426 protein-coding genes, 6 tRNA genes and 13 pseudogenes (2 of these 445 only partly in view) are annotated in these 461,373 nt (G+C 59.9%); 177 read left to right on the forward strand and 268 right to left on the reverse strand.

Annotated features, from left to right (window positions below; translation table 11 throughout):
* A protein-coding gene (ppsA, locus tag VDP81_RS00305) for a phosphoenolpyruvate synthase (RefSeq protein WP_322994964.1) crosses the window boundary here: on the reverse strand, positions 1-74 show its start. Its footprint begins 2,305 nt before the window's first position; only the first 74 of its 2,379 coding nucleotides appear in the window; the start codon lies at positions 72-74; its stop codon lies beyond the left edge, outside the window.
* A gap of 203 nt (positions 75-277) precedes the next feature.
* On the opposite strand from ppsA, the gene VDP81_RS00310 reads away from it, so the two are divergent.
* Positions 278-1,111 carry a pyruvate, water dikinase regulatory protein gene (locus VDP81_RS00310; protein WP_322994963.1) on the forward strand — a complete coding sequence of 278 codons (834 nt, stop codon included), beginning with the start codon at positions 278-280 and terminating at the stop codon, positions 1,109-1,111.
* Between the two features lie 23 nt (positions 1,112-1,134).
* On the opposite strand, the gene VDP81_RS00315 is transcribed toward VDP81_RS00310, so the two are convergent.
* From VDP81_RS00315 to rpsB, 16 genes are all read right to left on the reverse strand, one after another.
* Positions 1,135-1,938, reverse strand: coding sequence for an RNA methyltransferase (locus tag VDP81_RS00315; RefSeq protein WP_322994962.1), 804 nt, complete (start codon positions 1,936-1,938; stop codon positions 1,135-1,137).
* Positions 1,935-2,555 (reverse strand): ribonuclease HII, encoded by a 621-nt coding sequence (gene rnhB / locus VDP81_RS00320; protein ID WP_322994961.1) that lies wholly within the window; start codon positions 2,553-2,555, stop codon positions 1,935-1,937. Before rnhB ends, VDP81_RS00315 begins: the two co-directional genes overlap by 4 nt.
* Positions 2,539-3,774, reverse strand: a complete 1,236-nt coding sequence (gene lpxB, locus VDP81_RS00325) for a lipid-A-disaccharide synthase (protein ID WP_323011233.1) — start codon at positions 3,772-3,774, stop codon at positions 2,539-2,541. Before lpxB ends, rnhB begins: the two co-directional genes overlap by 17 nt.
* Before the next feature lie 7 nt (positions 3,775-3,781).
* Positions 3,782-4,579, reverse strand: a complete 798-nt coding sequence (lpxA, locus tag VDP81_RS00330; RefSeq protein ID WP_323011234.1) for an acyl-ACP--UDP-N-acetylglucosamine O-acyltransferase — start codon at positions 4,577-4,579, stop codon at positions 3,782-3,784.
* Positions 4,579-5,031 (reverse strand): 3-hydroxyacyl-ACP dehydratase FabZ, encoded by a 453-nt coding sequence (gene fabZ / locus VDP81_RS00335; RefSeq protein WP_322994958.1) that lies wholly within the window; start codon positions 5,029-5,031, stop codon positions 4,579-4,581. Before fabZ ends, lpxA begins: the two co-directional genes overlap by 1 nt.
* A complete protein-coding gene (gene lpxD, locus VDP81_RS00340; RefSeq protein WP_323011235.1) occupies positions 5,031-6,176 on the reverse strand; it encodes a UDP-3-O-(3-hydroxymyristoyl)glucosamine N-acyltransferase in 1,146 nt (381 codons plus the stop codon). The genes fabZ and lpxD overlap by 1 nt, the downstream gene beginning before the upstream one ends.
* Before the next feature lie 6 nt (positions 6,177-6,182).
* Complete coding sequence (locus tag VDP81_RS00345; RefSeq protein ID WP_322994956.1) at positions 6,183-6,734, reverse strand: OmpH family outer membrane protein; 552 nt, start codon at positions 6,732-6,734, stop codon at positions 6,183-6,185.
* 67 nt (positions 6,735-6,801) lie between these two features.
* The gene (gene bamA, locus VDP81_RS00350) at positions 6,802-9,174 is read right to left on the reverse strand and encodes an outer membrane protein assembly factor BamA (protein ID WP_323011236.1); all 2,373 of its coding nucleotides are present in this window, start codon (positions 9,172-9,174) and stop codon (positions 6,802-6,804) included.
* 69 nt (positions 9,175-9,243) lie between these two features.
* Positions 9,244-10,578 carry an RIP metalloprotease RseP gene (gene rseP / locus VDP81_RS00355; protein ID WP_323011237.1) on the reverse strand — a complete coding sequence of 445 codons (1,335 nt, stop codon included), beginning with the start codon at positions 10,576-10,578 and terminating at the stop codon, positions 9,244-9,246.
* An 11-nt stretch (positions 10,579-10,589) separates the two neighbouring features.
* The gene (gene ispC / locus VDP81_RS00360; protein ID WP_323011238.1) at positions 10,590-11,795 is read right to left on the reverse strand and encodes a 1-deoxy-D-xylulose-5-phosphate reductoisomerase; all 1,206 of its coding nucleotides are present in this window, start codon (positions 11,793-11,795) and stop codon (positions 10,590-10,592) included.
* 3 nt (positions 11,796-11,798) lie between these two features.
* Positions 11,799-12,638, reverse strand: coding sequence for a phosphatidate cytidylyltransferase (locus VDP81_RS00365; protein ID WP_322994952.1), 840 nt, complete (start codon positions 12,636-12,638; stop codon positions 11,799-11,801).
* 11 nt (positions 12,639-12,649) lie between these two features.
* The gene (gene uppS, locus VDP81_RS00370) at positions 12,650-13,411 is read right to left on the reverse strand and encodes a polyprenyl diphosphate synthase (RefSeq protein ID WP_322994951.1); all 762 of its coding nucleotides are present in this window, start codon (positions 13,409-13,411) and stop codon (positions 12,650-12,652) included.
* 27 nt (positions 13,412-13,438) lie between these two features.
* On the reverse strand, positions 13,439-13,999 hold the full coding sequence (gene frr, locus VDP81_RS00375; protein WP_322994950.1) for a ribosome recycling factor: 561 nt from the start codon (positions 13,997-13,999) through the stop codon (positions 13,439-13,441).
* A 9-nt stretch (positions 14,000-14,008) separates the two neighbouring features.
* Positions 14,009-14,725: a UMP kinase gene (pyrH, locus tag VDP81_RS00380; RefSeq protein WP_322994949.1), complete on the reverse strand. Its 717-nt coding sequence runs from the start codon at positions 14,723-14,725 to the stop codon at positions 14,009-14,011.
* Positions 14,726-14,828: 103 nt separating this feature from the next.
* The gene (tsf, locus tag VDP81_RS00385) at positions 14,829-15,704 is read right to left on the reverse strand and encodes a translation elongation factor Ts (RefSeq protein WP_322994948.1); all 876 of its coding nucleotides are present in this window, start codon (positions 15,702-15,704) and stop codon (positions 14,829-14,831) included.
* A 93-nt stretch (positions 15,705-15,797) separates the two neighbouring features.
* A complete protein-coding gene (gene rpsB, locus VDP81_RS00390) occupies positions 15,798-16,550 on the reverse strand; it encodes a 30S ribosomal protein S2 (protein WP_322994947.1) in 753 nt (250 codons plus the stop codon).
* A 166-nt stretch (positions 16,551-16,716) separates the two neighbouring features.
* Here rpsB and map point away from each other — a divergent pair, with 166 nt between their 5' ends.
* The 3 genes and pseudogenes from map to VDP81_RS00405 all read left to right on the forward strand — a co-directional run bounded on the left by map (position 16,717) and on the right by VDP81_RS00405 (position 20,632).
* Complete coding sequence (gene map / locus VDP81_RS00395; RefSeq protein WP_322995373.1) at positions 16,717-17,529, forward strand: type I methionyl aminopeptidase; 813 nt, start codon at positions 16,717-16,719, stop codon at positions 17,527-17,529.
* 5 nt (positions 17,530-17,534) lie between these two features.
* A pseudogene (locus VDP81_RS00400) lies at positions 17,535-20,107 on the forward strand ([protein-PII] uridylyltransferase).
* Between the two features lie 36 nt (positions 20,108-20,143).
* Positions 20,144-20,632 carry a disulfide bond formation protein B gene (locus tag VDP81_RS00405; protein WP_322994946.1) on the forward strand — a complete coding sequence of 163 codons (489 nt, stop codon included), beginning with the start codon at positions 20,144-20,146 and terminating at the stop codon, positions 20,630-20,632.
* A gap of 33 nt (positions 20,633-20,665) precedes the next feature.
* On the opposite strand, the gene purF is transcribed toward VDP81_RS00405, so the two are convergent.
* The 7 genes from purF to aceE form a co-directional block, all read right to left on the reverse strand.
* The gene (gene purF, locus VDP81_RS00410; protein ID WP_322994945.1) at positions 20,666-22,168 is read right to left on the reverse strand and encodes an amidophosphoribosyltransferase; all 1,503 of its coding nucleotides are present in this window, start codon (positions 22,166-22,168) and stop codon (positions 20,666-20,668) included.
* 1 nt (position 22,169) lies between these two features.
* Positions 22,170-22,679 carry a CvpA family protein gene (locus VDP81_RS00415; RefSeq protein WP_322994944.1) on the reverse strand — a complete coding sequence of 170 codons (510 nt, stop codon included), beginning with the start codon at positions 22,677-22,679 and terminating at the stop codon, positions 22,170-22,172.
* On the reverse strand, positions 22,676-23,509 hold the full coding sequence (locus VDP81_RS00420) for an SPOR domain-containing protein (RefSeq protein WP_323011239.1): 834 nt from the start codon (positions 23,507-23,509) through the stop codon (positions 22,676-22,678). Before VDP81_RS00420 ends, VDP81_RS00415 begins: the two co-directional genes overlap by 4 nt.
* Before the next feature lie 46 nt (positions 23,510-23,555).
* A complete protein-coding gene (gene folC / locus VDP81_RS00425; RefSeq protein WP_322994942.1) occupies positions 23,556-24,962 on the reverse strand; it encodes a bifunctional tetrahydrofolate synthase/dihydrofolate synthase in 1,407 nt (468 codons plus the stop codon).
* Between the two features lie 166 nt (positions 24,963-25,128).
* Entirely contained in the window at positions 25,129-26,907 is a 1,779-nt protein-coding gene (lpdA, locus tag VDP81_RS00430; protein ID WP_322994941.1) for a dihydrolipoyl dehydrogenase, read from the reverse strand.
* Positions 26,908-26,917: 10 nt separating this feature from the next.
* Positions 26,918-28,264: a dihydrolipoyllysine-residue acetyltransferase gene (gene aceF / locus VDP81_RS00435; protein ID WP_323011240.1), complete on the reverse strand. Its 1,347-nt coding sequence runs from the start codon at positions 28,262-28,264 to the stop codon at positions 26,918-26,920.
* A gap of 14 nt (positions 28,265-28,278) precedes the next feature.
* Complete coding sequence (aceE, locus tag VDP81_RS00440) at positions 28,279-30,987, reverse strand: pyruvate dehydrogenase (acetyl-transferring), homodimeric type (protein ID WP_323012371.1); 2,709 nt, start codon at positions 30,985-30,987, stop codon at positions 28,279-28,281.
* Positions 30,988-31,232: 245 nt separating this feature from the next.
* On the opposite strand from aceE, the gene VDP81_RS00445 reads away from it, so the two are divergent.
* From VDP81_RS00445 to VDP81_RS00465, 5 genes are read left to right on the forward strand one after another with little or no spacing between them, the layout of a single operon-like run.
* Positions 31,233-32,984 (forward strand): PAS domain S-box protein, encoded by a 1,752-nt coding sequence (locus tag VDP81_RS00445; protein ID WP_322994939.1) that lies wholly within the window; start codon positions 31,233-31,235, stop codon positions 32,982-32,984.
* Positions 32,981-33,610, forward strand: coding sequence for a response regulator transcription factor (locus VDP81_RS00450; protein WP_322994938.1), 630 nt, complete (start codon positions 32,981-32,983; stop codon positions 33,608-33,610). Before VDP81_RS00445 ends, VDP81_RS00450 begins: the two co-directional genes overlap by 4 nt.
* The gene (gene folD / locus VDP81_RS00455) at positions 33,607-34,461 is read left to right on the forward strand and encodes a bifunctional methylenetetrahydrofolate dehydrogenase/methenyltetrahydrofolate cyclohydrolase FolD (protein ID WP_322994937.1); all 855 of its coding nucleotides are present in this window, start codon (positions 33,607-33,609) and stop codon (positions 34,459-34,461) included. Before VDP81_RS00450 ends, folD begins: the two co-directional genes overlap by 4 nt.
* 10 nt (positions 34,462-34,471) lie before the next feature.
* Entirely contained in the window at positions 34,472-36,577 is a 2,106-nt protein-coding gene (locus VDP81_RS00460) for a M3 family metallopeptidase (protein ID WP_323011241.1), read from the forward strand.
* Between the two features lie 10 nt (positions 36,578-36,587).
* Positions 36,588-37,178: an SCO family protein gene (locus tag VDP81_RS00465; protein WP_323011242.1), complete on the forward strand. Its 591-nt coding sequence runs from the start codon at positions 36,588-36,590 to the stop codon at positions 37,176-37,178.
* 9 nt (positions 37,179-37,187) lie between these two features.
* Here the strand turns inward: VDP81_RS00465 and VDP81_RS00470 are convergent, their stop codons facing one another.
* Both VDP81_RS00470 and VDP81_RS00475 read right to left on the reverse strand, forming a co-directional pair.
* Positions 37,188-38,579, reverse strand: coding sequence for a dihydrolipoyl dehydrogenase (locus tag VDP81_RS00470; RefSeq protein ID WP_323011243.1), 1,392 nt, complete (start codon positions 38,577-38,579; stop codon positions 37,188-37,190).
* A gap of 13 nt (positions 38,580-38,592) precedes the next feature.
* Positions 38,593-38,793 carry a heavy-metal-associated domain-containing protein gene (locus VDP81_RS00475; protein ID WP_322994933.1) on the reverse strand — a complete coding sequence of 67 codons (201 nt, stop codon included), beginning with the start codon at positions 38,791-38,793 and terminating at the stop codon, positions 38,593-38,595.
* Between the two features lie 125 nt (positions 38,794-38,918).
* Here VDP81_RS00475 and VDP81_RS00480 point away from each other — a divergent pair, with 125 nt between their 5' ends.
* Together VDP81_RS00480 and cueR are read left to right on the forward strand one after the other, a co-directional pair.
* Positions 38,919-41,183 (forward strand): heavy metal translocating P-type ATPase, encoded by a 2,265-nt coding sequence (locus tag VDP81_RS00480; protein WP_323011244.1) that lies wholly within the window; start codon positions 38,919-38,921, stop codon positions 41,181-41,183.
* A gap of 9 nt (positions 41,184-41,192) precedes the next feature.
* On the forward strand, positions 41,193-41,612 hold the full coding sequence (gene cueR / locus VDP81_RS00485) for a Cu(I)-responsive transcriptional regulator (RefSeq protein WP_323011245.1): 420 nt from the start codon (positions 41,193-41,195) through the stop codon (positions 41,610-41,612).
* On the opposite strand, the gene VDP81_RS00490 is transcribed toward cueR, so the two are convergent.
* The 21 genes from VDP81_RS00490 to VDP81_RS00590 all read right to left on the reverse strand — a co-directional run bounded on the left by VDP81_RS00490 (position 41,579) and on the right by VDP81_RS00590 (position 65,563).
* A complete protein-coding gene (locus VDP81_RS00490; RefSeq protein ID WP_323011246.1) occupies positions 41,579-42,145 on the reverse strand; it encodes a nitroreductase in 567 nt (188 codons plus the stop codon). The genes cueR and VDP81_RS00490 overlap by 34 nt on opposite strands.
* A 26-nt stretch (positions 42,146-42,171) precedes the next feature.
* A complete protein-coding gene (pdxJ, locus tag VDP81_RS00495; RefSeq protein WP_322994929.1) occupies positions 42,172-42,897 on the reverse strand; it encodes a pyridoxine 5'-phosphate synthase in 726 nt (241 codons plus the stop codon).
* Positions 42,897-44,345 (reverse strand): efflux transporter outer membrane subunit, encoded by a 1,449-nt coding sequence (locus VDP81_RS00500; protein ID WP_323012372.1) that lies wholly within the window; start codon positions 44,343-44,345, stop codon positions 42,897-42,899. The genes pdxJ and VDP81_RS00500 overlap by 1 nt, the downstream gene beginning before the upstream one ends.
* Complete coding sequence (locus VDP81_RS00505; RefSeq protein WP_323011247.1) at positions 44,345-47,512, reverse strand: efflux RND transporter permease subunit; 3,168 nt, start codon at positions 47,510-47,512, stop codon at positions 44,345-44,347. Before VDP81_RS00505 ends, VDP81_RS00500 begins: the two co-directional genes overlap by 1 nt.
* Positions 47,513-47,556: 44 nt before the next feature.
* Positions 47,557-48,879 (reverse strand): efflux RND transporter periplasmic adaptor subunit, encoded by a 1,323-nt coding sequence (locus VDP81_RS00510; RefSeq protein ID WP_323011248.1) that lies wholly within the window; start codon positions 48,877-48,879, stop codon positions 47,557-47,559.
* Positions 48,880-49,041: 162 nt separating this feature from the next.
* Positions 49,042-49,590, reverse strand: a complete 549-nt coding sequence (locus VDP81_RS00515; RefSeq protein ID WP_323011249.1) for a helix-turn-helix domain-containing protein — start codon at positions 49,588-49,590, stop codon at positions 49,042-49,044.
* A gap of 42 nt (positions 49,591-49,632) precedes the next feature.
* Positions 49,633-50,427, reverse strand: coding sequence for an ABC transporter ATP-binding protein (locus VDP81_RS00520; RefSeq protein ID WP_323011250.1), 795 nt, complete (start codon positions 50,425-50,427; stop codon positions 49,633-49,635).
* A 3-nt stretch (positions 50,428-50,430) separates the two neighbouring features.
* Entirely contained in the window at positions 50,431-51,318 is an 888-nt protein-coding gene (locus tag VDP81_RS00525; RefSeq protein WP_323011251.1) for an ABC transporter permease, read from the reverse strand.
* 89 nt (positions 51,319-51,407) lie between these two features.
* Positions 51,408-52,319 carry an ABC transporter substrate-binding protein gene (locus VDP81_RS00530; RefSeq protein ID WP_322995370.1) on the reverse strand — a complete coding sequence of 304 codons (912 nt, stop codon included), beginning with the start codon at positions 52,317-52,319 and terminating at the stop codon, positions 51,408-51,410.
* Between the two features lie 148 nt (positions 52,320-52,467).
* A complete protein-coding gene (locus VDP81_RS00535) occupies positions 52,468-53,127 on the reverse strand; it encodes a phosphoribosylanthranilate isomerase (RefSeq protein WP_322994923.1) in 660 nt (219 codons plus the stop codon).
* The gene (locus VDP81_RS00540) at positions 53,127-54,791 is read right to left on the reverse strand and encodes a TRAP transporter large permease subunit (protein ID WP_322994922.1); all 1,665 of its coding nucleotides are present in this window, start codon (positions 54,789-54,791) and stop codon (positions 53,127-53,129) included. The genes VDP81_RS00535 and VDP81_RS00540 overlap by 1 nt, the downstream gene beginning before the upstream one ends.
* Before the next feature lie 2 nt (positions 54,792-54,793).
* On the reverse strand, positions 54,794-55,408 hold the full coding sequence (locus VDP81_RS00545) for a TRAP transporter small permease subunit (protein WP_323011252.1): 615 nt from the start codon (positions 55,406-55,408) through the stop codon (positions 54,794-54,796).
* A gap of 111 nt (positions 55,409-55,519) precedes the next feature.
* Positions 55,520-56,338 (reverse strand): tRNA pseudouridine(38-40) synthase TruA, encoded by an 819-nt coding sequence (truA, locus tag VDP81_RS00550; protein ID WP_322994920.1) that lies wholly within the window; start codon positions 56,336-56,338, stop codon positions 55,520-55,522.
* A complete protein-coding gene (locus VDP81_RS00555; protein ID WP_323011253.1) occupies positions 56,338-58,041 on the reverse strand; it encodes a FimV/HubP family polar landmark protein in 1,704 nt (567 codons plus the stop codon). The genes truA and VDP81_RS00555 overlap by 1 nt, the downstream gene beginning before the upstream one ends.
* Positions 58,041-59,171 (reverse strand): aspartate-semialdehyde dehydrogenase, encoded by a 1,131-nt coding sequence (gene asd, locus VDP81_RS00560; RefSeq protein ID WP_323011254.1) that lies wholly within the window; start codon positions 59,169-59,171, stop codon positions 58,041-58,043. Before asd ends, VDP81_RS00555 begins: the two co-directional genes overlap by 1 nt.
* Before the next feature lie 39 nt (positions 59,172-59,210).
* The gene (leuB, locus tag VDP81_RS00565) at positions 59,211-60,287 is read right to left on the reverse strand and encodes a 3-isopropylmalate dehydrogenase (protein WP_322994916.1); all 1,077 of its coding nucleotides are present in this window, start codon (positions 60,285-60,287) and stop codon (positions 59,211-59,213) included.
* An 84-nt stretch (positions 60,288-60,371) separates the two neighbouring features.
* Complete coding sequence (gene leuD / locus VDP81_RS00570) at positions 60,372-61,028, reverse strand: 3-isopropylmalate dehydratase small subunit (protein ID WP_322994915.1); 657 nt, start codon at positions 61,026-61,028, stop codon at positions 60,372-60,374.
* Positions 61,029-61,037: 9 nt separating this feature from the next.
* Positions 61,038-62,441 carry a 3-isopropylmalate dehydratase large subunit gene (leuC, locus tag VDP81_RS00575; protein WP_322994914.1) on the reverse strand — a complete coding sequence of 468 codons (1,404 nt, stop codon included), beginning with the start codon at positions 62,439-62,441 and terminating at the stop codon, positions 61,038-61,040.
* 119 nt (positions 62,442-62,560) lie between these two features.
* Positions 62,561-63,619: a chorismate synthase gene (gene aroC, locus VDP81_RS00580; protein WP_323011255.1), complete on the reverse strand. Its 1,059-nt coding sequence runs from the start codon at positions 63,617-63,619 to the stop codon at positions 62,561-62,563.
* Positions 63,620-63,697: 78 nt separating this feature from the next.
* On the reverse strand, positions 63,698-65,179 hold the full coding sequence (locus VDP81_RS00585; RefSeq protein WP_323011256.1) for a protein adenylyltransferase SelO: 1,482 nt from the start codon (positions 65,177-65,179) through the stop codon (positions 63,698-63,700).
* A gap of 9 nt (positions 65,180-65,188) precedes the next feature.
* On the reverse strand, positions 65,189-65,563 hold the full coding sequence (locus VDP81_RS00590) for a DUF2069 domain-containing protein (RefSeq protein ID WP_322994911.1): 375 nt from the start codon (positions 65,561-65,563) through the stop codon (positions 65,189-65,191).
* 35 nt (positions 65,564-65,598) lie between these two features.
* Between VDP81_RS00590 and VDP81_RS00595 the strand changes: the two genes are divergently transcribed.
* On the forward strand, positions 65,599-66,852 hold the full coding sequence (locus tag VDP81_RS00595; protein WP_323011257.1) for a YihY family inner membrane protein: 1,254 nt from the start codon (positions 65,599-65,601) through the stop codon (positions 66,850-66,852).
* Between the two features lie 71 nt (positions 66,853-66,923).
* On the forward strand, positions 66,924-67,385 hold the full coding sequence (locus tag VDP81_RS00600; protein WP_323011258.1) for a CBS domain-containing protein: 462 nt from the start codon (positions 66,924-66,926) through the stop codon (positions 67,383-67,385).
* Positions 67,386-67,396: 11 nt separating this feature from the next.
* Here VDP81_RS00600 and dusA read toward each other — a convergent pair whose 3' ends face one another.
* A complete protein-coding gene (gene dusA / locus VDP81_RS00605) occupies positions 67,397-68,392 on the reverse strand; it encodes a tRNA dihydrouridine(20/20a) synthase DusA (protein ID WP_323011259.1) in 996 nt (331 codons plus the stop codon).
* Positions 68,393-68,488: 96 nt separating this feature from the next.
* On the opposite strand from dusA, the gene VDP81_RS00610 reads away from it, so the two are divergent.
* Both VDP81_RS00610 and VDP81_RS00615 read left to right on the forward strand, forming a co-directional pair.
* A complete protein-coding gene (locus VDP81_RS00610) occupies positions 68,489-69,469 on the forward strand; it encodes a homoserine kinase (RefSeq protein WP_322994907.1) in 981 nt (326 codons plus the stop codon).
* Positions 69,466-70,248 (forward strand): BPSS1780 family membrane protein, encoded by a 783-nt coding sequence (locus VDP81_RS00615; RefSeq protein WP_322994906.1) that lies wholly within the window; start codon positions 69,466-69,468, stop codon positions 70,246-70,248. Before VDP81_RS00610 ends, VDP81_RS00615 begins: the two co-directional genes overlap by 4 nt.
* On the opposite strand, the gene VDP81_RS00620 is transcribed toward VDP81_RS00615, so the two are convergent.
* The 21 genes from VDP81_RS00620 to metE form a co-directional block, all read right to left on the reverse strand.
* Positions 70,212-70,610: a DUF192 domain-containing protein gene (locus tag VDP81_RS00620; protein ID WP_322994905.1), complete on the reverse strand. Its 399-nt coding sequence runs from the start codon at positions 70,608-70,610 to the stop codon at positions 70,212-70,214. The genes VDP81_RS00615 and VDP81_RS00620 overlap by 37 nt on opposite strands.
* A 2-nt stretch (positions 70,611-70,612) precedes the next feature.
* A complete protein-coding gene (locus VDP81_RS00625) occupies positions 70,613-71,473 on the reverse strand; it encodes a type II secretion system F family protein (RefSeq protein WP_322994904.1) in 861 nt (286 codons plus the stop codon).
* A 15-nt stretch (positions 71,474-71,488) separates the two neighbouring features.
* The gene (locus VDP81_RS00630; RefSeq protein ID WP_322994903.1) at positions 71,489-72,337 is read right to left on the reverse strand and encodes a type II secretion system F family protein; all 849 of its coding nucleotides are present in this window, start codon (positions 72,335-72,337) and stop codon (positions 71,489-71,491) included.
* Positions 72,327-74,069 (reverse strand): ATPase, T2SS/T4P/T4SS family, encoded by a 1,743-nt coding sequence (locus VDP81_RS00635; RefSeq protein ID WP_322994902.1) that lies wholly within the window; start codon positions 74,067-74,069, stop codon positions 72,327-72,329. The genes VDP81_RS00630 and VDP81_RS00635 overlap by 11 nt, the downstream gene beginning before the upstream one ends.
* A complete protein-coding gene (locus tag VDP81_RS00640; RefSeq protein ID WP_322994901.1) occupies positions 74,056-75,549 on the reverse strand; it encodes a type II and III secretion system protein family protein in 1,494 nt (497 codons plus the stop codon). Before VDP81_RS00640 ends, VDP81_RS00635 begins: the two co-directional genes overlap by 14 nt.
* On the reverse strand, positions 75,542-76,585 hold the full coding sequence (gene cpaB / locus VDP81_RS00645; RefSeq protein WP_323011260.1) for a Flp pilus assembly protein CpaB: 1,044 nt from the start codon (positions 76,583-76,585) through the stop codon (positions 75,542-75,544). The genes VDP81_RS00640 and cpaB overlap by 8 nt, the downstream gene beginning before the upstream one ends.
* Positions 76,582-77,256, reverse strand: coding sequence for a hypothetical protein (locus tag VDP81_RS00650; RefSeq protein ID WP_322994899.1), 675 nt, complete (start codon positions 77,254-77,256; stop codon positions 76,582-76,584). The genes cpaB and VDP81_RS00650 overlap by 4 nt, the downstream gene beginning before the upstream one ends.
* Positions 77,253-77,975, reverse strand: coding sequence for a hypothetical protein (locus VDP81_RS00655; RefSeq protein WP_323011261.1), 723 nt, complete (start codon positions 77,973-77,975; stop codon positions 77,253-77,255). The genes VDP81_RS00650 and VDP81_RS00655 overlap by 4 nt, the downstream gene beginning before the upstream one ends.
* A gap of 1 nt (position 77,976) precedes the next feature.
* Positions 77,977-79,278, reverse strand: coding sequence for a hypothetical protein (locus VDP81_RS00660; protein ID WP_323011262.1), 1,302 nt, complete (start codon positions 79,276-79,278; stop codon positions 77,977-77,979).
* A gap of 2 nt (positions 79,279-79,280) precedes the next feature.
* A complete protein-coding gene (locus VDP81_RS00665; RefSeq protein ID WP_322995369.1) occupies positions 79,281-79,511 on the reverse strand; it encodes a hypothetical protein in 231 nt (76 codons plus the stop codon).
* A 287-nt stretch (positions 79,512-79,798) separates the two neighbouring features.
* Positions 79,799-80,497 (reverse strand): fumarylacetoacetate hydrolase family protein, encoded by a 699-nt coding sequence (locus VDP81_RS00670; RefSeq protein ID WP_322994896.1) that lies wholly within the window; start codon positions 80,495-80,497, stop codon positions 79,799-79,801.
* 5 nt (positions 80,498-80,502) lie between these two features.
* Positions 80,503-81,039, reverse strand: coding sequence for an inorganic diphosphatase (gene ppa, locus VDP81_RS00675; protein WP_322994895.1), 537 nt, complete (start codon positions 81,037-81,039; stop codon positions 80,503-80,505).
* 31 nt (positions 81,040-81,070) lie between these two features.
* Positions 81,071-82,552: a heme biosynthesis HemY N-terminal domain-containing protein gene (locus VDP81_RS00680; RefSeq protein WP_323011263.1), complete on the reverse strand. Its 1,482-nt coding sequence runs from the start codon at positions 82,550-82,552 to the stop codon at positions 81,071-81,073.
* A 6-nt stretch (positions 82,553-82,558) separates the two neighbouring features.
* Positions 82,559-83,797, reverse strand: a complete 1,239-nt coding sequence (locus VDP81_RS00685; RefSeq protein WP_322994893.1) for a uroporphyrinogen-III C-methyltransferase — start codon at positions 83,795-83,797, stop codon at positions 82,559-82,561.
* The gene (locus VDP81_RS00690) at positions 83,794-84,591 is read right to left on the reverse strand and encodes a uroporphyrinogen-III synthase (protein WP_322994892.1); all 798 of its coding nucleotides are present in this window, start codon (positions 84,589-84,591) and stop codon (positions 83,794-83,796) included. The genes VDP81_RS00685 and VDP81_RS00690 overlap by 4 nt, the downstream gene beginning before the upstream one ends.
* A 2-nt stretch (positions 84,592-84,593) precedes the next feature.
* Entirely contained in the window at positions 84,594-85,529 is a 936-nt protein-coding gene (hemC, locus tag VDP81_RS00695; protein WP_322994891.1) for a hydroxymethylbilane synthase, read from the reverse strand.
* 91 nt (positions 85,530-85,620) lie between these two features.
* Positions 85,621-86,340, reverse strand: a complete 720-nt coding sequence (locus tag VDP81_RS00700) for a TerC family protein (RefSeq protein ID WP_322994890.1) — start codon at positions 86,338-86,340, stop codon at positions 85,621-85,623.
* A gap of 122 nt (positions 86,341-86,462) precedes the next feature.
* Complete coding sequence (sucD, locus tag VDP81_RS00705; protein WP_322994889.1) at positions 86,463-87,344, reverse strand: succinate--CoA ligase subunit alpha; 882 nt, start codon at positions 87,342-87,344, stop codon at positions 86,463-86,465.
* Positions 87,345-87,363: 19 nt separating this feature from the next.
* Positions 87,364-88,524, reverse strand: a complete 1,161-nt coding sequence (gene sucC, locus VDP81_RS00710) for an ADP-forming succinate--CoA ligase subunit beta (RefSeq protein WP_322994888.1) — start codon at positions 88,522-88,524, stop codon at positions 87,364-87,366.
* A gap of 104 nt (positions 88,525-88,628) precedes the next feature.
* Complete coding sequence (locus VDP81_RS00715; RefSeq protein ID WP_322994887.1) at positions 88,629-89,183, reverse strand: DUF2889 domain-containing protein; 555 nt, start codon at positions 89,181-89,183, stop codon at positions 88,629-88,631.
* A gap of 132 nt (positions 89,184-89,315) precedes the next feature.
* On the reverse strand, positions 89,316-91,613 hold the full coding sequence (gene metE, locus VDP81_RS00720; protein WP_322994886.1) for a 5-methyltetrahydropteroyltriglutamate--homocysteine S-methyltransferase: 2,298 nt from the start codon (positions 91,611-91,613) through the stop codon (positions 89,316-89,318).
* A 103-nt stretch (positions 91,614-91,716) separates the two neighbouring features.
* On the opposite strand from metE, the pseudogene VDP81_RS00725 reads away from it, so the two are divergent.
* Positions 91,717-92,635: pseudogene (locus VDP81_RS00725) on the forward strand (LysR substrate-binding domain-containing protein).
* An 18-nt stretch (positions 92,636-92,653) separates the two neighbouring features.
* Here the strand turns inward: VDP81_RS00725 and recX are convergent.
* Both recX and recA read right to left on the reverse strand, forming a co-directional pair.
* Complete coding sequence (recX, locus tag VDP81_RS00730; protein ID WP_323011264.1) at positions 92,654-93,115, reverse strand: recombination regulator RecX; 462 nt, start codon at positions 93,113-93,115, stop codon at positions 92,654-92,656.
* Positions 93,105-94,199: a recombinase RecA gene (gene recA, locus VDP81_RS00735; protein WP_322994883.1), complete on the reverse strand. Its 1,095-nt coding sequence runs from the start codon at positions 94,197-94,199 to the stop codon at positions 93,105-93,107. Before recA ends, recX begins: the two co-directional genes overlap by 11 nt.
* Positions 94,200-94,457: 258 nt before the next feature.
* Here recA and VDP81_RS00740 point away from each other — a divergent pair, with 258 nt between their 5' ends.
* The 4 genes and pseudogenes from VDP81_RS00740 to VDP81_RS00755 all read left to right on the forward strand — a co-directional run bounded on the left by VDP81_RS00740 (position 94,458) and on the right by VDP81_RS00755 (position 99,289).
* Positions 94,458-95,159, forward strand: coding sequence for a response regulator transcription factor (locus VDP81_RS00740; protein WP_322994882.1), 702 nt, complete (start codon positions 94,458-94,460; stop codon positions 95,157-95,159).
* Positions 95,160-95,167: 8 nt separating this feature from the next.
* Positions 95,168-96,628 carry a sensor histidine kinase gene (locus VDP81_RS00745; protein ID WP_322994881.1) on the forward strand — a complete coding sequence of 487 codons (1,461 nt, stop codon included), beginning with the start codon at positions 95,168-95,170 and terminating at the stop codon, positions 96,626-96,628.
* 50 nt (positions 96,629-96,678) lie between these two features.
* Positions 96,679-98,308 (forward strand): annotated as a pseudogene (locus VDP81_RS00750) (MFS transporter).
* 87 nt (positions 98,309-98,395) lie between these two features.
* Positions 98,396-99,289 (forward strand): recombination-associated protein RdgC, encoded by an 894-nt coding sequence (locus tag VDP81_RS00755; protein ID WP_322994880.1) that lies wholly within the window; start codon positions 98,396-98,398, stop codon positions 99,287-99,289.
* Here the strand turns inward: VDP81_RS00755 and VDP81_RS00760 are convergent.
* From VDP81_RS00760 to VDP81_RS00775, 5 genes and pseudogenes are all read right to left on the reverse strand, one after another.
* Positions 99,286-100,578, reverse strand: coding sequence for an aspartate carbamoyltransferase (locus tag VDP81_RS00760; protein WP_322995368.1), 1,293 nt, complete (start codon positions 100,576-100,578; stop codon positions 99,286-99,288). The two genes, VDP81_RS00755 and VDP81_RS00760, sit on opposite strands and share 4 nt — an antisense overlap.
* Before the next feature lie 122 nt (positions 100,579-100,700).
* Positions 100,701-101,273, reverse strand: coding sequence for a hypothetical protein (locus VDP81_RS00765; protein ID WP_322994879.1), 573 nt, complete (start codon positions 101,271-101,273; stop codon positions 100,701-100,703).
* Positions 101,274-101,285: 12 nt separating this feature from the next.
* Complete coding sequence (pbpC, locus tag VDP81_RS00770) at positions 101,286-103,565, reverse strand: penicillin-binding protein 1C (RefSeq protein WP_323011265.1); 2,280 nt, start codon at positions 103,563-103,565, stop codon at positions 101,286-101,288.
* Positions 103,566-103,570: 5 nt separating this feature from the next.
* On the reverse strand, positions 103,571-104,008 hold the full coding sequence (locus VDP81_RS15310) for a hypothetical protein (protein ID WP_416233235.1): 438 nt from the start codon (positions 104,006-104,008) through the stop codon (positions 103,571-103,573).
* Between the two features lie 1,399 nt (positions 104,009-105,407).
* Positions 105,408-109,649, reverse strand: a pseudogene (locus VDP81_RS00775) (MG2 domain-containing protein); the annotation flags it as partial.
* Between the two features lie 93 nt (positions 109,650-109,742).
* Here VDP81_RS00775 and VDP81_RS00780 point away from each other — a divergent pair.
* A tRNA-Ile gene (locus VDP81_RS00780) sits at positions 109,743-109,821 on the forward strand.
* A gap of 487 nt (positions 109,822-110,308) precedes the next feature.
* Here VDP81_RS00780 and VDP81_RS15315 read toward each other — a convergent pair.
* A complete protein-coding gene (locus VDP81_RS15315; RefSeq protein ID WP_416233198.1) occupies positions 110,309-110,416 on the reverse strand; it encodes a hypothetical protein in 108 nt (35 codons plus the stop codon).
* Positions 110,417-110,499: 83 nt separating this feature from the next.
* Between VDP81_RS15315 and VDP81_RS00785 the strand changes: the two genes are divergently transcribed.
* Positions 110,500-110,592 carry a BrnA antitoxin family protein gene (locus VDP81_RS00785; RefSeq protein WP_323012373.1) on the forward strand — a complete coding sequence of 31 codons (93 nt, stop codon included), beginning with the start codon at positions 110,500-110,502 and terminating at the stop codon, positions 110,590-110,592.
* A gap of 73 nt (positions 110,593-110,665) precedes the next feature.
* Here the strand turns inward: VDP81_RS00785 and VDP81_RS00790 are convergent, their stop codons facing one another.
* The 3 genes from VDP81_RS00790 to hppD are packed head-to-tail and all read right to left on the reverse strand — an operon-like array spanning position 110,666 to position 115,312.
* A complete protein-coding gene (locus VDP81_RS00790) occupies positions 110,666-112,585 on the reverse strand; it encodes a serine hydrolase domain-containing protein (protein WP_323011267.1) in 1,920 nt (639 codons plus the stop codon).
* Entirely contained in the window at positions 112,582-114,204 is a 1,623-nt protein-coding gene (locus VDP81_RS00795; protein ID WP_322994865.1) for an MFS transporter, read from the reverse strand. Before VDP81_RS00795 ends, VDP81_RS00790 begins: the two co-directional genes overlap by 4 nt.
* Before the next feature lie 28 nt (positions 114,205-114,232).
* Positions 114,233-115,312: a 4-hydroxyphenylpyruvate dioxygenase gene (hppD, locus tag VDP81_RS00800; RefSeq protein ID WP_322994864.1), complete on the reverse strand. Its 1,080-nt coding sequence runs from the start codon at positions 115,310-115,312 to the stop codon at positions 114,233-114,235.
* Between the two features lie 164 nt (positions 115,313-115,476).
* On the opposite strand from hppD, the gene VDP81_RS00805 reads away from it, so the two are divergent.
* The 6 genes and pseudogenes from VDP81_RS00805 to VDP81_RS00830 all read left to right on the forward strand — a co-directional run bounded on the left by VDP81_RS00805 (position 115,477) and on the right by VDP81_RS00830 (position 121,130).
* Entirely contained in the window at positions 115,477-116,202 is a 726-nt protein-coding gene (locus tag VDP81_RS00805) for a uracil-DNA glycosylase family protein (protein WP_322994863.1), read from the forward strand.
* 73 nt (positions 116,203-116,275) lie between these two features.
* Positions 116,276-116,620 (forward strand): annotated as a pseudogene (arsC, locus tag VDP81_RS00810) (arsenate reductase (glutaredoxin)); the annotation flags it as partial.
* A 27-nt stretch (positions 116,621-116,647) separates the two neighbouring features.
* Positions 116,648-117,958, forward strand: coding sequence for an arsenic transporter (locus tag VDP81_RS00815; RefSeq protein ID WP_323011268.1), 1,311 nt, complete (start codon positions 116,648-116,650; stop codon positions 117,956-117,958).
* Positions 117,959-118,064: 106 nt separating this feature from the next.
* The gene (locus VDP81_RS00820) at positions 118,065-118,925 is read left to right on the forward strand and encodes a DMT family transporter (RefSeq protein ID WP_322994860.1); all 861 of its coding nucleotides are present in this window, start codon (positions 118,065-118,067) and stop codon (positions 118,923-118,925) included.
* A 388-nt stretch (positions 118,926-119,313) separates the two neighbouring features.
* Positions 119,314-119,886: a YceI family protein gene (locus tag VDP81_RS00825; protein WP_323011269.1), complete on the forward strand. Its 573-nt coding sequence runs from the start codon at positions 119,314-119,316 to the stop codon at positions 119,884-119,886.
* Between the two features lie 59 nt (positions 119,887-119,945).
* Positions 119,946-121,130, forward strand: a complete 1,185-nt coding sequence (locus VDP81_RS00830; RefSeq protein ID WP_323011270.1) for an RtcB family protein — start codon at positions 119,946-119,948, stop codon at positions 121,128-121,130.
* Between the two features lie 36 nt (positions 121,131-121,166).
* On the opposite strand, the gene VDP81_RS00835 is transcribed toward VDP81_RS00830, so the two are convergent.
* The gene (locus tag VDP81_RS00835) at positions 121,167-121,907 is read right to left on the reverse strand and encodes a dienelactone hydrolase family protein (protein WP_323011271.1); all 741 of its coding nucleotides are present in this window, start codon (positions 121,905-121,907) and stop codon (positions 121,167-121,169) included.
* Positions 121,908-122,251: 344 nt separating this feature from the next.
* Positions 122,252-122,877 (reverse strand): annotated as a pseudogene (locus tag VDP81_RS00845) (IS5 family transposase); the annotation flags it as partial.
* Between the two features lie 12 nt (positions 122,878-122,889).
* Between VDP81_RS00845 and VDP81_RS00850 the strand changes: the two are divergent.
* Positions 122,890-123,120 (forward strand): hypothetical protein, encoded by a 231-nt coding sequence (locus VDP81_RS00850; RefSeq protein WP_323012424.1) that lies wholly within the window; start codon positions 122,890-122,892, stop codon positions 123,118-123,120.
* A 230-nt stretch (positions 123,121-123,350) separates the two neighbouring features.
* Positions 123,351-124,400 carry an NAD(P)-dependent alcohol dehydrogenase gene (locus tag VDP81_RS00855; protein WP_323011273.1) on the forward strand — a complete coding sequence of 350 codons (1,050 nt, stop codon included), beginning with the start codon at positions 123,351-123,353 and terminating at the stop codon, positions 124,398-124,400.
* Positions 124,401-124,562: 162 nt separating this feature from the next.
* Here VDP81_RS00855 and VDP81_RS00860 read toward each other — a convergent pair whose 3' ends face one another.
* The 4 genes from VDP81_RS00860 to VDP81_RS00875 all read right to left on the reverse strand — a co-directional run bounded on the left by VDP81_RS00860 (position 124,563) and on the right by VDP81_RS00875 (position 128,596).
* A complete protein-coding gene (locus VDP81_RS00860) occupies positions 124,563-125,840 on the reverse strand; it encodes a TRAP transporter large permease (RefSeq protein ID WP_323011274.1) in 1,278 nt (425 codons plus the stop codon).
* The gene (locus tag VDP81_RS00865; protein ID WP_322994852.1) at positions 125,837-126,373 is read right to left on the reverse strand and encodes a TRAP transporter small permease; all 537 of its coding nucleotides are present in this window, start codon (positions 126,371-126,373) and stop codon (positions 125,837-125,839) included. Before VDP81_RS00865 ends, VDP81_RS00860 begins: the two co-directional genes overlap by 4 nt.
* An 83-nt stretch (positions 126,374-126,456) precedes the next feature.
* A complete protein-coding gene (locus tag VDP81_RS00870) occupies positions 126,457-127,458 on the reverse strand; it encodes a TRAP transporter substrate-binding protein (protein ID WP_322994851.1) in 1,002 nt (333 codons plus the stop codon).
* Between the two features lie 145 nt (positions 127,459-127,603).
* Complete coding sequence (locus tag VDP81_RS00875; protein ID WP_322994850.1) at positions 127,604-128,596, reverse strand: TRAP transporter substrate-binding protein; 993 nt, start codon at positions 128,594-128,596, stop codon at positions 127,604-127,606.
* Positions 128,597-128,818: 222 nt separating this feature from the next.
* On the opposite strand from VDP81_RS00875, the gene VDP81_RS00880 reads away from it, so the two are divergent.
* The 7 genes from VDP81_RS00880 (at position 128,819) to VDP81_RS00910 (ending at position 135,043) form a co-directional block, all read left to right on the forward strand.
* Positions 128,819-130,831 carry a sensor histidine kinase gene (locus VDP81_RS00880; RefSeq protein ID WP_322994849.1) on the forward strand — a complete coding sequence of 671 codons (2,013 nt, stop codon included), beginning with the start codon at positions 128,819-128,821 and terminating at the stop codon, positions 130,829-130,831.
* 47 nt (positions 130,832-130,878) lie between these two features.
* Entirely contained in the window at positions 130,879-131,469 is a 591-nt protein-coding gene (locus tag VDP81_RS00885) for a response regulator transcription factor (RefSeq protein WP_322994848.1), read from the forward strand.
* A gap of 62 nt (positions 131,470-131,531) precedes the next feature.
* Positions 131,532-131,693, forward strand: coding sequence for a hypothetical protein (locus VDP81_RS00890; protein ID WP_322994847.1), 162 nt, complete (start codon positions 131,532-131,534; stop codon positions 131,691-131,693).
* Between the two features lie 35 nt (positions 131,694-131,728).
* Complete coding sequence (locus VDP81_RS00895) at positions 131,729-132,019, forward strand: hypothetical protein (protein WP_322994846.1); 291 nt, start codon at positions 131,729-131,731, stop codon at positions 132,017-132,019.
* Between the two features lie 13 nt (positions 132,020-132,032).
* Complete coding sequence (locus tag VDP81_RS00900) at positions 132,033-132,452, forward strand: DUF1398 domain-containing protein (RefSeq protein WP_323011275.1); 420 nt, start codon at positions 132,033-132,035, stop codon at positions 132,450-132,452.
* 119 nt (positions 132,453-132,571) lie between these two features.
* Positions 132,572-132,877 carry a DUF3147 family protein gene (locus tag VDP81_RS00905; RefSeq protein WP_323012374.1) on the forward strand — a complete coding sequence of 102 codons (306 nt, stop codon included), beginning with the start codon at positions 132,572-132,574 and terminating at the stop codon, positions 132,875-132,877.
* Between the two features lie 774 nt (positions 132,878-133,651).
* A complete protein-coding gene (locus VDP81_RS00910) occupies positions 133,652-135,043 on the forward strand; it encodes a tyrosine-type recombinase/integrase (protein WP_323011276.1) in 1,392 nt (463 codons plus the stop codon).
* A 54-nt stretch (positions 135,044-135,097) separates the two neighbouring features.
* Here the strand turns inward: VDP81_RS00910 and VDP81_RS00915 are convergent, their stop codons facing one another.
* From VDP81_RS00915 to VDP81_RS00925, 3 genes are all read right to left on the reverse strand, one after another.
* Positions 135,098-136,009, reverse strand: a complete 912-nt coding sequence (locus tag VDP81_RS00915; RefSeq protein ID WP_323011277.1) for a hypothetical protein — start codon at positions 136,007-136,009, stop codon at positions 135,098-135,100.
* A 105-nt stretch (positions 136,010-136,114) separates the two neighbouring features.
* The gene (locus VDP81_RS00920) at positions 136,115-136,840 is read right to left on the reverse strand and encodes a hypothetical protein (protein WP_323011278.1); all 726 of its coding nucleotides are present in this window, start codon (positions 136,838-136,840) and stop codon (positions 136,115-136,117) included.
* Complete coding sequence (locus tag VDP81_RS00925; protein WP_323011279.1) at positions 136,821-138,425, reverse strand: dGTP triphosphohydrolase; 1,605 nt, start codon at positions 138,423-138,425, stop codon at positions 136,821-136,823. Before VDP81_RS00925 ends, VDP81_RS00920 begins: the two co-directional genes overlap by 20 nt.
* Before the next feature lie 105 nt (positions 138,426-138,530).
* Between VDP81_RS00925 and VDP81_RS00930 the strand changes: the two genes are divergently transcribed.
* From VDP81_RS00930 to VDP81_RS00955, 6 genes are all read left to right on the forward strand, one after another.
* Positions 138,531-138,875 carry a hypothetical protein gene (locus VDP81_RS00930; RefSeq protein WP_323011280.1) on the forward strand — a complete coding sequence of 115 codons (345 nt, stop codon included), beginning with the start codon at positions 138,531-138,533 and terminating at the stop codon, positions 138,873-138,875.
* A gap of 97 nt (positions 138,876-138,972) precedes the next feature.
* Positions 138,973-139,932 carry a DUF932 domain-containing protein gene (locus VDP81_RS00935; protein WP_323011281.1) on the forward strand — a complete coding sequence of 320 codons (960 nt, stop codon included), beginning with the start codon at positions 138,973-138,975 and terminating at the stop codon, positions 139,930-139,932.
* Positions 139,933-140,037: 105 nt separating this feature from the next.
* On the forward strand, positions 140,038-141,027 hold the full coding sequence (locus tag VDP81_RS00940) for a lambda-exonuclease family protein (protein WP_323011282.1): 990 nt from the start codon (positions 140,038-140,040) through the stop codon (positions 141,025-141,027).
* 152 nt (positions 141,028-141,179) lie between these two features.
* Positions 141,180-141,617, forward strand: coding sequence for a JAB domain-containing protein (locus VDP81_RS00945; RefSeq protein ID WP_323011283.1), 438 nt, complete (start codon positions 141,180-141,182; stop codon positions 141,615-141,617).
* A gap of 80 nt (positions 141,618-141,697) precedes the next feature.
* Positions 141,698-142,597, forward strand: a complete 900-nt coding sequence (locus VDP81_RS00950) for a hypothetical protein (protein ID WP_323011284.1) — start codon at positions 141,698-141,700, stop codon at positions 142,595-142,597.
* A 70-nt stretch (positions 142,598-142,667) separates the two neighbouring features.
* On the forward strand, positions 142,668-142,988 hold the full coding sequence (locus tag VDP81_RS00955; RefSeq protein WP_323011285.1) for a hypothetical protein: 321 nt from the start codon (positions 142,668-142,670) through the stop codon (positions 142,986-142,988).
* Between the two features lie 11 nt (positions 142,989-142,999).
* Here the strand turns inward: VDP81_RS00955 and VDP81_RS00960 are convergent, their stop codons facing one another.
* Complete coding sequence (locus tag VDP81_RS00960) at positions 143,000-143,341, reverse strand: helix-turn-helix transcriptional regulator (RefSeq protein WP_323011286.1); 342 nt, start codon at positions 143,339-143,341, stop codon at positions 143,000-143,002.
* A gap of 153 nt (positions 143,342-143,494) precedes the next feature.
* On the opposite strand from VDP81_RS00960, the gene VDP81_RS00965 reads away from it, so the two are divergent.
* The 4 genes from VDP81_RS00965 to VDP81_RS00980 all read left to right on the forward strand — a co-directional run bounded on the left by VDP81_RS00965 (position 143,495) and on the right by VDP81_RS00980 (position 146,116).
* Positions 143,495-143,836, forward strand: a complete 342-nt coding sequence (locus VDP81_RS00965; protein ID WP_323011287.1) for a zinc ribbon domain-containing protein — start codon at positions 143,495-143,497, stop codon at positions 143,834-143,836.
* 134 nt (positions 143,837-143,970) lie between these two features.
* Positions 143,971-144,750 carry a hypothetical protein gene (locus VDP81_RS00970; RefSeq protein WP_323011288.1) on the forward strand — a complete coding sequence of 260 codons (780 nt, stop codon included), beginning with the start codon at positions 143,971-143,973 and terminating at the stop codon, positions 144,748-144,750.
* A gap of 123 nt (positions 144,751-144,873) precedes the next feature.
* Complete coding sequence (locus VDP81_RS00975) at positions 144,874-145,530, forward strand: hypothetical protein (RefSeq protein WP_323011289.1); 657 nt, start codon at positions 144,874-144,876, stop codon at positions 145,528-145,530.
* A 106-nt stretch (positions 145,531-145,636) separates the two neighbouring features.
* Positions 145,637-146,116, forward strand: coding sequence for a hypothetical protein (locus VDP81_RS00980; RefSeq protein WP_323011290.1), 480 nt, complete (start codon positions 145,637-145,639; stop codon positions 146,114-146,116).
* 64 nt (positions 146,117-146,180) lie between these two features.
* Here VDP81_RS00980 and VDP81_RS00985 read toward each other — a convergent pair whose 3' ends face one another.
* Together VDP81_RS00985 and VDP81_RS00990 are read right to left on the reverse strand one after the other, a co-directional pair.
* Complete coding sequence (locus VDP81_RS00985; RefSeq protein WP_323011291.1) at positions 146,181-146,708, reverse strand: hypothetical protein; 528 nt, start codon at positions 146,706-146,708, stop codon at positions 146,181-146,183.
* Positions 146,709-147,067: 359 nt separating this feature from the next.
* Positions 147,068-147,325, reverse strand: a complete 258-nt coding sequence (locus VDP81_RS00990; protein WP_323011292.1) for an AlpA family transcriptional regulator — start codon at positions 147,323-147,325, stop codon at positions 147,068-147,070.
* Positions 147,326-147,578: 253 nt separating this feature from the next.
* On the opposite strand from VDP81_RS00990, the gene VDP81_RS00995 reads away from it, so the two are divergent.
* A complete protein-coding gene (locus VDP81_RS00995) occupies positions 147,579-148,574 on the forward strand; it encodes a hypothetical protein (RefSeq protein WP_323011293.1) in 996 nt (331 codons plus the stop codon).
* Positions 148,575-148,780: 206 nt separating this feature from the next.
* Here VDP81_RS00995 and VDP81_RS01000 read toward each other — a convergent pair.
* From VDP81_RS01000 to VDP81_RS01045, 10 genes are all read right to left on the reverse strand, one after another.
* Positions 148,781-148,857: transfer RNA gene (locus VDP81_RS01000), tRNA-Pro, on the reverse strand.
* Between the two features lie 53 nt (positions 148,858-148,910).
* Complete coding sequence (locus tag VDP81_RS01005) at positions 148,911-150,737, reverse strand: GGDEF domain-containing protein (RefSeq protein WP_323011294.1); 1,827 nt, start codon at positions 150,735-150,737, stop codon at positions 148,911-148,913.
* A gap of 93 nt (positions 150,738-150,830) precedes the next feature.
* The gene (gene sufT / locus VDP81_RS01010) at positions 150,831-151,391 is read right to left on the reverse strand and encodes a putative Fe-S cluster assembly protein SufT (protein ID WP_416233236.1); all 561 of its coding nucleotides are present in this window, start codon (positions 151,389-151,391) and stop codon (positions 150,831-150,833) included.
* A gap of 20 nt (positions 151,392-151,411) precedes the next feature.
* Positions 151,412-151,864 carry a Fe-S cluster assembly sulfur transfer protein SufU gene (sufU, locus tag VDP81_RS01015; protein WP_323011295.1) on the reverse strand — a complete coding sequence of 151 codons (453 nt, stop codon included), beginning with the start codon at positions 151,862-151,864 and terminating at the stop codon, positions 151,412-151,414.
* A 3-nt stretch (positions 151,865-151,867) separates the two neighbouring features.
* Positions 151,868-153,091 carry a cysteine desulfurase gene (locus tag VDP81_RS01020; protein WP_323012375.1) on the reverse strand — a complete coding sequence of 408 codons (1,224 nt, stop codon included), beginning with the start codon at positions 153,089-153,091 and terminating at the stop codon, positions 151,868-151,870.
* Between the two features lie 62 nt (positions 153,092-153,153).
* Positions 153,154-154,461 carry a Fe-S cluster assembly protein SufD gene (sufD, locus tag VDP81_RS01025; protein WP_323011296.1) on the reverse strand — a complete coding sequence of 436 codons (1,308 nt, stop codon included), beginning with the start codon at positions 154,459-154,461 and terminating at the stop codon, positions 153,154-153,156.
* Positions 154,458-155,279, reverse strand: coding sequence for a Fe-S cluster assembly ATPase SufC (gene sufC / locus VDP81_RS01030; protein ID WP_323011297.1), 822 nt, complete (start codon positions 155,277-155,279; stop codon positions 154,458-154,460). Before sufC ends, sufD begins: the two co-directional genes overlap by 4 nt.
* Positions 155,280-155,291: 12 nt before the next feature.
* Positions 155,292-156,740 carry a Fe-S cluster assembly protein SufB gene (gene sufB / locus VDP81_RS01035; protein ID WP_322994838.1) on the reverse strand — a complete coding sequence of 483 codons (1,449 nt, stop codon included), beginning with the start codon at positions 156,738-156,740 and terminating at the stop codon, positions 155,292-155,294.
* Entirely contained in the window at positions 156,737-157,225 is a 489-nt protein-coding gene (locus VDP81_RS01040; protein WP_322994837.1) for an SUF system Fe-S cluster assembly regulator, read from the reverse strand. The genes sufB and VDP81_RS01040 overlap by 4 nt, the downstream gene beginning before the upstream one ends.
* 72 nt (positions 157,226-157,297) lie before the next feature.
* On the reverse strand, positions 157,298-159,079 hold the full coding sequence (locus VDP81_RS01045; protein WP_323011298.1) for an ABC transporter ATP-binding protein/permease: 1,782 nt from the start codon (positions 159,077-159,079) through the stop codon (positions 157,298-157,300).
* 115 nt (positions 159,080-159,194) lie between these two features.
* Here VDP81_RS01045 and VDP81_RS01050 point away from each other — a divergent pair, with 115 nt between their 5' ends.
* Positions 159,195-159,710, forward strand: a complete 516-nt coding sequence (locus VDP81_RS01050; protein ID WP_323011299.1) for a sigma factor — start codon at positions 159,195-159,197, stop codon at positions 159,708-159,710.
* Positions 159,707-160,192, forward strand: a complete 486-nt coding sequence (locus VDP81_RS01055; protein WP_323011300.1) for a hypothetical protein — start codon at positions 159,707-159,709, stop codon at positions 160,190-160,192. The genes VDP81_RS01050 and VDP81_RS01055 overlap by 4 nt, the downstream gene beginning before the upstream one ends.
* A gap of 3 nt (positions 160,193-160,195) precedes the next feature.
* On the opposite strand, the gene VDP81_RS01060 is transcribed toward VDP81_RS01055, so the two are convergent.
* From VDP81_RS01060 to VDP81_RS01100, 9 genes are all read right to left on the reverse strand, one after another.
* The gene (locus tag VDP81_RS01060) at positions 160,196-160,621 is read right to left on the reverse strand and encodes a MerR family transcriptional regulator (RefSeq protein WP_322994833.1); all 426 of its coding nucleotides are present in this window, start codon (positions 160,619-160,621) and stop codon (positions 160,196-160,198) included.
* Positions 160,618-160,923, reverse strand: coding sequence for an integration host factor subunit alpha (locus VDP81_RS01065; RefSeq protein WP_322994832.1), 306 nt, complete (start codon positions 160,921-160,923; stop codon positions 160,618-160,620). The genes VDP81_RS01060 and VDP81_RS01065 overlap by 4 nt, the downstream gene beginning before the upstream one ends.
* Before the next feature lie 14 nt (positions 160,924-160,937).
* A complete protein-coding gene (gene pheT / locus VDP81_RS01070) occupies positions 160,938-163,343 on the reverse strand; it encodes a phenylalanine--tRNA ligase subunit beta (RefSeq protein ID WP_323011301.1) in 2,406 nt (801 codons plus the stop codon).
* Between the two features lie 55 nt (positions 163,344-163,398).
* Complete coding sequence (gene pheS / locus VDP81_RS01075; protein ID WP_322994830.1) at positions 163,399-164,421, reverse strand: phenylalanine--tRNA ligase subunit alpha; 1,023 nt, start codon at positions 164,419-164,421, stop codon at positions 163,399-163,401.
* Between the two features lie 78 nt (positions 164,422-164,499).
* Positions 164,500-164,856 (reverse strand): 50S ribosomal protein L20, encoded by a 357-nt coding sequence (gene rplT / locus VDP81_RS01080; protein WP_322994829.1) that lies wholly within the window; start codon positions 164,854-164,856, stop codon positions 164,500-164,502.
* A 13-nt stretch (positions 164,857-164,869) separates the two neighbouring features.
* Positions 164,870-165,067 (reverse strand): 50S ribosomal protein L35, encoded by a 198-nt coding sequence (gene rpmI, locus VDP81_RS01085; protein WP_322994828.1) that lies wholly within the window; start codon positions 165,065-165,067, stop codon positions 164,870-164,872.
* Between the two features lie 175 nt (positions 165,068-165,242).
* Entirely contained in the window at positions 165,243-165,491 is a 249-nt protein-coding gene (locus tag VDP81_RS01090) for an accessory factor UbiK family protein (protein ID WP_322994827.1), read from the reverse strand.
* 18 nt (positions 165,492-165,509) lie between these two features.
* Positions 165,510-167,036 (reverse strand): YifB family Mg chelatase-like AAA ATPase, encoded by a 1,527-nt coding sequence (locus tag VDP81_RS01095; RefSeq protein ID WP_323011302.1) that lies wholly within the window; start codon positions 167,034-167,036, stop codon positions 165,510-165,512.
* Positions 167,037-167,173: 137 nt separating this feature from the next.
* Positions 167,174-167,575: a hypothetical protein gene (locus tag VDP81_RS01100; RefSeq protein WP_323011303.1), complete on the reverse strand. Its 402-nt coding sequence runs from the start codon at positions 167,573-167,575 to the stop codon at positions 167,174-167,176.
* Between the two features lie 433 nt (positions 167,576-168,008).
* On the opposite strand from VDP81_RS01100, the gene VDP81_RS01105 reads away from it, so the two are divergent.
* Together VDP81_RS01105 and VDP81_RS01110 are read left to right on the forward strand one after the other, a co-directional pair.
* Complete coding sequence (locus tag VDP81_RS01105) at positions 168,009-168,347, forward strand: P-II family nitrogen regulator (protein ID WP_322994824.1); 339 nt, start codon at positions 168,009-168,011, stop codon at positions 168,345-168,347.
* A gap of 33 nt (positions 168,348-168,380) precedes the next feature.
* The gene (locus VDP81_RS01110; RefSeq protein ID WP_323011304.1) at positions 168,381-169,610 is read left to right on the forward strand and encodes an ammonium transporter; all 1,230 of its coding nucleotides are present in this window, start codon (positions 168,381-168,383) and stop codon (positions 169,608-169,610) included.
* Here the strand turns inward: VDP81_RS01110 and VDP81_RS01115 are convergent.
* The 11 genes from VDP81_RS01115 to bktB all read right to left on the reverse strand — a co-directional run bounded on the left by VDP81_RS01115 (position 169,598) and on the right by bktB (position 180,602).
* Complete coding sequence (locus VDP81_RS01115) at positions 169,598-171,202, reverse strand: putative bifunctional diguanylate cyclase/phosphodiesterase (RefSeq protein WP_323012376.1); 1,605 nt, start codon at positions 171,200-171,202, stop codon at positions 169,598-169,600. The two genes, VDP81_RS01110 and VDP81_RS01115, sit on opposite strands and share 13 nt — an antisense overlap.
* Positions 171,090-172,100 carry a type IV pili methyl-accepting chemotaxis transducer N-terminal domain-containing protein gene (locus VDP81_RS01120; RefSeq protein WP_323011305.1) on the reverse strand — a complete coding sequence of 337 codons (1,011 nt, stop codon included), beginning with the start codon at positions 172,098-172,100 and terminating at the stop codon, positions 171,090-171,092. The genes VDP81_RS01115 and VDP81_RS01120 overlap by 113 nt, the downstream gene beginning before the upstream one ends.
* A 117-nt stretch (positions 172,101-172,217) precedes the next feature.
* The gene (gene ptsP / locus VDP81_RS01125) at positions 172,218-173,981 is read right to left on the reverse strand and encodes a phosphoenolpyruvate--protein phosphotransferase (RefSeq protein ID WP_323012377.1); all 1,764 of its coding nucleotides are present in this window, start codon (positions 173,979-173,981) and stop codon (positions 172,218-172,220) included.
* A gap of 10 nt (positions 173,982-173,991) precedes the next feature.
* Entirely contained in the window at positions 173,992-174,261 is a 270-nt protein-coding gene (locus VDP81_RS01130) for an HPr family phosphocarrier protein (protein WP_322994821.1), read from the reverse strand.
* A 15-nt stretch (positions 174,262-174,276) separates the two neighbouring features.
* Positions 174,277-174,690: a PTS sugar transporter subunit IIA gene (locus VDP81_RS01135; RefSeq protein ID WP_322994820.1), complete on the reverse strand. Its 414-nt coding sequence runs from the start codon at positions 174,688-174,690 to the stop codon at positions 174,277-174,279.
* Positions 174,687-175,652, reverse strand: a complete 966-nt coding sequence (gene gshB, locus VDP81_RS01140) for a glutathione synthase (RefSeq protein WP_322994819.1) — start codon at positions 175,650-175,652, stop codon at positions 174,687-174,689. Before gshB ends, VDP81_RS01135 begins: the two co-directional genes overlap by 4 nt.
* Positions 175,653-175,732: 80 nt before the next feature.
* A complete protein-coding gene (gene infC, locus VDP81_RS01145; RefSeq protein ID WP_322995365.1) occupies positions 175,733-176,257 on the reverse strand; it encodes a translation initiation factor IF-3 in 525 nt (174 codons plus the stop codon).
* 36 nt (positions 176,258-176,293) lie between these two features.
* The gene (gene thrS, locus VDP81_RS01150; protein WP_323011306.1) at positions 176,294-178,243 is read right to left on the reverse strand and encodes a threonine--tRNA ligase; all 1,950 of its coding nucleotides are present in this window, start codon (positions 178,241-178,243) and stop codon (positions 176,294-176,296) included.
* A 227-nt stretch (positions 178,244-178,470) separates the two neighbouring features.
* Positions 178,471-178,547 (reverse strand) — tRNA-Val (locus tag VDP81_RS01155).
* A 39-nt stretch (positions 178,548-178,586) separates the two neighbouring features.
* Positions 178,587-179,357, reverse strand: coding sequence for a spermidine synthase (locus VDP81_RS01160; RefSeq protein WP_322994817.1), 771 nt, complete (start codon positions 179,355-179,357; stop codon positions 178,587-178,589).
* A 63-nt stretch (positions 179,358-179,420) separates the two neighbouring features.
* On the reverse strand, positions 179,421-180,602 hold the full coding sequence (bktB, locus tag VDP81_RS01165) for a beta-ketothiolase BktB (RefSeq protein WP_322994816.1): 1,182 nt from the start codon (positions 180,600-180,602) through the stop codon (positions 179,421-179,423).
* 134 nt (positions 180,603-180,736) lie between these two features.
* On the opposite strand from bktB, the gene VDP81_RS01170 reads away from it, so the two are divergent.
* On the forward strand, positions 180,737-181,003 hold the full coding sequence (locus VDP81_RS01170) for a hypothetical protein (protein WP_323011307.1): 267 nt from the start codon (positions 180,737-180,739) through the stop codon (positions 181,001-181,003).
* Between the two features lie 25 nt (positions 181,004-181,028).
* Positions 181,029-181,829 (forward strand): hypothetical protein, encoded by an 801-nt coding sequence (locus tag VDP81_RS01175; RefSeq protein ID WP_323011308.1) that lies wholly within the window; start codon positions 181,029-181,031, stop codon positions 181,827-181,829.
* A gap of 62 nt (positions 181,830-181,891) precedes the next feature.
* Here VDP81_RS01175 and VDP81_RS01180 read toward each other — a convergent pair whose 3' ends face one another.
* Positions 181,892-182,863 (reverse strand): chemotaxis protein, encoded by a 972-nt coding sequence (locus VDP81_RS01180; RefSeq protein WP_322994814.1) that lies wholly within the window; start codon positions 182,861-182,863, stop codon positions 181,892-181,894.
* A 112-nt stretch (positions 182,864-182,975) separates the two neighbouring features.
* Positions 182,976-183,476, reverse strand: a complete 501-nt coding sequence (locus VDP81_RS01185; protein WP_322994813.1) for an SRPBCC family protein — start codon at positions 183,474-183,476, stop codon at positions 182,976-182,978.
* Between the two features lie 338 nt (positions 183,477-183,814).
* Between VDP81_RS01185 and VDP81_RS01190 the strand changes: the two genes are divergently transcribed.
* A complete protein-coding gene (locus tag VDP81_RS01190) occupies positions 183,815-185,425 on the forward strand; it encodes a methyl-accepting chemotaxis protein (RefSeq protein WP_323011309.1) in 1,611 nt (536 codons plus the stop codon).
* Positions 185,426-185,963: 538 nt separating this feature from the next.
* Positions 185,964-186,863 carry a DMT family transporter gene (locus VDP81_RS01195; RefSeq protein WP_323011310.1) on the forward strand — a complete coding sequence of 300 codons (900 nt, stop codon included), beginning with the start codon at positions 185,964-185,966 and terminating at the stop codon, positions 186,861-186,863.
* A 5-nt stretch (positions 186,864-186,868) separates the two neighbouring features.
* On the opposite strand, the gene VDP81_RS01200 is transcribed toward VDP81_RS01195, so the two are convergent.
* From VDP81_RS01200 to VDP81_RS01245, 10 genes are all read right to left on the reverse strand, one after another.
* Complete coding sequence (locus VDP81_RS01200; RefSeq protein ID WP_322994810.1) at positions 186,869-187,669, reverse strand: aldolase/citrate lyase family protein; 801 nt, start codon at positions 187,667-187,669, stop codon at positions 186,869-186,871.
* A 15-nt stretch (positions 187,670-187,684) separates the two neighbouring features.
* Positions 187,685-188,539, reverse strand: a complete 855-nt coding sequence (gene hpaH / locus VDP81_RS01205; RefSeq protein WP_322994809.1) for a 2-oxo-hept-4-ene-1,7-dioate hydratase — start codon at positions 188,537-188,539, stop codon at positions 187,685-187,687.
* Positions 188,526-188,912, reverse strand: coding sequence for a 5-carboxymethyl-2-hydroxymuconate Delta-isomerase (locus VDP81_RS01210; RefSeq protein WP_322994808.1), 387 nt, complete (start codon positions 188,910-188,912; stop codon positions 188,526-188,528). Before VDP81_RS01210 ends, hpaH begins: the two co-directional genes overlap by 14 nt.
* Before the next feature lie 96 nt (positions 188,913-189,008).
* The gene (hpaD, locus tag VDP81_RS01215; protein WP_322994807.1) at positions 189,009-189,857 is read right to left on the reverse strand and encodes a 3,4-dihydroxyphenylacetate 2,3-dioxygenase; all 849 of its coding nucleotides are present in this window, start codon (positions 189,855-189,857) and stop codon (positions 189,009-189,011) included.
* A 44-nt stretch (positions 189,858-189,901) separates the two neighbouring features.
* The gene (gene hpaE, locus VDP81_RS01220) at positions 189,902-191,356 is read right to left on the reverse strand and encodes a 5-carboxymethyl-2-hydroxymuconate semialdehyde dehydrogenase (protein ID WP_322994806.1); all 1,455 of its coding nucleotides are present in this window, start codon (positions 191,354-191,356) and stop codon (positions 189,902-189,904) included.
* Positions 191,357-191,379: 23 nt separating this feature from the next.
* Positions 191,380-192,141 carry a fumarylacetoacetate hydrolase family protein gene (locus VDP81_RS01225; RefSeq protein ID WP_322994805.1) on the reverse strand — a complete coding sequence of 254 codons (762 nt, stop codon included), beginning with the start codon at positions 192,139-192,141 and terminating at the stop codon, positions 191,380-191,382.
* Positions 192,138-192,800: a fumarylacetoacetate hydrolase family protein gene (locus VDP81_RS01230; protein ID WP_322994804.1), complete on the reverse strand. Its 663-nt coding sequence runs from the start codon at positions 192,798-192,800 to the stop codon at positions 192,138-192,140. The genes VDP81_RS01225 and VDP81_RS01230 overlap by 4 nt, the downstream gene beginning before the upstream one ends.
* Positions 192,801-192,837: 37 nt before the next feature.
* Positions 192,838-194,163, reverse strand: coding sequence for a TRAP transporter large permease (locus VDP81_RS01235; protein WP_322994803.1), 1,326 nt, complete (start codon positions 194,161-194,163; stop codon positions 192,838-192,840).
* Positions 194,160-194,672 carry a TRAP transporter small permease gene (locus VDP81_RS01240; protein ID WP_322994802.1) on the reverse strand — a complete coding sequence of 171 codons (513 nt, stop codon included), beginning with the start codon at positions 194,670-194,672 and terminating at the stop codon, positions 194,160-194,162. Before VDP81_RS01240 ends, VDP81_RS01235 begins: the two co-directional genes overlap by 4 nt.
* Positions 194,673-194,738: 66 nt before the next feature.
* A complete protein-coding gene (locus tag VDP81_RS01245) occupies positions 194,739-195,752 on the reverse strand; it encodes a TRAP transporter substrate-binding protein (protein ID WP_322994801.1) in 1,014 nt (337 codons plus the stop codon).
* Between the two features lie 143 nt (positions 195,753-195,895).
* On the opposite strand from VDP81_RS01245, the gene hpaR reads away from it, so the two are divergent.
* Entirely contained in the window at positions 195,896-196,351 is a 456-nt protein-coding gene (gene hpaR / locus VDP81_RS01250) for a homoprotocatechuate degradation operon regulator HpaR (RefSeq protein ID WP_322994800.1), read from the forward strand.
* A gap of 7 nt (positions 196,352-196,358) precedes the next feature.
* Here hpaR and gabD read toward each other — a convergent pair whose 3' ends face one another.
* The gene (gene gabD / locus VDP81_RS01255; protein ID WP_323011311.1) at positions 196,359-197,813 is read right to left on the reverse strand and encodes an NADP-dependent succinate-semialdehyde dehydrogenase; all 1,455 of its coding nucleotides are present in this window, start codon (positions 197,811-197,813) and stop codon (positions 196,359-196,361) included.
* 106 nt (positions 197,814-197,919) lie between these two features.
* Here gabD and VDP81_RS01260 point away from each other — a divergent pair, with 106 nt between their 5' ends.
* On the forward strand, positions 197,920-198,705 hold the full coding sequence (locus VDP81_RS01260; RefSeq protein ID WP_323011312.1) for an IclR family transcriptional regulator: 786 nt from the start codon (positions 197,920-197,922) through the stop codon (positions 198,703-198,705).
* A gap of 13 nt (positions 198,706-198,718) precedes the next feature.
* Here the strand turns inward: VDP81_RS01260 and VDP81_RS01265 are convergent, their stop codons facing one another.
* Positions 198,719-199,180, reverse strand: a complete 462-nt coding sequence (locus VDP81_RS01265) for an isoprenylcysteine carboxylmethyltransferase family protein (RefSeq protein WP_322994797.1) — start codon at positions 199,178-199,180, stop codon at positions 198,719-198,721.
* Between the two features lie 118 nt (positions 199,181-199,298).
* Here VDP81_RS01265 and VDP81_RS01270 point away from each other — a divergent pair, with 118 nt between their 5' ends.
* The gene (locus VDP81_RS01270; RefSeq protein ID WP_323011313.1) at positions 199,299-200,612 is read left to right on the forward strand and encodes a short-chain fatty acid transporter; all 1,314 of its coding nucleotides are present in this window, start codon (positions 199,299-199,301) and stop codon (positions 200,610-200,612) included.
* 65 nt (positions 200,613-200,677) lie between these two features.
* Here VDP81_RS01270 and VDP81_RS01275 read toward each other — a convergent pair whose 3' ends face one another.
* A complete protein-coding gene (locus tag VDP81_RS01275) occupies positions 200,678-201,136 on the reverse strand; it encodes a DUF2501 domain-containing protein (RefSeq protein ID WP_322994795.1) in 459 nt (152 codons plus the stop codon).
* A 55-nt stretch (positions 201,137-201,191) separates the two neighbouring features.
* Here VDP81_RS01275 and VDP81_RS01280 point away from each other — a divergent pair, with 55 nt between their 5' ends.
* The 3 genes from VDP81_RS01280 to VDP81_RS01290 all read left to right on the forward strand — a co-directional run bounded on the left by VDP81_RS01280 (position 201,192) and on the right by VDP81_RS01290 (position 203,478).
* Complete coding sequence (locus tag VDP81_RS01280) at positions 201,192-201,806, forward strand: ATP-binding cassette domain-containing protein (protein ID WP_322994794.1); 615 nt, start codon at positions 201,192-201,194, stop codon at positions 201,804-201,806.
* A gap of 13 nt (positions 201,807-201,819) precedes the next feature.
* Positions 201,820-202,494 (forward strand): helix-turn-helix domain-containing protein, encoded by a 675-nt coding sequence (locus VDP81_RS01285; protein WP_322994793.1) that lies wholly within the window; start codon positions 201,820-201,822, stop codon positions 202,492-202,494.
* A gap of 66 nt (positions 202,495-202,560) precedes the next feature.
* Positions 202,561-203,478 (forward strand): DMT family transporter, encoded by a 918-nt coding sequence (locus VDP81_RS01290; RefSeq protein ID WP_322994792.1) that lies wholly within the window; start codon positions 202,561-202,563, stop codon positions 203,476-203,478.
* Between the two features lies 1 nt (position 203,479).
* Here VDP81_RS01290 and VDP81_RS01295 read toward each other — a convergent pair whose 3' ends face one another.
* Positions 203,480-203,773: a hypothetical protein gene (locus tag VDP81_RS01295; RefSeq protein WP_323011314.1), complete on the reverse strand. Its 294-nt coding sequence runs from the start codon at positions 203,771-203,773 to the stop codon at positions 203,480-203,482.
* A 25-nt stretch (positions 203,774-203,798) separates the two neighbouring features.
* Positions 203,799-204,293 (reverse strand): acyl-CoA thioesterase domain-containing protein, encoded by a 495-nt coding sequence (locus tag VDP81_RS01300; protein ID WP_323011315.1) that lies wholly within the window; start codon positions 204,291-204,293, stop codon positions 203,799-203,801.
* Positions 204,294-204,441: 148 nt separating this feature from the next.
* Between VDP81_RS01300 and VDP81_RS01305 the strand changes: the two genes are divergently transcribed.
* Complete coding sequence (locus VDP81_RS01305; RefSeq protein WP_322994790.1) at positions 204,442-204,867, forward strand: VOC family protein; 426 nt, start codon at positions 204,442-204,444, stop codon at positions 204,865-204,867.
* Positions 204,868-204,935: 68 nt separating this feature from the next.
* On the opposite strand, the gene gspF is transcribed toward VDP81_RS01305, so the two are convergent.
* From gspF to gspG, 12 genes are read right to left on the reverse strand one after another with little or no spacing between them, the layout of a single operon-like run.
* Positions 204,936-206,141 carry a type II secretion system inner membrane protein GspF gene (gene gspF / locus VDP81_RS01310; RefSeq protein WP_322994789.1) on the reverse strand — a complete coding sequence of 402 codons (1,206 nt, stop codon included), beginning with the start codon at positions 206,139-206,141 and terminating at the stop codon, positions 204,936-204,938.
* 18 nt (positions 206,142-206,159) lie between these two features.
* The gene (gene gspE, locus VDP81_RS01315; RefSeq protein ID WP_322994788.1) at positions 206,160-207,581 is read right to left on the reverse strand and encodes a type II secretion system ATPase GspE; all 1,422 of its coding nucleotides are present in this window, start codon (positions 207,579-207,581) and stop codon (positions 206,160-206,162) included.
* Complete coding sequence (gene gspD / locus VDP81_RS01320) at positions 207,578-208,747, reverse strand: type II secretion system secretin GspD (RefSeq protein ID WP_323011316.1); 1,170 nt, start codon at positions 208,745-208,747, stop codon at positions 207,578-207,580. The genes gspE and gspD overlap by 4 nt, the downstream gene beginning before the upstream one ends.
* Positions 208,647-210,032 (reverse strand): secretin N-terminal domain-containing protein, encoded by a 1,386-nt coding sequence (locus VDP81_RS01325; protein ID WP_416233199.1) that lies wholly within the window; start codon positions 210,030-210,032, stop codon positions 208,647-208,649. Before VDP81_RS01325 ends, gspD begins: the two co-directional genes overlap by 101 nt.
* 4 nt (positions 210,033-210,036) lie before the next feature.
* A complete protein-coding gene (gene gspN, locus VDP81_RS01330; protein ID WP_322994786.1) occupies positions 210,037-210,801 on the reverse strand; it encodes a type II secretion system protein N in 765 nt (254 codons plus the stop codon).
* Positions 210,798-211,388, reverse strand: a complete 591-nt coding sequence (gspM, locus tag VDP81_RS01335; RefSeq protein ID WP_322994785.1) for a type II secretion system protein GspM — start codon at positions 211,386-211,388, stop codon at positions 210,798-210,800. The genes gspN and gspM overlap by 4 nt, the downstream gene beginning before the upstream one ends.
* On the reverse strand, positions 211,385-212,416 hold the full coding sequence (gene gspL / locus VDP81_RS01340) for a type II secretion system protein GspL (RefSeq protein WP_323011318.1): 1,032 nt from the start codon (positions 212,414-212,416) through the stop codon (positions 211,385-211,387). The genes gspM and gspL overlap by 4 nt, the downstream gene beginning before the upstream one ends.
* Positions 212,409-213,308, reverse strand: a complete 900-nt coding sequence (gene gspK, locus VDP81_RS01345; RefSeq protein WP_322994783.1) for a type II secretion system minor pseudopilin GspK — start codon at positions 213,306-213,308, stop codon at positions 212,409-212,411. The genes gspL and gspK overlap by 8 nt, the downstream gene beginning before the upstream one ends.
* A complete protein-coding gene (locus VDP81_RS01350) occupies positions 213,305-213,970 on the reverse strand; it encodes a prepilin-type N-terminal cleavage/methylation domain-containing protein (RefSeq protein WP_323011319.1) in 666 nt (221 codons plus the stop codon). Before VDP81_RS01350 ends, gspK begins: the two co-directional genes overlap by 4 nt.
* Entirely contained in the window at positions 213,967-214,332 is a 366-nt protein-coding gene (gene gspI, locus VDP81_RS01355; protein ID WP_322994781.1) for a type II secretion system minor pseudopilin GspI, read from the reverse strand. Before gspI ends, VDP81_RS01350 begins: the two co-directional genes overlap by 4 nt.
* Entirely contained in the window at positions 214,329-214,853 is a 525-nt protein-coding gene (locus tag VDP81_RS01360; RefSeq protein WP_323011320.1) for a prepilin-type N-terminal cleavage/methylation domain-containing protein, read from the reverse strand. The genes gspI and VDP81_RS01360 overlap by 4 nt, the downstream gene beginning before the upstream one ends.
* Positions 214,822-215,184, reverse strand: coding sequence for a type II secretion system major pseudopilin GspG (gene gspG / locus VDP81_RS01365; protein ID WP_416233237.1), 363 nt, complete (start codon positions 215,182-215,184; stop codon positions 214,822-214,824). Before gspG ends, VDP81_RS01360 begins: the two co-directional genes overlap by 32 nt.
* Before the next feature lie 90 nt (positions 215,185-215,274).
* Between gspG and VDP81_RS01370 the strand changes: the two genes are divergently transcribed.
* Positions 215,275-215,733, forward strand: a complete 459-nt coding sequence (locus VDP81_RS01370) for a hypothetical protein (protein ID WP_323011322.1) — start codon at positions 215,275-215,277, stop codon at positions 215,731-215,733.
* 11 nt (positions 215,734-215,744) lie between these two features.
* Here the strand turns inward: VDP81_RS01370 and VDP81_RS01375 are convergent, their stop codons facing one another.
* From VDP81_RS01375 to VDP81_RS01385, 3 genes are all read right to left on the reverse strand, one after another.
* Positions 215,745-216,422: an A24 family peptidase gene (locus VDP81_RS01375; RefSeq protein ID WP_323011323.1), complete on the reverse strand. Its 678-nt coding sequence runs from the start codon at positions 216,420-216,422 to the stop codon at positions 215,745-215,747.
* Between the two features lie 70 nt (positions 216,423-216,492).
* Positions 216,493-217,659: a formylglycine-generating enzyme family protein gene (locus tag VDP81_RS01380; protein WP_323011324.1), complete on the reverse strand. Its 1,167-nt coding sequence runs from the start codon at positions 217,657-217,659 to the stop codon at positions 216,493-216,495.
* A complete protein-coding gene (locus VDP81_RS01385) occupies positions 217,646-219,976 on the reverse strand; it encodes a sulfatase-like hydrolase/transferase (protein WP_323011325.1) in 2,331 nt (776 codons plus the stop codon). Before VDP81_RS01385 ends, VDP81_RS01380 begins: the two co-directional genes overlap by 14 nt.
* Before the next feature lie 157 nt (positions 219,977-220,133).
* Here VDP81_RS01385 and dapD point away from each other — a divergent pair, with 157 nt between their 5' ends.
* The 9 genes from dapD (at position 220,134) to VDP81_RS01430 (ending at position 229,604) form a co-directional block, all read left to right on the forward strand.
* Complete coding sequence (gene dapD, locus VDP81_RS01390) at positions 220,134-220,955, forward strand: 2,3,4,5-tetrahydropyridine-2,6-dicarboxylate N-succinyltransferase (RefSeq protein ID WP_322994775.1); 822 nt, start codon at positions 220,134-220,136, stop codon at positions 220,953-220,955.
* 1 nt (position 220,956) lies between these two features.
* Positions 220,957-222,105: a succinyl-diaminopimelate desuccinylase gene (gene dapE, locus VDP81_RS01395; RefSeq protein ID WP_323011326.1), complete on the forward strand. Its 1,149-nt coding sequence runs from the start codon at positions 220,957-220,959 to the stop codon at positions 222,103-222,105.
* 52 nt (positions 222,106-222,157) lie between these two features.
* Positions 222,158-223,054, forward strand: a complete 897-nt coding sequence (prmB, locus tag VDP81_RS01400) for a 50S ribosomal protein L3 N(5)-glutamine methyltransferase (RefSeq protein WP_322994773.1) — start codon at positions 222,158-222,160, stop codon at positions 223,052-223,054.
* Complete coding sequence (locus tag VDP81_RS01405; RefSeq protein ID WP_323011327.1) at positions 223,051-224,961, forward strand: ABC-F family ATP-binding cassette domain-containing protein; 1,911 nt, start codon at positions 223,051-223,053, stop codon at positions 224,959-224,961. The genes prmB and VDP81_RS01405 overlap by 4 nt, the downstream gene beginning before the upstream one ends.
* Positions 224,962-225,121: 160 nt before the next feature.
* On the forward strand, positions 225,122-225,664 hold the full coding sequence (locus VDP81_RS01410; protein WP_322994771.1) for a carboxymuconolactone decarboxylase family protein: 543 nt from the start codon (positions 225,122-225,124) through the stop codon (positions 225,662-225,664).
* Positions 225,665-225,679: 15 nt separating this feature from the next.
* The gene (locus tag VDP81_RS01415) at positions 225,680-226,783 is read left to right on the forward strand and encodes an acyl-CoA dehydrogenase family protein (RefSeq protein WP_322994770.1); all 1,104 of its coding nucleotides are present in this window, start codon (positions 225,680-225,682) and stop codon (positions 226,781-226,783) included.
* 3 nt (positions 226,784-226,786) lie between these two features.
* Positions 226,787-227,605, forward strand: coding sequence for an ABC transporter ATP-binding protein (locus VDP81_RS01420; protein WP_322994769.1), 819 nt, complete (start codon positions 226,787-226,789; stop codon positions 227,603-227,605).
* On the forward strand, positions 227,602-228,828 hold the full coding sequence (locus VDP81_RS01425) for an ABC transporter substrate-binding protein (protein ID WP_323011328.1): 1,227 nt from the start codon (positions 227,602-227,604) through the stop codon (positions 228,826-228,828). The genes VDP81_RS01420 and VDP81_RS01425 overlap by 4 nt, the downstream gene beginning before the upstream one ends.
* A complete protein-coding gene (locus tag VDP81_RS01430) occupies positions 228,828-229,604 on the forward strand; it encodes an ABC transporter permease (protein ID WP_323011329.1) in 777 nt (258 codons plus the stop codon). The genes VDP81_RS01425 and VDP81_RS01430 overlap by 1 nt, the downstream gene beginning before the upstream one ends.
* A 5-nt stretch (positions 229,605-229,609) precedes the next feature.
* On the opposite strand, the gene VDP81_RS01435 is transcribed toward VDP81_RS01430, so the two are convergent.
* From VDP81_RS01435 to purN, 3 genes are all read right to left on the reverse strand, one after another.
* Complete coding sequence (locus VDP81_RS01435; RefSeq protein ID WP_322994766.1) at positions 229,610-231,919, reverse strand: UvrD-helicase domain-containing protein; 2,310 nt, start codon at positions 231,917-231,919, stop codon at positions 229,610-229,612.
* 122 nt (positions 231,920-232,041) lie between these two features.
* The gene (locus VDP81_RS01440) at positions 232,042-233,313 is read right to left on the reverse strand and encodes an RsmB/NOP family class I SAM-dependent RNA methyltransferase (protein WP_323012378.1); all 1,272 of its coding nucleotides are present in this window, start codon (positions 233,311-233,313) and stop codon (positions 232,042-232,044) included.
* 178 nt (positions 233,314-233,491) lie between these two features.
* Positions 233,492-234,184 carry a phosphoribosylglycinamide formyltransferase gene (gene purN / locus VDP81_RS01445; RefSeq protein ID WP_322994765.1) on the reverse strand — a complete coding sequence of 231 codons (693 nt, stop codon included), beginning with the start codon at positions 234,182-234,184 and terminating at the stop codon, positions 233,492-233,494.
* A gap of 91 nt (positions 234,185-234,275) precedes the next feature.
* Between purN and VDP81_RS01450 the strand changes: the two genes are divergently transcribed.
* From VDP81_RS01450 to VDP81_RS01500, 11 genes are all read left to right on the forward strand, one after another.
* A complete protein-coding gene (locus VDP81_RS01450) occupies positions 234,276-235,241 on the forward strand; it encodes a bifunctional riboflavin kinase/FAD synthetase (RefSeq protein ID WP_322994764.1) in 966 nt (321 codons plus the stop codon).
* Positions 235,231-238,071, forward strand: a complete 2,841-nt coding sequence (gene ileS / locus VDP81_RS01455; protein ID WP_323011330.1) for an isoleucine--tRNA ligase — start codon at positions 235,231-235,233, stop codon at positions 238,069-238,071. Before VDP81_RS01450 ends, ileS begins: the two co-directional genes overlap by 11 nt.
* Positions 238,064-238,651 carry a signal peptidase II gene (gene lspA / locus VDP81_RS01460; protein ID WP_322994762.1) on the forward strand — a complete coding sequence of 196 codons (588 nt, stop codon included), beginning with the start codon at positions 238,064-238,066 and terminating at the stop codon, positions 238,649-238,651. The genes ileS and lspA overlap by 8 nt, the downstream gene beginning before the upstream one ends.
* 12 nt (positions 238,652-238,663) lie before the next feature.
* Positions 238,664-239,857 carry a bifunctional phosphopantothenoylcysteine decarboxylase/phosphopantothenate--cysteine ligase CoaBC gene (gene coaBC / locus VDP81_RS01465; protein WP_323011331.1) on the forward strand — a complete coding sequence of 398 codons (1,194 nt, stop codon included), beginning with the start codon at positions 238,664-238,666 and terminating at the stop codon, positions 239,855-239,857.
* 62 nt (positions 239,858-239,919) lie between these two features.
* Complete coding sequence (gene dut, locus VDP81_RS01470) at positions 239,920-240,387, forward strand: dUTP diphosphatase (protein ID WP_322994761.1); 468 nt, start codon at positions 239,920-239,922, stop codon at positions 240,385-240,387.
* 289 nt (positions 240,388-240,676) lie between these two features.
* On the forward strand, positions 240,677-241,837 hold the full coding sequence (locus VDP81_RS01475) for a branched-chain amino acid ABC transporter substrate-binding protein (protein WP_322994760.1): 1,161 nt from the start codon (positions 240,677-240,679) through the stop codon (positions 241,835-241,837).
* A gap of 206 nt (positions 241,838-242,043) precedes the next feature.
* A complete protein-coding gene (locus VDP81_RS01480) occupies positions 242,044-242,946 on the forward strand; it encodes a branched-chain amino acid ABC transporter permease (protein ID WP_322994759.1) in 903 nt (300 codons plus the stop codon).
* A 3-nt stretch (positions 242,947-242,949) separates the two neighbouring features.
* A complete protein-coding gene (locus VDP81_RS01485; protein WP_323011332.1) occupies positions 242,950-243,957 on the forward strand; it encodes a branched-chain amino acid ABC transporter permease in 1,008 nt (335 codons plus the stop codon).
* Positions 243,954-244,799, forward strand: a complete 846-nt coding sequence (locus tag VDP81_RS01490) for an ABC transporter ATP-binding protein (protein ID WP_322994757.1) — start codon at positions 243,954-243,956, stop codon at positions 244,797-244,799. Before VDP81_RS01485 ends, VDP81_RS01490 begins: the two co-directional genes overlap by 4 nt.
* Positions 244,796-245,506, forward strand: a complete 711-nt coding sequence (locus tag VDP81_RS01495; RefSeq protein ID WP_322994756.1) for an ABC transporter ATP-binding protein — start codon at positions 244,796-244,798, stop codon at positions 245,504-245,506. The genes VDP81_RS01490 and VDP81_RS01495 overlap by 4 nt, the downstream gene beginning before the upstream one ends.
* Positions 245,507-245,564: 58 nt before the next feature.
* Positions 245,565-245,846, forward strand: a complete 282-nt coding sequence (locus tag VDP81_RS01500) for a peptidylprolyl isomerase (RefSeq protein WP_322994755.1) — start codon at positions 245,565-245,567, stop codon at positions 245,844-245,846.
* A 563-nt stretch (positions 245,847-246,409) separates the two neighbouring features.
* Here VDP81_RS01500 and putA read toward each other — a convergent pair.
* From putA to clpS, 6 genes are all read right to left on the reverse strand, one after another.
* A complete protein-coding gene (gene putA, locus VDP81_RS01505; RefSeq protein ID WP_323011333.1) occupies positions 246,410-250,192 on the reverse strand; it encodes a trifunctional transcriptional regulator/proline dehydrogenase/L-glutamate gamma-semialdehyde dehydrogenase in 3,783 nt (1,260 codons plus the stop codon).
* 114 nt (positions 250,193-250,306) lie between these two features.
* Positions 250,307-250,942 (reverse strand): PqiC family protein, encoded by a 636-nt coding sequence (locus VDP81_RS01510; protein WP_323011334.1) that lies wholly within the window; start codon positions 250,940-250,942, stop codon positions 250,307-250,309.
* Between the two features lie 46 nt (positions 250,943-250,988).
* Positions 250,989-252,662: an intermembrane transport protein PqiB gene (locus VDP81_RS01515; RefSeq protein ID WP_322994752.1), complete on the reverse strand. Its 1,674-nt coding sequence runs from the start codon at positions 252,660-252,662 to the stop codon at positions 250,989-250,991.
* Entirely contained in the window at positions 252,659-253,918 is a 1,260-nt protein-coding gene (locus VDP81_RS01520) for a paraquat-inducible protein A (protein ID WP_323011335.1), read from the reverse strand. Before VDP81_RS01520 ends, VDP81_RS01515 begins: the two co-directional genes overlap by 4 nt.
* The gene (gene clpA / locus VDP81_RS01525) at positions 253,918-256,236 is read right to left on the reverse strand and encodes an ATP-dependent Clp protease ATP-binding subunit ClpA (RefSeq protein ID WP_322994750.1); all 2,319 of its coding nucleotides are present in this window, start codon (positions 256,234-256,236) and stop codon (positions 253,918-253,920) included. Before clpA ends, VDP81_RS01520 begins: the two co-directional genes overlap by 1 nt.
* Before the next feature lie 130 nt (positions 256,237-256,366).
* Positions 256,367-256,690, reverse strand: a complete 324-nt coding sequence (clpS, locus tag VDP81_RS01530) for an ATP-dependent Clp protease adapter ClpS (RefSeq protein WP_322994749.1) — start codon at positions 256,688-256,690, stop codon at positions 256,367-256,369.
* Between the two features lie 133 nt (positions 256,691-256,823).
* Between clpS and VDP81_RS01535 the strand changes: the two genes are divergently transcribed.
* The gene (locus VDP81_RS01535) at positions 256,824-257,063 is read left to right on the forward strand and encodes a cold-shock protein (RefSeq protein WP_066454117.1); all 240 of its coding nucleotides are present in this window, start codon (positions 256,824-256,826) and stop codon (positions 257,061-257,063) included.
* A 17-nt stretch (positions 257,064-257,080) separates the two neighbouring features.
* Positions 257,081-257,590 carry a DUF192 domain-containing protein gene (locus VDP81_RS01540; RefSeq protein ID WP_322994748.1) on the forward strand — a complete coding sequence of 170 codons (510 nt, stop codon included), beginning with the start codon at positions 257,081-257,083 and terminating at the stop codon, positions 257,588-257,590.
* A 44-nt stretch (positions 257,591-257,634) separates the two neighbouring features.
* Here the strand turns inward: VDP81_RS01540 and sodB are convergent, their stop codons facing one another.
* Complete coding sequence (gene sodB / locus VDP81_RS01545) at positions 257,635-258,213, reverse strand: superoxide dismutase [Fe] (RefSeq protein WP_322994747.1); 579 nt, start codon at positions 258,211-258,213, stop codon at positions 257,635-257,637.
* Positions 258,214-258,668: 455 nt separating this feature from the next.
* On the opposite strand from sodB, the gene VDP81_RS01550 reads away from it, so the two are divergent.
* The 8 genes from VDP81_RS01550 to rpsT all read left to right on the forward strand — a co-directional run bounded on the left by VDP81_RS01550 (position 258,669) and on the right by rpsT (position 265,269).
* Entirely contained in the window at positions 258,669-259,277 is a 609-nt protein-coding gene (locus VDP81_RS01550) for a MotA/TolQ/ExbB proton channel family protein (protein ID WP_322994746.1), read from the forward strand.
* Positions 259,274-259,687, forward strand: a complete 414-nt coding sequence (locus VDP81_RS01555; RefSeq protein WP_322994745.1) for a biopolymer transporter ExbD — start codon at positions 259,274-259,276, stop codon at positions 259,685-259,687. The genes VDP81_RS01550 and VDP81_RS01555 overlap by 4 nt, the downstream gene beginning before the upstream one ends.
* Positions 259,684-260,730 carry a tetraacyldisaccharide 4'-kinase gene (gene lpxK / locus VDP81_RS01560; RefSeq protein WP_322994744.1) on the forward strand — a complete coding sequence of 349 codons (1,047 nt, stop codon included), beginning with the start codon at positions 259,684-259,686 and terminating at the stop codon, positions 260,728-260,730. The genes VDP81_RS01555 and lpxK overlap by 4 nt, the downstream gene beginning before the upstream one ends.
* A 78-nt stretch (positions 260,731-260,808) precedes the next feature.
* Entirely contained in the window at positions 260,809-261,738 is a 930-nt protein-coding gene (gene kdsB / locus VDP81_RS01565) for a 3-deoxy-manno-octulosonate cytidylyltransferase (protein WP_323011336.1), read from the forward strand.
* Positions 261,739-261,819: 81 nt separating this feature from the next.
* Positions 261,820-262,488, forward strand: coding sequence for an adenylate kinase (gene adk / locus VDP81_RS01570; protein ID WP_322994741.1), 669 nt, complete (start codon positions 261,820-261,822; stop codon positions 262,486-262,488).
* 15 nt (positions 262,489-262,503) lie between these two features.
* Positions 262,504-263,262, forward strand: coding sequence for a 3-hydroxyacyl-CoA dehydrogenase (locus VDP81_RS01575; RefSeq protein WP_323011337.1), 759 nt, complete (start codon positions 262,504-262,506; stop codon positions 263,260-263,262).
* Positions 263,263-263,376: 114 nt separating this feature from the next.
* Positions 263,377-264,933: a murein biosynthesis integral membrane protein MurJ gene (gene murJ, locus VDP81_RS01580; RefSeq protein ID WP_323011338.1), complete on the forward strand. Its 1,557-nt coding sequence runs from the start codon at positions 263,377-263,379 to the stop codon at positions 264,931-264,933.
* Between the two features lie 69 nt (positions 264,934-265,002).
* The gene (gene rpsT / locus VDP81_RS01585; protein WP_322994739.1) at positions 265,003-265,269 is read left to right on the forward strand and encodes a 30S ribosomal protein S20; all 267 of its coding nucleotides are present in this window, start codon (positions 265,003-265,005) and stop codon (positions 265,267-265,269) included.
* Between the two features lie 60 nt (positions 265,270-265,329).
* Here rpsT and argF read toward each other — a convergent pair whose 3' ends face one another.
* Positions 265,330-266,268 (reverse strand): ornithine carbamoyltransferase, encoded by a 939-nt coding sequence (gene argF, locus VDP81_RS01590; protein ID WP_323011339.1) that lies wholly within the window; start codon positions 266,266-266,268, stop codon positions 265,330-265,332.
* 131 nt (positions 266,269-266,399) lie between these two features.
* Between argF and VDP81_RS01595 the strand changes: the two genes are divergently transcribed.
* Positions 266,400-266,717 (forward strand): DUF3579 domain-containing protein, encoded by a 318-nt coding sequence (locus VDP81_RS01595; protein WP_322994737.1) that lies wholly within the window; start codon positions 266,400-266,402, stop codon positions 266,715-266,717.
* 65 nt (positions 266,718-266,782) lie between these two features.
* Here the strand turns inward: VDP81_RS01595 and argG are convergent, their stop codons facing one another.
* From argG to VDP81_RS01615, 4 genes are all read right to left on the reverse strand, one after another.
* Positions 266,783-268,126: an argininosuccinate synthase gene (argG, locus tag VDP81_RS01600; RefSeq protein ID WP_323011340.1), complete on the reverse strand. Its 1,344-nt coding sequence runs from the start codon at positions 268,124-268,126 to the stop codon at positions 266,783-266,785.
* Between the two features lie 112 nt (positions 268,127-268,238).
* Complete coding sequence (locus VDP81_RS01605) at positions 268,239-268,676, reverse strand: cytochrome c (RefSeq protein WP_323011341.1); 438 nt, start codon at positions 268,674-268,676, stop codon at positions 268,239-268,241.
* Between the two features lies 1 nt (position 268,677).
* Complete coding sequence (locus VDP81_RS01610) at positions 268,678-270,273, reverse strand: flavin monoamine oxidase family protein (RefSeq protein ID WP_323011342.1); 1,596 nt, start codon at positions 270,271-270,273, stop codon at positions 268,678-268,680.
* A gap of 73 nt (positions 270,274-270,346) precedes the next feature.
* Positions 270,347-271,585: an alpha/beta hydrolase family protein gene (locus VDP81_RS01615; RefSeq protein ID WP_323011343.1), complete on the reverse strand. Its 1,239-nt coding sequence runs from the start codon at positions 271,583-271,585 to the stop codon at positions 270,347-270,349.
* Positions 271,586-271,717: 132 nt separating this feature from the next.
* On the opposite strand from VDP81_RS01615, the gene VDP81_RS01620 reads away from it, so the two are divergent.
* The 3 genes from VDP81_RS01620 (at position 271,718) to VDP81_RS01630 (ending at position 273,377) form a co-directional block, all read left to right on the forward strand.
* A tRNA-Ala gene (locus tag VDP81_RS01620) sits at positions 271,718-271,793 on the forward strand.
* A gap of 131 nt (positions 271,794-271,924) precedes the next feature.
* Positions 271,925-272,512, forward strand: a complete 588-nt coding sequence (locus VDP81_RS01625; protein ID WP_323011344.1) for a DUF937 domain-containing protein — start codon at positions 271,925-271,927, stop codon at positions 272,510-272,512.
* A gap of 49 nt (positions 272,513-272,561) precedes the next feature.
* Positions 272,562-273,377, forward strand: a complete 816-nt coding sequence (locus tag VDP81_RS01630) for a hypothetical protein (protein ID WP_322994731.1) — start codon at positions 272,562-272,564, stop codon at positions 273,375-273,377.
* Between the two features lie 28 nt (positions 273,378-273,405).
* Here the strand turns inward: VDP81_RS01630 and VDP81_RS01635 are convergent, their stop codons facing one another.
* On the reverse strand, positions 273,406-273,885 hold the full coding sequence (locus VDP81_RS01635; protein WP_323011345.1) for a nucleoside deaminase: 480 nt from the start codon (positions 273,883-273,885) through the stop codon (positions 273,406-273,408).
* Between the two features lie 238 nt (positions 273,886-274,123).
* Between VDP81_RS01635 and VDP81_RS01640 the strand changes: the two genes are divergently transcribed.
* Entirely contained in the window at positions 274,124-276,331 is a 2,208-nt protein-coding gene (locus VDP81_RS01640) for a sulfatase-like hydrolase/transferase (protein WP_323011346.1), read from the forward strand.
* Here the strand turns inward: VDP81_RS01640 and VDP81_RS01645 are convergent.
* Both VDP81_RS01645 and VDP81_RS01650 read right to left on the reverse strand, forming a co-directional pair.
* Positions 276,316-277,188: a M90 family metallopeptidase gene (locus VDP81_RS01645; protein WP_322994728.1), complete on the reverse strand. Its 873-nt coding sequence runs from the start codon at positions 277,186-277,188 to the stop codon at positions 276,316-276,318. The two genes, VDP81_RS01640 and VDP81_RS01645, sit on opposite strands and share 16 nt — an antisense overlap.
* Before the next feature lie 19 nt (positions 277,189-277,207).
* Positions 277,208-277,639 carry a universal stress protein gene (locus tag VDP81_RS01650; RefSeq protein WP_322994727.1) on the reverse strand — a complete coding sequence of 144 codons (432 nt, stop codon included), beginning with the start codon at positions 277,637-277,639 and terminating at the stop codon, positions 277,208-277,210.
* Positions 277,640-277,755: 116 nt separating this feature from the next.
* Between VDP81_RS01650 and VDP81_RS01655 the strand changes: the two genes are divergently transcribed.
* The 3 genes from VDP81_RS01655 (at position 277,756) to VDP81_RS01665 (ending at position 283,538) form a co-directional block, all read left to right on the forward strand.
* Complete coding sequence (locus VDP81_RS01655; protein WP_322994726.1) at positions 277,756-278,874, forward strand: DNA repair exonuclease; 1,119 nt, start codon at positions 277,756-277,758, stop codon at positions 278,872-278,874.
* Complete coding sequence (locus VDP81_RS01660; protein WP_323011347.1) at positions 278,871-281,507, forward strand: AAA family ATPase; 2,637 nt, start codon at positions 278,871-278,873, stop codon at positions 281,505-281,507. Before VDP81_RS01655 ends, VDP81_RS01660 begins: the two co-directional genes overlap by 4 nt.
* A gap of 123 nt (positions 281,508-281,630) precedes the next feature.
* A complete protein-coding gene (locus VDP81_RS01665) occupies positions 281,631-283,538 on the forward strand; it encodes an FAD-dependent monooxygenase (protein WP_322994724.1) in 1,908 nt (635 codons plus the stop codon).
* Between the two features lie 80 nt (positions 283,539-283,618).
* Here the strand turns inward: VDP81_RS01665 and VDP81_RS01670 are convergent, their stop codons facing one another.
* From VDP81_RS01670 to VDP81_RS01685, 4 genes are all read right to left on the reverse strand, one after another.
* Entirely contained in the window at positions 283,619-285,238 is a 1,620-nt protein-coding gene (locus VDP81_RS01670) for a methyl-accepting chemotaxis protein (RefSeq protein WP_323011348.1), read from the reverse strand.
* 127 nt (positions 285,239-285,365) lie between these two features.
* A complete protein-coding gene (locus VDP81_RS01675; RefSeq protein WP_323011349.1) occupies positions 285,366-286,454 on the reverse strand; it encodes a linear amide C-N hydrolase in 1,089 nt (362 codons plus the stop codon).
* Between the two features lie 96 nt (positions 286,455-286,550).
* A complete protein-coding gene (locus VDP81_RS01680) occupies positions 286,551-287,972 on the reverse strand; it encodes a methyl-accepting chemotaxis protein (RefSeq protein WP_323011350.1) in 1,422 nt (473 codons plus the stop codon).
* Between the two features lie 207 nt (positions 287,973-288,179).
* Complete coding sequence (locus VDP81_RS01685) at positions 288,180-290,228, reverse strand: methyl-accepting chemotaxis protein (protein ID WP_323011351.1); 2,049 nt, start codon at positions 290,226-290,228, stop codon at positions 288,180-288,182.
* 255 nt (positions 290,229-290,483) lie between these two features.
* On the opposite strand from VDP81_RS01685, the gene VDP81_RS01690 reads away from it, so the two are divergent.
* Positions 290,484-291,404 (forward strand): PIG-L family deacetylase, encoded by a 921-nt coding sequence (locus VDP81_RS01690; protein ID WP_322994719.1) that lies wholly within the window; start codon positions 290,484-290,486, stop codon positions 291,402-291,404.
* Positions 291,405-291,409: 5 nt separating this feature from the next.
* Here VDP81_RS01690 and trmD read toward each other — a convergent pair whose 3' ends face one another.
* The 7 genes from trmD to VDP81_RS01725 all read right to left on the reverse strand — a co-directional run bounded on the left by trmD (position 291,410) and on the right by VDP81_RS01725 (position 297,580).
* Complete coding sequence (trmD, locus tag VDP81_RS01695; protein ID WP_322994718.1) at positions 291,410-292,189, reverse strand: tRNA (guanosine(37)-N1)-methyltransferase TrmD; 780 nt, start codon at positions 292,187-292,189, stop codon at positions 291,410-291,412.
* Positions 292,190-292,215: 26 nt separating this feature from the next.
* The gene (gene rimM / locus VDP81_RS01700; RefSeq protein WP_322994717.1) at positions 292,216-292,836 is read right to left on the reverse strand and encodes a ribosome maturation factor RimM; all 621 of its coding nucleotides are present in this window, start codon (positions 292,834-292,836) and stop codon (positions 292,216-292,218) included.
* A gap of 19 nt (positions 292,837-292,855) precedes the next feature.
* Positions 292,856-293,116 (reverse strand): 30S ribosomal protein S16, encoded by a 261-nt coding sequence (gene rpsP, locus VDP81_RS01705; RefSeq protein ID WP_322994716.1) that lies wholly within the window; start codon positions 293,114-293,116, stop codon positions 292,856-292,858.
* 114 nt (positions 293,117-293,230) lie between these two features.
* Complete coding sequence (locus tag VDP81_RS01710; RefSeq protein WP_322994715.1) at positions 293,231-293,476, reverse strand: sulfurtransferase TusA family protein; 246 nt, start codon at positions 293,474-293,476, stop codon at positions 293,231-293,233.
* Positions 293,476-296,100: an alanine--tRNA ligase gene (alaS, locus tag VDP81_RS01715; RefSeq protein ID WP_323011352.1), complete on the reverse strand. Its 2,625-nt coding sequence runs from the start codon at positions 296,098-296,100 to the stop codon at positions 293,476-293,478. The genes VDP81_RS01710 and alaS overlap by 1 nt, the downstream gene beginning before the upstream one ends.
* 125 nt (positions 296,101-296,225) lie before the next feature.
* Positions 296,226-296,636 (reverse strand): hemerythrin domain-containing protein, encoded by a 411-nt coding sequence (locus VDP81_RS01720; RefSeq protein ID WP_323011353.1) that lies wholly within the window; start codon positions 296,634-296,636, stop codon positions 296,226-296,228.
* Between the two features lie 191 nt (positions 296,637-296,827).
* Positions 296,828-297,580, reverse strand: coding sequence for an RNA polymerase sigma factor FliA (locus VDP81_RS01725; protein WP_322994712.1), 753 nt, complete (start codon positions 297,578-297,580; stop codon positions 296,828-296,830).
* Between the two features lie 194 nt (positions 297,581-297,774).
* Here VDP81_RS01725 and VDP81_RS01730 point away from each other — a divergent pair, with 194 nt between their 5' ends.
* The 7 genes and pseudogenes from VDP81_RS01730 (at position 297,775) to VDP81_RS01760 (ending at position 302,089) form a co-directional block, all read left to right on the forward strand.
* A complete protein-coding gene (locus VDP81_RS01730) occupies positions 297,775-298,176 on the forward strand; it encodes a flagellar protein FlaG (RefSeq protein WP_323011354.1) in 402 nt (133 codons plus the stop codon).
* Positions 298,177-298,276: 100 nt separating this feature from the next.
* Positions 298,277-298,579, forward strand: a pseudogene (locus VDP81_RS01735) (flagellar cap protein FliD N-terminal domain-containing protein); the annotation flags it as partial.
* Between the two features lie 409 nt (positions 298,580-298,988).
* The gene (gene fliD, locus VDP81_RS01740; protein ID WP_323012379.1) at positions 298,989-299,645 is read left to right on the forward strand and encodes a flagellar filament capping protein FliD; all 657 of its coding nucleotides are present in this window, start codon (positions 298,989-298,991) and stop codon (positions 299,643-299,645) included.
* Between the two features lie 9 nt (positions 299,646-299,654).
* Positions 299,655-300,086 (forward strand): flagellar export chaperone FliS, encoded by a 432-nt coding sequence (gene fliS, locus VDP81_RS01745; protein ID WP_322994709.1) that lies wholly within the window; start codon positions 299,655-299,657, stop codon positions 300,084-300,086.
* Between the two features lie 16 nt (positions 300,087-300,102).
* Entirely contained in the window at positions 300,103-300,438 is a 336-nt protein-coding gene (locus VDP81_RS01750) for a flagellar protein FliT (protein ID WP_323011355.1), read from the forward strand.
* Between the two features lie 3 nt (positions 300,439-300,441).
* On the forward strand, positions 300,442-301,773 hold the full coding sequence (locus VDP81_RS01755; protein WP_323011356.1) for a flagellar hook-length control protein FliK: 1,332 nt from the start codon (positions 300,442-300,444) through the stop codon (positions 301,771-301,773).
* A complete protein-coding gene (locus VDP81_RS01760) occupies positions 301,754-302,089 on the forward strand; it encodes an EscU/YscU/HrcU family type III secretion system export apparatus switch protein (RefSeq protein ID WP_322994706.1) in 336 nt (111 codons plus the stop codon). Before VDP81_RS01755 ends, VDP81_RS01760 begins: the two co-directional genes overlap by 20 nt.
* A 20-nt stretch (positions 302,090-302,109) precedes the next feature.
* Here VDP81_RS01760 and fliE read toward each other — a convergent pair whose 3' ends face one another.
* Positions 302,110-302,445: a flagellar hook-basal body complex protein FliE gene (fliE, locus tag VDP81_RS01765; RefSeq protein WP_416233238.1), complete on the reverse strand. Its 336-nt coding sequence runs from the start codon at positions 302,443-302,445 to the stop codon at positions 302,110-302,112.
* 394 nt (positions 302,446-302,839) lie between these two features.
* On the opposite strand from fliE, the gene fliF reads away from it, so the two are divergent.
* The 13 genes from fliF (at position 302,840) to fliR (ending at position 313,836) form a co-directional block, all read left to right on the forward strand.
* Positions 302,840-304,513 (forward strand): flagellar basal-body MS-ring/collar protein FliF, encoded by a 1,674-nt coding sequence (fliF, locus tag VDP81_RS01770; RefSeq protein WP_323011358.1) that lies wholly within the window; start codon positions 302,840-302,842, stop codon positions 304,511-304,513.
* Positions 304,500-305,504, forward strand: a complete 1,005-nt coding sequence (gene fliG / locus VDP81_RS01775) for a flagellar motor switch protein FliG (protein WP_323011359.1) — start codon at positions 304,500-304,502, stop codon at positions 305,502-305,504. Before fliF ends, fliG begins: the two co-directional genes overlap by 14 nt.
* Positions 305,497-306,270, forward strand: a complete 774-nt coding sequence (fliH, locus tag VDP81_RS01780; protein ID WP_322994702.1) for a flagellar assembly protein FliH — start codon at positions 305,497-305,499, stop codon at positions 306,268-306,270. Before fliG ends, fliH begins: the two co-directional genes overlap by 8 nt.
* The gene (fliI, locus tag VDP81_RS01785; RefSeq protein WP_323011360.1) at positions 306,267-307,733 is read left to right on the forward strand and encodes a flagellar protein export ATPase FliI; all 1,467 of its coding nucleotides are present in this window, start codon (positions 306,267-306,269) and stop codon (positions 307,731-307,733) included. The genes fliH and fliI overlap by 4 nt, the downstream gene beginning before the upstream one ends.
* On the forward strand, positions 307,723-308,172 hold the full coding sequence (gene fliJ / locus VDP81_RS01790; RefSeq protein WP_322994700.1) for a flagellar export protein FliJ: 450 nt from the start codon (positions 307,723-307,725) through the stop codon (positions 308,170-308,172). Before fliI ends, fliJ begins: the two co-directional genes overlap by 11 nt.
* 19 nt (positions 308,173-308,191) lie before the next feature.
* Positions 308,192-309,511 (forward strand): flagellar hook-length control protein FliK, encoded by a 1,320-nt coding sequence (locus VDP81_RS01795; RefSeq protein ID WP_323011361.1) that lies wholly within the window; start codon positions 308,192-308,194, stop codon positions 309,509-309,511.
* A gap of 74 nt (positions 309,512-309,585) precedes the next feature.
* On the forward strand, positions 309,586-310,056 hold the full coding sequence (locus tag VDP81_RS01800; protein WP_323011362.1) for a flagellar basal body-associated FliL family protein: 471 nt from the start codon (positions 309,586-309,588) through the stop codon (positions 310,054-310,056).
* Positions 310,056-311,072 (forward strand): flagellar motor switch protein FliM, encoded by a 1,017-nt coding sequence (fliM, locus tag VDP81_RS01805; RefSeq protein WP_323011363.1) that lies wholly within the window; start codon positions 310,056-310,058, stop codon positions 311,070-311,072. The genes VDP81_RS01800 and fliM overlap by 1 nt, the downstream gene beginning before the upstream one ends.
* The gene (gene fliN, locus VDP81_RS01810; RefSeq protein WP_323011364.1) at positions 311,069-311,635 is read left to right on the forward strand and encodes a flagellar motor switch protein FliN; all 567 of its coding nucleotides are present in this window, start codon (positions 311,069-311,071) and stop codon (positions 311,633-311,635) included. The genes fliM and fliN overlap by 4 nt, the downstream gene beginning before the upstream one ends.
* Before the next feature lie 8 nt (positions 311,636-311,643).
* Positions 311,644-311,970 (forward strand): flagellar biosynthetic protein FliO, encoded by a 327-nt coding sequence (fliO, locus tag VDP81_RS01815; RefSeq protein ID WP_323011365.1) that lies wholly within the window; start codon positions 311,644-311,646, stop codon positions 311,968-311,970.
* Positions 311,971-312,023: 53 nt separating this feature from the next.
* The gene (fliP, locus tag VDP81_RS01820; RefSeq protein ID WP_323012380.1) at positions 312,024-312,761 is read left to right on the forward strand and encodes a flagellar type III secretion system pore protein FliP; all 738 of its coding nucleotides are present in this window, start codon (positions 312,024-312,026) and stop codon (positions 312,759-312,761) included.
* 10 nt (positions 312,762-312,771) lie between these two features.
* Positions 312,772-313,041, forward strand: a complete 270-nt coding sequence (fliQ, locus tag VDP81_RS01825; RefSeq protein WP_323011366.1) for a flagellar biosynthesis protein FliQ — start codon at positions 312,772-312,774, stop codon at positions 313,039-313,041.
* 9 nt (positions 313,042-313,050) lie between these two features.
* Positions 313,051-313,836, forward strand: coding sequence for a flagellar biosynthetic protein FliR (gene fliR, locus VDP81_RS01830; protein ID WP_323011367.1), 786 nt, complete (start codon positions 313,051-313,053; stop codon positions 313,834-313,836).
* Positions 313,837-313,881: 45 nt separating this feature from the next.
* Here fliR and VDP81_RS01835 read toward each other — a convergent pair whose 3' ends face one another.
* The 13 genes from VDP81_RS01835 to flgB form a co-directional block, all read right to left on the reverse strand.
* On the reverse strand, positions 313,882-314,550 hold the full coding sequence (locus VDP81_RS01835) for a hypothetical protein (protein WP_323011368.1): 669 nt from the start codon (positions 314,548-314,550) through the stop codon (positions 313,882-313,884).
* A 2-nt stretch (positions 314,551-314,552) separates the two neighbouring features.
* Positions 314,553-316,454 (reverse strand): methyl-accepting chemotaxis protein, encoded by a 1,902-nt coding sequence (locus VDP81_RS01840; RefSeq protein ID WP_323011369.1) that lies wholly within the window; start codon positions 316,452-316,454, stop codon positions 314,553-314,555.
* Positions 316,455-316,594: 140 nt separating this feature from the next.
* Positions 316,595-317,821 carry a flagellar hook-associated protein FlgL gene (gene flgL, locus VDP81_RS01845; RefSeq protein ID WP_323011370.1) on the reverse strand — a complete coding sequence of 409 codons (1,227 nt, stop codon included), beginning with the start codon at positions 317,819-317,821 and terminating at the stop codon, positions 316,595-316,597.
* Between the two features lie 26 nt (positions 317,822-317,847).
* Positions 317,848-319,824: a flagellar hook-associated protein FlgK gene (gene flgK, locus VDP81_RS01850; protein ID WP_323011371.1), complete on the reverse strand. Its 1,977-nt coding sequence runs from the start codon at positions 319,822-319,824 to the stop codon at positions 317,848-317,850.
* A 242-nt stretch (positions 319,825-320,066) separates the two neighbouring features.
* Positions 320,067-321,029: a flagellar assembly peptidoglycan hydrolase FlgJ gene (gene flgJ / locus VDP81_RS01855; RefSeq protein WP_323011372.1), complete on the reverse strand. Its 963-nt coding sequence runs from the start codon at positions 321,027-321,029 to the stop codon at positions 320,067-320,069.
* Between the two features lie 3 nt (positions 321,030-321,032).
* The gene (locus VDP81_RS01860; RefSeq protein ID WP_323011373.1) at positions 321,033-322,142 is read right to left on the reverse strand and encodes a flagellar basal body P-ring protein FlgI; all 1,110 of its coding nucleotides are present in this window, start codon (positions 322,140-322,142) and stop codon (positions 321,033-321,035) included.
* A 16-nt stretch (positions 322,143-322,158) separates the two neighbouring features.
* On the reverse strand, positions 322,159-322,857 hold the full coding sequence (locus VDP81_RS01865) for a flagellar basal body L-ring protein FlgH (RefSeq protein ID WP_323011374.1): 699 nt from the start codon (positions 322,855-322,857) through the stop codon (positions 322,159-322,161).
* Between the two features lie 5 nt (positions 322,858-322,862).
* The gene (flgG, locus tag VDP81_RS01870; protein ID WP_323011375.1) at positions 322,863-323,648 is read right to left on the reverse strand and encodes a flagellar basal-body rod protein FlgG; all 786 of its coding nucleotides are present in this window, start codon (positions 323,646-323,648) and stop codon (positions 322,863-322,865) included.
* Positions 323,649-323,679: 31 nt separating this feature from the next.
* A complete protein-coding gene (gene flgF, locus VDP81_RS01875) occupies positions 323,680-324,429 on the reverse strand; it encodes a flagellar basal-body rod protein FlgF (RefSeq protein WP_323011376.1) in 750 nt (249 codons plus the stop codon).
* A 15-nt stretch (positions 324,430-324,444) separates the two neighbouring features.
* The gene (gene flgE, locus VDP81_RS01880) at positions 324,445-325,686 is read right to left on the reverse strand and encodes a flagellar hook protein FlgE (RefSeq protein WP_323011377.1); all 1,242 of its coding nucleotides are present in this window, start codon (positions 325,684-325,686) and stop codon (positions 324,445-324,447) included.
* 78 nt (positions 325,687-325,764) lie between these two features.
* Entirely contained in the window at positions 325,765-326,436 is a 672-nt protein-coding gene (locus VDP81_RS01885; protein ID WP_323011378.1) for a flagellar hook capping FlgD N-terminal domain-containing protein, read from the reverse strand.
* An 11-nt stretch (positions 326,437-326,447) separates the two neighbouring features.
* The gene (flgC, locus tag VDP81_RS01890; RefSeq protein ID WP_323011379.1) at positions 326,448-326,855 is read right to left on the reverse strand and encodes a flagellar basal body rod protein FlgC; all 408 of its coding nucleotides are present in this window, start codon (positions 326,853-326,855) and stop codon (positions 326,448-326,450) included.
* A 19-nt stretch (positions 326,856-326,874) separates the two neighbouring features.
* Entirely contained in the window at positions 326,875-327,291 is a 417-nt protein-coding gene (gene flgB, locus VDP81_RS01895) for a flagellar basal body rod protein FlgB (protein ID WP_323011380.1), read from the reverse strand.
* 333 nt (positions 327,292-327,624) lie between these two features.
* Between flgB and flgA the strand changes: the two genes are divergently transcribed.
* From flgA to VDP81_RS01910, 3 genes are all read left to right on the forward strand, one after another.
* Positions 327,625-328,368: a flagellar basal body P-ring formation chaperone FlgA gene (gene flgA / locus VDP81_RS01900; RefSeq protein WP_323011381.1), complete on the forward strand. Its 744-nt coding sequence runs from the start codon at positions 327,625-327,627 to the stop codon at positions 328,366-328,368.
* An 80-nt stretch (positions 328,369-328,448) separates the two neighbouring features.
* On the forward strand, positions 328,449-328,733 hold the full coding sequence (gene flgM / locus VDP81_RS01905) for a flagellar biosynthesis anti-sigma factor FlgM (RefSeq protein ID WP_323011382.1): 285 nt from the start codon (positions 328,449-328,451) through the stop codon (positions 328,731-328,733).
* A gap of 4 nt (positions 328,734-328,737) precedes the next feature.
* A complete protein-coding gene (locus VDP81_RS01910; protein WP_323011383.1) occupies positions 328,738-329,175 on the forward strand; it encodes a flagellar protein FlgN in 438 nt (145 codons plus the stop codon).
* A gap of 75 nt (positions 329,176-329,250) precedes the next feature.
* On the opposite strand, the gene flhF is transcribed toward VDP81_RS01910, so the two are convergent.
* From flhF to VDP81_RS02020, 22 genes and pseudogenes are all read right to left on the reverse strand, one after another.
* Complete coding sequence (gene flhF / locus VDP81_RS01915; RefSeq protein WP_322994678.1) at positions 329,251-331,638, reverse strand: flagellar biosynthesis protein FlhF; 2,388 nt, start codon at positions 331,636-331,638, stop codon at positions 329,251-329,253.
* Positions 331,635-333,749: a flagellar biosynthesis protein FlhA gene (gene flhA / locus VDP81_RS01920; protein ID WP_322994677.1), complete on the reverse strand. Its 2,115-nt coding sequence runs from the start codon at positions 333,747-333,749 to the stop codon at positions 331,635-331,637. The genes flhF and flhA overlap by 4 nt, the downstream gene beginning before the upstream one ends.
* Positions 333,746-334,910 (reverse strand): annotated as a pseudogene (gene flhB / locus VDP81_RS01925) (flagellar biosynthesis protein FlhB). Before flhB ends, flhA begins: the two are co-directional and overlap by 4 nt.
* Positions 334,911-334,990: 80 nt before the next feature.
* On the reverse strand, positions 334,991-336,562 hold the full coding sequence (locus VDP81_RS01930) for a methyl-accepting chemotaxis protein (RefSeq protein ID WP_323011384.1): 1,572 nt from the start codon (positions 336,560-336,562) through the stop codon (positions 334,991-334,993).
* Positions 336,563-336,678: 116 nt separating this feature from the next.
* A complete protein-coding gene (gene cheZ / locus VDP81_RS01935; RefSeq protein WP_323011385.1) occupies positions 336,679-337,326 on the reverse strand; it encodes a protein phosphatase CheZ in 648 nt (215 codons plus the stop codon).
* A gap of 10 nt (positions 337,327-337,336) precedes the next feature.
* On the reverse strand, positions 337,337-337,720 hold the full coding sequence (cheY, locus tag VDP81_RS01940) for a chemotaxis response regulator CheY (RefSeq protein ID WP_322994673.1): 384 nt from the start codon (positions 337,718-337,720) through the stop codon (positions 337,337-337,339).
* A gap of 55 nt (positions 337,721-337,775) precedes the next feature.
* Complete coding sequence (locus VDP81_RS01945; RefSeq protein WP_322994672.1) at positions 337,776-338,843, reverse strand: chemotaxis response regulator protein-glutamate methylesterase; 1,068 nt, start codon at positions 338,841-338,843, stop codon at positions 337,776-337,778.
* A gap of 17 nt (positions 338,844-338,860) precedes the next feature.
* The gene (locus VDP81_RS01950; protein WP_323011386.1) at positions 338,861-339,706 is read right to left on the reverse strand and encodes a CheR family methyltransferase; all 846 of its coding nucleotides are present in this window, start codon (positions 339,704-339,706) and stop codon (positions 338,861-338,863) included.
* Positions 339,707-339,715: 9 nt separating this feature from the next.
* Positions 339,716-341,440 carry a methyl-accepting chemotaxis protein gene (locus VDP81_RS01955; protein WP_323011387.1) on the reverse strand — a complete coding sequence of 575 codons (1,725 nt, stop codon included), beginning with the start codon at positions 341,438-341,440 and terminating at the stop codon, positions 339,716-339,718.
* 56 nt (positions 341,441-341,496) lie between these two features.
* Entirely contained in the window at positions 341,497-341,994 is a 498-nt protein-coding gene (locus tag VDP81_RS01960) for a chemotaxis protein CheW (protein WP_322994669.1), read from the reverse strand.
* A gap of 25 nt (positions 341,995-342,019) precedes the next feature.
* On the reverse strand, positions 342,020-344,107 hold the full coding sequence (gene cheA / locus VDP81_RS01965) for a chemotaxis protein CheA (RefSeq protein WP_323011388.1): 2,088 nt from the start codon (positions 344,105-344,107) through the stop codon (positions 342,020-342,022).
* Positions 344,108-344,389: 282 nt separating this feature from the next.
* Positions 344,390-345,232: pseudogene (motB, locus tag VDP81_RS01970) on the reverse strand (flagellar motor protein MotB); the annotation flags it as partial.
* A 15-nt stretch (positions 345,233-345,247) separates the two neighbouring features.
* Positions 345,248-346,120, reverse strand: coding sequence for a flagellar motor stator protein MotA (gene motA / locus VDP81_RS01975; protein WP_323011389.1), 873 nt, complete (start codon positions 346,118-346,120; stop codon positions 345,248-345,250).
* Between the two features lie 165 nt (positions 346,121-346,285).
* Positions 346,286-346,849, reverse strand: a complete 564-nt coding sequence (gene flhC, locus VDP81_RS01980) for a flagellar transcriptional regulator FlhC (protein ID WP_323011390.1) — start codon at positions 346,847-346,849, stop codon at positions 346,286-346,288.
* A 3-nt stretch (positions 346,850-346,852) separates the two neighbouring features.
* Positions 346,853-347,170: a flagellar transcriptional regulator FlhD gene (flhD, locus tag VDP81_RS01985; protein WP_322994666.1), complete on the reverse strand. Its 318-nt coding sequence runs from the start codon at positions 347,168-347,170 to the stop codon at positions 346,853-346,855.
* Positions 347,171-347,484: 314 nt separating this feature from the next.
* Complete coding sequence (locus tag VDP81_RS01990; protein WP_322995359.1) at positions 347,485-349,098, reverse strand: glycerol-3-phosphate dehydrogenase/oxidase; 1,614 nt, start codon at positions 349,096-349,098, stop codon at positions 347,485-347,487.
* A 20-nt stretch (positions 349,099-349,118) separates the two neighbouring features.
* Entirely contained in the window at positions 349,119-350,852 is a 1,734-nt protein-coding gene (locus tag VDP81_RS01995; protein WP_323011391.1) for an ABC transporter substrate-binding protein, read from the reverse strand.
* Positions 350,853-350,958: 106 nt separating this feature from the next.
* The gene (locus VDP81_RS02000) at positions 350,959-351,267 is read right to left on the reverse strand and encodes a DUF2160 domain-containing protein (protein ID WP_323011392.1); all 309 of its coding nucleotides are present in this window, start codon (positions 351,265-351,267) and stop codon (positions 350,959-350,961) included.
* Positions 351,268-351,277: 10 nt separating this feature from the next.
* Positions 351,278-352,096 carry a carbohydrate ABC transporter permease gene (locus tag VDP81_RS02005; RefSeq protein WP_322994663.1) on the reverse strand — a complete coding sequence of 273 codons (819 nt, stop codon included), beginning with the start codon at positions 352,094-352,096 and terminating at the stop codon, positions 351,278-351,280.
* Positions 352,089-352,982: a sugar ABC transporter permease gene (locus VDP81_RS02010; RefSeq protein ID WP_322994662.1), complete on the reverse strand. Its 894-nt coding sequence runs from the start codon at positions 352,980-352,982 to the stop codon at positions 352,089-352,091. Before VDP81_RS02010 ends, VDP81_RS02005 begins: the two co-directional genes overlap by 8 nt.
* Positions 352,979-354,058, reverse strand: coding sequence for an ABC transporter ATP-binding protein (locus VDP81_RS02015; protein WP_323011393.1), 1,080 nt, complete (start codon positions 354,056-354,058; stop codon positions 352,979-352,981). The genes VDP81_RS02010 and VDP81_RS02015 overlap by 4 nt, the downstream gene beginning before the upstream one ends.
* Positions 354,045-355,133: an ABC transporter ATP-binding protein gene (locus VDP81_RS02020; RefSeq protein ID WP_323011394.1), complete on the reverse strand. Its 1,089-nt coding sequence runs from the start codon at positions 355,131-355,133 to the stop codon at positions 354,045-354,047. Before VDP81_RS02020 ends, VDP81_RS02015 begins: the two co-directional genes overlap by 14 nt.
* Positions 355,134-355,267: 134 nt before the next feature.
* Here VDP81_RS02020 and VDP81_RS02025 point away from each other — a divergent pair, with 134 nt between their 5' ends.
* From VDP81_RS02025 to panD, 5 genes are all read left to right on the forward strand, one after another.
* On the forward strand, positions 355,268-356,044 hold the full coding sequence (locus VDP81_RS02025) for a DeoR/GlpR family DNA-binding transcription regulator (RefSeq protein ID WP_322994659.1): 777 nt from the start codon (positions 355,268-355,270) through the stop codon (positions 356,042-356,044).
* Positions 356,041-357,534, forward strand: coding sequence for a glycerol kinase GlpK (gene glpK / locus VDP81_RS02030; protein ID WP_323011395.1), 1,494 nt, complete (start codon positions 356,041-356,043; stop codon positions 357,532-357,534). Before VDP81_RS02025 ends, glpK begins: the two co-directional genes overlap by 4 nt.
* Positions 357,535-357,621: 87 nt before the next feature.
* Positions 357,622-358,101, forward strand: a complete 480-nt coding sequence (locus VDP81_RS02035) for a TM2 domain-containing protein (RefSeq protein WP_322994657.1) — start codon at positions 357,622-357,624, stop codon at positions 358,099-358,101.
* Positions 358,102-358,103: 2 nt separating this feature from the next.
* On the forward strand, positions 358,104-358,856 hold the full coding sequence (locus VDP81_RS02040) for a lipoyl protein ligase domain-containing protein (RefSeq protein WP_323011396.1): 753 nt from the start codon (positions 358,104-358,106) through the stop codon (positions 358,854-358,856).
* Positions 358,857-358,964: 108 nt separating this feature from the next.
* Positions 358,965-359,378: an aspartate 1-decarboxylase gene (panD, locus tag VDP81_RS02045; RefSeq protein WP_322994655.1), complete on the forward strand. Its 414-nt coding sequence runs from the start codon at positions 358,965-358,967 to the stop codon at positions 359,376-359,378.
* Positions 359,379-359,480: 102 nt separating this feature from the next.
* Here the strand turns inward: panD and VDP81_RS02050 are convergent, their stop codons facing one another.
* Positions 359,481-361,757 carry a nitric-oxide reductase large subunit gene (locus tag VDP81_RS02050; protein ID WP_322994654.1) on the reverse strand — a complete coding sequence of 759 codons (2,277 nt, stop codon included), beginning with the start codon at positions 361,755-361,757 and terminating at the stop codon, positions 359,481-359,483.
* 197 nt (positions 361,758-361,954) lie between these two features.
* Between VDP81_RS02050 and norR the strand changes: the two genes are divergently transcribed.
* From norR to VDP81_RS02065, 3 genes are all read left to right on the forward strand, one after another.
* Positions 361,955-363,559 (forward strand): nitric oxide reductase transcriptional regulator NorR, encoded by a 1,605-nt coding sequence (gene norR / locus VDP81_RS02055; RefSeq protein ID WP_323011397.1) that lies wholly within the window; start codon positions 361,955-361,957, stop codon positions 363,557-363,559.
* 91 nt (positions 363,560-363,650) lie between these two features.
* Positions 363,651-365,438 (forward strand): ABC transporter ATP-binding protein/permease, encoded by a 1,788-nt coding sequence (locus VDP81_RS02060; RefSeq protein ID WP_322994652.1) that lies wholly within the window; start codon positions 363,651-363,653, stop codon positions 365,436-365,438.
* 14 nt (positions 365,439-365,452) lie between these two features.
* Positions 365,453-365,839 (forward strand): SirB2 family protein, encoded by a 387-nt coding sequence (locus VDP81_RS02065; protein WP_322994651.1) that lies wholly within the window; start codon positions 365,453-365,455, stop codon positions 365,837-365,839.
* Here VDP81_RS02065 and VDP81_RS02070 read toward each other — a convergent pair whose 3' ends face one another.
* Complete coding sequence (locus VDP81_RS02070) at positions 365,840-366,904, reverse strand: YeiH family protein (RefSeq protein WP_323011398.1); 1,065 nt, start codon at positions 366,902-366,904, stop codon at positions 365,840-365,842. It lies immediately after the preceding gene.
* A gap of 93 nt (positions 366,905-366,997) precedes the next feature.
* On the opposite strand from VDP81_RS02070, the gene VDP81_RS02075 reads away from it, so the two are divergent.
* Both VDP81_RS02075 and VDP81_RS02080 read left to right on the forward strand, forming a co-directional pair.
* The gene (locus tag VDP81_RS02075) at positions 366,998-367,897 is read left to right on the forward strand and encodes a LysR substrate-binding domain-containing protein (protein ID WP_323011399.1); all 900 of its coding nucleotides are present in this window, start codon (positions 366,998-367,000) and stop codon (positions 367,895-367,897) included.
* A complete protein-coding gene (locus tag VDP81_RS02080) occupies positions 367,884-369,068 on the forward strand; it encodes a patatin-like phospholipase family protein (protein ID WP_322994648.1) in 1,185 nt (394 codons plus the stop codon). The genes VDP81_RS02075 and VDP81_RS02080 overlap by 14 nt, the downstream gene beginning before the upstream one ends.
* Positions 369,069-369,074: 6 nt before the next feature.
* Here the strand turns inward: VDP81_RS02080 and VDP81_RS02085 are convergent, their stop codons facing one another.
* Positions 369,075-369,992, reverse strand: coding sequence for a DMT family transporter (locus tag VDP81_RS02085; RefSeq protein ID WP_322994647.1), 918 nt, complete (start codon positions 369,990-369,992; stop codon positions 369,075-369,077).
* A gap of 43 nt (positions 369,993-370,035) precedes the next feature.
* Here VDP81_RS02085 and VDP81_RS02090 point away from each other — a divergent pair, with 43 nt between their 5' ends.
* From VDP81_RS02090 to VDP81_RS02115, 6 genes and pseudogenes are all read left to right on the forward strand, one after another.
* Positions 370,036-370,563 carry a MarR family transcriptional regulator gene (locus tag VDP81_RS02090; protein ID WP_322994646.1) on the forward strand — a complete coding sequence of 176 codons (528 nt, stop codon included), beginning with the start codon at positions 370,036-370,038 and terminating at the stop codon, positions 370,561-370,563.
* A 104-nt stretch (positions 370,564-370,667) separates the two neighbouring features.
* Positions 370,668-372,134: an efflux transporter outer membrane subunit gene (locus VDP81_RS02095; RefSeq protein WP_323011400.1), complete on the forward strand. Its 1,467-nt coding sequence runs from the start codon at positions 370,668-370,670 to the stop codon at positions 372,132-372,134.
* Positions 372,131-373,312 (forward strand): HlyD family efflux transporter periplasmic adaptor subunit, encoded by a 1,182-nt coding sequence (locus tag VDP81_RS02100; protein ID WP_322994644.1) that lies wholly within the window; start codon positions 372,131-372,133, stop codon positions 373,310-373,312. Before VDP81_RS02095 ends, VDP81_RS02100 begins: the two co-directional genes overlap by 4 nt.
* Positions 373,309-374,905: pseudogene (locus VDP81_RS02105) on the forward strand (DHA2 family efflux MFS transporter permease subunit). Before VDP81_RS02100 ends, VDP81_RS02105 begins: the two are co-directional and overlap by 4 nt.
* Positions 374,906-375,011: 106 nt before the next feature.
* The gene (locus VDP81_RS02110; RefSeq protein ID WP_322995358.1) at positions 375,012-375,395 is read left to right on the forward strand and encodes an RNA-binding S4 domain-containing protein; all 384 of its coding nucleotides are present in this window, start codon (positions 375,012-375,014) and stop codon (positions 375,393-375,395) included.
* Positions 375,396-375,472: 77 nt separating this feature from the next.
* Positions 375,473-375,548, forward strand: a tRNA-Asn gene (locus tag VDP81_RS02115).
* Positions 375,549-375,710: 162 nt separating this feature from the next.
* Here VDP81_RS02115 and VDP81_RS02120 read toward each other — a convergent pair.
* Positions 375,711-376,166, reverse strand: a complete 456-nt coding sequence (locus tag VDP81_RS02120) for an OmpA family protein (RefSeq protein ID WP_322994642.1) — start codon at positions 376,164-376,166, stop codon at positions 375,711-375,713.
* A 294-nt stretch (positions 376,167-376,460) separates the two neighbouring features.
* On the opposite strand from VDP81_RS02120, the gene hpaA reads away from it, so the two are divergent.
* From hpaA to VDP81_RS02135, 4 genes are all read left to right on the forward strand, one after another.
* Positions 376,461-377,207, forward strand: a complete 747-nt coding sequence (gene hpaA, locus VDP81_RS02125; protein WP_323011401.1) for a 4-hydroxyphenylacetate catabolism regulatory protein HpaA — start codon at positions 376,461-376,463, stop codon at positions 377,205-377,207.
* Positions 377,208-377,414: a helix-turn-helix domain-containing protein gene (locus VDP81_RS15320; protein WP_416233200.1), complete on the forward strand. Its 207-nt coding sequence runs from the start codon at positions 377,208-377,210 to the stop codon at positions 377,412-377,414.
* Between the two features lie 178 nt (positions 377,415-377,592).
* Positions 377,593-379,593: an FAD-dependent monooxygenase gene (locus tag VDP81_RS02130; RefSeq protein WP_323011402.1), complete on the forward strand. Its 2,001-nt coding sequence runs from the start codon at positions 377,593-377,595 to the stop codon at positions 379,591-379,593.
* 13 nt (positions 379,594-379,606) lie between these two features.
* Positions 379,607-380,407, forward strand: coding sequence for an outer membrane protein (locus VDP81_RS02135; RefSeq protein ID WP_323011403.1), 801 nt, complete (start codon positions 379,607-379,609; stop codon positions 380,405-380,407).
* Here the strand turns inward: VDP81_RS02135 and VDP81_RS02140 are convergent.
* A complete protein-coding gene (locus VDP81_RS02140; protein WP_323011404.1) occupies positions 380,375-381,151 on the reverse strand; it encodes an N-acetylmuramoyl-L-alanine amidase in 777 nt (258 codons plus the stop codon). The genes VDP81_RS02135 and VDP81_RS02140 overlap by 33 nt on opposite strands.
* 181 nt (positions 381,152-381,332) lie before the next feature.
* Here VDP81_RS02140 and VDP81_RS02145 point away from each other — a divergent pair, with 181 nt between their 5' ends.
* The 3 genes from VDP81_RS02145 to VDP81_RS02155 all read left to right on the forward strand — a co-directional run bounded on the left by VDP81_RS02145 (position 381,333) and on the right by VDP81_RS02155 (position 383,895).
* On the forward strand, positions 381,333-382,562 hold the full coding sequence (locus VDP81_RS02145; protein ID WP_322994636.1) for a DUF3422 domain-containing protein: 1,230 nt from the start codon (positions 381,333-381,335) through the stop codon (positions 382,560-382,562).
* A gap of 21 nt (positions 382,563-382,583) precedes the next feature.
* Entirely contained in the window at positions 382,584-383,711 is a 1,128-nt protein-coding gene (locus VDP81_RS02150; protein ID WP_322994635.1) for an AI-2E family transporter, read from the forward strand.
* Positions 383,712-383,819: 108 nt separating this feature from the next.
* Positions 383,820-383,895: transfer RNA gene (locus tag VDP81_RS02155), tRNA-Thr, on the forward strand.
* Positions 383,896-383,960: 65 nt separating this feature from the next.
* Here VDP81_RS02155 and VDP81_RS02160 read toward each other — a convergent pair.
* From VDP81_RS02160 to VDP81_RS02170, 3 genes are read right to left on the reverse strand one after another with little or no spacing between them, the layout of a single operon-like run.
* Positions 383,961-384,380, reverse strand: a complete 420-nt coding sequence (locus tag VDP81_RS02160) for a DUF6691 family protein (protein WP_323011405.1) — start codon at positions 384,378-384,380, stop codon at positions 383,961-383,963.
* A gap of 8 nt (positions 384,381-384,388) precedes the next feature.
* Positions 384,389-384,823 carry a YeeE/YedE family protein gene (locus tag VDP81_RS02165; protein WP_322994633.1) on the reverse strand — a complete coding sequence of 145 codons (435 nt, stop codon included), beginning with the start codon at positions 384,821-384,823 and terminating at the stop codon, positions 384,389-384,391.
* Entirely contained in the window at positions 384,813-385,142 is a 330-nt protein-coding gene (locus VDP81_RS02170) for a metalloregulator ArsR/SmtB family transcription factor (protein WP_322994632.1), read from the reverse strand. The genes VDP81_RS02165 and VDP81_RS02170 overlap by 11 nt, the downstream gene beginning before the upstream one ends.
* A 169-nt stretch (positions 385,143-385,311) precedes the next feature.
* On the opposite strand from VDP81_RS02170, the gene VDP81_RS02175 reads away from it, so the two are divergent.
* A complete protein-coding gene (locus tag VDP81_RS02175) occupies positions 385,312-386,175 on the forward strand; it encodes an MBL fold metallo-hydrolase (RefSeq protein WP_323011406.1) in 864 nt (287 codons plus the stop codon).
* Positions 386,176-386,254: 79 nt separating this feature from the next.
* Here VDP81_RS02175 and VDP81_RS02180 read toward each other — a convergent pair whose 3' ends face one another.
* A complete protein-coding gene (locus VDP81_RS02180) occupies positions 386,255-387,157 on the reverse strand; it encodes a carbohydrate kinase family protein (protein ID WP_323011407.1) in 903 nt (300 codons plus the stop codon).
* Between the two features lie 166 nt (positions 387,158-387,323).
* On the opposite strand from VDP81_RS02180, the pseudogene VDP81_RS02185 reads away from it, so the two are divergent.
* A pseudogene (locus VDP81_RS02185) lies at positions 387,324-388,520 on the forward strand (MFS transporter).
* On the opposite strand, the gene yghU reads toward VDP81_RS02185, so the two are convergent.
* The 6 genes from yghU to VDP81_RS02215 form a co-directional block, all read right to left on the reverse strand.
* The gene (gene yghU / locus VDP81_RS02190) at positions 388,521-389,369 is read right to left on the reverse strand and encodes a glutathione-dependent disulfide-bond oxidoreductase (RefSeq protein ID WP_322994628.1); all 849 of its coding nucleotides are present in this window, start codon (positions 389,367-389,369) and stop codon (positions 388,521-388,523) included.
* A gap of 15 nt (positions 389,370-389,384) precedes the next feature.
* Positions 389,385-389,603 (reverse strand): SlyX family protein, encoded by a 219-nt coding sequence (locus tag VDP81_RS02195; RefSeq protein ID WP_323011408.1) that lies wholly within the window; start codon positions 389,601-389,603, stop codon positions 389,385-389,387.
* Between the two features lie 37 nt (positions 389,604-389,640).
* A complete protein-coding gene (locus tag VDP81_RS02200) occupies positions 389,641-390,894 on the reverse strand; it encodes a M20/M25/M40 family metallo-hydrolase (RefSeq protein WP_322994626.1) in 1,254 nt (417 codons plus the stop codon).
* A gap of 87 nt (positions 390,895-390,981) precedes the next feature.
* The gene (alc, locus tag VDP81_RS02205) at positions 390,982-392,022 is read right to left on the reverse strand and encodes an allantoicase (RefSeq protein ID WP_322994625.1); all 1,041 of its coding nucleotides are present in this window, start codon (positions 392,020-392,022) and stop codon (positions 390,982-390,984) included.
* A 20-nt stretch (positions 392,023-392,042) separates the two neighbouring features.
* Positions 392,043-392,969 (reverse strand): allantoinase PuuE, encoded by a 927-nt coding sequence (puuE, locus tag VDP81_RS02210; protein WP_322994624.1) that lies wholly within the window; start codon positions 392,967-392,969, stop codon positions 392,043-392,045.
* Between the two features lie 24 nt (positions 392,970-392,993).
* On the reverse strand, positions 392,994-393,752 hold the full coding sequence (locus tag VDP81_RS02215) for a GntR family transcriptional regulator (protein ID WP_323011409.1): 759 nt from the start codon (positions 393,750-393,752) through the stop codon (positions 392,994-392,996).
* A 239-nt stretch (positions 393,753-393,991) separates the two neighbouring features.
* Here VDP81_RS02215 and uraH point away from each other — a divergent pair, with 239 nt between their 5' ends.
* Complete coding sequence (gene uraH / locus VDP81_RS02220) at positions 393,992-394,345, forward strand: hydroxyisourate hydrolase (protein ID WP_322994622.1); 354 nt, start codon at positions 393,992-393,994, stop codon at positions 394,343-394,345.
* 118 nt (positions 394,346-394,463) lie between these two features.
* Positions 394,464-395,685 (forward strand): annotated as a pseudogene (locus tag VDP81_RS02225) (urate hydroxylase PuuD).
* Positions 395,686-395,769: 84 nt separating this feature from the next.
* Here the strand turns inward: VDP81_RS02225 and VDP81_RS02235 are convergent.
* From VDP81_RS02235 to VDP81_RS02295, 13 genes are all read right to left on the reverse strand, one after another.
* Positions 395,770-396,879: a hypothetical protein gene (locus VDP81_RS02235; protein WP_323011412.1), complete on the reverse strand. Its 1,110-nt coding sequence runs from the start codon at positions 396,877-396,879 to the stop codon at positions 395,770-395,772.
* The gene (locus tag VDP81_RS02240) at positions 396,869-397,456 is read right to left on the reverse strand and encodes a pilin (RefSeq protein WP_322994619.1); all 588 of its coding nucleotides are present in this window, start codon (positions 397,454-397,456) and stop codon (positions 396,869-396,871) included. The genes VDP81_RS02235 and VDP81_RS02240 overlap by 11 nt, the downstream gene beginning before the upstream one ends.
* Before the next feature lie 44 nt (positions 397,457-397,500).
* Positions 397,501-398,616, reverse strand: a complete 1,116-nt coding sequence (locus tag VDP81_RS02245) for a pilus assembly protein (protein ID WP_322994618.1) — start codon at positions 398,614-398,616, stop codon at positions 397,501-397,503.
* Positions 398,613-400,313, reverse strand: coding sequence for an ATPase, T2SS/T4P/T4SS family (locus tag VDP81_RS02250; protein WP_322994617.1), 1,701 nt, complete (start codon positions 400,311-400,313; stop codon positions 398,613-398,615). Before VDP81_RS02250 ends, VDP81_RS02245 begins: the two co-directional genes overlap by 4 nt.
* Positions 400,310-400,636 (reverse strand): hypothetical protein, encoded by a 327-nt coding sequence (locus VDP81_RS02255; RefSeq protein ID WP_323011413.1) that lies wholly within the window; start codon positions 400,634-400,636, stop codon positions 400,310-400,312. Before VDP81_RS02255 ends, VDP81_RS02250 begins: the two co-directional genes overlap by 4 nt.
* A gap of 119 nt (positions 400,637-400,755) precedes the next feature.
* Complete coding sequence (locus VDP81_RS02260; protein WP_322994615.1) at positions 400,756-402,009, reverse strand: hypothetical protein; 1,254 nt, start codon at positions 402,007-402,009, stop codon at positions 400,756-400,758.
* A gap of 2 nt (positions 402,010-402,011) precedes the next feature.
* Positions 402,012-403,607: a hypothetical protein gene (locus VDP81_RS02265; protein WP_323011414.1), complete on the reverse strand. Its 1,596-nt coding sequence runs from the start codon at positions 403,605-403,607 to the stop codon at positions 402,012-402,014.
* Positions 403,604-404,467, reverse strand: a complete 864-nt coding sequence (locus VDP81_RS02270; protein WP_323011415.1) for a TcpQ domain-containing protein — start codon at positions 404,465-404,467, stop codon at positions 403,604-403,606. The genes VDP81_RS02265 and VDP81_RS02270 overlap by 4 nt, the downstream gene beginning before the upstream one ends.
* A 143-nt stretch (positions 404,468-404,610) precedes the next feature.
* Positions 404,611-405,930: an extracellular solute-binding protein gene (locus VDP81_RS02275; protein ID WP_323011416.1), complete on the reverse strand. Its 1,320-nt coding sequence runs from the start codon at positions 405,928-405,930 to the stop codon at positions 404,611-404,613.
* Between the two features lie 3 nt (positions 405,931-405,933).
* On the reverse strand, positions 405,934-407,187 hold the full coding sequence (locus VDP81_RS02280) for a D-amino acid dehydrogenase (RefSeq protein ID WP_322994611.1): 1,254 nt from the start codon (positions 407,185-407,187) through the stop codon (positions 405,934-405,936).
* Entirely contained in the window at positions 407,184-408,227 is a 1,044-nt protein-coding gene (locus VDP81_RS02285) for a CDP-6-deoxy-delta-3,4-glucoseen reductase (RefSeq protein WP_322995357.1), read from the reverse strand. Before VDP81_RS02285 ends, VDP81_RS02280 begins: the two co-directional genes overlap by 4 nt.
* Positions 408,228-408,303: 76 nt before the next feature.
* Positions 408,304-410,610 (reverse strand): DNA topoisomerase IV subunit A, encoded by a 2,307-nt coding sequence (parC, locus tag VDP81_RS02290; RefSeq protein ID WP_323011417.1) that lies wholly within the window; start codon positions 410,608-410,610, stop codon positions 408,304-408,306.
* A gap of 82 nt (positions 410,611-410,692) precedes the next feature.
* On the reverse strand, positions 410,693-412,654 hold the full coding sequence (locus VDP81_RS02295; RefSeq protein ID WP_323011418.1) for a DNA topoisomerase IV subunit B: 1,962 nt from the start codon (positions 412,652-412,654) through the stop codon (positions 410,693-410,695).
* A gap of 152 nt (positions 412,655-412,806) precedes the next feature.
* On the opposite strand from VDP81_RS02295, the gene trxA reads away from it, so the two are divergent.
* The 3 genes from trxA (at position 412,807) to gdhA (ending at position 415,828) form a co-directional block, all read left to right on the forward strand.
* The gene (gene trxA / locus VDP81_RS02300) at positions 412,807-413,133 is read left to right on the forward strand and encodes a thioredoxin TrxA (protein WP_322994608.1); all 327 of its coding nucleotides are present in this window, start codon (positions 412,807-412,809) and stop codon (positions 413,131-413,133) included.
* Between the two features lie 84 nt (positions 413,134-413,217).
* A complete protein-coding gene (gene rho / locus VDP81_RS02305; protein WP_322994607.1) occupies positions 413,218-414,474 on the forward strand; it encodes a transcription termination factor Rho in 1,257 nt (418 codons plus the stop codon).
* 13 nt (positions 414,475-414,487) lie between these two features.
* Positions 414,488-415,828 (forward strand): NADP-specific glutamate dehydrogenase, encoded by a 1,341-nt coding sequence (gdhA, locus tag VDP81_RS02310; RefSeq protein WP_322994606.1) that lies wholly within the window; start codon positions 414,488-414,490, stop codon positions 415,826-415,828.
* Between the two features lie 65 nt (positions 415,829-415,893).
* On the opposite strand, the gene VDP81_RS02315 is transcribed toward gdhA, so the two are convergent.
* The 6 genes from VDP81_RS02315 to VDP81_RS02340 all read right to left on the reverse strand — a co-directional run bounded on the left by VDP81_RS02315 (position 415,894) and on the right by VDP81_RS02340 (position 421,166).
* Positions 415,894-416,619, reverse strand: a complete 726-nt coding sequence (locus tag VDP81_RS02315) for an amino acid ABC transporter ATP-binding protein (protein WP_416233239.1) — start codon at positions 416,617-416,619, stop codon at positions 415,894-415,896.
* 84 nt (positions 416,620-416,703) lie between these two features.
* Positions 416,704-417,420, reverse strand: a complete 717-nt coding sequence (locus tag VDP81_RS02320; RefSeq protein WP_322994604.1) for an ABC transporter permease subunit — start codon at positions 417,418-417,420, stop codon at positions 416,704-416,706.
* Positions 417,421-417,425: 5 nt separating this feature from the next.
* The gene (locus VDP81_RS02325) at positions 417,426-418,139 is read right to left on the reverse strand and encodes an ABC transporter permease subunit (RefSeq protein WP_322994603.1); all 714 of its coding nucleotides are present in this window, start codon (positions 418,137-418,139) and stop codon (positions 417,426-417,428) included.
* A gap of 127 nt (positions 418,140-418,266) precedes the next feature.
* Complete coding sequence (locus VDP81_RS02330; protein ID WP_322994602.1) at positions 418,267-419,028, reverse strand: transporter substrate-binding domain-containing protein; 762 nt, start codon at positions 419,026-419,028, stop codon at positions 418,267-418,269.
* Positions 419,029-419,105: 77 nt separating this feature from the next.
* A complete protein-coding gene (gene rocF, locus VDP81_RS02335) occupies positions 419,106-420,035 on the reverse strand; it encodes an arginase (RefSeq protein ID WP_322994601.1) in 930 nt (309 codons plus the stop codon).
* Positions 420,036-420,065: 30 nt separating this feature from the next.
* Complete coding sequence (locus VDP81_RS02340; RefSeq protein ID WP_322994600.1) at positions 420,066-421,166, reverse strand: ornithine cyclodeaminase; 1,101 nt, start codon at positions 421,164-421,166, stop codon at positions 420,066-420,068.
* A 157-nt stretch (positions 421,167-421,323) separates the two neighbouring features.
* Here VDP81_RS02340 and VDP81_RS02345 point away from each other — a divergent pair, with 157 nt between their 5' ends.
* Complete coding sequence (locus VDP81_RS02345; RefSeq protein ID WP_322994599.1) at positions 421,324-421,749, forward strand: Lrp/AsnC family transcriptional regulator; 426 nt, start codon at positions 421,324-421,326, stop codon at positions 421,747-421,749.
* On the opposite strand, the gene VDP81_RS02350 is transcribed toward VDP81_RS02345, so the two are convergent.
* Entirely contained in the window at positions 421,691-425,314 is a 3,624-nt protein-coding gene (locus VDP81_RS02350; protein WP_323011419.1) for a YhdP family protein, read from the reverse strand. The genes VDP81_RS02345 and VDP81_RS02350 overlap by 59 nt on opposite strands.
* Positions 425,315-425,382: 68 nt before the next feature.
* Here VDP81_RS02350 and glnE point away from each other — a divergent pair, with 68 nt between their 5' ends.
* A complete protein-coding gene (gene glnE, locus VDP81_RS02355) occupies positions 425,383-428,151 on the forward strand; it encodes a bifunctional [glutamate--ammonia ligase]-adenylyl-L-tyrosine phosphorylase/[glutamate--ammonia-ligase] adenylyltransferase (RefSeq protein ID WP_322994597.1) in 2,769 nt (922 codons plus the stop codon).
* A gap of 112 nt (positions 428,152-428,263) precedes the next feature.
* Entirely contained in the window at positions 428,264-428,512 is a 249-nt protein-coding gene (locus VDP81_RS02360; RefSeq protein WP_322994596.1) for a GlsB/YeaQ/YmgE family stress response membrane protein, read from the forward strand.
* Between the two features lie 60 nt (positions 428,513-428,572).
* Here VDP81_RS02360 and clpB read toward each other — a convergent pair whose 3' ends face one another.
* A complete protein-coding gene (clpB, locus tag VDP81_RS02365; protein WP_322994595.1) occupies positions 428,573-431,164 on the reverse strand; it encodes an ATP-dependent chaperone ClpB in 2,592 nt (863 codons plus the stop codon).
* Positions 431,165-431,431: 267 nt separating this feature from the next.
* On the opposite strand from clpB, the gene VDP81_RS02370 reads away from it, so the two are divergent.
* The 7 genes from VDP81_RS02370 (at position 431,432) to VDP81_RS02400 (ending at position 437,266) form a co-directional block, all read left to right on the forward strand.
* On the forward strand, positions 431,432-432,583 hold the full coding sequence (locus VDP81_RS02370; RefSeq protein WP_323011420.1) for a cytochrome P450: 1,152 nt from the start codon (positions 431,432-431,434) through the stop codon (positions 432,581-432,583).
* Positions 432,584-432,747: 164 nt separating this feature from the next.
* Positions 432,748-433,578 carry a class II glutamine amidotransferase gene (locus VDP81_RS02375; protein ID WP_322994593.1) on the forward strand — a complete coding sequence of 277 codons (831 nt, stop codon included), beginning with the start codon at positions 432,748-432,750 and terminating at the stop codon, positions 433,576-433,578.
* An 83-nt stretch (positions 433,579-433,661) separates the two neighbouring features.
* Positions 433,662-433,859: an oxidoreductase-like domain-containing protein gene (locus VDP81_RS02380; RefSeq protein ID WP_322994592.1), complete on the forward strand. Its 198-nt coding sequence runs from the start codon at positions 433,662-433,664 to the stop codon at positions 433,857-433,859.
* A 104-nt stretch (positions 433,860-433,963) separates the two neighbouring features.
* The gene (locus tag VDP81_RS02385; RefSeq protein WP_043681763.1) at positions 433,964-434,203 is read left to right on the forward strand and encodes a DUF2249 domain-containing protein; all 240 of its coding nucleotides are present in this window, start codon (positions 433,964-433,966) and stop codon (positions 434,201-434,203) included.
* Positions 434,204-434,386: 183 nt separating this feature from the next.
* A complete protein-coding gene (locus VDP81_RS02390; RefSeq protein WP_322994591.1) occupies positions 434,387-436,183 on the forward strand; it encodes a ribonucleoside triphosphate reductase in 1,797 nt (598 codons plus the stop codon).
* An 85-nt stretch (positions 436,184-436,268) separates the two neighbouring features.
* Positions 436,269-436,451 (forward strand): anaerobic ribonucleoside-triphosphate reductase, encoded by a 183-nt coding sequence (nrdD, locus tag VDP81_RS02395; RefSeq protein ID WP_322994590.1) that lies wholly within the window; start codon positions 436,269-436,271, stop codon positions 436,449-436,451.
* A gap of 14 nt (positions 436,452-436,465) precedes the next feature.
* Entirely contained in the window at positions 436,466-437,266 is an 801-nt protein-coding gene (locus VDP81_RS02400; protein ID WP_322994589.1) for an anaerobic ribonucleoside-triphosphate reductase activating protein, read from the forward strand.
* A gap of 80 nt (positions 437,267-437,346) precedes the next feature.
* On the opposite strand, the pseudogene alr reads toward VDP81_RS02400, so the two are convergent.
* The 5 genes and pseudogenes from alr to ubiU form a co-directional block, all read right to left on the reverse strand.
* Positions 437,347-438,469: pseudogene (gene alr, locus VDP81_RS02405) on the reverse strand (alanine racemase).
* Positions 438,470-438,481: 12 nt separating this feature from the next.
* Positions 438,482-439,801: a D-serine ammonia-lyase gene (locus VDP81_RS02410; RefSeq protein WP_323011421.1), complete on the reverse strand. Its 1,320-nt coding sequence runs from the start codon at positions 439,799-439,801 to the stop codon at positions 438,482-438,484.
* A 136-nt stretch (positions 439,802-439,937) separates the two neighbouring features.
* Positions 439,938-440,438, reverse strand: coding sequence for a ubiquinone anaerobic biosynthesis accessory factor UbiT (ubiT, locus tag VDP81_RS02415; protein WP_323011422.1), 501 nt, complete (start codon positions 440,436-440,438; stop codon positions 439,938-439,940).
* A gap of 37 nt (positions 440,439-440,475) precedes the next feature.
* Entirely contained in the window at positions 440,476-441,429 is a 954-nt protein-coding gene (gene ubiV, locus VDP81_RS02420; protein ID WP_323011423.1) for a ubiquinone anaerobic biosynthesis protein UbiV, read from the reverse strand.
* 77 nt (positions 441,430-441,506) lie between these two features.
* Complete coding sequence (gene ubiU / locus VDP81_RS02425) at positions 441,507-442,559, reverse strand: ubiquinone anaerobic biosynthesis protein UbiU (protein WP_322994583.1); 1,053 nt, start codon at positions 442,557-442,559, stop codon at positions 441,507-441,509.
* A 241-nt stretch (positions 442,560-442,800) separates the two neighbouring features.
* Between ubiU and VDP81_RS02430 the strand changes: the two genes are divergently transcribed.
* Together VDP81_RS02430 and VDP81_RS02435 are read left to right on the forward strand one after the other, a co-directional pair.
* Entirely contained in the window at positions 442,801-443,022 is a 222-nt protein-coding gene (locus tag VDP81_RS02430; protein WP_322994582.1) for a DUF2249 domain-containing protein, read from the forward strand.
* A 2-nt stretch (positions 443,023-443,024) separates the two neighbouring features.
* Positions 443,025-444,377: a hypothetical protein gene (locus tag VDP81_RS02435; RefSeq protein ID WP_323011424.1), complete on the forward strand. Its 1,353-nt coding sequence runs from the start codon at positions 443,025-443,027 to the stop codon at positions 444,375-444,377.
* Here the strand turns inward: VDP81_RS02435 and VDP81_RS02440 are convergent.
* The gene (locus VDP81_RS02440; protein WP_322994580.1) at positions 444,365-445,099 is read right to left on the reverse strand and encodes a Crp/Fnr family transcriptional regulator; all 735 of its coding nucleotides are present in this window, start codon (positions 445,097-445,099) and stop codon (positions 444,365-444,367) included. The genes VDP81_RS02435 and VDP81_RS02440 overlap by 13 nt on opposite strands.
* A 3-nt stretch (positions 445,100-445,102) precedes the next feature.
* Between VDP81_RS02440 and VDP81_RS02445 the strand changes: the two genes are divergently transcribed.
* On the forward strand, positions 445,103-445,474 hold the full coding sequence (locus VDP81_RS02445) for a YbaN family protein (protein ID WP_322994579.1): 372 nt from the start codon (positions 445,103-445,105) through the stop codon (positions 445,472-445,474).
* Here the strand turns inward: VDP81_RS02445 and hemN are convergent.
* A complete protein-coding gene (gene hemN, locus VDP81_RS02450) occupies positions 445,466-446,878 on the reverse strand; it encodes an oxygen-independent coproporphyrinogen III oxidase (RefSeq protein ID WP_322995356.1) in 1,413 nt (470 codons plus the stop codon). The genes VDP81_RS02445 and hemN overlap by 9 nt on opposite strands.
* Positions 446,879-447,113: 235 nt before the next feature.
* Here hemN and VDP81_RS02455 point away from each other — a divergent pair, with 235 nt between their 5' ends.
* The 7 genes from VDP81_RS02455 to VDP81_RS02485 all read left to right on the forward strand — a co-directional run bounded on the left by VDP81_RS02455 (position 447,114) and on the right by VDP81_RS02485 (position 453,600).
* Positions 447,114-450,023: a monovalent cation/H+ antiporter subunit A gene (locus VDP81_RS02455; protein WP_323011425.1), complete on the forward strand. Its 2,910-nt coding sequence runs from the start codon at positions 447,114-447,116 to the stop codon at positions 450,021-450,023.
* 4 nt (positions 450,024-450,027) lie between these two features.
* Positions 450,028-450,369: a Na+/H+ antiporter subunit C gene (locus VDP81_RS02460; RefSeq protein ID WP_322994577.1), complete on the forward strand. Its 342-nt coding sequence runs from the start codon at positions 450,028-450,030 to the stop codon at positions 450,367-450,369.
* A complete protein-coding gene (locus tag VDP81_RS02465) occupies positions 450,366-451,988 on the forward strand; it encodes a monovalent cation/H+ antiporter subunit D (protein WP_322994576.1) in 1,623 nt (540 codons plus the stop codon). Before VDP81_RS02460 ends, VDP81_RS02465 begins: the two co-directional genes overlap by 4 nt.
* Positions 451,985-452,473, forward strand: a complete 489-nt coding sequence (locus tag VDP81_RS02470; RefSeq protein WP_323011426.1) for a Na+/H+ antiporter subunit E — start codon at positions 451,985-451,987, stop codon at positions 452,471-452,473. Before VDP81_RS02465 ends, VDP81_RS02470 begins: the two co-directional genes overlap by 4 nt.
* The gene (locus VDP81_RS02475) at positions 452,470-452,757 is read left to right on the forward strand and encodes a K+/H+ antiporter subunit F (protein ID WP_322994574.1); all 288 of its coding nucleotides are present in this window, start codon (positions 452,470-452,472) and stop codon (positions 452,755-452,757) included. The genes VDP81_RS02470 and VDP81_RS02475 overlap by 4 nt, the downstream gene beginning before the upstream one ends.
* Positions 452,754-453,080, forward strand: coding sequence for a monovalent cation/H(+) antiporter subunit G (mnhG, locus tag VDP81_RS02480; RefSeq protein WP_322994573.1), 327 nt, complete (start codon positions 452,754-452,756; stop codon positions 453,078-453,080). Before VDP81_RS02475 ends, mnhG begins: the two co-directional genes overlap by 4 nt.
* Before the next feature lie 121 nt (positions 453,081-453,201).
* The gene (locus VDP81_RS02485; RefSeq protein WP_322994572.1) at positions 453,202-453,600 is read left to right on the forward strand and encodes a hypothetical protein; all 399 of its coding nucleotides are present in this window, start codon (positions 453,202-453,204) and stop codon (positions 453,598-453,600) included.
* A gap of 7 nt (positions 453,601-453,607) precedes the next feature.
* On the opposite strand, the gene VDP81_RS02490 is transcribed toward VDP81_RS02485, so the two are convergent.
* From VDP81_RS02490 to VDP81_RS02515, 6 genes are all read right to left on the reverse strand, one after another.
* Positions 453,608-455,494 (reverse strand): potassium transporter Kup, encoded by a 1,887-nt coding sequence (locus VDP81_RS02490; RefSeq protein ID WP_416233201.1) that lies wholly within the window; start codon positions 455,492-455,494, stop codon positions 453,608-453,610.
* Between the two features lie 4 nt (positions 455,495-455,498).
* Positions 455,499-456,596 (reverse strand): sensor histidine kinase, encoded by a 1,098-nt coding sequence (locus VDP81_RS02495; protein WP_322995354.1) that lies wholly within the window; start codon positions 456,594-456,596, stop codon positions 455,499-455,501.
* 58 nt (positions 456,597-456,654) lie between these two features.
* Positions 456,655-457,326: a response regulator transcription factor gene (locus tag VDP81_RS02500; protein ID WP_322994571.1), complete on the reverse strand. Its 672-nt coding sequence runs from the start codon at positions 457,324-457,326 to the stop codon at positions 456,655-456,657.
* 84 nt (positions 457,327-457,410) lie between these two features.
* On the reverse strand, positions 457,411-457,887 hold the full coding sequence (locus tag VDP81_RS02505; protein WP_322994570.1) for a biopolymer transporter ExbD: 477 nt from the start codon (positions 457,885-457,887) through the stop codon (positions 457,411-457,413).
* 2 nt (positions 457,888-457,889) lie between these two features.
* The gene (locus tag VDP81_RS02510; RefSeq protein ID WP_416233202.1) at positions 457,890-458,819 is read right to left on the reverse strand and encodes a MotA/TolQ/ExbB proton channel family protein; all 930 of its coding nucleotides are present in this window, start codon (positions 458,817-458,819) and stop codon (positions 457,890-457,892) included.
* Between the two features lie 28 nt (positions 458,820-458,847).
* Positions 458,848-459,654, reverse strand: a complete 807-nt coding sequence (locus VDP81_RS02515; protein WP_322994569.1) for an energy transducer TonB — start codon at positions 459,652-459,654, stop codon at positions 458,848-458,850.
* A gap of 169 nt (positions 459,655-459,823) precedes the next feature.
* On the opposite strand from VDP81_RS02515, the gene VDP81_RS02520 reads away from it, so the two are divergent.
* Positions 459,824-461,373, forward strand: the 5' portion of a protein-coding gene (locus VDP81_RS02520) for a hypothetical protein (RefSeq protein ID WP_323011427.1). It continues 115 nt past the right edge of the window; 1,550 of the gene's 1,665 nt are visible here — the first part of the coding sequence; its start codon is at positions 459,824-459,826; its stop codon lies beyond the right edge, outside the window.

Here is a 461,373-nt window from a genome sequence, read left to right on the forward strand (position 1 = left end):
AGTGAAGCGTTCTTGCCCCCTACCGAGTCCACATCCGTCATGCGGAGCTGCTCGAAAGATACTACATATGACATGGTGTCACCTTTAAGATAGAAAAAGCGTGTTTGCCCGACATACGCGACACACCACCATGCCACGGAGGTGAAACAGCGGGGGATCCTGCCTGTTCTGGGTGGCAGAATCCGCATACGTCTGGCAAACCAGCCTTGCCTGAGCAGCAGGTGACTGGTAATCTTCGCGGATTGTACCGTTTCTGACGCTTGGTGGCTCAAAATCCATGACCGACACCGTATCTGATCGCCCTGTTTTTATTGTTTCCGATAGTACCGGGATCACCGCCGAGACCTTTAGCCACGCCGTGCTATCGCAATTCGAGGAAATCGCCTTCCAGGCAGTGCGCCTGCCATTCATCGATTCGATGGAAAAAGCCGATGCCGCAGCGCGCCGCATCCAGCAACGCGCCGACCAAGGCGGCCCGCCCCCGCTGGTGTTCAGCACCCTGGTGGATTCGGAGATTGCCGATCGCATCCGCCAGGTGCCCTGCATCTTTTTGGATTTGTTCGGGGCCTTTGTACAAGAGCTAGAAGACATCCTGGGGGTAAAGTCCAGCCGCTCGGTGGGCCGATCACACACCAATGGCCTATCCAAGCAATACAACCGTCGCATCGAGGCCATCAATTTCAGCCTGGCGCACGACGATGGCCAATATATTCAGGGACTAGAGCAAGCCGACGTCATTCTGGTGGGCGTGTCACGCTGCGGCAAAACCCCCACCAGCCTGTACCTGGCCATGCAGTACGCCGTCAGGGCTGCCAACTACCCCCTGATCCCGGAAGACTTTGACCGAGGCGCCCTGCCTGCGACCCTGCTGCCTTTTCGGCGCAAGCTTTTTGGCCTGTCCATCCAGCCCGAACGTCTGGCTGAAGTCCGCAACGAGCGCCGCCCCAACAGCACCTATGCATCCCTGAAGCAATGTCGTCAGGAAATCGCCGAGGCAGAGCGCTTGATGCGGATGGAAAACATCCCCTGGCTGTCCACCACCACCCGCTCGATCGAGGAAATCTCCACCAAAATCCTGGACGAGGTCGGTCTTGATCGCACGACCTATTAAGACCTGATGGCCAATGACCGGGGCTAGACTCCGGCGAACTGACGACGCTGCTCGAACAGACAAATCGCCGCTGCGGCAGCGACATTCAGGGACTCTACGCTGGCCGATTGGGGAATATGCACCCGCCAGTCGGCCAAGGCCAGCAGATCCGCCGACACCCCGCGTCCCTCGTTGCCAAACAGCCAGGCACAAGGCTGGCGCAGGTCTTGTTGATACAAAGACTGGGCCTGCTGCAGCGTCGTGGCGGCCAGGGGCACGCGCAGTCGGCGATGCAGGCCCGACAAATCAACCTGGGCGTAAATATTCAGTGAAAAATGCGCCCCCTGGCCACTGCGCAAAACCTTTGGCGACCAGGCTGCCGCACAGCCTGGCGAGAGATAGGCAGACTTCAGACCAGCCGCCGCCGCCGTGCGTAACAAGGTCCCGAGATTGCCCGGGTCTTGTACCCGGTCCAGCCATAGACAGCCCTCGGTGATCAGCTCAGGCAGCATGACCGTAGGCGGCTCTACCAGAAAAAAAACCGCAGGGCCGTTTCCGACTTGTGACAAGATTCTGGCCAGGTGATCTTCCAGCACGATCCGGCGGGTGTGTTCGCAATCGCGCCACAGAGGCTTGATCCAGCCGGGCGACTGGGCCTGGATCGCCTCGCTGACAATCAGAGCCACGGGTGCGCCATGATGTTCCAGCCAGGTCTGGCACAGGTGTTCACCCTCCAGCAAAATACGGGTTTCACGATGCCCTGGTCGGCCTTGGGCCAGCCGTAGCCACAGGCGATAGTCGGGGTTGTCGCGCGAAGCGATATGGCGTACGGGAGTGGTAAATGTCATGTGGGCACTGCTTGCAAAAGCCGCCGGACCGGCGCAAAGCTGCACCGATGGGCCGGACAGGGACCATACTGCACCAGGCGCGCCAAGTGCAGCGCCGTGCCATAGCCCTTATGCCGATCGAAAGCATACTGTGGATATTGCGCATGCAGCGCCAGGCAGTATGCATCCCGTGCGGTCTTGGCCAGGATAGACGCGGCTGAAATGGCGGGCTCTAGTGCATCCCCGCCGACAATGGATCGTGCCGGGCATGGCAGCCCGGTCGGCAGACGGTTGCCGTCCACCAGAATCAATTCAGGCACCTGCGCCAGATCCTGACACGCCTGGCGCATGGCGATCAAGGTCGCCTGCAGAATATTCAGTTCGTCAATCATCGGCACATCTGCCTGGGCGATTGCCCAGGCGAGTGCCTGTTCGCGGATCTGTGTGGCCAGTGCCTCGCGGCGGGCGGCACTGAGCTTTTTGGAGTCAGTCAGACCCGCAATGGGCCGAGCAGGGTCCAGGATGACGGCCGCCGCAAATACCGGCCCAGCCAGCGGCCCCCTGCCCGCTTCGTCCACCCCAGCCACCAGGGCGTCGACCAGCAGGGATGGCGCAAACAAATCAGCCTGCGTTGCCATGGCAAACCTCTAGAATCGCCTGGGCAGCCAGGCCCGGCGTGTCCCGATTCAGGGTTTCGTGCAACACCGCAAAGCGCTGGGCAATCCGATCAGCATGCGCCTGATCGCTAAGGGCAGTCCAAGTGGCGGCAGCCAAGGCATCGGGTGTCGCCGCTTCCTGCAAGAGTTCGGGGACGACAAAATCACGCTCTAGTATATTGGGCAGCCCTACCCACGGCAAGCTGGGTGCTTGTTGGCCGGATTTCCAGGCCATGATGCGCCGCATCCAGGGGCTGAGCACATAGGAAATCACCAGGGGCCGCTTGAACAAGGCGGCCTCCAGGGTGGCCGTGCCGCTGGCCACCAGGACGGCGTCGGCGGCCTCCATGGCATGCCAGGCAAGCGGCCAATCCCGGGTATCCAGCCCGTCGCAACGCGTATGTTCCTGGTGGGGGGGAAGTTCTGGCATGGCTGCCAGAATCCGGCAATTGGGCACAGGGTACTGGGCCAACATGCTGGCAAATTGCGCATGGCGCTGGGCATTGACGACGGGCACGACAATCTGCAGGTCAGGGTCTTGCAAACGCAGCTGTTGGGCTGCCTGCAAAAAACGCGGCGCCAGCAAGCGGAGTTCGGATTCCCGGCTGCCGGGCATCAAGGCCAGCACCCGCTGGCCTTGATCCAGGCCCAGCAAGGCACGCGCAGCGGCGCGATCGGGCTGCTTGGGGATGAGTTCGGCCAAGGGGTGACCCACATACGTGACCGGCACCCCCTGTTCCCGATAGAGATCGACCTCGAAGGGAAACAATACCAGCATGTGCGAAACCGCCCGGCGAATCTGATGAATGCGCTCAAAGCGCCAAGCCCAGATCGAAGGCCCGACAAAATGCACCGTGGGGATGCCGGCCGCCCTGACTTTTTCTTCCAGGCGCAGATTGAAGTCAGGCGCATCCACCCCGACAAATACATCGGGGCGTTGCTGGATGACCCGCTGGCGGGTATTGCGCCACGTGCGAATCAGGCGCGGGGCCTGGCGCAAGGCATCGACATAACCAAAAACAGACAAGGCATCCATCGGATGCCAGGCTTCAAAACCGGTGCGCACCATCGATGGGCCGCCAATGCCCGTGGTCCGAATACCTGGACTGCGCGCCTGCAATCCTGTGATCATCCTGGCTGCCAGCAAATCGCCGGAGGGCTCGCCGGCAACAATGGCCGCGTGCATGTGCCGGGTATTCATCAGTGGATCATGGGCGGGCAATGCCGCGGCTGGAGGCCTGCAAAAAATCCACCAGGGTCTGCACGGCAGGCGCCTGGTCGGGTTGCTGCAACTGCAAGTCCAGCAGTGCCTCGATGGCCTGTGGCATGTTCAACTGGCGGCGATAGAGGATTTTATAGGCGTCCTTGAGGGCCTGCACGTCGGCGGGCGTGAAGCCCCGGCGACCCAGGCCTTCGGCATTGATGCCCACCGGACGGAAAGAGTCGCCTGCCCCGATCATATAGGGGGGGACATCCTGTCGCACCGAACTGGTGCCGCCTATCATGGTGTGAGCGCCGATGCGCACGAACTGATGGATGGCCGACAAACCACCGATGATGGCCCAGTCGTCTATGTGGATATGGCCACCCAACTGCACACTGTTGGAAATGACGATATGGCTGCCCAACTGACAGTCGTGGGCAATGTGCACATAGGCCATGATCCAGTTATCGTCACCCAGGCGAGTCGTGCCAATATCCTGAACCGTGCCGGTATTGATCGTCACGAATTCACGAAAGGTATTACTGGCGCCGATTTCCAGGGCAGTAGGTTCACCTGCGTATTTCTTGTCCTGGGGCATGCCGCCGATAGAACAGAAGCCGTAAAAATGGTTATCTGGACCAATGGTGGTGTGGCCTTCAATGACGCAGTGCGAACCGATGCGGGTATTGGCACCAATACGCACGTTTTCGCCGATGACGCTATAAGGCCCGACACTGACGCCGGGGCCGATGATGGCCCCGGATGCAATAATTGCTGTCGGATGGATCTGGGACACCGACATTATTCTTCCAGAATGCGCACCGCGCACATGATCTTGGCCTCGGCGGCAATCTGGTCACCTACCTTGGCCACGGCGGTGTATTTGCAAATTGAACGGCTGAGTCTGTCAGCGGAGACTTCCATGCGCAACTGATCCCCTGGAACGACCGGGCGGCGAAAGCGCGCCCCGTCGACCCCGACCAGGTAATAAGCGACTTTTGTGCTGACCAGATTGGGCGCCCCGGCATCGGCAAAGGAAAACAAAGCAGCCGCCTGGGCCAGCGCTTCGATGATGAGCACACCGGGCATGACGGGATGGTGCGCGAAATGCCCTTGAAAAAACGGTTCGTTGTAAGTGACATTCTTGATGGCGACGATGCTTTTGCCCGGATCCATTTCAAGGACGCGGTCCACCAGCAGCATCGGCTGCCTGTGCGGCAGCCTTTCCATGATGTCTTTGATATCGAGTTCCATTATTGTGTGTCCTGCTTGTTGTTCGCCGACTGCCTGGCCGGTTCGGTCATCGCCTGTCGTTCGATTGCGCGGAGTCGCCTACGCAGTGGAGCCAATTGTCCAAGCACGGCAGCATTGTGCTGCCAGGTGTTATGTTCGGCCATGGGAAACACCCCTGTATAGCGCCCGGGCTTCAGAATATCGGCAGTCACGGCTGTCCCACCCGAGATATGAACATCATCGACCAAGGTGAGATGTCCACTGAACATCGCCGCCCCCCCGATGACGCATCGCTGTCCCATGATAGTGGACCCGGCCACCCCCGTGCAGGCAGCGATAGCAGTATGGTCACCAATATGGCAATTATGACCGATCATGATTTGGTTATCGAGCTTTACCCCATTGCCCAGCACGGTGTCTTCCACTGCGCCGCGATCAATCGTGGTGTTGGCGCCGATCTCGACATCATCTCCCACCAGGACACCGCCCAATTGGGCGATCTTCGCCCAGGCACCAGGGACGCGGGGGTCCGGCGCAAAACCAAAGCCATCAGCCCCCAGAACAGCCCCTGCATGCAAGATGCCGCGCGCGCCTATACGGACCCCGTGGTACAGCGTGACTTGGGCGTGCAACAAGCAGTCCGTGCCGATATCACAGTCAGGACCAATGACACAGCCAGGTCCGATGCGCGTGCCAGCGCGGATTCGGGCACGGGCCTCAATGACCGTCAATGGCCCAACGTGTACGCCATCCTCGAGAATCGCATCGTCGGCAATCACGGCGCTGGGATGTATGCCACGCGGCAGATCCGCTATGCGATGGTGGTCAAACCACTGAGCCAGCAGCGCATACATCAGATATGGCTGCTCGCAGAGCACAACCTGCCAGGCTGGCGGCTGAGGCTGGATTGCCTGATAGGCCTGCCAGTCCTTGGGCTGCAGAATGACAGCGGCCGCCCGACACTCCAGCAACTGCTCGTGCAGTTTTGGATTGGACAGAAAGCTGATTTCGGTGGGCCCGGCCGATTGCAAAGAGCCGATGCCCGTGATTTTCAGGGTCTCGGCGCCAGCGGTGTCAGTCAGCGTACACCCCAGCCCGACCAAGTCGGCCTCCTGTAGCAGCTGTCGCAGCGCAGGAGCCCGCTGGAGCGTAAGCAACACCGCCATGGATGATCAACCGCCCAGGGATTTGATGACCTGATCCGTGATATCCACGCGTGGGCTGACCGTGACGGCGTCCTGGATGATCAGATCGTAGTTTTGGTCTTCGGCGATTTTCTTGATCGCCGTGTCGGCTTTTTCGACAATGGTGGAGAACTCTTCGTTGCGGCGGCGATTGAAGTCCTCTTGGAATTCACGGCGTTTACGCTGCAGATCGGAATCCATGTCCTGCAACTGGCGCTGGCGTTTGATGCGCTCGGATTCTGATAATACAGGGGCGTCCTTATCGAGCTTCTGGGCTTGGTTGCGCAGACTATCAGCCAGTTTTTGCAGATCCTGATCGCGCTTTTTGAATTCGGCTTCGATTTTGGCCTGCGCTGCCTTGGCGGGCTTTGAATCGCGCAAAATGCGTTCAGTGCTGACAAAACCAATTTTGGTCGCCTGAGCATAGACCGGAGCGACGAACAGCGTTCCCAGGCCGATGGCAGCAGCCACGGCCAGCGCACGGTGACCCGATACGGCGCGCTGCGCCAAAGTTGAAACATTCAAACCTGAAAGAGCCATGATGACAAAACCACCTGCGAGTGAACGCTGCAATAAAAACGATTATTGTGCCATTAAATTGGCAGAATCAGAAACCCGTGCCAATCTGGAATTGAAACATTTGCTTCTGGTCGCCTTCTTTCGAATTGAGGGGCCGGGCAACCGATAACTGCAAGGGTCCCAATGGAGATTCCCAGGACAGCCCGATACCGGCGGAGTATTTCCAACCGCAGGGATCAGCCACACGATTATCCTGACCTTGCGGGCAACCTGAATTATCCGTGGTGGTGACCTGGCCTACGTCGGAGAACAGGAACCAACGCAGGGTGCGGTCTCTGGAGGCGCCAGGGAAAGGCATGTACAACTGGACATTGCCGACAATGCGCCGTGAGCCCCCCAGGAAGGTATCGGTCAAGGTATCGCGAGGCCCCAGTGAGGCACCTTCGTAGCCGCGCACCGAGCCGATGCCCCCAGCATACATGTTTTTGATCACCGGGAAGGGCTTGCTGTCGCCGCCGTAGGTTTTGGCCCAATCGACCTGACCATTCAGTGCCAGCGTGAAGGCACGCCCCAGCGGCAGGAAATACTGCTGTTGACCGGAGAGCTTGTAGTAGCGCAGGTCCAGCGTGGAAATATCCGCTGCCAGGCGCGTATAGCCACCCTTGTGCGGCGCCATGGCGTTATCGCGGGTGTCCTTGGCCCAGCCTATGCTGAAAATACCCGCATTCGTTGTTTCGCCATATTCGCGGACAAAGTTCTGATACGCCAGCGGGGCGGGGTTGTTATCCAGATTGGTCCCCATCACCATGTCGCGCAGAGAGTTCCGCTCTAGGGTAAATCCGGCGAAGACACGATCAACCTCGGAGATAGGCACCCCGAAGTTAAGCCCTAAACCCATGGATTCATTGGAGTACCAGCCCAAGGAGCCACTGTCCGACACATCGTAAGGTGTCAGTCGACGGTAGTAGATCGAGGTGGTTTTGCTGATGCCGTCCTGCGTCCAATAGGGATTGGTGTGCGAGATGATTGCCGCACGGTTGGTCTTGCTGGTATTGATATTCAATGCCAGGGAGTTGCCACTGCCAAAGGCGTTGTCCTGGCTGATCCCGGCGGACAGCATGAGCTTGTCGGTGGTGCCGTACCCTACCCCCAGGTTAATCATGCCGGTGGGCTTTTCTTTGACATTGATATTGACATCGACCTCGTCGGGCGAGCCCGGAATCGGATCGGTCTTGACGTCCAGTTCGCTGAAATATCCCAGGCGGTCAATGCGCTCCTTTGAAGCCTGGATACTGGAGGAGTCGTACCAGGCGGCTTCTTGCTGGCGCATTTCGCGGCGCACGACTTCGTCGCGCGTGCGGGTATTGCCCCCGACATTGATGCGGCGCACATAAACACGGCGACCGGGATCAACATAAAACGTCAGTTGGGCCACATGGGTGTCGCGATCCAACGAGGGGCTGGGGTTGACGTTGGCAAAGGCATAGCCCAGCGATCCCAGATAATCATTGATGGATTTGGCAACCGCGTTGGTCTTTTCAGCCGAGAAAGTTTCGCCTTCCTTGATGGTCAGCAAGGGCTGCAGATTATCCTGCAGGCCCAGCAAATCGCCGGCCAGATCCACCTGACCCAGCGTATAGGGCTCGCCCTCGTGCAAAGAGAAGGTCAGGTAGATGTGCTTGCGATCCGGGGATATCGTGACCTGGGGCGGCTCCATGGAGAATTCCAGATAGCCGTTGTTCAGGTAGTAGGATCGGATGCGCTCGACGTCGCCTTCGAGTTTTTCGCGAGAATATTTATCGGTACCGGTATACCACGTCATCATGCCGCCGGTGGTGAGCTCCATCTGGTCTTCGAGCGTACCGGCGGAAAAAGCCTTGTTGCCGATAAAGTCGATGCGCTCGATGGTGGCGACCCCGCCTTCGAAGATGTCAAAGCTGACGCCGACGCGATTGCGCGGCAGGGGCGTGATGACTGGGTTGACCTGGACGCCGTATTTGCCCTTGGCCAAGTATTGCTGCTTCAGTTCGAAGACAGCGCGATCCAGCATGGCCTGGTCAAACACGCGCCCCTGACCAAAACCCACCTGTGCCAGGGACTTGGTCAGCGCTTTGGCGTCGAACTCACGCATGCCATTGAAGGTAATGGCAGCGATCGTAGGACGTTCGGCGACCGATACCACCAGCACATTGCCGCGCGCATCGATCTTCACATCACTGAAAAACCCAGTCGAATAGAGCTTCTGGATGGCAGTAGCGGCCTCTGCCTCGGTGAAGGTCTGGCCGACCTTGACGGGCAGGTAAGTGAAAATCGTACCGGGATCAACCCGCTCGACGCCCTGGACCTGGATATCCTGCACGACAAAAGGCGTGAATGCCGCCGCCATGGCAGGGGCCAGCAGCGCCGCCAGCACCATGGGAATGGCACGCTTGATGAGACGAGAGTTCCGAAGAGACGACATCCTGGCAATCCTTTTCAGCCGTAGCAGGGTCAAGAGACAAGTAATGCGCGATTGTAAGTCACAACGCGATCACCTGAAAAGCCGTGAAAAATCATTGAACAAGGCAAGAAACATCAGGGCGAGCACAAGACTCATGCCCAAACGCGTTGCGTGGTCACGCACGTGTTCAGGAACAGGCCTGCCGCCGCGCAGGGCCTCGATCAGGTAGAACAGCAAATGCCCACCATCCAGCATGGGAATCGGCAGCAGATTCAGGACGCCGATGCTGATGCTGATCAGCGCCAAGAAGCGCAAATAGGCCTCCAGGCCGATGCGGGCGGTCTGGCCTGCATATTCGGCAATCGTGACTGGCCCGCTGATATTACGCCATGAGACTGCTCCCATGATCATCTGGCCCATCATGCGCACAGAAAAAAGACTCATGTCCAGCGTATTGCTCAGACCAGTCCACAGGCTATCCAGCGGCCCCAGGCGCACCAGCACCATGGGTCGATAGGCCATGATTTGTGCGCCAATGCGGCCGATGGGCTGATTTGCCTCCAGCACGACGGCGGGGGTGATGGTCAGATCAAAGCGGGCGGATTGCCGCTGAACAGACAAGATGAGCGGCTGCTCTGGATGCTGCTGGATGGTCTGCACCAAGTCCTGCACAGAGGCCTGCGGCTGGCCATCGACCGCCAGAATGATGTCGTCAGGCTGCAGGCCAGCGGCCTGGGCTGCCCCACCGGGGGTCAGCTCGCCCACCTGTGGCTGCGCCGACTGCAGAATCAGGCCGGCCTCGGCCAAAGGATCAATGCCTTCAGAATCGGGCAACTGGCTGCGCAGATTCAGGGTCAGGTGCCGTGTATCCTGGCGCGGCCCCACCAGGGCCAGGTCCACTTGACCGCCTGCGGTGATCGGCCCCAGCAACTGCCAGCGCGCTTGGGGCCAGGATGCCACGGCCTGCCCATCGACGGCGGCCAGCGTATCGCCCGCCTGGATGCCTGCCAAGGCCGCCGGGGTATTGGCCGCCGGCGCGCCCAAGATCGCGAGTGGCTGCTGGGTGCCCCAGAGGTTGAGTACCGTGTAGATCAAGGCGGCCAGCAGCAGATTGGCGATGGGGCCGGCGGCCACGACGGCCACGCGGCGCGACAAAGGTTGGTTGTTGAATGCAGCCCGGCGCATCGCCTCGTCCGCCCCAGCGGGCGCATCATCCAGCATCTTGACGTAGCCGCCCAAGGGAATGGCCGACAAGGCCCACTCGGTGCCATGCCTATCCTGGCGGCGCAACAATACCGGCCCAAAACCAACGGAAAAGCGTAAAACCCGGACGCCGCAGCGCCGCGCCACCCAGTAATGGCCGAATTCATGAAAAGTGACCAGAAGGCCGAGGGCGACAATAAAAGCGGTTAAGGTCAGCAGCATCGTGTATGAATTCAGGCAAACTGGCAGTAGCCTGCCGCCGTGCGCCGGGTACGGGCATCCAGATACAGAACCTCGTCCAGCGATGATGGGATGGAGGAATCCAGGCGCGCGGACTCATTCAGGCAGTGCGCAATAATCTCTGGAATCTGCGTATAGCGGATCTTGCCTTGCAAAAAACCCGCCACGGCGATTTCATTGGCCGCATTCAGGGCAATGCAAGCCCCCTGCCCCTGCTTCAAGGCGTCCAGCGATAGACCCAGACACGGAAAGCGCTGCAAATCCGGGGTTTCAAAATCCAAATGTCCCAGGCGGGTCAGTTCCAGCAGGCCGACTCCGCTGTCAATCCGATCCGGATAGGCCAGACCATAGGCAATGGGGGTGCGCATATCCGGCTGCCCCAGCTGCGCCAAAATGGACCCATCCGTGTATTCGACCATAGAGTGAACGACACTCTGAGGGTGTATGACGACCTGGATGCGTTCCATTGGCATGGCAAACAGCCAGTGCGCCTCGATGACCTCCAGGCCTTTATTCAGCATGGTGGCCGAATCCACCGAAATTTTTCGTCCCATGCGCCAATTGGGATGGGCACAGGCCTGATCGGGCGTCACGTGTTCCAGCTGATCCAGTGCCGTGCGGCGAAACGGCCCGCCCGACGCCGTCAGCAGCAATCGGCGCACCCCGGGGGCGGGCTGGGTCGGCGCATGGGCGCGTTCGGCTGACTGGGGCAGGCATTGGAAAATGGCATTGTGTTCGCTGTCGATCGGCAGCAATTCGGCGCCATGGTTGCGTACCGCCTGCATGAACAGGCCCCCTGCCGCCACCAGGGCTTCTTTGTTGGCCAGCAACACGCGCTTGCCGGCGCGGGCCGCAGCCAGCGCGCCAGGCAGGCCGGCAGCCCCCACAATGGCCGCCATGACCGCCGTGACGTCGGGATCTGCCGCCGTATCCGCCAAGGCCTGCGCCCCCACCCGGATTTCAGGCACGGGTCGGCCAGCGGGCCAGGCGGCGAGAAACCGCTGACGTGCAGCGTCATCGGGCACCACGACCACGCGGGCAGCGTGCCGGACAGCCTGGGCGGCCAGGGTTTCGATGCGGCTATGCGCGGTCAAAGCATGGACCTTCAGGCGCTCTGGATGCCTGGCCACGACATCCAGCGTGCTGACCCCAATGGAGCCTGTCGATCCTAAAATACAGAGGTGTTGCACAGCAGACATGGCTTATCCGAATATCAGCAAAAGAACAGCAGCCGGCGCCACGGGCAAGACGGCATCGATGCGATCGTATACCCCACCGTGCCCAGGCAACAACTGGCTGGAGTCCTTGACCCCGGCACGCCTTTTGAGGAGAGACTCAAAGAGATCACCGATAATGGACCAGGCAGCCAACACCAGGCCGACCACAATCAGGCCCGACCAACCCAGGCGCGGCAGCAGCAAGGCGCCATAGCTATCGGGCCACCAGGCCGCACAGGCCAGCAGCCACAGGGTCGCAAAGATCACCCCGCCCACTGCACCTTCCCAGCTTTTGCCGGGGCTTACCTTAGGAGCAAGCTTATGGCGCCCCAGGCTGCGACCCACGAAATAAGCAGCAATATCCGCACACCAGATCAGCGCCCAGAGGGAAATCAGCGCGGCTGCGCCGTGCTGGACAAATAACCAGGCCAAGGCATACCAAGTGGCCACCAGAGTGACCAGCCCGGCCAGCGCCAAGCCTATAGTAGGGCAATGCGCAGGGACTTGGGCGCGCAGCACCATGAACGGCGCGGCCAGCAGCCAGAACAGCAGTGCCAATGGCAGGATCAAGGTATTGGAAAGGGTCATCAGCCCAGGCTGGCCATCCACCAATAATCGCGATGCGACGCCCAGCACACAAACCACCAGCACGGCGCCTGCATTGCGCGCCAAAGCGTTGGCCCACACCAGACGCCACCATTCCCATAGCGCGCAGCCTGTCATGATGCCCAGCAGCGCCAGCATGGGCCAGGGTGTAGACGCCGTCACGGCGGCAGCGACGATCAGTAAAAGAACGATCGCAGTCAGAATGCGTTGACGCAGCATGTAATCCCCTGTCAAGCCGGGCTGCGCAGCTGTTCGCTGGTGCGCCCGAAACGGCGTTCGCGATCTCGATACCAAGCAAAGGCCTGGTCGATTTCAACTGCGCCGAAGTCCGGCCAAAAACAATCGGTGAAATAGAGTTCGGCGTAAGCCAGTTGCCAGATCAGGAAATTGGAAATGCGCTGTTCGCCACCGGTCCGAATAAAGAGATCCGGCTCTGGGGCGTAGGCCATGGCCAGCCTGGAAGTCAGGGCAGCCTCGTCCAGGTGTTCTGGATGCGCTGATAATTCGGGGTGATCCCTGAGTAATGCCTGAGCAGCCTGGAGAATATCCCAGCGGCCCCCGTAGTTTGCTGCAATGGTCAAGGTCAGCGTGGTTTGCCCGGCAGTCTTGCGCTCGGCCTCGCGGATCAGATCCTGAAGCTTCGCATCAAAGGCACTGAGGTCGCCGACGATGCGCAGGCACACCCCCTGAGCGATGAGTTTGTCGACTTCTTTTTCCAGGGTGCGGATAAAGAGCCGCATCAGCACCGAGACTTCGTGGGCCGGCCGCCGCCAGTTTTCCGAACTGAAGGCAAACAGCGTGAGATACCGAACCCCCCGATGTCCGCAGGCCTCGACTGCGCGCCGCACGGCTTGTACGCCGCGCACATGACCTGCCGTGCGGGGCAAGTGACGTTTGGTGGCCCAGCGTCCGTTGCCATCCATGATGATGGCAACGTGGCAGGGAACCTGTCCGGTCTGGGGAATGCTCAGGGTTGAGCTGGTTTGGACCATGCGGTGCGAGATTGGAGGGACTGACGGTCAGACCGTCATGATCTCGGCTTCTTTTTGGGCGATGATCTTATCGATGTCCGCCACGTAGCGGTCTGTCAGCTTCTGAATTTCATCCTGGGCGCGACGATCATCGTCCTCGGAGATTTCCTTGTCCTTGAGCAGTTTTTTAAGCGTGTCATTGGCATCGCGGCGCAAGTTACGCACGGCGACCTTGGTGTCCTCGCCTTCGCCCCGCACGACTTTGGTCAGGTCGCGGCGGCGTTCTTCGGTGAGGGCTGGCATCGGCACCCGGATATTGTCACCCATGGCGATGGGGTTAAGACCCAGGTCGGATTCGCGGATGGCCTTGTCGACAGCGGCGGCCATGGTTTTTTCCCAGACCTGCACACTGAGGGTGCGGGCGTCCATGACAGAGACATTGGCGACCTGACTGATCGGTACGGGCGAACCATAGTATTCGACCTGGACATGGTCCAGAATTCCCGCATGGGCGCGGCCCGTGCGGATCTTGCCAAGACTGGTCTTCAGAGATTCGATGGACTTACCCATGCGCTCGTCGGTCGAGCTGCGTACATCGGAAAGAGACATGACGGTTTCCTATACCTGAACCAGAGTGCCCTCGTCGTCGCCGCAGACAACACGGCGCAGGGCACCAGGTTTATTGATCGAAAAGACCTTGATCGGGAGTTTCTGGTCGCGGCACAGCGCAAAGGCGGTGGCATCCATGACCTCGAGGCGACGGACGATCGCCTCGTCGAAACTGATACGTGAATAGCGTGTGGCGTTCGGGTCTTTGTTGGGGTCTGCGCTGTAGATGCCATCGACCTTGGTGGCCTTCAGGACGATTTCCGCCCCGATCTCGGCGCCGCGCAAAGCCGCTGCGGTATCCGTCGTGAAAAACGGATTGCCGGTACCCGCTGCAAACACCACGACCTTGCCTTCCTCGAGGTAGCGCAGGGCCTTGGGGCGAATGTAGCGTTCGACCACCTGATCAATGTTCAAGGCTGATTGCACTCGGGTATCAACACCATGATTTTTCAGCGCGTCTTGCAGGGCCAGAGCATTCATGACGGTGGCCAGCATGCCCATGTAATCGGCAGTGGCGCGGTCCATGCCCTGAGCGCCAGGTGCTACGCCACGAAAAATGTTGCCTCCGCCGATCACCACGGCCAGCTGCACCCCCAAAGACACAATGCCGTGGATTTCCTCGGTCATGCGTAGGATGGTTGCGCGGTTGATGCCGTAGGCATCCCCCCCCATCAGGGCCTCTCCGGATAATTTCAGGAGGACGCGCTTATAGGCTGGATTTGACATGCACCAGGTTCCTGGAAAGGCAATAAATATTAAAACGGCGGGCTTTGACGTGAAACGGCACCGCGCACACGGCGCGATGCCATCGTACCTGAATCAAAGAAAATCAGGAACCGCTGGCAGCAGCGGCGACTTCAGCAGCGAAGTCTTCTGATTTCTTTTCGATGCCCTCGCCCACCACGAACAAGACATAACGATTGATGCGGGCGCTTTTTTCCTTCAGCATCTGCTCGACCGACTGCTTGTCGTTCTTGACAAAGGGCTGGGACAGCAGCGTGACTTCCTTGAGGAATTTCTGCACCGCGCCATCCACCATCTTGGTGACGATTTCAGCGGGCTTGCCCGATTCTTCGGCCTTTTGTTCGGCCACGGAACGCTCGGCGGCGATCAGTGCGGGATCCACACCCCCCGCATCCAAGGCACGCGGCTTGGTGGCGGCGATGTGCATGGCCAAGTCTTTACCGACTTCGTCGGCGCCGGCAAAATCAACCAGCACGCCAATGCGACCACCGTGCACATAGCTGTTCAGGCCATCGACGGTCTCGAAACGCTGAAAACGGCGCACGGACATATTTTCACCGATTTTGCCAACCAGCGCGGCGCGCGTGCTCTCGACAGTGCCATCGCCCAGTGCGCAGGCGCTCAGGGCGGCGATGTCAGCCGGATTCTGTTCGGCAACCAAGCGGGCGAGTTCATTGACAAAGCCGATGAAGTCGTCGTTCTTGGCGACAAAGTCGGTTTCGCAGTTGACTTCGACGAGGGCACCGAGCTTGCCGTCAGCGGCAATATGCAGGCCGACCAGGCCTTCGGCCGTGACGCGGCTGGCTGCCTTCGAGGCCTTGCTGCCGAGCTTGACGCGCAGCAGTTCTTCGGCACGGGCCAGATCGCCATCCGATTCCGTCAAGGCTTTCTTGCATTCCATCATCGGCGCGTCGGTCTTTTCGCGCAGTTCTTTGACCATGGCAGCGGTAATTTGAGCCATTAGATTCTCCTGTTCGATCAATGCAGATACCGGCGCATGCCGGTATCGAACTACCAGCCCGCAAGGGCTGGCCTAGGCGGCATGAAAGAGGAATTAATCCTCTTGGTGGTCTTGTTCGACCTCAATGAATTCTTCGCCCTCGGCGAGTTCTTCGACCAGGCCATTGATGCTTTGTTCGCGGCCAGCCAGCACGGCATCCGCCATGCCGCGAGCGTACAGCGCGATGGCCTTGCTGGAGTCATCATTGCCAGGAATGACATAATCGATGCCTTCGGGCGAGTGGTTGGTATCCACCACGCCAATCACCGGAATACCCAGGGTATGGGCTTCAGCCACGGCAATCTTGTGGTAGCCGACGTCAATCACAAACAGCGCTTCGGGCAAGGTGTTCATGTCCTTGATGCCGCCGATGGATTTATTCAGCTTGGCGAGTTCACGTTCGAACATGAGGGTTTCTTTTTTGCTCATGTGCTCGGTGACGCCTTCAGCCTGCTGGGCTTCCATTTCCTTGAGGCGCTTGATGGAGGCTTTGACGGTCTTGAAGTTCGTCATCATGCCGCCCAGCCAACGGCTGTCGACATAAGGCATGCCGCAGCGCTGGGCTTCGACAGCGAGGATCTCGCGCGCGGAGCGTTTCGTGCCCACAAACAGCACATTGCCGCCGCGAGCCGCCACCTGGCGCACAAACTGGCTGGCTTCCAGGTATTTCTCGACTGTGCGCTCGAGGTTGACGATGTGAATTTTATTGCGTTGACCGAAAATGTATTCGGCCATTTTCGGGTTCCAGTAGCGGGTCTGGTGACCAAAGTGAACACCAGCTTCCAGCATTTCGCGCATGAGACTCATGTAGATTTCTCCAAAGGGTTGGGTCTTGTACAGGGCCAGCATCCGGGACTAACATTGAATGTGATTCAGTGGCGTCCGCAAACACCCATGGATGGCCCTGCACGCTATTTATAGCGAAGCCTATAATTCTACTATTCTTAATACATTTTCGGCAAGCTTCCTCATGATTCCTCTTATCACAGACCCTCAGGACCTCGATCAGATGCGTGCTGCCTGCCAGGCCGCCGCCAGCATTCTGGACTATCTGGAACCGCATGTGCGCCCCGGCATCACCACCGGGGAACTCGAGCGTCTGTGCATGGATTATCTGACCAACGAGCTGAAGGTCAAATCCGCCACGGTCGGCTATGCCCCTCCGGGCTACCCTCCCTACCCCGCCTCGATCTGCATTTCGGTCAATCATGTCATCTGCCATGGCATCCCCGGCAACAAGGTCCTGAAAAACGGCGATATCCTGAACATGGACATCACCATCATCAAGGATGGCTGGTTCGGCGATACCAGCCGCATGTATTACGTGGGCGAACCCACAATATTGGGCCGCCGCCTGGCCGAGACCACGTACGAATGCATGTGGCTGGGCATCGCCCAGGTGCGACCGGGGGCAACGCTGGGGGACATCGGCCACGCAATCCAGAAACATGCCGAAGCCGCTGGCTTTTCCGTGGTGCACGAATACTGCGGCCACGGCGTGGGTCAGCGTTTTCACCAAGACCCCCAGGTCCTGCATTATGGCAAACCCGGCACGGGGGTGCGCCTGCAGGCTGGCATGATCTTCACCATCGAGCCCATGATCAACGCCGGACGGCGCGAAATCCGTACCCTGGCGGACCAATGGACCGTGGTCACCCGCGACCACAGCCTGTCGGCCCAATGGGAGCACAGCATCCTGGTGACCGATGACGGCTACGAGGTTCTGACCGTCTCGCCCGGCATGCCGGCACCACCCGCCTTTATTCAGGCCTCAACGCCTGCATGACCTCTATGTCGCAGGACGGTGTTGCCGCCTTGCGCAGCCAGTTGCAGGCGCAGCGGGCCCAAGCAATCGCAGCCTATCGCCAGCATCTGCGCCCGGACACTCTCCTGAGCACCCTGCGGCGGATCGCCGATGGTGCCGTCCGTAGATTGCTATCCATCCACCCGGCTCCGGATGGGGCCTGCGTGGCGGCGGTCGGCGGCTATGGTCGCGGCGAACTCTACCCAGGGTCCGATCTGGATATCCTGATTCTGCTGGAGCACAGCCCGGATGCGCAAGACCGGGAACGCATCGAAGCGCTGCTGGCCGCCTTATGGGATATCGGCCTGGAACCTGGCCATAGCGTGCGCACACTGGCGCAATGTCGGCATGAATCCGCCGCCGACATCACCGTACAGACCGCCCTGCTGGAAGCCCGTTGGCTGGTGGGTGGCCGCGCCTTGTTTCAGCGCTTTCGCCAACAGATGCAGGCCGACCTGGACCCCTGCGAATTTTTTTTCTGGCCAAACGCACAGAAATGCAGCAGCGCCACGCCCGCCACCAGGACACCCCCTACGCGCTGGAACCCAACTGCAAGGAAGCCCCCGGCGGACTGCGCGACTTGCAGGTCCTGCTGTGGCTGGCCCGCGCCGCGGGCCTGGGCAGCACCTGGAAGGCTGTCGCCGCCACGGATTTGCTGACTCCGACCGAATTTCGCTCGCTGCGCCGCGCCGAACAAGCCTTCAGGCGCCTGCGCATCGAACTGCACCTGCTGTCGGGACGTCGCGAAGACCGGGTGCTATTCGATCTGCAGCCCCGTCTGGCACAGGTCTACGGCTTCAAGGACCAGACACACCGGCGCGCCAGCGAGCTGCTGATGCAACGCTACTACTGGGCGGCACGCGTCGTCTGCCAGGTCAACCGCCTGTTGATGCAAAGCCTGGAGGAACATATTTTCCCCCAGCCCCAAGCACCAGCCATCGATCTGGATGACGATTTTTATGCGCTGCGCGGGCATCTGACTCTGCGCCGCGCCGATGCCTTCGAGCGCAACCCCGCCTTGCTGCTGCGGGTGTTTCTGGTGCGCCAGCAGCACCCTGAACTGCAGGGCATGGCAGCCGGGACATTGCGGGCCATCTGGCATGCCCGGCGCTTGATCGATGCACAATTTCGTCGCAACCCAGTCAATCGGCATCAGTTTTTGCAGATTCTGCAGCAACCCCAGGGCATCGTCCATGCCCTGCGCGACATGACGATGTGGAATATTTTGCCGCGCTATCTGCCCGTATTTCGGCGCATCGTCGGACAGATGCAGCACGACCTGTTTCACGCCTATACCGTAGATCAGCATATTTTGATGGTGATTCGCAACCTGCGGCGCTTTACCATGCCGGAACACGCCCAGGAAAACCCGCTGGCCAGCCAGCTGATTGCTGATCTGGACGAGCACTGGCTGCTGTATGTCGCAGCTTTGTTCCACGATATTGCCAAAGGTCGCGGAGGCGATCATTCCCAACTGGGTGCGGACGAAGTACGCCGATTTGCGCGCCAGCACCAGTTCAGCGCCACGCAAATCGATTTTCTGGTGTTCCTGGTCCGCGAGCACCTCAGCCTGTCGCAAGTCGCCCAAAAACGCGACCTCAGCGACCCTCGCGTGATCCACGGCTTTGCCGCGCTGGTGGGCTCACAGCGCCGCCTGGATGCGCTTTATCTGCTGACCGTTGCCGATATCCGCGGCACCAGCCCTAAAGTCTGGAACAGCTGGAAAGGCAAGCTGTTGGAAGACCTATACCATCAGACCCTGGCGGCGCTGGGGGGGGCACGCCCCGATACCGGCACAATTCTGGCGCAACGCAAGGAAGCCGCCACTGCGGAAATCCGCCGCCTGGGCCTGCGCGACGAAAGTCGCAACGCATTCTGGTCCCAACTGGACGTAGCCTATTTTCTGCGCCATGAAGCCCACGAGATCGCGTGGCACACCCGTCATCTATACCATTGCTTTGAAGGACCGGACCCGGTAGTCCGCGCCCGGGTACTGGGCCAGAGCGAAGCCCTGCAAGTACTGGCCTATGCTCCGGACCGGGCCGATCTGTTCATGGATATCTGCACTTATTTCGACCGCCACGGCCTGAGCATCCAGGATGCCAGAATCCACACCACCCGCCAGGGCTGGGCGCTGGATAGCTTTATCGTGCTGCTGCCGGATGCCGATCGGGATTATCGTTCGCATGCGACCTTGATCGAGCATGAGCTACTGGAGGCGCTGCAAACACGCCCCACGGATATCAAGGCAGCATCGACCCTGCGCCGCAGCTCCCGGCGCTCGCGCGTATTTCCCATCATGCCGGTCATCAGCCTGCAGGCCGATGAGCCCGGAGGGGCATGGCGCTTATCCGTGACGGCAGCCGACCGCGTCGGCCTGCTGCACGACCTGGCCCGCGTATTCACCCAACATGAGATCAATCTGAAAATGGCCAAGATCATGACCCTGGGTGATCGCGTAGAGGATATATTCATTGTCCAGGGCAAGGTTCTGGAGCATCCGCGCACGCAGCGGCAATTCGAGCGCCACTTATTTGACGCCCTGACGGGTACTCTCTGAGCATCTTATTTCTTTATTTTCACCACCATCACACTCATGAAAATCACTTGCGCCGATAAAATTTTGCAATTCGTTGCCTTTCTGTGCCTCGCAGCGGTGGGCTTTGCCCTGGTATCCCAATACGCCTTCGACATGCGGCCCTGCGCCTGGTGCGTGTTGCAACGGCTGATCCTGCTGGCCATTGCTGCCGTGTGCATACTGACCGGCACGGGCTGGGGCTCGGCTTGGGTACGCCGCCTGGGGGCTGCCCTGGCTGCGGCGCTGTCGATCTCGGGCATTGTCGCCGCCTGGTATCAGTACACCGTGGCATCCCAGGCGTTCTCGTGCGCCCAGACCTTTGCCGATACCTTCATCACCCAGTCCGGCCTGGATGCCGCCCTGCCCTGGCTGTTTGGCATCTACGCCACCTGCGCAGACGCCCGGGTCAGTCTGCTGGGCATGGAGTACGCCCTGTGGGGGCTGCTGCTGTTCGTCGTCAGCGCCATCCTGACGCTGTGGGTGCTGCTGCGCCGGGCGCGCGCCTGAACAGGCCACCCACTTGGGGCAAAGACGTTTGATTCAGGCGTCTTCGGCGGGGGCCACCATGGCCCCTGAACGCAGGGACTGGCCTTGGCTTTGGCTGAGACGCTGCAAATAAGCGGCATCGATATCACCCGTCACATACTGGCCGTTGAAACAAGACGACTCAAATGTCTGCAGGGCCGGGTTCAAGTCGCGCAAGGATTGTTCCAGATCGGCCAGTTCCTGGTAGACCAGACCATCCGCCCCGATTTCCCGGGCCACCTGCTGGGTGTCACGGCCAGTCGCGATCAATTCGGCCTGGGTGGGCATGTCGATGCCATAGACATTGGGGTAGCGCACGGCGGGGGCCGCCGAGGCAAAATAGACCTTGTTGGCGCCCGCAGCCCGCGCCATATCGACGATTTCCCGGCTGGTCGTGCCACGGACAATCGAGTCATCGACCAGCAGCACGTTTTTGCCGCGAAATTCCAGGTCGATGGCACTGAGCTTCTGGCGCACGGATTTTTTTCGCACGGCCTGACCCGGCATGATAAAGGTGCGCCCTATATAACGGTTCTTGATGAAGCCTTCGCGATAATTCAATCCCAGGTGGGAAGCCAGTTGCATGGCCGATGGGCGGGAGGAATCGGGGATAGGCATGACCACGTCGATATCCCCCAGACGCAGGGATTTCGCCACATTGTCCGCCAGATATTCCCCCATCTGCAGACGTGCGTCGTACACCGAAATGCCATCCATGACGGAATCCGGGCGCGCAAAATAAACGTATTCGAAAACGCAGGGGGTTTGTGGCTGGCCAGGCTCGGCGCACAATTCGTGGTTGAGTTCACCGTCCTCGGTAATGACCAGGGCCTCGCCAGGCTCGATATCACGCACCAGACTGAAGCCGCTGCCGGTCAGTGCGACGGACTCAGAGGCCAACATCCATTCCGGGCCGGCATCCGTGTCATGGCGCCCCAGGCACAGGGGCCGGATGCCGTGGGGATCGCGAAATGCCACCAAACCGAAATGACTGATGCGGGCAATCACGGCATACGCGCCCTTGGCACGACGGTGCACGGCGCGCACCGCCTGGAACACCGCATTGGCATCCAGTGTGACGCCATCGGAAGCCTGCTGCAGCTCGTGGGCAAAAACATTGAGCAACACTTCGGAATCCGAGTTGGTATTGATGTGACGCCGGTCGTGCTTGAATAGGGCCTCGCGCAGTTCACGCCAATTGGTCAGATTGCCATTATGCACAAAGGTAATGCCAAACGGTGCATTGACGTAAAACGGTTGGGCCTCGTCTACACTGGCGCTAGAGCCTGCCGTGGGATAGCGCACCTGGCCCAGCCCGCTATTGCCAGGCAGCGCACGCATATTGCGGGTCCGGAATACATCGCGCACCAAGCCATGCGCCTTGTGCATGCTGAAGTAATCATCATGCGCGGTGGCAATGCCAGCGGCGTCCTGCCCCCGGTGCTGCAACAGCAGCAGGCTGTCATAAATCAGCTGATTGACGGGCGCTTTGCCCATCACACCCACAATTCCGCACATGCTAGTTGGTATCCGTAGAAGACTGATAAGGAAGTATCTGCGCCACATCGGGTGGCAACATGAGTTTGATTTGCTGAAAACCTTTGACCAAGGCTCCGACCGTGCGGGACTGCTGCCACCAAGGCTCTTGGGGCAGTTCGGTGTAACCCGCCAGCCCCACCAGCGCCAACACCAGCACCAGCCCGCGCCCTGCCCCGAAAACCGCGCCCAGACCATGATCGGCGGGCGTCAGGCCAGTGCGATCCACCAAAGCGCCCAGCGCCATATTCAGCAGCCCCACAGCCAACAGGGTCAGGATGAAGACAGCACCATACGCAGCCAGCGTGCGCAAGAGCCCATTTTCGATCAGGCTGGCCAGCCATACCGAGGCGCTGGGTCCCCACCAGATCGCAGCCACGAAAGCGGCCACATAAGCGACCAGGGATAAGACTTCGCGCAAAAATCCGCGCAGCAAGCCAATCACGCTGGAGACCAGCACAATACCCAAGACGATGTAATCGAAGCTGGTCACTTGTCGGAAATCAGGCCATTTTGATAACCCAGCGCACGCAGACGGGTCTGAGCAGCCTGGGCGGCCTCGTGCGAGCCAAATGGCCCGACGCGCAGCCGGTAGACCGTGCGTCCGCCGGATTGACCGGGCTCGACGTAGGCATCTGTGACGCCGGCCTGGCTTAAGCTATTGCGACGCGCCTGAGCGTCTTGTTCCGTCGTATAGGCAGCCACTTGCAGGTAATAGCGTCCCTGGGCTGCTGAACTGCCCGTACTGCGGGGAGTATTTGGGGCCTTGCCGGCCAACAGGGCCAGGGCCACCGACCCATCGTCCGTGCGGTCCGCAGGTTTGGGCGCAGGTTTTGGTTTTGGGGGCTCAGGGGTGGGTTTTGGAGCCGCAGTCGGCGGCGTAAGCTGGGCCTGTGGCGCGGGCGGCGTGCTGGTGGCCGACTGCGCAGGCAGGGGGGATGGCACAACAGTGCCGCTGGTGACTGATGCCGTTGGGTCCGATGCTGCGGCCAGGGGGCTAGTATCAGCAGGCAAACCACTGACGGCAGCAGAATCCGGAGATACCTGCCCACCGGCAACAGCAGCGCCGGGCAATGCCGTGGCATCGGCCAACTGAGGCGACAAGCCATCGGGCGGGGCCGGAACGACAATGGGCGCCTGAACGTGTTCTGGGGCTGGCGGTTCGTCAAACAGCCAGGGGACAGCAATAAACGCAGCCAGCACCAAGGCCAAGGCGCCGATCAAGCGGCGGCGAGCCTTGGTGCGGAGTTCTTTAAGCTGGGTGGCACTACCGGCGCGTGAGGTGGCGCGTTTATCCGAGTTGGACCCGTGACGAAAAAACATCGTGCAGCTTACCCATTAGCAAAGGCAGGCCGACGCGCCCACCCAATCAAGAAAGCACGTCCCTGCCTTCGAGGCGCAGAACCTGCAACACCGGGCCGACCGTCGCAAATGACCCGAATACAAGAATTCTATCATTGTCGGTGGCCAGTTGACGGGCCTGTGCAAAGGCTTGTTCCGGACTGTCAAAAGTGGATACTTGTACATCCCGGGCCTGGATGGCGGGCCGGGGCGCGGCCCTGACACCGGGCTTGCTGTCGCCGCGCTTGAGTTCGGCGGTTTGGGCCACGAAAGTATCGACCGGCGCCACATCGCCAGTGATGCGATGCACGATGTCTGCAAGTTCCTGGGCGCTGGTCCCGCGTGGCCCGTCCAGCGTGGCGCACAGCCAGCGATCCACGCGTCGTGTCAGGCGCGACAAGGTGGCTTCGATTTCCTTGTCGTGCAGCATGCCCACCACCGCGTACGTGTGGGGGTAATGTCCCATGCTGTCCAGGTTCTGCCCCAAAGCGGCAGCCGCATGAGGGTTATGGCCGACATCCAGAATCGTGGCTGGCAGGCCAGGCAGGATCTGCATACGGCCCGGCAGGCTGACATGCAGCAGACCCTGGCGCACGTTTTGCTGGGTGACCACCAGACGATCACGCAGGCTTTCCAGGGCCGCCAGGGCGGCCGAGGCATTGATCAGCTGATTGGCGCCGCGCAGCGCCGGATAGCCCAGGGCATTGCGTCGCTGACCACGTCCGCCGTAAGCCCATTGCTGGCGGTCGCCGGAATAATTGAAATCCAGTCCAAAGCGCCAGAGATCCGCGCCGATTTCCTGAGCATAATCCAGCACGGTCTGGGGCGGAACAGGGTCGGCACAGATCGCGGGCGTGCCCGGACGGAAAATATGGGCCTTTTCCCAACCAATGGCTTCGCGGGTATTGCCAAGATAAGCGGTGTGATCCAGATCCACACTGGTCAGGATGGCACAGTCCGTATCGATCAGGTTGACAGCATCCAGCCGTCCACCCAGGCCGACTTCCAGCACCAGTGCATCCAGTGGCGTCTTCTGAAACAACAGCAAAGCCGCCAGCGTCGTCATTTCAAAGTACGTCAGGGTCGTGTCCCCTCGGGCGGACTCGATGCGCTCAAGCTGAGCGACGATGTCTTCGTCCGAGGCCTCCTGGCCATTGATGCGGATGCGCTCGTTGAAGCGCAGCAGATGGGGCGACGTGTATTGACCCACCCGATAACCGGCATCCAGCAAGATGGCTTCAAGCATGGCGCAGGTAGAGCCTTTGCCATTGGTGCCCGCCACCGTGATCTTGACGCAATCCAGCGATAAATCCATGCGTTCGGCCACGCGACGGATGCGATCCAGGCCCAAATCAATGGCCTTGGGGTGCAGCGTTTCCAGATAAGTCAGCCAATCAGCCAGAGGAGAACCAGATGCAGGAGCAGAAGTAGACATAAGTATGCAAACCACAAGTAAAACGGCAGGTGCCGATAGTAGCACCTGCCATTCATAAAGCCGCCGATTACCCCCATTGCAAATGGCCCTTCGCCGCCGGGCCGCCCCAAGGCGAAGGCGCCCCCTCGGGGGGCAGCAAGCCAAAGGCGCAGCGTGGGGGTCCCCCTTACTTGCGTCGGGCGGGCGGTACGTCCGTGCAATGTCCGTCGGCGACCTCGGCGGCCATGCCGATGGATTCCCCCAAGGTGGGGTGCGGGTGGATGGTCTTGCCGATATCCACGGAATCCGCGCCCATCTCGATGGCCAGCGCAACTTCACCAATCAGGTCGCCTGCGTGAGTGCCGACGATGCCGCCACCCAGAATGCGACCGGTCTCGGCGTCGAACAGGAGCTTGGTGAAGCCCTCGTCACGGCCATTCGCGATGGCGCGTCCCGAAGCCTGCCACGGGAACAGACCTTTCTTCAGGGCAATGCCGTCTTGCTTGGCTGCTTCTTCGGTCAGGCCAACCCAGGCGACCTCGGGATCGGTGTAGGCCACCGATGGAATCACGCGGGCGTCGAAGTAGGCTTTTTCGCCGGCAATGACTTCGGCGGCGACATGGGCCTCGTGCACGGCCTTGTGGGCCAGCATGGGTTGACCCACGATGTCGCCGATGGCGTAGATATGCGGCACATTGGTGCGCATCTGCGTATCCACCGGAATGAAGCCACGGTCGCTGACCGCCACCCCGGCGTTTTCCGCACCGATGGACTTGCCGTTGGGCGCACGCCCCACGGCTTGCAGCACCAGATCATAGCGCTGGGGCTCTTTGGGGGCGGATTCGCCCTCGAAGGTGACCCAGATGCCATCTGCCTTGGCCTCGGCGCCCACGGTCTTGGTCTTGAGCATGACGTGATCGAAACGCTTTGCGTTCATCTTGTCCCAGACCTTGACCAGATCACGGTCGGCGCCCGTCATGAGGGTCGGCAACATCTCGACCACATCCAGGCGTGCGCCCAGCGCGGAATAAACCGTGCCCATTTCCAGGCCGATAATGCCCCCGCCAATAATCAGCATGCGCTGTGGAATGGACTTCAGGGTCAGTGCGCCCGTGGAATCGACAATCCGGGGATCATCGGGCAAGAAAGGCAGCTTGACCGACTGGCTACCCGCCGCAATGATGGCGGAGGCGAACTTGATGGTGGTCTGCTGGCCATCAGCCGCCGTGACGGTGAGGTGATGCGGATCAGCAAAAGCGCCCTTGCCCCGGACGACCGTGACCTTACGCGCCTTGGCCATGCCGGCCAGGCCGCCGGTGAGCTTGCCCACCACGCTATCCTTGTAGCCGCGCAAGCCGTCCAGGTCGATTTCGGGCTTCCCGAAACGAATGCCGTGGGCGGCAATGGCCTGGGCTTCTTCAAGCACAGCAACGGTGTGCAGCAAGGCCTTGGAGGGGATGCAACCGACATTCAGGCAGACCCCGCCCAAGGTAGCGTAGCGTTCGACCAAAACGACCTTCAGGCCCAGATCGGCTGCCCGGAAGGCAGCCGAATAGCCGCCAGGACCAGCACCCAGCACCAGCACATCGTAATCGGCATCCGCCGCGCCGCTGAATTGGGCGGCAACGGGAGCCGGAGTCGGTGCGGCTGCTGCCTGAGCGGCAGCCGGGGCAGCCGAGGCCGCAGGCGCGGCAGCCGCTTTGGGGGCGGCATCCTGCGCCGGAGCGGCTGCGGCTTCGATCTTGAGAATGGTTGCGCCCTGGGCGACCTTGTCGCCGACCTTGACGAGGATCTCCTTGACGACCCCGGCCTGGTCGGACGGAATTTCCATGGAGGCCTTGTCGGATTCGACGGTGATCAGGCTTTGTTCGGGGGCGATGGTATCGCCCACTGCCACCAGAATTTCGATGACATCGACCTGGTCGAAATCACCGATATCCGGCACATTGACGTCATTGATGCTCATGCATGCCTCCTTACAGGATGATGCGGCGGAAGTCCGCCAGCAAGCCGCCCAGATAGGCATTGAAGCGGGCCGCAGAGGCACCGTCGATGACCCGATGATCATAGGACAGCGACAGGGGCAGCATCAGGCGGGGACGAAAGTCTTTCTTGCCATCCCAGACCGGCTGGATGCTGGAGCGTGACACGCCAAGAATAGCGACTTCGGGGGCATTGATGATCGGGGTGAAATCGGTGCCGCCGATGCCGCCCAGAGACGAAATCGAGAAGCAACCACCCTGCATCTGGGCCGGCGAGAGCTTGCCGTCACGTGCCTGCGCGGCCAGTGCGGAGGTCTCGGCAGCAATTTCCAGCACGCCTTTCTTGTCCGCGTCACGAATCACGGGAACCACCAGGCCATTGGGCGTATCCGCCGCAAAGCCGATGTGATAGTAGTGCTTCAGGACCAGGTTGTCGCCATCCAGCGAGGCATTGAATTCCGGGAACTTCTTCAGCGCGGCCACCACGGCCTTGATCAGGAAAGCCAGCATCGTGAGCTTGACGCCGGCACTCTTGTTTTCGGCATTGACCTGCTGGCGCAGGGCTTCGAGATCGGTGATGTCGGCCACGTCGTTGTTCGTGACGTGGGGAATCATGACCCAATTTCGATGCAGGTTTGCCCCGGAAATTTTCTTGATGCGCGACAGCGGACGTGATTCGATTTCGCCGAACTTGGCAAAATCGACCTTGGGCCAGCCCAGCACGCTAAAGCCCTCGCCCCCTGGCAGGGTGGAGCCCACCGGGCTGGTACCGCCGGTGGACAGCGCCTGTTTGACATAGGCACGAACGTCGTCAGCCGTGATGCGATTTTTATCGCCACTGCCGGTGACCTGGGCCAGATTAACGCCCAGTTCGCGGGCGAACTTACGTACTGAAGGCGACGCATGCGGCAGATTGCGCAAGGGTACATCCGCCTCGGCAAAGGCCGCAGTGGGCGACGCACGATCCGGCGCGCTAGACGCCATCACCGGCGCCGGGGGGGCGGCCGGAGCCGGGGCGGCAGCGGGCGCTGGCGCAGCCGCCTTAGGCGCTTCTGGCGCAGGGGCGGGTTCGGCCTTGGCCGCCGGCGCGGCGGCGGCCTCGGAGGTCTCGGCCTCGAGGATGACGGAGCCTTCGGTGACCTTGTCGCCGACCTTGATCTTGATGGATTTGACCACCCCGCCCTGGGAGGCGGGAATTTCCATCGAGGCCTTGTCGGATTCGACGGTGATCAGGCTTTGCTCGGCGACGATGGTGTCGCCCACAGCCACCAGGATTTCAATGACGTCGACCTGGTCGAAATCACCGATATCGGGGACTTTGATTTCCACGGTTGTGCTCATGTTGTCCGTCCTCCTTAGGCGTGATGCGGGTTGGCCTTATCGGCCTCGATCCCGTACTTGGCAATGGCTTCGGCGCACTTGGCGATATCGATCGTGCCTTCGTCGGCCAGGCTGCGCAAAGCGGCCAGAACGATGAAATGACGGTCGATTTCGAAGTGCTTGCGCAGTTCAGAACGGAAGTCGGAGCGTCCGTAGCCATCGGTACCCAGGACCTTGAAGTGGCGGCCATCCGGAATGAACGGACGGATCATGTCGCCATAGGCCTTGATGTAGTCGGTGGAAACGATGATCGGACCCTTGGTGCCCTGGAGCTGCTGCGTGACGTAAGGCACCTGAGGTGTCTCGGTCGGGTGCAACAGATTATGGCGTTCGACATCCAGACCGTCGCGGCGCAACTCGGTGAAGCTGGTGGCGCTCCAGACGTCGGAGGTAATGCCCCAGTCTTTTTCGAGCAATTCCTGGGCTGCCATGATTTCACGCAAAATCGTGCCGGAGCCCATCAGCTGGACATGTGTATCCGCTGTTTTTGCGCTGGACTGAAGCTTATACATGCCCCGCAGAATACCGTCCTCGTCGCCGGCCTTCAGGCCCGGCTGGGCGTAGTTTTCGTTCATCACGGTGATGTAGAAGAACACGTCTTCCTGGTCGTGCATCATGCGCTGCAGACCGCTGCGGATAATGACGGCGACCTCGTGGGCAAAGGCGGGGTCATACGCGATGCAGTTGGGAATCAGCGAAGCCTGAATATGGCTGTGGCCATCTTCGTGCTGCAGGCCTTCGCCATTCAGGGTCGTGCGCCCGGCGGTGCCGCCCAGCACAAAACCACGGGCCAGCATATCGCCTGCTGCCCAGGCGTGATCGCCAAAGCGCTGGAACCCGAACATCGAGTAATAGATGAAGAACGGGATCATGATGGTGTTGCTGACGGAATACGACGTGGCCGCGGCAATCCAGGAACTGAAGCCACCGGCTTCATTAATGCCTTCCTGCAACAACTGACCGTTTTCCGCTTCGCGGTAGTACATCACCTGGCCCTTGTCGACAGGCACGTACTTCTGGCCTTCGGGGGCGTAGATGCCGATCTGGCGGAACAGACCTTCCATACCGAAGGTACGGGACTCATCAACCAGGATAGGCACGACGCGCGGTGCCAGGGCCTTGTCGCGCAGAATTTGGTTCAGCACCCGCACAAAGGCCTGGGTGGTGGAAATCTCACGGCCTTCGACGGTGGGTTCCAGCACGGCCTTGAAGGCGTCCAGATCGGGCACAGGCAGGGACTCGTCGGCCTTTTCGCGGCGGTGCGGCAGATAGCCACCCAGCGCCTGGCGATGTTCGTGCAGGTATTTCATTTCCGGCGAATCAGCGGCCGGTTTGAAGTACGGAATCTGATCGACCTGATCGTCGGGGATGGGGATATTGAAGCGATCGCGGAACTCGCGCACGGAATCCACATCCAGTTTTTTCTGCTGGTGGGTCGGGTTTTTGGCCTGACCTGAATGACCCATGCCATAGCCCTTGATGGTCTTGGCCAGAATCACCGATGGCTGGCCCGTATGGCCGGCAGCGGCGGCAAAGGCAGCATAGACCTTATGCGGATCGTGACCGCCGCGATTCAGGCGCCAGACGTCTTCGTCGCTCATGCGGCTGACCATTTCCAGCAGCTTCGGATGCTTGCCGAAGAATTTTTCGCGCACGAATTTGCCGTCATTGGCCTTATAGGCCTGGTATTCGCCATCGACGGTTTCTTCCATGACGCGGCGCAGTATGCCTTCTTTGTCACGGGCAAACAGAGGATCCCAATAACCGCCCCAGATGAGCTTGAGCACATTCCAGCCGTTGCCCCGGAAAGCGCCTTCGAGTTCCTGGATGATCTTGCCGTTGCCGCGCACGGGACCGTCCAGGCGCTGCAGGTTGCAATTGACCACGAAGATCAGGTTGTCGAGCTTTTCACGCGAGGCCAAACCAATGGCGGCCAAGGATTCGGGTTCGTCGATTTCGCCGTCGCCCAGGAACACCCAGACCTTGCGGCCTGCCGTATCGGCCAGACCACGGGCATGCAGGTATTTCAGGAAGCGCGCCTGATAAATCGCCATCATGGGCCCCAGGCCCATGGAAACCGTGGAGAACTGCCAGAAGCTGGGCATCAGCTTCGGGTGGGGATAAGAGGACAGACCCTTGCCCTTGCCGCCGACTTCCTGGCGGAACCAGTCGAGGTTTTCCTCGGTCAGGCGGCCTTCGAGGAAGGCGCGTGAATACATGCCGGGCGAGGAGTGCCCCTGGAAGTAGACCAGGTCGCCGCCGTGATCGGGGGATTCGGCGTGCCAGAAGTGGTTCTGGCCGCATTCAATCATCGTGGCCAGCGAGGCGAACGATGCAATATGCCCGCCCAGGCTGCCGCCGTCGGCGGGTTCGACCTTGTTGGCCTTGACGACCATGGCCATGGCATTCCAGCGGATGTAGGAACGGATGCGTTCTTCCAGCACCATGTTGCCGGGATGCGGGGGTTCCAGCCCGGGGGGGATGGTATTGACGTACGCAGTATTCAGCGAATAAGGAATATGCGCACCAGAGCGGCGCGCCAGATCAATCAGGTTCTCGATCAGGAAGTGAGCGCGATCGGCCCCTTCCCGGTCGAGGACGGCTTCGAGCGCATCGAGCCATTCCTGGGTTTCTTGTTGGTCTGTATCCGCTACAGCGGCGTTGGCTTGTTCAAGAGAGGACATAGAGGTGTGTCTCCTGGGGTGTGGTTCGGGGACGCGACCACACATCGCGCCTGCCTGGAAATACGCGCCGGACATGAGGGTCTGGAGCATGATGGCATCCAGGCGTCCGGCACCTGCAGCCATTCTAGGAAAGACCGGGCATTAGCACAAGTGAAATTTCATCTCGTGGTGTGAATTTTTATTATGTGAAATATTGAATATCGATTTCACGTCTAAAATGCGGTAATCGCAAGACCAACAAGGCCATGGCAAATCCTCACCGCAAGTCTATGATCCCGACGACGTTCTACGAGCATGCTCGCCGTAGCCGTCGGCTGTACTGGTTGACGCCAGCCGGCGTGCTGGTGCTGTACCTATGCGTCATGGGAGCGTTCGTCTGGCTGCAGCGCCTGCAAAGCGACAGCGTGATGTTTGTCACCATCGATCAGGAAACCCGCCAGCAGCGATTGATGATGGTGGTTTTTGCCTTGTCGGTGGTCATCATCTTCAGCCTGCTGGCGCTGTGGCGCTATACCCGCTTTCGTACCCTGGCCGAATCCGCCCTGATTGCCGAGACCGGCTTTCGGCGCGCCATGGAAAACTCCATGTCCACCGGCATGCGGGTATTCGATATGCAGGGCCGCATTGCCTATGTCAATCCGGCCTTCTGCCGCATGATAGGCTGGAACGAAGCCGACCTGATCGGCCGCACCGCGCCCTTTCCTTATTGGCTGCCCGGGCGGCACGATCACCACCGCGAAACCTTGGCCCAGCTGTTGTCTGGCCGCACCCCCAGCAGCGGACTGGAAATCGAGGCCCAGCGCCGCGACGGCTCGCGCTTTACGGCACGCATGTACGTGTCCCCCCTGCGTGACCCCAAGGGCGAACAAATCGGCTGGATGACCTCCATGACCGACATCACCGAGCCCAAGCGCATCCGCGAGGCCCTGACAGCCGCGCACGAACGCTTCATGACGGTACTGGAGGGCCTGGATGATGCGATTTCGGTAGTCGCCGACACCCCTGAAGGTCTGGAACTGCTGTTTGCCAACCGCACCTATCGCCGCTTGTTCGGCGCTCAGACCAACGGCCACGCCCAGTTGCTGGGCGGCCGCACAGGGCGGTTTACGGATGAATCCATGGAGATATTCTCGTCCAGTGCCGAGCGCTGGTTCGAGGTCCACCATCGCATGCTGGCCTGGACCGATTCGCGCCGCGTCCGCCTGCAAGTCGCACGCGACATCACCGAGCGCCGCAAACACGAAGAGGCCTCGCGGATGCAACAGGAAAAGGCTCAACTGACCAGCCGCCTGACCACCATGGGTGAAATGGCATCCTCTTTGGCCCACGAACTGAACCAGCCTCTGACCGCCATCAGCAACTATAATATGGCGGCTGTTGCCATGGTAAAGTCAGGCAAGGCATCCACCGAATCCTTGATCCAGGCGCTGGAAAAAGCTTCTCAGCAGGCCGAACGCGCAGGCAAGATCATCAGCCGCATCCGGGAATTCGTCAAACGCAGCGAGCCGCGCCGCCAGGCTGTAGGCTTATCACGGATTGTGGAAAACGCCGTGGGTTTTGCCGACATCGACGCACGCAAGCGCCAGATCGAAATTGTCCAGAGCCTGCCCGACCCCATGCCAGCCGTCCTGGCTGATCCCATCCTGATCGAGCAAGTGCTGCTGAACCTGCTGAAAAACGGGGTTGAGGCCATGGAGGACAGCGAATACCGCAGCCTGCATGTCAACATCACCGACCAGAGCCCGCAAATCGAAATCGCCGTGATCGACCGTGGTCACGGCCTGCGCAACCCAGACCGTCTGTTCGAGCCTTTTTACAGTACCAAATCCGAAGGCCTGGGCATGGGGCTGAATATCTGCCGTACCATTATCGAATCCCACCATGGGCGTCTGTGGGCCAGCCCGAACCCCGAAGGCGGGACTATTTTCCGCTTTACCTTGCCCAAAGCGCCTGACGGCGTACCGGCCCCGGAATCACCAGAGGAAACGCAAGCATGATAGACCCTCAAGTCTCCAGCATTATCTATATCGTCGATGACGACGAAGCCGTCCGCGATTCACTGCGCTGGCTGCTGGAAGCCAACGGCTACGCCGTCCGCAGCTACGCCGGTGCCGAGGAGTTCCTCGAAGCCTATAACCCGGATCAGATCGCTGTCCTGATCGCCGACGTGCGCATGCCCGGCATGAGTGGCCTGGAACTGCAGGAAACCCTGATCGCCCGCAAGGCGCCCCTGCCCATCGTCTTCATCACCGGGCACGGCGATGTCCCCATGGCCGTGTCCACCATGAAAAAAGGTGCCGTCGATTTCCTGGAAAAACCCTTTAACGAAGCCGACCTGCGCCGCATCGTGGCCGGCATGCTGGAACAAGCGACCGAAAAAGTCCGCGATGCCCTGGCCCAGCGCAACCAGGAAGCCGTCCTCAGCCGCCTGACGGCTCGCGAACAGCAGGTGCTGGAACGCATCGTCGCCGGACGCCTGAACAAGCAGATCGCCGGCGATCTGAACATCAGCATCAAGACCGTTGAGGCCCATCGCGCCAACATCATGGAAAAACTTGAAGTCACCACGGTGGCCGACCTGATGAAAATCGCCTTGACGCGCCCCGAAGAGGCCCACTCATGAGCGCCCGCCTGATCGACGGCAAAGCCCTGTCGGCCCAGGTGCGCGCTCAGGTTGCCGAACGCGTGCGCCACCTGAAAGCCCAAGGCGTCACCCCTGGACTCGCTGTGGTCCTGGTGGGCGAAGACCCTGCGTCACAGGTCTATGTGCGCAACAAGGCCGCCGCCTGCGAGGCCGCCGGCATGCTGTCGCGCGTGATCCCCCTGGGTGCCGATACCCCCGAAGGCGAGCTGCTGGATGTGATCGAAATCCTGAACGCCGACCCCGCCATCCACGGCATCCTGGTGCAGTTGCCACTGCCCGGCCACATCGACACAGGCCTGGTCATTGAGACCATCAGCGCCAAAAAAGACGTCGATGGCTTTCACATCAACAATGCCGGCTTGCTGATGACCGGACGCCCGCTGTTTCGCCCCTGCACACCGTATGGCGTGATGCGCATGCTCGAAGCGGAAAACGTGCCGCTGCGCGGCACCGAAGCGGTCATCATCGGGGCCAGCAATATCGTGGGCAAGCCCATGGCCATGCTGCTGCTGGCCGCCGGCGCCACCGTGACGCTGTGCAACTCCAAGACCCGCGACCTGGCAACCCAGGCCCGGCGTGCCGACGTGCTGGTGGTGGCCACCGGCAAACCGGGCATCGTCAATGGCGACATGATCAAACCCGGCGCAGTGGTGATCGACGTCGGCATCAACCGCCTGCCCTCGGGCAAGCTCACGGGCGACGTGGATTTCGAATCCGCCGCGGCTGTGGCTGCCGCCATCACCCCGGTTCCCGGCGGCGTAGGCCCCATGACCATCGCCATGCTGCTGGTCAACACCACGGAAGCCGCCGAACGCACGCTGCAATCTTGAATAACGGGGCATGCGCCCCCATCTGATGCCCATGAAGCAAACACCCCACGCCGCAGACAACCCGCTCCTCGTTCCGGCCGAGGCATATGTCGACTATGCGGCGGTCAGGCCCGAGCATATTCAGCCTGCCATCACCGCCTTGATTGCCGACACCCGGACAGCCATCGAGACCGCCACCAACCACGCAGAGGCGCCCAACTGGGAGAACCTGATCGAGGCCATCGACGACCCGTCCGAGCGCCTGCACCGGGCGTGGTCGATTGCCGGGCATCTGAATGCCGTGGTCAATACACCCGAACTGCGCGCAGCCTATAACGACTGCCTGCCCCTCATGAGCGAATTTTCCACCTGGGTGGGTCTGCACCAGGGCTTGTTTCAGCGCTACCGCATCCTGGCCGGCAGTCCTCTGTATGCCACGCTGTCGCCGACCCGCCAACGCATCATCGACCTGGCCCTGCGCGATTTCCGCCTCAGCGGGGTCGAACTGCAGGGCGAGGCGCGCGAGACCTACGCCCGCAATGCAGATTTGCAGGCACAGGTCGCGCAAAAATTCTCCGAAAATGTCATGGACGCCACCGATGGCTGGTCCTTGCTGATCACCGACGAAACGCGCCTGCGCGGCCTGCCCGAGAGCGTCGTCGCCCAGGCCCGCCAACTGGCCCAGTCGACCAGCGAGGACGGCTGGAAGCTGAGCCTGCACATGCCCTGCTATCTGCCCGTCATGCAGCATGCCCAGGATCGCGAGCTGCGCCAGACAGTCTATCGCGCCTACGGCACCCGGGCCTCCGACCAGGGCGACGTGGCCTTCGACAACTCTGAATCCATCGAATCGCTGCTGGCCCTGCGCGCCGAGGAAGCCTCCTTGCTGGGTTACGCGGATTTCGCCGCCCTGCGCCTGGAAACCCGCATGGCCGATAGCGCCGATCAGGTGCTGAGCTTCTTGCGCGAATTGGCTGCCAAGGCCCGCCCCAGCGCCCAGCACGATCTGGACGAACTACGCCGGTTCGCCGCCCAGCACCTGGGGCTGAACTCGCTGGAACCCTGGGACGTCGCCTATGCCTCCGAGCGTCTGCGCGAGCAACGCTACGCCTATTCCGACGAAGAACTGCGCCCCTACTTCACCGAATCCCAGGTTCTGAAGGGCCTGTTCGAGGTCATCCACACCTTGTTTGGCGTGCGCCTGCAGGCCTGCGATGCGCCCGCCTGGCACGCCGATGCCCGTATTTATCAGGTTCTGGATGCCCAGGGTCAACAGCTTGGCCGCCTGGGCATCGATCTCTATGCCCGCCCCGGCAAGCAAGGCGGTGCCTGGGTCGATAGCGAACGCAGCCGCCGACGCCATGGCGAATCCCTGCACTGCCCGCTGGCCTGGCTGACCTGCAATTTTTCCGCGCCCCATGATGGCGGCGAAGCACAACTGACCCACGACGAGGTCATCACGCTGTTCCACGAAAGCGGCCACGCCATGCATACGCTGCTGTCACGGGTGGATGAACCCGGCGCTGCGGCTTTTTCCGCCGTCGAATGGGATGCCATCGAGCTGCCCTCGCAGTTCATGGAAAACTTCTGCTGGGAATGGGGCGTGCTGAAATCCCTGACCCGCCATGCGGACACGGGCGAATCCCTGCCCCGTGCGCTTTACGATAAGCTGACCGCCGCCCGCAATTTTCAAAGCGGCTTGCAGACGCTGCGCCAGGTCGAGTTTTCACTATTCGACATGCTGATCCATACACAGAATCATGGCCTGTCGATCAGCGCCGTACTGGACACACTGGATCTGGTGCGCCAGGAAGTCGCTCTGCTGACACCGCCCGCCTGGCATCGCTTCCCGCATGCATTTTCACACCTGTTCGCCGGTGGCTATGGGGCAGGCTACTACAGCTACAAATGGGCTGAAGTCCTGTCTGCCGACGCCTTTGCCGCCTTCGAGGAACAGGCCCAGGATCAGGATGACGGGACCCGCAACGTCTTTGATCCCGAGACCTGCCAGCGCTATCTGGATGAAGTCATTGCCGTGGGCGGCTCCCGGCCCGCAGCCGACTCCTTCCGCGCTTTTCGCGGCCGCGACCCCGCCCTGGATGCCCTGCTGCGCCACAGCGGCCTGACCGAGGCCTGAGGCCATGGGGATGACCGGCTACCTGCCTGGGCGGCTGCGCTGCCTGGCCGTCACCCTGGCGCTCTTGTTGCTGGGGGTCGGCGTTGCGCACGCTGCCGTGCATCCGGTGCGCGGCTTCCTGCCCGACCTGAAGTTCAGCCTGCAAGGCGCCAACGGCACCACGATTACCCAGCAGGCCTTTGAAGGCAAGGTCGTGCTGATGTTCTTCGGCTATGCCAGTTGTCCGGACATCTGCCCCACCACCATGGCCCAGCTGGCTCAGGTGACTGCAGCCCTGGGACCACAGGCCGATCAGGTGCGGATTGTGTTCATCAGCGTGGACCCGCACCGCGATACGCCTGATATTTTGCAGGCCTATGTCGATCTGTTCGATCCCCACGCCATCGGCCTGACAGGCAATGAACGCGAAATCGCGGATTTGGCCCGGCGCTATCGCGTGGCCTACCAGATCGAGCGGCCCGACCCCGACAGCGCAAGCTACGAGGTCGCCCACAGCCGGGGGATTTATGCCTTCAATCAGGTCGGCCAAGCCGTCTGGCTGGCCTCGGACAGCGAGGCCCAGGAGGACCTGCTGGCAGCGCTGCGCCCACTGCTGAAATAAAGTCTACGGTCAGGCGGCACCTTTCAGGGCATCCCGCAAGGCTGTCCGAACGCCTTCCTGGATGGTTGGATGATAAAACGGCATCCCCAACATCTGCGGCACGGTCATATCCATCTGCAGGGCCCAGGCCAGCAGATGCGCCACATGCTCGGCATCCGGGCCGATCATCTCTGCCCCGATAAAGCGCTGGTCCGCCTGACGCATATACACGTGCAGCAGGCCCTGGTTGCGCAGCATGACCCGGGAGCGACCCTGGCGCGTCCAGTCCACCGCCCCGACCCGCATGCTGGCGGGATCATAGGCGCCAAAGCCACCGCCCACCTGCATGATCTGAGGATTGCTGAAGACGATGGCCAGCGGCGCCCGGCGCGCACCCGCCTGCACATCGGGCCAGGCAGCGGCATTGCGCCCCGCCAGGCGGCCATCATCCGAGGCCTCGTGCTGGATGGCATGCCGCCCTGTGACGTCCCCGGCCAGGAACACTGGCTGGCCACGCACCTGCAAGGTGGCCGGATCGATCTCCGGCATGCCGCGATCATCCAGCGGCATGCTGGTGCGCTCCAGGTGCAAGGCCGCCAGCGCGGGCCTGCGTCCGGCCGTCAGCAATACCCGATCAAAGGATTCCTGGGTTTCGGGCCCATCCCCGACCGTCCAGCCGACCCAGGCCTGCTGACCTTCCCGACGCACCGTGGTGACGCGGGCATCCTGCACCAGATTCAATTCCGGCGCCAGCACATCGACTGCCGCCTGACGCACCGCCGGATCCGCCAGATGCGCAAAACTGCCCGAGCGATTCAAGACCCGCACCCGCACGCCCAGGCGCGCCAAGGCAAGGCCAAGCTCGACCCCGATCACGCCCGAGCCGACCAATAGCACGCTGCGCGGCAAGTCCTGCCAATCGAAGACATCATCATTGACAATCACCAGCTCGCCCAAGGGGCGATACAGCTCGGGTACCACCGGCTGGGTGCCCGTGGCGATAATGATGCGCGACGCGTGGATCTCGTGTCCCTGGTCGCTTTGCAGCACGCCATCACGCAGAAACTCCACCCGAGCATCCAGACGGTGTTCCGGCGGCATGGCCTGGACGTCATCCACCACAAAGCTGACAAAACGGTCGCGCTCGCGTCGAACCCGATCCATCACCGCCACCCCGTCGACCTGGGGTTGACACGGCACCTGCACCCCGAAATCCGGTGCATGGCGCACCGCAGCGGCGGCTTCGGCAGCGGCAATCAGCAGCTTCGAAGGCATGCAGCCCACCCGGGCGCACATGGTGCCGTGCGGGCCGGATTCGATCAGCAAAGGCTTTAGCCCAGCCTTGATGACTTCACGGTAGGCGGGCAAGCCGGCAGAACCGGCACCGATAATCGCCACATCACAGTCGATACGGGTATGCATAGTGCCTCTCTGGTCAGACCGGCTGTACGTCGTAGCCTTCTTCGGCAATGGCCGCTTTCAAGAGGGCGGCATCCACCGCTGCCTCGATGCTGACCCGGTGGGTACTCAGGTCAATGTTGACACTGGCCCCAGGGGCGGCAGCCTGCACGGCCTGGGTAATAGCCTGCACGCAGTGATTGCAGGTCATGTCGGACACAAGAAATTCGGTTTTCATCAGAGTCTCCATAAAAGGCTTGCAGATATGTTAAACCTTGACACCATGTCAGGCACAAACAGCCTTGACCTTACCATAAGGTCAAGGCTGATTCTGTGATCTACTGCATCAACCGGAACGACCCCATGACTGATACATCCCTCCCCGGCATCGACCTGGATATCGACGGCATGACCTGCGCATCCTGCGTGCGCCGGGTCGAAATCGCATTGAAATCCGTCCCAGGCGTGGCCCAGGCCAGCGTCAACCTGGCCACGCATCGCGCCCATGTCACGCTGGCCCAGCCAGATACCACCCTCCAGGCGCTGATCGAGGCCGTTGATAAGCGTGGTTATGCCGCCCGTTTGGTCGATACCCAAAAAGCCACCACCGCCGACGACCCCGCCGACGAAGACGCTCTGGCTGGGCGGCAGTTTGCCTGGGCGCTGATATTCACCCTGCCCGTCTTTGTGCTGGAAATGGGCAGCCACCTGATCCCCGCCCTGCACCACTGGGTGCAGGCCAATATACCCGGCCAGGCACTGGCCTGGATACAGCTGATTCTGACAACGTTGGTGCTGGCAGGGCCGGGGCGCAACTTCTTCAGCCGGGGTTTCAAGGCGCTGGCCCATGCCGGCCCCGATATGAACACTCTGGTAGCCCTGGGGGCAGGCAGCGCCTGGCTGTATTCCACCCTGGTCACGCTGGTGCCGTCGATTTTTCCCGCTGAATCCCGTCATCTGTACTTTGAAGCCGCCGCCGTGGTCGCCACTCTGATCTTGCTGGGGCGCTGGCTGGAGTCCCGCGCCAAGGGCCGGGCAGGCTCGGCCATCCGCCAATTGATGGGCTTGCAGCCGCGCACAGCCTGGGTCCGGCGCGCAGGCGAATGGACGGAACAGCCCATCGACAGCCTGGTGCGCGGCGATGAAGTCCGGGTGCGGCCCGGCGAGAAAATTCCGGTCGACGGCGGCGTGATCGAAGGCGAGTCCTGGGTGGACGAATCCATGATGACCGGCGAGCCCATGCCCATTGCACGCCGCGCCGGGGACCGCCTGATCGGCGGCACCTTGAATACCCAAGGCAGCCTGGTCATGCGTGTGACCGAGGTCGGGGCGGATACGGTCCTGGCGCAGATTGTGCGCCTGGTCGAACAGGCCCAAACCAGCAAGCTCCCGGTTCAACAGAAAATCGACCAAGTCACCGCCTGGTTCGTCCCGGCGGTGATGCTGCTGGCGCTGCTGGCCTTTGCCGCCTGGTGGGCCTGGGGGCCAGAACCAGCCCTGGCCCATGCCCTGATCGCCGGGGTGGCCGTGCTGATCATTGCCTGCCCTTGCGCCATGGGTCTGGCGACGCCTATCTCGATCCTGGTGTCCACGGGACGCGCCGCGAACCTCGGTATCCTGTTTCGCCAAGGTGATGCCCTGCAGCGCTTGCGCGATGCGCAGGTCATTGCCTTTGATAAAACAGGCACGCTGACCCTGGGACGCCCTGCCCTGACGGATCTGTTGATCCAGGATGGCCAGCCTTACGATGACACCCTGCGCGTCCTGGCGGCTGTGCAAAGCGGCTCGGAGCACCCGATTGCCCACGCCATCCGCGCTGCCGCCCAGGCCGCCGCGCTGGAAGTCCCGGCAGCTACCCACTTCGAAGCCATTACCGGTGCCGGGGTGCAGGCTCAGGTCCATGCCGACGCCTATCTGATGGGTTCGCTGCGCTTGATGCAGGATCGTGGCGTCAGCCTGTCCGATGCCGTCCTGGCGCAGGCCGAAACGCTGGGCGAAGCGGGCAAGACCCCGTTTTATGTGGCGCGCAATGGCCAGTTGGCAGCCTTGGTCGGCGTCGCCGACACGTTGCGTCCATCCGCCCGCCCGCTGATTGCACAATTACATGCCCTGGGTCTGAAGACCGCGCTCATCACCGGCGACCATCAGGCAGCGGCGCAAGCCGTCGCCCAAACCTTGGACATCGATATCGTCCACGCGCAGACCTTGCCGGAAAACAAGGCCACACTGCTGAAAGAATTGCAGCAATCCGTGGGGCCGGTCGCCTTTGTGGGGGATGGAATCAACGATGCTCCGGCCCTGGCCAGCGCCGATGTAGGTATCGCCATGGGCCACGGCACGGATGTCGCCATCGAATCCGCCGACGTGGTGCTGATGAACGAAGACCTGGAGTCCGTGGCCCGTGCCATTACCTTGTCACACAAGACCTTGCGCAACATCAATCAGAATCTGTTCTGGGCCTTTGCCTATAACGCCGCCCTGATTCCTGTAGCGGCCGGCGCCCTGTATCCCTGGACCGGCTTGCAGCTCTCGCCCATGCTGGGTGCGGGGGCCATGGCCTTATCCAGCGTGTTTGTCGTCACCAACGCCTTGCGCCTGAAGACCCAATCCCTGACGCCCAAGACCTAAGGAGCACGCATGCATACCATCGGCGACGCCGCCCGGCTGACCGGCTTGAGCCCGAAAATGATCCGCTACTACGAGGCCCAGGGCTTGTTCAGCCCCCAGGGCCGCAGCAGCGCGGGCTATCGGCTTTATAACGAAGCCGACCTGCATGCCTTGCGTTTTATCCGCAGCGCCAGAGAATTAGGGTTTTCTTTGGCGCAAATCGGCGAACTGACCGACTTATGGCACAACCACCAGCGCACCAGTGCCGAAGTCAAAAAACTGGCACTGGCGCATATTGACACTTTGGAAGCCAAGGCCGCCCTGCTGCAGGGCATGGCCAATACGCTACGCACCTTGGCGCAGCACTGTCACGGCGACCAACGGCCCGAATGCCCCATCCTGGAGGGCATCGAGGCTCAGGCGTGCCACTCGCGCACGAACTCCCGGTAATCCGGTCGTACCACGGGCACGAGTGGATCGATCGGCGTGCCGATGGCCAGATAGCCCATGAAATGTTCGTCCAGGGGGTCAAAGCCCAAGGCTGCCCCCATGCCATCCAGATAGGTTCCTAAGCCCGTGCTCCAAAAACCCTGAAAACCCTGCGCATGCGCGGCATTCAGCATGTTCATGACGGCAGCGCTAACGGACAGATGGCTTTCTTCGGGACGGATGCGGCCAGCCGGATCAGGCCGGCAAGCCAGCAGAATCACCAACGGCACCTGAGACAACCACTTGCGTGCCCCCGCGACTTTATGCTCGGGCAAGGGCTTGTTTTCATCAAGCCCCACCTGGACAGCGATGTCTACCAACGCAGGCACATCCGAACCACTGACCAAGGCAAAGCGCCAGGGATGCACGGCGCCATGATCCGGCGCCCGCATGGCGGCCTGCAGGATCAGGTCCAGCTGGGCGGCATCAGGCCCCGGCGTCTGGACGAATTTGACGGATTGACGAGTCAGCAGCACATTCAAAAAATCAGGCACACCAGGCTCCCATGGGTGGACAAGAATCAACAGGCAGATGCCTGGCGGATCAAGGCTTTCATGCGCCGGATGGCCGGTTCCCAGCCATCAAAGACCGCGCGGGCGACGATCGCATGGCCAATATTCAATTCGCTGATGCCCGGCAAGGCCGCCACAGCAGACACATTATCGTAGTGCAGGCCATGGCCGGCATTGATGCGCAAGCCCAGGCCTACCCCCACCGCAACGGCGGCACGCAGGCGCTCTAGTTGACGCGTCTGTTCGACCTCGTCGGTGGCATCGGCAAAAGCCCCCGTGTGCAGCTCGATAATGGATGCCCCCGCCCGCGCCGCAGCCTGGATTTGGTCTGCATCCGGGTCGATGAAGAGCGACACCCGAATACCGGCATCCTGCAAATGCGCGACTGCCGACTGGGTTTCGGCATAACGGCCCAACACATCCAGCCCGCCTTCGGTGGTCAGTTCCCGGCGGTTTTCCGGCACCAGACAAACATCCTGGGGCTGGATTTCGCAGGCAATCGCCAGCATTTCCGGGGTGATGGCGCATTCCAGATTCATGCGGGTGCGCAAAATCGGACGAATGGCACGCACGTCCGCGTCCTGGATGTGCCGCCGATCCTCGCGCAGGTGCAAGGTAATCAAATCAGCGCCGGCATCCTCGGCACGCACGGCGGCTTCCAGGGGATCGGGATATGTCGTCAGGCGCTGTTGGCGCAATGTGGCGACGTGATCGATATTGACACCGAGTTCCATTACTTATCCTTCGTCGACAAGACATCATCCGCAGACCAACCCCCGCCCAAAGCTTTGTAGAGTTCGACCCGATTGAACAAGGCGGCGGTTCCTAGCTGGATGAATTGTTGCTGTACACCATAGAGATTGACCTGCGCTGTCTGTACCTGCAAGAAACTGTCGATGCCGGTTTCATAGCGGATCTGGGACAGATTCAAGGCCTTCAGGGCCGAGGCCTCAGTGGCGCGCACGGCATCCAGCTGGCGGCTGTAGGTGGCCTCGCCCGCCAGCCCGTCGGAGACCTCGCGAAACGCGGTCTGAATGGCTTTTTCGTAGCTTGCCACGGCAATATTGTTGCGCGCCTTGGCCAGATCCAGGTTACCCCTGATCCCCCCGCCGGCAAAGAGCGGCATCTGGATCTGGGGACTGAACTGCCAGTAGCGGTGGCTGCCGCCAAACAAGGCACCCAGTTCGGGGCTGGCAAAACCCAGCAGGCCAGTCAGGCTGATGCTGGGGAAAAACGCGGCCCGGGCTGCCCCGATCTGGGCATTCGCGGCCATCAGCGCGTGCTCTGCGCCGATGATGTCGGGACGGCGCTCCAGCAACTGGGACGGCAGGCCCGCAGGCAGCGCGGCCAGCAACTGGTCGCGCCCGAACGGCAACGCCTTGGGCAGGTCTTCAGGCACAGGGGTGCCTAGAATCAGTTGCAAGGCATTATTGGCCTGCTCGATACCACGCTGCGCAGCCACCAGATCAGCGCGCACCGTATCCAGCTGAGCCTGGGCCTGAGCCAGATCCAGATCCGAGGCCACACCGACATCGAAGCGCGCCTGCACCAACTGCAGCGAACCTTCTCGGGCAGTCAGTGTCTTGTCCATCAGCTCGTGCAGTGACTGGGCGGAGCGCAGGTTGAAATAAGCCTCGGCAGTCTGGGCAACCAGGCCTAACTGCACCGTGCGGCGGGCCTGCTCAGTAGACAGATATTGCTGGTAAGCAGCCTCGCTGAGGTTACGCACCCGGCCAAAGAAATCCAGTTCGAAGGACGTCATGCCAACACCCGCCATATAGGTGCGGCTGACTGAACTGCTGTCTGAGCCGGCGCGCATGTTTTCCGGCAGCCGGGTGACTTGACCGTTGCCGCCAACCCCCACCGTCGGAAAGAGATCGCTGCGAGCGATGCCGAATTGGGCGCGGGCTTCTTCGACGCGCTGAATGGCGATGCGCAGATCGCGGTTATTGTGCAAGGCAAGTTCGATCAGAGCTTGCAGCCTGGGGTCTTGAAACACATCGCGCCAGGCGGGCAAATCGCCCCCCGGCTGGGCGCTGGCTGCAGCCCCGGCCGCCACAATCGGGAACTGATCCGGCACCGGCGCAGAGGGCCGCTGGTAAGTGGGCGCCAGAGAGCAAGCCCCCAACACCAGGCTCAAGACAGTCATGGCTCCCAAGCGGGCGGATTGCGTCGGCGACATCATGAGCGGTCTCCTGTGCTGGATTCCTCGGATGACGGAATGACGGGCGCCTGATGGCCCAGCAGTTTTGGTTTCGTCTTGAACAATTTCAATACCACAGCAAAAAAGGTCGGCACAAACAGCACAGCCAATGGCGTCGCCGCCAGCATGCCACCCATCACCCCCAGGCCGACCGCATTCTGGCTGGCAGCCCCGGCGCCATTGGCCAACACCAGGGGCAGCACGCCCAGAATGAAGGCAAAAGAAGTCATCAAGATGGGCCGAAAACGCAAGCGGGCAGCCTCGATGGCGGCTTCCTTGAGGCCGGCGCCGCTGGCATAAAGGTCTTTGGCGAATTCGACGATCAGGATGGCGTTTTTGGCCGCCAGCCCGATCACCGTCACCATCCCCACCATGAAGTAGACGTCGTTGGATTTGCCCATCAGGCTGCTGAGCAATACGGCCCCCAGCATCCCCAGCGGCACCGCCAGCATGACCGACAGCGGAATGGCCCAGCTTTCGTACAAAGCAGCCAGCACCATAAAGACCACCAGAACCGACAGCGCCATCAGGATCGTGGATTGGTTGCCTGCCTGGATTTCCTGGTAGGACAAGCCGGTCCATTCGTAGGCCAGGCCGCTGGGCAGCTGAGCAACCAGGCGCTCCATCTCGGCCATGGCCTGGCCGGTGGCATAGCCCGGCGCGGCAGCGCCCCCGATCCGGACGGACTCGTAGCCGTTGTAGCGCACCACCTGGACAGGCCCCGAGCCCCACTCGACCGAGACGAACGAGGACAAGGGGACAGGTTCGCCCTGATTGTTGATGGCATTGAGCTGCAGAATATCGTCCGGGCTCATGCGGGCGGATTGTTCGGCCTGCACCCAGATATTTTGTACCCAACCCTGGTTAGTGAACTTACCCACATAGGCCGAGCCAATCGCGGTACTGATCAGGCTGGCCGCTTCAGAGAAATCCACCCCCAGGGCGGCGGCCTTGGAACGGTCGATCTGAACGTGCAGCTGTGGCCCTGCCCCCAGGCCGGTAATGCGAGTCCCCGTCAGAATCGGGCTTTGCGCCGCCAGTTGCAGCAGCTGTTGGGCGGCCGCCTGCAGGGCATCATTGCCGACGCCGCTGCGGTCTTCCAGACGCAGGTCAAACCCTGCCGCATTGCCCAGCGACGAAATGGCCGGCGGGATGATGGAAATCACCATGGAGTCCGGCAGGCCAAAGAGCAGCTTGCCCATGGCCTCGCCAGAAATTGCCTGGGCGGAATTCTCCGGCCCCTTGCGTTCGGCAAAGTCCTTCAGGGTGACGAAGGCAATGGCGGCATTCAAGCCGTTACCATTGAAGCTGAACCCCTGCACCGCAATGGTATTGGCCACCTGCGGCAGATTCATGAAGTATTGCTCGACCTTCTCGATGGTTTCAATGGTCCGATTAGAGGTGGAACCGGACGGCAGCTCGATGTTGGCGATCACATAGCCCTGGTCTTCCTCGGGCAGAAAGGACGTAGGCAGACGCAGATACATCCAGCCCAGTACCCCCACGATCAGCAGAAACACCAGCATCATGCGCAATGGCCGCCCCAGGCTGCGCTGTACCCAGCCCGTATAGCCGTTGGTGCTGCGCTCGAAGAAGCGGTTGAACCAGCCGAAAAAACCACCCTTTTTGGCATGTTCGCCTTTGGCGATGGGCTTCAGAATGGTGGCGCACAGCGCCGGGGTGAAGCTCAGCGCCAAAAAGGCCGAAAATAAAATGGAGACCGCCATGGCGACCGAAAACTGGCGATAGATGACCCCCACCGAACCGGACATGAAGGCCAGCGGCAAGAACACCGTGGTCAGCACCAAGGTAATGCCGACGATGGCCCCGCTGATCTGCGGCATGGCTTTGCGGGTGGCTTCTTTGGGGGACAGGCCTTCCTCGGCCATGATGCGCTCGACGTTCTCGACCACCACAATGGCATCATCCACCAGAATCCCGATGGCCAGCACCATGGCAAACATGGTCAGGACGTTGATGGACAGCCCCATGGCCATCATCACGGCAAAAGCCCCCAGAATGGCCACCGGCACCACCAAGGCAGGAATCAGGGTATAGCGGACATTCTGCAAGAAAATGAACATCACCACGAACACCAGGATCATGGCCTCGAACAGAGTGTGAACCACTTGCTCGATGGACAGTTCCACATAGGGCGCCGTGTTGTAGGGGATATCGTAGGTGATGTTGTCTGGGAAAAAGGCCGCCAGTTCATCCATCTTGGCCTTGGCCAGGCGTGCTGTTTGCAGGGCATTGGCCGTTGGCGTCAGGGATAGGGCGAATGCGGCGGTTGGCTTGCCGTTCAGGCGAGCGCCAAACTGGTAATTGTCAGATCCGAGTTCAACCCGCGCCACATCATGGATGCGCACAGAAGAACCATCGGCATTGGCCCGCAAAATGATATTGCCGAACTCTTCAGGGGTCTTGAGTTCGCCGTTGACGACCAGCGGTGCAGACACGCGCTGGCTGGCCGGGTTGGGCGGAGCCCCCAGAGAACCGCCTGAGATCAGCATGTTCTGGCGTGAAATCGCATCGTTGACCTGGGACATGCTCAGCCCAAAGCCCACGAGCTTCTGGGGATCGACCCAGACACGCATGGCCCGCCCCGAGGCGAACAGCTGGAAGTTACCCACGCCCTGTACCCGCGACATGGGGTTCTGGACGTTACGCGTGATGTAGTCGGCCAAGGCGGTCTGATCCATGGAGCCGTCTTTGGACGAGAGCGTAACCACCATCAAAAAACCCGAACTGGTCTGAGTGACCTGCAGGCCTTGCTGGATGACGGCGGCGGGCAGCTTTGCCGTGACGTTGGACAGGCGGTTTTGTACGTCCACCTGAGCCATGTCGGGGTCCGTACCCGGTGCAAATGTCACGGTGATCTGGGCCTGGCCGTAAGAGTCACTGACGGACTCGTAATACAGCAGCCCCTGGGCGCCGTTCAGTTCATTTTCGATGATACTGGCGACGTTGGTGGCGACTTCGGCCGCCGAGGCCCCTGGATAGGTGGCACTGACGTTGATCGTGGGTGGCGCGACCTCGGGGTATTGCGCCACCGGCATATTCGGCAGGGCCATGATACCGGCCAAAGCAATGGCCAGCGCCACTACCCAAGCAAAAATCGGCCGTTCAATAAAAAACTGTGGCATGAGAGCTCGCGTGTAAACCGGGTGAAGGAGAAGGGGCGCTGCGTTTAGTCGGCCTTTGCCGGGCTGCCTGTGGCAACATCAGCAGGCGCCTGTGCTGCTTCATCGCCAGCCGCCGCATCGGCGGCGGATTTTGCCGCCTGTTCATGGGCTGAAGTGTCTGCTGCTGCGGGGGGCTGAGGCTGTGTGGAGGCAGCACCTGCACCCTGCGCTGTGGGTTTTGCATTCGGCTGCCAGGGCATGGGCTGCACTGGCGCGCCTGGGCGGATTTTCTGGAAGCCGGCCACCACCAACTGATCGCCGGCCTGGATGCCTTGATAAATAATGTAGCCCTGCCCCACGCGCGGCCCTACCTGAACCGGCGTATAGGCGGCCTTGCCGTCTTTGACCAGCACCAGCGTGCTGTTGCCATCCGCCGTGCGCTGAATGGCTTGTTCTGGGACCACCAGGGCCTTCGGATCGGTGCCCTGGATCAAACGCACCTGCACGTACAGGCCCGGCAGCAGAATTTGCTCTGGATTGGGGAACAAGGCACGTAAGTTGACCTGGCCGGTGCCGGGGTCTACCGCCACCCCGGAAAACAGCAGCGTGCCGTCATGGCGATAGGTGCTGTTGTCTTCGAGCAGGACTTTGGCCTGGGTATTGCCCTGGGCGTCCGGGGTGATGATGCCATCGGCAATCTGCTGACGCAGGACGGAAATCTGGGCAACCGGCTGGGTGATATCGACATAGACCTGATCCAGGCGATGGACCGCCGCCAATTGGGTTGCCTGCGTCGCACTGACCAGCGCCCCCACGGTGACCAGGGATTTGCCGATCTGGCCATCGATGGGCGATGTGACCCGGGTGTAGCCCAGGTTGATTTCGGCGGCTTCCAGGGCTGCCTGCGCAGCCGCCACCGCCGCATCCGCCTGGCGCGATTGGGCCTGGGCGTTGTCGTAGTCCTGCTGGCTGATGGCGTGCTGGCCGATCAGCTTGGCAAAGCGCTGGGCCTGCAAACGTGCTGTCACCGCAGCAGCCTGGGCGCTTTTCAGCTGTGCCGCCGCCTGATCCCTGGTGGCCTGATAAGGCGCCGGATCGATGGTGAACAACAGTTGGCCGGCTTTGACCTTGCCGCCTTGGGCGAATTCGATGCCCTGCACGATGCCGGTGACCCGGGCACGGATTTCAGCGTCTTCGATGGCCTGCACCCGGCCAGGAAGATCGGTGTTGACAATGGCTGACTGGGGCTGAATCTGGATCACACTGACGGGGACCTTCATGCCCTGCATGCCTTGCTGGGGCTTATCGCCGCAGGCGGCCAGCGTCAGCAGCAGTGCCAACGCCAAGGGGCGCAAAGCCCGGTTGGCAGGCAGATGCAATGAGGACATAAGGAGACTCCCGAATAAATAGTGGTGTGATGATCAAGAATAAGAAAGCAAAGACCTGGAACCCTGGCAACTGCCCGATGGCATTACCTGAGCAAGTGCGCGCAAAGCAAAAGTATAAAAGGAATATGCGTTCTACCGACAGAAAGTATCACGATGGCGAGCTCAAGGCCGTGAAGCCGAAAAATGGTCAATCAAAATCTGGATGCGCCCAACCAGCACTTCTTTAGTGGGCCGATCGGCAAACAGGCCTTCCATGGACAGCAAAAACACCCTGGAAACTTCTGGATCGCCCAGCGCGGCCACCACGCATTCCAGGGATTTTTCGCGGTGACTCCAGGCCACCCGGGGACGTAAGCGCTCGTAGACATCCTGAAATTCGCTGGCCATTGGGGCATCCACCATTTCTGACCAGGAATCCAGCACCAGAGACTGACACACCCGCGTCAAGCGCTCTTGTGTCGTCCCTGGCTGGGCTGCAGCGCATAAAGCCTGGTCCACACGGGACAAAATCCACTCGTCGAATACTTGCACGAAGATGTCTTCTTTGTCCTTGAAGTTGCGGTATAGCAGCGTACGGGAAATCACGGCGCGCCGGGCGATATCTTCCAGCGAGGTTCGGGAAAATCCGAAATTCAGGAAGCACCAGCGCGCCGCATCCAGGATACGGAGACGGCGCTCGGCGAGGGCTTGCTGGGTGAGTTTCTGCGACATTTCGTCATTTTGACAATATATGTATTTTTTGTCAAAGACAGATCAGCCCAACAGCAGTGTATCGTCAGCGAGTTCCTCGCCGCGCACACGCTCGAACATGGCCAGAAGGTCGGGGACCTCCAGACCGGCCCGGGTATCGCCCGACACATCCAGCACCACCCTGCCCTGGTGCAGCATGACGGTACGGTCGCCGACATCCAGAGCTTGCCGCATGCTGTGCGTCACCATCATCGTGGTCAAGCCATGTTCTGCCACGATGCGCGCCGTGAGTTCCAGCACAAACAAGGCCGTGCGAGGGTCCAGCGCCGCCGTGTGCTCATCCAACAGCAAAATGCGCGATGGGCGCAAGGCCGCCATCAACAGACTGACGGCCTGGCGCTGTCCGCCGGACAATAGGCCAATGCGGTCGGTCAGACGATTCTCAAGCCCCAGACCCAATACCGCCAGACGTTCACGAAACAGCACGCGCATTTCCTGGCGCACGGCACGGCGCAGGCTGCGAAACTGTCCGCGCCCCAGTGCCAGGGACAGGTTTTCCTCGATCGAGAGGTTTTCGCAAGTACCGGCCATGGGGTCCTGGAAAACCCGGGCGACTTTACGTGCCCGATCCCAGACAGGCTGGCGGGTGACGTCCTCGCCATCGATCAGAATGACGCCGCTATCGACGATTTGTTCGCCCGAAATCGCATTGAGGAAAGTGGACTTCCCCGCCCCGTTGGAACCGATGACCGTGACGAACTGCCCGGCCGGGATCTCCAGTGACATGCCACGCAAGGCCTGGGTTTCGATGGGGGTGCCGGGATTGAAGGTGATCTGCAGGTTTTGTGCGCTTAACATGGCTTAGGCCCTTTTCTTCGAGAGGCGCTGCTTGGCCAGCGGGATGACCAGGGCCAAAGTGACCAGCACCGCAGTCACCAGGTTCAGGTCCTGGGCCTTGAGGCCGATAAAGTCTGCATTCAGGGCAAGCGCGATAAAGAAACGGTAGAGCACCGCGCCGATAATCACCGCGAGGGTAATCACGATCAAACGGCGCGAGGGAAAGATGGTTTCGCCAATAATCACCGCCGCCAGACCGATGACGATGGTGCCGATGCCCATGGAAATATCCGCGCCGCCCTGAGACTGGGCGAACAAGGCCCCTGCCAGGCCACACAAGGCATTGGAAATCGCCATGCCCAGCAAGATCATGCGCCCGGTATGGATGCCCTGGGCACGCGCCATGCGCGGATTGGACCCCGTAGAGCGCATCGCCAGCCCCACCTGGGTGGAAAAGAACCAGTCCAGCGCGAACTTGACTGCAATCACCAGCACCAGCAGGATCAAGGGCCGCGCCACGTAATCTTCTATGTTATCGGGCTGCAGCACGCTAAAGACAGTGGGGTCAGTAATCAAGGGAATATTGGGCGCATCCATGACGCGCAGATTGATCGAATACAAGGCGATCATCATCAGAATACTGGCCAGCAAATCCATGATTTTCAAGCTGACATTCAGCCAGCCGGTAATCATGCCGGCGACGCCGGCGGCAAAGGTGGCCATCAGCGTGGCCAAAAAAGGGTCCATGCCATTGTGGATCAACACGGCGGCAGTGGCCCCGCCCAACGGAAAGCTGCCATCTACCGTCAGGTCGGGAAAATTAAGAATGCGAAACGAGATCAGGACACCCAGGGCCACCAGGCCGAAGATCAGGCCGATCTCAAAGGCACCCCACATGGAGTAAATGGACATGGAATTCCCTGGAAAACCGTGAAGTTCAAATGGCCCCGCCAGCATGGGGAAAATATCCCCATGCCCCGGTAACGACGGTCAATGCAGGCTTATTTGACGATTTCGGCAGCGGACTTCAGCAAGGCATCGGACAAGGTCACGCCCTGTTTTTCAGCTGCGGAGGGATTGACGAACAGCTGCTGTTTGGCGCTGGTCTCGGAAGCGATATCGCCTGGCTTTTCACCCTTGAGGATACGCACCACGATATTGCCGGTCTGTACGCCCAGGTCGCGATAATTGACCCCCAGCGCGGCGATGGCACCGCGCTTGACGCTGTCGGTATCCGAGGCAATCAGCGGGATCTTGGCCGAATTGGCGACCTTGACCAGGGACTCGAAGGCCGAGACGACGTTATTGTCTGTGCTGGTATAGATCACATCGACCTTATCGACCAGGCTGCGCGCTGCCGCCCCGACGTCCACGGTACGGGCAGCCGTGGCTTCGACCAGCGACAAACCGACCTTGGGCAAGGCTTCGCGCAATTGCTTGACCACCACCACCGAGTTGGCCTCGCCGGGGTTGTAGACAATGCCGATGCGTTTGGCATCGGGCACGATTTTCAGGATGAGTTCGATCTGGGTATCCAGCGCCAGGGCATCGGACACGCCCGTGACATTGGTGCCCGAAGGGCCCCAGCCGGGCACCAGCTGGGCAGCAACCGGGTCGGTCACCGCCGAATACACCACGGGAATGGTCTTGGTGGCTGCAACGACAGCCTGGGCCGAAGGCGTGGCGATGGCCACGATCACGTCAGGATTGTCGCCGACAAACTTACGCGCAATCTGGGCGGCAATGGCGGTATTGCCCTGAGCCGTCTGGAATTGCCATTTCAGGCCTTTGGCTTCGGTGTAGCCCGCTGTGGTGAGGGCGCTTTGGATGCCGTCCTTCACAGAATCCAGTGCGGGGTGCTCGACAATGGAGGTAACCGCAACGGACTGGGCCTGTACCTGGGGAATGGCCATCACGCCAAGCAGCGTGGCAACACCAGCCAGGTTACGCAAAACAGGGTGCAGATTCATGTAAGGCTCCTTTGGGGGTTTATTTTATGAATTCTATGGGGCAGGCCCAAGTAAGGCATGTATTTTAACCAGGGGATGACAAAACATGGGTTTATTCAGGCACCGCCAGTTCAACCGCCCGAACAAAGGCGCGCATGCGGGCGGGGTCCTTGATGCCAGGTGCGGTTTCTACGCCGCTGCTGACATCCACGGCATAGGGCGTCCAGTGCAGAATATCATCGGCCACGGTTTCGACCCGCAGCCCGCCGGAAAGCACCATGACCGGGTCGTCTTCGCGACGCGGCAACTGCTGCAGCAAGTCCGCATCGAGACGCTGACCGCTGCCGCCGAATCCGGCGCTATAGCTATCGAACAGCCAGCCGCTGGCATCGGAATATTGCAGGCAGCAGGCCGCCAATCCGGCGGGGGTGTCCTGGCCGGGCGCCCCGACCCTGAATGCCTTCAGATAGGGCAGGCCAAACTGCCGACAAAAATCGGCGGACTCATCGCCATGGAACTGCAACAGGTCCGGGTGCACCAGATCCAGCACCTGATGCACCTGATCCACCTGCGGATTGACGAACAGGCAGACCGTGCTGACAAAAACCGGCACGGCTTGGCGCAGCGATGCCGCCTGCAAGGGCGTCACGTAGCGCTTGCTGTCCGGAAAACACACCAGGCCAATGGCGTCAGTCCCCGCCGCAATCGCATCCCGCACATCCTGGATGCGGGTCAGGCCGCAGATTTTGATCCGGGTTCGGGATGGCACCATCACTGAAAACCCCCACTATCATCAGCGCCATAGCTATCCAGCCCATAGGCGCTGTCTTGGCCAAAAGTGACCGAAGAGGGGTTGATGGTCGGGGCATCGCCCTTGTAGTGCGTCACCAGGCCAGGGAAACTGAGCACCAGAACCACCATCAAAATCTGAATGATGATGAAGGGTATCGAGCCCCAGTAAATCTGAGCCGTCGTGACCTTGGCGATGAGCCGGCCCGTGACCCGGTCGCGGTAGTCTTCCTTGGGCGCCACTGAACGCAAATAGAACAGGGCGAAACCAAAGGGCGGGTGCACAAAAGACGTCTGCATATTCACCGCCAGCAGCACACCGAACCAGATCAGGTCTATGCCCATTTTGTCGGCGACCGGCCCCAGCAACGGCACAATGATGAAAGCCAGTTCGAAGAAATCCAGGAAGAATGCCAAGAAAAAGGTAATCAGGCTGACGACGATCAGAAAGCCGAGCTCTCCGCCCGGAATATGCAGCAGCAGCTGTTCAACCCATATATCGCCGTTGATGCCCCGGAAACTGAGGCTGAAGATCGTGGAGCCAACCAGGATAAAAATGACGAAACACGTCAGGCGCGCCGTACTCTCCATCGCCTGACGCAGCTGAGGCATCGAGAACCGCCCACGGGATACCGCCATGATGAGCGCACCCATGGCACCCATGGCACCACCCTCAGTAGGGGTAGCCACGCCGATGAAAATCGTGCCCAGCACCAGAAAAATCAGGGCCAGGGGCGGGATCATGACAAACACCACCTGTTCGGCCATTTCAGATAGCCAGCCCAAGCGCAACAAACGATTGCCCAAGGCCATTGCCAAAGCAGCCACGCCCCAGATCAGCAGCACAATGACGACACGCTCGTCCATGGGGATGTCGGTGTGCGAACGAAAATAATAGTCCGAGCCGAAATAAGCCGCCGCAGCGGCAATCAGGGTCAGCACCAGCAAGGACCGCAGTCCGCGATGGCCGTGCTCGTCGATCGGGCCGCGGGCCTCGAGCGGCAGGGCGGGCGCCTGGCTGGGACGGAAAAACGCCACCAGAAAGACGTAAGCCATATAAGAGCCGGCCAGCAACAGGCCGGGCAGCATGGCGCCCCGATACATATCCCCGATGGAGCGCCCGAGCTGGTCGGCCAAGACGATCAGCACCAAGGAAGGCGGGATGATTTGCGATAAAGTCCCCGACGCGGCAATCACCCCCGATGCCAGCCGCCTGTCATAGCCATAGCGCAGCATGATGGGCAGGGAAATCAGGCCCATGGAAATCACCGAGGCGGATACCACCCCGGTGGTGGCAGCCAGCAATGCCCCCACGAAAACCACCGCGATGGCCAAGCCGCCCCGTAGCGGCCCGAACAAGCGCCCCACCGTGTTCAGCAGGTCTTCGGCCATGCCTGAGCGTTCAAGAATCAGGCCCATGAAGGTAAAGAACGGCACCGCCAGCAAAGAATCATTGCTGACGATGCCAAAGATGCGTTGGGGCAATGCCTGAAACAGCAGCGGACTCATCAGGTCGAATTCAATCGCGACCAGACCATACAGCACGCCCGTGGCGGCCAGGGAAAAAGCCACTGGAAAGCCCAACAGCAAGAATCCGATCAGGTTGAAGAACATGATCGGTGCCAGATTATCGACAAGAAACTCCATGGTCAGCGTCCCTGTGCCGATTGATCGGGGTTACCAGCCTGCTGCGCAGCCAGAATATCTTCGGCCAGTGCTTCCTCGGAAGACTTGCCGTTGGAAACAGTCATGGGGTTATTGCAATTGCCGCGCAAAAACCCGATGCATTTGATGAGATGCGAAATCCCGGCCAGGATCAGCAAACCAAAACCGACAGGAATCAGCAATTTGGCGGGCCAACGGATCAGGCCATCGGTATTGGAGGATAATTCATGCGCAATGAAAGAATCCCAGAAAAAGGGGATGGACAACCAGAGCACCAGACAGGCGGCGGGCAGCAGAAAAAACAAGACTCCGAAAATTTCTATGCCTACCTGGGTACGTTCTGGCAGGCGCTGCGACAGAACATCGACACGCACGTGTTCGTTGCGCAAAAAGGTATAACCCGCCGCCAGCAGAAAAATCGCGCCGAACAAATACCACTGCAGTTCCAACCAGGCATTGGAACTGAGATTGAAGAGCTTGCGCATGACGGCGTTGCCTGCACTGATGACGGCCACGATCAGAACCAGCCAGGTGACCCCCCGCCCCACCAGGGAATTGAGCGCGTCAATGCCGCCAGCTACCTTCAATAGTATTTTCATGGCCCGCCTATACAACATGAACCGCCAGGGCACAAGCGCGGCCTGACTGTAGTGAAACACACAATTCTAGCTGATATGAGCCGTCGATTAAGTCAGAATGTCTTGGGGAATTCACCAAGGCAACCGGATTCCCATGTGCTGCGCCAAGGCCTGGGAAGCTGTCAACAAGGGGAGTTCCGGCGCGCGCGGATAAGTGACATCAGCCAGATAGAGGCCGTCTGCCATGAAGGTTGCAGCAGCGCGGCGGCGATCACAGTCGGCCAGAACCTCGGCCACCCAGGCAACCGGCCGCCGCTGGCGCCCCACCATCAGCAGCGTCCCCATGAGGTTGCGCACCATATGATGTAAAAAGGCATTGGCGCAAAAGCGAAACACCAGAAAATCGCCCTGGCGCAAAACGTCGAGCCTATCCAAGGTACGCACGGGGCTGTGGGCCTGGCACTCAGCGGAACGAAAGGCACTGAAATCATGCTGACCGAGCAGCAGATCGGCAGCATCCTGCATGGCGATTTCGTCCAGCGCATCGTGCACCCACCCCACCCTGCCATGCAGAATGGGCGAGCGCACCGGCGCACAGTGCAGCACATAAAAATACGTCCGCGCACGCGCATCGAAGCGCGCATGGAAATCAGCAGAAACAGGGCGCGCCCACAATACCCGCAAGCTAGGCGGCAAATGCGCGTTCAGGCCCCGCACCCAGGATTCATCGCGCCGCACCGCGTCGGTATCCAGGTGCACGACCTGTTGCAGCGCATGCACGCCAGCATCCGTGCGGCCTGCACAGACCGTCGCCACGCTGGGCCTATCCAAAAACCGGGCCAGCGCCGCCTGCAGCGTATCTTGCAAAGTGTGCCGATGCACCTGGGTCTGCCAACCATGCCAGCCTGAGCCGTCGTAGGCCAGACCCAGTGCAATCCGCCCTGTGTCCATCAGTACCTGGTGGCTGAATCGGATGTCTCACGAGGGGGCAAGTCCAGATCCACCCCCTGCAGTCTTTCACGCACCATGGCATCGGTGATGCCTTGCCCGGCATCGGCCTCGTCGCGCGTGGTATTGGCCCGCCGCAAAAGCCATGCAATCAGGAACACAATGATGACCAGCAAACCGATCAGAATCGCCAGCAAGTGTTCTTGTATCCAGGAGACACGGCTTTGAGTCTTGGGGGACTCGACAAGATCCGCTGCCTGCGCCTGGGCTGCTGTGGCGGCAGAAGCCGGGCCGGGTTCTCCGGGCAAGCCCAAGCCGCCGACGGACGCAGTGGATGCTGCTGCGTTGGCGGATGTACTGGCCTGCGCGGGCGCGTTGGCGCGCGTGTCTGCCACCGCATTGGTGCCCTGGGCGGCACCGCCATTACTGCCATTGGACTGTGCAGCGGATGATGATGAACCGCCATTGGACAGCGCGGCGGAGGGTGATGGCTGCTGGGCAGCCGTTCCGTCCGGTGCAGCAGCCGAGCCAGCAGGGGCAGCCTCCGATCCCGCCTGGGTCGCTTGTGCATTCAACTGTGCATCCGCCTGTGCGGCTGCCTCGCGGCTGGCCTCGCTGATGGCACTGGCGACCTTGCCGATCGAGGCCGTGACCGCCTGCGCACCATCCGCCACCACATCACGCGCGGCTTCGCCCTGGGCCTGCAGGGCCTGATTGAGGTGCTGGACATTGTCCTGTAGCTGGCCGACGCGGGATTCGGCGTCCTTCAGGGCATGGCCCTGAGCCGCCTGGGCATCGGCAGCCGATTGATTCGTCTGGCTGAGTTGCAAACGATCTGCTGCAACGGGTTTTTCAGCTGCAACCGGGGTTGCCGCGACAGCCACATCCCCCGCACCGGCCTGCCCTGCCAAAGGCGCATCAGCCGCCGCCAACCCACCGCGCAAGCGATTGAACGCCGCCGTCTGGGCCACAAACTGTCGGCGCGCCTCGGCGTCGGAAATGGACAGCATATCGTCAATGCTGGGCACGGCCAATACCGTATCCGAGCGCAGCAAATTGATATTGTCATGAATGAAAGCCTGAGGGTTGGCCCGCTGCAAGGCCAACATCAGCTGGTAGACGGAGACCTGATCAACGGCATGACGGCGCGCCACGGCAAACATGGTGTCGCCACGGCGCACAGTGATCGTTCCAGCCGGGACACGCCGACTGCTGGTGGCGGCTGAAGCCGCCCCCGTGGCAGGCGCAGAGCGCTGCGTGGCGGCGACAGCTGCACCGCCTGCAGGCGGTGCGACCGCCGTCACGGGCCCGGGCACCAGCAAAGAGACCTGATGACGCTGTTGGCCGGAAGCCGTCTGTACATCCAGCAGCAAATCGGCAAGACTGCCGACAAAGGGCTGATTGGAATGAATACGCAGGATACGGCTGGCCCCTGGCCTGGGGCTGGCGGCCACGCTGACGATCAGGCTATCCAGCGCGACCGGCGGGGTCAGACCCGCATTGGCCCAATCAGCGGCTGGTGCTGGCCGCGCCGAGAGAGTCTGCAAATCGGCAGGCGTCAGGCCAGTGATCGGCAGCGTGATGAGCAGCGGCGCCCCCGCTGTGGACACCAGACGCGCATGCCCAAAATCGGCCGCATGGACCGGGCTGCCCACCAAACAGGCAAGCGAGAGCAAGCCGCCAATCAGACGGGCAGCGCCGACCATCAGAGTTCGCCCAGCGCGATGCGCAGCATGCGACGCAGCGGCTCGGCAGCGCCCCACAACAACTGGTCGCCAACCGTGAAGGCGCTGAGGTATTCAGGCCCCATGGACATTTTCCGCAGGCGACCCACGGGAATATCCAGGGTGCCGGTGACCGCCACGGGAGTCAGAGCTTGCATGGAGGCATCCTTTTCATTGGGAATCAGGCGCGCCCAATCCGTGCCGGTACGCACAGCATCATTGATCTCGTCCATGGGAATATCCCCCCGGAGTTTGATGGTCAATGCCTGGCTATGGCAGCGCATGGCACCAATGCGCACGCACAGGCCATCCACCGGCACGGCCGGGGCATCAAAGCCAGCGCCGCGGCCCAGGATCTTATTGGTCTCGGCACCGCCCTTCCATTCTTCGCGGGACATGCCATCGCCAAGGTCCTTGTCGATCCAGGGGATCAGGCTGCCACCCAGGGGCACGCCGAAGTTTTCGCGCGGGAGATCCGGGCTTTGTTGGGCCTTGAGAATCCCACGGTCAATATCCAGAATGGCCGAGGCCGGATCGGCCAACTGTGGGCCAACCAACTGATTGAGAATACCGAACTGGGTGAGAAGTTCTCGCATGTGGCGCGCCCCGCCGCCCGAAGCGGCCTGGTAGGTCATGGAGCTCATCCATTCGATCATGTCCGCCTTGAAAAGGCCGGCCAGCCCCATCAACATGCAGCTGACAGTGCAATTGCCCCCGACGAAATCACGCACGCCGCGCTGCATGGCAGCGTCAATCACAGGGCGGTTGACCGGATCGAGCACAATCACGGCGTCGTTATTCATGCGCAGAGTGCTGGCCGCATCGATCCACAGACCGTTCCAACCTGCTACACGGAGCTTGGGGTAAACGGCAGAGGTGTAATCGCCCCCCTGGGCCGTGACAATGATCGGCAGTTTTTTCAAGGCGTCGATATCATGGGCGTCTTGCAGGGGCCCTGCCCCTGATGCCCATTGCGGCGCGGCTCCGCCTGCATTGCTCGTGGAAAAAAACACCGGATCGAAAAGAGCGAAATCATTTTCGTCCCGCATGCGTTGCATGAGCACCGAGCCCACCATGCCACGCCATCCAACCAAACCTACTGCCTGCGCCATAAAACCCGCCCGAAACTGATTAAAAGTGGAGAGAATTGCTTATTCTAATGCCTTCAGCACCGCATCGCCCATTTCGGAGGTCGAAACGCGCACGGTGCCCTCTTCGAAAATGTCCGTTGTGCGCAATCCCTGCGCCAGCACCGCCTGAACGGCAGCTTCGATGCGATCCGCCGCCGCCCCGGCATCCAAAGAGTAACGCAGCAGCATGGCGGCAGACAAAATCGTGGCCAGGGGGTTGGCAATATTCTGCCCGGCGATGTCCGGCGCGGAGCCATGGCTGGGCTCGTATAGGCCCTGGCGGCTGGCATTGAGCGACGCCGAAGGCAACATGCCGATGGAGCCTGTCAGCATGGCGGCTTCGTCGGACAAAATGTCGCCAAACAGGTTACCCGTGACTACGACGTCAAAGGCCTTGGGTTCGCGCACCAGCTGCATGGCGGCATTGTCCACATACATGTGGGACAGCTCGACCTGAGGGTATTCACGGGCCACATCGATCATGATGTCACGCCAGAACTGCGAGGTTTCCAGGACGTTGGCCTTGTCTACGCTGCACAGCCGTCCCTGGCGCTTGGCCGCTGCCTGAAACGCCACATGGGCGATGCGGCGGATCTCGGTCTCGGCATAGTGCATGGTGTCAAAACCCTGACGCTCGCCGGCATAAGGGCCATCGTCCAGCGTACGCACGCCACGAGGCTGGCCAAAATAAATATCGCCAGTCAGTTCACGCACAATCAGAATATCCAGACCGGCCACGATTTCAGGCTTGAGCGACGAGGCATTGGCCAACTGCGGGTACAAAATCGCAGGGCGCAAATTGGCGAATAAGCCCAGGGCCTTGCGCAGGCCCAGCACAGCTTGTTCTGGGCGCAGGGCGCGTTCCAGGCTGTCGTATTTCCAATCGCCCACCGCACCAAACAGGATGGCGTCGGATTTCAGGGCCAGATCCAGGGTGGACTGGGGCAAGGGATGCCCCTGGGCGGCATAGGCTGCCCCACCCACCGGCGCTTCCGTGAATTCCAGGCCCAGGTCCAGGGCACGCAAAACGCGCACCGCCTGTTCGACGATTTCCGGGCCGATACCATCGCCAGGCAATACTGCAATACGAGTAGTCATGAGAGTTTCCGATCGACAGAGGCCCGGCTCCTGGCGCAATACCGCCGCCAGGCGCCGGGCCGGAATATTCAGATTGATTCAGATTCAGGGCTGAGCCGGCACATCTTTGATCAGCCAGGGATGCTGCGCCAGGCGCCGGGATTCGAAAGCGCGGATCTCATCGGCATGCAATAGCGTCTGGCCGATTTCATCCAGGCCCCTGAGCAGCGACTGTTTGCGATAGGCATCGATCTCGAAGGACCACTGGCTGCCATCGGGGGCGATGACCAGTTGGCGATCCAGATCCACAGCCAGTTGATAGCCTGGCGTGGCATTCACGGCCTGAAACAGCTGATCAACGACAGGCTCGGGCAAGATAATCGGCAACAGACCGACCTTGAAGCTGTTGTTGAAGAAAATATCGGCATACGACGGGGCAATCAGGGCGCGAAAACCATATTGCTGCAAGGCCCAGGGCGCATGTTCGCGGCTGGAGCCGCAGCCGAAGTTTTCGCGACACAACAGTACCGAGGCCCCTTGGTAGCGGGGGAAATTCAGCACGAAATCCGGGTTCAGTGGCCGCGTACTGTTGTCCATGCCGGGCTCGCCATGATCCAGATAGCGCAGCTCATCAAAGAGATTAGGCCCAAAGCCGGTGCGTTTGATGGACTTCAGGAACTGCTTGGGAATGATCAGATCAGTATCAACGTTATCCCGGTCCAGGGGGGCAACCAGCCCTTGGTGTGTGGTGAAGGATTGCATGATCGGGTCCTATTGGAAAGTACGCACGTCGACAAAATGGCCGGCGACGGCAGCCGCAGCGGCCATGGCTGGGCTGACCAGATGGGTACGGCCACCCTGGCCCTGACGTCCTTCGAAATTGCGATTGGACGTAGAGGCACAGCGCTCGCCGGGTTCCAGACGATCGGCATTCATGGCCAGGCACATAGAGCAACCCGGTTCGCGCCACTCAAATCCGGCATCCAGGAAAACCTGGTCCAGGCCTTCGCGTTCGGCCTGGGCCTTGACCAGGCCGGAGCCGGGCACCACCATCGCCAGACGCACATTGGCGGCGACCTTGCGGCCCTTGGCCACGGCGGCGGCGGCACGCAGGTCTTCGATGCGGGCATTGGTGCAAGAACCGATAAAGACCTTATCGATGGCAATATCGGTCATGGCGGTGCCTGGTTTCAGGTCCATATACTGCAAGGCGCGTTCCATGCCTTTGCGGCGCACGACATCAGACTGCTGGGCGGGATCTGGCACCCGGCCACCGACATCGGTGACCATCTCGGGAGAAGTCCCCCAACTGACCTGCGGCTGGATTTTGGCGGCATCAATGTCGACCACATGATCGAACTTCGCATCCGGATCGGAGTGCAGCGTGTTCCAGTACACCATCGCCTGCTCCAGGCGCTCGCCTTCGGGGGCGTAGGGGCGGCCTTTGAAGTAATCGATGGTGGTCTGGTCGACGGCAACCATGCCCGAGCGCGCCCCGGCCTCGATGGCCATATTGCACATGGTCATGCGGCCTTCCATGGACAAGGCCTGCACCGTGCTGCCGCCGAATTCGATGGCATAACCCGTACCCCCGGCAGTGCCGATCTGGCCAATGACATACAGAATCAGGTCTTTTGCGGTACAGCCAAACGGCAGCTGACCGTTGACGCGCACCAGCATATTGCGGCTTTTTTTCATCAGCAGCGTCTGCGTGGCCAGCACATGCTCGACCTCGGAGGTGCCGATACCAAAAGCCAGGGCGCCGAATGCGCCATGAGTGCTGGTATGGGAGTCCCCGCAGACCACCGTCATGCCCGGCAGGGTGGCGCCTTGTTCAGGGCCGATGATGTGCACGATGCCCTGGCGCCGATCGTTCATGCGAAACTGAGTAATGCCCCAGTCTTCGCAATTTTTGTCCAGGGTTTCTACCTGCAAGCGCGAAATCGGGTCCTGGATGCCCTGAGAGCGATCCGTGGTGGGGACGTTATGGTCGGCCACCGCCAGGTTGGCGGCAATGCGCCAGGGCTTGCGTCCGGCCAGTGCCAGGCCCTCGAATGCCTGCGGGCTGGTGACTTCGTGAACAAGATGGCGGTCAATATACAAAATACAGGTGCCATCGGGGCCCTGATGCACCACATGGGCATCCCAGAGCTTGTCATACAGGGTTTGGGGCATGGTCGTGTCTCGGCGGTTAAATGGATGGCCGCCCGTTTGGGTGGCAGCAGAAAACCATTATGCCAGCATGGCAGAGCGCGACAAGACCAGCACTGATCCTAGTGTTGGAAGTAACAGGATCAGCCGCACTGCCCCCGCTGACGCAAGGCATGATCCATCAGGACGATGGCCAGCAAGGCTTCGGCGATGGGGGTGGCCCGAATGGCCACGCAGGGGTCGTGGCGGCCCAAGGTCTGAACCATGACGGGATCGTTGTCGCGATTCACCGAGCGGCGCTCGATGCGGATGCTGGAAGTGGGCTTGATGGCCAGGGAAACCAGCAAGGGCTGCCCTGAAGATATCCCCCCCAGCACGCCGCCCGCATGGTTGGCCATAAAGCCATCCGGGCCCAGTTCGTCACCGTGTTCGGACCCGCGCATGGCAATGCAGTCAAAACCCGATCCGATCGCAATGCCCTTGACGGCATTGAGCCCCATCATGGCATGCGCAATGTCGGCATCCAGACGGTCGTAGATGGGTTCGCCCCAACCGGGAGGCAGACCATCGGCCTGAACCTCGATGCGCGCCCCGATGGAGTCGCCATCATGACGCAATTGATCCATAAAGGATTCGAGTTGCGGCACGATGGCGGCATTGGGCGCATAAAAGGGGTTTTCTGGCACCGCGTCCCAGCTGTCGAAGGGAATGGCAATCGGCCCAAGCTGGCTCATGTAGCCACGAATCCGCACGCCGTGTTCCTGCATCAGCCATTTGCGCGCCACGGCCCCGGCGGCCACCGTGGGAGCCGTCAGACGAGCGGACGAGCGCCCGCCGCCGCGTGGATCGCGAATCCCGTATTTTTTCCAGTAGGTGTAATCGGCATGTCCGGGCCGAAACGTATCGGTGATCTTTGCATAATCACGGCTGCGGGCATCGGTATTGCGAATCAACAGGCCAATCGGCGTGCCGGTGGTGTGCCCCTCGAATACCCCGGAGAGGATTTCCACGGTATCGGGTTCTCGGCGCTGGGTGACATGACGCGAGGTGCCGGGCCGACGGCGGTCGAGTTCGATCTGGATGTCGGCTTCGGAAAGCGCCAATCCCGGTGGACAGCCATCGATCACGGCGCCAATGGCAGGTCCATGAGATTCGCCAAAATTAGTGACACGGAAAAAACTACCCAGAGAGTTGCCGGACATGGTCGATTTGCGGTGGGAAAAGTCGGAGGGAATGGGGCTGATTATGGCATAAGCCCGACCAGGGGATGCCAGACCGCGTCAAGACGAGCAACTGACCACGAGCGCCGGGGCATCCGCCGATGGCGGCCGGGCATAGGACGCCAAACCGGGCCGTTCGGTGTATGGATGCTGCAATAAGTCCATCAAACGATCAATTTCAGACGTGTCCCCCTGCTGGGCTGCCTGGATGGCCTGCTGTGCCAGATGATTGCGCAAGACATAAAGTGGGTTGGCCTGATCCATGCCGTCGCTGCGCTGCGCTGCGGGCTGCGACGAGTCGGCCAGCCTGGCCTGGTAACGGGCCAACCAGGCCCGCGCCGCATCCGGCTGGGGAAACAAGGCCAACCAGTCGTCAAGCCGGGTATCTACGCGGGATAGATAGCGAAACGCCAGGGTGAAATCCGCCTGCTGCGCGTGCAGCAAGGCCCACCAGTCGTCCCCCAGGACAGCGTCTTCCGGGCGCCAGTCAGGCAGGCCGAATTTTTGCGCGAGCCCGGCATGATAGGCCTGCAAGAAGGTGGACTCGAAACCAGCCAGCGCGGCTTCCAGGTCGGTGGCCGCACAACCCAGGCACAAGAGGCTCTCGGCCAGGCGAGTCAGATTCCATTGAGCCACCGCCGGTTGCGTGTTCCAGGCATAGCGGCCCATGGTGTCGGTATGATTGCAGATGTGGTTTGCCTGAAAGGCATCCATGAATCCATAGGGCCCGTAGTCCAGCGTCAGGCCTAAAATCGACATATTGTCGGTATTCATCACGCCATGGCAGAAACCCACCAACTGCCACTGCGCCATCAGGCGGGCGGTGCGCTGGGATATTTCCTTTAGCAGGCGACAGGCGGTGGCAGGCCAATCCGGCTGGCTGGCCGTGCCTTCGAAACAATCCGGAAACCAGTGCGACACCACATATTCCAGCAGTATTTCCTGCTGCGCCGCAGACCGCGCCCAATGCTGAAAATGGCCAAAACGCACAAAACTGGGGGCCAGGCGGGTCACCACGGCCGCCGTTTCCAGGGTTTCGCGCGCGACTCGGTCTTGCGACCCCACCAGCGCCAAGGCCCGCGTCGTGGGGATGCCCAGCCCGGCCATGGCCTCGCTGGCCAGGTATTCACGCACGCTGGAGCGCAAAACGGCCCAACCATCGCCCATGCGCGAATAAGGCGTGCGGCCCGAACCCTTGAGCTGGATTTCCTGCACCCCCAAGGGGCCCTGCACATCGCCCAGCAAGTGGGCCCGGCCATCACCCAACTGACCGGCCCAGACACCGAATTGATGACCGCTATACACCGTGGCCAAAGGCGTGATGCCCGGCAGCTGTGCATTGCCCGCGCACAAATCCAGAAATTCTGCCGTGCGCAAAACAGATTCAGGCAGGCCCAGCAAGGCCGCCGCAGCCGGATTGGCATGCAATAACTGCGGCTGAGTCAGGGGCCGGGGCGCAAGCCGCGTGTAAAACCCTGACGGCAAGTCCGCAAACGAACAATGGGTCTGATCCGCAGCAAACAGATGGCTGGTATGCAGCATGGTCTGCCCTTAGTGCGAGCGCTGGGCGCGGGAAGCGCGTTTCGCCGGACGCACATACAAAATGGCGCTGAGATAAAGACCCAGCGAAAGGAGGATCTCTGCCCAGGCCAGGGTTTCAGACAAGGGGCTGAAATCAGACCAGGCCCGCACGGTGCCTTCCATCAGGTACAACAGGCTGAGCATAGCCACCCACTGCAGGGTATACAAGCGTGCCTGCAGGACCCCGCGCACTCCAAACAGCAAGGGCACGACCTTCAATGCCAGCAGACTGCCCCCTGGGCGCAGCGGCGCCCACCAGAGTTCCCAGCCCAGGCACAGCACGATCAAGCCCAGCAGACAGACGCAGGCCAGTCGATGCAGGCCCTGATTGAGTTTTGCTTCCATGTTGCTATTATGGCTTGAAATCTGACTGCTGACCCATGACCCACCCCTCGACCTCTGTCCCCCCTGCCCCCAAAACCCGGGCCAACATTCTGGAAATCCTGCGTTTCACGCTGGATTTCGCCGGCCACCGCAAACTCACCCAGGTCGCATCCAGCCTGACGTTCACCACCGTGCTGGCGATTGTCCCGCTGCTGGCCGTGGTGCTGGCCCTGTTTACGGCTTTTCCGCTGTTCGCCCAGTTTCATCAGGCGCTGGAGACCTTTCTCAGCGAAAGCCTGTTGCCGCCGTCGGTGTCGGACACCATCATGCGCTACCTCAACCAATTTGCCGCCCAGGCATCGGGCCTGACCGCCGTGGGGGGCGGGTTTTTGGTCGTCACATCGATTCTGCTGATCATGACGATAGACGAGGCCTTCAACGAGATCTGGAATGTGGCGCACCGGCGCCTGTTGCGCCAGCGTCTGCTGGTGTACTGGGCGATTATTTCCCTGGGACCCATTCTGACAGGCGCCAGCCTATGGGCCAGCACCACCCTGGTCCGTGAATCCCTGGGCTATATCGGCAATCTTCCCGAGGGCCTGGGCCTATTGCTGGGGGTGGTGCCGTTTCTGATGTCGGTGCTGGGCTTTACCGCCCTGTTCGTGTTTGTGCCGAACTGCCGGGTGCTGTGGCGCGACGCGCTGGCGGGCGGGCTGGGCACCACCATCATCCTCACGCTCATGAAGGTCGGATTCACCTGGTATTTGACTAAATTCCCATCCTATACCGTGATTTATGGCGCTTTTGCCATCCTGCCCATTTTTCTTTTATGGATTTATCTATCGTGGCTGGTCGTCCTGCTCGGAGCCACGGTCGCGTCGCTCTTGCCCGCTCTGCGACTGCACCGCTGGGTTGCGCAACGCCACCCCGGAGGCCAGATCATCGACGCCCTGGGCATACTCCGGATGCTCTGGCAGGCGCGCGACACCTTGCCACCTGGGCGCAGCATGGCATTTTTCGAGCGCCACCTGCGCGTCCATCCAGATACCCTGCACGACATCCTGGACGTGTTGCGATCCCTGGGTTATGCCGTCCCCACCGCCGACAACGACCACTGGGTACTGGCCTGCGATCCTTGCCAGGTCAACCTGGGGCCCCTGTGCGACCAACTGCTGATCCAGCGCGAGCAACCAGGTCTGGACACAGCCATGGTCCAGGCCGTGGCCCAGACCCTGCAAGGCCAACCCCCAACGCTGCAGGCGATCTTCAGTCAATCGGCTACCGAAATTTCAGCCGATGATGCACAATAAGCACTTGATCAGCCAGAGGGGCACAAGACCCCCCGGCAACTTGTCGCCTGTGTGACCCAAAGGACACCCTCATGCTTAAAGTCAACGAAATCCTGCGTGTAAAAGGCCATACGCTATACACCGGCACCCCCGACATGCCCGTGCGCGAGGCCATCACCTCCATGAGCCAGCTGGATATTGGCTCGCTGGTCATCATGGACCACGGCCTCCTGGTCGGTATGCTGACCTTTCGCGAAATCATCAACCATCTGAACCAGCACGACGGCCAGGCGGGGGATTTCACCGTGCGCAGCATCATGGACGATGCCCCTGTCAGCGTCACCCCCAACACCGACGCCGATGAAGTCCAGCGCTTGATGTTGGACAAGCACGCCCGCTACATCCCTGTGATGGACGGCCCCACCCTGATGGGGGTGATTTCGTTTTACGACATGGCCCGCGCCATCGTCGAGGCCCAGCAATTCGAAAACGACATGCTGAAGGCATACATCCGCGACTGGCCCAGCGATAGCGGCGACAGCGCCCGGAAATAAAACCCGCCCTGTCAGCCTGCCTGCAAGGTATCCCAAGCGCGGCGCAGCAGGGCCGGGCCACCTGCCCTAAGCGCAGCAGGGTCAGACAACTGGCGGCGCCATTGGCGAGCGCCCGGCTTGCCCATGCGCCACCCCAATAAGCCACGCACCAGGATATGCATCGGCACGCCGCGGGCGTACTGGTCTTCGGCATACGCCATGAAACCATCCAGCACCGCCTGGTCCACCTCAGGCTGTTCAGCGGCCAGGTCCGGGCTCCAGTTCGTTGCCTGGGCCGTCAAATGGCGATTCAGCTGCGCCAGAATATCGGGATGGTGCCAGGCGGCCCGCCCCAGCATCACGCCATCCAGATCCTGCATCCAGGCCAAGCTGTTGGGCCCATTGGCCAAGCCGCCATTCAAGACGATGACGGCATCGGGGAAGTCCTGTCGCAAACGCAAGACCTCGGCATAGCGCAAGGGCGGTTTCTCACGGTTGTCCTTGGGGGAAAGGCCTTTCAGGACGGCATTGCGCGCATGGACGATAAACACTCGGCAACCAGCCTCGAACAACACCCCGACGAAGTCCCGCACAAAATCATAGGATTCATCGTAATCCAACCCCAGACGGTGTTTGACGGTGACCGGCACGGATACCGCGTCCTGCATGGCCCGCACGCAATCGGCCACCAACTGCGGCTCGGCCATCAAACAGGCCCCAAACGCCCCGCGCTGGACCCTTTCGGAGGGACAGCCACAATTCAGGTTGATTTCATCGTAGCCCCAGCGGGCCCCCAGGCGGGCGGCCTGCGCCAAGGCGTCGGGTTCGCTGCCCCCCAACTGCAAGGCCACCGGATGCTCGGCGGCATCGTAATCCAGATGACGCTCGGCATCCCCACGCAGCAAGGCGCCAGTGGTGATCATTTCTGTATATAAGCGGGCCTGGGGGGCCAGCAAACGGTGGAAATATCGACAGTGGCGATCCGTTACATCAATCATCGGAGCCACGCATAAACGCCAGTCAGCCATTATTCACTCATCCTGAAACAGCAGTGATTTTACTTTGGTCTAAAATGCCGCGTTGACCTAACCCTAAGGCACGCCTGTCCACAGGCTGCTCTCATCATGGCCGTATTCACCTCAGTCTCCGAAGACGACGCCCGGTTGCTGCTGCAGCGCTACGACCTGGGTGACCTGGTCACCCTGCGCGGCATCACTGCCGGGATAGAAAACACCAACTATTTCCTGGACACCACACGCGGGGCCTATGTCCTGACCCTGTTCGAGGTCCTGACCGCCCAGCAACTGCCGTTCTACATCGAATTGATGCACCACCTGGCGGCACAAGGCGTGCCTGTCCCCCAGCCGCAGACCCTGCGCGACGGCACCCGCCTGACCAGCCTGAACGGCAAGCCCACGGCCATTGTTACCCGCCTGAAGGGCGGCTACGAGCCCGAGCCCGGTCCGGCCCACTGCGCGCTGGCGGGCGCCACCCTGGCGCAAGCCCATCTGGCCGCCCAGGATTTCTCCTTGCAGCAGCCGAATTTGCGCGGGCTGCCCTGGTGGCAGGCCACCGCGCCGAAACTATTGCCTTTTCTCGACGAGGCCCAAGCCACACTGCTGGACAGCAGCTTGCAAGAACAAAACGATTTTGCGGCGGATGGCCGATTGGCCGCGCTGCCTGCCGGCCCGGCCCACTGCGACCTGTTTCGGGACAATGTCCTGTTTGACGGCACCTTTGATTCTCCCCGCATGGGCGGCTTCATCGATTTTTACTTCGCTGGCTGCGATACCTGGCTATTTGATGTGGCCGTCAGCGTGAACGATTGGTGCATCCAGCGACAGACCGGGGCGTTTACGCGCCAGCGTCTGCAAGCCTGGCTGCAGGCCTATCACGATGTGCGTCCTTTTACCCCCGCCGAACAGGCCGCCTGGCCCATCGTGCTGCGCGCCGCCGCCTTGCGCTTCTGGATTTCCAGGCTATATGATTTTCACTTGCCGCGCCCGGCCCAGACCCTCAAGCCCCATGATCCGCGCCATTTCGAACGCATCCTGCGGCTGCGCAGCACACAGACTGCACCCGCATTGCCACAGGCCAAGGCATGAACCCCGTTAATCTGCAAGCAGCCGTCCTGCCGACAGGCGCCGGCTGGGGCTGGATTATCCAGGGCTATGCCCTGTGCCGTCGCCAGCCCTCGGCCATGTTGTTCTGGAGCGTCGCCACCAGCTTTCTGATCAATCTTGGGGCCATTGTGCCGATTCTGGGCCAGGCCATCCTGGTTATTTTGACTCCATTATTGACCTTTCTGACCCTATGCGCAGGCCGCCACCTGAGTCAGGGACAAAGAATGCTGCCGGGCATGTGGCTGGCCCCCGCCCAGACCCCAGGGACCACCCGCACCCTGCTGCGCCTGGGGTTCGTTTATTTCGGCTGTTCGGTGCTGACGGCCTTTGCCGCTGTGCTGCCATTCATGACGCAATTGCTGGCGGCCATGGGCACCCAGGATCAGCCCGACTACACGATATTCGCCCAGGCCATGACAGGCCCGTTGATCCTGTTCGGCATCTTTTACGTCATTTTATCGGCCCTATTCTGGCACGCCCCTGCCTTGATGGGCTGGCACCGCCTGCCATTGCGTCGCGCCTTGTTTTATTCCATGGTGGCGTGCTGGCGCAATAAATGGGCCATCCTGCTCTACGTCTGCACCTGGGCCGCCGTGTTTTATGGCCTGCACTTATTGCTGACGGCCCTGGCAGGCACCGGCCTGCCCACCACGATACTGGTCTGGGGGTCCTTGTTGCTGGATATTGTCGTGACTGCGCTGCTGTACAGCACTTTTTACCCGATTTACGCCACCATTTTCAGAGACGCCCAGGCCGACTGAACCCGAACCTGCCAGCCAGACTGGCGACAATACCCAGGGGGCAGTTCGATCACAGCATCAGCCCCCCGGCAGGCTGCCAGGCGATTGGGTGCCAACTGGTGCACCACCCGCAACAACACCCCCTGGCGGCTGATGAACACCACATCCAGAGGCTGCGCCAGCCATCCCGCATGCACCATCTGGCACCCGGAGAACACCAAGCCCCTGGGCTGGTCGCCCCAAGACTGCCAGGCATGCAAGCCCAGCAGGCGCTGCCTGAAACCCAGCGCCTGGTACAAGCGCAGCACATGCGGCTGAGCACACCAGAGCGGGCTATCCCGAGGCCCGCCTCCCGGCAGTTGAAGACGACACGGCCATCGCATCGTCAAAGCCCCGCATGCATGAGCTTGACCGCCACCGGGAACCCGATGACCAGAAACGTGCAGGGAAAAATACACAGCACCATGGGAAACAGCATTTTCACGGGTGCCTGCAACGCCAAGGTTTCCGCCCGCAAGAAACGCTCGCTGCGCTGGCGCTCGGCCTGTGCGCGCAGCACCGGACCCAGGCTCATGCCCAGGTGATCGGCCTGAGCCAGGGATAACACCAGGCTATGCACACCCGGTAAATCCGTCCAATTGGCCCACTGGGCCAGCCAGTCGGCACGTCCCATCCCTGTGCGTTCCAGCGCAAAGGCATCGCGCAGGCTTTGGCGCAAAGGACCATCAGGGGCATGCCGGGCGACCTGATGCAAGGCCGCCTGCAGGCTAAGCCCTGCCTCGACGCACAGCGTCATGAGATCCAGCATAAAAGGCAGCTCGCGCAGCATGCGTCGGCGGCGAATCAGGGCACGATGGCGCAGACGCGCATTGGGCCAAAGAAACGCAAGCAAAGCAGTCGATACCATCAAGAGCGGAATAAAGCGCCAGGAAAGATCGGCCAACAGGGCGGCAAATGCCGCAAACACCAAACCCAACGCCGCCAACAGCAAACGCGCTGCCAGCCAGTGTTCAGCCTGCCAGGCATCGGACAATCCAGCCCGTGGCCCCCAGCGCTGCAAATGACGCCGCATGCCCCAACTGACCCAGGGCGCGCACCAAGGTGCCAGTGCTTGCACCCAAGGCCACCAAAGCGGTGCGCGCACGCCAGCAGGACGCGCAATACTGGCCCACGGCCCGCCCAATACCCACAGGCCCAGCCCCACCGCCACCACAGCCAGAATCAACCCCGTCCAGAACCAGCTCATCTCACCCCCATGGGTTCACACGTCAATCGCCACCAGCCGCCGAATCCAAAAAATACCCACGCATTCCAAAGCGACAATCAGCAGCAGAACCAACCAGCCATACCAGGTCTGCCACATCAGCGCCATGGCCTCGGGCTCCAGTTGGCTGAGGACCAGCATCAGGCATACCGGCAAGCCCGCCATGACTTGGCTTTGCATCCGGCCCTGCGCCGTCAGCGCCTGGACCCTGCCCAGCCAATGCTGTCTGGTCCGCAGCGTGTAGGCAATGCGCTCCAGGGTTTCCGCCAAGCCACCACCTGTTTGCGCGGCCACCCCCAGTGCCGACACCACCAGATCGCAGGACTCGGTTGGCATGCGCGTGCGCAATTGTTGCAAGGCATCCTGAAACCCCAGGCCCAGGCGCTGCTCGCGCAGCATCAGGGAGAATTCCTGCGACAAGGGGGGCTGTGATTGAGAGACGATGTGCTGCAACGCCGACTGCATGCTGGAACCGGCCCGCAAGGCACCGGCCAAGGCCTGCATGAGTTCGGGCAGTTGCGCATCAAAGGCCCATGCGCGCCGCCGTCGCATCTGCCGCAACACCAGCGACGGCGCCCACATCAGGCTCAGCAAGACCGGCAGCGCAACCCACCAATGCCCCACCAGCCACACCATCAATACCAAGGCCAGCCCGCCCGCCAGCCACCAGGCAGGGCGCAGCTGGGCCACGTCCAGAAATAAAAAACTGGCGTCAAACGCCTGGCGCGTGTCTTCCTGCAGACGATCCTGATAAGCCTGCCAAGAACGCCAGACCCGCCCCAGCAGCAACCAGGCCCCGATGGCCCACGACAAGCCAATCAAGGTAATCAGCACACTAGCCAGCATGGGATCCTTCTCCGTCCGCCAAAGCCGCATGCCCCTGACGCACGCTGCGCTGGCTGAACAGCTGCAGATCCAGCGCCGCATCCCCCACAAAACCTTCGGGCATCAAACCGCAGCCCGTAAAGACGGCCGGTGGACCGGCCTGCCCCGCAAACAGCGCTTGCAACTGGATGCGCCCGCCCTCTATGCCGGTGACTTGCACAATGGCACTGATCAGTCGACGGCCATCCGCCGCACGCACCAGTTGCACAATGATTTCAATGCTGGCTGCGATGTGCTCGCGCACGGCTGCCAGCGGCAAGTCCATGCCTGCCATCAAGATCATGGTTTCCAGCCGCCCCAGCGCATCCCTGGGATTATTGGCATGCAAGGTCGTCAAGGAGCCCTCGTGCCCGGTATTCATGGCGGCCAACATATCAAAGGCCTCGCCCCCCCGGCATTCGCCCACCACAATGCGATCCGGGCGCATCCGCAAGGCATTGCGCACCAGATCCCGGATCTGCACCTGGCCACGACCTTCAAGATTGGCCGGCCGCGCCTCCAGGCTGACCAGATGGCTGTGGTTCAGACGCAATTCGGCAGCATCTTCGATGGTGATGATGCGCTCTCCGGCAGGAATGGCATTGGACAGGATATTCAGCAAGCTGGTCTTGCCCGAGCCTGTTCCGCCAGACACCAGCAAGTTCTTGCGATGCCGCACGCAATGCGCCAGAAAGTTCGCCATGGCGTCGTCCAGCGCCCCGACCGCCAACAGATCCGGCATCGTCAGCCGCCGTTGGGGAAACTTGCGGATCGTCAGGCTGGCCCCCCGCAGGGCAATCGGCGAAATCACAGCATTGACGCGTGACCCATCGCGCAACCTGGCATCCACCATGGGTGCACTATCGTCAATCCGGCGCCCCAGCGGCGCGACTATGCGCTCCAACACCCCCAGGACAGCCTGTTCGCTGCTGAAACTGGCCTGATCCCGCACCAGGCAACCTGCTCGTTCGACGAAAATTTCGTCATGGCGATTGACCATGATTTCCGTGATGCCTGGGTCCGCCAGCAACGGCTCCAACGGACCCAGACCCACCGCCTCGTTGACTAGTTCGCGCACGATCAAATCGCGATCCAAACTCAGCGGCAAGTCGGGTTCGATGTCGAGCTGCTGCAGCAGTATCCGGGTGGCCTCGGCCCGCAATGCCTCATCGCTCATGCCGGCGATATCCCGGCGGCGCAGTTGCAGGGCCTGGATCAGGTGCTCGTGCAGGCTGCGACGCAGGCTGCCCCAGGCCTGGGGCAATACCAGGCCTGCGGCCTCTGGCCCATCCGCCAAGACAGGCGCTGCGCAGCCGCCTTCCTGTGGCAGGCTCTGCAGCGCCACAGCATCAGCGTCAACCCAATCAGGCCCGCAGGCATCTCGCTGCAGCGCAGGCGCCAAACCCTGCGCCGGGCCAGGCTGCAGCACGCTGGCTCTGATCAGGCAAGGCCCGATCACCAGCTCGTCGGTGGGCAGCAAAGGACCATAGGAAGCCACCCGTTTGCCATTGATCGTGGTGCCGAACAAAGATCCTTCGTCCTCCAGCCAAAGATCGCCTTCCCGGAGCAACAAGCGGGCATGATGTCGCGCTACCCGCCAGGCCTTCAGAATCAGGCCGCAATCAGTCTCCCGACCAATCAGCAAGGGCAAAGCACGCTGTTGGCGCTGACGTCGGCCATCCTCGTAGTGCAGGTCCAATTCAATGTCGGCCATGATCTACACCCTTTTCGGCTGTTTGAGGCACAGGCAGCACCACCCCGGTCGCTGCGGATGATGGCAACTCGCCTGTCCAGGCGGACGTGGCCTGATTCCACTGAGAACCGGGACCGTCCGCCCGCGGGTTCCAGCCGCCACGCGCGATGGGCTGCTGCCGTATTGCCGGGCCAATCGGATTCATCAGCTCTGCAGGGCGCGGAAAGGCCTGCGTCAAGATGGCCTCCGTGCGGCCAACCCGGGTACGGATGTCCGGATGGTTTGCAGTGACCAGTTGCGGCGTCACCAGCACGGCCAATTCGGTTTCGTTGCGTTGGAATCGAGTAGAACGGAATAAGGCCCCCAGTACCGGCAAGGCCCCCAGGCCGGGCACCAGATCTACATTGTCCGCCGTGTCGCGCGACAAAAAACCGGCCAAAACCAGGGTCTGCCCAGAGCGCACATTGAATTCGGTCGCCGTGCGCCGGGTCTTCAACGAGGGCCCGCCGGGCACGGACAAAGCCGTATCAATGGAACTGACCTCGACCTCGATGCGTGAGCGCACCGCCCCGCTGCGCTCGACCGAAGGGGTGATGCGCAAAGAGACCCCGTAGGGCTTGAATGCCGTCTGGGTATTGCCATTGCGATCGACTGTGCTGTAGGGCACTTCTCCCCCCGCCAGGAATTCGGCGGTGGCGCCGCTACGGGCCAGCAACTGCGGCTGGGCCAGCACGACGGCGCGACCTTCCTGGGCCAGGAGGTTGATCTTGGCGGACAACAAGGCATTGACCCCAAAATATCCTGCTGCCTGTGCTGCCGGAAAAGCCAGCGGCAGCACAGATTCGCCGGGTCGATCGGCAAAGCGGCGCGACCCGCCATCCCAGCCCAATCCTGTCTGCAGCCCGCCATCGGGCTGGGTCCCCCAGCGCAAACCCAGCTCTCGCACCAGGCTTTTGGGCACTTCGACAACCTGAACATCCAGCAATACCATCTGGTCCCAGCCCACCGAGCCGGTGAAATCCAGTAGCTGGGGATAGCGCCGCCCCAGTTCGCTTAAGCGTTGGCGATCCGCATCGGAGAGTTCGTCGCCTTCAATCAGCAGTTTATCGCCCAAGGTCGTGATTTTCGCCCCCGGTATGCGTTCGATGACCGAACGCAATTCATCCTGCAGCTGCCGGTTGCCCTCGGGGGCGACCTCTACCGCATAGCGCAGCACCTGGCCGTCCGCCGTCCAGGCATGCAAAGTGGTAAAGCCGGGCTTGCGGGCAAATAAAATGACCTCGCGATCGTCGGTGCTGACGGCATTGATCAGCTTGCCATCCCCGACTGCGACGCGGGCCACCCCGGGAATCCCCAGTACCCGGACCTCGCCCACCTGCAGGGCAATCAAGGTCGCGGCGCTGGTTTCAGCCTTGGCGGATAGCGTTTGCAGGCCGATCAGCAACAGCACCAAAACCAGGCGCAAACCATGACAAAATAGTCTTTGAGGTCCACTATTCATGGTGTTCATCCTCTTGGTCGATTACTTCGTCTCCCATGGCTGTGATCATGTTTTCTGCAGAGGGCGATGCCAGCATGCCTGCCATCGCTGTCTGCGCATCCGCCGCCAACCAGGGGAGTGAGGCTTGCCCTGCAGCCATGGACTGAGCCCAGGCGGAACTGAGAAACTGTTCGATGGGCAGATTAAAAAGCCCATTGCCCGGCGACATGGCGGGTTTTTGGGCCAAGGCCCAGGCAGGCATGCCACGGGCGCCGGCCTCGCCGTACAGAATCACAGCCTTGCGGGCAGGTTTCGGGGCTGGGGCGCTAAGCCCCAACAAAGCAGCCAAATCCCCACGCGATGCCCGGCGATCGGCCTGAGCGTCTTCCGGGTGACGCATGATGGCCGTCAAAGTCCCAGCCTGGCGCGCCGCCACCAGCTTGACGACATCCTCCGGGGCTGCATCCAGTGTGACCGTCGAATAGGACTGGCCCTCGTCGCCCACGCCAGCCAGGCGGGTTTCACGGCCCGTCGCCAACACCAGTACGCCTTGCAACAACGGCGCAGTCAGTCGCTTGCGCTGATAATCAAAGGACACATACAGGTCAATCAAATCCCCTGGCTGCAACAGGCCGGATAAGGAATTGACCTGATCAACCGGCAAAGTAATGGCCCGGCGTCCAGGCGCCAACTGAGCCGAAAAGCTGGCCTGGGGCTGACGCACATGGGCCCGGACAAAAGCGTCTCCTGCGCGCAGGTCTGTGGTCAATAAGCGGCCTTCGAGTTCGGCATAGCGCGCCGCCGACAAAGTATCCTGTCCCACCCATTGGGCCGGAAAGCGGCGCACGGCCAGATGCTCGGAGAGCAGATGCGTGCCCATCGGCAGATCCCGGGCCGCCACGATGCGCTCCACCATCGGCAAGCGCGCTTGATCCTCGGCTTGGCGCACGCGTTCGCGCACATGCAGCGCCAAGAAAACAGCCGCCAATAGACCAGTGCTCAAAGCCAGAGCGCCCAAAATCAGTGGGCGAGGAATCCGAAACAAGGTGATTTTCATGGGATTTCCTTAGGGCGATGCCAGAAAGTCAAGGTGGTGGAAGCAGACTTGGCCAGCAACTGGACGGTCAAGCCGCCTGTTCCTGGGTGGCGCCATTCGGAGGTCAGCGCCTGTCCCGGCTGAGGATGCTGCGGCTGCCAACCCGCCGCAGACAGAGATCGCCGCACCTGTGCAGCCACCTGAACCAGACTGCCGACACAATCAAAGCTGCTGAAGGATTCAGCCTCACGGTCGTCGCCACCCATGAGATGCAAAATCCGACGAGCACCGGGAGGCGCCAGCCGGGCAGGATTGAAAAGATTGATGGAAACAGGCATGGGTGACAGACGTGAAACCATGCCGACCGCGCCCTGACGAGCGGCACGCAACTGCACCAGCCAATGGTCTTTCTGGTCCATCCCGGACAAGAACAAGGCTCCGGGTGAAAACTGCAGGCGCGTCAAGCGCGTACCCGCTGCAGCACTGAGCTGGGCGGCCGCCCGATCCAGCGACAGGGATACGCTGAACTGGCGCATGAATATCTGGGTTTGCGGCAAATGGAACTGCTGTATGCCCCCCCAGCGCCAGTCAGCCAATGTCGCATCGGCAGCCGGGTCCCAGCGGATTGGCGTCGGCATGGCCTGCCCGGCACACGCCAGGCCCAGCAAAACGCAAGCAATCTGTTTTTTCATGGCGTGGTCCTGGCGCTAAGGTGATGCTCGGGCACATCCCCGGCCCAAGGCTGTAACCAATCCCAATCCGGGCGTGCGCGCCCCCATGCGGCATCGACTCCCTGCAAGCGCAGGTCCAGCACCTGCCCCTCACGAATCGATGCCTGGGCCCAACGGCCCCAGGCATGGGGGCTGCCCGCCAGCACAGACTGCACAGCGACGTCATCAGAAGCCGCGCCAGAGCCGCGCATAATGGCTGTCTGACGCTGCCAGGACAGTGCCTGCCGATCAAAATCCTGCAAACGCGTGGCTGCCTGTTCTTGGCCGCTGGTCCGCACAACGGCACCCGCACGCCAGACGGCGGCGTCACCCAACTGCAGTTCAGCCCGCAGCGCCCCGGTATCCGGGACGACATCGCCCGGCTCTCGCAATGGCACGACTGCGGTGGCCTGCAGCCCCACCTGCGCCGCCTCTGCCAGAAAGCTCTGCCCCCGTCTGGTCTGCCAGCGTTGACCGGGGGCCGACAGTTCAAGCGCGGTATCAGCCGCCAGGGCCTCAGCGGACACGCCCTGATGCGCAAAAGCAAAGGCCGCCCGCCGGCTGGCATGCAGCAACTGCAGGTCAATATCCTGCAGCCTGCCCAACCAGACTACGGCCAGCCATAGGCTTGCGAGTACACCCGTCACGACCAGGGCTTCAGCCAGCGCCTGGCCAGTCTGCATCCGTCTGCAATCGTCCATATCAGTCTCCGGGCAATGACATCAAAGGCGCAGCCAGACGCGCATGCCAGTAAGGATGAAAAAGATTGGGGGCCTCGTCCAGGCCGTCGCGACGGCGCTGTGGGCGCGAAAACAGGCTCTCGGCCGCGCTGCGGGAGCGGACTGCCATGCCTGCCTCATCAGGCAAGTCCAGCTCCAGCACAAACCCTGTGGCGGCCTGCGGGCCTTTGCCTGGTTTTATATCGAGATAATCCGGCAGGCCTCGGGAGGGCCACCGCTGTTGCTGCGCCAAGGCATAAGAATTGGCCAAAGGATTATCCGCACGCCCCAGTAAATCCCACGAAGTCGCCGACTGCACCCAGCGCCAGAAATCTTGTTCGGAAAAATTCTCTGGCGGATCACTGACGTGATCCCCCGCCATGACCTGCCCGTCTTGAGAAGGCAGCCAGGCCCAACCCATGACATATTCGCGGTAGTAACACCCTACCCACTTATTGGAGCGCAAGGCGTGGAAGGACTGCGTGTCGCCTGATTGCCAGCGCCCCTGGCTGTCCATGCTCGTGCCCCCTCTGCGCCTTAATTCGTGGCGCAAATGAGGGCACTGCGGAAACACCACCCAGGGGTTCTGAACCGTATCGTCACGGGGGTCCAGGAAGCGATACAGCCCAGCCAGATCGCGCACCAGGGAAAACAAGGCGGTATCGGCTGGTCGTACCTGCAGGAGATCGGGCCAGGCGTCCTCGGTCAGCGTCGGCTGCAAGGCATGCGCCGGACGTTCCGGGTAATGGGCTTCCAGGACGGCCCTGATTGCCGCCATGCGCGCTGCAGGCAGGTCACGCATCAGCGTGCGCGATAAACCCCGGGCATAGTCATGCACAAAAGATTCGTGGGCAGCATAGGCTTGGCCCACCGGACTATGGATCCCGGCCTGAAGGTTCAGCCCCGTCGCGGCGGCGGCCGACAGATAGGCCTGACCGTGGGCAGGCCCAAACAGCATGCCGACCAAGTAGGCCGGCGGATTGCCCTGGGCCAGGCGCGTGGCCTGGGTGCCGCCATAGTGTGCCCAGCTGCCCAAGGTGATCAAATGCGCCATGGCCACCTGATGGCCCAATTGGGCCCGATTCAGGTAGGACAGAAAGTTCAGCGTGCGGGCCTGCACCAAGGCACCGCTGTAGGCTGCCGCGTCCAGGCCATGCACCATGCGCGCTTTGGCCGCCACGACCTGGCCGCCCGCGAAATAGCGCAACCAGGCTAGGGCCAGCAAAGCGGCCAGCAACATGCCCAGCACCAATACCTGGCCGCGCTGCGTTGGATGGGCAAGCATCTTCACTGCCCTGTGGCCGCATTGCCGGTAAAGGACTTCAGGGTTTTGGCCGCCGTCTGAGCCGCAGCAGATTCAGCGGCGGTCTGTGCCATGCGGGATTGCTCGGTGCCGTCTTCGCCGGCGATCTCACGCGCCATGGCGGCGGTCTGGGAGCGTATGACCTGGCCCAGCAACTGATAGACGGCGATGGCCGCCACCGCGACCAGGGCAACCACAATAATATATTCGACCATGGCCTGGCCACGCTGGCCGATGGTACGCCCCCTGGGCCGACAAAATCCTAATAGACCCGCCTGACAATATCGGAAGCGGCGGCTGGCGCGGATGCGGGGGGCTGGCATCTGTTTGCCCGTCAGATGAAACAAGGAATAGCGTAAAGACATGGTCGGCTCCAGAGGTGAAGAATACGAGCCCAGTGTGCCGTTCCTTGTTGCCCCCGCCTATTCGCACTTTCCGTGTTGGACGAAAAAGGCCCGACACCTTGCGGTGCGGGCCTTTTTCAGGTGAGTCCAGTGTTGGGTCAATCGATGCGCACGCGCAAAGCCCCCAGCCCCTGGATTTCACCCACCAATTGATCGCCCGCCACGACCGCCCCGACCCCTGCGGGGGTGCCGGTGAACAGCAGATCGCCTGGGTGCAGTTCAAACAGTGTGGACAGATACGCGACTGCCTCGGGGACCGACCAGATCATGTCCGAAAGATCGCCGGTCTGACGCGTCTGACCATTGACCGACAGCTGAATAGTCCCGGCAGTCAGCACGCCAGTGTCGGACACCGGATGCAGAGGGCCTATGGGCGCACTGTGATCAAAGCCTTTGGCCGTATCCCATGGGCGGCCAGCCTGCTTGGCCTGCGCCTGGAGATCCCGGCGCGTCATGTCCAGGCCAATCGCATAGCCCCACACAGCCTGTGCCGCCTGAGCCTCAGTCAGGTTGCGTCCACCGGCAGCCAAGGCCACCACGAGTTCGATCTCGTGGTGCAAGTCCTGGGTGGCAGGCGGATAAGGCAGCACCCCCTGGGCGTCCTGCGCCACATTCAGAATAGCATCGGCAGGCTTGCTGAAGAAAAAAGGCAGTTCGCGGCCAGTGCCGCCCATTTCGCGGGAATGCTCGGCGTAGTTGCGCCCCACGCAGTAGACGCGCCGTACCGGAAAGCGGGCGGTCGTGCCCTGCACAGCCAGAGAAGCGGCGGACGGCCATGGAATGACGGATTCCTGCATGGTGATCAGACCTCCTGGCCCTCGTAGCGCGCAACGGACGAACGGATTTCGTGCTTGGCCGCGTCCAGGTCGGACCAGCCTTGTACCTTGACCCACTTGCCTTTTTCAAGGTCTTTATAGTGCTCGAAGAAGTGCTGAATACGCTGGAGTTCTTCGACGGGCAGATCGTCTGTGGACTGGATGTGACGATACGGCGGGTAGAGCTTGTCGACCGGGCGGGCCAGGAGCTTGGCATCCTTGCCCGCTTCGTCTTCCATATTCATCACACCCAAGGCGCGGCAGCGGATGACCGCGCCGACCTGAATCGGAAATGGAGCAATGACCAACACATCCACCGGATCACCGTCTTCGGAGAGGGTTTGAGGGATATAGCCGTAGTTGCAGGGATAATGCATGGCGGTCAGCATGAAGCGGTCAACAAATACAGCCCCGCTTTCTTTGTCGACTTCGTATTTGACAGGGTCGGCATTCATCGGGATTTCGATGACCACATTGAATTCTTCTGGCAGCTTATCGCCAGCGGGGACACGATCGAGGCTCATGAGATTCCTTAGGAGAGTGAGTCTGAAAAAATTATTTTCTGGGGCTGCCGTCTGAGGTGATCGACATGTCGACGCCTGGAATGGGGGCGGTATCGAAGTACTCGTCTTCGGGGGCGGCATGAGCTGCCGACGACGTATCGGCGACAGGTGACGAGCGGACAGCCAGCGGCTGGGTGATCTCGTCGGAGTCCTGCAGATAGGCGCCACTGGCTGCGATCGGCGCAGCGCCGGACACCATGGAAGAGCCTTCCAGACCATCCGCGATAAACCGTGGATCACCCCGGGTATCGGCGGCTGGCAGGGGACGGTGAATGGTGGGCACCTCGGCATCGGCGGCCTCGCAGGCGCGACGCCAGTAAAGCAATGCCTGGTCGGGATGTCCCAAGGCATCCTGCAAATTACCCAACAGCGCATAAATGTGGATATCGGCCCGCAAGGCCAGGCTGCGTTCCAGATAGTGTGCTCCCTGGCCCCATAGCTGGGCTGCCAGACAGATCTGCCCCAAGGCCGCCAATAGCCCTGGATGATCTGGATTCGACTTCAGCCAGAGTTCGGCATGGCCCAGACGCTGCCTGGCCTGATCCGCATCGCACTGGGCATAAGCCCGCAACAAACGATCGTCCAATTGACGATTGAGGGCGGCCTGCAATATGCGGGCGGCCTGGACCGGCTGGCCAAACCGAATTTGCGCTTTGGCCCCCGCTAACGCCACGGGCGGCGCCATGCGTTCGTCGGCATTCAGATCACCCCAGATATCGTCCCAGGCCGCGATATCGGCGGCATCCAGCCGTTGGGCCGCTGTCTGGGTGATGAAGCTGCGCGCCTGCGTCTCGTCGATCGCACTGCGACGCAACAGCAGACGCGTCAAGGCATAAACCTGATCAGCATGCCCCAACTGCCGGTGCGCCCGCAACAGCAGGCGGGTGGCATGGAGAAACCGCGACGAGGCATCCTGCAAAGGCTCTAGTAATTCCAAGGCTTCCTGAGGGCGATTCTGATCAAGCAGCATCTCGGCCTTGACAGTGTCCACCGTCTGGCGCAAGCGCGTGTCCTGCCCGGCTGCGTCCTGGGCCAGCTGCAAGCTGTGGTCGCGGCGGGCGTATTCACCCAACAGGTGCAGGGCTCGGGCGGCACTCAGGCCAGCCAGGACCTTGCGATCGGCAGAACGCGTGCGTGACAAAAGATTGGACAGGTCTTTTTCGGCCTGTACATAACGGCCTTCGAGCACATTGATCCAGCCGCGTTCGAGGAGATCAATATCGCGACGCTGCGCACGATGGCCGCGCCAAGTGCGCAGACGCCCCGGGCCATTGCCCACCCACCCCAGTAGCTGCAGCAGCCAATGCAGGGCCAGAAAAGCACCCAGCACCAGAAGCACCATCAGGGGCAGAGAAAGTTCGATACGCCAGGGCGGCGTGACGATGATGACATTGCCGCCATAGTTGTGTACCAACAATGCCAGGGCCACCGCAGCCACCAGCAGCAAGAGATTCCAAATCCAGGATCGCATCATGTCTCCTTAGTCTGCATCAGTGCCTGACGGCGTCTGAGGCGCATCGGATGCAGAGGACTTGGAGCCAGGCGCAGCGGAATCGACCGACCCGGATACGGTTGCGGCAGTCTCTGGGGTATTTGCCTCGGCCTCGCGGGCGGCAGCAATGGCGGCCAGGCTGTTGTCGACAGAGGGCAAGGTGGTTTCGATCGGGGTGTCGTGCAGAGCGCGGGCCAGATTCAAAGCCTGGCGCGAAGTTTCTTCCTGCATATCGTAACGCTGGGCGATGGCCTGGGAAATCCGGGCAAGCTCGGCCTTCCAGATGCGCGACTGGTGCATCATCAAGGCCAACTGTGCCGTGATGGCGCGCTGCTTCAGACCCTCGCGAAACTGCTGCGCCTGATCAGGCGACATGAGCAAGGCTGCGGCATCATCCACACGGCGAACCTCAAGCAGACTGCGCAGGTCCAGGGCCAGTTGCACTGCCCCGTTCTGAACCCACTGCCAACTATCCTGAGCCAGGCGCTGCCATTCGGGCTGATCTGCCGACTGGGCGGCGGCCTCGGCGGGCTGAGGCGACGGGCCAGAGGCAAGCGCCACTGATGTCGAGCCTGCATTCGCCTGGGAAGGCCTGTCGGCAATCAACAGCGGGGCAACGCCCAGCAGATCTGACAACTGGTCGATCTGGGCAGACAGTGCAGGCAGATTGATCGTGGCGACCGCACGCAGGCGATCCAGATCGCCATTGATGGACTGCTGCAAGGCAGCCAGGCTGGGCCGGTTGGCACGCGCCAACTGGGCCTGGGCGGCCTCTAGGGAAATAATGGCATTGGCGACATTGCCACCCAACGCCAACTGCTGTTGCGCAATGGTGACCAGGTGATCGATGTCGTTAAGCAATAAAAGATCCGTGCCGCTATCGGTCATCAACTGCAGCGCCTGATCCAGGTCATTCAGTTGGCCGCTGGTGGCATCCAGCGCGTTGCGCAAGCTGAGGATTTCAGCAGACTGTTCACGCACTTGGGCAAGCGCCTGGCTGGCCTGCTGGCGGGCGCTTTGGATTTGCTGGATGTTTTCACTGCTTTGGCGCTGGAAGTCTGTCTGCAGTACCTGGTATTGGCGGTTTTGCTCAAATAGAGCAGCGGCCAGCACCAACGCCAGCAATAAGGGCACCAACCACAGCATCCGGGCGGCGCTGCGCCGGGGGGCGGGCAGCGTGCCGGATTCAGATGAATTGGATGGTTGGCTATGATTGATTTCACTCATGACGGCGTTCTGATCCTTCGGGAAGGCTGTCGGGATGCTGCCACTATAGCCTGAAACAATGCGGTCTCCTGGGGGGGGCTAAGCGCAATGCGCAAGGCATGATCCGGCTGGTCAGCGTACAGGTATTGTAAACGCCGGGCGATACGTGCGTGTAGCGTGACGGCCTGCAGGCACGACGGCCAGCGCAGCCGGTGCTGTCGCAAGCTGGCATCGATGGCGGCCAATGCGTCCAGACTGGTCAACAGCAATATCCGCAACCCATCATCCGCGCATAGCTGTCGGCAAGTGGCCTCGTCCCAGACGCATGGGTGCCGGGCATACAAGGCATGGCAATGCACCTGCCAGCCCAACTGGCGCAACTGGGCTGCCAGCCAGTCACGCCCTTCCCCCGCCCGCAGGATGTGGGCCTGGGCGGGTTGCAGGTCCAGCGCCATGATGATGGCCAATAGAGACTCGGAGTCAGGCGCAGCATCGGCGGCGGGGGCCAGGATACAGTCAGCCGGCACGTAGTCCTGCAAGGCCTGGGCAGTGGCCTGGCCAACTGCACAAGCCCAAGCCCCTGTTGGCCAGGGAAAGGTCAATCCCGAGAAAAAGGCCGCGACTGCCTGACCGCTGACAAAGATATGCAGATCCCCCGCACGCGGAACAGGGCGTGGTGTGTCCAGCCAATCGATCTTCAGGGCAGGCGCCACCAGCACCGACAAACCGGCCTGACGCAAGGCAAGCGCCAAGGACTCGTTGCGTCCCGCCGGGCGAGTCAGCACCACCTGAGCAAGCGCGTCCGCAAGCGCCATGATCAGATTGAGAGCCGCGCCAGGATCTGATCGGCCCCCTGGGCAATCAAATCACGCGCGACCAGTACCCCCAGAGACTCTGCCTGGTCGATTGCCCCGTGGATCTCTGCGCGCAACACGCGGCTGCCATCGGGCTCGGCCACCAAAGCGCGCAGAAACAGTTGATCGTCCTGCAAAATGGCATAAGCCGCCAGCGGCACCTGGCACGAGCCACCCAAAGTCCGGGAAACCGCGCGTTCGGCCAGCGTGCAGGCGCTGTCTTGGAGGTTGGCCAGCGGCGCCAGCCAGGTGCGCAATTCTGTTCGCGAGGCCAGGGTTTCGATGCCCAAGGCCCCCTGCCCCGCCGCCGGCAGACTGAGATCGACAGGTAAGACGGCACGAATACGCTGGGCCAGATCCAGGCGCTGCAGGCCTGCCGCCGCCAGCACGATGGCTGCGTATTCGCCGCGATCCAGCTTGGCCAGCCGGGTGTCCAGGTTGCCCCGCAAGGGCCGGACCTGCAACTCGGGGTAGCGCGCCCTGAGCTGGGCCTCGCGGCGCAAGCTGGAGGTGCCCAAGACCGCTCCGGCGGGTAGTTCGTCCAGGCTGGCGACGGTATTGGAGACCAGGGCATCATAAGGATCCGCACGATCCAGAATGGCGGCGAGTTCAAAGGGCTGGCCCAAGTCTACCGGCACATCCTTAAGAGAATGGACCGCCAGATCGGCACGGCCATCGAGCAATGCGGTTTCCAACTCTTTGACGAACAGGCCTTTGCCACCGACCTTGGACAAGGTGCGATCCAGAATCTGATCGCCGCGCGTGGTCATCTCCAGCAGTTCGACCTGACAGTCGGGATACAAAGACTGCAAGCGGGCCTGCACATGATGCGCCTGCCACAGCGCCAGTCGGCTGGCACGAGTGGCAATGACTAAACGGAGAGGGGGAGAGACTGACATCAGAGTGTGATCCTGGATAGCACCAAACGCGCCAGCATGCCCAAGACCGCCAGCGCGATCAAGGTCTGCAGCAAGGAAGGACGTTTGAATTTCATGAGACAAGTTTTTCTTGGGTGATTTTGGCCCGACGATGAGCCAGATAGTAGCCTGCCCCAACGACCAGGGCGGCACCAATGATTTTAGCCAGCAGGGAAACCGGCAGTTGCAGGCGATCCAGCCAGGGGGCCAGTACCACGTCTGTGACCAGCATGCCCCCTGCGATCCAGCCCAGCAGGCCTGCGCCCAACGTCACCACCACGGGAAACCGGTCTATCAGACGCAAAACCAGTGTGCTGCCCCAGACGATGATGGGTACGCTCAGCAGCAAGCCGAATATGACGTAAAGCATGCGATGATCGGCGATGGTGTTCTGTGCGGCGGCGGCAATCGCCACCACATTATCCAGGCTCATGACAAAATCCGCGATGATGATGGTCCGCACAGCAGACCAGATCGAGGAAGATTCCCGGATGTTATTGTGGCTGTCAGTCTCCGGCAGCATCAGATGCACTCCGATCCACACCAGCAGCAAGGCGCCCACGATTTTCAGATAGGGAATAGTCAGCAGGGCGAGAGCAAAGGCAATCAGCAACACCCGCAGTGCAATCGCACCCAGCGTGCCCCATAAAATCCCCTGCATTCGGCGCCGAGGGTCCAGCCGCCGGCAAGCCAGCGCAATCACCACCGCGTTGTCGCCACCCAGCAATAGATCGATGACGACGATCTGCAAGACCGCAGCCCAATGCAGCTGTGCCAGACTATCCAATAGCATCACGAATGTCCTGATTCTAAAAACAAAAGCCCGCTAGGCGGGCTTTTGCAAAGAGACCAACAGACGATCAGAAGGTGCACCCTGACGGATGGCCTATTGGCCTCTTGCCAAACCTGCTGTACTTACAGCACGGTCTTTAACAGCTTGCCCATTTCGGACGGATTGCGCGTGGTGCGAATCCCGCAGGCTTCCATGATTTCGAGCTTGGCGTCGGCCGTGTCGGCCCCACCGGAAATCAGGGCACCCGCGTGACCCATGCGCTTGCCCGCCGGCGCAGTGACCCCAGCGATAAAGCCAACCACGGGTTTCTTCATGTTGTCCTTGGCCCATTGTGCCGCATTGACTTCGTCGGGGCCACCGATTTCGCCAATCATGATGACGGCGTCCGTATCCGGATCGTCGTTGAACATCTGCAGCACGTCGATGTGCTTGAGGCCATTGATGGGATCGCCACCAATCCCCACGGCACTGGACTGACCCAGACCGAGTTCGGTGACCTGCCCCACGGCTTCGTAGGTCAGGGTACCCGAGCGGCTGACGATGCCGATACGGCCCTTGCGATGAATATGGCCCGGCATGATGCCGATCTTGATTTCATCGGGCGTGATCAGGCCCGGGCAATTGGGGCCCAGCAGCAGGGTTTTGCGGTTTTCGGCGCGCATCCGGTTGCGAACTTCCAGCATATCGCGCACAGGAATGCCTTCGGTAATGCAAATGGCCAGATCCAGGTCCGCTTCGACGGCTTCCCAGATGGCGGCAGCGGCACCGGCTGGCGGCACATAAATCACAGAGACCGTGGCGCCCGTGGCCTGCGCAGCGTCCTTGACCGAAGCATAGATAGGAATGCCTTCGAAGTCCTGGCCGGCTTTTTTAGGATGCACCCCAGCCACAAAGGCGGCTTGGCCGTTGGCGTATTCACGGCACATACGGGTATGGAACTGACCGGTCTTGCCGGTAATCCCCTGGGTGATGACCTTGGTGTCCTTGTTGATCAGAATCGACATATTTTCTTCCCTGTGATGCTTATTTTGCAGCAGCGACAGCAGCGGTCGCGGCTTCGGCCATGGTGTCAGCGCTGATAATGGGCAGGCCCGAGGCCGCCAGCATTTCCTTGCCTTTTTTCTCGTTGGTGCCGCGCATGCGCACGACCAGCGGCACACTGAGGTTCACCGCCTTGCAAGCAGCAATCACGCCTTCGGCAATCACATCGCAGCGCATGATGCCACCGAAAATATTCACCAAAATAGCCTTGACGCCATCATTTTTGAGCATGATCTTGAAGGCTTCGGTGACTTTTTCAGCCGTGGCGCCACCGCCTACGTCGAGGAAGTTGGCGGGCTCGCCACCAAACAGCTTGATGGTGTCCATGGTGGCCATGGCCAGGCCGGCGCCATTGACCAGGCAGCCGATATTGCCGTCGAGCTGAATATAGGCCAGATCGAACTTGCTGGCTTCGATTTCGGCGGGGTCTTCTTCGTCCAGATCGCGGTATTCAGCAATTTCCGGATGGCGGAACAAGGCATTGGGGTCGAAGTTGAACTTCGCATCCAAGGCCGTGATCTTGCCTTTGCTGTCGCGGTTCAGGGGGTTGATCTCGACCAGCGAAGCATCGGTTTCCATGTAGCAGGTATAGAGCTTCTGGCACACGTCAATGAACTGAGCCACGGAGTCGGCCGGCATGCCAACACCACTGGCCAGTTTTTCACCATCCGCCTGGGTGAAACCCTGCAGGGGATCAACCATGATGGTGATGATTTTTTCCGGCGAGGAATGGGCGACTTCCTCGATGTCCATGCCGCCTTCGCTGGAAGCGATGAAGGCCACTTTTTGTGTGGCGCGGTCGGTCACGGCGGACAGGTAGTATTCCTGCTGAATATCGGCGCCGTCTTCGATGTACAGGCGGCGCACTTTCTGGCCTTCAGGGCCAGTCTGGTGCGTCACCAGCTGCATGCCCAGAATCTGACCGGCCAGGGTCTTGACTTCGTCCAGCGTCTTGGCAACCTTCACGCCACCGCCCTTGCCGCGTCCACCCGCGTGGATCTGCGCCTTGACGACCCAGACAGGTCCCCCCAGTTGTTCGGCAGCCGCGACTGCGTCCTCGACTGAAAACGCGGGAATGCCGCGTGGGACAGTCACGCCAAACTTCTTCAGCAATTCCTTGCCTTGATATTCGTGAATTTTCATGAGTTACCTGTCAGTGAATAAAAAAAGAAAACCAACGGTGGCCCGTTTCGGACCACCGACCCTGGGTAAGGCCCGGACGCCAGGGCGCAGCAAGCCCCTGGTTTTCATGATGTGTCTCCGGGGGGGACATACCAGGATGGATAGTGTTCTCGTACCACGGGACCATCGACGCGCAAGGCGTGACAGCCATCCAGCTGGAACGGGCGCTGATCTGCCGGCAAGCGACGCTGTTGCCCCACCATGGACTGGATGGCAACAGTGGGCAGGACGCTGGTGAGTTCGGTGACGTGCGTGCAGCCGGCTGCGCGGCCAAAGCGTTCGCGCACCTGATGGCGAAATTGTTTGAGCAGATTCAAGCCGATCAAGCGGCGATAGTCGGGCGCAATCGCGCTGCAAAAATCGCCATAGGGCGCAGCATCGTAAGCCACCTGGGCGTCAGTGATCGTCAGCTGTGTATCGATCGTGACCCGCAGGTGCATGTGGTGGATGGGCGCACCAGCCGGATGGACCTCGCCACTGCGCAAGGGGAAGTCGTAGGCCTTGGTGTCTATGAGTTCAGCATCCAGATCCCAGAGGCCATCTTCGCGGGAATAGGCCTGGACGCGGATCGACCGCGTATGCATGGGTTGACGAGGACACGCCGGCTCGGACAAGGGCATGAGCTTAGAAAGCCTGAAAATTATTTAATCTTTCGATTATACCGTGCATAAGCATTTGCTTATGTGCCAACGGCCCGGCTCCCCCGATTGGGGGAAGCGGGCCGCGCACAGCGCCAGGCCTGCGGGCGGGAATCAGGCGGCTTGGCGCAAGGCCTGTGCCGCGTGCACCATGGACTCCAGTGCAGCCCGTGTTTCGGGCCAGCCACGGGTCTTCAGGCCGCAATCCGGATTGACCCACAGACGCTCGGCCGGCAAGCGCTGGGCTGCCTTATGCATCAAGTCGATCATCCATTCTTGCTTGGGCACGTTGGGCGAATGAATATCGTATACCCCGGGACCGATATCGTTGGGATAGGCGAAGTCCTCGAAGGCGCCCAGCAATTCCATGTTCGAACGCGACGTTTCGATCGTGATCACATCGGCATCCATGGCAGCAATCGCCTGGATGATGTCATTGAACTCCGAATAGCACATATGGGTATGAATCTGGGTGTCGTCCTTGACCCCGCTGGTGCTCAAGCGGAAGCTGTCCACCGCCCAGTCCAGGTAGGTAGCCCAATCGCGACTGCGCAGCGGCAGGCCTTCGCGGAAGGCCGGCTCGTCGATCTGGATCACGGTGATGCCTGCCGCCTCCAGGTCCTGCACCTCGTCGCGCAGCGCCAAGGCGATCTGGCGGCAGGTCTGCTCACGCGGTTGATCATCGCGCACGAAAGACCACTGCAAAATGGTCACCGGACCAGTCAGCATGCCCTTGACAGGTTTATCCGTCAGCGACTGGGCGTAGGCCGACCACGCCACGGTCATCGGGGCCAAACGGGCCACATCGCCAAAAATCAACGGCGGTTTGACGCAGCGGGAACCGTAGCTCTGCACCCAGCCAAAAGCCGTGAAGGCAAAGCCGGCCAGCAGTTCGCCGAAATATTCCACCATGTCGTTGCGTTCCGGCTCACCGTGCACCAGCACATCCAGGCCGATTTCTTCTTGGAAACGGACCACACGTTCGATTTCCTCGCGGATGGCTTTCTCGTAGGCGGCGTCACCCAGCGACCCGGCCCGCCAGTCTCGACGCAAGCTGCGGATCTCGGTGGTCTGCGGGAAAGACCCGATCGTGGTGGTGGGATACGGCGGCAGATCCAGGCGTTGCTGCTGGGCCTGAATGCGCTGGGCAAAAGGGGTGCGATCCCGACTGATTTGTGCAGCACCGGCCAGGCGCTGCGCCACGTCCTGCCGATGAATACGCGGCGAACTGGCCCGATTGCTGACGGCCCGGCGTGCTTCTTCGAATGCCTGATTATCCGCTGCGCTGGCTGTCCCATCCACGGCAGCACGCAATAGACGCAATTCATCCAACTTCTGGATGGCAAACGACAACCAACTGCGCAACTCTGCGTCCAAGCCCGTTTCCAGGGCCAAATCGATGGGTGAGTGCAACAAAGAGCAAGACGGCGCCAACCACAAACGCGCCCCCAAGACCTGTACCGCGGCCTGGATCTGCGTCTGAATCCGCTCCAGGTCGGCCCGCCAAACGTTGCGCCCGTCGATGACCCCCAGCGACAGCACCTGATCCGCACGGACGGCGCTCAGCACCGCATCCAACTGGGTCGGCGCACGCACCAGATCAATATGCAGGCCCTGCACCGGCAAGGCGCGGATCGTGTCCAGATTTGCTTCAACCCCACCAAAATACGTCGTCAGCAAAAGCTTGGGGCCTTGGGTGGACAGGCGTTGATAAACCTGAGCGTATGCCTGTTGCCAGGCGGCCGGCAGATCAAGCACCAAAACAGGCTCGTCCACCTGCACCCAATCCACACCCTGGGCGGCCAGGCGCTGCAGCACCTGCTCATAGACGGGCAGCAGCGCATCCAGCAAATCCAATTTGGCGGCATCTGCCACGCCATCGGCAAAAGCATCACCCTTCCCCAGCCACAGCCAGGTCAGGGGGCCGGGAATCACGGGTCGTGCCTGATAACCCAGGGCCTGGGCTTCCGCCACCTGCTCGAACAGGGCTTCGTTGGCGATCCGGTAAGTCTGGCCCGGATGCAGTTCGGGCACAATATAGTGATAGTTGGTATCGAACCATTTGGTCATTTCGCAAGCTGCTGCAGGCGTGCCCGAAGGCGCACGGCCACGCGCCATCCGAAACAGGGTATCCAGTGCCACGGGCGCATCGTCGGGCTGACCAAAACGGGCGGGTACGGCACCCAGCAAAGTCGTCCACTCCAAAATCTGGTCATACCAGGCAAAATCCCCCACTGGCACCCATTGCAAGCCAGCCTGGGCCTGGGCCGCCCAGTGGCGCGCCCGCAATTCACGCCCGGTCGCCAGCAGGCTGGCTTGATCGACCTTGCCTGCCCAATAGGCTTCTTGTGCCCGTTTCAGTTCGCGCGCTGCCCCAACACGCGGAAAACCAAGATTATGAATAATTGTCATGCTGTGCCCCTGTTAATATTAATACTACTCAATGAACAGTATTGTGCACGGAAGCACGCCGAATAAAAAATCAAATCACACACTTATTACATGAGAAATATTCATGCTAGAGATTCGACACCTGGAAACCTTGCTGGCGATTCGGGACGGGGGCAGCCTGCAAGAAGCCGCTGAGCGCCTGTACGTCACCCAGTCCGCCCTATCCCACCAACTGCGCGACCTGGAAGTCCGCCTGAAGACTCCTTTGCTGAATCGCCGCACCCGCCCTGCCCGCCTGACCACCGCCGGGCTGCGCCTGGTGGCGCTGGCAGAAGATGTCTTGCCCCGTGTGCGCGCCGCCGAACTGGAGCTGCGTCGCCTGTCTGCCGGGCACGCAGGGCGGCTGCACGTGGCCATCGATTGCCACTCGTGCTTTCAGTGGCTGATGCCGACGCTGGACGCCTTTCGTAAAGACTGGCCCGAAAGTCTCGCTGGACCTGTCCGCCGCATTTTCGTTCGCGCCCTTGCCTGCCCTCACCCGAGGCGATCTGGATGTGGTGATCACGTCCGATCCGGAAACACTGGACGGCGTGCTGTATACGCCTTTGTTTTCCTACGAGTTAGTCCTGGCGGTATCCAGCCAAGGGCCGCTGGGCACAGCCCAGGAGATCAGGCCAGAGGATCTGGCCGAACAAGTGTTGATTACCTATCCGGTGGATCGCAGCCGACTGGATATCTTCACGACGTTTCTGGACCCGGTTGGCATCGAGCCCACAGCGATTCGCACCGCCGAGTTGACCCCGATGATTGTGCAATTGGTGGCCAGCGGCCGAGGGGTGGCCGCGCTACCCAGTTGGGCGTTGGATGAATACAAAAACCTGCCCGGTCTGCGCATCTGCCGCCTGGGCGGCGGCATCTGGCGGACCTTGCAGGCAGGCAACCGGGCGGAAGATGCCGAAACGCCTTATATGCAAGCGTTTCTGGAGCAGGCCAGAAAGATTTGTTTCGAGACTCTGCCTGGTATCCGGCATGCTGTCGGCTAATCAGAGGGCAGCCGCCCCCTAGTGATCTGATCGGCCCGACAGCAGGCGGCTGATGACATCGCCTGAAAAGCCGCGCCCCGCCAAAAACCGATACTGGCGGGCGTAGTCCCGAGCGTCCAGGGGCGGCGCCGCAAATTTTTTTTGCCAGACATCCTGTGCACGGGAAAATTCGGTGGCTTGCAGGGTGTCCTGGATGTCGGCCAACTGAGTGTCATCCAGCCCCTGCTGGCGCAAGGCGCCCAGGATACGTCGCGTGCCCTGACGGGCGGCAGTACGGTGCGCATACGCCTGGGCATAGCGCTGGTCGGACTGCCAGTGGTCTTTTTCCAGGGCGTCCAATACGGCTTGGATGGCGTCGGAATCATCGGAATAGGCAGAGAGTTTTTGCTGCAGCTCCAGGCGCGAGTGCTCGCGCCTGGAGAGATAGGCGATGGCCCTGGCCTTCAGGCTGGGGCCTGGGCGGCCCGGCTTATTCTGCATCCGCAACCGGGGCGGAACCTGCGTCCGCAGGTGCAGGTGCGGTGGGCCGACCGGGAGCGGGCTCGGCACGCAGGGTGACACCGTGCTGTTCGCGGACCTTGTTTTCGATTTCAAAGGCGAGATCGGGATGTTCTTTCAGGTATTCGCGGACATTGTCCTTACCCTGGCCAATGCGGGTGCCTTCGTAGCTATACCAGGCACCGGCCTTGTCGACGAAGCCGGCCTGTACCCCCAGATCGATGATTTCGCCCTCGCGGGAGATGCCCATGCCGTACATGATGTCGAATTCGACCTGTTTGAAAGGAGGCGCCACCTTGTTTTTGACGACTTTGACGCGGGTTTCGTTGCCCACGACTTCGTCGCCTTTTTTAATGGCACCGATACGGCGGATATCCAGGCGCACCGACGAATAGAATTTAAGCGCATTGCCCCCCGTGGTGGTTTCCGGATTGCCGAACATCACGCCGATCTTCATGCGGATCTGGTTGATGAAGATCACCATGCAATTGGCGCGCTTGATGTTGGCGGTGAGTTTACGCAGGGCCTGGCTCATGAGGCGGGCCTGCAGACCGGGCAGGGAATCCCCCATGTCGCCTTCGATTTCGGCCTTTGGAACCAACGCCGCGACCGAATCGATGACGATGAGGTCGACCGACCCGGAGCGCACCAGGGCATCGGTGATTTCAAGGGCCTGTTCGCCGGTGTCGGGCTGGGAAATCAGCAGGTCTTCGAGGCTGACCCCGAGGCGCGAGGCATACTGGACGTCGAGCGCGTGTTCGGCGTCGACAAAAGCGCAGGTGCCGCCGATTTTTTGCATTTCAGCGATGACCTGAAGCGTCAGCGTCGTCTTGCCGGAGGATTCCGGGCCGTAGACTTCGACGACGCGGCCACGAGGCAAACCACCGACGCCCAGGGCGATATCCAGCCCCAGCGAGCCGGTGGATACCACCTGAATATCGTGTTCGATCTGGTTATCGCCATAACGCATGATCGAGCCTTTGCCAAACTGCTTTTCGATTTGCGACAGCGCGGCGGCAAGCGCTTTGGCACGTTCAGGGTTGGCCTTGCCGGTGCGTTCGTCCATGGAGGGGTTCCTTTTTTTCGGGGGAGATTTAAATGCGGTCATAGGGAAATTATGGCATTAAATTATACTGTATAAATCAACAGTTGTGCTGGACTTGTCCCAGTCTTTGCCAATCCATGGGCCAGTATCCTTCCTTTATCGCCATCGTTAACCCTAAATGACGCTGGGTGACACCCATGAGACAATCAGCAACATCCGGGTGACTAGCACTTTCTTCCCCTGGCCACCATCTCCCATACCCTGGATGTCATTCCCGCCATGCGTATCCTGATTGCCGAGGACGACAGTATTCTTGCGGATGGACTGTCCCGATCGCTGCGCTACGACGGCTATGCCGTGGATGTAGTCCACGACGGGTCCAGCGCTGATTCCGCCTTGCAACTGCAAAGCTTCGACCTATTGATTTTAGACTTGGGCCTGCCCAAGCTGAACGGCCTGTCCGTGCTGCGTAAATTACGCCAGCGCGGCACTCCCCTGCCCGTGCTGATCCTGACCGCAGCCGATTCCATCGAACAGCGCGTCGAAGGCCTGGACCTGGGTGCCGATGACTATATGTCCAAGCCCTTTGCACTCACTGAACTCGAAGCCCGGGTGCGTGCCTTGATCCGCCGCCACGGGGGCGGGCGCGCTTCGACCCTGCGCCATGGCCGCCTGGCCTTTGACCTGAATGGCCGCATCGCCACCATCGACGACGCTCCCCTCGAACTCTCTGCCCGCGAAACCAGCCTGCTGGAAATCTTTCTATCGCGCAGCGGCCGCATGATCAGCAAACACCAGCTCGTCGACTTGCTGTGCGAATGGGGCGAAGAAGTCACCACCAATGCCATCGAGGTCTATATTCATCGCCTGCGCAAAAAAATCGAGCCCGCCGACATTCATATTCTGACGGTGCGCGGCCTGGGATATTGCCTAGAGCCAGAAGGCCGCAGCCGAGTGGCCGACGCCGCTGCCGTGGGTTGATGCCATCCATGTTTGCCAACCGGAACCCGGCAAACAAATCACGGCCCAGGCGCCACACAACGCTATTGGGCCGCATTTTGTTGTGGATGATTGTGCCGCTGTTCGTCCTTTGGTCGGTTGGCATCGTCATCACCTATTTTATTTCCCTGAATATCGCCAATTCGCCCTACGACCGCACGCTGGCCAGCCACCTGCGCCTGCTGCGCCACGAGGTCGAGCAACAGCGCCTGAAACAGGGCGTTGTCCTATCCGAGTCCGCCCGCACCGTGCTGACGGGCAACACCGAGGACACCCCCGCCACCTGGCAGATCCTGGACGCCAATGGCCATCTGATCGCGGGCGACGCCAGCATCCCCACCCCCCAGAACTGGACGTATGACATTGACCAGATCCGCTATCGCAACGCCACGCTGAACCACCGCGCTATCCGCATCGCCTATATATGGGGCGGGCGCGACCGTGACGGCACGGGATTTTTGACTGTCGTGGCCGAATCCGCCGAAGCCCGCGCCACCTTGCAGCAAGAAATTCTGACCGGGATGCTGACACCGCAACTGATTATTTTGCCGCTGGCGGCCATGCTGGCCGGACTGGGTTTGACTCAGGGCCTGGAGCCCCTGAGCCTGCTGCAAGAACATATGCGACGACGCAAACCCAGCGACCTGTCCCCGATCCGCGACGACCTGGCCCCCGCCGAAATCGTGCCGCTGATTTCTGCCATGAACAACGTGCTGCAACGCCTGGCGGCCTCGATCGAGTCCCAGCGGCGCTTTGTGGCCAACGCGGCGCATCAGCTTAAAACCCCATTGGCGGGCATCCGCACCCAATGCGAAATCGCGCTGCGCGAGCACGAACCCACCCGCATGCGCGATAGTTTGCAACAATTGATTACGGGTTCGCAACGCGCCACCCGGCTGGTCAACCAACTACTCTTGCTGGCCCGTGCCGAGTCCCTGGACCCGACCCAGTCCCGCACGACTGAACAACTGGACTTGAATACCCTGGCCGCAGAAACCACCAGCAACTGGGTCGCCAATGCGATCAAGCATGACATCGATCTGGGCTTTGAATCGTCCGATCAGCCGCTCCCCATCTTCGGCAACCGCACCATGGTGCAAGAACTACTGAACAACCTGATCGACAATGCCCTGATCTATACCCCGGCTGGCGGCCAAGTCACCGTCCGCGTCCTGGCCGATGGCGACCAGCGTATCTGCCTGGAGGTCCAGGACACCGGGCCTGGCATTCATCCTGACGAGCAAACCCAGGTCTTTGATCGCTTCTATCGAATATTAGGCCAACAAGCCGAAGGCAGCGGACTGGGTCTGGCCATCGTGCGCGAAGTCGCCGACCACCATCAGGCCACCATCGCGTTCCTGCCACCCGGCAACCACAGCGATCCCACCAGCGCCGGGACCCGCTTGCGCATATCCTTCCCACGCGACCAGATCCCCAGGACCCGCACATGAAATCCAGCTCTTTCATGATGTCTGACCCCAACGATAACGAGCGCCGCCCCATGACCCACGAAGAACGCCGGGTCATCCTGGCGTCCTCCATGGGCACAGTCTTTGAATGGTATGACTTTTATATTTACGGCTCGCTGGCAGCCATCATCGCCCAGCACTTTTTCTCCGGGGTCAACCCCACCGCCGGCTTTATCTTTGCATTGCTGACATTTGCCGCCGGCTTTGCCGTGCGGCCTTTTGGCGCCTTGGTGTTTGGCCGTCTGGGCGATATGGTGGGACGCAAATACGCCTTTGTCGTCTCCATCCTGATCATGGGGCTCTCCACTTTTCTGGTGGGGGTGCTGCCCTCATCGGCCTCCATCGGCACAGCCGCTCCCCTGATCCTATTGCTGCTGCGACTGCTGCAGGGCCTGGCGCTGGGGGGGGGAATACGGCGGGGCTGCGGTCTATGTGGCCGAACACGCGCCCAACCACCGCCGCGGATTTTTTACCAGTTGGATACAGACGACTGCCACCACCGGCATGTTTCTGTCCTTGGTGGTGGTGTTGGGCACCCGCGCCACCCTGGGCAACGAGGCCTTTGAAGCCTGGGGCTGGCGGGTGCCATTCCTGATTTCTGTGCTGCTGCTGGTGATTTCCGTCTGGATTCGGCTGCGGCTGCACGAATCCCCGGCCTTTACCCGCATGAAATCCGAAGGCCTGGTGTCCCGCGCGCCCATCAAGGAAGCCTTTGGCCGCAGGCGCAATCTGCGATTGATTCTGCTGGCCCTGATCGGCCTGACGGCTGGTCAGGCAGTCGTCTGGTATACCGGACAGTTCTATGCCCTGTATTTCCTGACCGAAGCCCTGGGGGTGAACGCCAATATCGCCAATGTGCTGGTGGCCATGTCGCTGCTGCTGGCCTGTCCGTTTTTTCTGGTGTTCGGCGCCCTGTCCGACCGCATTGGGCGCAAGCCCATCATCATGGCCGGCTGCCTGATTGCCTGCCTGACGTACTTCCCGGTCTTCAAGGGCCTGACCCACTATGCCAACCCTGCGCTGGAACGCGCCCAGCAAAACGCCCCCGTCTATGTGGTCGCCGACCCGAATAACTGCGTCTTGCAGTTCAACCCCATCGGCACGGCATTGTTCACCAGTTCTTGCGATCTCCTGAAGGGCTTCATGGCCTCTCATTCGGTCCATTACGTCAACCAGCCAGCGCCTGACGGCACGGTTGCCTATGCCTTGGTCGGCACTCAGCGGATCGATTCCTTCGAAGGCACAGACTTATCGCGAGCGGAATTTGCCGAACGCAGCACCGAGCTACAAGCGGCGCTGACCTACGCAGTGCGCAGCCACGGCTACCCCGCCTATGCCGATCCATCCCAGATCAACTACATCATGGTGCTGGCGCTGCTGTTTTTCCTGGTGCTGCTGGTCACCATGGTGTACGGCCCCATCGCCGCCATGCTGGTCGAGATGTTTCCTACCCGCATCCGCTATACCTCCATGAGCGTCCCCTATCATATCGGCAATGGCTGGTTCGGAGGATTCCTGCCGCCGGTGGCTTTTGCCACCGTGGCCACCACCGGCAATATGTATGACGGCCTGTGGTATCCCATCATTGTTTGCGTCATGACCCTGGTGGTGGGCACGTTGTTTGTGCGCGAGACGCGCCACAATGACCTGGACGCCCCCTAGAGGCCCCGCACGCGCCCTACCGCAAACTCACCAAAACCATCGCGTACAATCAAGGCCCTTCTTATCCTTGCCTGACCTGACACGACCATGTGGTTCAAGAATCTCAAGCTCTACCGCCTTGCCCCCGATGTCCAACTGACGATGTCCGATCTGGAAGCCGCCCTGGAGCCCCTGGCCTTTCGCCCCGGCAGCAGCCAGGATAGCCAGACCTCGGGCTGGATGCCGCCGCGCGATGACAGCGGCCTGGTCTACGGACAGCACGGCCAGTTCCTGCTGCGCCTGCAAACCGAAAAAAAACTGCTGCCCACCACTGTGATCAATCAGGCCAGCAAAGCCCGCGCCATCCAGATTGAAGAACAGCAGGGCTACAAGCCCGGGCGCAAGCAAATGAAGGAAATCAAGGAACAAATGACGATGGAGCTGCTGCCCCGCGCCTTTGTCATTGCCCACGATACCCGGGCCTGGATCGACACAGTCAACCGCTGGGTCGCGATTGACGCGGCAGCCACCGCCCGCAGCGACGAGATCCTGGGCCTGCTGGCCAAGACCATGACTCCGTTTCCCATCGTGCCGCTGCACGTCGAGATGTCACCCGCCGCCGCCATGACGCTATGGCTCAGCGAAAATGAAGCCCCGGCAGGGTTCACCATCGATCAGGACACAGAACTGCGCTCGACGGGCGAGTCGCGCGCCACCGTGCGCTATGTGCGCCAAAGCGTGGATGCCGACGAAGTACGCCGCCACATCGAAGCGGGCAAGCAATGCACCCGCCTGGCCATGACCTGGAACGACCGCGTATCCTTTGTGCTGACGGACAACCTGGACATCAAGCGGGTCGCCCCGCTGGATATCCTGAAGGAACACCAGGACGCCCAGGCCGCCAATGAAGCCGAGCAATTCGACGCCGATTTCGCCCTGATGACGGGCGAACTGGCCCGCATGCTGAATGACCTCGTGACGGTGCTGGGCGAAAAAGCCTAGTCCATCCCGTGAAACACACTGTCATCCGGTCCGATGTGCGAAGGCGGCGCCCAGGTCACATCCCGCAATGAATGCTGCACCAGGCCTTCTACGCCTAGCAGCACCGCAAAAATCGCCATCCGGACCGGAATGCCATTATCGGCCTGGCGAAAGATCGCCAGACGGGAATCATGGTTCAAGTCGGTGCTGAGATCATGGGCGCCTTCGCGGCTGTCGCGCGGCAAGGGATGCATGACGATCACATCCGGCCCGCAGCAAGCGTCCACGATGGCCCGATTGACCTGGAACTCGGCCGAATAGCCTTCCAGGCTCTCGCCGCTGAAGCGCTCTTTTTGTACCCGCGTAGCATAAATCACATCCGCGCCTTTCAGGCCGGTTGCCAGATCATGCGTCTGCTCGATGACGTGACCGTTCTTGGCCGCCTTTTCCAGCAGGTGTTCCGGCATTTCCAGGCCCGGCGGTGAAATCAGGGTGAATTTCAACCCCCGGTACAGGGCCAGCAGCTTGATCAGCGAATGCACAGTGCGGCCATACTTCAGGTCGCCCGTCATGGCGATATGCGCACCATCCAGCAGTTTTCCCAGGCGGGAAAACTCGGTCAAAATCGTGTAGAGATCCAGCAAGGCCTGGCTAGGGTGTTCGCCTGCGCCATCACCGCCGTTGACCACGGGAATATTGGTGGCTGCGGCAAATTCGGCTACCGAGCCCTTATCGGGATGGCGGATCACCATGGCATCCACATAGCCGCTCATGACACGGCTGGTGTCATAAATGGATTCGCCCTTCGCCATAGAGGAAAAAGTAAAGCCCGTGGTATCGCACACCGAGCCTCCCAAGCGGCAAAACGCAGCCCCGAAGCTGACCCGGGTGCGGGTGCTGGCCTCGAAGAACAGGTTCCCCAGCACGGCCCCCTCAAGGACTCGGGAAACCTTTTGACGCCGTGCAATCGGCTGCATCAGATCGGCCACCCGAAACAAATCCTCGACGGATTCGCGGCTGAACTGATCGACGGACAGCAACTGATGTTTATTATCGACTGCAATCCGATCCCGCAAAGAACCAGATTGTGCGCTTTGCGCATATTTTTCCAGCAAGGCCCCGTTTTCGACGATTTCAGTGACGAAGCGCGAGACTACTTCGGGCATGCTGCGGGCCTCCTGGGATTCCTCCGGCAGCAGCCAGGTGTCCAAGGCGCGGCGTTTTACCCCGATCCGTGCGGCAAACACGTCCCGGGTCAGGTTGAGGCGACGCATGGCATCACGCAGAAAGACTTGTTGAGAGACTGCCATCATAGGCTCCATATACGCAATGCGTAGATTTTTACCGATAGCATGGACATCAGGCAAGTAAAATCATCGCCTAATTTGCACAGTCAACAAAAAAGCAACGATTCAGCCGCGCCGCCGCCAACCTAGGGCACACCGGCCACCGACCTGGCGGCAACCTCGGCGTTATGCACCGAGCCCACCGCAAAGGCAAGCTTCTGTGCGTGGATGGGTGCGGCATACGTAGGGGCAGCCAACATCATTTTCCCCACCACCAAGGCCAGGCGCAAGCCAGGATTGGCCGCCGTGACAGTACGCAGTTTTTCCAGCCCAGCATCCGTCAGGATCAGCACCAGCAAACCACCGCCAGCCTGGTCAGTGGCGGATTGAATGCCCATCAGATCGCTACGGTCAATAATGGCGTCCGTCCGTACATACAATATGCCCTTGGGCTGCAAAGGGACGGGCGTCCAGCCCGGCCGGGCCTTGCTATCGGCCAGGAATACCCGCAGATCCACAGCCTCTCGGGTGTTTTCCAGGGACTGGATGGGGCCGACCTGAGTCGAGCCCTGCACTGCGGATGTGCCCAGGGGGGATTGATTTCCTTTTTCTGGCGCAGGGGCCTGCGACATGAGGGCGGATGGCGTCTGGCAGGCGGCCAAGGCACCCAGCAGCAAAACCACCAGAGCAAGACGTGCGCTTTGAGGGAGACGCGGCATCGTGACGTCCTTTTAAGGTTCCATGAGCCCCGATGATGACATATTTCCGAACATAGGGCCGCCAGCCCGCACCGTCACCCCCGCACGATCCAGACGCTGACCTTGCAGGTCCTGCAGTTCAAAAACATAATGCCCCGGCCTGGGCACCCAATCAGGGACAGATCCCACGCCATACAACACCCCGTCCAGCAGCCAGCGCACCTGGCTCACCGGGCGCGACAGGGCATCCACGGCACGCAGCGGCATCCGCTGGCGACTCATCGGAATATCCGGGTCCAGCGCCAGCACCGTTCCATCCACCGGCTGGGCAATCCGGGCACGACCAGGCGGCGAAGCAGGCGGCATAAAAACCGCCTGGGCCGTATCCCCCAGAAAAAACTCCGTGCGATCAGGCTCTATCCCGGCCCCAAAATGCACGGGCTGCGTCACCACGTCAGCCGGTATCGCAGGCTGCCCCCTCTCACTCGAGAGTTGGGACTGCGCCAGCCATTCCATCAGGTCATGCCAAATCGGCCCGGCTCCGCTGACCCCCGAGACTTGGCGCATGCTGGCCCCGGCGCTATTGCCCACCCAGACCCCGACCGTATGGTGCGCTGACCAGCCCAGGCACCAGTTGTCGCGCATATCCCGGCTGGTGCCGGTCTTGACCGCAGACCAGATGCGCGTGGACAGTGGACTGTCCAGGCCAAAGGTCCGCGCGCGCGCCTGGCGATCCGACAAAATGTCCCCGACAATCCAGGCGGCTCCGGGCGTGAACAAGGGCAGCCCGGTCTGTCGACCAGCCTGATGCGTATCTACCCAGGAAACCGGCGCGTATTCGCCGCCTCGCGCCAATGCCCGGTAGGCATTGCTCAGCGACAATAAGGTCACATCCGCCGACCCCAAGGCCAAGCTATAGCCATAGTAGTCACCGGCATGCACCAAGGGCAGACCCAAGGCCGTCAGACGCTGCGTCAGCACATCCGGCCCCACCATCAGCAGGGTACGCACTGCCGGGATGTTCAACGACGACGCCAACGCCGTCCGTACACTGACCCAGCCACTGAAGCGATGGTCATAGTTATCCGGCACATATAATCCCCCACCCACAGCAAGATCCAGCGGACGATCATCCAGCAAAGAAGCGGCCGTCAGCCGCTGCTGATCCAGCGCCAGGGCATAGAGAAAGGGTTTCAGCGTGGAGCCCGCCTGGCGCAAGGCCTGGGCATGGTCCACCTGGGCCGCATCCGACAAGCCACCGGACGAGCCGACATAGGCCAGCACCTCTCCAGTGCGATTATCCAGCACCACCACGGCGGCATCGGTCACCCCGGTGCCGCGCAATTCCAGCAAGTGCCGCCGCACAGACGCCACCGCCAAAGCCTGCAAATCCGCATTCAGGCTGGTCTGCAGATCCCCGCGCCGCGGAACCTGCCCGGCTGCCAACAAGGCACGCGCCCAATGCGGGGCCAGCCCAGGCGCATCAAACCGCCTGGACTGCGCACGCGCCAGCGCCACGCGGATGAAATCCCGTAAATTGCTGCACTCCTCGGGGCGCCCCAAATCCTGCAGCAAAGCGCAACTGCGCCGCGCCAGCAGCGGAACACTGGCATTTGGGCCACGCAGCAAGACCGCCGCCAGCACGGATTCTTTGAGTGTCAGGCCAGAGGCCTGCTTCTGGAACATGACGCGGGCCAAGGCATCCACCCCAACCAGCTCGCCGCGATAGGCAGCCAGATTGAGATAGGCCTCCAGGATTTGAGGTTTGGTCCAATCGGTCTCCAACTGGCGGGCGGCTTGCATCTGGTCCCATTTTTGCCCAAAGCCCCGTCCCCCCGGACCACGCTGCAGGGCGGGATCCAGCATCGCGGCCAGCTGCATGCTCAGGGTCGAGGCCCCACGCTGCCCATCGCCCCACACAAATGACCAGGCCGCGGCGGCACTGGCCATCCAGTCTACCCCCGCGTGTTCATAGAAGCGATGGTCCTCGGAGCGCACGACGGCATGCTGCAGCGCCACTGAAACATCGGACAAGGCCAGCCAATCCCCCCGGCGAGCCGAATAATCCGTGCGTATCCGCTGGATGACAGAACCGTTCGTCGCCAGCACACGCACATCGGAAGGCTGCCAGGCTGCCACCACGGCGGCATAGGCCGGAATCTCGGTCCTAATCTGGAGCAAATCGTCAGGCGCTGCGGGCTGCCCGGCTGCCGCCAGGGGCATCAGGGCCTGGGCGGGGGCACCTGGGAGCCCCAACAGCATCGCAAGGCACAAGGCCAGACGCTGGGCCGCCCGACCACAAATCCACCGCATATTCATCAATCCGGCTGCACGACAAAAGCGCCGTTAGGCAGGCTGCCAAACACATCCGGCTGGTACAAGGCCTCTACCCGAGTGGGTGGAAGCTGGTAATCCCCCGGCACATTGATGCGCACCGTGTACTCCAGCACCTGGACACCAGCATCCAGCACCTCGTAGTAGGCGCGATACATGCCTGCATCGCGCTCGATATAGGTCGGACGATCCCAATACGACTGGTCTGCGGATTCGCCCTGAGTAGCAATCAGGGAGTCCCCCCCCCAGGCCACCACCCAGAATCGTGGCACCGGCTGGCACTGGATCGCTGATGACCGCCCAGACAGTCGCTTCCCGACTATGAATACGTAACTGCACCCGATAGATATCACCCACCGACCAGCGTCCAGGCTGCGCCTGGGACACCGGCACCATGCGGCGTTCCAGCCGCATGCCGGCATCCACCGGCTTGGTCTGAGGAATGGCGGCGCGGGCAGTCACCGTGGCCCAGCCGCTACCCTCGCCCTGCTGCTGCAATTCGACTGTGCCTTGGCCCGCCTGCGGCCAAGGCAGGTCCACCGACTGGTGGCGCACCCCGGCGGTCTCGGGCATCTCGGCCCACCTCAACTGCTGGGCAGCCTGCGGGGCCAGATGCACCCTGACAGTCCCTTGGCCCGCCAGGGACTCGATACCCTGAGCGGTCTGATTCACCGCCAGCACCCCAAGCACATTGGCGCTGGTGGTGGTCCAGGCCCCCTGTTGCTGCAGGGACAACAAGCCCGTCAGCAGGCGCGAAACATCTGCCTTCCAGGACGGGCGCTGCAGCACGGCCAGCAGCAATCGCGCCTGGGCAGTGGCGGCGTTGCTCATCAGCCACCAACCGCTATCGGCGCTGTCATCGGCAACCACCAGCGTCGTGCCATGCCGCCGCAGCCGCGCCCGCAATACCGCATCCGTCTGCGCCAGTAAGGCCTGGCGATCAGCCAACTGGGGCACATGCTGCAAAATCGACAGCCAGGTCACCACCGCCGCCGTGGGCCAATCACTGACATCCAGCGCAAAACTATCCAGCATGCCTGGCTGCCAGGCATCCGCCAGGGCCAGTGCGTTGATGGCAATCAGCTTGCGCCAGAAAAGATCCTGTACCGGCGCCCAGGCATTTTCGTCAAGCTGCCCCAGGACAAAGTCCTGCAGGGCCGACAACATGGATTCCCGTGCCTGATCGGGCAAGGCCAGCGGCCAGCCCAAGGCCTGGGCATAGGTCGAGATTTCCAGCAATTGCGCCGTCAGCACCACATTGCCCTGCCCACCCGGAAAATACGACAACAGGCCGGAGTCAGTCTGGTACGCGGACAGGCGCTGCATCAAATCACGCCAAGCGGCGGCATCCTGCATCCCGATGGCCTTGGCACTGAGCTGTTCGACGCAAGTATAGGGATAGGCGGCCAGCCAGTCGTGCACCCCCGGCAAGGTGCCGGCCAAGCTGGACTGCAGGGCGATTTGTACGCCGCCCCGTGCTGTACCCTGAGCGTCCGTCAGGGCCACCGCCGACGCATCGACCGGCAGCAACTGGGGCACACCGGACACCAGCTGCAGCAAAGTGGCCTGGCGCACCGCCACCGGCACTGCGGCCTGCAGTTGCTGGGTGACCCGGATGCGATCCGTTACCTGTGCACCGGTCCGGGTCCGGGCCGAAAAGGCCCAATGCAAGGGTTCGCTATCCTGCCGACCCGACAGCAAAGGCGCGGTCACTGGCCATGCCACCGTCGCGGAAGCCCCCGCCGCCAGATCCAGGGATTGGTCCGCCAAGGCCTGCGGCGCCTGCGCATCCGCCTGCATCTGTGCCGAGACCGTCAGCGCCAGCGGTGCGTTGGTGCGATTATGGACCGTGGCCTGCGCCTGGTACTGATCGCGCTCGCGAATGACCTGCGGCAGACCGGAGATGACTTGCAGATCCTGGGTGCTGACAATGCTGATCGCCCCTGTGCCGAACTGCCCCTGGCCATGATCCACGACAGCCACCAGCCGGAACCGGCTGATGGAATCATTCAGCGGCACCTGGATGCTGGCCTGTCCCTGCTCGTCCAGGGTCAGATCGCCACGCCACAGCAGCAGCGTATCAAAGAGTTCCCGGGTCGCGCCAAAGCCGCCACCGCCACCCGCCGACACGGCCTTGCGGCCATAATGGCGCCGTCCCACCACCTGCCCCAGGCTGGTCGCGGTATAAACGCCCTCGTCGCGTTCAACCCGCATGGCTTGCAACAAATCCCAGCTGGGGTTATCCATCAGGGACAGCAAGGCCTCGTCCACCGCCGCAAATGCCACACTGGCGCCGGCTGCCGGTTGACCATCAGGCAGGGTCGCCCGGATACGGACCTGTGCCTGCTCACGCACCTGATATTGCTCCCGATCCGCATCGAGCTGCACCTGCAAATGGTCTGACTCGTCACTGACCCGGATCTGCGTCAAGCCGAAACGGAAGGACGGTTTTGCCAAATCCACCAAGCCGGTGGGCGCCGGCACCTGATCCACCTGGTCGGCACGCGCCTGAGCCCAGGCCAAGGGATGGCGCCAACCCCAGTCGAAAAACGACGCCCAGGGGATTTCGCGGATACGCCCCCGCACGGCCAGCACCGACACATAAACATTGGGCCCCCAGCCGGGCTGCACCGGCAAACGCACCACCGGCTGATCGCCATCCAGCGTGACCACATGGGTTTCCAGCACGCCCTCGCGTTCTACGGCCACCAGCGCCTGGGCCTGGCGAAACGGCATCCGCACGGTGAATTCCGCAATCTCGCCCGGCCGGTAGCTGGCCTGTGAAGGAATGATGTCGATACGGTCATCATCGCCCCCGGCAAACCAGTTCTCGCCGCCCCACACCCAGATAGAGCTGGCTGCCTGAGAAATCCGACCCTGGGCGTCCTGCGCCTGGGCCATCAAGCGGATTTCTCCGTCGCGGTCCAGATCAATCGGACAGGACAACAAGCCTTCGGCATCGGTCTTGCCCTGGCACAAAGTGCCCAGCGAAGCCAGCTGTTCGTGATTGTCGTAGGTGTAAAACCCGCCTACCAGGCGCTTGCGCGTGGAATATGTCGTGCGTACCTGACCATCCAGCTGCACGGGCACACCGGCCTGGGGCTTGCCCTGGGCATTCACGGCCAACAAGCGGACTGTGGCAGTCTCGCCGCGCGACATCCAGCGGCCTGTCTGCAAACCCACCACCACCGCCGAAGGCCAGACTTGCGAGGTCTGGGAAACCGTCTGGATTTCACCATTGGGATCGGCAAACGAGGCCTCGAACAGCCAGGTCTGAGGCGTCTGAACTATGGGCAGTTGATCAAGATCGACCTGCGCCCTGCCCTGCGTATCCAGCTTTAGCGGGCGCTTGTCCACAATCAAGCGCCGCACATTGTCCGTCACCGTTTCTTCATCGTCCTGCGCGGCATCAGGCACCCCGAAACGGTAGTTGGAATAATCCACGAAATCAGGCACCAGCGGCTGCGCAACTGCCGACAAAGTAGCATCCAGATCACGCGCCGGGCCACCAGACAGCCAAGCCAGCTGCAAGTCAGCCTGAATCTGCGTCGGCGCAATCAGGGGATCGGCCAACTGATCGCCCTTCGCCAGGGCTTGATCGCCAGCAGGCAGTATTTTCAGCGAGCCAGTCAACAAGGGAAGCTTGAAGGCCTCGACCCGGAAAGACCCCGCCGACAGTGTCGGCACCCAGCCACTGTCATCATCCTGGGTTGCTGGCGGTGCCAGCTGGATCGCATATTGTCCCAGGCGCGCCGTGCGCGGGATTGCATAATTCTGCACCGCATACAACCCGCCGGTGGGGCTCAGTTGCCAGACCAGGGGCAGATGCACGACATCGCCCGATCCCTCGTGCACGATATCCACCGTGGCAGGTAGGCAGTCGGTGCGGCCAGCCGTCAGGCAATCCGTGGGCGGATTGTTCAGCCCACGGCTGGTCAAGTCGCGCAAAAACAGCTTCATGGACAAGGTCTCGCCGGCGCGCAATAAAGACCGATCCAGCACCGCATGGGCCACCTGATCAGGCACCGCCGTGCGGCTGGCAGATACATCAAAACGCCAGGGCTGAATGCCCTCGTCCCAACTGGACCAGGCAAAGGAAAAATCAGCCTGCCCATGCGCCGCCGGATGTTCCGCCGCCACGCGGGCCGTGACAAACACCCCGGATTGCCCGGTGCCCTCGCAGTAGTCTTCCACCGGCACTGCACCTTCCGAGTGCCACAGCCCCTGCGCATCGGTCACGCCTTGACGCAGCCTGGTCCCATCGCAACGCAGGATGGCGACTCGCGCATCCGCCACCGGCAGGCCGCTGTCCAGCGCCGTCACCCACACCAGGGCATCCTCCCGGCCAGTCTTGATGTTGACCGCCAAATTGGTCACCAACACGGCCGAGCGCACGTACATGGTCGGATCTGGCTGCTGTTTTGTCACCAGCAAATCCGCACCGAGGCGGGGCGAAGCGACTTCCAGGATGTGCAGACCAGGACTGCTGACCGGCACGCCGATGATCTCGATATCCTTGCCAGCGGCATCCTGCAGCCCCGGCAAAGTCAGCGATTGCGTTGTATTTTGAGGACCGAAGATCGAGCGCGCCCGCACATCGATCAGCGGCTGATTCTGCTCGTCATACTGCATGGGGCGTCCGGCCAGCACATCGGCGAACTGCCGTGCCGTGAGCAGCCCATCCTGCAGGCGCTGAACCTTGGCCAGCCATTGCAGCGCTTGTACGTCGTCCGTCGTGACTTGCTCATTGACCTGTCCAGCGGAAATCAGCAGTTCCTGGGTGCGCAGATCAGGCTCTACCCGACGCAAGGCCAACGGCACCAAGGCCGGCAAGCCCTGAGCAGGCGTACCCTCGGCAAAGCGCTCGATGATGCCAAACGGCCCCGACGCGAACTTGACCAATGGCGGCATGGCCGCAATGGGAATATCCAACGGAAAGCGGTTGGCATTCATCAAAGGCCGCTGAATGTCGTCGTGAAACCCCTGGGGCAGCACCAGGCGCAAAGTAGAATTTTCAGCGAAGGGCGCAGGAAAAGTCAGGTTATAGACCGCCTCAGGGCCAGGACCACCATCACTGGACGCCCGGGCAGCCTTCGGCCCCTGGGAGGTTTCCAATACAACCTGATCCGCCAACGCCCGAGGCACCGGCGTGGAAAAAACCAGATCAATCGGATACAGCGGCGAGCAAGGTGCCTGGGCATTACTGCGCGTGCAGCTCATGGTGGCCTGAAACGGCGCCTGAACCTTGAAATCCTGCGCCAGCACCGTACTGCCGACTACCCCTGGCTGCTTGCCGATATCCGGGGTTTTAACCCCTGGCCCCACCACCAACCGCACCTGGGCGGCGGATGGCAAGAGGCGCTTGCATTGCAGCAAGGCTACTTGGGAGTCCTGATCCGCATCCCGGAGACCGATGGCATGCAGGATCTGGCTGCGCGCATCACCCTGGACCAAGCGCATCGGGACGGATTCGCCCAGCCCCTGGACTTCGCAATGCGCGTGTTCAATCAGAGAGCGATCATCGATCGGGGCATTGAAGCGCAGTACAAACACCTGGTCTTCGGTGATTTCATCACCCCAGGGGCGCACCAGGCGCGCCCTGGGTCCATCCGTCGTAAAGTGGTAATCCTGGGCGCGCGTCAAGGGCTGCCCCCGCAGATCGCGGAAATCCGGATTCGGCTCTGCCTGGCAGGAGATGGCCCCCGACAAGGGGCGCTGAAAGTTATAGACCCAGTGCTGCGGGTCCACCCATCGACCCGAGCCAGCCACCGCCCCGCTGTCGCATTGAATCAGGTATGGATCACGCGCCAGGTCATCACCCAGCGCAATCGCCGGCGCATCAAAATCCACCTGAACCTGCTGAATGCGCGCCATTGCACCCTGCGGGGTAAAACCCACGACCTGGGCCGCAGAGGCCAACGCAACCCAGCACCAAGCCAGGCTCATCAACATAAGACGAATTGAAGTCAGGCGCATAATCGGTATCCGGCTGAATAGATAGGTGAACGGCCTCACCCCATGGGCGCGACAGCCCATCGTCTGGTGATGCAGGCAGGTTACCATCCCCCGGTCACGACCACCAGATGGAGCCACCGGAATCTTGTGCGATAATTGCCGTCTTCTCGGTGACCGATCATAGACATCGGTGCCACCTGGGGGCCTCTAGCTCATGCTTGGTTAGAGCAGCGGACTCATAATCCGTTGGTGCGGAGTTCGACTCTCCGGGGGCCCACCAATTTTATGCGGCTTTCCAAGCATCAGCCAGAAAATGAAAATTTCGTGTCGGGGGAAAACTTGACACGCTAAAACGCCCCCGCCCCTCATGGCCCGCCACAGCGCGGGCTTGTAAATAGTCCCGCACTGTTCCATCCTATTAGCATGGAGCGCTTAAGACCGCACTCTACTGCCTTTTTTCATTCGCTAGGCAGGCGCTCTATCGCTGGATAAAAGCGCGTATTTTCTTTCACGATTCGCGAATGAATCATTTTTAACGTGACATTTGCTTCATCACGAAATTTCTGAGGATGAGCGGCCAATGCCGCCCTAACCACGCACATGATTCCCAAGGATGTTATGGCGCAGTGCCGAGAAAAAGCGTCGGTGATCTCCGATAAGCCAAAAAGCGCAACGGGCATCGTCTTGATCGCTCTGGTATGGATCGCTTGTGCGGCAGGCGCCCTATTTCTTTGGCTGTAGTGCTCGCACGTACCCTTGCAGCCCGTTTACCTGGTCGGCCCACCGTGCAGCGAATCATAAAGCCGCTCACACGTCAGTCCTGCGCGCCGAAGCGCGTCAGCATATCGGCTGATGCCCCGGTCAGCTTCGTCCATCCCGCTGAGCAGCCCGACAAGCAGTGCGTGGCCCCCAGAAAGCGCCAACCAAGGTGCAGGTCACTATTCGGTTTGACCCGGATGTGCTGGAAGGGATGCGTGCCACTGGGCGGGGATGGCAAACCAAGGCGAATGACGTTCTGCGTGACTGGCTGCGCGAGCATCGCCATTCATAGGCAGCTTGCTGCATGCCATAAAAAAATCGCATCATGCTATCAACTCTACTCTCATCCACGCGGGTTTCCGCGCTCAGCCCACCGACGCCCCGTAGACCCAACTGCCTATGGTCAGTGTTTCTTTGTCACCAACTACCGTGAAGTGCAGTTCGTACAGATCGCGTCCGGCGTTGGCGGGAATCTTGACCGCCATGCCGGCGCGGTCGTCAGTCAGCGGGGCCAGCAACTGGTATTCAGGCGAGCCGTCGTCGTAGCTGCTGTTACGCACCAGAATGTAGCCCGGAAGTTCGGGCAGGCTGTTCAGCGTGGCGTAGGGTGTGCCGTTCAAGGTGGACGGAACGGTCGCCGGGGATTCGTTGATGACGGTCCAGGTCTTGCCCAACCGTGTCTGCCAGGCGGCGTTCAACGGGGCCAGCGGAAGCAGTTGCTGCCCCATGGGCAAGGTGGTTTCGTTGTAGCCAGCACCAAACAGAGGACCACGCAGCATCAGGTAGCGGTAGCGGTAGGCTTGTCCGTTCGTGTCGGTGCCGGATACGACCTCGAAGCGGTAGCTGATGGGGGCATCGCCGCTCCACCACCAGCCATCGCTGCGGTAGCTGTAACTGACACCGCCGTTCATCGCTTGCCAATCGCTGCCGTTCCAGGATGAGAGCGAGAAACTGCCGTCCTGGTTCGCGGTGACGCGCATGGGCTGGTTATAGTTGGCGTAAACACCCACGACGTCGGTCAGGTCGGGGGATACCGCCACAGGTGGCGCAGTATGGGCGATCAGCGGCGGCAGGGTGCGTATCGAACCTTCCTCGACCAGGGCGCGCAGCAGCACGCCTTCGGCCAGCGCGCCGGCGCGATAGGTGTCGGAGCGTTGTGAATCGCCCGTATTGCCGATCACCGCCAGGGCCAGCCGCTGGTCCGGCAGCACATAGAAGTCGCTCGAAAAAAACGCTGTGGCACCGTTCTTCTGCCAGGCCTGAACGCCGGCCGCTGCCAGACCGGGATGCCGCACGCTGTCCCAGCCAAGCCCCCACACCCATTGCGGCGCAGGATTGATGATCAAGCTTCTGGTCTGATCGGTGCCCATCTGCGCGATGCCGTCCGCCGACACGATGTGCCGCGACTGGTAGATGCCCCGCTCGAGGAATAGTCGCGCCAGTTTCATCATGTCGCCCGGCGTGGTGGTCAGGCCTCCAGTGGCCAAAGGACTGACGAACTCCTGAGGATATTGTCGGCCACCAGAATAAGGCAGCGCAAATGAGCCGCCCACTGGTTCCTTCGTCAGAAAGCCAGAATCGGCCATGCCCAGGGGATCCAGCACGTTGGCCTGGATGAAGGAGGCGTAGTCCTGCTTGGCCAGGGCCGCCACCACCCGTTCGATCATCGTGAAGCCGTCATTGCAATAGACAGCCAGCATCCCTGGCAGGTGCTTCAGGTGTTGGTCGGCCAATGCTGCTTCGGCGTTGACCGCGTAGCCCGGGATGGGCTCGAAGGTGAAGGCATTGCGCATGCTGGTACCGGGCAGGCCCGAGGAATGCGAAAGCAGATGTCGGGTCGTGATCCGCGCATACTCCGGCGACAGCATGGTGAAGCCAGGCAGATAGCGCACTACCGGCACATCCAAGTCCAGCAGGCCACGGTCCCGCAGAATCATGGTGGCCAACGCCGCCAGCACCTTACTGACCGAGCCGATATTGAAGCGCGTCTGGATAGTGGCAGCGGCGTTGTCCTGTACTGAAGTGCGCCCGAAGGCCTGCTGCCAGACCACGGAGTCGTTCTTGAGCAGGGCAATCGAGACTGCGGCCACGTTACCGGGATCGCCTGCCAGGGCGCGCGCGATTTCCGTGCGGCCCCACTCGATGGTCTGCGAGTAGGTGGTGCGCGACTGACCGCCGTCCGCGTCGCAGCCAGGCAGAACCGTCGCCAACATCCCGGCAGCGCCGTAGCCCAGAAATTGCCGCCGACTGGAGGACTGAGGACTCGTAAAAGGACAATATTTCATAGTATTTCCGTATGCTCTTTAAGCGGTATATCGTCGCGCACAGGGACAGTCTGGCGTTCTATCATGCGCCGTACGCGGGGTGAATCCTGGCCGCAGTGCAGGGCCAGCAAACGGTCGAACACTTCGGCGTCCGCCTGCGTGCGACGCTGATGATGGCGCACGTATTCCACCCAGGTCGGCACATGATAGCTTTCAGTCCAGATGGCCGGGTTTTCCAGGTCGCGCAGCAGCGACCACTGCCGCACACCATCGCGCAAGCGGATGCGGCGCCGCTGCGCCATCAAGGACAGAAAGGCATCGATGTCCCGCTGCGCAATCTCGTAGTCCACCATGATCATGATGGGACCGCTGCGCGGGCGTAAATCCAGTTTCAGGGTGGGTTCATTGAAACGGCCTGCGGGGTCCAGACTAAGCTTGCTGAATTCGGGCAATACATAGCGCAACCCCACCGCTGCCCCGAATACCAATACCCCCCCTGACGCAATCAAGGCACCGTCCGTCCCGTAGGCTTCGGCGCTGACTCCCCAGAGCCAACTGCCCGCCGCCATGCCACCGAAGGTCGCCGTCTGATAAAGCGACAGCGCGCGCCCCACCACCCACCGCGGAGTGGATAGCTGCACGGTCACGTTAAAGAGCGACAACGCCAGCACCCAGCACGCGCCTGCGGGCAATACAGCCAAGCAGCTCAACCACATTTGGCGACTCAGCGCGAGCGCCACGGCGCTGCAGGCAAAGATCAAGAAGCTCGCGCGCACGATGCTTTCGTTGTTCCAGCGATCGCGTACCCGGTCGTTCAACAAGGCACCGCAGATAGCCCCCACCCCAAAACAGCCCAGTATGATGCCGTACGAGAATGCGCCGCCGGCCACTAGATCACGCATGACCAAGGGCAGCAGGGCCAGGACCGACACTGCTGCAAGCCCAAAGATAAAGCTGCGGCACATGACCTTCAGCAGATTGGGCGACATGCTGATGTAGCGCAACCCCACCCACAAGGCGCTGCCAAAGGGTTCGCGCGGCAGCGTGCTGGCCGTGCGTTGCGGCTTCCAGCGCGCCAGCGCCACGATCAGCGCAATATAGCTGACCGCATTCACAGCAAAGGCAAATGCGGCACCGGCGAGCGCCACGATCAGCCCCCCCACAGCCGGGCCGACGCTGCGCATGAGGTTGTAGCCCACGCTGTTCAGCGTGACGGCGCCCGGAAGGTCCTCGCGCGGGACGAGGTCTCCCATCGACGCCTGCCACGACGGATTATTCAGCGCCGTGCCACAGCCGATAAAAAACGTGAAGGTCAACAACAGCCATGGTGAAAGCAGCCCCGCCACGGCGAAGATGGCCAGCACAGCCGATACCATCATCATCAGTATCTGCGCAACCAGCATGATGTTGCGGCGCTCGAAGCTATCGGCCAGCACCCCGGCCGCGAGCGAGAAAATCATGATGGGCAAGGCAGTGGCCGCCTGCACCAGCGCAACCATATCGTCCGAGGAGGAAATGGTCGTCATCATCCAGGCGGCGCCCACAGTCTGGATAAGGCCACCCAGATTGGACGCCAGCGTGGCCATCCAGAGCACACGGAAAGTGGGGTGCCGAAACGGCGCCAAGGGTGAAACGTTCATTATGCAGCCACCGTCCCCGAATCACCCATTACTGGCTCTGGCCCAGCACCCCACGTCGAACCTGATCGCGCTCCATGGACTCGAATAGCGCCTTGAAATTGCCTTCACCAAAACCCTCATCGCCCTTGCGCTGAATAAACTCGAAAAAAACCGGACCCAGCACGGTTTCCGAGAAAATCTGCAGCAACAGCCGCACCGGCTGCTGACTGGTATCGCCGTCCAGCAAAATCCCCCGCATCTGCAGCTCGGATACGGGTTGACCATGACCCGGCAAGCGCGCATCCAGCATCTCGTAATAGCTGGCTGACGGTGCTGTCATCAGCGGCACGTCCGCAGCACGCAGGGCATCAATGGTGGCCAGCAAATCATCGCTGAGCAAAGCGACGTGCTGGATACCCTCACCGTTGAATTTCATCAAGAATTCTTCGATCTGCCCTGCCCCCTTGGAGGATTCTTCATTCAGCGGGATGCGGATCTTGCCGTCTGGTGCCGTCATGGCCTTGGAAGTAAGGCCGGTATATTCGCCTGAAATATCGAAATAGCGAATTTGCCGGAAATTGAACAGTTTTTCGTAAAACCCAGCCCAATATTCCATCCGACCCCGGTACACATTATGGGTCAGGTGGTCGATCAGATGCAGCCCATGCCCAAACGGACGCCGATCCACCCCAGGCAGAAAACTGAAATCGATGTCGTAAATGGATTCCCCATCCTCGAAACGGTCGATCAGATACAGCGGCGCGCCCCCAATGCCCTTGATGGCAGGCAAGCGCAGTTCCATGGGGCCAGTGGGAATTTCCACAGGCTGGGCACCCAAGTCCAACGCCCGTTGATAGGCGTGATGGGCGTCCTTGACGCGAAAGGCCAAACCACAAGCGGCAGGCCCGTGTTCGGCAGCGAAATACGCTGCCGGACTTTTGGGCTCGCGGTTAATGATGAAATTAATGGCGCCTTGTCGATACAACAAGACGTCTTTAGAGCGATGATGTGCAACCAGCGTAAAGCCCAACTTTTCAAACAGGGGCTCCAAAAAACCAGGCTCAGGCGACGCGAACTCTACAAACTCGAATCCCATCAGGCCCATCGGGTTATCAAACAATGCTGTCATGTTGGGTTCTCGCAAAGACAAGGTTATGCCGCAAAAATCCAGAGCGGCCTAGTTTGATCACATGAATCATATCGTGTCATAAAACCCAGTACTTCCACAATCACTGCATGACTGTCGCCCGGCGAGCCTTGCAATCCAGCCCCTGCAGTCTGACAATGCACGGCATGACAACAAAACCCGACTCTCAGATAGACAACACCTGCACCGCCATTGCGCGCATGCTGGGGGGTAGCCTGCAGGTGCTGAGCTTTCCCAGCGCCAGTCACGTCTACAACCCCTTGATCTATATGTGGTCGGCGCACCGGAAATACTTGCAGCGCCACGGCAGTCAGACGGGCCGGATCTTGCTGGTCGGGATGAATCCCGGTCCCTGGGGCATGACGCAGACTGGGGTGCCCTTTGGGCATGTCGCTATGGCCCGCGATTGGTTGGGAATTGAGGAACCCCTGGGGGGCCCCCTGCCCGATCAGCATGAAAAATACCCCATCACCGGCTTTGCCTGCCACCGCAGCGAAGGCAGCGGCGACCGCTTCTGGGGCTGGGCACGAACGCGTTTCGGGCAGCCGGATCGCTTCTTTCAGGAAATCCTGGTCTGGAACTACTGCCCCTTGCTGTTTCTGCGCAATAACCGCAATCTGGTTCCCGAGCACCTGCACAAAGCCGAACGCGAGCCGCTATTTGGCATCTGCGATGCAGCACTGGACGCCGTCATCCACGCAACCAGGCCGCGCGTGGTCATCGGTATCGGACGCTTTGCCCACGGTCGTGCCCAGGGTATCGTGGGCGATAGCGTGCCCACGGCGTACCTGTTGCATCCCAGCCCGGCCAATCCCTCGGCCAATCAAGGTTGGGCCGACATTGCCGATCAGACCCTGGCCCCCTGGCTGTGAAGGCGTACAAAACCCCGGCACGCGTACTCTGTCTATACTTCAACATTCGCATACTCTGAGCCATCCTGATTTCATGACACCCATCATCTACCACAATCCGCTGTGCGGCACGTCCCGCAATACCCTGGCCCTGATCCAGGCAACAGGTGCAAATCCAGAAATCATCGAATACCTGAATACGCCACCCAGCCGTGAACGTCTGGTCGAGTTGCTGGGGTTGATGGGAATTTCCGCCCGCGAACTGATGCGCGACAAAGGCGATCTGTATACCGAGCTTAATCTCGCCGACCCCGGCCTGACAGACGACCAGTTGATCGACGCCATGGTGGCCCACCCGATCTTGATGAACCGCCCCATCGTCATCACCGCCAAAGGCGCACGGCTGTGTCGGCCATCCGAACTGGTACGAGATCTGCTGGACTAAGTCCCGATCAAAGAAACTTACATGCTGGCATTGATAATTTTTGCGGTCACCCTGATCCTGGTGATCTGGCAGCCCCGTGGTCTGGGCATAGGCTGGAGCGCCTTGGGCGGGGCCCTGGTAGCCCTGCTATTGGGCGTTGTGCAGTGGACCGATGTGGCCATCGTCTGGCATATTGTCTGGGATGCCACCTTCACTTTTGTGGCCCTGATTGTCATCTCATTGATCCTGGATGCCGCCGGGTTTTTTACCTGGGCGGCGCTGCATGTCGCACGCTGGGGCCATGGCCGCGGCCCGTGGCTGTTTATCCTGATCGTGCTGCTGGGGGCCATGATTGCCGCATTTTTCGCGAATGACGGCGCAGCCCTGCTACTGACGCCCATCGTGATCGCAATTCTGGTGCGTCTGCGATTCTCGCCTCAGGCGACGCTGGCATTCATCATCGCCACCGGCTTTGTCGCCGACACCACCAGTTTGCCGCTGGTGATTTCCAATCTGGTCAATATCGTCAGCGCCAATTATTTCGGTATCGGCTTTGGCCGCTATGCCGCTGTCATGGTGCCGGTCAACCTGATCTCGCTGGCTGCGACTCTGCTGGTGTTATGGCTGGCCTTTCGCCACCAGATCCCACGACAATACTCGGCCACCACACTGGAATCACCCGCCTCTGCCATCCAGGATGACTTGGTTTTCCGCGCCGCCCCTCTCTTGTTGGCGGTCTTGCTGCTGGCTTATTTTCTGACTGCGCCACTGGGTATCCCCGTCTCCGTGGTGACCGGTACAGCGGCCTTCGCCTTGATCGTGATTGCCGGGCGCTGGTGGCGCGCGGGCCGTGGCGCAGTGGTCTCGGTCCCGACAGCGCTGCGCCATGCCCCTTGGCAAATCGTCCTGTTCTCCATTGGCATGTACCTGGTGGTATACGGCCTGGGCAAGGCAGGCCTGACCGGGTATGGCGCCCGTGCCCTGACCTGGCTATCTGGCCAAGGCGATCTGGTCGCCACAGTGGGAACCGGGTTCCTTTCCGCATTGGTGGCGTCGGTCATGAATAACCTGCCCTCCACCCTGGTTGGCGCACTGGCCATCGATCAGGCACAGGTGTCGCTACATACCCAGGAACTGATGATCTATGCCAATATCATCGGCAATGATCTAGGCCCAAAATTCACCCCGATTGGCAGCTTGGCCACGTTATTGTGGCTGCATGTGCTGGCCGACAAAGGCCATCGGATCAGTTGGGGCCAGTACATGAAAATCGGCATACTGATCACGCCGCCCGTACTCCTGCTGACGCTGCTGGCCTTGTTCGGGTGGCTGCAATTGATCAAGGCATACTGAACAACATACCAGCAGAAACGATACAATCCGCGCCTGCCTCTCATTTGTCCCTGTCTTCGTGCCTACGCCTTTAGCATCTCAGTCCTCACCAGCCACCAAAGGCTACGTGCTGATCCATTCTTGTGTGCTGCTGTTTGGCTTTACACCGATTATGGGACGCCTGATCACGCTCGACACCCTGCCCCTGGTCTGGTGGCGGATGTTGATTGCGGCCCTGGCCTTGCTGCTGCTGCCCATTACCTGGCGCGGCATCCGCAAGCTCTCGCCACGTTTGTTTCTGGCTTGCTGCGGTGCAGGAATCGTCCTGGCGATCACCTGGATTCTGTTTTATCTCTCGGTCAAACTGACCAACGCATCCGTCGCCGCCGTCTGCCTGGGAACAGCGCCCTTGTTTGTCGCTATTTCCGGGCCGGTTGTGCTGCGCCGCCCTTTGAAAAAATCAGACCTGTTGCTGGCGGCTGCTGTGATTCCAGGCATCATGCTGGTGGTCGGCGGGATTCCGAGCGGCATGTACCTGGGCTTCGGTGTCGGCCTGCTATCAGCCGTCACTCTGGTCGCATTCAGCGGCATCAACAAACTACTGGCCAGCCGCGCCAACCCATTAAGTACCACCTGCCTCGAAATGGGTGCCGGCGCACTGTTCATTGCCTTGATTCTTGCTCTGCTGCCCGATAGCGCCAGCGCGTTTACCCTGCCAGAAGGAAGCAATCTGCTGCTATTGATCATATTCGGGGTGTTTCTGACTGCCCTGCCAGTCGCCCTGACACTGATGTCGCTGCGCTATATCAGCGTCTTTGCGCAACAGATGGCTGTCAACCTGGAACCTGTCTATGCCGTGCTGCTGGCCATCCCCATCCTGGGAGAACAGCAGCAACTGGACCCTCTGTTTTACGTGGGTGTAGTATTAATCGTCGGCACCGTGATGGCCGAGCCGATCACGCGCTGGCTGGGTAGAAAAGTCCGCTGACGTATTCTTCATTCTTATGGCAACTGTTTCATCAATATGGCAGTCTGCGCGTCATTGCCACCGCTGCTGAACTCTGCGGGCTGGTCACCGAGCCCTGCCTGCCACTGCCGATCCAAACACTGCAAAACAAAGACAGGCGCGAGCTTGATGTCATGCTCGACACATTGAGTCTGGCATGAAATCCAGGGCCTGGAACCTGAACAAAGCATTAATAATTCAACGAGATGAACAGGTTTAATTTTAATTGCCCAGCCACTTGAGGCAGATCAGAAGCCGCAAAGAACACCCGACACCAGGACCAGAAACCCCCATAGACTGAAGCCCTGTCAGCCACGTTCCAGGATCATGAGATCCAAGAACCGACCAGTTATTCATCTTGAGGATTGCCATGTCGAAACTCTTTGCCTTGTCCATTCTGGGTCTGTCTCTTTGCAGCTTCCAGGCGCAAGCTCAAAACATCACCTACGAGGTCGAGCCGGACCACAGCTTTGTGACCTTCGAAGTCGTACACAATGGGACATCCACCACCCGGGGCCGGTTTGACACCATCACCGGTACAGTCCAGCTAGACCAGGCAGCGAAAAAGGGACAGGCAGACATCCGCATAGACCCCGCTTCAATCAATACCGGGTCCAAAGGCTTCGATGAACACCTGCGAGACAAGGATTTTTTCAATGTGGCTGCCTTCCCCGATGTGCAATTCCAGAGCAAGGCCTTTGCATTCGAGGGCGATCAAGTCAGCAGCGTCACCGGTACACTAACGCTGTTGGGCGTGCAGCAGCCTGTCACGCTGAAAGCAACGCATTTCAATTGCTACACCAACACGCGCACACAGCGCGATGTCTGCGGCGGCGACTTTGAAACCACGCTTCAGCGCAGCCAATGGGGAGTCAATTTTGGCCTGCCCGGCATCCCTGATTCGGTTCGAATGGTGATCCAGATCGAAGCCATCAAACAGTAAAGCCACGGTGGGTCAGTCGTCCCGCCTGACAGGCTGCAAGCAAAACAAGCGGGATAATAATGAAACAAGTCATTAACGAAAAAGGTTCGCGCCCAATCAAAATCTGGACTGACGAGATTGATGCCAATGCGCTGCAGCAGCTCAAGAACCTGGCGCAGTTGCCGTTTATCGCGCCCAACGGTGTCGCCTGCATGCCGGACGTACATGCAGGTATCGGCGCGACGGTAGGCACCGTGATTGCCACCGACAAGGCCATCATCCCCGCTGCGGTGGGCGTGGATATCGGGTGCGGCATGAATGCAGTGCGTCTGTCACTGAAAGCATCCGACTTGCCCGATAGCCTGCTCACCCTCAGGCATCAAATCGAACGTGATGTCCCGCTAGGCACCGGAGGCCGGCATCCTGCCGACCGAGCCCCTGAAATCCCAGAATTTTTACGCAAGCAGTACACACGCATCACAGACAAGCACGCGAAAATCTTCAACAGGAACGCTGATGTCCAGCTAGGGACGCTGGGCTCGGGCAACCACTTCATCGAAATCTGCCTGGACCAGAACCAAGACGTCTGGGTGATGCTGCATTCAGGCTCGCGCGGCGCGGGAAATCTGATAGGCCGCTACTTCATCGAGAAAGCCAAGCGGCGCATGGAACAGTATTTCATCAGTTTGCCCGATGGCGATCTGGCCTATTTCCCTGAAGATACCGACGACTTCAACGACTACGTCGAGGCCGTTCAGTGGGCGCAGGACTACGCCTTCGAGAATCGACGAACCATGATGGCTGCCGTCATTGCCGCGATGCGCCGCCATATTCCGGTCGCGTTCACGATTACCCAGGAAGCCATCAACTGTCATCACAACTATGTAGAGCAGGAAAAGCATTTCGGGCACAATTTATGGGTCACCCGCAAAGGCGCCATCCGGGCCCGTGAAGGCGACCTGGGCATCATCCCCGGATCAATGGGCCAGCGCAGCTACATCGTGCGCGGCAAAGGCAACCCGGAATCGTACTGCTCATGCTCGCACGGCGCTGGCCGGAAAATGAGCCGCACCGCAGCCCGCAAGACCTTTACCGTGGCCGACCTTGTGGCACAGACAACAGGGGTCGAATGCCGCAAAGATACTGCCGTGCTCGATGAAATCCCCGGGGCTTACAAATCCATCGACGAAGTGATGGCCAGGCAAACCGATCTGGTTGAAGTGGTCCACACCTTGAAACAAGTGCTTTGTGTGAAGGGTGCATAGCGCCGAAGGCGGCGGCTAGCCTAGGAAAGTATCGCGTCATCCGCGTAAGTTTCGACCAAACAACGCAAGCAATGCCTTCCAGCCGTGCTCGGCCCACATCTGATCATGGGTAGGAAAATCCAGCACCATCCAGCCATGCGCGGCACCGGAATAGATTTTGGCGACATGGCGCACGCCAGCCGCAGTCAAGGCTGCTTCCAGCCGCTCGGCCATTGCCGGTGGGTAGCTCTCATCGTTGTCCGCGCCAGCCACATAGACCTCGGCTTTCAACTTTGACGCCAGCAGATGCGGGCTATCCGGCGCGCTTGTCGCCAGATTGCCGCCATGGAAGCTGGCGACCGCCGCGAAATGATCCGGATAGGTGGCAGCCGAGGTGATCGCCATGCGGCCACCCATACAAAAACCTACTGCGCCGATCCTATTACCGGCAACATCGGTGCGTGTGTCGAGATAGGCCAGAAAGGCCTCGGTGTCCTCCGCTGCTTTGACGTTACCGGTCGTCGCCATCAGCGGGCCGAGTATCGCGTCTACGTCCCCCTTGAAGACCTCTTTGGGCACCAAGGGCCCATAAGGGCCATAGCGATAGAAAAGGTCCGGCAGCAACACGATGTAGCCCGCGTCAGCAAGGCGCTGCGCCATCTCGACCACCGCAGGCCGCATCCCACCGGCATCCGAGTAGAAGATCGCCGCAGGCCAAGGCCCCCGGCCACTGGGTGACATGACATGCACGCGGCATTCGCCGTCGCGAGTTTGAATAGTGACTTGTTCGTAGGCCATGATGTAGCTTTACTCTGATAGTCAAAATCAGCAGGGGCAAGTTTCACTTTAACGTAGTTGGCAGCGTGCAATACAAGCTGATCGTCGGTGCAGCCAACGTCAAGTTCAGGCCGAGCTGCTGACGCCAAATCTGATAATTCCGTAAATTTAAGTGTGTTTAATACACACAATGAACAGGAAAGACCTAAGGAAGGTCTGATCAAGACGGTTTCAGAATCTGCTTTTCCGGCCCAACTGACTCGATTTTCATCATGCAGAAAAATTGCTCAAGGATAGGCCAGAATCGGGGGAACTTTCACCCCGGCAGGCCCGTTTTGGGCGCACCTCGCCCATTTCGGGCGCACCTATCCTGCCGCAGCCATCAAATGGTGGCGCATCTTCAACTGCGCCGTATTCTTGGCCAGGCCCTGATAGCGTACCTTGGTAAATCCAAACTGGCATTTGATCACCCGAAACGGATGCTCTACTCTGGCGCGCAGGCTGGCCTTGGTTCGTTCGTAGGATTCCAGCATCCTCCCCATGTTGCTCTTGCCCAGCACCATTCCTCCTCACCATGCAGCAGCGCATGGGCCTGCGTGACATCATGAACATTGGCCGCCGTCCCCACCACGGTGTGCACCAAGCCGGTCATGTCTACGCCAATGTGGGCCTTCATGCCAAAGTGCCACTGATTGCCCTTCTTGGTCTGATGCATCTCGGGGTCCCGCGCACCAGTAGCGTTCTTCGTGGAGCTGGGCGCTTCGATGATCGTGGCGTCAATGATCGTACCCTTGCGCACTGTGATGCCTTGATCGGCCAGCAACAGGTTCACCGCCTCCAGGGCATCGGCCGCAATGTCGTGGGCCTCCAGCAGATGGCGAAAGTTCAGGATCGTCGTCTCGTCTGGAATGCTGCCGCGCGTCAGCGACAGCTTGGCAAAGTTGCGAATCGAGGTGCTGTCATACAGCGCTTCTTCCATCGCCGGGTCCGACAGGTTCTGGTAGTGAACCCTGGCAGTGTGGGCTTGCAGGCGTATGAAGCCTGCCACCCCTTTCCCCACGTGATGCAAACCAACTCCCCCGAAGCCCGGTATGCCATTATTCAGCGCACGGGAACCAAGTGGTTGGTTGACTTGCGACAAGTCCCTTACGATCATGCTTCAGCCGCTGATTTGGCCCGCCATCGCGGACGGCTGGATTGGGAAGCGGCCGTGCGAGTTGGACGAATGGCGTAGCGCGCCGGAGCAACCCGGTCTCATCAGCGTCCCGCACCTAAAAAAGAAAGACTTGAGTATTGATCAGGTCATTGAAAGCGCCAAGGACGCCACTGCCCTATGGATTGAGACACTATCAGCAACAGTGAATCCGTCCCCAAACCCTCTTGCGTGTTTCAGGTACTTGTTTTAATTCAGGGGGATAATGTATAGATGTTGATTATTCTGGCATCCACCAAAGGAAAATCCCCATGCTCGTACAAGCCTATGGCGCCTATGCTGGCGACCAACCCCTCGAACCCCTGGCCATCAAACGCCGCCAACCAGGCCCGCATGACGTCCAGATCGACATCGCATTCTGCGGTGTCTGTCACTCCGATCTGCATCAGGTACGCTCCGAATGGGCAGGCACCCAGTTTCCTTGCGTACCCGGCCACGAAATCGTGGGCCGAGTAACAGCAGTCGGCGAGCACGTACACACATTCCAGCCGGGCGACCTGGTTGGCGTCGGCTGTATCGTCGACAGCTGCAGGCACTGTCCGGACTGCGAAGAAGGTCTGGAGAACTACTGCGACAACATGGTGGGTACCTATAATGCCCCGACGCAGGACGAACCGGGCTGGACTCTGGGGGGCTACTCGCAAAAAATCGTGGTGCATGAGCACTATGTGCTGCGCATCCGCCATCCTGAAGATCAACTGGCAGCAGTCGCGCCATTGTTGTGCGCTGGCATTACCACCTACTCGCCATTGCGTCACTGGAACGTCGGACCAGGCAAGCGGGTCGGCGTGGTCGGTATCGGCGGCCTGGGCCACATGGGCATCAAGATCGCCCACGCGCTCGGCGCGCACGTGGTTGCCTTTACAACATCTGAAAGCAAACGTGAGGCAGCGAAGGCACTGGGAGCCGATGAAGTCGTGGTGTCTCGCCACACAGAGGAAATGGCTGTGCAAGCCAAACGCCTCGACTTCATCCTCAATACCGTGGCAGCACCACACAAGCTCGACGCATTCCTGGGATTGCTCAAACGCGATGGAACCATGGCCTTGGTCGGAGCACCCGCCTCGCCGCACCCATCGCCCAATGTGTTCAACCTGATCACGAAGCGCCGCGCCCTCGCGGGTTCGATGATCGGCGGCATTCCTGAAACACAGGAAATGCTTGATTTCTGTGCTGAACACGGCATCGTTGCAGACATCGAACTGATCCGCGCCAACGAAATCAACACCGCCTACGAGCGCATGCTCAAGGGGGATGTGAAGTATCGCTTTGTCATCGACAATGGGACGTTAATCGCCTGATTCAACGGGAGTGTCAGATTTTTTACGGGTAGAGGCAGTTTGGCATCCGTTTGATCCCTGCAGTTGATGATATCGATTCTGGCCCGGGCTCGGGCCCGTACACGAAAAAAGGCGCCCTAAGACGCCCTTCTCCGTGTTATTCAACATATCCAGCAGACGGTCTTAGTGAAACAATCCTGGCAACCAGAGGCTGACGCTCGGCACGTAGGTGATGAACACCAGGTAGGTCAGCAGCAACAATAGCCAGGGGCTGGCGGCCCGGATCACCTGCGAGATATTCATCTTGGTGATGCCTGCCGTGACAAACAGGTTCAAGCCCACGGGTGGAGTCACCATGCCGATTTCCAGGTTGACCACCATCAAAATGCCCAGATGGACGGGATCGATGCCCAGTTCCATGGCGATGGGAAACAGGATTGGCGCCAGAATCAGGATGATTCCGGTGGGTTCCATGAAGGCCCCGGCCACCAGCAACAGGATATTGACCACGATCAGGAACTGCCAACTGCTCATGTCCCAGGCGATGATCTGCTCGGCGATTGCCTGCGGGATGCGTTCTGTGGTCAGCACGTGGGCAAACAGCAAGGCGTTGGCAATGATGAACATCAGCATGATGGTCACCTTGGCCGCGTCGATCAGGACCTCCGGGACTTGTTTCATGCCGATGTCGCGATACACGAATACGGCGATCACAAAGGCGTAGACGGCAGCCACGGCAGCGGCCTCGGTGGGCGTGAAGATCCCGCCGTAAATGCCGCCCAGAATGATGATGATCAGCAGCAGGCCCCAGATCGAATCCCGGGCAGCGGTAGCGACTTCGGCCATGCTGGCGCGTGGCTGGCGCGGCATCTTGCGCACGCGGGCGATGATATAGATTGCCACCATCAGTACCAGGCCGAGCAGCAGACCCGGCACCACGCCCGCCATGAACAGCGCACCCACCGAGGTTTCGGTGACTGCCCCGTACACCACCAGCACGATGGAGGGCGGAATCAGAATGCCCAGCGTACCGGCATTACACACCACCCCGGCGGCGAAAGACTCGGTGTAGCCTGCCCGCACCATGCCGACGATGACAATGGAGCCGACCGCGACCACAGTCGCCGGGGACGATCCCGAGACAGCGGCAAATAGCACGCAGGCCAGCACGGAGGCAATGGCCAGGCCTCCGTGCAGATGGCCGACTGATGCGATGGCAAAGCGGATCATGCGTTTGGCCACCCCACCGGTGGTCATGAAGGCCCCCGCCAGAATAAAGAAGGGGATGGCCATCAGGGTGAAGTGCTCGGATGTTTCGTAGAGCTTGAGTGAAAGGGACGCCAGGGAGTCGGTGCCAAAGGCCATAATGGTCAATAGCGAGGACAGGCCCAGGGCAATCGCCACAGGCAGGCCCATGAACATGAAGACAAACAGCAGGACAAAGAGGGCAAGCGTGGTCATGTGTTGTCCCCTGTGTCGTCAGATCGGTATTTCATGGCGTCAGCGACCTCGTCACCCAACAGCGAGGCGTGATCGCCCTTCATCAGGTGCCATAGAACTTCGCCGAAGCGGTAGATCAGCAGGGCAAAGCCGAGCGGCATGACCAGGCGGGGAACCCACTGCGGAATCGGGAGATCCTGGGCCATGATGCCGATCATGTGAATTTTGCTGACGTAGATCCAGCTGCCGTAAAGCACGATGATGGCGTAGATAATGCAAAGCAGGGTGCTGGCAATCGCCAAGTGGCGGGCGGTGCGTGCGGGCAGCAGACGCACCACGGCATCGACACCGATATGGGCGCCGACGCGTACCCCATAGGACATGCCCAAAAAGATCAGGGCGCCGAAGAAATACATGGTCAGCTCAAGCGCCCAGACAAAGCTGTAGTTGAAGACGTAGCGCGCCACGACCTGGGCAAAAGTGACCAGGGTCATGGCCGCCAGCAGAAAGGCGATCAGACTTTCCTCGAAGTGTTCCAGCCACTTTCTAGGCATGGGGAATTCCTCTATCAAATGATGAAGCGGCTGCCGCCATGCGGCAGCCGCCAATTGACGAAATGGTCACTGGATAGCGGTCATTATTCGTCGTTGGACGCTCGTGCCTTGGCAATCAGGTCTTCACCGATCTGATCCGCGAACTTGGTCCAGACAGGGCGCACTGCTTCGCGCCAGGCGGCGACGTCTCGCTTGCTTAAGGTCTGGATCTTGGCCTTGCCGGCTTCGGCGATCTGCTGTTGATCACGATCATTGATTTCGGCGGCCAACTGGTTGGCGTATTCAGTCGCACCGTCCATGGCTTTCTTCAAACCCGCACGCACGTCCTCAGGCAAACCGTCCCACCAGCCGGCATTGGTGATGACCATGTAGTCCAGCGCCCCGTGATTGGTGACGGCGATAGTTTTCTGGACTTCGTGAAATTTCTGCGAGTAGATGTTGGACCAGGGATTTTCGGCTCCGTCCACCACGCCAGTCTGTAGCGCCTGATAGACTTCGGCGAAGGCCAGTTTCTGCGGATTGGCATCCAGCTGACGGAATTGGGCTTCCAGCACGTCAGAAGACTGAATACGGAACTTCAGGCCCTTGATGTCTTCCGGACGAACCAGCTTGTCCTTGTTGGTGGACATCTGCTTCAAGCCGTTGTGCCAGTAGGCCAGGCCCTTGATGCCCTTGGACGTCATGGAATCCAGCAGGCTTTGGCCGGCGGGGCTGGCCTGGAAGCGATCCAAAGCGGCCATATCGTTGAACATGAACGGCAGGTCATAGATCTGCAGTTTTTTGGTGTAGCGGTCGAATTTGGCCAGGGACGGGGCGATGATCTGCACGTCGCCCAGCAGCAGGGCTTCCATTTCCTTGCCGTCGCCAAACAACTGCGAGTTGGGGAAGACCTGGACTTCGACCTTGCCCGGCAAGGCGGCTTCGGCCAGTTCCTTGAATTTCAGAGCGCCTTGACCCTTGGGGGTCTTGTCGGCAACGACGTGGCTGAACTTCACGACGATAGGCTGATCAGCCAGCGCCGTCGATGAAAATGCCAGCGCCAAGCAGACGCCCAGCGTTTTGAGAACGGGAACACGAATTTTCATAGCAAAGTCTCCTGGTTTTAAAGCAATGATCAAAATCGATTGCCAAAGAAGTGATTCATCAGAAATTGTGATTGGCCTCTTTGTCTTGCTGCCTTGCAAAACACCCACCCGGCCAGAGGAAAACCCGGATGACCGCATCGACCCGCTAAGGGGCTTCAATTGCCTGTCGAATATCAGAAATCAGTTGCGCGCCGATATGGTCCACCATCTCGACGCTGACGGGCGCCAGGACGCTTTTCCAGTCTTTGAGTTCTGCTTCCGTCAACACATGGACCTGCGTTTCGCCAGATGCGCGAATCGCCTCCAGGGCTCGTTCGTTTTCTTCTCGTGCAATTAAGCTGGCGTACAGAGTCGCGTCCCGCATGGCCGCTTCCAGCGCCTGGCGGATATCGGAAGGCAAGCCTTCCCAGAATTTTCGATTGACGATGACGACATAGCCCAGATAACCATGATTGGACACAGTCAAGTGTGACTGCACGTTCTGCAGGTTCTGCGTATAGAAGTTGGAGTGTGGATTCTCCGTGCCATCCACCACCCCTGCTTCCAGGGCCGCATAGACTTCGCCGAACCGCATGGCCATCGGCTGGGCGCCCAGCGCCCGCATCTGGGCATCCAGCACCCGAGAAGGCTGAATTCTCATGCGCAAGCCTGCCATATCCGTCGGCGCCAGCAAGGGGCGGTTGGCGGAAAAAGATTTGAAGCCGTTATCCCAGAACGCCAGACCGATGACACCCTTAAGCCGTAAGCGCTGCAGCATGCCCGCCCCAATCGGTCCATGCGTGATCCGGTGCAGCGCCGCTTCGTCGGGAAACAGGAACGGCAAGTCGAACACTTCGAACTCACGTGCATCCAATGGTCCGAACTTGGACAAAGAAGGCGCAATCATTTCCACCGCGCCCAACTGCAGGGCTTCCAACTCTTCGCGGTCCCGGTAGAGCTGGCTGTTCGGATAGATATGCACACGGACGCGACCATTCGTGGCCTGCTCCGCCAACTGCTGAAACCGCACCGCCGCCTTGCCTTTGGGCGTGTCCGAGGCCACGACGTGACTGAACCGGATGACGATGGGCTCCTGCTGCGCGGCGGCGAGCGGGGCGTACGTCAACAGACAGGCGAACAGGGTGGCGAATAGCTTCATGGCAGATGCGGGTCTTGGAAATCTCGATGCTGCATTGTCGAAGAAAGTGCGCTCATTTTCGACAAGCGGGCGCTGCGTTTCAACTGTGGAAATCCACAAGCGGACGTCAATACCCGCCCCGTTTTGTGTCGCACGGCTCGGCTACACTAAGCGCGTCGCCATTGTCGTCACTCTTCCCGCCATCGCCCCGCCTGCGGGGTGACAGGCCTGATCCTATCTGGCATGAAGCCCTTTCCGTCCTACGCTTCGCTGATCCACCGACGCACTTGGCAATGGCTGGTGCCGATTCTGTGCGCGCTGCTGTTTCTGACCACGGTCATCTGGCTGCCGCATCAGGCGCAGCAGATGGAATCCACCGAGCGCCAGGAACAGCTGATCGCCGATACGCTGTGGGTCGAGCAGACCATCCGTTTTCAGCTGGGGCGTAACGAAGACGACATCCGTTCGCTGGCCAACGCCATCGCCACCGCCCACCTGGCGGATAAAAAGCTGCAGAACCGCATGCATTTTCTGCTGCGCAATCATCCTGAACTGGTACGCATCGCCTGGATCGACGCGGATGGCAAAGGCACGGCATCCAATCAGAAAGGCAGCTTTATCCTGGATGATCTGTCGGAAGAACTTCGTCTGAAACTGGCGCGCGTACGCGATACCAATGCGCCGGAATACATCCAGCCGACCCCACCGGACGATGCGCAGCACCCTGCCCTGATGGACTATCTCTTTCCAATCCATCAAGGCAGTCAGCATATCGGCTGGGTGATCGCCACCTATTCGCTGACCGGCATCCTGGAACAGATGGTGCCCTGGTGGTTTGCCCAGAAAAACCAAATCAGTCTGACGGACCGCCATGAAAACGCTCTCGGGCAGCGCACGGCCGGCGGCGCAGGGCGCGGCGTCTATACCTACGCGCACGACCTGCATCTGCCTTATGCAGACATTACGCTACGCACCGACAGCGTCAAAGGCGCCCCCAACCTGTTGCCCAATCTACTGGTCGTCGCAGTCGTCGCACTGACGCTGGGTCTGTTCTGGAGTCTTGGCGCCTTGTGGCGCGATATCAACCGCCGCACCGCCGTCGAACGCGCCTTACGCGAACAGATCGCCTTTCGCACGGCCATGGAAGACTCCCTCGTGACCGGCTTGCGAGTCTATGACCTGAACGGCAGAATCACCTACGTCAACCCCGCCTTTTGCAGGATGGTCGGCATACCGGCCCAATCCCTGATCGGACTGTCGCCCCCCATGCCCTACTGGGCGCCGGAAGTCCTGGGGGAATATCAGGAACGCTTTGCGCAACGCATGGCGGGTACGATCAGCTCCCACGGTTTCGAAACCGTCTTTTTGCGCCATGGCAATGAACGCTTTCCCGTCCTGGTCTACGAATCCGCGCTGGTGGATGAGACCGGCCAACAGACCGGCTGGATGAGCTCGATCCTGGACATCTCTGACCGCAAGCGATTCGAGGAACTGAACCGACGCCAGCAGGAAAAACTGCAGGCCAGCGCCAGAATGGTGACCATGGGGGAAATCGCATCGACCCTGGCTCACGAACTGAACCAACCGCTGGCCGCCATCACCAGCTATACGACCGGTGCGCTGAACCTGTTGGAAAACCCGGCCATGCACCAGGACGCCGCCGGGATGAAGCGCATCCGCGGCGCGCTGGAAAAGGCCAATACCCAGGCCCAGCGCGCAGGACACGTCATCCGCAGCGTCCATTCCTTCGCCAAACGGCGCGAGCCGCACCGGGAAACCGTGGCGCTGCCGACCCTGATCGCCGACGTCGCCCAACTGGCCGAGCTGCAAGCCAGCCAGCACTTTATCAGTATCAAGACCGATATCCAGTCAGACACACCCGCCGTGCTGGCGGACCCCATGATGCTGGAACAGGTGCTGCTCAACCTGACCCGCAATGCCATCGAGGCGATGCGCGATGTAGAGCAGGCGCGCCGCGTCCTGCACATCGGCGCAGGCCCCGACCCGAGCGCTCCAGGCAGTGTTACCATCAGCGTGGCTGATCGCGGATGCGGCATCCCGCCCCATGCACAGGAACGACTGTTCTCGCCGTTCTTTTCCACGAAATCCGATGGCATGGGCATGGGTCTGAAAATCTGTCGCACCGTCGTCGAATTTCACGGCGGCACCCTGACCTACGCGGACCACCCAGAGGGGGGAACGATTTTCCGCTTCTCGCTGCCCGCATCCATTGCCACCGAAAACATGAAAAAATAGAGCCGCCGTGTCATTTCAGACCACGCGCCAGAGGGGGAGACAGCAAGGTGCTACACATCGTCGACGATGAAGAAGCCATACGGGATTCATTGATCTGGCTGGCGGAATCCCGCCAGATCCACGCTGCGGGCTACGATGGGGCCCAGCCTTTTTTGGACATGCTGGGAACAGACTATGCCTTCAACCCCGAAGGTGACTGCCTGCTGCTGGACATGCGGATGCCCGACATGAGCGGCGCCCTGTTGTTCGATACCCTGGCGGCACGCGGCCTGACCCAGCGCATGCCCGTCATCTTCCTGACCGGCCACGGCGATGTGCCCATGGCTGTCGACAGCCTGAAACGCGGGGCCTTCGATTTCTTTGAAAAACCGTTCAACGACAACAAGCTGATAGACCGCGTGGAAGAAGCGCTGCAGGCATCACTCAAGGCCGGCGATCAAGCGTTGGTGCAAACACGCCTGGCCTCGCTGTCATCACGCGAACGCGAGGTCATGGACCTGATCCTGGAAGGCAGGATGAACAAGGTCATCGCCGACATGATGGGCATCAGCATGCGCACGGTCGAGGTACATCGAGCGCACATCCTGTCCAAGATGCAGGTCCGCACCGCCGTCGAACTGGCGCGTTTGTTGAAATAGGCAGGGTCAGCTGACGGTCATACAGCGCCTGCTCCAAGGCATCCAGGACAAAGTCGGTATGCATGGAACTGCTGACGCGCCAACCGATTGAGCTAAAGCAAAGTATGGTCGGTGTTGCCTACGCTGATTTTTTGGGAGCCGCAATCCTCAGGCCAGCCCCTCTACGTGAGGCAAAAATTCGGTGGGGCAAAAAATGGGGTAAAAATAAAATCACCCTCAAATGACTGTATAAACGAACAGTTAAATTTGGGAGAAAATCATGTACTCAATCACCCTTCAAGACGCCCCTGCCGACATTCCCGAAAAAGCCCGCCAGGAGGCCGAACGGCGATTTCAGCGCACCCTGGAACGCACCCTGGGCGGGCCGGATGCCGTGCTCGCCGCTTACCAGGCCTGGGCGGCAGCCGAGGACACTACGGCAGACGAAATGAAGCCCGAGGATGTTGCTCTGGCCAAGAAATGGATTGCGGCGGCTGGCCGGGCGCGGGACGATGCGTTTCAGCAGATGGGCGAGACAGAGGCTTGGTTTGAGGTTAGGATTGAACAGTAATCAGGAAAAAATAATGACAAGCAAAGCAATACTAAACCTGGAAACAGCGCAACAAAAAGCCATGGCGGGCCGTCCAAAATCGGGCGGGTTCCCGTACTTGGCTGAGACACTGCGGCGCGCGGGAGTGACAGGCAATGAATGGATTTTGCCAGCCTGCGAAAGCCTGTACTTGACTGAAGATGGTCCTGTCGTAGTGCAGGAAACTCCCTTGATTTCCGGTACTGTCGATGTGCCGCCATTTAATCGTGACGCGCTGATCGCGGCACTACGGGCCGATCAGGCCGGAGAGAGCACGTTCCCCCAATTCCTTCGAGCAGCATGGGATGCTGGTGTTGTGCGGTTTTACGTGGACTTCATTGCTCGCTCTGTCACTTATTACGGCTGCAGGAATGAAATCTACAGCGAACAATATCCTTCCATAGAAATTCCTTAGCGTACATTTGTGCGTGATCACTGCAGCGAGTCATAAGCCCCTAATGCGCCAGCCCTCTCTGCTACTCGGAGTCGACCGCTTGACAGACCAGCCGCTATTTCCGGTTTGGTTGCCACGGGCTGGTGGCAACTGAGACGCCAAAACGCAGCGACAGGCTAGGCAGCTTTATTGCCTCACTGCCTCTGATGACGATTCTGGTGCTCATTTGGCTCTATGTTGAAAAGCAGCCGATGGAGAAGATATCCAATCATGCGTGGTACACATTCTGGTATGTGATACCCACGCTGCCGATGTTCCTTGTATTCCCAGCCCTCTTATCGCGGTTGGGCTTCTGGCCCGCGCTCGGGGCAAGTGCGCTTCTTACTGTCGTCATCTTTGGACTATTCGCAGCTGTGGTTCAGCGGTTTGGGGTGAGCTTGTTCTGATTCGGCCTTAGCCTGTCATAGGCCCTCACCGCTTCCCGATGCCGAGCGGCACAAACCCCATACGCCACAAGCACCTGATCCTGCACCCATGCCTGCCACGCGTCATAGTCTCCAGCGGGCGGGTCAGGGATCTGTGGATTGGCGGCGACTACGTTGCTGTCCAGCTGGCAGCCCTCGACAACGCTGGCCCCATAGAGCTTATTGATGCCCCGATTCGATATGCCGATGGCCGCAACGACAATTGGAGCGCATCACCAGCTGAAACGAGGCACTTGTAAAAGCACAGGATCGCGGTACGCTTTCCAGAGTGGGTGTTTCCATATGAGGACGATGTGCTGCGAAGGATGAACGATACGGCATGGCGCAATGCCAGGCGGAGAACGGGGAAAAAATGGGAGAAAGCCCACGGCGCCCCAGCCCACCCAGGCTTTGCCAAGCTACGAGTCCACGACCTCAAGCACACCTTCGGGCGAAGGTTGAGGGCCGCAGATGTACCAGAGGAAGATCGCAAAAAGAACAAGGGTCTACAGACAAAAATCTGTAGACCCTTGGTAATGCTGGTCGGGACGGCGGGATTCGAACTCGCTACCCCTTGCACCCCATACTTTTAATATATAGATTCCGGTAGACTCTAATGGACGGCATTAGAAAACATGAAAGTCACTATATATGCGGTTCTTCATGTATTATCTCATCCAAGACTGTCTATAGCTACCCACTAACAGCCAATCGATTTCATGGGGCAAAAATGGGGCAAAATTCTGGAACCAGTATATGGGAAAGATCACTACCAAGGAACTCTCTGCACTCACAGAAGCCGATCATAACCGCGTCATCCGAGAGGATGGCGGTCTGACTGGCAAGGTTCGGGCGGGTGTTCGCGGCGTCACTATCCTCTTCCGGTATGAATACTGGTTAGAGGGTTCAAAACGAGATCACCGCCTGGGCTCTTGGCCCAAAAAATCCCTGGCAGACATCAGGACTGAACGTGACAAACTACGAGTCAGCGTATCCGATGGCATCGACCCTAATGCCGCCAAGAAAGCCGCTCGCATCGAAAAGCAACAAGCCGTCCATGCAACCATCGCAGCAGCCGAGGCTACACGGAAAGCTGCACTAATGGTCATAGATCTATACAACGATTGGATTGAAAATGGTGTCGCCCGTAAGGATGGCAACGCCGAACTGGCACGCCTATTTAGCAAGGATGTGCTGCCCGTCATCGGCTGCAAAGAACTCCGCCTGCTCACCGACGCTCATATCCGTGAGATGCTGCGTAAGCAGCGAAAACGCGGAGTGATCCGGCAAACCATCATCACCTTCAGCGACCTACGACAGATGCTGGCCTGGGGAGAAAAGCGGCAACCCTGGCGTGGCTTGCTCGTTGATGGCAACCCTGCAGACCTGGTGGATATTGAAAAGCTGATCCCAGATGACTACACCGAAGAGCGGAATAGAGTCCTTTTGCCAGAAGAGATCAGAGAACTAGCCGATATCTTCACCCGCACCACCGCAGAATATGAGGCTGCACCAGCCGGTAAAAAATACGACTATCAGAGGCCTCTGCAGCGAGAGACTCAAATTGCCCTATGGCTCTGTCTGGGCACCCTATGTCGTATCGGCGAGCTATTGATGGCCAAGCCTGAGCATGTTGATCTCGACAAAGACACATGGTTCATCCCTCGTTCCAACACGAAAGGCCGCCGCCAGCAGAAGCAGGAGCATACCGTGCTCCTCTCCCCTTTCACCAAGCGCCTATTCCAAGAACTGAAGGATCTGGTTGGAGATGCCAAATGGCTATTTCCAGCTCGAAATAAGGTTGGTGAAGAATCCCATATCTGCCTGAAGACTGTGAGTCGACAAGTAGGCGACCGTCAGACTCAATTCAAGAAGCGCAGCAAGCCCTTATCACATCGTCGGCACGACGATAGTCTGGTGCTGGGCGGAGGCAAGAATGGGGAATGGACGCCGCACGACCTTCGCCGCACGGGTGCCACCATGATGCAGGAGATAGGAATCGGACTCGACATCATCGACCGCTGCCAGAATCATGTCATGCCGGGATCAAAGGTTCGTCGGCACTATTTGCATTACGACTATGCGACGGAGAAGGCTGAGGCTTGGAAGCGGCTGGGGGAACGGATTGAGGAGATTTTGGCTGAATAAGTTAAGTATGAGCCACAAACAATGCAGCCCACATCCTCAAAGAAACCATTTCATCTAGAAGGGAATATTAACTTCCATAGAGCCCTCTAGGTCAACCAAGTAAATGATCTGTGACGCACATACCGCTAACAGGTACTCGGTGACCTCTGGTGTCGCCTTACCCCCATTTGCCCCTCCGTGCCCCACACCTTCACCTCCACTTCGAAAGGCATAAACACCCGCAAGCGTCTGACAGACAGCTTTGGGAACTGAGACATCCGCTGTCCCCCCAAGCCACTTCACAAGATCCCCTAACGTCGAGGCCTTGGCCATCGGAAAAAGAGTTTTGCCAGCAGCCTCAACCGCACACACAGCCTCTTTCACTGAATTTTCATAATCAGGATGCGTTGAATGACGAAAGAACTGCAAGGATTTGTCAAAATGTCTTCGCGCATCCAAGAGCCGAGCATCACCGAGGACAACTTGTGATTTAGCCACTAGTTCCACGGTATGCTTTCGCCCTCGCCTACGGATCACTCCCTCTGCGAACTCATATGCCAAGTCCTCCTCAAGCAAGAGCCGCTGTAGTTCGATTGCAATGTACTCCTGTATATTGCCACGGGACACCTCAACCGTGTAACCACTATAACTATCTTCATATCCGATTTCTTGAGGCAAATGACTGTACAGACGTTCACAAAAGTCATACACCTTTGCCCACTCAAGCCCCTCGAGAGCAACTTCTGTATCTTCTCGAGCTTCCTCCACGCTTGCTACAGAAGATGCGTCATACTTAACAAGAGTAAACCGCCCCACTCGATGCAACTCACGTGCCACCACCGTCCAATCTGGCAAGTATCGACGCTCAACAAGGTCCGCTAGCAAATGTAATAGACCGATTCGTGCCGAAGGTGGAAAATCCGCATCAATCTGCCTATGCTGACCTCTAGATCGCGCTGAAAACGGGGGTTGTAGTAGAGTGCTCATTTTTTTCAGTAGTATGTCAAAAATAACCAACTAAAATAGTAGCAAAAATCGCTTAACGCTATCGGAAAAATATAAAATCAATCCAGGTGGAGGCAAAACTGCACATTATTTTTTTTTTCTAACATTTGAAAGAAGCGCTTTTTTTGCTTCTGCAGCCGTCCTCCATTGCGTAGAAATGGCGTGAGAATATAGCTCTATTTCCTTTTCTTGAATAAATTTCAAAGAACCATCATCAAGATGTTCATTAATAAAATTCCTTAAAATAGGCCCGGCGTGGGCATCCCAAAGAACCAACCTGCGAACAGCACGCACCAGATTACCTAACGGGGAGGGATTAGGCAAAAAATTTATATCTAGCTCTTTTTCTCTAATTTTTCTCAGATAACCCTCAGAACAGATAACCTTCTTTTTCCGGAGGTCATAAGCAATGGCATCCCAATCAAAAAAAGTACAGGACACTATATCCTCCAGACGCTCCACATCCACATACCTACGCGCCCAAGTTGTTTCCAACGCCCAAAAATCAATTTTCCAAGGTCCTTGCTTACACCCAAATCCCCCAAACCGATTCGGTTTTGCATCTAACAAAACCGCCAACTCCGAAACATCCTCTTTCGGAGCATCAATAACGAGATCAAGATCGGATCGAAAACCCGAACGTCCCTTATAGGCAAAATCTCGAACCAACCCACCAATTACAGCAATGCGATTAAATTCAAGAAAATTCTCATTAATCAATCGACGTAAGAATACCATCTCCCCAGAGTGATTGTCCCAGAAATAGCGATCTAAGCGTCGCTTTAAGGCATCTTTATTTGGAGCCGTTTGCATAAGGTAACTTTTGAATTTCGCCCCAGAGTCGCATTGCATATGTATCCGTCATGCCAGACACCATATCTGTAAGCAAGCGCAACTCGCGATATCTAATTCCGCTTGAAGCAGAGCCATTATTTTCTACTACCTTTGCCTGCTGTATGTAATTCGGACTGATTAATGAAAAAATATAGCTAGATCGAGCGCTCAATTTTTTTGATTCAATGTCTTCAATGTTCTTGCGATCGGAAATGGCACTCCAAAAAGCAGACATTAACCCATCTAACGCAGCAGCGCCAAGTGCTTCTGCTTTCAGCACCATGGGATTATTGAACGCATACCGCTTCGCAAGCCCCTTCAGAACATCGCACAAATTAGAATTATCCATTAAAGGAACTTCATGACTAAAATTAAATATTCCAGATGAGTTTTTGATGAATTGGTTGCTAGCATGCGCAACTAAAGCCTCGATGAATATCGCTCGCAAATACTGAATGTTAACATCCCGTTGGGTGGCTGGATGTAAATCTTTACTCTCAACTATAGAAAATTTTTTGATAATATCACCGATCACAGGATCGTCGGGAATACATCGCCGCAGAATAACAAAGACGTCCTCGGGAGACATCAATTCCTTCTTCATCACGTCATCGACATCTAGTACTGAATAAGCGATATCGTCACAAGCCTCCATAATCCATGTCAATGGGTGGCGCTGCCCTTCTCTAAGGCCTGTCTGTTCACGAATCCAATCAACCACGCCCTGCTCAGAGGAGAAATACCCTCCCTTCTTTTTGATTAGGTTGTCTTTATCAACATTAGAGAAACAAACTGGATACTTCAGCCCAGCGGCAAGTGTAGCTGCAGACAGGTCCAGTCCGATTCCATCGACATGCGTTTGCAATCGCGTCAGCAAACGCAGCGCCTGTGGATTACCATCAAACTGCGTGAACTCTGAGCGGAGTTCCTCTGGCACGCCTTGAGAAGGGCCTAACCCGTCACTTCCCGAATAGGCTTTACTGAAGATCCATTCGCTGCGGCGCACAAACCAGTGCCCGATAGCTGCTTCACCCTGATGGCCGAACGGAGGGTTGCCAAGATCATGCCCAAGCCCTGTTGACAGCAGAATTGGCTGAATAATGTTTAGCAAGCCGTCCACACCGATACCGCTGCGTTCAAAACACTCCTTTTTTTCATGGTACACACGGGTGCCAATGGAACGAGCAAGGTTGGCGACCTCATGAGAATGCGTCAGACGTGTTCGCACGCCATCATTTTCATCCATCGGCCAAACTTGCGTCTTATCCGCAAGGCGCCGCACAGGCGTCGAAAACAGGAGGCGATCATAGTCATGTTGAAAAACCGAACGTCGATCACTCGACCTAGTTCGGTCCTGACTAGCATTCTCATTCGCATTGGGTGTTTTTGGCTTTTCAACCGAAGCAGTACGAGGGTGACGGGCTGGAGACCATAGGTTGCTCGACGAAATATATTGGTTCATAAGGTACTGTACTGTCGTTGCATTCACAGATGCTGCTGCGACTGTGAATGGTGTGGTTACGCCCCATCTTAGAGCTGCCTGCCCTAAGTTTCTGCCCATCATAAACCACCATCCCAGATTTTTTCATCCACATATCACCTTATTGAGCATTCCTTCCGAATGCTCCAGGCAGTCCCAATCTGCCTGCCACTTCCCCCCGAGGCTGATATGACCCCATCCCTTTCCTGCCCCCGCTGCAACTCCCCCCACATCACCACCCGCGATTACGCCAGCAAAGCCGGTAGCGCCATCGGCACCGTCGCAGGCGCTGCTGGCGGTGCTGCCGCCATGATGGCTGGCGCAGAAACCGGCGCAACCCTGGGCTTGGTCGCTGGCCCCATCGGCTCCATCGTAGGCGGCCTAGCGGGCGGCCTCATGGGCATGCTGCTGGGCGGCGCGACAGGCTGCGCAACTGGCCACGCTGTCGGCAGCCAGCTCGATGACCTAGTGTTCGATAACCACGAATGTCAGGACTGCGGCCACGTCTTCCGTGTCTCCGTCGCTAAACAATAGCTGACCCACCGTTTCCTTCCCTTATCACCGCATCCATGCCTACAGCCTTGGCGGGCTGTAGGCATGAGCATTTCTATTCTCTTTCAAGGAGCACATCATGCACCTCGTCGAATCCATGGCCTACGTCGGCCAAACTCCCTGGCATGGCCTGGGCAATGAATTGGCCCGCCGCCAGCCGCTCGAAGTCTGGGCGCAGCAGGCCGGTATGCACTGGCAGATCGAAGCCGGTGACGTGCGCTATATCGCCCAAGACGATCACCTGGGTTCCATCCATGCCTTTCCCGGCCAAAAGGTGCTGTACCGCTCGGACACCAAGGCACCGTTGTCGGTGGTTTCCGATCGCTTCCAGGTGGTGCAACCCGAGGAAATCCTGTCCTTTTACAAGGATCTCACCGAGACGGGCGGCTACGAGCTGGAAACCGCTGGCGTACTCAAAGGCGGACGCAAGCTTTGGGCCTTGGCCCGCACTGGCCAACAAGCCGTGCTGAAAGGCCGCGATGAGGTCAATGGCTATCTGCTGCTGGCGACTGCCTGCGACGGCACACTGTCCACCACGGCCCAATTCACATCTGTACGGGTCGTGTGCAACAACACCTTGGCCATTGCCCTGGGTGACGGAGCAGGTACGGTGCGCGTCTCGCATCGCAGCGTCTTTGATCCCGACAGCGTAAAGCGTCAATTAGGCATCGCGGTATCCAGCTGGGATAGCTTCATGGTTCGCATGAAGGCCCTGGCCGACTGCAAGGTCAAGGACACCGAGGCTGAAACGTTTCTGCGCCGTGTACTGACCTATCCGGCAAGCACAGATACCCAGCAGCCGGTCATCAACAACCAGGCGCTTAAAAGCGTTCAGGGCCTCTATAACGGGCATGGCATGGGGGCTGAGTTCGGATCAGCCGCTGGCACTGCCTGGGGGCTGTTGGGCGCCGTCACCGAGTTCGTGGATCATCATCGTCGTTCCCGCAGCACCGATCACCGGCTGGATGCCGCTTGGTTTGGCCAAGGAGCTGCCATCAAGCAAAAGGCCTGGGATGAAGCCCTCAAGCTCGTGGCATAGGCAAGTCCCCTGTTGTTCACATCACTCCGTTAGCACCACACAACCCCATGAAGCCCGGCAGCGCCCACGCGCTGACCGGGTTTCTTCATTCTGGAGGTTTTCATCATGGCATTACCCAAGCGACAGCCAGACACGCGCCCGGCACTGCGCCTGGTCGATACGCGCACCATCGAGCGGGCCGAATGGCTGGAAGTCCGCAAGACCGGCATTGGCGGCTCGGATGCAGCAGCAGCGGTGGGGCTTTCTCCCTATAAAAGCCCTCTGGAGCTTTGGCTGGAGAAGACCAACCGCGACGCAACACTGCCCAAACCAGATCCCCAGGACACCACAGAGCCCGTGTACTGGGGCACGCTGCTGGAGCCGATTGTTGCAGCCGCCTATACGCAGCAGACCGGGCGCAAGGTGCGCAAGGTCAACGCTGTCCTGCAACACCCGCAATACCCCTGGATGCTGGCGAACCTCGACCGCGAAGTGATTAGCAATTCCGCCGTGCAAATTCTGGAATGCAAAACCACCGGGGAATACGGTGCACGGCTCTGGCGCGAGGGCGTCCCTGAATATGTCCAGCTTCAAGTTCAGCACCAGTTGGCCGTCACCGGCAAGCGGGCCGCCGACGTGGCCGTGCTGCTATGCGGCCAACGGCTTGACGTGTACCGCATAGAGCGTGACGACGAGTTGATTGGCCGCTTGATCCAGCTTGAAGCTCAATTCTGGGATTACGTCGTGCGTGACATTCCGCCCCCAGCGGACGGCTCGGTATCAGCAGATCGGGCCTTGCGCTGCTTATACCCAGGCCACGGCGGCGCAGTGGACTTCAGCGACGACCGGACGCTCTCGGCCACCTTCGCCGATCTTGTCATGATGCAGGCCGACCTCAAAGATCGGGAAGCCCATGCCGAGAAAATGAAGCAAACCCTGCTGCAAGCCATGGGCAATGCCGAATCGGCCCAATTCGAGACTGGTCGGATCAGCTTCAAGCGCAGCAAGGATGCCACGTCCTTGGATGTTGAACGGCTGCTGCTGGATTACCCCGATCTGGCGGTGCAATACGCCCGCACGCGGCCTGGATCGCGGCGCTTTCGGGTGCTGGCCTGAGCACCCGCCCTACCTGCCTTGCAGGCCCCCCACGACATGCCGCCATCACGGGCGGCATTTTCTATTCTGCTTTCAGAAGGAGGTGGCCCATGCGCTACCGAAAATTCAAAGCGAGCGAAATTCAGGGCTTATACGTCCTGGATTCGACCGTAATGAGCGAAGGTGACATTCTGGCCATGGCGCGTCAGCTCTCACGCGACCGGCTCGCCAAAGGCCGGTTTCTGGTGACACCGGAACGCACCAAGGATTACCTGCAAAACTTGATGCAGGACTACGAACACGAAGTCTTTGCCATGGTCCTGCTCGATAGCATGCAGCGAATCATCGGCTTTCATGAACTCTTCCGGGGCACGATCAATACGTCTGCCGTCTACCCCCGCGAAGTCGTCAAGCTTGCCTTGGCAAACAACGCGGTAGCAGCAATCTTTGCCCACAACCACCCTTCGGGCGTGTCCGCCCCCAGCCCCGCAGACATTGAGACCACCCAGCGTTTGAAAAGCGCCCTGGCGCTGGTGGAGATCCGCGTACTGGATCACATCGTTGTTGGACGCTACGGCAGCACGTCACTGGCTGAAATCGGCCGCATGTAGCCAATCCGACGCTACCAATTCCATCTATTTCCCTACATGCCCGCCGTCAACGGGCTGCTTTAATTTACAGGAGCCTCACCATGCTGAAAGGCTTTGTCATTACGCCGCCCATCATCGGGCGCATCTCCATAGGCCGCGTCGTTGAGAAAAACGGCAAGCGCCTGCCAGAAAAAGACGATCAATTCACCATCACCACCCAGGTACAGAACCACGATGGCTGGCTGCTGCATCCGGCCCATGAAGCCGAGTTAAAACGCACCCAGACCGCCAAGCTGCGAGCCATCCAGATCATGCTGCCTTTCAATGATCCTGATCTCAACCTGCGTGCTGAATATGCACAATTCGACCGCCAGACAGGGCGGCCTATTGCAGTCAGTGATGGGGTGACTTGCCAGCGCCGCACCTCTCAAGGGATGGAAACCGTTACCTGCGCCAGCACTCAGGACTGCTGCCTGCGACTGGCCGACACAAAGCCCTATGGACGACTGTACGTCAAGGTCGGTGGTGGGGACGATCTGGGTGTCTTTATTTTTCGCACGACTTCTTACAACTCGATCCGCACGCTGGCTGCCCGCCTGCGCTATTACGCAGCGGTCTCAGGTGGGCTGCTGGCGACCCTGCCGCTGGAACTGAAGCTGCGCAGCAAATCGACCACGCAAAGCTACCGCACCCCCATCTATTACGTCGATCTGGTCATCCGCGACGACATGGCGCTGCCCGAGGCGATTCAGGCGGCACGGCAAGCCGATGCAGCACGTCAAGCCCAGGGCTTTGATCAAGCGGCCCTGGATGAGGCGGCTCGGCTGGGCTTTGGCAATGGATCATTCGAGGACACCGAAGACGATCTATCGACTGTTGCAGAGGAATTTTTTCCTGAACAGTCTGGCGCAGAACCCGCCCCCACTGCCAGCGATCAACACCTCCAACCTCGTTCGTTGGCGGACAAGCTCAAGGACAAGACTGAAAAAGCCGCCGCTTAGAGCCTCCCTTGACCGCCTCATTAATCAGCCTAGCGCCCAACCCGCTGGGCTTCTTTTTTGGAGCACCACCATGTCACCAGACACAGCACTCACCACCCGAAAAACCAGATTCTCGCTGGGCAAAATACGGATCACCGCCGCAGCCATCTTAGCTCTGGAAGCCACGGCAACTGAAGGTGTTTTTTTGCTGCACAGACATCTTCACAGAGACTGGGGAGATCTCAGCGCTCAAGACATCCTGCAAAACGAAATCGCACTGCTTCTGGACATGCGAGTACTGTCGCGCTACGCCCTAGCCAAGAACACTGAAATTTGGATCATCACAGACGCTGACCGGAGGACGACAACCATCATGGTGCCTGATGCCGATCTTGCGCAATACCCGCGTTAGCTGCTACGGCTTTACCCCAGGCGGACAACCAGACGTTCCACGATCTCCAAGATCATAGCTCTGTCTCCATGCGCCAGCCCTGACAGCAAGCGCTCAAGATGCCGGGCCTGATCCGTGGGCCGTGCGCTGGTCTCTGTAACCAAATCAGCCACATCACACTGGAATATTTCGGCGAACTCTCCCAGGCGAATCACCGTTGGCAGCACGATGCCGCGTTCGATTCGCGACACCGCTTCAACGCCAATTTTCAAGCGCTCGGCAACCTGCTCCTGGGTCAGTTCGCAAGCCATCCGGCGCTTTGCAATCGCACGACCAACCAACCCAGCCAACCGCTTCATCTCAATCTCGGGCATACCACCTCCACTTCCATCCGGGATGGTCTGGTATCACCTTAGTCAGATGAAGGACTTATAAAGTTGTTAATCAACCTTTAAAGTTGTATAAAGCTGTGATTACATTGACTCACAAACAATCTTCAACACGACACTTTTGCATAAGGACTTGATATGGCCATGATTTTCTGCCGAGGATGCGGCAAAGAGATACACGACAGCGCAACAGCCTGCCCCCACTGCGGGGCAACTCAATCCGGTAGCAGCAGCGGACAACAAGGGTCAAAGTGGATGGCTATCACAGCCCTGGTTCTAGGGATCTTTGCCATCCTGGCAACGATGGCGGCATTCGCAGACGGAGCCGATTCCGAGCAAATCCTTGGGATCATCCTATTTGGGGTCGTCAGCCTTGTTTTCGCAATCATCAGCTTGGTTCAAAAACGGTGGGGAAAAGGTCTTTCCATCGCGGGAATCGTCATGTCTGCCATCAGCTTACTGGCTCTTTTCGGAGCCTGAATCGTTTCTCACTACACGATGCATCTCGATGTCTGAGACGCATACAGCAACGCCATGGCCGTACTTTCCCGGTGCGGCCATGGCTAGTCTGCTGATTTCTTATCCCAAAAAGACAATCCTCACAGAAAGCATCTATGTCTACCCAATACACTTCTTACAGCCAGGTCCCTTGGTACCGGAAATGGTGGTTCGCCATCATTGGTGCAGTTATCTTCATGCCAGCCATTATCGTCATGGCGTTTTTTGGTAATTTTTACTTTTCCAAAAAAGGCGAAATCCAAGCCTTTCCAAAGTGGTACAAGTTTGTGCTTCTCGGATTTTTTATTTTAGCCATCATCGGCTCCATCCTGGAAACCAAGCAAATAAACTCAGAAAGCCAAGAGACGTCTAAATCCTCTCATACCAAAATATCTGAAGCAGAGCTGAAGGCAATGTTTCAAGAGGCGTTAAACAAACCCACCAAGCCCGCAGCGCCGGAAGCTGCTCAAGAGAATTCGACGAATGCCACTCCAGCAGACAAGCATGCAGCATGCCCTAATGACAAGCTCATCTTTGCTTGCACCACGGCGAAAGGTAAAGCGGTAGCGGTATGTGATTCTGGGGAAACCCTGCAGTACAACTTTGGCAAAAAAGGCCAATCGCCTGAACTCTCCCTTTCCGTGCCTCGTTCTGAAGCCAGTACATTCCAGTGGGACGGCCGAGGAAACAGCATCACCTACAGCGTACAAATCCCAAATGGGAATACCGCTTATGAAGTATTTGTCTCTACGGACAGAATGAGCGAGGAGCACGAAATGGTTGCTGGCATCAACGTTGAAGTATCAGGCCAGCATGTTTCTACGATTACTTGCCAAATTGATACCTTACAGCACGATATAGAGGATATTTCTCTCAAACCAGTTGAGTGGCAATAAACAATTGACCACTTAGCTCTTCCAAAAAATTCATCAAAAATCATCTCACTCGATTCCTGAGCAATAGATTCTTGAGATCACGCCTTAGTCCTATTTATGAAACTCTTAGCTGATCAAAAACCTATGAAAGCCATTCGCTATCCGCTTATCCTAGCCGCTGTCGCATTCCTATCCGCTTGCTCAAGCAGCCCTTCAGATGGAGACATCAAAGAAGCCCTAAGCATTGAGCTTTTAAAAGGTTGCCCCTCTCTATCAATTAGCAAAGCCACAAAAATAAATGGCATACCAGATACAAAAAGTGACAAAATATATGGCATTGAAACTGAGTTTACTGTCGAATTAAAACCAATTAAAGAAAACAAAAAAATAGCCTCCGACCTTCCCGGACACATCAAAGAAATTCAAAAAATGCAGTCACAGTATGAACGCAGAATCCAGCGAGAGAAGGAAATCAAGCAGGAGAATCGCAATCTTGATTATGAACAAATCACAGAAATGATAGAAAGTGACCCCGAACTTCAAAAACTAAAAGCAGAGGTAGGTGCTTTTAATGAAATCTATCCATATTTTTACACCAGAAAAGGCTACGAGGAGCAAATTCTAAGAGACGCTATGGTCAAGCGCATAGAGGTTCAATGCCTCCCACTAGGGATAGCCGCAGGTTTCACCCTTAGGTATCTACCAAAAGAAGCAACAGATTTCAAAGATAATTTTTATACAAAATTCAAAGGGACTTTCATTCTAAGAAAAACTGACAACGGATGGCGCATTGCCAACTAACGTTACATAAATTAGAGCCCAGGCCATATAGTTGAAAGCCACACTAAATAATAAATGGCCTGGATAATATCATCCAACCAGATTAGCAAATATACTTTATAAAATCATGGGAATTATTGGATTTATCGGAACTATCATTGCTTTAGGCTCTTTCTACGTTATGTCCAGAGCCAGCCGCATCCTGCTGTCCGCATTATTAGCAGGCAGCCTGTATTACTGGTATTCAATCTCGGCTGTATTCCATGGTGGCAGCGGCCCAGACATGAGCGAATTAAAGTTTGCAGGGACACTCTTAAGCGCAAACATAGGCGGTTTCGTAGTTGCAACTGTCCTGGGTATCATGAAAAAGAACAGCACTGACGACGCTCATTACTCAGCGCGAAGAAAGGCCCTTTTTATGTTCCTGGCCAAATGGGGAGGAATTTATGCAGCCTATTCCTTTGTCGGTGGAAAGCTGATTGACCTCGCGCTCGGTGAGGATGGTGCTGGGTGGTTTATCATGCGGGTATGGGGGCTGTACGGATTTATTGCACTTTTACTTCTGTGGCTCATCTTTAAGCGGAATCGTGGTTCTGCAAAGCAATAACTTCTGCAAAAAAAACCGCCGATTGCCCTGTACCGCCAGCAGGTGGACGACCTGATAAAGCCAATCAGGAGAAAAACCGAACACCCCATGTCCTATCGCGATCCCCGCGATCAGTTGGAACCTGGGTTTGTTTGGTCAGATACTCACTAGCAAACCGCCGCAGAATGGACCTTTTGCCCTCATCGGCTGCATCCACTTGACCAAGGCAGCTCCCATATCTACGCTCGTGCTTGGCCTTCTGCTTGTCCGTATTACTATTCCAGTAGTCCCCCCATCCCCGTGTGACAATGTCCACCCAGTAGTCCCCAATTCGCTCTGCGTAGTAGGTATCAGCACGATGTCTGCCGGAAAAAAAGAGCAAGCAATGCAGATGCAGCCCAGCTTCTTGCCCCTCTTCCAGCTTCCAGATGCACGCCTGAATTTTGCCTAACACCCCGTCTTGTGCCCCATCTATCCGGCGCATGAAAATGTCTCGATGTCGCTGGATGGTCCGCAACGTGACGTCATCACGGTATGCGTCGTCATAACGCAATGTTAGGAACAGGACCAGATAGCGGCTGGACTGCTCAAACAGCCGTTTTTCGATGCTCAAGAGCCTCGCCCTGGCTCTCATTTCTCTGATGGCTGCGTTGCTGGTTCGCTCTGGCTGGCACTGACCACTCCATTGATTGCGCTTCCCCATGACTGACCTCCTGTATTGTGGGTTCAGGAGATCAATGTCTTTAGTTTATTTTTAATTTTTCTTTGATAGATTTTCTCTATTGCATAAGAAGCACACTGCCTCTCCCCCTCCGACATAGACGCGCCCTTGCGTCTTAACCAGCCACTCCCGAAAGATCACTTGCCTTTGAGAAGTTTTCTGGATGGGTAGTTATGTAACAAAGCATCCAACCTCCACACACCAATCAGACGGCATAGAAGGCCATGGGAGGGGTTGTCCCTCCCATGGCCTCAGAGTGCTGCGGTCAAGGCTGCATCACGCGCTTCAATGCGCTCCATGATCCAGTCTTGGACCTCCTGCTCCACCCAAGCCACCCTGTTGCCTCCTAGAGGGACGGGCTTGGGGAACTGGCCCTCAGCAATGTACTTGTAGATCGTGGATCGGCGCAGGCCTATGGCCTGGGTAACGTCGATGAGTCGGATGAGGCGTACGGCGGCTTGCATGGTGATGCTCCTGTCTGGTTGGTCCAGAGCATGGGGAGCGGGCATAAAACTTTATGCCCTCCCAAGAACCAGACCTATCCAAAGCCCCCCCTCAAAACCGACTACCGTCACTCTCACACTACGACTGTCCAGAAAAATTCCCATGACAATAAATAAACCCAGATGAAACGCGAGGAGTATCCATGATCTACCTATGGTAAAAGATAAAATTAAATGCTAGTTTCATCATAGTTTTTTTATAGTTTCAACATAGTTTGAAAAAATTGTATCTGATTATAAATATTAGAAAGAGGACATCATGGCCATCACCAGAACAGACCCTCTAGCTGACACACTGCTAAATAGCAGTCAAGGCAGAGTATTCAACGATCGAGAAAACTTCTGGGTTTGGCTGAAAACACGCTACAAGATCGAAGAGGCATGTCATGATGCCCAACGAGCTCAACCAAATCCGCAGAAACACAGAAAAGGAATTGAGTTGTTGGATGAGTTAGAGGAGACAGTATTCAGAAGCAACAACTTCGGCCCACCGTTCCCAGCCTTTGCTCTAGCTGCGATCATTCGTGATCGAGGGCTGGCTAGAGAACTAAACATACCGTTCCGCACTTCATTCCTCCCCCAGCAAAATTTTGGCTGGATCGGAAGTCAGCGGTGTGCAATTTGGTTATGCACCCAGTTCCTCAATAACAACCCTGACCTAAAGCCGATCTCAAAACTATTACCCCACGGCATCCCTGCAACAAAGGCATTCATGGGGCTTGTGGATTTTTGGGATACCACACAGACCACCAAGCACAGGACGCTTATCGGGCTGGAAAAAAGCTGGCGGTCGTACTTGAAGCAAGACGCAGACTATCGCTGGTTCGACAAAGGTCAAGAAAAGCGGCTCAAGTGCGAAGTTGCATATCTCTGGTTAAACGATCATCACCGACGATTAGTGGAACCGCTCCAGGCGAAATTTTCATCCCTGGAAGACGTGCAGATCTGTCTAGACAATTTTTCAGGAACGACTGGAGAGAAAACGGCCATAATTCAGGCCATCAAGAAAGCGTTCAACGCCCATAAGGCCAAGAAGAACAGGGAAGGAAAAGAACAAACCAACCTCGCCCTAGACAAGGCTACAAAGCGGTCACTGGACCGATTGGCACAAAAGTCCAAATTAACAAGGACACAGGTTGTAGAGCGCTTGATTCAGTATGCAAGAAAGAATGGCATGCCAACCCAGGAGCACGAAGAACAGCAGCCCCCCTTACCAGTTTCTGATAGACCAAAACAGCAGGCTGCCGCTTTCTAACCCATCCTTTACTTCTGCTTTCCCGGTCGCCTGCACAGTCACCATGCGAGGATAGGATGCTCCACACGGGCTATGGTGATCGACCCGTACCTAGTAAAGATATTCCATGGGGCAAAACATGGGGCAAAAATGAACCACCCCCTACAACAAAAAATAAGGGCTTACATGCCGAAGCGTGTAAGCCCTTATTTTTACTGCTGTATTTCTGGTCGGGACGGCGGGATTCGAACTCGCGACCCCTTGCACCCCATGCAAGTGCGCTACCAGGCTGCGCTACGCCCCGAAAGAAAGAGATTCTAGCACAAAATATTGCTTGCTTGCAGGCCTCGCCATCCGCTAATTACGTCGATCGATAAACAGGGTCGAACCCGGCTGCTTTTTAGCCTGGGATTTCGCCTCGCTGGCCGCCTGGGCGATCTGGTGGCGCGACTGATATGCCCCCGGATCCACCGGCACGATGCCCAGGGACAGGGTGGGCAAGCCGAAGCGGCGCGGCCGCCCTTGGCGGTCTTCTGTCGCATAGAGGCTGACGTCGCCCTTGCCTGCCTCGACCATCAGCTGGGTCATGCCCCGGTCGAATTCATCCAGCATGTGTTGACTGCGCACTTGCCAGTTGCCGCTGCGAAACAAGACGATAAAGTCATCGCCGCCGATATGCCCCAGGAAATCATGCTGATCGTCCACGTGATGCGACAATACCCGACTGAGCAGCCGGATCACGTCATCGCCCAGACGGTAGCCAAACGCGTCGTTAAAGGGTTTGAAGTGATCCAGATCGGCGTGGCAGACGGCAAAAGACAGATTGCTGGCCAGGTAGCGCTGGATCTGGCGGTCGATGGGAACATTGCCCGGCAATTGCGTCAACGGGTTGGCGTGGCGCGCTGCCCGCAGCTGCAGGCGATTCAGAGCCTGCAACAGGTCCTGGCTGGAGCCCACCCCCAGGTAGCGCCCCCGGCCGGTAATGATGAAATCAGTGGCCAGCGCATGGCCCTCGGCCTCGGCCAACCAGCGGCTGAGCGTCAGCAAGGGCGTGTGCATGTCTACGATCAAGGGCTTGCTGTCCATGAACAGGCGACACGGGCTGGTGCCGTAGAGTTCGCGCTGGAACGGCAGGGAAAAGCGCTCGATCAAGCTACTGCGCTTCAGCACACCGATGGGCTTGTCGTGCTCGACCACAGGAATGGTATAGAGATCCGGTTGGGCCAAAAATAGGCTGAAGACGGCCTCGCTGGAGACCTGCGAGGTGACGCTATCGACCCGGCGCAGCAGTTGCAAAGCCCAGCCCTGGGCGTCCCCCTGTGGCAGGCTGGGATCGGAACAGCACCGCAAGGCATCCAGTCGTCGGCTGGAAAGCTGCCGGGAGAGTTCCGGCCAACTGCTGCGGCTGGGCTGGGCCTGGGGCCGCTGAATGTAATACCCCTGGGCGCAGGCAATGCCCTGGTCGCACACGCAGGCCAATTCATCGATAGTCTCGATACCTTCGGCCACGACAATCGCCCCGGCGACTGCCGCAATATCAGAGATCGAGCGCAGAATCTGCTGGCGCAGCAAATCATCCTGAATGCCGACCACAAAGGACTTATCCGTCTTGATGTATTTGGGCCGCAGATCCAGCCAACGGGTCAGGTTGGAATATCCGGCTCCCAGGTCGTCAATGGCAAAATGCACACCCGATGCCTGTAGCTGGGTAATCAACGGAATCAAATCGGCACTATTGCATGCCAAGGCCTGCTCGGTGATTTCGATCACCAGACAATGGGCATCCAGCCCGGATTCGGCCAGTAATGCGACAAAATCCAAGCCTGCCTCAGGCGTCGCCAGCAAGGCGGCTGGGCTGATATTGACAAACAGCCGCCCTGGCAAATCCAGCGCAGCGAACCGCTGAATAATCGTGCGACAGCAGCGGTGTTCTAGTGCAATCCCCTGCCCCTGGGCCCGCGCCAGGGCGAACAAGACATCCGGCGTATGCCAGGGGGTGTCGGGCACCCCTCGGATCAGGCCCTCGTGGCCCAGCACAGAGCCTTCACGCAACCAGACTATCGGTTGAAATACCGCATCCAGAGGGTAGGACTGAATCCAGGCTGGATCGTCAGTCGGGTCAGAACAAGCAAGAATTTCGGGCGTCGGACACACAACCGACGCCATATCCGATATAGACGACATCAAGAAATCAAACCGAAAAATTGAATAGGCACGCCCTATCGGGCAGGGACTCTATTAAAACAGGTGCCTGCCACGATGAATATGACAATATGACTAAAGCAGCCCCAACTGCAGTCGGGCGGGCTCGCTGATCATCTCGCGGCTCCAGGGCGGATCCCAGACCAGATCCACGGCGGCTTCGTCCACGCCTTCGATATTCAGCAGTTTATTTCGCGCTTCGTCCGCAATCATCGTGCCCATGCCGCAGCCGGCGGCAGTCAGGGTCATCTTCATTTCGATGCGAAAACGACCCTCGGTGCTGGCAGGCAACACCGAGCATTCATAGACCAGGCCCAGATTGACGATATCGACGGGGATTTCGGGATCGTAGCAAGTGGACAACATGGTCCAGGCGGCCTCTTCGACAGATTCCTGGGTGATCGGACCGTCGTGTATGTGCTTGATGTCCTCGGCGGGTTCAAAGCCCAGGGCATCGCCGTCCACGCCTTCAATGCGGTAAAGGTTGCCCTCGACCATGACGGTGTAGGTGCCCCCCAACTGCTGGGTGATGACGGCCTCGCAGCCAGCCTCGATGGTGACAGGCGAGCCGTAGGGCACGGTGACCGCCGGGCAATCCCGGTTGACGATCACTTCCTGACGATTGAAACTCATGATCTTACCTCTGGTTCATCGCATTATTCAGTAATGGCTATATCCTGCGCTTGCGTAATCGCGTTGTGCAGGGTATGCCAGGCCAGGGTGGCGCATTTCACCCGGGACGGAAATTCCCGCACCCCGGACAAGACTTCGAGCTTGCCCAGATCGCAATCTGGATGGGCTTCGGTCAGCATCGCATGGATGTTTTTAAACAAGGCATCCACTTCGTCGATTTTCATGCCGCGCACGGCTTCAGTCATCAAGGAGGCCGATGCCTTGGAAATTGCACAGCCATGGCCAATGAAACTGACCTCCTCGACCACGCCGTCCTGCATTCGTGCATAGACAGTCAGCTGATCCCCACACAAGGGATTGTGGCCATCGGCACGATGCGTGGCATCGTCCAGCGCATGAAAATTACGTGGGCTGCGGTTGTGATCGAAAATGACTTCCTGGTATAGATCACGCAGGCCATCGTCGGCGTCCATCATGCCTTACACCCCAAACAGTTTCTGGGCCTTACGCACGCCGGCCACCAGGGCTTCGACGTCGCGCAGGTCGTTATACAGCGCAAAAGATGCCCGAGCCGTGCCCGGGATGCCAAAGTGCGACATCAGCGGCATGGCGCAGTGATGGCCCGCCCGAATCGCCACGCCTTCGGTATCCAGAATGGTGCCCAGGTCGTGCGGATGGACGCCATCGACCAAAAAGGACAGAATGCCTGCCTTATGGGTGGCGGTGCCGATCAAGCGCACCCCTGGGATCGCCAGCATGGCCTCGGTGGCTTCGGCCAGCAAGGCATGCTCGTGGGCCGCAATTGCATCCAGGCCGATACCGCGCACATACGCGATTGCCGCCCCCAAGGCCACGGAGCCCGCAATATTGGGGGTGCCGGCCTCGAAGCGCTGCGGGCCTTCTGCCCAGGTGCTGCCCTCGAAGCTGACGGTGCGGATCATGTCGCCCCCACCCTGCCAGGGGGGCAGGTCTGCCAAGATGCCCGCGCGGACATACAAGGCACCTATCCCGGTCGGGCCATAGAGCTTATGCCCGGAAAAAGCGTAGAAATCACAATTCAGGGCCTGGACATCCACTGTGGCGTGGGCCACGGCCTGGGCTCCATCGACCAGCACCAGAGCGCCGGCCTCGTGAGCCAGACGGACTAGGTCCGCCACGGGATTGACGGTCCCCAAGGCATTGGACACGTGCGCAAGCCCGACCAGGCGGGTCCGCGCATTGAGCTGGGCCTTGAAGTCGGCCAGATCGAGCTCGCCTGTGTCGGTAATGCGGGCGTGGCGCAAGACTGCCCCTGTACGGGCACACAGCAGTTGCCAGGGGACGATATTGGAGTGATGTTCCATGCCGGTGACGAGAATCTCATCACCTGCCTGCAGCCGTAGGCCCCAGGTCTGGGCGACCAGATTAATGGCCTCGGTGGTCCCCCGGGTAAAGATGATTTCCTGGGCACTAGCCGCATTCAGCAGGTCGGATACCTGCTGGCGGGACTGCTCGTATAGATCGGTAGCGTGCTGCGACAGCCAATGCACCCCACGATGGATGTTGGCATTGGACTGCTCGTAGAACTGTTCCAGCGCCTGGATGACGGCGCGGGGCTTCTGGGTGGTGGCGCCATTGTCCAGGTAGGCCAGACGGCGTTTGCGCACCGGGCGGGCCAGAATCGGGAAATCATCGGCCAGGGCGTGCCCGTCGGCCGCCCGCATGGTGCCCGCGGCATCCACCGTGGCAGTCAGGCCCAGGCTTTCCAGAGAAGTCACGGGCGCATTCATGCGGCCTCCAGTGCCATGCCGCCGGGCAGCAGGCCACGAATGGCGTTTTCAACCCGCTGGCGCAAAGGCGCGGAATCGATGCGGGCCACACTGGCCGCCGCAAAGGCGTAGGTCAGAATGTCACGCGCATGGGCCTCATCCAGGCCCCGGGTGCGTAAATAAAACAGGCTGTCGGCGTCGATCTGACCCACGGTGGACCCATGGGCGCACTTGACGTCATCGGCGTAGATTTCGAGTTCGGGCCGGGAGTCGGATTTGGCCAGACGCGACAGCAGCAGGCTGTCGTTGCGCTGTATGGCGTCAGTGCCGTCGGCACCAGGCGCCACCAGAATGCGGCCACTGAACACCCCATGCGAGGTATCGGCCAAAATGCCGCGATAGTTTTCGTGGCTGACGCAGCGGGGCTTGTTGTGATCGATCAAAGTGTGATGATCGACATGGCGACGCTGGTCCACATAATACAGGCCATTGAACAGGGTTTCGCAGCGCTCGTCGGCAAAGTGCGTGGTGATGTCGTGCCGCGCCAGACGCGCGCCCAACGAGACCGAGTGCGAGGCGAAGTAAGAACCACGCGACTGTACGGCATCGATCTCGCCCAGATGCCAGGCCTGATCGGATTCCTGCTGTAACTTCAGGTGTGTGATGCGGGCATCCTGGGCCAGCGACAGCCGAGTGGCGGCATGATGGAAATTGGTGGCATGCGCCACCCCCAGGTAGTGTTCGACCACCGTGGCCTGGGCACCGGCTTCAGCCTGAATCAGGTGGCGCAAGAAATGCGCGGCCTGCGGCGAAGCGGCCACGCACACGATATGAATGGCGTGTTCCAGCGCAACTCCGCGCCCCACCCGCACCCAGGCACCGTCGCTGGCCAGAGCCAGATTCAGCGCACTGGTGCTGTGGCCGTCATCCGCTTGGCCATACGCGGCCTGGATGGCCTCGGCGTGATCGGCCCAGGCCTGCGATAGCGCCTGCACAGACACCCCGGTCGGCAAGCTGCCAACATCCGAGAGCGCCGCATCATAAGCCCCATCGACAAACACCAGCCAATGGCCGGGTTCGCTGGCCTTCAGGGCGGCAAGCTGATCCGCGACGGGTTGCGCATCACCATCGAAAAAACTGGCGGCGGCCAACGGCGAAAGCGAGGTATGCCGCCAGGCATCGATTTTGGGAGTGGGCCAGCCAAGACTGATGAAACGATCCAGGGCATCGCGGCGCAAATCCGCCAACCAGGGCAGTTCAGCCCCAGGCAGAGTGGCTGCGCGCTGACCGAACACGTCGGCCCAGGCCTGCAGGTTTGTACTCATGCCCGGACCCCTGGCTTAACACCAATTTTCTTGGTTTTATCAGTGGGCTTGGCAGGACGTTTGCTGGCCGCCAGATTGACACCCTCGATCCAGCCGTAGCCCTTGGCTTCGAGTTCCAGGGCCAGTTCGCGGCCACCGGAGCGCACGATCTTGCCATGTGCCAGCACGTGCACGTAATCCGGCACGATATAGTCCAGCAGGCGCTGGTAGTGCGTAATGACAATCATGGAGCGATCCGGTGAACGCAGGCGGTTGACGCCATCGGACACGGTCTTCAGGGCATCGATGTCCAGGCCGGAATCAGTCTCATCCAGGATGGCGAGCTTGGGTTCGAGCAGGGCCATCTGCAAGATTTCATTGCGCTTTTTCTCACCGCCGGAAAAGCCTTCGTTGACGGAGCGGTACAGGAATTCGTCGCGCATGCCGACCAGCTTCATCTCGGCCTTGGCCTTTTTGACGAAATCCATGGCATCGAGTTCGGGCAGGCCGCGATGGCGGCGCGCTGCATTGACCGCCGCCCGCATGAAGTAGGCATTGGACACCCCCGGGATTTCGATGGGGTATTGGAAAGCCAGGAACACCCCGGCCCGGGCGCGTTCTTCGACCGGCAGATCCAGCAGGTTCTGGCCCTCGAATTCAACCGTGCCTTCGGTGACCTTGTAGTCTTCACGGCCCGTCAATACCTGGGACAAGGTGCTTTTGCCCGCGCCGTTGGGGCCCATGATGGCATGAACTTCGCCAGGCTTGATGTCGAGGCTGAGGCCGCGCAGAATTTCGTTGTCCTCGATCGAGGCGTGCAGATTGTTGATTTTCAGCATGATATGGGCTCCTTAACCGACGCTGCCTTCGAGACTCAGGCCAAGCAGATTCTGTGCTTCGACCGCAAATTCCATCGGCAATTCTTTGAAAACTTCTTTGCAGAAGCCGTTGACGATCATCGACACAGCATCTTCGGCCGATATGCCGCGCTGCATTGCATAAAACAGTTGGTCCTCGGCGATGCGCGAGGCCGTGGCCTCGTGTTCGACGCTGGCGCTGGGATGCTGGACCTCGATGGTGGGAAAGGTATGTGCGGCGCATTCCTTGCCGATCAGCAGCGAGTCGCACTGGGTGTAATTGCGCGCGTTTTCGGCCTTGGGCGTCATGCGCACCAGGCTGCGGAAGGTATTGCTGCCGTGGCCCGCCGAAATACCCTTTGAAATAATGGTGCTGCGGGTATTGCGCCCCATGTGGATCATCTTGGTGCCGGTGTCGGCCTGCTGATAATGATTGGACAGCGCCACGGAATAGAATTCGCCGGTGGAATCGTCGCCGCGCAGAATTACACTGGGGTATTTCCAGGTGATGGCCGAACCGGTTTCTACCTGGGTCCAGGAGATATGCGACCGCGCCCCCCGGGCATCCCCGCGTTTGGTGACGAAGTTGTAAATCCCCCCCAGGCCGTTTTCATCACCGGGATACCAGTTCTGCACGGTGGAGTATTTGATGCTGGCGTCTTCCAGGGCAACCAGTTCAACCACGGCGGCATGCAGCTGATTTTCGTCGCGCATGGGTGCCGTACAGCCTTCGAGGTAGCTGACGATGGCGCCTTCGTCGGCAATGATCAGGGTGCGCTCGAATTGGCCGGTATCGGCGCTATTGATCCGAAAATAAGTGGATAGCTCCATCGGGCATTTGACGCCCTTGGGGATATACACAAAAGATCCATCCGAAAACACGGCGGAATTCAGGGCGGAATAGAAGTTGTCGCCCACCGGCACCACGGTGCCCATGTATTTCTGGACCAGGTCCGGGTGCGAACGCACGGCCTCGGAAAACGAACAGAAGATGACGCCGATGTCGGCCAGCTGCTTGCGGAAGGTCGTGGCCACCGACACTGAGTCAAACACGGCATCCACCGCCACCCCGGCCAATCTGGCGCGTTCGTGCAGCGGCACGCCAAGTTTTTCGTAGGTTCTCAGCAGCTCGGGATCGACCTCGTCCAGGCTTTTAGGACCATCTTTTTTGGATTTTGGTGCCGAAAAGTAGCTGATATCCTGAAAATCCGGCTCGGGAAAATGGACCTTGGCCCATTTGGGGCGCGGCATCTTCAACCATTCGCGATACGCCTTCAGGCGCCATTGCAACATGAAATCGGGCTCGCGCTTAATGGCGGACAAGCGGCGGATCACGTCCTCGTCCAGGCCTTTGGCAAAGGTCTCGGACTCGATCTCGGTGACAAAACCAGCCTCATAGTCGCGATCAAGGAAGGAATCGAGCTTGTCGTTGATAGTACTCATTTGGACAGACTCCAGTTCGGGATATTTTTGATGGTCTGGCGGGCACCTGCCACAGATGCTGCTGAAACCGGTATAGGAATGGCCTCGTCGACCATATTGGCCAGCGAAACGGATTCAAGCGTATGGCGTACGATCAGGTTGATGCGCTGCCAGTGGGAGCGAATATGGCAGGCGCCCTCGACGCTGCAGACACCAGGAATTGCGGTGCATTCGGTCAGGCCAAACGGTTGGTCTTCCAGGGCATCGATGATTTCTGCCACATTGATCTGATCAGCGTCGCGCCCCAGGCGGTAGCCCCCACGGGCGCCGCGTATGCTGGTCACAAGCTGATGCTGCGCCAGGAGTTTCAGGACCTTGCTGACGACAGGCTGACCCAGGCCCAGCGCGACGGCGAGTTCTGCTGCACTGCAAATATGCGCCGGACGGCCTGCCATGTGCGTCAGCACCAGGATTCCATAATCGACGATTTTGCTGATCCGCAGCATCGGCTGTTCCAGGATAGAATTTCAATACTTAAATAGTACTGCTTTGGTACGGTATAGGTCAAACCCTAATACCTATTTATCCTCTCCGGATTGCTGCAACTGCCACATGTGTGCATAACGGTTGCCCAGCGCCAACAGGTCCGCATGTGTGCCCTGCTCTACCACCCGTCCGGCATCCAGCACCAAAATATGATCCGCCTGCACGATCGTGGACAGTCGATGGGCAATGATCAGGGTCGTACGCCCTTGGGCAATACGGTCCAGCTGCTCCTGGATTGCGCGCTCGGTCCGCGTATCCAGGGCGCTGGTGGCCTCGTCGAAAACCATGATGGGCGGAGACTTCAGGAGTGCCCGAGCAATGGCGACCCTTTGTTTCTCGCCGCCAGACAGCTTCAGGCCGCGCTCTCCGACCGGGGTGTCATAGCCTTGCGGCAAGGAGGTCACGAAATCATGGATATGCGCTGCGCGGGCGGCAGCCTGGATTTCTTCCTGTGTGGCAGCCGGGCGACCATAGGCAATATTGTAACCTATCGTGTCATTGAACAGCACCGTATCCTGGGGCACGATACCGATATGGGCCCGCAGGCTGTCCTGGGTATAGTCGCGAATGTCCCTGCCATTGACCCGCACCGCCCCACCCGTGGGGTCGTAAAATCGGAACAACAGGCGCGATAAGGTGGACTTCCCCGCCCCGGATGCCCCCACGACAGCCAACGAGCCGCCTGCCGGCACGGTAAAGCTCACCCGATGCAGAATCTGCCGGTCGGCCTGATAGGAAAAATCGACGGCCTCGAAGCTTAAACTGGCCGTCTTGGCCTGCAAGGCCAAGGCATCCGGACGGTCAGCGATCTCTTGGTGGTTGGCCATCAGATCAAACATGCGTTCCATGTCGGCCAGGGCGTGCTTGATTTCGCGATAGACAAAGCCCAGGAAATTCAGCGGCGCATACAGCTGGGTCAGGTACGCCGACACCAGCACCACATCGCCCACGGTCATAACGCCTTGCGTCACGCCTCGAGCCGACTGCCACAACAAGGCCGTCATGCCCACCGTGATGATCAGGCCCTGGCCCATGTTCAGCAGATTCAGCGAGACTTGGTTGCGCACGGCCGAATCCACCCAACTGCGCATATCATGATCGTAGCGCTGGCTTTCGTAGGATTCGTTGCCGAAATACTTGACGGTTTCGTAATTCAACAAGGCATCGACCGCCTTGCCATTGGCCTGGCTGTCCAGGGTATTCATGGTGCGGCGATACACCATGCGCCTTTCCGTGACCAGCAAGGTGAACAAGACGTAGGCCACGATTGTGCCCAGGGTCAGGCCGGCAAACACCCAGTCATAGCGCCACAGCAATATGCCGGTCACCATGGCGATTTCCAGCAAGGTGGGCAAAACATTGAACACAGTGAAGTTCAATAAAAAGCCTATGCCCTTGGTGCCCCGCTCGATGTCGCGACTCAGGCCGCCGGTACGGCGCCCCATGTGGAATCGCAGCGATAGCGCCAGCAAGTGCTGGAACAGCTGGCTGGCGACCTGCTGGATAGCCCCCTGCGTCACTCGGGCAAACAAGGCGTCGCGCAACTCGCCAAATATCCCGGTGGTCAGACGCGCCAGGCCATACCCCACCAAAGCCGCCACGGGAACCGCCAACACGGCAACCGGCACACCCAGCCCATCGACCAGGTCCTTCAGATAGACAGGCGTGAGCACATTGGCAATCTTGGCGATCACCAGGCAAGCGAATGCCAACAACACCCTGCCCCGGTAGGCCCAGATATAGGGCCACAAGTTTTTCAGGGTCTGCCAGTCGTCACGACGAGCAGGGGCTGGACCAGTATGAGTAAGACGCATGGAAAGGTTCTGATAAATGAGGTGACAAGCTGCCGATCAGCAGATCGGGATAACCCTGCCGCTGCGCATACAATAGAGCCCATTGAAAAGAGCCCGGCCTGGCCGGAGAGATTGTATGACTGTTTCGGTTTTTGACTACGAGGCGGAGCTGCTGGCCTGCGCCGCAGGCGATCAAGCCGCCTTTCATGCCTTATACCACCACGAGGCCCCCATCATGCGGGCCCTGGTGCTGGCAATGCTGGGCACCCCGGATCAAGCGGATGCCGTACTGCACGAAGCCTTTACCCTGATCTGGCGCAACGCCTCGGGCTACAGCCCCACGATTGGCACGGCGCGCGCCTGGATTTACAGCATTCTGCGCTACCGGGCATTGGCCCACCTGCGCCGCCTGCGCCAGGACGGCGTCACCGATGCGGAGCTTCTGCCACTCCCCACCCTGGCCCTGCAGCCAGGGCTGGTCGAAGGCGCGCTGACCAGCCTGCCTGGGCCGCAGCTTGATGCCCTGCTGCAGGCTTACCTGCACGGCGGCGACCCGGCCCGCATTGCCGCCAGACTGGGCCGATCCGAACCCGACATACAGGCTTCCATCGAGACTGTGCTGACGCATATCGACAAGGCGGTACACGCATGAAATCCCACCGCGCATATTCTGACCACGAAATCGCCTGCTACGTGCTGGGGCTGGACATGCATCACCAGACCCAGGATATCCAGGCACGCCTGGCGCACGATGATGCCGCTGCCGCCCGAGCCCTGAAATGGGAGGCTTATTTTCTAGGAATTGTGGATGGTCTGACACCCAGCGCGCCCCCTCCGGAACTGCTGATGCAGATCCAGGCCACACTGGGCATGGAACACATTCCGATCAGGGCTGAAGAACGCCCCCATACGGACCCAGCAAACCAGGTCGATCAGACGACGGCCCATGATACCCGCCAGGCCCGGCACTCGACACCCCGCCATGGCTGGGCCAAGCATCGACGTTTGGCGATGACCGCCGGGCTATGTGTCGCAGCGGGGCTGCTGGTGTTTTTGACCTGGGCCAATCTGCGCTCCACCACCAGCACCGTCGTCCAGCAGGATATCCAGCTGCCTAGCCAGCCACAGTCCTGATCATCAAAGCCTCAGCAGGCCTTCGGCCTGATTGCCGGATCGGGTGGTTTTCTCGAGTGCCTGACGCAACCGGTCCCGAACCGTTTGCAAATCATGCCGCAGAGACTGCAGCTCGGTGCTGCTGAGGCGCACTGCGGCGTCCTGGTCGTGCGGCATATCGGCGCCATCCCCCAGGCGATTGCGCGCACCGGCAATGGTGAAGCCCTGTTCGTACAGCAAATCACGGATACGGCGCACCAGCAGGACTTCGTGGTGCTGATAATAACGGCGATTCCCCCGCCGCTTGACGGGTTTCAATTGGGCGAACTCTTGTTCCCAGTAGCGCAGGATGTGGGGTTTTACCCCGCAAAGATCGCTGACCTCACCGATGGTGAAATAGCGTTTGGCCGGAATTGGCGGCAAAACCACGGCCGGCGTGACGATCGTCATACTGCACCCCCGTTGAGATCAATGCTGCCCTTGAGCTTCTGGCTGGCATGAAATGTGACCACCCGGCGGGCGGAAATCGGGATGACTTCGCCGGTTTTTGGATTGCGCCCAGGACGCGGGGGTTTATCGCGTACCTGGAAACTGCCAAAGCCAGAGAGCTTGACCTCGTTGCCCTGGACCAGGGCATCTCGCAGCTCTGAAAAGAATGTGTCCACGACGTCTTTTGCCTCGCGCTTGTTCAGGCCCACCCGCTCGAAGAGCATATCGGCCAGGTGTGCTTTGGTCAGGGTCCGATCCGTCATCACCTGCTAATCTCCTATGTACGCAACCGGGCCTGATGGCCCTGGACCAACGCCTCGATGAGGCGTTGCACGCAGTATTCGATCTGGCGTTCGTCCAACGTGGCATCCTGCCCCTGAAACCAGAAACGCAGTGCCAAACTACGCTGACCGGCGGTTGCCGTATCGCGCCAAATGTCGAACAGTTTAATGTCTTTGACGACCAACAGTGCATCGTCTTCCCGGATTTGATTCCAAAGTGTATCAAGCAGCGCCTGCCACGAGACATCGGCATCCACCCAGACGGCCAGATCGCGCACTGCCACGGGCTGACGCGAGAGCTCGGCCGGCTTAGGAAAAACCCGGGCGGCGATTGCCTCGGCGTCGATCTCGAACACAACGGGCGCGTGGGCAAGATCCAGCGCCTGAGCCCAGCGAGGATGAATTTCCCCCAGCCAACCGATGGCCTGATTATCCAGCAGCACCCGCGCACTGCGCCCCGGATGCAGGGCTGGGTGGCTGGCACTCTGAAAAACCAGGGCGGACGCCCGAGCACCCAGCAGCGTTTCCAAATCACGTTTCAAATCGAAAAAATCGACCTGGCGAACGGACTCACCCCATTGCTCCGGAACTGCCGGGCCCCAGGCAGCGCAGGCCAGATGGGTGGGCTGAGCCACCCCGGCCACAGCCAGATCGCCATCGGCCACGCGGCTGTCTCGTGCAAACACGCGGCCCAGCTCGAACACCCGCACCCGGCTCTGGCGGTGCTTGGCATTATGCGCAATATTGGCCAGCAGCCCGCCAATCAAGCTGGAGCGCATGACAGCCAACTGGCTGGCGATGGGATTCAGCAGGCGGATGGGATCAGGGTTAGCACAATAATTGGTCTCCCAGGCTTCCTCGACAAACGAGAAATTGATGACCTCCTGGAAGTCCAGGGCTGCGATGGCCGCACGCATGGCATGCGGGCCATACAGGGTTTCTGGCAAAACCCGCATCTGTGCAGGCGCCACCGGCGGCAAATCGGGGATCAGGTCAAAGCCGTGAATGCGGGCGACTTCCTCGATCAGGTCTTCTTCGATGACGAGATCGAAACGCGCAGGCGGCGGCGTGACGATAAAGTCATCGCCCTGCTGCTGAAACTGAAAGCCCAAGCGGGTAAAAACATCGACAACCTCGGAGGCCGGCAGCGTAATCCCCAACACCCGGGCGCAACGCGACAAGCGCATACGCACGGGTTCGCGCACGGGCAAGTTGATGATCTGGTCATCCAGAGGGCCTGCCTGACCACCGCAGATATCCAGGATAAGCTGCGTCATGATCTGCAAGTGATCGGGGATGGTGGAGAAATCCACCCCGCGCTCGAAACGATGCGCAGCCTCGGAGCTGAGTTTGAAGCGCCGCGTCAGGCCCATGATGGCTTCGGGCCACCAGAAGGCGGCCTCCAGGAAGACGTCGGTCGTATCCAGCGTGACGGCCGAAGCCTGACCACCCATGACACCGGCCAGGCTTTCCAGGGCCTGTTCCGTGCCGATGACGCCGACATCCGGGGTCAATTCGATGGTCTGGTCGTTCAGCAATGCCAGGGATTCGCCCGCCTGCGCCCAACGCACGGTGAGGCCGCCCGTGATGCGCTGCAGGTCGAATACGTGGGTAGGCCGTCCCAATTCAAGCATGATGTAATTGGAGATATCCACCAAGGCCGATACCGAGCGCTGGCCTGCGCGCTCCAGGCGGGATTTCATCCAGGCCGGCGTGGCGGCGCGGGCATTGACGCCACGTACGATGCGGCCAGCAAAGCGACCACACAGATCAGGTGCCTGCACGGTCACGGGCAAGCGGTCCTGAATCGTGACCGGCACCTGGGGCACAGCCACTTCGCGCAAAGCACAGCCCGTCAAGGCCGCAACTTCGCGAGCCACCCCCAGGATCGACAGGCAATCCGCACGATTCGGGGTGAGCTTCAGGGTGTAGATCGTGTCATCCAGGTCCAGGGCCTGACGCAAATCCATGCCTGGAGTCAAATCGGCAGCCAGCGCCAGCAAGCCTGCGTGATCCTGTGACAGACCGAGTTCGCGGGCCGAACACAGCATGCCGAAAGACTCGACCCCCCGCATCTTGACTGGGCCAATCTTCATGCCACCAGGCAATTCGGCCCCGACGCGCGCCAGGGGCACCATCAGGCCGGCGGCGGCATTGGGTGCGCCGCAGACGATTTGCAGCAGTGCTGCCGAGCCGTCATTGACTTGGCAAATACGCAGCTTATCCGCGTCCGGGTGTGGCGCAATGGTTTCGATCCGGGCTACCACCACCCCTGAAAAGGGCGGCGCATAAGGGTCTGCGTCTTCGACCTCGAGGCCGGCCATGGTCAGCCGATGGGACAAGGCCTGGCCGTCGATATCAGGGTTGGCCCAGTCCCTCAGCCATGATTCTGGAAATTGCATGATTCAGATTCCGTATTGCCGCATGCCAGCATGTGGTTTCCTGAGAAACCACATGTTAGACGTTGAATTGGCGCAAAAAGCGCAGATCGCCCTCGAAGAACTGACGCAAGTCATTGACCCCATAGCGCAGCATGGTGAGGCGTTCCAGCCCGGAGCCAAAGGCAAAACCGATATAACGCTCTGGGTCCAGGCCGAAATTACGCACCACTTGGGGATGCACCTGGCCCGAGCCGGAAATCTCCAGCCAACGCCCTTGGTTGGGTCCGGAGGTGAACATCATGTCGATTTCAGCCGATGGTTCGGTGAACGGGAAAAATGAAGGCCGGAACCGCAGCGTCAGATCGTCGGTCTCGAAGAAGGCCCGCAGGAAATTGGTGTACACGCCCTTCAGATCGGCAAAGGAAATATCCTCGGCGATCCACAGGCCTTCGACCTGGTGGAACATGGGCGAGTGCGTGGCATCGCTGTCCACCCGATAGGTGCGCCCCGGGGCGATGACCTTGATCGGGGGGGTATGCATGCGGGCATAGCGCACCTGCATGGGGCTGGTATGCGTGCGCAGCACCAGCGGCAGGCCGTCCGCGTCCTGCATGTCCACATAGAAGGTGTCCTGCATCGAACGCGCCGGGTGATTTTCCGGATTATTCAGGGCTGTGAAATTAGTCCAGTCGTTCTCGATCTCGGGGCCATCCGCCACGTCAAAACCGATGGAACGGAAAATCTGCTCGACACGCTGCCAAGTACGGATCACGGGGTGTATCCCCCCTGTACCACGACCACGGCCAGGCAAGGTCACATCAATGGTCTCGGCAGCCAGGCGCTGGTCCAGCGCGGCCTGGGCCAGTTCGGCCCTGCGCTGATTCAACAGGGCTTCGATCTGCTGCTTGGTCTGATTGATCTGGGCACCGCGGGACTTTTTTTCATCGCCCTGCAGACCGGCCAGCCCTTTGAGCAAGGCAGTCAGGGAGCCCTGTTTGCCCAGAAAGGCAGCTTTTTCGTTTTCTAGTGAGGCTGCATCCTGTGCCTGAGCAAAACGGCCCTGTGCCTGCCGGATGAGTTCGTCGAGCGTCGTGTCCATAATTTCTTCCAAAACGCAAACGGAGCCCAGGTGAGCTCCGTTTACGATGAGACAGAATCAAAAACGAAACTGTATCAATTAGGCCAGTGCGGATTTCGCCTGAGCCACAATAGCGGCAAAGCCAGCTTTGTCCTTGACTGCCATATCGGCCAGGACCTTACGGTCGAGTTCGATCGAGGCCTTTTTCAGACCAGCGATGAACACGCTGTAGGTAACGCCGAGTTCGCGGCAACCCGCATTGATACGGGTGATCCACAGCGCACGGAACGTGCGCTTTTTATTGCGGCGGTCGCGGTAGGCATACTGACCTGCCCGCATGACGGCTTGTTTCGCAATCCGGAATACATTACCACGACGGCCACGGTAACCCTTGGCGGCTTTGAGGACTTTTTTATGGCGTGCACGTGCAGTGACGCCGCGTTTGACGCGAGGCATTAGACTTCTCCGATCAGGCGAAAGGCAACATCGCCCTTACGGAGGCGACATCGGAATCATGGACAGCGGTAGAACCGCGCAATTGGCGCTTGTTCTTGGTGGTTTTCTTGGTCAGGATGTGACGTTTGAAAGCCTGGCCGCGCTTGATGGAACCACTGCCGCGCACCTTAAAGCGCTTGGAGGCGCCTTTTTTGCTCTTCATCTTGGGCATGACGATTACTCTTGTTGACTTGGCGAACCCAGGTGGCCCGAAAGACCGGACGCTTGGATGACCTGTAATCCGCAATCACATAACGACCCATCATGCGCAACATGCATGAATGGACCATTGCTTCTCGGCCCGCTACGAATAGCGAACTGAGAAAAGCCCTTGATTATAAGGTGATTTACTGGGTTTTGTCGAGTTTCTGTTCCAGCGCCTGGACACGGGACTCTAGCGCATCTACGCGCTGCAGCGCTCGCGTCAATAAATCGGCCTGGATGTCGAACTCCTCGCGGGTCACCAGGTCCATCCGGGAAAAGGTCTGAAGCATCAACGCCTTGAGATTGCGTTCGATGTCGGCTGCGGGAGTCTTGGCCAGCAGATCAGACATATTCTTCTGGAAATCATCCAGCCATTGATTGGGAGCGATCACAAAGGACTCCTGTGCGTTCTAAAACCCCATTTTAACGGCTGCGCCAGAATCAGGGCGAAACTGAATCGCCTGAGCCAGCAGCGCCACGTCCAATGCCTCGCTTGCCTGCAAATCCCCCAGGGTCCGCGCCACCCGCAAAACACGCTGCGTGGCGCGCGCCGACCAACCCCACATCTCGACCGTGCGGGCCAGCAGAGTTTCGCCATCCGCATCCAGACGGGCATGCTGGGCCAGCCCCGCCACATCCAGATCGGCATTCAGCCCCCCTTGGCGGGCCAGTTGGCGCTGCCGTGCCGCCAATACCCGTTCACGCACAGACGCAGAAGGCTCTCCTGCCGGCGCCTCGTGCCAGGCACTTTCGACCACCAGGGAAACATGCAGATCGATGCGATCCATCAGCGGACCGGAGACTCGAGCACGATAGCGCGCCACCCTATCCTGCGGGCAGAGGCACTGCCGTCGAGGGTGACCCAGCCAGCCGCACGGACAAGAATTCATCGCAGCGATCAGCTGGAAATGCGCCGGAAAACGACAGCTGCCTGCCGCCCGCGCTATGGTGACAGCACCGGTTTCCAGGGGCTCTCGCAAGGACTCCAGCGCCCTCCGATCGAACTCGGGCAGCTCGTCCAAGAATAAAATACCGTGATGTGCCAGACTGATCTCTCCGGGACGCGGATGGACGCCCCCACCCACCAGGGCCGAGCGCGATGCCCCATGATGGGGTGCTCTGAAGGGCGGCGCCAGCGACCACGAGTGCTGAGGCTGCAGCAGGCCATGAACTGCGGCGACCTCCAGGGCCTGCAAGTGGGTCAAAGGCGGCAGCAGGCTGGGCAGACGCTGCGCCAGCATGCTCTTGCCCACCCCAGGGGGGCCACTCATCAACAAACTATGCCCGCCGGCGGCGGCAACTTCCAGGGCACGACGCGCCAGGGCCTGGCCGCGTACATCGGCCAGACACAAAGAGGGCTCCTCGGCAATCCGCCAAGCTGCCGGGCTGGCGGCCTGCAAAGGCTGCTCGTCGCGAAAGTGGCGCACCACCTCGTCCAGGCTGCCCGCCGCCAAGACCCGAAGCCCAGGCACCAACGCAGCCACCTGAGCAGCGGGCGACGCCATGATCACAATCGCAGCGGGATCATCCCGCATGACCGCCAGGGCAATGGCCAAGGCGGACTCGGTCGGCACCAGGGTGCCGGTCAGGGACAATTCACCCGCCAGCACGTAATGCCGCAAGTCTGGGCTATGGCCCTGCTGATCAGCCACCTGTCCCGATGCCAGCAGCACACCCAGCGCAATCGGCAGATCGAATCGGCCCGAGTCCTTGGGCAAGTCCGCTGGCGCCAGATTGACGGTAATCCGCCCGGCAGGAAAGTCAAAACCGCAATTGAGAATCGCCGAACGCACGCGATCCCGGCTCTCGCGCACGCCGGCCCCCGGCAGGCCAACCACGGCAAAAGCAGGCAGGCCATTGCCCACATGAATCTCGACCTGGACAGGCCTGGCCTGCAGCCCGAACAAGGCCCGACTGGCCAGCACAGCGAGCGACATGACAACCCTCCAGAACAATGGCAGCAATACCAGCCACTATAAGCAGCGCAGGCGCAAAAAAGGGCGCCAATGCGCCCTTTTGTCCTAGCTCGTCAAGCCCTGCCTGTATCTTGGCGACGGGCGTATCCGAGTCGTGCTTATTCCTTGTTGCCAACCGCGCCCTGAATCGCGGCATCCGCCTTGGCGGCACCAGACACCACGGACTCGCGCGCACTGTTGGCAGCCTGCCCAGCTTTGTCTGCGAGTTCGCCAGCGCCGTCCTTGATGGCCTGACCGGCCTCGGACATTTTGTCTTTGGCCTGCTGAGCCGAGTCCTGGAGTTTTTCTTCCAAGGTGGGCTGCTGGACTGGCGCTGGGGTCGTGGAGTCTTGGGCCACGGGCGGCACGGGCGCCGGCGTGGGCGTCGATGAGGCGGAGGGTGCCGGTGCCGTGGAGGACGCGACAGGCGCAGCAGGCTCTTCAGTCTTGGAGCAGGCCGCCAACAGGCTCAAGGAAGCCGCCAAAGCAGCGATAGTCAACGTTTTATTCGTAATTTTCATGGTTTTTCCCCTATTTAAGATGATTGCATTCAGCTCGGTGCAAGTCCACATCGAATTCCCATGGCTCAAAACCGGGTTGCTGATCATTCTAGTGGGATCAAGTCTAGGGTAAACCCTGGCATGTAAGGACTGATTTCAGCCCTGCCCCCAGGGTGGCAGCCTATCCCCACCCCGCTTCACAGAGACAGCGCGCATAAACACCTGTCCAGGGCCTGAGCATGACCAGCACAACTCGACACAAAACTACAAGCTTTTCTACGCCCCCCGCTGTTTCTGTGCAAGCCCCGACAAGCACATGCCCACGGCGCACCAGTTCGACGCACCGTGCTTCAGCGTGGTGCAAACCCAGGCCATCGCCAAGCCGACGCCTTCTGATCAGCATTGGCATGAGTCTTGCTTTGCTTCATACGTACCCCCGACATCAGGAGCACGCATGAAACTGATCACCGCCATTATCAAACCCTTCAAGCTGGACGAAGTGCACGCCGCACTGATCGATATCGGCATACAAGGCATGACTGTCACCGAAGCCCGTGGTTTCGGGCGGCAAAAAGGCCACACCGAACTCTACCGCGGCGCAGAGTATCAAGTGGATTTTCTGCCCAAGCTCCAAGTCCAGATTGCCGTTTCGGACACCCAACTGGAACAGACGCTGGAATGCCTGTGCCAGGCAGCTCATTCCGGAAAAATCGGCGATGGCAAGATTTTCGTCACGCCGCTGGAACAAGTGATTCGCATCCGTACGGGCGAATCCGACGAAGCCGCTCTTTGAGCCTACCTCAAACATTGACTAGGAGTAACGACAATGGATAAAGCCGACGTAGTCTGGATGATGGCTTCGACTGTTCTGGTGTGGCTGATGTGCGTCCCCGGTCTGGCCCTGTTCTATGGGGGGCTCGCCCGGCAACGCCATGTGCTGTCGGTCATGAGCCAAACCCTGTGCACCTGCGCTTTAGCGATTTTTCTATGGTTTCTGTTTGGCTATTCTCTGGTGTTTACCCCGGGCACCGGCTTACTGGGGGGAATTGACCATCTGGGCCTGGCTGGCCTCTACCGGGCAGACGCCACCGACAACCTGCCGTTGTGGGGGTCCATGCCAGAACTCTTGTTTGCCCTGTTTCAGGCAACTTTTGCGGCCATTACCTGCGGCCTGATCACCGGCAGCATCGCCGAGCGCGCCCGCTTCGGGGCAGTCTTGTGTTTTACCGGCATCTGGTTTGCCTTGGGGTATCTACCCATCGCCCACATGGTCTGGGCCGAAGATGGCTGGCTGCACCTGCGGGGCGCCCTGGATTTCGCAGGCGGCACGGTCGTGCATATCAGCGCGGGAGTAGCCGGTTTAGTTGCGGCCTTTGTGATCGGCCCAAGGCTGGGCCATGGTCGACTGCCCATGCCGCCTCACAATCTGCCGATGAATCTGACCGGGGCTGCCCTGCTGTGGATAGGCTGGTTTGGTTTTAATGGCGGTTCAGCACTGGCCGCCAATGCGCAGGCCGTCCTGGCCCTGGCCAACACCCTGTTGGCAGCGGTCTGCGGTGTGCTGGCCTGGGCTGGAGCAGAGCGTCTGCTGAAAGGCAAAGCGTCTTTGCTGGGCGCCACCTCCGGGGCCATCGCCGGATTGGTGGGCATTACCCCGGCAGCGGGCCTGGTAGCCCCCAGCAGTGCCCTGCTGATTGGCGCACTGGCCGCCTGGGCCGTCTTTTATGGCGTGAATAGGCTCAAGCGACTGATCGGCATTGACGACGCCTTCGATGTGTTTGGCATCCATGCAGTCGGCGGCATCGTAGGCGCCTTACTGACTGGTGTTTTTTATTCAGCCAGCCTGGGTGGCCCCGGCCCAGCGGGGCTGAGTGCATTACTGAGTCAGACCTGGCGGCAGGTAGAAGCCATCCTGATCAGCATGATCTGGGCGGCGCTGGCGGCCGGCATCGCCGCTTATCTCGCCAACCGCCTGATTGGCCTTAAGGCCTCCGACGAACAGGAAACCCAGGGGCTGGACCAGACCGACCATGGTGAAACAGCCTATCCGACCTGATCTTCTTGCACTAAACGGGCGGCCAGGTCGGCTGCGAGCATGGGCCGCCCGTACCAATATCCCTGCCCATAATCGCAACCGGCCTTCAGCAGCAGTTGATGGTGTTCCTCAGTTTCGATGCCCTCGGCGATCACGCGCATGCCAAGCTGGTGGGCCATCAGAATGATGGCCTGGCACAGAACCAGATCTTCAGAACCCGCAGATAAATTACGCACAAAGCTCTGGTCGATTTTCAGCACATCCACCTTGAAACGCTTCAGATAGGACAAGGAGGAATAGCCAGTGCCAAAATCATCCAGGGCGATCTGCATGCCCGCATCTCTGAACACCTGCAGGCGGGCGGCGGATTCGTCTTCAGCCTCCAGCAGCAGGCGCTCGGTGATCTCGATAGCGATTGCAGACCCAGGCAGGCCATATTGCTGCAAAGCCTGCACCCAGGCAGTAGGATCCAGCCCTTCGTATTGAAACTGCGCAGGAGACACATTGATACTGAGTTCAAAATCAGCGTCAAGCGTCTGACGCCAAACCCGAGTCTGCTCCAGCACGCGCTCGTAGACCCAGTTGCCAATCGGCACGATCAGACCGCTGTCTTCGGCCAGCGGAATGAAGTCTGCAGGGCTGATCATGCCGCGCTCAGGGTGCTGCCAGCGCAGCAGAGCCTCGGCCTTGACGATGCGTCCATCGTGCATATTCACAATGGGCTGGTAGTGCAAGACAAACTCTTCCTCGTCCAGAGCCAATTGCATGGCGCGCAATAAATCTCGCCGAGTCTGGGCAGATTCACGCATATCGGCGGAAAACAGGGCGTATTGATTGCGTCCCAGATCCTTGGCCGCATACATGGCCAGATCGGCGTGCTTGAGCAGCGTGACCGCGTCTTCACCATCCTGAGGATAAAAAGTCACCCCCACACTGGCCGAAATATATACCGTTGTGGTGTTCAACGTATAGGGCTGCGCCACGGCCCTCAGGACCTTATCGCAAATCGGCATGACATCATCCGGATTGCTCAAGCCCTGGATGATCAGAGTGAATTCGTCCCCTCCCAACCGAGCCACCAAATCCGAGCCACGCACGCAACTCATCAGCCGACGCGATACCAGGCGCAGCAATTCATCGCCCTCGTCATGCCCAAAGGTATCATTGACTTCCTTGAAAAAATCCAGATCCAAGAATATCAAGGCAAACGGCAGACCGGAATCGCGAGACGTCTGGATGCAGCGCTGCAGATTTGTATGGAACATCTGGCGATTAGGCAACTGGGTCAGGTGGTCATAATGCGCCTGATGCCAGATGGAAGCTTCACGGCGACGCTTCTCGGTCACATCGGAGAACAGGCCAATACGGCAGTTGACGCTGCCATCGTCGTTGTATGACGTATTGATGGTGAGCTTTTCAACGAATTCTTCGCCGGACTTCCGCCGATTCCACAGATCGCCGCTCCAGCGGCCTGTCTCGGCCAAAGACTGCCACATCGCCTCATAAAACTGCATATCCTGGCGACCTGAATTCAGGAGGTTCAGGCGTTTGCCGACGACCTCGTCGACATGATAGCCAGTAATCGCCGTGAAGGCGGGGTTGATATCCTGGATCCTGGACATGGCCATCGACATCCGTGACCACCATGGCCTCGCTGGTATGGGCATAGACCAGGGCTGCGCGCTTGAGCGATGCGCGCTCGCGGGCGATTTCATCCAGCAGACGTTCGATGTGGGCAGCAGAGTCGTTCAAGGCCTGACCGAGCCGCCCTAGTTCGTCCCGCCGACGCAAGCGCGTGCGCGCACTGAAATTGCCGGCGGTCAATTGCTGGCACTGCTGCACCAGACGGTCAATGGGCAGCAGCACCTGATGAAATACGACGAAGTAAGCCAGCGCCAGCAACAAGATATCCAGCACAAACAGGGCAAAAGAGCTATAGAGGGCCTGCTCCTGCACCAACCGGGCATGCTGGATCAAATCCAGCATCAGGGCCTCGACGCTGTTGAGCAACTGATCGCTACTGGCCATGACCGGACTGGGGTCAGCAATAAAATGGCTGCGCCCATCCATATTCGCCTCTGAGGCCGCATGAAACTGGATGATGGACTGCTGGTAGATTTGCCAATCGCGCCCTACCCGGTTCAAATAGCGCGCCTGATCGTAAACAACCCCGGGGATGGTCAAATCAAAAACGGTGCCACCCGACATCAAGGCATGATAAGCCTGATCGAAGATAGCAGCCTGATGCTGAAATCGGTGGCCGTTCAGGCTGGGGACCATGGACCCGGCCAGGGCTTCAAGGGCAATGCGCTGACTGAGCATGCGCATCTTGCCGGCCACATTCACCGTCGAGGCCACATTGTCCGACTCATTGAGCAGTGAGCGGACAATGATGATATTGCTGACTGCCAATAAAACAACCAATGCGAAGGACAGCAATACCTTTTGTCTAAGGGTTTGGAATCCAAAAATACCGATACGCGGGCGGGCGACCGGAGCAGATGAAATCATGTGGTTCTCTAGGTCATCAGTCTGACGGCACAGGCTCGCCGCTCTGGCACAGTGTAATTGCCCTTACTACAGACAGGGATACGGAGAAAAATAAAATGCCGGATTAATTGATCCGTATCAAGCTGAGAGCGCACTCAGGTCGATGCGTTCGGCCCGATTCAGGGCGGAGGCGACCTTGACCCGCAAGGCATTGGAGTGCGCCTGACGAATTTCTTTCTTGACGTCCAGCAACTGCTGGGGATGCATGGAAAAACCTGTCAGGCCCAAACCCAACAACATGCGTGTGACACGCACATCGCCCGCCATTTCACCGCAGACCGAGACGGGCTTGCCCACGCGTTCGCCAGCATTGATGGTATGTGCGATCAGCCGCAAGACGGCCGGATGCATAGGATCGTACAAGGAAGCCACATCCCTGTCGCCTCGATCAATGGCCAGCACGTACTGGATCAGATCATTGGTCCCGATCGATAAAAAATCAAGCGTTTCAGCAAAAGGCTCGATGGCGATGGCCATAGCGGGGATCTCGACCATGGCCCCCAGCTGCACCTGGGTATCATGCGCAACCCCAGCGGCAGCAAGTTCGTCAGCAGCGCGCGCCAACGCCCGGCGCACGGCCACGATCTCGTGCATATGCGACACCATCGGAATCAAGATCCGCACTGGACCATGCGCAGCCGCGCGCAACAAAGCCCGCAGCTGCGTATTGAAAAGCTCTGGCTTGGCCAGGCAATAACGAATGGCCCGCAGGCCTAGCGCTGGATTGGTGGCTACCGTGGCCTCGCCATCCAGCGTCTTGTCCGCCCCGATATCCAGCGTCCGAATGGTCACGGGGCGCCCAGCCATGGTCCGCACCACGGAAGCATAGGCCTGATATTGCTCGTCCTCGGAGGGCAGTATTGCGCGCCCCATAAAAAGGAATTCGCTGCGGAAAAGACCTATGCCTTCGGCCCCGGCGGCCAGCGCATCGGCGGCTTCTTCGGGCAGTTCTATATTGGCCTGCATGCAAATCCGGATGCCATCCAGCGTGACAGCCGGCGCAAAGCGCAGCGCCTTGAGTTCATCGCGTTCGCGCAAGAACGCGGCCTGGCGGTTTTCGTATTCTTGGAGAATAGTTGGCGACGGATTCACGATCACCACGCCATTGAGGCCATCGACGATCAGCCAATCACCGTCACGCACCAGGGCGCGCACCAGCCCCATGCCCACCACCGCCGGCACATTCATGCTGCGCGCCACAATGGCCGTGTGCGAGGTGGCCCCTCCCAGATCCGTCAAAAAGGCACCGAATTTTCCACCACGCAGCCGCATCATGTCAGCCGGCGAAATATCGCGCGCCACGACGATCAGGCTGTCCTCGGTGTCCAGCGCATCCAGATCGGGCAGCCACTGGGCCGAACCCGACAGTACCCGCAAAACGCGCTCGATCACCTGGCGCACGTCGGCGCTGCGTTCGCGCAAATAGGCATCCTCCATCAGGGCGAATTGCTCGGCCAGCATCTGCCCTTGAGTGGTCAACGCCCATTCGGCGTTATATTGGCGCTCGTCAATCAACTGGCAGACGGACTGAACCAGCATCGGGTCCTGCAGCAGCATGGCATGCACTGACAACAACACCCCCAATTCGCGCGGCGCATCATCGGGCAAAGTGTCGACCATCAGGTGTAAATCAGCGACGGCGGCATCCAGCGCCTGGCATAAGCGCTGTTTTTCGGTCGGGATATCCTCATCGGCCACACGGTAATGAACGACCTCGAGGGCGGCGGCGCTCATGACTACAGCACGGCCGATGGCATAGCCACGAACGACTCCCTGGCCATACAAGCAGAGAGACGAGGCCAAGCCTCGCCGGACAGATTCGGCGGTTTGAGCAGCAATCATGGTGTCGGAATTATTCGGTTTCGCCAAATTTTCCATTGAACAACGCCTGGATATCGCTAAGGGCCTGATCTTCATCAGCACCCAGGGCCTCGACTTTCACGCTGACCCCCAGACCGGCCGCCAGCATCATCACACCCATGATGCTTTTGGCGTTGACCCGCTGGGCCCCGCGAGCAATGAATATCTCGCTGCTATAGCGGCCCGCAAGCTGAGTGAGTTTTGCGGCAGCACGCGCATGCAGGCCAAGCTTATTGGAAATCACCAGATCAATGGATGGCATGGGCAGGCTCCGGGTTCAGCAATCGGGAGGGGGGTCGGCATTGACGATCCCGCGCAGCGCCCCCTGTCGCACGCGTTCACTGAGGGATTCCGGGCATTCCTGCTGCTCGGTGAGGGCTTTGAGCACCATGCACGCATTGGTCCCTGTCAATAAGTGAATGATATAGCCTTCGTCGAGAGACTGGCGCAAGACCTGGGCAGCAATATTGAAGGGTGTGGCGCCATAGAGGTCACAAAGCATCAGAATAGGCTGATCTACCGGGCCACCTCGGACCCAGCCCAACACCCGATCAGTCTGCTCCTGGGGCGGCGCATCGGGCTCTATGTCGAAGACCTGGAGATCAGGCACCCGTCCCAGCACATGCTGCGCACAATCACGAAAAGCCGAACCCAGCGGCTGATGCATGATCAGGGCCAGACGGGTATTCATGTGTCAGGCCTCAACGCCTGCTGCAAGGCATCGACAAAACACCCCGCAACATCAAAACCGGTCTGCTCGGTGATTTCAACAAAACAGGTGGGGCTGGTGACATTGATTTCGGTGATGTACTGACCGATCACATCCAACCCGATCAGCAGCAAGCCACGCGGCGCCAATCGGCTGCCCACCGCCAGCGCCAGCGCTCGGTCATGCTCGGTCAGCGCTTGAGCAACGCCCCGCCCTCCTGCCGCCAGATTACCGCGCGTCTCGCCCTGCAGCGGCAAGCGGGCCAGCGCATAAGGAACAGGCTGGCCACCAATGATCAGAATGCGTTTATCGCCCTGAGCGATCTCGGGGATGTAGCGCTGCGCCATGATGGTCTGGGTGCCCAGCGCCGTCAGAGATTCCAGGATGGCGCCTAAGTTGGGTTCGTTCGGCTGCAGGCGAAAGATACCGCTGCCGCCCATGCCATCCAGCGGCTTGACGATGACATCCTGGTGTTGCTGATGAAAGCCTCGCAACCGCGCCATATCCCGACTGACCAACGTGGGCGTCGTATGTTCGGCAAATTCGGTGATGGCGAGTTTTTCTGGATGATTGCGGATAGCCGAACCCGTGTTGAACACCCTGGCCCCCTGGGCCTGGGCGTAATCGAACAGATGCGTCGCATAGACGTATTCCATATCGAATGGCGGGTCCTTGCGCATCAGCACCGCATCGAAATCAGCCAGATCGGATTCAGTGGCGGGATCGGGCTGACGCCACCAGTCATGCCCGTGCCAGTCCGGGTCCGCGCACAACTGAACGGCAACGGCGGCGACCCGTACACGGCCTTGGTCGATATACAGATCAGCCATCGTGGCACAGCTGAATCGATGACCGCGGGCAGCCAGGCTGCGCATGATGGCCACGGACGAATCCTTCCAGGCCTTCAGGCCGGGCAATGGATCGATGACGAACAATACGTGCATGATGAACCTATGAAACGTCAAGCAAACCGAAACCGATACAGTTCTGTCAGAAGCAAGGGCCTGACCACAGCGCCCGGTTTTTAGCTGGCCTTGCGGCGCGGTGCCAGCACCATGACCATCTGACGGCCTTCAAGCTTGGGCATCGCCTCGACTTGGATGAGTTCGCCGAGATCATCGCGCACGCGTTCGAGCACGCGCATGCCGAGTTCTTGGTGGGCCATCTCGCGACCACGGAAACGCAGCGTGACCTTGGCCTTGTCGCCGTCCTCGATGAAGCGGCGCAGATTGCGCAGTTTGACCTGGTAGTCGCCTTCGTCGGTGCCGGGGCGGAATTTGACTTCCTTGACCTGGATGATTTTTTGTTTGGCCCGGGCCTCGGCCTGGCGTTTTTGTTCCTGGTATTTGAACTTGCCGTAATCCATCAGCCGACACACGGGGGGCGCGGCAGTGGGGGCGATTTCAACCAGGTCTACGTCTTGCTCTTCGGCCATGACCAAGGCTTCGGCGGTACGGACGATACCAAGCTGTTCGCCCTCGACGCCGATCAGACGGACTTCGGGAATACGGATTTCACCGTTGACGCGGTGTTTCTTTTCGGTTGCGATGTCAAAGACTCCTGTGAGTTTATAAAAATAAGGGGATCAGGCCTGCTGGCCTGATTCTGCCCCAGTCTGGCGGGCATCAATATCATGCTGGAGGCGGGCGGAAAAGTCGGCCAACGACATGCTACCCAGGTCCTGTTTGCCGCGACCACGGACGGCCACAGCGCCGACCTCGCGTTCTTTATCGCCAACAACCAGAATATACGGAATTTTCTGCAAGCTGTGTTCGCGGACCTTACGGGTGATTTTTTCACCACGCAGGTCGGAAAACACCCGATAACCTTGTTTGACCAAGGTCTTTGCGACCTGATCCGCGTAATCGGCCGAGCCATCGGAGATACAGCAGACCACCGCGTGGTGGGGTGCCAGCCAGGCAGGCAGCGCACCGGCGTGGTTTTCGATGAGCATGCCGATAAAGCGTTCGAACGAGCCCAGAATGGCACGGTGCAGCATGACTGGCGTGCGGCGTTGATCCTGCGCATCGACGTATTCGGCCCCCAGACGCGCCGGCATGGAAAAATCCACCTGGATCGTGCCACACTGCCAATGACGGCCAATGGCGTCTTTCAGAGTGTATTCGATCTTGGGACCATAAAAAGCGCCCTCGCCCTCGGAGACCTGATAGTCACAGTCAGCCAGATCCAGGCTATCCATCAGGGCTTTTTCAGCCTTGTCCCAGACTTCGTCTGCGCCAATGCGTTTTTCAGGGCGCGTAGCGACCTTATAGAGAATTTCAGTAAAGCCAAAATCCGCATAGACCTGCTGCAGCAGTTGGGTAAACGCGGCGCATTCTTTCTGTAGCTGATCTTCGGTACAGAAAATGTGGCCATCGTCCTGGGTGAAACCACGCACCCGCATCATGCCATGCAACGACCCAGAGGGTTCGTTGCGGTGACATTGGCCGAACTCGCCGTAGCGCAAGGGAAGCTCACGATACGAATGCAGGCCGGCATTGAAAATCTGGACATGACCGGGGCAGTTCATGGGTTTCAGGCCATACACGCGGTTCTCGGACTCCGTCGTGAACATGTTTTCCTGGTAGTTATCCCAGTGACCGGTTTTTTTCCAAAGCGACAGGTCCAGAATTTGCGGGGCTTTGACTTCTTGGTAGCCATTGTCCTGGTAGACCCGGCGCATGTACTGTTCGACTTGCTGCCAGACCGTCCAGCCCTTGGGGTGCCAGAAGATCAGGCCAGGGGCTTCGTCTTGGAAATGAAACAGGTCAAGCTCGCGGCCAATGCGGCGATGATCGCGCAATTCGGCTTGTTCGAGCATATGCAGATAGGCATCCTGGTCGGCCTGACGGGCCCAGGCCGTGCCATAAATGCGCTGCAGCATTTCGTTCTTGCTGTCGCCACGCCAATAGGCGCCAGCAACCTTCATGAGCTTGAATACTTTGAGGCGGCCCGTGGAAGGCACATGCGGCCCACGGCACAGGTCGATGAAATCGCCCTCGCGGTACAGGCTGATTTTTTCCTGAGTCGGGATGGATGCAATGATCTCGGCCTTATAGGCTTCGCCGATACCCTGAAAAAACTTCACAGCCTCGTCACGATCCCATTCCTCGCGGGTCACGACCTCGTCCTGGCGAGCGAGTTCGGCCATTTTCTTTTCGATGGCCTGGAGGTCTTCGGGGGTGAAGGCGCGCTTATACGAAAAATCGTAATAAAAGCCGTTATCAATCACCGGGCCTATGGTGACCTGAGCATCTGGAAACAGGGATTTGACCGCATAGGCCAATAGGTGGGCCGTGGAATGCCGGATCAAATCCAAGCCTTCAGGGTCTTTGTCGGTGATGATGCTCAGGGCAGCGTCCTGAGTGATGACGTGGCTGGCATCCACCAGTCGGGCAGGCTGATCGGCGACAGCGACCTTGCCCCCCAAGGCGGCCTTGCCCAACCCGGTCCCGATCGACTTGGCGACGTCGAGCACAGAGACAGGATGATCGAACTCGCGCTGCGAGCCGTCGGGTAAGGTGATGCAAACCATGAATATACGTCCTGAAAATACAAAAAGCGGCCTGCGCCGCGTCGGAAAAATTGGAAATTGCCAAGCAGGTGGATATCCCTGAAGTTTAGCAACCAGACTGGCAACAATCAATTTTACCGGCTGATTTCATGTGGTTTGCAGCACAACCCTGGGCTTTGATTTTAAAATTGTTGCAAACAGCACAAAAAACCGCTGCATCCAAAGGGATAGCAGCGGTTTTTTAATTCTGGTAGGCAGTACTGGATTCGAACCAGCGACCTCTACGATGTCAACGTAGCGCTCTAACCAACTGAGCTAACCGCCTGAAGAAAGAACGAGATTATAGGGGTGTTTTTTTAGGCTGTCAAACCATGGCGGCCAATAAAATGCGCGCCCAGCGCTGGGCCGGCAAACCTGTGCGCAATTCTACCCTGGCCGCCCGGTTCAGCAAATCCGTGATGGACTGTTCCAGCACATGGCCTTTGAACGCCAGCACCACGGTATTGCCTTCGTCGATTTCCGGCAGACACAAGACCTGCCCTCCGAATGCATCGCGTATGCCCTGCAAATTGGGCTCGAAGCTAGTGTGATCGCCAAATAAATTGACCGTCATGACACCAGGTTCGTCCAGTACCCGAAAGCAATCCCGATAGAACGCCGGATCGCCGCACACAGGACCCAGCGCCTGACTGTCATAGAGATCCACCATCAGGGCACGATAGGCCCCGGCCCGCTGCGGGTCGGCCACCCAGTCGCGTGCGTCGGCATGATCAATGACCGAGCGCTCGCTGCCCGGCAAGCGAAAGAACGCCTGGCACATGGCCGTGACCCCGGGGTTGCGTTCTACCGTATCCACCCGGGAGCGCGTGTGGCGCAAGGTAAAGCGCAGCAAGGACCCCGCGCCCAGGCCAAGAATACCGATATGGTCGCGTGCCGAGGGCGAGACAAACAGCAGCCAAGCCATCATTTGCTGGGTGTAGTCCAAAACCAATTCGGAGGGCCGCGCCACCCGCATGGCGCCCTGTATCCATTCAGAATTGAAATGCAGGTAACGCACCCCGTCCTGCTCGGACAAGGTGGGCTGATCGGCCTCAATGGCGGCCTCGCGGGCAGTCAGGCGTCGGGTACGCGGCATGGTGCATCCAGTGAAAATTCAGGCGGCTGGCTTGCGATAGCCAGGCCCGCCGACAGAGGGTGATTACAGTCGTTCGAAAATAGCGGCAATCCCCTGCCCGCCCCCGATGCACATGGTAACCAGGGCATGGCGACCCTGAATGCGCTCAAGCTCGTGCAGCGCCTTGACGGTAATCAGGGCGCCGGTCGCGCCAATGGGATGGCCCAAGCTGATCCCGCTGCCATTGGGATTGACCTTGGCGGGATCGAAACCTAGCTCGCGCGAGACGGCGCAGGCCTGGGCCGCAAAGGCCTCGTTGGCCTCGATGACGTCCATCTGATCCAGGCTAAGGCCGGCTTTTTTCAGGGCGCTCTGGGTGGCGGGAACCGGGCCGATGCCCATGTATTGGGGATCAACCCCGGCATGGCCATAAGAAACCAGACGCGCCATGGGCTTGAGACCGCGCGCCTGGGCAGCTGCCGCAGTCATCAGCAAAACGGCGGCCGCACCATCATTCAGGCCGGATGCGTTGCCTGCCGTGACCGTGCCGTCTTCCTTGGCGAACACAGGGCGCAGCTTGCTGAAGCTTTCCAGCGTGGCATCAAAACGCACATGTTCGTCTTGATCGAACACGACATCACCCTTGCGGGTTTTTTGCACGACCGGCACGATCTGGGATTTGAAATAACCTTGCTGGATGGCGTGTGCCGCCCGGCTGTGCGATTCCAGCGCCAACGCATCCTGATCGGCGCGGCTGATGCCGTATTTTTTAGCCACGTTTTCAGCCGTCACACCCATGTGATATTTCTCGAATGGGCAGGACAAGGCCCCCGTCATCATGTCGATCAGGCGAGAATCCCCCATGCGTGAGCCCCAGCGCTGGCCAAACGCCAGATAAGGCGCCCGGCTCATGCTCTCGGCCCCCGCGCCAATTGCAATGTCCGCATCGCCCAGCATCAACGCCTGGGCAGCCGATACGATGGCCTGCAGACCGGAACCGCATAGGCGATTGACGTTGAAGGCGGGGGTTGCCTGTGCAAGACCGGCGTTGATCGTGGCCACCCGCGACAGATACATATCGCGAGGCTCGGTATTGATCACATGACCAAATACCACATGCTCTACATCAGTTGGGGCCACACCGGCACGATCCAGGACCTCGCGCACCACCAGCGTGCCCAACTCGCAAGGAGCGACATCTTTAAGCCCCCCACCAAAATCCCCAACCGCAGTGCGGCAGGCTTGTACGACCACGACGTCTTGCATGATGATGCCTCCATAAATGGGTGCTGCGTTGCAGCATATATGCCTAATCCCATAGTAGCGTATTCCGCCCGTCCTAAACAAAACAAAGCGAATGCCGTCAATGGTTTATTAATGGCTATGCCGGGGACACTCTCATGAAAATCGACAGCTACACCGTGGGGCTCAGCAGCCAGCACACGGCATCGTATAGCAAGACCACCCAGGAAACCCTGCGCATGTGGAAAGGCGACCAGCGCCCCGACTTCGAGGGCCGATCCAACCTGGCGCCCACCCCGTCCGCCAATAGCGTAGCCATCTCCGAGGCCGGTCGCGCCGCTGCCGCCCAGATCGTCACGACGCCCCCCCCCGGAGACGTCAAGCACCAAGACCAGCCAGGAGACCAACGGCATCCAGGCGGCTAGCGAACAGGCTCTCCAAGACCCAAAAATGCGCCTGTTGATCACCATGGTCGAAGCCCTGACCGGCAAGAAAATCCAGTTACTGGATGCAAGCGACCTGAAGCAGACGCCGCCCGCCGACATGCCCCAGGCTAACGACTCGGGCTCCGCGCCACGTGCGGGCTGGGGCATGGAATACGATTACCACGAAGTCGTGCAGGAGTCTGAAAAGACCAGCTTCAGTGCCCAAGGCACCATACAGACGGCGGATGGCAAGACCCTGCAATTCGAGATGTCACTGCAGATGCAGCGTGAATACCGCCACGAAGTATCGGTTTCGATTCGCGCCGGCGATGGGGTGCGCAAGGACCCCTTGGTCATCAATTTCAACGGCACGGCCGCCGAACTTAGCGGCAAAAAATTCGACTTCGACATTGATGCTGATGGCACCGCCGACAGGATTTCCTTTGTCGGTTCGGCCAGCGGGTTCCTGGCCCTGGATCGCAACGGCAACGGCACCATCGACGACGGTTCGGAACTATTCGGCACGCGCAGCGGCAATGGCTTTGCCGACCTGGCCGCCTATGACGATGACAACAACGGCTGGATTGATGAAAACGACGTGATTTTTGCCCAGTTGCGCATCTGGACCAAAGACGCCAGCGGCCAGGATCACCTGAGCACCCTGGCCGATCGCGGCGTGGGCGCCCTGTACCTAGGCAGCGCCAGCACACCATTCGACCTGAAGGACGGTCAGAACGTGCAGCATGGCCAGATCCTGAGCACCGGGGTATACCTGAAGGAAGACGGTGGCACCGGCACCCTGCAGCAAATCGACCTGATTGTCTGACATCAACATCAAGCCAACACTAGGGGGGCTCTCGCCAGAGAGCCCCCCTAGTGTTGTGTGTCTTATTGAGCCCGACTGCCCAGCACCCGGCGCAAGGTGGTCGAGAGTTCCTCGGCAGAGAATTTAGCCACGTAACCATCGGCACCGACACTGCGCACGTGGTCTTCGTTGGCCGAACCCGACAGAGACGAATGGATGACTACCGGCAAAGCGCGCATGCGGACGTCTTGTTTGATGTTGCGCGTCAGGGTGAAGCCGTCCATTTCGGGCATTTCCAGATCGGTCAGCATCAGGCTGACCTTATCCAGGATGGTCTGGCCCTCGGCCTCGGCAGCGGCCTTCAGGGCGTTTAGCCTGTCCCAGGCCTCGCGCCCGGATTTCACCATCTCGTAGGGTACTTTCATGGCCTTCAGGGCCTGTTCCAGCAGAGCCCGCGCCACAAAAGAATCGTCTGCCACCAAGATAACCGAACCAGGCTTGAGCGTGATCTTGTCGCCGACGTCCTTGGGGTCCACTTGTGGGCGCTGCTTTTCGGGGGTGACCAGCCGCAAGATGGCTTCGACATCCAGCACCTGAGCCAAACGAGCGCTATCGGTGCCCTCGTCCAGGCGAGCCATGCTGGTGACCAGGCTATGCGACGTGCCACTGGATTCAGACGAAATCACCTGATTCCAGTCCAGACGCACGATATCGTCTACGGACTCCACGGTAAATGCCTGCGTAGTACGGCCAAATTCCGTCACCAACATCAGAGAGGGCTCGCCGGGGAGCTTGCAGCCCACGATGCCGGGCAGATCAAAGACGGGAATGATCTGATCGCGCAGCTGTACCACCCCCAGAGAGAATTTCGGGGCGCCAGCCACAGCGGTGACCGTGGGCATGGTGACGATCTCGCGGACCTTCAGGACATTGATGCCAAAGAGTTCATTCTGGGCGGAATGATTGTCAGCCCCCAAGCGAAACAAGAGGAGCTCGAACCGGTTAGTGCCGGTGAGGGAAGCGCTTTCATCGACGACGTTATGCGAGGGGCTCATGGAGAACCTATAGATTTAGACCCTAAAGAGGGCAGTGTAATAGAAGCAGGCCCAAAAAGACCTGTGTATTTACACGATAGAATGCCAGCAATTCAGAACTGTTGCCAGCAGGCTATGCGTCCAGCAGCGCTTGGTAGTGCTTGCGCGCCTGCAGGTAAAGATCCAGAGGGAAGCGGACGGGGACATCTTCGAGGGCGGCAGCCAGCATGTCCAGATGGCCCTCGAAGCCTGCGCAGGCCTTGGCGGCGTCCTCGTCAGCGGGCACGCGGACGATCAGAGACAGGCGGGTCCCGCCTGTCTCTGGGGCGAGTTCCCAGCGCAAGGGCCGGTCCGGCTGCTGGTCGCTGCTCCAGGAATATTCCAGCACGCGCTGGGGGGCCAGATCGGTCACTGTGCTGTCGATAACAACCCCGCTGTCGGCAAAATCAATACGCACCGCCCCACCCCGGCGCAGCTCGATCGTGCCGGGCGCCAGCCATTTGGCCATCTGGGCGGGTTCGGTCAGCATGGACCAGACCGCTTCTGGGGCATGGGCGTAATGGCGCTGCAGCTGCCCCTGAAAGCCTTGAGGGATGCGTTGAAGAATACCTGGTTGAAATTCGATATCGCTCATGTGTGGAACCTCTGGAAAATAACAAGATCGCTGTCGCAAACCAGCGCGCCAAGCACCGTCAAGTTTAACCAGTCTGTTGTGTTTTCAACTCAATGCGGGATGCAGTCGTGCTTTTCTTAAGATAGATCAAGAAAACAAATCAGCATCCTCCACGCCCAATTAGATTTCATTGCTGAATGCGATCATTGCATATATGATCACTAATATCTTCAGATTAGACTACAAGAAACACCAATAAAAACAAAGCATTTGTCTGTTTTTCCTATCCAATTCAGTTTAATTAGTCGCTCGTATTATTCCTTATATGCATAATAGAGCAAAAGGCATTCGGTTTATCTATGCGCAAAAATCATCCCGTCACCCAGAATGAGAACGACTACGCGGACACCGAAATTCTGATGTCCGCCACCGATCTCAAAGGCAAGATCACCTACGTCAATGCCTCATTCGCCCGTGTGTGTAAGTACCTGCCCACCGAAATGGTCGGGCAACCGCACAATATGATCCGCCACCCGGATGTGCCCGAGGCTGCCTACAATGACCTCTGGAAGGAACTCAAGCAAGACCGTTTCTGGACCGGCATGCTGAAAAATCGCTGCAAGGATGGCGACTTCTACTGGGTACGGGCCAATGTCGCGCCGATCTTCCAGGATGGCAAAAAGGTCGGCTATATCTCGGTTCGCACCAAGCCATCTCGTGCCCAGGTCGCTGAAGCCCAAAGCCTCTATGATAGTTATAAGGATGGCCGTCCCAAAGCGCATTTTCGGCGCAGCTACTTGATCCGCACCGGTGTGCGGGGGCTATACGACCGCTTACAGGGCTTGGGACTGCGCTCCAGATTGTGGACCACCACAGCAGCAGCGTGCCTGGGCTGGGGTGCCATGGCTTGGGCGATGGGACTGCAAGATATGCTCTGGGCCAAGGCCGTTCTGCCAGTCTGGCTAGGCGCAATCATCATGAACCTGTACGTAGACAGGCGGTTTGTGCAGCGTAGCCAATCCGTGCTGGCATTGGCCGCCCAGGCAGCCATTGGCCAGAAGCTCTCTACCGATAATCTCTTGGGCGGGGCAGATGAGTTCACGCGTATCCAGCAGGCACTGATACAGGCTAATTTCAATGCGCGATCGTTTGTCGACGATGCCAGCCATCTGATCACCCAACTGGGTTATGCCGTGAACGAAATCACGGGTGGCAGTCAGGCCCTGAGCGATCACTCGGTTACCGCCGCCCAGCGCCTGGAAGAAATCTACCAGTTGATCAATGAGAACACCGAAGTCATCACCAAAAATGGCGACAGCCTGAATCAGGTCACCCTGTTGGCAAAACAGGCGGATGCCTCTGCGGCAAACCTGGGCGAACTGGCTCAGAATACCGCCCAACAAATTCAACAAATGGACGAGGCGGGCCAGCGCATCGGCGGCATCGTCAGTATCATTGACTCCATCGCATTCCAAACCAATATTCTGGCACTGAATGCCGCCGTGGAAGCCGCCCGCGCCGGAGAGTCCGGTCGGGGTTTCGCCGTCGTCGCAGCCGAGGTACGGGCACTGGCCCAGCGCAGCGCCGCATCAGCCAAGGAAATCTCTGCCATCATCAAGGAAATCATTGATTTGGCAGGCGCCAGCACCATCCAGGCCAATCGCACCGTCGAAGCCTCGGCGGAAATGCGTACGCAAAACACCCAGATTGAAAACCTGCTGGCCAAAATATCCGAAGCCGAGGCCCAACAGATCCACGAGACCAACAGCATCCTGAAGTCTCTGGAAGACCTGAATCAGGTCACCACATCGAACGCCAGCATGTCCGAGGAATTCGCCACCACAGTGCAAAGTGTGGATGATCAGATTCAGGTGCTCAATCAAGCCACCCAGATCCGCACAAAATCACTGGAAACGCGCCAGATCGGACGTCCTGGCCTTGAGCCAAGAAGCACCCGGTTGCTGGCTTGACAAAAGCGATAGGATCGTACTCAGGCCCCTGACATCCGGTATTGATCCAGATCCTCGAACTTCCAGTGCTGCAAAGCTGGCAGCCTGGCAGATTTGTCGAGCCTGCTGGATTTCAGCCAGTAAAGATACTGCGGCCGGCACAGACCTCGGCTGCGCTGCATCAGGGGCCGGGGGCTGATCCTGAACTGGGCTTTCGTCCCGAAACCAAGCGGATGCAACGCGATCCGAACCCTCGTTTGAAATAATGCTTTTAGAGAAATCCATCCAAATTTCCTGGATTTGACTAGCCAGGATTCATCGCTCTGCCTAGTAGAGAACATGTATTTTGGATTTCATTTGGCTTAAACCGAGTTAACGGCAGGGCTAATCTATAAATCATAGTGTTTTTATTTATTTCATTTTATATGAAGACTCAAATATTTCCCGCTCCTCATCCCGCCATTGACTATACAATGCATGTCCCTTCTTTCTCGGAAGGCGTGCGAGTATCCTCACCACCCCCGACTCACTGAATCCCCAACAAGGAAATCCCTGCGCTGTGCCTGAAGCACCATCAACTCGGCCCCAGAACCCTGTCATTGGCATCGCATTCATCCTCACTGGAGTACTGGCACTGACGCTGAGTGACGCCTTTGCCAAATGGCTGACTGCAGCCTATCCCCCCATACAAATCCTGTTTCTCCGGGCCCTGATTGCCCTGCCGATTATCATGGGCGTAGTCACCGCCTTGGCGGGCCAGCAGGCGCTGCGCAGCCGTTATCTGCCAATACATCTGCTGCGGGGCGCCATCAACATCGCTGCGGCGGCCTGTTTTTACACCGGGCTGATGTACCTGCCACTGGCGGAAAATACCGCCGTAGCATTTGCGGCCCCTTTATTTGTCACGGTACTGTCGGTTTTCATTCTGAAGGAAACGGTCGACAGGCACCGCTGGGTGGCCGTATTGATCGGGTTTTTAGGAGTTTTGCTGATCGTGCGTCCAGGCGCAGACAGCTTCCAGCCCGCAGCGCTGTTTCCCTTGATGACAGCGCTGCTATATGGGGCCATGATGATGACTGCACGCGCCATCGGCCCCGCCGAAGGGATGTTGACCACCACGCTGTATATCGTCGTTGGTCAACTGGTATTTAGCGTATTGCTGATTCCATGGTTCTGGGAACCCATCCAATGGGCTCATCTGCCGTTTTTTCTGGCGATCGCCCTATGCAGCACCTTGGGGCTGGGCTTGATCACCCAGGCTTTCCGGGTGGCGCCTGCATCGGTGGTCGCCCCATTTGACTACAGCGGCCTGCTTTGGGCCGCTGTACTGGGTTGGCTTTTCTGGGATGAAATACCCGATTTGCTGGCGTATCTGGGGGTCTTGCTGATTGCCGGCAGCGGTGTCTATATTGCCCTGCGGGAAGCACGTGCCTCCCGCCGTCGGCGCGCCAAGCCCTAGGGTCCCTAGTAACCCGCCCCGGTGGCCTGATTCGCACCCTCGTGAAAGGCCTTGACCAAACCCACAGCGGATTGGCGCAACAATAAGGTGTCGGTGCCCACCGCGATAAAACGGGCACCGGCCTGGGCAAAGACCTGGGCAGTATCGAGCTTGGTGGCAAACACGCCAGCGGCCTTGCCGCTACGGGACACTCGCCCAATGGCGTCCAGCACAGCCGCGCGAACCTCAGGATGGTCAGGCTGGCCGATATGCCCCATGGACGCCGCCAGATCCGATGGCCCGATGAACACCGCATCGACGCCGTCCACCGTCAGGATTTCGTCCAGCGACGCCAGGGCGGCATGTGACTCGGCCTGGACGATCAGACAGATTTCATCATTCGCCTGTTGTAAGTAACCCGGAATGCCATTCCAGTGCGCCGCACGCGCCAGGGCCGAACCCACCCCCCGGATACCGTGAGGCGGGTAGCGGGTGGCCTGCACAATGGCCCGCGCCTGATCGGCCGTATCCACCATGGGCACCAGCAGCGTCTGGGCACCGATATCCAGCATTTGCTTGATCAGGGCCGGATCATGATTGACGATACGGGTCACTGCATCCGTGGGATAGCCGTGCAAGGCCTGCAACTGCCCCAGTACGGTACGGATATCGTTGGGGCCGTGTTCGGCATCAATCAGCAGCCAGTCAAAGCCCGTGCCCGCCAGCAGTTCAGCGCAATAAGGATCACCCAGACCCATGAACAGGCCGATACGGGGGGCGCCTGCTTGTGTCAGAGCAGCCTTGAAGCGATTGTGAATAGCGGACATGCGGGTTCCTCAGGATTAGATATAGCGGTTTGAAATACTGCCCAGAGGGCCGTAGTCAACATGGAAAGTATCGCCCGGGCGGATGGCGACAGGCCGGGTGAACGAACCTGCCAGAATCAGCTGGCCGGCCTTGAGGCCCGCTCCATGGGGAGCGAGCTTGCGGGCCAGCCAGACAATACCGTTGGCCGGGTGATTCAGCACCCCGGCGGCCACCCCGGTTTCCTCGATCACGCCATTACGCGACATCAGGGCCGATGCCCAGCGCAAATCGATATCCATGGGCCGAATGGGACGACCGCCCAGCACAATGCCCGCATCGGCCGCATTATCGGAAATCGTGTCCATCACCAGGCGTGGGCGGCCGGAGTCAGGGTCGACACGATGGCAGCGGGCATCGATGATTTCGACAGCTGGCATGATGTAATCGGTGGCATCCAACACATCAAACAAAGTGACGTCCGCCCCTGCCAGATCGCTGGTCAAGTGAAAAACGAGTTCGACTTCCAGCATGGGCTGGATAAAACGATCGAATGGAATATCCTGGCCGTTTTCATAGACCATGTCATCCAGCAAAATGCCATAGTCGGGCTCGTCGATCTGTGAAGATCGCTGCATGGCGCGCGATGTCAAGCCGATCTTGCGACCCACGATGGTGCGGCCTTCAGCCAGTTTCAAGCGTATGCCTTCGCTTTGGATGGCATAGGCATCGTCGATGGTGATGCCTGGATGGGTCAGCGACGGCGCGCGCACCTGTTGACGGGCGCGTTCAGCGGCGTGCAGGGCTGCAGCCTGCTGCTCGATCGCGGCCTGTGACAGGCTACGGCCCGCATCTCGTTTGATGTCTCCTGCGGCAGATTCATTTTTTTGCATAGCGTTTATGGATATTGTTGTGCTTGAGGGTTCCCGCCTCGGGGAATTCGGATAGTTCGAGCGATAGCGCCAGGTAGCGCTGATCGAACTGAACGGCAAAGTGCTGCTTCATCATGTCGAACAATGCATTGGCCGTGTCTTTGACGGCCTGCGGACTGCGCCCGGCACCGATCTTGACCGTGGCATGCACAAAAGCATCGTCATGATCGCCATCGGCCACACAGTACTCATCCAGACGCAGGGCGCGAGAACGGATGCCTCCAACAGGAAACAGACCGCTGTCGATAAGAACATGATTGGCCTTACGCAACAGGCCGGGAATATCGCCATCGGCAGCAAGATTCGCCGAATATTCAAAGATCAGATGTGCCATGGTTAACTACCAGAATCAGGTGGACGGGCACTGCCCTTGCGGGCAGCGCTTTAAGCTTAATATAATAAGCTGGCAAGTATTACAGGTCAGATCACGTCAGACGGGCAGAACGACGTTGATCTGGCCTGTTCCCGAACTCCCAAAATACGGGGTGACAATTTCAGCCTTACCCTGGTACTTGTCCCAGCCCAAGGCCCCCAGCAACATGGCCGTATCATGCATATTGCCTTCGCCATGGCATTTATCGGCGTATTCGGGCAGCATTTCGCAGAACTTCGCCCATTCGCCGTTTTTCCACATCTCGATGACTGCCTGATCCATGGTTTCCAGGAACGGGCTCCAGAGCTTGAACAGATAGTCTTCGGCCACGCCATTCTGGGCAAAACGATGCGATAGCGATCCGCTGGCAAAAAACGCCACGGTGCCATCGTATTGTTCTTCGACGGCGCGACGCATCGCGGCACCGAGCTTGGCCGAATCATTCAGATCGTGCACTGCGCACATCGCCGATACCGAGACGACTTTGAAGTGCTTGTCCTCGTTCATGTAGCGCATGGGCACCAGGGTGCCATACTCGATTTCGAGGGTGGTGCTGTCATGCGCCCGGGTGCGTACGCCCGCAGCCGTACCGGCGTCGGCCAGTAGTTTGCCCAAAGCCGGATTGCCGTTGTAGTCGTACGGCATATTGGCAATGAAATGCGGCAGTTCATTACTGGTATACACGCCCTTGAAGTTCGGGGCGCTATTGATGTGATAGCCGGAATTGACCAGCCAGTGAGTATCGAACACCACAATGGTGTCCACACCCAGTTCGCGGCAGCGGCGTCCGATTTCCTTGTGACCATCGATCGCGGCTTGGCGGCAACCCTTATGCGGGCCGTCCAGCTCGGAAATATACATGGACGGCACATGAGTGATTTTTGCGGCGAGAGCAAGTTTACCCATTTGTTCCTCCGTAGGTAGGATGATGAGGCATGATTAGCCGGGGACTACACGCCCCAGCGAGGGATCGGATGATCCCCATACGAGATACAGATGTTCTTAGCCTCGCAGAACACTTCGTAACTGTAATGACCACCTTCACGCCCAGTCCCCGAGGCCTTGACGCCTCCGAAGGGCTGACGCAGGTCGCGCACGTTCTGGCTGTTGACAAATACCATGCCGGCTTCCAGGTCGCGCGATACCCGCAGCGCACGGCCCGTGCTTTCTGTCCACAGATAGGAAGACAAGCCGTAGGGCGTGTCATTGGCAATCCGCAGCGCATGCGCTTCGTCATCGAAGGGAATCAGGCACGCCACCGGACCGAAGATCTCGTCCTGGGCGATGCTCATTTTGTTGTCCACATCGGCAAAGACGGTGGGCTGGACCCAATTGCCGCCCTGGAAGGCTGCCCCGACATTTGGCGTGCCGCCGCCGCACAGCAGGCGGGCGCCTTCGCGTTGACCTGCCTGGATATAACCGGTGACTTTGCGCAAATGATCGGGGGAGATCATGGGGCCGATAATGGTCTTGGGGTCGAGTGGATCGCCCACCTGCAGACGTTGGGCGCGGGCCGCGAAATCCGCCTGGAACCGGTCATAGATGCCGCGCTGGATCAGGATGCGGCTGCCCGCCGTGCAGCGTTCGCCGTTATTTGAAAAGATCATGAAAATGGCGGCGTCCAGGGCCCGATCATAGTCGGCATCATCAAAAATGATGAAGGGCGACTTGCCGCCGAGCTCCATGGAGAATTTCTTCAGGCCGGCGGATTTCACGATGCGCGTGCCTGTTACGGTAGAACCGGTGAACGACACCGCCCGCACATCGGGATGCGACACCAGCGGCTCGCCGGTTTCGGCGCCATAGCCATGCACAATATTGAACACGCCCGGGGGCACGCCGGCCTCCAGGGCCAACTGACCCAGGCGATCCACGGTCAGCGGCGAGAGCTCGCTCATTTTCATGACGGCGGTATTGCCGAAGGCCAGGCACGGAGCCAGCTTCCAGGTAGCCGTCATGAAGGGGACGTTCCACGGGGAAATCAGGGCACACACCCCGACCGGCTGCCACATGGTGACGTTCAGGTGGCCGGTATCGGAGGGGTAGCTGTCGCCGTCCAGTCGCTTGATCTGCTCGGCAAAGAAATGGAAGTTATTCGCGGAACGCGGCACCAGGGCCTTGCCGGTCTGGCCGATGACCTGGCCGGTGTCCTGGGTTTCCAGGTGGGCCAGTTCGGGCACATCCCGGGTGATGAGTTCGCCCAGGCGGTGCAAAATAGCTGCTCGATCACCCGTAGAGCGTGCCGCCCAGGCCGGAAAAGCGTCTTTGGCGGCCTGAACGGCTGCCTCGACCTCGGCGGCCCCACCGCGAGCGACTTCGGCCAACACCTCGCCCGTGGCGGGGTTGACAGTTTCAAATACCTGGGCGCTTTCGACTTCGCGCCCGTTAATCAGATGCTTGATCATGGCTGACGACTCCAAAAAATGCGTTATTCAGAAAAATATCCGGCATCGCCGACGATGGTGTTGACCAGGCAGCCCACCGAATCGATTTCGGTTTCGACCACATCGCCCGGCATGGTCTCGGCCAGACCCTCGGGGGTGCCGGTCAGGATCACGTCACCTGGCGACAAAGTCATGAATTCGGATAGATATTCAATCAAAAACGGGATATCGAAAATCATGTCGGCCGTGGTGCCCTGCTGCACGGTCTTGCCGTTGATGCGCGTGCGCAAACCCAATGCCATGGGGTCGGGCACATCGTCGCGATCAATCATCCAAGGACCAATGGGTGTACAGTTATCGCGGTTCTTGACGCGCAGATTAGGCCGGTACCAGTTTTCGAGATAATCCCGGATCGCGTAGTCATTGGCGACTGCATAGCCTGCAATATGATCATAGGCGTCTTCACGGCGGATATGCTTGCCGCCACGGCCGATAATGACCGCGAGTTCGCATTCATAATGCATGCTGGCCACACCTTCGGGGCGCCGCGTGACCGCGCGATGGCCCACAAAAGTATTGGGCCCCTTCAAAAACACCAAGGGAATCTCGGGTGCTTTAAAGGACAGTTCAGCGGCATGATCCGCATAGTTCAGACCCAGCGCAAAGGCCGTGCCGATCTCGACTGGCGGCAGCCAGACGACCTCGGATTCGGGCGCCACGCGGCCATCGGCCAGGCGCAAAGTCTGGTCATCCTGAACAATGACACGATGGATGGCACCTTGCCAGGCGATACGTGCGTGTTTCATGCGCGGGCCTCTTGGGTAATGGTGAATTCCAGGGTGGCCAGGCCATCGGCCTGGATTTGCACTGACGAGCCGAGGGCTGCCAGCGGCGACTGATAAACCACCCCCAACAGCAGCACATCGCCCTGACGCAGAGTCATGAACTCAGTGACATCGGCCAGCAACTGGGCGGGCGAACGCAGCAGCCCAGCCAAGGCGCGCGACACCTGCGGCTGGCCATCGATGCAGGTATTCAGCACCAGGGAATCCAGCTGTGACAGGGCCTGTGCAGGCAATAGCGTCATGGGCAAGGACAGGTCGAAGCTTTTCTGACGGATGGCCGGACGATAGTAACTATCATGCGGCAAGCTGAGATCCGCCGCCAGAATGCAGGCGTCCACCGCGTCCAGTGCCGATTGTGCCGATAGGCGTGCGGCATCGCGCCCCATCCGCAGACCCAGCACGGCGCCGACCTCGACCTGCGTTTCACCGGCAGGCAAACCAACAGCAACCCCCTGCCCCGCCCAGGTATTGCGCGGCTTAACATACAGGACAGGTGCGGCGGGCAGGCCTTTGTAAGGAGGCTGGCCGGCGGCATCGCCCAGGCGCACAAGGCTCTCCTGGTCGTTCATGATGGTGCCGTAAACAGCGGCACCCGGAGCAAGTATCAATTGTGTAGTCATCACATAGGCAGGTTAGTGTGCGGGATCAGGCAAGCGCCTAGCCCAGCACGTGGATCAGCCACAGCGAGATGCTGGGGAACAGGGCCAGCACAATAATGCGCAGAAAATCGGATGCCAGGAAAGGCATGACGCCCAGCGCCGTTTCCTTCATGGAGACATCCTTGGCCAATTTATTGATGATGTACAGGTTCATGCCGACAGGCGGCGTCACCAGACCGATTTCGACCACCATCAAGGTCATGATCCCGAACCAGACAGATTTATCAGCGGCCGACAGGCCGAAGAAATCCAGGCCCATGATCATGGGATAGAAGATAGGGATGGTCAGCAGAATCATGGCCAAAGAATCCATGACGCAGCCCAGCAGAATATAAATGAACAGAATGACAAACAGCACCACCATGGGCGACATGCCGCTGCCGACGACCCAATCGGCGAGTTCGGTGGGCATTTGCGACAGGGCCAAGGACGAATTCAGCAGATCGGCACCAATCAGCACCATAAAGATCATGCCGGTGACCCGGGCCGTACCCAGCAGGCTGGCGCGAGTGCCGGTCCAGCCCATTCCGCCGAACAAGGCAATCAGGCCGCAGGCGCCCGCCCCGATAGAGGCTGCTTCGGTGGGATTGGCCCAACCGCCGTAAATACCGACCACAACCACCAAAAAGACCAGCAGAATCGGAATCACACGAACCAGGGCCTTCAGGGCCTCACCCACCGGTGCCTTGTCCCCAACGGGACCGGATTCCGGGTTGCGGCTGACCAGAATGCGGATGACGATCAGATACCCCAGGGCCGCCAGAATGCCTGGAATGACGGCAGCCATGAACAGGCGGCCAATGGAATCCTGGGTCAGCACCGCATAGATGATCAGCGGCACGGATGGCGGAATCATGATACCCAGCGTCCCGCTGGCTGCCAGCGTGCCGGTAGCCAGACGCCCAGAGTACCCGCGAGAGCGCAGTTCCGGCAGGGCCACCTGACCCATGGTAGCCGCAGTCGCCAAAGACGACCCGCAGATAGCGCCGAAGGACGCGCACGCGGCCACCGAGGCCATGGCCATGCCGCCGCGCCAATGTCCGATCATCTTGCCAGCCGCGTCGAACAGTGCCTTGGACAGGCCACCATGCGTGGCGAATTGCCCCATCAAGATAAACAGCGGCACCACCGCCAGATCGTAGTTGGACAAACGGGCATAGACCAGGTCATTCAGGGTGAACATCAAGCCAGCGAGCATGCCCCCGCTGGCGACGATATAAATACCGGCACCTGCCAGCAGCATCGCGACCGCAATCTGCACCCGCAATACCAGCAATACCAGCAGGCCACCAAAGCCGACGAGCCCAATTAATGTACCGCTCATTTGCTCACCCCGTGATCAACAGCCATTTGTTCTTTGCGGCCCAGATAGCGCGACCAACCCAATGCAGCCCGCACCCGCCAGGCGCAACAAGCCACCGTCAGCAGCAAGCTGGGCACCAGCAGGGCCACTGGAATCCAGAGCGGCACGGCCAACAAGGTGGTGTAGTCACCTGTTTCTTTCAGGTGAATCGCCGACAAGGTCGTGCGCCAGGCCAACAGCAGCACGACCGCCCCCAACAGACCCTCGCAGAAGGCATCCATCACCCCCTTGGTGGCGGATGAAAGCTTCTCGGTAAAAATATCAACCCGTAAATGGTCACCAACCAAGGTGCAATAAGGGAAGAAGGCAGCGGCAGCGACGGCGGTACCCACTTGCATGAGTTCGACGTCACCCATGATGGAGCCAAAGCCCAGCTTGCGACCAATAATGGACACAAGCGACATAATGACCAGCAGGATAAATAAGATCCCGCCGACCAGGGCCAGAGCCGTGGCCGTACGGCTTAGCACCGCCCATCCTCTGCTGCTCCGGGCTAATTCCGTTCCGGTGTAATCCATGGCTCAGGCCTCTCCGAATTATTCGCGTGCCAAGGCGCGGGCAGCGTCGGACAGCTCGGTGCCATTCAGGCCCTTTTTGTCCATTTCCGCACGCCATTCCTGGTCAACCGGACGAGCGGCATTCTTCATGGCGCTGAGGTCGGTTTCGCTGATGTCGATCACCTGACCACCGGATGCTTCGACGCGGGCACGGGTCTTGGCGGCAATGTCGTCAAAGACAAAACCAAAGCGCTCAACCAAAGGCAAGCCACTGCGCTCGTCGACGATCTGTTTCAGATCAGCAGGCAGGCTTTCGTACTTTTCCTTGTTCATCAACATGATCAGTACCGTAGCGGATGGATAGGTTTCCCCTGCAGCAGGCTGGGTATGGTATTTGGTGACCTCGTCCAGCTTGGTGGGCATGACGACTTCCCAGGCGCCCATGGCCCCATCCACGACACCCTTGGCAATCGCTTCAGTGACCTGGCCCGGCGGCATCGAAACGGGTTCGCCACCCAGCGCTGCCAAAGTCTTCGAGGCCATGCGCGTGGGGGTGCGCAGCTTCAGGCCCTTGATGTCGTTCAGGCCTTTGATCTCGCGGTTGGCGGTATGCAACGCGACCCCGCCATCAACGTGAATGCCGAGCACATGGTATTTGGAAAATTCGTCTTGGGCGTACTTCTGCAGGAATGTCCAGGCGGCCTTGCTGCCCGAGGTAGCATTACGCACGACGAAGGGCAGTTCCATGGCTTCGATGACCGGAAAACGCCCCGCCGAATAGCCTGGTGCGGTCCAGACGATATCTGCCACACCGCGCAGAGCCTGGTCAGCCAACTGACCCGGCGTGCCGCCCAGCTGCATGGCGGGATAGAATTGGCACTCGATACGGCCATTCGAAGCCTGGTTCAGGTCGGCACACCAAGGCTCCATGACGAGCCTCTGGGCCGGCGCGGCCGATGGCAGAAAATGCGCTATCTTTAGCGTGACTTCGGCAGCGGAAGCAGGGGCAATAAAGGCAGCCGCCAGGGCCGCAGACAGAAATAGTTTTTTCATGTGTCTTCTCCGGGTAGTGACGTACTAAGGCGGTGCGCCGTTGAGTACAAGCAGGTTTACAATAAAATTTATTTACTAATATATTACCTATATAGGCATATTATAGCTAACATATTAGTCAGTCAAGTACAGGAAAACCCTCTATGGCAGCCAATATCACCCACCGCAACCTTCCTCAGTTATTGCTTAAGGCACGCGAGGCCCTGTTGTGTCATTTCCGCGTGATCCTGACGCATTACGGCCTGACGGAGCAGCAGTGGCGGATTTTGCGCACCCTGCACGAACAGGGCGAAATGGAGCCCAATCAGCTATGTCAAGCCTGTCAGATCCTGAGCCCCAGCATGGTGGGAGTACTGGGGCGCCTGCAGACCATGGGGCTGATCACGCGAGAACGCGCCACCTATGATCACCGGCGGATCATCATCAGCCAGACGCCCGACAGCCGAGCGCTGGTGGCCAAGATCGCCCCCTTGGTCGAGGCCCAATACCGGCTGATTGAAGAGACTATTGGTCAAGACATCATCAACCAGACCTACGCCCAGATCGATCAATTGCTGGGCACCCCGTTAGACCAGGTACCCAGCGTGAAACTGCCATAAGACCGGATTAAATCCCGCCCATGCACAGGTATTTGACAACCAGATAGTCGTCCAGGCCGTAGTGTGAGCCCTCGCGGCCCACACCCGACTGCTTGACCCCGCCAAAGGGTGCGGCTTCGTTGGAAATAATGCCGGTATTAATGCCTACCATGCCATATTCCAAGGCTTCTCCCACCCGCCAGACGCGGCCAATATCGCGACTGAAGAAATAGGCTGCGAGGCCAAATTCCGTGTCATTGGCCATCTGGATGACTTCCTCGTCCGACGAGAAACGAAACAGGGGCGCCAGCGGCCCGAACGTTTCTTCGCGGGCGACCTTCATGTCGGGCGTGGCGCCGACCACGACGGTGGGCTCGAAAAAGGAAAAACCCAAAGCATGAGGCTTGCCGCCGGTCAGAACCCGCCCGCCCTTGTCCAGAACATCAGCGATATGTTCCTGGATTTTTTCGACCGCGGCCAGATCGATCAACGGCCCCTGCGTCGTGCCATCTTCCAGGCCATTGCCAACCTTCAGTTGCTGCACGGCGGCCACGAGCTTCTGGCTGAAAGCATCGTAAACCTTGTCGTGTACATAAAAACGATTGGCACACACGCAGGTTTGGCCAGAATTGCGGTATTTGCTGGCCATGGCACCCTCGACGGCAGCATCCAGATCCGCATCCTCAAACACGATGAAAGGCGCGTTGCCCCCCAGTTCCATGGAGACTTTCTTCACGGAGGAGGCGCTTTGCTCCATCAGGAGGCGACCGATTTCGGTGGAGCCGGTAAAGGTGACCTTGCGCACCAGTTCGTTGCTGGTCATTTCACCGCCAATGGCGGGGGCCGACCCCGTCACGACTGAAAACACCCCGGCAGGCACCCCGGCTTCTGCCGCCAGCACGGCCAGGGCCAAGGCTGAATAGGGCGTCTGGGTTGCAGGCTTCACCACAATCGGACAACCGGCTGCCAGTGCGGCCCCGGCCTTGCGGGTAATCATCGACGAGGGAAAATTCCAGGGCGTGATAGCCGCACATACCCCGATGGGTTCTTTGGTGACCACAATGCGCTTATCGGCCCAGGACGAAGGAATAATATCGCCATAAGCACGCTTGCCTTCTTCGGCATACCATTCCAGATACGACGCAGCGTAAGCGATCTCGCCACGCGATTCAGCCAGGGGCTTGCCCTGTTCGGCAGTCATGATGATGGCCAGGTCTTCGGTGTGGGCAATCATCAGTTCAAACCAGCGGCGCAAAATCACAGCACGCTGTTTTGCTGTCAGGCCACGCCACTGCGCCCAGGATCGGCTGGCCGCCTCGATGGCGCGGCGGGCCTCGCCCGCTCCCATTTTCGGGACGGAGCCAATCACCGCCCCAGTAGCCGGATTGGTGACATTGACCGACTGCCCGCTATCAGCATCGCACCATAGCCCGTCGACATAACATTGTTGGCGCAGCAGGTCAGGATTTTTCAAAGGCAACATGAGGAGTTCCTCCAAGTTTATGGCGTTCGATATATCGAACGATATTCTGTATAATGAACATATAGGATGTTAATGATCAGATCGCCTGACGTCAATGCATATTCCCATGAAAGAAAAACCTGCTGCCCCCGCCGTCGTCCGCGCCACCGCCATCCTGGATCTGATCGCACGATCCGACGGCCCCTTGTCCCTGGCTGACATGGCGCGCACCCTGGGCCTGCCCAAAAGCAGCCTGCATGGCCTATGCGCCACCCTGGAACAGCAAAACCTGATCACGCGCCTGAATAGCGGCACCATGACCCTGGGGCCGCATGTCATGATGTGGGCGCATGCCTTTCTGGCCCGCATCGACATCACTCAGGAATTTTTTGCATCCTGGGACGATATGCGCGTCCTGCCTGAAGACACCATTACCCTATCCATCCGCGATGGACAAGAAATCGTCTATATCGCCTGTCGCAACGGCCATCGGCCCCTGGGGTTTACATTTCGCACCGGCATGCGCCTGCCCGCTGCACGCACAGCCACGGGGCTGGCCATGCTCAGCACTTTGCCCAGCCAACGCATCCGCGCCCTATATGCGCCGGGGTCTGCTTCGACAGAATCCGCATCGGACGGAACTTCCCCCTTCATGCTGGACCAGCTGCTGGAAGAATTGCAACAAACCCGGCAGCGTGGGTATTCCGTGGATCACGAGGGCGTACACAAAGGCATGGATTGCTTTGGTGCCCCGGTATTCGATTCTCTGCACCCCGAAGCCGTGGCCGGTGTGGCCGTCAGCATCCCTGCAGGCACGGCGGACACCGCCTTGCAAGAGCACGCTGGGCAGGCCATGCGCAAACTGGCCAATCGCCTGTCGGAACGCTTGGGGGGCCGACAAAATCAGATATAGGACCAGGGACACGCTACAACCAGCGGCGAACCTTGGTTTTATAGGCAGAAAATTCATCGGCGAATTTTTCCTGCAACAGCCGTTCTTCGGGAACAATCTGATAGCGGGTGATGTAGCAGACAAAAGCAACAAGCAGCAACACCGATAGCGGGTTGCCCAAAAAAACCGCCCAGCCGACCAAAATCAGCAATATCCCCAGGTACATGGGATTGCGGCTATAGCCATAAATGCCCGACACGACCAGCGCGGATGCTTGCGCAGGCTGCCTGGGGTCGGCAGTCGTTCCGCTGCGCCTGAATATAGCCATCCCTGCCAGGCTGACCACCACGCCCAGCAAGGCCAAGGCAACAGCCACAATCAGACTGAAATCCCAGGACACAGCAAGTCCCGGAAACGATGCAGACAACAACCACATAATGCCGCCAGCCACCAACATGATGGCGGGGGGAGGAATGCGTAACTCAAGTCGGTTCATGCTTATTCCCGTTTGTATACAAACCAGAGGGCGCAAGGCCCTTAAAAAGTATCGAATTGGTTTTCAGACTATCATCATTAAACCCTATGAAACCACCAATGTTTTCAGGATTAATAATATGTTCAGAATGATTACCCGTGGATCCGTCCGCCTGGTAGAGCGCTATCTGCCAGATCCTTATATTTTTGTCTTGCTGCTGACCATAGTAGCCGCACTGGCCGCCGTCATCGGCGAACAGCGCACTCCCATGGAGGTCATTACCTGGTGGGGCAACGGCTTTTGGGGACTGCTGACCTTTGCCATGCAGATGCTGCTGGTGCTGCTGACCGGCCACATGCTGGCCAGCACGCCTCTGGTCAAGCGCTGGCTGTCGGCCCTGGCCCGTCTGGCAAGCTCGCCGGGCAGCGCCATTATTCTGGTTACCCTGGTTTCTCTGGTCGCCAGTTGGATCAACTGGGGCTTTGGCCTGGTGGTCGGCGCCCTGTTCGCCAAAGAGCTGGCCCGCCAAGTGCGCGTGGATTATCGCCTGCTGGTCGCCAGCGCATATTCCGGGTTTCTGGTGTGGCACGGCGGGCTGGCCGGGTCCATCCCGCTGACCATCGCCACACCGGGGCATTTTGCCGCCGATAAAATCGGCATCATCCCCACCTCCGACACCATTTTTTCAGTCTACAACCTGGCCATTGTGGTGGCTCTGTTCATCGCGGTGCCGCTGGTCAATCGCCTGATGCTGCCCTCTGACAAGGAAAGCGTCTATGTCGACCCTGCCCTGCTGGAGGAAGCCCCCGTCGATCTGTCGCAAACGCACGACCGCCCCGCCGACCGCCTGGAAAACAGCCGCCTCATTGCCTGGCTAATCGGTGCCGCCGGCCTGGCCTATATGTTCGACTACTACATCGTCCGGGGGGCCAGCCTCAACCTGAACGTGATTAATTTCTCGTTCCTGATTCTGGCCATTATTTTGCACGGCACCCCGCGGCGGATGCTGAAAAGTCTGGACGAAGCCATCAAGGGCGGCGCGGGTATTGTGATTCAATTTCCGTTTTATGCCGGCATCATGGCTATCATGATCGATTCCGGCCTGGCCGCCAGCCTGTCGGAATGGTTTGTCTCGTTTTCCACTGCCGCAAGCCTGCCCTTCTGGACCTTCATGAGCGCCGGCCTGGTGAATATCTTTGTCCCGTCAGGCGGCGGGCAATGGGCCGTCCAAAGCCCCGTGGTGATTGCAGCCGCCCAGGCACTGGGGGCCGATATACCCCGCATCGCCATGGCCGTGGCCTGGGGCGATGCCTGGACGAATATGCTGCAGCCTTTTTGGGCGTTGCCCGTGCTGGCCATTGCCGGCTTGAAGGCCAAGGACATCATGGGATTTTGCCTGATTCAGCTGTTTGTCTCCGGCATATTGATCTCCATCGGCCTGACCTGGCTGTAAGGTAAAAACAGCAAAGCCGCCTCAGGCGGCTTTGCTACGATTGACGCGAAAATTCCCAGATTCGGTCAAATCAGGCTGGATGCATTATCCAGCACATAATCGCAGGCTTTGTTTTTCAGATCGCCTGTTAGCTTATTCATATCAAAGGACGAGCCGTCGCTGCCCGACAGCAAGCCGCTCAGACCTTGCTGATAGCCCGTATCCGGTTTTTTCTGGGTCACCCCGGCTTGCTCCAGCAGCTTATCCTTGACGCTGGCGGCACTCGTGCCGCCCAGGTATTTTTTTTGGACACAATATTGCAAGATACCGGCCACATTGCTGGCTGTCCCGCCACCGATGCTGGGCAAGCCCAGGGCCGACCCCACACTGCCCAAGCCTGATGCGGCCGAAGACGATGTGCCTCCGCCCAAACTGCCAATGGCCTGGTCCTTGACAAGGTCTGCGATACCGGCAGCCCCGGCAGGGGCGGCAAAGGCCAATAAGCAGGCCGAAGCCAAAACCGTGGAACACAATGTCTTATACATGGATGACTCCCGCATCATTGAATACTCTCTAAGAATAGCTTGATACACTGCTTGGATGCTACGTATCGACAATCTCACCAAACACTATGGCGACCTAATGGTCTTTCAGGGGCTGAATCACACTTTTCCCCCCGGATGCGTGGCGCTGTGCGAAGAAGACAGCACCGGCAAATCCACGCTACTGGGCGTAATCGCCGGTGTGATCCGGCCAGATGCGGGCCACGTCTGGATCGACGGGCATTCCATGGCCGATACCCCTGAACAGGCCCAAGCTCGCCTGGCCTACATCCCGGATAATGACCTGACATCGCCCGCCCAGACAGGGCGCGGCCTGTTGCAGGAACTCGCCGTCCGCAAAAACACCACACTGGACGATGCGGTGCTGGACCTGGCTTACCGATTGGGGCTGGAGCCCCATCTGGACAAGCGCTTCGAACAAATGTCCACGGGCACACGCCGCAAAGTCCACCTGACAGCAGCCGCACTGGGCAACCCGGCCGTCATCGTGGCCGACGGCCCCAGCAACGGCCTGGACACCCAGGCGCGGATTGCCTTGGCCAAACAGTTTCAGCGCTGGTCCCAGGACCGCGTCGTGCTGTTTGCCAGCCACGACCGAGCGCTGGTAGAGGCCTGCGGCGCCCGTACTATCGGGATAGCGGAGCTGCATTAGACCTAAACCCGCCATGCCATTACTGAGCCCTGTCACTTCGTTGCGTCACTATGATGGCCAGGCCCATGCCCACGAGCACGATCATGTGCAGATCATGGTGCCACTGAACGGGCGCATGGAACTCGACATCAATGGGCGGGCTTCTTTTACGGATTCCTCCTGCGGTCTGATCATCCCTGCCGGGGCCAGACACGCCTATCAAGCCCAGGCGGGTACCCGCATCCTGGTCATCGATGCGCCTGAATCAGCAGGCCTGGATAAACTGCGCCGATTTGCCCTAAGCCCGGCTTGCCGTCAAATGAACGAATACGGCAATGCCCAGGATCAGCTGAACTTGCTGCTGGGCCTGCCCACCGTATTGTCGTCTCGCCGAGGGCTGGACTTGAACCAGCTGGATACGACTCTGGCCCAATCCCTGCACCAGCCGTGGAATACCACCCGGATGGCGGAGATGTTTCACCTCAGCGTGCCACGATTTCGAGCCCGGCTGCTGGAACTGACCGGCCAGACGCCAGGGCATTATCTGCGGGCCATGCGCTTGCAGCGGGCCACTCGCCTGATCACCCAAGGCATCAGCCTGGAAGCCTGCGCCGCCCAGGTAGGCTACCGCTCGGCCAGTGCGCTGGCTTACGCGCTGCGGCGCGACCTGGAGACCAGCGCCCGACGCTTGCGCCTGCCCATCCACTGAACACGCCCGGCTCACCATGCGCGTTTCTCTATCATTTGAGCACCCTCCAGATGGCATCATCGTGCCATGAACACCATCCCAAAATCGACTGCCGCCCACGCCCGCTTGGCCTCCCCCCTATCCGGCGTGCTGCTGGTGCTGGGTGCAGGCATACTCTGGGGCACCACCGGCACAGCCCAGAGCTTTTCGCCAGACACGCTTTCGCCTTACTGGGTAGGCGCGCTGCGCCTGCTGGTCGCCGCCCTGTTTTTCCTGGCCTATGCAACCTGGCTGCTGGGACCGGCCCAACTGCGCTGCGAACTCTCTGAATTCCAATGGAAACAAGCCATCTGCGCAGGCGCCTGCATGGCGGGCTATAACCTGACGTTCTTTGCCGGTGTCAAAATCACCGGCGTGGCGGTGGGCACGGCGCTGGCGCTGGGTAGCGGCCCGATCTGGGCGGGGCTGCTGCAGGCGGTCACGGGCACGCGTCCAGCAGGACATTGGTGGCTGGGCACGCTGATTGCTGTGGCTGGGGGAGTGCTGTTGGTCCTGGGCCGCAGCACCGGCATGCAGTCCGACCCGATCGGCATCCTGCTGTGCCTGACTTCTGGCCTGACATATGCCCTGTATGCCCTGCTGAATAAACAGCTGGTACAGCATGCCTCTCCCGCCGTAACGACTCTGGGGGTGTTTTCTGTGGGCGCGCTGCTGGCTCTGCCGGCGGCGGGGCTGCAGGCCGGCGCCTTGCAAATCACCCTGTCAGGCTGGCTGGTCGTGGGTTTCCTGGGCGTCGCGGCCACCGGCATCGCCTATTTGCTGTTTACCACGGGCTTGCGCAGCATCAGCGCCGCCAGCGGGGTGTCCCTGGCCTTGATGGAACCAGTCACCGCCTTTTTGCTGGCGATCGCTGTGGTGGGCGAGCGCCCGGACGCCCTGGCCTATGTCGGCCTGGCGGCCCTGCTGGCGGGCCTGGGAATCGTGATCCGGGCGGAAACCCGATGAATTAACGCAAGCGCAGCGTCAGACTCTGGGCGGCGGTCCCCACAGGCCCATGGATATCGCTCAGCACCGAGAAAGTCTCACCCAATCCAGTGGGGCCAAAGCTTACTCGGGTGTCAAAACCCACCCAACCGGCCACGGGCTGACGGATGAAGTGCACAGTCAGATCGACATTGGCAAAGAACACCCGATCAGGCTGCTGGCGTACCGCCAGGCCATTGGCTGTATCGACGAGTTTAAGAAAGTGAGCCACCGGGGGGTCGACCTCGCCAGCCACCAGGGGCGTCGTCGTGCGCAACCAGGACTGGCCCCGCCCCGCCCTGTTATCCCCCCCCCCGACGGGCCTCCAGGGTCGCAATAAAGCCCCCATCCCAGATGCTTGAAAAAGTCAGGGGATGCAGGGATTCCGGCGGCGGCAGGGGATTCCATTCCAGGCCCTCCACGGATGTTGTGTCGCTGGCCGACAAGCGCCAGACGCGCGCATGCACGCTGACCTGATCGCCATGGCACATGCGGGCCTCGACCAGCTCAATGGAACGGCCTGGACGCACCACCTGGACATCTACCGTAAACGGGCCGGAATGGATCACCCCCAACACATCGAAGGTCACCCGGGAAATCAGCTTGTCGCTGGGCAGACGGCGCTCGATCTCGGCCAGCAGCAGCCCGGCAGCAGGCGCCAGATGCTGTTCGCCCGGCTGCCAGGCCCCTTGGGAGTGCAAGGTAGAAACAAACTGGTCTTTGTTCTGACGCACATAATAAGCGTCTGGATAGGCCGTGTTGTCATGGCCCATATGGAGATTGGTGGCAATAGGCATAGCGGCTGATACATCCTTACGTTAGCTGGCAGCAGTGTAAATGCTTGACGCAAGGGCAAGGCAATTACCCGGCCACCGACACGGTTATAAGCATCATGGGTATGATAAGCATAGCGGCAAATCCTGCCCTTCATCACAGGAAACCATCATGTCTCTTGCCCCGTTTCACCTGGCCATTCCCGTCCACGATCTGCCTGCCGCCCGCCACTTCTATGGCGAGGTATTCGGCTTGACCGAAGGCCGTTCCGACACCCAGTGGGTGGATTTTGATTTTTACGGCCACCAACTGGTGATTCACGAACATCCCATCACCGCCGCCCAGGAACACGCCCACACCAACCCGGTGGACGGCCATGCCGTGCCGGTGCCGCATTTCGGCGTGGTGCTGCCCTGGGATCAATGGGAAGCCCTGGCCCAGCGCTTGAACTCATTGGGTACGAAATTCGTCATCGAACCCTATATCCGTTTCCAAGGCCAGGTCGGTGAACAAGCCACCATGTTCTTGCTGGACCCCTGTGGCAATGCCTTGGAGTTCAAGGCTTTCAAGGACATCGGCCAGCTGTTTGCCAAATAAGCCGTCCGCGTGCGGCGCCGACGGCCACAGCGCCACGGTGTCCGCCGTGCTGCGCTGGCCTCCGAGGCCTATTGAATCAGCTGATTCATTTCGATGATGGGCATCATCACGGCCAGCACGATCAGCATCACCATGCCGCCCATCAGCAGAATCATCAAAGGTTCCAGCAAGGCGGTCAGCGTCATGGCCCGGCGCTCCAGGTCTGTGGCCAGGACGCCAGCGGCCCGGTCCAGCATGGCAGGCAGCTTGCCCGTGCGCTCGCCACTGCCCACCAAGTGGATCAACAGGGGCGGAAACACTTTTTGTGCCTGCAAGGCCAGCGCCAGGGGGCTGCCTTCGCGTACCTGGCGCGTGGCCTGCACCACAGCCGCCTGCAGGCGGGCATTGTGCAGGGTCCGTCCCGCCGCATCCAGGGCCACCAATAGCGGCACCCGGCTGCTGGTCATGATCGCCAGCGTCGCCGCAAACCGAGCCACATTGACCCCTTGTACATAACGCCCCACCAGGGGCAGGCGCAAGACCCGGGCATGCCAAGCCAGTCTGGCGGGCTCATGGCGCAGGGACAGGCGCCAAAACCCATATACCAGTATCAGACCCAGCAAGGCCAGCACCCCCCACTGCTGCACGGCATGGCTTAAGGCCAGCATCAGCCGGGTCAGCAACGGCAGGGTCTGATGGGCCTGGCTAAAGGCCCCCACCACCTGGGGCACGACGTAGCTCAATAGAAAAATCACGATGGCAATCGAGACCAGCGTGACGATGCAAGGATAGATGAAGGCCGTGAGAATCTTGCTGCGCAAGGCCCCACGCGTATCCATATAATCAGCCAGACGCTCCAGCACCTCGGCCAGATCGCCAGACTGTTCCCCGGCATCGACCAGGGCGCGGTAAATGTCGGGAAAGTCTCGCGGATGGGCTGCCAACGCCTGCCCCAGGCGCAGCCCGGCGCGCACATCGTCGCGCACCGACGCCAGCACCCGCGCCACGTGCGGGCGCTCGGCCTGTTCCAGCGTGACCCGCAGGGCGGATTCCAGCGGCAGGCTGGCCGCCAGCAGGCTGGCCAGTTGGCGCGTCAACCAGCCCAGTTCTCGGTCGCGGATGCGACTGCCCCATTCCAGGCGTGTTGCGCCCTGACGCCGGGATTCGACGACTTTGATGGGCAGCAGGCCCTGATTGCGAAGATGCTGGCGGGCGCTGCGTTCGCTGTCGGCATCCAGACGGCCATGCTCGGTGCCACCGGCCTGGTTAATCGCTTCGTAGTGATAGGATGGCATGTGTGTCCTCGGCGTGGATCAACGGTCGCGAGTGACGCGCTCGATTTCGGCCCGCGAAGTCACACCGGCATGTATCCAGCGCTCTCCATCCTGGTGCAGGCTACGCATCCCCTGCGCTGCAGCCGTCTGACGCAAGGCCATCTCGCCCTGCCCCCCATGGATCATGGTTCGCAAGCCATCATCCAGAAGAAACAGTTCGTGCACCCCGGTGCGGCCACTATAGCCAGTATGCCCGCACGCGGAACAACCCTGGGGATGCCAATCGGCATGGCCGTCATCGTGCAAGATGCGGCACTGAGGACAGAGCTTGCGCACTAGACGCTGGGCCAACACGCCCTGCAGCGTCGAGGCCAGCAAGAACGATTCGACCCCCATGTCCAGCAAGCGGGTGACGGCGGACACGGCGTCATTGGTGTGCAGGGTCGCCAGCACCAGGTGTCCGGTCAGGGATGCCTGGACCGCGATTTCAGCGGTTTCCAGGTCACGGATTTCACCAATCATGACGACATCCGGGTCCTGGCGCAAAATGGCTCGCAGCGCCGAGGCAAAGGTCAGGTCAATGGCCGGATTGACCTGAGTCTGGCCAATGCCGGGCAAGTCATATTCAATGGGGTCTTCGACCGTCAGGATATTGGTGGTGGACGCATCCAGGCGCCCCAGCGCGGCATACAGGGTGGTGCTTTTACCGCTGCCCGTAGGCCCCGTCACCAGCACAATGCCATGCGGTCGACGGATGAGTTCATCCAGGCCCTGCAGCACATCGGGGGCCATGCCCAGGCGCTCTAGTTGCAGGCGACCAGCCTCTTTGTCCAACAGGCGCAGCACCACGCGTTCGCCATGGCCGGTGGGCAGGGTCGAAACCCGCACATCGATAGGCCGTCCCCCCACCCGCAAACCGATGCGGCCATCCTGGGGCAGGCGTTTTTCAGCGATATCCAGGTTGGCCATGACCTTGATGCGCGACACCAGTGCGTTGTGCAAGGCTCGGCGCGGGCTGACGATATCGCGCAAGGTGCCATCCACCCGGTAGCGCACCACGGAATGGGTTTCAAAGGCTTCGATATGGATATCGCTGGCACCATCCCGCGCGGCCTGGGTGAACAAGGCATTGATCATGCGGATGATGGGGGCGCCTTCATGCGTGTCCAGCAGATCCTCGATCTCGGGCAGGTCCTGCAGCAGCCTGTCCAGATCGATATCCTGAGCAGCTTCATCCACGACTGTCGCTGCATCCCCCGTCTGCGCATAGGCGGCCACCAGCAAGGTATCCAGATCCGCATCGGGAATCACGCGTGGTTCAAGCACGCCATGCACCCGGCGAATCTCGGCCAAGGCCCAGGCGGGCGTGCGCTCCGAGACCGTCAATGTCTGGCCCTGCACGCCGTCTTGCAACAAGACCCGCCAGGTGCGCGCCCAGGAATAGGCCAGCCGGTTGCTCATGGCTGCGGCACGACGGCAGGCTGCGCCGGTGCGCCTCCCGAGCTGGCCGGGCTGGCCTCATCGGCACGCCTGAAACCGCGCAAATCCAGCAGGCCCGAGGCCGAATCACGCTGCAGCCCCGGCAGATCGGTGATGGCATCGTTGGGCATCAGCCAGGATTGTTCGATCGGCAGATTGGTCTGGGCGGAGCGCATGAAGTTATAGCGATCCAAGGTCAGACGGGCGCCATCTTGGGCGGTTCGCACGATATGGGGCCGCAAAAACAGCATCAGATTGGTCTTACGGTGGTTACGCGACTGGTACTTGAATAAATTGCCCAGCACGGGAATGTCGCTGAGCAAAGGCACCGCAGTTGTCGTGTCGTTCATGATGTCCTCCAGCAGGCCCCCCAACACGATGATCTGACCATCATCGACCAGCACCTTGGTCTCCAGCGCACGCTTGCGCGTGATGATCGATCCGCTATTGATATTGGAGGACGGGTCCACGCTGCTGACTTCCTGGTAAAGCGATAACTTTACCGTGCCACCTTCGGAAATCTGCGGCTGGATACGCAGAGTCAGGCCCACGTCTTCACGCTGCACGGTCTGGAACGGATTGCTGGCCCCATCACCCGATGTCGTGTAAGAGCCCGTGACGAACGGCACGGTCTGGCCGACGATGATGCTTGCCGGTTCATTGTCCAACGTCATCAGATTGGGGGTGGACAGCACATTGACCCCGGATTGCTGCTGCATGGCATTGGCCAACACGCTCAGATTCAGGACCTGCTTGCCCAGGATATTGACAGTGCCGTTGACCACCCCCAGGCTCAGCCCCTTGCCCAGCGCGTCGATGGTGGTGAAGGTCTTCGCCGCATTGGCACCCAGCCCGGTACCGCCCAGGTTGGCGCCGCCAAAGACGGCGGCCCCATCACCATTGAAGCCATTGCCCCCCGCCATCCATTGCACGCCGAATTCGGCAGCCTTGTCCGCATTGACCTCGACGATCAGGCTTTCGATCAGGACCTGGGCACGGCGCTGGTCCAGCTGATCGATGACTTCGCGCAGGCTGCGATACAGGGGTTCAGGCGCCGAAATGACCAAGGTATTGGTGGCGGGGTCCGCCTGGATCGTGGCTCCTCCGGCGGAAAACGCCACAGATTGACTGTTGGAAGATGCCTGCATCGGAAATCCGCCGCCACCCATCCCGCCGCCGCTGTCGGATGAAGTAGACAAGGCGGACAACGCACCCGCCGGGCAAGCCTGTGGCCCCCCCCTGAGCGGCGGAAGCACCGGACAGCGTTGGCATGCTGCCATCCCCGGCACTGCCCGCCGCGCCCTGACCGGACAGGGCCCCACGCAGGACTTCGGCCAGGTGCGTGGCCTGGGCATTGCGCAGATACACGACATGCAGATTGCCTGTGCGCGATTCCGGCGTGTCCAAGCGCAGAATCAGATCACGCGCCTGCTTCAGGCGTTCGGGTGTGATGGCACGCAACAGCACCGAATTGCTGCGCGGATCGGCCAGCACCGCCACCTGTTGATTGCTGCGATTGGCACCGTCTTGCAGCAGTTGCTGGGCCAAAGACGCGATATCCAACGCCACCCCGTACTCGATCGGCACCACATCGGTATTGACGGTCAAGGGGGTATCGATCCGGGCAATTACCTGGGCGATGCGATTCAGATTGTCGGCATAATCGGTGATGACCAGGGCGTTGCTGCCAGCCTGCGCCGTGATCGTGTTGTTGGGGGCAACCAGAGGCCGCAGCACAGGAATCAGATCCGCCGCATTTTCGTAACGCAAAGGATAAACGCGCGTCTGGAGTTCGCCACCCGTGGCCGAGGAGGACCCGGACACAACCGTGCCACCGAGCAGCTTGGCATCGGCTTCTGGCACTACCCGGTTGACCCCATCAATATCCACCACGGCAAAACCCTGCATGCGCAAGGCACCCAGCAGCATGGCGTAGGCCGTGTCTGCATCGACCGGCACGTCCGACACCAGGGTCAATTGACCCTTGACACGCGGATCGACGACAAAATTACGGCCAGTGAACTGGGCCAGTGCCCGAACTACCCCGCCAAGCTCCGCTTCCTGGAAATTCAGGCGCGTAATGGGCTGGCCAAGATCGGCCTGCTGGCTGGCCACCGAGGAATCATCTGGTCCCGGGCGCGTCGGAATAGGCTGCAGACGACGTGGTCGGGTTGCCTGCTTGGCATCGGGCGCAGCCCCGAAGCGGGGCGCGGGCACCGCCTGCTTCGACCCCACAGCGGTATACACCACCAGAGGGGATTCAAGCGGCTCGGACGAATCCTTGGGGGTGGCGCAGCCGCCCAGCACCAGCAACAGACCCAACAATGGCAGCAGCCCAACAGGCAAAGCGCGCCGATCAACAGGCCGGATTGTGCGCTGCACGGTATCTCCGGCCGCGTTCATCGAGTGAGTCCAGGCAAGGTCTTGATTCATCAAATTACATCCGCAGTGATCGACGCCCGTCAGGACCGGTTTGCGGCCCCAGGGCTGACAGCAAACCCCGCAGGGCCGCCTGTGTATTGGAAGAAGCATCGGGGTCGGCCCAGGCCCACCCCTGAAATTGAAAGCGACCGGCCTGGGAAAGCGTGCCTTCCCCTTGCAGAAACAAAGGTCCTTGGCCCGTGCGCAATTGCAGTCCATACCCCCCCGCCCCTGCCGCAGTGATGGACACATCATAATCGCCCAATGGCCGCACCTGGCTCAGGGCCGAGCTGGCCGCCCGCCATTGCGCCTGCAGAACAGCCACATTGGCCTGCACGGCCTGTGGCCGCCCCCGCCACCCCAAGTGCAAATCGGGCCACTGCAGCAGCAGTTCCCCGCCCAGGTCCAGCGAATTGAACAAGGCATGGAAAGTCGTCAGCATCGCCGCCGGCGCCCGCAAGGACTGGCCTGACAACGACAGCCCATTAAAGCTCAGGGACAGGTCCAACGGCCCGCGTAACCACGGATGCATCAGCACCAGGCGCGGCCCCCCGGCCAAGCTGAAATGCCAACGCAGCAGATCAGGCAGGCTGCGCTGCTGTCCTGGAATGCCCACGGCCAGACGCGCCTGTCCGGACCAGACGCTGCCCTGCGCGTCCGTGACCCGCACCAGGGCCGTGTCCTGCGTCCAGGCCATGATCCAGCGCGCCGGCAAGACCAACAGCGCTGCAAGCACAGCGACCACACACCACAAAGCAAACCGACGCGACCATCGCATCATGGGCGGCTCTCGGGCGGCAGGATCAGCACCACCTGACCATCCAGCAGACCAGGTCGATCCCGACCATCCACATGGCTGCGCTGCAGGGCCAACTGGGCCACTCGCACCCGTGCCATCTGCGGCAAACCAGCCAACCAAGCCAGCAATGCTGGGGCAGGAACCTGAGACAACTGCAGTGTCCAGCGCTGGCCGGATTCGGTGATTTGAGCCGGGTTCGGAGACTCGCGCGTCAGCGTGCCGACTATACCCGCCTGCGCCAGACCATCGCGCAAGGCCTGATCAGTGGCCTCCGGCGTCATGCTGCCATGCCGACTGCGGGCCAGCACCTGGGATTCAAGCACAATCGCGTCCAGACTGGCCGCCTGCCCCTGCAGCGTCGGCAGCTGCACACGCACGGTATCCAGGGTGCGCAACGCCGGACGCACGCCCAGTCCCCAGATCAGCAAGCCTGCCAGCAACAGGCCTGCCACTTGCAGCAACCGACGCTCGCGGGGACTGAAGCCACGCCAGATGCCTCCCGCCCGTGTCATCACCAGCCCTGAAAGCCGCAACCATGATGCATGCCAGGTCGTCAAAAATCGGGTCATTTTTTTGCCCCTTCCGCATTCCCTTCGCGGACCTGCCAGCGCTGCGGCTGCGCCTCGTCGTGCTCGACCAGGATATGCCGCGCGGCGGCAGCCTGCTGTAAGGCTGCCAATGAGGCGGGCGGCTGATAGCCGGACACCAAATCCAGGCTTAGCACACCATCCTGATACTGCACGGCACGCACCTGGCCTTGGGCAAAACCCAGCACATCGGCAGCGGCCATGGCCAGGGGCAGAAAATCAGTCTCTGTGACATCCCCCCCGGACAAGCGCAAGGCATCGCGCTGCTGCTGGGCTTGGCGCAGGGGATCGATAACCACGGAAATCTGGGGGAAAGCCTGCTCGACCGTCTGCCGCATCGCCTGATTCAAGTCATCCAGGCGCCCCTGCTGCTGGCCAGCATAGAGATTCAGGCCCAGCACCCAGATCGCCACGGCCAAGCCCGACCAGACCAAAGGCCGGTGCCAGCGGGCCAGCCCGTTTCGGTTATCCGTCAGGCCGTCGGCCAACGACCAAGCGGGCCAATCTCCCAGCCAACGCGGCCCCACGGGCAAAACCAGAGATTGTGCGGGCTGCGGGTCATCCGCAGGCAAGGCCAAAGCCTGTGGCACCAGTGAGACAGGCTGCAGGCCGACTTCCTGCAGCAGCGCCCAGGCCTGGGCCAATCGCGTCCTGTCACCCCACGCCACGACCACGCTGCCATCGGCCCGACGCGGCCCATGCGCCAGCAGCAATTGCGACAGATTGGACAGAACCATGGGCTCGATGACGCTAAAAACGACTTCAGACAAACGCCGCGCCGGGACAGGCGGCACGGCCACGCTGGCGACGACTGCGTCCCCGGCCTGCAAAGCCACCTGCACAGGCCAGTTTCCCAGACTCGGCGCCAATTCGCGCAACGGTAATTCGCCTGCACGCAACACGCGCCCATCACGACCGAGCAGCGCAAAAGCCAGCGGTGTATCCAGCGTCAAATCGCAAAGCGCCGGCAAGGCCAGCCGTATGTGTTGTCTCTGTTTGTTTTTATTCATGGCGAACCCATCGGACCACGGCCCGCCCCTGCTTGTCACGATGCAGCAGGGCTTGCAAAGCGACAATCGTATCATCCAAGACCACCTCTCCGGTGATCCGGAACCAATCACTACGCACATCCAGACGCCGCAAAGCCGTGGATGGCAGATCTCGCAGGCGATTGACAATATCGCCCCGGTGCACAAACCACTGTCCATGCTGGCGCTGCGCCACCAAATCCCTGCCGCCTGCCAGGCTCAATTCCGGTACGGCTGCAGCCAGCACCTCGGCGGGCGCCGTATTGATATTGATGGAAACCGTCTCGGGAATGACGGCCACAAAAGCATCCAGCACCCCAGGCAAGTCTGCAGGCAAGCCAGCGACCGCCGTCAGATCTGACACGTCCTGCAGCCCCAGCGCACGCGGCGCACGACCTGCGGCAGGCTGGCTGTCGGCCACGCGGCGGGCAATCGGCCCCGCCCATGTCGGGTCCTGGCCCAAAGACTGCAGCAGAGCCTCCAGCGCCTGGGTCGCCGCCGGCCTGATCTGACCGCCCTGCGCGAGATCCAGCAAATTGAAACGGCCCTGCATGTCTTCGATCTGACCGGAAAACAGGGCGCGCTGCGGATCTTCCGGCGGCCCCACGGGAAGATCCGCCAAGGCCTGGGTCCACAAGCCATCCAACCGCGTGGTGGCATTATCCCGGGCATCCATCTGCAAAATCAGCCGCGACCAATCCAGCCCGCCGCGCAACAGCCACTGGCCCTGCGTGAGATTGCGCTCAATGCGTAGTCGCGCCAGCCACTGGCCCTGATGGTCTATCAGGGCCGTGGCGAGAATGGCGGCCACCATCACGACCAGCAAGGCCATAATAATCGCGACCCCGCGCTGGGACTGATCCGGATTCTTCATGGCAACAGGACCACGGAACGATAAGGCAGGGCAGAGTCATCTCTGCCCTGCAGCATCGAAAACTCCAGGCCGACGAGGCCTTCATCCTGGCTGGTCCCACGCACTGGCGCAGTCCCTGCGGGCGCCGCTGCGGCCACCCGCAGCCGATCGGGTTCAGTCCAGCCACGACCCGGCACCCAGACCCGCAAAGACCAGGCCGTGACCTGATCCAGTAACTGGACAGGCGCGCCGGGCGCGGGCAAAGGCAATCCATAACCAGGCTGCCCCGCCGCCCGAAACAAGCCGCCTTGTGTATAAAACCAATGAATCTGCTGCCATTGGCCACCGCCTGCCGCACGCACCAAGCGCAGGCCGTCGACCTGATCCCAGGACATGCCGGGCGTGCGCGGTAATAGCTGAATTCGCGCAGAGGGCCGATCCGAGACCAACGCCCAGGCAAGCAGCACATCCGGCCCCGCCTGCAATTGCAAATCCCGTTCCAGTTGTCCAAAAACCTGCATCAGGGACTGCGTCTCCCGGGCCTGGGCACCCAGGCGCTCGGTGGCCCCGGACACGGCATCCAGGCCACGCCAGGCAATCAGACTGAGCAGAGCCAGCAGCACCAGCGCAACCAGCACCTCGATGAGCGTCAGGCCCCGCTGGGCGGAATGCAGCGCCTTCATGGCAGCCGCGACGCCAAGCCATCCAATTCCGCCAGGACAGGGCCATCGCCCAGACGCACCTGGATGGTGACACGCCTGAAACGGACGTTGGGCGTCGCCCGCACGATTTGTTCGCATTGCAGGGCCAGCCCCCCCTGAGGACAGGCCTGCCGGGATTTGCCCTGGGGTGGAAAACCCTGTTGCAGCTGCATGTCGGCCAATACATTACTGGCCGACAGCATCGCCAGGCTGCGCTGCTGCAGCGCCTGTGTGCTGTTGACCCCCTGACCCAATGCCCGGATGCTGGCCGCCAACGCCACCCCGACGATGGCCAGGGCCACCAAGACTTCGATCAGGGTAAAGCCGCGTTGACCAGGACTCACTGCCGGACCTCGTAGCTGCCATCCCCTCGGCGTAGAATCTGCACCTGCTGGCGCCCCGAACGCAAGTCAATCTGCAAAGGCGCATGCACCCAGTCCGCATCAAACCGCAGCACCGCGTCGGGCTGCACGCTGACCACAATATCCAGCCCCTCGGGCCATTGCCGGGGACGCAATGGAGAATCAGCCGGAAACTCCGTATCCAGCACGCGCCCCGCGCCCATCGCCACCCGCGACGGCAGCAGCAGGCGACGGGGAATCCGTTGAAAGGCATAGCCATGCGGCGCTGGATGCCAAAGAATGACCTGTCCGGTCGCCCGTGCCTGAGTCTGCGCCGTTGCAAACAGCACGGCCAGGCGATCTGCTTCTTGTTGCAAGGCACGGCGCGATGAGTCGCCAAAGGCCGACACAGTTGCCAGCGAGGCGGCAATGCCGATAATCAGCAACACCACCATCATCTCGATCAGCGAAAATCCGCCTTGTCGACTGGCTTCAGCGGCCCCAGGAACCGACTTCGGCATCATTGCCCTCCCCCCCCGGCTGACTATCAGCCCCCAGGGAAAACACGTCGATCTCGCCATGTACGCCAGGATTGAGATATTGATAGGGCGAGCCCCAAGGATCGACCGGCATCCGATCCATATAAGCTGTCTGTCCGTTTTTCCCACCGATCAGCGCCGACAAACCCTGCTCGGACGTCGGATAACGGCCATGATCCAGGCGGTATAGCTTAAGCGCCTGCATGATGGATGCTACATCCTGACGGGCGGCAATCACCCGTGCCTGATCCGGCCGATCCATGACATTGGGCACAATCAATGCCGCCAGCACCCCCATGATGACCACGACCACCATGATTTCGATCAGGGAAAAGCCACGTTGTGGCAATGAGCGGGGGCTTCTATACTGAGCCGTCGACCCAGTCTTGCGAACCCCGCTTTCTTCATGAACCTGCCTACCCGATTGCTGCCTGCCGCCATCGATCAGCATGGCCCCAGCTTCCTGCGCGCCATCGCCCTGCTGGCCATTGCCTGCGGCATCGGGATATGGGGGGCGCTGCTGCTGGCCCCGGCCCCGGCCCCCGCGCCGGCCCAACTGGGGCAAAGCAGCACTTCGGGCCAAGCCCCGGACGCCGTGGTCGCCTGGTTCGGCAGTGGTCGAGGTCAGTTGCATATTAAAATCCTGGGATTGATTGTCGGTGGGCCACGCGGCACGGTACTGCTGTCGGTAGATGGTGCCCCGGCACAAGCCTATCGCCTGGGCGATACCCTGGCGCCCGGGGCGATCCTGGACACCATGACCGCAGACGGCATCAGCATCAGCCTGGACGGCACCATACAGCATATTGCCGCCCCTAGCCCAGCCCCCGCTGCGGCCGGTTTCGAACCGATCTTGACGCATTAGATCATCCATATTCACCCACCCAACAACACCATGATGCCGGCACCCGCCAGATAAGGCCCAAAGGCGAAGGTCTGGCCTGCTGCCAGCCGCCCAGCAGCCCGACGCAGCAAGGCTACCACCAAAGCCACCGTCGCGGCGATCAGCAATATCCTGGGCAAAGCCATCCAACCCAGCCAGGCCCCCAGGGCCGCCAATAATTTTAAATCGCCGCCGCCCATGGCCTGTACGCCCCGCAGCCATAAAAACGCCTGGCACAGGCACCACAGCGCCAGATAAGCGACCGCCGCCCCGATCAGGGCATCCATGAAGGTGGCGAATACCCCCCAGGCACTGGCCAGCAAACCTGTCCCCAGCAATGGCAAGGTCAGCCAATCAGGCAAAAAACTGGTTTCCGCATCGATCCAGGCCAAGGCCAGCAAGATACAAACAAAAAAAACCGCGGCCAACGCCGCGCCAGTGGCCCCGAAGCGCCAGCCGCACACCAAGGCCAGCAAGGGTGCCAGCACGCAAAAAAACAGCCGCAAGCGCCTGTGTAATTTGGTCGGGACCGCAGGAAGGTCTGGGTCCAGTCGTCTGGGCAGGCACCAGGCCAGCCGCACCAGCACCAGACACAGAAGCACAGACAAACCCAGTGCCGCCAAGAGCACAGTGGTCAGACTGACCGGCCAAGGGGTCCAGGGATCGATCATGCAGGCAACAACAAACCGCTCACGATCGGACCAGACACCGCGCTTGCCGTGGAACCCGTATTGCTACGCACTAATGCGCCGCCGCGACCAACAAGGCGGATTGCTGCGGGGTAGGCGCAGGAGCATCGGACACCAGGCGGAAACCGACATGTGACATGGGGCTATAGGGGTCGGACGCCTGGCGCGCACTGGGGCGATAAGACAGACAGTAGTTTTCGTTGCACAGAAATGAGCCACCGCGAATAACGCGCTTAGGGGCGGTGGCCGGCACCCCAGGGTCGGAGGGATCATAAGACTGCTTGGGGCCGCGTGGATTATCCACCGGCTGGCCGGCTGCGGCCTGGGCCTGCTGAGCAAAATAGCGGGCGTCATACCAATCCGCCACCCATTGCCAGGCATTGCCGGTCATGTCGTACAAGCCATAGCCATTGGCAGGAAACGAGGTCACCGGCAAGGTGCCGGTGGCGCCGCCTGCTTCGGGCTTTACCACCGGAAACGTGGGCTGGCTTTTATCCCAGTAATTGGCCATGGCCTGGCCGTCGGGGTTTAGCTCGTCGCCCCAGACATAGGTGGCTTGTTCCAGCCCGCCGCGGGCGGCGTATTCCCATTCGGCCTCGGTGGGCAGGCGCTTGCCCGCCCATTTGGCGTAAGCCTGCACATCGGCATAGCTGACCTGCACGACCGGGTGATCGCCCTTGCCCTCGATGGTGCTGTCCGGCCCCTGGGGATGGCGCCAGTTTGCCCCCGGCACATAACGCCACCACTGGCTGTAGTCGGAAAGATCCACGGGCGCGAGCGTCCCGACGAACACCATGGCCCCAGGCACCAGCACCGCATCGGGCGGACGCGGAATGCCGGGCGGCAACTGTACCCGGATGGTTTCCCAGTCGGGCTTGGACTCGGCGGTCGTGACGTAGCCCGTGGCCTTGATGAAATCAGCGAACTGGTCGTTGGTAATATGGGTAAGGTCCATCCAAAACCCATGCACCTGAACCGGATGGGCGGGTTTTTCGTTGTTTTGGGCAAGCTTGCTGTCGCTGCCCATCTGGAACACCCCGGGCGGCACCCAGGCCATATTGCGCGGCGTGCCCTGGCCATCCCCGACAATGACCACAGGCTCGGTGGGCTGGGAAACAGCCACCCGATCCGACCAGGCATAAGCCCCCAGCCCAGCCGCCAGCGCGATGGCCAGGGTCAACCAGAAAAACCTGAGGTGTATCCGTTTAATAAATGCCATAAGTCGGTGGGCAAGGCTTGGACTGTTGGGCTGAAATGAGCGCGTAATCCAAGCTGTTTGTCAGACCATCTGGCAATTGACTGCCATCAGGCGCGGAAAATCCGGTGAAATCATAGAGGCTTGATTGCCCCCAATGCTGCGAGAGTTGGCTCCAGATGTCAATATCAATATGATTGACCTGACCATCGATATTGCCATCCCCCGGACAATCCAGGCTGGCCACCATCATGGCATTGAGCTTTGATTCCAGTTGCTCGTAGGCCGCCACCGCCTCTTGTGAGGGGGCGGCCTTGAAACCGCCATTGGCATCAAATAAATTATTGTCTACCGTGTCCAGCATCAAGGCCCCGATTTGCCCATGCGGAGCCTCGGCTTCGTTGACTGGATAGAACTCTTCGGTGTTTTTCGTCACGGGATCAGGCTGTGCGGGATCAAACAGCAGGAAAGTATTGCGCACCAGCTTGTAGTCATGATTGCGCAGCGCCACGGATTGGTCCGGGAACGTGGTGTAGAGTTCGCCTGCATGCGGCCCGCCCTGGTTGGCGGCATACAGATCCTTGTTGACTTCGGCACACGTGTTGTAGCGCGCCACGCTGGGAGCATAACCCGCCAGGTCGGTCAGCGTGTCGTGATCCGGCCCCCACCAGATACCCATATTGTCTTCGCAGATGTGCTTGTTGGTGGCCACCTGCATGCAGGTCTTGCCGGCAAAGTTCGTGGTGGTGGTCGAGCCATCGGCCTGCAGGCCAGGATCAACCACACAAGGCGAATTACGCTGATCGCCCACCTGCTGATTCAGCCCGCTGATGGCGAAATTGACGGTGCGCATGGCGGGCTGCGCCGGATTGACCAGATAGTCGCGCAGACCCACGGAATCCAGCGTGCGCGGAACCGCCTGGTGCACATCGATACCGGCCAGTTCGCCAAAGAGCTGGAACAGATCCACCCCATTGACCATGTGATTGATCTTGCTGCCGGGCTCGGCCACCAGGGGGCCTGCTACGATCAGCGGCACCCACACCCCCGTCTGATAGGCCGTGCCCTTGGCGCGGGATACATCAAAGGGATTTTTGACCGCCTGCCCCAGCGTGCCGTTATCGCCAATGATGACAATCATGGTGTTGCTGGCCTTGGGGTCGTAATGCAAGGAACCATCCGCCTGGTAGCTGGCCAGGCCTGTTTCTACCAGCAGACGACCAAACTCCGTATCCATGGCTTCAGTCATGCGGTTTTGAATCATGCGGCCACGCGGCAGGCCAACGCAGTCGGTGCCATCAACCGGGGTGGCGGGCTCGGATGTAAGGCCCCCCGGAGGCGACTGCCAGGGGGTGTGCGCCGAGGTATAGCTGACGGTGGCCATCCAGGGCTGGCCAGAGGGCCTGGACTTTATCCAGTCGATGGCGGCATTGGTCTCGATGGTGGTGCGGTAGCCGCGAATGGGCGGATCAACCCTGGGGTCGCGGGTAATCTGGCCATGATCGACGATCAGCAAAGGCGACACATAGTAGGCATTGTATTGGTCGATATCGAAATTCAAAAATGCCGGGCGCGCGTCCGCCGGGCTGGCCCCAGGCACAAACAGCCCGCCTGAGGTCACGCACTGCAGGCCTGCGGCATCCTTTGAGGCTGGGTCCAGCGGCGCAGCCACCGCAGGACGATTGCTGTCAGGGCTGTAAAAGCAAGCCCCCTGGTTGGATTCCGACTTTGGCACAAAACCGCAGGAATATGCTGTATTGGTATGGCTGGACAAGCCCCCCGCCGTGGTGTCGATCGCGGGCGGCATGCCGTCGATCCAGCCATAGAAATAATCCCAACCCAAAACCCCGGGGGCGTTGTATTCAGCCGGGTTGTTATGCGGGCCGGCCAAGTGGAACTTGCCGAACATGGCGCTTTGGTAACCGGCTTGCTTCAGCAGCTTCGGGGTGGTGACCTCGTAGGGCGACAACTGGGCATTGGCCAGGTCATTTTCACCAATGGCCTGATAGATATGCGTGCGGGTGGGATATCGACCCGCAAAAAAGCCCGCCCGCGCCGGCGAACATTCCGGCTGCGCCCACGTATTGCGAAAACGCACGCCAGCCTGGGCCACCGCATCCATATGAGGCATTCGGGGAGCATTGGCCCCGCCATAGCCAAACGACGTCATCTGATCGATCCCGACATCATCCATCATGACAAACAGGATGTTGGGCTTATCGCTGCCGGGTTCATTGGCAGCCACATCGCTGGACCCTCCGTTGTCACAGCCCGCCAAAAGCAGCGTGGCAAATACTGCCGCACACCACGTTATCAAGCGCTTATCCCCATTGCTGATCATTGTTATTCCTTGATTGACCCTATTTTATTTTTGATAGAAATTTGATCCATGTCAAGAAAACTGTTTTTTTGCATGATCGATGAGACTGTTAAAATTCATTCCGCTTTTTATTTTGCCGACGCCAAACCACGATCGGCAATCAGTCGAGTTCACAATCATGAACACACCGGTACGCCACCTCATCGACGCCGCCTGGGAAGACCGGGCATCCTTCAGCCCAGGCCATGCGCCGACTGATCTCATCACTGCCATCGAGCAGACCCTGGCTGGGCTGGACAATGGATCTTTGCGAGTCGCAGAAAAAATTGATGGTCAGTGGCAAGTGCAGCAATGGATCAAAAAAGCCGTGTTGCTGTCTTTCAGGCTGAACGACAACCAATTGGTGGGACAGGGGCCGCTGCGCTATTACGATAAAGTCGGGCTCAAGTTCCAGGACTATTCCCCAGCGGATTTCGAGCAAGGCGGGTTTCGCGTGGTTCCCACGGCGACCGTACGCCGTGGCGCATACATCGGCCCGGACGTAGTTCTGATGCCATCCTATGTGAATATCGGCGCCTACGTGGGCGCGGGCACCATGATAGACACCTGGGCCACGGTCGGGTCCTGCGCACAAATTGGCAGTCATGTGCACTTGTCGGGCGGAGTGGGCATCGGCGGCGTGCTGGAACCCCTGCAGGCCGGTCCCACCATCATCGAAGACAACTGCTTCATCGGCGCCCGCTCTGAAGTCGTCGAAGGGGTGATCATCGAGGAAAACTCAGTCCTGGCCATGGGGGTGTTCATCTCGCAAAGCACCAAGATCTACGATCGCGCCACAGGAGAAATCCACTACGGCCGAGTGCCGGCTGGATCGGTCGTGGTGCCGGGTTCACTGCCCGCTGCCGACGGCAGCCACAGCCTGGCTTGCGCGGTCATCGTCAAACGCGTCGATGCCCGGACCCGGGCAAAAACCAGCATCAACGACCTGCTGCGGGCCTGATATGGCAGACCACGACGTCCTGAACTTGACCCTAGACCTGATGGCCCGCGCGTCCGTCACGCCGGACGACGCTGGTTGCCAGGCGCTGATCGCCCAGCGCCTGCAGCACCTGGACTTCCACTGTGAATCCCTGCCCAGCGCAGAGGTCAGCAATCTTTGGGCGCGGCGCGGCACCGATGGCCCTTTGCTGGTGTTTGCCGGTCACACCGACGTGGTCCCGCCCGGCCCGGCATCCGACTGGCCCAGCCCCCCATTTCAACCCACGCTGCACAACGGCCAACTGGTAGGCCGGGGCGCGGCCGACATGAAAACCTCGATTGCCGCCTTTGTCGTGGCGACTGAGGAATTCATCGCCGCCCACCCCCGGCACCAGGGCTCCATCGCCCTGCTGTTGACCTCGGACGAAGAAGGCCCCGCCACGGATGGCACGGTGCATGTCTGCCGCATTTTGCAGGCCCGCGCAGAAGTCCCGGACTACTGTATCGTCGGCGAGCCCACCAGCACGCAACAGTTGGGCGACACCATCAAAAACGGCCGTCGCGGCTCGCTGTCGGCCCGCATCACGGTGTACGGCATTCAGGGTCATGTGGCCTATCCGCATCTGGCCCGCAATCCTGTGCACCAGTTGGCGCCCGCCCTGGCCGAACTCAGCACCACGGTCTGGGACCAGGGCAATGCCTATTTCCCCCCCACCACATTCCAGACATCCAATCTGCATGCGGGCACCGGGGTGGGCAATGTCATCCCCGGCCAGGCCGTGATGGACTGCAATTTCCGTTTTTCCACGGCCAGCACTCCGGCTGAGCTACAAGCCAGGGTCGAACAGATTCTGCAGCGCCATGGGCTGGAATTCGACATCCACTGGACCCTCAGCGGCGAACCCTTTCTGACCCCCCAGGGTCCTTTGTGCGCTGCGCTACAATCTGCCATTGCCGACGAGACCGGCGTACAAGCGACCCTGTCCACGACCGGCGGCACATCCGATGGTCGCTTCATCGCCCGCCTGTGCCCCCAGGTCGTTGAATTCGGTCCGCTAAACCGCACCATCCACCAGATTGGGGAATCCCTGCCTCTGGATAACCTGGTGCCTCTGAAAAACATATACCGCAGGGTGCTGGAAACATTGCTGCCCGACGCCCCGCCCGCCTGAAGCCGCCAGGGTGTCGGCCAGCGCCAGACAGCACGCCTGATTGAATCTGACCATGGCCTCTCCTCATACTGAACTTCTGACCCTGCGCGACCTGCTGCGCTGGGCCGTCACCCGTTTTCACGGTGCCAACCTGGTGTTTGGCCACGGCAGCGACAATGCCTGGGACGAAGCCGTCTATCTGCTGCTGCATACCCTGCACCTGCCGCTGGATACGCTGGAGCCCTTTCTGGACGCCCGGTTGCTGGAACGCGAACGCCAGCGCTGCGTCGACCTCATCCACGAGCGTGTGAACAGCCGCAAGCCTGCCGCCTACCTGACCGGCGAAGCCTGGTTGCAGGGCGTGCGCTTTCTGGTGGATGAAAACGTCATCGTGCCGCGCTCGCCGATTGCCGAACTGCTCAACGAACAGCTTGCCCCTTGGGTCGAAGACCCGGATGCCATCACCCAGGTGCTGGATCTCTGCACAGGGTCCGGCTGCCTGGCCATTCTGGCTGCCATGGCCTTTGAATCTGCCCAGGTGGACGCGGTTGATCTGTCGCCCGAAGCCCTACGGGTGGCCCAGTCCAATATTGCCTTGCATGGCTTGCAAGGACAGGTTCAGGCCTTGCGCAGCGACCTGCTCGCCAATATCCCGGCGGGCCGCTGCTACGACCTGATCATCTGCAACCCGCCTTACGTCAATGCGCAGGCCATGGGCCAACTGCCCGAGGAATATCGGCACGAGCCCCGCCTGGCCCTGGCCGGTGGCGACGACGGCATGGATCTGGTGCGCCGGATTCTGGCCGATGCTCCTGCACATATGGCACCGGACGGTTTGCTGGTCCTGGAGATCGGCCACGAACAAGCGCATTTTCAGGCCGCCTTTCCAATGCTGGACCCTGTCTGGCTCAGCACTGAAACTGCCAGTGACCAGATTTTGCTGCTGCGCCGCACGCAGCTGACCCCATGATCCGCGCGAATGGCCTGACCCTGCGGCGCGGCGTGAAGGTCTTACTGGAGGATGCCGAATTTGTCGTGCACCCCGGCGAGCGGGTGGGCTTTGTCGGCAAAAACGGCGCCGGCAAGTCTTCCCTGTTCGCTCTGTTGCAAGGGCAGATCGACCCCGACGCCGGCACCTTGGATATCCCGGCTGCGTGGCGTCTGGCCAGCGTCGAACAGATTCTGCACGACACGGGCCGCGCCGCCCGCGAATTCGTCATGGACGGTGATCGCCATCTACGCGATCTGCAGGTCCGCCGAGCGGCCCTGGGGCCGGACGAAGGCCAGCAGATTGCCGAACTGGAGTCCGCCCTGGTCGAAGCCGAGGCCTGGAGCGCGCCATCGCGCGCCGAGCAATTGCTGGCTGGGCTGGGCTTTGCCCCGGACGAATGGACGCGGCCTGTGGCCAGCTTTTCCGGAGGCTGGCAAATGCGTATCGCCCTGGCCCGCGCCTTGATGGCGCCATCCGACCTGCTGTTGCTGGATGAACCCACCAACCACCTGGACCTGGATGCCATGCTGTGGCTGGAACGCTGGCTGGGCAGCTATCCCGGTACTGTCCTGCTGATTTCCCACGATACTGAATTCCTGGACGCCGTCGCCCGGACCATTCTGCATTTCGAGCAGGACAAGCTGATCCGCTATAAAGGCGGCTACGAAGACTTCCTGGAACAACGCGCCGAACGCCTGCGCCAGAACCAGTTGGCCCGCCAAAAGCAATCACGCGAGACGGCCCACCTGCAGGCCTTTATCGACCGCTTCAAGGCCAAGGCCTCCAAGGCCAAACAAGCCCAAAGCCGGGTCAAGGCGCTAGCGCGCATGCAAACCCTGGCACCGCTGGCGACTGAATCCGGCATCGATATCCGCCTGCCCGACCCGCTGCAAACACCCGACGTTCTGCTGCGCCTGGAAAATGCCGAACTGGGCTATCCAGCCAGCGACAACGGCCCGACCCGCACCATTCTGAGCAATATCAACCTGATGGTGCGCGGCGGCAGCCGCATCGGCATTCTGGGTGTCAACGGTGCGGGCAAAAGTACCCTGGTCAAGACCCTGGCCCAGGAACTCGCCCCCTTGTCGGGTCAGATTCAGCCTGCCCGTGGCCTGGAAGTCGGCTATTTTGCGCAGCAACAGCTGGATGTACTGGACCCGGACGCCAGCCCGCTACAGCACTTTGCCCGCATCGCACCCGACACGCGGGAACAGGAACTGCGCAATATGCTGGGCCGTTTTGGCTTCGGCGGCGACATGGTCAGCCAACCGGTCGCCCCTTTTTCAGGCGGCGAAAAGGCGCGTCTGGCCCTGGCGCTGATCGTCTGGCGCAAACCCAATCTGCTGTTGCTGGACGAACCCAGCAATCACCTGGACGTGGATACCCGCGAGGCCCTGGCCCGGGCTCTGGCCGAATTCCCCGGCAGCGTGCTGCTGGTCTCCCACGACCGGCATCTGCTACGCACCACCGTGGACACCTTCTGGATCGTGGCCGATGGTCATATACAGCCTTTCGATGGCGACCTGGAAGATTATCGCGATTGGCTGCAGCAGCGTCAGACCCATCAAAACCAGGCGGCCCGCAGCGCCAGCGCCCCGGATAAAGACCGCAAGGCCCAGCGCCGCGAACAAGCCCAGGCGCGCCAGGAATTGGCCGTCCGCCGCAAACCCCTGGAAACCAAGCTGAAAAAAGTCGAAGAGAAAATGGCCAAAGCCCAACTCCGGTTGGCCGAGCTGGACGCCCTGATCGCCGACCCGACCTTTTACACCGATGCCCATAAGGACGACCGTCCCGGCCTGCTGGCTGAACACGGCGAACTCAGCAAAACCTTGCAGACCGACGAGGAAAGCTGGCTGGACATCCAGACAGAACTGGAAACCTTATAAGCTCGTATGGCTCCTGCCACGGGCTTATCGAGAACTCAACGCGCCTTGTCGGGCGTGTCTATATTCTAAATTTGAATAATTTAATTCTCTTATAGTCGTTTGCTATGAGAACCCGGCTCCATAGAATGAACAGGTCTAAACCTTGTCCATCTGATCCGCCATGAGCCGCCTTCCCATTCAATCCATCGAATCCGCCCACACCGACGCCCAGGAACGCCTGCGCGCCGCAGAAAAAGCCAATGGCTTTTTGCCCAATCTGCTGGGTGTTCTGGCCAACGCCCCGACGGCACTGGAAACCTATCAAGTCGTGGGGGCGATCAATGGCCGCAACAGCCTGACCCCCACCGAACGGGAAATCGTCCAGATCACGGCTGCCACCTACAACGGCTGCGGCTTTTGCGTGGCCGGCCACACCAAGCTCGCCACCAAGAAACTGCAGCTGCCCCAAGAACTCGTCGATGCCCTGCGCAACACCCAGGCGCTCTCTGACCCAAAGCACAATGCACTGGCCACATTCACCTTGCAGGTGCTGGAACATCGGGGCCAGGTGGATGACGATGCACTGAACAATCTGCGGGGTGCGGGCTATACCGACGCCCAGGCCCTGGATGTCGTGCTGGGCGTCAGCCTGGCAACCCTGTGCAACTATGCCAATAACCTGGCGCGCACCCCCATCAATCCAGAACTTCAGGCCTACGCCTGAGCGCCGGGGATAGTCATGACACTGGCCACACTGCCTGCCGATATAGACGACAGCATCGAACAGATCATCCGCAACACCCTGGCGCCCCAGGTGGAAGCCATCGACCAGGGCTTATACCCTGGAGACTTCCTGCGGGCGCTGGGTGCTTTGGGCGGCTTTTCCGCCGCCCTGCCCGTCCAATCGGGTGGTCTGGGGCTGGATCTGCCTGCTCAGATCGACATCATCGCCCGAGTGGCCCGGACCTGCGGATCCACCGCCTTTCTGGCCTGGTGCCAGGCGACATGCGCCTGGTATCTACAACGCAGCGAAAACCCCGCCGTCCAACAGCGTTATCTGCACGACGTGGCACGCGGTCGGCTGCTGGCCGGCACCGGCATGTCGAATGCCGTCAAGCATCTGGCCGGCATCGAGCGCATCAACCTGCGCGCCCACCGGGATGGCAGCGGCTACCGCGTCAACGGTGCGCTGCCCTGGGTATCCAATCTGGGGCCTGGTCATCTGCTGATCGTCGCCGCCGCACTGGATGAGGGCGGCTACCTCATGTTCGCAATCCCACCAGACACCGAAGGCTACAGCTTGCGCGCCTGCCCGAGCTTTTCCGGCCTGGAGGGCAGCGGCACCTACAGCGCGCGCCTGAAAAACATTTATGTCCCCTCGGAAGATGTGCTGGCCGAACCAGCCCAATTCGACGCTTATATCCTAAGCTTCAAACCCGGCTTTCTACTGATGCAAATCGGCATGGGCGCGGGTCTGGTGCAAGCCAGCCTGGATACCATCCAGGCCAGCAACCAACGCCTGGAACACGTCAACTGCTATCTGGACGATCAGGCGGACGAACTGGCACGCGATCTGCATGCCTTGCAAACCCAGACCACGTCGCTGGCCCTGCAGGGCGCCGCTGCTCCCTTGCTGGACATATTGCGCGCCCGGGCGCTGGGGTCCGAACTCAGTCTGCGCGCCACCCAATCCGCCGCTCTGCATACAGGGGCGGCAGGTTATCTGATGAGCAGCCCCACCCAACGCCGCCTGCGCGAGGCCTTGTTTGTCGCCATCGTCACCCCGGCCCTGAAGCACCTGCGCAAGGAAATCCATGCGCTAGAACAACGTCAGGCGGCATAAAGCATGGCTGTCGCCCCGACTGCTCCTTTACCCAAGGCCTCACCCAGCGTGCTCAGCGTGCACGATCTTTCCCTAGGATACGGACGGGCCGGACAGCAGAACAATCTGCCTGTGTTGGCCGATTTTTCCCTGGACCTGCAAGCCGGGGAAATCACTGCGCTGCTGGGCCCCAGCGGGGTCGGAAAATCATCGCTGCTGCGCGTGCTGGCCGGCCTGCAATCCGCTCAGGCCGGTGAAATCCGCCTGCATGGTCAAGTCCTGAATGGACCATCACCCGCTCTGGGCATGGTTTTTCAGGACCCCAGCCTGCTGCCCTGGCTGACCCTGGAAGAAAACGTGGCTTTCGGGCTGGATTTCCGCCACCAGCCCCGACAGGATGCCCATACCCGCCAACAGCGCGTGCGCCAGGCCATCAGCGAGGTCGGCCTGCAATCGGCCTGCCAACGCTATCCCGATGAACTCTCGGGCGGCATGGCCCAACGCGCATCCCTGGCCCGTACTCTGGCCAGGGCGCCGGAAATCCTGCTGCTGGACGAACCATTCAGCGCACTGGACGAGGTCACCCGCCACGAAATGCAGACTTTATTGTTGCAGATCCGTGCCCGCCACCGGGCTGCTGCACTCTTGGTCACCCACGACATCGACGAAGCCTTGCTGCTGGCCGATCACATCTTGCTGATCGGCGGCCAGCCAGGCCGCCTGATCGGTCAATGGGAAATCACCCAGCCTCACCCACGGGACGAAACCAGCCCCGAACTCACCGGCTTGCGCGTGCAAATACTGCAGGCACTGCGCGGCGCCAGATCACCGAGACCTCAATGACACGATACAAACCACTGGACCTGTGCTGCGGCACGCCAGACAGCACGCTGGCCCGTCGGCGCCAGTTCTTGAAGCTATCTGCTCTGTTCACCACGGCCGGCGCCTTGCCCTTGCTGCAAGCAGGTCGCCTGGCGCACGCCGCCCAGCCAGATGCGCCCGTGCGCATCGGCTATCTGCCCATTACCGACGCCACACCGCTACTGATCGCACACCACAACGGCCTGTTTGAAAAGCAAGGCCTGCAGGTCGAACCCCCCAGGCGGTTTCGCAGCTGGGCTCAGATCGTCGAAGCCTTCTTGAGCGGTCAGGTGAATGTCGTACACCTGCTGATGCCGATGACGATCTGGTCACGCTACGGCAGCCAATCCCCCGCCAAAGTCGTGGCCTGGAACCACACCGAGGGCTCGTGCCTGACCGTCTTGCCGGAAATCAATACCGCAGCCGATCTGGGGGGCACTACCGTCGCCATTCCTTTCTGGTACTCAGTGCACAACATCGTGCTGCAGGCCATGCTGCGCGAGGCCGGGCTGGAATTCATCAACGAAGGCGAGCCCACGAAGCAACAGGTGAAGCTGGTGGTCATGTCACCGGGCGACATGCTGCCCGCGCTGGGCAGCAAGCGCATCGCAGGCTACATTGTGGCCGAACCCTTCAACGCCAAGGCTGAAGAACTGGGCGTCGGCAAAGTCTGGCGCTTTACCGGCGACGTCTGGCGCAACCATGCCTGCTGCGTGGTCACCATGCACGAGCGCGATCTGCAAGAGCGCCCGGAATGGTCGCAGAAGGTCGTCAACGGCATTGTGGAGGCCCAGGCCTGGGTGCGCGGCCACCGCGAGGAAACCGTGGATATCCTGGCACGCAACAATCCGGCTGCCTATACCCCACACGAGGCCTCCACCCTGGCGCGCGTGCTGCTGCCCTCCGCCGAGCGCGATGCCGCTTATGCCCAAAGCGGTGCGATCCGCCACCCAGACTGGCAAGAGCAACGGATTGATTTTCGCCCCTACCCCTACCCCAGCTATACCGAAAAACTGGTCGAATTGCTGAAATCCACCTATGTGATGGGCGAAAACGCCTTTTTACAAAATCTGGACCCCGCCTTCGTGGCTCGGGATCTGGTGGACGAGCGTTATGTGCGCAAGGCCATTGACGCCCAGGGCGGCCTGGCGGCCTTTGGCATAGACGGTGGCTATACCCGATCCGAAACCTTCGAGGTCAACTGATGCGAGCCCGCCCCACCCCCCTGTCTTCACGCCGCCGCCTGATACTCAGCACCGGTGGGCTGGCGATCCTGCTGCTCTTGTGGGCGGCAGGCATAGGCCTGCTGGGTCAGGATCTGGCCATGGCACGCTTGTTTGCCCCCGGCCAGGCCCTGCCCAGCCTGGCACACCTGATTGCCGACAACCAACTGACCACCCACACACTGGTCAGCTTGCAGCGGGTCGCCGTGGGCTTATTCTGGGCTTTGCTGTTTGGCATCCCCTTGGGGCTGGCCATTGGCCTGTCCCGGCCACTGGAATCCGCCACCAGCGGCGCTTTCCAGTTTTTACGCATGGTCTCGCCACTATCCTGGATGCCGATTGCCGTCATGTTGTTCGGGGTGGGTGATGCCCCCATCTATTTCTTACTCAGCTTCGCGGCGATCTGGCCGATTATTCTGAACACCAGCGCCGGCGTGCGCCAGCTGGACCCACGCTGGCTGCTGCTGGCGCGCAGTCTCAGTGCCACCCGCACAGAGATTCTGTTAAAAATCGTCATTCCGGGGGCTTTAGGCCATATCCTGACCGGCTTGCGCCTGGCTATCGGCATCGTCTGGATCATCCTGGTGCCCTGCGAAATGCTGGGGGTCAGTTCCGGCCTGGGGTATTTCATTCTGGATACGCGCGACCGGCTGGCTTATTCCGAACTGATGGCCGTCATTATTTTGATCGGCGCCCTGGGCTTCGCACTGGATACCACCGCCCAGCGACTGCATCGGCGCTGGGGACGGGGGCGGTAGGGCTGTTAGCCCAGGATTTCCAATTTGGCCACGCCCAGGGCCAGCGTCTTGGTGCCTACGTCCCTGAACTCGATCTGCGCCTGGGCATCAGCACCGCTGCCGCTAAGCGCCACAATGGTGCCTTCGCCGAAACGGTTGTGGCGTACGGTAGCACCCATGCGAAAGCATTGATCCCCCACAGTGACGTCCGCTGCGCGAGTACGCGGGGTGCGGGGTGCAAAACTGCTGCCCGCATTGTCCTGCCAGGCACCCGTTCCGCGCCGGAAGGCGCCGCGCCAGGCAGGCTGCTGATCCGGCACGGCAGCACGTTGGCGCGGCGTGATCCACTTCAAATGTTCTTCGGGGATTTCATCCAGAAAGCGTGAGCGCAAGGCATAGCGCGTCTGGCCATGCAGCATGCGGCTTTGCGCCAGGGTCAGCGTCAAACGATCGCGCGCCCGGGTAATGGCCACGTACATCAGGCGGCGTTCTTCTTCCAGTCCTCCGGCATCCAGCAGGCTGTTTTCATGCGGAAACAAACCTTCTTCAAGGCCGGTGATGAAGACCACATCGAATTCCAGGCCTTTAGCCGCATGCACCGTCATCAATTGCACGGCCTCCTCGCCCGCCTGGGCCTGGTTATCGCCCGCCTCTAGCGAAGCGTGACTGAGAAACGCCCCCAGCGGCGACATCACGGCGGGGGATTCCAGCAGTGCCTGGGCCTGATCTTGCGGGTCGAGGAACGGCACATCGATGGGCTCGATGCCGACGGCCGGCGGGATGCGCCCGGCCACCAGCCCCTGCAGACCTGCTTCCGCCACAAAGGCAGCAGCCGCATTGACCAGTTCCTGGAGGTTTTCCAGTCGCTCCTGACCCTCGCGATCCGCCCGATAATGGGCTTCCAGGCCGCTGTGGTGCACCACATGGCCAATGAGTTCCGGCAAATCCAGTGCCTGGGCAGACGCGGCCATCTCGCGAATCAATGTGGCGAAACGAGCCAGACTACTGCCGCCCTTGCCCGAGACATAAGCCAAGGCACCGGCCAGACTGGTGTCATATTGCCGGGCAGCATCCGATAATTGTTCCAGCGTACGCGCCCCAATTCCCCGGGTCGGAAAATTCACCACACGCATCCAGGATGTATCGTCATGTGGATTATCGATCAGACGCAGATACGCCAGGACGTGCTTGATTTCCTGGCGCTCGAAAAACCGCTGGCCGCCATACACCCGATAAGGCACGCGGGCCGAAAACAAGGCATGCTCGATAGAGCGCGACTGCGCATTGCTGCGATACAAAATCGCCACCTGATGCGGCGCACGGCCCTCGCGCAATAAGCTGCGAATTTCGTCCACCAACCACTGGGCTTCCAACTGATCCGAGGCCTGCTCTACCACGCGCAAAGGCTCGCCCGCGTCCGCCTCGGTCCAGAGATTTTTGCCCAGGCGATTGCTGTTATGCGCAATCAAGGCATTGGCGGCATCCAGAATATGCCCATGCGAACGATAGTTTTGTTCCAGGCGGATCACATTGCCATGCGCATGGCGGCGTTCAAAATCCGCCATATTGCCGACATTTGCCCCCCGGAACGCATAGATGGACTGATCATCGTCCCCCACCGCAAAGACGGGTGAGTGGCTGCCGGCCAGCAGCATCAACCAGCGATACTGCAAGACGTTGGTGTCCTGGAACTCATCCACCAGGATATGCTGAAAACGGCGCTGATAATGTTCGCGGATCGGCGCTTCGCGCAGCAGCAATTCGTAGGCGCGCAGCAACAGCTCGCCAAAATCCACCACGCCCTCGCGCTCGCACTGATCCTGGTAACGCTGATATAAATCCGCCAATTGCCGCGCCCGACCGTCGCTGACATCCATGTCTTTGGGTCGCAGTCCGTCTTCCTTGGCCGCATTGATCATGCGCTGCACATCGCGGGCCGGATAGCGCTCAGTGTCCACCCCATGGGATTTCAGCATGCGCTTGATGGCCGAGAGCTGGTCCGCACTATCCAATATCTGGAAGGTTTGCGGCAGACCCGCATCCCGATAATGGGCCCGCAACAGCCGATTGCACAGGCCATGGAACGTACCCACCCACATGCCCCGCGTATTGATGGGCAGCAAGGCTGACAGACGCGACAGCATTTCGCGCGCGGCCTTATTGGTGAAGGTAACCGCCAGCAGCCCAAAAGGGCTGATGTGCGCCGTCTGAATCAACCAGGCCATGCGCGTGGTCAGCACCCGCGTTTTACCGCTGCCCGCCCCTGCCAGGACCAGCGCGTGTTGGGCAGGCAGCGTCACGGCTGCACGCTGTTGTTCGTTAAGGCCGTCTATCATGCAAAATCAATTCGTCATCGAGGATTACTGAGAGGCCCTTAGTGTAGGCCACACTGATTTGCGAGGCCGCCCATGCCCCGCAACGCCGCTGGCAAACGGCTAAAGCACACGCTGCGCAGCCGCTATTCGGGGGCGGGCTCATCCTCGGTGTCGCCTGGTTCTGTGACATCCGGTTTGTTGCGCTGCATGACCGCCGCAAAAAAACCATCTGTGCCGTGTACATCCGGGCGCAACTGCAGCATAGGGCCATCCAGCGGCAACTGGATACCCCGATCCGCCAACACGGTGCTGGCATCCAGCAGCACAAAGTCTGGGTGCTTTTCCAAGAAGGCCTGTACTTGCTGCTCGTTTTCCTGCGGCAGCAAGCTGCAACTGGCATACACCAGCCGTCCGCCTGGGCGTACACATGCCGCTGCATCTTCCAGGATGGCCGCCTGCGTCACCAGCAACTGCGCCAGGGTCTCGGCGTGCTGGCGCCATTTCAGGTCTGGATTGCGGCGCAAGGTGCCCAAGCCACTGCACGGGGCATCGACCAGCACCCGGTGGGCCTTGCCGCGCAAGCGTTTGACGCGCTGGTCGTTTTTGTCGGCAATCACCACAGGCACGATGTTGGACAGGCCGCTGCGGGCAAAGCGCGGCTTGGCGCGTGCCAGGCGGGCAGCCGACACATCAAAGGCATATAAGCGCCCGGTGGAGCGCATCAAGGCACCCAGCAGCAAGGTCTTGCCACCTGCCCCGGCACAATAATCAATCACCATTTCGCCGCGTTTCGGCCCCACCAGAGCGGCCAGCAACTGGCTGCCCTCATCCTGCACCTCGATTTCGCCACGCTCGAAACTGCGCCAGCGGTTAATCGGTGGACGCCCCTGGATACGCATCCCCCAGGGTGAATAAGGCGTCGGTTGAGCCGGCCATTTAGACTCTGGCCCCTGGGCCCAGGCCTGCAGCACGGTATCCCGATCGGTTTTGAAAGGATTGATCCGTAAATCCAGCGGCGCAGGCTGATTCAAGGCCCGCAGTAGGGCCTCGGCATCCGGCAAGGCCATCAGCTGAGACTCCAGCCATTCGGGTACGCTGTGGCGCACGGCAGGCGATAAATTGCTCAGGTCGAAAGCCTGGACATGATCCAGCCAAGGCTTCTCGTGCTCCTCCAGACCAGTGTCCAAGATGTCGCGCGACCACACCGATGCCAAGCCCAGAATGGCCAGACGCCGTGTCGCCGCGCCCTGCCCGCTCTCGGCAAACTGACGATAACGGCGCAAATGGCGCAATACGTCGAATACGGCCTCGGCAATTTCACCACGATCCCGCAGCCCGGCATTTTTATGGGCGCGAAACCAATGCGACAACACAGCATCGGCCGGATATTGCCACTGCAAGACTTCACCCAGCACCTGACGGACCTGCTCGATGCGGGCGGTAGCCATCACATAAGGCCGGGCTGGTGAATAGGCGCTGGCGCCCTGGTCCGGACGCCGGGTATCCGGGCGGCCCCCACGAGCTCCTTCCCGGCTATCCTGTGGGCGGGGCCGACGGCCACCGCTGGATTGTCGGCGCGCAGCGCCTGATGTGTCATGCTTGCTCATGCGGTTCCTGTGACTGAATAAGTGATGTGCCGGCCCAGGCACGATGGGATGCACCGATTACCTGCACCCGGCCATCGTCCTGCAATAACACGCGCCCCTGTGCCAGCCAGCGCAGCGTCTGTACAAAAACCTGATGTTCCACCGGCAACAAGCGCGCAGCCAACGTGTCGGGCGTGTCGTCGCGTTCAACCGGAATCGCGCCTTGGGCAATGATAGGCCCCTGATCCAGTACCGGGGTAATAAAGTGCACGGTGCAACCATGCCATTGCACCCCCTGGGCCAGCGCCTGCTGATGGGTATGCAAACCCGTAAAGGCCGGCAACAGCGACGGATGGATATTGATGATGCGATCACCAAAATGACGCACAAACTGCGTTCCCAGCACCCGCATGAATCCGGCCAACAAAATATAATCTGGCGACAAGGCATCCAACTGGGCCAGCAAAGCCGCATCAAAGGCATCGCGGCTGGGAAAATCCCGGTGTTCCAGGACAGCAGTCTGCAGTCCCTGGTCCCGCGCCCAGGCAATCCCGGCGGCGTCCGCCCGATTGGACAGCACGGTGCAAATATCCACCGGCAGGGATTCTGCTGCCACCGCCTGCACCAGAGCCTGCATGTTCGAGCCTCGGCCCGAAATCAGGATGGCCACCCGCAGTGGCCGTTCGGCGGTATGCTCCATGCGTTTGCTCTCCGACATAAAATCATAGATAAGGGTGCCCTCAAGCCCGCGCTTCGAAGCACCCCGAACCTTTAATTGTAAACTCTCCCACGTGAAACCAGCCCTCAGCCTCTATCGCACGCTGCCCAGACGCGATACCCGTGCCGCCAGCGCCCTGACCATCGGTAATTTTGACGGTGTGCATCTGGGTCATCAGGCCATCCTCGCCCAAGTGCGCGAACACGCCCAAGCCCACGGGCTGGAACCCAGCGTGATGACTTTTTCCCCGCATCCACGCGCTTTTTTCGCCCGCCGCGGGGGGCGTACCGAACTCATCCCCACCCAGATCAGCAGCCTGCGCGACAAAGTCGCCCTGCTGGCGGCCCAGGGCATGCGTCAGATCATTATTCAGCGCTTTGACCAGGCTTTGGCCGACATGAGCGCCGAGGACTTCATCCGCCAGTTGCTGGTCGAAGGCCTGAATACCCGCTGGCTGTTGGTGGGTCAGGACTTCCGCTATGGCCATAAGCGCAGCGGCGACATCGACCTGCTGCGCCATATGGGGCGCCAGCACGGCTTCACCGTCCAGACCCTGGATGACATCCACGACAGCCAGGGCCAGCGCATCTCCAGCTCGGCCCTGCGCACGGCCCTGGCAGTCGGAAACCTGGACCACAGCCGCACGCTGCTGGGCGCGCCCTTTCGGATATCCGGTCACGTGATCCACGGGCAAAAGCTGGGCCGCGACCTGGGCTTTCCCACCCTTAACCTGCGGGTGCCCGCCCCTTGCGCCGCCCGCTCAGGCATTTACATTGTGCAGGTGCATGGCCTAGCCGACCGCCCTCTACCCGGCGTGGCCAGCCTGGGGGTGCGCCCCACCGTCACCCGTGATGGTCCCTTATTGCTTGAAACCCATCTACTGGATCAGCAGATCGACGCCTACGGTAAACTGGTATGCGTCGAATTCCTCCGTTTTTTGCGCGACGAGGAATCCTTTCCAGATTTAACCACCCTGATCGCCGCCATCCAACAGGACGTGCTAGGCGCTCGCGACTATTTCGCCTCCCATGGACTATAGAGACACCCTGAATCTTCCCGACTCCGCCTTTCCGATGCGGGGCAACCTGGCCAAACGCGAACCCGGCTGGATTGCCGACTGGGAAGAAAAGAAAATCTACGAGGCGATTCGGGCGGCCGCAGCCGGACGGCCCAAATTCATCCTGCACGATGGCCCGCCCTATGCCAACGGCGATATCCATATTGGCCACGCCGTCAATAAGATTCTCAAGGACATCATCGTCAAGAGCCGCGACATGGCTGGTTTTGACGCCCAATATGTGCCGGGATGGGACTGCCACGGCATGCCGATCGAGATCCAGATCGAGAAAAAATTCGGCAAGCACCTGCCGGTGGCCGAAGTTCAATCCAAGGCCCGCGCCTACGCCGCCGAGCAAATCGAACGCCAGCGCACTGACTTCAAGCGCCTGGGCGTGCTGGCCGAATGGGACAACCCCTATCTGACGATGAACCCGCACAACGAGGCCGACGAACTTCGGGCGTTGGCACGCATCATGGAAAAAGGCTTTGTCTTCCGCGGACTGAAGCCCGTGAACTGGTGTTTCGACTGCGGCTCGGCGCTGGCCGAGGCCGAAGTCGAGTACGCCGACCGCAAAGACCCCTCGGTCGATGTCGCCTTCGGCTTTGAAGACCGCGCAGCGATTGCCCAGGCCTTTGGCCTGACCGGTCAAGTCGACGACGGTGCGATCGTCATCTGGACCACCACCCCTTGGACCATCCCCGCCAACCAGGCTCTGAACCTGCACCCGGACCACGAATACGCGCTGGTGCGCCTGGCCCAGCCACGCGCCACCGGTCCGTTGCTGATCATCGCCACCGAACTCGTCGAGGCCTGCCTGCAGCGCTGGGGCCTGGCTGGTGAAATCATCGCCCGCGCCCCAGGTCTGGCCCTGGATGGCTTGGCATTCCGCCACCCGCTGTATCAGGCACACCCCGGCTACCAGCGCGTGTCCCCTGTTTACCTGGGTGATTACGTCACGCTGGATTCCGGCACCGGCATCGTGCACTCGGCCCCTGCCTACGGGGTCGAGGATTTTATCTCCTGCAAAGCCCACGGCATGCACGATGCCGACATCATCAACCCCGTCATGGGCAATGGCCACTACGCCGACAGCCTGCCGTTGTTTGGCGGCCAGTTGATCTGGAAGGCCAACCCTCTCATCGTCGAAGCTCTGCGCGAAGCAGGCGCCCTGCTGGACACAGAATCTCACGCACACAGCTACATGCATTGCTGGCGTCACAAGACGCCCATCATCTACCGCGCCACCAGCCAGTGGTTCGCCGGCATGGACGTCCAGCCCGCCAGTGGCCCCACCCTGCGAGAAATGGCCTTGAAGGGCGTGGACGACACCACCTTCTACCCGGCCTGGGGGCGCGCCCGCCTGCATGCCATGATCGCCAATCGTCCTGACTGGACGCTCTCGCGTCAACGCCAATGGGGCGTACCCATGGCGTTCTTCGTGCACAAGGAAACCGGCGCGCTGCACCCACGCACCCCTCAGTTGCTGGACGAAATCGCCCAACGCGTCGAGCGCGACGGCATCGAGGCCTGGCAAACCCTGGAACCGCGCGACCTGCTGGGCGACGAAGCTGATCTCTATGAAAAAAACCGCGATACGCTGGACGTCTGGTTTGATTCCGGCACCACCCACGCCACCGTGCTGGGGGGACAGGATCACAGCCTGAAAGGTTCACATGCCCAGCAACTGGCCTGGCCTGCCGATCTTTACCTGGAGGGCTCGGATCAGCACCGGGGCTGGTTCCACTCGTCTTTGCTGACCGGCTGCATGCTCTATGGCCGCCCGCCCTACAAGGCGCTGCTGACCCACGGTTTCGTGGTCGATGGCCAGGGCAAGAAAATGAGCAAGTCCGTCGGTAATGTCGTCTTTCCCCAGGAAATCTCAAATTCGCTGGGGGCGGAAATCCTGCGCCTGTGGACTGCCGCCACCGATTACTCGGGTGAGCTCTCGATTTCCAAGCAAATCCTGGATCGCGTGGTCGAATCCTACCGGCGCATGCGCAACACCCTGAAGTTCCTGCTGGGCAACCTGGCCGATTTCAACCCCGCCACCGATGCCATCGCCCCGGATCAGCTATTGGAAATCGACCAATACGCCCTGCAGATGACAGCGGACATGCAGGCTGAAATCCTGGCAGCCTATGAACGCTATGAATTTCATACCGCCGTGGCCCGGCTGCAGATTTTCTGCTCTGAAGACCTGGGTGCTTTCTACCTGGATATTCTTAAGGATCGTCTGTATACCGCCGGCACCAACAGCCTGGCGCGGCGCTCCGCCCAGACCGCGCTGCACCATATTACCCACGCCCTGCTCAAGCTTTTAGCCCCGATTCTGTCCTTCACGGTTGAAGAGGCCTGGGCCGACTTGGGTGGCAATCCCGACTCGCCCACGATCTTCACCGAGCTGTTTCACGTCATTCCCGCACCAGCAGGCGCAGCGTCTCTGGTTGGACGTTGGACGCGCTTGCGTGAAATCCGCGCCGAGACCATGCGCGAAATCGAGGCCGTGCGCTCCCGGGGCGAAATCGGTTCGTCCCTGGCGGCTGAGATCGATTATCACGCAAGCGGCGACGATCTGGTCCTCCTGCAGGGCCTGGGCGACGACTTGCGCTTCGTCATGCTGGTCTCGCGTGCCGATATTCATACCACCGAGGGCGCCACCCGCATCCAGGTGCACGCCAGCACCCATGAAAAGTGTGGGCGCTGCTGGCACCACCGGGCCGATGTCGGCCACGACGCCCAGCACCCCGAACTCTGCGGACGCTGCGTCGAGAACCTGTTTGGCGCAGGCGAAACCCGTCATCATGCCTGAGCCGTCTCAGCCGCCGCAATCCGCCAAGCGGGACCTGGGGCCGGTTACACCATCTGCCTTGGCGGTCCAGCCCAGCTCCGGGCTGACCCGCCGACAGCGGCTGCGTTCCCTGGGAGGCTGGCTGCTGATCGCCAGCCTGCTGATCCTGCTGGACCAGGCCACCAAGGCCTGGGTGCTGGACAGCCTTACTTATGCTCAGCGTATCCCCGTGCTGCCGGTCTTTGACCTGACCTTGCTGTACAACACCGGCGCGGCATTCAGCTTTTTGGCGGATGGTGACGGCACCCAGCGCTGGCTGTTTACCGGCATCGCCGGGGTAGTCTCGCTGGTGATTCTGCGCTGGCTATACACCCAGGCAGGCCAACGATTGTTGGGTGCATCCCTGGCTTGTATCCTGGGCGGGGCGCTAGGCAATGCGCTGGACCGCCTGCTGCACGGCCATGTGGTGGATTTTCTGCTGTTTTACTGGCGCGACTGGTATTTTCCAGCCTTTAACGTGGCCGATATCGCCATCACCTGCGGGGCTGTGCTGCTGATTTTGGATGAAATCCTGCGCAGCCGCCGTACCCGCCATCCATAGGACGACACCACCATGCCGGATCTCTTTGGAAAACGCATTATCCTGGGGCTGACCGGCGGCATCGCCTGCTATAAATCCGCCGAGCTGCTGCGCCGCCTGCAAGACGAAGGCGCCACCGTGGACGTGGTCATGACTGCCGCCGCCACTGGCTTTATCACCCCTGCCACCATGCAGGCGCTGTCCGGCCGCCCCGTCTGGGAAGACGCCTGGGACAGCCGCATGGACAATCGCATGGCCCACATCAACCTCAGCCGTGGGGCCGATGCCATCCTGATTGTGCCTGCCAGTACGGATTTCATGGCCAAACTCGCCCACGGGCTGGCCGACGACCTGCTGGCCACGCTGTGCGTCGCCCGAGGGGCGGTTCCCCTACTGGTGGCCCCCGCAATGAACCACGAAATGTGGACCCACCCCGCGACCCAACGCAATGCCGCCCAATTGCGCGCCGATGGCGTCACCCTGATCGGCCCCGCCGAAGGCAATCAGGCCTGCGGCGAAACCGGGTCTGGCCGCATGATGGAACCCGATCAGATACTGCGCACCCTGATCGCTTTTTTCCAGCCGAAAACCCTGGCTGGAAAGCGCATCCTGCTGACGGCTGGTCCGACCAGCGAAACCATAGACCCGGTGCGCGTGCTGACCAACCGATCTTCAGGTCGCATGGGCTATGCGCTGGCGCGCGCAGCCGCCGAGGCCGGCGCTCAGGTCACCCTGGTTTCCGGTCCCACCGCCCTGGCCTGCCCGGATCAAGTCACCCGCCTCGACGTGCTGACGGCCCACGACATGCACGCCGCCGTGCTGCCGCTGGCTGCTCAAGCAGACATTTTCATCGCCGTGGCTGCGGTGGCCGACTGGGGCATTCGCAACCCATCGACCAGCAAACTCAAAAAACAACCGGGTGGACAGCCGCCCATTCTGGATTTTGTACAGAACCCGGATATTCTGGCCGAGGTAGCCGCCTTGCCCCAAGGCCCCTGGTGCGTGGGCTTTGCCGCCGAAACCGAGAATCTGCATACCCATGCGCAGGCCAAGCGACAGCGCAAGAACATCCCGGTCATCATCGGCAACCTGGCCCAAAAAAGCATGGACGCCGCCGACACCGAACTCATCATCTTCGACGCCCACGGCGCCCATCCCCTGCCCCGGCTCCCTAAATTACAGGCCGCCCGCCAGCTCATTCACTGGATCGCCAGTCATTGCCCCTGAATCCACCCGGACTCACTCTCTCCAACAGACTGCCTTCATCTTTTCAATTTTCTATTCACATCATGCACCGACGACTTATCCAGGCCCGCATCGTCAACCCTTTGCTGGGCACCGATGCCATTCCTCTGCCCGAATACGCCACCAGCGGCTCGGCCGCCATGGACCTGCGCGCCTGCCTGTCCGCGCCCCACACACTGCAGCCCGGCGAACGCCTGCCAGTCCCCACAGGCCTGGCCATCAATATGATGGACCCCAGCCTGGTTGCCATTGTTGCCTCGCGCTCGGGGCTGTCACTCAAGCACGGCATCCGGGTCGCGCAAGGCATTGGTGTCATCGACGCCGATTACCATGGCGAGATCAAAGTCCTGCTGACCAACGACAGCACCCAAGCCTACGAAATCCAGCCCGGAGAACGCATTGCGCAACTGATGTTTCAGCCCGTCGTCCAGGTAGGCCTGCACCTGGTGGATCAGTTCGACACCACCAGCGAGCGCGGCGCTGGCGGATTCGGCAGCACCGGCAGCCACTAAGCACACACCGCTCAGCCGTATTAGTAAAACCCCTGGTTGTACCCATGCTATTGGATGGTTAAACTTTAATGCGTTCTTGCTCTGGTTTTTTGGTTGCACCTTTGTGCTGATCCTATCGCCAGCCTGCCAGACCAAGTTCAAAGACTGTTTACCCGAGCAGCCTCATGACATCTCCTGACCGAAGCCCTCTATCGTATCTTCGGGAAGACCCTTATGGTGTCACACACGCGCTCTTAATATATTATTAATATATGGCTCCATCCGGGTCCATGCAAAGGAGAATCCAGACATGAGCAGGCTGACAAAAATTTCCACGCTTTCTGCCGCTATATCCGTGGCCCTGTTGGGCATGGGCACTGCGGTTGCTGCGGATGGCCCCATCAAGATCGGCGTCCAGGCCCCCATTACCGGCGAATACGCCGCCGAGGGCCAAGGCATTGAAAACGGCGTACGCTTGATTGCCAAACAGCACAACGATGCCGGCGGCCTGCTGGGCCGTCAGATCCAGGTCATCGTCTGCGACGACGAGGGCAAGGCCGCCCAGGCAGCCATCTGCGGTCGTAAATTGGTGAATGACGGCGTCATCGCCGTCATTGGCACCTACACCAGCGGCGCTGCCCTGGCTGCCGCCCCTATCTATTCAGCCGCCAACGTCATCCAGACTTCTGATGGCACCAGCGACGAGCTGACCCAGAAAGGCTGGAAAACCTTCTTCCGCAATGCGCCGCCCAACAGCGACGAAGCCGAATTCGTCGCCAACTACTTCGTCAAGATCAAAAAATACCCGCGCATCGCCGTGCTGAGTGATCATTCCAGCTATGCCACCGGTCTGGCCAAGGCCACAATCGACGCCATCAAGAAAGAAGGTGGCAATGTCGTCGCCGAGGACTTCATCAACGCAGGCACGCAAGACTACAGCGCGGTTCTGACCAAACTGAAATCCGAAAAACCCGACGTGCTGTTTTTCTCCGGCTATTACACGGATGGTGGCCTGATCCGCGCCCAGATGAAGCAATTGGGCATGGATGCGGTCTTCGTCGGGGGCGACGCCAACCAAAATGAAAACTTCGCCAAGATCGCCGGCGACGCAGCAGCAGGTGCCGTCATCGTCAACGTGCCGGCCCCAGAAAACCTGCCCTACCCCGCAGCCAAGCAATTCCTGGCAGACTACACCAAAGAGTTTGGCGCCCCTCCTCCCAGCATCTATACCTTGACCAACGCCGATGGTTTTCGCGCCGTCATCGCTGCCATCCAGGACACGCAGTCCACGGATACCAGCAAGCTCATTCCCTGGCTGCATAACCTCAAGGAACCTTTTGGCGGTCTGACCGGCCCGTTTACCTGGGACGATAAAGGCGAACGAATCGGCAGTCTGATGTCCGCCTTTGAAGTCCAGGCCAATGGTGGCTACAAGACCATCTACCCACGTCAGCTCGATCCGCGCCAATAAAGCCACATCGATAGCCGGGAGGCAGGTGCTACAAGCCCTTTCTCCCGGAACACCGGAGGCAAGCTGCTGACCAACACCAACGGTAAGCCCAATCCTCCGGCACGATTGCCGTATCCCGTTTGACAGCAGCCTGCGGTACCACTGCCGCTAGTACCAAACAATCACTGCTAATCACGGCATCCCAGAACCACCTCGGAATCCGATCGATGGACTTTATCCTCCAGCAATTCATCAACGGGATCACGGTCGGCGGCATCTACGCCCTGATCGCCCTAGGCTACACCATGGTGTATGGCGTGTTGAAAATGATCAACTTCGCCCACGGTGACCTCTGCATCCTAGGGGGCTTCATCGGCCTGACGGTCCTGACATCAGGCGCTTTCGGCGGCCTGTCCATTCCGGTCTTGATCATTCTGGCTTTCCTCATCGCGATGATCGCCATCGCCATCGCCGGCACTATGCTCGACCAATTCGCCTATAAACCGCTGCGCAAGGCACACCGCCTGTCGGCTGTGGTCTCGGCGCTGGGCGCCTCCATGCTGATCCAGAACGGCATCATGCTGATCTGGTCGCCCAATGTGCAGGTATTCCCAAACAACCTGCTGCCCAACATTACCTGGGAAATCGGCGGCGCTTACCTCAGTTTCGTGCAGCTGCTGATCATCGTCTGCGCATTCCTGCTGATGGCCGCCCTGTATTATTTTGTGCACCACACCCGCCTGGGCACTGCCATCCGCGCATCGGCCATCGACCAGGATGCCGCCCGCCTCATGGGCATCAATGTCAATCGCGTCATTGCCACCGTCTTTGTGATCGGCCCGGTGCTGGGTGCCATTGGTGGCCTGTTCATCGGCCTCTACTATCGCCAGGTATTCTTCACCATGGGCTGGTCCTATGGGCTTAACGCCTTCATCGCCGCCATCATCGGTGGCATCGGCAATATCCCCGGCGCCATGCTGGGCGGGCTGTTGCTGGGGCTGTTCAATGCCTTTGCCGCCGGCTATATCTCCAGTTCCTGGCAGGACGCCATCACCTTCAGCCTGCTGATTGCCATCCTGCTGGTCCGTCCATCCGGACTGCTGGGCGAACGTGTCGCAGAAAAGGTCTAAGCCATGACTCAGTCACAACACATCACTTCTTCTGTCGATACGGGTACACCAACAACGCCCAACCGCGCAACCCCACCCGCCAGCACCAGCACCCGGTTCCTGCAGGTTCTGGGGCCGCTGATCTGGCTGATCGGCCTGGCAGTCCCCTCGGTCATGTCGCCTGCCTGGATCACCATTGGTGGGATTTTCGCCATTTATGCCATCGTGGCGCTATCCCAAGACATCGTGCTGGGCCGTGCTGGCATGTTCGACATGGGCCATGCCGTGTATTTCGGGATCGGCGCCTATACCAGCGCCATTCTGTCCCTGACATTCAACTGGCCCATCCTCTGGACTATCCCGGTCGCCATCGTGCTGTCAGCCGCTCTGGGGGCCATTCTATCCGCGCCCATCGTCAAATTGCGCGGCGACTACCTGCTGGTGGTGACCATCGGCTTTAACGCTATTTTCGTGCTGGCCATGAAAAACAATCTGTTCGGCCTGACAGGCGGGGCAGACGGACTGTTTGGCATCAGCGGTCCTACCCTGTTTGGCCATACGTTCGGCACGCAAAGCGAACTGTTCTACCTGAACTGGGTAGTCCTGGCCATCGTGCTATGGCTAATGCGCAATCTGGATCGCTCTGCGCTGGGCCGCACCTTCCGCTACATCAAATACGATGAGCTTGCCGCCACCACGCTGGGGGTCAACCCGCGCAACTACAAGGTAGCAGCCTTTGCCCTGTCGGCGGGCATCGCCGGGCTGGCCGGGACGCTGTTTGCCATGCAGCTGTCGGCTGTCAGCCCCGGTTCATTCCAATTCACGGACTCCGTTGTGCTGTTTGCCATTGTGCTGGTGGGTGGCCAGGGTTCGGTTCCAGGGGTGTTGCTGGGCACGGCCATGATGTTCGTCGTGCCGCAGATTTTCACCGAATTCGCCCAATATCGCTATCTGGTGTTCGGCATTGCCATGATACTCGTCATGGTTCTTCGTCCCCAAGGCATCTGGCCCGCACGCAAGGGAGCCCTATGAACCAGCCCCTGACTTCCCCCTCCTCCGACGTCCTGCTGGAACTCGACGGCGTCGGCATCAGCTTCGGCGGCCTGCGAGCCGTGGACGATCTCAGCTTCAAGATCCGCCGCGGTGAGATCGTCGGCTTGATCGGCCCCAACGGAGCAGGCAAGACCACCGTCTTCAATATGATTACCGGGGTTTACAAACCCACAGACGGCCATATCCGCTGGCAAGGCCAGGATATCACTGGTTCGCTCCCCCACCTGGTAGCCAAGGCCGGTATCCGCCGCACATTCCAGACCATTCGTCTGTTCACTGACATGACGGTGCTGGAAAACGTGATTGCTGGACAACATCTATTGATCCGGCAATCCTGGTGGCAGGGCCTGCTGCGCACGCCAGCCCAGCGCCAAGAAGAAAAAGAGCTGATCGACCGCGCCATGGTCGTGCTGCAACAACTGGATCTTGCCGACGTCGCCGACGAAATTGCAACTTCGCTGCCCTACGGCGCCCAGCGCCGGGTGGAAATGGCCCGTACCCTGGTCGCCAAGCCTGAACTCATCATTCTGGATGAGCCCGCCGCCGGCCTGAACGAACAGGAATCCGCCGGCCTGAACGACACCATCCGCATGATCCGCGACGCCGGCATCACCGTGATCCTGGTCGAACACGACATGAGCGTGGTGATGAACGTCACCGACAACATCGTGGTCATCAACTTCGGCAAGAAAATTGCCGAAGGAAAACCCGCAGACATCCGCACCAACCCACTGGTGATCGAGGCCTATCTGGGCCAGGATGACGACGACGAAGATGATCCCCTGATGAATGCCATCCACGAAAAACAGGCCCAGTCATGAGTTCCTTGCTAGAAATCGAAGACCTGTGCGTCAATTACGGACATATCCAGGCCCTCAAGGGTATCTCCCTGCAAGTGGCGGAACGCGAAGTCGTCGCCATCCTGGGGGCCAACGGCGCAGGCAAGACCACCCTGATGCGTACCCTCAGCGGGCTGCTGGCACCGCATGCGGGCAAAATCACCTTTGATGGTCACGACACCACGCGCATGGGTGCCGACCGCATCGTACGCCTGGGGATCGGCCAGTCACCCGAAGGCCGCCGTGTATTCGGCACCTTGTCGGTCGCGGAGAACCTGCGCATGGGCGGCTTTACCCGTCCGCCCGCCGAGATCACCGAAAGCTGTGAGCACGTCTATCAGATTTTTCCGCGCCTCTACGAGCGTCGCGCTCAACTGGCTGGCACCTTGTCGGGCGGCGAACAGCAAATGCTGGCCATTGGCCGCGCCCTGGTGACCAAACCCCGCCTATTGCTGCTGGACGAACCCAGCCTGGGCCTCGCTCCCATCATCGTGCGCAATATCTTTCAGGTATTGCGTGATGTGCGCGACACCGGGGTCACGATTCTCATCGTCGAGCAAAACGCCCGCATGGCGCTAAAACTGGCCGACCGCGGCTATGTTCTGGAAGTCGGCAAGCTCTCTCACGAAGGCCCTGCTCGCGAACTCCTGGCCTCGCCTGAAATCCAGGCGGCGTATCTGGGGCATTAAGGCTGAATAAAATGCGTTATGCTGTCTGGTTTCCAACCAAAAAAACCGGAGCCATCTCATGACTCAAGCCGCCGCCCGCCATATTCTGGTCGACACCGAAGAACAATGCCTGAAGCTGAAGGCAGACATCGAAAACGGTGCTGATTTTGCCGCCGTGGCACGCGAACATTCCAGCTGCCCGTCCAGCCGCGACGGCGGCAATCTGGGCACATTCGGGCGCGGTCAGATGGTGCCGGAATTCGATCAGGTCGTCTTCAGCGCACCGGTTGGCATAGTTCAAGGGCCGGTACAGACACAGTTCGGGTATCACTTGCTCGAAGTCACACAGCGCGAAGACTGATTTGTCTTGAAGCACAAAAAGAGGGTCCTTACGGATCCTCTTTTTGTTGTGCCAAAGCCCTTGCGCCCCCCACGAAGCGGCTTGCAAGCCGCTTCGATGATTCCGGCGCAAAAGGGTCCGCAGGGACCCTTTTTACCAAAGCCCTTGCGCCCCCCACGAAGCGGCTTGCAAGCCGCTTCGATGATTCCGGCGCAAAAGGGTCCGCAGGGACCCTTTTTACCAAAGCCCTTGCGCCCCCCACGAAGCGGCTTGCAAGCCGCTTCGATGATTCCGGCGCAAAAGGGTCCGCAGGGACCCTTTTTACCAAAGCCCTTGCGCCCCCCACGAAGCGGCTTGCAAGCCGCTTCGATGATTCCGGCGCAAAAGGGTCCGCAGGGACCCTTTTTACCAAAGCCCTTGCGCCCCCCACGAAGCGGCTTGCAAGGCGCTTCGATGATTCCGGCGCAAAAGGGTCCGCAGGGACCCTTTTTACCAAAGCCCTTGCGCCCCCCACGAAGCGGCTTGCAAGCCGCTTCGATGATTCCGGCGCAAAAGGGTCCGCAGGGACCCTTTTGTGTCCGGAATCATCCCACCATCATCAGGGTGGCGTTGCCGCCGGCGGCGGCGGTGTTGATGCATAGCGAGACCTCGCGCACCAGCATTTCCAGCGGGTAGGCATGGCCAGCGGCAAGTTCTGGGGTGCGACGCGCCAAGACCGGCACAATGGGGCCGGGGCGGGCAGCCACAAACTGGGTCAGGGCCAACAGGTCGTCGCCATCGCCTTCGAACAGCACTACATCGAAGTCCGTCTGGGCCAAGGCGCCTGTGGTCACCCAACGGGCAGACTGCAGTCCAGCCTCTTGGTGCAAGGCACGGATTTCAGGGGTATCCACCCACAGCATGGCATTGCCGCTGCGCTGGCAGGCCCGGACCTGTGCCTTGACGCCCACCACACTGACGGCACGGCACAGCACCGTGCCACGGGGCTTGAGACGATAGCGGTTGGTCTCGCCCGTGGGACCCGGCAGATCCAGCGGCTTGGCATCCTGGCCAGGCAGGCCCTCTACCGGCAAATCACTTGACGACAGGGCCAGCAGCCGATGCAGGTACAGCGGGCCACCCGCCTTCGGGCCGGTGCCGGACAAGCCTTCCCCGCCAAAAGGCTGGACGCCGACCGTGGCGCCGACAATATTGCGATTGACATAAATATTGCCTGCCTGAATCCGATCGGTGACATGATGCACCGTCTCATCCAGCCGCGTATGCACCCCGAAGGTCAAACCATAGCCACGGCCATTGATCGCATCAATCACGGCATCCAGTTGCTCGCGTGAATAGCGCATCACATGCAGCACCGGGCCAAAGACTTCTCGTTCCAGTTCGGCAATATCCGCAATCTCGATCAGCGTCGGGGCCACAAACGTACCGTGGCGCACCTGGCTCTGATCCAGCACCAGACGATCCACCACATGCCCGGCTGCCTGCATGGCCTGAATGTGTTTTTCGATCACGGCCTGGGCCTCAGCGTCAATCACCGGGCCGATATCCGTGGACAGAAGTTCAGGTCGAGCCACGCGCAGCTCATTCATGGCACCGCGCAGCATCGCCAGGGTACGATCCGCGCAGTCTTCCTGCACACACAGCACGCGCAGTGCCGAACAGCGCTGGCCGGCCGAATCAAAAGCCGAACTGAGCACATCGTAGACCACCTGTTCTGTCAGGGCTGAAGAATCGACGATCAGGGCATTCTGGCCACCGGTCTCGGCAATCAGCGGCACAGGATGTCCGGCCCCATCCAGGCGCTGTGCCAAGGTCTGGGCAATCAGTTTCGCGACTTCGGTAGAGCCGGTGAACATCACCCCATGGACGGCAGGGCTGGCCACCAATGCGGCCCCCACGGTTTCGCCTCGGCCTGGCAATAGCTGCACAGCATCCACCGGCACCCCGGCCCGATGCAGCACGGAAACCCCGTAGGCAGCAATCAGACTGGTTTGTTCGGCTGGCTTGGCCAGCACAACATTCCCTGCCGCCAGGGCCGCGCTGACCTGCCCGGTGAAAATTGCCAATGGAAAGTTCCAAGGGCTGATGCACAATACCGGGCCCAAAGGGCGGTGACTGTCGTTGGAAAACTGGGCCTCGATGCGGATCGCATAGTAGCGCAAAAAATCCACTGCCTCGCGGATTTCCGAGACCGCATTGGGGTAGGACTTACCGGCCTCGCGAATCACCAGACCGATGGACAACTGCATTTCGTCTTCCATCAACTGGGCAGCATGGCGCAGGCACTGGGCGCGCTCGGCCACCGGCGTGGATTGCCAAATGGGCGCGGCATATTCGGCACGCTTGAGCGCCGCCTGCACGTCGGTCTCGGTGGCCTCGATTACCTGGCCCACCACATCCCGCCGGTCGGCCGGATTCAAGACATTCTGAGCGCGATCCGCCACCCATTCGCCCGGGGGCGATGCGCGCCAGACCTGCTCGGCACTATCCAGCAGGGCAGCTGCCAAAGAGCCCAGGCGATGCTCATTGCTGAGGTCCAGACCAGCCGAATTGGCCCGATTTTCATGCATCAGATAGAGATCGCGCGGTAAGGGAATGCGCTCGTGGGGCGCGCCCAGCGGCTGGATCGAGCGAACCTTATGGACGGGGTCCTCGATCAGGCGATCGACCGGAATATCCTTATCGCCAATCTGATTCACAAACGAAGTATTGGCGCCATTTTCCAGCAGGCGGCGCACCAGATAGGCCAGCAAAGTCTCGTGCGTGCCCACAGGGGCATACACCCGGCAGGGACGATTCAAGTGGCCCTTGGCCACCGATCCTACGACCTCTTCGTAGAGCGCTTCGCCCATGCCATGCAGGCACTGAAACTCGTATTGGCCAGGGTAATAGTTCTCGCCCGCCATGTAATAGATAGAGGCCAGCGTCTGGGCATTGTGCGTGGCAAACTGCGGGAACACAGCCTCAGGCGCGGATAACAGCTTGCGCGCGCAGGCCAGATAAGACACATCGGTGTGGACCTTGCGGGTATACACCGGGTAGCCCTCCAGGCCATCGACCTGGGCACGTTTGATTTCTGAGTCCCAATAAGCGCCCTTGACCAGCCGCACCATCAGGCGGTGCTTGCTGCGTCGCGCCAGATCAATCACAAAGTCGATCACCAACGGAGCACGCTTCTGGTAGGCCTGAATGACAAAACCGATGCCGTTCCACCCACGCAAGCGCTCGTCAAAGCACAGGGCCTCCAGCAAATCCAAAGACGGTTCCAGACGGTCGGCTTCTTCGGCGTCGATATTCAGACCAATATCGTACTGCCGCGCCAGCACGGAGAGCTCGATCATGCGCGGCAACAACTCTGCCATCACGCGGTCACGCTGAGCCCGGGAATAACGCGGATGCAGTGCAGAAAGCTTAATGGAAATCCCTGGGCCTTCGTAGATGCCACGCCCCTGGGAGGCCTTGCCAATCGCGTGAATCGCCTGCTCGTAGGATCGGTAATAATCTGCCGCATCCTCGGCGGTGGTGGCCGCCTCACCCAGCATGTCGTAGGAATAGCGAAAACCTATTTCCTCAAACTTCCGGCTATTGGCCAGAGCCGATGAAATCGTTTGCCCCGTAACAAATTGCTCACCCATCAGACGCATGGCCATATTGACACCGCGACGAATCAGGGGCTCGCCTCCCTTGGCGATCAGGCGAGTCAAGGACTGGGACAGGTTTTGTTCACTGTTGACGCTGACCAGTCGGCCAGTCACCAACAGCCCCCAAGTGGCGGCATTGACAAACAAAGAGCGCGATTCGCCCACGTGCGCGCGCCAGTCGCCACGGCTGATCTTGTCGCGGATCAAGGCATCGCGCGTGGCCTGGTCAGGAATACGCAACAAGGCTTCAGCCAGGCACATCAGCGCCACGCCTTCTTGGCTGGACAGCGAGAACTCCTGGATCAGGCCCTCGACTCCGCCGCCCTTGCGCTTATCGCGCAAGGTCAGGACCAGGCGCCGGGCCAGCGCCTCGATCTGATCGGGCTGCATGGAACTGGCCTGATCAAGCAGCATGGCCACGCACTCGGGTTCGGGGCGACGATACGCTGCCGTGATGGCCGAACGCAGGACAGACTGTGGCTGGATTTCCTGGGCAAACTCGTAAAAAGGTGTCTGGGGGTCTGGTTCGGCAGCGGTATCAGGCTGGGCTGCATCCGGCCGATGATCAATATCGGCAGGCAATTGGCCGCGCTCGATGGCTTCGATGTAGGTCAGCAAAGCCTGCTTGTGCAGCCAATGCGGGGTACAACCCAGTTTATCGGCATGCTGCCGAAGACGTTCACGCAAGGTCTCGTCGACCTTAACTCCCAAGGTAACAGTGGCCATGATCGGGGCTCTCGGATTAAACACGGCAAACCCCCACGATGAAGGCACCGCTCTACTGCTGGCAGCTTAGTAGGTTAACCCCATTTCATCCATTATGGATAACCCGAAAACAACTTAGGTACAACCACCCTTTAGCACCAAGCCTGAAACAGGTGAACCCACCGGAACGCCTGCTCCTGCAATCGATGCTGCCAGCTGATGCAAGGCCTGGCGCTGGTGTTCAACCAGGGACGCGACCTCCGGCTGTGTGCCGACTGTACTGATATGCGCCTGACAAAGACGAGCAGGATTCTGCCCCGGCGGCTGATCCACCCACACGGCATCCAACCGGGTGCCCTGCCCCCAGATCAGTTCAAAGCGCGTGATGCGCAGTTTGATATCGCGTACAGGCATGCTTGGGCTGACCGTCATTTGCTGTAGATCCGGCGCCCCCAGGAGAGTACTGACTTGGGCCGCCAAGGCAGACTGAAGCTGATCCCCCAGCGGGGCAGCCCACAGAGATTGATTCAGTATCTCCACCGATGGGTCCGCAGCCGGATCACGCACCAGCAATTGCAGCCGATTGACCTCGGCGGGAATACTGACCACCTTGAGGCGCATCCCATAGTCCGCAGACCACGGCAATGCGTCGGACCCAGCCGCCGCGATCTGGCCAGGCGATGCCAAGCTGAAATATTGAGTGGGCAAGCTGGCGCAGCCCCCCAATAAGCCCAACACGACACCACCCAGCGCCCATTTCCATTGTTGCATCAGATCTCCCAAGCGGCAGGCTGGCCCACCAGCGTTTCATTATTCATCAATGCAGGCGATCCGGGGGTGGCCCACGCAGCAGCTGATTCGGCTGGGCTTGTAGGGAGTCAGCCAATATCTGCAAACCACGCGCCGCGCTCTCGAACGCCTTCAAGGTATCCTGCAAGCTGCCCATGACCGGCGCACCTGGGCTGAAAACGGCTCCCACCTGATCCAGCGAACGCCGGGCGGCATCCAGTACCTTGCCGGTTTGTGGGACCAACTGCTTATCCAGGCCCTGCATCAGCTTATTGAGATTATTGAGGCTACCCTGAATGTCTTGGCCAATTTCAGCAATGGGCAAGGCATCCAATTTAGTCATAATGCTACTGATCTGATTTTGCAGCTTGGCAAAGTCGCCCGGTACGGTGGGGATCACATAAGCATCCCGATTGTCAGGATCACCAGGGATGGAAATATTTTTTCCGACTTCCTTGGCGAACACATCCAACGCCACATATTGTTGGCCAGTCAGCAGGCTGGCTGATCGCAGCTGCGCACGCAGGCCGTGTTCGATCAAAGGCTGCAACAGGGCATTCCCCGTAGCGCCATTATTCACCGTGACAAGATCCAGATAGGCTTGACCAAAGCGATGGGGGAAAATCTGCCCACGCACACGCGAATAAAATTGCTGCTGTTTCTGATCAAGCTCCAGGTCGATATCCACAACCTTGCCAATCGATAGGCCGTGATAATCGATCTCGGCCCCCACGCTCAAACCCCGCACGGAATCCACGAAGCGGAACTCGACCGGCACTGGCTCGCCATCCGGTTCGGCCAGCGCCAAAGTGCGATTATCGAATAATTGATAAGTAGCGCCTGGTGCAGCTGGCGTCACATCGACTTGCCCTTCGAAAGAGCTGGATTCATCAGCCTGGGCAAAAGTAATGCCACCACTGAGAATCGCCGACAACCCGCTAGTGCGGATATCCACGCCACTGGGAGACAAAGAAACATCGATGCCACTGTCATTCCAAAACCGCGTATCCGCTGTCACAAAGCGATCATAGGGTGCATCAATGAAAATCTGCAGATTGACAGCACGGCCATCTGGCGCCATCTCGTAGTTGACCACCCGGCCGACCTCGATACGCCGGTAATACACCTGCGAGCCAACCGCCAGCGACCCCAGCGAAGACGCGACCAAATGATAGCGCGAACCGACTTGCCCACTTAGTACTTCGGGTGGATTCAGCAGTCCTATAAAATGTGTCGCGACCTCGCCCTTGGGCAAAGTGACCGGCGCGTCCACACTGAGATACACCCCAGATAACAAAGTATCCAGCCCAGATACCCCGGCCATGCTGACCCGAGGGCTGACAATCCAGAACTTGGCCTCTTCCTGGGTAATATAGTTGGAACCCTCGCGATCCAGTTGCACGTCTACCTGGACATGTTCGCGGTCGCGATCCACCCGTACCGTTTTGACGACGCCCACCACGACATTACGGTATCGCAGCTTGGTCTGACCAGCCTCAATGCCAGCGGCCTCTGGAAATGTGATCGTAATGACCGGGCCATTGCGCACCCACACCGATGCCAGCAAAGACAAAGCCACCACCAGCGCCAGCAGCGGCACCAGCCACACCCAGGACCACCGCAATGACCGGCCAGGACGCACCTCGGGCGCAACCGGTGTCTGAGGCGGGTTCGGAGTAGTAGTATCTTGCTGGTCTGTCATGCTATCCCTTGCCCTGACTGGGCATTCTGGCTACTGGCTCTCAGCCTATCCCAGCCTCGCCGGGGATCATAGCGCATCGCCGCGCACATTGTAAGCACCACGACAGCGCCGAAATTCAGCGCTGCCGGCCCGACATCAATTCTGGACAAGCCCGGAAAATCCGCCATCGCCGCCATCAGCACCACCACGAACACATCCAGCATCGACCACTGCCCGACGAATTCGATCACGGTATATAAGCGGGTACGCTGGCGCTGGACATAAACACCATCCGGCTTGGTGCGCAACAGCAAAAAAGACAAGGCCAGCAGCTTGGTCACTGGCACCATCACACTGGCCACGAAAACGATCAAAGCCAGATCCCAGGAGCCCATCTGCCATAGCTCGATCACCCCTCCCAAAATCGTGTGGCTGCTGATACCCACCGGTGTCTGTAGCGACATGATGGGCAATGTATTGGCTGGGATATAAAAAATCGCTGCCGCCAGCACCAAGGCCCAGACCTCGGCCGGGCTGCCATAGCGGGCATGGTCCAGCTTGGCTTCGCAGCGCCTGCAATGACCGTCCGCCGCAGGTGCCTGCACATAGGCGCAGGCTTCACATACCATGCCCTGGCCATCTTGCCCCGACACCCGGACCATGCCGGCGTCCTCGGCGGCCCGCCACAAGGCGTGCGCATTCCAGCGCGACAAACCAGACAAGAAAAAGCTGAGGCCAAAAAATCCCACCAAGCCCGGACCGATTTGCAAATTGCCAAGATCAGCGACCTTGACCAGGGCCACTAAAATCCCCAGCACCAGCACGGGCGCCATGGACCACGGCGCCAGACGCTCCAGCCAACGTAAAGTCCAGGCAAAATCAGGCGGCAGACGCCGCCCTGCAATAGCCTGCATGATCCACAAGGTCAGGGAAATCTGCAGCAGCGGGAACCAAAAACCCACCAGCCCCGTAACGACGGAGATGCCGTAATAGCCCCGATCCCAACACAAATGCAAAGCCTGCCAAAACGTCAGGGACAGGTCATGCCCCAGCACAGACAGGTAAATGATTGGAAACCCCTGGGCCACGGCAAATATCACCAGGCAGGCGCAGGCCATTGCTATCCATTGGCGTATGCTTAATGCCCCGCGCCGATACAGCACCGTGCCGCAACAATTGCAAGCCGCCTGCCCCCGCAAATCCAGCGGCAGGCGCTGGTGCAGGGTATCGCAATGCGGACAGGCAAGCAGGGGCCTGAGAGGGTCCCTGTTTGACATCAATCGACGAGCTCGGGCTCAGGATGGGAAGGCGTAGGGACGGTCCCGGTGCTATTCGGATCGTCAGGAAAGCTGAGCACGACCTGATCCTGGGCATCGATATCCACCAGCACCTGCCCCCCATGAATCAGTCGACCAAAGAGCAGCTCGTCGGCCAAGGCACGACGTATCGTGTCCTGGATGAGGCGCTGCATCGGACGCGCGCCCATGGCGGGATCAAACCCGGCACGGGCCAGATGTTCACGCAGCGCATCTGTGAAGACGGCATCCACGCGGCGTTCGTGTAGCTGGTCTTCGAGCTGCATCAGGAATTTATCCACGACGCGCAGGATCACATCGCGCGGCAAGGCCGAAAAGCCGATGATGGCATCCAGTCGGTTGCGAAATTCAGGGGTGAAATGGCGCTTGATCTCGGCCATTTCGTCGCCCGTGCGCTGAGGAGTCGCAAAACCAATGGCATTGCGGTTCAGCATATCGGCCCCGGCATTGGTGGTCATCACCAGGATCACATTGCGAAAGTCGGACTTGCGGCCATTGTTGTCGGTCAGGGTGCCATGATCCATGACCTGCAATAAAATGTTGTAGACGTCTGGATGGGCCTTTTCGATTTCGTCCAGCAGCAGTACGCAATGGGGCTGCTTGGTGACGGCCTCGGTCAGCAGGCCCCCCTGGTCGAAGCCCACGTAGCCCGGCGGCGCACCAATCAGGCGCGATACCGTATGGCGTTCCATGTACTCAGACATATCAAAGCGTAGAAGCTCGATGCCCAGCACAAAAGCCAACTGACGGGCGACCTCGGTTTTACCGACCCCCGTAGGGCCTGAAAACAGAAAGCAGCCGATGGGCTTGTCCGGACGACCCAGGCCAGAGCGCGCCATTTTGATCGAGGCAGCCAAGGCCGAAATCGCCTGATCCTGGCCAAACACCACGGATTTGAGGTCGCGCTCGAGGGTGGCGAGCTTATTGCGATCGTTGGTGGAGACGTTTTGAGGCGGAATGCGCGCGATTTTTGCCACGGTCGCCTGGATTTCCGCTGGACCAATCAGTTTTTTCTGACGCGATTTAGGCAGCAAGCGCTGGGCGGCGCCGGCCTCGTCGATCACATCGATGGCCTTGTCGGGCAGAAAGCGATCGCTGATGTGACGGGCAGCGAGTTCGACTGCCGCCGTAATGGCTGCGCCGGAATAGCGCACCTGGTGATGTGCCTCGAAGCGTGCCTTCAAACCGCGCAAAATCCGCACAGTCTGTTCGACCGAAGGTTCGGGGACGTCGATCTTCTGAAAACGCCGCGCCAGGGCATGGTCTTTTTCGAAGATGCCCCGGTATTCTGTGTAGGTCGTGGCCCCAATGCACTTAAGGTAGCCGGACGACAAGGCGGGTTTCAGCAGATTCGACGCATCCAACGTGCCCCCGGAGGCCGATCCCGCACCAATCAGGGTATGGATCTCATCGATAAACAGCACGGCATGCTGATTGTCCTTGAGGGCCTTCAGGACGAGTTTCAGGCGCTGTTCAAAGTCACCCCGATATTTGGTGCCCGCCAGCAAGGCCCCCATGTCCAAGGAATAAACCTGGGTCTGATTCAGGATCTCTGGGACATCGCCCTGGGTGATGCGCCAGGCCAGGCCTTCGGCGATGGCTGTCTTGCCCACCCCGGCCTCGCCGACCAGCAGAGGATTGTTTTTGCGTCGGCGGCACAATATCTGGATGACGCGCTCGACCTCGTCTTCACGACCGATCAGGGGATCAATGCGACCTTTGAGGGCCTCGGCATTGAGGTCCGTGGCATAGGTTTCCAGAGGAGACTTCTGTTGATCGGATTTCTGATCGGCAGCAGGGGGTTCCGCCTGCGGCGGTTGCACGGGAAGGGCTTGTTGAGAGGTCTTGGTAATACCGTGCGACAAATAGTTGACCACATCCAGGCGCGACACCCCTTGCTGCACCAGGAAGTACACCGCATGGGAGTCTTTTTCCCCATACATGGCAACCAATACGTTGGCCCCCGTGACGGCGGTCTTGGTAGAGCCATTAGAGGACACATGCATGATGGCCCGCTGAATCACGCGCTGAAAACCGAGTGTAGGCTGGGTATCGACCTCGCCGTCTCCCGGAAAAACCGGTGTGTTTTCGATCACGAATTTCCGCAAATCCTGGCGCAGGAGTTCGACATCGGCGCCGCAGGCACGCAGCACCTGAACCGCAGACGTGTTATCCAGCAGCGAAAGCAGCAGGTGTTCGACTGTGATGAATTCATGCCGTGCCGCACGGGCCTCGACAAATGCCATATGCAGGCTGACTTCAAGTTCTTCGGAAATCACGCTTCCTCCATTGTTACGGAGCGGACTAAGCAATCCGTTAGGTCTATTCTATGACTAAATGCGGGCACTGTTGTTCACCCTCTATCGGGGCAATCCCCAGTGTATGGAGGTTGCAGGAGAAAATAGGACATTAAAACAATGGTACCGGTTCCATCAGGCACTGCAAAGGATGCTGATCGGCATGCGCCATCTGCAACACGGCCTCGACCCGGGTGGCGGCAATATCACGCGTATAGATGCCACAAACGCCACGGCCTTCGTGGTGCACCTGCAGCATGATGCGCTCTGCCTCGGCGCCCGCCTTATGAAAGACCTGCTGCAATACCCGCACCACAAAATCCATGGGCGTGTAATCATCATTGAGCAGCACGACTTGATACATCGGCGGTGGCGCCAGCCGCGCCGGCAGATTTTCCTGGACCAATTCACGCTGATGTTGGATTATGCTTGGCATGCGGCCCCGAACCTAGTGGTTTCCATAGTTGACTGAACGCAGTGGAATTCAGCATGATCGACGTGTCCCGCAGACCGTTGCCAGTTTTTGCACCGGCACGGGCCGCTTAAACTTACACATAGAGGCAGTTTGCATGTCGGAATCCATCGAAAACACCGGGGAATCACAAAAACTCACCGGCACCGTGAAATGGTTCAATGATGCCAAAGGTTTTGGTTTCATTACCCCCGATAACGGGGGTGAAGACCTTTTCGCACACTTCTCATCGATCCAGATGAACGGCTTCAAGACGCTAAAAGAAGGTCAAAAAGTCGCTTTCGATATCGCGCAGGGTCCGAAAGGCAAACAAGCCCTAAACATTACTGCTGCCTGATCTCGCAGAATACATTCTTGGCATTTTACCGCGATGCGGGGTCCCTGAAAGACCCTGCTCTTTATCTTGGCACGCGCAGGCCACATTCCCAGCTGGCCTGTCGCTTGGCGTTGGCGGCAATCGCCAGCCTGCTGACTGCTTTGGCATGGGCTCAGCCCAGTCTGCCACACATCGCCATCCAGGCGGGCAGCCATCCCCTGCAGGTCGAACTGGCCGACACCCCGGAAACCCTCAGTCAGGGGCTGATGCACCGCACTCATCTGCCTGACGACCACGGTATGTTGTTTGTCTTTGAACAGGCCGAAATCCGCTGCTTCTGGATGAAAAACACCCTGATCCCACTATCTATCGCGTTTATCAACGATCAGGGGCGGATTATCTCCATCCAGGATATGCAGCCCAAAAACCTGGCGACCCACTGCTCGCCGTCTGCCGTCAGCGCTGCACTGGAAATGAATCAAGGGTGGTTCCAGCGCAGCGGCATCCAGATCGGCGATCCGGTCACGGGTATCCCGGCACAACATTGAAAACGGCAGCCTAAGCTGCCGTTTTCAGCCGTGCTGACTGTGGATCAGCCCAGATTGCTGGCAGCAAAGTCCCAATTCACCAGATTCCAGAAATTTTCCAGATATTTGGGGCGGGCATTGCGGTAGTCGATGTAGTAGGCGTGTTCCCAGACATCACAGGTCAACAGCGCCTTGTCGTCGGTATTGACCGTCGTGCCAGCATTGCTGGTGTTGACGATATCCAGGCTGCCATCCGGCTTTTTCACCAACCAGGTCCAGCCAGAACCGAAGTTACCGGCGGCCGAAGCGGAAAAAGCCGTCTTGAAGGCATCCACGCTGCCCCATTTGGCCTCGATGGCCTGACGCAGGGCGCCGCTGGGCTCGCCGCCACCATTGGGTGACAGGCTGTGCCAGTAGAAAGTGTGATTCCAGACCTGAGCGGCATTATTGAACACACCGCCGGAGGACTTGCGAATCACGTCTTCCAGGCTTAGCTCGGCCAGCTCGGTGCCTTCAATGGCCTTATTGAGATTCGTGACATAGGCTTGGTGGTGCTTGCCGTAGTGAAACTCAAGGGTTTCTTTGGAGATATGGGGTTGCAGTGCGTCCAGTGCGTACGGCAGCTGTGGCAGGGTAATAGCCATGGCGTTTCCTTAGACATTCATGAACCTTCAAGTCTAACGCATTTTCTGCCGTAGACCAGTCTTACTGCGCTTTCCCGAATATGCGCATGAAACCTATCCACAGAGATTTTTCATTTGTCAAACCGGCCTATTTCCGTGCCTAAACGGGGAACTCATCAGGCCAAGCATTAAGAAAACAACGTAAGTATTTGATTTATATTTATAAATTTAAATATCAATAAGTGTGCAATAAATAGCCAATCAACCGCAAACAGGCATAAACCATGCGGATTGACAAGCTTATCCACAGAATTATCCACAGAATCTGTGGATACCCTCTGGAAAGCCTTGCTGTGCGCCATTTTCCCTCGATTAAACCAGGCCCGATGCGGCAGTCTGACCCTGCAAACCTGATCAGCACAGGTAGAATATGGCATCGCCATCGTGCGGCATACGCCTTAAAAAGGAACTGGATCTTGCTGGACATCATCGACGCGGCCGGCTGGCCTATCTGGCTGCTGATCATTACCTCGATCATCACGCTGGCCCTGATCATCGAGCGCGCCCTGGCCCTGCGCAGCAGCCTGGTCATGCCCAGCGGCCTGCCCGAACAAGTGCTGGAACTCATGCGCCGCCAGCAAGACGACCCCGAAGCCATTCTGCGCCTGGCCCGCGGCAGCGCCATGGGGCGCATCCTGGCCGAGGTCGCCGCCCAACGCCATCAGGACGAGTCCTGGCGCCAGGACGCCATCGAGTCTGTCGGGCGCGATGTTTCCTGGCGCCTGAACCGCTACCTGGCCGGCCTGGCCACGATCTCTGTCATCGCCCCGCTGCTGGGTCTGTTTGGCACTGTGGTCGGCATGATTGAAATCTTCGGCGCTTACGACCCGACAGGCGGCGACCCGGCCTTACTGGCCCACGGGATCTCCATTGCCCTGTACAACACCGGTTTTGGGATTCTGATCGCGATCCCAGCCCTGGCCTTTCATCGCTACTTTCGTTCGCGGGTGGAATATTATCTGCACACCATGGAACGCGAGGCCAGCACCCTGAACCGATTGATCAACCGCCGCGCCCAGCCATGAATTTCCACCATCGCCGCACCCACGACGAACCCGAGATCAACCTGATTCCGCTGATCGACGTGCTGCTGGTCATTCTGATTTTTCTGGCTGCCTCCACCTCGTTCAACCGTGTCCGGCAACTGACTGTGGCCTTGCCCCAGGCGCAGGCCGAAGCCTCCGACACCAGCCCGGCCCTGGAACTCACCATCAGCCGAGACGGCCAATACGCGCTGGACGGTCGCTTCTTGTCGGCCACCGATCAGGCCATCCTGACGAACGCCCTGCAACAGGCCGCCGCCCAGCAGCCCGATAGCGCCTTGCGCATCAACGCAGACGGCCAGACCCCTCACGCCGCCGTCGTCCTGGCCCTGGAATCCGCCCGTCAGGCGGGCCTCGCCCGGGTTTACTTCCTGACCGAAGCAGGTCCATGAGCAAGCCCCACGCGGCAGCGGGCCGCCGCTGGCTGGAGGACTGGCTGCAGACCATCTGGCGCAGCCAAGGGCCGGTCAGCACCCTCTTGTTGCCACTGGCCCGGCTTTACGGGGCCGTGTCCCGCCAACGCATGGCGCAACAAGCACGCCACGCCTGGCGAGCGCCCGTGCCCGTTATCGTGATCGGCAATATCCTGGTGGGCGGCACCGGCAAAACCCCCGTGACCCAGGCCGTGTGCCAGGCCTTGCTGGCACACGGCCACCATCCGGGGCTCATCAGCCGGGGCTATGGCAGCCGCATCGGGACCGAACCGCATCTCAGCGACAGCCACCAGGACAGCAACTGGCTGGGCGATGAGCCCGCCTTGCTGCATGCCGCCACCGGTGCCCCGGTAGCGGTCCACCCCCAGCGGGCCTTGGCGGCCCGCGCCCTGCTGGCGGCCCACCCCGAGATCGACGTCCTGATCGCCGACGACGGCCTACAGCACCGGGCGCTGGCACGGGATCTGGAAATCATCGTGCAAGACAGCCGCGGCATCGGCAATGGCCGACTACTGCCTGCAGGACCTTTGCGCGAACTCCCTGCCCGGCTGACGCAGGCCAACTGGCTGATTACCCACCTGGCCCCCCACGAAGCCAACGCCAGCCTTGGCTCTCAGCCCGCTGGCGTTGCACAAATCACCATGCGCCTGCAGCCCGATTACCTGATTCAGGTCAGCACTCAGACTCGCCTGAGCTGGCCCGACTGGCAGGCGCGCTTTGGCCACGAGATCTGCCATGCCGCCGCCGGTATTGGCCAGCCCCAGCGGTTTTTCCAGATGCTGCGTCATGCAGGCCTGACTCTGGGTCAAACCCTGGCATCACCGGACCACCAAGCCCCAGATCCGGCACAACTGCGCGCCCTCCCCCCCGGCCCCATCCTGATCACCGCCAAAGACGCCGTCAAGTACACCGATCCGGATGATCATCGCCTCTGGACCGTCTACCCCACCCCCCGGTTTTCAGACCCCAACTGGCTGGACGCATTGGTCCGGCAAATTTAGCCGCACAATGTCGACAGCAGGCATTACACTATTTACTTTGTCATCCGTCCTACATCCCTCTGCCCCATGGAAAACCGCTTGCTGCAGATTCTCGTGTGCCCCATCTGCAAAGGCGCCTTGCGCCACGACCGCGAGGCCCAGGAACTCATTTGCTCCCCTGACCGCTTGGCCTTCCCTGTGCGCGATGGCGTGCCCGTGATGCTGCCCTCCGAGGCCCGCACACTGGACCAGCCCCCCCCCACAGGCATGAGCTTCACGGTCGTCATCCCGGCACGGGCGGCGTCTACCCGCCTGCCCGGCAAGCCTTTACTGGATATTGCTGGCCTGCCCATGGTGGTTCGAACCGCCCGCCAGGCCGCCCAGTCCGGTGCCGACCGCATCCTGATCGCCACTGACCACCCCGACATCCTGCAGGCAGCCAAGCAGCACCACATCGAGGCCTTGCTGACCCGCGCCGATCACCCCACCGGCACCGACCGCCTGGCCGAGGTCGCCGAAGCGCTGTCACTGGCCGACGATGCCATCATCGTCAACGTCCAGGGCGACGAACCCCTGATCGACCCACGGCTGATCGACGCCGTGGCGGGCCTGCTGCAACAACACCCCGACGCGGCCATCACCACTTGCGCGGCCCCGATCACAGATACCGACACTTTGTTCGATCCCAACGCCGTCAAGGTCGTCTGCGATCACCAGCAGCGCGCGCTATATTTTTCCCGGGCCCCCATCCCCTGGGCCCGCGATGCCCTGGCCGACGGCCAGCAACGCCTGGCACCCGACCTGCCGGCCTGGCATCACATCGGCCTGTATGCCTATCGTGCGGGCTTTCTGAAAACTTTCCCGCAACTGCCTCCAGGCCGACTCGAGCGCATCGAATCCCTGGAACAATTACGCGCCCTCGAACAGGGCTTCCCGATTTACGTACACCAGACCCAGGCCCACCCCGCACCCGGTGTGGATACCGCTCAGGATCTGGCGCGCGTTCGTGCCCTGCTGGGCCAAAAATAAGAATTGTGTGCAATCTGTCCATGCAGGGTGTGCTGCATTGCGGCATAATCAAAAAAATTTGAAAAACTCAGGAGGAAAATCATGCGTTTAATTCTGCTAGGCCCCCCGGGGGCTGGTAAAGGCACTCAGGCTGCGTACATCACCGAAGCCTTCGGCATTCCGCAGATTTCGACGGGCGACATGCTGCGCGCCGCCGTCAAGGCGCAGACCCCCTTGGGGCTGGAGGCCAAGAAAATCATGGACCAGGGCGGCCTGGTTTCCGACGACATCATCATCGGCCTGGTACGCGACCGCCTGCAGCAGTCCGACTGCCAGACAGGCTACCTGTTCGATGGCTTCCCACGCACCATCCCCCAGGCGGACGCCCTGAAACACGCCCAGGTGACCTTGGACTACGTGATCGAAATCAGCGTACCCGAAGAAAACATCATCGAACGCATGAGCGGGCGCCGGGTCCACGTGGCCAGTGGCCGCACCTATCACACCACATTCAATCCACCAAAAAACGAAGGTCTGGATGACGAGACCGGCGAGCCCCTGATCCAGCGCGACGATGACCGCGAGGAAACCGTGCGCCACCGCCTGTCCGTCTATCGTGACCAGACCAGCCCCCTGGTTGACTACTACTCTCAGTGGGCCAAACAAGGCGACCCCGCAGCACCACACTATGCCAAGATTTCGGGCGTCGGCTCTGTGAACGAGATTCGCGACCGCATCCTGGGCATTTTGCGCGCCCACTCGGCTGCCTGATCTCGGAGATTCATCATGGATATACGCGACCAAGTCATTCTGATCACGGGGGGGGCTTCCGGCCTGGGGGCCGGCACCGCCCGCGCGCTGGCCGCTCAGGGCGCCCGCCTCATCCTGGCCGATGTCCAGGACGAGGCAGGCCAGGCACTGGCGGCAGAGCTCGGCCAGACCTACCTCCACTGCGATGTCACCTCAGAAGCCGACGCACAGGCAGCAGTTGATGCCGCTGTCGCGGCTGGCACGCTGCGCTGCCTGATCAACTGTGCCGGTATTGCCCCGGCCGCCCGGATTGTCGGCAAATCCGGCCCCCACGACCTCGCCTTGTTTCGCCGTGTCATCGACATCAATCTGGTGGGTTCGTTCAACATGGCACGTCTGGCAGCCCAGGTCATGACGACCAACACGCCACAGAATACCGGCGAACGCGGGCTCATCATCAACACCGCCTCCGTCGCTGCCTACGATGGCCAGATCGGCCAGGCTGCCTATGCCGCCTCCAAAGCCGGCATCGTTGGCATGACCCTGTCCATCGCCCGAGATCTCGCCCGGCTGGGGATACGCTGCATGACCATCGCACCGGGCATCTTCGGCACGCCGATGCTGTTTGGCATGCCCCAGGAAGTCCAGGACTCCCTGGCCGCCAGCGTACCATTCCCATCCCGTCTGGGCCGCCCCGAGGACTATGCAAAACTCGTCCTCAGCATCCTGGACAACGAGATGCTGAACGGCGAAACCATCCGTCTGGACGGCGCCATCCGCATGGCACCAAAGTAAAATGCCCCCACGCTGCGCGGGCTACGCCCCCTTGCTGCCCCCCAAGGGGGCTGTTTTTGCCTTGGGGCGGCCCGGCGGCAAAAATATGCCCCCACGCTGCACGGGCGTCCAGCAATGGGGCTGATGCGTTCGGCTGCTACGATTAGCGGCCTGACTTTGTTTTCCCGTGTGACCGGCATGCTGCGCGATGTGTTGATCGCCAGCGTGTACGGGGCCGGCCCGCTGACGGATGCGTTCTGGGTGGCTTTTCGCATCCCGAATCTGCTGCGACGCCTGTTTGCCGAAGGCGCTTTTTCTCAGGCCTTCGTGCCCATTCTTGGCGAAATCCGCCAACGTGACAGCCATGAACATCTACGCCGCCTGCTGGATCGGGTGGCGCTGCTGCTGTTCGTCATCCTATGTGCCGTTACCCTGGTCGGCATGGTGGGAGCAGGCTGGGTGGTCACCGCCATGGCCAGCGGCATGCGCACGGCGGCACGCGCCGACGAATTCCACGAAGCCATCTGGATGACACGGCTGATGTTTCCTTACATCATCTGCATGTCGCTGGTGGCCTTCGCCTCGGGCGTACTCAATACCTTCAGCCGGTTTGCCATCCCGGCTTTCACGCCAGTACTGCTGAACCTGTCCATGATCGGCGCCAGCCTGCTGCTGACGAAGCATCTGCAGCAACCCATCCACGCGCTGGCTATCGGCGTGCTGATCGGCGGCGTGCTGCAGTTGCTTGTCCAATGGGCAGCCCTGGGACGGCTTGGGCTGCTGCCACGTTACGGTCAGGGGCTGCGGGCCGCCTGGCAGGACCCCATCGTCCACCGCATCATGCGCCAGATGCTGCCTGCCATCCTGGGGGTGTCCGTCGCCCAGCTATCCCTCTTGATCAACACCAATATTGCCACCTGGCTGACACCGGGCAGCGTGACCTGGCTGTCCTTTGCAGACCGCCTGATGGAGTTTCCCACCGCCTTGCTGGGGGTGGCGCTAGGCACCGTCCTGCTGCCCAGCCTGTCAGCCGCCCACGCCAGCGACGACCATCGTGCTTACAACGCCTTGCTGGATTGGGGGTTGCGCCTGGTGCTGCTGCTGGGCCTGCCCGCCGCCCTGGGCATGGCCATGCTGTCCGATGGACTGGTGGCGACCTTATTCAATTATGGGGCGTTTTCAGCGACCGACGTGGCCCAGACCCGCCTGGCCGTCACGGCCTACGCCGCCGGCCTGCTGGGATTATTGGCCATCAAGATCCTGGCCCCCGGTTTTTATGCCAAACAAGACATCCGCACACCGGTACGCATCGCCATCGCCGTGTTGATCTTTACCCAGTTGATGAACCTGGCCCTGGTGCCGTGGCTGGCGCACGCCGGCCTGGCGCTGTCCATCGGCTTGGGGGCCAGTGTCAACGCACTTGTTCTGGTGGTGCTGCTGCGCCGCCGACAGCTATACACCCCCCTGCCCGGCTGGCCTCGATTCACCCTGAAGCTGCTGCCTGCCCTGGCGGCGCTGGGTGCCGTGCTGTACTGGGCCAATCTGCAGCTGGACTGGATCGCCCTGGGCACGCACCCCGCCCAGCGAGTCGCCTGGCTGATGGGGGTACTGGTGGCATGCATTCTGGCGTACTTCAGCACCTTGTTTTTATTCGGTTTTCGACCTAAAGACTTTACACGTCGCCAAGCCTAGGATAAACTTACTGTCTTTGCCAAGCAGGGCAAGCTTCCGTTTCCATTTTTGCAAATCAGATAATAATCTATGGCTAATTCCGCACAAGCCCGTAAACGCGCCCGTCAGGCCGTTGCCCTTAACAAACACAACGCCAGCATGCGCTCTATGTTGCGCACCGCGATCAAACGCGTACGCCAGGCCATCGAGACCGGCGACCAGACCGCTGCGAACGAGACCTTCCGCAAGGCCAGCAGCGTTATTGACCGCGTGGCCGATAAACAAATCATCCACAAGAACAAGGCCGCACGCCACAAGAGCCGCCTGTCTGCCGCGATCAAGGCACTTGCTGCCTGATCACTGAAACGCAGCTTGCACTGCAAAAAGGCGCCCTAGGGCGCCTTTGTTATTGCTGGATCACTGAAGACGCCCCAACAGCAGGAACTCCATCAGAGCTTTCTGGACATGCAGGCGGTTTTCAGCCTCATCCCAGACTACGCTTTGCGGGCCGTCGATGACATCGCCCGTGACTTCCTCGCCACGATGCGCGGGCAGGCAATGCATGAAAACAGCGCCAGGCTGCGCGGCAGCCATCATTTGGGTATCCACGCACCAGTCGGCGAACGCCAGGCGCCTGGTCTCGTTTTCGGCCTCGTAGCCCATGCTGGTCCAGACATCCGTCGTGACCAGGTCTGCCCCACGGCAGGCCTCCAGGGGGTCGTCAAACTGGCGCAACACCGAATCGGGCTGCTGCCCTACCCGCACGGGGTCCAGACGATAACCGGATGGCGCCGAAACATGCAGGGTAAAGCCCAGTAATTCGGCGGCCTGCAGCCACGTATAGGCCATATTATTTGCATCCCCGATCCAGGCGACGGTCTTGCCTCGGATCGCACCGCGATGCTCGACAAAGGTCAGGATATCGGCCAGGATCTGGCACGGGTGATATTCATTCGTCAGGCCATTGATGACCGGCACCCGCGAGTGCGCGGCGAAGCGTTCGATGCGCGTTTGTTCGAAGGTACGGATCATCACCAGATCAACCATGCGCGAAATCACCCGCGCCGTGTCCTCGATGGGCTCGGACCTGCCCAGTTGTGAACCCTCGGTCGTCAGGTAGATGACCGAGCCCCCCAACTGGTACATGCCGGCCTCGAAGGACACCCGCGTGCGGGTGCTGGCCTTCTCGAATACCATGGCCAGATTACGGTCGTGCAGAGTGTGGTGCGGCTGATAGCGCTTGAATTTATCCTTGATCAGGCGCGCGCGCTCAATGACATAGTGGATCTCATCCTCAGAAAAATCACGCAACTGCAAGAAATGCCGCAAAGGCCCGGTGGGATTGGCTGCTGACATGGGGAACCCTATGTAAAACGACCATGTTACCGTGTGATGGCAGGACGCGCAAAACGCCGATCGGATACAATGCGCGGCGTAGGGGATGATGCGCACCTGTCTGCCAGGCGTGCCCCGTCTTTGGAACCCACATGACCCACCCTGTCCAGCATTTGATCATCCACGGCAAAACCGTGGATGGCCAGCGATTCCGCCCCAGTGATTGGGCCGAACGACTGGCCGGAGTTCTGTCTCAATTTCGTCCAGCCGGGTCGCTGCCTAACCCTCTGTCCTATTCTCCATACGCCACACCTCGCCGCATGGACGGCGTGCCCTGTGTCGTCATCGATCATCGCCTGCGTCAGCTGGAACCCCTGGCCTGGAAATTCGCCTGCGATTTCGCCGACAGCAACCACCTGCTGACCACCGACACCAGCGCGCCTCTGGAAGACCTGGACGCGTCGGCCTGACGCACAAGCCACCATTAAAAAAGGGGCCTAAGCCCCTTTTTGTGCAACACCTGCGCCTGCCCTATTTAGTCAGCCGCTTTATCCTGGCGGATCTGCGGGATGTCGGACTGGCTGCTCTTGGCCAACAGGCCCACCTTTGTGTAGGTAAACAGCTTTTCGCGCGTATCGACGATGTCCAGATTGCGCATGGTCAACTGGCCGATGCGATCCAGCGGCGAGAACATGGATTCGCCCTTTTCCATGGTCAGACGATCCGGGTGATAGGTCAGGTTGGGCGACTGCGTATTCAGGATGGAATAATCATTGCCACGGCGCAGCTCCAGGGCGACCTCGCCCGTGACCACGCGCGCCACCCAGCGCTGGGCGGTTTCGCGCAGCATGATGGCCTGGGGGTCGAACCAACGCCCCTGGTACAGCAGGCGCCCCAGGCGCAGGCCATTGATGCGGTATTGTTCGATGGTGTCTTCGTTATGAATGCCGGACACCAGGCGCTCGTAGGCGATGTGCAGCAGCGCCATGCCGGGGGCTTCGTAGATGCCACGGCTCTTGGCCTCGATGATGCGGTTTTCGATCTGGTCGCTCATGCCCAGGCCATGACGCCCGCCGATGCGGTTGGCCTCCAGCATCAGCGCCACCGGATCGGTGTACTCCACGCCATTCAGCGCCACGGGCTGGCCTTCCTCGAAGCGCACCGTGACTTCCTCGGCCTTGACGTCGATCTCGGGTTTCCAGAATGCCACCCCCATGATGGGGTCCACAATGCGAATGCCCGAATCCAGGTGTTCCAGGTCCTTGGCTTCGTGGGTAGCGCCCAGCATGTTGGAATCCGTGGAATAGGCCTTTTCAGCCGACATCTTGTAGTCGAAGCCGTGTTCCACCAGATACTGGGACATCTCGGCACGTCCGCCCAGTTCGTCGATGAACTGCTGATCCAGCCAGGGCTTGTAAATCTTCAGATCCGGATTGGTCAGCAGGCCATAGCGGTAGAAGCGCTCGATATCGTTGCCCTTGAAGGTGCTGCCATCGCCCCAGATATGGACGTCGTCTTCGTGCATGGCCGACACCAGCATGGTGCCCGTGACGGCGCGCCCGATGGGGGTCGTATTGAAATACGTGACCCCGCCCGTGGAAATATGAAAGGCATTGCACTGCAATGCCGCGATACCCTCGGCCACCAATTGGGCGCGGCAATCCACCAGGCGCGCGCCCTGAGCACCATAGAGCAGGGCCTTGCGGGGGATTTCATCGTAATCGGATTCGTCGGGCTGGCCCAGATCCGCCGTATAGGCATAGGGCAGCGCCCCCTTGTTCTTCATCCACAGCAGGGCAGCGCTGGTATCCAGGCCGCCTGAAAAGGCAATGCCGACCTTCTGCCCGACCGGCAGGTTTTCTAGAATGGTTGTGCTCATGGGGTTCCGATATGGCCAGAGTGAAAGACAATCGGTCATTATATCGTCGTGGGGCACGAGGCTTGCCCCCCTCAAGCTGCTGAACACTGCGAAGCGCCTCTGGGCGACAGCCTTATTGCTCGACAGGCACCGGCCCGCGCATCTGCGCGACATCGGCGGCGCTGACCGGATCGGGAAACTGGTTGCCGAAATGGCTGCGAATGTAATTGACCACGGCGGCGATTTCTTCGTCTTTCAGCATCCCGTTGAACCACGGCATGCCGCCCTGCCCATGCAAAATAACGTAAACAGGATAGCCCGCAGCGGCCAGTAAGGGGTTGCCCGCCAAAGCCGGGAAATAGCCGGCGCCGGTAGCCCCTTTGGCGTCGGACATGTGACAGGCCTGACAATATTGCTGATACACGGCGTCGCCGGTAAGGGGTTCGCGGTCGAGCATGTTGCTGCGTTGATTGCTGCTGGGATCGGCATCGGCCCAGGCCGTGCCCATCAACGCACTGCAGGCAAGCGATGCCAGCCAGACGCCCACGCGTCGTTCAAAGCGGTACTTCATGTCAGCCTCCTTGGGCACGTTGATGGAGCCGCTCAATGGCGCTGAGTGACGACTGCAGGGCACCCTCCATCCAGCCAGGCATATAAGACAGGTGATCGCCAGCCAGCACGACACGGCCATCCATGCCCGCCAAAGCGTCATAGTGCTGTTCTCGAGCGGTCTGACTCCATCGGGCGCGACAGCCGTGCATCCAAGGCACACGGTACCAGGCCACTGTCACACCGCTTAGAAATTCTTTGCGATATTGCGGATGGATTTTTTCGCCTTGACTCAAGGCGGTCTCGATGCGTTCTTCGGGCGTCAGACCTGTCAGAGCGATGCTGGTTTCTGGTGAAGAAGCATAGGCCCCCAGCATCACGGCCGGGCCTTTGGAAAGAAACTGGTGGTTTGGATAGGAGACCAGTCCGATCTGCTGATCGGTGACCGAGGTGCCGCCGAAAATAGCGTCGTCTTCTTCCCAGAATCGGCGCCGGAATTCAAGCCCTACTTTGACGTATCCCGCGTAGGGCACGGCCCGGATGGCCGCCTGCATGGGACCCGACACCTGCACGTCAAGCCGACCCAGCACGGTAAGAGGCAGCGTGCAAATACACCAGTCAGCGCTGGCTTGATGCGTGCCGCCACTGGCCAAATCTTCATAGGTGACGACGACTTGCTCCGCATTTTGCGCCACCTGCTTGACTTGGGCGTTGTAGCGTATGGGCACCTTGCCATCCAGGGCGCGCACAAAGCCCTTGCCGATCTGGTCCATGCCGCCCACTGGCTGGAACATGGTGGGCTGTGCGTTATAGACCAGCAAAGAATTCAGGCCCTGCCAGACCGATGGGTGCAGCAGGTCTTTCAGGTTCAGCAGAGGACCGGGGTTTGGAGGAGACACCAAACCGCCGCCGGGCGGATCGCTGAAGCCACGGCGCAAAGCCGTATGGTGGCTGGATCGATAAGCATAGTCGGCATCCAACAGCCCCCAGCCTCGCAAGGCTTGCAGCAACTGATCGCGGTCGTCGACGCCCATCGGTAAATCGAGCTTGTCGCTGTGCACGGCTTTGGCCAGCAGTTCGGCTACGCTGCCCTGAAGATCGGACCAGACCTCGCGCAGGCGCTGCGGCTTTCCACCGAAGGCCTCGGTGCTGTGCAGATAGGCGTTGTGATTGAATTGAATAAAGGGTTCAAGAGGCACGCCTAATTGCTGGCAGTAGTGCAGCACGGTAGCGTGATGATACGGAATGCGCCAAGGGCCGGGATTGAAGTAGTTGCCTTCGGCCAGCGTCACCTTTTGTTTGGCACCGCCCAGTTCAGTGTAGGTATCGCCGCCGCGCAGCGTCCAGTTGCGTCCACCCGGACGGTTTTGATATTCGAGTATTTCTACGCTGTAACCTGCCCTGGAAAGCTCGTGGGCGGCCAGCAACCCCGCCAGCCCTGCCCCGAGAATCAGCACCCGCGTGCCGGGTTTTGCACCGCTCAGCGTAGGCGGACCGCTGAACGGAGATGGCTGCGCATGCCCCAGCGTGGTCAAGGCATGGTACATGGCGGTGGCGCCCGCCGACAGGCCAATCATCTTCAGCACTTGCCTGCGAGTCAAATGAGTGAGAGTGGTCACATGGGTTCCTTGTGCACGCCGCGTGGCGATATTGGAAAGTTCTACCAAAGTGCAGGCTGACATTGGCCCTGCACTAGCCTACAGCCTTTTGTGCCAGGGTTTCGTCCAGCCAATCCATGGACACTGCCGCCGAATACGCCAGATTACCCACCTGGCAATGTGCATCGGCGCCTTCAGCGGCGGTAAAGCGCCACGCAGCACAAGCACCACCCGTCCGATCCTGAAACGCCTGCCATTGGCGCAGGGGCTCGGCGCCTTCGCCATCGCCGACCAGCGCCAGAGACGGACAGACAATCCGCGCCATGTCCGCATCAGTCAGGCAAAAATCTCGAATCCGCTGGTAGGTCTGCGCAAAGCCGGGACGTCCGAAACGCAACATCAGGTTGTGCGACATCAGACGCACTTGGGCATTCATCACGGAATCCGGGATATCGGACAAATCCGCCACGCCAAAATCATCGGCGGCAGGCAAATCCGCCGGGTCCAGGCCGATGAAAGAAACCATGTAGGCATGCAGGTCGATGATAGGCGAATTCAGGATCAGCGCCTGTACCCGGGGCTCGAAGGCCGCAACCCGCATAGCGAAATATCCCCCGAAGCTGATCCCCATCAGAGCCACGCGCTGCGGATTCACCCCAGGCTGGGACAGGACATAATCCAGTACCTGATGAGCAATTTTTTCATAGTCTGCCTGGAAATGACTGGCCGAATTGAAGCGCCAGGTATCCATCTGTCCCGGCCCTGTAAACAACAGCAGATCGTAGCCCCTTTCCTGAGCCGCCCGGCCATAGGCCAGCCAGGACTCTTCCAAGGTGCCGTCATAACCACTGACTATCATCAGAACACGATCGCCCGCAGACCCCGGTGTCCGCAGATGATAAGCAGGCAAGCGTAAGCCCTCCTGAGAAAACCAGAGTTCACGGCAGGCCAGCCCCGAACAACGCATCGCATGCAAGAAAGCGGCACGGCTATGCAGGCCGTATTCCCGGTGCAGAGGGTCATCCACCGGCAAGTAGTATTCAGCCGCCCTGAAGCCATTGCAGGCCATCAGATATTGGTCCCGGGCGCTAACGGCGTGTCCCTTGCGTTCGCGCCGGTCGGCGTCGCTCATCTGGTGGGCGGCAGTCGCCGCAAAAGCCCGCGCCCAGGATTGCGCATCGGCATCCTGAATCTGTCTGGCCAGCGCCAGGCATTGACCAACAGCGGCCCCGCCGTAACGCACCGCCCCCAGCTGGCGCATCAACTGATGATCCATCTCCGGGTCCTTGAACCCGGCCACCCGGGTACTGCCGCGCTCCAGCCCTGCCGCCATGACGGTCTCCTGCGATGTCTGTACACAGAGTACAGTCAGAGCACGCCAACAACCATGCGGGAGATTACTGACCGCCGCAATGGCTGGCCTCGACGTCGGGCTAAAATTTATATGCTAGAATTTCCGTCTTTCGGGGACGTAGCTCAGCTGGGAGAGCGTCGCGTTCGCAATGCGAAGGTCGGGAGTTCGATCCTCCTCGTCTCCACCAAACAAGCGCCTGACAGGTCTCTGTCGGGCGTTTTGTTTTGGGCGATCCCCCGCTGCGCCTGACCTGCATCGTGAGGACGTGATAGGACATATAGTATATAAAGTCAGTTGGGCGCCACACAGGAGAAAGCCATGCAGATCACAGATATTCTCACCCAAATGGGTGGCCTGAAGTCCATCGCGCAGGAACTCGGCGTGAGCGAAACTCAAGCCGCCAGCGGCGCAGATGCCTTGATTCCGGCCATCCTCGGCGGGCTCAAAAAACAGACGCAAACCCAGGCTCAAGCCTCGGACGCAGCAGGCCTCGCCGGCTTGCTCGGTCAGCTAGGCGGCAGCGGACTACTCGACGATGTGCTGTCCTCACGACCCACCAATATCAGCCGCGGCAACGATGTCCTGGGACAACTGTTTGGTTCCAAGGATGTCAGCCGCGCTGTTGCGCAAAATGCAGCCTCGCAATCACAACTGTCTCCCGATCTGCTCAAGAAAATGCTGCCCATACTGGCGATGCTGGTCACCGGCCTGATGGCCAAGAACGAGGGTGCAAACCCTCAGTCCTCACCACTGGGGGACGGTCTGGGCCAATTGCTGGGTGGCGTGTTTGGCAACAACCAAGCCACGGGCAAGGCAACAGGCGGCTTGGCTGCAATGCTTGACCTGAATGGCGATGGCAATGCGCTCGACGACGTCATGCACATGGCAGGAAAACTCATGCGCTGATAGGCGGTCTAGGCTCTGGGGCTGGTGAGCACACAATAGGAAAGACAAAATGGCACTGAAAGACTATCTGGGCAATCAACTGCTGGGGGTGCTTGCGGCATACCAGCAGCAGGGCACCGTGCATCACGTCGGGGTGGTGTACCCACGCTCGAACAATGGACTCAGAGTCTTTATCCCCAAGGGACATGCCCTGACAGTGGGGGCACTGGTAACCCTGCACCTGGACAATCGCACCGGGGTAGACGAACTGGACGCAGAACTGCGTGTGTACCGGACGTCATACAAGGGACGGGTGGTGGCCACAGACGAGGACTGGCTGACCCTGCAACCCATAGAATACATGCTGATTCATGGCCTGCAGGTCATCGAACAATACCGCGAGCCCGGCTATGACTTTCCACAGGACACCCGCGCCGAAAACGACCTGCCCATCACGCCCCTGCAAACCCTGGGGCCTATCCAGGAACGCGAACACCCCAATAAAGTCGGCATCCTGACCACCATGGCAATCAGCCAGCCGCACACGACCGTGCTGGCTTTTCTCAATACCGTGGCCGATGATATATTCTTGATTTCGGTGCCCAACACCTTCAAGGCACGCCAGCTAAAGCGCAATCCGCACTGTTTTTTCATTATCGACGAACGCGCCAAATTCTCCTTTGAGCAGGCAATCCACTGGAACTACACCATTCTGGAGATGCAGGCCTACCAGGTGCCAGAGACCGCGCCCCTGTACGAGCAGGTACGCACTGCCTTCGTACTGAAAAACCCCTGGGAAGCTGGATTCTTTTTAATGGATGGCTTGGAAATGCTGCACCTGAAGTGCCAATCCGTGGTGTTCGCCGGAGAACCCCAACCCGATTGACAGGGTCAAACACAAGCATCAACGTGCATCAACCACGCGCATGCAGGCGTTTGTGCAATTGGTAGATCGGATCGGCCAATGACGGGGCTGGACCTTCTACCTCGACTTCAGGCACGACTTCTTGAATCGACAAGGGCCTGACAGGCGGCGACGGCACGCCCAGTTCCTGCAGCCAGGCGACCAGTTGCTGCGAAGAAGCGGCATAAACAATACGCCCCAAACCCACCCACCCATGCGCCGCCGCACACATGGGGCAATGCTCGCCAGAGGTATAGACCGTTGCCTGGGCGCGTTCGTCCGGTGACAGATGGCTGGCCGCCCATCGGGCGATTTCGAATTCAGGATGGCGGGTATGGTCTCCGCCAGAAACCCGGTTGCGGTCCTCGAACAGCACTTGTCCATCCGCCGACACCAGCATGGAACCAAACGGTTCATCGCCGTCATCGAGCGCTTCTGTGGCCAACTCCACACAGCGTCGCAGAAAAATCAGATCAGATTCGTTCACCATCGAATTCCTTTGAAAAGAACGCCCAGCCAAGCTGCCTGAGCAGTGCATCACCCTCCTCTTTTACCATCAAAGCCCCACACTTTGTGACGCTCGAAACTCGGTGTTCCCAACCGCCAGGTAGACCCGCCAGCCGGTCCGTCATAAAAATAATCTTCACACTTCAAGTTAAATCTGTTACGTTGCACAAAACAGAACGGCATGGCTTGCATCGGCAAGCCACCCTGCACCGGAGATCAACTTGAAAAAAACTGTTCCAGCCCTATGCGCGTCGGGCTTGGCCATGCTGGCGCTTGCCGGTTGCAACAATGGCAGCAGCGGGGATTCCCCCAATGAACCCGTTGCCAGCAACCCCAACATCCTGTTCGTGATCATGGATGACGTCGGCATCGACCAGATGAAGATCTTCGGCTACGGCGGGGAAATGTGGCCGATCTTGCCCAACATCAATACTGTCGCCCAGGCCGGGGTGCGCTTTCGCAACACATGGTCCATGCCGGAATGCTCTCCCGGCCGCGCCGCCATGTTTGTCGGCCAGTACCCTCTGCGCACCGGCATCAACCAGGCAATCGGCCCTCAGGATCTGGCCACATCCCAACTCTCACCCTATAGCGTCACTGCCCCAAAATTGCTCAAGCGGGCGGGCTACGAAAGCGCGATGTTCGGTAAGTTCCACCTGGGCGGGCCGGAAAACAACGAAGCTGAAAATTCGACACCCAGCGTACTCGGCTGGGATTACTTCTATGGCTGGATCGGCGGGCTGCCCGGATCGAACGACAAGACCGTGGGCGGGTACGACAAGGCGGGCACGCGCATGTGCGGCTTCATCCCGGGCGAACGGCTTGCGGGCGGCGCAAAAAGCGGCGCCTGCTACCAGGCCGACGGCAGCTGCACCGTCATGACCCGCACCTCGGTGGATCAGGATGTGGCAGGCGTGCAATGCATCGCGTCCGGGGGGCTGTTGGTGCCCAACGAAACCTGCGGCGAAATGCCCTCGTATCTCGACTTCAATATCCAGAATGCATATTACGTATCGCCGCTGGTCATCATTGAAAACGGCGCGACTGAAATCGTGGCGCTGTCAGATCCGCGTGCCCGGGGATACCGGACCAGCATCGAAACCGATGCCGCCATCAACTGGATCAATTCCCGCCCCGACGACAAGCCCTGGATGGCCACGGTCAGCTACAGTGCCGCCCATACGCCCTGGCAGCAGCCCCCTAAAAAACTGGTGCCATTGGCGCCCAGTGGCGTCAGCCCGCTTGACGAGCTCAGTTGCACATCCGATGGCGAACGCGGCGCACTGGATCAACGCATTATCCAGGATCGCATGACCGAAGCCCTGGACACGGAGTTCGGCCGCCTGCTGGTCGAAACCGGCATGGCCAAATACAACAAGGACGGCAGCCTGGACTACAACCCCCAAGCGACCAATACCGTCATTGTCATTGTCGGCGACAACGGCTCTCTGGCCGCAGCCGTCAAACTGCCTTTCGATCCCTCACGAGCCAAGGGGACTGCCTATCAAACCGGCGTGTGGGACCCCCTGATCATCGCAGGCCCCCAGGTGGTTCAGCCCGACCGCGAAGTCGACCACATGGTCAATATGGTCGACCTGTTCCAGTTCTTTGGCGAACTGGCTGGCCTGGATGCGCACAAAGAAGTGCCACACACCATTGATTCGGTCGGCATCCTGCCGTATCTGACCGATCCGGGCCAAGGCAGCCTGCGCACGATCAACTTCACCATGGGTGGGCTGAACCAGCAAGCCAACGGCGGGCGCAACGGGCCCTGCGTGATGAGCACAGCCTGCACCGTGATCCCAACCTCCAAGAGCGTATGCGAGGATAACCAGGGCATCTACTGGGGCGCTGGCTACGATGACGCATCCGTCATCCCCACCAATCCACCGGGCGCCGGCTATGCAACCTGCGCCGATGTGAACGAAGCGCGCTACAAGGCCGATCCTCAGCAAAGCCAGCTGACCCTCGTGCCCGAGTCCTCCGTGGCGATCCGCAACGAACACTACAAGCTGGTGGTCAACACCAGTGTGGACTACGACCCGACCACCGATGGACCCAAGGAATTCAGCAGCGAAGAACTCTACACGGTCAACCAGGCCGCACCCGTGCCCCTGCTGGATACTGCGGACCGCAACCTGCTGCCAACCACAGACCCTGAGCTAGAGGCCATCCGCAAAGACTTGCGCGACAAGCTCAATGCCATGCTGGCTTCCAATCCGCCTTGTCCAGGCGATGGCAATCTCGATGGCGTCGTCAATGCGGCAGACCTGAACAACTGGCGACAAATCGCACAAGACTGGGGTCTGTCCAGCGTGTATGACTTCCCGACGCCGCAATACGCTGATGGCAAGACCGACAGCAAGGACGAAGCTGTCATCCTGGCCAATCTGAACAAGGCCTGCGCACGGACCTATACGCTGCGCTGATCGAAGGCTGGGTCCCTGCGGCGCAGCAGTCGCCGCAGGGGGTCCTGCCGATAATACCGAGCCAGCAGGTCGTACCAATCCGGCCAGGCCTGAGCCATGGCCTGGGGGCTGGTGAAAAAACTTTCCGAACTGACGGCAAAAAACTCCGCCAGATCCTGAGCGGCATAAGAGTCCAGCGGCAGCGTTGCATACCAGACAGCGGCAGCAGCAGAATCAGGGTCCATATCGGGCGGAATGCTCGCCTCGACCCGATCAAGCCGAGCATTGAAGTCATCAAAGCTTGCGTTCAGCACCGCGTTCCAGCGACGGACATCCAGATCCCGGTGGGCGCGCAAGCCGGGCATGCCGTCCGCACCGCCCGCCCGCTGATCCAATTTATGCGCGAACTCGTGGATCACCACGTTTGCCTGCTCACCGCCCCTCGCACTGGCGTCTTCCCAGGACAAAATCACCGGGCCGCCCTCCCACGATTCGCCGGACGCTTCCTGGACATATTCGTGGACTATGCCCGCTTCGTCGATTTCGATGCACGGCACCAAAAAACCGGCTGGATACACCACGATCTGCGTCCAACCCCGGTACAGGGACGTATCCAAGCCCAGAATCGGCAAGGCAGCCTGAATTGCAATCGAGCGGCACATGTCCGGCGTCACCGGCAGGCCATGGGCACCATGAAAAGCCTTGTTTGCCAGTATCCATGCCGTGTGCTGGCGCAGCGTTTCGACCTCTTGTGCATCCAGCCCACGCAGAAAATCATGCTGCGCCAGCAATGGCGGCCAAATCCGTGCATCCAGCGCTTTCAGGGCCTGGTCGAATGCCCGATTCCGGGCATCCCGCCCCAGCAGCCAACGCAGCATGCAAGCAATGCCCTCCTGGTTATTTCACCAGGGTGACAGGAATATCCGACAGGCTGAGTACCTTGGTGGCGACCGAGCCCATCAACAGCCCGGCGACCGAGCCCAGGCCCCGCGTGCCCATGACGATCAGCCCACATTCATGGTCCTTGGCAAAGCGATGGATGGTCTCTGCAACCGGGCCGACTTCTATATGTTCCTGGTAGGCTACGCCGGACTCATCCAGCATGGTCTTGGCGGCCTGCAGGGCCTGACGGCCCTCGTCCTGATAATAATCGGCAATGACTTCAGCCGAAATAAACCGTTTGACGCCGCCGGAAATGATCGGGGCCTGCACGGTCAGGACATGCAACGTGACGTCATCACGCCGCTGCATCGCCTGGATCGCGAATGCAAGCGCATGCAGCGAAGAAGCGGAACCGTCTACCGAAACAAGAATTGCGTTGATGTTCAAATAAATCTCCTGGGGAGTAAGGCTGATTATGTGATTCATGATCATAGCCCTAGAATGTGTGTTCGGCGCATGCCGCCCCACCCCCGCCAAAAACAGCCGGAAGACCTTGCTGAACCATGCCTAAAATCCTGCACACCGCCGATTGGCAGATTGGCCGCCAGTATGGGCGTTTCGCCCCAGAAGACGCTGCCGTGCTGGCCGATGCGCGCTTGAGCACCATCGAACGCATCGCCAGCCTGGCGGCCCGCACAGCGGTCGATGCCGTGCTGGTGGCGGGCGATGTATTCGACACACAAACCGTGTCGGATCGCACCATTCGCCGCCTGTTCAACGCTTTGCAGGCCTATTCCGGCCCCTGGGTGCTGATCCCTGGAAATCACGATGCGGCACTGGCCGAAAGCGTCTGGCGACGCGCCCAGCGGCTGTCTGCCATCCCTCCCAACGCCCATGTCATGCTGCAGGCCGATATCCTGGAATTCCCCGAGCAGGGGCTGGCGATCCTGGCCGCCCCCCTGACTCAACGTCAAACCTATCAAGACACCACAGACTGGTTTGATGCCGCCCAGACCACGCCCGGCCTGCTGCGCATCGGTCTGGCGCATGGCAGCATCCAAGGCCTGTTGGCCGATGACATCGATTCAAGCAACCCGATTGCCGCTGATCGCGCCCGACGCGCACGGCTGGACTACCTGGCGCTGGGCGACTGGCACGGCCTGAAGCAGATCGACGCACACACTTGGTACAGCGGCACGCCCGAACAGGAGCGTTTCAAGGACAACGGCGCAGGTCAGGTGCTACTGGTAGATTTGCCAGCGGTCGGCGTCAAGCCCACGGTCACGCCGCACACCACGACCCAATACCACTGGCAGCACTGGACTGCCACCTTGACGGTGGCCTCCGACCTGGACCAACTGCTGCTGCGCTTGCAGCAGACCCCCGCGCATGCGGTGCTGGATTTGCATCTCACGGGGCAGATCGATCTGCACGACGAGCAGCGCCTGCGACAGGCGCTGTCCATCGCCCAAGGCCGCTGCCGCAGTCTGCAATACGACCTGACCGACCTGCGCCTGGTGCCGACCGCCGAGGACATCGCCGCCCTGCGCGCCGATGGCTACCTGGGCGAAGTCATTGCCGATCTGCGCGACCGTCAGTCGGGCGACGAGGCGGACACCGCTCGGGACGCCCTGATCATTCTATCCAGGCTGCTGCGTGCGCAACGCGAGGCCCAGCCATGAAACTGCAAAGCATCCGCATCGAGCAACTGCGCCAGTTTCATGACCCCCTGGAGATCAACGGCCTGGTCCCAGGCATCAATCTCTTTACCGGCCCCAACGAATCCGGCAAAAGCACGCTGGTCCAGGCCATCCGGGCGGCATTTTTCGAACGCCATAAATCCAGTGCAGTCGAGGATCTGCAGCCCTGGGGCGACTCATCGGCCGCCCCCAGCGTACAGCTGGACTTTACCTGGCAAGATCAGCACTGGATACTGAACAAACGCTTCTTGAAGCAGAAGCGCTGCGACCTGAATATCGACGGCCAACTGTTCAACGGCGAAGAAGCCGAGGAAAAACTGGCTGAACTGCTGGGCTATCGCTTTCCAGGGCGCGGCATCAGCAAGGCCGAACACTGGGGCATCCCCGGACTGCTATGGATAGCACAGGGCTCTGGTCAAGACATTCACGACCCGGTCCAGCATGCCGCAGACTACCTGAAGGCCGCCCTGGGCGAAAGCCTGGGCGAGGTCGCCAGCACCAGCGGTGAAGCCCTGATCAACCAAGTCTCTCAAGAACGCGCCAGCCTGCTGACCGGCACCGGGCGCCCCACTGGCGCCTACGCCGAGGCCAAGCAGCAATCTGCCGACTATGCATCACAGTTGGCGACCCTGGATGATGATATCGCGGCCTATCAGCAGCAGGTGGATCACCTGGGCGAGCTGCTGCAGCTGCAAAAATCGGATGTTGCCCAGCCCTGGCTGGCCTATCGCGAACAGGCAGCCCAAGCCCAAGCCAAGCTGAGCGAAGTCCAGGAGTGGGAACAGGCCCAGCAGCGCGAATACCAGGACCTGCGCCACTGCCAGGATAAACAGACACTTTGTCGCGACCAACTGACGGCCTTTGCCAAACAGCAAACCGACCTGACCCAAAGATCGCAGGCAAAAGACTTGGCCAGCCAGGCACTGAATGCCCTGAAAGCCCAGCAGCCCCAGATAGACAGCCAGTTATCCCAAGCCAAATCCGCCTACCAGGCCGCTGATGACGCACTGCGCCAGGCCCGTCAACAAGAACAGCGCCACACCCTGAGCCGCGAGTCCAGCCAATTAAGCCTGGATTTGACTGAACTCGGCAGCCGACTGGAACAAGCCCGCACCCTGCAAGCCCAACTGCTGGAACAGCGCAACTTGGTCCAAGACCTGCACGTCGACAAAAACGCCCTGAAGCAATTGCGTCACATTCATCAGGAACTGGCCAACATCGACATCGCCCAGCGTGCCGTCGCCACCCGCCTGCATTTCGATCTGCTGCCTGGCCGACACATACTGCTGAACGACGCAACGCTAGTCGCTACCGGAGAACGCCTGCTGACCGAAGCGGTCATTTTGAATGTGCCCGAGGTCGGCACCCTGCGCATCCAGCCCGGCGGCGAAGACATCGCCGACCTGGCCCGCCGCCGGCTCGCCACGCAAGACCGCTTGAACGCCTGCCTGACTGCGCTGCAGGTCGATAGCATTGAGCACGCTGAACTGCAGGCTGAACAGCGCCAAGCCCACCTGGACGCAATCAGCCGCCATGAACTGTTGCTGGGCAGCCTAGCGGCCCACGGAATCGATGAACTGATCAGACAGCAGACCCAAGGCGAACAAAGACAACAGGCATTGACGCAGCAGCTGGCAGAACTCCCCGAAGCCACACCGGACGGCATCAGCCTGAACGTCGCTGAATCTGCCCTGGAACAAACGCGGGCGCAGTTGCACGCCGCCGAACGCCAACTTGGCGACTTTGATAAGCACCTAAGTCTGGCCCAGCAAGCTGTCACCAACACCCAGGCAGAATGGCAAAAACTGCACACCGCCCTGCAAACTAGTGCACACCAGGACCACGCGACCGCGTTGAATCAGCAACTGCTGGACCTGCACGCCCAAGAATCCGGCCTGCAACAGCGCATCACCAACCGTCAGGCGCAAATCGACACGGCCAGGCCAGAGATTCTGCGTCAGGATATCCAGCGCTACAGCCACACGGCAGCCGCCCTGGAAAAAGAGGCTCAGGATCGATCCTTGGAAATCGCCAGGCTGCAGAGCAAGCTGGATGCCCTGGGTGCCCATGGACTGGAAGAACAACGCGCCGAGCTGGCCCTGAAGTCAGCGCAGACCAAGCGTCGCCACGATGAACTGCAGCGCCATGCCGCCGCACTGGATATGCTGCTGACGCTGCTGAACGCCAAACGTCAGGCCCTGACCCGCCGGATACAGGCCCCACTGCAGCGCCATCTGGACCACTACCTGCAGCTGCTTTTCCCGCAGTCGCGCCTGAGCGTCAACGAGGATCTGTCGCCTGAACAACTGATCCGCAGCACGCATGGCCGCGAGACCCACGATGCGTTCCCAGCACTTAGCTACGGCGCCCGCGAGCAAATGGGCCTGATCAGCAGGCTGGCCTACGCGGATCTGCTGCAAGCTGCCGGCCGCCCCACCCTGATCATCCTGGACGACGCCCTGGTGCATAGCGACCCCCAGCGCCTATCGCACATGAAGCGGGTCCTGTTCGATGCGGCGCAGCGCCACCAGATTCTGTTGTTCACCTGCCATCCCGACAACTGGAAAGATCTGGGGGTCACCGCCACCACCATGCAGGCGTTGCGCACTCGTTAAGCTAGGGTTTAGCCCAGTCCAAGCAATTGCTTTAAGTTGATAACATATTAGCTATAAAGTGGCTATTCATGCCGATCTTGTGGGTCTGATACAAGTCGGCAAGCTGACCAAACAAGGAAGATCATGCAATTTCATCACCACGGGTATATTTCCGGCGAGCCCCGTATCCGTCCCGCCACCGGCACCGGCATCGACCGCCCAGAGACCCTGCCCGACACCATGGATGTCCTGATTGTCGGTGCGGGCCCCGCAGGCCATATCGCCGCCGCCCAACTGGCGCAATTTCCAGGCATCCACACCCGCATGATCGAGCGGCGCGGTGAACGCCTGAATCTGGGCCATGCCGATGGCATCCAGTCCCGTTCAGTCGAAACCTTCCAGGCTTTTGGCTTTGCCGAGCGCGTCATGCAAGAGGGTTATCACATCACCGCCATGGCGTTCTGGACGCCCGATCCCGACAACCCGAAAAACATCATCCGCAGCGGTCTGCCCGCCGATGGCTCTTACCAGATCAGCGAGTTTCCCCACCTGATCGTCAACCAGGCCCGCATCCAGGATTACTTTGCTGAAGCCATGATGAACGCACCCGCCAAGATCAAAATCGATTTTGGCTGGCAGTTCGTGAGCCTGCAGGTGCACGATGACCAGGATTACCCCGTCGAGATACAGCTGCGCGGCTCGGCATTGGCGCAAGAAGGCCTGGAACGCACCGTGCGCGCCAAATACGTGATCGGTTGCGATGGTGCACACAGCAAGGTGCGCACAGCCATTGGGCGAGTCATGTCAGGCAGCGAATCCATGCACGCCTGGGGGGTGATGGACGTCGTGGCCAGCACGGATTTCCCGGATATCCGCACCAAATGCGCCATCCAATCGCATGACGGCGGCAATATCCTGTTGATCCCGCGCGAGGGCGGCTATCTTTTCCGCATGTATGTGGACTTGGGCGTCATCGACGAACACAATGCCAAGAGCATCCGCGCCACGCCGATCCAGGATATCGCCGCACGTGCCAACCAGATCATCCACCCCTACACCCTGCAGGTCAAAAACGTCGCCTGGTTCAGTGTCTACGAAGTCGCCCACCGCCTCACCGACCACTTTGATGACGTGGATCAAGCCGACATCGGCACCCGCAGCCCGCGCGTCTTTATCACAGGCGACGCCTGCCACACGCACAGCGCCAAGGCGGGCCAAGGCATGAATGTCTCTATGCAAGACGGCTTCAACATCGCCTGGAAAATCGCCCATGTGCTCGATGGCCGCAGCCCGGCAGCACTGCTGGATACCTATTCCGCAGAACGCCAAGTGGTGGCCAGCGACCTGATCCGCTTTGATCGCGAATGGTCCACGCTGATGGCCACGCCGCCCGATCAACTGCAAGATCCCGCAGAGGTCGAGAAATACTACGTCAAGACCTTTGAATTCCCCAGCGGCTTCATGACGCAATACACCCCTTCGATGATTACGGGCGGGCAACAGCACCAGAATCTGGCCAGCGGCTACCCGGTGGGCAAACGCTTCAAATCATCCCCCGTGGTGCGCGTATGCGACATGAATGTTCTCGAACTCGGCCATCAAGCCCCCGCCGATGGACGCTGGCGCATCTATGCCTTCGCCGACCAGACAGCACCGGGCCAGGCGTCGGCGCTGACGGACTTCGCCGATTGGCTGGCTGCCGATCCGCATTCCCCCATCGTCCGCACGCCCGCAACCCTGGACCCGGATGCCTGGATCGATGCCAAGGTCATCTATCAGCAGCGCTTTGACACAGTCAATATCAATATGGTGCCAGCAGTCTTCAAACCGCTCGTCGGCCCTTATGCCCTGCAAGACTACGAAAAAGTCTTTGCCGCCAGCACCGGCCCCGGCGGGGATGGCAGCGATATTTTCACCGAGCGCGGCATCAGCCGCGATGGCGCCATCGTCATCGTGCGACCAGATCAATATGTGGCCCATGTCCTGCCCCTGAGCGCACATCAGGACGTCGGCGCATTCTTCGATGCCGTCTTGGGGCCAATCGCACCCTGAACCGATCCGGCAACTACTCGGGGGATGCCTGCCGTGACATGATCCCCCGTCCATTCTTTGCTATAGGCAGTTTCCGGCAATCAGCCCAATAGCAAGGGCTGCCCACGCGCTGCAAACGGCTGCTCATGTCCATCGCCCAGGCGAAAACTGCTGGTCAGTTGCGCCAGCTGGTCGGCCTGGCTGCGTAGCGCATCCGCAGCAGCGGAGGTCTGCTCGACCAGGACGGCATTTTGCTGGGTCACCCCATCCAGATGAACCACCGCCTGGTTGATTTGGCCCAATCCGGTGGCTTGCTCTCGTCCGGCCAGGGCGATTTCCTCGACAATGCTGCTGAGTTTTCCAATATCGCCCGTAATATGCTGCATGGCGGTACTGGCCTGACCAGCCTGTTCATGGCCCGCCTGCGCCTTGGCCACGGCATCCTGAATCAAGCCCTGGATTTCTCGGGCAGCGTCGGCGCTGCGCTGGGCCAAACTACGGACCTCGCCCGCCACCACCGCAAAGCCCCGGCCTTGTTCACCGGCGCGGGCAGCCTCGACGGCGGCATTCAATGCCAGGATATTGGTCTGAAAGGCGATGCTGTCGATCACTTGAATAATGTCGACAATACGTTTGGCAGACTCATGAATCGCCAGCATGGTCTGCACCATCGTGCCAACCACTTGATCGCCGTGGTGCACCGTCTGGGCGGCCGTCTGGGCCAGCTCTTTGGCCTGAGCGGCATGATCGGCATTGTGCTGCACCGTGGCGGCAAGTTCTTCAGTGGCCGACGCGGTTTCTTGCAGCGCACTGGCCTGCTGCTCGGTGCGGGCCGATAGATCCTGAGACCCATCCGCGACCTGAGCCGAGTACGACGCGATCGTAGCCGCCCCCTGGCGCACCTCAGTCATGGCGTGAAACAGATTCAGCCGCATGGACTCCATGCGCCCCAGCAAGACTGCAATTTCATCCTGCCCCACATGACTGATCACCTGGGTCAGGTTGCGCTCGGCAATCTGCGCACTGGCGGCATTGGCCGCTCCGAATCCTTGATTCAGGCGCGCCAGCAAACGCAAAGCCAGCCACAGCGAAGGCAGAACCAACAACAAGCCAGCCAGGGCAAAAATAATCAGTGACAGGCGATAACGGTCTTCGGCAGCTTGCGCAAAATCGTCTGCAGCCTGCACCTGATAAGCCTGATAGGCCTGCAAGGCATTAATAAATGCCGTTGCCTCAGTGCGCCCAGCCGCTAGAAAATCCGCCATTGCGGATGCTCCGTAATGTCCCCCGCGCACGGTATTGATGGCTGCCGACAGCGGTTTACGCCAAGTATCCCGCGTCCGCTTGACCTCTTCATACAGTGCAGTTCCGCGAGCATCCGCCAAGCCCTCGCCTAATTCATCGAATAAGGCTTTGGCATCCTGCTGCCGTTTGGCAATGGCATCCAGGTGCTGTGACACTGGGTGCTCATGAATACCGGCCAGCACATTATCAGGCGCGTGCTGAAATGCCAGCAGCACCTCCATGCGGTTCAGGCTGGTGTTTTCAATCACCTGCCCGGCCAGCAAGGCGCGCGACATCGTAATTTCATGCAAGGTCATCAGACTATGGCGTGCAGATGCCAGGCCAGCCAATCCCACCCAGGCAATCGCCACGATGGACAATAAAAAGATACACAGCACCACGACAAAACGTCGCGTGACAGAGAGTCGGTTCCACATAATTGCGTCAGGCTCTAGGAAATATAGGGATTAATAGGCAAAGGCAGGATAATACCAATGTTTCTAATATGGTTTTATGGCGGGCACCCTGCATCCATCTGGCACGCAGGCGGATTGATATCTGGCTTCAGCCCAACACGGCCATCAGAGGCATGGACGGTACCAATTGGCTCATGGGGATAACACTGAACCTGTCTGTTGGCGCCGAGGCAATCAGATCCAGGCAGACATAATTCATGCCGGCACCACCGCGCAGATACAGGCGCCGACGGCTTAGATCCGTCAGGCTGGTCCAACTGGTGAACTCGGTAGGGATGGTTTTCAGCGCATGCCCTGCCACCTGAAGATGGCTACTGCCCTGCTCGGGTGGATCGACCGTGATGCCGCGTGGTCGATCAAAGTTATTCATGATGTGCGCCACCATTTGCACCGCCTGGTCCGGGTCCGTCTGTTTTTCGGCAAACTGGGCATAGTATGCCGCCCGGACAAAGCGATCCACCGAGGTATCAGTGCCCGGCAGGCCGACCTTGGCAATCCCTGAGCCGGGCTGCACCACGTCGTACTCGGAAAACCGCCCGCGCGACCGATCAATATTGGATAAAAACGTGTAATTATTCAGATTGGTCAGGTGCCAGGAAAACTGCGGCGCATTGGTCATCACCCCGACAGGGTTGTCATACACCGTCAGCGCGCCATGGTGAAATTCGATCACCAGGCTGGCACCAGTGGCATCATGCACCGCATAATGAAACGGCATCTGCAATCCACCCAGAATAGGAATCGGCGAGAGTTCTATCTGGGTATCTTCCAGGGCTGCCTTGACCTGCGCGACCGTGCTGAAGCACCCCAGCACAAACGCCCCGATGTCGGCTGCCGAAATCGCGGGCCGTGCGACATCCAGCGCAGCCTGCGGCCCCCCCGCCTGGGGGTAGGACTGCACGCTGCAGCTCAGGCCGGCATCATTCACCCCTTCGATGATCTTCAGATCCGACGGGCTGAAACTTACCCCCGGTACGGGTGGCATGGCAGGCATGGTCACCGCGATGACAGCATGCTGCATGGCCCATTTTTGCCCTGGATGCCCTTGCACCACTGACTGGATTTCGGCTCCCAGCGGGAAACGGGCGACCAAGTAAGGCAGGTCCAGGCTGAGTTCCAGCGTGCGGCCCAGATAGGCGCAATCGTTGGCATCGCGATATAGCAAAGAAGTGCACATATAAGGTACTTTCCGATGAACATTGTGTTCAGTACGATACCAGCCTGCTCACACTTTTGCAGACAGGCATCACCATGTCTCCAAACAATGCCCTGCCTACGCCCCAATCAAAGCCACAGCGCCATTCAGCTGGCTGGCGCCCTGTCCCAGATGCCGGACCAGCCCGTCGCTTTGATTGGCATTGCCCAGGGTCGTCTCGGCGACCTCCTGCACCTGCGCCATGGCACGTTCCAGCTCCAGCAACTGATCCGCCTGCTCACGATTGGCCTGCAAAAATGCCTTCAATACATCAGACAAGACCTCGACACCGCCCGACAACTGCTGCATGGTGGCACCGCTGCGCTCGATCAGGGCGGTTCCTGCCGCTACCTGCTGGGTGGACGCCTGAATCAGTTGACGAATCTGATGGGCAGCCTCGGCACTGCGCTGGGCCAGAGTTCGGACCTCGCTGGCCACCACCGCAAACCCGCGCCCGTACTCACCCGCCCGGGCAGCTTCGACGGACGCATTCAAAGCCAGAATATTGGTCTGAAAGGCAATGCTGTCGATCAAGGTCGTGATTTCCGAAATCCGCGTAGACAACTGCACCATCTCGCGCATGCTTTGGACGGACTGCTCCATGCTGCGGCTGCCTTCTCGAGCCAACAAGGTAGTCTGACTGGCCTGCTGCTCGGCGGCCTGGGCACGTTGCAAATCATTGCCTAGCGACTCATTCAGGGACTGCACCGCCTGCACCGACTGCGCAATAGCCTGGGCCTGGTGCTTCGCCCCCCCGCTAACCGCTTGATTGTCGCTGCGCAATTGGGCCAGCACCCGATCGATGGTGACGGCATGCGTGCGCACCTTGCCCACCGCAGCAGCCACCGCCTGCACAACCTGATGCAACGACACGCCAGCAGAACTGCGAGGCGCCATATCGCTGACATCCAGGCGAATCTGCCCATCGCGGTAAATCCGGCTGACCAGTTCGCTTAATTCAACTGCCTGACGCGCATCATGGCGCATCCAGATGGCGATATAGCACAGAAATATGGTTTCAACCACGACATAGGAGGCATGGGCCACAACCCTGCCAAACCCCGGTTCGGTAAAGCAGTAAGTGGGGTAGCCCAGTTCCTGCAGGGTATTGAAGCTGAAGTGATGCAAGGCCACCACAACCGCCGCCAACAAGATCACCCCCCAGTCGCGATAGCACAGCAACACCGCCAGCAGGACAAAAATCCCGAAGTGCAGCTCGACCGTCCCCATGGCTTGATGAATCTGCAGGGCGCAAAACAACATAAATACCACGGCCACCGTCATGCGAGTGACACGCCGACCCGGCAGCCAGAAGATCAGGACGGTCGGGATCAAGGCCAAGGGCAAGCCCACCGCCCAAGCCAACCCCCAGGTATCGTGCCAACTGGCCAGGCCCAAGGTGGTGAAAAACAGTACCCAAATCAAGGGCAGCATGATGCGATCAGCCTGACAAGAGCTTTTGTCGGACGCGGCAGAAGACAGATGAGGGGTGGTATGCATGGGGAAAATAATGGGCTGGCTAGAACATGACCAACAATTGAAGTGTCTGGCTAAAGACAACCCGCCGACCCCAGACAGGTTCGGCGGGCTGAAATCAAACTAACGTTTGATTGATATTACAGTGTATCAATCGATAGTCTGATTAGTAAATAATTTATATCTATATCTTATTTAAAAATATGCACCTGTTCCTATCAAACAACATGCTCATCCCGCCTGAAATCCCAGGCTCAAAGATATGGGCCTATCACGCTGCGGCAGCGAGTCCCTGTCTGCCGGCACCCGAAAGACCGAGACCAGCTCCGCCAGAGTTTCGGCCTGTTCTTTCAGGCTGGCCGCCGCCGCCACGGACTCCTCGACCAGGCTGGCATTCTGGCGCGTCACGTCGTCCATCTGCGTCACCGCCTGGTTGATTTCCTCGATGCCAGTGGCCTGTTCGCGACTGGCCGAATCGATTTCGCTCATGATGTCGGTGACACGATGGATATCGTCCACAATGCCCTGCATCGTGTCTCCAGCATGGGCGGCCTGCTCGTTGCCCCGTGCCGTCGCCTGCACCGAAGTATCAATCAAACCCTTGATTTCTTTGGCGGCAGACGCACTGCGCTGGGCCAAGGCACGGACCTCGGCAGCCACCACGGCAAACCCCCGCCCCTGTTCACCGGCACGGGCGGCCTCGACAGCAGCATTCAGCGCCAGAATATTGGTCTGAAAGGCGATGCTGTCGATCACGCTGATGATATCGACGACCTGCTCGGAGCGTTGATTGATATCGTGCATGGTATCGACCAGTTGCGACACAATCACCCCCCCTTGAGAGGCCGTATGCGCTGCCGCCGCTGCCAAGGTATTGGCCTGCCGGGCATGATCGGCATTCTGACGCACCGTCGAGGTGATCTGTTCGGTGGTGGCTGCCGTCTGCGTCAATGCGCTGGCTTGCTGCTCGGTGCGGGCAGAAAGATCCAGATTACCTGCCGAAATCTGAGCCGACGCCGTCGCAATCGCATTCGCGCCAGTGCGCACATCGCCCACGATATCCCCCAAGTGATCACGCATGTCCTTCATGGCAAACAACAGGCTGACCCGATCCCCCGCCCGCAAGCGAATCGGCACCGCCAGGTCACCCGCTGCAATCTGGTTCAGGATAGAGGCCGCGTAATCGGGTTCACCCCCCAACTGGCGCAGCAAGGCCCGGGTAATCAGCAGATTAATATAGGCACCCAGCAAACTAAGCAGCACAATCGCGCCGCCCAATAAATACCGGGTATGCGTCAAACGATCCGCACGCGCGACCAACAATTGTTCCAACTGCACCACGGCAGCCTCATTCAACTGGAACTGCGCGTCCACTGCCTTGGTGAAGACCGCAAAATATTCAGTGGCCGAATAATCCAGCTGCTGCGCCACAATCAGCTGCGCCTTGGCAAGTTCGATGGCTTGATTGGCACTATCCAGTGCGGCCTTGCCCGGAGCATCCAGCACATCCGCCAAGCGCGCATCCAGGCGGGTCGCATTCGCCACTGCACTGTTCAGGCTCAGGTAATGCTCCTGAGCACGATCCAGCAACACGCGGATCTCGATACGCTCTTCGGGACTGGCCGTCCGGCGAGTCAACAGCCCGGACCCCAAGGCGCGCGCCTGTCCAAATAGCTCTGATAGTTTTGGAGCTTGATTCAGGGCCGCATCGATCAGGTAGTAACCATCGGCCTGAGGCTCGAAACTCAGCCCATAGTCTTGCTGCAAGAGGTCGCTGAGTTGCAGCATCTGGCCAGTCAGCCGCGTGTGGGCGGCAAAACTGGCCCCCGGACTCATGCCTCCTTGGCGCAGTTGGGCAGTCAGGCGCTGCCAGCCATCCTGAGTTTCCCGCCAAAGGCTATTGATGGCAGGATCATGCTGATCCTGACGCAAAGTTCCATCCAAGGCAGTCAGGGCCTGTTCGACTTCGTTTTGCTTATTCAGCCGCCGGGCACCCGCCCCGACATCACCACTCAGCACCAACGCCGACAAACCCCGGTGCTGCTGCATCAGTTGCAGTACCTGCAAGCCCTGGCGCACGGGCTGCAAGCCCTGTATTTCCTGCTGAGTTGCCTGGATCTGCTGGCCCGATGCGCTGAGATACAGAAAGGTGGGAGTGGCCACAAGCACCACCCCCAGCACAGCCAGGATGGAGAATTTCTGCCATAAACGCAGCCGATTCAGAAAGGCGTCAACTCGCCCGATCGTCTTGCCTGAAGACTGTATGGAGGATGTAAGCATCCCGGCCCCAAAAGAAGAAAGTTGGCGTCAATAAGGACAAAGCCCAGTGCCCTGTCTGCTTGGTTCGTGTGTTTAAATCCAGATGCAGCAAGCGAGAATGCTGGCTTTGTCTGGATAATCATACAAAAGTAGGCAAGAGATAGATTTGCTTTAGATCAAGACCATGCCATTGATATGGTTAGCGCCGAAAAACTCATCGGCCCACCGCGTCATGGCGCATCACTTCCTCAGCCCACACTCCACCCCCGAACCGTCATGCGCAGACAACCCAGTTTTGTAGCCTATTTCTGTCTGTGCATTGGTCTGATATTGTCAGGCCCTAGCCCAGTCCAAGCGACACCCGCCGCCTGCGAGCGCGGGACGGTACTGGCCATCGTGGCCCACCCAGATGACGATCTGCTGTTCATGAACCCGGATCAATCCAACGCCATCCACCAAGGTCGCTGCGTCTGGACGGTATACCTGACCTCAGGCGATCGTGGCAGCGGTCTGCCTTATTTATTGGCCCGCGAACGCGGCATCCAGGCCGCCTATGCCCATATGGCAGGGGTCGCCAATCGCTGGATCACCAGCAGCTGGACGGTGATGAACAAGCCTGTCGTGCGTCACGTTCTGCGGGATCAACCGCGCATCCACTTGTTGATGCTGCGTATCCCCGACCCCTGGCTGGGCGCCGGCTGGGGTAGCCTGACGCCACTAAGCCTGTTGGAATCGACTCCCGGCACCAATATCCGCACGGATGCGCCCTATGAGCAAACTTACAGCCGGAATGATCTGGTCGATTGGCTGGCGCAGCTTATCCAGGCAGTGCGACCCAACGAGGTCCGCCTGATGGATGCCTCCATCCAGATTCCATACCAAAAACTATGTTGGCGCTGTCGTGGCCACGACCACCCGGATCATATCGCCAGTGCTCGCCTGGTCAACGAAGCCATGCAAGAAGCGCCCGGCTCCTATCACCAACAAGCCTATCTGGGTTATCCAAGCCAGGAGCTGCCCGCCAACCTGTCCCCTGCAGCCAAAGCGCTCAAGACTGTGACTTTCTTGCGCTATATGGCCAACGACTGGCGTTATTGCCCTGTTCAGGCCCGATGTGCGCGGCCCCATGGCCCCGAAGCCGCGTGGGTCTGGCGCCAATATCACCTGCCTTTAAACAAGACATTGAAACCGGACTGACGTGATCAGCGGGCCTTATCCAGCGCATCCAGACAGGCTTCATCCTGGCGGCTGAGTCCGCCTGCCGCACGCGCCTGCTCGACCAGATCAGGCCGCTCGGCCTGGGTCAGATGCAAGGATTGCTGACGACGCCAGGCCTGAATACGGGCATGATGACCAGAGAGCAAGGTCTCCGGCACGACCTGATCCCGCCAGACTTCGGGCCGCGTGTAGTGCGGACTATCCAGCAGTCCCGTCAGGGCAGGATTAAAGGAATCCTGCTCAGCAGACTCAGCGTCGTGCAGCACCCCGGGCAGCAGCCGCACCACGCTGTCGATCAGCACCAGGGCGGCAAGCTCCCCCCCCGAGAGCACAAAATCCCCCAAGGACACTTGCTGATCCACATAATGATCAATAAAGCGCTGATCTATGCCTTCGTAGCGGCCACACACCAGGATCGCCCCCGTTCCCCCCGCCCAGCCACGCGCCTGGGCCTGATGATGGACCTGGCCCGCAGGCGAGAGCAACACCACCGGCGCTACCTGATCCGGTGAATCCACCCCTGCCTGTAGTCGATCGGCACGGATCGCCTGAACAGCCAGCGCCAGGGGCTCAGCCATCATGACCATGCCTGGCCCACCGCCAAAAGGCCGATCATCCACGGTGCGATGCGCATCATGGGTGAAATCGCGTGGATTCCAGGCGTGCAGCGTCCACAGGCCGCGTTGATGGGCGCGGCCGCTGACCCCGTGCTCACGCAGCGCGGCACACATGTCGGGAAACAGGGTAATCAGATCAAAACGCATGGATAAAAAAACCGCGCCGGGCGCGGTCAGAATTCGATGGGCCAGTTGCTGTCAATACGCCGATTTGGCATATCGACCTGCAACACATGCGCCGCCACAAAGGGCACCAGAACCTGCACGGGACGCTGCTTTGCATCCAGACGAGCCTGAAATTCGTCCGGTGATACATATTCGCCACAATGCACCTGCAGCACCGCATGGGCGCCATTGTCCAGCACCTGGGCCACCTGCCCCAACAGCACAGAACGGCCATCGGCTGCCTGGGCATAAACATCACAGCCAAGCAGATCGATCCAATAGTATTCGTCGTCGTCGGCCGCAGGAAAGGCTGCTCTTGGCACCCACACGCTGTGCCCGCGCAGAGTCTCTGCCGCATCACGATCAGCGGTGCCCTGCAGCTGGGCCAGCAAAAACTGCCCCCCAAAGCGACACTCTGTCACCTGGACACCATCCTGGCGCCACAAGGCGCCAGACCCCGAGAGGGAATCCGGCGCTTTCAGCCACCAGACAGGCGCATGACGCAAAGCTTCGGCCTGAGGGGAATATGGCTGAATCTTGACCCAACCACGCACCCCGTGGGCGCCCGTCACCCGACCGACCTCGACCAGATCGTCCGGCGTGGTGCCAGACGAGGAATGGAGACTCATATCGGGAATCTTAGCTGAATCAGGCAGCTGTGGCGACCTTGGCGGTGTATTCCTTGACCAGACGGTCTACCGTACCGGACAGCTGGGCGCCATTGGAAACCCAATGCTGCACGCGATCCAGAGACAGACGCAGGCTTTCCTGGCTCTCGCCGGCGAGCGGGTTATAAAACCCCACGCGTTCGATAAAACGGCCATCGCGGCGATTGCGCGAATCGGCAGCAACGACATTGTAGAAGGGACGCTTCTTCGAGCCGCCGCGGGCCAGACGAATCACAACCATTGATAATCCTTTGATAAACCGATGTAAAACACGAAATTCTAGCACTAGAGGCCTGGCTTTCGCAACGAGAATACAGCTGGCATACTGCCAGCCGCTAAAAAAACAACAATCTAACTACCGTCTGCGCACATAATGCACCAACACCGCATCGTCTCGCGGCTGCTGGGCCAGCAGAATGTTTCCGGTCTGCTGGCAAAAGGCCTGGAAATCACGGCCAGCGTGCGCATCGGTAGTCAGCACCGCCAGCACCTGGCCGCTTTGCATCTGGGCCAGGGCTTTCTTGGTACGCAGAATAGGCAAGGGACAGTTTAAACCCTGCGCGTCGATTTCCTGATCCGCCTGAGGTAATTCCATAGGCATCAGGCAGCCTTCAGGCGATCCGCCAGCCAGACCGATACCGATGCCACGGCACCGTCCAGCGCGGCGACATCAGTGCCGCCGCCCATGGCCATATCGGGCCGCCCACCACCCTTGCCGCCCACCTGCGTGGCAACCGCACTGAGCAAATCACCTGCCTTGACGCGCGCAGTCAGTTCAGGACTGACACCCGCCACCAAGCTGATGCGATCATCGGTGACCGTCGCCAACAGGATGACCGCATTGGAGAGCTTGGACTTCAACTGATCGACCATGCCGCGCAAAGCCTTGGGATCAACCCCATTCAAGCGGGTGGCCAAAAGATTGACCCCCCCCACCTGAATTGCCTGCGACGCCAGATCGGACCCTGCGGCGGCGGCGAGCTTATCCTGCAGACGCTGCAAATCGCGCTCTAGGTGGCGTGTCTGCTGCTGCAAGGCATGGATGCGCTCGGGCACTCCGGTCGGCTGGGTCTTGAGCAGGCTGGCGGCATGCGCCAGCATGTCCTGAGTGCCTTGGACCCAGGCCAGCGCAGGACGCCCGGTGATGGCTTCGACACGGCGGATGCCTGCGGCCACGCCGCCCTCGGCAACAATCTTGAACAGGCCGATATCCCCCGTGCGGGCGACGTGCGTACCCCCACACAATTCGCGCGAAAAGCCAATATCCAGCACCCGCACGACATCGCCATATTTTTCGCCAAACAGCGCCATGGCGCCCCCGGCCACGGCCTCGTCATAGCTGAGATGCTGCGTGCGAACCGCCTGATTGGCCAGGATTTCATCATTGACGATGGCTTCGACCTGGGTGATTTGTTCGCTTGTCATGGGGGCGTCATGCGCAAAGTCAAAACGCGTCTTGTCGGGGTCCACCAAAGAACCACGCTGCTGCACGTGCTCACCCAACACCTGGCGCAAGGCCTTGTGCATCAAATGCGTGGCCGAGTGATTGCGCATGATATCGACGCGGCGCGCCGCATCCACCCGCGTCTGCACCGCGTCGCCCACTGACAAAGCGCCTTCCAGCAAAGTGCCATGGTGGCCAGACACAGTGCGCTGGATTTTCTGGGTATCAGCCACCTGAAAACGCACACCTGCCAGAAAAATCAGGCCGGTATCGCCAACTTGGCCACCGGATTCGGCATAAAAAGGCGTGGCATCCAACACCACCACGGCTTCTTGCCCCTGGGCAATGGACGGCACTGATGTGCCTTCCACGTATAGCGCGGTAATCGTCGCCTGGCCATCCAGATGTTCGTAGCCATCAAACTGTGTGTCGACCCCAGCGTAGCTCAAGTCGGCGACGGCCTTGAATTTGCCGGCGGCACGGGCCTGCTCACGCTGATGCGTCATGGCGGCTTCGAAGCCATCCAGATCGACCTGAATCTTGCGCTCGCGACAAATATCGGCCGTCAGGTCCACCGGAAAGCCATAGGTGTCATACAAAGTAAATAGCGTCTGGCCATCCAGTGGCTGGCCATCGGCCAGATCCGCCAGCGCGGATTCCAGTATACGCATGCCGTTTTCCAAGGTCTCGCCAAAGCGTTCTTCTTCTTGACGCAAGACTTGCTCGACACGGGCCTGCTGCTGGGCAAGCTCTGGGTAGGCCTCGCCCATCTGGGCCACCAGGTCCGCCACCAAACGGTAGAAGAACACGCCCTTCTGGCCCAGTTTATGCCCATGACGCAAGGCACGACGGATAATGCGGCGCAGCACATAACCTCGGCCTTCGTTACCCGGAATGACGCCATCCACCACCAGAAAACTGCACGCCCGGATATGGTCTGCAATGACCTTCAAGGAATTATCGGACAGGTCGGCGGTACCCGTCTCGCGGGCCGCCGCATGAATCAGGCTCTGGAACAGATCGATTTCGTAGTTGGAGTGCACGTGCTGCAGCACGGCGGCAATGCGTTCCAATCCCATCCCTGTGTCCACACAGGGCTTGGGCAGCGGATGCATGGTGCCCTGGGCATCGCGCTCGAACTGCATGAACACCAGGTTCCAGATCTCGATGTAGCGATCGCCATCTTCTTCAGGCGAGCCCGGAGGACCACCCCAGATTTCGGGACCATGGTCGTAGAAGATCTCGGAACAAGGCCCACAGGGCCCGGTATCGGCCATCTGCCAGAAATTATCCGAAGCATAGCGCGCACCCTTGTTGTCGCCGATGCGGATAATGCGTTCGGTAGGCACCCCCACCTGCTGGGCCCAGATGTCGTAGGCCTCGTCGTCCTCGTGGTAGACCGTGACCCAAAGCTTTTCCTTGGGCAAGCCATAGACCTCGGTCAGCAATGTCCAGGCATAGATAATGGCGTCTTGCTTGAAATAATCACCAAAGCTGAAATTGCCCAGCATCTCGAAAAATGTGTGGTGCCGTGCGGTATAACCCACATTTTCCAGATCGTTGTGCTTACCCCCTGCGCGCACACAGCGCTGCGAGGTGGTCGCACGATGATAGGGTCGCTTGTCTTTACCCGTAAAGACGTCTTTGAACTGCACCATGCCAGCATTGGTGAACAGCAAGGTGGGATCGTTACCCGGCACCAACGGCGACGACGGCACGACCTGATGCCCCTTGGATTCAAAGAAGGATAGGAATTTCTGACGGATTTCGGAGGTTTTCATGCGTTTGGCCACAGCGGGGGAAACTAGTCGGCCATTATATAGAATGGCCGAGACCCGTGTACGAATGCCTGCAACCACCTGCCTGGCAGCGTCCGTCAGAGGGTATGCAGTAGACGGCAACCCGCCTACATCGACTCGATGGCGGGGTAAAACTCGTGGTTTTCGCGCACCATGCGCGTGTGTACATTTTTCAAGACCTGATTGGCCTCGTCCCGGAAACCATCCGGGTTTTTCTGCAATAAAGCGATGTTGCTCCAGCGGCGCGAAAAATTGATGAAGGACGTGGCAATACCCTGCATGTCGTTTTGGTAGGTACGGCTCATTTGGGCCATGCGGCCATCGCCACTGCGCTCTAGCGAAGGATAGAGAATGCGATCTTCGATGGCCAGGTGCTGCGTGACCACCTGCGACAAGGCCTTGAGTTCCTGGGCGATATCGATTGCATAGTCAGCAACCCCCTGATGCGCTAACTTGCGCAAGACAGCAATGCCACTGAGGATTTCGGTGTGATGATTTTTGAAGCGGTCGATATTCATGACGAGAGTCTCTCTTCAGTATGAAGCGGTTGTTTGAACCGTATAAGATATATATTACATGAATCTTTAACCTGGAACAAGTTTCGTTCTCAGTAAACAAGAGAAAAGCGTCCCGAACAGGATAACGAATCAACGATCGTTCAGAGCTGCCGCCCGATCACACTTACCGCAGCAACAGCGCAGACCGCGCTTCAAAGCAGGTTTTCATAATCGGTCTCACCTGCCTCGGGCTCCCAGGCATGGCTGGACAACCAGGCGCGGATACGCGCGACTGCCTGGGAGCGCAACTGGGACACCCGCCCCTCGGTGACCTGCAAGACCACAGCGATTTCTTTTTGGTTCAGATCCTGTTCGAACTGCAAGGACAGCAATAGCTGCTCGCGCTCGGGAAGATTCTGAATTGCCTGAATCAGGGCATGGCGCAAGCCATCGCGCATCAGCCAGTCCAGCGGATTGGCTCCGGCATCCCCCGCAATCAAATCCAGCATGGCCCCACCATCGGTGCCCTCACGGTGTGCGGCCAGGTCTTCGACCATCAATACTTGCATCCCCTGGGCATCATCCAGCATCAAATGATATTGCGCCAGATCCAACCCCATCTCGTCGGCGATTTCGCTATCTGTCGGGGCTCTCATCAACTGATGGTGCAGGGCACGGACAGCGGTCTCGATGGCGCGGGACTTAGTGCGCACACTGCGCGGCAACCAATCCTGACTGCGCAATTCATCCAACATGGCCCCCCGAATGCGGGTGATGGCATAGGTTTCGAACTGCGCATCAGCCTGCTGCTGATAGCGGCGCACGGCATCGAGCAGCCCCATCATGCCAGCCTGCATCAAATCATCAAGCTCTACATTAGCCGGCAAGCGGCCAATCAGGCCTAATGCCTGACGACGCACCAGGGGCGCATATTGGGCAATCAGCTGATCCTCGGACAGGGGCATCGCACAAACCGTCATAGACAACGTAAAATGTAAGTATGCCCTAAGCAGACCACATGCTGTGATCACGCGCTACATGACTAAACTTTTCCTATTGCCTGCCGTAATATTCAACGAAGACATTTCATCCCATTACTTTGGGGCCCATTCAGTCGGTTTCATTGGCTCACATGGAAGTCCTCCGCAAAGGAACGCTCATGATTCACTCCATTGGCAATCAGCTCTCCCCGGCCAGCCTGGGTTTGCCCGTCGTGACGACAGACCGCGCTACGGGCACCCAAGTAGAACCCGCCGTTCAAGTCACCCCGGCTGAAGACGCCCGCGCCATCGCCTCCCGGCAGGCCCGACAACAAGATGCAGCACTCCAATCCAACCCCCAGTCCTCGCTGGAAAAGGCCTTGGAATCAGTGAACGACAGCCTGAAAGCCTGGTCCACCGGGGTGCGCTTCGAAATGGACAAAGACGCCCAGCAACTGGTGGTCTCTATCGTAGACAACGTCAGTGGCGACGTCATCAAGACGATCCCCTCCGAGGCCATGCTGCGCATCGCAAAAATGATCGTGCAACTACAAGGGGCTGGTGTCGACACCCAGGCCTGATGACAGTACCGCACACAACCAATTAATTAAATTACACAGCCCTCAGCGCCAGTTCCATCCAGATTGATCCGGCGCACAATGGCACCAAGGAGTCCTTATCATGGCAGGCATATCTTCCATCGGTCTTTCCGGCCTACCCCTCACGCAACTTCTGCAAGACCTGCAGAAGAATGAAAACCAAGCTCTGGCCGTCATCAAAAGCCGTCAAACAGCCGCCGAAAGCAAGGTCTCCAGCTATGGCAAGCTCAAAGACTCCATCGCGTCCTTTCAAAAAGCTGCCGAAGCCGTCGGCAAGACCGATGCCTTTGGCAGTATCGCCGCCAAAGCCGGTTCGGATGCATTTTCCGTCAGCACCACCAATAAGGCCATCGCGGGCCAGTACTCCATCCAGGTCGACTCCCTGGCAGCCGCCCAAACCTTGGTTTACGGTGGCCAGGGTAGCCGCACCGATGCCATCGGCACCGACGGCCAGATCACCTTCACGGTCAACGGCGAAGAAAAAACCCTGGATCTCGCCGGCAAGGACACCTCGCTGGACGGCCTGGTCAAGGCCATCAACAGCAACCCCGACCTGGGCGTCAACGCCACCATCGTCAACAACGGCACGAATGGCTCGCAATACCAATTGCTGCTGACCAACCGCGACACCGGCACCGAAGCAGCTGTCAGCAAAATCCAGGTGGACGGCAATACCGAACCTGCAGAATTTTCTGGGGTACAACAGCGCTGCCGGAGGCAATCCTGCGGTATCCGCCGCTGCGAATGCCTCTCTCAGCATCAATGGCATTGCCATCAGCAGCCAAACCAATACCATCGAAGACGTGATCGACGGCGTCACCCTGACGCTGAACAAGACCACCACGGAAGCCACCAGCCTCAGCTTGACTCAGGATCCTTCGGTCGCCAAATCAGCCATCGAGGACTTCGTCAAGGCCTATAACGGCCTGCTGGGCACCATCAAATCCCAAACCTCTTACGATGTCGATGCCCAGAAATCCTCGCCCCTCACCGGCGACAGCATCGCGCGTTCTATCCAGAATCGCATGCGCGACGCAATTTCCAGCGGTTTTGGTGTTGTTGGCAATACCAATTTGGGCGAAATCGGCATCAACACCAACTCCAAGACCGGTGAACTGACCATCGATAGCGCTAAACTCGACAAGGCCCTGGCAGAAGACACCGAAGGCGTGAAATCCCTGTTTTCCAGCGATACGGGTATCTCCAAGCGCGTCGTCGACATGGCCGACAGCTTTATCAAATCCGACGGCATGCTGACCACAACCACAACCAGTATGGAAAAAACAGTGGCCGACATCAAAAAACAGTTCGAAGCCACGGGCGAACGCATCAACCAACGCATGGACACCTACCGCGCCCAGTTCACGCAGCTCGACGTCATGGTCAGCCAAATGAACACGCTCAGTAGCTACCTGACGCAGCAGCTTAGTGCCCTTAGCGCTCAAAAATAACCTAACGCCATGACATACGCACCACGCTCTCGGTCAGCCCGGGCCACCGGGTCCTACGCCACCATCGGCCTCGAGACCGAGGTGCTGGGCGCCACGCCCGAGCGCCTGATTTCCCTGCTGTTCCGGGGGGCGCTCACTTCGATCGCTCAGGCCCGTCATTACCTGCAGGCTGGCAACACCGCCGAACGCGGCAAGGCGCTTTCCAAGGCTATCGATATTGTTGACTCCGGCCTGAAGGCCGGCGTCAGCACCGAACGCGGCGGCGAAGTTGCGCGCCTGCTGATTGCCTCCTACGAGATCATCATCCGCGACCTGATGCTGGCTAATCTGCATAACGACGCCGATAAACTCGCCACTGCTGAAAAACAGCTGGCTGATCTGGCCGACGCCTGGTATACCGCTGCCGACCCGGCGTTCAAGCCCTCCTCCTCCAGCAGCTAAGCCAGGATGATTGCAATTGCCGACGCCACAAAACACCGTGCTGCAGCACTACCAGGCCATCGCAGATATCTCTGCCAGCATGCTTAAACTGGCAGAGGCGCAACAGTGGGACGAACTTGTAGACCTGGGAACCCAGTACTACCAGGCCGTTGACCGCCTGCGGCAGTTGGAACCCCTGGATGACGACCAGCGCGAAGCCCGCCGCAACCTGCTCACACAGATTCTGGATGACGACGCCCACATCCGCCAGTTGGTGACCCCCGAGCTTGACCGCCTGAGCCATCTGCTGGGCACTATTAAACGACAACGGACTGTTTTACAAACGTACTACAGCACCGTGCGTCCCCAATAAGCCATGAGCATCGGAGCCCCCTCCAACCTCGGCACCCTGCTGGTCCAGCGCTTGGACGCCGCACTGGGGATCACGCTGGGCCAACAGGCCAATATCAGTTCGGGGGCAGGCCCTCAGGCCGTACCACAGCCAAATAATCCCGAAAACCCCGGCGCCCTGCAAAACCCCGCCCACCGCAGCACACGCGAATCGGTGGATCAGGCCAATGCCGAAGGCCAGCGCCGCGCTCTGATTGGTAGTAAAGCCACGCGCGAAATGCAGCTGGACAACCTGCTGGGCCGCTCCACAACCTTTCAGGGCACCACACAATCCGCCCCCACGACACTGGGCTATGCGGCACGCATCATCCTGGCGCTGCTCAACCACTACCCACAAGGTGGCCAGCCCATCCAGGGCCGCACCCCCCTGCTGCCATCCCCCAGTGGCGGACAGCAGCCCGGGCCTGCCGCCTCTACTGGCGGGCAGGCACAGACAGCGCCGACGTCATCCGCCCCTCGAGGCATGCCTGCTGCTGGTCCCAACCAGGTGTGGGCACAAATGGCCAGCAACCTGAATCAACCAGGTGCCCTGGCCGCCCAGTTTTCCCAGGCTTTATCACAATCCATCCAGGGCAGCGGCTTGTTCTACGAATCCCATCTGGCCCAGTTGGCAGCCGGCAAGACCACCTCACACGCACTCCGCCAGGAGCCTCAGGGCCAAATCCCTCCCCAAAATCCCCAAGCTGCTCCCTCGAACCAGCAGACCCTCCCCCAGGCCCGTATCCCTGCATCCCTGTCGGCGCTGATCCAGCAATCTCAGCTGCCACAGGCAGATCCTGCCAGCCAGCCCAATCATCAGGCAACCACCGGCTCGGCCAGCCAGCAGGCCGCACAAAGCAGTTCCGCCCCTACCCACCAAGCCCCAGTGCCCGTCATTGACCCTCAGGCACAACTGATGGTGCGCCAGCAATTAGATGTGCTGGCCAATCAAGGCTTTATCTGGCAAGGCGAGGCCTGGCCCGGCGCCGAAATGGAATGCGAAGTCCAAAGACGCCAACCAGGCGACGATCAGGACCCTGCCGTGGACCAAGAGCACTGGGCAACCCGACTGACTCTGCAATTACCGACACTGGGTGAGATCCAGGCGCGCCTGAACCTGTCTGGCGATCAACTGGTGATGCGGCTGGTCGCTCCCCAGTCGGCTGAGCGCCTCAGCCAATCCGTCGAACCACTACGATCCCGACTGCTGGCCCAGGGCCTGCAGGCCAGCCAACTGGCCATCCTGGCCCACGAACCCGGCACCACCACAAGCGCCGATACTCCGGATACCGAGCCAGATGCCGTCACGACCCCCTGATCCTCAACGGTCGACCGCAGTCGCCGTCGCCTATGATCCCGATGACCAAGCCCCCAGGGTGGTGGCCAAGGGCTATGGCACATTGGCCGAAACCATTATCCAAACGGCCCAGGAAAACGGCTTGTACGTGCACGAATCACCAGAACTGGTCAGTTTGTTGATGCAAGTCGACCTGGATTCCCACATCCCGCCGAAACTCTATATTGCCATCGCCGAACTGCTGGCGTGGCTATACGCTCTGGACGGAAGCGACCAGAGTCTCATCAAAAAGGATTTCCAGCCCAGGCAGCTTGGGCCGACGGAAGCAGCCCGCTAAGGGCCATCAAATCAGGGTCATCAAATCGCCATATTGGCGATTTCTTTATAGGCTTCTACCAGGCGATTACGCACTTGTACAGTCGCCTGGAACGACAAGCCGGCCTTTTGCAGATCGATCATGACGTCACTCAGGGATATGCCGGGATCACCCATCTGGAATTTCTGAGCCTGCACATTGGCGGCATTCTGCGCTTCGGAGACCCGATTCAACGAACGGGCGAGTTCAGCGGCAAAGCCACCGGACTGAGGCGACACCGAAGTCTGGGGCTGGATAGCCAGCCCCTGTGACGCTCGAGCGACCGAGCGCATCTGGGACAACAGGTTTTCGACGCTGGCGAGTGCCTGGGAATTAATCATCCGGATGCCGTTATAAAATGAAGCAAATCAGTAGTCTGCAGTCACAAGACCGCAACAGCGTTGTACTATACGCCATATTCCTTGCTTGATACTTGTTTAATAAAGGGGGCAAGCACCGCCTGTTTCGGCGATTTGTTCCGTTTGCTCGCATTTCAGCTTGATTAGCACGCCCGCCAAAATCCACCCGGCCATGTCGTCCGGATATTTTTTGTGACGGGATCATCTTAACTAAGCCCCAAAGACCGGGCTTTTCCGGGCTTGGTCACCGGGCAATTCTCGCGATAATGGCCGCCATCCATCTTCCATACTGCCGCATCAGCATGCACACCAACCAGACCGACGCTTCCCGGCCAGGGCGCTGCTTGACGTCCTCCTCTGCTTTTCTGTCTCGATGAACCCAATTCCCACCTGGATGAATCAGAATCCTGCTTTGGCGCGCCTCGCATCGCTGCCTCGCCCGCTACTACTCGGCCTCGGCGCCGCCCTGATCGCCCTGCTGGTGGTCGCCTCGATGTGGATGCGCCAGCCCGACTTCAAGGCGCTGTTCTCCAACGTCGAGTCACGCGACGGTGGTGCCATTGTCAACATTCTGAACCAGCGCAACATCCCCTATCAATTTGCCGACAATGGGGCCACCATTCTGGTGCCCGCCGAACAGGTCTACTCCCTGCGTCTGCAGCTCGCCGAACAAGGCCTGCCACGCGGCGGCAGCGTCGGCTTCGAACTATTGGACAAGGCCCAGTTCGGCGCCAGCCAATTCTCCGAACAGGTCACCTACCAACGCGCTCTGGAAGGCGAACTCTCGCGCTCGGTCGAGGCTCTGCAGCCAGTCAAATCTGCCCGGGTCCACTTGGCCATCCCGCGTCAGTCCCTGTTCGTGCGTGACCGGGAACCGCCCACCGCTTCGGTGCTGGTCACACTCTTTCCATCGCGCAGCCTCAGCGAGTCCCAGGTCTCGGCCATTACCTGGCTGGTTTCATCCAGCGTGCCCCAGCTCAATGCCGAAAATGTCTCGATTGTCGATCAGGACGGACACCTGCTATCCAGCCCCAGCGGCGAGGCGGCTATGGACAGCACCCGCCGCAACTTCATCAGCGACATCGAGCAGCGCACCTCACAGCGCATTCTGACCTTGCTCAATCCCATTGTGGGCTATGGCAATGTACGCGCCCAGGTCAGCGCCAATGTGGATTTCTCCCAGCGCGAGCAAACCTCCGAGGTCTACCGTCCCAACGAAACCCCGGGATCGGCCGCTATCCGCAGCAAGCAAACCAGCGAAGCAGTCGATAACGACATGCTCTCTCCAGGCGGCGTGCCAGGTGCCCTCAGCAATCAGCCGCCCGCCAATGCCACGGCCCCCATCCAGACTCCGCCTGCTGCCCCCGCCGCGCCGGGCGCCAATACAAACAATGCCCAAAACCCGGTCCAGGCACCCCCCGCACTGACGCTGAATGGCATCCCTGTACCCAGCCCCCGGGGTTCCGTGCGCGATGACGCCACGATCAACTACGAAATCGATCGCACCATCAGCCACGTCAAGCACGAGCTAGGCACGCTACAACGCCTGTCCGTCGCGGTGGTGGTCAACTACCGCAACAAGGACGGTGCGGCATCGCCGCTGGACCAGTCCGAAATGGACAACATCAACGCCCTGGTCAAACAAGCCATGGGCTATTCGCCCGAGCGCGGCGATACACTGAGCGTGGTCAATAGCGAATTCACCAACCAGGAACCCACTTATAAGCCCTGGGAAAACCCTGTCTACCAGGACCAGGCCCTGCAAGCCGGCAAAATCCTGCTGATCCTGGTGGTATTGTTCATCCTGTGGCGCTCCATCGTGCGCCCGATTGTCCAGGGCTTTGCCAACGCCCAGGTCGAGCGCGTGAAAAACGAGTCCCACCTGGAAACCATGCGCGAACAGCGCCGCCAGGACGAACTACGCGCCACAGAAATGAACCGCTACGAGGAAAACCTGGACACCGCCCGCGAACTCGCCCAACGCGACCCGCGTGCCGTCGCCATGGTGTTGCGATCCTGGATGGACCCAAAAAATGCCAAATCCTGAAGTCGACCTTAATCGCTGCGCGATTCTCATGATGTCCCTCGGCGAAGACGCCGCCGCTGAGGTCTTCAAGTATCTGTCTTCGCGTGAAGTCCAGCAGATCGGTTCGGCCATGGCAAACCTGAAGCAAGTGACCCGCGCCGATGTCGACCAGGTGCTCGAGGACTTCCGCCGCGAGGCCGACCAATTCATGGCCGTCACACTGGGTTCTGACGATTACATCCGTTCGGTGCTGACCAAAGCGCTGGGCACCGATCGCGCCGCCAGCCTCATCGAAGATATCCTGGAGGCCGGCACCGAGAGCAGCGGTTCCGGCATCGATGCCCTGAACTGGCTGGAGCCCGCCAACGTGGCCGAACTCATTGCGGGCGAACACCCGCAGATCATCGCCACGATTCTGGTTCACCTCGAACGCGACCGCGCCTCGGCCATTCTGGCCCTGCTGAACGAGCGCATCCGCAACGACGTGATGATGCGCATTGCCACTTTCGGCGGCGTCCAGCCCGCCGCCTTGCACGAACTCACCGAAGTGCTCAACGAAGTCCTGTCCGGCCAGGGCGCAAAACGCTCGAAGATGGGCGGGGTACGCACAGCGGCCGAGATCCTCAACTTCATGAACACATCCGAAGAGGAAGCCGTGGTCAGCAGTCTGCGCGAAATCGATGCCGACCTGGCCCAGCGCATCGTCGACGAGATGTTCGTCTTCGACAACCTGGCCGACGTCGAAGATGCCGCCATCCAGCTCATCCTCAAGGAAATCGATACTTCTTCACTGACGATTGCCCTGAAGGGCGCCGGCGAGGAACTCAGCGCGAAGTTCTTCAAGAACATGTCCAACCGCGCTGCCGAAATCCTGCGCGACGACCTGGACGCCCAGGGTCCCGTGCGTATGTCGCGCGTCGAAACTGAACAAAAGGCCATTCTGGCAGTGGCCAGAAAGCTGGCCGATGCGGGTCAGATCAATCTGACCATGGGCAACGATCAGTATGTCTGACAAACCCTCCATGGACCTACGCACGCGAGCCCGCTGGCAGCGCTGGGAAATGGAGTCGCTCGAATCCCTGCGCGCACGCCAACGCTCCGCCGAGCAAAACACCAGCGCATCCCAGGCACAACAGGCCGACGCGCTGCGCCGCCGGGCGGCTGCCCTGGCCCAGGCCCGCGAAGCCGCTGCCGCCCAAGGCTACGAAGCCGGATTCAATGCGGGTCAGACGGCAGGCCACGCCGAAGGCCTGGCAGCAGGCCACACGGCAGGGCTGGCCCAGGGATTGGAAGAAGGCCGCGCCACAGGCCATGCAGAAGGCCTGACAACCGGCCTGACCGAAGGCCAAGCGCAAATCCAGGCCCAATCCGCCCGCCTGGATACGCTGGCCCATGCCTGCGCCCAAGCCCTCAACCATCTCGAAGAAGAAGTGGGCCAAGCCCTCATCCAGCTGGCCACCCGTATCGCCGAGCAAGTGCTCCAAACCCAGTTGCGCGAACATCCGGAACATATACTCGACCTGATCCAGGACGTGCTGCAGTCCCGCCCCGAACCCGGCGCTCCCCTTAGCCTGCGGCTGAACCCCGATGACCTGGATCTGGTGCAAGCTTTCTTGCAAAAGGACCCGGATCATCTGCACTACCGCCTGATTGCCGACGAGCGCATCAGTCGCGGCGGCTGCATTACCGAAACTACGCTCGGATCCGTGGATGCCACGCTCGAAACCCGCTGGCAGCGAGTCATCTCGGCGTTGGGCCAGACCCCGAGGCAGCCATGAACACGCCCGACGGCCTGCTGGACAGCGCCGGGGCCCGCTGGCGCGCACAACTGCAGGCCTGCGAACAACGCATCGAAGCCCGCCAAGCCACCCGCCGCCAGGGGCGCGTCACCCGCGCCACCGGGCTGGTGCTGGAAGCCACGGGACTGCAACTGCCCGTGGGGGCTGCCTGCCGCGTTCAAGTCTCCCCCGGCAGGGATCTTTGGGCAGACGCCGAAGTTGTTGGCTTTCATGCCGACACGCTATACCTGATGCCGCAAAGCGACATCACCGGCCTGCGGCCTGGCGCGCGCGTCGTCCCCACAGAATCCCTGCTGCTGGACCCGGTTCCCCTGCCGACCCACGCCTTGCCTGATATCGTCACCACACCAGGCACCGACCAGGCGCGCCATTTGCCTGTCGGCAACGCCCTGCTGGGCCGCGTGCTCGATGGTGCCGGCCGCCCTCTGGACGGTCGGCCGCTGCCGCTCAATCTTGATATGGCCCCCCTGACGGCCCTGCAAATCAACCCCCTGACCCGCGCCCCGGTAGACACCGTGCTGGATGTGGGCGTGCGCGCCATCAATGGCCTGCTGACCGTAGGGCGCGGTCAGCGCATGGGCCTGTTTGCCGGCTCTGGCGTCGGCAAAAGCGTCTTGCTGGGCATGATGGCCCGCTATACCCGTGCAGATATCATCGTCGTCGGCCTGATCGGCGAACGTGGCCGCGAAGTCAAGGAATTCATCGAACTCAACCTGGGCACCGATGGCCTGGCGCGATCTGTTGTCGTGGCGGCACCGGCGGACGTATCCCCTCTGCTGCGTCTTCAAGGTGCAGTCTATGCCACCCGCCTGGCTGAATACTTCCGCGACCAAGGCAAGCACGTCCTGTTGATCATGGACTCTCTCACGCGCTATGCCATGGCCCAGCGCGAGATCGCCCTGGCCATTGGCGAGCCGCCAGCAACCAAGGGCTACCCGCCTTCCGTCTTCGCCAAACTTCCCGCCCTGGTCGAACGGGCCGGCAATGGCGCCCCGCAGGGCGATCAGGCCGCCGGCTCGATCACGGCGTTCTATACTGTTCTGACCGAAGGCGACGACCAGCAAGACCCCATTGCCGATTCGGCGCGTGCCATCCTGGACGGTCATATCGTGCTATCACGCACCCTGGCTGAATCCGGCCACTATCCCGCCATCGACATCGAAGCTTCGATCTCACGGGTCATGTCGGCCATTGTCACCAGCAAACAGTTCCGCTGTGTTCACCAATTCAAGCGCATGGTGTCGCGCTACCAACGAAATCAAGACCTGATCGCCGTAGGGGCCTATACTGCGGGTAACGATCCCGAAATCGACCGGGCGATAGAACGCTATCCCTGGCTCGAAGGCTATTTGCAACAAGGCATCGACGTGCAGGTCGATTACCCGACTGCCGTGGCTGCGCTGGCAGGCGTATTGGGCCAGGAGACCACCAATGGCGCATGAATCCTCGCTGGATGTATTGATTAATCTATCCCAGGACAAGGTTGACGACGCTGGCCGCCTGTTGGCTCAGCTCTCCACCCAGCGCCGCGAAGCCCAGGGCCAGCTCAACACCCTGGATGGTTACCGCAGTGATTACACACAGCGCCTGCAAGATACTACCGAAAACGGCGTAACCGCCTCGAACTACCATAACTTTAGGCACTTTATCGCCACATTGGACGAAGCCATTTCGCAGCAAAATAGAATCATCGCCCAAATCGACACGCGTATCGAGATCGGTCGTCAGCAATGGCACGACGAAAAACGTCGTCTCAATTCCTACGAAACCCTCAGATCGCGCCAATTGCGCCAGCTACAGACTCGCGAACAGCGCCGCGAACAGCGCAGCAGCGACGAAGCCGCCGCCAACCTGTACCGCCGTTTGCGACAGTCTCACTAAATACGCCACAGCCATGACCATGCCCGTGCTTCCTGCAGCCTCATCCAGCCCGACACCAGTCGAAGGCGCCGTTCGCGCCAACGACACCGGCACCACGACTGAATCTACGGCATTTTCCAATGTCTTGTCCGGCCAACGTGGCACCGCTGCGTCGCCCGATGCCAAACCCGGCGCACACGCCCGTGCAATCGCGGCACTCGACAGCAAAAAACACGATCCGCTGGGGCCCGACGAAGCCCTGGCGCTGATTCTGGACGCTGCCGCTCTACCTCTGATGCAGGCACCCAGCAGCGCAAACCTCACTCGCTTCTCCATCGGCTACAGTCATGCCGACGCACGAGCAATCGCTCAAACACCCGGACGGCACATCGCCGCAGCCGCAGCCGCAGCGCACGCCACAACGATTGCCCAGGCCCGGACAGATGATGATGCCACTCAGGCGGATGCCGGTACCCGCACGGCAACCCCACGCTCGGCACAGGCTGACGCACTGCAATCACAAAATCCGGTTGCGATCAGTGCTCAGGCACGGGACGTTTTCGACGGTCGCCAAGCCACGCGCCCCGAGCACGGCCTAACAGACGTCTCCGCCCGCTTTACTGCAGCTGTATCATCAGGCCGCGCAGCCGCAACCACGGCCAGCACCATAGCAGATATCAAAACCAACCAGACATTGCGGGCTGGCACCTACTTCAACCTTGAAAACACCGACCTCCTCCAGGCCGATGCGGCTCAAGTCATCCACGCGGCCCTGACCCCTGGAGTCGGCCAGCAGTCCGGCAATGCCTTGCTGATGACACCTCAGACCATCCCGCTAGACGTCATGCCGATGACCTCGGCCACGCCTCCTGCTGCTGGCTCGTCTCTGCCCCTGCAAATCAGCGTCCCCACCCCATTCAACAGTCCTCAATGGCCGCAGGACGTCAGCCGCCAGTTACTCAGCCTGACGCAGGCTGGGGTCGGCAACCACACCGTCGTCATGCACGTCAATCCCCCAGAACTCGGACCGGTGCATATCACCTTGCACCTTGGCGACAGCCTGCAGGCGGCCTTTGTGTCGCCCCATGCCAACGTCCGTCAGGCCCTCGAAAATGCCCTGCCGCATCTCCAGCAGCAGTTGGCTCAGTCAGGCCTGTCGCTAGGTCAGGCCAATGTCAGCGACCAGCAGCCCGGCCAGCAACAATTTGCGCAGAGCTCCGACCAAGGCTCAGCCCATACCGATGGGGCGGTTTTCAGCCTGGATGGCAGTACGGATAGCGCTGCATCCATTCCGGCCGGGACTGCAGCACCAACACAACGCATCATCCATCCGGATTCACTGGTTGACACCTTTGCATGATGATTCTGTTACACCGTTGCATACAGGCATTACAATGCAGCCTTTCGACCTCTGCGACCCCTTGAACCGGAACCATGCTCAGGCTACTTAAATTCATACTCCTGCTCATTGTCATCATTGGCGCCACGGTGGCCGGGACGATGCTGTTTCTGAATCGCACCAGTGCCAGCACTCCCGACGTGCAAGCTACCCCGGCAGTCGAGGCTCCGGCCGCACCGCCTGTCATACAGGCTCCGATCTTCGCCGAGCTTGAACCCTTTACCGTGACCTTATACGGTGAACTACGCAATCGCATCCTGTATACGGCCATCACGCTGCGCCTGGATGACGAAGCATCCCGCAAACAGATCCAGGACTATATGCCCGAGGTCCGTGATCGCATCCTGAAGGTTTTATCGGCGCAGCAGCTCGTCCAGATTCAAACACCTCAGGGCCGCGATGCCCTCAGCAGTGCACTCAAAACCGATCTCTCGCGTTCGTTTGCCGCCCAGTTGCCTGGCCCCCGCGTCGAAGACGTGCTGTTCACGGCCTTTGTGGTGCAGTAATGTCCTACCAAAGCATGCTCTCTCAGGATGAAGTCGATGCCCTGCTGGCTGGGGTCACCGGCGAAGACTCCTCTGCCCAGCCGGTGGCTGAACAGCAGCAAGACGGCGTGCGGCCCTATGACCTGGGTTCGCCTGACCGCGTCGTGCGTCATCGCATGCAGACGCTCGAACTCATCAACGAACGCTTTGCCCGACGCCTGCGCTCCATGTTCTTCGGGTTCATGCGCCGTAATGCAGACATCACAGTCAACACCATCAAAATCCAAAAATATTCGGATTTCGAACGCAATCTGCCCGTGCCCAGCAACCTGAACATGGTCGCCATGAAGCCCCTGCGCGGCGTGGGCCTGTTCACCTTCGATCCCAGCCTGGTCTTTCTGGTCATCGATAGCCTGTTTGGCGGCCATGGCCGCTACAACACGCGTGTCGAAGGCCGCGACTTCACCAACACCGAGCAACGCATCATCCGGCGTCTGCTCAGTCTGACACTGGAATGCTACGGCCAGGCCTGGGATAACATCTATCCGATCGAATTCGAATACATGCGCTCGGAGATGCACACCAAATTTGCCAATATCGGTTCTGGCAACGATGTCGTCGTGCTCACCACCTTCAACATCGAACTCGGATCTTCTGGCGGCAAACTCAATGTCTGCCTGCCTTATTCGATGCTGGAACCCATCCGCGACATCCTGACCCGGCCCCTGCAGCAATCCGCTTCCGACTCCATCGATCAGCGCTGGACGCAGCAGCTCTCCCGCGAGGTACGCAGCGCCGAAGTCGAACTCAGCGTCGAATTCACCCGCATCGAAACTTCCATCGCCGAGCTTCTGCACCTGAATGTCGGCGACGTTCTGCCTATCGATATTCAGCCTGACCTGACTGCTCAAGTCGGTGGTGTACCTGTACTCGAATGCGGCTATGGCACCTCCAATGGCCGCTACGCCCTGCGCGTACACAAAATCCTCGCCTCGGCAGGGGATTCCGAACAACTGCTAGCCCGCACTAAAAAATGAGCGATATCAAAGACGACGACCCCCAGGAACCGACCCCCGCGGATTCCCCCTCGACAAGCAACCTCGAGGATGATTGGGCCGCGGCCTTGGCCGAGCAGCAAGACTCTGCCCACGATCAAGCCACCCAGGCATCCGGCCTTGCCGCCGAAGACGACTGGGCTGCTGCCTTGGCCGAGCAGACAGCTGCCACTCCGCCAGACAGTCCGGCCAGCACGCCCACGCAGCCGACTCCCGTGGCCCAGCCCGCAGCCGCCCAGGTATTTCAGCCTCTGGCCAGCCAGATGGCCGACGGCGACAGCGATATCGACATGATCATGGACATTCCAGTCCAGCTCTCCGTCGAGCTTGGCCGCACCCGGCTGACCATCAAGAACATCCTCCAACTGGGCCAAGGCTCGGTGGTGGAGCTTGACGGCCTGGCGGGCGAACCCATGGACATCTATGTCAATGGCTATCTGATCGCCCAAGGCGAAGTCGTGGTTGTAGACGAAAAATATGGCATTCGCGTCACGGACATCATCACCCCCTCAGACCGGATCGCCCGGCTGAACAACCGTCGCTAAGGTCGCCCATGGATCAGGCCCAGACCCTGCGCGTCATTGGCGCGCTGCTGTTCGTCCTGGTCGTGATCATGGCGCTGGCCTGGTTTGCCCGGCGCAGCGGCTGGCTACGCCACGCCAGCAAGAGCAATCCCCTGCGTATCCTGGGCACCCATAGCCTGGGGGCCCGCTGCAGCGTCACCGTCATCCAGGTCGATGACACCCGCCTGGTGCTGGGCGTAACCCCTCAGGCAATTTCAATCTTGCATACCCTGCCTCCCCCAGCACCCGCAGATGCCTCCCCCAGCACCCAGGATGATTTCGCCACGGTGCTGAGCCAATCCACCTCGAGGCCCTGATGCGCAGTCCGCTGTTTTTCCGGCTGTCATCATGCACCGGCCTGCTGCCACGCATGGCCGTGCTGCTGGGTATCTGCCTGTGGCTGACCTGGCCCGGCCACGCCCTGGCGCAGGCAACCCTGCCGGCCCTGACCAGCACACCCGGCCCCAACGGCAGCGAGACCTGGTCGCTCAGCGTCCAGACACTGGTCATGCTGACCATGCTGTCGTTCTTGCCTGCAGCCCTGTTGATGATGACCAGCTTCACCCGCATCATCATCGTCCTGGGCCTGCTGCGCAATGCCTTGGGCACCGGGGTATCGCCACCCAATACGATTCTGGTGGGCCTGTCGCTGTTTCTGACGATGTTCGTCATGTCGCCGGTCTTCGACCAAATCTATACCCAAGCCTACCAGCCCCTGGCCGCCGACCAAATATCCTTCGAGCAGGCGATCGACCGGGGTGCGGTGCCCCTGAAGACCTTCATGCTGCGCCAGACCCGCGAAGCCGACATCAGCTTATTTGCCGAGATGGCCAATATAGGGCCGCTGGAAACCCCCGAAGCCATCCCCTTGCGCATCCTGGTGCCTGCCTATGTCACCAGCGAATTGAAGACCGCGTTTCAAATTGGGTTTACCATATTCATTCCCTTTCTGATCATCGACCTGGTGGTGGCCAGCCTGATGATGGCGCTGGGGATGATGATGGTGCCCCCCGTCAGTATTTCTCTGCCTTTCAAGCTGATGCTGTTCGTGCTGGCCGACGGCTGGCATTTGCTGCTGGGGGCGCTGGCACGCAGCTTTTACCAATAAGGATCATGCCATGACCCCCGAGCAAGTAATGTCCATGACCTACCAGGCCATGCTGATTGCCCTGAAGATGGCAGGCCCGCTGTTGCTGGTGGCCTTATCCCTGGGCCTGATCATCAGCATTTTCCAGGCAGCTACCCAAATCAATGAAATGACTTTGTCCTTTATCCCCAAGGTTCTGGGCGTGGGGGCAGCGCTGGTCATGTTAGGGCCTTGGCTGATTTCCACGATGGTGGACTACATCCGCGTCCTGATCCAAACCATTCCCAGCCTGGCTGTCTGATTCCGCCTCGTGGTCGAATTCCAACTTGAACAGGTTTACGCCTGGATCACAGGCTTGCTGTGGCCCCTGCTGCGCATAGGCGGACTGGTGGCCCTGGCACCGATCGTGGGCGAAGCAACTGTGCCGGTGCGAGTCAAGGTGGGGATCGCCATCATCATCACCTTAGTCATAGCGCCCGTCATCGGACCCATGCCTGCCATCGCGCCGGCTTCTTATGCAGGCCTGTTGATTGCCGTGCAGCAGGTGCTGATCGGCATGGCGCTGGGCTTTTGCATGCGCCTGATTTTTACGGCGACCATGATGGCAGGAGAATTCGTCGGCCTGCCCATGGGGCTTGCCTTTGCCTCGTTCTTTGACCCCGCCACCGGGGCCAATACCGCCGTGCTGTCGCGCTTGCTGAATCTGGTGGCGATGCTGCTGTTTCTGGCCGTCAACGGGCATTTACTGATGCTCGATGGTCTGGCGCGCTCGTTCGAGCTGCTGCCCATCGGCGCATCCTTGCATGCCGATGGCTGGGCGGCCCTGATGCACTGGAGCGGGCAGATCTGGATCATCGGACTATTGCTGGCCTTGCCACTACTGGTTGTGCTGCAGACAATCAACCTGTCCCTGGGGATTTTGAACCGCACAGCGCAGCAGCTATCCGTGTTTGCTGTGGGCTTTCCGATTACCCTGAGCACGGGCCTGATCATGCTGGCCATCGTTGTGCCGCGCAGCAGCGAATTCCTGATGCAGCTGTTCGAGGCCGGTTATCAGGCAATGGCGCAGATTGCCCGGGGATTGATGGGAACATGATCCGTCCGCAAGCACACGGGACGGGAGCCATGCCCCCTGCTGAAGTCAAGGTTTTCCGGGTAATGGATAGGTAACGCCGGGGACGACCTGGGCGCCAGCAGGCAGCAAGGGTTGGGGATTTTTCCTTGAATCAATGGCGGCGGGCGCCACAACAGGCTGCGGGGTCGCTGCCGGGCCGGACGACGAGGAAGACGCATTAAAACCAGGGGCATCGGGACCATTGCCCGGAATCGTGATCGTGCCATCAGCGGCAGGAAGATTCTGGTCGGGCGTGATCGGCGCAACCCCCGTGCTGTTCAGCGACACAGGCGCAGGGGCCCCGCCAGCCAGCTTATCGGCTTCGGCAGCAGTGCGGGGTCGGTACATCGGCGGAATATTCACGCTGTCTTCCATGCGCTGGAAAGTACCGTCGGGGCCGAAACGCAGCGACACTTCTTGGCGCGTATAGACGGCGTCATAGGCCAGCGAACCCAGATAAGCCCAACGTACCAGCGTGGTATCGCCCTGCTGCCAGATATTGGTCGGCTGAGCCCCCAGATCGACTGAGGCCTGCGCAATCGTGGTGCGACCTTCGACGATTTTATTCAGGCCGCTGCTGGAAATGCCTTGGCCCGTGACCGTGCAACCGGCCAGCACCATCAGGGCAGCCACCAGGCCGGCCCTGCAAGCATGGCGGGTCAGGCTGGAAAATATGGATTGCCCTGTGTGCTGCATGATTAAAACTCCTCCCAATCGTCGGTAGTGGATGTGGCCTGAGCGGCTGAGGCCCGCGCCGGATGCTGAGTGGCCCCATCGGCAGCGGGCCGCTGGGGAGATCGGACTGCCCCAGGCGTGGCTGGCAGGCGATTATTCGGACTGCGGGCAGCCGTTGGCCGCGCGGCGACCGACTTGGCGTCACTGGCGGGGGGTATTTTAGCGGCAGACCGTATGGCTGGTTTTTCATGAAGCGCATGTGGCGTTCGCACAGCGGGGGTATCCGCAGCCACAGAGGTCAAAGCACCCGATGCTTCGGATGATAGTCCGTCATCCAGCGACGCCTGAGCCTGCTGACTTAGTTGAAACACCCCCAGAGACTGACCAATTTCAGCGGTCAATGTTTCCAATGAAGCCGCCGCCGTCGCGGCCTGCTGCACCAGCAGCGCGTTTTGTTGGGTAACCGTGTCCATCTGGGCGATGGCCAGATTGACCTGATCGATGCCGGAAGACTGCTCTACGGTGGCGGCAGTGATTTCGCTCATGATGTCGGATACGCGCGTGACAGCCTGGACGATTTCCTGCATGGTTTCGCCCGCGCGGTTAACCTGATCAGAACCCGCCTGCACACGATCGACCGAATCGTCGATCAGCCCCTTGATTTCCTTGGCGGCGCCGGCCGAACGCTGGGCCAGCGCGCGGACTTCAGCGGCAACAACGGCAAAGCCCCGGCCTTGCTCGCCTGCGCGAGCGGCTTCGACGGCAGCATTCAGCGCCAGGATATTGGTCTGAAAAGCAATGCTGTCGATCACCCCCACGATATCGGCAATTTTTTGGGAGCTTCCCGATATCCCCTGCATGGTCTCGACGACTTCACCGACGACCTGCCCCCCCTTGGAAGCGACCTGAGACGCCGTGCTGGCCAATTGATTGGCCTGTTGGGCATGATCCGCATTTTGTTTGACAGTACTGGCCAGTTGTTCCATGCTGGCAGCCGTCTGCTGCAGCGCCGCAGCCTGTTGGTCAGTACGGCTGCTGAGATCCTGATTGCCCGCCGCAATGCGACGGGTTCCGTCCGTCATCTGACCCATGCGGCCACGCACGCCCAGAATCAAGGTTTCCAAGCCTTCGCGCATGTCTTTCAAGCCGAATAGCAGCTGCCCGATTTCATCGTGCGAGCGCGGATATACCGCCACATCCAGATTGCCGCCTGCCATTTTTTCCAGGTGGCGACCTACCGCCTGCAAGGGTCGCAACACATTGCGAATCAGAGTACGGTAAGCGAACAGAGCCAGAATGAGCGCCACCGCCAGCAAGGCAATAAAGCCATAATTCGACCAGGTGGACTGCTGCGCCAGCATCTGCCGAGAATCATTGCTGCTGTTGGTGATGTATTGATCGAACTGCCCGAACACCCGATCCATGCCCCGTGCAGCACTGCGCAGCCTACCCCGCTTGACCGCCTCGAAGGCTTTGGTGTCTTGTTTGGCCGCCAGATCGCGCAGTTGCTCTACCTGCGTCCAGTAGTCCTTGAAGTTGGCGTCCAGGATATGCTGCAGAGAATCGCCCTGAGAGCCAGTCAGCAACCCTGCACCCAGCATGGCTTGCATATGATCCCGCGAACGCTTCAATAACTGGTCTGCCTGGCCAAGTTCCCAGAGGCGTTGTTTTTCATTGGCAATACCCAGGGCGCCTTCAACTTGGGTGGCTGCCTGTTGGGCATAAATCAGGGCATTTTTCACATCAGAATTGGCCTGTACCCCAACCGCAGCCAACTGGGCCACAGTGCGCTGGCTTTGTTGCTGGACAAACCAGGCGCCACCCACTGCCAGAAATGTCAATAAAGACAGCAGGCCCACGACCAGAGTCAGGCGGGCACGTAGGGATAAGGTCATGCCACGGAATCGGGGAATACGGAATTTCATGTCACCTCTCTTTATGTTTTTATCCAGCATGCCATATGTCTGCCGGTTTTTATCTACGAAAATAGGGCCTGGTAGGCCCTATTTGTTGAGAATGCATCAGTCCGTGGTCGACGGACCTGAGCTTATCGATCAATCACCCATCAGCCGCGTCCCAGATTGAACAAGCTAAGGTTCTGGATAGTCTGGAAGGCCAAGCCTGCGCCCTCGAGGGCGATTTTGCGCAGGCTAAGCTGAGTGGTGGCCTCATAATAATCCAGATCTTCCAGACCTGACAGAGCCTGGCGAAAACCCAGGTTGCGCTGGGCGCCGCTATTGTCCAGGGCTTCGAGTTCGTTCATGCGGGCACCGACGGACGAGCGCACCGTCAGGACGTTATCGTAGGCTGTGGAAAACTTCTGCATGCTGGTATTCAGAACGTTGCGCAGATTGGCGGTTGCCGCAACATCCCCTTGGGAAGGAGCATTCAGGGCCGCGATCAAATTATCGAAGGTCTGAAACATATTGGCATTCTGGGTCTTCAGGGGATCGACCTGAAACGTATCGCCAGCGGCTGGCGTGCCTGAGAACTGAACCTTGGTGCCATTGCCCAGATCGACTTCCGTAGCGCCTGCAAGCAGATTTTGTCCAGCATTTGTTGTGCTGGTGCCTGTGCTGTTATCCGTGATTGTGACATCAAAGGTAGTCGCAGAAGTAAATGTCAGATCAAAGGAATAACGCGCATCAGCGTTCTGCGCCCGATCCGCGATATAAGGCCCACCCAGCACAACTGTGCCCGTATTGGTACCGGCTGCCGACGAGGTATATGCCAAGGTGCCAGGCTGGGAACGCTGGAAAATGTCCGTCCCCACATCGCTACCCGCAATCTGGCGGGTGGCGTCGGCCTGGATCTGACGCTGCAAACTATCGCCGTGATAGGTGCCATCATCCCCAAAAGCAGGCTGCGACCCCTGCGAACCAGAAAATAGATATTGCCCATTACCGTCCCGCGTATTGGCAATGCCGATGGCAGTATTGCGCGCATTCTGCAACACATTGGCCAAAGTCTGACGATCAGCGTCCGACAGGGTGCCGTTACCCGCCTGCACCAGGCGCGTCTGCACATCCTGCAGTAACAGAGTCAGGGTGTTCAGGGCGTCTTCCTCGGTCGCCAGATTGCGGGTGGCGACCGAGCGATTATCCGCATAACGCAGGTTTTGCGACTGCGCCTGGGACAGATTGATGGCCTGGGCCGCCGCCAGCGGATCATCTGCGGGAGTGACCATACGCTGACCCGAGCCGATCTGCTGATAGAGATGCATCAGGTCGGACTGCTGGGCATTGATGGTGTTCAGACCCGTCTGAAACATGAGGCTGGAGCTGATGCGCATAATGGTTTCCTTTAAGACGGGGTGAATCAGCTGCGCAAAGACAGCAAGGTATCAAACAGGGTGGACGCCGTATCGATCAGACGCGCGGCGGCGCGGTATTGCTCCTGGAAACGCTGAATATTGATGTATTCCTCGTCCAGATTGACCCCGGACACCGCCTGCTGAGCAGAATAGTTTTGTTGAATCAGACTTTCTTGAGCCTTTTGGGCCGTGCCGTTGGACTGGGTCTTGACCGCCACCCCGTTGACCAACTGAGAATAGGCCTCGTTCAGGTCCATGGTGCCTGTCGTGCTGCCAGGCAGTCCCCCCAGGGTCTTGGTTGAACGCAGTTGAGCCAGCTTCAAGGCGTTGTCGCCGTTGGCGGAACCTGCCGGGGCATTGTCGGCGGCATTCCAGCCAGCAGCAGCAAACTTGGACGGATCAGTCAAGGCCATGTCCAGTTCGCCTGCGGCGGCACGCGTGGGCTGGATCAACCAGGTGTTGCCATTGCCTGGGGCCATGCCTGCCGTGTCGATTTCGACGCCATCAAAGGTGGCTTTGCCATTCTGAGGAATCGTACCCAATACAGTCCCTTCGGGAATCCGGGTGACACTGTAGGTGCTGCTGGCTGTGTCGAATTTCAGCTGATAATCCTGGTTGGTGACCTTGGAGATATCCTGAATGGAGGCCACCGGATTGCCTGCACCCGCCACATTTTTTTCGTCGCCAATGACTTTGGCCAAGGGGGGGCTGGACAGTTGAACATCCCATGAATCGTCGGCGGCAGACGCGACACCTGTGAAATCAAAGTTGACGCCATCAAAGGTGCCTGTCGGCCCCGCAAAGGTCGTCGTCCCGCCCGCCGCACCCGCCTCAGGTTGCTTCGATACCGTGTAGTTTGTCCCATCGTAGGTCACGGTATAGGCCTGATTGGGTACCCGCGTAGGATCAGTGACAGACAGCGTGGGTACACCGGTGCCGGCATTACCCGCCGCAGCCTGCGCCCTGGCACCGGTCACACCATTATTATTGGTGAAAAAATACCCGCCCTTTTCGCCAGATGGGTCATAGCCCTGCATATGCTGGGCATTGATCGTCATGGAAATACCCAGCGCGATGCGCCCCAGATCATTCTGAGTAACATCCAGCACATCCGAGCGGAAGGTCAGCAGCCCGCCCAGTTTGCCGCCGGTCAGGTACTTGTCCGGCATTTCGACCAGCAGAGGCGTACCGCCGCCGCCCGGCACGGTGTAGTTGACCACAGTCCGGCTGGGATCAGCCGCCGACGGACGTGCCTGCAGGTGATAGACCGTATCCCCGCCCAGCACTGTCTGGCCATTGCCGATGGTGATATTGAAGCGGCCGTCTTGTTCGTAAACCTGCACATCCACCAACTGGCCGAGTTCGGCGGCTAGTTGATCTCGTTGATCCAACAAATCGTTGGGCGGCTGGCCGGGATTGGTGGCCTGCGCCGTGGTGATCTGGCGGTTCATGTCCAGAATGCGATCCAGGTAGCTGTTGACCTGGGTGACCGTGGTGGTGATCTGGGTATTGACGTTTTTGCGCTGATCGTCCAGAAACGCATTGGCATCGCGCACCTGGGTGGCCAGGCTGTTGGCGCGGCCCAGCAATTCCTGGCGGCCCGCCACATCGGCAGGGGCGGTGGCTACGGCTTCCAGGGCGTTGAAAAACTGCTGAATATTGGGCGAAATCCCCACAGTGCGATCAGCGAACAGGTTATTGACCTGCGCGACTTGATCACCGTAGGTCTTGAGCGCCGCACCCTTGGTGATGGAGCCAGTCAGCTGGGTATACAGGAAATTGTCATATGAGCGCATGACGCTGACCGCCTGCACCCCACGCCCGATCCAGCCCGCAGAAGTGGGGGTAGCACCAGCAGTCTGAGACAACACGGTCTGGCGATTGAAACCGGCAGTGGCCGCGTTATTGATGTTGTGTCCAGCCGTGGCCAGTCGATTTTGGGCGACCAGCAGGCCTGCCTTGCCCAGATTTGCCAAATTCATATGCTGCAATCCTGTGGGTTGATGGAATGCCGGATCGACACCCCAGGAACATTTTACTTCCAGGATTACGGCAGATCAGGCTGAAAATTTAGAGTAGGCCACACCGCCAGGCAAATGAGGCTGTGCGCGCGTCGCCCAGAAGCACCTGCATGCCCAGCACTGCTTTCAGTCGGCGCAGAGACAAGCCCCCCACCCCCGCCAGCGATTGACCTGCTTGACTGATTCGCCTGTTCATCAACGCGTCAACGGGCGTTGAAATAACCCATGATGCTGATCAGCTTGTCGGCATAGGAAGGGTCGGTGGCGTAGCCGGCGGCCTGAACCTTGCGGGCAGCGTCCTCGGCACTGCGGGCGGTCAGCACGGCGCTATAGCGTTCATTCTGGCCCAGCAGATCCGCATAATCTGCAAAAGAATCCGCATAAGAATCATACGCGCGGAAGGTCTGCTGCATTTTTTTTGGCTGACCATCGATATATTCAGTCGTCATGACCCGCACAACATCGCCCTGCCAGCGGCTACCCGCCTTGATGCCGAACAGATTATGACTGCTGCGGCCATCAGGGTGCAGGATTTCGCGCTGCCCCCAACCGGATTCCAGCGCCGCCTGACTGAGGATCAACTTGGCGGGAATGCCGCTTTCGCGGGCGGCCACATCGGCAGCCACCGCCATCTGATCCACAAAGCTGCGGATGTGATCGGGTGCCCCTTGAATGGCACCGCGTACTTTCTGGCCCAGGTCCTTACGGCCCAGGAAGTCAATCAGCGCGCTGATGGACCCTGCTGCCTGGTCTTGGCCGATACGCGACTGCAGCCACGGCAGACGGGAACGGGCGGCCTCGGGGGGATTGGCCAGCGGATCGACGGGCTTATTCAGCACCCCACCCTGCATCTGCGCCATCAAGGCGTCTGCCAAGCCGATGCCAGGGTTGGCCAGCGCCAGGGACATCTGCTCGTCCGACATGCTCTGCATCATGCGCGAAGTCTGCGAATCCAGCAACGACGGCATCTGGTTTGACGTCTGGCGGGCCTGCTTCATCAAGAGCTGAATGAACATGGCCTCGAACTGCTGCGCCACCTGACGCTGCTGATCCTGAGACTGGGGGTTCGCCTGGACGCCACGTTTCAGCGTATTCAGATGATTGAAGTCCAGCGCCGACGGCGCGGCATCCATCTGCGGAAGCGGGGTGTGCGAGACAAACGTCATGGCTTAAATGACCTCCAGATCGGCACGCAAAGCACCCGCGCTTTTCAGGTTTTGCAGAATCGACAGCAGATCCTGCGGTGTGGCCCCCAATGAATTCAGGGCGCGCACCACATCGGCCAGATTCGCGCTGGTGGCGACATGCTTGACGCTGCCATTATCACTGCGCAGCTGAATATCGGTATTGTTGGTGACCACGGTCTCGCCGCCCCCAAAAGGCGTATTGGGCTGGCTGACCTGCTGCTGCGGACTGATGGTGACGGACAGATTGCCATAGGCAATCGCGGCCTCGTCAATGATCACGGTGCGATTCATGACCACCGACCCCGTCCGCGCATTGATGACCACCCGGGCACGAGCAGGCGGCAGGCTGACTTGCAGGTTTTCGACTTGCGACAAAAATGCCAGTTGGGATTTGGGGTCCATCGGAACCTGCAACTGGATAGAGCGGCTATTCAGAGCCGTAGCGGTATTCGCCCCGAAACGACGGTTCAAAGCCGCCACCACGTTCTGTGCCACCGCGAAGTCGCTGGTGCTGAGTTCCAGTTGCACCATACCGTCCTGGACATAGGTAGTGGGCACGCCGCGCTCGACAATCGCACCCTCGGGGATGATGCCGCCATTGAGCTGATTGACCTGCACGCTGGCCCCGCCTTGCGAGGCTCCTGCCCCGCCCACTAACAGATTGCCCTGTGCCAGGGCATAGACCTGGCCATTGGCCCCCTTCATGGGCGTCATCAATAGGGTGCCGCCACGCAGGCTTTTGGCATTGCCCATGGAGGACACCACCACATCCAGAGTCTGGCCTGGCTGGGCAAAGGCGGGCAGGCGCGTCGTCACCATGACAGCGGCGACATTCTTAACCTGCATATTGGTGCCCTGGGGCACGGTCACACCCAACTGGGACAGCATATTGGTCAGGCTTTGCTGGGTGAATGGCGTCTGGCGCACCTGATCGCCGCTGCCGTCCAGCCCCACCACCAAGCCATAACCGATCAATTGATTTTCCCGCACCCCGGTAAAGGACGCCAGATCCTTGATGCGCTCGGCCTGAGCCACTGCGGTGGTGGACAGCAACCCCAGAGCGATCATTAACTGTGCAAGGATGACACGCATGGACATAGGATAAAACTCAGAAGGGGGCGATATTCAGGAAGAACCGCTGCAGCCAGCCCATGGTCTGGACTTCGTCCATCACACCCTTGCTACGGTATTCGATGCGGGCATCGGCCACCTGGGTTGATGGCACCGTATTGCTGCCCGTGATGGATCGCGGGTCCACCACACCGGAAAACCGCACGTACTCGCTGCCGCGATTGATGGCGATCTGTTTTTCACCCGCAATCTGCAGGTTGCCATTGGGCAGCACACCCACCACTGTCGTGGTCAAAGTGCCGCTGAATACATTGGTGGCGCTGCTGGAACCCTTGCCCTGGGACGCATTGCCACCGCTGGCCTCGAAGTTCTGTTTGGGCCCCAGGTTGGTGGGCAGGACGGCGGGGGCCAGGGTGATCCCCATGCTGGCGCTGCTGCTGCGATCCGTGCTGGTATCCACGCTTTTTGCCGCATTGGTTTTTTCCTGGATGACAATGGTGACGATATCCCCCACATTGCGCGGACGACGGTCCTCGAACAGGGGATAATTGCCATATGCCGTCGGCTGGTAAATAGAACCATTGGCGACCGCCGACGGGGGCAGCGGGGTGGGCGGCGCTGCAGTCAGCGGCCCCGTCACGACGGGTTCGGGCGGCACCAGGGCGCACCCGGACAACAACAGGGTGGCCAACGCCACCCAAGATCCGACAATTCGACGCAAGCCCTTCATGGACATCCTGATTACAGCTGGGTCAGACGGGCCAGCATCTGGTCGGAGGTCTGCACCGCCTTGCTGTTCATTTCGAAGGCGCGCTGGGTCGTAATCATATTGACCAGTTCCTCCGCCACGTTGACGTTGGAGGTTTCGACGTAGTTCTGCACCAGTGTGCCGGCACCATCCAGGCCAGGCTGCAGCACGTTGGCCTGCCCGGAGGCATCGGTTTCCGCGTACAGGTTTTCGCCCATGCTTTGCAAGCCGGTGGGATTGATGAAGGTAGAGAGCTGCAGTTGGCCGATTTCAACATTGGTGCCAATGGCCCCCGGTTGGGTCACTGATACCGTGCCATCGCGAGCAATGGAAATCGACAAGGCATTGTCCGGGATATTGATGCCTGGCTGAATGGGATAGCCGCCTGCCGTCACCAGCATGCCGTTCTGATCGCGCTGCATACTGCCGTCGCGGGTATAGGCAAAAGTCCCGTCGGGCAGTTCCACCTGCAAAAAGCCATTACCCTGGATGGCGGCATCCAGTGAATTGCCGGTTTCCTTGACGTTGCCCTGGGTGTGGATGCGTTCGGTGGCGACCACGCGGGCTCCGGTGCCCAACTGCAGACCCGAAGGCAACTGATTGGCCGCCCCCACCGTGGCACCCGGCTGGCGCATAGTCTGATACATCAGGTCTTCAAACACTGCGCGGCTGCGTTTGAAGCCTGTGGTATTGACGTTGGCCAGGTTATTGGAAATCACGTCCATGCCGGTTTGCTGGGTTTCCAGGCCGGTCTTGGCGATCCACAGGGAACGTATCATGAGGAAGAATCCTGTTCAGAAGACAGCGGCATCAACCCGCTGCCGATAGAATCGAATTGCCGCGTTCGGCATTGGTGCTGGCGTTTCTGATTACCTGCATCTGCATCTCGAACTGACGGGCATTGGAAATCATGGCCACCATGGCCTCGGCGGGATTGACATTGCTTTTCTCGACAAAGCCGGGGGCAATGCGTACGGCCTCATCGGGCTGGGTTGGCTGGCCGCCAGCCACCCGGAACAGGCCGTCATCGCCGCGCAGCAGCTGATCCCTGGGCGGGTTGACCAATTTAAGCTGGCCCAGCAGCTGGATATCGCGCGGATTGTCGCCCGCGCCCAAGGCGCTGATCTGGCCATCCGTGGCAAAGGTGATGCTGCCGCGCTCGGGGATTTCGATGGGGCCGCCGTCGTTGGACAGCACCGGGAAACCGGTTTGCGTAACCAACTGATTGTTTTCGTTAACCCCGAATTCGCCAGCCCGGGTATAGGCCTCGCCATCGGGGGTCTGCACGGCAAACCAGCCGTCACCGGCAATGGCTGCATCCAGAGCATGGCCGGTGTCGACCATGGCCCCCTGCCCGAATTGGCTGCCGGGGGTGGATGCCAGCGTGCTGACGCGGGTGGGCAGTTCGCCCGCCTGCGGCACCACCGGCACCGATCGATACATGGCCAGCTGCGCCCGAAACCCTGTCGTGGACACATTGGCCATGTTGTTGGAAATGACCGACTGTTGTTCCAGGATGCGGGCGGCGCCGTTGGACGCCGTGTACAGGATGCGATCCATCTGTGATCAGCCCGGTTAACGCATGGAGATCAGCGTCTGCATGATCTGATCCTGCGTCTTGATGGTCTGGGCATTGGCCTGGTAGGTGCGCTGGGCGATGATCATATTGACTAGCTCTTGCGACATGTCGACGTTGGATTCTTCGACTGCCTGGCCTTTTAGAGTAGCCATGCCGTTGCTGCCCGGAGTACCTGCAACCGGCTGACCCGACGCGGCGGTTTCCGCCCAGGCATTGCCCCCTACAGGCTGTAAGCCCTGCAGATTATTAAAGTTGGCCAGCGCTACAAACCCCATGGTTTGTTTGGCACCGTTGGTGTAATTGGCCACCACGGAGCCATCTGCATCGATCGACATGCTGGCGTACTGGCCGGTAGCATAGCCGTCTTGGGTGAATTTTGTATCGTAATTGCCGGCAAACTGTGTCGACTTATCGAAGCTGATGGTATAGGTCAGAGCGTTAGCCCCCCCCACACCCGTCGCACCGGACGGGATGGTAAAGGATGTCGGCGCAGTCGGTGCAGTCAGCCGACCATCCCCATCAAAAGTCATGGTTATACTGGCAGGTGCGGGCGATTGGGTGGAGCCATCCATCGCTGCAAAACGGTAGTCAACCCGCCATGTATTATCAGCCGTTTTGGTGTAATACTGAGTCAATGTATGCGACTGCCCCAAAGAATCAAAAATATTGATCGGCGTGGCGCGGTGGTAAGTGGTGGCATCCGCCGGATTAAAAGGGGCTGTAATCGCCGTCGCATCCACATCCAGATTGAGCTGGTTATTGATTTCGGCGGTTGATTTGGGGGCAATATTGCCAATAGGAACCGTCAAACCAATCAGCCCCCCCCCCATGGCAGGCAGCGGCGTAGGCGGGGCCGTGCTGTTATCCATGGTCACGCCATAGCCCATCAATTGCTGCCCTTGGGCATTGACAATCAAATTATTTTTATCCGCGATGAACTGCCCATTGCGGGTATACAGGGTTTCAGCCCCCGGCATCTTGACCACGAACAGGCCGTTGGCCCCATCGATGGCCATGTCGAACTGATTGCCCGTAGTGGACACCACGCCGGTGGTGAAACGCTGGTTGACAGAAGCCACCTGCACCCCCAGGCCCACGCGGGAATTGGCGTAGACGTCCGCAAAAGTGGCCGAACCAGCCTTGAAACCGACTGTACCGGAGTTGGCGATGTTGTTGCCGATAACATCCAGGTTTTGTGCGGCGGCATTCAAGCCGCTAAGACCTTGACCGAAACCCATGAGAGACCTCTGTTGGTGCGTACTGCGTAACTGCGTTGATTGGAAACCGGGGCGGCTGATCCGCCTGCCCCGCAAAAATTACATGACTTGCCGGATATCCAGCAGGGAAATTTTGCCGCCGTCCATCAGATTGAGCCTGAGGCCTTCGGCGGTGTAGGCGATGCTGTTGATGCTGCCGGCGGTCAGGGTCTCGGCCGAGACCGGTTTGCCATCGGCATTGAAGGCATCGACCGATACGGTATAGGCACCTTCGGGCACCACCACGCCGGCAGTGTCCTTGCCATCCCAGTTAAGCGGATAGATGCCCGCCCCCTGGGGACCCATATCGTGGGAATAGACAACCCGGCCGCTGTTATCACGAATGGTGACGGTAGCCTTGGTGACGCCCGACATCAGATCGATGCCAAAAGGCGTGCTGGCGCCATCGGCCCCGACCTTGACGGTTTCGCCCGGATAGAGAATGTCCTTACCAATCAGGCCCGCAGCCTGCAGAGATTGAGACATATCCATCTGACCGGTGAGCGCCAGCAGGGTGTTGTTGAGCTGCGTGATGCCCTGGACCGTGGACAACTGGGCAATCTGCGAGGTGACCTCGGCGTTGTCCATGGGATTGAGGGGGTCCTGGTTTTGCAACTGGGTGACCAGCAAGGTCAGAAAGCGATCCTGGGTATCGCCCAGCAGGGATTTGGTCTGGGCACCAAGTGCGGCACCTGCGGCACCGGCCCCATAGACTTCGTTGACGGCTGTCATGGCTGGATTCCTTATTGACCGATGGTGAGGGTCTTGGCCATCAGGGATTTAGCGGTATTGATGACCTCGACGTTGGCCTGATACGAACGCGAGGCGGAAATCATATTGACGGTTTCGTCCACCACATTGACATTGGGCAAGGTGACGTAGCCACGGGCATCCGCCAGGGGGCTGTTCGGGTCGTACTGCAAGCGCGGAGGGGCATTGCTTTCGACCACTTGCGCCACACGCACGCCGCCGACCGCGTCGGACGCACCGGAAGGTGTCATCTGAAAAATCACCTGACGGGCCTTATAAGGCTGACCATCAGGCCCCACGGCGCTATCGGCATTGGCGATATTGCTGGCCGAGACGTTCATGCGCTCGGATTGTGCTGCCAGGGCGGAACCGGCGATCTGAAATATGCTGTAAACGGACATGGTCGGAAATACCCCTGGGTTACTGCTGCATGGCGGCCAGCAGGGATTTGATGCGGCCATTCAATACCTGAATACCTGCCTGGTATTTGGATGTGTTATCGGCGAACTGCACACGTTCTACGTCCATTTCTACCGTGTTGCCATCCAGGCTGGGCTGCAGAGGCATGCGGTAGAGTTCCTGGGCAGAACCTGTGCTGTGTGCCTGGGCGGGGATGTGGCGGGCGGACGTCAGGGTCAGCGAGGTATCGGGCAGGCGTGGCACCCCGCTGGACTGGCCCATGGCCTGGCGCAGCGAGGACGCAAAATCAATATCGCGGGCCTTGTAGTTAGGCGTGTCTGTGTTGGCGATGTTGGTCGCGAGGATTTCCTGGCGCTGCTGGCGCAGGGCCAGGGCTTTTTGATAAAAGCTGAAGTCCTTGCCGATAGGATCGATCATGGCGTGCCGTGCTAACGAGTGAATGGGGTACGTATCCACCGTTGCACCAAACTGATCCAAGACCGTTTGCGGTGTAGTCGTACAGTGCCATAGTAAGGCGCTGGGGCGGCTGATAAAGAGCAGAACAAAGCAGGGATTGAAGGGTTATTCCGGCAATGTGCCCCCAGCCTGCCGCAGGCCTTACCGTAAGACCCTGATAGTTTACAAGTAATTGCCTGATTTTGCAGATTTGTTCCGGCCATGCAAATTCAGAGGCGCGTCTTTTACAATGCACGAATGCCTATGCCTCTGATTTCATCCTCAGCCCCATGTTTTCAGCTGCCCTGCCCCCGCATGGCCTACCGTGCCCGGCGACGGGCGCCAGCAGGCCACTGGCTGGCACTCGGCGCGGCCACATTGACACTAGGGTTGGGGCTGCTGCCCGGATCGGCAAGCGCCCAGACCTCGGGCGGACACGGACTGCAAGACCCGGCCACGATTGTGGCCCAGGTCCAAACACTACTCGAAGAGCGGGCGGCCTCCTATCCCGGCGCGGTCAGCATTTCGGTCGATACCCCGCGCATCAGCAACCAAGCCGCCTGCAGCCAGTTGGATGTGTTCCTGGCGGGTTCTGGCGGCCTGCGTTCACGGACCTCCGTGGGTGTGCGTTGTCTCGCCCCCCAGCCCTGGACGCTATATGTGCAGGCCAGTATCCAGATCATCGGCCAGTATTATGTGGCCAGCCATGCACTGAACCGCGGGGTGGTCATCGGCCAGGATGACCTGGACCTGCGCGATGGTGATCTGCTGCGTCTACGCCGAGTCATCAGTGACCCGGCACAAGTGGTAGGCTGGATCACCACCCGCTACATCAATGCCGGCGGGGCCATCGAATCGAATGCCCTGCGCGATCCGAATGCCATCCAGCGCGGCCAGCAAGTGCGCACCGTGGCGCGGGGCGCAGGATTCGTGGTCTCCGGCGAGGGCCAAGCCATGGAGTCCGGCAACCCCGGAACGCAAATCCAGGTGCGTACCCCAAACGGGCAAATCATCTCGGGCACAGTGATGGATGCATACACAGTTCAGGTTATGATGTGAAACCCCTAAAGACTGGCGCGATGCTGCCGTAACCTGGGTTGCACCAACTGAACCCAGACTCACTTACCCGGAGACGAGCCTTGAAAATCAATTCCTCATCGTCCAGCACCCTGATCAAAGGGGTATCCGGGAATTCGCGCCACGACAACAGCCCGGCCAGCATCGGCGGCAGCACCAAAAATCGCGCTGATGTAGACCTTAGTCCGGCTGCCCGCCAATTGGCCGCCCTCAACGACAACAGCGCCGATATCCGCGCCGAACGCGTTCAGCAGATCCGCGACGCGCTGGCTTCCGGCGAACTGCAAATCGATGCCGGCCGCATTGCCGACAGTCTGCTGGCCAGTGTGCGTGATCTCCTGAAATAAGCACATGAACCACATAGACGCGCTATTGCACTGCGTGGATGAACAATCCGCTTTGCTGAACGAATTCATCGAAACGCTGCAAGCCGAGGGTGATCTGTTGCTGGGCACCCCCAGCAATGAAGCCCTCAGCGCCCTGGCCATCCGCAAGGCCGACTACGCTCGCCGCCTGGCCGAACTGGATCAAAATCGCGCGACCACCCTGACCGATCTGGGGCAGCCAAACGACCGCCATGGCATCGCCGCCATCTGTGCGGAATACCCCGATTTGCAATATGCGTTTGAAATCCTATTCGAACGCGCTGAACAGGCCAGCAGCCTGAACCACGCCAATGGCGAAACCATCAAGGCCTTCACCGAGCGCAACCAGCAAGCGCTGGATACGCTGCGCGGCCTGATGGGGGAAGACCTCTACGACGCCCACGGCCGTCTGCCCAAAAAATAAGCAACGGCGTTTAATTGCGCTACGCTTGAGCAATCCAAAAGCCCCGATAAAATGACCGGCCCATGGTGGTGTCTGTCAGGCCAGCAGTTCTTTCAAGGTATAGAGCTTCAACAAGGCAGCAGGCGACTGGCGCGTAGCCAATCGTTCGCTGCCCAGCATGCGGGCAGCGACATGCGCCGCTGCAGACAGCGCCGGGTCCTGCACCAGACGCCAGGCGGCCAGACCCAGTTGGGCGGCCAACACAGCACGGTCCAGCAAAGGTTCTCGGGATTTTGCATCGGCCAACCAAGGAGTCGCCAAACGCCAGGCTGCATGGCATTCATGGCGCAGCACCACGGCAGCAGCAGTCAGGGATAAATCCGGCGTATTGGCCTCGCCCATCATTGCATACCAAGTACGCAATGCCCGGCCATCCACTGGGTCTACCGCACGCAGACAAAACAGGCGCACAGGCAAGGGGGTCTCACCCCGGGCCTGCAGGGTCACATCACCCAAGCCGGCCCACCAGGCCAGGCGCGATCCATCCAGCCCCCCCGGTGTCTGCAGATGGGCAAAGCATGCATCCTGCACAGGCTGCAGCATAAGCTGCTGCGCCGCCGCCGACACCACACAGGCCTCATCCTCCTGGAACACCCGGGCCCGCGCTCCGCAAACCGACACCCAGGAACGATCCTGGGCGCTGAGTGCTCGCAACAAGGCCTGACTGCCCCCTTCGAACACATGCCAAGGCGCCACAGCAGTCTGGCCGTCCGATTCCAGGATGATTTGCTCCATCAGCGCGTCTGCTGCGGCAGGCGCCAGAGCACAGGCACCTTGGGGGGAATACCAGCCATCGGCCATGCCAGCCTGCTGAGTCGTCGCTGCCAACGGGCGGCACTGCGCATCAAACCAGGCGGCACCAGTCCAGGCGCCGCGCCGACCCTGCCAAGACAGAGGCTGGCGATCATGCACAATCAGGGGCGTGGCATTACCCACGCCCGCATGGGCGACACGCCGTAAATGATCAATTGCATCAATGGCCGCCGGCAAATCCCCTTGGGCGCGGCTATGCCAGAGGTCATAGCCTTCAGCCAGCACCGGGTCCTCGTCCAACAGGGCTACGGCAGCCTGCAGCTCGTCCAACCCCAGAGAATCCCCCCCAGCCGACTGCGTCAGCAACTGGGGCAGCAACACTTGCTGGCGGCGGCGCTCTGCAGCCTGTTGGGGATTTTCATCAGGCTGGGCAATAGACAATAAGGCCGCCAGATCCGCCTCGGTGGGCGCAAATTGTGGACGTGCCGACTGCACTGGCGCCAGCGCCCGATCGACAAGTTCGGCTGCAGTCAGAAATAGCAGGTTTTCCGGGACTTTCTGTCCATTGGACACATAATGAATAGGCAGACGATAGCGAATCGCCGTATCCAACGCGGCCCCCAGGCTGGCGGCTTCATCGATTTTTGTGATGATGCAGCCCCGCAAGGGGGTGCCGCCGTCGCGCACATAAGATCGGGCAACTTCGTCCAGCGTATCGCCGTGACTGGAGGCATTCAGCGCCAACAGGCGTTCAACCCGCCGCCCGGCCCCGGCCAGCAGCGCGGCCTGGTCGGACACATAACGGTCCCGCTGACTGATGCCGACATTGTCGATCAGTACGGTTTGATCCGGCCGGACGGTATCCAGCACGCGGCGCAATTCGTGCACATCCTGCACGACATGCACAGGCACACGCATCATCTGGCCATAGATTTTGAGCTGTTCGTGGGCGCCGATGCGATAGGTATCGGTCGTCAGCAACACCAAGCTGCCTGGGCCGCTACGACGCACGCAACGCGCAGCGATCTTGGCAATGGTTGTAGTCTTGCCCACCCCTGTGGGGCCAACCAGGGCCAGCGCCAAGCCTGGCTGCCAGAGGGAGTCCTCGGAGGGCAGCACCGGCAGGTGCTTGATGAGTTCGCTGCGGGCCCACTGGACCGCAGCCCGCGTGCCGGAGAGTTCCGGTAGGGTTTTGATCATGGCGCGCAATAAGGTTGTGCTAAAACCAAAACGCAGCAGATTCTGAAACAGGGTGACCGCCTGGGGCGAGCTGCGCAGCTGATTGCCCCACAATAATTCATCAATACGGCCTTCGAGCGAGCCTTTGAGATCATCAATCAGGCCTGCCAAGGCGTCGCCGCCGACAGGAGAAGCAGCGGGGGCTTGCTGCGCCAGGGCTGCAGCCTGAGTATATGCCCCCGCGGCGGCGGCAGTCGTGCGGGGCGTATATTCGGCAGCCCCCGCAGGCGCCGTGGACTGGACTGCCATCGGAGGAGCGCTTGGCTGTGTGTCCTGGGCAGCATCCGGCAGAGAGGTTTCGTCCGTGGCCAGGATCTCGACCCCGCCATTGATGCGCTTATTGGAAATGATCAGGGCCTCGGAACCTAGGGCCAACCGGACCTGACGCATGGCCTCGCGGTTGGTGGCTCCGACAAAACGGCTGATTTTCATGCAGTACCCCCGCCGATGACCGCAGTCACACGGATCGTATGATCTTCAGGAATTTCGGCGCTGGAAAGCACCGCCATGTGCGGCAAATGATGGCGCAAGAAGCGCGACAACGAGGCCCGCAACACAGGCGGCACGACCAGCACCGGCGCATCCCCCCGGTCTTCTTGCTCTTGAACCAGACGCTGGGTTTCAGACAGCAGGTTTTCGGCCAGGCCAGGCTCCAGCGCCCCACTGCTGCCCAGGGCTTGCATCAGCACGCGCTCGAGGCGGGCATCCAGGCCGATGACGCGCAGTTCTTCGTCGCCTGAAAACCAATGCTGCACAATGGCGCGCCCCAACCCCACCCGCACCTGGGCCAGGAGTTCGTCCAGATTGGGGCCGGTGCCTGTGGGATTCAGGCTTGCCAGGCGTGGCGCATGTTCGGTGATGACCTCGAGGATGGTACGCATATCGCGGATAGGTACGTCCTCGTCCAGCAGGCTGCGCAGCAGATTTTGCAGTTGTGGCAGCGTAATGGTCTTGGGAACCAGGTCCTCGATCAGCTTTGGCACATCGCGGCCTACGTGATCCAGCAATTGCTGGGTTTCCTGGCGACCCAGGAGTTTTGCCCCATAGCGGTGCATCAGATGATTCAGGTGCGTGGCCACCACCGTGGCAGCATCAACCACAGTGTACCCCGCGACCTGGGCTTGTTCGCGTATCGAAGCATCAATCCAGACCGCCGGTAAACCAAAGGCCGGGTCTTTGGTGGGTGTGCCTTGCACCGGGCTGGTCACACCACCTGGATCAATGGCCAGCCACTGGCCTGTCTGGGCAATGCCTTTGCCGATTTCAACGCCAAACAGCAGGATGCGATAATCCGTGGGTTTGATTTCGAGATTGTCCCGGATATGCACGACGGGCGGCAAAAAGCCCATTTCCTGAGCGAATTTCTTACGCAGACTACGGATACGATGCAGGAGTTCACCGCTTTGCTGGTGATCAACTAAAGAGATGAGTCGATAACCGACCTCCAGCCCCAGCGGATCCACCGGCGAGACATCGTCCCAACTGGCCTCGGACGCGGCCGCCACCGCAGCGACCTGCTCTTGGTCAGGCTGGCTGATGGCTGAAATCAAGTCGTGCTGCTGGCGTTGATACAGCTTCCACCCCCCCCACCCGATCAGGGTCGCCAGCGACAAAAAGGCAACATGCGGCATATTGGGGATCAGCCCCATCAACCCCATGATGCCCGCCGTGATGAACAGCACGTTGGGGTTGGAAAACAGCTGACCGATCATTTGTTGGCCAACGTCCTGGTCGTTGGCCACGCGCGACACGACCACCCCGGCTGCGGTGGAAATCACCAATGCCGGAATTTGAGCCACCAGGCCATCGCCAATGGTGAGCAGGGTATACACATTACCGGCCTCGCCCAACGGCATATCGTGCTGAGCCACACCGATGATCAGACCACCGATAATATTGATCACCATGATCAGCAGGCCTGCAACCGCATCCCCTCGGACGAATTTACTGGCCCCGTCCATGGCGCCGTAGAACTCAGCCTCCTGGGAGACCTCGGCCCGGCGCTGGCGGGCTTCGTCCTCGCCGATCAGGCCAGCATTCAAGTCCGCGTCGATCGCCATTTGTTTACCCGGCATGGCATCGAGGGTAAAGCGCGCCCCGACCTCGGCAATCCGTCCGGCGCCCTTGGTGATGACGATGAAGTTAATGATGACCAGAATGATGAAAACCACCACCCCGACGGCAAAGTTCCCGCCCACCAGAAAATGCCCGAAGGCCTCGATCACCTGACCAGCAGCACCAGGGCCCTGGTGACCATTCAGCAATACCACCCGGGTGGAGGCCACGTTGAGCGACAGCCGCAACAAGGTGGCGAACAGCAATATCGATGGAAATGCAGCAAAATCCAGGGGTTTGCGGGTAAACATGGCCACCAGCAAAATCATGATGGCCAGGGAAATATTGAACGTAAACAGCAAATCCAGGATAAACGGCGGCAAGGGCAGAATCATCATGGCCAGGACCATGAGGATCAGCACGGGCCCCGCCAATAGGCGGGCATGGCCGAAGCCTTGGTTTTTCAGAAATTCCAGGAAGCTGTTCATGAGACAAATACGTGATCCGCATCAGCGCGATGCTGCGGGTCGAGTTCAGAGGGAACGTGCAGAGCGCTGGGCGCCTGCGGCAGTGTACCCGAGCCAGGCTGCCAAGTGCGTACCTGATAGACCCAGGCGAGAACCTCCGCCACAGCGGAATACAAAGCAGCAGGAATTTCGTGATTGATTTCCACATGATGATACAAGGCCCGCGCCAATGGGGGGGCCTCTAGCTGAGCAACCTGATTTTCCTGAGCCAGTTGGCGGATTTGAGCGGCAATCAAGCCTGCGCCCTTGGCCACCACCACGGGCGCCCCGCCCTGCCCTTCCTGGTAGCGCAAAGCCACTGCATAGTGTGTCGGATTAGTGACCACCACATCGGCAGTCGGCACCGCCGTCATCATGCGTCGACGCGCCATTTCGCGCTGCTGCTGGCGAATACGACCCTTGATGTGCGGGTCACCCTCGCTATCCTTGCCTTCTTGCTTGACGTCTTCCTTGGACATGCGCAGCTGTTTGGCGTGGTTATAGATCTGCCAGGGCACGTCGATCAATACCAGAATCAGCAGGGTAGAGGCCACCAGCAAACAGCAGAAGGCGACAAGCTCCAGGCCGCGCACCAGTGCCGCCGATAGCGCCATGCCCGACAGGGACAGCATTTCATCGATATGTGCAGCCAGAACCTTGACCGCCACAAAACCAATCAAACCGGCTTTGGCCAGGGTCTTGAGGAGTTCGATCAAGGTGCTTACCTGGACAAAGCGTTTCATGCCCTTCAGGGGGTTGAGACGCTCGAATTTTGGTTCCAGGGCCTGGCCCGAAAGCAGCAGGCCCCCCAGCGCAACCGACGATAGCACAGCCACCACCACCAGCAGGCCAAACACCGGCAGCATGATCAGCAGACCCTGCCAGGCTGAGTTGGCCGCATTATCCAGCATGACCTGAGTATCCCGCATGATGCGTGGATCAAAAGACAGGCCGTTATACAGCACGCCTTCAAGGGTGCGGTACATCTTCCCCCCCCCCGATCCAGATCATGGTGATGCCGCTCATGAGGGCCATAAACGTCCCTAGCTCGCGCGAACGCGCGACCTGACCCTCGTCGCGCGCCTTTTGCAGGCGCCGGGGCGAGGCAGGTTCGGTTTTTTCGAGATCGCTATCCTCGGCCATGCACGCAAATCATCGGCAACAGTGGGTGGGCCTGAATTGTAGCGGAATCAGGCGCAAACAAAATAGCCGATCAAGCTGCATTAGGCGTGATAATTCAGGGGCTTGCCAAGTTGTTTTGCCAGTTTGGCGGCCCCTGACGCATTGGCCGACTGCACAGCCTGCTCGTAGCGCTGATAATCCAACCCCAGACGCACAGCGCCCCAGCGTGTGCCGTTGAGTTCGACCGGAATGGACAAGTCCGTAATGATCTCGCCCGTGTCGCGCATATAAGTCTGGCACAGCACGCCAGCACGGTTGCGGATGGCGCCCTGACTGATCTGGTCATCGAACAGACGCTTATCGCGGCAGTTGGCGGTATCGTGGGCAAGTTCCCCTGTGGGGGGCTGGGAATAATGGCGGTTGTGGGTGGGCGCATAACCATTCATATCGATCAGTATCGCGTAAGACCCATGCGGTATCCGGCCCAACAGATCATCCAGCAGCTTCTGCAGATCCTGGTCGATTTTTTGATCATAAGCGACGTGGTAGCGCGGCGGCCGACTATTGGGAATCTGGCGATAGGTCCGATCAAAGACATCCAGGCCATCGGACTGGCTGCGTCGCAGCAAAGCCACGCACTGATCGCGCAATTGTTCCAGGCTGGTATCCAGAGCATCAAAAGGAGTATCGCCAGTGCGCCAGGCAGCCAGCATTTCCTGCAGACTTTCGGTCTGGTCGCGTACCCCGTGAACCTGATCCTGCATGGACTGCATGCGCTGGCGCAGCACGGCGCTGTGGTCGGCAATCAGCGCGATGGAACTGCTCATGTCCTGATTGGTTTGATTGGTCTGATTGACCTGATCAGCCACCTCATCCAATTGGGTACCCACTGCGGTAAGTTCCTGAACCAGTCGGCTGAACTGGCCGGAAAAATCCCCCACCAGGGTATCAGACGCCTGCATATCGGTGTGGATGGTGCGGCTCTGGCGCTCGGAATCGGACACCAGGGTAAGGATTTCGCCAGTCTGGCTGACGATATCGCCAGTGGCGGCATTGACTCGTTCGGCAAGCTTGCCGACCTCGTTGGCGACCACGGCAAAGCCTTGTCCAGCCTTGCCTGCGCGAGCAGCTTCAACCCCGGCATTGAGGGCCAGCAGATGGGTCTGCAAGGCAATGTCCTTGATCAGACGGCTGGTGTCCTCGACAGAGTGGGCCCGCTGGCTGAGCTGCGTAACCACCACGGAAAAGGCCTGCATGCGCTCAGTGACGCGCACCACCCGCTGCCGTAGCTCTTGCAATTGAGCCTGCGTGACATGCAGGTCATCGAGCTGGCTGCGAAATACCTGGGCGGCACTATTGACGGTGTCGCTGGTTTGTTGGGACAGGCTGGCAATCTGGATGCCCTGGGCGGATAGACTCTCGGCCTCGGCGGCCTGCTGCTGAGCCATGGCTTCGCATTCTTTGGTATGAGCCTGCAGCCGGGCGGCATTGATGGCAATGCGGATACTGGACTGACGCATGATGACCATGCGATCACGCAATGCCCCCAGAAAGGAGCTCACCGACCAAGCCGAGGGATTCAGGGTCCAGGCGCGATCATGCAGCGTGGCACGCCCCAATCGCAATTGTCCCAGGAGACGCCCCAAGCCCAGATACCGTGTGCGCGTGCCCATGTGTCCCCCTGCGGCTGACGAGCCGACTAGTCAGTGTGATATGAAATCTTACTGACTCTACGTTTTAACCGCAGGAGTAGATTTTGTCATCATGGGGAAAGCCCCGACCTCCGCCATCAAAACCCAAGGCTGGACAGCAGATCGTCGACCTGATCCTGATTGGCGACCACATCGTTCTTGCCCTCTGCATTGACCACCGGACCATTGAGCAGAGTCTTGGTTTCCTCGCGCTTTTCGGCCGGAACGCTATCGATCAGAACCTGGACCAGTTCGGATTCGATGGCGCCAATGACCCCCAGCATCCGCATAATGACCTGACCAGTCAGATCCTGGAAGTCCTGGGCCATGATGATATCCATCAGGTTGTTTTGCGAGGCCTGGGTCTTTTCGGGGACGCTTTTGATAAAGGCCCGGGTATCGTCCACCAAGGCGCGCGCATGATCAAGCTCGACGGGGTGCTCGAACCAATCCTGCCAGCGGGCATCCAGTGCCTTGGCATCTTTTTCCATGGACTCTTGCCAGGGCTGGACTTCTTCGGCTGCATTCAGGACGCGATTGGCGGCCTGTTCAGTCATCTTGGCGACATAATGCAGTCGATCACGGGCGTCGGGAATGGCATGGGCAGCATCCTTGATAGCCTGATCCAGCCCCAATTCGCGCATGTTTTCGCGCAGGGATCGCGTCAGTTGGGCGATGCGATGGATGAGATCCATCGGCGCCGTCTGAAGGTCGGGATTATTGATCGAAGATTGTTCTTCCGCCATGGTTCGCCTCTTAGAGTTTTTCGAAGATCTTATTCAGCTTTTCTTCGAGGGTAGCTGCAGTAAAGGGCTTCACCACATAACCGCTGGCCCCGGCCTGAGCCGCTGCGATGATGTTTTCTTTTTTGGCCTCGGCGGTGACCATCAGCACCGGCAAATTGGACAGGCTAGGGTCGGCGCGAATATTCTGCAGCATGGTCAGACCATCCATGTTGGGCATATTCCAGTCAGACACGACAAACTCAAAGCCCCCATTGCGCAGTTTTTCCAGGCCCTGGGCTCCGTCTTCGGCTTCGTCGACATTTTCATACCCCAGGTCCTTGAGCAGGTTCTTGATGATCCGACGCATGGTCGGAAAGTCGTCGACAACCAAGATTTTCAAGGTTTTTTGAACCACGGATTACTCTCCAGTCTATAAATCGGGCGGGATTGCTACACGCCCCCGCAAAGGTTCAGACACGATGCCCGTAAGCACCGGCACTTTTTAAAATACGTTCACTGATTTCGTCCAGAGGCACCGCTTCTTCGGCAGCACCGATCAGCAAAGCCTCACGCGGCATGCCAAAGACGACACAACTGGCTTCGTCCTGGGCAAAGGTGCGCGCACCTGCCTGACGCATGGCCAACAAGCCCTGCGCACCGTCTTTGCCCATGCCGGTCAGTATCACCCCCACGGCATTTTTGCCGGCCACCTGAGCCGCCGACTGAAACAAGACATCCACCGAAGGACGATGGCGGTTGACAGGGTCCGAGTATTCAAGCTTGACCACGTAGTTGGCCCCAGAACGGGCAAGCTTCATGTGAGCCACCCCACCGGGTGCCAAATAAACGTGGCCAGGCAATACCCGCTGGCCGTCCTCGGCCTCGTGCACGTGCACAGCACACAGGCCATCAAGACGTTGAACAAAGGATTTGGTGAAACCCGCCGGCATGTGCTGGGTAATCATGATGGCCGGACTATTGGCGGGCAAGGGCTCCAGCACATGACGAATGGCCTCGGTGCCTCCGGTGGAGGAGCCGATCATGATGAGTTTTTCGGTGGTGGAGAAATTACCGGCCAGGCGCGGCCGCGCCGGCGCATCATCGGCATGTGCAGACCGAGGCCGCAAACGCGCGTGGGCAGCCGCACGGATCTTGTCGGCAATCATGTCGCTGTATTCCAGCAGGCCATCGCGTAGACCGAGTTTCGGCTTGGTGACAAAATCAACAGCGCCCAATTCAAGCGCCCGCAAGGTGACCTCGGAGTTACGTTCAGTCAGCGATGAAACCATGACCACGGGCATGGGACGCAGGCGCATCAGGCGTTCGAGGAAATCCAGGCCATCCATGCGTGGCATCTCGACGTCCAGCGTCAAAACATCGGGATTATGCTGTTTGATGAGTTCACGGGCAATCAACGGATCGGGTGCCGTGGCCACCACATGAAGATCGGGCTGCCCATTGATGATTTCAGTCATTAAGCTGCGAACCAATGCAGAGTCATCCACACATAAAACAGTGATTTTTTTACTTTCAGCCATATCAACAAGCCCTGTGGTCACGCCAGCGTGTACACCGTCTGGCCCTGCAGCCGCAGGGATTTAGTCAGGTAAGTGAAATTTTCGGAATGGCCGGCAAACATTAGCCCGCCGGGTTTGAGCAACGGCGCAAAACGCTCGAGAATTTTAGCCTGGGTGGGCTTGTCAAAATAAATCATGGTGTTGCGGCAGAAGATGGCATCGAACTTTTGATTGATCGGCCAACTGGGCGCCACCAGGTTCAATTCCTCGAAGGTCACCAGATTGCGGATCATGGGTTTTACCATAGCCATCCCAGACTGGCGACCCGTGCCGCGCAAAAAATAGCGACGCAAAAATTCTGGCGGGATGGGCTTGATGCGATCCAGCGTATAGACAGCCTTGCGGGCCTGTACCAGTACCTGGGTATCAATATCCGTGGCCAGCACCGAAATACCCACATCCGACTGCCCGCAGGCATCGTGCAGCGTCATGGCGATGGTATAGGGTTCTTCTCCGGATGAGGAGGCACAGCACCAGACCGAAATGGGCTTGCGCCGGGTACGGACAAAATCAGCCAGGATTTGAAAATGATGCTGTTCACGAAAAAATGCCGTGTGATTGATGGTGAAGGCGCTAATGAAGCGATCCCATTCTTCGACCTGAGGGTTTTGCTCCAGGAAGCTGAGGTAATCGCGCACGGACTGGTGCCCCGAGTGCTGCGTGCGCAGCCCCAGGGTGCGCGCCGCCATGTCTTTTTTGTGGTCGCCCAAAACAATCCCGGCACGTCGGTGCAGAATCTCGACCACACGCGCCACATCCGCCGCATCGGCCTTGGGAAGGGCCTGCTGGGTAAAATACGAAACGGATGCAGAATCATTAATCATGTCGTGGACTTACCGCAAAGCCAGAGGCGCCGACGCAGCAGACGGGGCATACCCCAACTGGCCACCATAGGCATCAATGACCGAACCGCCCTCCTGGATACGAAACACGGCAACTGCGGCACTGAGGTGCTCGGCTTGATCCTGCAAGGAGCCCGCCGCACTGGCGGCCTGCTGAACCAGTGCCGCGTTTTGCTGTACGACCTGATCCATGTCGGTAACAGCAGCATTGATCTGACCAATGCCATCAGCCTGTTCACGCGACGCAGAAGAAATCTCGTTCATGATGGCAGTAACCCCCTGCACGGAGCGAACGATTTCCTCCATGATACGTCCCGCATCCTGCACACGCTCCGAGCCCTCGTGGATGTGGACGACGGAATCATCGATCAGGACTTTGATTTCCTTGGCTGCCTGGGCGCTGCGCTGCGCCAGCGAACGAACCTCGCCAGCCACCACGGCAAAACCCTTGCCTTGTTCGCCAGCGCGGGCTGCCTCGACGGCGGCATTAAGCGCCAGGATATTGGTCTGGAAGGCAATGCCGTCGATGACAGAAACAATTTCGGCGATTTTGCTGGAACTGCTGGTAATGCCGGCCATGGTTTCCGCCACGCTGCTGACCGCCGTCCCGCCACGCTGGGCCACATCGGCGGCGGTCTTGGCAAGCTTATCGGCTTGTTCAGCGTTATCGGAGTTCTGGCGCACCGTGCTGGAGAGTTGCTCCATGCTGGCAGCGGTCTGTTGCAGGGATGCGGCCTGCTGCTCAGTGCGGCTGCTTAAGTCGGTATTGCCCGCAAAGATCTCGTGGGAGCCTGTGCGAATTTCGCTGATTCCGCTGCGCACCTGAGCCACCATTTGCACCAGGCCGTCCTGCATGCGCTGCATGGCCAAATACAGCACACCAATTTCATTGCGCGAAGGCACCTGGATATGAGCCGTCAGATCCCCCGCAGCGATGCGATCGAAATGCTGGGCAGCCAGGCGCAAGGGGCGTAAGACCACGCGCTGCAGAAACAGATACGCCGCAATGGCAAACAGCAGGGCTACCACCATGGATGTGACGACGATCATGGTTACCCAGTACAAATGGGTGTCCTCGGCCTGGATCGCCTGCTGGACACGCTGGTGCTGGCTGACGTCCAGTGCCTCGTAGGCCTGGGTAAATTGCTTTTCAGCCGGATCGAGCTGTGATTTTTGCAAGGCCTGGTATTCGTCGATATTGCCGGACTTCAAGGCAGCCAAGACGCTGGGTATTGCCTGGTCGATCAGTTGGGCATACAAAGCCTGGGTCTGGTCGGCACCGCTATCACCATCCAGATGGCTGGCGGCAGCTTCTTTGAACTGTGCCAGGCTCTGGCGGGCCCTTTGGAGGCTGGTCTCCGCCTGCGCAATCAGTGCCTGGGATTCATCGCTAAGGACAGCTGTGCTATCGCTGTCGGATTCGGCATTCCAGTTGGACAGGATGGCATTATTGGCCAAGTCGTTATTGACCACGATACTGGCCAGAACACGCCCCATCAGGATTCGAACATCCTGATACTGGTTCACGGCAGTATCCAGCACAGAGACGGCGCTTTGTTCATTGGCGGTGTGTTTCATGGCGTCGTTGTTCATCTTCAGGGACACCAGCCCCAACAACGCCCCGGCAACCAGCATGACAAAGAAAAAGATCAGCACCAGCAGCAAACTGGTGCGAACCTTCAGTGCGCCAAGCCAACTTTTTTTAGTTTCCTGCATGAAATCCAGATCCTAGGGATAGCGGTGACGATAGACGGAAGCGGTGAGCCGTGGAATCAGGCCACGGCGCTTTCGACCAGCGCCATTTCATCACTGGTCATGAGCTTTTCGATATCAACCAGAATCAACATGCGTTCGCCTACCGTACCGATACCCGTCAGGTGTTCGGTGGAGAAGGCCGAGCCAAATTGCGGCGCTGAACTGATCTGGGCGTGCTGGAGTATCAATACATCGGACACGCCATCCACCACCACCCCGACGACCCGGGAATTGACCGTCAGGATGACCACGACGGTCTGGGCGGTATATTCGACGTTTTCCATGGCGAATTTCATGCGCAAATCAACGATAGGCACAATCACACCGCGCAGATTGGTCACGCCTTTGATGAAAGACGGAACATTGGCTATGCGCGTGACAGTCTGGCTATCGTAGCCACGAATTTCCTGGACCTTGAGAATATCGATCCCGTATTCCTGGTTCGCCAAGGTGAAAATCAGAAATTCCTGGCCCTGAGTGTCTGCCTGGCCTGCAGAGACGTCGCTTAAGTTCATGGTGGCTCCGAGTAAACGAATGAGTTCAGGCGGCTGTGACCTGCCGTTGTGCCGTTGTGCGCCGCAGGGCAAACACATCGACGATCAGGGCCACGCTGCCATCACCCAGAATGGTGGCGGCGGAAATGCCCGGGACCTTGCGGTAGTTGGTTTCGAGGTTTTTGACCACGACTTGATGCTGACCAATCAGGTGATCCACCAGCAAGGCAAAGCGCTGGTCCTCTGCCTGCAGGATGACGGCAATGGCCTTGGTCAGGTCGGTCTCTGCACCATCGACATTAAAGACCTCGTGGAGCGGTACCACAGGCAGGTATTCGCCGCGCACATGCAACATTTGTTCAGTGTCGGAAATACTGTGGATTTGCTCGGGGCTGGCCTGCATGGATTCGGTCACATGGGACAGCGGCAGAATGAAGGTTTCCTCGCCGACCTTGACCGACATGCCGTCCAGAATTGCCAAAGTCAGTGGCAATACGATGCGGGTGGTCGTGCCGACGCCCTTGCGTGAGGACAACTGCACATGGCCGCCCATGCTTTGGATATTGCGTCGCACCACATCCATGCCCACACCTCGGCCAGAAATATCCGTGACCTTTTCGGCGGTGGAAAACCCAGGTGCGAAAATCAGCTGCCAGAGTTCGTCATCGGGCGTGGATTCTGATACAGGGAAGCCTTGAGCGATGGCTTTTTTAAGAATACGGTCGCGATTAAGGCCCGCCCCATCGTCGATCACGTCAATAATAATCTGACCGCCATTGTGCTGGGCCGACAGAATCAGCGTGCCTTCGGGCTCTTTGCCCTGAGCAATCCGGGCCTCTGGGACTTCCAGCCCATGATCCAGACTGTTGCGCACCAGGTGAGTCAGGGGATCGATGATGCGCTCGATCAGGCTCTTGTCGAGTTCAGTGGCCTGGCCCTTGGTGATGAGCTTGATTTGTTTGCCAAGCTTCTGGGCATTTTCACGCACTACCCGCGGGAAGCGGCTGAAGACATAATCCATGGGCATCATGCGGATGGACATGACAGCTTCTTGAAGGTCGCGCGCATTGCGTTCGAGCTGCTCGATGCCGTTTAGCAGACGATCATGCAGAACTGGGTCCAGATACTGGGAAGTTTGCACCAACATGGCCTGGGTGATGACAAGTTCGCCCACCAGATTGATGATCTGATCAACCTTTTCCACCCCTACCCGAATCGTGCCGCTTTCTTTTTTGGCCTTGTGGGTGGATTTATCAACGGATTTATCCGTGGATTCCGGATGATCAGCGGGCGTATCCGGCTGGGCCGCAGTTGCCGGGGCGGCCACTGGCGCCTCGGGGATCGGGGCTGGAGCCGCCTGTTCTGCCGGCGCCTGTGCCGCCGGGACCGGCGCAGGCTGGGCAGATGCAGCCGCCATCGGTAGGGCCTCGCGGGCGATCTGCACCTGGTCCTGATTGACAATAAAGCAGCAGACCGCTTCGAGGTCACCAATCGGCGTCGTCGTCTGGAGCCACAGGGACAAATTGCCATCCGTGTTGTCGCGTTGCAGAATTTCGCCCATGAGGGCCATTTCATTGACCAGCGGTTCGACGTCCTTGGACTGGATATTGCTGACGCGCACATGCACTGGCAAATCCGCTGAGCTTGTCACGGGAGCGGCTGGCGATGCGGGAGCGACAGGAGGCGAGACGGGCGTTGCCGCTGCAGGGGCCGCAGGCGCAGCGGCGCCTTGCTGGTGCTCCAGGGCCAACTGGCGCAACTGGTCGCAGATACGCTCGTAGGTTTTTTGATTGGGTTTGTCAGAGCCGCGATACGCGGCGACTTGTTCGGTCAGCACGTCCTTGGTTTCCAGAAAAAGGTCGATCATGTCCTGGCGTAAAGCAAGTTCGCCATGGCGGATGAGATCCAGCAGATTTTCCAGTAGATGGGTAGTTTTGGCGAGCTCTTCGAAGCAGCCAAAGGTCCCTGCCCCACCTTTGATGGAATGGGCCGCCCGAAAAATACCGTTGAGATCATCAGTATCCGGACGATCAAGATCCAGCCCCAACAGCAGCTGTTCCATATTGGCCAACAGCTCGTCTGCCTCGTCAAAGAATGTATCGTAGAACTCGCTGAGGTCCACACCTGCACTCATGATTGCCTCATTTTAGTTGGGGGGCGCCGGCGTTTGGATCGGCACACCAAGGGGTTGAGTATCATTGTCCGGAGAAAGGTCTCCGGCGGAAATAGCCGCCTGGGGCGGCACAACACCCATATTGACTTCCGCATCAGGGCGAATAGAGTCGATTGGGGACTGTGCAGCGCCAGACACCGCAGACTGTCCGGTTTCTGAAGTCGTTATACCAGATGTTGCAGCACCTGGGGGAGTCTGATTTTTCTTGGCTTCATCCAATAATTCTTGCAGCTGGGCCCCATGCGCCCCTGCTGCATTTTGCCGATCAATGCGGCGCTCAGCGGCACGATTGAGTACCAGAATGCTGATACGACGATTTACCTCGGCCAGAGGATCGTCCTTAATCAGGTTGACGGTATCGCCCAAGCCCAGGATGCGCTTGACCTTTTTTTCAACCAGGCCGCCTGTCACCAGTTCGCGACGCGCCGAATTGGCGCGGTCAGCAGAAAGTTCCCAGTTGCTGTAACTGCGGTCCCCCGACGCATACGGCATGGCATCCGTGTGCCCGGATAAGGTGATGGCATTGGGAAGCTGGTTAATCGGCGGTGCGAGTTCGCGCAGGATATCGCGCATATAGGGCTGCACATGAGCGCTGCCCGTGGCAAACATGGGGCGGTTTTTTTGATCCAGAATCTGGATGCGCAAACCATCCGGCGTCATGTCCAGCAACAGCTGGGGCCGGAACTGCTTGAGCACTGGGTTATGTTCGATCAGGTTTTCCAGTTGTTCCTTGAGATTTTCGAGATTCGTCTGATCCTGCACGTCCTCGACATCCAGCGAAGACGAGGGTGTCGGCGGCGGGCTGATATTGGGAATCGGGCTGGGCTGCCCCCCAGGAATGATCGATTTGCTGTTATCGAGATTTTCCCCGCCGGTCACCGCAGTGATCAAGGGCGTGCGAAAGTATTCAGCAATGCCCTGGAGTTCGCTTTTTGGGACCAACGACAACAGCCACATGACCAGAAAAAATGCCATCATGGCCGTCATGAAGTCGGCGTAGGCGATCTTCCAGCTACCCCCGTGATGGGCCTCGCCATAGGCGCGCTTGCGCCGCACGACGACCCGACCGGTATCCTGTTTGGCCATGCCTGATGCCCTCGTCTAGCGTCCAGCGCCCTGGTTTTTGACTTGCTTCACGTGGGCTTCAAGCTCGATGAAAGAAGGACGCACCGTGGAGAACAGAACCTTACGGCCGAACTCGACCGACAGGGGGGGGGGATAGCCATTCATGCTGGCCAGCAAGGTGACCTTGATGCATTCCAGGACTTTGATGGAAGCAATCGACTGGCGTTCTACCGCAGAGGCAAACGGCGACACAAAGCCATAAGACAGCAAAATACCCAGGAACGTGCCTACCATGGCCTTGGCGATCAAATCGGCCAGGATCGCGGGGGGCTGGTCTACCGCCGCCAGCGCATGCACCACCCCGAGCACGGCAGCCACGATCCCGAAGGCGGGCAAGCCATCGGCCACGGCCCGCACTGCATTCAGAGGCGTATTGTGTTCGCTGTGCGTGGCTTCGATTTCCTGGTCCATCAGGGTTTCAATTTCGAAGGGATTCATGTTCCCGCTGATCATGATGCGCAGATAATCCGTCAGGAATTCCATCAACCTGGCGTCTTTCTGGACCTGCGGAAACTGCGTGAAAATGGGGCTGGCGGCGGGGTCTTCGATATCGGATTCGATCGACATCAGGCCATCGCGGCGGGATTTATTCAGCAGGGTATACAGTAGGGCGAGCAATTCCATATACAACGATTTGCCGTAGGGATTGCGCTTCAGGGCCTTGGGGATGGCCTCGAGCAGAAGTTTGATCGAGGCACCGTTACTGCCGCCGATATAGGCCCCGAACGCGCAGCCACCAATCAGCAGGAACTCGAACGGCTGGTAGAGTGCGCCCAAATGCCCGCCCACCCCGAGAAAGCTGGCAAACACCCCCACCGAGACAATCAGATAACCCAGGATGATAAACACGTGCGCACGCCTTGATAGTCAGAATAGGGTCAATGTTCGCCTGAATTCAGGCATTTAAAAGCATGGTTCAGCCGGGATTTTTGTCCGCAAATCCAAAGGCTGATCAAAAAAATACCAAAAAACCGAAAATCCACCTACCAGCATTAAACCAGACAGACCACCGCCTCAGGCCGATTTTACCGGGGCCGCCTTGCGGCGGGACCGGGTTTTGCCCGCCCTGGGAGGAGGTTTGCAGATGGCACAGACAAAATCCGTGGCTGGGTCATGCGCATGCGCGATGTATCGACCGCCACATTGATGACAAGCAGACAGCTGAACTAAATCACTATCGAAGAACCGCACCAGCATCCAAGCCCGTGTAAAGCTGAGGATGGGCTCGGCAGAGACATCATCAGGACGCAAACCAACAGAGGACTGTTCCAGGTATAGGCGGTAGGCCTCGACCATGGCCAGGGATTTCTTGGCGGGTGTGTGGTCATCAAGATAGCGGTAGACATTGTAGAACAGACTGGAGTGTATGTTCGGCAGCCAAGTCATATACCAATCCACCGAGAAAGGCAGCATGCCTTTTGGTGGAGACACCCCACGAATCTCGCGATATAAACGCGCCAGGCGATCATAGCTAAGAGAAGTCTCGGCCTGCAACACCTGAAGCCTGGCTCCCAGACGAATCATGTCGGAAGCCAGCAGTATGTCTTCGGCCTCTAGGGAGACGCTTTTGCTGGCCATGGATTAAACCGTGACTTCTTGGCTGCTGAGCAAAATTGTGGAGTGAGCCTGCTGCAATACCCCGCCCAGGACCTCATGGGTCAACGAATTAAGCAACTGGGCGTCATTCAGGCGAAAAGCACACAAGACCGAACTGGAGCCTGCGAGTTTGACGATCTGGGCAGGCGACAGTTTAAGCATGATATCGGCGACATCGGCGCTAAACCCCAAGCGAAACATGCCAGCAGCGAGGTTTTCACGCAGCAGGCGCTGGGCCAGCATCAAATAAGAGAGGTTGACCTCGCGTATATCATTGAGCAGTGCTGCGTCAGGCGTGGACATAGAAGCCCTCTGGTAGTTAGTTGATCAGGTGTATCGTGTTACCGCCAGGGATTAAGACCGTTCGATTAAGTTTTGTCAGGCGAGTAATGTTTGATGACATCTACGCTTTGGCATTGAATCAAATTAAGACATTAAAAACACGATTGCATGCAAAATTAGCATGCTCACGCATAGTATAGCCTTAATTGAGCTTACATTTGGCTCTACTCAAACCTTTAGGATTGTTTTTATTTTTCAGCCGGACACAATTTCAAACAAACCGGAAGAAAAATAAAACGCTCTTTCGTGGCTTGGCTGTTGCGTGTTCTAAGGCTTCAGACAGGCACCTGACCATACTGTCGGGCCAATGCCAAAAAGGATTCCAGCTGGCCATCGCTGCCGATTTCGGCTTGCAGGATCGCAGAGACGGCAGGCGCCGCCTGGGCCGCCTGGGCGGCATTCAAAAACAGCATTCTGTGGCGTCTAGCCAACACATCTTCGACACAGCGGGCATATTCGTGGCGTACCGCATAGCGCACCATGGACTCGGTCAGCCCCAGGCCCAACTCGATCTCCGCCCCCGGCAAAGCCTGGACAGCAAGGGATTCAGTGCCATAAGCCTGCAGACCGGGCATTGCCGCCAGGCTCGTGCCTACCGCCCCAGCCCCTGGCGCCCCCATTAAGGGGAAGTTCGCCGTGCGGCACGCGGGCAGCGCATCCAACAGGTCGGCCCGCATGCAATGCTGCAGCACATCCTGAGCCATAGACCGATAAGTCGTCCACTTACCACCAGTGACGGTGACCAGACCTGATGGGCTGATGCGCACGGTATGTTCACGACTGATGGTCTTGGTTGCGCCATCGGCTTGCGCATCGGGCCGCACCAGCGGCCGCAAGCCCACCCAGACGCTGAGCACATCACTGGCCTTGGGAGCCTGAGCCAGCACGCGGGCAGACTCATTGAGGATAAATGCGGCTTCTTCAGCCAAAGCATGCGGTTCGCGGTCTATCTGCTGGCGGGGTGTATCGGTGGTGCCCAGAATGACGTGCCCCAGCCAGGGCACCGCAAACAATACCCGGCCATCGCGCGTATGCGGCACCAGCAAGGCGTGGTCTGAAGGCAGAAAGCGACGATCCACCACCAGGTGGACCCCCTGACTGGGGGCGACCATGGGCTGGACCTGCTGACCTCGGGCAGCATCGTCCAGGCGGCGCACATCATCGACCCACACCCCAGTGGCATTGACCACGCATCGCGCCCGCACCTGTCCAGTGCGTGGCGCATCCGCAGGCGCCAGCGCGTCTTGCCAGCGCACCCCGCAGACTCGGCCATCCTGATGAAGAACCTCGACGACGGGGCAGTAATTAAGCATCAATGCCCCTTGCGCAGCCGCCGTTTTGGCCAGGGTCAGCGCCAGCCGGGCATCATCAAATTGCCCATCCCAGTATTTGACCCCGCCATATAAATGTGTGGTATTGACCCCAGGCAGCTGCTGGGCTGTCCCCGCGCGCCCCAGCCACTCGGTACGGCCCAGGCTGGCGGCTCCCGCCAGGGCATCATAGATTTTCAGACCCATGCCATAAAAAGGCAGCGTCCAAGGCCGATACGCCGGCATGATGAATGCCAGCGGTTGTGCCAAATGAGGCGCATTGTTCAGCAGCGCACGGCGTTCGTGCAGGGCCTCGCGCACCAGGCTGATATTGCCCTGGGCCAAATAGCGAACCCCGCCATGCACAAGTTTGGTGGCACGCGATGAGGTGCCCCCTGCAAAGTCGTTGGATTCCAGCAGCAGGACCGAGAGGCCCCGCAGCCGGGCATCCAGGGCAACACCCAAGCCACTGGCCCCCCCACCGATCACAATCAGATCCACCTCGTGCAGAGCATCGAGCGATTGCAGTAACTGGGTCCGATCTGTGCGGACTGGAAGATAGCTCGTGGCTTGGGACATCATATTGACACCATTCAAACTTAGTTGACGCGGCCTTCCTTCCAGGCCTGCAACAGGGAATCATATGAAACCGTTTCCGGCTTAGGATTTTCATTCGCCAGCTTCTTCCAGGGGGCATGCTCGTCACTCAGCCACTTGGAAGGATCGCTCTTGGGATTGAGCTTGGGTGCGCAACGCTTCATGCCTGCGCGCTCCAGGCGAGCCATGACTTTTTCCATATCGGCGGCCAAGCCGTCCATTGCCTGTTGCGGAGTCTTTTCTCCGGCAATGGCTTCGGAAATGCTGCGCCACCAAAGCTGAGCCAACTTCGGATAGTCAGGCACGTTGGTGCCGGTGGGCGTCCAGGCCACTCGGGCAGGGCTACGGTAAAACTCGATCAAGCCGCCATATTTGTTGGCATTTTCCGTGAAGTAATCACTGTGAATATCACTGTCACGGATGAAAGTCAGACCCGTGATGGATTTCTTCAAGGACGTGGTCTTGGCTGTTACGAACTGGGCATACAGCCAGGCAGCGGCAACCTTGTTGGCATCGTGATTTTTGAAGAAAGTCCATGAACCCACATCCTGGTAGCCATTTTGCATGCCTTCCTTCCAGTAGGGGCCATGCGGGGCCGGGGCCATGCGCCATTTCGGGGTGCCGTCCTCGTTGACGACCGGCAAGCCAGCCTTGGTCATGTCGGCGGTAAAGGCGGTGTACCAGAAAATCTGCTGGGCGATCTCACCTTGCGCCGGCACAGGTCCGGATTCGGAGAAGGTCATCCCCTGTGCCACCGGGGGGGCGTACTTCTTCATCCAGTCTATGTATTTGGTCAAGGCATAGACGGCGGCTGGCGAATTGGTCGCCCCGCCGCGTTCGACCGAAGCGCCTACCGGCGTGCAATTATCGTCCGCAACACGAATGCCCCACTCATCAACGGGCAAGCCATTGGGAGAGCCCTTGTCGGCTGAACCCGCCATCGACAGCCAGGCATCCGTGAAACGCCAGCCTAAAGACGGATCTTTCTTGCCATAATCCATGTGCCCATAAATCGGCTTGCCATCCAGGGTTTTGATGTCGTTGGTAAAGAACTCGGCAATGTCCTCGTAGGCCGACCAGGTCACTGGCACGCCTAACTCATAGCCGTATTTGGCCTTGAATTTTTCCTGCAGATCGGGACGATTGAACAGGTCATAACGGAACCAGTACAGATTGGCGAACTGTTGGTCCGGCAACTGGTACATCTGGCCGTCCGGCGCGGTCGTGAACGAAGTCCCGATAAAATCTTTCAGATCCAGGTTGGGGTTGGTGTATTCCTTACCCGCCCCATCCATGTATTCCGTCAGGGACAGGATATCGCCATAGCGATAGTGCATGCCGATCAGATCGGAATCGGAAATCCAGCCGTCGTAGATGGATTTGCCCGACAGCATCGAAGTCTGCAGTTTTTCGACAACGTCGCCTTCCTGGATCAGATCATGGTTGACCTTGATGCCCGTGATTTCGGCAAAAGCCTTGGCCAGAACCTTGGACTCATATTCATGCGTCGTGATGGTTTCAGACACCACAGAAATCTCGTCGACGCCTTGCGCCTTGAGTTTGGCGGCGGCATCGATAAACCACTGCATTTCGGTTTTTTGCTGATCTTTGGTCAGTGTGGACGGCTGAAATTCAGCATTGATCCACTTTTCTGCCTCGACCGGGCCGGCCCAGGCTGCCTGACTGCCCAGAGCGCAGGCGATTGCCAGCGCCATGGCGGTGTGGCGAAATTTCATGTTGCTCTCCTCTTGTTGAAATAAACCCCGGTACTGCTAGACGATGACGCTGCGGGGGACAGCGATGCATCAGACATCGGCTTCATATCAGTCAAGAACCAGCGATTCAGCCCTTGCGCATGACGAAGACCAAGACACCCATGGACAGCACAAAGCTGATCCAGACTGATGGTTCTTCCTGTAGGCTGAACCAATCCATGAACTGCTCGCCCAGGCCCAAAAAGCCCAGATTGATGTAAGCGGCGATCAGCAAACCGATAAACAGGCGATCCCCCCGGGTGGTCTTCATGGGTAAAAAGCCTTTGCGCAATATGGTGGGCGAGCGCAGCTCCCAGACCGTCATCCCGGTCAGCAACAGCACCACGCAAATAAAGAACACCGCCGTCGGTAAAGTCCAAACCATCCAATCGAACATGTGATGCTCCTTAGACCCGGCCCATTGCGAAACCCTTCGCAATGTAGTGGCGCACAAACCAGATGACGATGGCCCCCGGCACGATGGTCAAGGTGCCGGCGGCGGCCAGGGTGGCCCAATCCATGCCGGACGCCGATACCGTGCGCGTCATGATGGCCACAATCGGTTTGGCATTGACACTGGTGAGCGTGCGGGCCAGTAAGAGTTCGACCCAACTGAACATGAAGCAGAAAAATGCCGCCACCCCCACCCCTGACTTGATCAGGGGCAAGAAAATCGTCAGGAAGAATCTCGGAAAACTATATCCATCGATATAGGCAGTCTCATCGATCTCGCGCGGAATGCCGCTCATGAAGCCTTCGAGTATCCAAACCGCCAGGGGCACATTGAACAGCATGTGCGCCATCGCCACAGCCCAGTGAGTATCCATCAGCCCCAAGGTGGAATACAGCTGGAAGAAGGGCAGAAGAAACACAGCGGGCGGCGTCATCCGGTTCGTCAGCAACCAAAAGAACACATGCTTGTCGCCCAGAAAGGAATAGCGCGAAAAGGCATAGGCGGCGGGCAATGCCACTGCAATCGCCATGACCATGTTCAGGGAAACATAGATCAGGCTATTCACATAACCCATGTACCAAGAAGGGTCCGTCAGAATCAGACGATAGTTATCCAGCGTGAATTCCTGGGGAAACAGGGTGAACTGGGACAAGATCCCCTGGTTGGTCTTGAAACTCATGGTGACCATCCAGTAAATGGGCAACATGGCAAAAAACAGATACAGGATCAGAAACAAGGTGCGCTTGCGCGGCCAACGAGCACGATCAGTCATGGGGAACCTCCTGGGCGCCATTGCCTACGCGCAGCATCCAGTTATACAGAACGAAACAGAACAGCAAAATGATCAGAAAATACACCAGCGAAAAGGCAGCGGCCGGCCCCATATCGAACTGACCAATCGCTTTCTGGGTGAGATACTGACTGAGAAACGTCGTGGAACTGCCCGGCCCGCCACCGGTCAGCACAAAGGGCTCGGTGTAGATCATGAAGCTGTCCATGAAGCGCAGCAGGACGGCAATCATCAGCACGCCGCGCAGCTTGGGCAACTGGATATACCGAAACACGGCCCACTTGCTGGCGCCATCGATGCTGGCGGCCTGATAGTAGGCCTCTGGGATGGACTGCAAGCCGGCATAGGCCAGCAAAGCCACCAGGGGGGTCCAGTGCCAGACATCCATCAGCAGCACAGTCAGCCACGCCTGAACGGGATTGCCCACATAGCTGTAATTGATGCCGATCTCGGTCAATACCCAGCCAAACAGGCCAATGTCGGTGCGCCCGAATATCTGCCAGATCGTGCCCACGACATTCCAGGGAATCAGCAAGGACAAGGAAATAATCACCAGCACGGCCGAGGCCCACCAGCCCTTGGACGGCATGGACAAGGCCAGCATCACCCCCAGCGGAATTTCAATGGCCAGCACCGACCCGGAAAACAGCAATTGACGCAGCAAGGCCGCGTGCAGGTCTTCATCGCGCATGACACTGCTGAACCATTCGGTCCCGACGAAAACCGCCTGATTGGGTCCAAGTATGTCCTGTACGGAGTAATTGACGACCGTCATCAAAGGAATAATGGCCGAGAAGGACACACACAGAATGACGGGCAGAATCAACCACCAGGCCTTCTGGTTGACGGGTTTGACGGTCGTACTCATGCGATGAGTTCCTCGTTCTGGTAGAAGCAGGTATGAATACCCAGCAAGACCGGATGCAGCTGTGAGTTTTCCTGGGGGGTGGGTGCGTCAGGCGCAATATGGGCTTTTAGTTCCTGGGAGCCTGCCTGCAGGCTGACGAGCTGGCTGGTACCTATCTGCTGGACCCGGCGCACCGTAGCCGGGATGGACCCCGCCACTGGTTCTGGAGAAAGCCGCAGGTATTCCGGGCGTATGCCCAGCGTCAGGGCGCCATCCGGCAAAGCAGGCAAGCCTTGGCTGGCAATGCACTGTTCCTGAAACCACAACGACTGATCAGCCTGAAAGCGCACCGGCAGAAGGTTCATGCCGGGCGAGCCGATGAAATGACCGACAAAAGTATGCCGGGGGCGTTCGAACAGGTCGGCTGGCGTACCCTGCTGCACGACACGGCCACGGGCCATGACCAGCACCTGGTCGGCAAAGGTCATGGCCTCGACCTGGTCATGGGTCACATAAATCAGGGTCAGGCCGAGTTCGTGGTGGATTTGCTTGAGTTTGCGGCGCAGTTCCCACTTCAGGTGCGGATCAATCACGGTCAGCGGTTCGTCGAACAAGACCGCCGAGACATCCGGGCGCACCAGACCACGCCCCAGGGATATTTTTTGCTTGGCATCGGCGGCCAGATTGGCGGCACGCTGATCCAGCACAGCCGACAGATCCAGCATTTCGGCGATGCGCCCTACCCGATCGCGAATCTGGTCCGCCGGCACACGGCGATTACGCAGCGGAAAGGCCAGATTTTCGCCTACGGTCATCGTGTCGTAGATGACGGGAAACTGGAAGACCTGGGCAATATTGCGCTGCTGGGGGGTGGCATGGGTGCAATCCACGCCGTCGAACTGCACACTGCCGTGCGAGGCTGCCACCAGCCCGGAGATAATATTCAGCATAGTGGTCTTGCCGCAGCCTGAAGGACCCAGCAAGGCATAGGCTCCGCCATCATCAAAGGTGATCTTCAGGGGCAGCAGGGCGTAGTCCGCATCGGACTTCACGACTTTGTGGTAGCTATGGGCCAAATCCAGATCAATACGCGCCACGATTGGCCTCCTGGGTGTAAGGAGCATGCAACAAGGTCTCATCCGCTCCAAAGACATAGGCCTGTCGGCTGGAAAAATGAAAAGTGATGGTGTCGCCCAACTGGTGATGACTGACACCAGGCACCTGGGCAATCAGCGTGCCCACCGGCGTATCGGCATGCACATAGGTGGCAGAGCCCGAGATCTCGGCCAGCTGAACCTGGCCGCTGACGCGGCAGTCTTCGCCCTGGCTGCGCAACGACAGATCCGCCGCCCGCAGGCCCACGGTAACCGGCCCAGCAGGCAAGGCTGCCGCATCAGGCAGACGCATGTCATTGATGCCCTGGCACCGCAAGACACCCTGCGCAACCTGGGCCGATAGAAAGTTCATGGGGGGATCGCTGAAGGCCCGGGCAACCCGCATCGACACAGGCCGACGAAACACATCAATGGTTGGCCCGTACTGCAGCAGTTCCCCTTGGTCCAAAACAGCGGTATAGCCACCCAGCAGCAGGGCCTCGCCGGGTTCGGTGGTTGCGTAAACCACAGAAGATCGGCCCTGAGCAAACATCAGGCTGAGTTCTTCGCGCAGATCTTCGCGTAATTTGTAATCCAGATTGACCAGGGGCTCGTCCAGCAGCATCAGCGGCGCATCCTTCGCCAGAGCGCGCGCCAAGGCCACCCGCTGCTGCTGTCCGCCAGAGAGTTCGGCCGGCAAACGCCCCAGGAATTCCTCGATGTGCAGGGTCCGGGCGATCTCGCCCACCCGCGACTGGATATCGTTCTGTCCCCGCAAACGCAACGGCGACGCAATATTGTCAAAAACCGTCATGGACGGATAGTTGATGAACTGCTGATACACCATGGCGATATTGCGATCGCGCACAGGAACACCAGTGACATCATGCCCATCGACCAGCACACGCCCCGCCGTCGGGGTATCCAAGCCCGCCATGACACGCATCAGACTGGTCTTGCCGGCCCGGGTGACACCCAACAACACCGTCACGGCAGATTCCCGCAAGGTCAGATCCAGGGGATGCAGCCAGGTTTCAAGCCCGACTTTTTTCTCTACCCCGGCGAGTTTGAGCAGCATGGAATGCCTCTCCTTTTGTTTCGATTTTGTCTATTATCGTTCGTTTCTATCGTATTTTATCCCCATGTAAACCCTAGGATTGGTTCTTTAATTTTCGTTGTACAGTGATTCTTGTTCGAATCCAGCTTATTTCCATGAATCAGAACCCTCGACAAATTCGACTGCTCAAGCACTTGCACATCGCCGGTGCCAGCAGCCTGGACGATCTGGCCACCCACCTGCAAGTCACGGTACAGACTGTGCGGCGGGATGTGCAACGCCTGGCCGAAGCCAATCAGGTGATTCGCTTTCACGGCGGTGCACGGCTACCCGCATCCACCACCGAAAATATTGCCTATCGCCAGCGCGCCCAGTTGCATGCCCAGGCCAAGCAACGCATCGCCCAGGCCATCGCCAGAGAAATCCCCAATGATTGTTCGTTGATGATCAATATCGGCACGACCGCCGAAGCCATTGCCCAGGCCTTGACCGGCCACACGGGACTGCGCATCATTACCAACAACATCAATGTGGCCTATATGCTGGGCCAACAGCCCAGCTGCGAAGTCATTCTGGCCGGTGGCAATGTGCGTCCACGCGATCTGGCCATCGTGGGCGAGGCCACCGTCGAGTTCATCCGACAATTCAGGGCGGACATTGCCATCATGGGGATTTCAGGCATCGAAGAAGACGGCACACTGCGTGATTATGATTATCGTGAGGTCAAGGTCTCACAGGCCATCATGCAGTCGGCGCGCGAGGTCTGGATGGCCACGGACATCAGCAAATTCCACCGCCCTGCCATGGTCAGGGTGGGCGAACTCAATCAAATCAACCGCCTGTTCACGGATGCACGACCGCCCGATCCGTTTCCCGGCATGCTGAAGGCAGCCGGGATTGACTGCGTGATAGCCCCCGAGGACCCGACATGACTTATTTGCTCGCCCTGGATCAGGGCACATCCAGCACCCGCAGCATTGTCTTTGACCGGCTGGGCCGCATCGTGGGTCTGGCACAACGAGAACTCACCCAACACTATCCCCAGCCAGGCTGGGTAGAGCACGATCCGCTGGAGATCTGGGCCACTCAGCGCGATACCCTGCACGAGGCCCTGAACCGCGCCCGCGTGTCGGCGCGCGACATCAGTGCCATCGGCATCACCAACCAGCGTGAAACCACGGTGGTCTGGGATCGCCACACCGGCCAACCCATCCATCCCGCCATCGTCTGGCAAGACCGCCGCGCCGAGCCTACCTGCGTCGAACTGCGCACGCGGGGATTGGAAGACACGATTTTGCAGCGCACCGGGCTGCGCGTGGATGCGTATTTTTCAGCCACCAAGCTGAAATGGATACTGGACCACGTATCCGGCGCCCGCCGTCGAGCCGAGGCAGGCGAGCTGCTGTTCGGCACCATCGACAGCTGGTTGATCTGGCAACTGACCGGCGGCCAGCGGCATCTGACGGACGTCAGCAATGCTGCCCGTACCATGTTGATGGATGTGCACAGCAATCGCTGGGATCCGGAACTGCTGGGGGAACTGGGTATTCCAGCCGCCATGATGCCCCAGATACTGCCCTCGTCGGCAGACTTCGGACATACCGCATCCGCCATCCTGGATCATGCCGTGCCCATCTGCGGCGTGGCGGGCGACCAGCAAAGCGCACTCTTCGGACAGGCCTGCTTTCGCCCAGGAATGGCGAAAAACACCTATGGCACAGGCTGCTTCATGCTGATGCATACCGGCGAACATTTCCAGGTCTCGGAAAACGGCCTGGTCACCACCAGCGCCGCTCAGACGGATGCCCAGCCCGCCTATGCCCTGGAAGGCAGCGTGTTTGTCGGCGGTGCCGTGGTGCAGTGGCTGCGCGACGGCCTGCACGCCTTCACGCGCAGTAGCGACATCGAGGAAATGGCCCGCAGTGTGCCGGATTCGGACGGGGTGATGTTCGTGCCGGCGTTCACCGGGCTGGGAGCCCCCTGGTGGGACCCCAATGCCCGCGGCACCATCACCGGACTGACCCGTGGCACCACCATGGCGCATATTGCCCGCGCAGCCCTGGAAAGCATTGCCTACCAAAGCGCAGCCTTGTTGCAGGCCATGAGCCGCGATGCCCAGGCCGCTGGCGCCGACGCCTTGCAGGCCCTGCGCGTGGACGGCGGCGCGTGTGTCAATGATCTGCTGATGCAGTTCCAGGCTGATCTGCTGGGCATTCCGGTGCTGCGCCCGACCATGGTGGAAACCACCGCGCTAGGAGCAGCTTTTCTGGCTGGCCTGCAGGTCGGCATTTATGCCAACTTGCAGGAACTCGAGTCCCTCTGGCGCATCGAGCGTCAATTCGACCCGGCCATGCCCCGAGATCAGGCAGCCGCTCATCTGGCACAATGGGATCATGCGATCCGTCAAACCACCGCTGGCTGAATTCCTTGTGATCCATTTTTTAAGTAAGATCCCCTATTCCATATCGATATCCTGAGCACTCAGCAGGATCAAGCCTACCTATCGCCCATGCTCAATAAAATCATCCTGGTGCTGGCTGTATTCGTCGTCATACTGGTGGCGCTCAGTTTTGGCGAATTAGTCTTTGGGCAGGTTTTCGTCTGGATCTCCAGCCTGACTGGCGTGCTGGTCCGCAATGTCGACGAACTCTATGCGTTGACGGTCGCCTACCTGCAGTTTCATTCGGGCAAAGTCCTGCTGGCTGTGATGCTGACCGTACCAATCAGCTTGTGGATCCTCAGCTCGCATCGCGAATCCCTGGGACGCCCCACCACTCAGCGACGCATTGCCATCGTGCTGGCAGTTTTCCTGGGATGGCTGGGGGCGCATCGATTCTTTCTGGGTCAAATCGGCTGGGGTATCGGATTTTTGCTGATGTGCTGGATCTTCATGCCGCTGGCCGTGGTGCTGGGGCTGATCGACGCGATCCGCTACCTGTTCATGGATGATGAAACCTTTGCCGCCACACAGCAAGGCCATCGACCTTAACCATGCCACCCAAGCAATACCGCCTGCTGGACCTGGGGCCATCCCCGGCTGCAGGCCCCCTGGCCGATGAAAAGCTGCTGGACGAGGCACGCACAGGGCCAGTCGCCTGCCTTTGGCGGGCGGACCAGGGGCTGGTCGTCCCCCGCACCTATGCTGCCCGGCCTGGCTTTAGCGCTGCCCAAGCGGACTTTGCCAGCCAGGGCTGGCCCATCCATGTACGCCAATCGGGCGGCGGCGTGGTGCCCCAAGGCCCGGGGATCATCAACCTCAGCCTGGCCCAGCCATTCAGTGGCCGTCCGCTGGATCATGCCGATGCGTTTTATCAGCATCTGTGCGGGCTAATCGCCGCCAGCCTATTGTTTTTTGGGATAGAGGCCAGGGCACAGGCGGTAGAAGGCTCGTTTTGTGATGGTCGCTACAACCTGGCCGTGGGCCAGCCTGCCCGCAAGATTGCAGGGACTGCCCAATGGTGGCGACGCATCACCCCCACCCAAGACCACCCTGCCGCTTCGCAGGAAGATCATCCCACCCAACATATCGGGCTGGTGCATGCCCTGATCCTGGTGCAATGCGATATAGACCAAGCCACCCGCCAGGCCAATAGGCTGGAAGCCGCACTGGATAACCCCCGCCGCTACCGCAGCAGCAGCGCCATTTCTTTGGACCAATGCCTGAACCCGCCTGACAGGGCGGATTTCATCCATCAGCTTTGGCTTAGGCTGGAAAGCGAAATCTTGCGCTGTCCGGCGCTCTGAGCCGCCAACTATCCAGACAGTACACCCGCCAACAGGCCGGGCATAGCCCCAGGGTGACAAGTGCAGCGCTAGAATACGGCCTGCTCTCAACCATACTCTGAACTTATCATGCGAAAAATCGTTCGTGCCAAGCTACATGGCATCCGCGTTACCGGGGCGGATCTGGATTACCACGGTTCCATTACCCTAGACCCAGATCACTGTGAAGCAGCTGGCATCCTGCCCATGGAGTTCGTGGACATCTGGAATAAAAACTCCGGTGCCCGCATCAGCACCTACGTTATCTACGGTGAACGTGGCTCGCGCTGCTGCATCCTGAATGGTGCTGCCGCCCGCACCTGCCAACGCGGCGACGAGGTCATCATCGCCAACGCGGAATACGTGCAAAGCAGCGAACTGGAACAGATCAAGCCCGTCGTGCTGACCTTTCACCCAGACAACAGCATTCGCGAACACCTGGGCTACTCGGTGGGACGCGACGACCAAGGGCGACTGAGCTTCGAAATCGTGCAGCACAATTGAAAATAATAAAAAACCCGCCTCTCGTGAGGCGGGTGGGGATGCCTCTGAATACATTCAGGGGCTGATGCGGGGTCCGTTTCGGACCCCTTTGCAAAACAAGGTTCAGCTACGCTGAGCGGCCAGCGTGCCATCCACTGCCGGGACAGCCTTGCCATTGAACAGTGCCGTGACCACCTGCCACATGACACCCAGGCCACCGACGATGAAGACCACGTCCCCGAAGGTACGCGCCCAGCGCAGGGTCTGCATGATCTCTTGCTGCATGAAGGTCTCGCCGCGCGCCCACCAGGTACCCTGGGTGACGCTGGCATAGAACTGCATCACGCCAATCGGCAGCAGGCTCAGGACGATCATCATGACCAGGCCGATGTTCAGGCACCAGAAAGAGGTGTTCATCAGGCTATCGTTGAACTTCATGTTGGGACGCACATAGCGCAACACGAACAAGGTGAAGCCCAGCGCCAGGAAACCGTAGACACCGAACAGGGCAGCGTGAGCATGCACGGCCGTGGTGTTCAGCCCTTGGATGTAGTACAGCGCGACAGGCGGGTTGACCATGAAGCCAAACACCCCGGCCCCGAACATGTTCCAGAAAGCCACGCAGACAAAGAACTTCAGCGGCCAATGCAGGCTTTCCATCCAGGGCGCGCGCGACTTCAAGCGCCAGTTTTCCCAGGCTTCATAACCCAAGACCACCAGCGGCACGACTTCGAGCGCGCTGAATGTGGCGCCAATCGCCATGATGGGCGTGGTCGTGCCGGAAAAATACAGGTGGTGCATGGTGCCCGGCGTGCCCCCCAGCATGAACAGCACGGCGGCAGCCAGGCTGGCCGTGGTGGCGCCTTTCTTGGAGACCAGACCCATGGTGGTGAAGATAAAGGCCAGTGCGGCAGTGGCAAAGACCTCGAAGAAGCCTTCGACCCACAGGTGCACCACCCACCAACGCCAGTATTCCATGATGGTAATGTTCGTGCGGGGACCATAGAACAAGCCAGTGCCATAGAACAAGCCTATGCAGATCACCGAGGCACTGAACAAGGCCAGCAGGTTCTTGTCGCCTTTCTGGCGCAAAGCCGGCACAATACCGCGCAGCATCAGGACCAGCCAGAAGACGATGCCCAGGAATTTGCCGATCTGCCAAATACGGCCCAGCTCGACATATTCATAACCCTGATGACCCAGCCAGAAATTCCAGCTCTCGGGCATGATGTGGGCGATGGCAAAGAAATTACCGCCAAACGAACCCAGTACCACGATAATCAGCGCCCAGAACAGGACGTCGACGCCAAGCTTTTGGAATTTCGGGTCTTCGCCACCGTTCAGAATCGGCACCAGGAACAGGCCTGCGGCCAGGAATCCGGTTGCAATCCAGAACAATGCGGCTTGGACGTGCCAGGTACGCACCAGCGAGTACGGTAGCCATTCGGACACATTGACGCCGTAGAAGGTCTGCCCCTCGACGGTGTAGTGCGCGGTAAAGCCCCCGATGAAGACCTGAGCGACAAACAAAGCCACGACCAGAAACAGGTACTTACCCAAGGCATGCTGCGAAGGGGTAAGTTTCAGCAGAGAGATCGGGTCCTTGGCCGGGGCTTCAGGGTCCTCTTCTTCCTTGCGCATAAAGGCCCAGGCCCACACCAGCAAGCCCACCCCCGCAATCAGGAGGATCACGCTGACAATCGACCAGATAATGTTTTCAGCCGTTGGCACATTATCAATCAAGGGCTCGTGAGGCCAGTTATTGGTATAGGTGGCCACGCTGTCAGGACGCGTCGTAGAAGCGGCCCAAGACGTCCAGAAGAAGAAATTGGCCAGACGTTCACGCTGTTCGACCTTGGGCAAGGTCGCTTCCTTCATGGCAAAGGCCACACGGCTGGGACGCAGGGACGGGTCGTCGCCAAAGAGCTTGTCGTAGTACGACGCAGTCTGGTCAATGGCCTTGGCCCGGCGCTCTGACACCGTGGCGACACCGTTGGCCGGGTCATAGGTATTCTTGCGATATTCGGTCTTCAGTTGGCGTTCGAGGACAATCTGATTGTCTTCGTCCAACTGAGAAAAATTCAGACCGAAGCGTTCCTGTGCAGCCAGGTCCAACCAGGCGGTCAGCTCGCGGTGCAGCCAGTCGGCTGTCCAGTCGGGTGCCTGATAGGCGCCATGTCCCAAAATAGAGCCGACAGTCATGCCGCCCGCAGTTTGCCAAGCCTCCTGACCATCGAGGATTTGCTCCCCGGTCATCAGGATTTTGCCATTGGCCGTCACGACCTGATCCGGGATGGGAGGCGCCTGGTTATAAACCTCTTTCCCCATCCAGCCCAGGATGCCAAACGATACGACCAGAACACCGATCAGTGTCCACCATAACTTCTTATACTCACGCATCCTGCGCTCCTTCTTGCAGCAGTGTGGGATTCAACAGCGAGCATCAAGCGACGCCCCCAATTTGCACTTCATCATCCATCAAGCAATATCCATGCCAACTATCGCACCTAGGGATAACACTGATATAAATCAAAACAGGTGATTTTGACCCTGAGGTTTACGGTAAAAAACACCCTTCGATGGTATAAATCACCCTCATGGAAACAGAATTACTGAACGACTTGGCGACGGACCTGCCCGATGGCGTGCGTCTGCAAAGAGCAACCACCACGATCCGCGCAGCGTTTTCCTGCGATGCGGTCGGCTTGCTCATGCTCGATGACAACAATACATTGCACCTGGTGGCAGCATCCGGGCTGGCCCACGAGGCCTTGGGGCGGCGCTTCGTCGTGGGCCAACACCCGCGTTTCGCCACAATTCTGTCGCAGCGCGACCCCACTTGGTTCGATCCGGGCAGCGTGCTGCCCGACCCCTATGACGGCCTGCTGGACGACCGGAAAGGCTCGCCCCTGCCGGTACATGATTGCCTGGGCCTGGCGCTCTATCACCAAGACCGGCCCTGGGGCATCATGACCCTGGATGCTCTGACGACGGGCACCTTCGATGAAGCCGCCCGTCATAGGCTGCGCCGATTGGGCCTGATCTTGCAGGCGGCCGTGCGCGTCAGCAACCTGGAACGCGAAACCCGGCAACTGCGCCAACTGGGCAGTTCACAACAAGGCATAGAACGCATCGGCGAAGCCAGTGAAATCCTGGGGCACAGCGAAGCGATCCAGTCACTGCTGCACGAACTGGACCTGGTGGCGGATTCCGACCTGCCAATCTTGCTGCTGGGAGAAACCGGCGTCGGCAAAGAGCTGTTTGCCCGCCGATTGCACCGCCATTCCCGACGCAGCCAGCAAACCATGATTCAGGTCAACTGCGCCGCACTGCCTGAATCCCTGGCAGAAAGCGAACTGTTCGGCCACGTCAAAGGCGCTTTCTCAGGGGCCACCAGCGACCGGCCCGGGCGCTTTGAAGCCGCCCAGGGTGGCACACTGTTTCTGGACGAAGTCGGCGAACTGCCCCTCAGCCTCCAGGCCAAACTGCTGCGCGTCCTGCAAAACGGCGAAATTCAGCGACTGGGTACAGACCAAACGATCAAGACCGACGTACGCATCATCGCCGCCACCAATCGCGATCTGAAGGCCAACACCCAGGCGGGATTGTTTCGGGCAGACCTGTACCATCGTCTATCGGTCTACCCTATCCCGATTCCACCCTTGCGTGAACGCGGGCGCGACGTCCAGATCCTGGCGGGGCATTTTCTGGAATTCAACCGTGCCCGCCTGGGGCTGCGAGGCGTGCGCCTGTCCTATGCCGCAGAGCAGGCCCTGCAACAATACCCCTGGCCAGGCAATGTGCGCGAACTGGAACATGTCATCAGCCGCGCCGCCCTGAAGATGCTCAGCCGCGGCGCTTCACGCGATCAGGTCCTGACGATAGAAGCCGAACTGCTGGATCTGGACATCGTCCCGGCGATTGGCGAAAACCAGAGAGAGTCAGCCGCCAGCTTGGGCGCAGGTGGACTGCCCGCCGCCGCCGGGCAACCCTTGGGACTGGCCGATATTCCTTTGCTACGCACCACCGTGGACACATGCCAGCAACAGGCCATCCATCAGGCACTGATCGCCGCCGACGGCAACTGGGCCCAGGCCGCCAAGGCCCTGGGCCTGGATGCCAGCAACCTGCATAAGCTCGCCAAGCGTCTGGGCATGAAAAAAAGGATTGAAACCTTTTCGCCCGGCGCCCATCCAACCTAAAATCCATCGGCTGCAACATCAACCCGACCACGGCCCGAAAATCCATCGACACCATGGACTCCAGCCGGGCAATCAACAGGAAAAGAGACAAATGGCATGGCAGGACACCTTACTGGAGAGCGGCCTGTGGCTGCTCAAGGCCTATGTGCTGACCCTGCTGGCCGGGACGGCAGCGATCTGGTGCCTGCAGCGGTTCACCCGCTGGGGCAATCAATTCTGGCGCCTGACCGCCGCGTTTTTTTCACCGCGCCGCAATTGGCGACCCCTGGCAGGGGTCGCCCTGATTCTGCTGCTGACGTTGGGCGCCGTGCGCCTGGATGTGCTGTTTTCCAATTGGTACAACACCATGTACAGCGCCCTGCAGGAACTGAACGCCCCAGGGTTCTGGGCTGCCATGCTGCTGTTTGCGGGACTGGCCTCGGTGCATGTGGTGCGGTCTCTATTCGATTACTACGTGCAGCAGGCTTTTGTGGTGCACTGGCGTGAATGGCTGAACGAACGCTTGTTAAGCCGCTGGATGGAACAACAGGCCTATTATCGGTCGGCATCCCTTAGCCATCTGGCTGATAACCCGGACCAACGGATTCAGCAGGATATCACCAGTTTTGCCGATACCTCCATGACCCTGGCCGTGGGCCTGATCAACGCCGTGGTATCCACCATCGCCTTTACGCTGATCCTCTGGAACCTGTCGGGCCCCATGACGGTGCTGGATCACGAAATCCCCCGCGCCATGGTGTTTCTGGTTTTCATTTATGTGTTTCTGGCGACATTGCTGGCGATCAAGATCGGCAAACCACTGATCCGCCTGAATTTTCTGAATGAAAAACTGAACGCCGATTACCGCTATGCTCTGGTGCGCATCCGCGAATACGCCGAAAGCATTGCATTCTACCGAGGAGAGCGCGTCGAGGGTCGCACCCTGCGACACTGGTTTGCCCAGGTCATCGGCAACACCTGGGACATCATCCACCGCTCGCTTAAATTCCTGGGCTTCAATTTTGTCGTCACCCAGACCGCCGTCGTGTTTCCCTTCATCATCCAGGCCAGCCGATTTTTCTCCAAGCAAATCAGCCTGGGAGACCTGATCCAGACGGCTCAGGCCTTTGGCCAGCTACAGGCCAATCTGTCGTTCTTTCGTAATGTCTATGACAGCTTTGCCACCTACCGCGCGACCTTGGACCGTCTGACCGGCTTTGACGCCGCCGTGGATGCTGCCCGGCAAATGCAGCTGCCGCATACCCACCAGGACGGCAGCCGCCTGGCCCTGAAAAACGTCACCGTCTGCCGACCGGATGGCCATACCCTGCTGAAAGACCTGAATCTGGAAGTCCCGGCGGCTCAGGCCGTCCTGGTACGCGGGCCCTCGGGGGCTGGCAAGACCACGCTGCTGCGCATGATCGCCGGCATCTGGCCCTATGGCTCTGGTGAAATCATCCGGCCCGACACGGCCTCCTTGTTTCTGGCACAAAAACCTTATCTACCCATGGGCACCCTGCGCCAAGCCCTGCACTATCCCCAGCCGGTGGCCGCCGATCCGAGCAATCGGGATGAAGCCATTCTGGACCAGATACAGCTAGGCCATCTGCATGATCAGTTGGATGTAGAAGACGACTGGAGCCGGATTCTGTCGCTGGGCGAGCAGCAGCGCCTGGCCTTTGGCCGCCTGCTGATTGCACGCCCGGACGCAGCGTTTCTGGACGAAGCCACATCCGCCATGGATGAAGGCCTGGAAGACGCCATGTACCGCCTGTTGCGCACCCAGTTGCCAGACATGCGGATCGTCAGCGTAGGCCACCGCAGCACCCTGCGGCGTCACCACGACACAGAACTGGCGCTGCAAGGTCAAGATGGCGGCTGGCAACTTAATCCAATCTAATTACAATACCGTCCATGTCTGCATACTACTTCCCCATCAAACACCTGCATGTGACGGCGGTCGTCCTGAGCATCACGCTGTTCATTATCCGGGCCTATTGGTCCGTCACCGGATCTGCCTTGCTGCAGCATCGCTTGGTGCGCATCCTGCCGCATATCATCGACACCGTGCTGTTGACCTGCGGGCTGATTCTGGCCGCCATCATCGGCCCCAATCAGCCCTGGATTCTGACCAAGATCGTGCTGCTGATCGCCTATATCGGCGTCGGCACCATGGCCATCAAACGCGGTCGCACCGCCCAAGGCCGCCTGTTTGCCGCCCTGATCGCCGTGGCGATTTTCGCGTATATCGTGGGGGTCGCCATCACCAAGAACTCTGGCTCCTGGTTTTCGATGCTCTGATCAAAGGCTGTCCAGCAGCCATTGCATCGCCAGGCTGCTGGCGGCCACAGCCACCCAGACCCCCAGGCCCAACAGCAAGGGCCGCCATCCCGCCAAGGCCATGCGCCGCAGGTCCGAGGACAGGCCGATGGCAGTCAGCGCCATGATGATCAAAAACTGCGACGCCACCTGCAGCGGCTGAATCAGCACATCCGGCACCAATCCCAAAGTGCGCACTCCCGAGGCCACCAGAAACCAGAAAATGAACCAAGGGAAGATTTGGGCCAGCGATACCCGGGTCTCGGCATGACGGGCGCGCCAGGCCGTCCATAAGGCCAGCACGATGCACACCGGAATGATCAAGGTGGCCCGGGTGAGTTTGACGATGGTGGCGATGTCGCCTGCCGCCGTGCTGTAGCTGTAGCCGGCCGCCACGACGGACGAGGTATCGTTGATCGCAGTGCCCGCCCACAGGCCGAATCCGGCATCACTCAGCCCCATCCAGTGTCCCAGAAACGGAAACACCAATACCGCCACGATATTGAACAGAAAAATTGCGGAGATCGCCAATGCCGTATCGTGATCGTCCGGACGCACAATGGGGGCCACCGCCGCAATGGCCGAACCGCCGCAGATGGCAGTGCCGACACCGATCAGCGTACGCAGATGGCCTGTCATGCCCAGGCAGCGCCCCAGCCCCCAGGCAGCGGCAAATGCCGTCGCCAGCGTGACCAGCGTCACGGACAGGGACGAAGCACCAGTGTGCAGCACCTGCCCCAGGCTAAGCCCAAAACCCAGGCCGATGATGGACCACTTAAGCACCTGGCGGCTGCTGTAGCCAATGCCCGGCACAAAAACCGGCGAAACCCCCAGCACATTACGCCATAGCATGCCCAGCAAAATCCCCATGACCGGGCCACCCACCAGCGGAAACCACTGGCCCAGCTGCCAGGCCACCAAGCCCAGTCCGGCAGACAGCCCGACTCCATACCAGCGCGATGGCGCACGCGGGTGCTCTTGTGCAGGCACGCAAGCGCCCGCACCAGCGGCAGGCAAGGGACAGGGAACGGCGGAGATCGGCAGCATGGAAGCAAGGACAACATGAGATGGCACACCGCATTCTAGTGAAACCAATACAATAAATAAATTCAGTAATCATGACTGATGGTATAAATAATAATGATCGGACTAAGCCTGCGTCAGTTGGAAGTCTTCGATGCCGTCGCGACCGCGGGCAGCGTGCGGCGCGCAGCCGAACAGCTGCACCTGACCCAGCCAGCAGTCAGCATGGCGCTGGGCGAGCTGGAACGTCAACTAGGCAGCACCCTGTTCGACCGTGAGCGGGGCCGTCTGCACCTGAACACACAGGGAACAGAACAACTGCCCCTGGCCAGGGAAATCCTGGAACGCCTGCGAGACATGCAACGGCGCCGCCCAGATGCCCACGGCAAACTCAGCGGCGCCCTGCGGATCGGGGCCAGCAATACCGTCGGCAATTACCTGGTGGGGGAACTTCTGGGTCCAATGGTGGCCCAACACCCCATGGTTGCCCTACACTTGACTGTCGATAACACCCGCACCGTGGTTGATCGCTTGCTGGGCCACGCCATTGATCTTGCCTGTGTAGAAGGCCCGGTACACCACGCCCAACTGGACACATTACCCTGGCGCAGCGATGCGCTGGTGGTCTGTGCTGCGCCATCCCACCCCCTGGCCAGCACCGCGCGACTACAGCCACAGCACTTCGCCGATGCCCACTGGATTCTGCGCGAACGCGGATCAGCCACCCGCAGCCTGACCGAACAAGCCCTGAGCGCCCTGCCGCCTGGCCGCATCCTGCTGGAACTGGGGCAGATCGAAGCCATCAAACAAGCCGTGATTGCTGGCCTGGGCATTGCATGCCTGCCCTATGCCGCCACCCTGGATGCGGTGGCCACAGGCCGGCTGCTTGTACTGCGCACCCCCTTTTTGAACCTGGAGCGGCGACTATCCATTGTGCTGCACCGCAGCCGTTATCGCGGTACGCTGATCGCAGCCTTTCTACATTCCCTGGAGACCGAACATCATGCCCAAGACTGAATCACGTCCACTGGCTGTCCACGAGGCCTACAAAACCCGCGCTCTGGTCCTGCAGGGTGGCGGCGCACTGGGGGCCTACCAGGCCGGCGTTTATCAGGGCCTGAACGAGGCTGGCATTCAACTGACCGATCTGGCGGGCATATCGATTGGCGCCCTGAACGTCGCCATTATTGCCGGCAATCCCATTGAGACGCGGGTAGAACGCCTGCAGCAGTTCTGGAATACCATCTGCCAGCCTTATATAGGTCCAGGGGCCAATCCGCTGATCGAACAGAGTCTTTTCCAGATCAATGACCTGGCACGCCAGTTTCTGGGGGCGGCGCATGCAGGCAGCGCCTTGTTCGTTGGCCAGAAAGGTTTTTTTCATCCCCGCTTCCCTCCTGCCGCCATGGTGGCGACACTAGACCCGTCCTGCGTTGGTCACTATGACACCCGCCCTCTGAAGGAAACCCTGGAATCACTATGCGATTTCGACCGTATCAACGAGGGCGGACTGCACGTATCCGTAGGGGCGGTCAATGTCCGCACCGGAAACTTCACCTATTTTGATAATCGAAAAACCCGCCTGACACCAGAACACTTCATGGCATCCGGCGCCTTGCCGCCTGCTTTTCCCGCTATTGAAATCGACGGCGAATACTATTGGGATGGGGGCCTGGTGTCCAACACGCCTTTGGCCAAGGTTTTGCAACAACGCCCCGAACACGACACCCTGGTGTTCCAGGTGGATTTATGGTCGGCACGCGGACCCGTGCCGCGCAGCCTGAGCGAAGTCGGCGATCGGATTCAGGACATCCGCTATTCCAGCCGGACCCGTTTCGTGACCGATGAAATGCGCGCCCACCGCAAGATGCAGCGCCTGCTGCGCGAGGTGCTGGATCAAGTACCCGCCGAACTACGTGATAGCCACCCAGCCTGCAAGCAGGCAGCCGAACTGGCCTGCGAGGCACGCAGCAACATCATCCACCTGATTTACCGACACAAGGCCTACGAGCAGCATTTCCGCGATTTTCAGTTCGGACCAGCCACGATGCGCGAGCATTGGGCAGCCGGGCTGCAGGACATCTCCAATACCTTGGCACACCCGCATTATCTGGCCATGCCCGACAACGTGGCGGGGTTTGTGACACACGACGTGCATCGCGACGAAATCGAGGGAAAAATGGAATGACAAGTCTTATGCAGATTTAGGACGGCGGCCCAGGACGACAGCGGCGGCCGCCACCAATATGGTGCCCACCACCTGCAATACCGTAATGGGTTCGCCCAAAAAAGCCCAGGCCAGAAACAGAATCGACACCGGCCCCAACAATCCCAACTGAGCTGTCAAGGGGGCGCCGATCCGCGCGACAGACCACATGATCATGAAGGTCGGCAGGACCGTATTCACAGTCGCATGGATTAACGACAAGCCATAAACAGGCCAGGTCTGCACCAGCCCTGCCACCCCCTTGACCAGGAAAAAATGCACCATGGTGACGCCCGCAGACACGGTCATTGCATACGCGGTCAGGCGGGTCGCCGTGACACGCTCGATGATCTCACCGGAACCAATCAAATACATGGCATAAGAAAGCGCCGCGCCCAGGACAAAGGCGGAACCCAGAATGACGTGCTCTCCTGCCACGGAAAGATCATCCCAAAACACCAGCGCCACGCCGCCATAGGCCAAAGCCATGGCCCGCCATTGCCGCGAAGAAATCGGTTTTTTCAAAAACCAGGCAGAGATCAACAGGACAAACGTCGGGGCCAGAAACAGAATCAGGCGTTCCAACCCGGCCGTGATATATTGCAGCCCCAAAAAGTCCAGAAAGCTGGACAGGTAGTAGCCAATAAAACCCAGCACAGCAATCCGCAAGGCATCCCCTGCCCCCAATCTGGCAATCAGGCCCTTGCGGGCACGCTGCGCCTGGAACCAGGCCACCACCAGGAAGAACGGCAGTGCCAGCAGCATGCGAAACCCAATCACGTCCAGGGCATCGACCCCCTGCAAATACAGCAGCTTGGCAACGATGGCCTTGGCGGAAAACAGCACGGCACCCAATCCGGCCAGCACGAAACCCACCCAAAAAAGGCGGCGCGAAAGGTCTGCCATTATTTAATTGCCTAGTCAGATACTGATAGAGTAGAATTTTAACATGCAAGAAATTCCATTGACGCCAGCGGACAGCCAGGGCAACTGCTGTTTTTATGGTGATACCCCTGGTGATTTGGCGGCAGACCGCAATGTGGGCCTGCTGATCCGGCACCTGCACGGGCTGATGCACCGGGTCATCGACCTGGGCACCCTGCCCCTGGGCCTGACGGCCAATCAATGGCGACCATTGCTGCTGATCAAGCACAAAGGCGTAGACACCCCCGCAGAACTGGCACGCATCATGAATGTCGATACCGGCGCCATGACCCGCATGCTGGATCGGCTGGAAGCCAAAGGCATCCTGTACCGAGAACGCTGCACCGAAGATCGCCGCGTCGTCAAGATTGCCCTGACGGACACCGGCCATACCCTGACAGACCAAATCCTGCCCATCATTGCCAAGGCTTTGAATCTGCACCTGGATGGATTTTCCGACGATGAAATCCGCCTGCTGCTGACCTTGCTGCATCGCATGATCAGTAATGGCGAACGCCACTTTCAACGCGCAACCGAGCCCAGTCAGACATAAGGCCATCGTCAACCCGGCGCATGCCTGCAAGCCGCCTGCTTGATTATCTTATAATTGCCTAGTCAGATAATGACCACATCAGTAATTTTCAGCTTATTGTCAGCATGAAACCTTTTATTCCTTTGCTGCTGGTGCTTTCCCTGGCTGCCTGCGCCCCTATATCGCCTGAAAAACACCAGGTATCAGCCCTGTCCGGCGAACAACTGGCGCTAAGTCCCGATGAAACGGCGATGCAATGGCCGGACGACCATTGGTGGGAACGCTACCAGGACCCACAGCTCAATCAGTTGATCCTCCAGGCCCTGGAAAACAACCCCAGCCTGCAGGCCGCCACCGCCCGCGTACGCACGGCCCAGGCAGCCGCCCAGGGCGCACGCGCCGTGCAATGGCCGCAAATCAACGCCAATTACCATCTGACGCGCGAGCGCCTGAGCGAACACTATATCTATCCGCCCCCTCTGGGCGGTTCGACCCAAAGCGATACAGGGCTGACCCTGCAACTGGACTTCAACCCCGATCTTTGGGGCAAGCAGGCTGCCTTGAGCCATGCAGCCCAATCCAGAGCTGCCGCCGCACAAGCATCCAGCCTACAAGCCCGCACGCTGCTGATATCGACCGTGGCACAGGCATATTTCCAGTTGCAGAATGCACAAGCCCAAACCGCCGCCATTGAGGCCATCGTGGGAAAGCTGCAAGAAGCACTGGCCATCACCCAGGACCGCTATCGCAACGGACTGGGGATTCAGGTTGACGTGGACCAGGCGGATTCGGCGGTTTCTTCGGCACAGGTGCAGCTTAGCCAGGTGCGTAACAACGTCAATCTGATGCACCACCAATTGGCTGCGCTGTTGGGAATATCCCCAAGCCAGCTGCCCCGCCCGGCCCTTATCCCCCACCAGACCATCCCGACGGGCGTCCCCGCCCAGATGCCCATGGCCCTGCTGGGACGCCGGGCCGACATCACTGCTGCGCGGCTGCAGGCCCAGGCAGCCGGGGCCGAAATCTCTGCAGCCCAGGCAGATTTTCTGCCAAATATCAATCTATCCGCTTCGCTTGGCTTCCTGTCCCTAGGCATCGACCAGCTGTTTCGCAGCGGCAGCTTCAATGCCACCGCCGGTCCAGTCATTACACTGCCGATTTTCAACGCCGGGGCACTCAATGCCCAGTTGGCGGGGCGGCGCTCCGTGCGCGACGAAGCCATTGCGCAATACAACGAAACCGTGCTGAATGCGATCCGCGAAGTCGCCGACGCCAGCACCTCGATCACAGCACTGCAAACCCAGATCCAGTACCAGGCATCCAGCCTGCGGGCGATTGCCTCTGCCTACGACGTGGGCTTACAACGCTACAAGGCCGGCCTGGGTAATTTTGTCCAGGTGCTGATGGCCCAGAACGAAGTCCTGAAACAAACGGTCCAGGCGACCGATTTACAGACCCGGGCCTATCTGCTGGACGTGCAACTGGCCAGCGCCCTAGGGGGTGGATACCGCGAACCTGACGCCATGCCAGCGCCCACAGCCACCCCTGACCTTTCACTTCAGCCCCTGACCGACTCATCCACACCATCATGACCGCAACCGGCAAACAACGCACGCGCCTGTTATTGGGCGCCACTGGCATCTTTATTCTGATTGGCCTGATTTACGGGGCTTGGTGGCTGGCATTCGCGTCGCACCACGAATCCACCGACGACGCTTATGTACATGGCGACCTGGTCTCGGTCAGTGCCCAGATACCCGGCACTGTAGTTTCTATCGAGGCCGATGATACCGATCGGATTGTCCAAGGAGCTCTGTTGATTACCCTGGATGGCAGCGACACCCAGATTGCCCTGGCTCAGGCCCAGGCCGCCTTGGCCCAGGCGGTGCGCCGCACCCAGACCCTGTTCGTGCAAAATGACGCACTGGCAGCGGATGTCGAGATGGGCCAGGCCAACGTAGAGCAGGCGCAAACCCAGTTGCACAAAACCCAGAACGACCTGCAGCGGCGCAACGCCCTGCGCGACAGCGGCGGCGTCAGCGGCGAAGAACTGCTGCATGCCCAGGTCGCAGTCAAATCAGCCCAGGTCAGCCTGGCCCAGGCGCGCGCCGGGCTGGCCGCAGCCCAGGCCACCTTGGCCACCAACCAAGCCCTGACGCGGGGCAGCACAGTCGCGAGTTACCCGGACGTTCTGCAGGCTGCGGATCATCTGCGCCAAGCCTGGCTGGCCAACACTCGCACACACATCCCGGCCCCCGTGGACGGCATGATCGCCCAACGCACAACCCAACTGGGCCAGCGTATCCAGCCCGGCACCCCGCTGATGACGATCGTCCCGCTGCAAAATCTGTGGGTAGAAGCCAATTTCAAGGAAAACCAGCTACACGACGTGCGACCCGGACAGACCGCCACGCTGGTTTCCGATCTATACGGCAGCGATGTCGTCTATCACGGCATCGTACAGGGCATATCGGCAGGCAGCGGCGGGGCCTTTGCCTTGCTGCCCGCGCAAAACGCCAGTGGCAATTGGATCAAGATCATCCAGCGCGTGCCCGTCCGCATACGCCTGGACCCCAAAGAGCTGCAGGCACACCCCTTGCGTGTCGGCCTATCCATGACCGCCACGGTCAATCTGGACAGCACGCCGACACCCGATGCCAACGCCACCAACCCGGACCATACCCGCCAAAACACGCCTGTCTATGATCACGACCCCGTCGAGGTCGATACCCTGATCCAGCGCATCATCCAGGAAAACCTGGCCTCATGAGCACCACCACAGACCAGGATCCCGCCAGCTCCGCCCCCCGACCGGCCCCCGCAGGCGGCTACCCGCCGTTGGAGGGCAGCGCACGCGTATTCGGCACAATTGCAGTCTCGGCCGCTGTTTTCATGAACGTGCTGGATTCCTCGATCGCCAATGTCTCGATCCCGACCATTGCCGGTGACCTGGGCGTAAGCAGCACCCAGGGCACCTGGGTGATCACCTCCTTTGCCGTGGCCAATGCCATCACGGTGCCACTGACGGGTTGGTTGACTCAATATTTTGGCCAGGTGCGGCTATTCGTCATTTCTACCCTCTTGTTTGTCTTCAGTTCCTGGCTGTGCGGCTTTGCCTGGTCATTTGAGTCCCTGGTGTTCTTCCGCGTGCTGCAAGGCGCGGTGGCCGGGCCGATGATCCCCTTATCGCAATCGCTGATGCTGGCCAGCTATCCACGCGCCAAGGCCGGCATGGCCCTGGCCTTATGGTCCATGACGATCTTGGTCGGCCCCATCGCCGGGCCGCTGCTGGGTGGATGGATATCGGACAACTACGACTGGGCCTGGATTTTCTACATCAATGTGCCAGTGGGCCTGCTGGCCGCCTGGGGTTCCTGGCAGGTCTACAAATCCCGGGAAACCAAGCGCATCCGCCTGCCTATCGACCGCATGGGCCTGATTTTGCTGGTCGTCTGGGTGGGCGCCCTGCAGGTGATGCTGGACAAAGGCAAGGACCTGGACTGGTTTTCCAGTCCGCTGATCTGCGCCTTGGCCGTGATTTCCGTGATCACCTTTATCTATTTTGTCATTTGGGAACTGACGGCGAGTCACCCGGTGGTGGATCTGACGCTATTTGCAGTCCGCAATTTCACGACCGGGACCATCGCTTTGTCGGTGGCCTACGGCCTGTTCTTTGGTACGGTCGTGCTGCTGCCCCTGTGGCTGCAAAACACGATGGGGTACACGGCGACATGGGCCGGTGTGGCGGCTGCCCCTGTCGGCATTCTTGCCATCATTCTATCGCCGGTGGTGGGCAAGCTCCTTGCGCGTCACGACCCCCGCATGATCGCCACGATTGCATTCCTGATTTTTTCCCTCATCAGCTATATGCGCGCACAGTACAACACCCAAGTGGATTTATTCGGCGTCATGCTGCCGACCTTTATCCAAGGGGCAGCCATGGCGGCATTTTTCATCCCGCTGACCACAATTTCCCTGTCTGGCCTGAATCCTGACCGGATTCCAGCAGCGGCCAGGCCTGACCAACTTCTTTCGCCTGGTCTGCGGGGCGTTCGGCACTTCGATCACGACCACGCTCTGGGAGGATCGCGCAATCCTGCACCATGCCCGCCTGACCGAAGTCGCCCGTCCCGGCGAACCCGCTTTTGATCACATCATGGGCAATATGCAAAACCTGGGCATCGATCCACAAAAAGGCGCGGCCCTGCTGGATCAAGTCATCAACCAGCAAGCCTACACCATGTCAGCCACTGATTTTTTCTTTGCGTCCGCCATTATTTTTCTGGTTCTGATCGGCCTGATCTGGCTGGCACGGCCCAAAACCGCCAGCCACGGCAGCAGGGCCGCCGCCGACGCACACTAAGGCCCCATGATGGCTATCGCCACACACCCCGCATTGACACTTTCGTTCCCACAAGGCTAGATTGAGCACACAGAATCAGGCATTACAAGCCAAGGTACAGAAGATCATGGACAAAATCCGCCTGGATAAATGGCTTTGGGCCGCACGTTTCTACAAGACCCGAAGCCTGGCCGCCCACGAAATCGGCGCCGGACGCATTCAGGTCAATGAACAAACCATCACCAAACCCGCCCGCGAGATATCGGCTGGCGATCTTGTCCGGGTACGCAAGACCGGCTTGGAGATCACCGTGGAAATCCGCGCGGTCAGCGCGGTGCGCGGCCCGGCACCACAGGCCGCCCTGCTGTATCAGGAAACCCCGGACAGCGCTACTGCCCGCGCACACGCCGCCGAGCAACGCCGCCTGGCACCCGAACCTGCTCTGGACCTGAGCACAGGCCGCCCTACGAAACGCGATCGCCGCCTGATCGACCAGATTCGGGGGCGATAAACCCTATATTTTTATGGTTTGGCTAAGCCATTTGCACCACCATAAAAAGTTGTGTTATAGTCTTGCTTCTTCGCAGTTCCCCGATAGCTCAGTCGGTAGAGCGACGGACTGTTAATCCGCAGGTCCCAGGTTCGAGCCCTGGTCGGGGAGCCAAGAAATTCAAGCACTACGCCACTCTTAACCGGGTGGCGTTTTTGCTTTCTACGGCCAAGCTACAGCCATCGCAATGCCCAGCAACTTGCCTGCACGGGCCATGCTAAGCACCCAGCGGAAAGATCGCCAGCACGCCCACACAAAAAATATGGGAACGATCCCCTAATGTGCCAAATTCGTGAAGACTTCGACCCGGCGATTGGGAGCCAAGCACTTGATCAATGCTTCACGATTGGTTTCATTACATTGGACAAGCGGTTCGCTGGAGCCCACCGAGCGCACATGGATGCTGGCCGGGTCAGCGCCAATTCGGACCATTTCGTCGCGTGTTGCTTCGGCCCGTTTTAAAGACAAAGCCCGATTCGCGGTCTCGTTACCGATGCGATCCGAGTGCCCTACGATCGCAATGCGCAAATTATTTTGCTTGGAAATACGAGTCGTGTATTCATCCAGCAAGGCAAGGCCAGCGGGGGTGAGTTTTGCACTGCCAAAATTGAAGGCCGCATCATCCAGGGTAATACCGTGATAGTTGCGGTTGGCCGTGACGCAGCCGGTTAAAAAAAGAGCAACAATCACCATCAAAAATGCTCGCGAAGATTTGGTGCGGATGGTAAACATTTTCCTACTCCTCTTGAAGGTGCCCGTTTCTGACCGGGGGACCTGGAAGTCTCTGTGCAGAATGTCTGCTAAATGTCATGCAGAGAATTTCTGGAGCTGCCCATGTTGAGCATGCAGGGTTGTTACAAAAACACAACGATCATCACTTGAATGCTCAAGATTGTCAAATAATGCCCAAATACTGCATGAATACGCTTTCGCAGTATGCTGAAAATCATCAAAAACCTAATGGGAAAGCTTTAGCGGCAAGGCCTGAGCCTGGCCGCATCGACACCTATTTCAGGAGCGCCAGACATGACCACCAGGCAAGGCCTCGCCAGCATCCCGATCCTCGATCTTGGCCAAGTCTATGATCAGCGCTATGCCGACGCCGACTTTCACTACGACGGTCATGGCCGTCTCTCTGAGTTCTTCGGCCGCAGCGTGGCGGTGCATCGCCATGACCGCTTCTTCCAGATCCATTACATCCATAACGGCCATGTCCACCTCTACCTGGATGATCTTCAATACCGCCTCGAAGGTCCGCTGTGTTTCTTGACCCCGCCCGGCGTTCCGCATGCCTTCGTCACCGATACGGCCTGCGAAGGTCAGGTCATCACCGTGCGCCAGCAACTGGTATGGAAGCTGTTCGAGAGCGAAGCCAGCCTGTCTCTCCGACTAAACCGGCCACTGTGCGTCAGCCTGAGTGGGCAGCAAGATGAGGCAGCCCGCGTCGCCGCGCACCTGGGACCTCTGTTCCATCAGGTCGCCGACGAATTCGCCTGCCAACGCGACGGCCGCGAAACCAATCTGCTCGCCCTGCTGCGACTGATCCTGGCCAAGCTGCTGCACCTGGTCGAATGGACACAGCATGACAGCCCCGTGCCGACCCACGACCTGTTGCAGTTTCACCGTTTCAACCAGTTGGTGGAGGCCCGCTACACCGAGCACTGGTCGCTACAACGCTATGCTGGCGAGCTGGGCCTGACCACCGCGCGGCTCAACCTGATCTGCCGACGCCTGGCGGGCATGTCATCCAAGCAACTGATCTTCGAGCGCTAGTTGCAGGAGGCCAAGCGCCTGCTGTTGCACAGCGGCCAGTCAGTCAGCCAGATATGTTTCGCGCTGGGTTTTCGCGACCCGGCCTACTTCTCACGATTTTTTCGCCATCATGTCGGCATGCCCCCGAGCGACTACTTTTCACGGCGAGTTATTGCCACAGAGCCTTGCGGAAAGTCCAAGCTTAACGGCGAAAGCTGCATTCCGTGATTCACCTCCATGCTCCTATCATAGTGCCTCCAACAGTTAGAAACAGCGGAGACACCATGCCCCCCGAAAACATAGATCCCGGTGAATTCCGTGCCAGCGGCAATCGCCCATTCGCTGGCAAAGAACATCTGGCCAGCCTGCGCGGCGATCTCAAGGCCATGACAGAAGGAGCTTGCTCATGCAGTATCATCTGAACGGTTTCAAGCCCGGCGACTATCAGATTTCTGATGCGGCGCGTCAGCCTGCACCGCCGCCGCCGATGGCTGATCTGCCGAAACAGGTCGATGTGCTGATCATCGGTTGTGGCCCGGCGGGCCTGGCGCTGGCACGGCAGTTGGCGGATTTTGCCAATATCAAGACCTGCATCGTCGAGCAGAAATCCGGGCCGATGCTGTTCGGTCAGGCGGATGGTATATCCTGCCGTACCATGGAAATCATGGAGGCTTTCAACAGCAGCGAGCTGCTGGTGAAGGAAGCCTATCAACTGCACCAGAACGCCTTCTGGGAGCCGGATGCGCAGAATCCGCAGCAGATCAAGCGCACGCACAAGGTGGCGGATGCGCGGTTGGGGCTGTCTGAGTTCACCCATGGGGTGGTCAACCAGGCGCGCTTGCACGATATTCTGCTCGACGGTATGGCGCATTCGGTCACGCATCTGGTGCCGCATTACAACCGCCGTTTGCTGGAGTTGGTGGTCGATCAGAGCCTGACTCAGGACCTGGACGCGCATCCGATCACGGCGACCTTCGAGCGCAACGATGCCAGCCAGTCGAGCAAGGTCGAAATCGTCAAGGCCCGCTATGTGGTGGGTTGTGATGGTGCCCGCAGCGCGACGCGCAAAAGCCTGGGGATCGAGCTGCAAGGCGACTCGGCCAACAAGGCCTGGGGCGTGATGGATGTGCTGCCGGTGACGAACTTCCCGGATATTCGGGTAAAAAGCTTCATCCAGTCAAAGGACAACGGCGCGGTGATGCTGGTACCGCGTGAGGGCGGCTATCTGGTGCGTCTGTATGTTGAACTCGATCTACTGGGCAAGGATCAGCGCGCTTCACAACTCAATCTGAGCGTCGATGACCTCATCGCCAGGGCCCAGCAAATCATGCAGCCGTATCAATTGGAGGTGAAGGAGGTCGCCTGGTGGTCGATCTATGAAGTCGGGCAGCGCGTTGCCGAACGCTTTGACGACATTCCGGCGGGCAGCCCGGATGGCCTGATTCCACGCGCCTTTGTCGCGGGTGACGCCTGCCATACCCACAGCCCCAAAGGGGGTTGGGGCCTGAATACTTCGTTGCCGGATACCTTTAATCTGGGCTGGAAGCTGGCGGCGGTGCTGCAGGGCAAAGCACGCCCGAAACTGCTGCAGACCTACGCAACCGAACGCCGCAAGGTGGCCTTTATGCTCATCAACGCCGACCGTGAAATGTCGGCGCTGGTCGCTACTCACCCAAATGCCAAAAAAGATGCATCATCGGCGAAAACCAGCACCGCCGATATAGAAAACTTTATCGCCCGCCAAAATGGATTCATTGCCGGCACCTCGATTGACTATGACGAATCCTGGCTATGTACGGGACATAAGAATCAGGCGCTGGCAAGCGGGTTTCCGATCGGACAGCGTTTCCATTCCGCCCAGGCCGTGCGCGTTGCAGACGGTCGCCCGGTGCAGTTGGGACACCTGAACAAGGCAGATGGCCGCTGGCGCATCTTCATCTTTGGCGATGCGAAAAACCCGCTGGATGCGACCTGCGAAGCGGCCAAACTGGTCAAGTTTCTGGCTGATGCAGATACCTCTCCGGTAAAACAATACACCCCGACCGGGGCGGATATCGACTCGGTGATCGATGTCTATGCCGTATTCCAGCAACAGGATCTGACCCTCGAAGACATGCCGGATTTCCTCTGGCCCGCAAAGGGAAAATACGGCCTGCGCGATTACGAAAAAATCTTCCAGACGAGCAAGACGCACGACATCTTTGAGCAGCGCGGCATCGACCGACTGAATGGCTGCATCGTGGTGGTACGCCCGGATCAGCACATCGCCAATATCCTGCCGCTTAATGGCCATGCCGAGCTGAGCCAGTTCTTTGATGGGTTCATGTTGCCCCCCAGAGCTGAAACAACCCTTCAAGCATTAAACAATGGCGCTTTGGCGGTATGCTGCAGACTATCAATCATATGACCAGGAGACACCCATGAAGCCGCTGAAGCCCCTGATGATCCTGATGATCCTGCTGGCCGCCGGGCTGTGTCAGGCACCTGCCACCTGGGCAGCTGACAGCGGTCCGTACATTGGGGCCCTTGGAGGCCTGGGCACCTTGCAATCCACGTCCCTGCAGCAATTGGGCACTGTCCGCCTGCCACACCCGCTGCCCGACCTGCCCATTGATGCCGATGGCAGCACCGACCGCCCCCACCTTGCCCTGGGCGGCCTGCAATTGGGCTATCAATGGGACGCCATCCCCGTCGGCGCCAGCGCCTGGCGTTTTAGACCAGCCGCCGAGCTGGAAGGACTATATCTGGGCAGACATACCCCAAAGGGCGATATGCCGGTCGACCCCAGCTTTCTGGGCACTCAGTACGTCACGATCCCCACCACTGGTCAACTGCTCATGGCCAGCGTGGTGTTCGCCCTGGAAACCCCCTATTCCCAGCGCGTCTTCCCCTATGTCGGGGTAGGTGCCGGCATGGCCCGGCTGTCGATCTCGGGAGCCGATTCAGCCAATCCGTCCGAGCCTGGCATCAATCACTTCAATTCGGATTCCAGCGCCTCCGACTCGGCCTTTGCCTACCAACTACGCCTGGGCCTCAAGGGCCAGATAAGCCGCCAGCTCAGTGTCTTCACTGAATACCGCTATCTGAGCATTGCCGCCACCCGCTACGGATTCGGCGCCACCGACTATCCCGGCGAACACCCGCCCACCGACACCTGGGATGTGCGCCTGGGCCGCCTGAGCTATGACCTATTCATCGCCGGACTGCAGTATCAGTTCTGAATAGCGCTGCAGGCCACGCACAATACCGCTGATCATCTGCTGCCGATGATCGGCAACATTGACGTACGCCTCGTCCTGCACGTCCGTGATGACGCCGATTTCCAGCAATACGGCGGGTATTTTGCTGTGCCGCAAAACCGCCAGGTTGTCGTACTGGTATATCCCCAAACGCGAATCAAGCAGCGGGCGGCTTTCTCCGCATGCCTTGCCTGCATGCTCCAGCATCGGCGCGCGCCCAAGCGCATGCAGTTGGCCGCCCAATACCTTGGCCAGATCATAGGATCGTGAAAATTTCGGGTTTTTCTTGGACACATACAAGGAATAACCACCCGTTGGCTGCCGAGTCTGATACACCGTGCGCCCACTCACGACGACCGGCTTCAGGCAGCGCAACTGGATCGAATCATGATGAACAGACAGAAAGATATCCGCTTTCAGGTCGTTGGCAATCTTGGGACGATCCACCAAGCCCAGCGTCTGATCAGGCTGGCGCGTCACCCACACGCGCCAGCCCGCCGCGCGCAAGGCTGGGGCCAGCTCAGCCACAAATCGGTCGTTATAAGTCACTTCCGGGGTGCCACGAACGCTGGTGGCTCCTCCACTGGTCGGGCTGTGGCCCGGATCGAGGACGATCAAGGGAGCTTCGGCCTGAAGCGCCTGGGGCGGCGAATCCACAACCACCGGCACCGTACTGCAGCCCGAGAGCAACAAACAAACTGCTGCCAGCTGGTTTTTTATCCGCATATTGTTCGATCAGCCAATGTCACCTAGTCGTCTGCGATTGTACGCGGACGCCCGGAGCCAGCCCTTGATGGCTGTCTAGTCGATGAATACACAGTATTTCATCCGGCAAACCTATTCATACGTTCCATGGGCTTTTTTTGGATACACTGGGCTGTTCCTTCTGCCCCCGGATTCACGCCGCATGCACCTGCAACGCAACACCCTGCACAACGAGCTGCACGCCAGACCATCCATGTATTTCGATGCGCCGGCCCAGGTATTTCATCTGGCGTTCCTGGATGAGGATGACGCAGCGCAAACCATCATCCAAACCCTGTGCGATCGCCACGTGGCCCTGGCTGATCCCATGCTGCCTCAAGGCGAATTCCCCGTGGGCGAGGCACGTCTGAAATGGGAACGCCATACAGAATTCCTGACCCTGACGCTGGTCAGCCCCGGCATGCACGCCGGCCCCTGGCCCGCCCTGCCCAGCGTCTTGGCCGAAGTTGCTGAAACACATAGCGCGCTGCTGATCAATGCCGACCAGATCTGCGTGGAATCCACGGAATCATGGCGCGGACAACTGACGGATTACGGCTTCCACGATCCCGTGGGTTCCGACCTGGACGGCGGCAAGGCCACGGTCTGGAGCGACCTGCGCCTGAATGGCAACGGCATCAACCGCATGCTGATCCTGAACCGCCAACTGGATGGTCGGCGTCTGGGACGGATGACCCGACGCCTGCTGGAGATCGAAACCTACCGCTTGATGGCCTCATTGACCCTGCCGGTGGCACGATCATTGGGGACTGAGCTGCGTCATTATGAAACCGAACTGATGGCCTTGTCAGACGACAACACCAGCGCCCAGGCTCAGGATCTACGCGCCCTGCTGAAACGCATTACCCAACTGTCGGCCCGCGTTACCCAGACGCATACCCGCACGCGACTGCGCTTCAGCGCCACGGCCGCCTATGCCCAACTGGTCACCGACCGCATCAGCGAACTGCACGAAAGCCGCACGGGGGACTGCCAACAACTGGGCACCTTCATCGAGCAGCGTTTTCAGCCCACCGTGCGCTATTGTGCATCCATCGACCAGCGACTGACCCGCATCAGCGATGGGGTGGCCCACCTGGGCAACCTGCTGCAAGCCCGCGTCCAAGTCGAAATGGAAGAGCAAAACAGCCAGATCCTGCAAAGCCTGAACACCCGTGCCGATACTCAGATCAAAATTCAGAAGGCAGTCGAGGGCCTGTCCATCATCGCCATCAGCTATTATTTGTTCAGCCTGTTCAAATTGCTGTATCAGGGGGCACTGACCCTGGGCCTTGAATGGTCTCCCAAAACCGCACTATTGACCAGCATGCCGGTAGCCGCCGTGATCATCGGCGCTATCGCCTACCGGATACGCAGCGCCCGACGGCACTGACGCCAGCCTTCCCCTAAGTTTATGCAAACAAACACCCTACATTTTCGTTTTTTCCTGCTGCTGCTGGCTGCGGTTTCCTTTGCCTTCATCAGCATTCTGCTGCCGTTCTATGCCGCTATTTTCTGGGGCTGTGTGCTGGCGGTGCTGTTCAGTCCTTTTCATCGCTGGCTGCTGGCGCGACTGGGTGGTAAGCGGCGCAGCCTGGCCGCCCTTCTCAGCGTTCTCAGTATTATCCTGATCGTCATCGTGCCGCTGCTCTTCATCACCGGCGCCCTGGCCCAGGAAATTGCGGGGCTGTATAACCGAATCAACTCCGGCGAACTGAACTTGGGGCAATACTACGAGCAAGTGGTATCGGCGCTGCCCGCCTCGGTGCATGGCTGGCTGAATTCCTTCGGGCTGGGCGACTTGTTCAGCATCCGTGAAAAACTATCGACCTGGGCCTTGCAGGCCAGCCAATTTCTGGCCAAACAGGCGGTCAATATCGGACAGAATACCTTCCAGTTCGTGATCGGGCTGGGGGTGATGATCTATCTGCTGTTCTTCCTGTTGCGCGACGGTTCCACCATGGTGCCTACCCTGAAGCGCCTGATTCCCCTGCCGGACGAACACCGCATCAAACTCTTTCTGAAATTCACCACGGTGGTGCGGGCCACCGTGAAGGGCAATATCGTCATCGCGGCCACCCAAGGTCTATTAGGTGGCTTGATGTTCGCTTTTCTGGGTATCCAGGGCCCTCTGTTCTGGGGGGTGCTGATGGCTTTCTTGTCCCTGCTGCCTGCCATCGGGGCATCGCTGATCTGGGCGCCGGTGGCGGTGTATTTCATGGTCAATGGCGACTACTGGCAAGGCACCACGCTGACCCTGTTCGGCGTGGTGGTCATCGGTCTGGTCGACAATCTGCTGCGCCCCATGCTGGTGGGCAAGGACACCAAGCTGCCCGACTATGTGGTGCTGATCTCGACCCTGGGCGGCCTGTCCGTATTTGGCCTGAACGGCTTTGTGATCGGCCCGCTGTTTGCCGCCTTGTTCATGTCCTGCTGGGATTTGTTTCCCGATGCGGTCCAGATGATTCAGGATCAGCCCACCTCCCAGAAAAGACAGCAGGCCGTCGAACTGATCCACACGGACTCAGACCCTGGGACTTAAGCAGCACCAATCTTGCCCGTCTTTCCGTCTAAATTAAAAACCATGTATAATGCTTGGCTTTGGTGGGGAGACCCGCCAAGAGATGGTACTTTAAACAAAAACACCATGGCCGGCTTAGCTCAGTTGGTAGAGCAGCTCATTCGTAATGAGAAGGTCGGGGGTTCGACTCCTCTAGCCGGCACCAATCAGGTTATACAAAAAGCCCTTGCTGCGTCATCGCCAAGGGCTTTTTTGTATTGTTTTGCTGCGCTATCGATTCACACACCGCTGCAGCCATTCGAACAGCCCCATGCCCAGCAGCATGGCGGCCACAAAGACAGCAGCCTGCCATTGCCCCGCCCCAAGATCAACCAACGCAGGGCCGGGACACAAACCCACCAGGCCCCAGCCAATGCCGAACACCAGGCTGCCCAGCACCAGACGGCGATCGATCTGTCGCGCAACTGGCAAGCGCAGCGGCAAGCCCAGATAAGTCACTGTGCGCCGCCCGGCCAGATGAAACGCCCCCAGTCCGGCCAGAACGGCACCCCCCATGACCAGCACCAGAGACGGGTCCCAAGCGCCGGTAATGTCCAGAAAGCCAATCACTTTCAGTGGATCTGCCATGCCTGAGACCAGCAAGCCGATGCCAAACAACAGCCCCGAGAAAAACGCAGCAAATTTAGCCATGATGAATCTCATGCCCCCAGAAAGCGACGAATCATGAACACAGTGACCATGCCTGCCCCGATAAAGCAGACCGTGGCCACCAGCGAGCGCGGTGACAAGCGGGACAGGCCGCAGACGCCATGGCCGGACGAACAACCGCTGCCATAGCGCGTGCCCAGCCCCACCAGCACCCCGGCCAGCACCAGCGTCCCGATATCGGCATCGATATGAACAGGTACCAACTGACCCGTCCAACGCGCCAGCAGGGGAGCCGCCAACATGCCGGCCAAAAAGGCCAGACGCCAAGCCCGATCACCAGGACCAGCACGCAATAAGCCCCCCAGCACCCCGCTGATCCCGGCGATGCGGCCATTGAGCAAAATAAACGAGGCCGCCGCAAGCCCGATCATCAGCCCCCCGGCCAATGCCGACCAGGGCGTAAAAGCAATCCAGTCAATCGTCATGATCTGATCCTTGAGGACAATAAATGGTGTAGAGCGCCGCCAGCACCTGCAGGAGTTGCTGGTTGGCAACACGGTAGAAAATTTGCTTGCCGCTGCGACGGGTCGCCACCACGCCTTCGCTGCGCAATACCCCCAATTGCTGGGAAAGCGTAGGCTGGTGTATGCCCAGCAGGGACTCGAGTTCGCCCACGCTGGATTCACCCTGGGATAGCTGGCACAGCAGCAACAGGCGATCCGGGTGCGCCAGCAGCTTCAGATCCGCCACCGCCAATGCGGCAGCGGTTCGGAGGCGACCCGGGTCTAACATATCAATCGGCATATTATTTAGAAATCCTTTTGCTGAGGCTTGCGACTGCCCAACAATTGGCTTTACACAAGACTTGAATACATTATATTATTACATATAATATATATCAACATAATGATGCTGGATTTGCAATACCTCGGCAGCCAGCCCCCACGGCTACTCACTTTCAGGAAAACCCACCATGCCCATGCATATCCAGCCTTTTTATGACGACATGTCTGGCACCATCAGCTACGTGTTGTCGGACCCCGACACCCGGATGGCGGCCATTATTGACCCTGTGCTCGACTACGAGCCGAAGTCCGGTCGCACCAGCACGGCATCCGCGCAAAAAATCCTGGACTATCTGCACGACCACAATCTGAGCACACAATGGATACTGGAAACGCATGCCCATGCCGATCACCTGTCGGCCGCTGTCTGGTTACGCCAGCAAACCGGGGGGCGAATCGGCATTGGCGCTGCCATCTGCCAGGTGCAATCGGTTTTCAGTGCGCTATACAACTTGGGCGATGATTTTCCGGTGGATGGCAGTCAATTCGACCACCTGTTTGTCGATGAAGAAGTCTTTCACATCGGAAACCTGTCAGCCACGGCCCTGCTGGTGCCCGGCCACACGCCTGCCGACATGGCTTACCAGATAGGTGATGCGGTCTTCACCGGCGATACGCTGTTCATGCCTGACCTGGGCACCGCCCGCACCGACTTTCCGGGCGGTGATGCGCGCCGCCTGTACCAATCTATCCAGCGGCTGTTGGCCCTGCCGGGGCAGACCCGCCTGTTCGCCTGTCACGACTACCCGCCGGAGACCCGGGTGGCCGCTTGGGAAAGCACGGTTGCCAGCCAAAAGGCCCACAATATTCATGTACGCGACGGAGTCTCGGCAGACGAGTTTGTCGCACTGCGCCAAGCACGGGATGCCACCCTGACGGCCCCTGCCCTGATTCTGCCCGCCTTGCAGGTCAATATTCAGGCGGGACAGTTGCCTCTGCCAGAAAGCAATGGCAGGTCATACCTGAAAATTCCGCTGAATGCTCTGAAATAGCACAGTTGCCATGCCTAAGCTGCAGCAGTCCTCATGGTCATCAAGCTGCGGCACGAAAGCACAAACGAAAACCTGACAATCAGGCGCGCAAAGCGCCAGCCTGATTGGCCGGCACGACCTGAATGATCCGGGCGGCGCTGTCCGTGGCGGCAGCCAGGGCGGCCTGAGGCGATGCCCCGCCTCCCCAGGCATGGACAAAGGCCGAGGCAAACGCATCTCCGGCCCCGATGGTCGAGACTACCTCCACGCGCCGCACCGGATGAAAATGCGCTTGTTCCCCATCAAAAAACAGGGCGCCTCCGGCCCCCAGGGTCAGCAATGCGGCCTGCCCTGGCCGCCGGATCAACTGACGCGCCAGTGCCTCAGCCACCTCGGGCGGTGGGTCGTCCACCTGCAGGGTGTCATCCCCCACCAGGCTGGCGGCCTCACGGGCGTTGACGCACAGCAAATCGGCCTGATCCCACAGACCATGCAAAGCGGCAGGGTTGGACAGTTGCCGGGCGCCTGGCGTGACCACCAGACGAAATGAGCGGGATGTCATGGCTGCCAGCGCTGCCTGCAGCCAGGCCTGGGATTCCAGGGACAGGCCAGTCACATACACAATATCGGACTGGGCCAGCCCGGCAAAACCTTGCTCGCCCACCCAGGCGCTGGCCCCCCGCTGGGCGTAGGCGCGCGCCGCGCCAGTGTCGTCCACCATGACCACAGCCTTGCCAGTGGGTAGATGGTGGTGGGGCGACATGACGGCCTGAATGCCGTGGCGCTGCAATAAATCCCGCAGCAAGCCACCCTCCAGATCGTCGCCCACGCAGGCATGCACAGCCACCTGCGCACCACAGGCCACCATATTGAAAGCTGCATTGACTGCGCCACCACCGGCGTACAGGCCAATATGGTCTACATCCTGCTTGGCCCCGAGCATGGGCTGAACGGTAGAAACAACAATGTCGACAATGGCAGCGCCAATCGTGGTGATATGCATGACAAGGCCCATGGGTAAGTGCGCTCCCCCATGGCTCGATTGCATCGCCATCGGGACGAACGAGGAATATAACAGGCCCAGTTCAGTGCCCGCCAAACGCATCAATTAAGTTACTTAAGGGTTAACCCTGATAGTACAATAGACGGCTGAAATCTTTTCTTCTCTTATGTCTCCCACTACGACTTCCCCACCAACCAAGGCCTCGCCCGGCATGGTTATTCTGGCGTTGGCGATTGGCGCTTTTGCCATCGGCACCACCGAATTCGCCACCATGAGCCTGCTGCCTTATTTTGCGCTTGACCTAGGCATCGATGCGCCTGCGGCGGGTCACGTCATCAGCGCCTATGCCCTGGGCGTGGTGGTGGGTGCGCCGCTGCTGACGGTGCTGGCGGCACGCATGGCCCGGCGCACCTTATTAATTACCCTGATGGGCATGTTTGCCCTGTTCAACGCCTTGTGCGCCTTCGCCCCCAATTATGAATCGCTGCTGATCCTGCGATTTCTCAGTGGGCTCCCACACGGGGCGTATTTTGGTATTGGCTCGCTGGTCGCCGTGTCCATGGTGCCCTACAGTCAGCGCAACCAGGCGGTGGGACGCATGTTTCTAGGCCTGACCATCGCAACCATCATTGGCGTGCCCTTCGCCAACTGGCTGGGCCATGTCCTGAGCTGGCGCTGAGGCTTTGGCTTGGTGGCGGCCTCCGGCCTGTTGACCATGGCCCTGATTGCCCGGCTGGCCCCCTATAGCCCTCCGGCTGCGGGGGCCAGTCCACTGCGCGAACTCAGCGCCCTGAAGCACTTGCAGGTCTGGCTGACTTTGGCCGTGGGGGCGATTGGCTTTGGCGGCCTGTTTGCGGTGTATACCTATCTGGCCGATATCCTGCTGCAGGTCACCCAAACGTCGCCCAATGTCGTGCCACTGGTGTTGGCCGTCTTTGGCCTGGGCCTGACCATTGGCAATATTCTGATCCCTTGGCTGGCAGACCGGGCGCTATTGCCCACTGCGGCGGGCCTGTTGCTATGGAGCGCCGCCATGTCGGCGCTGTTTCCGCTGACCGCCGGTCACGTCTGGTCGATTTCCTTGAATGTGTTCCTGATCGGCTTTGGCGGCGCCCTGGGCACCGTGCTGCAAACCCGGCTGATGGATGTGGCCCGCCATGCCCAGGGGCTGGCGGCCGCGCTGAACCATTCGGCGTTCAATTTTGCCAATGCGCTGGGGCCGCTATTGGGCGGCATGGCGATTGCCGGAGGCTATGGCTGGACATCCCCCGGCTGGGTCGGTGCCGGACTGGCCATGGGGGGATTCGTCATCCTGATGGTGTCGATGCTGGTCGACCGCATCCGGCCCCCCCAACCGGCCTGATCAAGGCTGGATCAGCGCATCCAGATCTGCGGCGCTGTGGCGTTCGCGCAGGCAGCCTTCGTTGGTGCGATTGACCAGCCTGCCGCGCTGGACTGCGGGGCGCCGGGCGATTTGATCGGCCCAGCGCAGGACATGCTGATAATCCTGCACAGACAGAAACTCTGCCGCGCTATACAGCTGCCCCAGCACCAGGCCGCCATACCAGGGCCAGATTGCCATGTCGGCAATCGTGTAGTCAGCGCCAGCCACATAAGCATGCTGCGCCAGACGCTGGTCCAGCACATCCAGCTGACGTTTGGTCTCCATGGCAAATCGATCAATGGCATATTCAATCTTATGGGGGGCATAGGCATAGAAATGCCCCAGGCCGCCACCGACATAAGGGGCGCTGCCCACCTGCCAAAACAGCCACGACAGGCATTCGGCCCGGGCGGCACCGTCGTTCGGCAGAAACACGCCGAACTTCTCGGCCAGATACAGCAAAATAGCCCCGGACTCAAACACCCGGACTGGTTCGGCTCCGCTACGGTCTACCAGCGCGGGGATTTTTGAATTGGGATTGATATCCACAAAGCCGCTGCCGAATTGGTCACCCTCGCCGATCTGGATCAGCCAGGCGTCGTAATCGGCGCCAACATAGCCGGCCGCCAGCAGTTCTTCCAGCAGGATGGTGACCTTGACGCCATTGGGCGTGCCCTGCGAATACAACTGCATGGGGTGCTGCCCCACCGGTAGAACCTTATCGTGCGTCGGCCCGGACACCGGCCGGTTGATGCTGGCAAAGCGTCCACCGCTGGGTTTTTCCCATACCCAGACTTTGGGCGGCGTATACGGCTGTTGTTCACTCATGATGGGGTTCCGATATCAGTAATGTGGGGGACGTTCGTCCTGTGCAGTGCGCGAACCGGCGGGACCGTCTCCCCCCTGCTGCTGGCGCAGGTGCAACAGTTCGCGCGCCATGGCTTCAATCTGCTGTTGCTGGCGATATACCAACTGGTTCAGGTGATCCAGCAGGTCTTCTGCTTCAGTGGCTTTCAGTTCGAGGTCGATGAGGCGTTTTTCCAGCACGGCCTGTGCATCCATATTGATGACTCCTAGAGACCACCATTACAGCACAAACTCAGCCCTTGACCAGGAAGTCTCCCAGCAGCCCTGCCACCACCTTGGTCGCCCCTTTCAGATCACTGAGCAACACATGTTCATCAGCCTGTTTGGCCCGCGATTCCAGCACCGTGCGCGGCCCGGCCCCATACATGACGACGGGAATGCCGTGTTCGGCATACAGACGGGCATCGGCATACAACGGCGTGCCGACAGCCGGAATCGCCTCGTCGAATACTGCCAGGGCATGACGCTGCAGGCTGGCGACCAGTTTTTCGTGGCCCGGCAAGGGACGCAGTGGACGCGCCAGCAGCAGGCGGCGGATATCCAGCGTGATGCCCGGCAGGCCATCGACTGCCGCCTGAATGAACTGGCGCACCTGGGCCTCGACCTGGGTGGGATCTTCTTCCGGGATCAGTCGGCGATCCATCTTCAGCACAACGCGGCCAGGCACCACATTGGTATTGGTACCGCCGTCAATCCGACCCACGATCATGGTCGGATTGCTGATGCCATCCAGGGCGGAATGGATCTCATCCAGCGCCGCCGCCTGGCGGTAGATCTCCGTCAGAATGCGGTTGGCCGCCTGCAGGGCATCGTGCCCCGATTTCGGGTCGGACCCATGGGTGGCCTTGCCATTGACGGTGATCTCGAACTGCAGACAACCATTATGTGCAGTCACCACAGCATGGCTGAAGCTGGCGCACACCGCATAATCGGGCTTGCTCAGGCCATGCGCCAGCAGCCAGCCCGGCCCCTTGAGCCCGCCGAACTCCTCGTCATAGGTGAAATGCAGTTCGACCCCACCCCGGAGCGCGGCGCCGCTGGCTTCCAGCGCCCGCACGGCATGCAGATAGGTGGTGAAGTCGCTCTTGGACACCGCCGAGGCGCGGCCATACAGGCGACCATCCGCTACCTCTCCGCCATAGGGGTCATGCGTCCAGCCCTCGCCCGGCGGCACTACATCGCCATGCGCATTCAGCGCAATGACCGGGCCACCTGTCGCATACTGGCGGCGCACGATCAGGTTGGTGATGCTCTGCATGCCATAGGCCTGCATCTCGGATTCGGGCACTGCATGACGTTCCACCTGCCAGCCCCAACTCTCCAGCAAGGCTGCCACCGCCTCGGCATGGGGTGCCGTATTGCCTGGCGGCGTATCCGTGGGAATCGCCACCAGGCGCTGCAGCAGCGCAAGCTGCTGATCAAAATGGGCATCTACCCAGTGGTTCAGGAATGCCTGCAAAGGCTGGTCTGCGACGGAAGCCGTCATCGTTTGCTCCTTGTGGGCGCAAGCTGCCCCGGCATAGGGGCAGGCGCAATATCGAGTCTGAAATTTCCGGCGCAGGCCGCCGCACGCTTAACGTGCCAGGCGCCCCCAAATGCGGACGCGGCTGATGCCGCCATCGGGGAACATATTGACCCGCACGTGCGAAACCGGGCCGACGGGCTGCAGGACGGCGCCTTCGTAAAAGTGCTGCTTGTCCATGTCGGTTTTCTGTTCGCCCAGCACCGTGGGCCAGAACATGGCCTGCGTGACCAGGGACTGATCCGTGGACTCCTGGACCAGAGCACCCTGGACCGATACGCGATCAGGATAATTGCCCTTGAAGTGCGCGGTATCGATCTCGATTTTTTCGACCACGACCGGATGGCCGAGTTCGATGATGACCCAGTCATTGCCGGGTTCGCGGCGGCGGCGGGTTTCCCAGCCGTCGCCCATATTCACGCCACGCCCCGGGGTCAGCAGCGGCATGGGAGAACCAAAGTGCGAATCGTTATACGCCACGATGCGCCCGCCACTGGACAGCGCCGAGACCTCATACAAGGTATCGGGGTCTTGCTGGTCCCAATCGCAGGCTGGTTGGCCATAGACACGCAAGCGGGCCACCCCGCCATCGGGGAAAATATTCAAGCGCAGATGCGTCCAGACGCGATCATCATCGAATTCGACAAAGTGGTGCGAATTTCCCTGCAGCGACTTTGCCGGCACCAGTTCAACCCAGACCGTTTCGGCACCGGGATTGCCCTCGCAATAGGCGGCTTGCAGCGATGCAGCGGGCGGAAAATTCCCGGTAAAGTGACTGGTATTGATGTCCAGGCCCTTGATGGCACCCGGCAAGCCCAGCTGGATGATGGCAGTGTCGTGACCGCCATTGCGGCGGCGCTGGGTCTCCCAGCCATCCATCCATTTGCCGTTGTCATCGAATTTCCCGACGATGAATACGGGCTCGGCGTCCTGCAGCATGCGCGTGGCGCTGGCGAAAAATTCATCCGTGCACGAGACAATCCTGGCGCCCAGCTTTTCGCTGGCCAGATTGGGATGACGGGTGGCAAAGGCGGGCAGGTCGACGGCCGGTGCGTCGATCACGGTACCGGTGGGCAGATTGGTAGAAGCCATGGCGGTTACGTTCCTGAAAATTAGCGTTTGAAGGGGTGTTCTTTGACCCAATGACGGGCAATATCAGCGCGCGTGGCAATCCAGACGCGATCATGCTTTTGGATATGGTCCAAGAAACGTTGCAGGCCGGCAAAACGCGCCGGGCGCCCGGTCAGACGGCAATGCAGGCCGACCGACAGCATCTTGGGGGCAGTCTCGCCTTCGGCATAGAGCACATCGAAGGCATCACGCAGATAATGGAAAAAATGATCGCCGGTGTTAAAGCCCTGCGGCGAGGCAAAACGCATATCGTTGGTGTCCAGGGTATAGGGCACGATCAGTTGAGGGTGCTTCTTGCCGCCGCCGATATCCACCTCGGTCCAGAACGGCAAATCGTCGCCGTAATAATCAGCGTCGTACAGAAACTTGCCTTCTTCGGCCACGATGCGCAAGGTATTGGGGCTATCGCGCCCGGTATACCAACCATCTGGGTGGCGACCCAACAGCTGAGTGACGATTTCGACGCAGCGCTGGAAATGCTCGCGCTCCAGCGCCTCGGGGGCATTCTGATAATGAATCCAGCGATAGCCGTGGCAAGCAACCTCGTGGCCTAGTTCAACAAAGGCACGCGCAACTTCGGGGTTGCGCTCTAGTGCCATGCCGACACCAAACACAGTCAGGGGCAAGCCACGGCGCTCGAATTCACGCAGAATGCGCCAGACGCCGGCACGCGAACCATATTCGTAAATCGACTCCATCGACAGGTGGCGATCCGGGTAGGCCGCAGCCCCGATGATTTCGGACAGAAACTGCTCGGACCCGGCATCGCCGTGCAGCACACAATTCTCGCCGCCTTCTTCGTAGTTCATCACGAACTGCACGGCAACACGCGCCTGGCCAGGCCAGTTGGCCTGGGGTGTGCTGCGGCCATAGCCGATCAAGTCGCGGGGATAGTGAGGATCTTGCATGAATCGTCTCCGGTTAAATGAACATCAGCGTGCTACGCTGAAGGCCGACCAGGGATCGACAACACCCGTTGCCGGGGTCTCCATCCGCTGTTCGCAATCTTGTAAATGGTGGTCCATGGCGGACTTGGCCCCCTGGGCATCGCGCTGACGGATATGGCCCAGAATGTCCTGATGCTCGACATACGAGCAGGCCGTGCCCTCTGGCCCGTCCCCCAGGGCAATGATCAGTGTCGTACGGGCGCACAGCCCGGAAAGCATCTCGATCAGCACCTGGTTGTCCAGCACCCGAGCCAATTCCACATGAAACGCATTGGACAGACGCAGCCAACTGGTGCGATCACCCTGTTCGTAGGCTTGCTGTTCTCGGCTGACCATGTCGTCCAGCGGTTTCAGCCGGACATCCAGGTCGTCCAGCCGTACCAACTGGTCGATCGCAATGCCCTCCAGGGCGCGACGCATAGCAAACACATCCCGGATTTCCTTGGCTGAGGCCTGCCAGACCCGAGCCCCGCGATTTGGCTCGATCAGCACGATCTTGTCGTGCGCCAACTGAGCCAAGGCAGTCCGGACCGTGCTGCGCGAGCAATCAAAAATAGAACATAGCGTGGCTTCGGTCAGCTTGGCACCAGGCAGCAGCCGACGGTCCATGGCTGCGTCAAAGATTGCATCGTAGACACGTTGGACCTCGGTGGAGTTGCTGGAGGATTTCGGTTTGCGCAGCGACGAGGCCCGAGGGGCTTGCAGGTCGGGCGCGGCCGAACGCTGAGGTTTGAGTTGAAGCATCGAAACACATGATCAAGGAAATTGTTGACAATTATTGTTGATCACGCGAAAATCGTCAACACAAATTGTTGACAATATGTCGGCGCTGATGAAAACTGCTGTTGGACCATTCATCATCCGACTTAAACCATCCTGCCCCGACGGGCCTGGCATCCACCAGCCCGACGCGAACCGGTCACTTGTGCCGGGACGGCCATACCGGGGGCCCACTGGCAGGATACTGACCGGGGATTACTACCATGGGAAAACTTTCCACCCATGTCCTGGACACTGTTCACGGTGTTCCGGCTCAGGGCGTCGCCCTGGAACTCTATCGCCTGGACGGCGACACGCGTACCCTGCTGACACAGACGGCCACCAATCACGATGGCCGCTGCGATGCGCCTTTGCTCAGTGGCGATGCCCTGATCAAGGGTACCTACGAGCTGGTTTTCCATGCTGGGGATTATTTCTCAGCCAAAGGCATCAGCCTACCAGAGCCACGCTTCGTGGACGTCGTGGTCCTGCGCTTCGGGGTGGCGCACCCCGAGCAGAACTACCACGTGCCGCTGGTCGTGACGCCCTGGACTTGGTCTACCTATCGCGGCAGCTAAGACCTATTCCATTTCTCAGTATTCTCTGAATCCGTCCCCACAAAAAATCACAGGGGGCGGCACTTCAGACCTTACGTCATGAATCCTGATCAAATATAAAATTAGAGGAGACCTCGTCATGGAAGGTTTTTTTCTGGAATACGGCAATCTGCTGATCCGCTGGTTACATGTCATCGCAGCCATTGCTTGGATTGGCGAATCGTTTTACTTCGTCATGCTCGACCTCAGCTTGCATCCGCCCAAAGGCGAACACAGCAAAAAACTGGGGGTTTTTGGTGAAATGTGGTCCGTGCACGGCGGCGGCTTCTACCACAATCAAAAATACCTGACCAACCCGCCAGAGCTGCCACCCGATCTGCACTGGTCGTTCTGGAAAGCCTACACCACCTGGCTATCCGGTTTCGGGATTTTCGTGCTGCTGTACCTGCTGAGGGCCGATATTTATCTGGTCAACCCGAACAGCCCCTGGGAATGGGCCCGCAACATGACCGGCATGGAAGCCGGCACCCTGGCTGTGCTGTTTTTGGTGGTGGGCTACAACATCTACTCGCGCCTGTGCCGCATCATCAGCCCCACGGTGAACAATGATGGCTGGCTCAGTGTTGCCGTTGCCGTGATGATGGTGGTGACTGCCTGGCTGACCACCCAGATCTTCCCGGGCCGTGCAGCCTTCTTGATCACGGGCGCCCTGATGGCCACCTGCATGTCGGCCAACGTGTTCTTCTGGATCATTCCCGGCCAGCGACGCATGGTGAAGGCGCTGAAGGCGGGCGAAAAACCCAACCCACTGGATGGCGCCTGGGGCAAACAACGTTCTGTCCACAACACGTACTTCACCTTGCCGGTGATCTTCCTGATGCTCAGCAACCACTATTCGTTCACGTACTCGAACGAATACGCCTGGATCATCATGGCGCTGTTCATCTTTGCCGGTGGGGTGATCCGTCAGTACTTTGTGCTGCGCCACCTGGGCAAGAACGACCTGCGCTACCCTGCAGCGGGCATCATCACCCTGGCATTGATCGGCTGGATCGCAGCCCCCGCGCCTGCCGCAGCTCCGGTGCTTGGCCAGGCCGGGCAGCAGTGCAGCCGCCGCTGTCACGGTCCAGCAGGTGCATGACATCATCGCAGCCCGTTGTGTGGAATGCCATTCGGCCAAACCTACTCAGGCTGGTTTTGCCGCTGCCCCGGCGGGCATCATGCTGGACACAGAGGCCGAAACCCTGCAGCATGCGGCCCAGATCAAACTGGTGGTAGGCAATCAGTACATGCCACTGGCTAACCTCACGCAAATGACCGACGACGAGCGCGCTATCATCGCGGCCTGGAGCGGCCAGTAAGCAAGCATGTGGGGGTTGGCTTTCCCGCCCCCACAGCCAGCGGGCGCCATCGCAAAACCTGCGATGGCGCCCGCTGAGCTTTCATCAAGAGCCTGGAATACAGATATAGCCACGCGATAATCCATCCACATGGGCCATGTCTCCACTTTCGGACACCTGAATGGCTTGGTAGCCTGCCCCACAGGAACAAGCCCCTGTCAGCGGGTTGCCGGTGAAGTTGCTTAACTTACCGGCACAACCATACTTTGAACTCAGCAAATAGCCCCCTCCTGCGGGCCCAGCCAATTGCTGCCAGCGGCCTTGATGACAGACAAGCAGGCCGGGCCGTACACCCTGGCGCCCAATCCCCCCTTCTGTCGCACAAACCCCACCAGACGCCACCCCCTTGACCAGCAGCAGACCTTCCTGACCTTGCAGCCAAGTGTCGCTGCGTACCAAGCCACGCGCGCTTACTGCCCCCTGAAAATCCGGATTGCGCGAATCCCGGACACGCAAAAACTCGCTGTGATCGACAGGATCGACCTGTGGACCGGACTCCGAGTCTGGATCGCCCACGGTATCCTGTGCCAAAGTCAGCTCGGCCTGCAAAGCGACCGTACCCGGCCCCCAGCGACTGGATGGTGGCAAATTGATCATCCGCCCTGCCCCCCTGAGCTGCTGGAGTGCCTGCGGCCAGACCACCAAGCCTCGACCCTGGGTGGCCTGCAGCCATTCGGCCACCAGAAACGCATCCATCCCGCCTTCGGTACGCAGCAATCCTGGTTGGGCAAGCACCAAGGCCTGCAACCGACAAGGCGCTTGAGGGCAGCTATCTGAACGCTGAATCTGCAAATCCAACTGTTGGCGCAAAGGCCCGGATTTCTGCCAACCAGGCGCCAGCAGCCCGAGCGCCTGCAGCTCTGTCCATTGCGGAGACCGCCAATCGGCAATGCCGTATTCACCCATGGCATCTGGCGCCTCCGCTTGCTGAAGCTGTGCGCCATGATGCACCAATAAGGCCTGGGCAGCATCGCGGGCAGGCAGCATCCAGGCGGCCAACGCCTGGGCCTGCAGCACCCGGATGCGCTGCGCCCAAGTCTGGCTGGCCCAGACGACCAACAGCGTGGCGAGCACGGCCACCACCATCAGCTCCAGCAATAAGGAACCCCGCTGTCTCGGATGCCGGGCCGGCGGCGTGCAAGGCTCAGCGCACATGGAAAGCGAACTGATTGACATCCCCCCGGCTGCAGGCCGCCTCTGCCGCCAAGGCGCTATACGGGGTGGCCTCATCCTTGACGGTCTTGGCAGCACCGCCATCACCAGTCACGGTGATCTGCTCGGCCATGCGCTGCAAGACTGAAGCAATCGAGGGGCACGCAACGTGATTGACCTGCGACAAGCGCAGAACAAAACCAGCGCCCCCATCACTGGCCTCGACTTCGATGCTGCCCCCGCTGCCCAGGCCATGACGCACCGTGCCATCGCTGCTTAAGCCCAGCACTGTGGAGTCGGCCACCATCGAAGCCAGATTCTCCGTCCCGATATCCGTATACGGCACATCGCCCGAGGAGCCCGCATTCACCCGGGTCTGCATGATGAAGCGCGCCAGTTCCTCGCCAACCTTGGGCACCTTGTTTTCCATCACGTAGCCGCCGATGGCCGGGATGCCTATGACTGCAATCAACAGCACAATCGCCGTCACAATAGAGACCTCGATCAGCGAAAACCCGCGTTGTGCCTGTCGCTGCCTGATCCTGTAAGCCCCGCACAGCAGGGTCTGGTCAGTATGCATTGCTGCTCTCCTTTAGCCGTTCTCCGGCTGTATGACACCAGCCCCTATTGACTGGCGTGAAACATCATCCAACCGCGACGCAGCTCGTCAATGGCTGCGTAATGCCACAGACCTATGCTCAGGACGCTGGCCACCCCCGCCAGCAGGACCAACCAGCGCAACCCCTGGGCCTGCAGCCGAATCCGTGTAAACCAGACAGTCGCCATCCGGGCATGCACCGCCTGCAAAGCTGGCTGCAAGCCATGGGCCGCCTCCAGATCCAGCAAATACCAGTAGAGATCCCGATCCAGCAGGCCGGTATCCAGCGCCGCCGCGCCGTTAAACCCCCGATCCAGGCGCCCCACCATGTGCCTGAGATGAGCCGCCAGCCAGGGGCTGGCATGCTGCAGCAACAACACCAATACCGCACGTAATTGGGTAGCGCCACCTGCGCCAGGCCGCAGCAGAATCGATACCAGCGCCATCATCCGTAATGCCTGGATCTGGCGATACAAGCGCCACGGACCAAAACGATCCAGCAACTGACGCCAGGGCCCATAGGTCCGGGGCAGCGTCAGCGCGCCGCACAAGACGGCCGCCAGCGCGACCAGCGGAATACCCACCCCCCAAGTGTCCAGCGCCTTGGCACTGGCAAATAAGGATCGTGCCCAGGGACCATAAAAAAGGTCGGGCAAGCCCTGAAAAGCCTGCTGCAAAGAAGGCACTGTCCAGGCGGGCAAGGCCAGTACCAGGGCACTGACCACCAGCACCGCCAGCGCTGCAGCCCCCAACGTGCTCCACAGCAATTGTCGAGCTCGAATCAACAGATCCAGATGCTGAGCCAGCGACTCGAAGCAGGCCAGCAAGCGGGCATTGCCAAACATCTGGGCCACCTGCACCAAAGCCCGCTCATCGGGCGGAAAACACCCACGCCAGGTTGCGTGCAAGTCTCCGCCGCTAGCCTCGCAGGCCTGCGACCAACCACGAGAAAGCCGCCCACGCACGGTGCGTGGGCCATAGCGCAGCGCATCCCGATCAAATAATTCACGGATAGTCAGACGTCCCTGGGTGGCCGTCAGCACTGCGTGCAGATAAGCGAAATAATCGGCACGCCGACCAGAAAACTGCCAGACATCCAAGCGCCAGCGCCAGCGGGCCAGTCCGATTCGTATCCAACTCATGACCAGCCTCCGGGGTCCAGCATCGATACCCCATGCTGGCGACAGCGCAACACCAGCGTTTCGAAAGCCATGAAGCGGCCCTCGACATCGCGCGGATCCACCTGCCCGACAGCGACTTTGTGCATTGCATGCGCATAAGCGCTCTGGAGGGGATGCGGGAGAAAGCCGCCCCCTGCTGCTGCCGCATAGCTGGCCCCCAAGCCCGGCTCCAGCAGTTCGGCCGCCACCGTTCGCCCCTGATAGCCGGCCAGTTCGGGTAACTGCGGCACGCGGCACTGCGCACAACCCACTGGATTACGCAGCCGCAATTGGTCAGCCGCTAGCCCCCAGCCGGACTCGATCCAACCCAGCCATTGCGCCCAGCGGGCCAAACCCTGGCGGCCACCATCCTGTCGCTGCAGGGCCGCTGCAGTGGCTGGCAACGCACACGCGGGACAGAGCTGTGGCAGCAAGGCCTGAAACACCAACAGCTTCAGCATTCCCGGCGTCTCCAGAAAGTCGCGCGGGACCCCAATAAAAGTAGACGACAGACGATCGATAATGGCCCGTGCCGATGGCGCATGCACCGTGGTATAGATATTGACGCCAGAGCCTGCCAGATCCATGAAGGCCAACCCGCTATCGGCGTCGCGAATTTCCCCCAGCAGCACATCGCTCATGGCTGAGCGTTTGAGCGTGCGCAATTTTGCGGCATACCGATCATTGGCCTGTTGATCCAGGTCCCGGCTGATGGTGTTCTGCACCGCCCCCTCAATGCGATATTCGACAGGCTCTTCCAGCGTGATGACCTTATGGTGGTCCGGCAAGGCCCGAATCAACGTCGCCAAGGTAGTGGACTTACCCGAACCCACAGTGCCAGCCAGCACAATGGCACCCCCTTCGGAGCGCATCACGCGATCAAAACATGCGACTTGGTCCGGCCTGTATCCCAGGCTGCCCAGGTCAGCGACCTGAGTGACGGCATCGCGCGACAAGAACCGCAGACAGACACTGGGGCCTCGCTCGGCCGCCAGCGACGCCCAACGCAAGGTATAGGCACGGCCATCCACCCGGCGTTGCAAACTGCCCTGCTGCTCTTGCAAGGGATCGAATACCGCCCCATTACCCCCCTGAATATCCATCCAGGCCACCGCCAGCACGTCCATCAGCAAGTCTGTGGGCATGGGGCTGAAACGCGCTGGTGCAATATACCGACCCGCCACGCTGAAACGAACCTCGGACTGCGGCAAATCGCGATAAACATTCAGGTGCAAGTCGCTGGCCTCCTGGCGCACGCCCCATTCAACCAGATCTTGAAATACCCCGGCCAGCGCCGTCGGCGTACGATCTGTCGGCAACAAGGTCAGCGTTGCCGTATCCGAATCCCGCGATAGCGCCATCAACAAGGCGGCGGGCAGCACATAGCGGGCGGGTGACGATAAACGGTGCCCTGCCGCCTGGATGCGCCGCACCAGGGCATCCGCCTGATCGCCGCCCACATATTCGGCCCGCGCCAGAACTGTGATGCTGCCATCGGCCCGCTCCACCGGGCAGATACGATCCGCCAGCGATTGCACATCGAACTGCCGCGCCATGACCCGCTGAACCGGGGGCAGCAACGCAGCCAACTGTTCGGCGCGTTCAATCAGAACAGCTGCCGACAAATCGAAGGGCGGCAAGGGCTCGGATAAGCGCAAGACGGAAGACCAGGCTTTCATGGCTGGCCCCCGCCAAGCAACATGCGCAGGCACAGCGAATGGCGATCCTCGCCGCGCTCCAGCTGCACGCAAGCGCCATTCATGCCGCGCAGTTGGTACACCCCGGCATCCCCGACGTACCCTGCCGGAAAGGGCTGGCCCCGTACATAGAGATAGGCCTGCTGGCCAACTTGGACTTCGGCCATCAGCACCGCCCCAACCCCATATAAAGCCACCAGCCTGGGAGCCAGCACCGCCTGCACAGAAGCCAGGGGGCGGGAATCGCTACGCTTTTGGGCAGGTTTTGCAGCATCGCCCAGTGCATCCTGTAAATCTCGCTGCATCAGTTCGCGTACCGACTGAGTCTCCCATTGCTCGGTAGCCGCCGACGGGAGCTCCTGCGCCCAAGCCCCCCCCCGGCCCCAGCAAACCCAACGTCAATGATAGGCAGCACAGTGTTCGATCAACGGTTTTCATACAAGGCCCCCTCTAAATGCAAAACCAGGCGGCTGGACTTCAGACCTGGGCGTGTGCCGGGCGCATGGGTGACAACCGCCTTGTGCCAGGACACGGCACGCGACAAAGGCACCAGCAGGCCAGCGGAGCGCAACGGCCCCTCGACCTTGACGGCTCTGGTGGCCAACCTGGGAAAATCCGGCGGCATGGGCAGCGCCTGCCCATCGGCGTCACGCGGCGGCGGGACGGCCAGCGGCTTTGGGCCCTGCACCCGCAAGGCCGTGAAAGCAGGCAAGACCGCCTGCAGCGCACTGGCCCAATCACGCGCGACCAAACGCGCCTGCGGCAAGGCCTGGGGGTCGGCGATCTGCCCATCCAGCGCCATGCTCCAATTGGCCTGAGCCTGATCCAACGAGGGAAAATCCAGGCGCCAGCCAGGCGGAGCCGCCTGCAACAAGCCCCGGTTATCCGCCTGTAAATCCAGCCGTCGATATTCGCTGCGACATTGCCAGACCGTCGCCACGCTGCCGGGCTGGCATTGCAAGTCCTTGAGCACCCAGCCAGCCAATCGCACCGGTTGCAGATACATGGCCTGCAGCAGAGCACGGGTGCCTGTCTCGCCATGCAAAGGGTGGCGAGACAGGGACTGGTTCAGAACATGCTGCCAAGCCTGAGCCGCATCCGGCGTCGACCGCGCCGAACTCTGCGGCAAGCCATAGGCATAGCCCCACCAGAGCAGACTGAGCAAGCCCCCGGCCAGCAACATCCGGTAGGTACGCACGGGACGGATGCCCTGCAAGGCAGGAGCGACCGCAGCCCGACGAGCCAAGCGCTGCAACAAATCATCAGCCGACGCATGCGGGTCCAACAATTGCAGGCGCGGATACGCCAGGCGCAGGTCTTCAATTGCCTGACGGGCGAGTTCAGGCTGAGGATAACTGCGGTCAGCCCGGACCAGCACCACCCCTTCGTGGCAGGCCAGGACATGCCACGTCTGACCATCGAGCAACAGCATGCAGGCCCAGGTGCCCTGGGGATATTCGCGCGCCAGCAAATCCGCCGCTGACCAGCAGGCCTGCGCCCTGAGCAGCCCATACGCCAATCCCAATGCGGCTGGCGGGTTGCCGGACAGCACCAGATGCGAAGCGCCTTCACGCCGGGCCTGGGCACAGGCCAATGCGGGGTCTCCCAGCACAGGCAACCAGTCCAGACCAAAAGCCAAGGGCAACTGCTGCACCGAGACAAGTCGTGTGGCAGTCATGGTCAAAGCCCTTCTTCGACTTGGGCGGTAATAATCAACAAGGTGGCCAGCCGCTGGGCATCCACCCGATTTCCGCCGCCCAGAATGGCGGGTAAGCCTGGATTAAGACGTCGCGCGGCAGATTCCGATTGCTGACGGTCAAAGCCGGACACCACCAGCGGCTGCCCTGGCTGCAAGGCCAGCTGTTGCACCGTCCCATTACCTTCCACAGTCAGCTGTTGCAATTGCAAAGGGTTTTCACGATCCCCAAACGTGACGGTCTTGAGGGGTTGCGCCACCGTATTGTCATAGGCCAGCGACAACAGAATCTGTCCATCATCCTGGGCATCCGGCACCAAGGTCAGCAGCGATCCCACTGTTTCTTCCTTTTGATTGACCGATACAGCCGGCACGGCCAGCCCATTGGTCCCGGACATCGGGGTGGTTTCCACCCGATCGATATAAGAGAAGGTTGTCCGCACAGCATGAGTGACTGGGCGACGATTCAAGGTCAACATCGGCACGCTGCTGCGTCGCACCAGTTGCACCGACTCGCCCAAGGCTCGAATAATGGCCTCGCTGCCGCTCATGCTCCCCTGGGTAATCCCAAGCCCTACGCTGCCTGCAACCGCCCCGCTGGTGAAGGCGGGGACAGCCAGGCCCGCAGCCATGCCTGCCCCGGAAAACACCAGGTTCCAATCCAGACTGGCGTGGGCTTGCTCACTCAAGGCCACCGTCAGTTCTTCGAATACCAGGCGTACCCGCCGCGTCAGCGCCCGGTTTTCCTGATCCAGGTAAAGCGCGATGCGATCCAGGACCTCTGGGGTGTCCGTAACGACCACGGTCGACCCCGCGCCTGGCTCGGCCACCAGCAGGCCTGCACGCGACAAGAACGGTTCAATGCGCGCCCGCACCGTTTTCATGACGTCCTGTTCGCCGCTGCTGAGCTGCGTGCTGGACGTACTGATGAATCCGCCCTCGGCCTGACGCCCGCCCAGCCCCAGGGAGGCCTGAGCACGAGCATCCAGCGTCAACGCACGCACATTGAAGACCCGAGTATCCGTGCGGAAGAATTCAATACGCCCCTGGCTATAGCGCCACCAGACCCCCAGGCGGGCCACCAACCGATCCAGAATATCGGGTAAAGGCGCAGGCCCCGCCGCCAGGTCAAACGGCGGCGGCTGATCCGCATCCATCGAGTCCGACCGAGTCTCGACGGCCAGGCGCGGCAGAAAACTCCAGGCAGGCAACAAGGCGTCCGGGCGTACATAGACCGGAATACTGGTGACCGCAGAGATGCGTCGGGCGATCTGGCGCAAATCATCCGCGCCATCGGCAAACAGCAAGGTCGTACGCACATGCGCGCGCAGCGCGGCGGGCAAGGACAGTTCGCGCGCCAAAGGCTGGGCACGCCCCGCCACCCAGGGCTTGGCGATTTCCTGCGCGGCACGGCGCTGAGCCTGATCGGTCAACGAACGGGCAAAGCGTTCATGGCCATCGACGACGGCATGATCGGTCTGCTGGTAATCCTGCTTGGCCTGTTGGATGCGTTGCTGCAAGGCGCAGCCAGGCAAGGCCAGGCCCACCAGCAACAGACTGCGAATCAGGTGCTGTCTCATGACTCCACCCCTGACCCTTGAGTGCGATCACAGCGCTGGGCCAGCGACACCACGCGCAACACCTGATTGGCATAAAAACAAGGCTGCAGGGGACGATCACCCAGCTCGGTGGCTGCCAGCAGGCTACGCACCGCCCCCCTGAATGGCTCGTCAAAGACCGCTGAACCTGCCAGGGGAATATCCACATCCACAGCCCAATGCTCTGCATCGAACGCCCAGCCAGCCGTGCGCGCCCACCGCGCCAAGGCACGACGGACATTGCCATCAGCAGGCGTGACCTCGAACCGTGCCGGTACAGGCTTCAGGGGTATGGGCATGGCAGGCACCGGCAGCTTCACCATCGCACTGGCCAGCATCGGTGCAGGCCCGGCAAGGACAACAGTCGGCGCCACCGGCAGTGACGGCGAAGCAGACACAGGGACGGATGGCTCGGACGTCGCCGGCGCAGTGGATGCGTCCGATACCTGGATATCCCTACTGCCCACGTCCTGCGCACTCAAGGCCTGACGACGCGCCTCGGCCTGCAGCAGCCCGCCACGCATCAACAAATAATCATGGACACCGCTGACCACCAGGTAGTCGCCTTCGCGCCGTGGCCGCAGCAGGCGATCGCCGGCCGCTGTGCGGGCAAACAATGCCGGTGCTGACTGGCCGACGGGATACTGCAGCCAGGTGTCCCGCCCATCATCAAAGACCTGCAATGGCGCAAGGTCTGGATCACCCGACAAACGCCAATCGAAATGGTACGTGCCTGTCGCTGGCCCCATCCCGGTCATCTCACGCCACCAACGGTGGCCGTCGGTTGTAACGCACCCGGTCAGGCTTGCCGCCAGCCAGATAATGCCGAACATTCTCATCATGCCGTTCCCCCAGGAGTCTCCCTGGATGCGGCGGCCTGAAAAAAGGCACCGGATTCAGGGAATCAGGTGCCTATGGTGGCCTGATGGCGGCGCGACCACCAGACTGGGAACTACGCAGGGCTAAAAATGCCCCAGAGGGCTTGTCAACGCTGGCGAGCCAGACGGTTGCCTTCGGCGGAAGCCAGGTTCAGCGCAGTCACGGCCGGCTGCTGGCCATCGAGGGCGGCGGTCAGAATCTGCTGAAAGCGCGTGCGGATGGCGGGATAATTATGGATGCGGAAGCCTTGTCCCGTGACGGCGGAACGTCCTGCATAAACCGCCACCAGTTCACGCCATTGACCCAGGTTTTTATAGAAGCTGGCGGGTGTGTCCTTGAAGGCGGCCTGCGTCATCGGCAGGTAACCAGTCTGCTGGTACCAGCGAGCAGCCTGTTCGGGCTGCGCCAACCAGCCCAGAAAACCAGCGGTGGCATCCGTGACGGGCTTAGGTGACTTCATGACCCACAGGCCTGCACCACTGACGAAGGGATTGCCGGGGACTTTAGTGACTTCGGGGTAATAAGGCAGGCCTGAGACAGCATAATGCAGCTTGCTTTGATCATTGAAGGCCCCGATATGGCCAGAGCCAGACATCATCACCGCACATTCGCCCTGGGCAAAGCGCTGAATGGACTGAACCCCCACATCCGGCCGCGTCATGATTTCGGCACGCACCCAGCTGATCATCAGGGACAAGTGACGCACATAGGTCAGATCAAAGGAAAAACTGGGCAGCCCGCCTTTCGCCTTGAGGCCGTTATCGGCACTGGCATACAGCTGGTTATTGACGGCGGCCAGATTTTCGAGATTGATCGAGACTGGCAGATCCGACGTCAAGGGACATTTGCGCGAGCCATTATTGGCCAGGCTGACCAACTGGCCCTGGAGATCGATCCAGGTGCGCTGCGGGGCGGCAGGCGCCAGGCCGGCCTTTTTGAAAGCATCCTGGTTGTAGTACATGACCGGGATTTCGAGCATGGCCGGAAATGCCATGAGCTGCCCTTTGGGGTCATGGATAAAGGCATTATCGGAAGACACAAACCACTGGATGCCTTTCAGGGGGCCGGATTTTTGCAAAGCGTGCAGCGGCTGCACATAAGAACGCCGAGAGATTTCCTCTAGGGTGTGGCTATCGCCCAGCTGCGCCAGCGCCGGCAGTTTTTTATCACGAGCAGCCGCATCCAGGGCTTGGCTCAAGGCCTCGGGGGTGCTGAAATTGCGAACCTGGACCTGGACATCGGACTGGCTGCGGTTATAGGCTTTTGTCAGGGACTCGAACACATCGGCATTGTGTCCATTCAGGCTGACCCACACCGGTACATCGGTGGCGGCATAAGCCGGCACCGTCACGGCGGCTGCGGCCATCAGGCAGGCAGCAGAAAATCCCGAGCTTCGTACGCCGGTGCCAAAGGAAAATCTCATCATGAATCAGCTCAAAAAAGGAAAAGAGATATCGGGCACACGCCCTGAAATCAGATCGGCCAACACGCGGCCAGACCCAGCACCCATGGTCCAGCCCAAGCTGCCATGTCCTGTGTTCAGATACAGGTTACGCAACCGGGTGCGCCCGATCAGCGGCACATTGGAGGGTGTCGTCGGACGCAGGCCAGACCAGAACTGAACATTAGCAAAATCCAGGGCATTTGGAAACAAGGACTTGGCGTGTTCAACCAACTGATTGCAACGACCCGTATCCAGAATCCGCGAATAACTGCCCAGTTCTGCCGTACCCGCCATCCGCAAGTGATTGCCCAGGCGCGAAGTCACGATTTTGGCCTCTTGGTCCACCAGGCTGACCACAGGCGTTGCCTGCGGGTCCTTCAGGGAAAAAGTGGCGGAATAGCCCTTAACGGGCCAGACCGGGCATGCCACATGCAGTGGCGCCAGCAACTGGGGGCTGTAGCTGCCCAGCGCCACCACAAAAACATCCGCCCGCACAGATCGAAAATAACCGTCCGGCTCGACAAGCTCGGCCACCGACACCCGGCCATCAACAGCCACCAGGCGATTGACCCGCGTGTTGTAGCGAAACATCACCCCAGCTGCCCGCGCGCGTTCAGCCAGGGCTCGGGTAAACAAGTGCACATCCCCAGACTCATCTGTCTCGGTATAGTCCCCACCCACAATCGGGTCCCGGGCCGCCGCCAAGGCAGGCTCGATGCGCAGGACCTCGGCCGTATCGACGACCCGTCGATCCACCCCCAGTTCGCGCATCAAAGCAGCGCTGGCTTGGGCGTGTTCGTATTCTTGCGGATCGCGGTAAAAGGCCAGAATGCCGCGCTGCAACTGCTGATAATCAAGATGCAACTGAGTCCGCAGTTCACCCAGGGTCGCACGGCTGTACTGCGCCAGCGCCACCATGGCACGCAAATTGGCGACAAACCGAGGTGCCCGGCATTCGGACAGATAGCGGGCACACCACAGCCACTGCCGGGGGCTGGCCTGCAGGCTGACGCGCAACGGCGCATCGGCACGACCCACCCAACGCAAGACTTTTTTCAGGGTATGGGCACTGGCCCAGGGTTCGGCATAGCAGACGGAAATCTGGCCACCGTTGGCGCGACTGGTTTCCAAGGCGACCCCTGGCCGACGCTCGATGACTTCGACCTCGTGACCGGCGCGCGCCAGCCACCAGGCGCTGGAGACGCCGATCACACCCGCGCCCAGCACCACAATTTTCATGCCTGCACTCCGGCCAGATCGGCCTCGGAGGTAAAAGCATCGGCATAAAACCGATCCAGCGGCAGCGCGCACTGCTGGACAAAGTCCCGACGGGCGGCCTCGACCATGGCGGGGGTGCCGCAGGCATAGACCTGGTGCGCGGACAAATCCGGAAAGTCCGTCATCACCGCCTGATGCACCCAACCTGTGCGACCCGTCCAGGCATCATCGGGCAAGGCGTCCGACACCACCGGCACCACGCTGAATCCGGCCTGCTGATCCTGCCAGGCCAATGCCAAGTCCAGCTGATACAGATCTGCCGGCCGCCGCCCGCCCCAATACAACACCACCGGGCGTGTATCCCCGCGCAGCAGCATGCCTTCAATCATGGCCTTGATGGGCGCAAAGCCCGTGCCGCTGGCCAGAAACAAAATCGGGCAATCATCATCCCGCAAAAAGAACGAGCCCAAGGGGCCTTCGATGCGCAAGATATCTTTGGACTTCAACGGTGTATCCCCAAGGCCAAACACCCGATCCGTGAACATCCCGCCCGGCATATGCCGTACGTGCAGGCTGATCCGATGATCCTGAGCCTGGGCGCACGCCATGGAATAGCTGCGGCGGCTGCCGTCCTTGAACAAGAACTCCAGATACTGCCCCGGCTGAAAGACAAAGGCCTCGGCTGAGGGCAATTGCAAGGTGATCTCCAGTACGTCCTCAGCCAGCGGGCTGATCGTCTGCACCCGCACCGGCATCTTGCGCACCACGATATCGCCCCGCATGCGAACTTCCTCGGCTTCGATCACCACATCCGAACTGGGTCGGGCTTGGCACAACAAGGTATAGCCCTGCGCCCGGTCCGACGCATCCAGAATCCGGTCCGGGGCCGCCCCCGCGTCATAATCGCCCGACACCACCCGCCCACGGCAGGTGGAGCAGGTGCCATTGCGGCAGCTGTACGGCAGAATCAGGCCGACATCAAGCGCCGCATCCAGAATGGTCTGCCCTGGTTCGACCGTAAATTCCCGACCGGCAGGTTGCACCAAGACTTTGAAGCTCATCATGAATTCCGATAAAAATGGCCTGGCTCCATTTTATCGCGCCCAGCCCTAAACCAACGGACAATCAAAGACTGTCTCACAGTCCACCAGACCAAAGACTGGGTTGCTTGATCTTGACCTCCAGCAACTTGCCCTTGCGCGCCCGCCGCCCCACATAGGTCGCAAGATCATCCAGCGATAGGCTCAGTTCGGTATCCCGTGCCCGATATACCCCGCGCAACAGCACGCCGGACGGCCCCACGGCAGCCCACTGCGCCAGGCTATCACCAGCGTCCAGACCCATCAATATCGTGCCGCGCCCGCCACCGGAGAGCCCCTTCAGTTCCTCCAGCCCCACCACCAGGAACTTGCCTTTTTCGCTGAGCAAAGCCACAGCATGGTGCTCTGGCGACAGGTACAGAGGTTTCAGCAAGACATCTTTCTGGTCCACCGTCACGAATTGCTTGCCCGCATGCTGGCGCGTCGCCATGTCTCCTGCTGTCGCCACAAAACCATAGCCCGACGCGACGCCCAGCAAAAGACGCTGGGCGGGATCAGCCACCAGCATATGCACAATCCGGCTGCCCGGCTCCAGCGTCAGCATGGACGTGACGGGCTGGCCATCCCCCCGGGCCGACGGTAAGCCTGACACCGCCACGCAATAGCTGCGCCCCGTGCTGGACAAGGCAATCAGCTCTTGTGTGCTGCGACACTCCACCGCGTCATACAGCGCGTCGCCCGCCTTGAAGCCAAACTGCATCGCATCATGCCCATGGCCCTGGCGCACCCGCAGCCAGCCTTTTTGCGACATGATGACCGTGACGGGCTCGTCCAGCACCTGGGCCTCCATCACGGCCCGATCAGCCGGCTCGATCAGGGTGCGCCTGTCGTCACCATACTGCTTTGCATCGGCTTCGATCTCGCGAATCATCAGGCGCTTGAAAGCATCGGGGTTATCCAGCAAGTGCTGCAAGGCGTCTTGTTCCTCGCGCTTTTTCAGCAGTTCCTGTTCGATCCGGATGCCTTCCAGGCGGGCCAATTGGCGCAAGCGCATCTCCAGGATATCGTCGGCCTGGCGTTCCGTCAGGGCAAATCGCTCCATCAGGGCCGCACGCGGCTCGTCGGCCTCGCGGATCGTCCGGATGACCTCGTCGACATTCAGATAGACAATGCTGCGACCTTCCAGAATATGGATGCGATCCATGACCTTATCCAACCGGTGACGCGTGCGCCGATTGATTGTCTGCGCGCGAAACGCCAGCCAGGACTCCAGCACCTGACGCAAGCTGCGCTGGCCCGGTCGGCCATCGGTATCAATACACACCAGATTCAGCGGCACATTGCCTTCCAGGCCTGTGCGTACCAACAGCAGATTGACAAACTCATCCCGGTCAATGGTGCGGGATTTAGGCTCGAACACCAGCCGCACCGGCGCTTGCTTGCCGGACTCGTCGCGCACCGCATCCAGCAGCCCCAGCACCAGGGCGCGGGTTTGCTGCTGTTCAGCCGACAGGGATTTCTTGCCCGCCCGCGGCTTTGGATTGCTCAGGTCTTCAATGGTTTCCAGGATTTTCTGGCTCGATGTGCCGGGCGGCAGTTCGGTGACCACCATCTGCCATTGCCCCCGGGCCAGATCCTCGAAATGCCAACACGCCCGAGCCTTCAGGCTGCCGCGCCCGCTGGCATATATCTGCGCAATATCCTGCGGCGAAGAAATAATCTGGCCGCCACCCGGAAAATCGGGCCCCGGAATCATCCGGTAGAGATCCTCATCGGGCAAGGTCGGCTTGCGCAGCAGGGCTACACAGGCCTGGGCAACCTCGCGCAGATTATGCGATGGGATTTCGGTGGCCATGCCCACGGCAATGCCCGATGCGCCATTAAGCAGCATGATGGGCAGGCGGGCGGGCAGGCAGACGGGTTCTTGTTGGCTACCGTCATAATTGGGCAGAAAATCCACCGTGCCTTCGTCCAGTTCATCCAGCAACAAGCGCGAGAACGGCGTCAGGCGGGCCTCGGTGTAGCGCATGGCTGCGGCATTATCACCATCGCGCGAGCCAAAATTCCCCTGACCATCGACCAGGGGATAGCGCAAGACGAAATCCTGCGCCATACGTACCATGGCATCATAGGCCGCCTGATCGCCGTGGGGATGGTATTTGCCCAGTACATCCCCCACCACCCGGGCGGATTTGACCGGACGCGCCTGGGGGCCCAAGCCCATGGCATCCATGGCATATAAGATACGCCGCTGGACAGGTTTTTGACCATCCGAGACTTCCGGCAAGGCACGGCCCCGCACCACCGACACGGCATAGTCCAGATATGCCTGTTCGGCATAGCGGGCCAGCACCAGGCCGTCATCCTCCCCGGCCGTCAAAAGATCCGGTGTATTTACATCCATTATGATTTCCTAAGCATTGTGCAGGTGGGTCCAGACCCGCAGTCTCTGGCGGGTTCCAGGCAAAGAAACAGGCCAACTGTCCTTAAACATCGACCTCGGCCAGATTGCCCTTGGCCTCCAGCCAACTGCGTCGCTGATTCGCCTCACCGCGCGCCATCAACATGTCGAACAGGCGCATCGAGGAAACCTGTCCGTCGTCACCATGACGCACCTGGGCCAGGCGGCGAGTATCCGGGTTCAAGGTTGTGTCCCACAGTTGCTCGGCATTCATTTCGCCCAGGCCCTTGAAGCGGCTGATGCGCCAGACCCCTTCGCGCAGCCCCTCGGTACGCAGTTTTTCCTGAACCGCATCCAATTCCAACTGGTCCAGGCAATATAGCTTGCGCGCCGGGCGTTTCCCGGCTGCCGGCACATCCACCCGAAACAGTGGCGGACGCGCCACATAAATATGGCCTGCCTCGATGAGGCGTGGAAAATGGCGCAGAAACAAGGTAAGCAACAATACCTGAATATGCGCCCCATCGACATCGGCATCCGACAAAATACAGATTCGGCCATAACGCAGACCGGACAGATCCACATCCTGCCCTGCCGCATGCGGGTCCACCCCGATCGCCACGGAAATATCGTGGATTTCGTTGTTTGCAAACAAACGGTCGCGCTCGACCTCCCAGGCATTCAGGATCTTGCCACGTAACGGCAGAATTGCCTGAAATTCCTTGTCGCGGCCCATTTTGGCCGACCCGCCAGCCGAGTCCCCTTCGACCAGGAACACCTCGGTGCGCGTCACGTCCGAGGACTCGCAATCGGTCAGTTTGCCGGGCAATACCGCCACCCCCGAACCCTTGCGTTTTTCGACTTTGCGCGCAGCCCGTGTGCGCGCCTGGGCCTGGCCAATGGCCAGTTCCGCCAGGCGCTTGCCGTATTCCACATTGGCATGCAGCCAGAGTTCCAGCGCATTACGCAGATAGCCCCCCACCAGACGCACCGCATCGCGGCTATTCAGCCGTTCCTTGATCTGGCCCTGAAATTGCGGGTCCAGGATCTTGGCCGACAGAATAAAACTGGCGCGGGCAAAGACGTCTTCAGGGAGCAACCGTATGCCTTTGGGCAGCAGATTATGCAACTCGGCAAAGGATTTCACCGCCGTGAACAATCCTTCACGCAGGCCCGATTCATGGGTGCCCCCTGCCGAGGTAGCAATCAGATTTACGTAGGATTCGCGCACCACAGCACCTTCCGTGGTCCAGACGACCACCCACTGAGCACCCTCGCCCAGGCTGTATTGCTCGTCATCATCGGCAGCATACTGCTGGCCTGCGAACGTGGGCACCAGCAACGGGGTGTCGCCCAGCGCTTCGGCCAGATAACCGCTTAGGCCGGATTCATAGTGCCATTCCCGCTGTTGACCAGTTTTTTCAATGTCCAGCGATACTCGCGTGCCGGGCAATAAGACCGCCTTACTGCGTAGAGCGTGTTCCAGGTCGCCCAAAGGCACCTGTGCCGAATCGAAATAACGCGCATCGGGCCACGCCCGTACCCGGGTGCCGCTACGGCGCTTGCCCACCGTGCCCACCTGCGCCAGTGGCTCCAGCACCGCCCCATCGGCAAAGACGATGCGGTACTCGCCGCCATCGCGCCAGATGGTGACCTCAAGCCGGGTGGATAAGGCATTGGTGACCGACACCCCGACCCCATGCAAGCCGCCCGAAAAGGCATAGGCACCGCCATCGGTCTTGTTGAACTTGCCGCCTGCGTGCAATCTGGCAAAGACCAGCTCGACCACCGGCACATGTTCCTCGGGGTGTTCACCCACCGGAATGCCACGGCCATCGTCCTCGACCGACAGGCTGCCATCCACATGCAGGGTGACGGCAATGCGCCGCCCAAAACCGGCCAACGCCTCATCGGCGGCATTGTCGATGACTTCCTGGATGATATGCAGCGGGTTGTCGGTGCGCGTATACATTCCGGGGCGCTGGCGTACGGGCTCCAGCCCCTTCAGGACATGGATCGATGACTCGTCATAGCGTGCTGTACTCACTGTGCTGTCCGATAAATGCAATCAAAAAGACCACCATTTTACGAAGATAATGGTATGCTTATCCTCAACGGGCCAAACTACCCGTCTCGCGCGGCGGCGCTCACCCGCCCCTGGCACTCCTTTTCCTAGCACTTGCGCACACTACCCGCACTATGAGCGACTCCATCAAGCACGTAAGCGATGCGTCCTTCCAAAATGACGTGCTCCAATCCGAACTCCCCGTCCTGGTCGATTACTGGGCCGAATGGTGTGGCCCCTGCAAAATGATTGCCCCCCTGCTCGACGAAGCAGCCGCAAAATATCAGGGCCGCGTCACCATCGCCAAACTCAACGTCGACGAAAACCCAGACAGCGCCACCAAATACGGGGTGCGTGGCATCCCGACCCTGATGCTGTTCAAAGACGGCAAAGTCACCACCACCAAGGTCGGTGCCCTGTCGCGCGTCCAGCTCCAGGCCTTCCTCGACGAATCTCTCTGATTCTCTCCCATCATCCGCAGTGAATGCAGGCTGACCAGGGACCCTGATCAGCCCACGACTCCACGACTCTATCCTTTTCTCTCCATGCACCTGAATGAACTCAAAGCGCTGCACGTCTCGCAGCTGCTCGACATGGCTGCCGATCTCGAGATCGACAATGCCAGCCGACTGCGCAAGCAGGAACTGATGTTTGCCATCATGAAACGGCGCGCCAAACAGGGGGAACAGATCTTCGGCGACGGGGTCCTGGAAGTCCTGCCTGATGGCTTTGGCTTTCTGCGCTCACCCGATACCTCGTATCTGGCCAGCACCGACGATATCTATATCTCGCCTTCGCAAATCCGGCGCTTTAACCTGCACACCGGGGACTCCATCGAAGGCGAAGTCCGCACACCCAAGGATGGCGAACGCTATTTCGCCCTGGTGAAGGTCGATAAGGTCAACGGCATGCAGCCCGAGGCCATCAAGCACCGGATCATGTTCGAGAACCTGACGCCGCTGCATCCTGACAAGCCCATGATTCTCGAACGGGACATCAAGAGCAAGGAAAACATCACCGGGCGCATCATGGATATTTTTGCCCCGATCGGCAAAGGCCAGCGCGCCCTGATCGTGGCCAGCCCAAAATCCGGCAAGACCGTGATGATGCAGCATATCGCCCATGCCATCACCACCAATTATCCCGACGCCGTGATGATTGTGCTGCTGGTGGACGAGCGCCCCGAAGAAGTCACCGAAATGCAGCGCACCGTGCGCGGCGAGGTCGTTGCCTCCACCTTCGACGAGCCTGCCACGCGCCACGTTCAGGTGGCCGAAATGGTCATCGAAAAAGCCAAGCGCCTGGTCGAATTGAAAAAAGACGTGGTGATCCTGCTGGACTCCATTACCCGCCTGGCGCGCGCCTACAACACCGTGGTGCCCGCCTCCGGCAAGGTCCTGACCGGCGGGGTGGATGCCAATGCCTTGCAGCGCCCGAAGCGCTTTTTCGGGGCAGCCCGCAATCTCGAAGAAGGCGGCTCCCTGACCATCATCGGCACGGCCCTGATCGAGACCGGCAGCCGCATGGACGAAGTCATTTACGAAGAATTCAAGGGCACCGGCAACTCCGAAGTGCACCTCGAACGGCGATTGGCCGAGAAACGTATTTATCCGGCCATCAACCTGAACAAATCCGGCACGCGTCGCGAAGAGCTCCTGATCAAACCCGAACTTTTACAGAAAGTCTGGGTATTACGCAAATTCATCCACGACATGGATGAAGTCGAATCGATGGAATTCATCCTGGACAAAATCCGGGCCACCAAAAACAACGCCGAATTTTTTGACATGATGAAGAAATAAGCGAGCATCTTTCATGAGTCTTCCTTCCGTCGATCAATTTCTAACCCAGCTACAGGCACGCGACCCACACCAACCCGAATTCATGCAGGCTGTCAAAGAAGTCATGCACAGCCTGTGGCCCTTCATTCAGCAAAACCCACGCTATGCCAGCCAGGCACTGCTTGAGCGCATCGTCGAACCCGAACGCGCCATCCAGTTTCGCGTCTGCTGGATGGATGACACCGGCAATACCCGTGTCAACCGAGGTTTTCGCATCCAGCACAGCTCGGCCATCGGTCCTTATAAGGGCGGCATGCGGTTTCACCCCTCGGTGAACCTGTCCATTCTTAAGTTTCTGGCTTTCGAGCAAACCTTCAAGAACGCCTTGACCACCCTGCCCATGGGCAGCGGCAAGGGCGGATCCGACTTCGACCCCAAGGGCAAATCCGACGCTGAAGTCATGCGTTTTTGCCAGGCGCTGATGACGGAACTGTATCGCCACCTGGGACCGGACACCGACGTCCCGGCAGGGGATATCGGCGTCGGTGCCCGCGAGGTCGGCTTCATGGTCGGCATGATGAAGAAACTCTCGAACAACACTGGCAGCGTATTCACCGGCAAAGGCCTGGCCTTTGGCGGCAGCTTGATTCGCCCCGAAGCCACCGGCTATGGCACCGTATATTTCGCCGAAGAAATGCTCAAGCACGCCAATCAGTCCCTGGAAGGCTATAAGGTTGCAGTGTCGGGTTCAGGCAATGTGGCCCAGTACGCCATCGAAAAGTGCATGCAGTTGGGTGCCCGCGTGGTCACGGTCTCGGATTCTCATGGCTGCGTCGTCGACCCGGCAGGCTTCAGCCCCAAAAAACTCGCCGCCCTGATCGATCTGAAAAACGGCAAGCGCGGCAGCATCGAAGAATACGCAAAACAATTTGGCTTGCGCTATGAAGACGGCAAGCGTCCCTGGCATGTGCCGGTGGATGTTGCCCTGCCCTGCGCCACCCAGAACGAACTCGACATCGACGATGCCCGCACCCTGATCGCCAACGGCGTGCGCTGCGTGGCTGAAGGCGCAAACATGCCCTGCAGCATCGAGGCGGCGGATGCCTTGATTGCGGCTGGCGTGCTGTATGCGCCCGGCAAGGCCAGCAACGCGGGCGGTGTGGCCGTCTCGGGCCTGGAAATGAGCCAGAACCACCAGCGCTTGGCCTGGACGCGCGAACAGGTCGACACCAAGCTGCACGACATCATGCGCGACATCCATCAAAACTGCCTGCAATATGGCAGCCAAGACGGGAAGGTCAATTATGTCAACGGTGCCAACATCGCCGGCTTCGTCAAGGTTGCCGACGCCATGCTGGCCCAAGGCGTGTACTGATATGCTTTGCCCGCCAGGGTCTTCGCATCCATGAAAAAGGCTCCCTCGGGAGCCTTTTTCATGGGCTACCTGAGAATCTGCTGCAGGAACGTTCTTGCACGGTCGCAGCGCGGCATCGTGAAGAACATTTCGGGATCATTGTCTTCGACAATACTGCCCTGGTCCAGGAATAGCACCCGGCCGGCCACCTGGCGGGCAAACCCCATTTCGTGCGTCACGCACAACATGGTCACACCACTGGCGGCCAGTTGAACCATGACATCCAGGACTTCTTTGACCATTTCAGGGTCCAGTGCGGCGGTGGGCTCGTCAAACAAAATGATCCTGGGTTCCATGCACAAAGCCCGGGCAATAGCCACGCGCTGCTGTTGACCACCGGATAGCTGGGCGGGGTACTTATGCAGGTGCGCCCGCATCCCGACTTTATCCAGAAAATAGCAGGCGCGTTCTTGGGCCTGCTGGCTGCGCAAGCCTCGGACAGAGATCGGGGCCAAGGTGCAATTATCCAGCACGCTAAGGTGGGGAAACAGGTTGAAATGCTGGAATACCATGCCCACATCGCGCAAAGCTGCGGCAGCAGCCTGGGATGGGCTGGAGACCTCTACGCCCAGCACCTGGATATGGCCGTGCTGTGCAGTTTCCAACTGATTGATGCAGCGGATCAAAGAAGACTTGCCCGAGCCTGAAGGACCACACAAAACGATACGGTCACCCTGATGCACCTGCAGATTGATGTCACGCAAGGCATGATAATCGCCGTACCATTTATTGAGGCCCTGAATATCGATCACCACAGGCGCTGCATCGGCCACACCAGCGGTTTGAAGGTAACGATGTTCGATAGGAGCATTCATGATGATTCCATCCAAAAAGGGTCAGCGGGCAAGATGTCGGGACAGGCGCCCTTCCATGACACGCAAGACGCGGCGCAGAACTTCGACCACCAACAAGTACAGCACTGCGGCCCACAGATAGATTTCAAAATTGAAACTACGGGAATATGCCAGTTTGGTGACCCCCATCACGTCATATACGGTGACCAGGGACGCAATGGCGCTGGCCTTGACGAGCAGAATCATTTCGTTGCCCAAGGGGCCGATTGCAATCCGCATGGATTGCGGCAAGATGACGCTCAGAAATGATCGAACCGGCCCTAAGCTGAGGGCACGGCAGGCCTCTTTCTGTCCAGCGGGAATGGCCAGCAGGCTGCCACGGAATATCTCAGCCTGATAGGCAGCGGTATTCAGGCTAAAGGCCAACAAGGCACACCACCAGGGATCACGAAAAAACCACCAGAGGTTGATGGACTGCCAGAACTCACGAAACGCGCCCATCCCGTAATACAACAGGAACAACTGCGCCAGCAGGGGTGAACCGCGAAAAAAATACACATAGCCACGACTGAATCCGCGCCCAAGGCGGCTGGATGACAAGCGGCCCAGAACCAGCAGCCAGCCCAGCCCCCACCCCAGCGCAAACGACAGCATGACCAGCTTGAGCGTGATCCAGAAACCTGCCAGCATGCGCAAGCCATACAAATCCAGCAAAGAGGCATCCAGGAGATACGACAGGGTTTGCTTGACGAGTTCCATAGGGATCAGGCCTTTTGCGCAAAGCGGGAAAAATGGCTTTCCGCTCGGGAAAACAATAGCCCGGACAAGGCCGACAGCAGCAGGTACAGCACACAGGCAGCGGAATAAAAGAGAATGGGTTCGCGGGTGGCCGTGACGGCCAGACTGGTCTGGCGCATGATGTCAGCCAAAGAAATGGTCGAGACCAGCGAGGTGTCTTTCAACAAAGTCAGCCAGTTGTTGGTCAACCCCGGCAAGGCGACGCGCATCAGCTGTGGAAATGTCACCCGCCACAAGGTCGTCCAGCGCGAGAGCCCCAGGGCGCGTGCCGCTTCGGCCTGTCCCGCAGGAATCGCCTTGAAGCCGCCTAGCCAGACCTCGCTGGAAAAAGCAGCCAACACCAAACTGAAGGCAATGACTCCGGCGACAAAAGCGTTGATGGCAATCCCACCTTCATAGCCCAAATGCCGCATCAGTTTCTCGGCGGCAATCTGACTGCCGTAGTACACCAGGAACAAAGTCAACAACTCGGGTAAACCCCGGAATACGGTGGAGAACAAGGTTGCCAGCCTGCGTCGCCCAGCGCGTTCGGACTGACTGCCCAGCGCCACCAGCAAGCCCAGCGAAAATCCAAAAGGCACACAGCACAAGGCCAGCAAGATAGTGACCACTGCGCCTGCCAACAAGGCATCTCCCCAGCCATGACTACCCCACGATAGCAACTGCAATGAATCAAGCATGAAATCACCAGCCCTTGAGGGGCTGCCTGTGGTGGATGCTGAAACTGGCGGCCCATGCCGCCAGGCAGTCCAGTGCCCTATCCAGCGAGCCTATGGGCTCGCGAGACAAGACACCAGGCGAAGCGGATCAGTAGATATCGAGTCCGAAATAGCGCTGGGAGACCCGCTGATACGAACCATCGGCACGAATATCCTGGATGGCCTGATTCAGGCGGGTACGCAACGCATCATCGCCCTTGCGCACAGCAATGGCGATGTCTCCTTGTGTGTCGGGCAAATCGCCCAGCAGCTTGCAACAGTCTTTACTGTGCTTGCGCATCCACTCGATCAAGGGATACTTGTCGTGTACCAGAGCATCCAGGCGACCACCGGCCAGGTCGCTGCCGGCCTCGTCCGCAGTCGGGTACAGGCGCACTTCCGCGCCCGCCTTGCCATAAACATCCTCGGCATACTCGCCCGGGGTGCTGGAGGATTGCGCCCCCACGACCTTGCCCTCGTAGGCCTTGGCATCCAGGCTCTGGATGCTGGAACCCCTGACCACGGCCACCGACATCGAAGTCCGATAGTAATGATCCGTGAAGTCCACTTGTTTGGCGCGTTCCGGTGTCACCGCCATCGAAGAAATAATGGCATCGAACTTGCGGGCCATCAGCGCCGGGATGATGCCATCCCAGTCCTGCGCGACAAACTCACATTCGACCTGCATTTGCTTGCACAAAGCGGTGGAGATATCGATATCAAAACCAACGTACCCCCCATTGGCACTTGGTGCGCTAAATGGGGGATAGGCCGCTTCCAGACCAATGCGCAGGGTATCGGCCTGTGCGCCACCTAGTCCCAGACTGCACCCCAGGGTCAGCGCCGAGGCAAGGAATTTGAACTTCTTCATGGGTTTGTCTCCTGATTTTCATCGGAATGCCCGCAGCAGATACATTGCCTGCCGCGTAGCGTCAAAAAAACTAATTATCAATAGCTGGACGCCTGACGCACCAGGGTGCTCTTGCCGAACAGGCTTTCGACCATCTGCACCGCCACCTTGGCCGTCCCATTGCGCACATCCAGCGCAGGGTTCAACTCAACGATGTCCAGCGATGCCACGCGTCCGGTATCGGCCAGCATTTCCATGCACAGCTGGGCCTCGCGCCAGGTCGGCCCGCCCTGTACCGTGGTGCCGACACCCGGTGCATCGCCAGGGTCCAGGAAATCCACATCAAAACTGACATGGATATGGACATCATCTGGCAGATCAGCCAGGGCGGCCTGCATGACAGCACGCATCCCCAGTTCATCTATCATCCGCATGTCGTACACATCCAGCCCCTGTTCGTGCACAAACAGACGTTCCCGACGGTCCACGCTGCGGATGCCGATCATGCGCAGGTCGGCGGCGTCCAATGCTGCCCCTTGCCCGCCCAGGTTGACCAATTCGTCTGGCCCAAAGCCGCACAGACAAGCCACCGGCATGCCATGCACATTGCCGCTGGGCGTTAGCTGCGCCGTATTGAAATCGGTATGCGCGTCCAACCAAAACACCCGCAACGGCTGCCCAAGCTGGCGGCAATACCGTGCCACAGCCCCCACCGAACCCATGCCCAGGCAATGGTCTCCCCCCAACATGACAGGAATATGACCTGCCTGCAGCTGTGCTGTCACGGCATTGAACAGGGCCTGATTCCATTGCACGACTTCGGGCAAGTGGCGGTAACCTGCCACGGGCGCCTGCCAGGGATTGAACGGGCCAGACAAATTGCCGGTGTCCACGACCTGCAGTCCCTGGCGGCTCAAGGCTTGCGCAAGGCCCGCCACGCGCAGCGCCTCAGGCCCCATGGACGCCCCACGTGCACCCGCACCCACATCGGTTGGCGCGCCAATCAGTGCAACTGTCTTTTCTTTCATGGCCAATCCTTAAACTTCTGTTCAATACACTTAAATCGAGTGCGCGTGGTCAGGTTCCGCAAGCACCTGCTCTGTGGTCCCTGCGCCCATGACCGCTCCATCCGATAACCCGGCGCTCAGGCGCCGCATGGTGCCCAACAAATCTTTGGGATTGCCTTCGGGGACCAGCTCCATCGGTCGACCGATGCCGAAAGCCCGGGCCTGATCCCAAAGAAAATGCAGTGCAGAAAAGTCTTCCAACGCAAAGCCGACGGAGTCAAAGACTGTGATTTCGGTATCCGACTGACGGCCCGGCCGCTTGCCTGCCACAACTTCCCACAACGGCACCACGTCGTAATCAGCGGGCATTTGCTGGATTTCACCCTCGATCCGGGACTGGGGCTCGAACTCGACGAATGTCGTGGCGCGCGACAGAATATCGGCATGCAGCTCTGTCTTGCCCGGGCAATCGCCGCCGACTGCGTTGATGTGTACTCCCGGTCGGATCATTTCAGGTGTCAGAATCAGCGCATTGGTCTTGTCTGCCGTGACGGTGGTAATGATGTCGGCGTCGGCGACGGCTGCGCGGGTGCTGTCGGCCAAGCGGATATCCAGGCCACGGCAGCACGCCAGATTAGCCATCAGCTTGTGACTGGCCTCGGGGTCAACGTCATGGATGAACAGGGTGTCAATACCCAGCAGATGATGGAAAGCCAAAGCCTGGAACTCGCTTTGCGCCCCATTGCCGATCAAGGCCATGGTGCGTGCCCCGGGGCGAGCCAGGACCCGGGCCGCCATGATCGAGGTGGCGGCCGTGCGCAATGCGGTGGTCAAGGTCAGCTCGCTCAAGAGCAAAGGGGTGCCCGTGCTGACTTCGGCCAGGGCACCAAAGGCCATGACGGTGGGCAGGCCTTGGGCTGGATTGGACGGGTGTCCATTGACGAACTTGAAGGAATAATGATCCGCATCCGTGGTCGGCATGAGTTCGATCACACCCACCTGGGAATGGCTGGCCAGGCGCGGCGTCTTCTCGAATGATTCCCAGCGGATGAAATCATTCTGGATGTACTGCGACAGCACATCCAGGGTTTTGGCAATCCCCATGCGCTCTACCAGCATGGCGACATCTGTCGTTGTCAGCATCAGCGTCATGATGCGTCTCCTTGTTTGATTATTGTGGTCCTGCCCGGGCTTTATTCATTATTCTCAATCCGGCAGACAATTCATAGTGTCAATATTTAACAATAATCGCTAAGTTTTTGTACAATTCTTATATTCAATTTGACGTTATGTACATATCCGGACAAATATGGACTCTCTGGACCACCAAATTCTTTCCTATTTGCGCAGCGATGCCCGCATCTCCGTAGCGACACTCGCCAAAAAATTAGGGGTGTCCCGGGGCACTATCTGTAACCGGATTGCCCGCATGGAACGCGATCACATCATCCTGGGCTATACCGTCAGGGTGCAGGCTGAATCCCAGGCCCAAGAAATCACGGCATGGATGAGCATCGCCATCGAGGGCCACGAAACATCGCGCATCGTGCACGCGCTATCCGGAGAGCCCGCCGTATGGGCGCTGCACGACACAAATGGACGCTGGGACCTGCTGGCCGAACTGCGGGTCAATAATATTTCCCAGCTTTCGGATGCGCTGGAGCACATCCGCCTGATCAAGGGGATTTCGGCGACCGAGACGAGCCTGCATCTGAAGACGCTGCAGCTGCGCTGACCGGGACATCCCGGATAACCGGTTCATCCCAGGTGCCTGTCACGTGGTAGCGCACCGTCATGGCCTTGGCCAGAGGCGCCTTCAGCAGCCACTGGGTGACGAACGCCCCCAAGCCCACCAGCGGATTGATGGCAATACCGGCGGCCAGGGCAGCGCCACTGACATCCAGGCTGGGGACAATCACGGCCTGCAAATCCAGGGTTTCATGCAGAATATTGGTGCTGCCTTCCAGCAAAATCGTCCCTACCGGGCCGATGACCTTATAGTCGCGAGCATGCACCACCCCCTGCTTCAGATCCAGGGCACCACGCAGTTGATCAAAGGGGAAACCATCCTTGGGTAAACTTTCCAGACTATGCTCCAGGTGCGTCAAGCGCATGATGGATTGCAATGACAGGATTTCCAGCAGCTTGGCCGTGCGCGACCCGACCTTCTGGAAGCGCCCCTCGTCCAGAGAAAACTGCAGACTACCCTGCAGTGCAGCCTTGTCGCGGCGCCAGGGCAAATCCAGCCATCGCAAATTACCCGTCAGGGTGCCTGCGCCTCCGGACAATACATCCGGATAGCCTGCCCGCGTCATCCAGGCGCCGAGATTCTTGATCGCGACATTGGCCTTCAAGCTAAGCCCCCGACCAGCCCCCCGCAGTTGCCACAGCCCCGTCCCCTTCAGGCGTGCATCTGCATCGCCGATGACCAACTGATCCAAACGCCAGATATGCTGGGCAGCATCGCGCACGCCCTCCAGCGACAAGGCCCCTACCGGATGGCCGTATAGCCGCAACTCGTCGGCCTGCAGCACCACCCCCGGCAAATTCAGCTCATCATCAAAAGCGGCAGCTTCGTCCAGTTGGGCATCGGGCAGCAAGGAAGTCGTATCCGCTGCGTCATCGCCCAGGCTCAGGCGCGCAAATTTCCCCGCCATATTGCCAATGACCTGGCCATCCCGTTCCTGCCATTTCAAGGTGCCCGTGGTTTGCTCGGAACGCAGATTCAGCGACCAATGCTCGTCAGGGGTACGCACGACCCGCATCACGGCACGGTCCAAGCGGGTGCCCATCAAGCGCAACTGATCAGCCTGCACACTGAGCAAGGACAGATCTGGCCACAATGGCCGCTGGCCCTGCTTCGTCGTGCTCCCCTGATTGCGGCGGGGGATAGAGAACTCATCCACAATCAGGTTCCAACGATCCAGATCGATCAGCGGATAATGCAAGGCCACCCGCAGGCCTGCGTCAGCCCCATCAGCCGCCTGCCCGATCCCTACCAGAGCCTGCTGAAAATATGGACCCCGACGGGGCTTGCGCAAATGCTGCAGATCCAGACGGACCTCACTGCCCAGCTGCACATGCAACTGATCTGCTTGGGGATCGACATCCGTCCAGATCAGCTGCAATGGACGGGCCTGATCGGCAGCCTTCGTCAAAGGGGCAGGAAAATCCAGCGCCAAGCCCTGGGTATCGGAATTCAGATCAAAGGTATATGCCCGTCCACGCTGGCTCAGGCGAGCGCCATAGTCCAGGTAGCCCTTAATGCGCTGCATCCCCGGCACAGCGATAAACTTAGCCAGCGCCTTGGCTGTCAAACGCCCCTGAAAGCGCAGCCCAGCGCTAGTCTTGTCACCCAATTCCCCACTGACGCTGACCGCCCCCCCAAGCAACTGGGCAGTCAGCGGCTGCACCAGTTTTACCCGGTCTTCATTAAAGTGCAGACTGCCATGGATGGCATCAAACGAGGGGGCCTGAGGCAGGAGCTGCAAGCGGCCCTTTTCTATATCCACCCGCCCATTCACCCGACTGGCATCCGTATCATTCAATGGAATCGTCAAGGATAGCGGCACCTGCCAGTCTCCCGTCGCGATGGCGTCATCAAACACACCATCCAACAGCGCACCGATGGGCGAATGCCGCAGCAGCGCCATATAGGCCGCCCCATCTGCGGCGGTCTGACCCGAAACCTGCAAGATGGCATCGTTTTCCATGTCGGGGATACGGGCCCGCAAACCCCACAGCCGGATAGGCTGATCGGGCATGGGCAGCATCTGCGCCCGAGTCGCCGTCAGCTGCAAATCCATGCGCCGCAAATCAGCCGTACCATCCATGTCCTGCAACAAGGGCCAGACTTGTGATGCGGGGCCATCCGGGACAAATTCGATCCGCGCCCCGGTGAAGTCGCCCGCCACCCGAAAATCCCCTGCTTGCGGATGATCGCCAAAAGGAAACTCGGCCAAATCGCCCTGCAGCAGCCAGCGGCCATGGCGTAAAGTGCCCGCCTGCAAGCCCTTTGCCAGCCACTCACGGGCATCATCATCGACTTCGCGCGGCAAATAGCGATGGATGGCATTGAGTTCAGCCCGGGCAATCGCCCCCTGGAAATCCAACTGGCCCAGTACCCCCTGCTCGGTCCAATGCCCCTGCCCCTGCAATTCGATATCAGCGTTATGCCAGGCCAATTGTTGCAGCTGCAGCGCCCAGACCTCGTCCCGGGTCAGTTGCCCTCGCAGCGCCACCTCGCCGATGTCCAACGGCAGATCAAACCATGCCGACTGCTGCAGGCGGGCGCCCTGGGCGCGGACATCAAAAGCCAGCCCTTGCGGCAGGCTCTGCCCCAGCACCAAGGCACGCCATTGATCCAGCCTCCCCTGGGCCCAGATGGCTGCGGCAGGCACCTGAACACCTTCTTCAGGATTAAAGGCCCAGGACAGGCCCGCCATATCCAGCTGCGCTGTCAGGCGTGGCGTTTCCTGCCCGGACTGCAGCCATAATTGCCCTGTCAACATTGCTTGCTGCAGGTCATCGGGCACATTCAGCCAAGCGCGCCAATCCGGCAGGCTGAAATGCGATAACTGCAACCAGGCCCGCCACTGGGCGGGCAAACGGCCCTGGGCCAAGGCCTGACCATCCGTGACCTGCAGACGCACATCCAGTGCAGCATCGCCCGCCGTCGGCGCCTGAGCTGACAAGGCCAGACCCACGGCCTGATCGCCCTGCTGCTGCAATACCGCCTGCACGTTCGCCAGCATGAGCTCCGGCGTACCTGCCTGCTGATCATGCCAGCGCAAGGTCGTGTCCCGAAAAGAAATCAGCGGCTGGGCCAGCACCCACTGCAACCAGCCCGGCAGAGCATCCTGATCCGTGTCAGTCTGCGAGTCCAGGGGATAGCCCAGCAGATGCAAGCGGCCATCGGCCAAGCGCCCCAGGCTGATATCCATGCCCTGCACCTGCAAGGACAAGCGGCCCGATAGCATCGACGGCATCCAATCCAGATACGCTTTCAAGGCTGGCACCGCCAACTTGAATTGGCCGGAAACATCCGTCAGGCGCAGATCCTGGATTTCCAGTCGGGGATTCCAGCCCTGCCAGGACAAGCGGATGTCGCCCAGCGACGCCTGCGTGCCGCTTAGGTGCGACAACTGTGCGGCAATCTGGGGGCGCCAGTCGTTAAGGTGTGGCGCCAGCAGATAACGCACCGCCAGCAGTCCCAGGCCCAGGCTGAAGTACAAAACCAATAATATGAGCAGCAGGCGACGCCACCAGGCACTCTGGAACTGAGAGAGGAATTGGCGCATGCGGGATTTTGCAGTATGTTGAGGGGTTTTTAAGCCCCTGGGTGAACTGAGCCCTGATGATGGACCCAATGCCTGAAGCCATTATATTAAAGCCCGCCCTGCAATGGTCCGGCGCGCTGCGTCGCCACCTGATGGCCTACCCGGAGGCACAGCCGCGTTTAGTGGCTGACTGCGCGACCCCCCTGACTCGCAAGGTGCTGCAAGCCTGGTTTTCCGAGGAAATCCAGGGGCTGGATCAGCAACCCATTGCGCGTGCCGTCTTGCAGCCCGCCTTGCGGCGGCTGCGCAAACGAATTTTTTATACCTTGATGGTGCGCGATATCGCCGGCCTGGCTCCCCTGCACGAGGTCGTGGCCGCCATGTCGATGCTGGCCGACCTCGCCATCGGCCAGGCTTACGCCTGCGCCATGCACAGCCTGATGGAAATCCACGGCACACCACGCCTACCAACGAGCGGCGCACCCCAGGACATGCTGATCCTGGGCATGGGCAAGCTCGGCGGCAAAGAACTGAACGTCTCATCAGACATCGACCTGATCATGCTGTACGAAGAAGAAGGCGAAACCGATGGCCGACGCCCCATCAGCCACCACGAGTTCTACGGCAAGGTCAGCCGCCTGATGATGCCGATTCTGTCGGAGGTCGATGCCGACGGCTATGTGTTCCGGACAGATTTACGCCTGCGCCCCGATGGCGACTGCGGCCCGCTGGCCTGGAGCCTGGCCGCCCTGGAGAACTACCTGGTCGCTCAGGGCCGCGAATGGGAACGCTATGCCTGGCTCAAAGCGCGTCTGATTCCCTGCGCCCTGTTCGACGAGATGCAATTCACCAGCCAGGCACAGTCCCTCGAATCCCTGCGCAAACCCTTTGTCTACCGCAAGTATTTCGATTTTGACGCCTTGGCCTCGCTGCGCGATCTACGTCAACGCATCCGCACCGACTGGCAGCGCCGCGCCCACGCCCGCCACGGCATCGACACCCAACGCAACATCAAACTCGGCGAAGGCGGAATCCGCGAAATCGAATTTGTGATTCAGCTTAATCAGTTGATCCGCGCCGGACGCCAGCCATCCCTGCAGCAACGCAATCTGCTGGCTGCTCTGCACAAACAAAGGCGGGCCGGTATTTTGGACGATACCCAGGCCCAAGGCCTGGAGGCCGCCTATACCTATCTGCGGCGGCTGGAGCACTTATTGCAGTACCGCGAGGACGAACAAACCCACTTATTGCCCAGCGACCCCGACCAATTGACCGCCCTGGCCCTGGCCATGGGTCACCCGGGTCTCACCGATTTTCAGGCCGTGCTCGAACAACACCGCACGTACGTCTCACACTGTTTTCAGGATGCCTTCCGCATTGCCGGCATGGGCGGGGACAGCAGCCAGGAAGACAGTTCGCCCACTGATGTCGCAGCCCCGGATACTGTCGTCACCGACGAACAGGCCCAGGCCATGCAGGCCCACATCGACCGCCTGCTGGACAGCCATCGGGTACAAAGCCTGCCGCGCACCAGCCGCCACCGCCTGCAAGCCCTGATGCCAGGCTTGATGCGGGCCGCACTGGCCACTGAAGACCCCTCTGCTACCTTGCTGCGCCTGCTGACCCTGATCGAGCACATCGCCCAACGCAGCGCCTACCTGGCCTTGCTGGCCGAATATCCGGAAACTCTGGCCCGGGTGGCCCGAATCATCAGCGCCAGCCCCTGGGCTTCGCAATACCTGACCCGCTACCCCTTATTGCTGGACAGCCTGATCGAGTGGCACAGCCTGATGCAGGTTCCGGACTTTTCCGATCTGGCCGAACAACTGCGCAACGACCTGGATGCCTGCCTGCTGCCCGACGGCCAGGCAGACATCGAACAGCAGATGAACCTGATGCGCGATGTGCAGCACCAGGTCACCTTCCAACTGCTGGCCCAGGATCTGGAAAACGTGATCAGCGTCGAAGGCTTGGCCGACCACCTGTCCGACCTGGCCGACCTGATGCTGGCCGAGGCCATCCACCGGGTCTGGCCACAGGTGCTGCCGCGCAGTCAGCGAACCGACCCCGGGCATCCTCATTTCGCAATCATTGCCTACGGCAAGCTGGGCGGCAAGGAAATCGGCTATGCCTCGGATCTGGATCTGGTGTTTCTATACGATGACCCCGATCAAGAAGCCAGCGAGCGCTACGCCAAGCTGGGGCGGCGGATAGCATCCTGGCTATCGACCCTGACCTCGTCGGGACGGTTGTACGAGATCGACCTGCGCCTGCGCCCGGATGGTGATGCAGGCTTGCTGGCGCTACCGATCGATGCCTTCGAACGCTACCAGCTCAGCCAGGCCTGGCCCTGGGAACACCAAGCCCTGACCCGGGCGCGTTTCGTGGCCGGCGATGTTGCCATCGGAGCCAGATTCGAGGACATCCGCCAACGCATCCTGCTGTTGCCGCGCGACCCGGTGGCCTTGCGCGAACAGGTCCGGTCCATGCGCAGCAAGATCTCCCAGGGACACCCCAACCGCAGCGAAGACTTCGACCTGAAGCACGACAGCGGCGGCATGGTGGACATCGAATTCATTACCCAGTTCCTGGTGCTCAGTCAGTCGGGCAATCATCCCCAGCTGCTGGGCAACCTGGGCAACATCGCCCTGCTGGGACTGGCGGCACAGGCAGGGCTGATTCCAGGGCTACTGGCTGCCGAAGTGGCGAATGCCTATCGGGTATTCCGACGTCGGCAACATGCCTTGCGGCTACAGGGGGCAGAAAAGGCACGGGTGCCTGCCACCGAATGCGTGCAGGAACGCAATGCCGTGCGGAAGTTGTGGGAAATCGTGCTGGATGCGCCGCCGAACAACTAGCAGGGCCTGATTTCCAACATTTTGTTGCTCAAGTAACGCCACACAAGACTGGACGTTTTCACTGCCTGCCCGCTATCCTGCCTCCAGTCACTGACATTACAAGGAGTACAGCATGGGTATTATCAGCATGATCATCGTGGGCTTCATCATCGGCCTGATCGCCCGGGCCATCATGCCCGGCGACCAGAAGCTGGGCATCATCATGACCACGATTCTAGGGATAGTCGGGTCTGTCGTGGCCGGCTATTTAGGGGCAGCCCTGGGCCTGTATCAAGCGGGACAGGGCGCCGGCTGGATCGGTTCGATTGTCGGCGCCTTGATCGTGCTGGCAGTCTACGGCTGGGTTGCCAAACGCTCCTGAGACACTGCCGAACAAAAAAGGGGCGGGAAAAGGCTAAGGCCCTTTTCCCGCCCCTTAGGCTTACTGCAGGGTGCGTTCAAAAACGAAACGCTCGCCGTCCCAGCCCACGGGCACCACATCACGCGGACCAAACTGGCCTTCCAGGATCAGTCGTGCCACGGGGTTTTCCACATACTGCTGAATTGCACGCTTCAAGGGGCGTGCGCCAAACACCGGATCGTAGCCCACCCGAGCCAGTTCTTTGACAGCGGCTTCCGAGACATCCAGGCGCATTTCGTGCTGGGCCAGGCGCTCGGCCAGGCGTTTGAGCTGAATGCGGGCGATCGGTTCGATATGGCAGGCATCGAGGCCATGAAACACCACGATTTCGTCGATCCGATTCAAGAATTCGGGCCTGAATGCGCTCTTCAATTCGTCTCGGATGACCTCTTTGACCACATCGTAGGGCTGATCCGCCATGTTCTGAATGTGCTGTGAGCCGATGTTCGACGTCATGATGATGACGGTATTGCGAAAGTCCACCGTGCGTCCCTGGCCGTCAGTCAGGCGGCCATCGTCCAAGACCTGCAGCAAAACATTGAACACATCCGGATGCGCTTTCTCGATCTCGTCGAGCAAGATCACGCTGTAGGGTTTGCGGCGCACCGCTTCGGTCAGGTAGCCGCCTTCTTCGTAGCCCACATAGCCCGGAGGCGCACCAATCAGACGGGCCACCGAATGCTTTTCCATGAATTCGCTCATGTCGATGCGCACCAGGTGATTGTCCGAATCAAACAGAAAACGCGCCAGCGCCTTGGTGAGTTCGGTTTTTCCTACCCCGGTGGGCCCCAGGAACAAAAACGAACCATAAGGCCGATTCGGGTCGGACAAGCCTGCCCGGGACCGACGAATGGCCTCGGACACCAGGCGCACGGCTTCGTCCTGACCCACCACGCGTTCATGCAGCACGGCTTCCATGGCCAGAAGCTTGGCGCGCTCGCCCTGCATCATGCGTGACACGGGGATGCCGGTCGCTCGGGACACGACTTCGGCGATTTCTTCGGCACCTACCTGGGTGCGCAGCAGCCGGGGCTTATCGGCCTGTGGATCCTTGGGGGTGGACTCGGCAACTTGCAAACGGGCTTCGAGTTCCGGTAGACGCCCGTACTGAAGTTCCGCAAGCTTGTCGTACTGACCTTTGCGCTGCAATTCGGCCATCTCGGCACGCACATGGTCGATTTCTTCCTTGACGGCCTGGGAGCCCTGGACGGCAGCCTTTTCCGCCTTCCAGATTTCCTCGTAGTCGTTGTATTCGCGCTGCAGGGATTCGAGTTCTTCCTCGATGGCCTTCAGGCGGCGCTCGGAAGCCTCGTCTGTGTCTTTCTTGACGGCCTCGCGCTCGATCTTGAGCTGGATGATACGTCGATCCAGCTTGTCCATGACCTCGGGCTTGGAATCGATTTCCATGCGGATGCGAGCGGCGGCCTCGTCGATCAGGTCGATGGCCTTGTCCGGTAAAAACCGGTCTGTAATATAGCGGTGGGACAGTTCCGCCGCCGCCACAATAGCCGGGTCTGTGATCTGCACCCCATGGTGCAGTTCATAGCGTTCCTGCAGGCCACGCAAAATGGCGATGGTCGATTCCACATTGGGCTCGTCCACCAGCACTTTTTGAAAGCGGCGCTCCAGCGCGGCATCCTTTTCGATATACCGACGGTATTCATCCAGCGTGGTGGCGCCTACGCAATGCAGTTCGCCACGCGACAGCGCCGGCTTCAGCATATTGCCGGCATCCATCGCGCCTTCGGCCTTGCCTGCGCCCACCATGGTATGCAGCTCGTCAATGAACACAATGGTCTGGCCGGAATCCTGGGATAGTTCCTTCAGGACGGCTTTCAGGCGTTCTTCGAATTCGCCACGATACTTGGCCCCTGCCAGCAGACCGGCCAGATCCAGCGAAAGAATACGCTTGCCTTTCAGGGTCTCGGGGACTTCGCCATTGACGATGCGCTGGGCCAGACCTTCCACGATGGCGGTCTTGCCCACGCCGGGTTCGCCGATCAGCACCGGATTGTTCTTGGTGCGGCGCTGCAGGATCTGGATCGTGCGGCGGATTTCGTCGTCGCGGCCAATCACCGGGTCCAGCTTGCCTTCCCGCGCCCGGGCGGTCAGGTCCTGGGTGTATTTTTTAAGCGCCTGCCGATTGTCCTCGTCTTCGGCCCCGGATACGCTGGCGCCACCGCGCACCGCATCAATGGCGGCCTCCAGGGCCTTGCGCTGCAGGCCCGCCTCGCGCAGGGCGCGGCCGACCTCGCCCTTGTCGTCGGCCAGGGCCAATAAATAGAGCTCGCTGGCCACATAGGTGTCTCCACGTTGGCCGGCTTCTTTGTCGGTGCGGGCCAGCGCAGCCTGCAGGTCACGGCTGGCCTGAACATTGCCCTCGGTCCCCTGGACGGTGGGCAGGGTCTTTAGCTGGCGCTCTAATTCCGTCTGTAGACGGGGCACAGCCACCCCGGCACGCGCCAGCAGGCTGCTCGAACCGCTATCCGGGTCCGCCAGCAAGGCCAGCAACAAGTGCAGGTTTTCAATATAAGGATGGTCCTGGCGCACTGCGAGGCTTTGGGCATCGGCAATGGCCTGCTGGAACTTGGTCGTCAGTTTGTCAAATCGCATGAGTGTGTCCCTAGTCTGGGAGGAGGCATCGTGCCCCAATGACAGATAAATGCGGCCAAATGGCAGAATTTCAAGCAGATCGGAGCGCTGTTTGTACGATAGATCTGAATCAAGCGAAAGGGAACAGGGACCTGCCCGATTTGCTCCAGATCAATGTTTTAAGCAATAAATATTTGATATATATGGGCTTTATCCTGTCCAGGGTAAACCCCATGATACAGTCTGATAAACCTTGTCCAAGGCTTATTGACTCCCCCCGAGGACAGCATGACCACACACCAGGACTGGGACCCCCGCGCCCCGGACGTACTCGCCGACCCGATTGCCGCCTATGACCGCATGCGCCAGCGCTGCCCGGTGGCCCACAGCGATTATCTGCATCATTCCGTATTCCGCCACGCCGATGTCATGCGCATCCTGACAGACCACGAGACCTTCAGCAGCCAGGCATCGCGCTTCGTCTCCGTGCCCAACAGCATGGACCCCCCCGAGCACACGGCCTACCGGGCGCTGATCGAACCCTACTTCGGTCCAGCGCGTATGGCGGCATTCGAGCCCACCTGTCGGCGCATCTGCAACGAGCTGGTCGCCGCCCTGCCGCGCAACAACAGCGTCGAGATCATGTTCAACCTGGCACACCCCTTTGCCTTGCGCATGCAATGCGCATTCCTGGGATGGCCCGACAGCCTGCACGAGCCCCTGCTGCAATGGATACACAAAAAAAACGTGGCCACCTTGTCGGGCGACGGCCATGCGATTGCCGCCGTAGCCACTGAATTCGACCAAACCATCCGCGACCTCTTGAAGACCCGCCGCCTGGCAGGCGACCAGGCCCCGGACGACATCACCACCAGCCTGATGCGCGATACCGTCAACGGCCACCCGCTGACCGAAGACGAAATCGTCAGCATCCTGCGCAACTGGACCGTGGGCGAGCTCGGCACCATGGCCTCCAGCATCGGCATCATTGCCCATTACCTGGCTATCCACCCCAAGCTGCAAGACCAATTGCGACACCAGCCCGAACTGGTCGGGGCGGCCAATGATGAAATCCTGCGTATGCACGCCCCCCTGATCGCCAACCGCCGCACCCCCACCTGTCCGGTGCGGGTGGGCAGCACCCAGATCCAGCCCGGCGAGCGCCTGACCCTGATCTGGGCCTCGGCCAATCGCGACGAAGCCGTGTTTGGCGACCCGGACGAATTCCGTCTGGACCGCGATCCCAAGCTGAATCTGTTGTACGGCGTGGGTATTCATGCCTGTCCTGGCGCCCCCCTGGCCCGTCTGGAAATCGAGGCCATGATCCAGGCATTGCTGGCCGGCACCCAGGCCCTGCAACCCAGCGACGAACACCCCCCCATCCCCGCCATCTATCCCGCCAGCGGCTACCGCCAGGCAATCCTGATGCTGCGGCAATAGGCGATACGGATACAACTGCAAAAAGTGTGGCTTGCCGATGACAAGCCAGTTGTTCATGGCTGTCTGTTATGCGCTTATTCCTGCGACCTCGGCGGCACGGGGTTACAATTCAAGCCTGAACTATCCCGGCATTGGATTCCGGGGTCATTTTCCTGGGGTCTGCCATGTGTCAGCTACTGGGCATGAATTGCGCCACGCCGACCGATATCACGTTTTCTTTTACGGGCTTTGCCGCCCGCGGGGGAGACACCGACCATCACGCTGATGGCTTCGGGATCGCCTTCTACGAAAACCGCGGTTCTCGTTGCTTTCTGGATAATGCCCCTTGCTGCCATTCCCCCGTGGCCGATCTGATCAAGCGCTACCCAATCAAATCGCGCAACGTCATCGCCCATATCCGCAAAGCCACCCAGGGCGCGCTGGAACTGGAAAACTGTCATCCCTTTGTGCGCGAGCTTTGGGGACGGCACTGGCTGTTCGCCCACAATGGCGACCTGAAATCCTTTGAACCAACCCTGCAGGGCGATTTCTTGCCGATTGGACAGACCGACAGCGAGCATGCCTTTTGTTTCATGATGGAAGGCCTGCGCCATCGATTTGGCCGCACCGAGCCAGACGACCAAGCGCTGTTCTCCGCCGTAGCCGAAATGACCGCCGAACTGACCCAGTATGGAGTCTTTAATTTTCTGCTGGCCAATGGCCGCTGCATGCTGGCACATTGCTCCACCAGCCTGTCCTATATCACTCGCGCCTGGCCCTTCCAGGTGGCCCATCTGGTCGACACGGACATCACACTGGATTTTGCCCACTACGCCAAACACGGCGACTGCGTATCGGTCATCACCACCAAACCCCTGACCGACAACGAGACCTGGATTCCCTTTCGCGCCGGCGAATTGATGATGTTCATCGATGGCCGCGTCCAATCCAGCGTGCGCATCGATATCCCCGAAGCCATCCAGCGCAGCAACCAGGCCAACCTCAGTTGCGTCTGAACATCGCGCCTGCGTGCGCATGACCAAGCCATCTGGGCCAGCGCAGCGGGCAGACCTTCGGCAACCGGCCCACCCTGAAGAAGATGACGAATACACCTGCCTTGAATGATGACCCACGCCCCATCGAGCCCATCGAGCCCGACCTGAACGAATGCTGCGGCAACGGCTGCACCCCCTGCGTGTACGACACTTACGCTGACGAAAAGCGCGCCTGGCAACAAGCCATTAAAGACTGGGAACAACGCCACCCCGACCAGTCCGGCGCCACGCCTATCCCTTGATCGGCATAGGGCTACCCCCCCAGACCAGCCCCCTGCGTTCCTATAATCAGAATCTCCAATTCATTTTTCAGGAATAACGCACCGTGGCCTCTGACGCTATCCCCATGTTTGCCGAAAACACCTATCCCCTGGACGCCCGGGGCATTGCCAAACGCTTTCGCCATGCCGCGATCTTTGGTGCTCTGTCGGCCTTGCAGCCTGGCGAAACCATGCGTTTTTGCAACGACCACGACCCCCTGCCCCTGCTGCAGCAACTGAAAAACCACTTTGGCGAAAACATCCAGTTTGAATACCTGGCCCGCAACCCAGGCGAAATCGTCATTGATTTCCATATCGTGCCGTAAGCACGATCAGCCCCCCAGGCCTTCGGCCTGACAAACACCGCCGATATTTTCTGGCGGTTTTTTTTATCCCCGCCACACTGGAATTAATCCGGATCAAGCCTATCGAACAAATCCACCAAATCGCTTGATACCACTATATATAGTGTTTACTATCCAACAAAGCACAATATATAGGAACAAACCATGGATACCCCAGCGCCCACCCGGACTGCCAAAAACGTCGATACTGCCTTCGACAACCGCCCAATTCCGCAGATCGACGTCATCCGATCCATCGACGAATACCTGCAGCAACAAGACTGGCGCGTCAATGCCAATGCCAATCAAGGCTACTCGCTGGGTGGCCTGATCCTGAACACCTCAGGCAAGATGATTGCCAATTATTGGCTCAGCCATGTCTACCCGGAAATCATCGGCCAGGCGCACCGCCAGGGGGACCTGCACATCCACGACCTGGATATGCTGTCCGGCTATTGCGCGGGCTGGTCGCTGCGTACCCTGTTGACCGAAGGCCTGAACGGCGTGCCCGGCAAGGTCGAATCCGCCCCGCCACGGCATATGTCCAGCGCAGTCGGCCAGATCGTCAACTTTCTGGGCACCCTGCAAAACGAATGGGCCGGCGCCCAGGCCTTCAGCTCCTTTGACACCTATATGGCGCCTTTTATCCGCCAGGACGGCATGGACTACGCCGCCGTGCGCCAATGCATGCAGGAACTGATCTTCAACTTGAACGTGCCTTCGCGCTGGGGCACACAGACCCCATTCACCAACCTGACCTTCGACTGGGTCTGCCCCGAAGACTTGCGCGATCAGGTTCCGGTGATCGCCGGTCAGGAAGTCGCGTTCACCTACGGCGAACTGCAGGCCGAGATGGACCTGATCAACCAGGCCTACATCGAGGTCATGATGGCGGGCGACGCCCGTGGCCGCGCCTTTACCTTCCCCATCCCCACCTACAACATCACGCCGGACTTCGACTGGGACAGCCCCAACGCCCAGCGTCTGTTCGAGATGACCGCCAAATACGGCTTGCCCTACTTCCAGAATTTCATCAATTCGGAACTGAAGCCGAACATGATCCGATCCATGTGCTGCCGCCTGCAACTGGATCTGCGCGAGCTGATGAAACGCGGCAACGGCCTGTTTGGTTCTGCTGAACAAACCGGCTCGCTGGGCGTGGTCACCATCAATTGCGCCCGGCTGGGATACCTGCACCGGGGCGATGAAGCTGCCCTGCTGGCCCGCCTGGACACTCTGCTGGAGCTGGGTCGCGACAGCCTGGAAATCAAGCGCCGCGTCATCCAGCAGCACATGGATCAGGGCTTATTCCCCTATACCCGGCGCTATCTGGGCACCCTGCGCAACCATTTTTCCACACTCGGGGTAAACGGCATCAACGAGATGATCCGCAACTTCACCGCAGACGCGCATGATCTGACCAGCGCCTGGGGCCATGACTTCGCCGTGCGTCTGCTGGACCATGTCCGCACCCGCATGCTGGAATTCCAGGAATCCACCGGGCATATGTACAACCTGGAGGCCACCCCCGCCGAAGGCACCACCTACCGTTTCGCCAAGGAAGACCGCATGCGCTGGCCCGATATTCTGCAAGCTGGGACAGCGGACATGCCGTACTACACCAATTCGTCCCAATTACCGGTGGGCTTTACCGACGATCCCTTTGAGGCCCTGGAACGCCAGGACGAGCTGCAGCGCAAATACACCGGGGGCACCGTGCTCCATCTGTACATGACTGAGCCTCTGTCTTCCGCCGAGGCCTGCCGCACCCTGGTGCGCCGCACCCTGAGCCGATTTTCACTGCCCTACATCACGATCACGCCCACCTTTTCCATTTGCCCAAAACATGGTTATTTGCCGGGACGGCATGATTTCTGCCCGCACTGCGACGACGAACTGATACTGGGAAAACAGCAGGAGACTCAGCCAGACACCAGCCTCACATCGGCATTTTCAGCCTGAACCCAAGCTGCCCGCAACACGCCAGCTACAGTTTATTTTGCGCTGCCGCATCCGGCGAAAGCGCGTTCTCACTCAGGAGACTCATATGCAACAAGCCCCAATCACTCTGCAAGACAGCGAGCGTCAGCCGTGCGAAATCTGGACCCGCGTCATGGGCTACCACCGCCCGGTCTCATCCTTCAATATTGGTAAAAAGGGCGAATTCCACGAGCGTCGTTTCTTTATCGAGCGCCATCCTGGGCAGGCATCAACCACCCACACTGCATAAACACAGGCCGACCCATGCCCGCCACCGATCTCACCCCTGCTGATGCAAACTCGCTGCCCGAGGCAATCCGCGCCGCAACGCAGCCCCGCCGTCCAACGGTCACAGGCGATCAGCAGCGCCTGAAGGTCGGTGGCCTGGTGCCCTTTACCGCCACAGATTATCCCGGCCTGCTGGCCGCCGTGATTTTTGTCCAGGGCTGCCCCTGGCGCTGTGGCTATTGCCATAACCCACATCTGCAACCGCGCACCGCCGACAGTCCTGTCCCCTGGGATGACATCATCGCTTTTCTAAGACGCCGTACCGGCCTGATCGACGGCGTGGTATTCAGCGGCGGCGAGCCCACCATGGACCCTGGCTTGGCCTCGGCCATGCAGCAAGTACAAGAATTGGGCTACAAAATCGGCCTGCACACCGGGGGAACCCACCCCCGACGGCTGGCTCAGGTACTGCCTTTAGTGGACTGGGTGGGACTGGATATCAAAACCCGATTTGACCACTACGCGTACGTGACCGGCGTGGCAGACAGCGGCATACCGGCCCGCGCCAGCCTGCAGGCCGTGCTGGACAGTGGCGTGGATTTCGAATGCCGCACCACCGCGCACCCCAGCCTGATCGACGCGCCTGGTTTGTTGGCCTTGGGTCAGACTCTGGCAAGTTTGAATGTGCGCCGCTATGCGGTGCAGATTTTCCGCCCCCAGGGCTGTGTCGACACGGATCTGAATACGCAGGGTCAGTCACTCAGGGACTGGCCTGGCCCAACAGTGGAAACCGCGCTGTCCGGGTTGTTTTCAAACTTTGAAATCCGCCGCCCCTGAAACCCGCCAAAGCCCCTGCTTCTGGTCCGCCACCAAACCAGCGCATGGTGCGAATCGCAAGCACCCCTGGCGGCAGAAGCCTATTCAGCCTGAATCTTGCGCGGCACACGATGGGTCAGCCCTGCCAGCAGTTCATTGGCAATCGTGCTGCAAGACCAGGCGACCTCGTCCACCAACGGCCCACCCTGCCCCCACAGAATCACAGGGGCCCCGATCTGAGCCTGGGGCACCGGATCGAGATCCACCGACAGCATATCCATGGAGACCCGGCCCACGATCCGCGTCCGCACCCCGGCCACCGTGACCGGAGTGCCGGTAATGGCATGCCGCGGATAGCCATCCGCATAACCACAAGACACAATCCCAACCCGCATATCACGGTCTGTCCGGTAGGCATGGCCATAACCAATCGCCTCTCCGGCCAGGCAAGACATGGGTGCTGATGAGTTCGGCGCTCAGGGTCATGGTCGGGCGCAAATCCAGCGCCTCGGCATCCTGTCCGACGTAGGGAGACGCCCCATATAAACAGATGCCGGGCCGCACCCATTGTTCATCGCCCTGCACCGCCGCCGTGAGGCCGGGGTCCAACACCGCCGCTGAATTGCACACGCTGACTGGCCCAGGCAGCCCCTGAGTGATGGCATGAAAGCAATCCAGTTGATGGCGCGTAACGGCCAGGTCATCATCAGCCCGGGCAAAATGCGTCATTTTGCCCACCCTCCCCAGGATGCCCTGCTGTTGCAAGGCCTGAGCCTGGGCAAAAGCTGCCTGGTATTCGAAGGGCTGAAAGCCCAGCCTGTGCATACCGGAATTCAGCATCACGTGGCCATCGATGGCGCTACGCCCCGGATGCGCCGCCAGCATGTCCAGCTGGGCCTGGCTGTGGATGACGGTGCTGATTCGATGCTGATCCATCACGGCCAAATCAGCGGCTTTGAAAAACCCTTCGAGCAACAAAATGGGCCGCTGCCAGCCGAGTTCGCGGCAGCGCACGGCCTCGTGGATATCCAACAAGGCCAAGCCATCCGCCACCGCAAACCCCGCCAAGGCGGCCTCCAGCCCGTGGCCGTAGGCGTAGGCCTTGACCACCGCCCAGATTCGCGGCGGTGACCCTGCCACGTCATGCGCCAGGCGGCGCGCAACCACCTGCAGATTATGCGCCAGCGCCCCCACATGGATGGAGGCCAATATTGGACGTGCCATGGGACTCCTCCATCAAGCCATACCGGCCGCCTGGCGCCCTCGTTGGCGAAAACCCTCGCGTATGGATTCTGGCACCAGCGAACCGCCCGTGCTCCAGATAACGTGGGTCGCGTCATGCAGGAGGAGTTCCAGCCCGTGGCGCTGCAGATAGACCTGACCCTGCGGGGTATCCAGCACCTGGCCCGGTCCATGCAGGCCGGTGGCGGCAGAAGGTTCCACATAAATGCCTTCGGTGTCTTCCAGGCGCCAGGCATCGGCATAGAACTGGGTCTCATCCACGGTGAATATTCCGGACAGCAAGGACTGCATCAACGGCGCCACCAGAGGCGAAGCCAGGCCCACCGCCAGGCCATCGGCTTCGGTGCGATTATCCAGGCCTATGTCATACACCGAGACTGGCCGCTGCAGGCCGCAGGCCAGCTGTACCAACATGCAGGGCGAGGCGGTGGGTTCGACAAAGAACCCATGCACATGCGCGCCCAACAAGCGTTTCAGCCCATACAGCACCCCGCCCGGCGCCCCGCCTACCCCACATGGCAAGTACACGAACAAGGGGTGTTTTGCATCCACCACCCGCCCAGCCGCCTGCAGTTGGTCGACGAGTTCGCGAGCCGCCGCCGCATACCCCAGAAACAGGGCTTCGGAGTGTTCGTCATCCACGAAATGCACCATCGGATCGGCATCGGCAATGGCGCGCCCCGCCGCTACTGCGGCAGCATAATCGCCCTGATGCTCGACCACCTGAATGCCACGATCCCGCAGCCGCTGCTTCTTCCATTCTTTGGCGTCTGCCGACATGTGAACCACCGCCTGCAGGCCCAGGCCGGCGCCGATCATGCCGATCCCCAAGCCGAGGTTGCCCGTGCTGCCCACGGCCAGCGTATGGCGGCCCAGCACTGCGCGTGCAGCGGGTTCGGCCAGCACCCGGCGATCGGTGGATTCAGTCAACAGACCTGCTTCCAGACCAATGCGTTCGACCAGCGACAGGACTTCATGAAAGCCGCCGCGGGCCTTGATGGAGCCCGCCACCGGCAAGGCATCATCGCGCTTGAGCATCCAGTGTCCGGCCGCCCGCGTCACCTGCAAGGCATCGCGCAGTTTAGGGATAGGCACCAAGGGCGAAATCAACTGCCCGGCAGTCGCCTGCAACTCGGGAAATACAGCTTGGAGCAAGCCCGCGCAACGCGCAAACCGTGCCTCGGCCTGACGCTGGTCGTAGGCCATATGACGGGCGTCTTCGCGGGCGTCGTAATGCGGGTTCAGCCACAACAGCGGGTGCTTGTCGGCCACACCAGCCGGTAAATCCGAAAACGAGGCTGCCTGGTCATTCATCGTGAGCTCCTAATGTTGGTGCGCCAAAAACCAGATCCAAACCCATCGAACCTGGTGGCGCTCTCAGGCGCTAGCATGCCACGTTGATCCAGCTTTGCAAATACACAGCCCCACAGCCGGACAGGTCTTGGGCCAATTACACCCGTGCCACCGGCATCACCCGCCCCAGACGCTGGCGCAGCCCGCCCAGGACATCGCGCACCACGGCGCGTGGATGAAATACCGCCATATCGATGGAATCCAGTGTGTTCTTGACCATCAAGCCCAGTTCGGTATCGCCCTCGATGACCAGGCGACGACTGAAAAACAAGGTATCCGGGTCCTCCGCGCGCTGCAGCAGACGATAAAAATCCACGGCATCGGCGCGAATCGTGAGATCGGGTTCGGTCTCTGCGTGACGCGCCGCCTGAAACGCGTGCTTGCGCCAGGTGTAATCAAAACGGATCTGTGCATCCGCCACATGGATGCGCAAGGATCGGCCTTCCAGCATGTGCAAGGTATCGGGATGCAAATGACGCGCCAGCATCAAATTAAGCCCTGTGACAAACAGCACCGAGCCCGGATAGCGAGGCAAGTGCCCCAGGACCTGGGCCAATGGCGCAGGCAGGCGATAGACGGAGGAAACAGGACTTTGCATGGGCGGACTCGTCAAATAGGAATGGATGAAGAAGGGGTCAGGCTGCGACATGCGTCTTGACGCCTGGACGGTCGGCTTGCGGCGATGGAGCAAGCTGCAGGTCGCCAGGTAAAACCATGTCCAGGCCCGGACGCCCATGCCAGTAGCCATTGCAGGGGCCTGCCGGCATCAGGGGCAGCAGGCGCTGGTGGGCATCCGCAGCGGCCTCCTGGCCATCCAGCACCGCCCTAAACGCCGCGACCACCTGATCCATATGCTGGGATTGCGGACTTAAGCGCAGCACATCCACGCCCAGGCGCTGCGCCTCGGCCAGTTCATGGATCAAGGTATGCACCAGCGCCGATTGCGTCTGAATGCCATTAATCGTCAGAAAGGCTTCTGATTCTTTGGTTTCCAGCAACAAGCCATCAGGATGATCCATACAGACATACTGGCAATTGTCCTTCGGGAAATTGCGGTTGCGGGCCGTAAAACAGCGGGCTGAAAACGCCAGCGGCATGCGGCCATAGGCAAAGACCTCGGTCTGCAGGCCAGCAGGGCGGTCCTGCTGCAGCTGGGCCAGGCCAATACGGCCCATTTCCAGGGGCAGCACCCAGCGGCTGGCCCCTTGCGCCACCATCACATCCAGCGTGGGCTTGCTGTAAATATTCAGAAATGGCCCCGCAACAAAGGCGCGACCCTGCATGCAATGCACGGCCCCCATATCATTGGCCTCGATCTCGTAGCGCTGATTGTCGGCGATCTTGCGCAAGGTATTCAGGTCGTTGCCGGATTCCAGCAGCACCTGGGTGGACAGGACGGGGGTCTTGCCGGCCTGGGCCAGCATATTGGCGATCTCGATCCAGTCGGGCAAGCGCAATTCGTGGCGACGGGAGCAAACGGTTTCTCCCAGGTAGACGATATCAACGGGCCAGTCAGCCACCGCCGCGTAGAATTCCAGGGTGGTGACCCGTGGCCAGTAGTATTGCAATGGACCCAAAGCAAGTTTCATCGTGATATTCCTTGAAGTGGCAAACGCCACGCACGCGTCGCCCAGCGACGCAATTTCGCCTTGGTGGCCGGGAGGCGTTATTTCCAGGGGCGGTGATAGGCGCCCAAGGTATGCTGCTGGCCTTCGGCGACCTTATTGAGTTCGGCCATCCAGGCCGGATGCACGGAATAGCGCGCCGGCACCGACCGCGCCTGGTCGATGGCCTGTCGCCAGACCCGGGTCACCTGGGCCACATAGGCGGGGCTGCGCTGACGGCCTTCGATCTTGATCGCCCGCACCCCCATGGCCATGAGCTTGGGCAAGAGTTCCAGCGTGTTCAGGCTGGTGGGTTCCTCCAGGGCGTAATAGTTTTCGCCCGCCACATCGAAGCGGCCCTTGCACAGCGTGGGGTAACCGGCGTTTTCACCTTCGTCATAGCGGTCGATCAACACCCCGTTCAGGCGGGATTCCAGGCCCTGGTCGGTTTGCTGCCAACGTACGTGTTTGGCAGGCGAACATACCCCGTGGGTATTGGGGGATTCGCCGGTCGCATAGGACGACAAGGCGCAGCGGCCCTCGGCCATGACGCATAGGCTGCCAAAGCCGAAGACCTCGATTTCGACCGGTGTGTTCTCGCAGACCTGCTGCACCTGAGCGACGGACAGCACCCGGGGCAAAACTGCCCGGACCACACCAAAACGCTCGTGATAGAACTGGATGGCCTCGTGGTTGGTGGCCGACCCCTGCACGGACAGGTGCAGGCGTAAATCGGGATAATGGGCACTGGCATATTCCATCAGGCCGGGATCGGCCATGATGACGGCATCCACCCCGGCCCCGGCCGCCTGATCCACCGCCTGACGCCATAGTTTCCAGGCATCTGGCTGGGGATAGGTGTTCAAGGCCAGAAAAACCTTGCGACCCCGGTCGTGGGCATACTGAATGCCCTGGGCAATGGCGGCGGCATCAAAATTCAAGCCCGCGAAATTACGCGCATTGGTGGCATCCCGAAAACCCAGGTAGACACAATCAGCGCCCTCGTCGATGGCGGATTTCAGGGCAGGCAGGCTGCCAGCGGGGCAAACAAGTTCGAAGTCAGAAAGATCGTGGCGCGGCACCACGCTGGGGCGAGAAGAAGACAATGACGACATGAGGGACATCCTGGCGATACGGGCCGCGTGGAGACGGCATGTCGCCACACGGCCATGGCAGCTTATGTGCAATCCGGCCACTATGCGCCACTTGCCCCGAACTTGCCTTAACCCGCATCAAGGTCACTGCGATTGCTGGCGTTCAGAATCAACAGCGGCACGAAACGGCAATTCTCGCGGGGTCTTAGGCTAGTCAGACACAGTGAATCGTGTAAGGTAACGCCTTCACCCCGAGGTATTCATGAACCACCCCGACATCACGCTGGACGTGCGCAGCCTGCCCCCGCCCGAACCCCTGGAACACTGCCTGGAAGCCCTGGCGGACCTGGCCCCAGGCCAGCGTCTGCACCTGTTGATCGACCGCGAGCCCTATCCGCTGTACACCATGCTGGACCGTGATGGTTTTCAGCATCAGTGCACTTTCGAGGAAAGCCATTTCCAGGTCACCATCTGGACTGACTGATCATGCAACGTGCATTGGATTTCGACAAGACGCCGGCGCTCAGCGTCCCCCTGCCATTCTTTCTCAATGTGCCCGTCTTCGGCCTGTTGGCCGGGCTGCTGATCACCTGGGCCGACCCCCAGGCCCTGGCCTCGCGCTGGGGAGGCACTGCGCTGGCCATTACGCACCTGTGGACACTGGGCATTCTGGGCAGTGCCATGCTGGGCGCCCTGGTCCAGATCCTGGCCGTCGCCTGCAACGTGCCGCTACGGCCCGCCCGCCTGATTGCCGCCAGCGTCCACATCCTGTTGACCCTGGGCACATTGGCGCTGGTCACCGGGTTTTTATGGTGGAGCCCGCCTGCCTGGTTTGCCGCTGCCGTGCTGCTGGCCTGTGCCTTTATGCTCTACCTGGGGGCACTAAGCCTGGCCCTGTGGCAGCACCGCAAACAGGTCTATAAGGGCGCGCGGGAAATCCTCGTCCCGGTACGCGGCGCACTGACCGCCCTGGGCCTCACTGCCCTGATCGGCGTGGCGATGGCGGTTTCATTGGGCATGGGCAATAGTCTGGCGCACTGGCTGAACAGTCATATTCTATGGGGTCTGCTGGGCTGGGGCGGCCTGCTGCTGATGGGGATGTCGTTCCAGCTGCTGCCCATTTTCCAGCTGACTGAAATCTTCCCAAAATCCCTGACGCGCTGGCTGCCCTTGTTGATCCCGGGACTGTTGGTAGCCTGGAGCGCGCTGGACGCCAGCAGCGGCCTGCCGCGCCTGATGCGCGAAACCGTGGAACTGCTGCTGGTAGGCGCCTACACAATCTGGATCGGCACGGCCTTGCAGCGGCTATGGCAACGCAAACGCCCCACGGCCGAGCCCACCTCGCTATTTTGGTTTACCGGCTTACTCAGCCTGCTGGCCTGTGCGCCCGCCTGGGTCTGGATGCGCCACGGCCAGTCGTCTCAGGCTGAAACCGTGCTGGGTGTGCTGCTGATCGTGGGTGGCCTGGGCAGCGTCGTGCATGGCATGCTGTATAAGATTTTTCCTTTTTTGCTCTGGAAGCACGCGCAGGACGCCGTCGTGGTCCCGGCACACAATCCGGCACACGCCAAGGTTTATCTCAAAGTTTTGCCTAAAATGGCAGCCTATATCCCCGAACGTCCAGCCCAGTGGCATTGGGCGGTTTATCTCTTGATGCTGCTGTCATGGATACTGGCGGCAGCCGGATGGCCTGTGGCGGGCTTGCTGGCCGGACCCTTGCTGATCTTGGCTTCTTTGCTGCTGGCCTGGAACCTGGGCCGGGCATTATGGCGATTCCGCCAGGCGCTGGCCGCCATGGCCGCCCTGCCGGTCCCCCCCGCCCCGACTCAACCACGGTAGTTGCGCATGCCCTCGACACTGAGGATCGTAAATTCCCGCCCACGAACGCGGATCATGCCGCGTTCGCTCAGGTCTCGCAGCGTTCTTGAAAAATGTTCTGGCGTGAGGTTCAGGCGTGAAGCAATCACCGATTTACTGATCTCAATCCGAAAGGGTTGATTTTCCTGACCCGGCCATTCGCGCAGCAGAAACGCGATCAAACGCTGCGCCCCCGTGTGCAAGGTATAGGCTTCGACGTCACCCATCAAACTGTATAGGCGGCGGCTAAGACCCGCCAGCATTTTGCGGGCCACGCCGGGATTGCGATCGATCTGATCAAACAGTGCATCCCGATCCACATGCAGCAACAAGGTATCGTGCAAGGCCTCGGCGGTGACGATGTAATGCTCGCCCATAAACATCAGGGCTTCGCCAAAACCATCACCCGGACCAATCAGCCGGACGACACGCTCGACACCGGAATTGGAAACAAACACGAGCTTGATCTGACCATATACCACCACATGGAACCCGACGCAGGGGTCGCCTCGGCGAAAAACGATTTCACCTTTGGCAATCGATAGCTCGCTGGTTCCCTGGACAATAGGCTCAAGCTCTTGCTCAGGCAACTCATTGAACAAAGGGACCTGGGCCAATAAGTCCCGGGTGCGCCGCTTACGCGATAAATCCGCCTCTGACTGCGGCCTGTCCGTGCGTTGCCCGGATGTATTGCTAGAATTCATTGCATGATCCGCGTCATGTATACCGTCTTGGGCACGCTTGCCCTGGTGCTGGGCATCATCGGGGTTTTTCTCCCCCTGCTGCCGACCACGCCCTTTTTGCTGTTGGCGGCTTTCTGCTACCTGCGCGGCTCGGTGCGGCTGCATACCTGGCTCTTGTCCCATCGCATTCTCGGTCCGTACATCCGCGACTTTCAATCGGGGCGCGGCATCCCCTTACGCAGTAAATGCGTGGCCCTGGCCTTGATGTGGCCATCGCTGGCCCTATCCGCCTGGATCATGCCGATCCCCTGGGCACGCTGGTTACTGCTGATTCCGGGCATCGGCGTCACGATTTACCTATGGCGCCTGCCGACCCGCCCGCCTGAATCAGATTAGTTTCGAGTAAGTGGCCACTCGCGGACGGCCCACATACTGGTCAAACACCATGGCAAAGGCCCGCACAAACACCCGGCCACGCGGCAGCACCTGCAAGCCCCGATCGTCCAGCGCCAGCAAACCAGCCTGTATATAAGGGTCCAGCCGTGTCAGTTCGTCGGCAAAACAGGCCCGGAAATCGCAGCCATGGCGCTGCTGAAAGGCAGCAAAATCCAAGGGCATGCTGCACATCAGCGTCATGATGATCTCGCGGCGTAGGGCGTCATCACGGCTGAGGCTGAAGCCTTTGGCCGTGGGCAGTTCGTCACGCGCCAGAATGTCGCGATAGGCATTCAGGGAATGGTGGTTCTGCACATAGGCATCGCCGACCTTGCCAATGGCCGAAATGCCAAAACCAATCAAATCGCATTCAGCCCGCGTGGTGTAACCCTGGAAATTCCGGTGCAGGCTGTGATCCAGCCGCGCGCGATTGAGTTCATCGTCGGGCTTGGCGAAATGATCCAGCCCGATATAGACGTAGCCCGCCGTCAGCAGCCGCTGCACCGACATCAGGAAAATCTGCAGGCGGGTCTCTGCCGAGGGCAGATCCTCGGCCTGGATCAGGCGCTGGGATTTGAATCGATCGGGCAGATGCGCGTAGTTATAAAGTGCAATCCGATCAGGCGAGAGTTCGATCAACTGATCCAACGTACGGCTGAAGCTGCTTAAAGTCTGTTTTGGCAGGCCATAGATCAGGTCGGCATTGATGGACTGAAAACCATGATCCCGACTGGCCTGCAGCGCCGTACGCACCATGTCGTACGGCTGGATGCGATTGACGGCAGCCTGCACATCGGGATCGAAATCCTGCACCCCGAAGCTGGTGCGGTTAAAGCCCAGCCCGGCCAGCATCGCCAGGGTATCCGGCGTCACTGTGCGCGGGTCGATCTCTACCCCTAGCTCGGCATCCGGCGTGAACTCAAAATGCCCTCGGATATGATCCATCAGGGAAGTGAGTTCCGCAGTGCTCAGGAAAGTGGGGGTGCCGCCGCCCAGGTGCAGCTGAATCGTCTGGCGCTGCGTGCCCAGGTGCGGGCTTAACAGATCCATTTCGTGAAACAAAATATCCAGGTATTCAGCAGACCGGCTATGGTCCTGCGTGATGATTTTGTTACAGGCACAAAAATAGCACAGAGACTCGCAAAACGGCAGGTGCACATACACCGACAAGGGGGCCGCCTGAGGCTGGGCGGCGCGCGTCGCCAGATGCTGCAGATAGGTATCCGCCGGATAATCGCGTTCGAAGCGATCCGCCGTCGGATAAGAGGTGTAGCGCGGGCCGGACTGATCAAAACGACGAATCAGTGCTTCGGAGATCTCAAGGGCCTGCAGGGTGACAGCCTGCGGATCATCGGGAAAGCCCATCAGGCCAGGTTTGCCAGCCATGGAGGCGGTATCGGGTGCTGCGGGGGTGGTCATGCCATAAGCTCCTGAGGCAAAATAGCAATCCGCATCTTCTGAAGCGGATTGCAACTGGCCCCATTGTCCTGTATCAAGCGATATTGTCTATCGAATTGATCAAAACCTGCTTGATTCAAGTCAAGTTCCGACTTCGCGTATCATAAACGCCTGGTTGTTACTTCAAATTCACGGCGTTTTCATGCTTCTGACCCTGATCCTGGCGATCCCGTTTGCCGGTAGTCTGTGCGTGGCACTGCTGCCAGCCAATGCACGCCGCTCCGGGGCCTGGATTGCCGGCATCAGCGCCCTGGCCTGCCTGATCCTGACGCTGCTGCTGACGCCCGAGCTCGCCGCCAGCGGACTGATCAAACTCAGCATTCCCTGGATTCCATCCCAAGGCGTGGACCTGACCCTGCGCCTGGACGGCTACGCCTGGCTGTTCGCCATCATCATATCGGCCATGGGGGCGCTGATTGCCCTATATGCCCATTACTACCTCTCGGCCCAGGACCCGGCCCCCCGGTTTTTTGCCTTTCTGCTCAGTTTCATGGGGGCCATGCTGGGGGTGGTTCTGGCGGGAAACCTTATCCAGTTGATCGTCTTTTGGGAACTCACCAGCCTGTCGTCCTTCATGCTGATCGGCTATTGGCAGCATCGACCAGAGGCACGGCGCGGCGCGCGCATGGCACTGTTGATTACCGGCGGCGGGGGCTTTTGCCTGCTGGCCAGCATGCTCATCATCGGCCATATCGTGGGCAGCTACGACCTCGATGCCGTGCTGGCTGCCGCCGATCGCATCCGCGGCCACCACTGGTACCCCATTTTGTTGGTGCTGCTGGCGCTGGGCGCACTGACCAAAAGCGCACAATTTCCCTTTCATTTCTGGCTGCCCAACGCCATGGCCGCCCCCACCCCAGTATCGGCCTATCTGCACTCGGCCACCATGGTCAAGGCGGGCGTATTCCTGCTGGCGCGTTTCTGGCCGATTTTCTCTGGCACCGATTGGTGGACCTGGATCATTGGCGGGGCGGGTCTCTGTTCTCTGCTGTTGGGGGCTTATGCGGCCACCTTCCAGCGCGACATGAAAAGCGTGCTGGCCTATTCCACCATCAGCCACCTGGGCCTGATCACCCTGCTGCTGGGCATGAACAGCCCCCTGGCCCTGGTGGCCGCCGTCTTCCACATGATCAACCATGCCACGTTCAAAGCATCCTTGTTCATGGCCACCGGGATCGTCGACCACGAAAGCGGCACCCGCGACTTGACCCGCCTGTCCGGCCTGCGCACCCTGATGCCCCTGACCGCCACCCTGGCCATGGTGTCGGCGGCTGCGATGGCGGGCGTGCCTTTGCTCAATGGCTTTATCTCCAAAGAAATGTTCTTTGCCGAAACCGTGTTTATCACTGGACACTGGTTTACCCGCTGGGGCCTGCCCCTGGCGGCCGTCATCGCGGGCGCCTTCAGCGTGGCATATTCGCTGCGCCTGGTGTTGCAGGTGTTCTTTGGCCCGCCCGCCACAGACCTGCCGCGCACCCCGCACGACCCGGCGCGCATGATGCTGATTCCCTGCACGGTGCTGGTCATCATCTGCCTGGCCGTCGGGATTTTCCCTGAATTCACGCTGGGCAAGACCCTGCAACTGGTCATGCACGGTCTGCTCGGCGAGCAGGTTCCGGCATTCGACCTGCAGGTCTGGCACGGCATCAACCTCCCCCTGATCATGAGCTTCGTCGCCTTGCTGGGCGGGATAGGTTTGTATCTGGGCCTGCGTCAGCGCGACCAGCGCACGCCAGGTCAGGTGCCCATCATCTATCGATTTGATGGCCGCCAGAGCTTCGAGCTGGCCCTGGAAGCCATCGATGACTGGTCGGCCCGGCTGCTGGCCCGCTTACAGACACAACACCTGCAGCTCCAGGTATTGCTGCTGGTTCTCAGCACGCTGATCGTCGCTATTCTGCCCCTTTGGGCGGGCGGCTGGTGGCCGGGGACGCCCGTTCAGCCCACCGCCTTGCAGTGGTCTTTCGGACTGATGTGGCTGACGGGCGGGGCTTGTGCCATGGCAGCCGCCTATCAGGCAAAATACCACCGCACCGCATCCCTGATGCTGGCCGGCGCCACGGGCCTGATCACCTGCATCACCTTCGCCTGGCTATCCGCCCCTGATCTGGCCCTGACGCAGTTGACCGTCGAAGTAGTCACCACCGTGCTGATTTTGCTGGGTCTGCGCTGGCTGCCGCTGCGGGTGGACGAATTCCCCGGGCTCACCCCCTGGCGTACTCGCTGGCGCCACCGCCGCGACCTGGCCGTGGCGGTGGCCGGCGGCACAGGCTTGGCGATTCTTGCCTATGTCATGATGACCCGCCCCGCTTCCCATGAAACGATTTCCGGCTTTTTTGTCGAGCAGGCTTGGCCACTGGGCGGCGGCGCCAACGTGGTCAATGTCATTCTGGTGGATTTCCGAGCCTTCGATACGTTTGGCGAAATCACGGTGCTGGCCACCGTGGCCCTTAGCGTCTATGCCCTGCTGCGACGTTTCCGCCCGCCTGCCGAAGCCCTGATCATGCCGCCCTACCTGATGGGCATTCTGCCCCATCCGGCCGACAGTGAAACCGCTAACCTGAAGGCCCCCCTGCCCACGGGCCTGATGCGCGTGCCAGCCGTGCTGGTGCGCCTGCTGCTGCCGGTATCTACCCTGATTTCTCTGTATTTTCTGCTGCGCGGGCACAACCTGCCCGGCGGCGGTTTTGTCGGCGGCCTGGTCATGGCCACCGGCATCATCTTGCAGTACATGGTCGGGGGCATTCTGTGGGTTGAAGCCCGGCCCCTGATCCGGCCCCAGACCTGGATCGCCCTGGGCCTGCTACTGGCGGGGCTGGCCGCCATGTCGGTCTGGTGGATGGGACAGCCGCTGCTCTCGTCCTACAGCCTGGATCTGGTCCTGCCGCTAGTCGGCAGCATGCACCTGTCCAGCGCCCTGTTCTTCGACCTGGGGGTCTATATGCTGGTGGTGGGTTCCACCATCCTGATGCTGATCGCCCTGGCCCACCAGTCCCTGCGTTTCCATCGCAACATCACCGAACCGGCCGATGCGCCGCTTGTGGAGTCCTGAACACATGGAATGGATTCTATCCCTGGCTATCGGCGTCCTGGCGGGTTCCGGCATCTGGCTGCTGCTGCGCCCCCGTACTTTTCAGTTCATCATGGGGCTGGCACTGCTGTCCTATGCCGTCAATCTGTTCATCTTTGCCATGGGCCGCCTGCGACTGGATGCCCCTCCGGTGATCGACCCGAACTGGGCCGACCCCGCCCGCTATGCCGACCCCCTGCCCCAGGCGCTGGTGCTCACGGCCATCGTCATCGGCTTTGCCACCACCGCCCTGTTTCTGGTGGTGCTGCTGGCTTCGCGCGGCATGAGCGACACCGATCACGTTGACGGCGAGGAACACCGCCCATGATGTCCTGGCTATCTCACTTGACGGTATTGCCGGTTCTGATCCCCATGCTGATCAGCGCCCTGATGCTGTTGACCCGTGACAACCAGCGCAAGCTGCGCATCGGACTGGGCGGGCTGTCGCTGCTATTGCAGATCCTGACGGCCCTGGCCCTGATTCGGGCCACCCAAGGCATAGGCGGGTCTCTCTGGCCCGATGATATCGGGGTCTACCGGCTGGGTAATTGGGCCGCTCCTTTCGGCATCGTTCTGGTGGCCGACCGGCTCTCGGCCCTGATGCTGGGCCTGACCGCCGTGCTGGGTCTATCTACCTGGCTATATGCCACCGCCCGCTGGGATCGTGCCGGCAGCCATTTTTATCCGCTGTTCCAACTGCAGCTGATGGGGCTGAACGGCGCTTTTCTGTCCGGTGATCTGTTCAATCTGTTCGTCTTCTTTGAAATTCTACTGACCGCGTCCTACGGCCTGCTGCTGCATGGCTCGGGCAAGCGCCGCGTCAGTGCCGGACTGCACTATATTGGCGTGAACCTCATCGCTTCCTTCCTGCTGCTGATTGCCATTGCCCTGATCTATGGCTTGACCGGCACACTGAACATGGCCGACCTGGCGGTGCGTGCCCTGACCCTGGAGGGCGCCGACCGCCAATTGTTCGATGCAGCGGCCGCCATCCTGGGGGTGGCCTTTCTGATCAAGGCTGCCGCCTGGCCCCTGAACTTCTGGCTGCCCAATGCCTACTCCGAGGCCTGCGCGCCGGTAGCGGCCCTGTTTGCCATCATGACCAAGGTCGGCATCTATGCCCTGCTGCGCATCGGTGCGCTGTTGCTGCCTGCAGGTGCTCCGGCGGCCTTTGGCGGGGCCTGGATGTTCCCGGCAGGCATTGCCACGCTAGCCTTCGGCACCCTGGGCATGGTGGCCAGCACCCAGCCGCGGCGTATTGCCGCCTACGCCATCATCACATCCTCAGGCACTTTATTCGCCGCCTTGGGCATGCCGGGAGTCACCCTCACGGGGCCGGCCCTGTATTACCTGCTCAGTTCGGTACTGGCCCTGGCCGCCTTATTGCTGCTGCTGGAACTTGCCGAGCGCAGTCAATCATTTGGCTCGAACCTGCTGGCCATCACCCAGGAAGCCTACGAGACCGACGAACCTGATGCCACCAGCCTGTCCGAACAAGTGGTGGGCACCCCGCTGCCGGCCACCATGGCATTCCTGGGGCTAAGCTTCTTTGCCTGCGCCCTGCTGATTATCGGCCTGCCGCCGCTGTCGGGTTTTGTCGCGAAATTCTCGCTGCTGTCCGCCGCACTGCAAACCGCCGAGACCGGCGCACCGACCTTCAATGTCTGGCTGCTGGTCATCACCATGCTGGGGTCCGGGCTGGCCTGCCTGATGGCCATGACCCGTTGCGGGGTCCGACTGTTCTGGATTCCGGAAGACCTTCAGGTGCCCACACTGCGCATCAGCGAAGTCACACCGATTTTATTTCTGCTGCTGGCCTGCGCCGCCCTGACCATCCAGGCGGGTCCTGTCATGAGCTACCTGGAAGACACTGCCCATTATCTGGACCAGCCCCAGCGCTACGTCCAGTCCGTGCTGGGCAGCCAAGCCCCCGGAGGGCAGCCATGAGATCCATTCTGCGCTGGTTGCCCTTGCCGGTTTTATTGCTCAGCCTGTGGCTATTGCTGAATGACAGCTTATCGACCGGACAAATTGCCCTGGGGCTGTCGATTGCTGTTTGCCTCAGCCTGCTGGCACCTATTCTGCGGCCCGTACGGGCCCGCCTGCGCCACCCCATCACCGCCCTGCGGCTGACGTGGCATGTCGCCTGCGACATCGCCCAATCCAACTATCTGGTCAGCCGCCGCATCCTGCTGGGCGACCGCACCCAGGCAAGCCCCGGCTTCCTGGACATCCCCCTGCGCATCCAAGACCCCCACGGACTGGCGGCCCTGGCCTGCATCGTCACCTTTACCCCAGGCACGGTCTGGTCCGGGCACGACACACAGCGCAATATCCTGACCCTGCATGTGTTGGACCTCAGCGACGCAGCCGCCCTGACCCTGGTCATCCAGGAACGCTACGAGCACCCACTGATGGAGATCTTCGAATGACTAGCACCCTGATCCTGAATTGGGCCATCGGGTTTGCCCTGCTGTGTTTCGTGCTGGGCCTGGCCTGCGCCGCCATCCGTCTGATGCGTGGCCCCCGGGCCGAAGACCGCATCCTGGCCCTGGACACCATTTATATCAACGGTATGCTGATCTTGCTGGTCCTGGGCCTGCGCTTCGAAGCCGGCCTGTATTTCGACGTTGCCCTGCTGATTGCCCTGTTCGGCTTCGTCGGATCGGCATCTCTGGCCAAATTCCTGCTGCGCGGCGAGGTGATCGAACCATGAATATATTGCCTCTGTGGGCGGCTATCGTGGTGGCCCTGCTGCTGGTTCTGGCGGGCCTGGTCACCCTGATCGGATCGCTGGGTCTATTGCGTCTGCACAGTTTTTTCGAGCGCATGCACGCGCCCACGCTGGGCATGACCCTGGGTGCTTTCTGTGTGGCCCTGGCCGCTACCCTGGTGGCCAGCCTGCTTCAGGGTCGGCCGATTTTCCACGAGTGGCTGATTTGCCTGTTTCTATTCATCACGGCCCCGGTCACGGCGATCTTGCTCATGCAAAGCGCCATCAGGCGCCCCCCACCTGAAGAAAACACGCATCACCCCTAAGTCTTTCCGGGCGTCCGCCTGAGCAAATTTGTAACATCATACCTGGGGAAAGTCCGTACACTTATCTCATGCCCTATGCCGGGCGGGGATTGTGCCCGGATATCACCTAGGAGCGCTCTTCATGCGCCAATCACATTTGATTTCCTTGCGGACCGGCTTGTTGGCAGTCGGCCTGGGCTGTGCTGTTTTATTCGCCTCAGGCGCACAGGCGGCTGGCCCAGATCAGCAATACCAGCAGGACATCCAACGTTGCGGCACCAACCCGGACGTGGATCAAAAAGCCTGCCTAAAAGAAGCCGGCGCTGCCGCCCAGGCCGCCAAAAACGGCCATCTGACCAGCCCATCCGTCCAAGCTGAATCACTGAACCGCACCCAGCGCTGTGATGCCCTGTCGGGCACTCAGCGCCAGGATTGTCTGACCCTGATGGACAGCAGCAGCACCGAAACCCAGGGTTCCGTGCTGTCGGGCGGCGTATTGCGCCAGACGACGATCCCCATCCCAGCTCCCGTCACGCAATAGGGCTGGATTACAGCTCCATCTGCATGCCCATTTCCACCACCCGGTTAGGCGGAATCTTATAAAACCGGGTGGTCCGGCTGGCATTGCGCGCCATGAAGGCAAACAAGTGCCGCCGCCAGCTTTGGTACCAAGGCAAGCGGCGCACCACGATTACCGTCTGGCGCGACAGAAAATACGAAGTCTGCATGGGTTCCAGATTCAGATCCTTGATTTCGTGAGCGACCTGCTGCAACACCTGGGGCACATTCGGTTCTTGCTTGAAACCCCAGCGAGCCACTGCCTGCCAACTGCTGCGACTGACCCGCTCGACCTTAAGGCGCTCATTGAATGGCACATACGGCGTATCGTCCACCTCGATGGTCAAAAACAGCGCCTGCTCGTGCAACACCTTGTTGTGCTTCAGATTATGCAATAAGGCTGGTGGCACAGTGCCCACAATCATGCTCATGAATACCGCCGTACCGGGCACCCGTGTCGGTGGATAAGCTTCCAGTGATTCCATGAAGCTGACCAGCGGCTGATGGTCACCTGCCAAGGTATCGTGGATGCGCTGGCGACCCTGCTTCCAGGTCATCATCAGCGTCAGAATGACAATCCCCACCATTAAAGGCAGCCAACCGCCTTCGTGCAGCTTCAGGGTATTGGACGCGAATAGTAAAACATCGATCAGCAGGAACAGCGCAATCAAGGCCAGCCAGGCGCCGCGCTGCACACCGCGAGCAGCCCGCGGCAAGACTGAAAAAGCCAGCACTGATGTCATCAACATGGTGCCGGTCACCGCAAAGCCATAGGCATGGGCCAGGCTCTCGGACGAGCGAAATGCCAGGACCAGAGCCAACACAGCCAGCAACAGCAGCCAATTGACCTTCGGCAGGTAGATTTGGCCTTCTTCGCGGGCAGAGGTATGCAAAATAATCATGCGCGGCCAGTAACCCAGCTGCACCGCTTGACGCGTCACCGAAAAAGCCCCTGAAATCACCGATTGCGAAGCAATCACCGTGGCCAATGTTGCCAGCCCCACCAGCGGAATCAAGCCCCAGTCTGGCGCCATCAGAAAAAACGGATTGCGAATCGTCGAAGGATCGCTTAACAACAAGGCACCCTGGCCGAAATAGCACAGCACCAGCGACGGAAAAACCAGGCCAAACCAGGCCCGACGAATCGTATTCCGGCCAAAATGCCCCATATCCGCATACAAGGCTTCGGCACCCGTCAGCGCCAGCACCAAGGCGCCCAATGCCAGAAAGGTCTCCCAGGGGGCATCCACAATGAAACGCGCCGCCCACAGAGGATTGACGGCCTGCAGCACATGCAGTTGCCCAGCCACCCGCCAGGCCCCCATGACCCCGAGCACCAGAAACCACAGCAACATCACTGGGCCGAACAGGCGGCCGATGGCCTCAGTGCCACGAGACTGCACCATGAACAGCGCCAGCAGCACCACGACCGCAATTGGCACTACCCAGGGGTCAAGCTGATGCGAAATGACCCCAATACCTTCAACGGCTGAAAGCACTGAAATCGCGGGGGTAATCATGCTATCGCCATAAAACAGGCTGGCCCCAATCAGCCCCATGAAGGTCAAATGCCAGCGCCCCCGCCCGGAACGGCCGCGTTTCGCCAGCTCCATCAAAGCCAAGGTACCACCCTCGCCACGGTTATCCGCACGCAACATGCAGGTAACGTATTTCAGGGAAACCACAATGACCAGCATCCAGAACAGGATGGACAGCATCCCAAGAATATGTTCTGGCGTCGGATCGCCCGACCCCGACAAAGCGACCTTGACGGTATACAGCGGACTGGTGCCGATGTCGCCATACACCACACCCAAAGCCCCCAGCAACAAGGCTGCCTGAGGGGTTTGGACACCCGCGTCTTTTTGCATGTTCATGTCCTTATTCCACCCGAGTCAGACAAGCACCCCGCCGAGGGCCCGGGAACACCAGCGTAATCCGTGTACCGTCAAAGGTCGGGCGACTGATGACTTTCCACCAGGCCCCATGCGCCCGCGCGATTTCCCGCACGATCGCCAGCCCCAGTCCAGCCCCACCCGGCCCGGCATCCGCCGCCCGGTAAAAGGCATCAAAAACACGCTCGATCTCATCAGCCCGAATCCCAGCGCCATCATCCTCGACTGAAAACGAAGGCGGGTTGGAAATCACCCGCAACTGAATTTCTTGCGCTCCACGGCCATAACGCAAAGCATTATCAATCAAGTTACCCAGCAACTCACCCAGCAGCACGGGATCGGCATCCACCCAGACAGGCTGTCCAGGCGCCGTCAGTTGCAAGTCGATGGCCTGCGCATGGGCGCGATCCAGCCATTCGGAACCTGCCTGGCGCATCCACTCGCATAAGTCCAGCCGCACAAAGCTGTCCTGGGGGCGCAAAGCATGATCGGCCCGCGCCAGAACCAGCAACTGCTGGCCCATGCGGATCATATGATCCGTGACGGACTTGATGCGCCCGGCCCGCATGCGGATATCGTCGGCCAGATCCTGACCCAGCATCAGCTCGGATTCGAGCTTCAGGCCGGCCAACGGCGTGCGCAGCTGATGCGCCGCATGACCGACAAAACGGCGCTGGGCTTGCACGGAGTCATCCAGCCGAACCAATAAATCATTGAAATGATGCACCAAAGGCGCAATTTCGCCGGGGATGCCCGCCGTATCCAGTGGCTGCAGATCCTCGATGGAGCGTTGACGAATCTGATCGGCCAGACGATTGATGGAGGCCAGCTCAATCCGAATCCCTGAAATCAGCACCCAGGCAAACAGCACCACCAACAGCCCCTGCGTCAGCAGCATCATCCAAAACAAGTCGCGCAACAGCCAGGGCTGAGGCCGGATCACATCGGTCATGACCCAGGTCGCCAATAAATCAATCGCCACCAGAATGAAAAAGGCAGGCAACAGACGGCGCACCAGGCGACGCGCCAGGGAGTCCCGCGGAATCAGGCGTTCTAGCAGGCCGATGGCAAAGCCACCGGGCATGGGCGGCAAGCCCGGTGCCGACGCAGCCTCTTGCTTGTCGACAGGCCGATCAGAGAACTCAGACACTATCGACGTCTAGCAAATAGCCAAAGCCGCGTACCGTCTGGATATTGGCCCCAGTGCCATCCAGACGCTTGCGCAGGCGGTAGACATAGACTTCAACGGCATTCTCGCTGAAGTCCGCATCCCAGGCCGATAGGGAATTGACGATTTGTTGCTTGGTGACGACGCGGCCCTGCCGGGCCATCAACATTTCCAGCACGGAGAGTTCGCGTACCGATAGGGCCAGGCGCTGGCCATTGGCCCGAATCTGGCGCCCCACGGTATCGAATGCCAGCGGGCCGCACTCCAGGATAGTCTGGGCCTGGCCGACATGACGGCGGGCCAAAGCACGCACCCGGGCGGCCAGTTCGGGCAGTTCAAAGGGCTTCGTCACGTAATCATCCGCCCCGGCATCCAAGCCCGCCACCCGGTCATCCAGGCCGTCTCGGGCCGTCAGGATCAACACCGGGATCTGCACTCCATCGGCACGCAGCCGCCGCAAGACTTCCAGGCCGCTGAGGCCGGGAAGATTCAAATCCAGCAACAAGAGATCATAGGTCTGGGCAGTCACGGCTCCTTGGGCACAGTCGCCGGACTGCAGCCAGTCGACGGCATAGCCCTGGCTGCCTAAAAACTCCTGCAGCGCATGGCCCAGGGTGGTGTCGTCTTCAATGACTAGTACTCGCATGGCGCGATTTTAGCCCGAAGATCGTCTGATCAGGCGCACCCTGGCGTGCTCGTTACATAGCTGACAAGCGCATGAACAAAGGTTTTATTGCGCTGCAGCAGATGTTGGCGCCAGTGCCGATGAATCTGCCGGGGCAGGCTTGGCCGCTGCACCGGGCTGCGTGACGAACCCCAAGCGTTTCATGCCGCCCCGGCGCGCCGCACCCATGATCTCGGCCAGCGCGCTGTAGCGGGTGTCCACATCCGCCCGGATACGAATCTCAGGCTGCGGGTCGGCGCCCGACTCTGCCGCAAACCGCGCCTCCAGGGCCTCGATGAGCACGGGCTGGTCGTTCCAGAACAGCTGTCCGGCCGGATCGATGGCCAGATCAATCACAACAGGCTTTTGTTCCACCGGCTGGGCGGTCACCTGCGGCACATTGATGCGAATCGAATGGCTGAGCAAAGGCGCCGTGATGATGAAAATCACCAACAAAACCAGCATCACATCGATCAGGGGTACCATATTGATTTCCGACATGGTGCTGCCCGAGCTCTTGGAGTCAAAACTGCCAAATGCCATGATCAGGCCTCCCGACTGCTGGCCAGGCTGATGTGACGGCCATGGCGTTCATGCCGATCACGCGCCCCATCATCCACCTGCTGGCCGGTAATCAGAAAGGTAAACAGGTCATGGGCAAAAGCATCCAGTTGCGCCAGATAGACCCGGTTCAGGCGTACAAAGGCGTTATAGGCCAAGACTGCCGGAATCGCCACCGCCAGCCCCAGGCCGGTCATGATCAAGGCCTCGCCCACCGGCCCGGCAATGCGGTTGATGGTGACGCCATCGGCCATCCCGATGCTGAGCAGCGCGTGATACACGCCCCAGACTGTCCCGAACAGGCCTACAAAGGGGGCCGTGGACCCAACTGAAGCCAGCACAGTCAGGCCGTTTTCCAAGCGGGCAGTTTCCTCGTCGATGACCTTGCGGATGATGCGCGTGACAAATGCCGCTGTCGAACCGCTTTCTTCCAGTTTGAGCGCCCCATATTTGGCATGATGCGCCTGTGCGTGGATCGCATGACTGGCCAGATGGGCAAAAGGCTCCTCGGCCCCGTGCGTGGCGATCTCGTTTTCAACCTGCTCCAGCGAACTGGCCGCCCAGAATTCCGACAGGAATGTCTTCGAGCGTCGGCGGATGCGCAGGTGCGTAAAGCCCTTGGCCAGAATCAAATACCAGCTGGCCAAGGACATCAGCATCAAAAAGACAAACAGCGACTTGCCTACGGCATCGCTTTGGCCGATGAAGTGCATCACGCCTTGGTCTGCCAGCGCCATATTCGGCGCGGTTGCCAGCACGGCCGTCGCCTGCGTCCCGCCCAGTACGGCAGCAGCTGCCGTATTCTGCGTCATTTCGGCAGCCACCTGGCCCGCTGCCACTGCGGCCTGAGCCACCTCCGGCCCTGCCGTCTGCGCCAGCGTCAGCGCAGCACTGCTGATCAGATCAAGCATCATGTTCTTGAACTCCTGTCAGGTCTCAGACCTATAAAACAAAATCAAAAGGAATATCCACCAGTGCCTTATAGGCAATGCCATTTTCTGTATAGGGCCGAAAACGCGCCCGTTGCATGGCATCCACGGCAGCCTGATCCAGACGCTCATGGCCAGAAGACTTCTGCACCTTGACACTGGCTACCTGACCCAGGGGGGAAATCAGCACGCGCAACACCACCCGCCCCTGCTCACGCCGACGTTGCGACGTGCGCGGATAGTCCGGGCTGGGCCGTTTGCCCAAATAATCGACACGACCTATCGTGCGCGGACGGTCGGGGTCCACCGGCTGGGATTCACCCTTGGCCTGACTGGTCTGCTTTGCCCCGCCTGCCGTCACAGGCACGACAGCTACGGGTTTGGGCGGTGGCGCAGCCTGTGGTTTAGGTTTTTGTTTTGGCTGTGGCTTTGGTTTAGGCTGCTGTTTTGGCTTGGGCGGGGGCTCGGGCGCCTCGGTGATGGCCTCGGGCTCGGGCACTTCCACCACAGGCTCCGGTTCGGGTTCGGGTTCCGCCTCGACGATCGGTTCAGGCTCAAAAAAAGGTTCTGGGTCGGGAGGAACAATGACTTCCGGCTCAGGAATCTCGGGCAAGGGTTCTGCGGGCAGAGTTGCTGCAACAGGTTCGTCCACTGGACCCAATTCGACAAACTGCACATCAAAGGCATCGGGCTCACCCATCGCCACCTGCGCCACGGGCGCCGACAGGATCATGGCCAGCGCAGCAGCATGCAACCCCACTGCCAGACCAGCAGCCGCCACCTTCAACCAGGGGAAACGCAAGGATGAGCCCAAAGCCATAAACCTGAATACCACTGCAGTAAAAGCGGAATATTAGCAGAGATGTAAATGATTCTCAATGACAATTGAATCTCTTTCAGAGAACATCAGCATGCACTCCTTCACATCAATTACTATAATCTGCGCAATTCGCGGAATTGTGCCCGACCATCCTCCAACCAGGAATCCTATGCGCCTGATAAACCGACGCCTCATCGCTCTGATGGCTGTGCCACTAATGGCGCTGCTGGGGGCCTGCGACAGCGGATCCGGCGGAGACTCTGCCGCCCCCCCAGACCCTACCCCGCCACCGGGACCAAACATCAGCCTCAGTGGACAGGTCAGCTATGATTTCGTCCCTGCTGTCCCCGCCATCCAGGAAGGCTACGAATCTGCAACCCTGGACTACGACCAAACCCAGGCCAAACCCGTGCGCGGGGTGCTCGTGAAAGCAGTGGACTCCGCAGGCGACACCCTGGCCACGGCCACCACCGATGCCCAGGGGGGATTCAGCCTCAGCGTCCCCAAAAATACACAGGTACGGCTGCGCGCCATCAGCCAAATCGTGCAAACCGGACAGCCTAGCTGGGATTTTGCCGTGCGCGACAATACGTCGGCCGGATTCGCCGATAACCAGGCTGCCTTTTACGCCCTCGAAGGCCCCGCCTTCGATAGCGGCGAAACCCCACAAACGCATAATTTACATGCGGCTTCCGGCTGGGCAGGCCAAGACGGCTATGGACAACGCGTCCGGGCAGCCGCGCCTTTTGCCATCCTGGATCAGGTCTATACCGCCATCGAAAAAATTCGCAGCGTCGACCCCGATGTGCAGCTACATCCCCTGAACATCTACTGGAGCCCAGAAAACCAGCCTGCAGAGGGTGACGTTGCGCTCGGTGAAATCGGCACCAGCCACTTCAACCATATGTCTGACCAGCCAGGCCTGTATATCCTGGGCAAAGCCGATGTCGATACCGATGAATACGACACCGGGGTCATTGTGCACGAATGGGGACATTACCTGGAAAACTATGCCTCCCGATCAGATTCCATCGGCGGTAGCCATACCAGCGGCGACCGCCTGAACATGACCGTCGCCTTTGGCGAAGGATTTGGCAACGCACTGGCAGGCATAGTTCGCGACGACCCCTTGTATGTGGATACCTCTGGTCCCCGGCAAAGCATCGGCATGGTGCTGGATCTGGATACACTGGACACAGCCGATGCAGGCTGGTTCAGCGAAGATGCGATCCAATACACCTTGTACCAGTGGTATAAATCCCCTAGCATCGGCCTGGCCCCGATCTATGGGGCCCTGGTTGGCCCGCAAAAAACCACCCCCGCCCTGACCAGCCTGTTTTCCTTTGCCACGTACCTGCGGGCCAGCGCACCCGCCGACGCTCAGGCCCTGATCGACCAATCCTTGCAGGCTATCCAGGTCATCTCGGGCAACGCCTTGGATATCTGGGGAACGCACCAGTACTACCCGGATAATCTTCGTCCCGACATGCGCGACATCATCCTGCCCATCTACCGCGATCTGAACCCTGGGGCCCCGATTGGATTCTGCCTGAGCGAAACCTATGGCGAATACAATAAATTGGGCAATCGGGCGCTATTGCGCATCCGCATCCCACAAGCAGGCACGTATCGGCTAACTATACAAACCGAAGACGAGTCGACCGAGTTTCAGCTACAGGACGGGGGCCAGATCATCCCTGAAAGCAGCACCGCCAACCC

Source organism: Castellaniella sp., assembly GCF_034675845.1.
Classification (GTDB): Bacteria; Pseudomonadota; Gammaproteobacteria; order Burkholderiales; family Burkholderiaceae_B; genus Castellaniella.

Coding starts and splice junctions, on each gene's coding strand:
- VDP81_RS01675 (WP_323011349.1), bottom strand. CDS start 286,454: ATGTGCACTTCTTTGCTATATCGCGATGCCAACGATTGCGCCTATCTG.
- VDP81_RS02375 (WP_322994593.1), top strand. CDS start 432,748: ATGTGTCAGCTACTGGGCATGAATTGCGCCACGCCGACCGATATCACG.
- VDP81_RS01490 (WP_322994757.1), top strand. CDS start 243,954: ATGAACCAGCCCCTGACTTCCCCCTCCTCCGACGTCCTGCTGGAACTC.
- VDP81_RS01020 (WP_323012375.1), bottom strand. CDS start 153,091: ATGCGGGCGGCCGACGGGCACGCCCTGGCCGATGATTTCCCGATTCTG.
- pheS (WP_322994830.1), bottom strand. CDS start 164,421: ATGGACACGACGCTCGACGAACTCATCCGGCAGGCACAGGGCCGTTTT.
- gspF (WP_322994789.1), bottom strand. CDS start 206,141: ATGCCATCCTATCACTACGAAGCGATTAACCAGGCCGGTGGCACCGAG.
- VDP81_RS00920 (WP_323011278.1), bottom strand. CDS start 136,840: ATGCAAACGGCTCCAAATAAAGATGCCTTAAAGCGACGCTTAGATCGC.
- rplT (WP_322994829.1), bottom strand. CDS start 164,856: ATGCCTCGCGTCAAACGCGGCGTCACTGCACGTGCACGCCATAAAAAA.
- VDP81_RS00900 (WP_323011275.1), top strand. CDS start 132,033: ATGACAAGCAAAGCAATACTAAACCTGGAAACAGCGCAACAAAAAGCC.
- VDP81_RS01865 (WP_323011374.1), bottom strand. CDS start 322,857: ATGTCCATGAAGGGCTTGCGTCGAATTGTCGGATCTTGGGTGGCGTTG.
- VDP81_RS00890 (WP_322994847.1), top strand. CDS start 131,532: ATGGAACTGCTGACGCGCCAACCGATTGAGCTAAAGCAAAGTATGGTC.
- VDP81_RS02040 (WP_323011396.1), top strand. CDS start 358,104: ATGCCACCCAAGCAATACCGCCTGCTGGACCTGGGGCCATCCCCGGCT.
- fliS (WP_322994709.1), top strand. CDS start 299,655: ATGACATACGCACCACGCTCTCGGTCAGCCCGGGCCACCGGGTCCTAC.
- VDP81_RS02460 (WP_322994577.1), top strand. CDS start 450,028: ATGGAATGGATTCTATCCCTGGCTATCGGCGTCCTGGCGGGTTCCGGC.
- sucD (WP_322994889.1), bottom strand. CDS start 87,344: ATGTCGATTCTGATCAACAAGGACACCAAGGTCATCACCCAGGGGATT.
- VDP81_RS02325 (WP_322994603.1), bottom strand. CDS start 418,139: ATGCTTGATTCATTGCAGTTGCTATCGTGGGGTAGTCATGGCTGGGGA.
- VDP81_RS00615 (WP_322994906.1), top strand. CDS start 69,466: ATGAACCCCGTTAATCTGCAAGCAGCCGTCCTGCCGACAGGCGCCGGC.
- fliH (WP_322994702.1), top strand. CDS start 305,497: ATGTCTGACAAACCCTCCATGGACCTACGCACGCGAGCCCGCTGGCAG.
- VDP81_RS01190 (WP_323011309.1), top strand. CDS start 183,815: ATGCGCAAAAATCATCCCGTCACCCAGAATGAGAACGACTACGCGGAC.
- flgL (WP_323011370.1), bottom strand. CDS start 317,821: ATGCGCATCAGCTCCAGCCTCATGTTTCAGACGGGTCTGAACACCATC.
- VDP81_RS01135 (WP_322994820.1), bottom strand. CDS start 174,690: ATGAATACCCGTCTGGCCCTGATCATGCATCAGCCGCTGGGTTCGGCT.
- rocF (WP_322994601.1), bottom strand. CDS start 420,035: ATGAAAGAAAAGACAGTTGCACTGATTGGCGCGCCAACCGATGTGGGT.
- fabZ (WP_322994958.1), bottom strand. CDS start 5,031: ATGGAACTCGATATCAAAGACATCATGGAAAGGCTGCCGCACAGGCAG.
- folC (WP_322994942.1), bottom strand. CDS start 24,962: ATGTCTACTTCTGCTCCTGCATCTGGTTCTCCTCTGGCTGATTGGCTG.
- VDP81_RS00765 (WP_322994879.1), bottom strand. CDS start 101,273: ATGCCGCGTCTCCCTCAAAGCGCACGTCTTGCTCTGGTGGTTTTGCTG.
- VDP81_RS01660 (WP_323011347.1), top strand. CDS start 278,871: ATGAAACTGCAAAGCATCCGCATCGAGCAACTGCGCCAGTTTCATGAC.
- VDP81_RS00945 (WP_323011283.1), top strand. CDS start 141,180: ATGAGCGAAGGTGACATTCTGGCCATGGCGCGTCAGCTCTCACGCGAC.
- VDP81_RS00930 (WP_323011280.1), top strand. CDS start 138,531: ATGACCCCATCCCTTTCCTGCCCCCGCTGCAACTCCCCCCACATCACC.
- VDP81_RS02130 (WP_323011402.1), top strand. CDS start 377,593: ATGCAGTATCATCTGAACGGTTTCAAGCCCGGCGACTATCAGATTTCT.
- VDP81_RS01065 (WP_322994832.1), bottom strand. CDS start 160,923: ATGACGGATCGGACCCTGACCAAAGCACACCTGGCCGATATGCTCTTC.
- VDP81_RS00530 (WP_322995370.1), bottom strand. CDS start 52,319: ATGGCCATTCCCCAGGTACAGGCCCAGTCCGTTGCGGTTACCTCCATT.
- VDP81_RS00650 (WP_322994899.1), bottom strand. CDS start 77,256: ATGAAAAAACAGATTGCTTGCGTTTTGCTGGGCCTGGCGTGTGCCGGG.
- VDP81_RS00790 (WP_323011267.1), bottom strand. CDS start 112,585: ATGAAATATTGTCCTTTTACGAGTCCTCAGTCCTCCAGTCGGCGGCAA.
- VDP81_RS00470 (WP_323011243.1), bottom strand. CDS start 38,579: ATGCATACCCGTATCGACTGTGATGTGGCGATTATCGGTGCCGGTTCT.
- VDP81_RS02135 (WP_323011403.1), top strand. CDS start 379,607: ATGAAGCCGCTGAAGCCCCTGATGATCCTGATGATCCTGCTGGCCGCC.
- VDP81_RS01120 (WP_323011305.1), bottom strand. CDS start 172,100: ATGATTTCATCTGCTCCGGTCGCCCGCCCGCGTATCGGTATTTTTGGA.
- VDP81_RS01515 (WP_322994752.1), bottom strand. CDS start 252,662: ATGACAGACCAGCAAGATACTACTACTCCGAACCCGCCTCAGACACCG.
- flgF (WP_323011376.1), bottom strand. CDS start 324,429: ATGGATCGCATCCTGTACACGGCGTCCAACGGCGCCGCCCGCATCCTG.
- VDP81_RS01510 (WP_323011334.1), bottom strand. CDS start 250,942: ATGCAACAATGGAAATGGGCGCTGGGTGGTGTCGTGTTGGGCTTATTG.
- murJ (WP_323011338.1), top strand. CDS start 263,377: ATGGGGCTGATGCGTTCGGCTGCTACGATTAGCGGCCTGACTTTGTTT.
- VDP81_RS00510 (WP_323011248.1), bottom strand. CDS start 48,879: ATGTCCTCATTGCATCTGCCTGCCAACCGGGCTTTGCGCCCCTTGGCG.
- sufU (WP_323011295.1), bottom strand. CDS start 151,864: ATGATGGACGCCGACGATGGCCTGCGTGATCTATACCAGGAAGTCATT.
- VDP81_RS01475 (WP_322994760.1), top strand. CDS start 240,677: ATGAGCAGGCTGACAAAAATTTCCACGCTTTCTGCCGCTATATCCGTG.
- dut (WP_322994761.1), top strand. CDS start 239,920: ATGCACCGACGACTTATCCAGGCCCGCATCGTCAACCCTTTGCTGGGC.
- VDP81_RS01630 (WP_322994731.1), top strand. CDS start 272,562: ATGGCACTGAAAGACTATCTGGGCAATCAACTGCTGGGGGTGCTTGCG.
- VDP81_RS01200 (WP_322994810.1), bottom strand. CDS start 187,669: ATGTCCGCTATTCACAATCGCTTCAAGGCTGCTCTGACACAAGCAGGC.
- VDP81_RS01415 (WP_322994770.1), top strand. CDS start 225,680: ATGACACTGGCCACACTGCCTGCCGATATAGACGACAGCATCGAACAG.
- VDP81_RS00640 (WP_322994901.1), bottom strand. CDS start 75,549: ATGAATAGTGGACCTCAAAGACTATTTTGTCATGGTTTGCGCCTGGTT.
- fliG (WP_323011359.1), top strand. CDS start 304,500: ATGCCAAATCCTGAAGTCGACCTTAATCGCTGCGCGATTCTCATGATG.
- VDP81_RS00315 (WP_322994962.1), bottom strand. CDS start 1,938: ATGACATTTACCACTCCCGTACGCCATATCGCTTCGCGCGACAACCCC.
- VDP81_RS02465 (WP_322994576.1), top strand. CDS start 450,366: ATGATGTCCTGGCTATCTCACTTGACGGTATTGCCGGTTCTGATCCCC.
- VDP81_RS02510 (WP_416233202.1), bottom strand. CDS start 458,819: ATGATGCTTGATCTGATCAGCAGTGCTGCGCTGACGCTGGCGCAGACG.
- argG (WP_323011340.1), bottom strand. CDS start 268,126: ATGAGCACAACCATTCTAGAAAACCTGCCGGTCGGGCAGAAGGTCGGC.
- rimM (WP_322994717.1), bottom strand. CDS start 292,836: ATGAGTCTCCATTCCTCGTCTGGCACCACGCCGGACGATCTGGTCGAG.
- pbpC (WP_323011265.1), bottom strand. CDS start 103,565: ATGCGGTGGATTTGTGGTCGGGCGGCCCAGCGTCTGGCCTTGTGCCTT.
- bktB (WP_322994816.1), bottom strand. CDS start 180,602: ATGCAAGACGTCGTGGTCGTACAAGCCTGCCGCACTGCGGTTGGGGAT.
- VDP81_RS00680 (WP_323011263.1), bottom strand. CDS start 82,552: ATGATGCGATCCTGGATTTGGAATCTCTTGCTGCTGGTGGCTGCGGTG.
- VDP81_RS02275 (WP_323011416.1), bottom strand. CDS start 405,930: ATGATGAGATTTTCCTTTGGCACCGGCGTACGAAGCTCGGGATTTTCT.
- VDP81_RS02090 (WP_322994646.1), top strand. CDS start 370,036: ATGCAAGAAATTCCATTGACGCCAGCGGACAGCCAGGGCAACTGCTGT.
- VDP81_RS01285 (WP_322994793.1), top strand. CDS start 201,820: ATGCCATTACTGAGCCCTGTCACTTCGTTGCGTCACTATGATGGCCAG.
- VDP81_RS02360 (WP_322994596.1), top strand. CDS start 428,264: ATGGGTATTATCAGCATGATCATCGTGGGCTTCATCATCGGCCTGATC.
- VDP81_RS02500 (WP_322994571.1), bottom strand. CDS start 457,326: ATGCGAGTACTAGTCATTGAAGACGACACCACCCTGGGCCATGCGCTG.
- VDP81_RS01005 (WP_323011294.1), bottom strand. CDS start 150,737: ATGTCGTCTATATCGGATATGGCGTCGGTTGTGTGTCCGACGCCCGAA.
- VDP81_RS01725 (WP_322994712.1), bottom strand. CDS start 297,580: ATGCCCCTGTCCGAGGATCAGCTGATTGCCCAATATGCGCCCCTGGTG.
- VDP81_RS02255 (WP_323011413.1), bottom strand. CDS start 400,636: ATGCAGCGAGATTTACAGGATGCACTGGGCGATGCTGCAAAACCTGCC.
- VDP81_RS02175 (WP_323011406.1), top strand. CDS start 385,312: ATGCCCATGCATATCCAGCCTTTTTATGACGACATGTCTGGCACCATC.
- sodB (WP_322994747.1), bottom strand. CDS start 258,213: ATGGCTATTACCCTGCCACAGCTGCCGTACGCACTGGACGCACTGCAA.
- recX (WP_323011264.1), bottom strand. CDS start 93,115: ATGCAGAATAAGCCGGGCCGCCCAGGCCCCAGCCTGAAGGCCAGGGCC.
- VDP81_RS00925 (WP_323011279.1), bottom strand. CDS start 138,425: ATGATGGGCAGAAACTTAGGGCAGGCAGCTCTAAGATGGGGCGTAACC.
- VDP81_RS01950 (WP_323011386.1), bottom strand. CDS start 339,706: ATGATTAATGATTCTGCATCCGTTTCGTATTTTACCCAGCAGGCCCTT.
- VDP81_RS01605 (WP_323011341.1), bottom strand. CDS start 268,676: ATGAAGTACCGCTTTGAACGACGCGTGGGCGTCTGGCTGGCATCGCTT.
- VDP81_RS01175 (WP_323011308.1), top strand. CDS start 181,029: ATGCGCCTGTTGATCACCATGGTCGAAGCCCTGACCGGCAAGAAAATC.
- sucC (WP_322994888.1), bottom strand. CDS start 88,524: ATGAAAATTCACGAATATCAAGGCAAGGAATTGCTGAAGAAGTTTGGC.
- VDP81_RS00590 (WP_322994911.1), bottom strand. CDS start 65,563: ATGGAAGCAAAACTCAATCAGGGCCTGCATCGACTGGCCTGCGTCTGT.
- VDP81_RS00515 (WP_323011249.1), bottom strand. CDS start 49,590: ATGTCGCAGAAACTCACCCAGCAAGCCCTCGCCGAGCGCCGTCTCCGT.
- dusA (WP_323011259.1), bottom strand. CDS start 68,392: ATGGCTGACTGGCGTTTATGCGTGGCTCCGATGATTGATGTAACGGAT.
- VDP81_RS00700 (WP_322994890.1), bottom strand. CDS start 86,340: ATGCTATTGGATAGTCTGGCACAGCTGCATTGGGCTGCGGTCTTGCAG.
- VDP81_RS00500 (WP_323012372.1), bottom strand. CDS start 44,345: ATGTCGCCGACGCAATCCGCCCGCTTGGGAGCCATGACTGTCTTGAGC.
- VDP81_RS00745 (WP_322994881.1), top strand. CDS start 95,168: ATGTTTGCCAACCGGAACCCGGCAAACAAATCACGGCCCAGGCGCCAC.
- VDP81_RS02075 (WP_323011399.1), top strand. CDS start 366,998: ATGATCGGACTAAGCCTGCGTCAGTTGGAAGTCTTCGATGCCGTCGCG.
- VDP81_RS00520 (WP_323011250.1), bottom strand. CDS start 50,427: ATGTTAAGCGCACAAAACCTGCAGATCACCTTCAATCCCGGCACCCCC.
- VDP81_RS01420 (WP_322994769.1), top strand. CDS start 226,787: ATGGCTGTCGCCCCGACTGCTCCTTTACCCAAGGCCTCACCCAGCGTG.
- pyrH (WP_322994949.1), bottom strand. CDS start 14,725: ATGTCAAATCCAGCCTATAAGCGCGTCCTCCTGAAATTATCCGGAGAG.
- VDP81_RS01800 (WP_323011362.1), top strand. CDS start 309,586: ATGCTCAGGCTACTTAAATTCATACTCCTGCTCATTGTCATCATTGGC.
- VDP81_RS00595 (WP_323011257.1), top strand. CDS start 65,599: ATGACCCACCCCTCGACCTCTGTCCCCCCTGCCCCCAAAACCCGGGCC.
- VDP81_RS00935 (WP_323011281.1), top strand. CDS start 138,973: ATGCACCTCGTCGAATCCATGGCCTACGTCGGCCAAACTCCCTGGCAT.
- aceE (WP_323012371.1), bottom strand. CDS start 30,987: ATGTCCTCTCTTGAACAAGCCAACGCCGCTGTAGCGGATACAGACCAA.
- pheT (WP_323011301.1), bottom strand. CDS start 163,343: ATGCAATTTCCAGAATCATGGCTGAGGGACTGGGCCAACCCTGATATC.
- uraH (WP_322994622.1), top strand. CDS start 393,992: ATGGGAAAACTTTCCACCCATGTCCTGGACACTGTTCACGGTGTTCCG.
- hpaH (WP_322994809.1), bottom strand. CDS start 188,539: ATGCAAAAAAATGAATCTGCCGCAGGAGACATCAAACGAGATGCGGGC.
- flgC (WP_323011379.1), bottom strand. CDS start 326,855: ATGTCCGTTTACAGCATATTTCAGATCGCCGGTTCCGCCCTGGCAGCA.
- gdhA (WP_322994606.1), top strand. CDS start 414,488: ATGAGTCTTCCTTCCGTCGATCAATTTCTAACCCAGCTACAGGCACGC.
- VDP81_RS01995 (WP_323011391.1), bottom strand. CDS start 350,852: ATGAAATTTCGCCACACCGCCATGGCGCTGGCAATCGCCTGCGCTCTG.
- VDP81_RS01910 (WP_323011383.1), top strand. CDS start 328,738: ATGAACCACATAGACGCGCTATTGCACTGCGTGGATGAACAATCCGCT.
- VDP81_RS01370 (WP_323011322.1), top strand. CDS start 215,275: ATGAACCTGCCTACCCGATTGCTGCCTGCCGCCATCGATCAGCATGGC.
- VDP81_RS01130 (WP_322994821.1), bottom strand. CDS start 174,261: ATGCCATCCATTGATCTGGTGATTTCCAATAAGCTTGGCCTGCATGCG.
- VDP81_RS02250 (WP_322994617.1), bottom strand. CDS start 400,313: ATGAAAGCCTGGTCTTCCGTCTTGCGCTTATCCGAGCCCTTGCCGCCC.
- hppD (WP_322994864.1), bottom strand. CDS start 115,312: ATGACAGCATTGTTTGATAACCCGATGGGCCTGATGGGATTCGAGTTT.
- VDP81_RS01325 (WP_416233199.1), bottom strand. CDS start 210,032: ATGAATCAAGACCTTGCCTGGACTCACTCGATGAACGCGGCCGGAGAT.
- VDP81_RS02495 (WP_322995354.1), bottom strand. CDS start 456,596: ATGCCCGGTGGCTTTGCCATCGGCCTGCTAGAACGCCTGATTCCGCGG.
- flgB (WP_323011380.1), bottom strand. CDS start 327,291: ATGATCGATCCTATCGGCAAGGACTTCAGCTTTTATCAAAAAGCCCTG.
- VDP81_RS02020 (WP_323011394.1), bottom strand. CDS start 355,133: ATGCTGCTCAAACTCGCCGGGGTAGAGAAAAAAGTCGGGCTTGAAACC.
- flhF (WP_322994678.1), bottom strand. CDS start 331,638: ATGAAAATCAGCCGTTTTGTCGGAGCCACCAACCGCGAGGCCATGCGT.
- rpmI (WP_322994828.1), bottom strand. CDS start 165,067: ATGCCCAAGATGAAGAGCAAAAAAGGCGCCTCCAAGCGCTTTAAGGTG.
- VDP81_RS01055 (WP_323011300.1), top strand. CDS start 159,707: ATGAAATCCCACCGCGCATATTCTGACCACGAAATCGCCTGCTACGTG.
- VDP81_RS00655 (WP_323011261.1), bottom strand. CDS start 77,975: ATGGACGATTGCAGACGGATGCAGACTGGCCAGGCGCTGGCTGAAGCC.
- norR (WP_323011397.1), top strand. CDS start 361,955: ATGGAAACAGAATTACTGAACGACTTGGCGACGGACCTGCCCGATGGC.
- VDP81_RS00805 (WP_322994863.1), top strand. CDS start 115,477: ATGACAACAAAACCCGACTCTCAGATAGACAACACCTGCACCGCCATT.
- VDP81_RS00685 (WP_322994893.1), bottom strand. CDS start 83,797: ATGAGTGAAATCAATCATAGCCAACCATCCAATTCATCTGAATCCGGC.
- VDP81_RS02320 (WP_322994604.1), bottom strand. CDS start 417,420: ATGGAACTCGTCAAGCAAACCCTGTCGTATCTCCTGGATGCCTCTTTG.
- flhC (WP_323011390.1), bottom strand. CDS start 346,849: ATGGCCAGCAAAAGCGTCTCCCTAGAGGCCGAAGACATACTGCTGGCT.
- VDP81_RS00910 (WP_323011276.1), top strand. CDS start 133,652: ATGGGAAAGATCACTACCAAGGAACTCTCTGCACTCACAGAAGCCGAT.
- ispC (WP_323011238.1), bottom strand. CDS start 11,795: ATGTCTGCTGTGCAACACCTCTGTATTTTAGGATCGACAGGCTCCATT.
- fliJ (WP_322994700.1), top strand. CDS start 307,723: ATGGCGCATGAATCCTCGCTGGATGTATTGATTAATCTATCCCAGGAC.
- clpB (WP_322994595.1), bottom strand. CDS start 431,164: ATGCGATTTGACAAACTGACGACCAAGTTCCAGCAGGCCATTGCCGAT.
- ptsP (WP_323012377.1), bottom strand. CDS start 173,981: ATGATTGCTGCTCAAACCGCCGAATCTGTCCGGCGAGGCTTGGCCTCG.
- VDP81_RS00895 (WP_322994846.1), top strand. CDS start 131,729: ATGTACTCAATCACCCTTCAAGACGCCCCTGCCGACATTCCCGAAAAA.
- folD (WP_322994937.1), top strand. CDS start 33,607: ATGAGCGCCCGCCTGATCGACGGCAAAGCCCTGTCGGCCCAGGTGCGC.
- VDP81_RS02215 (WP_323011409.1), bottom strand. CDS start 393,752: ATGCTTCAACTCAAACCTCAGCGTTCGGCCGCGCCCGACCTGCAAGCC.
- cpaB (WP_323011260.1), bottom strand. CDS start 76,585: ATGAAAATCACCTTGTTTCGGATTCCTCGCCCACTGATTTTGGGCGCT.
- VDP81_RS01485 (WP_323011332.1), top strand. CDS start 242,950: ATGACTCAGTCACAACACATCACTTCTTCTGTCGATACGGGTACACCA.
- VDP81_RS02410 (WP_323011421.1), bottom strand. CDS start 439,801: ATGAATGACCAGGCAGCCTCGTTTTCGGATTTACCGGCTGGTGTGGCC.
- VDP81_RS01860 (WP_323011373.1), bottom strand. CDS start 322,142: ATGCGTGTCATCCTTGCACAGTTAATGATCGCTCTGGGGTTGCTGTCC.
- VDP81_RS00970 (WP_323011288.1), top strand. CDS start 143,971: ATGTCTACCCAATACACTTCTTACAGCCAGGTCCCTTGGTACCGGAAA.
- VDP81_RS01755 (WP_323011356.1), top strand. CDS start 300,442: ATGAGCATCGGAGCCCCCTCCAACCTCGGCACCCTGCTGGTCCAGCGC.
- fliO (WP_323011365.1), top strand. CDS start 311,644: ATGGATCAGGCCCAGACCCTGCGCGTCATTGGCGCGCTGCTGTTCGTC.
- VDP81_RS02445 (WP_322994579.1), top strand. CDS start 445,103: ATGATCCGCGTCATGTATACCGTCTTGGGCACGCTTGCCCTGGTGCTG.
- leuD (WP_322994915.1), bottom strand. CDS start 61,028: ATGCAATCCTTCACCACACACCAAGGGCTGGTTGCCCCCCTGGACCGG.
- flgK (WP_323011371.1), bottom strand. CDS start 319,824: ATGAATTTGGCAAATCTGGGCAAGGCAGGCCTGCTGGTCGCCCAAAAT.
- VDP81_RS02235 (WP_323011412.1), bottom strand. CDS start 396,879: ATGTGCGCTGAGCCTTGCACGCCGCCGGCCCGGCATCCGAGACAGCGG.
- VDP81_RS00660 (WP_323011262.1), bottom strand. CDS start 79,278: ATGCTTGCCCATCCAACGCAGCGCGGCCAGGTATTGGTGCTGGGCATG.
- parC (WP_323011417.1), bottom strand. CDS start 410,610: ATGGATGTAAATACACCGGATCTTTTGACGGCCGGGGAGGATGACGGC.
- VDP81_RS00795 (WP_322994865.1), bottom strand. CDS start 114,204: ATGAACGTTTCACCCTTGGCGCCGTTTCGGCACCCCACTTTCCGTGTG.
- gspL (WP_323011318.1), bottom strand. CDS start 212,416: ATGAATAAAAACAAACAGAGACAACACATACGGCTGGCCTTGCCGGCG.
- sufB (WP_322994838.1), bottom strand. CDS start 156,740: ATGAGTACTATCAACGACAAGCTCGATTCCTTCCTTGATCGCGACTAT.
- ppa (WP_322994895.1), bottom strand. CDS start 81,039: ATGAGCCTCGATCGTGTCCCCGCTGGCGATAAGCTGCCAGAAGAATTC.
- VDP81_RS00525 (WP_323011251.1), bottom strand. CDS start 51,318: ATGTCCATTTACTCCATGTGGGGTGCCTTTGAGATCGGCCTGATCTTC.
- gspN (WP_322994786.1), bottom strand. CDS start 210,801: ATGATGCGATGGTCGCGTCGGTTTGCTTTGTGGTGTGTGGTCGCTGTG.
- flgJ (WP_323011372.1), bottom strand. CDS start 321,029: ATGACGTTTGTCTCGCACACCCCGCTTCCGCAGATGGATGCCGCGCCG.
- VDP81_RS01385 (WP_323011325.1), bottom strand. CDS start 219,976: ATGATCAGCAATGGGGATAAGCGCTTGATAACGTGGTGTGCGGCAGTA.
- VDP81_RS00405 (WP_322994946.1), top strand. CDS start 20,144: ATGAAAATCACTTGCGCCGATAAAATTTTGCAATTCGTTGCCTTTCTG.
- VDP81_RS02490 (WP_416233201.1), bottom strand. CDS start 455,494: ATGAACATGCAAAAAGACGCGGGTGTCCAAACCCCTCAGGCAGCCTTG.
- VDP81_RS00740 (WP_322994882.1), top strand. CDS start 94,458: ATGCGTATCCTGATTGCCGAGGACGACAGTATTCTTGCGGATGGACTG.
- VDP81_RS02380 (WP_322994592.1), top strand. CDS start 433,662: ATGACGAATACACCTGCCTTGAATGATGACCCACGCCCCATCGAGCCC.
- VDP81_RS00865 (WP_322994852.1), bottom strand. CDS start 126,373: ATGCCTAGAAAGTGGCTGGAACACTTCGAGGAAAGTCTGATCGCCTTT.
- VDP81_RS00310 (WP_322994963.1), top strand. CDS start 278: ATGACCGACACCGTATCTGATCGCCCTGTTTTTATTGTTTCCGATAGT.
- VDP81_RS01835 (WP_323011368.1), bottom strand. CDS start 314,550: ATGCAGCACACAGGGCAATCCATATTTTCCAGCCTGACCCGCCATGCT.
- VDP81_RS02260 (WP_322994615.1), bottom strand. CDS start 402,009: ATGACTGCCACACGACTTGTCTCGGTGCAGCAGTTGCCCTTGGCTTTT.
- hemN (WP_322995356.1), bottom strand. CDS start 446,878: ATGGGCTTTCCCGATGATCCGCAGGCTGTCACCCTGCAGGCCCTTGAG.
- VDP81_RS02025 (WP_322994659.1), top strand. CDS start 355,268: ATGAATCAGAACCCTCGACAAATTCGACTGCTCAAGCACTTGCACATC.
- VDP81_RS01595 (WP_322994737.1), top strand. CDS start 266,400: ATGACCCACCCTGTCCAGCATTTGATCATCCACGGCAAAACCGTGGAT.
- VDP81_RS01350 (WP_323011319.1), bottom strand. CDS start 213,970: ATGAAGGCGCTGCATTCCGCCCAGCGGGGCCTGACGCTCATCGAGGTG.
- VDP81_RS00915 (WP_323011277.1), bottom strand. CDS start 136,009: ATGAGCACTCTACTACAACCCCCGTTTTCAGCGCGATCTAGAGGTCAG.
- glnE (WP_322994597.1), top strand. CDS start 425,383: ATGCCTGAAGCCATTATATTAAAGCCCGCCCTGCAATGGTCCGGCGCG.
- VDP81_RS02515 (WP_322994569.1), bottom strand. CDS start 459,654: ATGGCTTTGGGCTCATCCTTGCGTTTCCCCTGGTTGAAGGTGGCGGCT.
- VDP81_RS01405 (WP_323011327.1), top strand. CDS start 223,051: ATGATCCGCGCGAATGGCCTGACCCTGCGGCGCGGCGTGAAGGTCTTA.
- VDP81_RS02455 (WP_323011425.1), top strand. CDS start 447,114: ATGCTTCTGACCCTGATCCTGGCGATCCCGTTTGCCGGTAGTCTGTGC.
- VDP81_RS00815 (WP_323011268.1), top strand. CDS start 116,648: ATGCTGGCATTGATAATTTTTGCGGTCACCCTGATCCTGGTGATCTGG.
- VDP81_RS00875 (WP_322994850.1), bottom strand. CDS start 128,596: ATGAAGCTATTCGCCACCCTGTTCGCCTGTCTGTTGACGTACGCCCCG.
- trmD (WP_322994718.1), bottom strand. CDS start 292,189: ATGCGTTTTGATCTGATTACCCTGTTTCCCGACATGTGTGCCGCGCTG.
- VDP81_RS00755 (WP_322994880.1), top strand. CDS start 98,396: ATGTGGTTCAAGAATCTCAAGCTCTACCGCCTTGCCCCCGATGTCCAA.
- rpsT (WP_322994739.1), top strand. CDS start 265,003: ATGGCTAATTCCGCACAAGCCCGTAAACGCGCCCGTCAGGCCGTTGCC.
- prmB (WP_322994773.1), top strand. CDS start 222,158: ATGGCCTCTCCTCATACTGAACTTCTGACCCTGCGCGACCTGCTGCGC.
- puuE (WP_322994624.1), bottom strand. CDS start 392,969: ATGCAAGATCCTCACTATCCCCGCGACTTGATCGGCTATGGCCGCAGC.
- VDP81_RS01170 (WP_323011307.1), top strand. CDS start 180,737: ATGAAAATCGACAGCTACACCGTGGGGCTCAGCAGCCAGCACACGGCA.
- VDP81_RS02150 (WP_322994635.1), top strand. CDS start 382,584: ATGCAAACAAACACCCTACATTTTCGTTTTTTCCTGCTGCTGCTGGCT.
- lpxK (WP_322994744.1), top strand. CDS start 259,684: ATGAGCAAGCCCCACGCGGCAGCGGGCCGCCGCTGGCTGGAGGACTGG.
- leuC (WP_322994914.1), bottom strand. CDS start 62,441: ATGCCCCAAACCCTGTATGACAAGCTCTGGGATGCCCATGTGGTGCAT.
- VDP81_RS01670 (WP_323011348.1), bottom strand. CDS start 285,238: ATGTGGAACCGACTCTCTGTCACGCGACGTTTTGTCGTGGTGCTGTGT.
- VDP81_RS00635 (WP_322994902.1), bottom strand. CDS start 74,069: ATGGCCGACATTGAATTGGACCTGCACTACGAGGATGGCCGACGTCAG.
- VDP81_RS02060 (WP_322994652.1), top strand. CDS start 363,651: ATGGCATGGCAGGACACCTTACTGGAGAGCGGCCTGTGGCTGCTCAAG.
- aroC (WP_323011255.1), bottom strand. CDS start 63,619: ATGTCCGGCAACTCTCTGGGTAGTTTTTTCCGTGTCACTAATTTTGGC.
- asd (WP_323011254.1), bottom strand. CDS start 59,171: ATGGCGCAGGCAGTAGGTTTGGTTGGATGGCGTGGCATGGTGGGCTCG.
- VDP81_RS02245 (WP_322994618.1), bottom strand. CDS start 398,616: ATGAGTTGGATACGAATCGGACTGGCCCGCTGGCGCTGGCGCTTGGAT.
- VDP81_RS00880 (WP_322994849.1), top strand. CDS start 128,819: ATGAAGCCCTTTCCGTCCTACGCTTCGCTGATCCACCGACGCACTTGG.
- rho (WP_322994607.1), top strand. CDS start 413,218: ATGCACCTGAATGAACTCAAAGCGCTGCACGTCTCGCAGCTGCTCGAC.
- VDP81_RS02165 (WP_322994633.1), bottom strand. CDS start 384,823: ATGACGATTGACTGGATTGCTTTTACGCCCTGGTCGGCATTGGCCGGG.
- VDP81_RS01685 (WP_323011351.1), bottom strand. CDS start 290,228: ATGCTTACATCCTCCATACAGTCTTCAGGCAAGACGATCGGGCGAGTT.
- VDP81_RS01245 (WP_322994801.1), bottom strand. CDS start 195,752: ATGAAAAAACTATTTCTGTCTGCGGCCCTGGCGGCTGCCTTTATTGCC.
- VDP81_RS02370 (WP_323011420.1), top strand. CDS start 431,432: ATGACCACACACCAGGACTGGGACCCCCGCGCCCCGGACGTACTCGCC.
- putA (WP_323011333.1), bottom strand. CDS start 250,192: ATGGCCACTGTTACCTTGGGAGTTAAGGTCGACGAGACCTTGCGTGAA.
- VDP81_RS01110 (WP_323011304.1), top strand. CDS start 168,381: ATGGATAAAGCCGACGTAGTCTGGATGATGGCTTCGACTGTTCTGGTG.
- VDP81_RS01430 (WP_323011329.1), top strand. CDS start 228,828: ATGCGAGCCCGCCCCACCCCCCTGTCTTCACGCCGCCGCCTGATACTC.
- rpsP (WP_322994716.1), bottom strand. CDS start 293,116: ATGGTTGTGATTCGTCTGGCCCGCGGCGGCTCGAAGAAGCGTCCCTTC.
- rseP (WP_323011237.1), bottom strand. CDS start 10,578: ATGCTGCTGACCTTAACCGCTTTTATTGTCGCCCTCGGCCTTCTGGTC.
- hemC (WP_322994891.1), bottom strand. CDS start 85,529: ATGTCAGTCTCTCCCCCTCTCCGTTTAGTCATTGCCACTCGTGCCAGC.
- VDP81_RS00835 (WP_323011271.1), bottom strand. CDS start 121,907: ATGGCCTACGAACAAGTCACTATTCAAACTCGCGACGGCGAATGCCGC.
- VDP81_RS01500 (WP_322994755.1), top strand. CDS start 245,565: ATGACTCAAGCCGCCGCCCGCCATATTCTGGTCGACACCGAAGAACAA.
- VDP81_RS01495 (WP_322994756.1), top strand. CDS start 244,796: ATGAGTTCCTTGCTAGAAATCGAAGACCTGTGCGTCAATTACGGACAT.
- VDP81_RS01095 (WP_323011302.1), bottom strand. CDS start 167,036: ATGTCGCTCGCTGTGCTGGCCAGTCGGGCCTTGTTCGGGCTGCAGGCC.
- thrS (WP_323011306.1), bottom strand. CDS start 178,243: ATGGTTTGCATCACCTTACCCGACGGCTCGCAGCGCGAGTTCGATCAT.
- VDP81_RS02050 (WP_322994654.1), bottom strand. CDS start 361,757: ATGCGTGAGTATAAGAAGTTATGGTGGACACTGATCGGTGTTCTGGTC.
- VDP81_RS02475 (WP_322994574.1), top strand. CDS start 452,470: ATGACTAGCACCCTGATCCTGAATTGGGCCATCGGGTTTGCCCTGCTG.
- lpxD (WP_323011235.1), bottom strand. CDS start 6,176: ATGGCGGTGTTGCTTACGCTCCAGCGGGCTCCTGCGCTGCGACAGCTG.
- VDP81_RS00975 (WP_323011289.1), top strand. CDS start 144,874: ATGAAAGCCATTCGCTATCCGCTTATCCTAGCCGCTGTCGCATTCCTA.
- ileS (WP_323011330.1), top strand. CDS start 235,231: ATGGACTATAGAGACACCCTGAATCTTCCCGACTCCGCCTTTCCGATG.
- VDP81_RS01425 (WP_323011328.1), top strand. CDS start 227,602: ATGACACGATACAAACCACTGGACCTGTGCTGCGGCACGCCAGACAGC.
- VDP81_RS01960 (WP_322994669.1), bottom strand. CDS start 341,994: ATGAACTTAAGCGACGTCTCTGCAGGCCAGGCAGACACTCAGGGCCAG.
- VDP81_RS01945 (WP_322994672.1), bottom strand. CDS start 338,843: ATGGCTGAAAGTAAAAAAATCACTGTTTTATGTGTGGATGACTCTGCA.
- VDP81_RS00535 (WP_322994923.1), bottom strand. CDS start 53,127: ATGGTGCCATCCCGAACCCGGATCAAAATCTGCGGCCTGACCCGCATC.
- VDP81_RS00460 (WP_323011241.1), top strand. CDS start 34,472: ATGCGCCCCCATCTGATGCCCATGAAGCAAACACCCCACGCCGCAGAC.
- bamA (WP_323011236.1), bottom strand. CDS start 9,174: ATGTCGTCTCTTCGGAACTCTCGTCTCATCAAGCGTGCCATTCCCATG.
- VDP81_RS15315 (WP_416233198.1), bottom strand. CDS start 110,416: ATGGACGAAGCTGACCGGGGCATCAGCCGATATGCTGACGCGCTTCGG.
- VDP81_RS01225 (WP_322994805.1), bottom strand. CDS start 192,141: ATGAAACACGCACGTATCGCCTGGCAAGGTGCCATCCATCGTGTCATT.
- VDP81_RS02160 (WP_323011405.1), bottom strand. CDS start 384,380: ATGGCTAAATTTGCTGCGTTTTTCTCGGGGCTGTTGTTTGGCATCGGC.
- fliP (WP_323012380.1), top strand. CDS start 312,024: ATGGCCGTGCTGCTGGGTATCTGCCTGTGGCTGACCTGGCCCGGCCAC.
- sufD (WP_323011296.1), bottom strand. CDS start 154,461: ATGAGTACAAACCTGCAGGCCTGGGCCGACGTGTTCGGTCAGCGCGCA.
- VDP81_RS02145 (WP_322994636.1), top strand. CDS start 381,333: ATGCACCTGCAACGCAACACCCTGCACAACGAGCTGCACGCCAGACCA.
- VDP81_RS01060 (WP_322994833.1), bottom strand. CDS start 160,621: ATGACGATCGTCACGCCGGCCGTGGTTTTGCCGCCAATTCCGGCCAAA.
- VDP81_RS00420 (WP_323011239.1), bottom strand. CDS start 23,509: ATGTTTTTTCGTCACGGGTCCAACTCGGATAAACGCGCCACCTCACGC.
- trxA (WP_322994608.1), top strand. CDS start 412,807: ATGAGCGACTCCATCAAGCACGTAAGCGATGCGTCCTTCCAAAATGAC.
- VDP81_RS01040 (WP_322994837.1), bottom strand. CDS start 157,225: ATGCTGCGGATCAGCAAAATCGTCGATTATGGAATCCTGGTGCTGACG.
- VDP81_RS01270 (WP_323011313.1), top strand. CDS start 199,299: ATGTTCAGAATGATTACCCGTGGATCCGTCCGCCTGGTAGAGCGCTAT.
- purN (WP_322994765.1), bottom strand. CDS start 234,184: ATGGAGCATACCGCCGAACGGCCACTGCGGGTGGCCATCCTGATTTCG.
- ubiT (WP_323011422.1), bottom strand. CDS start 440,438: ATGCAAAGTCCTGTTTCCTCCGTCTATCGCCTGCCTGCGCCATTGGCC.
- gabD (WP_323011311.1), bottom strand. CDS start 197,813: ATGTTGCCTTTGAAAAATCCTGACCTGCTGCGCCAACAATGTTATGTC.
- VDP81_RS02240 (WP_322994619.1), bottom strand. CDS start 397,456: ATGCATACTGACCAGACCCTGCTGTGCGGGGCTTACAGGATCAGGCAG.
- hpaA (WP_323011401.1), top strand. CDS start 376,461: ATGACCACCAGGCAAGGCCTCGCCAGCATCCCGATCCTCGATCTTGGC.
- VDP81_RS02170 (WP_322994632.1), bottom strand. CDS start 385,142: ATGCCGATTGATATGTTAGACCCGGGTCGCCTCCGAACCGCTGCCGCA.
- VDP81_RS01710 (WP_322994715.1), bottom strand. CDS start 293,476: ATGCCTATGGAATTACCTCAGGCGGATCAGGAAATCGACGCGCAGGGT.
- coaBC (WP_323011331.1), top strand. CDS start 238,664: ATGCCGGATCTCTTTGGAAAACGCATTATCCTGGGGCTGACCGGCGGC.
- VDP81_RS02000 (WP_323011392.1), bottom strand. CDS start 351,267: ATGTTCGATTGGATGGTTTGGACTTTACCGACGGCGGTGTTCTTTATT.
- VDP81_RS02080 (WP_322994648.1), top strand. CDS start 367,884: ATGCCCAAGACTGAATCACGTCCACTGGCTGTCCACGAGGCCTACAAA.
- VDP81_RS02390 (WP_322994591.1), top strand. CDS start 434,387: ATGGATACCCCAGCGCCCACCCGGACTGCCAAAAACGTCGATACTGCC.
- VDP81_RS01305 (WP_322994790.1), top strand. CDS start 204,442: ATGTCTCTTGCCCCGTTTCACCTGGCCATTCCCGTCCACGATCTGCCT.
- VDP81_RS02285 (WP_322995357.1), bottom strand. CDS start 408,227: ATGAGCTTCAAAGTCTTGGTGCAACCTGCCGGTCGGGAATTTACGGTC.
- VDP81_RS01730 (WP_323011354.1), top strand. CDS start 297,775: ATGATTCACTCCATTGGCAATCAGCTCTCCCCGGCCAGCCTGGGTTTG.
- VDP81_RS00760 (WP_322995368.1), bottom strand. CDS start 100,578: ATGGCAGTCTCTCAACAAGTCTTTCTGCGTGATGCCATGCGTCGCCTC.
- VDP81_RS02070 (WP_323011398.1), bottom strand. CDS start 366,904: ATGCTGCCGATCTCCGCCGTTCCCTGTCCCTTGCCTGCCGCTGGTGCG.
- VDP81_RS00345 (WP_322994956.1), bottom strand. CDS start 6,734: ATGGCTCTTTCAGGTTTGAATGTTTCAACTTTGGCGCAGCGCGCCGTA.
- VDP81_RS01100 (WP_323011303.1), bottom strand. CDS start 167,575: ATGAAAATTACGAATAAAACGTTGACTATCGCTGCTTTGGCGGCTTCC.
- hpaD (WP_322994807.1), bottom strand. CDS start 189,857: ATGGGTAAACTTGCTCTCGCCGCAAAAATCACTCATGTGCCGTCCATG.
- ubiV (WP_323011423.1), bottom strand. CDS start 441,429: ATGAAACTTGCTTTGGGTCCATTGCAATACTACTGGCCACGGGTCACC.
- VDP81_RS00855 (WP_323011273.1), top strand. CDS start 123,351: ATGCTCGTACAAGCCTATGGCGCCTATGCTGGCGACCAACCCCTCGAA.
- VDP81_RS02095 (WP_323011400.1), top strand. CDS start 370,668: ATGAAACCTTTTATTCCTTTGCTGCTGGTGCTTTCCCTGGCTGCCTGC.
- VDP81_RS00950 (WP_323011284.1), top strand. CDS start 141,698: ATGCTGAAAGGCTTTGTCATTACGCCGCCCATCATCGGGCGCATCTCC.
- VDP81_RS01410 (WP_322994771.1), top strand. CDS start 225,122: ATGAGCCGCCTTCCCATTCAATCCATCGAATCCGCCCACACCGACGCC.
- VDP81_RS00825 (WP_323011269.1), top strand. CDS start 119,314: ATGTCGAAACTCTTTGCCTTGTCCATTCTGGGTCTGTCTCTTTGCAGC.
- gspM (WP_322994785.1), bottom strand. CDS start 211,388: ATGACCCGATTTTTGACGACCTGGCATGCATCATGGTTGCGGCTTTCA.
- VDP81_RS00995 (WP_323011293.1), top strand. CDS start 147,579: ATGGCCATCACCAGAACAGACCCTCTAGCTGACACACTGCTAAATAGC.
- VDP81_RS02330 (WP_322994602.1), bottom strand. CDS start 419,028: ATGAAGAAGTTCAAATTCCTTGCCTCGGCGCTGACCCTGGGGTGCAGT.
- VDP81_RS01280 (WP_322994794.1), top strand. CDS start 201,192: ATGCTACGTATCGACAATCTCACCAAACACTATGGCGACCTAATGGTC.
- truA (WP_322994920.1), bottom strand. CDS start 56,338: ATGGACACAGGGCGGATTGCACTGGGTCTGGCCTACGACGGCTCAGGC.
- clpS (WP_322994749.1), bottom strand. CDS start 256,690: ATGCCAAGCATAATCCAACATCAGCGTGAATTGGTCCAGGAAAATCTG.
- VDP81_RS02505 (WP_322994570.1), bottom strand. CDS start 457,887: ATGGCATTTGGCAGTTTTGACTCCAAGAGCTCGGGCAGCACCATGTCG.
- VDP81_RS00965 (WP_323011287.1), top strand. CDS start 143,495: ATGGCCATGATTTTCTGCCGAGGATGCGGCAAAGAGATACACGACAGC.
- VDP81_RS01480 (WP_322994759.1), top strand. CDS start 242,044: ATGGACTTTATCCTCCAGCAATTCATCAACGGGATCACGGTCGGCGGC.
- VDP81_RS01720 (WP_323011353.1), bottom strand. CDS start 296,636: ATGAATATCGACCGCTTCAAAAATCATCACACCGAAATCCTCAGTGGC.
- gspG (WP_416233237.1), bottom strand. CDS start 215,184: ATGGTGGTCGTGGTCATCATGGGGGTGCTGGCGGCATTGATTGTGCCC.
- VDP81_RS02100 (WP_322994644.1), top strand. CDS start 372,131: ATGACCGCAACCGGCAAACAACGCACGCGCCTGTTATTGGGCGCCACT.
- flhD (WP_322994666.1), bottom strand. CDS start 347,170: ATGTCCACGCCTGACGCAGCACTGCTCAATGATATACGCGAGGTCAAC.
- VDP81_RS01645 (WP_322994728.1), bottom strand. CDS start 277,188: ATGCTGCGTTGGCTGCTGGGGCGGGATGCCCGGAATCGGGCATTCGAC.
- gspE (WP_322994788.1), bottom strand. CDS start 207,581: ATGAGCAACCGGCTGGCCTATTCCTGGGCGCGCACCTGGCGGGTCTTG.
- nrdD (WP_322994590.1), top strand. CDS start 436,269: ATGCAACAAGCCCCAATCACTCTGCAAGACAGCGAGCGTCAGCCGTGC.
- hpaE (WP_322994806.1), bottom strand. CDS start 191,356: ATGATCAAGCATCTGATTAACGGGCGCGAAGTCGAAAGCGCCCAGGTA.
- VDP81_RS01690 (WP_322994719.1), top strand. CDS start 290,484: ATGCGCAGACAACCCAGTTTTGTAGCCTATTTCTGTCTGTGCATTGGT.
- VDP81_RS01260 (WP_323011312.1), top strand. CDS start 197,920: ATGAAAGAAAAACCTGCTGCCCCCGCCGTCGTCCGCGCCACCGCCATC.
- VDP81_RS02085 (WP_322994647.1), bottom strand. CDS start 369,992: ATGGCAGACCTTTCGCGCCGCCTTTTTTGGGTGGGTTTCGTGCTGGCC.
- VDP81_RS02435 (WP_323011424.1), top strand. CDS start 443,025: ATGCAACGTGCATTGGATTTCGACAAGACGCCGGCGCTCAGCGTCCCC.
- frr (WP_322994950.1), bottom strand. CDS start 13,999: ATGTCTCTTTCCGATGTACGCAGCTCGACCGACGAGCGCATGGGTAAG.
- VDP81_RS02180 (WP_323011407.1), bottom strand. CDS start 387,157: ATGCATATCACCACGATTGGCGCTGCCATTGTCGACATTGTTGTTTCT.
- VDP81_RS02345 (WP_322994599.1), top strand. CDS start 421,324: ATGGACTCTCTGGACCACCAAATTCTTTCCTATTTGCGCAGCGATGCC.
- VDP81_RS02265 (WP_323011414.1), bottom strand. CDS start 403,607: ATGAGACAGCACCTGATTCGCAGTCTGTTGCTGGTGGGCCTGGCCTTG.
- VDP81_RS02110 (WP_322995358.1), top strand. CDS start 375,012: ATGGACAAAATCCGCCTGGATAAATGGCTTTGGGCCGCACGTTTCTAC.
- VDP81_RS01655 (WP_322994726.1), top strand. CDS start 277,756: ATGCCTAAAATCCTGCACACCGCCGATTGGCAGATTGGCCGCCAGTAT.
- VDP81_RS01265 (WP_322994797.1), bottom strand. CDS start 199,180: ATGAACCGACTTGAGTTACGCATTCCTCCCCCCGCCATCATGTTGGTG.
- yghU (WP_322994628.1), bottom strand. CDS start 389,369: ATGAGTGAACAACAGCCGTATACGCCGCCCAAAGTCTGGGTATGGGAA.
- VDP81_RS00870 (WP_322994851.1), bottom strand. CDS start 127,458: ATGAAAATTCGTGTTCCCGTTCTCAAAACGCTGGGCGTCTGCTTGGCG.
- sufC (WP_323011297.1), bottom strand. CDS start 155,279: ATGCTGAAAATCAACAATCTGCACGCCTCGATCGAGGACAACGAAATT.
- rpsB (WP_322994947.1), bottom strand. CDS start 16,550: ATGAGTCTCATGCGCGAAATGCTGGAAGCTGGTGTTCACTTTGGTCAC.
- VDP81_RS01380 (WP_323011324.1), bottom strand. CDS start 217,659: ATGGCATTTATTAAACGGATACACCTCAGGTTTTTCTGGTTGACCCTG.
- mnhG (WP_322994573.1), top strand. CDS start 452,754: ATGAATATATTGCCTCTGTGGGCGGCTATCGTGGTGGCCCTGCTGCTG.
- VDP81_RS01185 (WP_322994813.1), bottom strand. CDS start 183,476: ATGAGCGATATCGAATTTCAACCAGGTATTCTTCAACGCATCCCTCAA.
- VDP81_RS01275 (WP_322994795.1), bottom strand. CDS start 201,136: ATGTATAAGACATTGTGTTCCACGGTTTTGGCTTCGGCCTGCTTATTG.
- fliN (WP_323011364.1), top strand. CDS start 311,069: ATGAGCGATATCAAAGACGACGACCCCCAGGAACCGACCCCCGCGGAT.
- pdxJ (WP_322994929.1), bottom strand. CDS start 42,897: ATGGAACTCGGTGTCAATATCGATCACGTCGCCACATTGCGCCAACAG.
- VDP81_RS01990 (WP_322995359.1), bottom strand. CDS start 349,098: ATGTCCCAAGCCACGAGCTATCTTCCAGTCCGCACAGATCGGACCCAG.
- VDP81_RS00690 (WP_322994892.1), bottom strand. CDS start 84,591: ATGGCGCTTGCGGACGCGCTTGCTCAGGTGGTGCTGACTCGCCCGGCG.
- VDP81_RS01300 (WP_323011315.1), bottom strand. CDS start 204,293: ATGCCTATTGCCACCAATCTCCATATGGGCCATGACAACACGGCCTAT.
- VDP81_RS02065 (WP_322994651.1), top strand. CDS start 365,453: ATGTCTGCATACTACTTCCCCATCAAACACCTGCATGTGACGGCGGTC.
- recA (WP_322994883.1), bottom strand. CDS start 94,199: ATGGACGAACGCACCGGCAAGGCCAACCCTGAACGTGCCAAAGCGCTT.
- VDP81_RS01625 (WP_323011344.1), top strand. CDS start 271,925: ATGCAGATCACAGATATTCTCACCCAAATGGGTGGCCTGAAGTCCATC.
- aceF (WP_323011240.1), bottom strand. CDS start 28,264: ATGAGCACAACCGTGGAAATCAAAGTCCCCGATATCGGTGATTTCGAC.
- VDP81_RS00475 (WP_322994933.1), bottom strand. CDS start 38,793: ATGAAAACCGAATTTCTTGTGTCCGACATGACCTGCAATCACTGCGTG.
- ubiU (WP_322994583.1), bottom strand. CDS start 442,559: ATGTCGTCATTGTCTTCTTCTCGCCCCAGCGTGGTGCCGCGCCACGAT.
- VDP81_RS02400 (WP_322994589.1), top strand. CDS start 436,466: ATGCCCGCCACCGATCTCACCCCTGCTGATGCAAACTCGCTGCCCGAG.
- VDP81_RS01160 (WP_322994817.1), bottom strand. CDS start 179,357: ATGCCGCGTACCCGACGCCTGACTGCCCGCGAGGCCGCCATTGAGGCC.
- tsf (WP_322994948.1), bottom strand. CDS start 15,704: ATGGCTCAAATTACCGCTGCCATGGTCAAAGAACTGCGCGAAAAGACC.
- lpdA (WP_322994941.1), bottom strand. CDS start 26,907: ATGAGCATCAATGACGTCAATGTGCCGGATATCGGTGATTTCGACCAG.
- VDP81_RS01635 (WP_323011345.1), bottom strand. CDS start 273,885: ATGGTGAACGAATCTGATCTGATTTTTCTGCGACGCTGTGTGGAGTTG.
- argF (WP_323011339.1), bottom strand. CDS start 266,268: ATGTCAGCAGCCAATCCCACCGGGCCTTTGCGGCATTTCTTGCAGTTG.
- VDP81_RS00480 (WP_323011244.1), top strand. CDS start 38,919: ATGACTGATACATCCCTCCCCGGCATCGACCTGGATATCGACGGCATG.
- gspD (WP_323011316.1), bottom strand. CDS start 208,747: ATGCAGGCATCTTCCAACAGTCAATCTGTGGCGTTTTCCGCCGGAGGA.
- flhA (WP_322994677.1), bottom strand. CDS start 333,749: ATGAACAGCTTCCTGGAATTTCTGAAAAACCAAGGCTTCGGCCATGCC.
- VDP81_RS00610 (WP_322994907.1), top strand. CDS start 68,489: ATGGCCGTATTCACCTCAGTCTCCGAAGACGACGCCCGGTTGCTGCTG.
- VDP81_RS00980 (WP_323011290.1), top strand. CDS start 145,637: ATGGGAATTATTGGATTTATCGGAACTATCATTGCTTTAGGCTCTTTC.
- VDP81_RS01760 (WP_322994706.1), top strand. CDS start 301,754: ATGCCGTCACGACCCCCTGATCCTCAACGGTCGACCGCAGTCGCCGTC.
- gspK (WP_322994783.1), bottom strand. CDS start 213,308: ATGAAGAATCCGGATCAGTCCCAGCGCGGGGTCGCGATTATTATGGCC.
- lpxB (WP_323011233.1), bottom strand. CDS start 3,774: ATGAATACCCGGCACATGCACGCGGCCATTGTTGCCGGCGAGCCCTCC.
- VDP81_RS00450 (WP_322994938.1), top strand. CDS start 32,981: ATGATAGACCCTCAAGTCTCCAGCATTATCTATATCGTCGATGACGAC.
- VDP81_RS00990 (WP_323011292.1), bottom strand. CDS start 147,325: ATGCCCGCTCCCCATGCTCTGGACCAACCAGACAGGAGCATCACCATG.
- dapD (WP_322994775.1), top strand. CDS start 220,134: ATGAACACACCGGTACGCCACCTCATCGACGCCGCCTGGGAAGACCGG.
- leuB (WP_322994916.1), bottom strand. CDS start 60,287: ATGACTACTCGTATTGCAGTATTGCCTGGCGATGGTATCGGCCCGGAA.
- VDP81_RS00940 (WP_323011282.1), top strand. CDS start 140,038: ATGGCATTACCCAAGCGACAGCCAGACACGCGCCCGGCACTGCGCCTG.
- flgE (WP_323011377.1), bottom strand. CDS start 325,686: ATGGGTTTCGGTCAAGGTCTTAGCGGCTTGAATGCCGCCGCACAAAAC.
- VDP81_RS01050 (WP_323011299.1), top strand. CDS start 159,195: ATGACTGTTTCGGTTTTTGACTACGAGGCGGAGCTGCTGGCCTGCGCC.
- cheA (WP_323011388.1), bottom strand. CDS start 344,107: ATGAGTGCAGGTGTGGACCTCAGCGAGTTCTACGATACATTCTTTGAC.
- VDP81_RS00445 (WP_322994939.1), top strand. CDS start 31,233: ATGGCAAATCCTCACCGCAAGTCTATGATCCCGACGACGTTCTACGAG.
- VDP81_RS01795 (WP_323011361.1), top strand. CDS start 308,192: ATGCCCGTGCTTCCTGCAGCCTCATCCAGCCCGACACCAGTCGAAGGC.
- VDP81_RS02350 (WP_323011419.1), bottom strand. CDS start 425,314: ATGCGCCAATTCCTCTCTCAGTTCCAGAGTGCCTGGTGGCGTCGCCTG.
- VDP81_RS01930 (WP_323011384.1), bottom strand. CDS start 336,562: ATGGGCACGCGCACACGGTATCTGGGCTTGGGGCGTCTCCTGGGACAA.
- VDP81_RS02440 (WP_322994580.1), bottom strand. CDS start 445,099: ATGAATTCTAGCAATACATCCGGGCAACGCACGGACAGGCCGCAGTCA.
- VDP81_RS00625 (WP_322994904.1), bottom strand. CDS start 71,473: ATGAGCTGGTTCTGGACGGGGTTGATTCTGGCTGTGGTGGCGGTGGGG.
- dapE (WP_323011326.1), top strand. CDS start 220,957: ATGGCAGACCACGACGTCCTGAACTTGACCCTAGACCTGATGGCCCGC.
- VDP81_RS01680 (WP_323011350.1), bottom strand. CDS start 287,972: ATGCATACCACCCCTCATCTGTCTTCTGCCGCGTCCGACAAAAGCTCT.
- cueR (WP_323011245.1), top strand. CDS start 41,193: ATGCATACCATCGGCGACGCCGCCCGGCTGACCGGCTTGAGCCCGAAA.
- rnhB (WP_322994961.1), bottom strand. CDS start 2,555: ATGGCAACGCAGGCTGATTTGTTTGCGCCATCCCTGCTGGTCGACGCC.
- lpxA (WP_323011234.1), bottom strand. CDS start 4,579: ATGTCGGTGTCCCAGATCCATCCGACAGCAATTATTGCATCCGGGGCC.
- alaS (WP_323011352.1), bottom strand. CDS start 296,100: ATGAAAACCTCCGAAATCCGTCAGAAATTCCTATCCTTCTTTGAATCC.
- VDP81_RS01210 (WP_322994808.1), bottom strand. CDS start 188,912: ATGGCACATCTGATCTTTGAATATTCGGCGAATCTTGCTGCCGATGGC.
- VDP81_RS01520 (WP_323011335.1), bottom strand. CDS start 253,918: ATGTCAAACAGGGACCCTCTCAGGCCCCTGCTTGCCTGTCCGCATTGC.
- VDP81_RS00555 (WP_323011253.1), bottom strand. CDS start 58,041: ATGGTCGGCGCTGCCCGTCTGATTGGCGGCTTGCTCTCGCTTGCCTGT.
- metE (WP_322994886.1), bottom strand. CDS start 91,613: ATGACAATTATTCATAATCTTGGTTTTCCGCGTGTTGGGGCAGCGCGC.
- VDP81_RS01840 (WP_323011369.1), bottom strand. CDS start 316,454: ATGAAATTCCGTATTCCCCGATTCCGTGGCATGACCTTATCCCTACGT.
- VDP81_RS02035 (WP_322994657.1), top strand. CDS start 357,622: ATGCTCAATAAAATCATCCTGGTGCTGGCTGTATTCGTCGTCATACTG.
- VDP81_RS02005 (WP_322994663.1), bottom strand. CDS start 352,096: ATGACTGATCGTGCTCGTTGGCCGCGCAAGCGCACCTTGTTTCTGATC.
- VDP81_RS15310 (WP_416233235.1), bottom strand. CDS start 104,008: ATGCCGGCATGCGGCTGGAACGCCGCATGGTGCCGGTGTCCCAGGCGC.
- VDP81_RS01180 (WP_322994814.1), bottom strand. CDS start 182,863: ATGAGCCCCTCGCATAACGTCGTCGATGAAAGCGCTTCCCTCACCGGC.
- VDP81_RS01435 (WP_322994766.1), bottom strand. CDS start 231,919: ATGATAGACGGCCTTAACGAACAACAGCGTGCAGCCGTGACGCTGCCT.
- cheZ (WP_323011385.1), bottom strand. CDS start 337,326: ATGGCGGAAGAACAATCTTCGATCAATAATCCCGACCTTCAGACGGCG.
- panD (WP_322994655.1), top strand. CDS start 358,965: ATGCGAAAAATCGTTCGTGCCAAGCTACATGGCATCCGCGTTACCGGG.
- VDP81_RS01290 (WP_322994792.1), top strand. CDS start 202,561: ATGAACACCATCCCAAAATCGACTGCCGCCCACGCCCGCTTGGCCTCC.
- fliF (WP_323011358.1), top strand. CDS start 302,840: ATGAACCCAATTCCCACCTGGATGAATCAGAATCCTGCTTTGGCGCGC.
- VDP81_RS02120 (WP_322994642.1), bottom strand. CDS start 376,166: ATGTTTACCATCCGCACCAAATCTTCGCGAGCATTTTTGATGGTGATT.
- VDP81_RS00465 (WP_323011242.1), top strand. CDS start 36,588: ATGACCGGCTACCTGCCTGGGCGGCTGCGCTGCCTGGCCGTCACCCTG.
- VDP81_RS00830 (WP_323011270.1), top strand. CDS start 119,946: ATGAAACAAGTCATTAACGAAAAAGGTTCGCGCCCAATCAAAATCTGG.
- uppS (WP_322994951.1), bottom strand. CDS start 13,411: ATGGTCCAAACCAGCTCAACCCTGAGCATTCCCCAGACCGGACAGGTT.
- VDP81_RS02340 (WP_322994600.1), bottom strand. CDS start 421,166: ATGACGCTGATGCTGACAACGACAGATGTCGCCATGCTGGTAGAGCGC.
- VDP81_RS00630 (WP_322994903.1), bottom strand. CDS start 72,337: ATGCTGGCTAGTGTGCTGATTACCTTGATTGGCTTGTCGTGGGCCATC.
- flgA (WP_323011381.1), top strand. CDS start 327,625: ATGGCCTACCGTGCCCGGCGACGGGCGCCAGCAGGCCACTGGCTGGCA.
- fliM (WP_323011363.1), top strand. CDS start 310,056: ATGTCCTACCAAAGCATGCTCTCTCAGGATGAAGTCGATGCCCTGCTG.
- gshB (WP_322994819.1), bottom strand. CDS start 175,652: ATGCACGTATTGTTCGTCATCGATCCATTGCCCGGCCTGAAGGCCTGG.
- VDP81_RS02010 (WP_322994662.1), bottom strand. CDS start 352,982: ATGAGTACGACCGTCAAACCCGTCAACCAGAAGGCCTGGTGGTTGATT.
- hpaR (WP_322994800.1), top strand. CDS start 195,896: ATGGCAGCCAATATCACCCACCGCAACCTTCCTCAGTTATTGCTTAAG.
- VDP81_RS02280 (WP_322994611.1), bottom strand. CDS start 407,187: ATGAAAATTGTGGTGCTGGGCGCGGGTGTGATCGGCGTCTCCAGCGCC.
- flgG (WP_323011375.1), bottom strand. CDS start 323,648: ATGATACGTTCCCTGTGGATCGCCAAGACCGGCCTGGAAACCCAGCAA.
- VDP81_RS02200 (WP_322994626.1), bottom strand. CDS start 390,894: ATGACGGCTTCCGTCGCAGACCAGCCTTTGCAGGCATTCCTGAACCAC.
- VDP81_RS00365 (WP_322994952.1), bottom strand. CDS start 12,638: ATGCTGCGTCAACGCATTCTGACTGCGATCGTTCTTTTACTGATCGTC.
- lspA (WP_322994762.1), top strand. CDS start 238,064: ATGCCTGAGCCGTCTCAGCCGCCGCAATCCGCCAAGCGGGACCTGGGG.
- VDP81_RS00665 (WP_322995369.1), bottom strand. CDS start 79,511: ATGGTCGAATATATTATTGTGGTTGCCCTGGTCGCGGTGGCGGCCATC.
- VDP81_RS00545 (WP_323011252.1), bottom strand. CDS start 55,408: ATGAAAATACTATTGAAGGTAGCTGGCGGCATTGACGCGCTCAATTCC.
- VDP81_RS01575 (WP_323011337.1), top strand. CDS start 262,504: ATGGATATACGCGACCAAGTCATTCTGATCACGGGGGGGGCTTCCGGC.
- VDP81_RS01885 (WP_323011378.1), bottom strand. CDS start 326,436: ATGACAGCCGTCAACGAAGTCTATGGGGCCGGTGCCGCAGGTGCCGCA.
- fliI (WP_323011360.1), top strand. CDS start 306,267: ATGAACACGCCCGACGGCCTGCTGGACAGCGCCGGGGCCCGCTGGCGC.
- VDP81_RS00860 (WP_323011274.1), bottom strand. CDS start 125,840: ATGACCACGCTTGCCCTCTTTGTCCTGCTGTTTGTCTTCATGTTCATG.
- purF (WP_322994945.1), bottom strand. CDS start 22,168: ATGTGCGGAATTGTGGGTGTGATGGGCAAAGCGCCCGTCAATCAGCTG.
- VDP81_RS02430 (WP_322994582.1), top strand. CDS start 442,801: ATGAACCACCCCGACATCACGCTGGACGTGCGCAGCCTGCCCCCGCCC.
- VDP81_RS02140 (WP_323011404.1), bottom strand. CDS start 381,151: ATGCGGATAAAAAACCAGCTGGCAGCAGTTTGTTTGTTGCTCTCGGGC.
- VDP81_RS01955 (WP_323011387.1), bottom strand. CDS start 341,440: ATGCAGGAAACTAAAAAAAGTTGGCTTGGCGCACTGAAGGTTCGCACC.
- glpK (WP_323011395.1), top strand. CDS start 356,041: ATGACTTATTTGCTCGCCCTGGATCAGGGCACATCCAGCACCCGCAGC.
- VDP81_RS01235 (WP_322994803.1), bottom strand. CDS start 194,163: ATGAGCGGTACATTAATTGGGCTCGTCGGCTTTGGTGGCCTGCTGGTA.
- VDP81_RS01230 (WP_322994804.1), bottom strand. CDS start 192,800: ATGACTACACAATTGATACTTGCTCCGGGTGCCGCTGTTTACGGCACC.
- VDP81_RS01105 (WP_322994824.1), top strand. CDS start 168,009: ATGAAACTGATCACCGCCATTATCAAACCCTTCAAGCTGGACGAAGTG.
- VDP81_RS01535 (WP_066454117.1), top strand. CDS start 256,824: ATGTCGGAATCCATCGAAAACACCGGGGAATCACAAAAACTCACCGGC.
- VDP81_RS00505 (WP_323011247.1), bottom strand. CDS start 47,512: ATGCCACAGTTTTTTATTGAACGGCCGATTTTTGCTTGGGTAGTGGCG.
- fliQ (WP_323011366.1), top strand. CDS start 312,772: ATGACCCCCGAGCAAGTAATGTCCATGACCTACCAGGCCATGCTGATT.
- VDP81_RS00955 (WP_323011285.1), top strand. CDS start 142,668: ATGTCACCAGACACAGCACTCACCACCCGAAAAACCAGATTCTCGCTG.
- VDP81_RS02270 (WP_323011415.1), bottom strand. CDS start 404,467: ATGATGAGAATGTTCGGCATTATCTGGCTGGCGGCAAGCCTGACCGGG.
- VDP81_RS02195 (WP_323011408.1), bottom strand. CDS start 389,603: ATGGATGCACAGGCCGTGCTGGAAAAACGCCTCATCGACCTCGAACTG.
- VDP81_RS01375 (WP_323011323.1), bottom strand. CDS start 216,422: ATGATCGATCCCTGGACCCCTTGGCCGGTCAGTCTGACCACTGTGCTC.
- VDP81_RS02470 (WP_323011426.1), top strand. CDS start 451,985: ATGAGATCCATTCTGCGCTGGTTGCCCTTGCCGGTTTTATTGCTCAGC.
- VDP81_RS01665 (WP_322994724.1), top strand. CDS start 281,631: ATGCAATTTCATCACCACGGGTATATTTCCGGCGAGCCCCGTATCCGT.
- VDP81_RS02385 (WP_043681763.1), top strand. CDS start 433,964: ATGTTTGCCGAAAACACCTATCCCCTGGACGCCCGGGGCATTGCCAAA.
- VDP81_RS01555 (WP_322994745.1), top strand. CDS start 259,274: ATGAATTTCCACCATCGCCGCACCCACGACGAACCCGAGATCAACCTG.
- VDP81_RS01045 (WP_323011298.1), bottom strand. CDS start 159,079: ATGCGTCTTACTCATACTGGTCCAGCCCCTGCTCGTCGTGACGACTGG.
- VDP81_RS01615 (WP_323011343.1), bottom strand. CDS start 271,585: ATGGCGGCAGGGCTGGAGCGCGGCAGTACCCGGGTGGCCGGGTTCAAG.
- VDP81_RS01360 (WP_323011320.1), bottom strand. CDS start 214,853: ATGATGCCGAAGTCGGTTCCTGGGGCCGCTGAAGCCAGTCGACAAGGC.
- VDP81_RS00960 (WP_323011286.1), bottom strand. CDS start 143,341: ATGCCCGAGATTGAGATGAAGCGGTTGGCTGGGTTGGTTGGTCGTGCG.
- adk (WP_322994741.1), top strand. CDS start 261,820: ATGCGTTTAATTCTGCTAGGCCCCCCGGGGGCTGGTAAAGGCACTCAG.
- VDP81_RS00715 (WP_322994887.1), bottom strand. CDS start 89,183: ATGCCCTTGTCCGAGCCGGCGTGTCCTCGTCAACCCATGCATACGCGG.
- VDP81_RS00585 (WP_323011256.1), bottom strand. CDS start 65,179: ATGCTGCATACCAGCCATCTGTTTGCTGCGGATCAGACCCATTGTTCG.
- VDP81_RS00540 (WP_322994922.1), bottom strand. CDS start 54,791: ATGGAGTTTCTTGTCGATAATCTGGCACCGATCATGTTCTTCAACCTG.
- VDP81_RS00670 (WP_322994896.1), bottom strand. CDS start 80,497: ATGCAGGAATCCGTCATTCCATGGCCGTCCGCCGCTTCTCTGGCTGTG.
- VDP81_RS00620 (WP_322994905.1), bottom strand. CDS start 70,610: ATGCGATGGCCGTGTCGTCTTCAACTGCCGGGAGGCGGGCCTCGGGAT.
- VDP81_RS02485 (WP_322994572.1), top strand. CDS start 453,202: ATGCGCCAATCACATTTGATTTCCTTGCGGACCGGCTTGTTGGCAGTC.
- alc (WP_322994625.1), bottom strand. CDS start 392,022: ATGGCTTCTACCAATCTGCCCACCGGTACCGTGATCGACGCACCGGCC.
- VDP81_RS00600 (WP_323011258.1), top strand. CDS start 66,924: ATGCTTAAAGTCAACGAAATCCTGCGTGTAAAAGGCCATACGCTATAC.